The organism is Xylanibacter muris, assembly GCF_013166605.1.
In the GTDB taxonomy this organism is placed as follows: Bacteria; Bacteroidota; Bacteroidia; order Bacteroidales; family Bacteroidaceae; genus Prevotella; species Prevotella muris.
The window spans coordinates 115,343-485,995 of record NZ_JABKKF010000002.1; the positions used below are offsets into that span (position 1 = coordinate 115,343).

A 370,653-nucleotide genomic window follows, 5' to 3' on the forward strand; every position below is an offset into this window, starting at 1 on the left:
AAAGACTTTCCTCGGCATTGTCTGTGCCTTTCTGGATTGCAACAAGTTCCTGAAGCAATGTTATTGCCTGATTATATTTTCCGCGTGCAAAGCATTCTTTAGCATATTCGTATTTATAATCATAATTATTTGTTTTATAAACACGGTTAAATTCTGAGGCGCAACTGCATAATAAGACTCCTGCACACGCCAATATGATGATGTTCTTCCTCATTCCTTGAATTTTGAGTTGCAAAAATACTAATTTCCATGCATATCTCAAAGTCTTTGGAATGATTTTTAATAAAAATACATCTTATTATAACGTTTATTAGACGGGAATATAGTAATTTTGCACCATTATGAGCGTATTCAAACTAACTTCCGATTATAAGCCTACCGGGGATCAGCCTGAAGCTATAAGGGAGCTGACGGATGGATTAAAACGTGGCGACAGGTCACAGGTCTTGCTTGGGGTTACCGGATCCGGCAAAACCTTTACTATGGCAAATGTAATAGCCAACAATGGAAAACCGACACTTGTGCTGAGTCATAACAAGACGCTGGCAGCGCAATTATATGAAGAAATGAAAAGTTTCTTTCCTGAAGACGCGGTAGAGTATTATGTAAGTTATTATGATTATTATCAGCCGGAAGCATATTTGCCTGGGTCGGATACTTATATTGAAAAGGATCTTGCCATAAACGAAGAGATAGACAAATTAAGACTGCGTGCTGTGACCTCTCTGTTGTCAGGTAGAAAGGACGTAATTGTGGTGTCTTCCGTAAGTTGCATATATGGTATGGGAAGTCCTGTGGCATTGTCTGAAAATATGATATCTATACATCGCGGACAACGTATGGATAGAAATGCTTTGTTGAGAAAATTGGTGCAGGCTCTGTATGTAAGAAACGATATTGAGCTTCAACGTGGAAATTTTCGGGTAAAGGGCGATACGGTTGATGTGGCGATTGCCTATAGTGAGGCTGTTTTGCGTATAACCTTTTGGGATGACGAGATAGATGGAATAGAGGAAATGGATCCGTACACGATGCACCGCATGGCGAAATTCGATGAGTATAAGCTTTATCCTGCAAATCTTTTTACCACTTCTCAGGAACAGACAAACGCAGCCATAAGGCAAATACAGGATGATCTTGTTTCTCAGGTGGATTTTTTTAAGGAAATCGGTGACAATATCAAGGCGGAAAGGATAAAGGAAAGGGTGGAGTATGACATCGAGATGATAAAAGAGCTTGGACATTGTTCCGGTATAGAGAATTATTCCAGGTACTTTGACGGGCGGAAAGCTGGTGAAAGACCTTATTGTCTGCTTGATTTCTTTCCGGATGACTATCTGATGATTATAGACGAGAGTCATGTCAGTGTTCCGCAGATAGGCGCCATGTATGGTGGTGACAGGGCACGTAAGCAGAACCTTGTCGAGTATGGTTTTCGTCTGCCGGCGGCTTTTGACAACCGTCCATTGCGCTTTGAGGAATTTCATGAACTGATAAATCAGGTAATATACGTGTCTGCCACTCCGGCAGACTATGAGCTTGGCGAGGCCGAGGGTGTTGTAGTCGAGCAGGTTATACGTCCTACCGGACTTCTTGATCCGGAGATAGTTGTAAGACCGAGTGAGAACCAGATAGATGACCTGCTTAATGAAATTGTAGTGCGTATTGAGCGCAGTGAACGTGTGCTTGTCACTACTCTTACGAAACGCATGGCGGAAGAGCTTTCGGAATATCTTCTGAATCACGGGGTCAATACGGCATATATACACAGTGATGTGGCGACACTTGACCGTGTCAGGATTCTGCAGGAGCTTCGTGAAGGTGTTTTTGATGTTCTTGTGGGAGTGAACCTTCTGCGTGAAGGTCTTGATCTTCCTGAAGTTTCTTTGGTGGCGATACTTGATGCCGACAAGGAAGGGTTCCTCAGGAGTCACCGTAGTCTTACCCAGACGGCTGGCCGTGCAGCGCGAAATGTAAACGGAAAAGTCATAATGTATGGCGACAATATAACAGCGAGCATGCAGATGACTATTGATGAGACGATGCGTCGCAGGATAAAGCAGATGCATTATAACGAGGAGCATGGAATAACACCGACCCAAATACGGAAACCGGTAAAGAGCAATGTATTGTCTGAGGAAACAGGCAAGAAGAATACTGCCGGCAAACAATATGATAAGGCATATTATGGATTGGAAGAAAGAATGGTGGCAGCAGACCCGATAATATTGAAGATGACAAGACCGCAACTTGAAAAAAGCATCGCTGACATGACAAAGCTTATGAAGGAGGCCGCTAAAAAGCTTGATTTCCTACAGGCTGCCCAATATCGTGATGAGATAGTGCGGATGCAAAAAGAGTTGGAAATTAAACAATGTTAATATGGGAAGCCGTAATCAGATGTTTTAATTTATTTTCATATCTTTGCATGAGATAAGCTTCATTTCTGCAATTTAAAGCAAGCTTTATCGCATTAGGTTTGCATATTATATAAGCATAACATAAAAAGAATAAATATTAAAATGAGACGAATATTATTGTCATTATTATTATGCCTTCCCTTATCGATGGCTGCACAGAATACTTGGGAAATGCCTGAACAGGTGCAGGACGGCAAGATTGTGAAGGTTCTCCCTGATCAGAAATATCTTGTGGGAGCGGTACCAGTGGTAGACGGCCGTGTGGTTTTTGATACTGTAATTAATGTTCCTGGAAAGAATGCCCGGCAGATACACGACATTCTTTTGGATTATATGACCAAGATAACAAAGGAAAAGAACCAGCTTGAACAGAGTCGTATAACGCTTGACGACAAGAACGAACGTATCATTTGCGGAACATATCAGGAGTGGCTTGTGTTCAAGAGTACGGCCCTGGTACTTGACAGGACACGTTTTATTTATAATATAATTGCAAAATATGAAGACGGGAAGGCTGAGATTACCCTTACACGGATATATTATCTTTACGATGAGGAACGCACCCCACAGTCTTATAAGGCAGAGGAATGGATAACGGATGAGTATGGTCTGAAAAAGAAAAAGAATGCTTTGTCGCGTGTGTCAGGCAAGTTCCGCAAAAAGACGATAGACAGAAAGGACTATCTGTTTAGAAAGTTTGCCGAGGTTTTAAAATAAATATACCGTATAGGTGACTTTTATAGTCTCAGGTGTATATTTTTATATATACGTTATTTCAAACAATCCCAATAAGATAAGATGTACAGAAGGTATACAGATAGCGGTGACGAGGAAGAGTATTCTGGTCCTGTTCCTCCACATAGCAGACTGAGAGAGGAAAATCAGCGGGACAGGTTTTTTGTTTTGCGAAACGTTCTTAATATAATTTGGATGCTGGGTGTCGTTGCCGGTATTGGAGTATATATGAAAGGCAACACGTTTATCGGAGGATGGATACTTGCTGTATCCATAGTTATAAAGCTTGTTGAAGTATCAGTCAGAATGATTAGATTCTGACTGATACTTCTGGAACAACAGAAATAGAAAATGAAACGTTTATTTTGGATTGTCATTCTGCTAAATGCCAGTCTTTGCTTGTGTCATGCCCAGGTTTTTAATGAGATGAACGAAGACGGGCAGATAAGGCAGCGCAGTGAAAACCGCAACTTCAACAAACATAATAATGACACAACACAGCGGAAAGAAATTCCGCGTGGGATTTATGTGTGGACCGTTGACCGTAAGTTCGGTGATATACGCCCTGCCACGGTTGACACTCTCCCTCATCTTTTTCAAAACACGATATTCAATACGGGTATATATGGAGAGTATAACACTACAGGCAACAACTATACTGCGCGTGAGAACAGGATTGTCATCGACAGACCGCTCGCAGAGCAGTTTATATTCACCCAGCCATATAGTTTTGTGATTAAGTCTCCCGATGCCCTTCATTTTACAAATACATTGTCACCGATAACTAATATTTCCTATGACAATTGCGGCAACAAGACAAATGGTGAGGACCATATCAATGCAAAGTTTGCTGTGAATGCCGGCAAGAGGCTCGGGTTCGGTTTCGATCTGAACTATCTTTATGCAAGAGGCTATTACGATAATCAGAGCACGTCTCACTTCGGGGCAACGTTTTATGCCTCATATCTTGGTGATAAATACAAGATGCATTCAGTATTCTCCACATATCATCAGAAAGTTGCGGAGAACGGTGGGATAACAGATGACAACTATATAACACATCCCGAGAGTTTTGATGATTCATATAGTGAGAATGAGATTCCGACAGTGCTTCACCGTAACTGGAACCGTAATGACAATATGCACTTGTTTCTCACTCACCGCTACAGTGTGGGGTTCTACCGCAGGGTGAAGATGAGTGACGAGGAGATCAAAGCACGTCAGTTTGCAATGGAGTCGAAGAAAGAAAACGAGGCGCGTAAGGCTGCTATGGAGGACGGTGAGCGGAACAGTAGGATTGCTGATAAACGTGGCAATGCTGCCGGTACTGATTTTGGACGCCCGGCTGGACGTCCCGAGAATGCGAGGATTGCCGGTGATGAGCCGGAGCCGGGCGGGCAGCAGGTGGATACGACGAGGATAAAGGTAGAATCAGCCGAGGCTATGGACAGTATGCTTATGGCAAAGGCCGTACAGGATTCCATATATGCAACGATGAAGGATGAGTTCGTGCCGGTGACAAGTTTCATCCATACTCTTGATGTTAACAAGTATAATCGTATATATCAGGCATACGAATCACCGGAGAACTACTATGCCGATACATATTATAACAGTATTGCTGACAGGGTGTACAGTGGCGACTCCATATACGATCAGACACGGCATCTTTCCGTCAGGAACATTTTCGGCATAGCCTTGCTTGAAGGTTTCAACAAGTGGGCAAAATCAGGCCTGAAGGTTTTTGCCTCCCATGAGTTGCGTAAGTTTGATATGCCTGATTATATCTCGGATAAACGCGATGTCACGGCATTGCATGGGTGGACAGAGAATTCTGTGAGTATCGGAGGACAGCTTCAGAAGACCGGTGGTGAGACATTCCATTATAACGCCATGGCTGAAACATGGATTGCCGGAGAGGATGCCGGACAGCTGAAGGCGGATTTCTCTGCAGATGTAAATTTCAGGTTCTTGGGTGATACGGTTACGCTTGCCGCCAAGGCTTATTTTTACAGACTGAATCCTACGTTTTATCAGCGTAACTACCATTCAAAGCATATATGGTGGGATAACGGTGGGATGTCGAAGGAGACACGCACCCGCATAGAAGGACTTTTCTCTTACAGGAAGACAAGGACAAGTCTGCGTGTCGCAGTGGAAGAGATACAGAACTATACTTATTTCGGCATGTCTTATAATGCCACTTCTGAGGGTCGTACTGAAATGTCGGCCGGTGTACACCAGTGCTCATCGAATATAAATCTTCTTACTGCGCAGTTGCGTCAGGATTTCCGTCTTGGTCCGCTTAATTGGGAAAATGTGGTAACATACCAGAATACCAGTCGTCAGGATGTGCTTCCGGTTCCGGATTTGAACGTATTTTCAAATTTATATCTGAAGTTTAAGATCGTAAAGGAGTTGTCGGTAGAGCTTGGAGGCAGCGTTACGTTTTTCACAAAGTATGATGCTCCTGACTTCTGTCCGCAATTAAACCAGTTTGCCGTGCAGCAGAATCCCGATAGCCGTGTGAGTCTTGGTGGCTATCCGTTCGTTGACGTTTATGCCAACATGCATCTCAAGCGTACGCGTTTCTTTATAATGTACAGTCATGTGAATGGTGGCAGTGGAAACAGGATGTATTTTCTCGTTCCTCACTATCCACAGAATGGAAGTGTAATGCGTTTCGGTCTGTCGTGGAACTTTTTTAATTGACGGATATCTGTCTTTACTCACAGGTTAATTGCTTTCTGATGTAAGGTCTTATAATAACAGGTGAGATTCTACATCATCTGTACCTTTATTCCTAATGAAAGTCCGAGAATGTCTCCCAGGCTTACCTTGCTGTCCTGGAACATTGCTCGGATGTATATGTCGCAAGTGCTTATCTCATAGAATGCCGTTATATTCTTTACGAACTTACGTTTGTTTTTGGGTGTTATGGCTGTGATGCGTTGGCCTACGAAAGCATTTATTCTTACTTTCGTGCTAAGAAATTGGTAGTATTTGTCTGGATAACGTTTGGGTTCGCGTCCCCAGAACTCGTGTCCGAATACGGTGTTGAAGTATATGCCGCATGACAGGGGTTCGATGTTGAACTTATCATCGAAGTCAAACCTCCAGGGTATGAAGTTTTGTTTTAGTGTCATTGTCATCTTGGCCCTGCTGCTGTTGAATTTCGGCAGATAGCCGAACAGCAGGTTTGTTTCATATTGCCGTCTGTTACCATAGTCCCATCCGATGCCGAGAGATATCTGTCCCATATTTCCTGCATATTGTGTTATGAGTTGTGTCGGTATGAGGAAGTTCCATAGTTTGCGGTATGTTTCCACCCTCCGGTCGTAAGGGCTTTGTCCTGATGTGTCTGCAATGTATGTGGAATCATTTTCGGAGTGGATGGTGGCGGGTCGGCCGGATGCAGCGCAGGGCGCTGTCACCGTGAACATAAGTATGCTAAAAATAAATGACTTCATGGTGATATTCTGTAGGGGTTATCTTAAATAGGAGATAGCTTCGCCGTGATGCACTTGGCGCTCCGTAGTAAATCAGGCCATCGCCATAGATGTCCTCTTCTTGCAGGCAATGGTCGTGTCCGTTAAGACAGAACATTATCCCCGGAAAACGGAGGATATAATGCTGGAAAGACTTTGCGACGTTATTGTTGAACTGTTCGCTGTATGGGCGTGCGTGCATGCACACTATTGTTCTGTCGAAAAGCTCTGTATCGGAAAGAATCTGAGTCTCCATGAAGTCGAAATTGGGTACTGCTGCAAGATAGTCGTATTCCGTTGCGTTTGTGTTGAGACATATAAACTTTATTCTGCCTGCAATGAAACTGAAATCCGTATTGCCGTACATAACTGAGTACACTTCGTTTCCTGTGCCGAGGAAGTCGTGGTTGCCTATAAGGGCAACGTATGGCATACGTAGCTTTGCGAGACGCTTGCGCTGCCAGATGAATTCCTTTGTGGTGCCGCAGTCGGTAAGGTCACCGCCATGTATAACGAAGTCTGCATCATTTCTGTTGTTAATGTCGTCTACCATGTCCTCCGTATCTCCGTAGGATCCGTGTGTGTCGCTGATGAAGGCTATTGTGAGCGTATCCTTGTTGAGGCAGTCGGCCTCTATACGCTTTATATTGTTTGCATTGATATTCTGCTCACCGTTGAAACGTGTGTCGTAGGGGTGGAAATCGAATAAGTCTCCGCATCCGTAAAGCAGGACGGATATGGCAATCCCATGTAGCAGCGTCTTGACTTTCATTATCGTTCTGTTTTTATGTGATGATACAATGCAGTCAGAAACTGCCTTATATGTTTTTGCCGGCTATGCAGTACTCTTCAGCATGATGGAATCATGTATTTACTTATACATGAATCTTTTTATGCTCTTTTTAGGAGTCTTTGCAAATTCTTCCTTGTGAATCTCTATTTCCGAGAGCTTGCAGTATGCCGGAAGTATTTCGTTCAGCTGTATCTTGTTTTGTTCCATGATTTCCTTAAGCCTTGTCTTGCCGGTTCCGTTTGCAGCAGCCTCATCGAAATCCGGATAGACTAATCCCACAAGCTTGTTCTCACGCTGTACTACCACGCTTTCCACTACGTATGGCATCGAATTGAGTTTGTCTTCAATTTCCTCAGGATATATGTTTTGTCCGTTTGAGCCGAGAAGCATGTTCTTAGAGCGTCCTTTTATGAATACGTTGCCATATTTATCCATTGTTCCCAGATCGCCTGTGTGATACCATCCGTCTGCATCAATGGTCTGTGCCGTGGCTTCGTCATTTTTGTAGTATCCGAGCATTACGTTCATTCCGCGTGCAAGAATTTCTCCGGGTATGTTCTCCGGGTCTTCACTGTTGATTCTCACTTCCATGTGTACGACCGGGCGTCCGCAGCTTCCCTGTACGAATGTCTTATAGTCGGAATAGCATATAATCGGCGCGCATTCTGTTGCACCGTATCCTACAGTATAGGGGAAATTTATTTCCTTGAGGAATCTTTCTATGTCTTGGTTGAAAGCCGCGCCTCCGATTATTATTTCGTAGAAGTTTCCTCCGAAAGCCTTTATCACTTCATCACATATTCTTTGCTGTACCTTTTTGTTGATGATCGGTGTGCGCAGCAGTAGTTTTATGCGGTTGTCCTGAAGTTTTGGGAGAACTTTCTTGCGTATGATTTTCTCTATCACGAGTGGGACAGCAATAATCACGGCCGGCTTTATGTCTGCAAATGCCTGGGCTATTATTGCCGGTGACGGCACTCGTGTGAGGTAGAACACATGGCAACCGTGAAGAAACTCGAATATGAATTCGAATGCCATTCCATACATGTGTGCCATCGGAAGAATGCTTATTATATTATCTCCGCGTTTTACGGTTTTTCCGAGAACGTTTTCCGCGAAGTCATAGTTGCTCCATAATGCCCTGTATGGAATCATTACTCCCTTGGAAAATCCGGTAGTCCCGCTGGTGTAGTTGATCATTGCCATCTCATTACCGTCAGTCTCACGGTAGTATTTTACATGTTCGCGGCGGAAATACTTGGGATATTTTTTCCCGAACATCTCGTTGAGGTGTTCGCGTGCGTATGTCAGCTTGTCTGTGCGTGATACTGCGAGGGAATAGTCCGGTATGTTTATTATTCCTTCAAGATTCTGCATTTTTGTAGCGTCAATCTGCGTTGCCACAACATCGCCAGTAAACAGTATCTTTGCTTCGCTATGGTTTACTATGTTATGGATTTGTTCAGGAGTGAATTCATGAAGTATCGGTACTGCCACGGCTCCGTAGGTGAGTGTTGCAAGAAACGCCACAGCCCAATTCGCGCTGTTACGTCCGCAGAGAGCTATTTTGTCTCCTTGTACAACACCGCTGTTCTCAAACAAGATGTGCAGCTTTTCAATCTTTCTTGCCACATCATGAAACTGTAAAGTCGCGCCCTTATAATCGGTCAGTGCATCAAAATCCCAGTTGTCAATGATGCTTTTTTCAATTATGGCATTGAAGTTCGGTGCTGTTTCCATATAAGTTTTATTCATTGTAAAGATAACGTTTGATACTCTTTTTGGGAGTTTTTGCAAACTCTTCCTTGTGGAGCCTTATCCCGGACAGACGGCAGTATGCCGGCATTGTTTCATTTATTTCCTGTCTGTTTTGTTCCATGATATCCTCCAGGTCTTTGTCAGTGAATCCGAGATTGTGTGCTTCTTCGTAATCGGGGTGTATCAATGCAATGAGTTTGTCCCCTTTCTGTATTATCAGGCTCTCGCTGACCATTGCCATTGAATTGAGCTTGTCTTCAATTTCTTCAGGATATACGTTTTGGCCGTTTGCTCCCAGTATCATATTCTTTATGCGGCCCCTTATGAACACGTGGCCGTCCGCACTCATTGTTCCGAGATCTCCTGTGTGATACCATCCTTCCTTGTCGAGAACTTCCGTTGTGGCTTTTTCGTTTTTGTAGTATCCGAGCATTACGTTTGTGCCTCGGGTTACGATTTCACCGGGAATGTTTTCCGGGTCAGGGCTGAGTATTTTCACTTCCATGTGACCGACTGCCGTTCCGCAGCTTCCAGGGATGAAGTCATTATAGTCGCTGAAAGTTATCAGCGGTGCACATTCCGTTGCTCCGTATCCTACAGTTATCGGAAAGTCGATGCTTTTAAGAAACTCCTCTATTTCCTGGTTCAGTGCCGCACCTCCGACGATCACCTCGTAAGCGTTGCCTCCAAACACATTCATTACCTGCTCGCATATCTTTTGTTTTACTTTCTTGCTTATGATAGGCATGTTGAGCAGAAGTCTCATACGGTTGTTCTGTATCTTCGGGAAAACCCCTTTTCGTATGATCTTGTCCACAACTAACGGCACCGATATCACAATTGCGGGGTGGACGTCTGCGAATGCTTGTGAGATTATTGCCGGTGAAGGCAGACGGGTGAGGAAGAAGAGATGACATCCGTGGCAGAACGGGAATATGAATTCTATTGCCATTCCGTACATGTGTGCCATGGGGAGAATGCTTAAGATAGGGCTTCCCTGTTTTATTTTGGTGCCTATGGCAGAGAAGCAGAAGTCGAGATTTCCCCAAAGGGCACGATAGGGGAGCATTACTCCTTTTGAGAATCCTGTTGTCCCGCTTGTGTAGTTTATAAGTGCCAGCTCTTCCGCCTTGTCTTTATGGTATTTTACATGGTTTGCACGGAAAGCGTTTGGATATTTTTTCCCGAAAAGCTCGTTCAGGTGCTCTCGTGCATACGTGAGTTTTTCAGAACGTGAAACGTTTATTGAGAAATCCGGAAGATTTATTATTCCTTCAAGGTCCGGCATGGCATCGGGAACAATAGTCTGTGCAACAAAGTCACCGATGAAGAATATTTTTGACCCGCTGTGGTTTACTATATTGTGTATCTGGTCGCTGTTGAACTCATGAAGAATCGGTACTGCCACGGCCCCGTAGGTGAGTGTCGCAAAGAATGCTACGGCCCAATGCGCGCTGTTGCGTCCGCATAAGGCAACCTTGTCTCCCTTTTTTAAACCACTGTTTTCAAACAATATATGTATTTTCTCGATTTTACGTGCCACATCGTGGAACTGTAAAGTTATGCCTTTATAATCGGTAAGAGCGTCAGAATTCCAATTCTCTTTGATGCTTTTTTCGATATAAGAGTTAAAACTGTGAAAAGTTGTCATTGCACATATTTATGATTCGTGTGCAAAGATAGTCTATTTTCTGCACACTTCAAAATTAAATGTGCAAAATCTATTCGTAGCGCATTGATTTTGCAGGATGTATATGTGAAATAAGATAGCTTGGAGCTATTAATACAAATACGCTTATTAACAGTGTGGAAATATTTATCAGTGCGAACAGCGGTATGTTTATTTCCACAGGAGCTGTATTTACATAATATGTTGCAGGGTCGAGGCTGACCATGCCTGTATACTTTTGGATGAGTATAAGGCCTATGCCGGCTATATTTCCCCATAGAAGTCCTTTTCCTATTATGAATACGGCAAACCACAGGAAGGTATGTCGTATGGTTTTGTCTTTTGCCCCGAGTGCCTTGAGTGTCCCGATCATCCCGGTTCGTTCAAGGATTATTATCAGAAGTCCGGAAATCATGGTGAATCCGGCAACGCACATCATAAGTATCAATATTACCCAGACGTTTATGTCGAGTAGTTCCAGCCATGAGAATATTTGAGGATAGCTTTCGTGTATTGTCTGCGAGGTGAACGTGTCTCCGTACTTGTCTGAAGTCCTGTTCACGTTTTCTATCACTTCTTCATTGATGCTTTCGAGCCTGTTAAAGTCTGTTACTGTCAATTCTGCTCCGGTGCACTGTTCAGGAAGCCATCTGTTCAGTTTGACGGCTGTCTGATAGTCGATGAAGCACATGCTGTTGTCAAACTGCGACATGTTTGTCTGGAATATTCCTGCAACCTTAAACCGTCTTGTGCTTACATTGTTGTCTGCAAAGAAATATGCAAACACCTTGTCGCCTGCTTTCAGCCGTAGCTTGTCTGCTGTCTGTTGTGAGATAAGAATATCGTATTTTCCTGATTTTCCATCGAATACAGGAATGGAGCCGTAATTGAGATTACTTTTTATGAATGCAGTATCGTATTCACGGCTAATGCCCTTGAACGATATGCCGAGAAAATCGGAATCGGTTTTCAGTATTCCTTGTGTCAGAGCATATCTCTGTACATGCTTCACCCCTTCTATGTGTCTCAACACATTAATCATGCTGTCGTCTATACATATAGGATACGGATCAGAGCTTTGCATTGTCAGAAAGTTCATGACCTGTATGTGGCTTCCGAATCCTATCACTTTGTCGCGTATACTATGTTTGAATCCAAGTACTACTGACACAGTGATAATCATTACTGCCAATCCTGTTGCCACTCCGATTGTGGCAATATGTATTGCAGGGCGGCTCACTTTGCGCTTGTCGCTTTTATTGCTGTATATGCGTCTTGCTATGAATAAAGGGAAATTCAATTTCTCTGTGGTGTTTGGGTTTAATGACTGATGTGTTCTGTTTTTTGAAGCAAATGTGCTTGTTTTATGATACTTCGCGTTTGTCTTTTCTACAGCCGTGGCGTTATTTATTCGCTGTCGACTCTTCCCGGATATGCCTCAAGTGCTTTTCTCAGAACGACAAGTGCTCTTGTAAGGTCTTCTTTTTTGAGGACGTATGCTATGCGTACTTGGTTGATACCTGCTTCGGGAGTAGTATAAAAGCCTGCGGCAGGAGCCATCATTACGGTTTCTCCTTCATAGTTGAAATCAGAAAGACACCACCGGCAGAACTTTTCGCTGTCATCGACGGGCAGTTTGGCAACAGTATAGAAAGCCCCCATGGGAATAGGGGAGTAAACGCCCGGTATCCTGTTGAGGCCGTCAATAAGGCATTTTCGCCTTTCGACATATTCATCGTAAACATCACGGTAGTATTCTTCCGGAGCGTCAAGCGAGGCTTCTGCCACAATCTGTCCTATTAGTGGAGGGGAAAGGCGTGCCTGACAGAATTTCATAACGGCCTTGCGCACTTCTTCATTCTTGGTGATAAGCGCTCCAATTCTTATTCCGCATTCCGAATAGCGTTTCGATACAGAGTCTATAAGTATGACATTCTGCTCTATGCCTTCCAAATGGCAGGCACTGATATATGGAGAGCCTGTGTAAATGTATTCGCGGTACACCTCGTCTGAAAATAGATAAAGGTCATATTTCTTTACAAGGTCGCGTATTTGGTTCATTTCCCGCCGTGTATACAGATAGCCGGTGGGATTGTTCGGATTGCATATCATAATTGCACGCGTACGGTCATTTATGAGCTTTTCGAACTTTTCAACTTTTGGCAAAGAAAACCCTTCCTCTATGGTTGTTGCGATGGTGCGTATCTTTGCGCCTGCAGATATGGCGAATGCCATATAGTTGGCGTATGCCGGTTCGGGAATGATTATCTCATCACCGGGATTAAGGCACGACATAAATGCGAAAAGCACAGCCTCGCTTCCGCCTGATGTAATGATAATGTCGTCTGCTGTCACATTTATGTTGTATTTCCTGTAATACTCCGTGAGCTTCTGCCTGTAGCTCAGATATCCCTGTGAAGGTGAATATTCCAGGATGGTGTTGTTTATGTGCTTTAGTGCGTCAAGACCGGCTTGCGGTGTTGGCAAATCCGGTTGCCCGATATTTAGGTGATACACTTTTATCCCTCTCTTTTTGGCTGCTGCGGCCAAAGGGGACAGTTTCCTGATGGGTGACTCCGGCATTTCGAGTCCGCGTACGGATATCTCCGGCATTTTAGTATAATTTTATGAGATTTTTTTCAAGTGCAAAGGTACTATTTATAATTTAAAATCAGTCAACTTAACATATTTTTTAACTCTCTGTGCTTCAATATCAATTTATTGAACTAATTTTGTGCTGCAAAAAATCGTTTTCCCATTAAGACTCTTTAAATATGCAATATTCATCTATGTATTTGGGGTGTCTTTAAATACGGGACGGAATACAATATGTTTAAATAAATAATAAGGATGAGAAGTAGGACTGCAAATTGGTTTGAATGCAAGATTCGTTATGAAAAAACTATGGAAGACGGCATGCAGAAGAAAGTCACGGAATCGTATACCGTAGACGCTCTTAGCTTTACTGAGGCCGAGCAGCGCATAATTGATGAGATGTCGTCATATATAAGCGGTGAGTTTGAGGTGGCTGATATAAAGAAGGCTGCATATAAGGAGATATTCTTCAGCGACCTTGATTCTGCAGACAGATGGTATAAGGCAAAACTTCAGTTTATCACAATAGATGAAAAGACAGAGAAGGAGAAACGTTCGAATGTAAACTATCTTGTGAATGCCGGAACTCTTAATGGGGCAGTAAAGAATATTGATGAGGTTATGGGAACCACAATGATAGACTATGCAATAGTGTCTGTGGCGGAAACCCAGCTGATGGATGTTTTTGAATATAAAAAGAAAGAAGCTGACGACAAACCGGAGTATGAGGGATGATATGGACTACGATGTCAGGAAACATTTGATTGAGGTCAGAAACACTCTGCCGGAACACGTCCGGCTTGTGGCTATAAGCAAGTATCACCCCGTTGAATGCATAGAGATTGCTTATAAGGAGGGACAACGTGTGTTCGGAGAAAGTCATGAACAGGAACTTTCAAGAAAATATGAGTGCTTGCCTAAGGATATAGAGTGGCATTTTATTGGACATCTTCAGACAAATAAAGTGAAGTATATCGCTCCTTATATTTCTATGATAGAATCTGTGGATTCGCTGAAACTTTTAAAGGAGATAAACAAACATGCCGAAAAGCACGGCCGTGTGATAGATGTCCTGCTTGAGTTGCATATTGCCGAAGAGGCTACGAAGTTTGGATTTACACCTGATGCGTGCCGGAAGTTCCTTGACGATGGAGAATGGCGTGATTTGAGAAATGTAAGAATATGTGGCTTGATGGCCATGGCATCGTTTGTTGATGACAATGAGCGCATACGCAGTGAGTTTTCTGTTGCGGAAGCGTTATTTCATGAAATAAAGGAGAAGTATTTTGCTGCGGACGATGCTTTTTGCGAACGTTCATGGGGAATGAGTGACGACTATATGATTGCGATGGAATGTGGAAGTACGATGGTGCGTATCGGTACCACTATTTTCGGTCCCCGGGTGTATTGATGTTATTCAAGACATAGTTTTAAATAAAACGAATGGCGGACTGCAAACATTATTGCAGTCCGCCATTCGTTTTATTTAACGAAGACCTTGCTGTTTCTTATATATATACCTTTCGGAAGTTGTCTTACATTGTTGTCCATGCGCACTCCGGATAGTGAAAATATGGTATTGTCTTGGTTCTGCGAATCGTTTGTTGTGGATTCTATGCCGACACCTCCATTCATGAACTTGAACGAGACGGTGCCGTTTTCTACATCTTCACTTATTGCTGTTATCGCCTTTGACATTCCTTCACCTGTATATACCCATGCCTTTGGTTGTGTGTTGTCGGTAAGTTCCGTATTGCCGGATGTTCCGGGATAAGGGTCGCCCGCAGCCTCTGCTTTATACATGTTGTTGCTGAATGTCTGACCACCGTATTTGTCGTATAGTGGCTTGTTCCATGATTTGAGGAAATCGTCATCGCTTTCGACAATATTCTCGGCTATGAAATATTCCGGTATGAATGTTCCGTCGGCGGCAATAAGTGTCATTCTTGGATGTCCTAACTCACTGTTTACCTTACATCCGCCTAAAGAAAATCTGTCTGCCTTGTAGTCTATATGGTATACCAGCATACCGTGTCCGAACAGATACCTGTTCCATCCCTGTTGCTGTACATTCTCGACGATGTAGTATTCATTTCCTGAAGGGTCATTGTCATTTATGATTTTGTATGCCTTTCCATTGTCGGCAAGTGTGCTCAAAGTGATGTCGCATGATATTTTCAGGGTGTCTATTGTGGTCCATCCGAACGCTTCCCGTTCCCAGGCTGAGTACTCTGTCGGGCGATAGCCGTTGAATGTATATTCTCCGGCATCCATCAAATCCCAATAGTCAAGATTGTGGTCGATACTTCTTTCAGCAAGGCTTCCTGGCGTCGGATAGAGGTCAGGAAGTCCCATGCAATGGGAAAACTCGTGGCAGAAAAGGCCAATGCCGTTGATGAGCGGTCCGTTGGCCTGATCTTCCGGTGTTCCGTTCAATTCATTGTTGACGCCATATCTGCATACACCCTTTCCATCGATGCTTATACCATATAAAGTTCCTGATTTTGGATATATGCAGTCTTCTGAGTTTCCGGCAATGCTTTCAGAGAATCCGGCATATATTATGTATATGAGGTCAATGTTTCCATCGTTGTTGCTGTCATATTGTGTGAAGTCCGCCATGTTTTCCGCAGCTGCGCATGCATCGCTGAACAGGGCGGTCATATTTTCCGTTCTTCCGTAATATGACATCGGTTTTTCTAATTGTATAGGACCATATACATCAAATTGTGGAGTGAACTTACCGTGGCTCATGTCTGAGAAATACTTCTTTACGCTTCCATAGTTCCTTCCCATGTCTTTATCCGTATTTTTGTCAAACAGAGCTTCGGCGTTAAGATATTTGTTGAATGTGTTTTTGGGGTCGGACACACTGAATGGCACATCGCTGAATTGTACCAGGAGTACAGGAACTTTCGGGTTTCCTGTATGAGGGAAAAGGGTAGGGTTGTTCTCTACCGGTTCGCGCATGATTCTTCTTTTCTCTCTGTTCCCATTGAGCTTTTCCGCAAACAGTTGTTTGTCTTGCAGCAAAATGAGCTCTTTTTCTTCTATATTCCTTTGATGAATGTCGTGTGCGAGTACTCCCGTGGATGCCAGCATTCCGTTGTCATCTACTTTTGCAATAAAATATCCTTTACTTTCTTGCACGAGAAGTACACCGTCTGTGGTTGTAAGATAATGAAAATCCTCGTCTCCGAAACCTTTAATGGTTATTGTGGTTCCGTCTGCCTGCCGCACCTTTGTCGCACCGGGCTTCATTTTTACAGCCCAGCCGATGGCTGAGGTGAAAATGAAAATGAATGTCATTAAGTATTTCATGTTCCTTTGTTGTTTATATTCTTTCTGATTTGGTTTATCAATAACCTTTGTTACAGGTCATATTCTTTGCCTGTTTCTTTTTTGAAGTAATACTGTCCTCTTTTTGCGGTTATCGGACCATAGTTTATTGCATGTACGGGACAATGGTGATAACAGGCGAGACATGTTGTGCAGGTTCCGTTTCTGTTCCATGATGGAAGTTTTTTGTCCTGCGTATTCTCATTCCTGTTCCTTGGTTCCATTATAATGTTGTTTGTCGGACATGCTTTCATACATTTTCCGCAGCTGATGCATTTTTCTGTATCAACTCTGAACGGTTTGTCCGTTATCATATATTTATTAAAGAACGCGCCTATTATATGTGACAGCACAAAAGGCATTGTTCCCTTTTTTGTTTCTTCAATGGCTGTCTCTCTTTTTTCTATGACAGATGCAATTCTTTCGATTTGCTTTTCTGCATTTTGGATTTTCTCGTTTGCTTTTTCTTTTGAATCAGTATCCATGAAAGGCAGGCATACGTATGACTCGGGCATAATGACAGAAAAGGCGGAGTCTGTATTTAATCCCTTTGCGTTAAGTTCATTATTGAGTATCTTTATAGTGTCACCGATATTATCTCCACAGGAACATACTGCAAAGCAATAATGTCGCTGTGGCAGGTCAATCTTCAAGTTCCTTATGAATTGTCTTACGATATGTGGCGGTTGCCATCCGTGAACAGGAAAACAAAAACCGATACGTTCGTTTGCTTTCAGATGGTAGACATGATTAGTTGAATTTTTTTCTGCTATTGCGATTAATTCTTCATTTAAACGTCCCGATAGTTTTTCTGCTATCCATCTGGTATTGCCTGTGCCTGAAAAGTAGAAAATCATGTTACAAAGATACGATATGTTGCAGAAAGGACAAAATATTTATGTGTTAAAATGTATATATCATGCTTTTTTTGAAAAAACATACGAAAAAATTTGGAATAAAAGAAAAAACTTACTACCTTTGCACTCGCAAATAAGGAATGGTACCTTGGCCGATCGGTTAGGTAACGGTCTGCAAAACCGTGTAGAGCAGTTCGACTCTGCTAGGTACCTCAAAGTAAAAAGAGCTGTGTTTCATTGAACATAGCTCTTTTTTTCTTTGCGGGAAAATCCGTTGCTCCCACTTATTCAATATATGGTTTTAAAATAAAACTATTAAGGTTGCAACATCGCCTCATAGGGATTGTTGCAACCTTAACAATTCTTTTATATAGCTTTAAAGCTAAGGATTAATCCTCAACAGCAGCCTGCGCCGCAGCCAAACGTGCGATTGGCACACGGAATGGAGAGCATGATGCATAATCCATACCAACCTTAGCACAGAACTTCACTGATGAAGGTTCGCCTCCGTGCTCACCGCAGATACCTGTACGCATTCCAGGACGTACGGCGCGGCCTTTTTCCACAGCCATCTTGATGAGCTGTCCGACACCATTCTGATCCAAAACCTGGAACGGGTCTACCTTAAGAATCTTCTTGTCAAGATATGCCGGCAGGAAGCTTGCGATATCATCGCGTGAGTAACCGAATGTCATCTGTGTCAGGTCGTTTGTTCCGAATGAGAAGTATTCTGCTTCAGAAGCTATGCGGTCAGCAGTAAGTGCAGCACGCGGAATCTCGATCATTGTTCCAACCTCAAACTCAACCTCTATGCCTTCTTCTGCAAATACTTCCTTGGCTGTCTTCATGATGATTTCCTTCTGCTGTTTGAACTCATAGAGAATACCAATCAGAGGCACCATGATTTCCGGTTTCGGGTCTTTGCCGTCTTTTTTCAATTCGCATGCCGCGCTGAGTATGGCACGTGTCTGCATGGCTGTTATTTCGGGGAATGTAATACCGAGGCGGCATCCGCGATGACCAAGCATCGGGTTGTTTTCTGCAAGGCTTGCAACACGCTTCTGTATTTCCTCAACACTTACACCCATTTCTTCTGCCATAATTTGCTGGCCTTTCAAGTCATGCGGTACGAACTCGTGAAGTGGCGGGTCAAGCAGGCGGATGTTCACCGGACAGCCGTCCATAGCATCCAAGATGCCCTTAAAGTCGGCTTTCTGATACGGAAGAAGTTTTGCAAGGGCTTTCTCGCGTCCTTCAACAGAATCTGCGAGAATCATCTCACGCATGGCAACAATCTTCTGATCTTCAAAGAACATGTGCTCTGTACGTGTAAGTCCTATACCTTTCGCACCGAATGAGCGTGCCACCTGTGCATCGTGTGGAGTGTCGGCATTTGTACGTACCTGGAGTTTGGTATATTTGTCGCAGAGATCCATCAGGGCCTTGAAGTCACCTGAAAGCTCAGCCGCCTTTGTCGGAATCTCGCCTGCATAAACCTGTCCGGTAGAACCGTTAAGTGAAAGATAGTCGCCTTCCTTATATATTACACCTTCTACTTCAACAGTCTTGTTCTTGTAATTTACATTGATTGCACCGGCACCGGATACACAGCACTTACCCATACCGCGGGCAACAACCGCTGCATGTGATGTCATACCTCCGCGGGCTGTAAGGATGCCCTCGGCAGCAGACATACCTGCCAAATCTTCAGGGGATGTCTCAATACGTACCATGATTACACGATGGCCGTCGTCACGCCATTTCTGTGCGTCATCCGCATGGAACACAATCTGTCCGCAGGCCGCACCGGGTGAGGCGGGCAGACCCTGTGTGATTACCTTGGCTTTCTTAAGAGCCTCTTTGTCGAACACCGGATGCAGCAGTTCGTCAAGCTTCTGAGGCTCACAGCGTAAGAGTGCTGTCTTTTCATCAATTTCACCTTCGCGGAGCAAGTCCATGGCAATCTTTACCATGGCAGTGCCTGTGCGCTTTCCGTTACGTGTCTGGAGGAACCACAGCTTGCCTTCCTGTACGGTGAATTCCATATCCTGCATATCATGGTAGTGCTTCTCAAGCTTGTGCTGCAAAGCGTTAAGGTTGGCATAGATTTCAGGCATAGCCTCTTCCATTGAAGGATATTTGCTTGCGCGCTCTTCCTCGCTGATGCCTTGCAGTGCTGCCCAACGCAGTGAGCCTTCCTTGGTAATCTGCTGCGGTGTGCGGATACCGGCAACCACGTCCTCGCCCTGTGCGTTGACAAGGTATTCTCCGTTGAAGAGGTTTTCTCCCGTTGCGGCATCGCGGCTGAAACATACACCGGTTGCGGATGATGCGCCCATGTTTCCGAACACCATGGCCTGTACGTTTACGGCTGTACCCCATTCTGCAGGTATGCCTTCCATCTTACGGTAAAGGATGGCGCGGTCGTTCATCCATGAGTCAAACACAGCGCAGATAGCGCCCCAAAGCTGTTCCATCGGATTTGTCGGGAATTCCTTGCCGGTCTGTTCTTTGATGGCAGCCTTGAACTTCTCAACGAGCTGCTTAAGCTCGTCGATGGTCATCTCGTTGTCAAGCTTGATGCCTCTCTGTGCCTTTACTTCCTCTATGATGGCCTCAAACGGGTCGATGTCTTCTTTGTTTACCGGTTTCATGCCGAGTACAACATCACCGTACATCTGCACAAAACGGCGGTAGCTGTCATACGCAAAACGCTCGTTACCTGTTTTTCTTGCAAGTCCGGCAACCACCTCATCATTAAGACCAAGGTTTAGGATTGTGTCCATCATGCCCGGCATAGATGCGCGTGCGCCGGAACGTACGCTGACAAGAAGAGGATTTTCTATATCACCGAATTTGCTGTCCATCAGATTCTCGATATGATGAACGGATTTGATTACTTCGTCCTGCAGCAGATTAACAACAATATCCTTGCCCTTCTCAAAGTATTCGTTGCATACATCGGTGGTGATAGTGAATCCGGGAGGTACGGGAACTCCGATAAGGTTCATTTCCGCCAAGTTGGCACCTTTTCCTCCAAGCAGATTTCTCATATCTGCTTTTCCTTCGGCATTTCCATTACCGAAGGTATAAACTCTTTTTTCATTCATAAGTTAGTTTATATTATTTCCGTTTTTAATTATAAAAGTTTTTATATTATGCAAATATAAGGCTTTTCCTTTTTACGTGCAAGAAAAACAGTGAAAAATTGCAAAGTGGGTATTGCATTTTCGCTGTTTTGTCTTTTGCCGGCTATATGCTTTACATATATTGTCTGCTGTTATATGTCGGCAGCCGTTTGTCGTCTTGTTGGATGCCATGCATGTAGATGCCTGTCCGGAAAGCTGTAATGTAGTTCGGGATTAAGTGCTTTTGTGCAGGTCGGCGAATTTGTCTCATTTAATATTTGCGGTTAAAGAATTTTCATTGCAATCCATGCACATGCTTCAGCATCTGCCAGTGCGTGATGATGTTTTTTTAATTGATAGCCGCATGCCGCCGCTACGGTATGCAGCTTGTGGTTTTCCAATTCTGGCATTTTGCGGCGTGAGACGCTGAGTGTGTCATGAAATTCGTAGTCGGGATAAACCATCTGATAAACCCGGAACACTGCTTTCAGACACCCCTCGTCGAAAGGCCTGTTATGGGCAACGAGCGGAAGCCCGTCTATTAATGGCTCTATATGTGACCAGACGAATGGAAATACCTGTGCGTTGTCTGTATCTTTCCTGCATAGGCCATGTACTTGTGAGCACCAATAGTTATAATAGTTCGGCTCAGGTTGTATCAGTGAGTAAAAAGAGTCTGTAATCATTCCGTTTCTTACGATGACAATTCCCACAGAGCAGACGGATGAACGCTCATTATTGGCCGTTTCGAAATCTATTGCTGCAAAATCCTTCATTATCTGATTAAAAGCGGTGATGTTTTATTTGTTGTTTTCTGCAAAAGTACAATAAATCAGCGTAAGTCGTGGCACAAATTCCGCTTTTTCATTGTTATTTTAAACTGTGCGTTTGAATAAACGCTACGCCCCGGCATAGCCAAAACAAGTTTTATATCTTCATTCAGCTTGCGGTTTTTTATTTTAAACATTAATTAAGTCTGCCGTTTTAGGCCGGCAGGTCGGGTAATAATATCTTTTTCTGTTGTATTTTGTATTAATGCCGCATTTGTGTTCTTTTAAAAACTTATATAATAGATTTCATATATGATGTAAAATTTGTAATTTTGCAGTCAAATTTATAATATATATAATGAGTAGAAAGAAGAAACCATTGCCAATATTGGAGAATGTGACTATAACGGATGTGGCGGCGGAAGGAAAATCCTTGGCCCGTGTAAATGACATTGTTGTATTTGTGCCTTTTACTGTGCCCGGTGATGTCGTGGACTTGCAGGTCAGAAAGAAACGCCACAGCTATTGGGAAGCGGAAGTGATACGTTTTGTCGAATATAGCAAGGTGCGTGTGACTCCTTTTTGTGAGCACTTTGGGGTGTGCGGAGGATGCAAGTGGCAGAACCTGCCATACGAAGAGCAGTTGAAAGCAAAGCAGAAGCAGGTGCACGACCAGCTTGTAAGGATTGGCAAGGTGGATCTTCCCGAATTCAGGCCTATACTTGGCTCTGTGAAGACAACGGAATACCGCAACAAACTGGAGTTCGGGTGCTGCAATAAACGCTGGCTGACAAAAGATCAGATTGCTTCCGGTGTGGAGTATGATAATATGAACGGCATCGGTTTTCATATAACAGGTGCGTTTGACAAGATTCTGCCTATAGAGAAATGTCATCTTATGGATGATTTCCATAACAGGGTGCGGAACAGCATCCGTGACTATGCTTTTGATAACGGTCTGACTTTTTTTGATCTGAGAGCTCAACACGGACTTCTCAGAGACATTATAATAAGAAATTCCAACACAGGGGAATGGATGCTTATAGTGCAGTTCCATTATGATGAGGAGGGTGACGAAGAGCGTGCCAGGAGACTTATGGAGCATATCGCCGGAGCTTTTCCTGAGATTACGGCACTTATGTATGTAAACAATCAGAAGTGCAACGATACCATCGGTGACCAGGAAGTGGTGGTGTTCAAAGGTAACGGCTATATTTTTGAAACAATGGAGGACTTGAGGTTCAAGGTCGGTCCTAAGAGTTTCTATCAGACCAATACCGAGCAGGCTTACCTTCTTTATTGTGTGGCACGTGAGTTTGCCGCACTTACGGGTAATGAATTGGTATATGATCTCTATACCGGTACCGGCACTATTGCCAACTTTGTTGCCGGTAAGGCACGTAAGGTTATCGGTATAGAATACGTGCCGGAGGCGATTGAGGATGCAAAAGTAAATTCAGAGATTAACGGTATCGGCAATACCCTGTTTTATGCAGGAGACATGAAAGATATTCTTACTGATGAGTTTATAGCAGCCCACGGGCGTCCGGACGTGATAATAACAGACCCGCCACGGGCAGGAATGCATCAGGATGTTGTAGATACGATACTGCGGGCACAGCCTCTGCGGATAGTTTATGTCAGCTGTAATCCGGCCACTCAGGCCCGTGACCTGTCGCTGCTTGACAAGGCTTATCGGATTGTTGCGGTACAGCCGGTCGACATGTTCCCCCATACACCGCATGTGGAGAATGTTGTATTGCTTGAAAAGAGAGGATAGGGTATTGGTTATGGAAAGAATGTTTAAGACAATAGTAAGGTTCTTTGGTGTGACGGCAGCGTTGTTTTCTGTTTCCGTTGCATCCGCGGTCGGTCCGGTGGTCCCGCCCGTTGCAGATAAGGGAACGGATAGTGTCAGGCCACTTGTGGGCAAGCCCAAATTCAGCGGTTATATGATAGGTCGCTATCAGGCAAGCCTACAGGATGGAAACAAGAGCAATTCATTTGATTTGCGTATGGCCCGTTTGTCGGTTGGCGGGCGTATACTCGATGATTTCGAATATAAGATACAAGGTCAGATAAATGGAAACACATCGACGTTGAGAAACAGCCCGAGGATTGTCGACCTTTTTGTTGAATGGCAGAAATACGGTTTTTTAAAGGTGAAAGCCGGACAGTTCAAACGTCCTTTTACTTTTGAAAATCCGATGAATCCTATCGACCAGGGATTTATGTGCTATTCGCAGAATGTAAGCAGGTTAGCCGGATTTACCGACCGTAACGGAGAGCATGCCAGTAACGGCCGTGACATAGGAGTGCAGTTGCAGGGAGATTTTCTTCCCGACAGCCACGGTCGCAACCTTATTCATTATGAAGTCGGGGTGTTCAACGGGCAGGGCATAAACTGCAGCGATGTAGACAATCAGAAAGATGTTATAGGAGGTTTATGGGTATCGCCTTTGGAAGGAATGCGTATCGGGGCTTTCGGATGGGCCGGGTCGTATGCCCGTAAAGGAAGCTGCACTGTCGACGGTGTGACAGGTCCACAGACATATAGCGGCCTGGTGAGCCTCAACCAGTACAGGTATGCTTTTAGCGTCGAGTATAGAAAAGCCGGGTGGCAGTTGCGTTCGGAGTATATACACAGTACGGGATACAGTTTTAAGGATACAGACAGTGAGGATAATATAGAGGTGAACGGTGGCGCCGGAAATAAGTCTGACGGCATATATGCCTTGTGCATTGCTCCTGTCATACCAGATAAGCTCAGCTTTAAGATGCGTTATGATTTGTACCGGAAGTCGGCCGCATGGAATACTTCAAAGACATTCTATGAGGTGGGCCTGAATTATCTGTTTCATAAAAACCTGGAGCTTCAGTGTGAATATGCCTTTGTAAACGACAGGGCAAACAGTATGAAGCAAAACTACGGCATGTTGGATTTTGAGTTTTGCCTGAGATTCTAATGATAAAGATAAGCCTCCGGTTTGACTATGAAAACCGGAGGCTTATCTTTTTATTATGGCCGTTCTCAAACCGTGAAAAGCACAATGATTTACTTTCCGACTTAAGTCGGAAGAGTGTCTGACTTAAGTCGGAAAGGTGTCTGACTTATGTCGGAAGGTCGTCTGACTTAAGTCGGAAGGTTTGTGAATGGCCTGTTTGAAGTTTGAGAACATGGCATTTTCGTGTCAATAATGCCGTTTCCCGAGGCGCAACCATGCGACGAGAGGAAGGTGGTCGCTGAATCCTTGTTTTGAATACCGGTATCCGTTATATGTCCTCCGTGGCTTTGTGCCGCCATATTTAGTGTCTTCTTCAACGAGAAATGCCGGACAGTGGATATATGTGGCAATGGTGTTGGATGCAATGTTTCTTGAGCCAAGTATATGGTCGATTCGTTCCCATTTTCCTTTATACCGGTATGTGCCTTTGGCTCCGGATGCGTTGTGTGTGATGTTTGTCATCCCATGGCTGCATACATGTTTCATGGCATTACTTCCGATGCCGTCGTTAAAGTCTCCGGCCACGATTATGTTTGGGTCTTGGGCGGACAAGGCGGCAGAGTCTATTGATTCAGACAGTCTTTCCGCCACGGCCATTCTGAACGGCCGTGTTTTCCTTTCACCTCCAAATCTGCTCGGGGCATGTACGACGAATATATGCAGTGTGTCGTTGTCTTGCGTTTGTCCTTTCACATACAGTATGTCTCTTGTCTTGCGCATGCCTTTTACCGTCGGCACACGTATGGGGTAGTGTGTTATGATTCTGAATGTGAATTTATGGTACATTAGCGCCACATCTATGCCGCGTTCGTCTTCGGAACTTGTCATCACATAATCATAATTGCAGTTCCTGAGAAGAGAGCGTTTGGTGAGGTCATTCATTACACTGTCGTTCTCCACTTCGCATAAAGCGACAATGTCCGGCAAATGGAAATCCTGCGGGATGTCACAATGTTTTTCCGTTACGTATGCGGGAGGCTCTCCGCATGAGATAATCTCTCTTGCTATGTTGTTTATTTTGTTCCAATATCGTGTGCGTGTCCAATGGCGCGTGGATTCCGGTAAATATTCTGTATCGTTTTTCTGGCTGTCGTGCCGTGTATCGAACAGGTTTTCGCAGTTTAGTTCCACGAAAGTCAGCAGTGAGGTGAGGATAAGTGACAGCATTTGCAGTGAGTAAGTGTGATAGTATGGAATAAGTATATAAAATAACATCCGCATCATAATCTCCACATAAAGATTATGATGCGGATGTCATAAATAAAAGAAATGTTTGCTATTAGCCGATTCTTTCAAGTCGTTTCATCATTGCAAACATGAATATTGCAGCAATGAGACATACGGCAATGAATACTCCCCAAACAACAGTGAGAGGAATATCGCCCCAAAGCACACCTCCTACGAGGACAAGCTGATTGCCCAGTGCAGTGGCTACAAACCATCCGCCCATCATCATACCCTTATATTTAGGGGGAGCTACTTTTGATACAAAAGATATACCCATAGGGCTTAAAAGTAACTCTCCGAATGTCAGTACAAGATATGTTACAATCAGTAAGTTTGGTGATACGAATCTTGCTGCATCACCTGCTGCGCTTTGTTCGATAGGAGTAAGCAGGTTCATGGATCCTAAGAGCATAATGCCGAACGCAATAGCTGCAATAAGCATGCCGTATGCGATCTTACGTGGAGCTGAAGGTTCTTTTCCTTTTGCTGCCAGTGATCCGAATATAGCCAGGCTTACAGGCGTCAAGGCTACAACATAGAAAGGATTGAACTGTTGGAATATAGGAGCCGTTATTGTGGTTTCATTATCAATGTTAGAATATTTGTAGATAAGTGCAGCCAATGCTGCGGCAATTATGGCACCTGATCTTCCTTTTACTTTTGTTGTACTGCTCTGGAAGAAAGAGAATGCTGCGTATACAATAATAATTACAAGTACGAGATTCCATACATCGAATGCCATACTTTGAATACCTTCTGTTGTTTTGTATGTGAACTCATCTGCAAAATATGTTAATGAGAGTCCGTTCTGATGGAATGCCATCCAAAAGAATATGACCACTGCAAATACAAGGCAAAGGGCTATTATCCGTTGTTTGGTTTCGGCCGGTGAAAGTTCCGGTTCTGTTGATGTTGCATTGCCGTCTTTTTTCTTGCCACCCTCAACATGTCTGAATGTCGGGCGGAATATATAATAGATTGCTATTGAAAGAATAAGTGATGCACATGCTACTGCAAATGAAAAGTGATATGCATCATTTGATGAGTATCCTATACTTTCAGCCCATTCCATTATGCGTACGGCGGCTGTTGGAGCGAAAAGAGCACCAATGTTTATAGCCATATAAAAGATTGAAAAACCAGAGTCGCGTTTTGTGGAATAGCGCGGGTCATCATAGAGGTTTCCTACCATTACCTGCAGGTTACCCTTGAACAGGCCTGTTCCAAAACTTATGAGAAGCAATGCCGCCAGCATGCACACAAGGGCCATTGTGTTGCCTCCCAGTGGAAATGACAGAAACAGGTATCCGGTAAACATGATAATAATACCGATAGTTACCATGCGTCCGAATCCGAACTTGTCGGCCATGATACCTCCTATTAAAGGAAGAAAATATACTAACATTAGAAATGAACTGTAAATGATGCCGGCTGTTCCCGGATCAAGGCCGAAGTTGGCGCGCAGGAATAGCGCAAATACGGCAAGCATGGTGTAGTAGCCGAAGCGTTCACCGGTGTTGGCGAGAGCCAACGCATAAAGACCTTTAGGTTGTCCTTCAAACATAATTTTATAATTTTAGTTATTAATAGTTGCGTTACCTTATTTTGTCGTTTTTTGATTTGAATACGTCAAAAATGTATGTCATCTTTATGACAATGTTTCCAAGGTTGCTGCGTCCGAAGTAGTCGCGCTTTGAGTTTCCGAACATGTCGCCCAGACCGTAATAATACCTTCCCTCTATTATTATGTGTCCCATTTTCGGATGGGAATATTCCAGTCCGAGACCGGCGGCGATGCCATAGTCGAATTTGTTCTTTATTGGCAGCGAATCCTGTGCGGCGTCACGTTGTGCTCCGACACGGTCGGCTATGTTGCGTTTGTCGTAGTCGAAATTGCTTTTTGCCTTATCGCTGAGATATATGCCTATCTGAGGGCCGGCCTGGAAGAAGAACTGCATGCCTTTACGCTCGCGTCCCCATCCGAGGCGCGCGAACATGGGAACCTGGATATAGGTTATCCGGCGTTCATATTCTTCAGGTAAGCCTGTATGCTGATTTATGACAGGCATGTCTTCCACATTCCTTATATCTTCGCGCCATCCGGTTTGGGTTATGTTTATTTCTCCTGTGAGGGCGCAGATGCTTTTGAAATATTTTTCGCATGTATATCTTACGGTAAGTCCTCCCGTCATGCCTCCGAGGTTGGTTTGCGGTATATCAGGATTGAATCCCACGTTGCTCATCACATAGCCTCCGTTTACTCCCACGCTCAGTTCGCTGCGGTAGTCACCGACCTGTGCCTTTACGTACAGCGGCATAAGCATAAGAAAGGCATATATATATCTATACATAGTTGTTTCTGGCGTTTGTAGGATTAATAGTAAATTGTTTCTATTCTGTGTTCGGGAGTGTAGCGTACAAAAAGCATGCTTGTATTTCTGAAGCCTCCGTTGCCGGTCGCGCGCTCAAAATGCAGCGGTGTCTGTATCGGGGTATATCCGACTGTTCCATGGGCACCGGTAAAACTGTTGCCATACATTTTCATTCCTTTTATAAAATAGTAGGCATGGTCGAAGCCTGTGATGGCGAACCTTGGCAGTGCCTGCATCATGTCCGCATGGAAGTTCCAACGGTATTTAAGCTGTATGCGTTCTGTCTGTGACGACAGTGGATTCATATAGAATGTTCCTGGTATGTGTGTGTTGTATTTGTAAAAGTTGTCAAGCTGATATTTCGTATACATCATCCATTCCGTATACCCGAACATTGTAACGTTTAGTTTGGGGTGGTTCGCAGTGAGGTTGTTTATCTTTGCAAAAGCCACATTCAGTTCCGGTGAGCGGCCGGTATTAAGTACTACGACATTTGGCTTTGATGTGCTGAATGCCTTTGCAAACATGCCTTCGCTTGATTTCAGATTTGTTATGTTATAGGTCCTTCCAAGTGATTCGAGTCTTTTTCTCAGCGGTGCCGTAAATTCTCCTTTCCTGCTCGTGCTGTCGTTGCAGTCTATTATGACGGTATTGTATCCGGCAAAGCGTTCGGTGAAGTTTCTTATTACAGACTCGTTGTAATCCTTGCTGTTCTGATAGACTTGGAAGATATTGCTGTTTGTGTACAGTTCCGGTGCATTGATGCTGAATGGAATCAGGACCTTTATGTCGTGTTTTGCAGCGAAATCCGCCAAAGCCTTTACCTGTATTGAATAAAGCGGTCCGATTATCAGGTCGCATTTTGCCGCGTTTCTGTCATTGAGCGTTCTGTTTATATCTTCGTCTTCGGGTACGTTCCAGGCATGTATGTCAATGGAAATGCCTTCTTTGCGCAGGCTGTCGCATGCCATCAGTACACCACGATAGTATTCGACCATGCGTTTTCCGTCACCGTTGATGTTGTGTAGCGGCAACATTACTCCAACCCGTATCTCACGGTCGCGCAGGTCTATTCTTCTTGTTTGTGTGGTTTTTGTGGCGGTTGTTTCCTTATTTGTTTTTTCAGCAGGTATGGTTGACGGTTGCCTGCGTGTGGAGAAAGGAATGAATATATACTCTCCTTTTTTCAACTCATATCCCGGTTGTTTCATTTCCGGATTAGCGTCCAAGAGCTCTTCAACAGTAAGGTTAAAATCCTTGGCTATACCGAAAATTGTCTCTTTGCGTTTAACCTTATGTATCTCTCTCCATTTGGTGGTCTGAGATACGGCTTCCTGTGCAGCAAAAGCTATAAGTATAAACATCAGAAAGCATCTTATTTGTTGTCTCATATTTTCATTAATTAATTTTACCGCCTACAAAATTACGTAAAAAGCGTGGATTAATCAACTTAATTGAGTAATTTTGCACAATATATTTTTTTACTGAATGAGAATAATACACTTATTATTGTTGTTGCTTGCAACATTGTTTTCCAAACCTGCGTGGGCGGATTTTAATCCCACGGCATATTATACTGTAGACGGGGAAAGTCTTTCCACTACTGATGCCATAAACGACGGTGAGGCTCCGCTGACGGTTGAATTTAGGGCAAACCCTTCCGGTCTGGACGACTCCGTCCTTCCTGTTTATGAATGGCGGTTTGTCAAAGAAGGTTCTACCGAAGCTTATCTGACACGATATTCGGAGAATACCACGTTTGAGTTTCTTGAGGCCGGTTCGACCACTGTATCTTTGTATGTCTCTTTTGGAGCGGACACAGAGCCGGAACTTATATCATCGATACGTGTTACCATAAGCACAAGCTTTCTTGAGATGCCTAATGCCTTTTCTCCCAATGGAGATGGGGTGAACGATATATACAGGGCAAAAAGAAATCACAAGAGTATAATAGAGTTTCATGCCTATATATTCAACCGCTGGGGACAGAAGCTTTTTGAGTGGACGGATATAGACGGCGGATGGGACGGTACGCATAACGGAAAGCCGGTGAAGGCAGGGGTGTATTTCGTGCTTGTGAAGGCAAGAGGAGCCGATGGCAGGAAGTATAACATAAAAAGAGATGTGAATGTTCTTAGAGACTATACCGAAGGATTCGCAGGAGGAGAACATTGACGGAAGAAAGTGATTATGTGTGTTGGCCGAATGAGCAGTGCGGGCCTGCCTGAGCATTGCCATGGCGGGAAATCCGACAATAACAGGAATTTCAATTCTTATTTTTTCTGAATAGAGGTTTATTATGTCAAAAGAAGATGACAAGATAAATGTATGGGGTGCGAGGGTTCATAATCTTAAGAATATAGATGTTGAGATACCACGCAACAGTCTTACCGTTATCACGGGACTTTCCGGTTCAGGAAAGTCTTCCTTGGCTTTCGATACTATTTTTGCAGAGGGGCAGCGCAGATATATTGAGACGTTTTCTGCGTATGCCAGAAATTTTCTTGGAGGAATGGAACGTCCTGATGTCGATAAGATAACAGGCTTGAGTCCCGTTATCAGTATAGAGCAGAAAACAACCAATAAGAATCCGCGCTCTACTGTAGGCACAACTACAGAGATATACGATTTCCTCCGTCTGCTGTATGCACGTGCAGGAACGGCTTACAGTTATGCCACAGGTGAGAAAATGGTGAAATACACGGAAGAGAAGGTTCTCGAGATGATAAGGACCGATTATGCCGGAAAGAAGATTTTTATCCTGGCACCTGTTGTCAGAAGCCGCAAAGGGCATTACCGGGAGTTGTTCGAGAGCATGCGCCGCAAAGGATATCTGTATATGCGTGTGGACGGAGAGGTGAAGGAAGTCACACGCGGAATGAAAGTTGACCGTTATAGGAATCATGATATAGAAGTGGTTGTAGACAAGTTGCAGGTGCGTGATAAAGACGAGGAGCGTCTGAGAAAAAGTCTTGCTGTGGCAATGAAGCAGGGAGACGGGCTTATAATGGTTTTAGATAAGGATACGGATAATGTGAAATACTATTCTCGCAGGCTGATGTGTCCTACTACGGGAATATCATACAGCGATCCGGCTCCGAACAATTTTTCGTTTAACTCACCGCAGGGGGCATGTCAAAGATGCAAGGGGCTGGGTGTTGTCAATGAGATAGACCTTGACAAGGTAATTCCGGACAGGACGTGTAGCATACGTGACGGTGCAATAGTTCCGTTGGGAAAGTATAAGAATCAGATGATATTCTGGCAGATAGAGGCAATACTCGTAAAATATGAGTGCGACCTGAAGACAAGGGTTTGCGATATCCCCGATGAGGCTTTAAGCGAGATATTGAACGGTTCTTTAGAGAATGTGAGGATAAGCAAAGACCTGGTTCATACGTCGAGTGATTATTTCGTTGCATTCGACGGAGTGATAAAATATCTTCAGAGTGTGATAGAGAATGATGATTCCGCGAGCGGTCAGAAATGGGCCGACCAGTTTCTTGCGATGCGGTGTTGTCCGGATTGTCACGGGCAGCGGCTCAATAAAGAAGCGCTCTCATATAAGATATGGGACAAGAATATAGCCGAACTGGCGGAAATGGACATTTCCGAGTTATCCGAATGGTTTGCCGAAGTAGGTGAGCATATTGATGAGAGGCAGAGGCATATTGCCGAAGAAATAGTAAAGGAGATACGTACAAGGATAAATTTTCTGCTTGATGTGGGGCTTGACTATCTTTCGCTAAACCGTCAGTCGGCAAGTCTTTCCGGAGGCGAGGGACAGCGTATACGTCTTGCCACGCAGATAGGCTCGCAGCTTGTTAATGTGCTTTATATTCTTGACGAGCCGAGCATCGGACTTCATCAGCGTGATAATGACAAGCTTATAAATTCTCTGAAGGAATTGCGTGATATAGGAAATACTGTGATTGTTGTCGAGCATGACAAGGATATGATGCTTAGCGCGGACTATATAGTGGACATAGGGCCTATGGCCGGACGTAAAGGCGGTGAGGTGGTGTTTGAAGGAACTCCTGCCGAGATGATGAAACGTGACACCGTCACGGCAAGGTATCTCAGCGGAGCCATGAGAATAGAAATACCGAAAAAACGCCGTGACGGCAATGGCCGCAGTCTGTGGCTGCGCGGAGCGGTAGGCAATAATCTGAAGGATGTTGATGTGGAATTTCCTTTGGGGAAGCTTATCGTTGTCACCGGTGTAAGCGGTTCGGGGAAGTCAACACTTATAAATGAGACATTGCAGCCGATATTGAGCAGGCATTTCTATCGTTCCCTGAAAGAACCGATGCCGTATGGTTCTGTGGAAGGTATTGAGTATATAGACAAGGTAATAAATGTAGACCAGAGTCCGCTCGGGCGTACTCCGCGTTCCAATCCTGCCACATACACCGGAGTCTTCAGTGATATACGTTCCTTGTATGTCAGTCTGCCTGAGGCGAAGATACGAGGATATAAGCCAGGGCGTTTCTCTTTCAATGTGAAGGGTGGACGATGTGAGGCATGTGGAGGTAACGGCTACAGGACTATAGAGATGAATTTTCTTCCTGATGTCATGGTGCCGTGTGAGGTCTGTCATGGCAAGCGTTATAACCGCGAGACACTTGAAGTGCGGTATAAAGGAAAGAGCATTGCCGATGTGCTTGACATGACAATCAATCAGGCTGTGGAATTTTTCAGTAACGTGCCTGATATACTGCGCAAGATAAAGACGATACAGGACGTGGGGTTGGGATATATAAAGCTTGGCCAGCCTTCAACAACACTTTCCGGTGGTGAGAGCCAGCGTGTGAAACTGGCCACTGAGTTGAGCAAGAAAGACACCGGTAAAACCCTGTATATTCTTGACGAACCTACGACAGGACTACATTTTGAAGACATACGCATACTTATGGATGTTCTTCAAAAGCTTGTAGACCGAGGTAATACGGTAATAATTATAGAGCATAATCTTGATGTGATAAAGCTTGCCGACCATATTATAGATATGGGGCCGGAGGGTGGTCGTGGCGGAGGCATGATCCTTTCGTCCGGGACGCCTGAAGAGGTGGCATGCAGCACAAAAGGATACACTCCAGCGTTTCTTATGAAAGAGCTTAAGGAAGACGCATAAGCCAGTATCGGCTTATGCGTCTTGGGGCAGCCTTGCGGTATTTACGGTTATATCATACCGCAAGGCTGCCAATCTGATATACGGCAGCAGACACTATCCATGCGAGTGCTGTGGTATATATGGCGGCAAATCCAGCCCACCTCCATGAACCGCTTTCATTCTTTATGGCTGCAATAGTGGCCAGGCATGGAAAATAAAGCAGAACGAAGACAAGGAACGAGTATGCCGTAAGCGGAGTGATGCCGTCATCCGTCATTTTTTCATATAAGCTTGTATATTTTGAGGAATCCTCCATGTTGCCGTCACCGCTGTAGAGTACACCGAGTGTTGAGGCCACTATTTCCTTTGCTCCGACACCGCTGATGAGACCGACATCGAGTTTCCAGTCAAATCCTTGTGGCCTGAAAGCCGGTTCGATGAATTTGCCTATGCGTCCTATGTAGCTTTGCTCCTGCTGCTGTTGTTCTGTTAGTGCGGAATTGTGCGGGAAATATCCGAGAGCCCATACGATGATGCTTGCCACAAGGATTATCCCTCCCATTTTTTTCAAGTATTGCTTACCCTTTTCCCATGTATGGCGTCCTATGGCCTTTGCTGTCGGGAAGCGGTAGGGGGGCAGTTCCATGACGAAAGGTGTGTCGTCACCTTTTATAATCCATCTGCTAAGTATCCTGCTCATTATGACCGCCATGATGATGCCTGTGACATATAGCGATATCATCACAGGAGCCTGATACCGGGTGGCAAAGAAGGTTCCCGTAATCATTATGTAGATCGGAAGACGTGCCGAGCAGCTCATCATTGGAAGTATCAGCATTGTTATGAGGCGCGACCGCCTGCTTTCTATTGTGCGTGTTGCCATTATGGCCGGCACATTACATCCGAATCCCATAATCAGAGGGATGAATGATTTGCCGTGCAGGCCCATCTTATGCATGAGCTTGTCCATAATGAATGCCGAGCGGGCCATGTATCCCGAATCTTCCATAAAGGATATGAAAGCGTAGAGTATGAGTATTTGCGGGAGGAAGACAATAACCGAGCCTACTCCCCCGATTATGCCGTCTATAATCATGTCCTTGAGCGGTCCTTCTGCCATATTGTCATTGATAAGATTGCCCAAGGCATTTATTACGCTCTCAATCCAGTCCATGGGATATTGTCCGAGTGAGAATGTGGTGTAGAACATCACATAGATGACAAACAGGAACAGAGGAAAGCCGAAATATTTGTTGGTCATTATCTTATCCAGTATGTGTGTTGTCTGGTATATGTCGTTTTTTTTGCCTTCCTCATATCCGGCTTCCTTCAATGCTCCGTAAATAAAACCGTATTTGGCATTCATGATGGCAGTCTCACTGTCTTCGTTCATCTCCCGGCTGATGATATGTGCCTGACTGTCACGGACCTGTTTTATTTTTTCCGCATTCGGAAGCATACTGATAACTTCCTCGGTCTGGCTGTCATGTTCAAGCATTTTTATGGAAAGATATCTGAGTGAATACTTGTGTCTTATCTGCTCGTCTTTTTGCAGCTCCTCCTTTATGGTGTCGATGGCGTCTTCAATTATGCGTCCATGGTTCAGATGGATGTGTCTGAATACGGTATTCGGTTTTGTTCCGTGTGCGAAATCCTCGGCGTGGTTGTGATCGTGTTTGTTTTCATAGTTCTTGTGCCAGTTCTGTATGTCGTCGGCAACCTCAGGGGTTATGTTTCCGTCTTTGTCGAGGAAGTCGACACCCTCATATAAGTTGATGATAATATGGAACAGGAGATCGACACCGCGTCCGGTCTTGAAGGACGTGGGTATCATCGGCACACCGAACAATCGTCCGAGCACTTCTTTATTGAGTTTGTCGCCACGTGCTTCAAATTCATCGTACATGTTCAGTGCGCATACCATGCGCAGGTTCATGTCTACAAGCTGTGTCGTCAGATACAGATTGCGTTCGATGTTGGAAGAGTCGATAACATTGATAATTACATCCGGAGTCTTGTCTATAATCTGCTTTCTTACGTACAGTTCTTCCGGACTGTATGCCGATAGTGAGTATGTGCCGGGCAAGTCTATGAGATTGAACTCATATCCCTCAAATTCGGCATATCCCTCTTTCGCATCGACTGTCACTCCCGAATAATTGCCGACACGTTCATGCGAGCCGGATGCAAAGTTGAACAGCGATGTCTTCCCGCAGTTTGGGTTTCCTACAAGGGCAACGTTTATCCTGCGACGCTTTTTCATGGCAGCTTCCCGCAGTTGTTTTACTGTGCCAGGAGTGTCATCTTCATCTGCTGTGCTTGAAAGTATATGATTGTCTGTTTTTGACGCACTGTCTGTCTTTAGTGCTTCTTCAACTGATATAATCTCAATCATTTCCGCCTCATTGTGGCGTAATGACACCTCATAGCCCATGAGTTTATATTTTACAGGATCTTGCAGGGGAGCATTAAGCAGTACTTCTACAATCTTTCCTTTTATGAATCCCATCTCAACGATGCGTTTACGGAATCCTCCATGTCCGAGTACTTTCACTATTACGCCTCTTTCACCTGTTTTCAGTTCTGATAGTTTCATATTCTTGTTTTGTATGTGCGATACGCTCAAAGTGTAGTTAATCTTCTTACATATAAAGACAGTGTAAACCTGACGTGTCGTTTTTTCTGTTTAAATGACTGAGATTCAGTTTGTCATATTGCAAAGGTACGGATAATTATTGAAGTGTGTATATGGTTGGTATGAAAATACCTATATTTTGGTATGCCTGTTATGATATATTGTGTACAATACCTGTTTTGGGTAATGAAAAAGGATGGGGCAAAATATATGCCCCATCCTTTTTTTATTACCCAACATGAGAGTTGTAATATCTTTTGGAGTAACAGTATTCTACTGTTTATATGAACTATACAAGGCCGCGTCCGTGGCAGTTCTTGAACTTCTTGCCGCTTCCGCATGGACATGGATCGTTACGTCCCGGCATCTTGTCTTTTACCACAGGCTGTTGCCGTTGGTGCTGTGCGCGTGTGTCGTGTGCTGCCGCAGCTGCCTGGTTTGGATCCACGAGGCGTTCCTCTTCGAGGTTCCGTTTGGTTTCAACATACTGCTGTTTAGGAGTTTCTTGCTCTTGGACTGCTTCTTCAACGTGTTCCTGCTGCATTTCAGGGATAGCGCTGCGCATAAGTATGCCTGTTATGCGGTTGTTCATGTTGTTCACCATTGAGTCGAACAGTTTCACACTTTCGAGTTTGAATATGAGCAACGGGTCTTTCTGTTCGTATGAAGCATTTTGGACACTGTGCTTAAGTTCGTCAAGTTCGCGCAGGTTTTCCTTCCAGCTGTCGTCTATGATGTGGAGCATTATCACTTTCTCAAATTCCTTGACAATGCTCTTGCATTCCGTGTCATAGGCTTCCTTAAGGTTGCATGGGATGTTGTACATGCGCCGGCCGTCTGTGATAGGCACCATTATGCGTTCGTACATCGCACCCTGATTCTCATAAACCTGCTGTATGATAGGCCATGCCACGCTTTGTATTCTTTCTGTTTTTCTCTTGAATGCTGCCATTGCAGACTGGAAAGCCCCTTCTGCAAGATCTTCACGGCCGGTCTGTGCAAACTGTTCCTCCGTAAACGGGACTTCCATTGATAGAATGTGAAGGAATTCCTCTTTGCATCCTTCGTAGTCGTTGTTCTCTATAATGTTTACGATGCGGTCCCAGATGGTGTTTGATATATCCATGCCTATACGTTCGCCCATGAGTGCATGACGGCGTTTGCTGTAGACGACTGTGCGCTGTTTGTTCATTACGTCATCATATTCCAACAGACGTTTACGTATTCCGAAGTTGTTTTCCTCCACCTTTTTCTGGGCGCGTTCTATGCTCTTTGTAATCATGGAGCTTTCAATCATCTCACCGTCCTTGAATCCTAATTTATCCATAACGGCTGCAATACGCTCACTGGCGAACAGACGCATGAGCTTGTCTTCCAATGATACGTAGAATACCGATGAGCCGGGGTCGCCCTGACGTCCGGCACGTCCGCGCAACTGGCGGTCTACACGACGGCTTTCGTGACGCTCTGTGCCTATGATGGCAAGTCCTCCTGCCGCTTTCACCTCATCAGTAAGCTTTATGTCGGTACCGCGTCCGGCCATGTTGGTTGCTATGGTCACGGCTCCGAGCAGACGCTCTTCCTCTTTCTTGTTGCCGTTCTCGTCTGTGACAATAATTCTGCCCATTGTGCTTCGTCCTGCCTGTGCCACGATATCTGCCTCTTTCTGGTGAAGTTTGGCATTGAGCACCTGATGCGGGATATGGCGCAAGGTGAGCATTCTTGAAATAAGTTCGGATATCTCAACGGATGTGGTGCCGACGAGGGTAGGACGTCCGCTGTTGCGCATTTTTTCTATTTCCTCGATAACCGCGTTATACTTCTCACGTGCGGTCTTGTATACACGGTCTTCCATATCCTTGCGTTGTATAGGGCGGTTGGTTGGTATTTCAACAACGTCAAGCTTGTAGATGTCCCAAAATTCTCCTGCTTCGGTAATTGCCGTACCGGTCATACCTGCCAGCTTATGATACATACGGAAATAGTTTTGGAGTGTGATTGTGGCAAATGTCTGGGTTGCGGCTTCTACCTTCACATGCTCTTTGGCCTCTACAGCCTGGTGCAGTCCGTCGCTCCAGCGGCGGCCTTCCATTATACGTCCGGTCTGTTCGTCAACGATTTTCACCTCACCGTCTATGACCACATATTCATCATCTTTATTGAACATGGTGTATGCTTTCAGGAGTTGCTGCAACGTGTGTACGCGCTCGCTTTGTACGGCATAGTGGCTCAACAGTTCGTCTTTCTTGTCAAGCTTGTCCTGGTCGGACAGGTCCTTTTCATTCTCGAGTGCGGAAAGTTCGAATGCTATGTCCGGCAATATGAACAGTGCATTATCATTTACCTGATTGGCGAGCCATTCTGTTCCCTTATCGGTAAGATCGCATGAATTCAGTTTTTCCTCAACAACGAAGTATAAAGGCTTAACAGCCTCAGGCATGCGCCTGTTGTTGTTTTCCATGTATATTTCCTCGGTCTTAAGCATTCCCGCCTTTATACCTTCTTCGGAAAGATATTTTATCAGAGGCTTGTTTTTCGGTAAAGCCTTGTGTGAGCGGTATAGCGACAGGAAACCTTCATCAAGTAGAGTCTTGTCATTTTTGGCCCGTCCTTCAGAAATCTTTTGTTTTGCTTCTGCAAGATATTGTGTGGCAAGTTTGCGCTGAACGTCTACAAGCTTTTCTACCAATGGCTGGTACTCTTCAAACATCTGCACATCGCCCTTGGGTACAGGACCTGAGATAATAAGAGGTGTACGTGCATCATCAATAAGCACCGAGTCAACCTCGTCGACAATGGCATAGTTGTGCGCGCGCTGTACAAGGTCGGCCGGAGATACAGCCATGTTGTCACGCAGGTAGTCGAAGCCGAACTCGTTGTTTGTACCGAAAGTGATATCTGCCTGATATGCCCTGCGGCGTGCATCGGAGTTTGGCTGGTGCTTGTCTATGCAGTCAACGGAAAGTCCGTGGAATTCATACAACGGCCCCATCCATTCGGAGTCACGTTTTGCAAGATAGTCATTGACTGTTACCACATGCACACCGTTTCCTGTGAGTGCATTAAGGAATACCGGCAGTGTGGCGACGAGTGTCTTACCTTCACCGGTGGCCATCTCGGCAATCTTACCCTGATGCAGTATGGTACCACCAATAATCTGTACATCATAGTGTACCATCTGCCATTGCAGGTCATTGCCTCCGGCTGTCCAATGGTTATGGTAAATGGCCTTGTCACCATCAATGGTAATGAAGTCGTTTTGAGGATTTGCTGCCAGGTTACGGTCGAAATCGTTTGCAGTCACAATTGTTTCCTCGTTTGTGGCAAACCGTTTTGCCGTTTCCTTTACGATAGAGAAAACTTCCGGCATGAATTTATTGAGCTGTTCCTCATAGATGTCAAGCACCTCTTTTTCCAACTTGTCTATCTGATTGAAGATGTCTTCGCGCTCGTCGATAGGGGTATTCTCAATAGTAGCTTTAAGCTCGGCTATTTTTTCTTTCTGTTTGCTTGCCGAACTTTGTATTTTTTCTTTTATCTCCTGTGTTTTCGCACGCAAACCGTCGTTGTCCAGTTTTTCTATGGAGGGATAGGCTACCTTTACGCTTTCAAGCAATGGGCGTACCATTTTCATATCCCTTGATGACTTGTCGCCGAAAAGCGACTTTAGAATATTGCTGAAATTCATTATTATATTGTTTTTTTATTTTTACTTTTTTGTTATAGGGGGCTCCATCTTGCTTTTAATAGGTTGTAAAGCCCATGATATTGATGTTCTACTGGGACAGTCTTTTAAAATAAAGGCTGTGACGAACATGCGTTCGGAGCCCTTATTCTGATGGCCTTTGCTACAGTAGGTGCAATCCTGTCTACTGTAACAGGTGTGCTTATGTGCTCCGGTTTAAGTCCGGTTTTGAAGAATATTATTGGAAACTGGATGAAAGATTCTCTTGACAACTTGTTTTCCATATTGTTGTCATTCACGAGATGCCATCCAGGGTTTATTTCTATAATAATGTCACCGTTACGTTGCGGATTGAATCCGTTGCGTGTTTTTGTGATAAGTTCATTATGACTGGAAAGAAGTTGTTGTGACGTGTAAACGTTTCGTACCCCTGATAGCATTGACAGAAATTCCTGTGCTCTTTCTGTTAGCTGGGTAAGACTTATTTGTTTGTCTTCCAGTAATTTGTGATTGATAAATATCTGCGGTCCGAAGCATGTGTCCACATATTGCCCCATTCCGTATACAGCCCCGAGATAGATGTTCAGCAAGTTTGCTGTACGGCTTATGTTGAATGTCCCTGTCGGAACGTTGTATTTACCATAGTCTGCGTCATCTTCATCGGCATATCCTGAACTGGCCATGACCACCATGACATTGTCAAGGCCTATTGATTTGTCTATTTCTTTAAGCAGCCGTGCAATTTCCTTGTCAAGTTTCACGTATGTGTCTTGAAGCTCCATTTGACACTCATTGGTAGGCTTATGGTCGAAATTACCGGCATAGTAGGTAATGTAGAGCAGGTCGGTGATGGCATCGCTTCCCATTGCATTGCTTCTCATGCATTGCAGGGCTGTGGACGTTACATCCTCGTTCACTAATCCGCTGGTTTTAAACTCGCGGTATTTCCGTGGGCTTGTAAACTTGTGGCTGAACGGTTTCTGCATGCCTCCGCTGAGGAAATAGCTGAAGTTTCCTGACAGTCTGTTTTCAGGTTCCCATGTCCTGTTGTCTATTCTTGACCGTGGCGATGATACAGAGTTGTAAGAAGAAATCCATGACGACACTTTATTACCATAGTATTCCGATGTACACCAATATCCGCTGTTGTCGTCTATCCATATTGCACCGTTGGCAGCGTGTCCTGCGCTGAATACGGCTGCGTCTCTGAATGGTGCAACGGAGAATACTACAGCCTTTCCTGCTGTGGCCACCTTCAGCTCATCGGCAAGAGTAGATGTATATAGCCTTTTGGGTGATGAGCAGTCTTTTGTATATACACCTTTATATGTATTGTCATCTGTGCAAAATTCGGGACGCAATGTTTCTTTATTCAGCCATTGTCTCCCTACGATGCCATTATAATAAGGTGTAGTGCCTGTTGCCATTGATGCAGTGGCTGAGGCGCGGTCGATAGGTGCGAAAGGGTAGGAGGCATTTGTATATACGATACCCTGTTCCAACAGTTTCTTGAATCCTTCGTTGCCGTAAAGCGGTGCAAAGGCGTCAAGATAATCTGAGCGCAACTGGTCAATATTGATGCTGACCACCATCTTCGGTGCTTGGCTTATAGTCTGAGCCTGGGCATTGATGGCGGCAACGAGAACTGCCAGAAATGATATGGGTATGTGCTTATATTTCATTTGTCTGTCTATTCCTTAGATTTTATGTTCCTGTCTTATCTCAAACACTGTTTTAAATTAACCATGTTTCTTAAAAGCAAAGATAGTGCCACAAATTCAATACCTTCGGCATAGTCCTGAAAAAATCCCCCAATAATGAATACTATAATCATTATTGAAGATGTTTTCCAATATGCCGTCATCGTTTTACTGTAATATCTGAGGTTTTTAGAAAGACGGCAAAACTTGATCATGCTTGGTATGAATATCAGTGGCAGAGGATTGAGCAAAAGTATTTGCAGGTTTGTGCTTGTCGTCGGGTGTTCAGAGAAGAACAAGGCAAGAATTACTATTCCGGCCGTTCCTTGTATGAGCATAAGCAATATGTCGTATATATGGAACGTCTTGTTTTTTTTGTACTCTATAATACATACGATAATGGTGAGTGCCAGCAATATCGATGCACACCAGACTGGTGTTAGCGGAAAGCCTTTTTCTATAATCTGTGCTCCCGGATCAACAATGATGCGTGTTTCCTTTACCAAAGGGCGATGGCTGTCCTTTGTATAAATCATGGCATTGCCGAAATCAAATCTCAGATTTTCGGGAAGAAATTGTTGGTCGTAGAAACTTGTATTTTTATCGGCTTTTACTCCAAGGCACAAGTCGTTTCCAAATGTAGCCCAAGGATGATCGGAAGTATATTTATATATAAGTTTGCGAAAAGAGCCTTTCAATGGCCTGTCTTCAAAATACTCTATTCTTCCGTCGATACTTCCGGCAATCATGTCGCGTGCCCTTGTGGTACAATTGTCATAAAAGAAATTGTAGCGGTATACTTTATTTTCCGGTTGAAGGTTGACAACCAAATTGTGCCAAATTTTCTTTTTCTCGTCAGGAGTAAGGTCAATCACTTGTTCTACAACCCTGCTTCCGAATTTTTTGTATTCGGCTTTGAATAAATCAAAAGGAATGACGCCAAGTTCGTAATCTGTTATTCCGAAAGTGAAGCGGAGGATGAAGAAAGGTTTCTTAAAGTTGAATATACCGTAATTAAAAGCCCAGTCTTCGCCTGTACGTAAATCGTGATATCGTAGGGCCGTATGTCCGTACAGACTGTATATTCTTTCATGCGGAGAGCAAGTCAGCAGGCTTACCTCAACGGAGTCGGCTATGGCGGCGGAATCCGATGATTCCACTTCTTGTTCCGTATTTTCTTTTATAGGTTGTGCCGTGGCACTTGTCATACTGATACATAACAGTATCAGGATAGTCGCTATATTGTTGATTATTATGTTGTGTATCTTTTTCACGTTGCAAAGATACATTATTAAATTGGAATTTCCAAAAACTAATAATAAAAACACATATTCGGGTTATACTTATATATTTCTGTTTGTTACAGTTCGGATAAGAGTACAGGTGATTGTCCGTATATCCGTGATAATATCGGAATTCCATACTTTGCGGTGATGGATATTTATGGAGATATGTTCTTTTGTCCAGAACTGATTAAAGGCTTTGTCTTAACAATGTAAAAAACTGTCTATGGTCAATAAAAATTGATTAGTATGGTTTATTCTCGGAAAAAATCAATAATTTTGCACGCTGATAACTATAAAGAGTCTGATGAAACTTACCATAGACATAGGTAATACCTGTACCAAATTAGTGGCTTTCAATGGTTTGGAAGCGTTATGCGAATGCCGGACAGACACGGATGATATTCTGAGACTGAAAGATTTCTGTTCTTTGTATCCGTTTGAGAGCGGGATAATGTCCTCGGTTATTCCTGTTTCGCATGAAATGGATAAGGCCATATCGGCTCTTCCTTTTAATGTTATGCGTTTTCGTTCAGGTGTGACACCTCTTCCCATTGTCAACATGTATTCCACTCCTCTTACGCTTGGTTCTGATCGTATTGCTGCGGCTGTCGGAGCATATATGAAACATGAGGGTAGCCCTGTACTCGTGATAGATGTCGGGACGTGTATCACTTATGATTTTGTCAATGAACGTGGTGAATATCTTGGCGGAAACATCTCACCGGGACCAAAGATACGTTTCAGGGCCCTTCATGAGATGACAGCGGCTTTACCGCTTGTAGACCGTCGTGGAGATCTGCCTGAAACAGGGTATTCAACTGATACGGCCATAAGGAGTGGGGTTCTCCGAGGAATAGAATATGAGATAGAGGGATATATTCGTGATTTTTTATTAAAATATCCAGGTCTTTTTATTTATTTAACGGGTGGTGTTCAGCTTGACTTGCACATTTCGGAAAAAAAGTGCATCTTTGCAGATAAATTCATAGTTCCTGAGGGACTGAACCGTATACTTCTTCATAATGAAGCATTAATATCGAATGAAAAAAATAATATTTAGCAGTATTTTTTGCAGTGTGTGTGTTTTGGCAGCCAACGCCCAAAGCGGTACAAATTCTCCATATAGCCAATACGGCCTTGGCGTTTTAAGCGACCAGTCTCAAGGATTCAACCGTGGAATGAATGGTCTTGGAATAGGCTTGCGTTCAGGCAATAACGTAAATGTTTTAAATCCGGCTTCTTATTCGTCAGTAGATTCTATGACAATGCTTATTGATGCCGGTTTGTCAGGTCAGATTACCAACTTCAAGGAAAATGGAATGAAAATCAATGCCAATAATGCGGATTTCGAATATATGACAGCTTCATTCCGGTTGAAAAAGAATTTTGGTATCGGTCTTGGTGTCATTCCTTTTACAAATATAGGATATAATTATTCTGTTAGTAAAAGAGTCGAGAATTCTTCTCTTGTATCTACGGAGGCTTTCAGCGGAAATGGTGGCCTGCATCAGGCTTTTATAGGATTGGGATATAAGTTCGGTGACAGGCTGTCATTAGGATTCAATGCTTCTTATCTTTGGGGATGCTACGAGAAGACAATACAGAATTCGAGCAGTGAGTCTTATGCGTCAACGGTGCAGAAGACTTATTCTGCCACGGTGAACAGTTACAAGCTTGATTTCGGAGTTCAATGGGAGCAGCCTCTTTCTGAAAAAGACATGCTCACCTTGGGAGCTATATACGGTCTCGGGCATAGCTTGGGGGCAAATCCGCAAGTGACGACGAGTAATAGAAACTCGATGACAGGCGTGTCTACGGAAAATACCTCAAGTGTGGATGACGGACTGAGCATTCCGCATAGTTTCGGAGCTGGTGCTGCATTCAGGCATGGAAACAAATATATGGTCGGCTTGGATTATTCGTTGCAGACCTGGGGAAAACTTGACTATCCGGAAATGAACAATGCTACGGGGAACTATGAGATGAAGAGTGGTTTGCTTTGTGACCGTCACAAAGTAACCTTTGGAGGCGAATGGATTCCGGACAGTGAGGGGCGGAATTTTTTCGGACGCATGCATTACAGGGCCGGTGTGTCTTACGCCACACCTTATTATAAGGTGAATTCTATGGACGGACCTAAGGAAATAAGTGTGAGTGCCGGTTTCGGTATTCCGATTATCAATGCACGCCAACGCCGTTCGATATTGAATGTTTCGGCACAGTGGGTTCATTCTTCAGCAAAGAAGCTTATTACCGAAAACACATTCAGAATAAATATAGGCCTTACCTTTAACGAGCGTTGGTTCGTGAAGTGGAAAGTGGATTAAAATAAAAGGAATAGCATATATTTGGACACATTATATATTATAACATTATATATAATAGCAATGCTTTTGCTTGTTTTCTTTGTCTGGCTTGTTTATTATAAGATAAAATATGCCATAAGGACAAGAGGTTTTCTTGTCCTTATGATGTTTGTCGCCATTTTCTCAGGTGGGTTATGTTCGTGTGAGGAGGGTAGGGAGCATATTGCTCCGGCAATACGTGAACGTGACTCGGTGTCAATGATGATCAGCTATGGTGTGAACACACTGATTTCCGATTCCGGTGTGATAAAGTACAGGATCGTTTCTGAGAGATGGGATGTGAATACGGTCAGGAATCCTCCGAGGTGGACGTTCATAAAAGGAATATTTCTTGAACAGTTTGACGAGAAGTTTCATGTAAAGGCATATATTCAGGCGGATACTGCATGGTATTACGACCAGCAAAAACTGTGGGAGTTGCGTGGGCGTGTGTCTATGCGTAACGTCAACGGGTTGATATTCAAGAGCGAGGAACTTTTCTGGGACGGTATGAAACATGAACTGTATTCGTATAAGTTTTCACGTCTTGTCACTCCTGAGCGTACGCTTCAGGGAACATATTTCAGAAGTGACGAGAGTATGACACATTATACGGTGTCAAATTCAAAAGGCTCATTTGTTAAATCAGATATGGACGGCAGCCAGGTGTCTTCACAACAACTTTCTTCTGATGAAAACGTACATAAGCAGGGAGAGGTGTTGCAGGCCGATACGGCAGATGTTCTTCCGAATGTACGCCCGGCAGTTAAGGCACACGCTGCAAAGAATAAAAAATAAAAAGTATTATGACGCAACTTATTATTGGTCTTCTTGTGACAATGGTTTTTTCGGCATTCTTTTCAGGAATGGAGATAGCGTTTGTGTCAAGTAACAGACTGTTGGCAGAGGTAGACCGTGATAAAAACGGATTGTCACAGAAAGCGATATGTTTTTTCTACCGTCATCCCAATAACTTTGTGAGTACAATGCTTGTAGGAAACAATATAGCTTTGGTTATTTATGGAATATTGTTTGCACAGATATTTGACGCCACGCTTTTTTATAGTCTCAACGACGGTGAACGTGTAGTTGCAGATACATTGTTATCTACAATAGTGGTGTTGTTTACCGGTGAGTTCCTTCCAAAAACGATATTCAAGAGCAATCCTAATACGCTGCTTACTTTCTTTGCTATTCCGGCATTGGTGTGCTATGTGACACTTTATCCTCTGGCACGTCTGTTTACGGCCATGTCGCGCGTTTTTCTGCAATTGATGGGAATGAAGATACCTGATGGACAGTCTGACAAAGGATTTACAAAGGTTGATCTTGATCACCTTGTCCAGACAAGTATCGACAGTGCGAGGGACGATGATGAGATAAAAGATGAAGTGAAGATATTCCACAATGCACTTGACTTTTCGGATACAAAAGTCCGCGACTGTATGGTGCCGCGTACGGAGGTCGTGGCTGTGGATATAGATGAATGTTCGGTTGACGATTTGAAAAGCCGTTTTATAGAAACAGGCTTTTCAAAGATACTTGTCTATAGGGATGATATCGACCATATAATAGGCTATATACATTCTTCCGAGATGTTTCGTGACGCTTCAGGATGGAAAAAGCATATACGTACACTGTCATACGTGCCGGAAACGATGGCTGCAAGAAAGCTTATGCAGATATTCATGCAGCAGAAGAAATCTATCAGCGTCGTTGTCGATGAGTTTGGCGGAACCAGTGGCGTGGTCACGATGGAAGACCTCGTTGAGGACATATTCGGAGATATAGAAGACGAACATGACAACAGCAATTATGTTGCCAGAAAGACAGATGACGGTGACTATATGCTTTCGGCACGTCTGGAGATAGAAAAAGTGAACGGGATGTTTGATCTTGATTTGCCCGAGAGTGACGGCTATATGACCGTGGGCGGACTTATTCTTCATGAGTATCAGAGTTTTCCTAAACTTAATGAAATCGTGAAGATAGGTCAGTTTGAGTTTAAGATTATTAAAAGTTCCATGACTAAAATAGAGTTAGTGAGATTAAAAGTGAACAAATAACACACTTTTTTAAACAAACATACTGTAATTTGGTATAAAATTAGTAATTTTGTGTGCTAAAAATAATCCGAAATAAAATAATTAAAAGAATAAAAACAACTAAAAAGCAATGGCAGTATTAGGTTCAATTAGAAAAAGAGGCGTTATTCTGGTTGTAATAATCGGTTTGGGTCTCTTTGCATTCATTGCCGAAGAGCTGTTCCGTTCTTGTGATGCGCAAAGCAACGAGAGACGTCAGCAGGTCGGTGAGGTGTTAGGTAAAAAAATCTCTGTACAGGATTTTCAGAAACTTGTTGACGAGTATCAGGAAGTGATTAAAATTACTCAAGGACGTGACAATCTTACGGAGAATGAGCTTAACCGTCTGAAAGACGAGGTTTGGAATACCTATGTCAACAATCAGATTCTTAATTCTGAAGCGAAGAAACTCGGTATTACCGTTACAGATGCCGAACTTCAGGACGTTTTGAGAGAAGGGACAAATCCGATGCTTATGCAGTCTCCGTTTGTAAATCAGCAGACAGGACGTTTCGATGCTTCAATGCTCACAAAATTCCTTGATGACTACAAAAAGTTGAATGCGGCTCAGAATCCTCAGATGGCCGAGCAGTATCAGGTTTTATATAACTATTGGAATTTTATTGAGAAAACACTTCGTCAGCAGATTCTTACAGAGAAATACCAAAGACTGCTTGCCGGGTGTCTGATTTCAAATCCTGTTTCTGCAAAGATGGCTTTTGATGACAATAACGTTGAGAACAATATCCAGCTTGCATCAGTGGCATATTCTTCGATCAACGACAAGGATGTGACTGTTTCCGATGCGGATTTGAAGGCAAAGTATAATGAGAACAAAGATAAGTACAAACAGTACTTTGAGACACGTGACATAAAGTATGTGGATTTCCAGGTTCTTCCTTCTGTTGTCGACCGTCAGGCTCTTATGCAGACTATGAAAGAGGCTTATGACGCACTTCAGTCCGGCAACACACCGGCTGATGTTGTGAAGAAAGCACAGTCTCAGGTTCCATATACTGGTATCGCAGTAACAAAGAAAGCTCTTCCGCGCGATATCATGGCAAAGATAGATTCCTTGGCTGTCGGTGAGACAACAGCTCCGTTTGAGACACGTCTTGACAATACAATGAATGTTATAAAGCTGATTTCAAAGGCAGAACTTCCCGATTCAGTGGAATATAGGATGATTCAGGTTGGAGGTGCTACTGCCGATGAGGCTCATAAGCGCGCTGACAGTATCTATGCGGCACTTTCTGCAGGTGCGGAGTTTGAGGCTCTCGCAAAGAAATATGGTCAGGAGGGCTCAAAGCAGTGGATTACATCTGCAATGTATGAAAACAGTTCAAGTGTTGATGCGGATACAAAGGCATATCTTGAGGCTCTTAACACACTCGGTGCTAACGAGATGAAGAATATTTCATTTGCCCAGGGTAATATAATTCTTCAGGTTACAGCCCGCAAGGCTATGGTTACAAAATATGTTGCGGCAATAGTAAAACATACCATTGATTTCTCAAAAGAGACATATTCTGCTGCTTATAACAAGTTCAGTCAATATGTGAGCGAGAGCCAGACACTTGAGGCCTTGGAGAAGAATGCGGCCAAATACGGCTTTAAGGTGCAGGAGAGAAAAGATGTGTTTAACTCTGAGCATAATGTGGCTGGTGTGCGCAGTACGCGTGATGCAATGAAATGGATATTCGATTCAAAAGCCGGTGAAATTTCACCTCTTTATGAGTGTGGTGATAATGACCATCTTATGGTTGTGGCTCTTACAAAGGTTCATCCTGTAGGCTATCGTGATATGGACGATGTAAAAGATTTGCTTAAGGCTGAAGTTATGACAGATAAGAAGTTTGAGCAGATTAAGAGTAAGCTTGCCGGTGTATCAAATGTAGCAGGTGCTAAGGGCAAGGGCGCTGTTGTTTCGGATGTGAACCTGATAACATTCAATGCTCCGGTGTTTGTTTCTGCTACAGGTTCAAGTGAACCTGCTCTCAGTGGTGCTGTTGCCGGCACAAAGCAGGGCCAGTTCTGCAATCGTGTAATAAAGGGTAACGGTGGTGCATATATGTTCCAGGTTGTGAAGAAAGCTCAGCGTTCAGGTGTTAAGTTTGATGTCAAGGCCATGGAAGGGCAGCTTCAGCAGCAGGCTTTACAGGCTGCAAGCCGTTTCATGCAGGAGCTTTATTTGAAAGCAGACGTTGTTGATAACCGTTATCTGTTCTTCTGATAAAAAGATAATAATAAATAGTTTTAGAAGCAGAGTCGTAAATATAAATATTACGGCTCTGCTTCTTTTTTGATAAAGTTTTTCTGTTTGTAATTATATATTAGAGTTTATTCATGTGGGGGCGTGTGTCATGTGCTGAAGGCCGCCCTAAGCAGGGACTCATCTTCGGCACATTCCAAACGGAAAACCGCCACTTCAACGAATAATAGCACATATTGTCCACATCGAAGATTCGGAATATTCCATATATCTTTCCTTTCTATCCCATTTGGGGAGTTGGAGGGGCTCTTTCTCCAGGAGTTGGAGGAGCTTCTTCATTCGCACATGTAGGGACGTGCCTTCGGCACGTGTCAGTTGTAAAACATTCTCCAATGGATAACCTCTAATATACCTTATATATATGTTGTTTTCTGCATACTTGTGTATAATAAATCCTGGGTTGTAGTCGTCTACCGTTTGACACATGCCAAAGGCATGTCCCTACTTTGGGCAGGATCCTGCATACCCACCTGATGCTTTCACATTCCCTTCCTTTCCCCATTAAATAGCTTTTATTATGAAGATATTAAAGACTTCGGGGAGTGGAAGGGGTTTCTTCTCTTTCCCCAGGAGTCGGAGGGGCTCTTTCTCCAGGAGTTGGAAGAGCTCCTTCTCCAAGAGTTGAAGGGGCTCCTTCCCTGTCCGTAGATGAAGATCTAATGGTTTTATTTTGTTTTTGTATTGTTCAATATTTGCAGGTGGCTGAAGATATGCATATTGCATATCCGTAAGCTTTATCCACACTGGTTTTCTGTTGTTTCGGGTGAGCCCCGGTATTGTTTAATGTCATCCGGTGTATTAATACAAAGAGAGGTTGTGTCAACGTTTAACACAACCTCTCTCTTTGTAATTATGCTTAAGTATTGAATATCCTCTTTGCTTTCATGTTGGTCTTATACAGACCTTTTAAGGTTTTGGATGTTCAAACTATAGCTTCTCGTTTCTTATTTCACTACTGTCTTTACAACATTCTTGCCTACCTTGACGATATATACTCCGTTTTCTACCCGGATGTTTGTCACTGTAGCACCTTCAGCGTTGTAGACCGTCTTTCCATCCATCGTGTGTACGCTTACATTTTCGCCTTCAGCATTTGTAACGGTGATGGTCTGTTTACTTACAGATATATTTGCTGCATTTGCTGCAATGCCGTTGATGCCGTTGGCCACGGATACTGTGATTATGTCCGATATCTTTGATTCACCCTTGTCGTAAACGACTGTCACAGCATACTGGTGTTCGCCTTCCGTTACGTCTGTATCGTTGTATTTGGCCTCTTCCACTGGATTTGCGTTGAGCTTGACACCGTCGCGGTAGATGTTGTAGCCTACAATAGCCAGATCGGTCGGTACAGACGATGTCTCGTATGTCACATCGTCTATCATAAGCATGAAGCTGGATACTGCGCATGAGCGTATTGCGAAGTACTTGGCACCTGCTGGCAATTCTGCCGTATATTCAGTCCATTCTGCCGGAACAACTTCTGCTGTCTTTACAGAGATGAAGTCGGCTGTGTTTGTACTGCCTGTAGAATAGAGTATTTCTATTTTCTCAGGATACTGGCTGGAATAACTGCGTGCATAGAATGATATTGTCTGTGCGTTGCCGCAGAGTGCCGGTGAGATGGCCCAGTCGTCGGTCTGGCCGTCGTCATAGCGGAACATTGCCGCGAGATATTTGTTGCCTGAGTGAGAGGCATATGTCTGGTTCCATGTTTCAGCATCGGTTATGTCGTGTACCCAGAATGACTGTTTAGACTGTATACAAGGTTTGCCGTCGATGTTGAAGTCCAAGTTTTGGAATCCGCCTACTGGACTTTGGTCCACGTCAACGAATGTCCATTCGCCTGCATTTGTAGTGAAGCCTTCATAGCTTTCGAAGTCATCGGTCACTGTCATAGGAGTGGCGGCGCTCATGTCTGGTTCGTTCCATGTAAGACTGACAGCATTGTCTGTCTGCTTGCCGGTAAGGCCTGTAGCGACAGGATAGTTGTTGGTCTTGATGACAGTCTTGACTGTGGTTGTGGTGTTGTTGCTTTGGTCGTTGTCATCGGCAAATTCTACAACAGCCTTCCATATCAGTTCAGAAGGAGTCATTGCGTTGGTAGTCTCTGTGAATGCGAATGTCGTCTTGGCGTTGGATGCAAGGGCTGTTCCCGGAAGCGACTGAACCTTTGTGTCGTTGCGATACAGGTCTACGGTGTATGCACCGGCCTCGGCAGTTTTAACACCCTGGTTTTCAACAGTGACAGTTATGTTCACATCCTCACCGGCAGAAACTCTTGATGTTGCGGTGATGCTTTCTGCTACGAGGTTATTGTCAACCATGTTGTAGACACGTATGTTGTCAATGAATGCGTTGCCTGCTGCAGAGAAAGTACCTTCGATAATCACGCGTACCCAGTCTTCATTGGTAAATTCAACCAAAGATATTACTGCCTTGGCGTAGTCTGTACCTGCAGTGAGAGTGGCAATTTCTTTCTCGCCCTTAGGAGTAATGACAGAAACTGTCATAGGAACGGAAATGTCTGCAGAATAGTCGAATGTGAGTGTTGGATTGACTGTGCCGGCAAGAGCAATCTTACCTGACTGCAGGTTGATCCAGCCCTTAGTCTCGGCTACCATCTGGAAGCAGTTTCCGTCACCGTCAGATGCATTCTCTCCAAGGTACATTCCTCCTTCAAGCTGGTCATTTTGGCTGTCGTTTGCAAATCCCCACCAATAAGAGAGGCTGCCGGTTGCTATGGATTCGAATAATGGCAGCTGGTACGGAGCACCTGTAACGATGGCCGTGTATACATCGTCAGACTTACCGGTCGTGTTTTCTGCCGTAACGGCAAAGTATTTGAAACTGTGTTCACCGCTATTAGTGTCGTATGCGATGTTGGCGGAAGTTTCTGTCAAACCGGTTGCATAAGGATTTTCATAATCTGTCATTGGGATAGTCATACCCCAGAACTCAATAAACTCTACAGGGTAGATGTTGTATTTGAAGTCAGCCGGATTGACGATGTACCCCTCGGCACCTCCGGTAGGAGCTTCCCATGCAAGTGCGACGGAACCGCTCTTATCGGCAATTGTTATATTGTTTACAATGTCCGGTTTGTCATATCCGATGTAAGTTTTCATTGTGGTAGGTTCACTTGCGTTGTTGCCGTAAGAAGTTGTTACGGAATACGTATAGTAACCAGCCTTAGGTACATTGTCATCGTTGATTTCAACGCTGGCACCGGCAGCCTTTGTTTCCGAGTATATTTCCTGGCCTTCGCGCTTAACCACAACGTTGAGTTCCTCTGTGATGTTTGTGCCGCTGACAGTCTGGGTAGGAACCGTAAATGTGACAGTAGCCTTGTTGGCACCCTGTGCATCGGCAACAACATTGAGATTGTCGACGTTGGCTGGAGCCTGCGGGTTTAGTTCCTCGATAGAGAAGTTGTCCACATATAGGTAGAAAACATCTTTTTGGGAGATGGCATGAACAGCTATATAATATGTTCCGTCTTCCTCTACAGTAAATTTATTGTTGCTGATAGTGATGAATTCCTTGGTAGCCACATCTTTAGCAGCTATTACGGGAATAGTGAGCTGTGAAGCTTTTGCTTCCTTGCCTGCCACAACTTCCATACGTTCAATGTAGGTTTCACTGTAAGAAGCGGCATCGACAGATATCTTATATGACTTACCGGCTTTCAACTCCACACCGGGGAATACGATATAGTCGTCAGCGTTGTTTGAGGTGCTGTAACGGTAGCGTGCGGTCATGCTGCCTGTTGCAGTATGCTTTTCGAACGTGAACGTGCTCTTGTCGTTGTTGGCGTCATAAATGGCTGCTTGTGCCTGCTCTTCTTCTGTATCGAATGTGTTATAGTAGGGAAGTGTTGCCGTGAGATCAGTGATTGTAGGCTCTGTGATGACACGTTCCTCTACGCTTATGACAACATCTGCAAACCATCTGAGATAATATATTTCGTCTGCAGAGGCATTTATGAGCACATCGTCTGCAAAAGTGATGGTCTTGGCCTGGGCATCGTATGTGGCCGTTGCGTCCTTGAATGAAGCGTCATTAGGATTGACACCGACAAACCAGCAGTCGTAGCCACCATACTTGCCTACGTACTGGAATTTGCCGAACTTAATGGTTGAACCCTCCATTGTACCTTTTATCCATGCAGTCGGGAGATCAGCAGAAAGTCCCTGAACATAAACTTCATTGCCGAAGATGGATACATTCACCTTCTGGTTGTTGATCGGAGTTTCTGAGGTTGATGACATGGAAATACAATTCATGTACCATCCAGTGTATTCCGCACCGGTAGGCAGGGTTATGAGGTCTGTAGAAGGAGCGACATAATCCGGATCGTATGTCAGGACAGTCTCCGCATCACCATAGCCTGAGCCGCTATTGTCGTCGTCCCAAAACACGCCCATATAATATGCGTCAGAAATAAGGTCGAATGCGGCAGTGCCTTCAAGAGTCAGTACATTCCCGTTTACGGTGAATGTGAATGCGTCAGCCTTGTCGTCAGCCGCTTGTATCTTACCTGCTGCTGTGACAACTCCCCAGCGGAGACTGGTTGTTGCTTGGTACTCGGCTTCGTAATCCAACGGCTGGCGGCAGGGAACGGTGATGGTGTTGCCGTTCTTTGTACCTTTTACCCATGTTCCTGTTTTGTAGCGGGTGACAGGGTCTTTGATATAAACATTGTTGCCGTCTTCAACGATAGTAACCACTCCTGACTGTGTCGTTTTGTTCATTTGTTGGTTTTTAAGGTAATAGGCAGCTCCGGTTGTTGCACGCTGATAAAACTTAGGCTCCACGCCTGTAACATTGGTTATGATACCGTTGGCGTCGGTTGTCACCGTCACGTTGCCCTCCTGAACGGTGGTCTTTCGTGCGTTAGACTTGTAGGGTTTGTTGGAAAGCAACGATCTGTAACCTCCGGGCAGCAGCCCCTTGATGACAGTTTCCCCCCCCCTTTTTTCTTCTTTGATGCTGTTGAACAAGCCTCTGTTTACGGAAGCTTTGCGCAGCATGGAGTAAGACGTTTCTTTCTCGACCGCGGCCTTTTCCGCCATTGCGGCCTGCGTTTCTTTTGCTTGTTTCGCTTTCTTTGTCAGGGTCTCAACATTGGCAACCCGCTCCAGTCTGTTTGAGGCGGTGCTCTTTTTTGCCAAAGGAGCCTGTGCGAATGTCAGCGATGCAGCCATCGCGATAATCGCAATAGTAAACAATCTTTTCATTCTGTTCAATTTTGGGGATTATTTTGTTTTCTCACTTCACCGGAAGAAATCCCCTTTTATTCCGGTAAAAAGTGTCAGAGGCTGTTTACCTCTTTATTTTTATCGCTCGTGATTGCCCTATTCTTATTATGTATATTCCTTGTGATGGCAGGCGTACGGTAACGTTGTCTGTATAGGATTTGTCAGTGGCGAACACCCGGCGTCCGTATACATCGGCCACAACTATTGCATCACCGTTCACTCCGTCAATGTTGAGAATATCACCGGACAGGTTCAATGCGGCTTTTGTGCCGACGGTGCGGTCTATCGATGTATTTATTTTTGTCATGGTTTTCACGCGGATCTCATTCGACCGTTCAGACACCCGTTCACCGTCTGTAGCCTGCACGCAATAATAATATGTGGCAGACGCTGTCAGACAGTCTATGATGATGCTTTCCGCGGGTGCTGCTATCTTTTTTCGCTTTTCCAGGACAGATTCCACCTCACCTCCATATTCTATCATTATATCATCTATAGCCACAGCGCCTTTTCCCGGCATGTTGTAGGTGATTCGGAGCTTATATGTGTCTTCAGGTATACTGTCAATAGTGTTAATGACGCCTCCGGCACCGTTCTCTATACTTACCGATGCCACTTCCGACCATTTGTTGTCTTTTGTCAATACGCTCACAATGAGGCTGTTGTCTTCCGCAGCCTGTGAGCCTCTGTGCCAGAACGAGAGCCGTCGTATCGGCTTCATGTATTGGGGCGACTCGATGTAGTTGCCGGTCTGTATGAATCGCAGCGACGGTATCGCCTTGCCCGAATATGACTTGTTGGCATACGACTGTGTTGAGTTTGTCTTCCATCCCTCGGGCAGGTTTGTAACTCCGCCTGTGAAGTCAACGGAGTCTTTATATTCAGGTTCACCGTATATTTTTGTGTATACTTCGATGAAATATTCCGTGGCTTCGTCCATTGTCTTCCAGTTTGCCGTGAACGAGCTGTCCGTGATGTCTGTCGCATTGAGAGCCACAGGTTTTAGGAACTCGAATGTCGGTGGGGCGGTCGTAACGGCAATTTCGTTTGACTCCTCGCTTGTTATGTCGTTGTTGACCGCATAGATGACATAATAATATTGTGTAAGCGGGGCAAGGCCTGTGACGGTGACGCTTGTCGTGTCTTCCGTATTTAGCATGTAATACCCGTCGACGTATGTTCTGAATTCACGGCCGTTGTCGTTTGATGTCTTGGTGTATACGGATATTTTGTATGTGTCGGACTTGTTGTCAGACTGCGTCCAGTTTGCCTTGAACGATACGGGTGTTATATCCGTTGCCTCGTGTGCTGTCACAGGTTCTACCGGCGGAGCTCCTCCGGCTACGCTGAATGTTATTATTCCGTTGTTTTCCTTTATGTCTGTTATCGGAAGCCCTTGTCTGTGGCCGCTCCAGCTTTTCATCGACGGCCTTGTGTCATCTGTGAATGATGTGATGTTGCTTGTTCCGGGGAATGCGTCACCGTCACGGGAGTATTCGTTTTGAGTTCCGTCAGCCTCCTCAAGGTCTACATATTGGTGTGCAGATGTATTGTTCACGGTGTTTTGTGCCCATACGTTTTCGTTGAAATCCACATGCCATACAAGCATTCCATGTCCGGGTATGTATTTGTCCCATCCTTTCTGCTGTCTGTTTTCAAACAGGAAGAATTCATTTTCCTTTTCTGTTTTGATGATGCATCCGTTATTTCCGGATATCTCTCCCAATACCACGTTTTTCGGGCCATCGAGCACTGTCGGATTCATCCATCCTAATGAATAGCGTTCGTAGATTGAATATAGCGGTGGGGTGCGTCCTTCATTGTTGTATGGTCCGTAGTCGAGCACCGACCATGCTCCCGGAGTGAATGCTGATGTGTATGATGTCGCATATAGGTCGGGCAGTCCCATCACATGGGAGAACTCGTGTATGAACGTCCCCACACCGTCGGGGCGTGAGCCTTCCCATTCGTTGCTGCAGGCATAGCGGTCGAGTATCACACCGTCGAAAATATACGGTGTGTCCGTTGCCGCCGTTATGTTCCATGAGTGCGGCCATACGGTGTTTGCGCTTCCCCCGGACGCTTCGCCACGTCCGGCATAGAAAATGAAAACGTTGTCTATATATCCGTCGTTGTCGCGGTCGTATTCTGCGAAGTTTACCGTGGCGTCAAGCTGCTGGCATGCCTCTATGGCCATCTTTTCAGGGTTTTGGTCATCGCCTGTCCAGTTGTTGCCACCGTAATAGCTCATGTTTTGTGATAGGGTGACCGGGCCGAATACGTCAAATTCCGGAAGAAACTGATTCCTTGATGATGTACGGAAATATTCCGCGGCGCATCCGGTGCCTCCATAGTCGTTGAATCCGTTTTCGTTGAGCATCCTGTTGAAATAGTCATGCGGATCGGAAAGGGTGAATTTTGTATCTTTGTATTCAACAAGTATTACAAGTCCTTTTTGCACGCCTTTTGACGGGAATCCTGTTTGGAACAGTCCTACAGCCTTCTGCGGGCTTTTTGCCATGCGTTTGCTTGTGGCCTTTGTCTTCATGGCTGTAGTCACTTTGTCCATATCGACGGTCTCAAGATATTTCTTTGCCTTTTCCGTGCGCTTTTCTGCCGGTGTGGCTATAATCTGTGAAGATACTATATTACCTTTGCCGTCTATGTTTCCATAAAAGAATGTGTCGTCTTTATTTATAAGCAGGTATCCGTCTTCTGTCAGGTAATAGTGGTGATATTCGTCTCCGATGAGCCGTATCTTTATTTCTGTTCCGTCTGCCTGGCGCATAGTGATAAGTCCTGGTTTTGCCGGAACTGCCGTCATGTCCATGCTTGCGAACATGCTTAGCATAAATGTGGCCAATGATAATATTCTTGCTTTCATATAGTACTTTTTGTTATCTGTTTTGCTGTTTGCTTGTTTGTTTTGAAATGAGTTTAATCTTATTACTGACATTATGGTATTATTTTACTGCAAAGGTAATCATTTACAATTATTAATCATTGTATATTTTATCTTTTTAACTAAAAATTATGCAATAATTTGTCTTTGTTGTTAAATTGCTGTGTTTTGTTACAATAATAGCCTTTTTATTTGCTTTTTGAGTGTATTTATTACGTTTTATGTTACGAAAGTTACCTTTGCATCCGGAGAATGGCGTTCGTCTGATATGGAAGAGAGTCTCCTGATATAGTCTTGTTCTTGCTTCATCATAATAGATATGGGGCATGACGGAAAACGAACCGTCATGCCCCATATCTCAGGTTGTGTACTTATGGTTGTCTATTGCAGCGTCACGCCCATCAGGCCTATAACGACATCATTGGAAAGTGTCTTCACTGTGAGTGACTTCAGTTTTTTCTTTGGATTTACGTGCATCCTGAGCATCTGTGCGGCTCCTCCTTTTATGCTTCTGCCGTACACTCCGTTGATTTTGAGTTCTTTTCCGAGGTCGCGGCTGACCATACCTGTTCCGAGACATACTCTGTATGGTCTTGGCGTGGTGGTGTGGAATGCTTTTCCGTCAATGAAATAGTCTTGTTCAATCGGACACCAGTTGTCGGGGTTTTCCAAGGTCAGGGTATCTTTTGTGCCGTCTTTGTATGTGACCGTCACTATACCGTTGGCTATGCGGCTCTGCATGTGGTTGGTGCTTCCCGCCATCAGCAGATATATGGATTCAGCCTTGCCTTTCAGTTCTATCTCGGTGCTTTCCGGGTAGTTTTCCCATAATGAAGTGTATATGATATTCTGGCCTTTGGCAGGTGTAATGAACGGAACTCCTGCCACTGTGAACTTGCCGTCTTTTATCAATGTGCGGAACACCGAGTCGTTTATTTCCTCATATAAGTCCGGATGACACCATTCTCCCATGCCTTGTACGGGTATCTGAAGAGTGGTGAACGGCGGACGCGGCGACATGTATTTGTTCTTGAATATGTCGTCGACATTGGAGTTGAACAGGGCGCATATATCTACGTTTCTGAATTTCTTTTCGGTTGCCGGCTCGTCAAGTCCCGATAAGCTTGGTGTCTTTGTCTTTTCGGGTGATGCGGCATTGAACTCTTCCGCTGTTTTTTTCTCGTATTCCGCTTTCGTTACGGGAATGTCTGCCGTTATTATCTGATGTTTCTCCGCTGTTCCCGTGATTTCACGGAATTTGCCGTTGCCGATGTTCTGTCTTACAACCATTGTCAGCGGACGGCTGAAATTCTGGGTTATCTCATAGATATCCTTGCCGTTCAGCCGCTTATATTTGTATTCTATGTAAGGCGTTGTTACCGATGCGCTGTTCCATCCTGTTGGGAATCCCGGACGTATGACACATTTTCCGTTCATCGCATCGGGAATTATTCCGAACAGGCCTTGCAGAAGTGTGCGTGACGATATGCCGATGCAGTCGCCGAAGTCACGATAGCATTCGCCCCGTGCCGCGTCATAAAAACTTATCTGGCCGAAGTTGCCCGGACTTGAACCTATATACATCTGATCCATTATGTTTGCCTTCATAAGATTGAATGCGGCATCGCTTCTTCCTGCTTCGAAATATGCGAGTGCGGTGTGCATAACCTCTGCTGCGGCCACGTTGTTGATGCTCCATGAATATGGCAGCCAGTTGCTTGTGGATATTGTCGCGCCATAGTTTGTGCCGTCTGCAGTCACGTTGATATGGGGGATGTTGCCGTCAATGAATTTTGTGGCGTCATAGAATTGTTCGAGTGAACCGGCTCCGCAGTCAATAGGGGTATATATAGACCACAACGCCGCACTTTCGTGCCTGCGTTTCAGGCCCATGTAGTCCTGATACTCCGCCCAGTGGCCTTTGTCCTTTATCCAGAGCCTTTCATTCATTGCCTTTATGATTCTTTCCGCCTCATCCTTATACGGTTTAGGATCCTCACCGATAATTTCCGCTATTCGTGCTGCGAGTCTGTTGCCACGGTAGTTGTATGCGGATGAATGTGTTACGGCGCCTCCGCTGTAATACAGGGCATCGCTGGCCCATATACAGCAATATGCGTCATACAGTCCGTCGTTGTCAGGATCGTAGTTGCGCTTTTCCCATGCAAGGTGTGATTTTATCACCGGCCACATTTTCCGCATGTATGCTGTGTCTGCATCGTAGCAGAAATGCCATAGCAGCTCGTCCATATAGTTGAGGTTCATGTCATAGTGGTGCATCTGGTTGTTGCGCTCCGGATTTCTGCATATATATCCGTTGCTGTACATTTGCGTTCCCCATTTTTTTTCGGCTCTTGCCATGTGCATCTTCGGGTCCTGCGTGGGGTGGGGCATTGTCGGTGCCACGTCCGTAACCTGGCTTTTGGCGTAGGCGTCGAAATGTTTTACCGCCCTGTCGTTCCATCCGAGAACATCACCGAGATATCCGGCGCGCCATCCGGCCAGCGGCATGCGCCATCCTATGCATCCGTGCAGCCAGGTCTGTCCGTCCCAGTCACCGTCTGCTGCTGTCACGAGGGCTCCTCCGAGAGTGTTGATATATGGGTCGGGGGTGCAGAACCTGACCCTTGACGCAAGCGCCTTGCTTTCGTCCGCGGCGGAGCGGAATGCCTTTTCCGCCGCTTTTGCGTCCTGATAGGTCACTATAGACGAGAGATTTATCATAAAGTATGACGTTCCGTCTGATGTCCATTCCTTTGTCTCGAGGTCTTTGTTGTTTTTGTCGGCCTCGAAGCAGCCCGGTTTGTCTACGCCGATGTCACCGTTTCTATGCAGTCGTGACACGGATATCGCACATACCATAGCCTTGATTTTAGGAAGAGTGCTGAAACCGTCGGTATCGAATTTCCATATTGCGCCTTCATGACTCATTGGTGCCACGACTGTCAGTCTGACGGTACCTCCGTTCCAAGTCTTGTCTTTCACCGTATATGTACGCATGCCGTCGGCATATCTTGCCTCACAATATTCTGCGGAGTCAAGTTGCAGTTCTTTTCCGTTGTGTGTTATGATGAAGCGGATATTCCGGTGATGTCCTTTTTTCACTACGGCGAATATCGGACGGTCGCTTGTCTCCACTCTGTAGTCCGTATGTCCTCCGTAAAGTGCGCGTGTGAATCTGTTGTTGCCGTTTACGCATACGAATGCATCTCCGTCGGGAATGTAGTTCAGTTGTCTGTCTGTGCCGCGCTTGTCGTCGTTGTATGATTTGGACTCAATAAAGTCGCCGATTTTTTTCTGTGCGGCCACAGGCATTGCCGTAAGCGTCATTGATGTGGTGACCGCAATACAGATGGTTTTTAATTTCATAGTCTGATGATGTTTTTTTGATTTGCTTTTATTATTCCGCAAAGTTAATAAAAATGTGCGACTGTACCAAACGGGGAAAGGTAAAACAAGGAAAGATAAAAAACCGGGTGTCGTCACGACACCCGGTTCTAAAAAACAAACTACTTAAAAACTAATCTACTAAAACAAATCAAAAAATGTCTTCTTATTCTTTCGTATTTTATAATCTACGTTGAATCTTCATTTTTAATTACGTTGCAAAGGTAGGCAAAAATAGAATACGCTCAAAGTGTTTTGCGTAAAAATATCGTTAATTCTTTGCTTTTGACAACAAAGAAGCCGGAAAAACTTCCGGCTTCTTTTATTTTGATATCTGTAGATAGCAAAAGCGTGTATTTTATACATTCATTATGAATTACATCATTCCGCCCATTCCCGGAGCTCCTCCCATAGGCATCTGGGCTTTGTCCTCGGGTTTGTCGACAATGAGGCATTCTGTTGTAAGGAACATGCCTGCTATTGACGCCGCATTTTCAAGTGCCACGCGTGAAACCTTTGCCGGATCGATAACGCCTGCCTTACGCATGTCCTCGTAGACATCTGTACGTGCATTGTATCCGAAATCGCCTTCACCCTCGCGTACTTTCTGTACTACTACGGCACCTTCGCCGCCTGCGTTTGCTACAATCTGGCGTAGCGGCTCCTCGATGGCACGCTCAACGATGTTGATACCGGTCTGCTCGTCCTGGTTTGCGCCTTTCAGGTCTTTAAGAGTGTCGAGCGCACGGATATATGTAGTACCACCACCTGCGACAACGCCTTCCTCTATTGCGGCACGTGTGGCGCATAGAGCATCGTCGACGCGGTCTTTTTTCTCCTTCATCTCAACCTCGCTGTTGGCGCCTACGTACAGTACGGCAACACCGCCTGCCATTTTTGCGAGACGCTCCTGAAGTTTTTCCTTGTCGTATGAGCTGGTTGAATTCGCAATCTCGTTCTTTATCTGGGCTACGCGGTCGGCAATACATTTCTTGTCGCCTGCACCGTTTACGATAGTGGTGTTGTCCTTATTTACTGTAATCTTGTCGCATGTGCCAAGCATTTCCAATGTGGCCTGGTCGAGCTTGAGGCCTTTCTCCTCGCTGATAACGACACCTCCGGTAAGGGTGGCGATATCCTCAAGCATGGCCTTGCGGCGGTCACCGAATCCGGGAGCCTTTACAGCACATATTTTCAGTCCTCCGCGCAGACGGTTTACAACAAGTGTCGTAAGAGCCTCGGAATCCACGTCTTCTGCTATTACGAGCATCGGACGGCCGCTTTCCGCCGCAGGCTGGAGTATAGGCAGGAAATCTTTAATGTTGCTTATTTTCTTGTCGTAGATAAGAATGTAAGGATTGTCCATAACGCATTCCATCTTGTCGGCGTCTGTAACGAAATAGCTGCTGAGATAGCCGCGGTCGAACTGCATGCCCTCCACAACGTTTATATATGTGTCGCGGCTCTTGCTTTCCTCAATCGTTATCACACCGTCCTTGCTTACCTTGCGCATGGCGTCTGCTATAAGCTTGCCTATTTCCGGATCGTTGTTTGCGGATACGGTAGCCACCTGTTCTATCTTGTCGTAGTTGTCGTCAACTTTCTCTGCTGTCGCCTTTATGTGTTCAACCACTGCTGCCACAGCCTTGTCGATACCGCGTTTCAGATCCATGGGATTTGCTCCTGCGGTAACATTCTTCAGACCTACGTTCACAATGCTCTGTGCCAGGATTGTGGCTGTGGTTGTTCCGTCACCGGCATCATCTCCGGTTTTGCTTGCAACGCTCTTTGCGAGTTGCGCACCGGTGTTCTCAAACTTGTCTTCGAGTTCAACTTCCTTGGCTACCGTCACACCGTCCTTGGTAATCTGTGGGGCACCGAATTTCTTCTCGATGATTACATTGCGTCCTTTCGGGCCGAGTGTTACCTTTACTGCGTTTGCCAACTGGTCTACACCTTTTTTCAGAAGCTCACGGGCATCTACGTCAAATTTTATTTCTTTTGCCATAATAGTTGTTTTCTTTATTTAAGAATGCAGGTTGATGCCATACGTTTAAAATGCGATTGGCACGTCTGCCTGATTCTGTTATATTAATAATGTACGTACCTTAATATATATAGCATTAAATTGGTGTTCGGGTATTTTTATTTCTCTATGACGGCGAGCACATCGCTTTGGCGCATCATCAGATATTTTGTGCCCTCGTATTCAAGCTCGGTGCCTGAATATTTGCCGTAAAGAACCTCGTCGCCCTCTTTAAGGATCATCTCTTCATCCTTTGTTCCTTTGCCTGTGGCAACGATTGTTCCGTGTAGAGGTTTCTCTTTTGCTGTGTCGGGGATGATAATGCCTCCGATTTTCTCTTCTGCCGGTGCAGGGAGTACCAATACTCTGTCTGCTAATGGTTTGATGTTCATTTTTTTATGTGTTTAATAGTTTATGATAATATTTCTTTGTTTGTATATTCTGTGCTTTTAGCAGCGAAAATCATGCCAATTAATTGTTTGTGACATTTTGTCATATAAAAACGGACAGCAAGTCTCTTTGTCAATACGACTGAAGATTCTTGCTGTCCGTAGGCAGTGTCTTCTGTTTTTGAATATTGTTATGATATTGTTCTATGCAGAAGATATTTATGGTATGTATCGTTTAGTTTTTTGCGACACCGTTGATAACGACATTTTTCACTGTACAGTTGTTTATCAGTGTTTTGTCAAACGCTTCTTTCTTGTCCTTTATGGTACAGTTTTCGAAAGTGAAGTCTGTCATCCGGTATTTGTCTGATTTGCCTACATCGAAAAAGTTCTTTGATGTTATGTCTATATTCCTTATCGTTATGTTGTTGCATGTGGACAGAGGCATGTCGTCACGCTTTTCGGGCTTGAAGAACTGAGTCCACGGGCGTACGACAAGGAAACTTGAGCAGTCTCCTTTTATATCCTCTACGGTTATGTATTCATAGTGCTGCGGTGTGTCGGGACGCATTTTAAGCCACAGTACGCGGTTGGCATTCGCCACATTGCATCTTCTGAGTATGATATTGCGGTCGTGAAGCGATTCGCTTCCTACTGTAAGGCACCCGTGTACAATGCCGTAGTTGCAGTCTTCTATGATAATGTTTGAGTTTGGGCCGTTGTCAGGGTCCTTGTCGGCCCATGTGCCCTTTCCTCCTTTGAGAACCACCGCGTCATCGTTCACCTGCATGAAGCATCCTTTTATCAAAACATTCTTGCATACATCAAGGTCGATGGCGTCGCTGCTCGGAGCCTTCACTCCGCTTGTCGGTGCGTAGATATAGCAGTCGAGATAACGCACATATTCACTGTTATATATGTGGTTTGTCCAGAATGGACTGTTTATAAGATGCACATCCTGAACGGTGACGTTCTTGCTGTTGGATATGTATACCAGTCTTGGACGCATGGCTTCAAGGTTTGTACACTGCCGGTTGTATCTGCGTCTGATCCAGAATTCCTCCCAGTAATTATAGCCGTTACCGTTTATGGTGCCTTTACCGGCAATGGTGAATCCGTTAGTGTTGTCTGCATTTACAAGTGCCGCAAAGTAGTTGAGAGTCTGTCCTTCCATTCTCGTCTTTAAGAGTTTGAAGTCGCGTATGCGGTCGCTTCCTTTCAGCGTACCGCCTTCTTCGAGATAAAGGTTCACTCCCTGTTTGAAAAATACGGATCCGGAAAGGAACGTTCCTTTCGGTATGACAATCACGCCACCGCCTTCCGCTGCCGCCTTGTCGATGACTTTTTGTATTTGTTCGGTCTGTAATATGGTTGAGTCGTTCTTCACCCCATAGTCGGTTATTACATATTTCTTTCCCAGACTGTCAATATTCACCTTCGTGGAATTATTGAACCATGCAGGTATGGGGGTTCCGTCCGGAAACAGGTCCTGCTTTTTCTTTTTTGTCTTGGCCTGCGGCACTGTGCATATAAGAGCCAGGGCCAAGATACTGATAAATCTTAATTTCATGTTTCTTTTGTATATTTGATTTGTAATTAGTCTTTTTACGTTTTAAGTTTCCGGTATGTGGCATCCTTGGAGTCGTGGCGTGTCTTTGACACGCTTTATCACGGTTGCGCATGGCTTTTTGTGCATCGCAAAACGATGAGCATGCATTGGGTCGATGTGGATATCTTATCTTATGCAAAGATAGTGCAAACCGAACGCAATGAAGCTTGTTTCAAATTGCTGAGGTGCCGCCTATCTTATGCAAAGATAGTGCAAACCGAACGCAATGAAACTTGTTTCAGATTGCTGAGGTGCCGCCTATCTTATGCAAAGATACGGATTTTTTTTCATCTGATGAAACTTTTCCATACAGGAATAGTCTGCAATGTTTTATATGTTCCGTATTATAAAGTCATGGTGGATGTGTCGGTGTTGTTTTCTTTTGATATACAACGTCATCGTAACTATTCTGCGGACATGCTAAGGCTGTCGCCACTTAGAAAAAGGGCAAGGATAGTATTATAGGTAGAGTTTCCATGTTTTTCGTTGTCTGGAGTAGCGTTACTTTATTAAAAAGTACAGGCTTCCGTAAAATTTTGAAATCTATTTACATTTCTGGTGCTTGTGAAATTCTCTTTCGATGAACATGCTATTCATGCTCAATGAATAGCATGTTCATCGGCCGTGAATGGCCTATTCATCAAGCGTGAACAGGCCATTCATTTTTGGTGTACTTTTTGTTTGTTGTTAACGTGTTGTATATCAGTGGATTGTGGATTTTATGGAGACTTATAAAACGTCTTTATTTTGCGTTGTGAATTTTTATTACATATAGGGCTGTTTCGTATGCATGTTTAACGTATGTCGTTTCATTAAGTTAATTGTGACTCACATCCTCCAATGGGCAATCCCTGATATACCTTAATATATGTTGTTGTTTTCTGTATGCTCGTGTATAATAAATCCGGGGTGTGGTCGTATGTCGTCTGACACATCGCAAAGCGATGTCCCTACATTGAGGATGAGCATTTTATCCGCATATCTACCTGATGCTTCCACATTCCCTTCCTTTCTCTCCCCTTCGGGGAGTCGGATGGGCTCCTTCCTTTTCTGGTAGTCGGAGGAGCTTTCCTCTTAGGTATATCGCTTCGATCCCTTAAAAAACAAAAGAACCGAACTTCACAGTCCGGCTCTCGCAAAATTCTTTTACCTAAAAATTACTAACCAAAACTATTACTAACTAAAGTTTTGTTCCGTTGTTGTGTCGGCAGGATGTATTGCCTGTTGTACCCATACACCCTTTTGATTGTGCAAAGGTATACTAAATATTTGGATTATATGGATTACAGGTGCATTTTTTGTGCTTTTTTTCGCATTTTTAGATACGAACACCCTGTATTGTTGTGTTTTTTTGTATCTTTGCATGGAATAATGTGTTAAAAACATACGTTGTTAAAAAATAAAAGAGTGTTATGAAAGATTTCCTTAAAAACATATTATCCACCATGATAGGTGTGATAATGGTATTCTCACTTATGGGAGTTCTTGGGATTATATCACTGGTCGGCATGATTGTCTCGGGCAGCGGTACGGTAGAGGTGAAGGACAACTCCGTTATGGTGATAAATTTGTCCGGAGTAATGGAAGAGCGTGCCGCGGACGATCCTATGGCACAGTTCACGGGACGTGTAGGTACGAGTATCGGACTTGACGGGGTGCTTAGTGCCGTCAAAAAGGCAAAGGAGAACAAGTGTGTTAAAGGAATATATATAGAGGCAGGTCTTTTCTCTGCCGATTCTCCGGCATCCGTCCAAGCATTGAGGGATGCTCTTGAGGATTTTAAGAGTAGCGGGAAGTGGATAATATCATACGCAGACTCATATACCCAAAGTACATATTATATATGTTCCGTTGCCGACAAGGTGCTTCTGAATCCTCAGGGAATGATAGACTGGCACGGACTTGCCGCCCAGCCGATGTTCTTTAAGGATGTTCTGGCAAAGTTTGGAGTAAAGGTCCAGCTGTCAAAAGTCGGCAAATACAAGAGCGCTCCGGAGCAGTTTACGGCTGACGGGATGAGTGAGGCAAACCGCGAGCAGACAACGGCATATATAAAAGGTGTGTGGGATGAGTATCTCAGCGACGTGTCTAAAAGCCGTAAGCTCAGCAAGCAGACGTTGAACGCCTATGCCGACAGTTTCATAACATTCGCCGACCAGAAGGATTATGTCAAGTTGAAACTTGTTGACGGCCTGTGTTATACGGATGAGGTTGCCGATGTGGTGAAAAAGCAGCTCGGCCTGTCTGCTGACGATAAAATAAACAGAATCACATCAGGGGATCTGAATCAGGTTTCTTCCGGTGATGACGACGGTGATGAGATTGCCGTATACTATGCTTATGGTGACGTTGTGGATTCGAATCCCGGAGGTATAGGCAGCTCTGCATGTATCGATGCCCAAAAGGTATGCCGTGATTTGAAGTCACTTGCCGATGACGATGATGTCAAGGCTGTGGTGTTGCGCATAAACTCCGGAGGAGGAAGTGCGTATGCCTCTGAGCAGATATGGCATTCGGTTGTCAATTTGAAGAAAAAGAAGCCCGTTGTTGTATCTATGGGCGGGTATGCCGCGTCCGGAGCTTATTACATCAGCTGTCCGGCCAACTATATATATGCCGAGCCGACAACACTTACCGGCAGCATTGGAATATTCGGAATGTTTCCTGATTTCAGCGAATTGTTGACAGAAAAGCTTGGTATAAGGTTCGATGAGGTGAAGACCAACAAGTTCAGTGCGTTCGGTACTCCTGTGCGCCCGTTCACAGCCGAGGAGATGACCCATATCAATTCTTATATAGACCGCGGCTATAAGCTTTTCCGCCAGCGCGTTGCAGACGGAAGAAAACTGCCGGTGGATAAAGTGGAGGAAATCGCTCAGGGGCGTGTGTGGCTTGCCCGCGATGCTGTGGGGATAAAGCTTGTCGACGGGCTCGGAAGCCTTGATGATGCAGTGGAAAAGGCAGCCGGCCTTGCAAAAGTCAAAACTTGGCATACGGAAAGCTATCCTGCGCCTCCGTCGTGGCTTGACCAGATAATGACAACGATGTCGACAGATACATATATAGACGGAAAACTGAGAGAGACAATGGGCGGTTATTATCCGATGTTCATGTATCTGCGCCAGCTTGACAAACATAGCGCGATACAGGCCCGGATGCCTTATATGCTTGATATAAGATAGGTGGAAAAACAGGGGAAAGAGTATACTGATTGATGGAAGGAGACTTCATAAGGATAAACGAATGGATGCGTCCACTTAGCTGGCTCTACGGCTTGGGGGTTAAGTTCCGTAATATGCTTTTTGAAATAGGAATACTGAAAAGCGAGAGTTTCGGTATTCCTGTTATCTCTGTCGGGAATATCACTGTCGGAGGAACCGGCAAGACGCCACATGTGGAGTTTCTCGTACGGTTGCTTCAGGAACGGTTCAAGGTGGCGGTGCTCAGTCGCGGATATAAGCGCAGGAGCAAAGGGTTTGTTCTCGGCGGCAAGGACTCCACGGTCATGTCGTTGGGAGACGAGCCTTATCAGATGATGACAAAGTATCCTGACATTACCGTGGCAGTGGACAAAAACCGCCGTCACGGCATACATCTTCTGACGGACGACAATATAGTAAAGGGCATAGACGTGATTCTCCTTGACGATGCTTTCCAGCACCGTTATGTCCGGCCCGGCATAAATATATTGCTTGTGGACTATCACCGTCTTATCATTTATGACAAGCTGCTGCCTGCCGGAAGACTCAGGGAGCCACAGTCAGGAAAAAACCGTGCGGATATAGTCATAATAACGAAATGTCCGAAAGACCTGAAACCAATGGAGTTCAGGGTGATAACCAAGGCCATGGGCCTTTTCCCATATCAGAAACTGTTCTTCACCACGTTGTCTTACGAACCGATGCAGTCTTTGTTCGGGGACAGACGGCGGCGAATGGAGGATATTGCGTGCGGTGAGCATATCCTTCTGCTCACAGGAATAGCCTCACCGAAACAGATGATGCTTGACCTGCAGCCGTATACCGGAGATATCCGTCCGATGACCTTTGCCGACCACCATACCTTCAGCAAGAAGGATATAGAGCTCATCAATGATGTCTTTGCAGGCATGCCTTCGCCTAAAAGCATTATAACCACGGAAAAGGATGCGGTGCGCCTGAAAGCAGTAGGAGGACTGAGCGATGAAGTAAGAGACAACATATATGTGTTACCTGTAAGAATAGAATTTATGCAGGAACAGGAACAAATATTTAATGAAAACATAATTGGATATGTACGAAAGAATTCAAGAAACAGCATCCTGGCTAAGACAAAGGATGACAACAAGTCCAAAGACAGCCATAATACTGGGCACAGGTCTCGGACAATTAGCTTCAGAAATAACTGACGCATACGAGTTTTCATATTCAGACATTCCGAACTTTCCTGTGTCCACTGTTGAGGGACATGCCGGAAAGCTGATTTTCGGAAAGCTCGGCAATAAGGATATAATGGCCATGGAAGGGCGTTTCCATTATTATGAGGGATATTCAATGAAAGAAGTGACTTTCCCTATACGTGTGATGTATGAGTTGGGCATAAAGACTCTTTTTGTCAGCAATGCTTCGGGTGGGATGAATCCTGAGTTTAAGATTGGCGACCTTATGATAATAACCGACCATATAAACTTCTTCCCGGAGCATCCCCTGCGTGGCAAGAACTTCCCTACAGGCCCGCGTTTTCCTGACATGCACGAGACATACGACAATGCGCTCATTGCCGAGGCCGATGCTATTGCCGCGGAAAAAGGCATACGTGTGGTCCATGGGGTGTATGTCGGTGTTCAGGGTCCGACCTTTGAAACTCCGGCGGAATACAAGATGTATCACAGGCTCGGAGGAGATGCCGTCGGCATGAGTACAGTGCCGGAGGTTATCGTTGCGCATCACTGCGGTATAAGGACTTTCGGCATAAGCATAATAACCGACCTCGGGCTTGAGGACACTCCTGTAGAGGTAAGCCATGAGGAGGTTCAGGTTGCAGCCAATAAGGCACAGCCGCTCATGACCGAGATTATGCGCGAGATGATAAACCGCAGCTGAGCTTTTCGACCGTATATATATCAGTATTAGTGGAATGGATATATCAAAGCTTGGTGAATTCGGTCTGATACGTCGTCTTACTGATGACATAAAACCGGTGAACGTTTCAACCGTGTATGGAGTGGGGGACGACTGTGCGGTGATGCACTATCCCGACAAAGAGGTGCTTCTTACCACTGACATGCTAATGGAAGGGGTTCATTTCGATCTCACATATATAGACTTGTTCCATCTCGGATATAAGTCGGCGATGGTGAATATCAGCGATATCTTTGCCATGAACGGCACTCCGCGGCAGATGACGGTGAGCATGGCACTGAGCAAGCGTTTCACGGTGGAGGATATGGAGATGTTCTATAAGGGTATTCGTGCCGCCTGCGGCAAATGGAATGTAGACATTGTCGGAGGTGACACTACGTCTTCCTATACCGGTCTTGCCATAAGCATCACATGTGTAGGTGAGGCTGATAAGGCCGATATCGTCTATCGTAACGGTGCCAGGGAGACGGACCTTATATGTGTATCCGGTGATCTCGGGGCAGCTTATATGGGATTGCAGTTGCTTGAACGCGAGAAGTCTGTGTATTACCAGCAGGTGGAGGAAGCCAAAAAGAAGGGCGACAGAAATATGCTGGGACAGCTTGCACAGTTTCAGCCGGACTTTTCCGGAAAGGAGTATCTTTTGCAGCGACAGTTGAAGACCGAGGCGCGCGGTGATATAATACACCGTCTGCGTGAGGCGAACATACGTCCTACAGCGATGATGGATGTCAGCGACGGTCTCAGCAGCGAGTTGCTGCATATCTGTTCGCAGAGCCATGTGGGTTGCCGTATATTCGAGAAGAATCTCCCTATTGACTATCAGACAGCCGTCATGGCCGAGGAGTTCAACATGAATGTCACGACATGCGCATTGAACGGTGGTGAGGACTATGAGCTTCTCTTTACCGTGCCTATCGGTGATTACGACAAGATAGAGATGCTTGATGATGTGAGGCTGATCGGGCATATAACAAAGGAAAGTCTCGGCAGGGTGCTTGTCACTCGCGACGATAACGAATTTGACCTGAAGGCCCAGGGATGGAATCCTCTTTCCTGAACGTCTGCGGATAGAATATAATCAGAGACAGGATTAAAATGCATATTGTTTCTCTATGGAGGCTGTTGCATTTTAATCCTGTCTCTTTTGGATATTATATGTAGATGGTAATATCCCACGTATAACGATATTGTAAAAAGAGTCCCACAGACTACCAGAAAAGGAAGGAGAGCCCCTCCAGCTCCCCAAAGGGGAGAGAAAGGAAGTGAAAGAGGAAACATCAGGTAGGTATGCGGATAAAATGCTCATCCTCAATGTAGGGACATGCCTTTGGCATGTGTCAGACGACGAACGCCCACACACTTAATTTATTATACACGAGTATGCAGAAAAACGACAACATATATATAAGGTATATTATCCATTGGATGGATATTTCCGTCTGACACGTGCCGAAGGCACGTCCTCGTGGGTGATAGGAGTGGGGGAGCTGGAGCAGCCGATTTATAGGGCGAGCCGGAGCCGGTCTGCTGGTCATGAGTCTTAATTCGGGGTAAAATAAAACCCTGCCGTTTTACACGAACAGGGCTAATGAAAGGAGGAGTGGTGCCACCAGGAATCGAACCGGGGACACAAGGATTTTCAGTCCTTTGCTCTACCAACTGAGCTATGGCACCAAGTCTCTTGTGCTTATTTGCGTGTGCAAAGGTACAATAAATATTTCTAACAGGAGAAAAGAATATTGAAAACGTTCGTTGTGTTAACAACTTTTATGAAATTCCGATACAAAAAGATATGCGACTTGCTTCTTGACTGTCGGTTGCGGATGAAATGTATTGTATAGGATTTTTATTCTTTCCTCATAAGATACTTCCGTTCTTCCTGTGAGAATTTCTCTATTGCATATCTCAGCATCGTGCGTGGTATGGTTGTATGTCGGCTGTCAATAAAGTCGTATAATATTCTCGGGTCGCGTTTTCCTGCCTCTCTGAGCATCCATCCCGTTGCCTTGTGGATGAGATCGTGCTTGTGGGTCATCAGTTTCTGTGCCAGTGCATACGTGTCATCGAGGTCGTTGTTGCGTATGAATGCCAATGTTGATACGATGGCTATGCGGTTGTCCCATAAAAGGTTGCTTTCGGAAAGTTCGTATAGGATGTCACGTGGTTTGTCGAGCAGGTATTTGCCTACGATGTAGGGTGCGGACAGGTCTACGAGGTCCCAGTTGTTTATTCTTGCCGTGTTGCCGAGATAGAAGTCGAACACCCTCTGTCTGGTTTCCTCATCGCCCTTTGCGAACATACGCACCATTATGAGCAATGCGCAAAGCCTTGCCTCATGATATTCCGATGCCAGCAATCCGGATATAGTGTCCATGGATGTGTCTTTATGTGCTTTGGCAACCTTGCGCGTGTATGGCACAGTCACGCCTAAAAACACATCGCCCTCTCCATACTGGCCTTTTCCTGTCTTGAAGAAATATGGCAGGAAAAGCCGTTTCTCTTCTGTGGCAAATGATTTCAGTTCTTCTATTATAGTATGTGTTTCACTCATCTGTTGTTTTCTTAATCTTTCTTTTTGCTTTTTATTCTCGATCTCATGGATCTTACCGAGCTGCTTCCTATTCCGAAAATTTTCATCAGTTTGTCATCGGTCATATTCTCGTGTTCGAGAATCATAAATAGTTGGCTTTTGGGTGACAGTCCGTAATAGTTTAGTTTCATCTCAGTCACAAACTTTACGTCTATTGTGCTGTAATAGTCTATGACGCATATAAAATCCGGCTTTTGCCATGTTACGGTTGCTCCTCCTTCCATAACGTAGGTGTATAGGCTTTTACCATGTTACGGTTGCTCCTCCTTCCATAACGTAGGTGTATAGGCTTTTACCCTTATTTATAGATTCAAGTTTATTGTCTTGCAGCAAATTTATAAACTCTTCTTGCTCCTCTATTTTGCTTTTATATTTGTTTTCAATATTCTCTTTATCCTTTATTGTATCCTTGTATGTCTGAATCTGATTTTGTGCTTCGTCATAGTTTCCTTTTATTTTATTTATTTTGTGTCTGTGGTAAATGGATATGATCGTGCTTATCAAGAGTATGGATACAGCCATATATAAAATGTATAAAGTTGTAGTCTCGTTTTTTTTTCTTTCTGCTTTTCTGTCTATTCCCGTTTGCAGGTCTTTCACGTTTTCTTCAGAATGTTTCTTTTCCCGGTTTTTCCTTACTTTGATGAGTTCTGAAGAAATCTTGCTCGCTTCCTCATGCAGTCCGAATTTATCATAATACTTTATCATGTCTTCCATGATATTTATTTTACTGTTGGCATTCGCAGTCTTTAATGCTTCTTTCCATAGCTCATCGGCCTTTTCTATATTTCCGTTTCTTGCATAAATGCATGCGATATTGTCTAATGTCGATGGGATTGGTTTTATTTTATATGCCTCTTTCAGATATTTCAATGCTTTTGTCGTATCTGTATTTATATAATAAAATCCTATATTGTTTAAAAGTATGGTTCTCTCTTTCATAGGAACATCTTTGAGTAGCGGTATACATTTATCTATATAATACATGGCACAGTCTTGTTTCCATAGGTCTCCATAGCAAAATGCCATGTCATTAAATGCGTATGCCAGCCAGTAGTTGTTTTTACATTTTATTGAAAGGTTCATGTTTTTTCTTGCATATTTAAGTGCAAGCCCAAATTCACCTGCTTCTTCATTTATCTGGCATAGGCTTCCCCATATTTTATTGTTTAGGGCATTGTCGTTTATTTTATAAGCCAAAGCCTCTGCTTCTTTTAAACACACAACAGCTTCCTTGGCTCTTCCTATTTCAAGTAAAGTGGCACCCTTATAATAATATGAGCGTGCTAATTTTTCCTTGTCTCCATTTTGGTAATAATCAATGCTGATGTTTATCAGTGAGTCTGATGTAATAGGCTGATAAAGTCGGTATCTTGTCTGTATTGTCAGCAGATTATAATATGCCCGTGCTTCTTTGTCTGAAATATTCTTTTCCGGGATTTGTTCAAGCATTTTCATTGCCGAGTCCGGCATGTTTTTTATTAGCAGAGAGTCCACTTGGGCAAGTCTTTTATAGATTTCTCCTTTATTGCATCCTGTAAGTGCAGACAACGGAATGCTTAATATGAATATTATTTTCAGAATGAGTTTTGTCATTGTTCTTGATTGTTATTTGTTGCAAAATTACTCTTTTTAATCGTAAATAATCACCTTTTTGCTTTTTATATGTGATATTTGTATTGTATGATTGTTGCATTTTAGACTATTAATAATTGTATTATGTTATTTGAGCATTCACTGCTGTTTCTTAATCTTTTTTTTTGCTTTTTATTCTTGAGCGTATAGACCTTATAGAACTGTCGCCTATGCCATAAATTTTTTTTAGTTCTTCATTATCTTTGCCTTCATTTTCAAGAATCATGAAAAACTGGTATTTGGGTGACAGGTTATTATAGTTGGTTTTTATGTTTATCACAAATTGTGCGTCGATTGTACTATAATAGTCTATAGCGCATTCAAAGTCGTTTTTATCCCATTTTATAGTGTTTCCTCCTTCTTTAATCTTGCCGTATAACACGTTGCCATTATTAATAGCTATCGATTTTTTGTCTTGGAGTGTGGTTATCATTTCATTAAGTTTCTCAATATTCTCTTTATAATTCTCAGTATCTTTTTTTTGGCTATCGATTATTTCCGTATATTTCTCTATATGTTTCTGTGCCTCGAGATAATGTTTTTTCGTCTTTTTAATATTATATATATAATATGTTGTTATGACTATGGCAATAGTCATAATTATAATGACTATTAACTTTAAAACTGTAATTACAGTTGTTTTTTTTGTGTGTTCTATGCTTTTGTCGAATTCTATCTGCAAGTCTTTTACTTTTTCTTCAGTTCTTTTACTTTTTAAACTGTCTCTTAGTTTTAGTAAATTTACTGCTATGTTGCTTGCTTCTTCATGAAATCCGAATTGCTCTTTATGTTTGAGCATAGCTTCCATAATTTTAATTCTGCTAAGTAGGCTTTTTGTTGCTAATGCTTTTTTCCATAAACTATCTGCTTTTGTGAAATTACCTGTTTTGGCATATAAGTAAGCTAAATTATCTAAAGTTGTATTGTGAGGGTTTATCCTATATGCTTTTTCTAAATAAGTAAACGCAATAGTGTCGTTTGTTTCTCTATAAAAGTATCCAATGTTGTTTAATATTATGTATTTTTCTTTTGTTGGAACATGATTAAGAATAGGTATACATTTGTTTATATAATATATTGCACTGTCTTTATACCCTAAATTTCCATAACATAATGCCATACCATTAAAGGCGAATGCTAACCAATAATCGTTCTTACATTTGATGGATAGTTCCATGTTTTTTTTAGCATATTCAAGAGCTAATGAATACTCTCCGGCCAATTCATTTACGAAGTCAAGACTTTCTAAAATTTTATTGTTTAGGGCGTTGTCGTTTATATCAGAGGCCAATGTTTCCGCCTTTTTCAGGCATACAACCGCTTCTTTCACTCTTCCAATTTCATGTAAAGTAATGCCTTTATAATAATATGACCTAGCCAGCTTTTCTCCTTGTTCCTGTTTATAATAATCAATGCTGATGTTTATCAGTGAGTCTGATGTGATAGGCAGATAAAGCCGGTATCTTGTCTGTGTCATCAGCAGATTGTAATATGCCCGTGCTTCTTTGTCTGAAATGTTCTTTTCCGGGATTTGTTCAAGCATTTTCATTGCTGAGTCCGGCATGTTTTTTATTAGCAGAGAGTCCACTTGGGCAAGTCTTTTATGGATGTCTCCTTTATTGCATCCTGTAAGTGCAGACAACGGAATGCTTAATATGAATATTATTTTCAGAATGAGTTTTGTCATTGTTCTTGATTGTTATTTGTTGCAAAATTACTCTTTTTAATCGTAAATAATCACCTTTTTGCTTTTTATATGTGATATTTGTATTGTAGGATTGTTGCATTTTATACTATACAAGTCATGTTGCATATTATGCAACGTCTTGATATTTAGAAGGATAAGTATAAAATGCCAATGCAACACCGTTTTTGAAAAAATATAGGAAAATGTTTGGCGAAAAGAAAGAATTTCTAATTTTGCATCAAGAGTAAACGTGAAATAATAACAAAACTTATCTAAAATGAAAATAAAAAGTATCATATTGTTGGTTGCTGCATTATGTATGAGTTTGATGTTTGCAAATGCGAGTGTTGAGGAAAGTAGTGAAGATAATGCTTTACGGCCCCGCAAGTCTGAGAAACCTGTAATAACATCCTCATACGATGATGACAGTAAAACTATCAATATTGTGTTTGAAGATGCTGCAAAGGACACAGAAGTATCTATATATAAAGATGGTGAAATGGTGGAGCAAGAAAATAAGGAAAGTGTTGAAGCCGGACATGTCGGGTCTTATCCTTTGTCCGGATATGGAGCAGGTGTGTATGATGTATATGTATGTGCAAGCGGAGAAAACGAACTTGTTGAAACTGTAATAATAGCGGATTTTTAGTTGCTGGCCATTTTAGCCTAATCTGCAGGTGTTACATTTTTAGGCGTTTTTATGGCATGGTTTTGAGTTAAACAGCTGAATATTAATAGATTAACGTATTTTAAGATGTAACAACAGAAAATAAATAATTTTATTTTTTCTTGTTTGAAGATTTCTAATTCGTTATATTTGCAACGTAAAAAGAATAGATTTAAACTTGTAGGCACAGATAGACAACGAAAATAAACTTGTAATAAAAGAATAGAAAATATATATTTATTCCGGATAGATATGTAGCTGTAGACCTTACTACAATAAAAAAGGAGAGTGTCCGAAAATCTTAAGAGTAGGCTGTTGTGGAAAATCCACAATGTGTAATATTAATTTCTAAAGAGTAAAACAATGTCAAACGATGATTTTTTTGAAATAGAGCCCTTGGTTTCTTTCGAAGAGTTTGGACAAGACCTGATGAGCATGGTCTTGGGAGGTACCGGTAGTGGCCCGGTGTCGCCACCGCCATGTGGTAAATATAGCTTTTGTGCAATAAATGGCAATTGCGGTAAAAATGAATTTTGTGGTATTTATGGTACATGTGCAGATCTTATGATATGTGGCACATATAAACCGGAAATCTGTAAATTACAAGCAGAAATAGTACAGTAATAATTAGAGAGTGTTGAAAGTGTGTAACAGTAATAGGTGTTTATTGTATTTATTTATTGTTACTTTTCAACACTCTTTTAAGAAACATATAAAATATAGAATATGCTGAGAAAATCCATATATACATTCCTCATTCACAGGAACGATGATTATTTGGTATACAACACCGCAAAGAACAATTTTTGGCGGATAAACGAATTTGTGTACAATTTTATAGAGAATATAGAGACCCATAAGCAGGAAATAGAAAGCGAGGAAGTTATGAAGCGAATTTCAACGCTACATTCCATGGGCATTCTCTCTACAGAAGAGGAAGACAACAGTGTTGCCGATGCTATAAGGATGAAACATTTGTCGAACGCATATTCTAAAGAAAAGATAAGCATCACGCTTGTTCCCACAGTGTCGTGCAATCTTGTTTGCCCGTATTGTTTTGAGACAATCAAACCTAAAGGCATGATGAGCGAAGAGACATGCGACAAGGTGGTTGAATTCATAAAGAGTCATGTAAATGCCAAATACTTGTATCTTACATGGTTTGGAGGAGAGCCGATGCTCGGAACAAAGATTATGGAGCGTTTCATGGGAAAGATAAAAGAGCTTTCCGAAGACCTGCAGCTTGTTCACCATGGTATTATAACAAATGGAACATTGCTCGACAGCAGCCGGTGGGGCGTGTTCAAGGAATACCCTCTGAATTCTTTGCAGGTGACGTTGGACGGAAAAAAGCCCACCCATGATAAAAAACGTATAAGACCCGACGGACAAGGCACTTTTGACGTTATAATGGAAAACCTTAATAAATTCGCAGGCGAGTTTCCCGATACCTCAATATCAGTAAGGGTGAACATAGACAAGAATAATGCGGATGAGTTTATGGATGTTTATGATTATGTGAAACAACTGTTTCCGGAAAAGAAAAACCTCTTTGTATATCCCGGAATAATCAAGGGCTGCGGAACAGAGGGCATAGACTCGCCTTTCCTTAAGAATCAGGATATTGCACGGATAAGAGATAAGATGATAGAGCGCGGATATCCGATAAGTTATCCGCAGCACTGTATAGGGGGATGCTGTGCGACATCGCTGTCGAGCTATGTCATAGGTCCTAAGGGTGAGATTTACAAATGCTGGATGGATTTGGGCAAAAAAGAAAGGGAGACAGGCAATGTGTCCGATAGGAAATACACCAATATGCCGTTGCTCGGAAAATATATGCTATATGGCTCGCATGTGATGACACCTGAATGCTGGAAATGTCCGCTTTTGCCGATATGCTCTAATGATTGTGCGCATGAGAGGCTTGAGAATATGGAGAAGAAGGCCGACAATGATTTGTGCTGCATATATAAAGATAATAACGAGGCATTGCTTGACAGTATGTACAGGTTTTACAAATCTCATATAAAACAGAAAGAAAAATGACGTTTTGTTCTTGTAAAGATTAATATTTATGTATATTTGCAAAGAAATGCTGTGATTTGTTATCATAAATAATAAAAACACAGTGTGTCAGATAAAAAATCAGTAACCAACAAAAACAATTAAAATATGAAAAAGATAAGTTTATTTTTTGTTTGTTCCCTATTCTCTTTCTCCTCTATGGCCCAGAAAGAAGGCCATAATGTTATATCCGGTTCTGTTGTGGATGCAAACGGCAAAGCGTTGGCTAATGCCACTGTGTCGTTGAATAACAACGGAACCGTTTCAGGGGCTAAAGCAGATGAGAACGGAAAGTTCACTATTGAATATAAGGCCGGTGCCGACAGCATAGACATAGAGTGCAGTCTTGTTGGCTTTGAGACGAAAAGGAAAAGGATAAAGAGCGAAAACGATCAAAAGGTGAATGTTACGCTGAATGAAAAGTCGGTGGAGTTGGCCAATGTGACCGTTGACGGACAGACACAGATAATGAAGGACGACCATCTTGTTTTCATTCCCACGAAGAATCAGGTGAACGGTGCAAACTCTGGAATAAGCTTATTGTTCAATATGATGATACCGCAACTTATTGTAGACAGAATCACAGGCTCGGTAGAGGCTGCCGACAAGTCGGCTGTGTCGTTTTATATCGACGGCCGCAAAGCGCTTCAGGGTGAGATAAACCAGTTGCGCCCTAAAGATGTGGTCAGAGTGGAATACTATGATGTGCCGGGCGACAAGTTTCCCGGTGAAGGACAGAACAAGATAGTTAACTATATTGTGAAGAAATATGAGTATGGAGGATATGTGGACATGCGCACCGACACACGGTGGCTTTATTCCACAGGCGACTATAACATACAGGCGAAGATAAACCATAAAAAGGCCGACTTCATTATTCTTGCAGGAACAAACTTTTCAAAGGATACGGGGATAGAGACAACAGAAACTGCCAATTATGCCCTTGACGAAGGTTTTACCCGACTTACCGTTCCCGAGGACGGGCGCACAAAGAATATTTCCCACTATGGCGTTTTCCGCTCGTCGGTGCAATTGGGAAAGACTTATCTGAACGCGCAGGCCGGACTTAACTGGAGCGAAAGCCCTTATAACACGCTGCTCTCTACTGTGAGTTATTCGCCGGCTGTGTATCCATCGTCAATACTGTACCAGAATGTATATAGCAAGGGTATCACACCAAGCGGACAGTTGTATTTCAATACAAAGTTCAACAAGCGGCATTCATTGAGAGGTTTTTTATTTTATACGTATGGAAGAAACAGATATAAAAGAAACTATGTGGAGGGAACGGAACTGATGCCCGTATTGAACGACAGCCGTGAGAGCAGTCATGATTTTAATGTAAAGTTGATGTATAATCTGAGCATGAACCACAACAATTCGCTGGATGTATTCCTTTGGGGATTTTATGATAAGAGTAAGGTTGACTATGGAGGAACGACAGAATCTTATCAGGAAATAACATCCTCCGGTTTCCAGATACTTCCTTCCTATACCCAAATGATAGCAAATAAGTTTCGGCTGTATGTGCAGCCCGGAATATACATAGACAGGTATCAGATAAGCGAGCATGAGACTGTGACCAAGCTGTTTCCGCGCCCTTCATTTATGGTGAGTTATTATATGAAAAACGGACATCATGTACACTTGAAGGCTTCGATGGGGTCGAGCGAACCAAACATGAGCCGATATAACACCACTGAGCAGTATGTGAACAGCTATGAACTGATGAGAGGAAATCCGAATCTGAAAATATTGAAACTGTATGATGCCGGATTGTTTTATAATTTCGTACCGAAGAATTTTTTACCGTCAGGAACGTTTTATGTGACATATACAGGACATGACGATTTGATCAAGGACCGTTATTTCCAGGAAGGCGATAAAATGGTGCACACTTTCCTTACAGACGGTAATTTCCATCAGTTGCTTGCAGGTCTGGGGCTTTCGAAAAGCCTTTTCAACAGGTCTCTGCAGCTGCAGACAAACATAAACTACTACTATCAGAAAGTGAACGGATTGTATAGCGATGACAATAATTATATGGAATGCAGAGTGAGTGCGGCATATTTTATAAAGGGCTTTACGTTTACGGGCAAATTTGGGACACCAAGCACGCTACTCACCTCAAACTCTACCCTGTATAGACGCCGTTGTAATTATGGCCTGACTGCCTCATGGGGAAAGAACGGGCTGTTTGTGGAGGCCGGATGCAAAAACATCTTTGACAATAATCCGTATACGAGACATTGGGGCGATTACGGCACATATTCTTTCGACCGACATTCGGTGTCGGACAGTATGGGTAAGCAGGTGTATGTGAAACTTTCTTACAACTTCGACTTCGGCCGCAAGACAACCCGTGAGAACCTGAGTGTTGAGAAGGGTGGCTCGGCCATAATGCAACTTTGAAATATATGAAGAAGTTTCCATTTTGTCATCAGCATGATGCCATGCAGTGTGGCTTGACATGTCTCATGATGATATGTCGGTATTATGGCAGTTTTTATGATTATGACGAGCTGGAAGAACTGTGTGTGGCGACCCGCAACGGAGTGTCGATGCTCGATATCAGCGAGGCCGCAACGAAAATAGGTTATCATACGGTTTGCGGCCGTATACCGGCCGCAAACCTGAAAAGCATGCCGTTGCCTTGCATACTCCATTGGAAGCAGAACCATTTCGTGGTGCTCTATAGGATACACCGTGGGAAATACTATATCGCCGACCCTGCGAAAGGACTTCTGAAGTATAAGGAGGAAGAGTTCCGTAAATGCTGGGTGAGCACGGAGACCAATGGTGAGGAAAAGGGAATAGTCATGTTTATAAAACCCCGTGTGGGCTATCAGAGCATGGGCTATACCAAGGAAAAGAACAGGAAGCGCACGCTACAGTTTCTTTTCGGCTACATAAAGCCATATCGGAAATATTTCGGGCAGATAATACTCGGACTGCTCCTTGGAAGTCTTCTGCAGCTCATTCTTCCGTTTCTTACTCAGGCTATAGTCGATGTGGGTATAAAACAGCGCGACATAGGCTTTATATGGCTGATATTGCTGGGACAGCTGATGCTCACCGTGAGCCGTACGGCTGTTGATTTCATCCGCCGGTGGCTGTTGCTGCATATCAGTATGAGGGTGAACCTTGCTCTTATCAGCGACTTCTTCATAAAGCTTCTGAGCCTGCCGATGACGTTTTTCGACACGAAGCAGCTGGGAGACATAATGCAGAGGATGAATGACCACGGGCGTGTGGAGCGATTTCTTACAGGCAACGTGCTTAACGTGATGTTCTCGGTGCTCACATTCCTTGTGTTCGGTGGAGTGCTTTACTTCTACAGCGGTGTCATCTTCATCATTTTCATTGCAGGCAGTGTGTTGTATGCCTTGTGGATAGCTTCTTTCCTGCGCAGACGTAAGGTTCTCGACTATGAGCTTTTCGAATTGCAGGCGGAGAACAACAGCAAGACGTATGAGTTTATAAACTCTATGCAGGAAATAAAACTGCAGAACTGCGAACAGCGCCGCAGATGGGAGTGGGAAGATGTGCAGGCGAGTGTGTTTGAGGTGCAGATGAAGAGCATGAAACTGCAGCAGAGTCAGGAGGCCGGAAGCATATTCCTCAACGAGGTGAAGAACATGGTAATAACCGTTGTTGCGGCAACGGCCGTGATAAACGGTGACATGACGCTCGGTATGATGCTGGCTGTGCAGTATATCATCGGGCAGCTTAGCCGCCCTGTGGAGCTTATTATGGATTTCGTATATTCGTTTCAGGACGTGAGGATAAGCCTTGAAAGAATCAACGATGTACATGGCAGGTTTCCGGAAGACAACAGGCATTTCGTCTTTTTGCATGTCGAAGACCCTGACTTGGGCATAAGATTTTCGGAAGTGAATTTCAAGTACGATAAGAATATAAAGGAAAAAGTGCTTGACAATATAAGTCTGCATATCCCCAAAGGAAAGGTGACGGCCATTGTGGGAGCGTCGGGAAGCGGAAAGACAACTCTTCTGAAACTCCTTCTCGGATATTACGAGGTGGAAGAAGGCCGTGTGATGGTGGGAAGCATGGAGGTGTGCGAGCTTGACAAGCGATGGTGGCGCAGACAGTGCGGAGTGGTGATGCAGGACGGTGTCATTTTCTCGGAGTCAATAGCAAGAAACATTGCCGTGGACGATGGGGATATTGACACAGAGCGGATGATAAAGGCTGCGGAGATAGCCTGTATCAAGGATACCGTGATGTCGCTGCCGATGAAGTTTGACACAAAGATAGGCCGCGATGGAATGGGACTGAGTCAGGGGCAGAAGCAGCGTATACTCATAGCCAGGGCTGTGTATAAGAACCCGGAATACATCATCCTCGATGAGGCGACAAACTCTCTTGACGCCAATAATGAGCGTGCGATAGTGGACAACCTTGCAAGGTTTTATGAGGGGCGTACCGTAGTGGTGGTGGCCCATAGACTGAGCACTGTGAAGAATGCCGACCAGATAATAGTGATGGACAAGGGTCGTATAGTGGAGCAGGGTACTCATGAGTCGCTCACCGCGCGGCATGGAGCATATTACAATCTGGTGAGAAACCAACTGGAAATGGGTAATTGATTGAAGAAAACACGAGAATGGCAGAGAATATTGAAGTGAGAAGCGAAAAGGTGAGGAATGTCATTGGAATAGTTCCCCGCAGGCTTGTGAGAACCGGCACGGCTGTGATTACCGTTCTGGTGGTGTTGATGTTGGTTGCTGTATCCACAGTGCATTATCCGTTTTCTGTGGAGACCGACGGTCGGATTACAGAAACGCGGCTCGTTTCAGGCGAGAGGTTTTATAATGCCTGTCTGAAGACACCGTATAGCCACAGGACATTATTCTTCGGTTCACGTAAGGTAAACCTTATGTTTGAAGGTGATGACAAAACCGTTGTTGAAGGCAAGGTGGGAGCCGTTACCGGTATGCTTACCGACAAGAACGGTGATAACTATTGCAACGTCTTTGTCGGCATCGATGAAAAAGATATGGAGCGTTTGGGACTTAAGCTGAATATGAGGGTGCATGCTGTGACCTATATAAGTGACAAAACGTTGTTGGAACTGATTTCCGGGAGGGAATGAGACTGTAATGTCTCTGACGTCATTGTCTTTATGGAGCAGTGCGGGCATGTTTATGCAGATATAATACTGTATAGGCATGCCCGCACTGTAATTACGGTAATATAAAACGTAATTCATTTAGGGTGAAAGCCGGATTAATTGTTTAACTTTGCAGCCGGTTATAATATTCATATATATATATCAGGATGGAAAAAGAAGTCTATCGTTTGTTAAGGGCAGGAGCGTCCGGCATTTTGTTTATGGCATTCTGCGTACAGCCGGCACGTCCGTCCGGCATTGCGGACACGCTTCGTGCGCATCCGGTGGGGGAAGTGGTGGTGACCGGCAGCAACAGTGCCACGGGCAGGAACCTGCTTCCGTATACGGTGTCGGTGGTTAACGGCCGGCAGATAGAGGCAACGGGAAAGACACAGTTGCTGTCGGCCATATCCGGCCAGGTGCCGGGCCTTTTTGTATCGGAGCGTAACATTTTCGGATTCGGTATCAGCAACGGTGGTTCCGGAGGCATAAAGATACGTGGGGTGGGAGGCGACCCGACCAATGCCGTGCTGATGATGGTCGACGGACAGCCGCAGTTTGCCGGCATATACTCGCATCATGTGGCAGACTTTTACGGAACGGAATATGCCGACCGTGTGGAGGTGCTGCGAGGTCCCGGCTCTGTGCTTTACGGTTCCAATGCCATGGGAGGAGTGGTAAACGTGATAACAAAGAATGCGGATAAAGATGGTGTGCATACCACGTTGACCTCGCAATACGGGTCGTATGACACGTGGCTGTCATCGGTGACAAACACAGTGCGTATGGGCAGATTCTCATCGCTTGTGTCGTTGGGGTATGACCGTACCGACGGTGTGACGGATGGCTTTGATTTCAAACAGGGCAGCCTGTATGCGAAGCTCGGATACGATTTCAGTGACAGCTGGAAGCTGCGTGCCGACTATTCGCTGATGAACTTTACAGGAAACGATCCTTTGTATCCCAAGCTTTCGGATCCGGAGTCCACTGATATATATCATCAGAATATAACGCGCGGTGAGGCTTCGCTGTCGGCAGGAAACGCATACGGAAATACTGACGGAAACGTGAGGGTATACTATAGTTACGGAAACCATTATGTTGACGATCCGCGTCATTTCCACAGCCTTGACGACCGTTTCGGAATACTTGCATATCAGAATTTCCGTCCTTGGGAGGGCGCTTCAGCCACCATGGGATTCGATTTTGACACATATACCGGTGAGATTCCTGTTTCGGGAGGAGTCTCACACGTGGACAACACGCGTCCTACCACCATAGGCCGCAAAAGTATAACGGAGTATTCTCCTTATGTTACATTTTCACAAGAACTGATAAACGGCTCCCTCACCGTTAACGCCGGTCTGCGCATGTCGAACAGCGACCGTTTCGACACGCAGTGGATACCGCAGTGCGGATTTGCGGTGCGTCCGGCAGGAGGATGGATGATAAAGGCGTCGTTGGCTAAGGGCTACCGCAATCCCTCTTTCCGCGAAATGTATCTATATGCAACGGCAAATCCTGAGCTTGATCCTGAGACGATGATGAATTATGAAGTGAGCGCGGGTAAGACATTCTCGCGCTATTTCGGTTTCGATGTTACCGGATACTACAGCAAGGGCGACAATATGATTCAGGTGGTGAGACAGAAGAATGTGAATACCGGAAGTTTTATAAATAAAGGTGTTGAAGTGAGTGCCCACAGCCATCCTGCCGATAATCTTACGCTCCGTTGCACCTACAGTTATCTTTACACAACGATTGACAACCTTACGGCAGCTCCGAAGAACCAGTATTTCCTCGGTGTGACGTGGCGTCCGGTGGCAAGGCTCGGTGTGGATGCGGAAATGAAAGGCATCGGAGGACTTTATGTTGCCGATGATGTGGCACGCCAGAACTATACCTTGTTTAATATAAGGCTCTCATACGATGCTCTTCCATGGCTTGAGATTTTTACTAAGCTCGACAACATCACCGGACGCCACTATACTATAAACGAAGGATACGAGATGCCCGGATTCACCGGAATGGGAGGATTTAGGTTGAGGTTTTGATATTATAAATGTAAAGAGGGACATCGTTTTTTTTGCGATGTCCCTCTTTACATTTATGTTGCGGTCGTTTTAGACTTAAGTCAGTCTTTTGATTTTCATCCGACATGTAGGGACGTGCCTTCGGCACGTGTCAGACGCATAGGCATTGACATATTACTAAACGCTGTATACATCGCGAAGCGATGTCCCTACTCGTGACAGCGTTTTTTCACTTGCATATATTCCTATTGTGGTTGTCCATCGCCTGACACATGCCAAAGGCATGTCCCTACTCGTGGGTATGCATATATTCCTATGTTTCCACATTCCTTTGCCTTCCCTTTTGGGCCGGAGGGGCTCTCTTGTTCCTAAGGGAAGATTATATCCCCGCTTTGTGAATGGTTTATTTGTTGTATGTTCTCAGTGCTCCGAGCAGTTCGTTGTTTTCGCTTTTCTTGCCTACGGTAATTCTCAGGCAATTGTCGCACATCACCACATTCGTGCGGTTCCTCACAATGATGCCTTTGTCCGTCAGATAGTTGTAAACGCCTTGCGCATCGTTCATTTTAGCCAGAAAGAAGTTTGCGTCTGTAGGGTATACCTTCTCGCATATAGGCAGCATCTTCATTGCCTCTATCATGCGGCTTCTCTCGAGCAGGATGGTTTTCACCCATCCTTCCACGTTTATGGCATTGTCGAGAATATTGGCAGCCTGGTTCTGTGTGAGCAGGTTGATGTTGTATGGATATTTCACATTATTGAATATCCTTATGACATCGGCCTGTGCGTATGTCATGCCCAAGCGTATGGCCGCACAACCCCACGCCTTGCTCATGGTGTTCAGCACGATGAGGTTGGGATATTCGGTTATTTCGTATCTAAGCGACTTGCGTGTGGAGAAATCGCTATAGGCCTCGTCTACCACCACAAAGGCATCGAACCGTTCTATAATCTTTCTTATCACGTCATGGTTGAGATCATTGCCTGTGGGATTGTTTGGGCTGCAAATCCAGATGGCCTTGGTGTTGTTGTCACATTGTGCGAGGATTGCATCGGCATCGATGTCGTAGTCGTCATTGAGCCTCACCGGACGATATTCCACACCGTTGATGTCGGCACATACCCTGTACATGCCGTATGTAGGGTCTATCGCCACCACATTGTCTACGCCTGGAACGGTGAAACACCTGTATATCATGTCTATAGCCTCGTCGCTTCCGTTTCCGAGGAATATGCACTCTTCCGGCACCCCCTTTATCTTGCTTATTTTCTTCTTAAGCTCCTTCTGCAACGGGTCGGGATACCTGTTCAGCGGAGAGTTATATGGGTTCTCGTTGGCATCAAGAAATACCGTGGCTTCATTTCCGCTGTATTCATCGCGTGCGCTGCTGTAGGGCTTGAGGTTCCAAATATTCGGTCTTGTAAGTTGTTGCAAGTTTCTCATTGTCTTCTGTTTTTATCTGTTGATGTGTTCAATTCTGACGGTCATCGCGTTTTTGTGACCGTCGAGCTGTTCGGCCGCAGCCATTATCTCCACGGCTCTTCCGATGCTTCTCACTCCCTGTTCGGAGAGATGCTGGAATGTAATCTTTCGGCAGTAGCTGTCGAGGTTCACTCCGCTATAGGCTGTGGCGTAGCCATGTGTGGGCAGGGTGTGGTTGGTGCCGCTGGCATAGTCGCCTGCGCTTTCACAGGCATATTTGCCGAGAAACACGCTGCCTGCGTTTATCACCTTTTCTGCTGTCTCGTTGTAGTTTTCCGTTTGTATTATCAGATGTTCGGGTGCGTATGCATTGACAAGTTCCATAGCCTCGTCAAGAGTTTCCACCAGTACGGCCTTGCTGTTGTCGAGTGCCTTTTCTGCAAATTCCTTTCGCGGAAGGTTTTCGAGCTGCTGCTTTATCTCTTTCTCTACGTTGCTTATGAGATGCCTGTCGGTGGTGATGAGCAACACTTGTGAGTCGGTCCCATGCTCGGCCTGTGAGAGAAGATCCGCGGCAATGAACTCAGGGGTTGCGCTGGCATCGGCCACCACGCACACCTCGGACGGCCCTGCCGGCATGTCGATGGCCACGTCGGCAATGCCCACCTGCTGTTTGGCTGCCATGACATATTGGTTGCCGGGGCCGAAAATCTTGTATACCTTTGGCACTGTTTCCGTTCCGTATGCCATTGCCCCTATGGCTTGCACACCTCCTGCTTTGTATATGCGGCTCACTCCTGCGATGCGTGCCGCCACGAGTATGGCCGGATTTATCTTTCCGTCACGTGCCGGTGGGGTACACATTATTATATCCCTGCATCCGGCAATCTTAGCCGGTGTGGCAAGCATCAGCACAGTGCTGAATAGTGGTGCCGTTCCTCCGGGAACGTACAGCCCCACCTTTTCTATTGGCACGCTTTTCTGCCAGCATTCCACTCCCGGCATGGTTTCCACTTTGTTTCCGGTGAAACGTTGCGACTCGTGAAACTTCCGGATATTATGATGGGCTGTGGCGATGGCCTCTGCAAGTTCTGGTGAGACGAGCCGTTCGGCCTCAGCCATCTCTTTTTCTGTGACGGCGAGCTGTTCCGGCCTTATCCCGTCAAACATTTCCTCATATTCTTTCACGGCCTCATCGCCTCTTTTCCTTATCTCGCTGAGTATCGCGCTCACATTCTCGCATAGTTGTGATGCGTCGATGTGCGGCCGGCCGGTTATGCCTTCCCACTTGTCTTTTGTCGGATATAGTATTGTATGCATGTTGTTTTGTCTCTGTCTTTTGTCTGCGCCATTTTCTGTGATATGCTTTCAGAGAATCATTTTCTCAATCGGTGTGACGAGTATTCCCTGTGCCCCCATTTCCTTGAGTCTTCCAATGATTTCCCAGAACCGTTTCTGGTCGAGCACGGTGTGTACCGAGCACCATCCGTCGTCGGCAAGCGGGATGACGGTGGGGCTTTTCAGTCCGGGCAGTACTCCGATGATATCCTGCAGGCGGCTTTTGGGTACGTTCATCCTGATGTATTTCTTGTCTTCGGCATTCTTCACGGCCTCAATCCTGAAAAGCATGTCCTGCAGAATGTGCCTTTTCTCCTCACTGAGGTTTCTGTTGGCTATTATTACCGCCTCGCTTTCCATCACCGTCTCCACTTCCTTGAGATTGTTGCTCACGAGTGTGGAACCGCTGCTTACAATGTCGAAGATGCCGTCGGCAAGACCTATTCCCGGTGATATCTCGACGCTTCCCGTTATGACGTGTATGTCGGCCGTGATACCCTTGCGGTTCAGAAACCCTCTGAGTATGTTTGGATATGACGTTGCGATTTTCTTGCCGTTAAGCCATACCGTCCCGTTGTATCCGGCCTCTTTCGGAATGGCAACCGACAGCCGGCACTTGCTGAATCCCAGCCGGCATATTACCTCTGCATCCTCGCAGCGCTCGGCATATTCGTTTTCGCCCACAATGCCAATGTCGGCCACGCCTGTGGCCACGCTTTGCGGAATGTCGTCATCACGGAGATAAAGCACTTCGAGCGGGAAATTTGATGATTCGACGAGCAGGGTCCTTTTGCCTGCCCTGATTTTTATATCGGCTTCGGAAAGTAAATTCATAGTGTCGTCAAAAAGCCTTCCTTTTGACTGTACTGCAATACGTAACATAAGTTTTCGGGTTTTACTGTTTATTATCTTGTTGTTTACAATCTCTTTTCTATACTAATCGGTCATTGAAAAGACATGGTAAAATGTCGGATTAATGCGTTTTACATTGCAATGACCGATTTGGGTTTGGACGCAAAGTTACTTATTTCTGTGAGAATGTGCAAGAAAATGTGTACTTTTGCATTCAAATCGTATTATGTTGATAATAATTAGAATAATAATCGTATTTTTAATCATGGCTTCGGCCTTAATGTCGTGCGGCCGTCGCGACAGTGGTGGTGAAGCTCCTTGGGGAGTGACGGAAGATAGCATAGGCTCGGACGGATGTTTTGATTTGTCGCAGATTGTGGCGAACGGTGAGCTGATAATGCTCACTCCGGGCGGTCCTGACTCCTATTATGATTATCACGGACGTAAGCTCGGCCTTCATTATATGCTATGCCAGCGTTTTGCCGACGGTCTTGGTGTGAGTCTCCGTGTGGAGGTGTGTCGCGACACGTCCGAGATGGTGGCCCGTCTGCTCGGTGGCGAGGCCGATGTGATAGCCTGTCCGCTGACAGAAGCCGATTTGCGTGCCATGGGCGACAGCGCGGCCCTTCTGGTGCCATGCGGGGTGAGGATTGCTGCCGGAGGTGGCGGAGCGGAAAAAGCCGGTAATGCCGGCAGGCGTGGCTCAGAGGAGGCTGTGTGGGTGAGCGTGGCGGAAAAGCCGGAGCTGTGCCGTGCGCTCGACGAGTGGTTCACACCGGAGATACTCTCCGAGGTGAGGAAGGAGGAAGGCCGGTATCTGGACGGCCGCAGCGTGAAGCGTCGTGTGTATTCGCCCATGCTGAACCGCAGCGGAGGTGTAATATCCCGCTACGACGGGCTGTTCATGACCTACTGCAGGGATATCCGCTGGGACTGGAGGCTCATGGCGGCGCAGTGTTATCAGGAGTCAACTTTCGATCCGCAGGCTGTTTCGTGGGCTGGTGCGCGCGGACTTATGCAGATAATGCCGTCAACAGCTTCAGACCTCGGACTATCCATTGATGATATACACGACCCGGAGAAGAATATTGCCGCCGCGGCAAAGCTTACGGGACAGCTCGACAGGAAATTTTCCGACATAAAAGACCGTAACGAGCGCATAAGCTTCGTGCTCGCAAGCTATAACGGAGGATACCATCACATACGTGACGCCATGGCTCTTGCCGGAAAGCATGGCGGCAATGCCAGCCGATGGGAGGATGTGTCGCGGTATGTGCTTCTGCTCAGCACTCCGGAGTATTATCGCGACTCGATAGTGAAGAATGGATACATGCGCGGCTCGGAGACCGTGGACTATGTGGAGAAAATACGTAAACGATGGGAGGGATACCGCGGAGTGCGCGGCATACGTGCCGGACATTCGGGCATGGAGCCTCGCAAGGCCTCTCACAGGTCGCGGAAATTCTCATGACCGTCTTGCCACGGAAACATATATAATGTGAGAAACGGCCTGTTCCCTGTTTTTGGGGGACAGGCCGTTCTTTTTGTTTGTAAAACAGGTCATTTCCAAATCTTAAAGCATACCGTTTCAAACTTCAAATACGCGGTTCTCAAACCTTCCGACTTAAGTCAACCGACCTTCCGACTTAAGTCGGACACCTTTCCGACTATAGTCAGACACCCTTCCGACTTAAGTCGGAAGGTAAATGAATGGGTATTTCGCGGTTGGACAACAGTCTGTTTTCGGTTTGAGAACAATCTGTATGGATAAGTTCGGTATTTAATGAACCGATTTCGGCTGAGGCTGGTATTTGAGTGTTGCGGTCTGTTTCCGGTCAAAGAGGATTCTTGTTGTAGGGTACTTGAACATAACGTTTGTTTTTGTATCACACGTTGGTATCAAAACGATCACATATTGATATAAAACAGTTGGAATATACTAATATTAGTGAGAATATTATACTGTAGCGTTAAGTTCCGGATGTGCAATAAACAGGTCATATAAAGGGTTTCTTTCCATTATGCGGCTGTTCCTATTTCATATAAAAATTCCGGGGCAAAATCAGCTCCGTTTGCCCATTCAATCGTTACATGGGTCAATCCGTATTGGATGAATTTGTTGAGGTCAATCAATTCACCAAATACATTACCTGTTAAATATGGGTGTAAATCTACTTTTTTGATCACTCCGTCATTGAACTTCAAAAGTAGTTCATAATCCTTGATATAATCAACATCTACTACTCTTAACATGCATCTTTATTATTTTAAAGGTTCTATTTTATTCAACGGCTCTCCTTTTTGGGCTTTTTCCCATAGGGTCAGTATCTCTGCCTCATGCAAGTCTATCCATTCGTTTACTTTTGCTATGACTTTTGCGGGTGCTTGCCCGTTCACCACCCTGTCAATAACACTTATGGAACATTCATAATTACCGTACGCAAAATGAATGTGTGGCGGGTTATGGTCTCGCCAAAACAAACTTATTATTATTCCAAAGAATCTACATATTTCAGGCATATATAACTGTTTTTATATTACCTTACAAAGGTAGGTGATAATTTTATTACCCACAAACTTTTCGGCATTTTTTCAATATTTACTTTCCTTTTACCCATAATTATCCCTTTTTGCTCACATTAGATAGGGACTAAGAAAATAGGAACAACCTTAAATAGACCAAAAAATGAAAATTACCATATCGGAATTCTTATCTGCGACGGCTGAATAATCCATTCCATAGCCGTATTCCTTTTTTAGCGGCAAAGTCTACAACCTTATCATAATGCTCGAAAAGGGTTGCGGCAATGACATTGAAGCTAATCCAAACGGAATATGACAAGTCTTTGGCAGACTATGGTAAGGTTATTGTGAAAATCAGGGTTGTATTCCTTTTACCTTTGCAAAAGGAATACAACCCTGATTAATGCTCTTTGGTATGTTTACGGTCTGATTGCCTATTGGGGAGTTACAGCACCCCTTTGCTGCTTGGCAGCTCATAGTGGCGTATGTCCCGCCTGACAGCCATTCTCAGGCTGCGGGCGAGCGCCTTGAATATACCTTCTATCTTATGATGCTCGTTTGTGCCTTCGGCTTTGATGTTGAGGTTCATGGCGGCGGAGTCGCTGAGGCTTTTGAAGAAATGCATGAACATTTCCGTTGGCATTCCGCCGATTTTCTCACGCCTGAACTCCGCGTCCCATACCAGCCACGGTCGTCCGCCGAAGTCGAGTGCCACGGAGCACAGGCAGTCGTCCATGGGCAGGCAGTAGCCGTAGCGTTCCGTTCCGCGCTTGTCTCCGAGTGCTTTCCGCAGGCATGTCCCGAGAACGATGGCCGTGTCTTCTATAGTGTGATGGGAGTCTGTGTGAAGGTCGCCTTTGGCATACAGTGTGATGTCCATCATTCCGTGGCGTGCTATCTGGTCGAGCATGTGGTCGAAGAATCCTATGCCGGTGTTTATATCGCTTTTCCCCGAACCGTCGAGGTTTATTGTCATGCGTATGTCGGTTTCCTTTGTCACGCGTGTAACTTCGGCCGTGCGTTCTCCGGCGAAGAGAATCTCGGAAATCTTGTTCCAGTCCATACCGTCCTGTCCGAGTATCAGTGCCTTGCATCCGATGTTTTCTGCGAACATACGGTCGGTCTCACGGTCACCGATGACATAGCTGCCTGCGATGTCGTAGCCGGTGTTGGACATGTATTTTTCCACCATGCCTGTGCCTGGCTTTCTTCCGGGTGCGTTGTCTTCAGGGAAGTGGCGGTCGATGAGTATGTCGTCGAACGTGATTCCCTCGCCTTCGAGAGTCTGGAGTATGAAGTTGTGTACGGGCCAGAAAGTATTCTCGGGAAATGATGCCGTGCCGAGTCCGTCCTGGTTCGACACCATGACAAAGTGGAAGTCAAGGCTTTCGCGTATGAAGCCGAGATTCTTGAACACCCCTTTGGTGAATCTGAGTTTTTCAAAGGAGTCGATCTGCTCGTCGGCAGGCTCCTCTATAAGCGTGCCGTCACGGTCGATAAATAGGATTTTCTTCATGTTTTTATGTTGTTTGTCTATATTGTGCCTATTGTTGTGCTTTCAGCCTCGACGCCTCTCCTGTCTCGATGGCTCCGTACATCACGCATGTGTTGACAATGGCCGACACACGCAGGTATATCTGTATGAATCCGGCTACGGTGTAGACGGTGAATGCCACCGGCATTACGTATGCCGGCATGCCGAGGCTGTCGCCCATGGCCAGTCCGCTGTATGCCTGTATGTTGGCTGCCGATACAATCCACAGCGGCTGTAGGAGCAGTATGCCTATGACGCTGATTATAATTATGTTGACGAGAATTATGGCCATGATAAATCCGAAATGCCGCATTCCCGTCCTGTAGTGTCTTGCCATCAGCGGCAGGAAGGCGGTGTCTTTTTCCATCACATATTTCATGGCAGGGTATGTAGCTGGTATGATAATCATGAAATTTATGAAAACAATGGCAAGCGCCAGTGCGGTGAGTGCCGGTGATGGCTTAAGCTCTGTTCCTGCCAGTCTTGTGAGCGCATATCCGCAGGCTCCGGTCTGGGTTGCCGTGAAGACAGTCATCAGCAGCATGAAGATCGCGGCTTTCAGCACTCTGAAGAATATCTGAGGGTTGAATGTGAGCCAGTTGCGGGGACGCGTCATCCTGTTGTTTTGTGAATATTCCGTCAGCAGTCTCACGCATCCCGAATAGCATGCTGTCTCGGCCAGTCCGCCGGCAAAAAGCAGTACGGCAATTATCCATAGTCTGTCCGGAGAGGTATAGATTGTGGGCAGTATGGTGCATATTGCGCTGAGTATGATGGAAAAGAGCATGGCGAACGGCCATGATGCCTTAAGTATTGTTATGAAATTGGAGGCCATGAGGCCGTAGCCGAATTTGAGGCTTCCGCTGTAGGTGCGGTCTTTGAAAATGGTTTCTGTGGTATTCTCAGACATGTTTTTATCCATTATTTTCATTTGTCTGTTGCAAAGGTAGTGTTTTTTTGCTATCTTTGCATATAATAATACCTTCAATTAATAGAAATTATGAAAATATTAAAATGGGGTTTTATCGGTTGCGGTGAGGTTACGGAAAAGAAGAGCGGTCCGGCTTTCAGCGAGGTTGAAGGCTCAGAGGTGGTGGCCGTGATGAGCCGTGAGCTCCGCAAGGCGCGCGGCTATGCTGAAAGAAACGGTATTGGTAAATGGTATTCCGACCCTCAGGAACTTATAGACGATCCGGATGTGAATGCCGTATATATAGCCACTCCTCCTTCAAGCCATGCGACGTTTGCCATTATGGCTATGAGGGCGGGCAAACCCGTTTATGTTGAAAAGCCGCTTGCGGCGTCATACGAAGACTGTGCGAGGGTGAACAGGGTGAGCGAGGAGACGAAGGTCCCTTGTTTCGTGGCTTATTACAGGCGTTATCTTCCTTATTTTCAGTGTGTGAAGAATATAGTGCTGTCCGGCCGTATAGGCAAGGTCATGAATGTGCAGATACGTTTTGCCGTGCCTCCGCGCGAACTTGACTATGCCAACCCCGGCAATCTTCCATGGAGACTCCAGCCGGATATTGCGGGCGGCGGATATTTCTATGATCTTGCGCCTCATCAGCTTGATCTCCTTCAGGATATGTTCGGGGTGATAATAGAGGCAAACGGAATATGCGCCAACCGTGGCGGACTTTACAAGGTGGAAGATTCGGTCAGCGCATGTTTTGAGTTCGAGAACGGCCTTCCCGGCAGCGGTTCCTGGTGCTTTGTGGCGCATGAGAGCGCGAGAGAGGACAGCATTGAGCTTATAGGCGATAAGGGAATGCTCAGTTTCTCTGTGTTTGATTACAAGCCGATAGTGCTGCAGACTTCCACGGGAAGGGAGGAAATAGCCGTGTCGAATCCGCCATACGTCCAGTATCCGCTGATAAAGAATGTGATAGAGCATATTCAGGGGATAAGCGTATGCACGTGTACGTGCGTGTCTGCCACACCGGTTAACTGGGCCATGGACCGTATACTCGGGAAGTTCTGATGACTTAATATATTGTACGGCCGGTGAAGACACTGCTCTTTCATAAAGAATCAGACATGAGCCTTTGCAGGAAAGGCGTACTTTTGGGATGGGGAATGCTTGTGGCGTCTCTCATGTGTGTGGTGTGTGTGCCGGCGGTTGCGAGGAAGAAGGAATTTCGCAACGTGAAAAAGGTGGTGCGCGGTTTCAGTGCTATAGATACTGCTTATATAGAACCGCAGCATTTTGAGTTTACGGCCATGCTTCAGACTACTTTTACATACGACATATATGAATTGCGCAGCCCGGGAGGCCAGAGCATAACCTTCTCGCCCGATGTGATAATGAAGGTGGGGCCATATTTCGGATGGCGGTGGTTTTTTCTCGGATATACGTTTGACCTGAAGAATATAGGCTTCAGCAGCGACAAACGTAAGCAGGAGTTGGATCTTAGCATATACAGTTCGCAGATAGGGGTGGACTTTTATTACCGCCGTACGGGGAGCGACTATAAGATACGCGATGTGAATCTTGGCGACGATACCGACATGTCAGGGCTCAGCCCATTGTCGTTCGACGGGTTGAGTGTGGGAATCACCGGTGCAAGCCTTTATTATATTTTCAATCATAACCGTTTTTCATATCCTGCGGCATTCTCGCAGAGCACATGCCAGAAGATAAGCTGCGGTTCGTGGATGGCAGGTATAGGATACACTCGCAACAGTCTCGACCTCGACTACGGGAAACTGCAGGATGCCGTGAACAGCTATATGGGGCGCACAGATGTGAAGCTTGACAGCGGAATGATGTTCAACAGCGTGAAGTATTACAATGCCAACGTATCCGTAGGCTACGGATACAATTGGGTGTTTGCGAAAAACTGTCTGTTGAATGCAAGCCTGTCGGCAGTGCTGGCATATAAGCGTTCTAAGGGCGATACAAACGACGGTGTGGATGAGTTCAGTTTTAATAATGTGAATTTCGACGGTGTGGGACGCTTCGGCATAGTATACAACAATATGCGGTGGTATGTCGGGGCAAGCGCCATCATACATTCCAATAACTACCGTAAGCCGCGCTTTCAGACGAATCAGGTCTTCGGAAGCATGAACATTTATGCCGGATATAATTTCGGAAAGAAGAAAAAATATCGTAAGAAATAGATTACTCCGTATGAGCAGTATTATCCAGTTATTAACTACACTATTTTTATTTAACGTGGCGGCTGACGCCAGCAGGCCTGTGCAGGGGAAAATCCCGGTGGAGCGCGCCACGGTTTACCGTCACGGCGGAAGTTCCGCTGCGGAGTGTACTCCAATTTACAGTCGCGAGGACAGCATAAGAGTCATGGAACTGCTTGCCTATGCCGCATCGCTGCCCGACAGCGTGTCTGTTCCCGTGTCTGTTGCCCGCAGGCTCACCGGAGTGCCTTATGTGGCGTCTGTCCTTGAGCGGGGCGTTACTGCCCGTGGGCTTAAGGAGCGTATGGTGGTGAATCTGCGGGAACTCGACTGCACCACGCTTGTCGAGACCGTCACGGCCGTCACACTATGCCGCCGTGCCGGTGTGAAGTCGTTTGAAGGATATGTAGGCATGCTTGAAAAATTGCGCTACCGTGACGGATGCAACAGCGGATATGTCAGCCGGCTGCACTATTTCACCGACTGGATAAAGGATAACGGGAAGATGGGATTTGTAAGGGAGACAAACTGTTCCGGCATTCCGTTTAACTCTGTGCAGACGATAAGCCTGAACTATATGACCACGCATCCGCAGTCATACCGGGCACTGAGGGAAAATGCAAGCCTGGTGCCGCTTATACGTAAGACGGAGAAGGCTCTCAACGGACTGCAGTTCCGGTATATTCCTAAAAACATGGTGGCCCATAGTTCCGTGCGTAAGTTCGTAAGGGACGGCGACATTATCGCCATAACATGCAGGAAGGCCGGTCTTGACATTGCCCATGTGGGCTTTGCCGTGTGGCATGAAGACGGGTTGCACCTTCTCAATGCCTCGTCCATCCATCATAAGGTGGTGGAAGAGCCGATGACACTTTCCGAATATCTTAAAAAGCATCCTTCACACACAGGAATCCGGGTTGTGCGTATATTGTAGTGTATATATGGGATTACAATCCGGTTTTATTGCTTTTTATTTTCATGTTCAAAGTATTTTTTAACATGAACAATAGAATAAAATACATGAAACGCAGTTATATAACTATTGGTGTACCCGTAATGGTGCATATAAATTAATGTGAAACAATTAAATATCAGAGTTATGGAAATGCCGGATTTTATGAATTATGCAAATAAGTTCTCATCATCAGAGTTTGTTGAGAAGATATCCCGTATAGCCAAGCGCGCAGGTGCCAAGCTTGTGTATGCGGCATTCATCCTTTTCTATACATTGCAGAGCGACAAGGTTTCCGCAAAGGACAAGGCACTGATAATCGGTGCGTTGGGATATATGATAAGTCCGCTCGATGCGATTCCGGACGCGATACCTATCGTCGGTCTTTCCGATGATCTCGGAGTACTTCTCTTTGTGCTTAAGAAGGTGTGGGGAGATGTCGACCCGGAGATAAAGGCAAAGGCAAAGGAAAAGCTTTCCAAGTGGTTTGACGATGATGAGATAAGCGAGATAGACGATTTGATTTAACAGCTGTTTATCTATAGAATAAAAATCGGCCCCAATCGGGCCGATTTTTATTTTTATACCTTGTTTTCAATAAATGCTTCGTCTTGGCATAATCAAAAGTAAACTTTGGCGAAGTGTTCGACATGCTGTTTGTTTACTGTGCCCGGCATGGCTTCTTAGTCCTTGATGTTCGGTTCCTCAAGGCCGTATCCTTTTTTCTTGTCAACCACTTTCAGCACGAATCCGAGGATGAGCGCAGCCACACCGAGGCTTGCAAGCATAATCAGCGGAGCGGTATAGTCGTAAGACACGGCAGCCTCCTCGGCGGAGATTACACCGTTCTGCAAATCGGCGACGAGCTGCGGATTGGTCTTGTCAAGCACCTTGCCTATGAGGAGCGGGAAGAGCCACAGACCGATATTCTGTATCCAGAAGATAAGGGCGTATGCGCTGCCGATAATCTTTGCGTCCACAAGTTTCGGGACGCTTGGCCAAAGTGATGCCGGTACGAGCGAGAAGCTTGCTCCAAGCACGAGTATTGTCAGGTAGGCCACGATGATTCCTCCTACGGCATTTCCTTTGAACATAGGAAGAACGAAGGCGAATGTCAGGTGGCAGAGGATAAGCAGCACAGAGCCCATTACGAGCATTGACGCGGCCTTTCCCTTATGATCAACATAATGTCCGAGAATAGGGGTGATGCCAACGGCCAGCAGCGGGAATACGGCGAACACCGTCTCTGCGCTCTGGCGCATGTAGCCCATATAGCAGAATACCACAAGAGCGGCCACGGCCACACCGAGCAGGCTGTATTTCATATTCTTCTTTTTTGAGAAGTTGCTTGCGAAAGCGGCTGCGGCCACAATGAGCATTATGCAGTATTGGATTAGGGTCACAGTGTTGCTTCCCCAGAATGAGTCGGGGTCAACTTTCGTGAAGGTGAGGTTACACTGCAGCATGTTTACCGCATATTTCTGGAACGGGAATATAGCTGAATAATAGAGCACGCAGAGAAGCGCGACAAGCCAGAAACCGCTGCTTGTGAGAATCTTTCCGATGTCGCTTATCTTGAAAGGATCGTCTTTCTCTTCCGCCTCACCTGTTTGTGCATCGAGTTTCTTGTCCATGAAGAAATAGACGATGAACATAATCAGTGCAATCATAAGGAGAACGACACCGAAGGCAACCGAGCGTGACACATCGATGACTCCGCCCATCTTTGCGAATACCGGAGAGAAGATCATGCATGTGGCCACACCGAGGCGTGCAAGTGCCATCTCTGAACCCATGGCCAAAGCCATCTCTCTTCCTTTAAACCACTTTACGATGCCTCTCGATACCGTAATTCCTGCCATCTCAACGCCACATCCGAAAATCATGAAGCCTACTGCCGCAAATTTTGCGGATGCAGGCATGCCGAGATAAAACGGTGATATTCCAAGTTCGTCGAAGCCGGGGATGTAGTTGAGATTATTGTTGAACCATGTCTCTATGCCGCTGCCAATGAATGCCTCTGTCACTGCATACCAGTTTATGACGGCTCCTATGAGCATCACCACACCGGAGAGTATGGCTGTGAAGCGCACTCCCATTTTGTCGAGGATGATACCCGCGAAGATAAGGAAGAATACAAATACGTTGAGGAAAGTCTCCGAGCCTTGCATCGTGCCGAAGGCTGTGGAATCCCAGCCACGTGTTGACTGCATCAGGTCTTTTATGGGCGAGAGAATGTCCATGAAGATGTAGGAGCAGAACATGGCAAATGCGAGAAACAGCAGTACGGTCCATCTTGCACCGGCTGAGTCTCTGAGGGTTTTCTTTAATGTTTCAGTCATTTTTGTTATAATTTTATTGTTTGATATCTTATTTCTTCAGCCATTTGTCAAGCCATCCGAAGAATGTGCGCTGCCACAGCACCCCGTTTTGGGGTTTAAGTACCCAATGGTTCTCGTCGGGGAATATAAGGAGCTCTGCAGGTATGCCTTTCATTCGTGCGGCGTTGAATGCGCCCATACCCTGGTTGGCGTTTATGCGATAGTCTTTCTCACCGTGTATGCACAGTATAGGGGTGTCCCAGTTGTCGATGAAGCGGTGAGGAGAGTTCTCGTATGTCTTTTTGGCGTTGGCAGAGATATTCTTTTTCCAGTAGGCATCCTCGTACTCCCAGTTGCTGAACCAGTTTTCTTCAGTATCCGTATACATCGACTCAAGGTTGAATGCACCGTCGTGTGATATGAAACACTTGAAGCGTTTGTCGTGGTGCCCGGCAAGATAATAGACGCTGAATCCTCCGAAGCTTGCACCTACGGCTCCGAGACGGTCCTTATCTACAAACGGCAGGTTTGCTGCTGCGTTGTCGATGGCCGACAGATAGTCGTCCATACACTGGCCTGTCCAGTCTCCGCTGATTTCCTCATTCCATTCGCTTCCGAATCCGGGAAGTCCGTGACGGTTGGGGGCGACAATCACGTATCCGTTGGCTGCCATTATCTGGAAATTCCATCTGTAGCTCCAGAACTGGCTTACAGGGCTTTGCGGTCCGCCTTCGCAGAATAGTAGTGTAGGATACTTCTTGTTAGGGTCGAAGTGTGAGGGAAGGATTATCCAGCAAAGCATGTTCTTGCCATCGGTGGTCTTGACCCACCTCTGCTGTACTTTCCCGAAGCTTAGCTGGTCGGTTATATGTTTGTTTTCCTGTGTGATTCTCCTTATCTCCGTTTTCTTTATTTCCTTTCCTGGATTCACCACATAGATGTCTGTCGGTGCGGAATAGCTTTGGCGCATGGCCAGAATCTTGTTGCCGTCGTTGGCCGGAGATATCGAAACGTAGTCGGCCCAGTCGTTTGTGAGTTGTCTCACTTCGCCTTTGAGGCTTGTCTGATACATGTTCACGCATCCGTGCCATACTCCGATGAATGATAGTGACTTTGAATCGTGGTTCCAGCAGAAAGCGTCAACGTTTGAGTCAAAAGTCTCTGTCACGTATGTCTTGTCTCCTGTGGCAATATTATAGACGCAAAGGCGGTTGCGGTCTGACTCATATCCGTCGCGTGCCATACTCTGCCATGCGATGTACTTTCCGTCGGGCGAGAATTGCGGATTGGTGTCATATCCGGGATTGTTTGCCAGATTCTCTGCACTGTTCACCTTCTGGTCCTTCATCGTGTGTGTGGCATCGGTTTCTATAGGCCTGTAATCGTCTGGTTTGCACAGATTCTTTGTTTCTCCGGTTTCTGTATTATACAGGTATATGTCAGAATCTGTGGATATGGAGTAGTCTTTTCCAGTCTTTTTTCTGCTTGTGTATGCTATTGATTTTGAATCCATGCTCCATGCAAGCTGCTCTATTCCTCCGAAAGGTTCCATCGGACATTCAAAAGGTTCGCCTTTCATTATGTCGTATTCACTGTCTATGCCGTTTTCCGTAACCTTGGCAACGAAAGGATGTTGTATAGACTCCACATAGTGATCCCAGTGGCGGTACATAAGGTCTGTGGCCACGCGTCCTGTGGCCAACGGGAGGTCGTCAGGGTTTTTCTTTATTATGTCATGGAACGGAAGGGATTTGATTATTATAACCTTCTTGCCGTCCGGTGAGAATTTGAATCCTTCCACACCGTCCTTTATATTTGAAAGTCTTGTGCGTCCGCTACCGTCGGGATTCATAGCCCATATCTGTCCTTCGGAAAGGTATGCGATGCGCTTGCCGTTTTCGATCCATGTCGGATCTGTTTCATTCTTTGCCGATGTCGTCAGCTGTCTGTTGTCGTTTCCTTTTGCATCGGTAATACATATAACATGATGGCTTTTGTTTTCCTTCACACTGTAGTATCCCACCTGGTATACAATATGCTTGCCGTCCGGTGACGCCTCTGCCGAGGAAATGCGGCCCATAGCCCACAGGGCTTCCGGTGTCATAAGGTCGCTGCCCAGCCTGATGTCGCTTTTCCCGATGTTCACTTCGTTTTGCTTCACGTTGTCTTGTGCGTTAATGCCGTTGTTGAATGCTATCATTGATGCAACGGCGATTGTGGTCAGTTTGTTCATAACGTTATATATGAATAAAGTTCTTTCGGACATTTTGTCTTTTATAAATGTATAAGGCGTTCGCACAGGAACGCCCTATATATTTATTGTGTCCTTTCTTTCCGTTAATGATTAGGATTAGGAACCGCAGTGTTATTTTCTGTTCATTCTTTGTTTTCTCAACTCTTCGGCTTCTTTCTGCATGGCTTCGAGGCGTGCTGCCAGTCCTCCTGTCTTCTTGGGGTTTGCCTGGTTTTCCCTGTAGCGTGCTTCGAGCAGTGCAAGCAGCTTCTCGTCGTTTGTTGTCTTGCGGAGTATCCACATAATGGCTGCGCTTAGGAACAACGAAACGAAGTAGTAGAAGTTGAGGCCGGCCGAATAGTCGTTAAACATGAAGAAGAACATCAGCGGCATGAGATACATCATCCATTGCATCATCTTCATCTGTTCTGCCTGCTGTCCGACCATCTGGTCTCTTTGTTGGCGCATTGTCATTATAGAGTATAGGATGTTTGTAGCGCAGAACAATATACATGTCAGACTCAGGTGGTCTCCGATGAGCCAGATGTTTGTGCTCCATTCTATTATCGGGTCGTATGTTGACAAGTCGTCAATCCACAGGAAACTCTGGCCGCGCAACTGTATGGCATTAGGCACAAAGTTGAACATTGCAATCCAGATAGGCATCTGTATGAGCATGGGAAGACATCCGCTGAGCGGGCTTACACCGTATTTCGCATACAGCGACATCATCGCCTGTTGCTTCTGCATCTGGTCTTCCGGCTTGTTATATTGCTTGGTGGCTTCTTCCAGTTTAGGTTTCAGGACACGCATTTTTGCCGAACTCATATAGCTCTTCTTCACCAACGGATAGGTGATGGCTTTCAGAAGCATTGTTATGAGAATCAACACTATACCCATGTTAAGGCCTAAACCAGTGAGCCAGTCGAATACATATATTGTGAACCAGCGGTTTATTATGCGTACCAAAGGCCATCCGAGATATACGAGTTTCTGAAGCTCTATATCCTTATTGAAGCTTATTTCCTCTTCGACATCCTGAAGCAGGCGGAAGTCGTTCGGGCCGATGAACATTGCGAACTCCGTTGGCTTGGCTCCCGTAGGATCGAAGGCGGTCTTGAATTTTGCATCGAACTGTTTGAGATATCCGGAGCCTTTCTCCTGCGGTATACTTGAAAGAAGAGAGTTTGCGGCAATGTCATCTTCCGGTATGAGTACGGCACTGAAGAATTGCGTCTTGAATGCTATCCAATCCAGTTTCTCTTCAATTTTCTCGTTTATCTCCTCAGATGTCTCGCTCAGATAATCCGTGCCGCTGTCTTTTTCCTTATAGGTAAGTGTGGCATACCTGTTTTCAAATGTGAAGCCTTTTTCCTGTTGGCGGCATTTCTCACCCCATTGGATATCCATTTCCTTATAATTGGGGGCGAATATTCCGCTAAGTCCCTCGGTCTTGAGTGAGATGCGCAGCAGATAGTCTTTTCCTAATGTATATGCTATGCTTAGATATCCTCCGTTATTTGCCGTTGCCGTCATTATGACGGTGCTGTCGGTGACGTTTGAAGGAGTGAAATATAAATCATTTGTTATGATGTTCGTACTTTTACCGGCAAGCATGAAGTTGAGGCTTTGCTCATTCTTGTCGAACAGTGTCACATCTTCAGCACCGTTCCTGTCTTTGAATCCAAGAATCCTTGCCGTTTTCAGTGTTCCGCCTTTTGTGTCGAAAGTAAGTTCAAGCTTGTTGTTTTTCAGTGTTATATCCTTGCTCTTTCCGTTCTGTGCGCTGTAGAACAGGGCAGTGGAATCGTTTTGTGCAGCTTCCATTGCCTCTGCGTCTTTTGCAAGTTTTCTTGCCTCTGCTCTCCTTGCCTTGTCCTTTATCACATTGTCGATAGAGTCTTGTACGCGCATTGCGGCCATCTGTTCCTCTGAAGGCTGTGTGTATATTCCGTAGCCTATAATTACTGCGGTCATCAGAAGCAGGCCGATGATGGTGTTTTTATTCATTTCAGTTTATCTATGTTTTATTTTATATTTGCTATTGCCGATGTTACGAAATCAAGAAAGAGCGGATGCGGATTGAGCACCGTGCTCTGATATTCGGGATGGAACTGTGTGCCGATATACCATTTCAATTCCGGTATCTCCACAATTTCTATAAGGTTGCTTTCCGGATTGCGTCCTGTACACTGCATTCCCGCACGCTCGTATTCCTCCTGAAAATCGTTGTTGAACTCATAGCGGTGGCGGTGGCGCTCCTGTATATGCTCTTTCTTATAAATGTCTGAAACTCTTGAACCTTGTTTCAGTATGCAGTCGTAGGCACCGAGACGCATGGTGCCGCCCATATCGGTGATGTTTTTCTGCTCTTCCATGATGTCTATAACGTTGTGAGGTGTTTTCTCATCCATCTCACGGCTGTTTGCGTCATGGTATCCGAGAACGTTACGTGCAAACTCTATCACCATCATTTGCATGCCGAGGCATATACCGAATGTAGGTATATTGTTGGTGCGGGTGTATTGTGCCGCTGTTATTTTCCCCTCTATACCACGTTGTCCGAATCCTGGGCATATAACGATACCGTCCTGTCCTGCGAGTTTTTCTGCAACATTCTCCTTGGTTATTCTTTCAGAGTCAATGAACGTGAGTACAGTTTTGCGGTCATTATATGTTCCGGCTTGATAAAGGCTCTCGCGTATGCTCTTGTATGCGTCCTGCAGGTCGTATTTCCCGACAAGTCCTATATGAACCTCCTCTGTGGCCTTGTTGCGTCTTTCAAGGAATCTCTTCCACGGGCCGAGGGTAGGAGTGTCGTTTGTCTGTATGTTGAATTTTCGGAGAATAGCAGAGTCCAATCCCTGGTTCTGCATGTTCACGGGAACTTCATAAATTGAAGGCAGGTCTTCGCTTTGCACCACACAGTCGATGTCGACATTGCAGAATGATGCCACTTTCTTCAAGATGTCTTCGTTGAGGTGTCTTTCCGTTCTCAGAACGAGAATATCCGGTTGTATTCCCACGCTTTGCAGTTCTTTTACGGAATGTTGTGTCGGTTTTGTCTTCAGTTCGCCTGCCGCTTTCAGATACGGGATATATGTCAGGTGTACGCATACCGCGTTTTTGCCCATTTCCCATTTCATCTGCCGGATGGCTTCAAGATATGGCATGCTTTCAATATCGCCTATCGTACCTCCGATTTCTGTTATTACAAAGTCGTAATGATGTTTTTCACCGAGAAGTTTAATGTTCCGTTTAATTTCGTTTGTTATATGTGGAACAACTTGTATGGTTTTTCCGAGATAGTCACCGCGGCGTTCTTTGTCTATTACGGATTTGTAGATACGTCCGGTAGTCAGTGAGTTGGCTTTTGTGGTCTTGATGTCGGTAAAGCGTTCGTAATGGCCGAGGTCAAGGTCGGTTTCCATGCCGTCTACAGTCACATAACATTCTCCATGCTCGTATGGATTGAGAGTTCCCGGGTCGATATTGATGTATGGGTCTAATTTTTGAATTGTAATGTTGTAGCCTCTTGCCTGTAACAGCTTTCCTATTGATGCTGAGATAATGCCCTTGCCAAGTGAAGAAACCACACCACCCGTAACGAAGATATACTTTGTTTCTGCCACGATGATATAATTTATTAATGTTCAGTTTATTCTTGTTACCTAATATACAAGGCGCAAAATTACATAAAAAAAATGAATGTAACAAGGATTAACGGTTTTTTCATTTTGTATTCTCTTGCTTTTACAGTAACTTTGTGGCGCAAATTGATTTTGGTATGAATTTCAGAACACTTGTTATAGCTCTTCTATTGGCTTTTGGATATGCCGGTGCAGGAGCGTCACGCCCGGTAAAACGTACGTTGAAGAAAGATACGATGGCAATTGTCAACGCATATATCGATTCTTTGAAAATGAGAAAGCTGTATGTAGACTCACTTGCTGCAGAGGGAGCCTACAATACCGGTTCGGACGCACGTTATTTTAAGTTGTTCGCTCCTCTTACCTTTTATCATTCTCCGGCTGGAAAATCACTGCTTCTCGGAAAAGGCGGAGCAGGGGCTGACAGCGTTAACGATGAGATTGACAAGGCTCTGATGGACATTTATCTCACACGTCCGGAACTTGTGATATCCACAGAGACCGGCCTTAGAAAGGCCGGTTCCATACGTGATGATTTTGACAAGCCGGTGAGACAGGAGATGGAGCTTGTTGATGTCATATTGCCGGAGAAGGATGAGCCGGAGACTGTGCCGGAAGGACTTTTTATAAAGAAACCCAATTTTTGGAGTTTCAGCGGTGACAGTTATCTGCAGGTGCTACAGAATTATGTGTCGGATAATTGGTATAAGGGAGGGGAAAGCAATTATTCTATGGTGGCGAATGTGACTTTGGTGGCGAATTACAATAACAAGAGGAAGCTTAAGTTTGATAATAAACTTGAGATGAAACTCGGATTTCAGACATCGCCCAGTGATACTCTTCACAAATTCAAACCGAGTGAGGATTTGATCAGATATACCGGCAAGGTTGGTCTTCAGGCCGCTGACAGATGGTATTATACTTTCCAGCTTTTGGCTTATACGCAATTTGCCAGAGGATTGAAAAGTAATGATAAAAAAGTGTATTCTGACTTCATGTCTCCTTTTAACTTGAATCTTGGTCTCGGTATGGATTATTCTGTGCGGACAAAGAACAACAGGCTCACAGGAAACATCAACCTCTCATTGCTTTCGTTTAACTTCAGATATGTTGACCGTAAGAGTCTTGCATCACGTAACGGGGTAAGGGGAGACCATCATACTCTTGAGGATTTCGGTTCCCAACTGACAGCGGATCTTACATGGAAAATATCTGAGCAGGTGAAATGGAAAACGCGTCTTTACGGATATACAACTTATAGGCGTGCCCTCATAGAGTGGGAAAATACGTTTACAATAATGATAAGTAAGTACATAAGCTCAAATATATTCCTTTATCCGCGCTTTGACGATTCTGCAAAGAAAAAGGACAGCGATATAGGATATTGGCAGTTTAAGGAGTACTGTTCTTTTGGTTTTTCATATTCATTCTGATAGGAAAGATTGAATCCCATATAAAGTTTCCGCAGAACCGTTTCCGATATAACCGTTTCTGTGGATATGTAATAAAAATTCGTAGTGTGGGTATACCCTGTTCCGCGTAATTTTGATAAAACCTGTAATTTGTTGATACACAATGTGTTGGCGGTAATCAAAAGTGTGCCAAAAATAAAGGTGCCATTCACGCTCGATGAACATGCTATTCACGCTCAATGAATGGCATGTTCATCGAGCGTGAATGGCCTATTCATTGAAAGAGAATTTTACATATACCATGATATGTAAATAGATTTCAAAAAATGCATTGATGTGCTTTTTCTGGAAAAGTAACAGGCCTTCTCGCCATGGAAATATCCGAGCAAGCTTGGCATTGCTCATTTTGCTTATGGAATGCGTCTGACACGTGCCAAAGGCACGTCCCTACATGTCGGATGATTGCGATAAAAGGATAACACTATAAAAAAACCGGTGTTATTCCGAAAACAGAATAATACCGGCTTGGTTTTACTTATATTCAATCTAAACTGGTGTCTTTTATTTCTTTTCCTCTGTCATATTGCCTTCAATGAAAAGGCGTGTCATTTCCACTGTTCCGTTGGTTCTTACAGTTATGGATTTCTTGAAATATCCCGGAAACTTTCCTGCACCGTTATACGTTACTTTTAATTGTCCTTTCTCTCCCGGCATTACCGCTGTCTTTGTGTATTCCGGCACAGCGCAACCGCAACTTGCCACAGCCTGATTTATTACAAGCGGTGCGTTTCCTGTGTTTGTGTATGTGAATACACATGTTACTTTTGGCGATGATTCGGAGAATGTACCGAAATTATGGATTGTTTTATCAAACTTTATCTCAGCCTGTTTCTTGTCTGTAGCTTGTGCGGCAGCAAAAGTTATTCCGCAAAACACTAAAAGTGTCATTAAAAAAATCCTTTTCATTGCTTTACATTTATTTATTCTGTGGCAAAAATACATCATTTAAATGATAAAGCGTGTAAATCTGCTGATTGTTTTTTATAAATTAACAGATTTACACGCTTTTCATTATTTTTATAAAAGAGGGAGCCTTTACTTGATGTGTTCGATTTCTATTTTCCTAAGAGTTTGTAGTATTCCACAGCTCCGAGAAGGAAGCATCCCACGCCGTAATCATCGAAGTCGGGCACTTTGTCGTATGTCACAGGCTGTCCGGCGGAAGGGTCTTTGCCTGTTCCCTGTACATATCCGAGGAATCCGTCTTTATGAACGGCATCCTTTGCCATTGCGTTCCATGCCTTGTCGGCGATGGGGCGGAATGTCTTTTCTTTCAAGTAGCCTTTCTGTAGTCCCCAGCTGATGCCGTAGAGGAACAGGGCTGTACCGGTAGTTTCCTTTCCTCCGTATGTTACCGGCGATACCAGGCTTACATTCCAGAATCCGTCTTCGCGCTGGCATTTTGACAGGCCGTCGCACATCATCAGGAAGTCTTTTTTCAGTTCTTTGTATATCTTGTCTTTCGGTGACAGCTGATCCATCACCCTCACGAGTGCGGCTATAACCCATCCGTTGCCTCTTGACCAGTAGCAGTCCTTTCCGTCTTTTTCCTTATATGGCGGGACATAGTCAGCGTCACGCCACCACAGTCCGTCTTTTTCGTTGAACAGCCCGCCTCCGCATTCGTTTCTGCTCCATCTGTATAATTTCATTCCGTGTTCGATGTATGAACGGTCACCGGTTATCTTATACATCTGGGCATACACAGGCATAGCCATCTGAATGGCATCTATCCATGTCCAGTAGTCTATTCTGGTTTCGTTCATCTGTCCACGCAGGTTGTCGCGTGTGGCGAAGAGCATGGTGGAATCGCCTGTCATGACAAACCTGTCAAGATAAGTCTGGGAACAGCACTGGTCGTCGGCATGACGTGTCGCGATGCCGTTACGCGGAGTCCACTTGTGTGCATTGGCCCATGTGTCGGTATAGTCTATATATCTTTGTTGTTTGTCCAATCCGTATAATGCCATCAGTCCTTCGTAATACACGGCACGTGTCCAAAGGCTGCTTGGGCGCATACGTTTCACAAACGTAGGAGCGGCCGGATCCTGATACTTGGCCATGAAGTAGTCGTTGACGTTTCTTGCCGTATTCAGTACTTCTGTCTGGCTCGGCGATTGGGCTAAGCACGTAAGGGAAAGTGCTGCCGCAGAAAGTAGTGTTACAAGTTTTTTCATTATTTTAGTAAATTGTTTAATTAGTTGACAAAGGTAGTGAATTTATTTGTAAGTTTCCGCTTTTTTGTATACTTTTGCATTTAAGAACAGAAAACTTACTTATATATAATAATATGTATAGAACAAAAACTTGTGGAGAGTTGCGGCTCTCTGATGCAGGAACTGTGGTGACGCTTGCGGGATGGGTTCAGCGTAGCCGTAAGATGGGCGGAATGACATTTGTAGATATACGCGACCGTTACGGCATTACCCAGCTCGTTTTCAATGAATCGTTGGATAAGGACTTGTGTGACCGTGCCAATAAGCTTGGCCGTGAGTTCTGTATACAGGCGAAAGGCTTGGTGAATGAGCGTGAGAGCAAAAATGCCAATATGCCTACCGGTGATGTGGAGATTATTGTCAATGAACTGAATGTGCTCAGCGATAGTCTGACGCCTCCTTTCACTATAGAAGACAATACTGACGGAGGTGATGATATCCGTATGAAATACCGTTATCTGGATTTACGCCGTAACGCTGTGCGCAAGAATATGGAATTGCGTCACCGTATGACGATTCTTATCCGTAACTTTCTCGACTCACATGATTTCATAGAGGTTGAAACTCCAATCCTTATCGGTTCCACACCGGAAGGCGCGCGAGATTTTGTTGTTCCTTCACGCATGAATCCCGGACAGTTTTATGCCCTTCCTCAGAGTCCGCAGACACTGAAGCAACTTTTGATGGTAAGTGGTTTTGACCGTTATTTCCAGATTGCAAAATGTTTCCGTGATGAAGACCTTCGTGCCGACCGTCAGCCGGAGTTTACGCAGATTGACTGTGAAATGAGCTTTGTCGACCAGGACGATGTGACGAGTCTTTTTGAGGAAATGGCCCGCCATATCTTTCGCGAAGTTCGCGGAGTGGAGCTTCCTGCAAAGCTCCGCCAGATGACATGGCATGACGCCATGCGTCTTTACGGTAGCGACAAGCCGGATCTTCGTTTCGGCATGGAGTTTGTTGAGCTGATGGAGGTGTTGAAGGTCGGGGTCTTTCCTGTGTTTGACAATGCGGAATATATTGGCGGAATATGTGTGCCCGGTTGTGCCGGTTATACGCGCAAGCAGCTTGACCAGCTTACGGACTTCGTTAAGAAACCTCAGGTCGGTGCAAAAGGACTTGTATATGTGAAGTACAATGAGGACGGGACCGTCAAGTCAAGTATCGATAAATTCTATTCGGCCGATGTGCTTCTTCAGCTGAAAGAAAGAATGGGGGCGAAAGACGGTGACCTCGTGCTGATACTTTCAGGCGATAATGCCAACAAGACACGCACACAGTTGTGCGCGTTGCGTCTGGAAATGGGCGAGCGTCTCGGGCTTCGTGACAAGGATAAGTTTGAGTGTCTTTGGATTGTTGATTTCCCGTTGTTTGAATGGAGCGATGAAGAACAGCGTCTTATGGCTACACACCATCCGTTCACGATGCCTAATCCGGATGACATTCCGTTGCTTGACATCCATCCGGAACTTGTGCGTGCCAAGGCATACGACTTTGTGTGCAATGGGACAGAGCTTGGAGGAGGCAGCCTCCGTATACACGATGGCAAGCTCCAGGAAAAGATGTTCGGAATACTCGGTTTTACTCCCGAGAGGGCCATGGCACAGTTCGGTTTCCTTATCAATGCCTTTAAGTATGGGGCGCCTCCACATGCAGGACTTGCATTCGGTCTTGACCGTTTTGTCAGCATTATGGCAGGTCTTGACTCTATACGCGACTGTATAGCCTTCCCGAAGAACAACAGCGGCAGAGATGTGATGCTTGATGCTCCGGGTGTATTGGATGAAAAACAGCTTGATGAGCTTCAACTGAAAGTTGACATACATCAAGAATAACGGCTGTTTTTGAAAAAACGGTTGTAAATCAGCATTTTATGTAATGGAAAATTTTGCTGTTAATAAAAAATAGTTTACTTTTGCATCAGAAACGTAAATGGAATATTGAATTATTCGGAAAGCGTATTTAATAAATAAATTATGGCAGAAAAGAAAACTACAAAAAGTGCGGCTGCAACAAAGGCAGCTGAAGCAAAAAAAGCAACCGTTAAAAAGACAACAGCTAAGAAAACTGAAGTGGCTTTGAATGCAGAGAATGTCGGTTTCAGAGCCGGTGATGTATATCAGGCACTTGCAGCGGAAGGAAAAGCTTTGACATGGAAGGAAATTGCAAAGGTTGCAAAAATGTCGGAAGAAGAGACACTGCTCGGTATGGGCTGGCTTTTGAAAGAAGGAAAGATACTTGTCTCTGAGGATAACAGAATTACATTGGCATAATAAATGTAACTTAATAAATGAAAGGCTGGTAAACTTAAGTATTACCGGCCTTTTTGTTTTTCATATAATATAATGTATATGGCTTACGACCGTCAGATATTGAAAATACTTTCAGAAGTGGGAGAGAGGGGGCTTAGCGTGCGTCTTTTGGCAAAGAATGTGTACAACATGAACTGCAACCTGTTTTCCTCACAGGATTTCAATGAGGTTTATGCCTATGTACAGCAATATCTGCTGCGTAATTCAAAAGGTCCTAATTCTGTCATCGAGCGTACAGACAAGAGAGGGCATTACAGGCTTAATGTGAATAATTCTTCTGATGCCCGTCAGTTGCTTTTTGATTTTTCGGAACAGCAGGAGGAACAGGACGGGGCTGTTGACACAAATCCGTATGCGGTAGACATGTCTCTCAGTCTTTTTGACTGATTGGATTTTCAGGTATGTCCTGTGGCGGAAAGCTATTGGCGATGTCGTTATCCGTGTTTCTTCACGAAAAACCTCACAAGTAGAAAATTCAGCGGCATACATATCATATACATCGGTATGGGTGCCGATGTCTCGGGCACTCCAACCCATATAAAAAAGTTAAGCGTTGCTAACTGCATAAACCAGTTTATTATATGGCTGAGAGCGAATCCTCCGGCTTTTTTCCTGTTTGGTCTCACTTTGAAGGTGAAGTAGGTTGTCATTATGAAATTAAATATAAAACTTATTGCATAGCCTATTGTCCATGCAATGGATGCTCCTGTTACGGTTACCAGTATGTAGTAAATGGCATATTGCACTATAGTGGCGATCGTGCCGGTTATGGCAAACCGTACAAGTTCGTTGTGTTTTATATCGTGTATGTTCATTGCCTTGTATGCGTTTGGGGTGCAAACTTACAAAATATAATTCTTAAATGCAAATAAACAAGCCTTCTTTCCGTTTTTTTATTGTCGGAATCAGTATCTGATAATGATACTGGCATTTGACATGTAAGTCATGGCTTTTTTGTTTTATGCTGTTTCTGAAAAGGCAAGAAAAAAGAAAAATGGCAATGTTGTTTAAAATTATGAGGCAAAAAATTTTGTGTAATCAAATATAATTACTACCTTTGCACCCGCAAACGGAAAATAATGCGCTTGTAGCTCAGTTGGTAGAGCACCTGACTCTTAATCAGGGTGTCCAGGGTTCGAACCCCTGCAGGCGTACTTCCGGTGCAGAATATCAATGCGCTTGTAGCTCAGTTGGTAGAGCACCTGACTCTTAATCAGGGTGTCCAGGGTTCGAGCCCCTGCAGGCGTACAGTAAAGAGTCGCGAAACATTATTCAGTTTCGTGACTCTTTTTTTATCCTTTTAAGGATATTCCATTTTTATCCTAATATAATCCATTATATTAATATGTTTTTCTATTATGACAGTGTTGTATAATTGATAACTTTGCATCCGTAATACAAAACCTGATTAATTATAATTGTATGAATGTATTTAATAAGAATTTCACTTACTTTATATGTATGGTCTCCGCAATGGGCGGACTGCTGTTTGGTTACGACTGGGTGGTGATAGGGGGTGCGAAACCGTTTTATGAACTTTATTTTGAGATAGCGGACTCACCGGTGGCCCAAGGTCTGGCGATGACCATTGCCTTGATAGGATGTATGCTTGGTGCCATGATGTGCGGATTCCTGGCGGATAGGATAGGGCGTAAGAGGTTGCTTGTTGTTTCTGCGTTTATCTTTCTTTTTTCATCTGTCGGGACCGGTGCCTTTTCTTCGTTCGTTCCATTCCTTATAGCACGTTTCTTTGGAGGTATAGGAATTGGAGTTGCGTCAGGTCTGTCACCGATGTATATAGCGGAGGTGGCTCCGTCGCATGTAAGGGGAAAGCTCGTTTCCCTGAATCAGATGACCATCGTACTCGGAATACTCGGAGCTCAGATAACCAACTGGCTGATAGCAGATGATATTCCGGCAGGATACGGTGATGCAGACATTCTCTTGTCGTGGAACGGGCAGATGGCATGGCGATGGATGTTCTGGGCAGCTGCGGTTCCATCGGCTTTGTTCCTTGTATTGGCTTTCTTTATACCGGAAAGCCCCCGTTGGCTTGCGATGAAAAGCCGGGAATCAGATGCCCGTGATGTCCTGATGCGTATTGGTGGAAATGAGTATGCCGATGCGGAGCTGGGTGCGGTTAGGGCTGCGAATATTAATGATGCGGGACGGTGCGGACTGAGAATGCTTTTCCGCAAGCCTTTCCGTAAAGTGCTGCTGGTTGGAGTGGTGATAGCTGTGTTTCAGCAATGGTGCGGCACGAATGTCATATTCAATTATGCGCAGGAGATTTTCCAGTCTGCAGGATATGAAATCGGTGATGTGCTCTTCAATATAGTGATTACCGGTGTGACGAATGTCATATTCACAATTGTCGCCATCTTCACTGTAGACCGTCTTGGCAGACGGATGCTTATGCTTTTCGGGGCCGGAGGGTTGTGTGGAATATACCTGACACTCGGAGCGTGCTATTATTTTCATATAACCGGAATTACCACAGTTGTTATGGTTATGGCAGCAATAGCCTGTTACGCAATGACTCTCGGTCCTTGCACATGGGTGCTCATTTCAGAACTGTTCCCGAATAATGTGAGGGCTGTGGCTGTTGCTACGTGTACATTGGCATTGTGGATAGGTTCTTCCACACTTACTTTCACTTTCCCGTTCCTGAATGCATCGTTAGGAAGCTATGGCACATTCTGGATTTATTCTGGAGTATGCATGGCGGGATTTATATTCTTTATAATAAGACTGCCTGAGACAAAAGGCAAATCTTTGGAAAATCTTCAAAAAGAACTCATAGATAAATAAACCTATAATATTTTTATGGTAAAGGCATGGAAGGAAAAGGTCGTGATACCGACTTATGAGGTAGGACAGGCCGAAAAGAATCCGATATTTCTCGAAAAGCGTGTTTATCAAGGTTCAAGCGGAGTTGTTTATCCGTATCCTGTGATAGAGAAAATAGCAGACAGCAAGACAGATAAGGAGTATGATGCTGTATGGATAGAGAACGAATATATAAAAGTGATGATATTGCCGGAGCTTGGCGGACGTGTACAGATGGCTTACGACAAGTTGAAGAAGCGTCATTTTGTATACTATAATCATGTGGTCAAGCCTGCGCTTGTCGGACTTACCGGTCCTTGGATTTCCGGAGGCATAGAGTTTAACTGGCCTCAGCATCACCGTCCGAGCACATATCTGCCGGTTGATTGTCGTATAGAGGAAAACAGTGACGGGTCTGTCACAGTATGGGTGAATGAGATGGAACGTATGTTTCATCAGAAAGGAATGGCCGGTTTCACATTGCGTCCGGGATGCGCGTATCTTGAGATAAAAGGTGTGCTGTATAACCGTACGGACATACCCCAGACTTTTCTCTGGTGGGCTAACCCTGCCGTAGCGGTGAACGAACATTATCAGAGTGTGTTTCCGCCGGATATAAATGCCGTGTTTGACCATGGGAAAAGGGCGGTGTCGACTTTTCCCATAGCAACAGGCACTTATTATAAGATGGACTATTCTGCCGGAGTGGACATTTCTAATTATAAGAATATAAAAGTGCCTACATCTTATATGGCCGTAAACTCAAAATATAATTTTGAGGGTGGCTATGAGAATGACACCAAAGGAGGAATGCTTCATGTTGCAAGCAATCATCTTTCGCCGGGAAAGAAACAGTGGACATGGGGAAACGGTGATTTTGGCCGGGCGTGGGACAGGAACCTGACAGACGATGACGGACCGTATATTGAGTTGATGGCAGGGGTGTATACCGAGAATCAGCCTGATTTTACATGGCTGATGCCATACGAAGAAAAGAGGTTTACACAGTATTTTATGCCGTACCGTGAGCTTGGTATAGTGAAAAACGCTTCCAAAGACCTGATTATGAATATAACAGAGGCAGGCGGAGGCGTTAATATAAAGGTGATGGCAACGAGAAGTCTTAAAGTGAAGGCTGTGCTTAGAAGCGACTCTGGTAAAGAACTTTATGACAACACAATGGAACTAAGTCCTGAGTTTGTTTTCGATGAGACTGTGGCTGTCGGTGATACGCGTTTTGACGAATTGTCCTTGCTGCTTTATGTTATAGACGGGAATCATACGAAGCTGAATCTCTCATGGCATTCAGAACCGGACGACATCATGCCTGTGCCGGATGCAGCGGAGGCCGCACTTCTTCCTGTGGACATAAAGACAAACGAGCAGCTTTATCTGACCGGTCTTCATCTGGAACAGTATCGTCATGCCACATATAATCCTGTGGATTACTATGAGGAGGCGCTCCGCCGCGACCCTCTTGACTATCGCTGCAACAATGCGCTCGGCTTGTGGTATATCCGCAAGGGGCGTTTTGAAAAGGCAGAGGGATATCTCCGCAATGCAGTTAAGGTGATAATGAGGCGCAACCCGAATCCATACGACAGTGAGCCGTTGTATAATCTTGCTTTGGCTTTGAGATATCAGGGACGTTATGACGAGGCTTACAGCCTGTTCTGGAAGTCAACATGGAGTAAGGCATGGGCCGATGCGGGATATTTTTCCGCCGCACAGCTCTCTGTGATGCAGGGCCGCTATGATGATGCGCTTGACGAGTTGGAGCGTTGTCTCGACAACAACAGCCACAACCACAAGGCGCGTGCCCTGAAAGTGTCTGTGCTAAGAATCCTTGGCCGAACAGACGAGGCTTTTCGGTTGTGTGACGAATCATTGTCTATAGATAATTTCAACTACGGTTGTATGTATGAGAAGGCTCAGATAAAAGGTGACGAGACTGTGCTCGAGGCAATGGCAGGCATAATGCACGGAATGTCGAATAATTATGATGAGCTGGCACTTGACTATTTCCAGGCCGGTCTCTATGAAGATGCCCTCTGCATCTGGTCGTTGGCAATAAAGAAAGGTGCTGTAACTCCTATGACATATTATTATATGGGACTGGCTTCTGCCGTTATGGGTAATTCTTCGTGCGTAATGTTTTTCAATACAGCCGAAGCTACATGCCCGGACTATTGTTTCCCAAACCGTCTCGAAGACATCGTTGCATTGCAAAAGGCAATGGAGGTTTGTCCGGAGGCGTCCAAGGCTCCGTATTATCTCGGATGCCTTTATTACGACAAGCGTCAGTATGATGTGGCTTTGGAAATGTGGAACAAGTCGGCTGTGCTTGCCCCGTCATTCCCTACTGTCTGGAGAAATCTCGCGCTTGCATGCTTCAATAAGGAAAACGATGTGGAAAAAGCCTTGGAGTATATGGAAAAGGCATTTCTGCTCGACACAGATGACGCGCGTGTGTTTATGGAGCTTGACCAACTGTATAAGAAACTGCAAAGGCCCCACGAAGAACGTCTCGCGCGTATGCGTGAATACGGCTCTCTGGTTGCCAGACGTGACGATTTGCTGCTCGAGGAAATCACCTTGCTTAATCAGACCGGATGCTATGAGGATGCTATGCGGATGATAGACAATCATATATTCCATCCGTGGGAAGGCGGTGAAGGCAAGGTGACGCTTCAGTATCAGGTATGCCGTGTGGAACTTGCAAAGAAAGCCATTGCCGGTGGAGATTACGACAAGGCCATCTGTCTGCTTAAGGAATGTCTTGATTATCCCGAAAATCTTGGAGAAGGAAAACTGTATGGTGCGCAGGAGAATGATTTTTACTATTTTCTCGGGTGTGCATACGACGGTCTCGGTGATGCGGACATGGCAATGGAATGTTGGGAGAAAGCCGCAGAAGGACCAACCGAGCCTGCCGCGGCAATGTATTACAACGATGCCAAGCCAGACAAGATTTTTTATCAGGGACTTGCATTGTTGAGGCTCGGACGTGGCGGTGAGGCCAACGGAAGATTCTATAAGCTTGTCAATTTCGGAAAGAATCATTTGTTTGAGAAACAGGTGATGGATTATTTCGCAGTATCGCTGCCCGACCTGCTTATATGGGAAGATTCGCTTGACATACGTAACCGTATACACTGTCTCTATATGATTGCGTTGGGATATTACGGACTTGGTGACAGCCCCCGTTCAATGAGATATCTGAATGAAGTGGAGGCTATGGATATAAATCATCAGGGAATACAGGCGTTTGCAACGCTTATGTATATTGACAATATTAAGTAAGTAGGTGTGGAAATGTTGTTTCATTTTATTTGAAACGGCATTTCTTTTCTTTTTATCTTAATTAATAATGGAGTGTAATGATTGCAGATAGATGAAAAAATAGTAAATTTGAAGTCAGAAACATAGTTTGTCAAATAAACATTAAATAAAACAATATGCTAAAACGTTTTTTTTCTACTCTGACAGTAGTATCATGTATTGGTGTCGGTCAGGCCTTTGCAACTGTTATTTCAGATAAAATACATGCAATGGATTTTTCCAATGCAAAATGGATAGCAATGGATCCTGATTCCACTATCCTTTTTCCACACATTCATCTTCTGAACGCCAAATCACAGGAGGCAAGGTCGTTGAAAGTATACGCTATGCCAACGTTTTATAAATCGTTTAATATAGATGGTAAAGTGAGGAAGGCAAGGGCTTATATCTGTGGCATGGGACAATATGAACTTTTCATAAATAAGGATAAGGTTGGGGAATACTTTCTTACGCCCGGCTGGACAAAATATGACAAGGAAATGCTGTATAATGAGTTTGATGTGACAGACTTACTACGGAAAACGGCAAAAAAACATGTGGATATAAAGGTGATGCTTGGAGGCGGTATGTATGACATACCGATAAAAGGCTATCATAAGATGGCCGGTTCATGTGGTGCTCCCAAGCTGTTGTTTTGTCTTCACATAGAATATAAAGACGGGAAGACCCGGACCATTGTAAGTGATGAGTCTTGGACGGCAGAGGAAAGTCCGGTGCGCTATTCGAGCATATATGCCGGTGAGTGGCATGATGCCGGATTCAATGGAAAAAAAGAACCTGTTGTTGTTACAAAACCGAAGTGGCCTGCTGCTTCTTTAATAAAGCAGCAGGCGGGAACTTTTGTTAAGGTCAACATGGAATTGCCTTTTCAAAAGCTGTCGTCAGGTTTATACGATATGCGGCAAAATTGTTCCGGTATAGTGCGCATAAAGGTAAAAGGTGAAAAAGGTAGGAGTATAGTTTTACGTCCGGCCGAGATTTTGAAGAATGGTAGTATATACCAAAAATGTATGCCCCAATATGAATGGAAATATACATTGAAAGGAGATAAAGGAGGCGAAACGTGGCAGCCTCAGTTTTCTTATACCGGTTTCAGGTATGTTGAAGTGGAGGCTGAAGAGGGTGTGGAACTGATGGAACTTACCGGTTTACATACCACGACCGATGCACCGGAAGTCGGAACATTCGAATGTTCTGACACACTCTTCAATAAGATTCACACCCTTATAGACTGGGCCGTAAGGAGCAATATTGTAAGTATAACCACAGATTGTCCGACACGTGAGAAGCTCGGATGGCAGGAGCAAAACCATCTTATGGCATATTCCATGATGTATAGGTATGATATGCATGCCCTGATGAATAAGATAGCAGACGACATGGCCGCTTCACAGCATGCAAATGGAGCCATACCGACTATAGCACCCGAATATACTATGTTTGAGCCTGGCAGCGGTTTTGAGGACACTCCAGAGTGGGGCGCGTCATTTATTCTGTGTCCGTGGTATACATATTTATGGTATGGAGATGACTCGGCTATCCGCAAGCATTATGTCAGGATGAAGAAATATATAAACTATCTTGTTGGCCGTTCTGAAAACGGAATACTCAGTTACGGACTTGGCGACTGGTTTGATATGGGACCCAACAGGCCAGGAAAGGCACAGCTTACAAGTGTAGCGCTTTCGGCCACGGCAATGTTTTACTATGAATTGACTGTCATGGAGAAAGTGGCTTTCCATCTTGGCAAAGATGTTGACCGTCGTTATTTTTCAGGTTTGGCAGATGATGTAAAGAAGGTATTCAATGAAAAGTTTTATACCGGCCCGGACAAAGTGTATGAGAACGGCAGTCAGACAGGCCTTGCAATGGTGCTTTATACAGGTCTTGTGACAGACAGCACCCGTTTGCAGACACTTGATGCCCTTGTGCGTGATATAGAGTCGCGTGACTATGCTCTTACTGCCGGTGATGTCGGTTTCCGCTATGTGGTGCAGGCTCTTCAGCAAAATGGCAGGAGTGATGTCATTTATAAAATGAATGTCAATGATAAGGTACCGGGTTATGCTTATCAGATGAAGAAAGGCGCCACATCGCTTACCGAGAGTTGGCAGGCATACGATAATGTATCGAACAACCATCTCATGCTTGGTCATCTTATGGAATGGCTCTATAGCGGACTTGGCGGCATAATGTTTAAGGAACCTGCAAATGATTTAGGAAAAGAGTCGGCGTGGAAGCATATTGTCATAGCTCCACAAATGGTTGGAGATATAACATGGGCAAAGACCTCTTTAAACACACCCAATGGCAAGGTTTCATGCCATTGGACGAGAAATACAGCAAATACTGGCGGCAAGATAGATGTTTGTATTCCGGATAATTCGGATGCGGAGATACATCTTCCTGATGGCAGGATTGTCCTGGTAAAACCCGGCAGTCACAGTTTTTCTTTTTGACAAGGCTGATAATAAAGAGATGACTATTAATGAAAACAATTATAACTAAAACAGTTCAAGTATGAAGAAAAGAAGTATGATGGTTGCTTTTGTCATGACAGCATCATTGTTTCTTGCATCTCCTTACGCACATCAGTCGGTTGTATATGCCGCTGGGGCGGAGAAGTCGGAGGTGAAGGCTGTTATTCAGGAGGTGAAATGGGATTCGCGCAGCCTTATCATTGGCGGCAAACGCGTTGTGCCGGTAATGGGTGAGGTGCACTATTCACGTATTCCGGCAGAAGAATGGAAGACGGAAGTGCGAAAGATGAAAGACGGAGGGGTGACGGTAATTGCCGCTTACGTATTCTGGAACCATGTTGAAGAAATGGAAGGTGTCTACAACTGGAGCGGTCAGCGTAATCTGCGCCGTTTCCTGGAAATATGCAAGGAAGAGAATATGCCGGTGGTTCTCCGCCTCGGTCCGTTCTGTCATGGAGAGGTGCGTAATGGAGGTATTCCGGACTGGATGTTTGCCAAAGGCTGCAAGATGCGTGAGGAAAATAAGATATTCATGCACTACTGCAAGCAGCTTTACAGGCAGATATTCTCACAGGTGCAGGGATTGCAATGGAAAGACGGTGGTCCGGTGATGGCGGCTCAGTTTGACAATGAATATCGCGGACGCGGAAGCTATCTCATGGCTTTAAAGAGAATAGCTCTTAATGCAGGTTTCGACCTTCCTTTCTATACGCGCACAGGATGGCCCGAGTTGCGTACTCCCGTTCCATACGGTGAAATGATTCCGCTCTATGGCGACTATGCCGACGGATTCTGGGAACGCAGTATAAAGGAAACAGCCGGAAACTATTACAAGGCGTTCAATTTTAAGGCTTTCCGCAGCTCTACAGCCATAGCCTCAGAGCAGCTTGGTGTTCAGAAAGAAAAACTGAACAAAGGTGACGAAGAGTATCCTTACTTTACCTGCGAGCTTGGCGGAGGTATGATGACCTCTTATCACCGCCGTGTTTATCTTTATCCTGAGGATGCCTATTCAATGGCACTTGTGAAGTTGGGTAGCGGAAGCAATTTGCTCGGGTATTATATGTATCACGGAGGAACCAATCCTGAGGGTTTCCAAAGAGGTTCTAATGATGACGGGAGCCTTATTTACCTGAATGAGAATCAGAAGACACTGGCAACAAATTACAATGACTTGCCGGTAAAGACATACGACTTCCAGGCGCCTCTCGGAGAGTTCGGACAAATAAATCCTCATTATTATATGCTGCGTAAGATTCATCTGTTCATGCACGACTATGCGGAGACACTTGCTCCGATGGATGCCGTGTTCCCTTGCGAGCAGGATATTCCAAAGGGCGATGACACCCATTTGCGCTGGGCATACCGTGTGGAAGGCAACAGTGCTTTCGTTTTTGTCAACAACTATGAGCGTCTGCAGAATCTCACGGCAAAGAAGAATGTGCGCTTTGATGTTTGCGGGGTCAGGTTTCCGCAGCGTCCGATAACAGTTCCGGCCGGTGCCATGTGCATATTTCCTGTGAATATAGACGGCATAAGATATGCAACGGCACAGATTATAGCAAAGCGCGAAGGCAAGATTTATCTTGAGCAGATAAAGGGCGTGCCGACGGAAATATGCGTTGAAGAAGGAGGCCGGCAAAAGGTTCTTAAGAATGTCAAGGCAAAAGGAACTGAAAAACCTGTGTATGGCAATATATATCTTGTTGACTCCCAAACTGCCGAAAGACTCTTCCTTTCCGGAACATCGTCAGATAAAGCGACGGAGGATGTTCCGACTCCGATTGTCACAAAGATGAGCAATGCCGGCGTCCCGAGAAAGATAACCGTTGGAGTGCAGAAAGTGGCAGAGGAGCCGGTAGATGCCGATTTCAAGGCGGCAGCTGTGTATACGATAGACAATCTTCCGATGAAGGAAAGGGAAGACAGAATTCTTACTATAAACTATCGCGGAGACTGCGCTCGTCTGTATGCCGGTGGCAAATTAGTGGCGGACAACTTCTACAACGGCCGTCCGTTCCTTTTCGGGCTGTGGCGTTTGCCTGAGGATTGCGGCAAGCTTGAACTGCGTATTCTGCCTTTGCAGAAGGATATGCCTGTATATTTCCCGCGCGAGGCCGATGTGAAAGAGCCGGGCGAAGAGGTCAAGAGTGTTGTGATTGAATAGAACCGGATTTCAGGTGATTAATAATGCCGCATGGTCTCAGTCATATCCATGGCAGGGACTATGCGGCATCATTCATTTTCCGGGACATACCCCGAAGACCTTAAGGTCATGGATGCGAATGACGGACATTTGCCGGTGCTGTATAGGAATTTAAACATTCTTCACTGTTTTTTGTTTCCCTGTATTGTTTTGGTGACATGCCCATAATCTTGCTGAACATACGTGAGAAATAGTAGCAGTCGTTAATGCCCACCTTATGGCAAATCTGGTTTATTTTCATTTCCGTTGTCTCAAGCATCCTGCATGCGTTCTGTACTCTCAGCAGGTTCAGGTAGCTGAGGGGGCTGTGCCCGGTATGCTGTTTGAATATCACCGAGAAATGTGTGGGCGAGAATCCTATGTAGTTGGATATTTCTTTTAGCGACAGGTGCTTTTCCATGTTCTCTTTCATGTAATGTATCGATGCACTTATGATATTCGTGTCTTTCTCTGTGCTTCCGGCTTTTCTGTATTGTTGCAGATATCTCATTGATGCAAGATAGTGGTGCAGGAGCGATGAGGCATATCTCAGGTTCTCGCGGCCGTATCCTTCGTGCAAAGTGTTGAATATTTCTTCAAATATATTGTTTCTCTCGTTTATTCTTGAATAAAGTCCCGGCTTTACTTCCTGCGGGCATTGTGCGCCTTCTGAATATATGGCGGCGTGTGCTCCTGTGAAATGCACCCAGTAAATAGTCCATGGGTTTTCGTCAAATGAAGCGTATGCGTGCGGTTTGTTTGCCGGAAGGATGAAATACTGGTTTTCACATACTTCAAACTTTTTGCTGTCAATGCTATACCATCCGGCACCGGAAATGCAGAATATAAGAACATACTGGTTTATTGGAATCTTTCTTTCCCGAAAATGGTTTATGGCCTTTGGATAATATCCTATGTCTGTTATGTAAAGACTTGACGTAAGGGCATCGTCTCTTTCCATCTCCACAGCCATTTGCGGCAGTATTATTGAGCGTTCTCCGGTAAATCCATCCTTCTGTTTCATGTCGCGAAGATAGTGATTTTAAGCGATAATCCGTTATATTGTCCATTAAAAAGTGAAGGTTGTATATTGATTTATAAGACAAATATGTATAACTTTGCATCCGGATATGTTAAATGCTTAAAACAAAACGGATTATATAAAAACAAATCTTTATGAACAAGAGAATTCTTACTTTCTTTCCATTTGCCGTATTGTGTATCTCCATGCATGCACAGACAATGGATATTTCAGGAAAATGGAATTTTGCCATCGGTGGCGACAAGCCTGTATATAATGATGAGATCGTGTTGCCGGGATCTATGCTGACAAATGGCAAGGGCGATGATGTGACTGTAGATACGAAATGGACAGGTTCATTGTATGACTCTTCTTTCTATTTCAATCCCTATATGGCAAAATATCGTGTCGCAGGAAAGATGAAGTTTCCGTTCTTCCTTACTCCTTCAAAACATTATGTTGGTGACGCATGGTATGGAACAGTGGTGAACGTGCCTAAAGAATGGAAGAAGCGTAAGGTGTTTCTTTATCTTGAGCGTCCCCATATCGAGACGACGGTATACATTAACGGAGAAAAGGCCGGAAGGGACTCTTCGCTCAGTGTAGGGCATGAGTTTGATATCACTCCGTTTGTAAAACCGGGAGCGGAGAACCGTATAGACATACGTGTATACAACGGGATTGAAAACGTATGTGTTGGACAGGATTCACACAGCGTCACAGACCAGACCCAAGGCAACTGGAACGGAATAGCGGGAAGGATAGAACTCGTATCACGTCCTGCAGAATATATAAATAATGTGCAGGTATATCCGAATATAAGTGATAAGTCCGTAGAGCTGCGCATGTCAATTTCAGGAGGGAAGGTAAATACCGACGCAAAATATAAAGTAGGTTTCCGTTTAAGGGATAATGACGGAAACGATGTTTTCAATGGCGGATTCATATCTCGTAATGTTACCGTTGACGATAGCGGAAATGCCACTGTGAATTTGGCGATGGGCGATGGTGTGAAGCTTTGGGACGAGTTTAATCCTATGCTGTATACCGTAGAGGCTGTGCTGAACAGGGATACCGTGCGCACCACTTTCGGAATGCGCGAGATAACCATTAAAGGCCGTCAGTTCTACATGAACGGAATTCCTATATGGATACGCGGCACGGTAGGCAACTGCTGTTTCCCGCTCACGGGCTATCCTCCAACTGATGAGGCTTCATGGATGGCGATATTCAGGAAATGCAAGGAGTATGGCCTTAATATGATGCGTTTTCATTCTTATTGTCCTCCGGAGGCAGCGTTTGCTGCGGCCGACAAGGTGGGATTCTATCTTCAGCCCGAAGGCCCATCATGGCCGAACCATGGCGTGAGGCTTGGGCGAGGCATGACCATAGACAAGTATCTTCTTGAAGAAACCCGGCGTATGGTTGAGGCATACGGCAACCATCCGTCGTTTTGCATGCTTGCCGCCGGCAATGAGCCGGCCGGAGATTGGGTGAAATGGGTAGGCAATTTTGTTGATTACTGGAAGCAGACCGGTGACCGTCGCAGGGTATATTGCGGAGCATCGGTAGGCGGAGGATGGGCCTTCGACCCAAAGAGCGAATATCATGTCAAGGGCGGTGCACGCGGTCTCGACTGGAACAACCGCCTGCCGCAGTCGGAGGATGACTATTATCAGTCGATAGTCAGTTTCACACAGAAAGGGCGCACACCTGTGACGTTTGAGATAAACGAGCCTTATCTCAGTCATGAGCAGGGACAATGGTGCGCATTTCCTGATTTGAAGGAGACTGTTCAATATACCGGTGCATATAAGGCTGGTAATTTCGAGATTTTCAGTGATTTGTTGCGTGACAACGGTATGGCGCCGCAGGCGGAGAAATTTCTTATGGCAAGCGGCAGGTTGCAGACGCTTGCATATAAATATGAGCTTGAGCGCAATTTGCGTACAAAGGATTATGCAGGCTTCCAGCTTCTCGGACTTAATGACTACAGCGGTCAGGGCACTGCATTGGTCGGGGTCTTGAATGTGTTTTGGCGTGAGAAAGGCTACTGTTCATCCGATGATTGGACGCAGTTCTGTTCGGCAGTGGTTCCTTTGGCCAGATTCCCTAAATTTGTGTATAGCAATGAAGATACACTTTCTGTGCCGGTGGAATTATATAATGCCTATAACGAACCTTTACACGATGCGGTGGCAGAATACACAGTGACATCCGGTGACCGTGTGATAATGAAAAGGTCTCAGACGGTGGATGGCGATATTTCTATAGGTAAGAATAATCCGTTGTGTGATGTGGCGATGCCACTCGCAGATATATGCGGGCCGTCAAAACTGAAACTGTCTGTGACGGTAAGGTCTAAGAATGCGCCTTTGGCTAATAACAGCTGGGAGTTCTGGGTGTATCCGTCGGATGTGGATATGCCGGAACCGGAAGATGTGTTCATAACCGACACACTTGATGCGAAGGCCGTTGCCATACTGGAAAAGGGAGGTAAGGTGCTGGTGACGGCAGCGGGTAAGGTGCGTTTCGGCAATGATGTGAAGCAGACGTATCTTCCCGTGTTTTGGAATACAAGCTGGTTTAAGATGCGTCCGCCTCATACGACAGGAGCGTATATAGACAACAGTCATCCGCTGTTCAGGTATTTCCCTACGGACGAATGGAGTAACCTCAACTGGTGGGAATTATTAAACAAGGCGCAAGTAATGAATCTAAGCCGTTTTCCGCATGAGTATCAACCGGCCATTCAGCCTATTGACACATGGCATGTGAGCCGTAAGCTGGGTATGATGATAGAGGCTAACGTGCTTGGAGGAAAGTTGCTTATGACGACAATGGATATAAGTAATGATCTTGACCGTCGTCTTGTGGCACGGCAGATGCGCAAGGCAATATTGAATTATATGCAGAGTGAGAGTTTTGTTCCTTCGTTGTCTATAGACCCGCAGGAGATATTCAACCTGTTTGAAAACGAAGCGCAGGGAGTGAATATGTTTACCAGCGATTCTCCGGATGAGCTTAAGCCAAAACTTAAATAACGGTGGGGTATGTTTTTCATATTCAGTAATTTTTATACACGGTATACAATGTTTTTTATTTAATTTTGCATCTGGAACGGTAATGTGTATGGTGGCATGCGCTTATGTCACAGACATATAATTATAACAGGTAATGTATTTCATGACAGGTATGGAAAATATGGTCAGAATAGACTCAATAGAGGATTATAATAAAATGTACGGATTCGAAACTCTTCATCCGTTAGTCACGGTTATTGACATGAATGAGACAACGGCAAGGTTTCCTCTTGAGGTTTCGTACAGCTATGGAGTTTATGCGATTTTCCTTAAACAGACATACTGTGGAGACATCACTTATGGCAGACAGCCGTATGATTATCAGGAGGGTACAATCACAAGTTTCGCTCCCGGACAGGTTGTACATGTCAGGCATGCCGAGGGATTCAAACCTGATGCCAGGGGTGTCTTATTTCATCCTGACCTTATTAGCGGGACATCGCTCGGACGTGAAATAAAGAGCTACGGATTCTTTTCTTATAGTTCAAACGAAGCTCTCCATTTGTCGGAAAGGGAGAAAGTCATATTTCTCGATTGCCTTGAAAAAATACGCATAGAACTGGAAAGACCGATTGACCGCCATACAAAGACGCTCGTCTGTAAGAATATAGAATTGTTGTTAGACTACTGCATGAGGTTTTATGACCGCCAGTTTATTACCCGTGAGAATGTGAATCATGATGTGTTAGTGCGTTTTGAGTCCTTGTTGGACGGCTATTTCAAAAGTAGGAATCCAATTGAGCATGGATTGCCGTCGGTTAAGTATTTTGCAGAGAACTGTTATCTTTCCCCAAATTATTTTGGTGATTTGGTGAAGAAAGAGACCGGGCGTACACCCCAGGAGATTATTCAAAATAAAATTCTTGATATGGCAAAGAACGAGCTTTTGGGGACGAACAGCACAATAGGTGATATATCATACCGCCTGGGATTTCAATATTCGCAGCATTTCAACCGCTTTTTTAAGAAAGGTGCCGGGATGACTCCAAGTGAATACCGCATGCTTAATGTGAATTAAACGTAACCGGAAAGGATATAAATATTCTTACGGATAATCATTTACCGTCAGGAAACGGCTTCGCACTGTGTAAGAGAGAGCCTGTTTATTTTGATGGATTATATAAGCGGAACATATTATAACGTTTGTTTTTTCATATAATATATAAACGTTATGATATGTTTTTGTGTTTTTACTTTTGTATTTTAAATTAAAACAAAAGTTTTTGGTTAACATTGTTAAATTTAACGCAATTAATTAACTGATTAATTTTGACGTCTGCTATTTTGTGTTATCTTTGCAACATGAAGAAATCAATGATTTGGACAATAGCGATAGTAATGGGATTCGCGTTTCTCGGGTTGCTTTATCTTCAGCTCTCCTATATAGAGGAGATGGCAAAGATGAAAAAGGAGCAGTTTGATGAATCAGTAAACCGCAGCCTCTATCAGGCTTCAAGAAACCTTGAGGTGAACGAGACTTTACGCTATCTGGAAAAAGATGTCAATGAGACAGAGCGCCGTGCTTTCAGGCATGATTCGCTGATGTCGCGCTCTGGAAAAGTAAACGGAGGGGTGGTGCAACATTCTCATCAGTATTCCGTGTCGGGGAAAGACGGTACAGTGTATTCTTCATTCCAACTGAAGACGATCACTACAAAGCCTTCCACAATACCAAAGGCGATGATTCTGAAATCAGACCGGAATTCCATAAGTGAAGCTTCGAAGTCGTTGCAGGAAATAGTGAGAAACAGATATGTGTATCAGAAGGCATTGCTCGACGAGGTGGTCTATAACATATTGTATACAGCCAGTGACAGACCGTTGAAGGAACGTATAAACTTCAAACTGTTGGATCAGGACTTGAGAGCCGAACTGTTGAATAACGGAATAAACATTCCATATCATTTTACGGTGTCTACAGCCGACGGACGTGAGGTTTACCGTTGTCCTGATTATACTGACGAGGGATTGGCATACACCTATTCGCAGGTGTTGTTCCGCAACGATCCGTCTTCGAAGATGGGAGTGGTGAAGATTCATTTTCCCGATATCAACAGCTATATATTCTCAAGTATACGCTTCATGATACCTTCGGTGGTGTTTACGTTGGTGCTTCTAATAACGTTTGTGTTCACGATAGTCGTGATATTCCGTCAAAAGAGATATACGGAGATAAAGAACGACTTCATAAATAATATGACACATGAGTTGAAAACACCCATTGCAAGTATTTCACTCGCTGCACAGATGCTTAATGACGAGGGGGTTACCAAGAGTGCGACAATGATGAAACATCTTGGCGGAGTGATAAACGACGAGTCAAAGCGATTGCGCTTCCTTGTTGAGAAAGTTCTTCAGATGTCAATGTTTGACCGTAAGAAGGCTGTGTTCAAGAAAAAGGAGATAGACTTGAACGAACTCGTGGAAAATACAGCTAACTCGTTCTCGTTGCGTGTAGAACATACCGGTGGCAAGATATATACGGATATAGGAGCTGTTGATTCAACGATATATGTGGATGAGATGCACTTCCAGAATGTGGTGTTTAACTTGATGGATAATGCCGTGAAGTATAGGAATCCGGATAAGCCGCTTGACATATACATGAAGACATGGAACGATAACGATCGTCTGTTCCTTTCTATAAAGGATACGGGAATGGGAATAAGAAAAGATAATCTGAAAAAGATCTTTGAAAAGTTCTATCGGGTGCATACCGGCAACCGTCATGATGCCAAAGGATTCGGTCTCGGTCTTGCTTATGTAAAAAAGATTGTGGACCTTCATAAAGGTGAGATACATGTTGAGAGCGATTACGGAAAGGGAACCACATTCACAATATCCCTTCCGGTAATAAAGAGCTGACGGAAGCTTAGACTGTTACTATGATAATGTATAATAAATAAAATAATAATAACCCTTTAAAATAAAAGAATTATGGACGATAACTTGAAAATTCTTCTTTGTGAAGACGATGAGAACTTGGGTATGTTGCTTCGTGAGTATCTTGCAGCAAAGAACTACACTGCAGAGCTGTGCCCCGATGGAGAAGCCGGATACAAGGCATTTCTGAAAGGAAAGTTCGATATCTGTGTGCTTGATGTTATGATGCCTAAGAAGGACGGCTTCACGCTTGCACAGGAGATACGTTCCGCAAATGCAGAGATTCCGATTATATTCCTTACAGCGAAGACATTGAAAGAGGATATCCTCGAAGGTTTCAAGATTGGTGCGGATGATTATATAACCAAGCCATTCTCAATGGAAGAACTCGTATTCCGTATTGAAGCCATACTTCGCCGTGTACGTGGAAAGAAGAGCAAGGAGAGTACTCTTTACAATATCGGCCGCTTTACATTCGACACGCAGAAGCAGCTGCTGACAATCGGCGACAAGCAGACAAAGCTTACAACCAAGGAGAACGAATTGCTTGCATTGCTTTGTAGTCATGCAAATGAGATATTGCAGAGAGATTTCGCACTTAAGACGATATGGATAGATGACAACTATTTTAATGCAAGGTCAATGGACGTGTACATCACCAAGTTGCGTAAGCATCTTAAGGATGACGACCAGATAGAAATCATCAATATCCACGGAAAGGGATATAAACTTATCACTCCTGAGGAAGAATAATATTTCCAGGCTGAGGAATGATGTCTGAATTCAGAAATCAATATCGGCTGTTTTTCTTGGAAATTGCAACATAGATTGCGATGCCGAGTATAATAAATGCCAATGCTGTCAGTAGAGCGGCATTGGCATTTTTACATCCTGACAGAAATTCACCGACGAGCATAAGTGCCCCTGTCGCAGTAATTATAATACCTATATATTCTTTATTCTTTCTCATTGTATCGAATCGCATTTTATTTGCATTATCGAATGCAAAGGTAATGTAAATCCATAATATGTGTATAATTTGAAGCAGAAATATTCTGCTGGATATTGATCCCGGATAGTTCATCTGACCTTGAAACGTATGAAACCAATATTTTTCTCAGGCCTTTTCAACTCACAGATGTATTTCTTTAGGTATATTGCTTCAGTCTTCGTCTTGATATAGCCGTTTGTGTCTTGTTTCCGGTGTCGCAACCAGAACAAATCAAAATGAGTACTTGTTTTACATCTGACAATCAGTTCGGATTTATTGCATTTACTAAAATGATTCCGTAAAAATAGTTAAATATACATAATGGTACTTGCGCTATGTATTTTGTATGGAATAAAAATGCTACCTTTGCACCACATTTTGCGAATTTAATAAATTTTTAATCATTTAAAGCATGAATCAATACGAAACCGTTTTCATTTTGACTCCCGTTTTGTCTGATGAACAGATGAAGGAAGCGGTCGCAAAGTTCAAGAAGATTCTTACCGATAATGGTGCGGAAATTCTGAATGAAGAGGCTTGGGGACTGAAGAAGATGGCTTATGCTATTCAGAAGAAGTCTACAGGTTTCTACTGCCTGTTAGAGTTTAAGGCAGAGCCGTCAGTAATTAAAAAACTTGAGGTTGGCTATCGTCGTGACGAGAAAGTTATCCGTCACATGACAGTTAAGCTTGACAAGTATGCTGCAGAATATGCAGAAAAGAGAAGAAAGAAGTACGCTAAAACAGAGGAGGCATAAGTTATGGCACAAGAATCAGAAATAAGATATTTGACACCACCGTCAGTGGATGTAAAGAAAAAGAAATATTGCCGTTTCAAGAAAAGCGGTATTAAATATATAGATTATAAGGATCCGGAGTTCCTTAAGAAATTCCTCAACGAGCAGGGTAAGATTCTGCCGCGTCGTATTACAGGTACATCTTTGAAGTATCAGCGTCGTGTGGCACAGGCTGTTAAACGTGCACGCCAGATTGCCTTGTTGCCTTACGTAACAGACTTGATGAAATAATAGGAGGGGACATATATGGAAATAATACTGAAAGAAGATATCATTGGCTTAGGATTTAAGAACGATATCGTAGAAGTAAAGCCAGGTTATGGACGTAACTACCTTATTCCTACAGGAAAGGCTGTTATCGCTTCTCCGTCTGCAAAAAAAGTATTGGCAGAAAACCTCCGTCAGCAGGCTCATAAGCTGGCTGCTTTGAAAGAAGCCGCAGAAAAGAAGGCAGAGGCTATAAAGAATGTTGCACTTACCATTTCTGCCAAGGTTAATAGTTCAACAGGTGTGACTTACGGTTCTGTAAACGTAGCTCATGTTGCAGAAGAACTGAAGAAACTGGGTCACGATATTGACCGTAAGATTATCTTGATGCGTGATATTAAGACTGTAGGTGATTATGTTGCCACAGTTTGTTTCCACAAGGAAGTTTCTGTAGAGATACCGGTTAAGGTGGTTGCAGAAAATGCTCCTGTTGCAAAGGAAGAGGTTGTAGAGGCTGCTGCTGAAGTTCCTGCGGTAGAAGAGAATGCCACTGTAGCAGAATAATTTTAGCTGTAAAGCAACATCATATTTATTATACGGTAAAGACTCCGTCCTTTTTTGTAAGGATGGGGTCTTTTATTATATATAGTCCTCTGTTTAATTGGCCGCTGGTTCAGCGGTCTCTTTCTTTCTCTCCCTTTTGATGAGCTGGAGGGGCTTCTTCCAGCAAGTAGGGACATCGCTTTGCGATGTGTATGTTTTTGTATAATAAATAGGTTTGTGTGGTCGTCTGCCGCTTGAAAAATACAGAAGCTATGCTCTACTTTGACTTTGGGATGACTGTTCTAAAATCTTTATATTTGTGTAGCAATGATTTCAGTATTGAAACTGTCTTGTGCCCAAATAAAAGCCGGATGCGCTGAAATTTTGCGCATCCGGCTTTTATTTGGGTGAAAAAACTATAATCAGAAGTTATAAATAAGTGAGAACTTAAGATTTTCACCGTTCAGGTTGAAGTCAAATTCAGATGAAGCTTTAATGTTGTCTCCATCAGGTTTGTAGCTGGTGTAACCGAGGTAACCGACTCTTGTGAGGAGTGTGAGCTTGTCTGTCAGATCTATTGCGATTCCTGGACGTACGCCAATTCCCCATTCGCTTGCTTTTTCACTTTCAGAATACTCTTTACCGGTGTCTTCGTCGTTATAAGTCTTGGTTTCTTTTAAATGTGCATAACCGAAGCTGGCTTCTCCAAACAGGCTGACCTTATTCCATTTTACGAATGTGTATCTGATATACGGCTCGATTGCGAATACATCATTTTTTAAGTCTCCTTCTTTAGAATGACCGTAACCGAGCATAAGACCGATGCTCATGTTGTCATCAAGTTTGTATCCGATTTCCGGTACAAGATTTATTGTTGTCTTAGTGTCTACATCTGCTTTCTCATGATGGTAAGGTTTGTATGAATTGAAACCGATACCACCACCGATATAAACCTGTGCACTTGCACTGAACGTTACAGCCATAAAGGCAATCATTAACATTAGTTTCTTCATAATCGTAAGAAATTTAATTGTTTGACATAAATGTTTTTGTCTCTAAATTTATAAGAGTACTTTGCAAAGATATGTTTATTTTTTAATATAACAAATGTTTTCTTGAAAAAAAATGACTTAGTCGCATTTTTTTCAAGAAAGATATTGACTGTTTGGTTTATATGGGAATAATATTTTCCTATTTGTAAGATATTGTATGTTTATAGACTGTTTTGGTGCATTTTATGTATCCTTCAATTTTGTAGATTAAGGATTATGCTTGTATTTTTGTTTTAATCATTATTATTTGTATGGTGACTATTATGGAAATCCAAGTTTTATTATTATATATACTTAATGTAGTAGATAAAATAAAGAAAAAACTCATTGTTTCGGATAAAAAGCATTAATTTTGCAGTAATTATATATAATAATGTAAATAGAATGAATAAACAACATTTTTTTATTGCCGCAGCTTTCATGTTCGCCGTGTCTTCGTATTCTCAGACAAAAGACGGTGGTATTTCTCAGCAGATGCTGAGTGAGATACAGAAAGCCCAGAAAATGACGAGTGCCGACAAGGCTTTGGCAAATGCCATTGCCGCAAACTCTATTGACAATCTTGCGAAAAATCATGCCGCTGCAGGTGAACTTGACACTTATTTCAGTGTTGAGACAAAGAAGCAAAGCATTACCGACCAGCAGAGTTCAGGACGTTGTTGGATGTTCAGCGGGATGAATGTCTTGCGTTCGAATTTTGCGCAGAAAACAGACTCGCTTACTGTGGATTTCTCACAGAGCTATCTTTTTTTCTGGGATCAGCTGGAGAAAGCAAATCTTTTTCTGCAGGGAGTCGTAGATAATGCGAAAAAGCCGATGGAGGATGTGCGTGTGCAGTTCTTTTTCAAGAATCCTCTTAATGACGGCGGTACTTTTTGCGGAGTCGCGGATTTGGCAGAAAAGTATGGACTTGTGCCTAAATCTGTAATGCCGGAGACGTTCTCAAGTGACAATACTTCGCGCATGTCAAGGCTCATATCATCCAAATTGCGTGAGTTCGGTCTGCAGTTGCGTCAGATGGTGGCCGACGGGCGTAAAGCTTCCGAAATAAAAGCAGCAAAGACAAAGATGCTTGCCACAGTATATCACATGTTGGCCATAACAATTGGCGAGCCACCGGCAAAGTTTACATACGCATTTAAAAATAAGAGCGGCCGGACGGTTGGTGAGGAGAAGACTTATACTCCTTTGGAATTTTATAAAGAGGTGGTAGGCGATAAACTGAACGGTTCGTTTATCATGGCCATGAATGATCCGCGTCGTCCGTACTACAAGACATACGAAGTTGAATACGATCGTCACACATACGACGGCCATAACTGGAAATATATCAATCTGCCTATGGATGAGATTGAGCAGATGGCCATAGCATCTTTGAAAGACGGCCGTAAGCTGTACAGCTCTTATGATGTGGCGAAGTTCCTCGACCGTAAGCGCGGCTATGCAGACCTTGAAAATTTCGACTATGAGTCGCTTATGGGTACGACATTCGGTATGGATAAGGCTCAGCGCATCAGTACTTTCGATAGCGGTTCCACACACGCAATGACTTTGACTGCCGTTGATCTCGATGCTTCAGGCAAAGCAAAGAAATGGAAGGTTGAGAATAGCTGGGGAGCATCATGGGGACAGAACGGATGTATGATAATGTCAGACCGTTGGATGCGTGAGTTTATGTTCCGTCTTGTAGTTGACAAGAAGTATGTTCCGGAAAATATAATCAAGCTCAACGAGCAGAAGCCCATTATGGTAATGCCAGAGGATCCGCTTTTCGGAGCTGATGACTGATATGACTGGGTTGTGACATCGTTTTGCGATGTGTAAGTAAAGTGAGGTGCATATCAAAAAGCTATACGCAAGCTTTTGGTATGCACCTCATGGTTTTATACAGTTTCCAATTGTCTGTAATAAAAAACAGTCCCGATCACGCCATCGTGCCGGGACTGTTGCATATATTATGCATGATTGTTAGATACCGAGTTTCTTGCGGATATCTTTAGGAATGGCATTTTTGTTTACCATGAAGTCCATGGTCTTGTAGGCAACGAAAGCTTTTGTCATATACCAAATGCCTTTGTAGTCGCCCCATTCACCCCATGAGTTTTTAACCATGTAGTATTCCTTGCCGTTCTGGTCTTTTGCAATGCCGAAGAGATGCATTCCATGGTCATCTGTGGTTTCCCAGTTGTCGTAGGCCTCCTGACGCATTTCCTGTGTGGGGACAATTTCAGGTGCGTTTACTCCGAGAGAGTCGAATTTTTCAGACTTTGCTGTTTGTGTAAGTCTGAGCCAGCGTGCCGCATCGCTTCCTGCAAGGCTCTGCACTTTCTTTGTGTCGTATGCCACACCGAGACCTTTGCGTGTGAAGCCGTCCTCGGATACATCGCCTCCCCACATGATAGTGTAGCCTTCGTTGATTGCATTGTCGATGATTCTCATCATTTCGTCCATGGGAACGTTGTAGCTTGGCTTCCAGCGCCAGTTGTCCTGCACTTCAACAATGAATGTTTCATAGAAAGGATGGTGTGTGAAGCTGCTGATGCTCACGTAGTCATCCATGTTTAGCCCGAGACTTGCTGCGAATGTTTTCGGAGTGTATGTCTTGCCTTCGTATGTGAAAGATTCCGGGCATTCGCCAAGATATGCGTCAAGAATACCCTGAAGGCCTTTTTTCCATGCTGGTGTTAGTTTCTTGAAATTGCTTTTTGCTATACCCTCAACGTACGGAGTCATGACAGCAAAGAACTCGTTGAAATTGTTCAGAGAGTCACCTTGCGGTGTGCCAGGAGCAGGCATCGCACTTTCCGGACAGATGCCGTAGTTTTTTATGCAGTATACGGGATCGTAGCCTGATCCGCCCTGTGAGAATGAAATGTCACCGTGCATGCGTACTGCGGCAATGGCTCGGTCCATGTATGTCTTGCTGGCAACGAAGTTCTCACATAAGTCGTAGGTCTTTCCTGTTTTCTTCAGTATCTCACTCTCAAGGAAAGAAAGTGTTGAATAAGCCCAGCACGTACCGCTGCGGTTTTGGTCTTTGATACTTGTGATTTTGTTCTCTTTTACGGTTGTGAATACCGGTTTGTTTGATTTCACAGAATCCTTCTTGTCTTCTGCCGAAACGCCGAGCGCAATCATTGCAGCGAAGGAAAGTGTTAAGAATTTCTTCATGTCTGTTTTATTTATTAAGTTGTTTTATTTATATTTATCTGCATGAGTTCATAAATTCCTCTACATCATCGGGATGGTACGGAATGCGTTTGGTTCCCATGAAACGGCATCCGTCCTTTGTTATGAGAATATCGTCTTCTATGCGTATGCCTCCGAAATCCTTGTATGTTTCAAGAAGGTCGAAGTTGATGAAGTCCTTGCAATGGCCGCTTGCTTTCCAATTGTCGATAAGTGCCGGTATAAAGTATATGCCCGGTTCGTCTGTTATTACAAATCCCTCTTCCAGTTTTCTGCCCATTCGCAAACAGTTTGTGCCGAACTGTGACGACGGATGCGTCTCATCATCAAATCCGACGTACTGTTGTCCGAGACCTTCCATATCATGCACGTCCATTCCCATCATGTGACCCAGTCCGTGGGGTAAGAACATCGCATGCGCTCCGGCCTTTACTGCCTCATCGATATCGCCTTTCATCAGTCCTATTTCTTTCAGTCGTTCGGTCATTAGCCTGCATACCGACATGTGTACATCCATCCACTTCACTCCTGGTGCTGCAACGGCAAGGGCATGATCGTGGCATTCCTCGACAATTTTGTATATTTCAAGTTGGCGCTGTGAGAATTTTCCGTCTACGGGATATGTTCTCGTATTGTCAGAGCAGTAGTCGTTAAGTTCGCATCCTGCATCGCAGAGCACCATGCGTCCGGATTCAAGAAGTGCGTCAGACGGGCATCCGTGCATTATTTCTCCGTGCTGTGTAAAAATTGTTGCGAAGCTGACCATGGATGAAAGCGATCCGGCCACACCGCTTACCTGTCCACCGATGTATCGCTCGGTCATTCCCGGACATGTGAGTCGCATTCCTGTGGTGTGCATCTCGTATCCAATGTCGCATGCCTTGTCTATGGCATCTATCTCCTGAGGTTCCTTTGTGGAGCGCATTTTTACCACAGCTTTTATAAGCGTCAGCGATGCTGCCTCGCGTTGCTGTGACGGATGTATGCCGAGTAAGTCCATAATATTTATCATGGTGTCGTGGCGGTATGGCGGCAGAAAATGTACTGTACGGTGGTTTTTTAAAGCCTCATTGCATATTGTCTTGAGGCTTTTCATGGGCAGGGTATTACTTATTCCTACTTGTGAGGCCATTTCGGCAACGCTGTCTACGGAGCCGAACCATACAATATCCTCGATATCGATATCGTTGCCTACGAGTGTCTCGGTGTCGTTGTCGATGTCAATCACCCCAACAAGTCCGTCACGGTGCTGGCCGAAATAATATATGAACGATGAGTCTTGACGGAAAGGGTAGTATCCGTTGGCGGGATAGTTTGCTGGAGAATCATTATTCCCAAACAGGATAATGACACCGCTCCTGACAAGTTTCTTAAGTTCCGCGCGGCGTGAAATGTAAGTTTCTTTACTGAACATATTGCAATTTTTTAGTTCAAACATACAAATAATATGCAAAGATAATCATTTTTTATTAAAATGCTGTACCTTTGCATGTAATTATAAAATATTTAATGTCTGTGGAACGGATAACAAGAAATACCGGACTGGTTTTGGAAGGAGGCGGAATGCGTGGGGTGTTCACAAGCGGTGTGCTCGATGCCTTCATGAAGCATGACTTATATTTCGATTATGTGGTGGCGGTGTCGGCAGGAGCATGCAACGGTCTGTCGTATATGAGCCGTCAGCCGCGGCGAGCACGCATATCAAACATAGACATGCTTGAAAAATATGATTATATAGGATTCCGTCATCTGGTCACTCAGGGATGTATTTTTGATCCGGATCTGCTCTATGATCGTTTTCCGAATGAACTGATACCATACGACTATGAAACTTACTTCAATTCTGGGGAAACGTTTGAGATGGTTGTGACAAATTGTATCACAGGACGTGCGGAGTATCTTTCGGAGATGTCTGGAAACGTGAGTCGTGTGATAGATATAGTTCGGGCAAGCAGTTCTCTGCCTTACGTCAGTAAAATTATTTATGTGGACGGGAAACCGTATCTTGACGGTGGAATTGCAGACAGTATTCCGGTGGAAAGGGCAATTCACATGGGACACAAGACGAATGTTGTTGTGCTTACGCGTAACCGCGGATACCGCAATACCTCAAAAGATGTCAAGATACCGAAATTCATATATAGAAGATATCCTCGCCTGAGGCTTTTGCTTAGCAAAAGGATAGAAGCTTATAATGCACAGCTGGATATGATAGACCGTATGGAGGCTGATGGCAGCATTTGCTGTATACGTCCGGAAAGGCCTATGGAGGTGGGGCGCATGGAAAAAGATATAAAAAAACTTGAAGCACTTTATGAAGAGGGCTTCAACATTGGGAATATGTTTTGTGAGAAGATGATGTAAGAGATAAAAAGGATGGAATGGCGTCTATCTGCGTTTCTTCTTTCTTGAGAATATAGAACCGTATTGTTTCATAATCTTCCTTACAAGCATAAACGCATCGAAAGCCGTTATGCTGTTGCTTATTATTGAGGTTACAAATTCTCCTTTTGTGCTCGTTTTTTTGGGTACGAACAATTCTTCCCAAATGACGGCTATCTGTTCGCCTTTGCTTTGCAGTTGTGCATGCAGTTCTTCCTTTTTGGTCTGTATATCCTCCAATGTATGGTATGTGTTGGGACGGAATGTTTCCATAAGTTATGTTTTGTATGATTACTATTTGTTTAACAGGATGTTGGCCAGAATTTTTATTATGGGTCTTTCTATCCATGACTTTCTGAATAAAATCACGAGTATCAGCATGAGAAGGAAGAATCCGCCTACGGCAGCGAAACTCCCTGCCGTGCCCAGATGCGGCTCAAGCATGTATATAAAGGCAAATGAAAAATAGAACAATACGGCAATTACCAATATAAGCATAGTAACAGCCAATGCCATTGCAGTGAGTAGTCTTACCGTTTTTTCCGTGACATCAAATTTAATGTACTCCTTTTGTGTTTTAAGATAAGATCTTAGCGTTTCTATGAGTTGTGCAATCAACTCTACATTCTTGTCGCTCGATAGCATGGGGCGGTGTGGTAAAAGGTTTGACAAAAACAGACGGTGGTGGAGTCAGTCTCCGCCACCGTCATATAATCTTCATTTTGGATTATTCAATCGGAGATGCTCCCTGAATGTCGTCAACCAAGTCGCCCACTTCTTTACGGCTAAGCTTGATATTGTGTTTCTTCAGAAATTCGTCTACTGCATCAGTAATCCTGTTACGCGTGTCTGTTCCTTTCTCAGGAGCCATTAATAAACCAATTGCTGCACCGGCGATTGCACCGCCTAAAAATGCACCGATATAACCTAAACTTTTCATAGTTGTATAATATTTAATTAAACATGAATTTCTTTGTTATCACATTGCAAATATACGGAAAAAACATATAACGGGATAATTTTTATTCTGATTTTATGTTAAAAGGATTGTATTTCTTTTATTTAACAAACTTTATGTGGCGTTTCTGATAACGTTTGCATGATATTTTGTAACTTCGCGAAAATATTGTTTTTACCAAAAAGCATTAATGTATAATTTTAAATAGAAATATAAAGATGAAAAAGTACATGGTATTATGCGCAGGATTCTGTGTGGCGTTGGCGTTCACAAGTTGTAAATCGCATGAGAGCGCTTACAAGAAGGCCTATGAGAAAGCACAGCAACAGGTAACGGAAGAGCCTGTACTTCCGGTGGAGAATGTAGTAGCTCCGGTTGTTGAGAAACCTGCCACGGAAACAAGGATTGTAGATAATGTGGATAACGTACAGGTGCGTGAGGAGAAAGTTTCTGTCATAAGCGGCTCAGGGCTGAAGAGTTTCAGTGTTGTTGTCGGGTCTTTTTCTGTGAAGGTAAATGCCGAAGGTCTGCAGCAACAGCTGAAGAATGCCGGATATGATGCGCAGATAGTTAAGAATGATGACCGCAATATGTATCGTGTGGTGGCAACGACATTCGAGTCAAAGGCTGATGCAGCGGCAAGCCGTGATCAGTTGCGCGCAAAATATGACGGTGCATGGTTGCTTTATAAAGGACAGTAATTCATAGCAATTATTATATAGTGGCACGTATTTTATCTGTAGATTACGGAAAAAAACGTACCGGACTTGCAGTAACCGATCCTCTTCAGATAATACCAGGAGGATTGGCTACTGTTTCTACGTCCGGGCTTTTTGAGTTTCTGGAGGATTATGTGGCAAAAGAGAATGTCGAACTTATAATAATAGGTGAGCCTCGTCAGACTAATGGCAAGCCGAGTGAGAACTTTGGCAGGGTGAAGGAGTTCGTAAACAGATGGCGTAAGGCAATGCCTGACATTCCTATAGAGTTTTATGACGAGCGTTTCACGTCAGTGCTTGCACATAGGACAATGATAGACAGCGGAATCGGTAAGATGGCTCGCAGGAATAAAGCCTTGGTGGATGAAATAAGTGCTACGATTATTCTTCAGGACTATATGGCCTCGAGGAGAAAAATATAAAAACAGCAAAAATATAAGAAATGATTTTACCCATATATACGTATGGTCAGCCGGTATTGAGAAAAGTGGCTGAGGATATACCAGCAGATTATCCAGGTTTGCAGGATTTGCTTAAGGATATGTATGAGACACTTACGGAGTCAGACGGAGTAGGGCTTGCCGCTCCACAGATAGGAAAACCGATACGAGTTGTCGTAATAGATCTTGACGTGCTTTCTGATGATTTGCCTGAATATAAGGGCTTTCGCAAGGCTTACATAAATGCCCATATCTTGGAATATGATGAGACAAAAACCGATTCAATGGAGGAAGGGTGTTTGAGTATTCCTGCCATACATGAGAAGGTCACACGTCCGACACGTATTCGCGTTTCATATCTTGATGAGCAGTTTCAACCCCATGACGAGTGGGTGGAGGGCTATCTTGCAAGGGTTATGCAACATGAGTTTGACCATCTTGAAGGCAAGGTGTTCATTGACAGGATATCGCCATTGCGCAAGCAGCTTATAAAGGGCAAGGTCAGGGCTTTGCTTCAGGGACGATTCCGTTGTGGATACAAAGTGAAGGCTGCGGTAAAAGGATAATGTTTATAAGGATTGTATTCATAATTCTTCTTTTTCTGCCTGTTGCGGTGAATGCCCAATTTAATACAGACAGGCTTGTGACAATAGGGCGCAGTGCGCTCTATTATGAGGATTATGTGCTTTCAATCCAATATTTCAATCAGGCGATAAATGCAAAGCCATACCTTTATGAACCATGGTTTTATAGAGGTGTGGCTAAGTATTATCTTGCTGATTATGCAGGTGCGGAGCAGGATTGTAGTGAGGCAATAAAGAGAAATCCGTACGTGGTGGGAGTCTATGAATTGAGAGGATTGACACGTATACAGCAAGATAGGTTTGACGATGCTGTGGATGATTACACCAAGGCTCTGAAGTATGACCCTGAAAACAAGAATCTTTGGCATAACCGTATATTATGCCGTATGGAAAACAAGGATTATGTACAGGCTTTGGCGGATCTTGATACTATGCTTACGCGTTGGAGCAAGTATGCCAAAGGATATTCAATGCAGGCGGACATATATTTGAGACAGGAAGACACGGTGGCGGCCATAAAGGCGATAGACAGAAGTATAGAGATTGATCCGTATGACGGGAATACATGGCAAATGAAGGCTGTCGTGAGACTGAAGCAGTCAAGATGGAAGGAGGCGGATGAATGTCTCGGCAAAGCTATACATTTGAAGCCTAAAAATGCGGAATTGTATATAAACCGTGCGTTGGCAAGAATAAACATCAATAATCTTAGGGGAGCAATGTCTGATTATGATATTGCGCTTGATTTGGAACCGGATAATTTTCTTGGACATTATAACAGAGGTCTGCTCCGCTCGCAGGTCGGTGACGACAACAGAGCCATAACGGATTTTGATTTTGTACTGCAGCTTGAGCCTGAGAATGTCATGGCGTTGTTCAACCGTGCATTGCTGCTTGACAAGACCGGAGACTTACGAGGAGCCGTGAGAGATTATTCAAAAGTTATAAGTAAGTATCCTAATTTCTGGACAGGACTTCACAACCGTGCCTCATGCTATCGTCGTATGGGTATGAACAAACAGGCCGAGGCAGATGAGATGCGTGTATATAAGGCTCAGTTGTATAAGAGTCTTTATGGAAGGCAACCCAGATTGAATAAAAGCCAGATGAGAAAATGGGGAGATGTCGATCCTGACAAATATAACCAGCTTGCCGTGTCTGATGAAGAGGATACAAAACAGGAATATAAGAACAGCTACCGTGGAAAAGTGCAGAACAGAAAGGTTGACATGGCTTTCTTGCCGATGTTTGAACTTTCATTCGAAAATACAGAGAGTGAGGTACATGCATATAACTCATTCGATAAAATGGTTGATGAATATAACCGTACAGAGAATAAAAATAACAAGTTATATGTGAATACCGGCCGTATCTCTCTTGACGAGAAACAGTCCGGCCATTATTTTATGCTTATCGATTCCATTGGTGATGTCATGCAGACTGTCGGAAACGATACGGAAAGACAACACCTGCTTTTCAAAAGAGCCGTTGCATATACTCTGATACAGAATTTTGAGAGTGCTGTTGCTGATTTGTCCGAATATATAGAGAAAGACAGTACTACTTCTTTGGCGTATTGGCAACGGGCGGTATGCCTGGCTAAGATAAATGAATTTAATGCTTCGCTTAAAACCGAAGCAGACGGCAAGGCTGTGGTTATGTCTGCGGATAATATTGGATATGTGTTGTCTGATTTTGAAAAGGCATTGAAGTATGACAAGGAAAGTGTATATTTATATTATAATATAGGAAATGTCCATGCACTTAAAAAGGATTATTTATCGGCCATATCCTGTTATACCAAGACGATAGAACTTGACGGTAATTTTGCTGAGGCATATTATAACCGCGGTGTGGCTGAGATTCATGCCGGAAATACGGCAAAAGGAATCTCCGACTTGAGCAAAGCTGGAGAACTTGGGCTTTATTCCGCATACAGCATAATAAAGAAGTATGGCAAATGAACCGTGGGTGAAAGCCTGACGATATTGTAATAAGAGTGTGTGACAATGGCTAAAATGCTAAAAGTTTGTGACAGGCTGATTTTTTACAATAAAAATTATAATATTCGGATTTTAATAGTTAATTTTGCGCACGATTAGGATAAAAAACAAGATGTTATGATAAAAATCTCATTTCCTGACGGTTCTGTTCGTGAATATGAACAAGGCGTCAATGGGCTTCAGATAGCCGAAAGTATATCTCCCGCATTGGCACGTGATGTTATCGCCTGTGGTGTTAATGGCGAGACTGTGGAGCTAAACAGACCAATAAACGAAGATTCTGCCGTCCAGTTGTATAAGTGGGATGATGAGGCAGGGAAGCATGCTTTTTGGCATACGTCGGCACACTTACTTGCAGAGGCTCTTCAGGAACTCTATCCGGGTATTCAGTTCGGGTTTGGTCCGGCTGTGGAAAACGGTTTCTTTTATGATGTTCTTCTCAAGGACGGAATGTCAATAAAGGAAAGTGATTTCCCCACAATAGAGGCAAAGATGAAAGAACTTGCATCAAAGAAGGAACCTGTTGTGCGTAAGGAAATTTCAAAGGCTGACGCATTGAAGGAATTTGCTGATGCTGGACAAACTTACAAATGTGAGCATATAGAGCAAGATCTTGAGGACGGTTCAATTACTACATACACTCAAGGAGCTTTTACTGATTTGTGTAAGGGACCGCATTTATTGAACACCGGAGCCATCAAGGCAATAAAACTTACAAGTGTTGCCGGTGCATTTTGGCGCGGTGATGCTACCCGTGAACAGATGCAACGTCTCTACGGTGTGTCGTTTCCAAAGAAAAAAATGCTTGACGAGTATCTTCTTATGCTTGAAGAGGCAAAAAAACGTGACCATCGTAAGATAGGTAAGGAGATGGATTTATTCATGTTCTCGGAGAGGGTTGGTAAGGGACTCCCTATATGGTTGCCGAAAGGTACGGAACTGCGTTTACGTATGCAGGATATGCTTCGTAAAATACAGAAGAATTATGGTTATCAGGAGGTTATAACTCCGCATATCGGAGGCAAGAACCTTTATATGACTTCAGGTCATTATGCGCATTACGGCAAGGATTCTTTCCAACCCATTCACACGCCGGAGGAGGGTGAGGAGTATATGCTGAAACCTATGAACTGTCCTCATCATTGTGAAATTTTTGCATGGAAGCCACGTTCATATAAGGATTTGCCGTTGCGTATAGCGGAGTTTGGAACTGTTTATCGCTATGAGCAGAGTGGCGAGCTTCACGGGTTGACACGTGTACGCTCTTTCACTCAGGATGATGCACATATATTCTGTCGTCCTGAACAGGTAAAGAACGAGTTCCTTCGTGTTATGGATATTATAAACGCTGTATTCTCAATATTCCACTTTGATAACTTTGAAGCTCAGATTTCGTTGCGTGATCCTAATGACCATGAGAAATATATAGGTTCTGATGAGGTTTGGGAAAAGGGTGAGAGCGCTATTATAGAAGCCTGTCGTGAAAAGGGACTTAAGGCAAAGATTGAATACGGTGAGGCTGCTTTTTACGGGCCTAAGCTTGACTTTATGGTGAAAGATGCCATAGGTCGTCGTTGGCAACTTGGTACTATACAGGTTGATTACAATTTGCCCGAGCGTTTCAAACTTGAATATACCGATGAGGATAATACCAAAAAAACACCGGTGATGATTCATCGTGCGCCTTTCGGGTCAATGGAGCGTTTCTGTGCCGTGCTTATCGAGCATACCGCCGGTCATTTTCCATTATGGTTGACTCCGGATCAGGTTGCTATACTTCCTATTTCTGAGAAGTACAATGAATATGCAAGAAAGGTGGCAAAAGAGTTTGATGTCGTAGGTGTTCGTGCTACTGTTGACAGCCGAAATGAGAAAATAGGGCGTAAGGTACGTGATAATGAGATGAAGCGTATTCCTTATATGCTAATAGTCGGTGAGAAAGAACAGGCTGACGGAACGGTAAGTGTACGTAAGCAAGGCTCGGAAGAGCGTGGAGTTATGACCATAGCTGAATTTGCAAAGAAAATAAATGATGAAGTTGCCGAGATGCTGAGGGCAACTGATGTTAAACCGGAAGATTAATAGAATCAGACGATAAGTATATATAACAAAAAGGATTGTGCATTTTATTTTTTCTTAACCGCGATTACAGTTTTAATTGACGTGGTGTTGAAAGGAAAAATAAGATGCACATTCTTTTATATGTATGTTTTTATTCTTGCCATTCTGTATGAAAATGTAACCCATGTTTGGAGAAGATAGTGTGGTAGGCGGTAAATGTTTATATACGTAAAAAATAAATACGGAAAAGTTTTGTTAATCAAATGAAAAGTAGTAAATTTGCATCCGATTTTCATAAAACAGTTGAATGAAGAACGACAATATAAAGAATCAGTATCGTGTAAATGAACAGATACGTGTGCGTGAAGTCCGCATTGTGGGTGATGGCGGATCAACAGTAGTCCCTACGCGTCAAGCTCTTGACATGGCTCGTGAGCAGGGTGTTGACCTCGTGGAAATATCACCTAATGCCAACCCTCCCGTATGTCGTCTTATCGACTATTCAAAATTCCTTTATCAACAGAAGAAGCGTGCAAAGGAAATGAAGGCCAAGCAGGTCAAGGTGGAAGTGAAGGAGATTCGTTTCGGGCCTCAGACCGATGAGCATGATTATCAATTTAAACTGAAACATGCCAAAGAGTTTCTTGAAGATGGAAATAAAGTTCGTGCTTATGTGTTTTTCCGTGGCCGTTCAATATTGTTTAAGGAACAAGGTGAGGTTTTACTGCTTCGGTTTGCAAATGATTTGGAAGAGTATGGCAAAGTAGAGCACATGCCTTCATTGGAAGGAAAGAAAATGTTCATTTATCTTGCTCCTAAAAAAGCTGGGGTCGCAAAAAAAAGCCAGCAGGCCATGGATCGCGAGAGAAAAGCAGCTGATGCTGCGGATTCAAGGCAGAGTATCGCATCTGATGGTGAAGAATCAGAAATACCCGCTAATGGCGGTTTGTTTGCAAATGCAAAGATAACGGCTGAAGCATTGAAGAAGTTGAAAGGTTAATAATTTGAATGACGTGAATTGTGCGTAACGCCCGGTATATGCGTTGCCACAAAGTATTAATAATAACAATTAATTAAAAATTAAAAAAATGCCAAAAGTTAAGACAAACTCCGGTGCAAAGAAAAGATTCCGTTTCACCGGTACAGGTAAGATTAAGAGACATCACGCTTACCATCGTCACACTCTGACTAAAAAAACAAAGAAGCAGAAGCGTAATCTGGTACACCAGACTCTTGTTAATCACAGTGACTTGAAGCAGGTTCGTGACTTGTTGTGTCTCCGTTAACCCTAATTGTCAAACATTAAAGTAAGAAAAAAACTATGCCAAGATCAGTTAATCACGTTGCTTCAAGAGCAAAGAGAAAAAGAATTTTAAAGCTCACCCGCGGTTATTATGGTGCCCGCAAAAATGTTTGGACTGTAGCCAAGAATACTTGGGAGAAAGGTCTTACATACGCCTATCGCGACCGTCGTGCCAAGAAACGTAATTTCCGTTCATTGTGGATTCAGCGTATAAATGCTGCTGCTCGTTTGGAGAATATGAGCTATTCTACATTGATGGGAGCTCTTCATAAGGCCGGTATTGAAATAAACCGTAAGGTTCTTGCTGACCTTGCTGTTAATAATCCTGAGGCTTTTAAGGCAATTGTTGCTAAAGTAAAGTAATTGGATTTGATTATTAATAAAGCATAAGCGTGTCAACACATGAGTGTGGTTGGCACGCTTTTTGTTGACATATACTATTGTTCTATTGAAAGTTTTTGTGTATCGGAATAAGCATGATTGATAAAAAGAAAGATTAACTTTGCTCGTTATTTCCACTCGTTATTTTCCTTCCCATGCGCTTACAAACGAAAGCATTGTACGATAGTTCAGATAATGTTAATTGCGATGTGTTGATACAATAGTTTATAATAATTGGGAAATGAAAGAAGGAAACCGTAAAACAAGCGTTTTGGCAGGAGAATAATGTCCGTTAAAGAATTCACTCGGATAAAGTGGGATAGTATAATGAATATTCTTTGGTTCATCTGACAAATCAGGAGAATATTCTTTATGTTGGTGTATAGTCGTTGTGATAACAAAAAAACCGCCGGAATCTATTCCAGCGGTAATTCTCTCTTTAGTTCGTATGCAGCTAAATTACTCAGCAACAACAGTGTCAGCAGGAGCAGCAGTGCTATCAGCATTAACTGTGTCAACCTCAGCTGTATCAACTGTAGCTACAGTGTCTGTATCAACAGGAGCCTCGTTTGTCTTGTTACCGCATGATGCGAAAGAAATAGCTGCAACAGCTACGAACATAAATACCAATTTCTTCATTTTTTTCTTGCTTTTTAAATCTGTAAAACAATCATTTGTTTATTAAAACAGTGCAAAGGTATATATTTTTTTGATATGTTGTTCTTTTTTTATCAACTTTTTTTGTGTCTATATTGTAACTTTTTTGCAATTGTCTGATTTGTAAGTGGTTATAAAGTGTTAATTTTTAGACTGTTTGTTTGTGTTTTCCTAAATTCGCGTATAATCAGTCTTTGATGCTTAAAATAAGCGGGTGTGATTATTCTAATTTGTGGCCGTATAGTTGATGGTTGGTCGTATACTGCCGATAGCTTTTGTATATATGTAGATTTGGTTATGATAATCCTAAATCTTTATTTTTCTCTTCGGTTACTCATTTTTTTGCATTACCTTTGCATTGATTATACTGTTCATTTTGTTTGTGGGCATAGTTAAAGTATATAAATATTATAAATATATAAATTCAGATGATTGATACTTCATCCTTTCAAGGCAAGAAGGCTGCTTATTATACTCTCGGTTGTAAATTGAATTTTTCTGAGACTTCTACTTTTGGTAAAATGCTTCAGGATATAGGTGTTGTTGCTGCCCGTGAGGGTGAGAAGGCCGATTTATGTATAATAAATACCTGTTCGGTAACTGATGTTGCGGACCATAAGTGCCGCCAGGCTATTCGTCGTATGGTGAGAAACAATCCTGGAGCTTTTGTTGTTGTTACGGGATGTTATGCCCAGTTGAATCCTCAGACTATAAGTTGTTTTGACGGTGTAGACCTTGTGCTTGGCTCAAATGAGAAAGCAAATCTTTTGCAGTTTCTTTCAGAAAAATGGAGCGGGATGAGTTCTGATGCAGGCAGGAATCATCTTCATGAACATTTTTCTGTGAAGACAAAGGATATCAAGACTTTTGTCCCAAGTTGTTCGCGAGGCAATCGTACACGGTATTTTTTGAAGGTGCAGGATGGATGTGATTATTTCTGCACTTATTGTACGATACCTTATGCACGTGGATTCAGTCGTAATCCAACGATAGCTTCTTTGGTGGAGCAGGTAGAGGAAGCTGTAGCTGATGGTGGAAAGGAAATAGTGATAACTGGAGTTAATATAGGTGATTTCGGAAAAACTACAGGCGAGAGTTTCTTTGGGCTTGTAAAAGCACTTGATTCCATTGAGGGTGTCAAGAGATATCGTATAAGTAGTCTTGAACCGGATTTGATTAGTGATGAGCTTATAGAATACTGTGGTAGGAGCCGTTCTTTCATGCCTCATTTCCATATACCGCTTCAAAGCGGAAGTGACAGTGTGCTTAAATTGATGCACCGTCACTATGATACGGCATTGTTTGCAGAAAAGGTAAGACATATAAAATCGGTCATGCCTGATGCTTTTATCGGGGTGGATGTAATGGTAGGATGCCGTGGTGAAACTCCAGAATTTTTTGAAGAGACATATAATTTTATAGATTCGTTGGATGTGACACAGCTGCATGTGTTTCCATATTCGGAGCGCCCGAATACTTCGGCATTGTCGATTCCGTATATTGTGGATGATGATACAAAGAAAGAGCGTTGTCACAGGCTTCTTGAATTGTCTGACCGTAAAACCATGGCTTTTTATAATCGTTTTATTGGTAAGGAGGCCGATGTATTGCTGGAGAAGGCGTCATACGGGAAGGCCATGCACGGGTTCACAGCAAATTATGTACGTGTGGAGTTGCCGGTTTCAGAGTCTTTGCCTGAATACGACAACAGCATACGAAAGTTGTTGCTTGGAGATTTCAATCATGACAAGACGGCCCTGAAAGCTACGGTAATATAAATTGAGATATGATAAGGAGATTTTGTTGAATGGATAAGTTAGCTATTGTAATATTGAATTGGAACGGTGCGGATATGCTTTTGAAGTATCTTCCTTCGGTGTTGCGTTATTCTTCGGATGATGCCGTTGTATATGTAGCCGACAATGCGTCTACTGATGATTCGTTAAGACTCTTGCGTGATGAGTTCGGCCGGTGCCGTATTATTGAACTTGACAGGAATTGGGGATTTGCCGATGGATATAACAAGGCGTTGGCTCAGATAGATGCTGAATATTATCTTTTATTGAATTCAGATATAGAAGTTGTCGAAGGTTGGCTCATTCCGCTTATCAGGTTTATGGATGCAACCCCCGAAGCGGCAGCCTGCCAGCCCAAATTGCTTTCTGTGTTTGAGCGTGATTCTTTTGAGTATGCCGGTGCAAGTGGCGGATATATAGACCGCTATGGGTATCCTTTCTGTCGTGGCAGAATCTTTGATACAGTGGAAAAGGACAACGGACAGTATGATTCCGTTGCAGAGATATTTTGGGCGTCTGGTGCTGCGTTGATGATAAGGAAGGATGATTTCTGGAATGCCGGAGGGCTTGACGGGCGTTTCTTTGCTCATAATGAAGAAATAGACCTCTGTTGGCGCCTTCATATTCTTGGACGTAAGGTTTATTGTGTGCCTGACAGCAAGGTATATCATGTTGGCGGTGGTACGTTGCCAAAGGCCAATCCGATGAAAACTTTTCTGAATTTCCGTAATAATCTCACAATGCTGTATAAGTGTCTGCCTGATGATGAGCTTGGGCATGTCATGCGTGTACGCTGTGTTCTGGATTGGCTTGCTGCCTTTGAAATGCTTCTCTTAAAGCGTAATGTGGCGGACTTCAAGGCTGTGTTGCGTGCGAGAAGAGCTTTTTCCAAGTGGAAAAAAGATTTTTATGATGACCGTCAGAGAATACAAAACACACGTATTGTGAAAAAAATACCAGAGCAGTTTGGTTGTTCACTGCTCTGGCAATACTATGTGAAAGGCAGAAAGAAGTTTATTTCTTTGAAACCTTAATCTTCAAGTCATGGCTGATATCCTCTTTCCATTCTTTCAGGTAGCTGAACCATTCTTTGGAACTATGGTATCCGAAGTCCTCGTTGTCTGAGCCGAACGTTATATTATATTTGAAACTGTCTGTCGGTGTTCCTACAACATAAGGATAGTTGTCTTTGTCGGCCGGAAGCTCATTTATGATATTCCCCTGTGGTATGTATATTCCAAGTCCTACGGTTTCCGGTTTGTGTCCGGCGGAGTCTTTTAATGCGACAGGCCAGTCTGTTCCCCAGCAGCCGCGAAGACCTTTCTTGTCATTGAACTCGACAGAGTTTTTCACGTTTATTATACCAGTGGCGAACTTATAGTCAGGAACGTTTTTGTTGAACTTCACATCAACGAAACAATCTCTGCGTCCTGAGTATAATATATATAATGTTGTCATGTCTATTTTTTCCTTGCCCTCGTTCATGGTATTCCATCCCTGGTCCGCAACTTTTACTATCGAGCGCACCGGACCTTTACTTACAATAGCCATTGTCCTGTAGTCGACGTCTTCGAGCATACAAGGCTCTTTTCCGTTCCATCCGCGCATGGCTCCGAGTCCGAAGGAGTTGCCTACCCACAGCACATCATTGCCGAATCCTGATGCGAGTTGCTGTTTGTCGGGATAGAACTGGGTTTTTTGTATTTCAAGTCCTTTATGGTATTTTCCATACATGTCTACTGTCTGTCTGTGATCAAAATACAGTCTGAATGCAATAAACTCGTTTTCAAAGGCTGGGCCGTGGTGATGTACGGCACTGTATGGGTTGGAACCGTTTTCCACAGTGAGGCTGCTGATAAACAGGTTTTGCTTGTTCTTTTCTTTTATTTTTTTGTTTGGCAACAGCATTTCTGCATAAACGCCTGATTTATATTTTCTTGGTTTACCGCTGTTTGACAGCTCTACCGTGAAGTTTTGTGTTTCTTTCTTGTCTATGTCTGTGACAAAGCATAGCTCGTCATAGATTCCGTCGCCGTTAATGTCATCAAGCTGTGAAGCAATTTCGACACCGTTTTTTGTTACCAGCGCTGACCTGGTATCGGTATGGTCTTGCAGGCATATAATGACAGGAGCGGCTGTCTTTCGGCTTTTTGAAGGATTGCTTACTTCCACGTTTAGGACGTTTTGTGCCATAAGCGCGGTATTTGTCAATGCCATAAGCGATAAACAAATAGTCTTTTTATTCATTGTTTGTTTTTTAATTTGTTTTTATTGTTGTTTTTGTCTGTTTATTTATTATCACAAAATTACATAAAAAAGCCCGTAAAAAGCCTCTTCAACAGTATAAATATTAAATAAATAATTATTTCTACACAATATTTATTTATTTTTAGGTTAAAATTTGCGTTGTATAATATTTATTAGTATATTTGCATTGTTAATTAACAATAATCAATAAACATTTGCATTAGTGGGCAAAATATACTATATCATTGTGTTTTTATTGCTTGTTTGCATAAGTTGTGAATGGCGACTGAAATCATCGGACAAGGATGTGCCCGGTGACAATGTTGTTGTTGACCGTTACGACAGGATAGAGAGTCTTTATCTTACTACCGGTGATTTTTCAGCACTGCAGCAGATGAACACCAACTATCCGATGCAAACCCGTACATTGATAGAGGATGTTCTCAAGATAGGATATGTGAATGACCATGATATAAACAACAAGTTTCTTAACTTCTATCAGGATACAATTCTTCAGGGACTGATAAATGAGGTTGAGCAGCAATATGCTTATATGGATGATATAAACAAGGATCTTACAAATGCTTTCAAAAAGCTGCGTAAGAAGCTTCCCGGTATGAAGATTCCTATGGTCTATGCCCAGATAGGGGCTTTGGATCAAAGTATTATTGTCGGTAACAATACTTTGGGAATAAGCCTTGACAAATATCTTGGTGCGGATTATCCGCTTTATAAGAAGTTTTATCCTGAGTCACAGCGTAAACAGATGAAGCGGTCTATGATTGTTCCGGATTGTCTTACATTTTACATCCTGAGTTGCTATCCTATGCCATACAACTATGAGATAAAGCAGTTGGAGTGTGATATGCATATAGGAAAGATAATGTGGATTGTAAACAGTATCACACACAAGCCTGTGTTTAATACGAAATACGTGGCAATGGTAGACAAGTATATGCAAAGGAATAAGGATGTGGACATGGCTACTTTGTTGAAAGTTACCGACTATAAAGACATTGCAAATTACTGATTTTTCTCTTGTTTTGCCTTGGATACGGGGTGTCAGCCGTGCTTTTTGTCTCCTTGGCGTGCTCCTGTCTTTCTCAGGTGATTTGACAGAAGATTTGTAAATTCATAGTTTTTTAATCCCCAATGGGGAGCTATTAGCAAATTCTTTGGCGACTGCGATACAAATCTTTCAATTATGATGTCTTTTCTGAGCCTTCTTATATATTCTGTGACAAGTGTTATGTATTCGTCTACGGTATACAGATGGAACGGTTTCTCTTTATATATGCGTTCGAGTTTTGTACCTTTGATTATTTGCATCTGATGTATTTTCAGGATGTTGACACTAAGTTCCGATATAATGTCGGCTTGTCTTATGCTTTCTTCCGCATCTTCCCCCGGCAGTCCCAATATGATATGTGCTCCGGTTGTTATCCCTCTTTCTGCCGTTTGTTCTATGGCTTTCTTTGAGCATTCGAAATCATGTCCGCGGTTTATGAATTCGAGGGTTTTGTCATTTGTTGTCTCCACACCGTATTCTACTGTCACCATGATGTTCCGGTTCAGTTCTGCAAGATAGTCGAGAAGTTCGTCTGACACGCAGTCGGGACGTGTGCCTATGACAAGTCCCACAATACCGTCACACGCCAGTGCTTCCTCATACATTCTTTTCAGTTTGTCCAAAGGTGCGTATGTATTTGTAAAGGCCTGGAAATATGCCATATATTTCATTTCCGGATATTTTCCTGCGAAGAAGCGCTTTCCTTCCTCTATCTGTTCTGTTATGCCTTTGCCGGCATCACAGTATGCCGGATTGAATGTCCGGTTATCGCAATATATACACCCGCCGCTGCCAATGCTTCCATTTCTGTTTGGGCATGTGAACCCCGCATCAACGGATATTTTCTGAACGCGGAACGGGAATCGTTGTCTGATCCATGAGGAATAGTCGTTATATAGAGCTGAATCCATTTTGTTTTGTAATATTTTTAGTGATATGTGAACACCGTTGATGTTTTTTCACGTATCTTGGTAGTAATGACGTCTTTGCGTTCATTATTTAGAACGGTGTACATGCAAAATTACAAAAAATATTACTATCTTTGCATGATAAATGGTATTATTTAATAAAAACTACAAATAATGAAAAGAACAGTTTTTATGTGTGCTGCGTTGTTGATTGCCGCAAGCCATGTATTTGCAGGCGAAAGGCTCAGTCTCAAAAGTATCACTTCCGGTGAATTCCGCAGTGAGAGTATGGCAAGAATTGAACCTTTGGCAGACGGAGAGAATTATGCCTCAATAAGTCCTGACGGTAAAAGAATTGTGAGATATTCTTTCAAGACGGGCAAGCAGGCCGGAGTCATTTTTGATGTCAATACCGTGCGTGGTCCGAAGATAGACCGTGTTGACGGATATATTTACAGTCCTGACGGGCGTAATATTCTTATACAGACAGAAACGAAACCCATATACCGCCGTTCATTTACAGCTGTATATTATATATATAATGTACAGAACAATAAGATGGAGCCTCTTTCAACGGGAGGGCCACAGCAGACACCGGTGTTTTCACCGGACGGCAATCAGATAGCTTTTGTGCGCGACAATAATATATATCTTGTCAAGATGCTATATGATAATGCCGAAAGTCAGGTGACAAAGGACGGAAAGCGTAATAATGTTATAAACGGCATTCCGGATTGGGTATACGAGGAAGAGTTCGGCACAAACAGCAGTATGGTGTTTACAGCCGACAGCCGTGCCATCTGCTGGATACGTTATGACGAGACGGCAGTCAAGGAGTATTCGTTTCCACTCTACAAAGGTTTGAATCCGTCAAATGACAGGTATGCCGATTATCCTGGACACTATACTTACAAATATCCCATTGCCGGTGAGACAAATTCTTCTGTAGCCGTTTACAGTTTCGATATCAAGTCACGCCAGACACGTAAGATGCAGCTGCCGGTGGATGCTGACGGATACATACCGAGGATAAAGATGACGTCAGATCCGACAAAGATAGCGGTGTTTACCATGAACCGTCATCAGGACAACCTTTCAATCTATCTTGCCGATCCTTTGTCTACGGTATGTAAGTTGGTGGTTCAGGACAAGGCGGACAAATATATCCGTGAGGAATCCATGGCTTCCGTACAGCTCACCTCGGGGCACATCCTTCTGGCGAGTGAGCGTGACGGATATAATCATCTGTACCTTTATACCATAAATGGTCAGTTGAAGCGTCAGATAACAAAAGGAAAATTTGAGGTGACGGACGTCTACGGCTATGATGAGGCTACCGGTGACACGTATTTTGCTGCGAATGAAAAGGGTGTGGCCGAGAAGCAGGTTTATGTGGCGCATAAGGACGGACGCATGGAATGTCTTACCCCGAAGTCAGGACATAACGATGCGGTGTTCAGCGATGGTTTCAAGTATTTCATAAATATATGGAGCGATATGAACAATCCTGCCGTATACACGGTAAATACAAATACAGGAAAACACCTTGCCACGCTTATAGACAACAATCAGCTGAAGAAAAAGATGGCGGCTTATGAGCTTGGTAGCCGTGAGATGTTCACTTTCACCACTTCAGAGGGAGTAAGCCTGAATGGGTGGATGGTGAAGCCTGCCGGATTTGACGGCAGCAAGCGTTATCCTGTGATAATGTATCAGTATGGAGGTCCCGGAAGCCAGCAGGTCCTTAACCGTTGGAACAATGGTATGTGCGGTCAGGGCATGGTGCTCGAACAGTATCTTGCACAAAACGGCTATCTTGTTGTATGTGTCGACGGGCGAGGAACAGGTGGTAGGGGAGCCGAGTTCGAAAAGTGTACCTACCTGCGCCTTGGCGAGAAAGAGGCGCGCGATCAGGTTGAGGCCGCCATCTGGCTTGGAAAACAGAGCTATGTGGATAAAGATAGGATCGGGATATGGGGATGGAGCTATGGCGGATGGAATACTCTGATGAGCATGAGCGAGGGGCGTGATGTGTTCCGTGCGGGAGTTGCCATCGCTCCTCCTACGACGTGGCGTTTTTACGACACTGTATATTCAGAGCGTTATATGCGCACACCGAAAGAGAATCCTTCTGGTTATGACGAGGTTAATCCTATAGCGCGTGCTTCAAGTCTTAGCGGTGCGCTGCTTATATGCCACGGTATGGCGGACGACAATGTTCATTACCGCAACACTGTGGAATATACGGAAGCACTGGTGCAGGCCGACAAGGATTTTCGTGAGAATATATATACCAACCGTAATCATAGCATCTATGGTGGCAATACACGCAATCATCTTTTCCGTCAGGCTATAAGATTCTTTGATTCCGAGATGAGAAAAGGTTTATAATGAGATTTTATATATAATAATTATTATTACTGACTTATAATGAAAAGACTATCTGTTGTTTTAATTGTTTCGGCATTGATGCTTATGCCTGCGATGTCGGAGGCAAAGGCGAAGAAGATTAAAGCCATGCCTTCTACTATAGAGATTATAGAAAAGGTGAACTCACATTGGCAGAGAACCAACAGTCCGTATGTGCGTGCATTTTGGGATAATGCGGCATATTTTACAGGTAATATGGAGGCATACAGGCTTACCGGCAATGCCGGATATCTCGAATATAGCGATAAATGGGCGCGTCACAATAAATGGAGCGGAGCCATGGAAAAAGACCCGTCCAAATGGAAATATAAGAATTATGGTGAGGGGCAGGACTATGTGCTTTTCGGTGATTGGCAGATTTGTTTCCAGACTTATATAGACATGTATGAAATGAATCCCAATGCCTATAAGACGGCACGCGCAAAAGAAGTCATGGATCATGAGTGCGCCATGCCGGATACCGATTTCTGGTGGTGGGCGGATGCTCTGTATATGGTGATGCCGGTTATGACGAAGTTGTACGGGATTACAGGCGACATTAAATATCTTGACAAGCTTTATGCCAATTTCAAGTATGCCGATGACCTGATGTTTGATGATGATACACATCTCTACTACCGTGACGGCAAGTATATATATCCTAAACATAAGACAGATACGGGGAAAAAAGACTTTTGGGCACGTGGCGACGGATGGGTTTTGGCCGGGTTGGCGAAGGTTCTTGCCGATATGCCGGCAGATTATAAGCACCGTCCGTTTTTTCTTCAGCGTTATCTTCAGCTGGCCGAGGCGGTGAGCAAATGCCAGCAGAAAGAAGGATATTGGACACGTTCAATGCTTGATCCCGAACAGGCGGAAGGCCCGGAAACAAGCGGAACGGCTTTCTTTACATACGGTCTTCTTTGGGGAATGAATCACGGCTTGCTTGATGTGGCCGTATATAAGCCGGTGGTGGATAAATCCTGGAATTATCTTGTGTCGAAAGCGCTTCAGCCAGACGGTTCGGTAGGATATGTTCAGCCTATAGGAGAGAAGGCCATAAAAGGTCAGCAGCTTACAGCAGCCAATACAGCCAATTTCGGAACGGGAGCCTTTCTTCTGGCAGCTTGTGAGAAGGTACGTTTTGATGACGGGTCAGTGAATCCTGTAGACAAGAAGGCATTTACCGTCACTATATGCAATCCTACCGGACGATATCGTCATGAGGTTGTCGAACTTGATGCGAAGACGGTATTTTCAAAGCTTGGTATAAGTGGAGGACGGCAGTTTGTCATCACTAACGGCTTCGGCCAGCAGCTTGCGTATCAGATAACTCACGACGGAAAGATTCTTGTGGATGTGTCTGTGCTGCCTGAATCCCGGATAAAGTTCACTATAAAGAAGGGAATCCCGAAAACGTTTGTAAACTCATGCTACGGGCGTGCGTATCCGGAGCGTCTTGACGACTATGCCTGGGAGAACGACCGAGGAGCTTACCGTGCATACGGTCCTGCGCTCCAGAAGCGTGGTGAGAGATCATACGGAAATGACGTGTGGGTGAAAAACACTCCCGACCTCGTGGTGGAGGAACGTTATAACATCGAGGACATTTATCAGCCGATTGTCAGGAATTTACGTAAAACCAATAAGGCGGCCGCAGATTCCCTGAATGCCATAACCAGTTATCATCTTGACCAGGGATACGGTCTTGACTGCTATAATGTGGGGCCGTCGTTGGGTTGCGGCACTCCCGCACTTATGGATGGCGATAGGATATTGTTTCCTTATTGTTTCTGTGATTATGAGATACTGGACAACGGACCTCTGCGCACTACTGTGAGGTTTACATATAATCCGGCCACGATAAACGGTGACACTGCTGTGGTGGAGACGCGCGTTGTAAGTCTCGACAAAGGGGCTAATTTTAACAAGACCTCCGTTTCTTATCACGGACTGACATCATCTGCCACAGTCGCCTCGGGAGTTGTTGTTCATACGGGTGACGTAAACAGTGTGGTATGCGGAAAAGACTATGTGCTTTATGCCGATCCGACAAATAATCCTGAGGGCCATAATTTCCAGATATATGTGGGGGCGTTGTTTCCATATAATGCAGTAGTCACAAAAAAAGTATTTTACGACAAACCTGACGGTGATATTGCCGGCCATGTATTGGGGATGCTTAACGGATATAATGACGGTGATAAGTTCACATATTATTCAGGTTCCGCATGGAGTAAGTATGATTGCCGCAGTTTGAAGGAATGGCAGTTGAGGGCAGAGTCGTTCATTGAGAATGTGAAGACACCGCTTACTGTAACTTATTGATTATGAATACAAGACTTATATTTCAGTTTTTGAGGGATATTTCGGCAAACAACGACCGCGAATGGTTTCATGCCAACAGAGCTTATTACGATGAGGCACGTGCCGATTTTGAGGATGGCGTGGCCATGGCCATAAACCGTATTGCGGCGTTTGATCCTTCGGTTGCCCATGTCACCGTGAAGGATTCGACTTACCGTTTCTATCGTGACACCCGTTTCTCTGCCGACAAGTCTCCATATAAGAATCATTTCGGTGCCTATATAGCTGCCCATGGCAAGAAGTCGCTTCATGGCGGGTATTATATTCATCTTGAGGCCGGACATAGCCTTTTGTCTTGTGGCAACTATTGGCTTCCGACAAATATCCTCACCTCGTGCAGGAATGAGATAATGGGAAATATTGATGAATGGCTGAGGCGTGTCCGCAACGAGGAGTTTCTGAAGTTCTTCGGTGCCCCGTCGTCAGCGTCCTGGAATGACGCTCAGGGTTTCGGTCTGGAGCGTCTGAAAACATGTCCTTCGGGATTTCCCCGCGATTATCAGTATATAGATTATCTTCGTCAGAAAGACTATTGCTGCTGGCATCAGGTTGCCGATGATTTTTTTGAAGGCGACGGCTGGCTTGACACAATGGAACGGGTATTCAAGGCCGGCAAGCCGATGATGGATTTTGTGAATGCGGTCATAGATGATTATGAATGACCGGTTGAATGTTTATATGATGGCTTGTCTGACAATGCTTTTGCTTGCAGGCAGGCCATTGTTGGCTCAGGGTAATGATTTGAGGGTGGTGCGTAATAATGCCCAGCGTTCGTTTTCCTCGTCTGTTCCGGCCGGCAATTACAGCGGCATAACCCCTTTGGGTGGAAATCTTTATGCTGTGGTGAGCGACAAATCGCCCCATGACGGTTTTTTTGTTTTTGATATAGCTGTGGATTCTGTCACCGGAAAGCTGAAGTCTGTAGGCGACAGGGGCTTTGTATATGCATTGGCGCATAATGGCGACACGCTTCCTAATCGCGATCAGGAAGGCATTGTTTATCTTCCTCACAGCAATACTTTATTTATAAGCGGTGAGAAAGACAACCGTATATTGGAATACAGGCTTGACGGGAGTGTAACAGGCAGAAGCCTGGCCGTTCCTCCGGTATATTCGGGAGCCGGTTCCGATTATGGTTTTGAATCACTGACGTACGACAGTTGCAACCGCTGTTTTTGGACTGTCACGGAGAGCACCCTTCCCGTAGACGGTTCCCGGGCCACGCCTCAGAATCCGGTGCGCAACCGTCTTCGTCTGCAGTGTTTCAATGACAGCCTTCAGCCGTGCGGATGGTGCTATTATGAAATGGAACCGCCTTTGGCAAAAAAACGTCCGTCAATGTATGCAATGGGTGTAAGCGAGCTCTGTGCCTTGGGAGACGGGCGTATGCTTGTTCTTGAGCGTGAGATATTTGTGTCGAAGAGGAAACTCGGCTCATTTGTAAACTGCCGTTTGTTTGTGGTGAGTCCATATAGCGTATTGCAAGCTCAGGATTCCTCTGTAAAAGCTGTGTCAAAAAAAGAACTTGTTTCGTTCCGTACACGTATTTCCCTTACCGGTTTGTCGTTTGCGAATTATGAGGGAATGTGTTTGGGGCCGTTGTTGGCTGACGGTAGCCGTGTGATTATTCTTTTGAGTGATTCTCAGAACAGATATAAGGGAGTGCTTAGGGATTGGTTCAAGACAATAGTGGTAAGGTAAGATAATCACATCAAGCGTCTTGATATGTAATAAAAATTCACAAGGCGGTTTTGCCTCATTCTTTAATTCCTTATAAGACTTGTAACTGTTTGATATATAATGTGTTAGATACAGACAAAAAGTGTGCCAAAATGAATGGCCTATTCACGCTTGATGAATAGGCCATTCACGGTCGATGAACATGCCATTCATTGAGCATGAACATGCCATTCATCGAAAGAGGATTTTACATTTGTTGGAAATGTAAATAGATTTCAAAAAATTATCATAATTGGTCTTATTTTGATAAATTAACAGTTGGAGATATGGCAGGCATTTTCATTGTCTGTGCATTCTGCTGGTTTTACCGGTGTTTTCCCATAAACGCGCGCGGATTCCATCCGTCATTTCCCATTATCATACGTTCGTATGTCAGCTTGTCTGCCTCTTCTTTTGTGATGACAGCCCGGCAGGAGCCTTTTCCTGCTTCTTTGCCACGTCCCTCATATTCGGTTTTGCGTCGGCTTAAGTCCAGTATCTTCCCATTTGTATCGTGGCTTCCATATTCGGCGAAAAGTCCGGGAATAGTTCCCATATTTGTCCATCCTTCCGGAGCTATGGGGATGCGCATGGTCGTATTGATATACACAGCAATAGGAGAATTATGCCACGGACGTCCAAGTTTTTGTTTTCCATCGGATGCCGCCTCATTGCCGTCCACTACACAATCGCGGAACACATAGCCGAATTTTGCATTTTTATGGCATGGGGCAACTATGACCGAACCGCTGCGCACATTATATAAAGTACAGTTCTCGAGCAATGCATCACCACCGCCATAGAAATAGTCTACCGCACCTTCAATATGGCAATCCTTTACGTAAAGGCGATGTGAATCGTTTTTAGATGTCATCCAGGTGTCTTGGAATGAGCGGAAAATGCAGTTATAGAATGCCGCGCAGTCGCCTCTGAGCATTATGGCAAGTGCCTGCGGACCTTTCCGGCTTTCCACTCCCCAGTCATTGACATAAGAAATATTTTCGGAATAAAAGTGGTCGCCTTCCACTTTCACCACTGTACCTTCAAATCCGGCCACCTCTGATGCGGGATTGTGAACCGAATGCTTCCAATATTCCGTCTTGGACGGCTCTTCTCCATCTTGAGGCTTACCGCCCACATTAAGATTATGATGGATGACGGTTTTGTTTTTATCCTGACCTATCAGGTGTATATATGACTTGTTTTTCGGAACAATGACCTGCTCTCTGTATGAACCGTTTTTCACAAAGATGCACCAAGGTTCATTCCTGTTTTCCGGTGCGGCATTTACTGCAGCCTGAACACTTGTGTAATTGCCGCTGCCGTCTTGTGCCACTGTTGCATGATAAGACGGTGAGGTGTTTTGTGCGTATCCGGTCTGAAGAGCTCCGGCCAGCACCGCTGCTAAAACTACTTTTTTCATGATATGGTTCTTTTAATTAAGTTAATGCACTCAAATCTTTTCTACAATACTGTTCAGATATACCTCCAGATTTGTATATCCTTCTTTGCTCAAAGTGGTATGTGTTCCGTCTGAGGAATCCTTGGGATTCAGTCCGTGGCTTGTTTCCCAAGCGTCGGGAATACCGTCACCGTCCGTATCTTTCAAGTCGCAGGCTGCAACGCCTCCGTCTGTAAGTTCCGGCCATGCACATGCGGCTCCTTCCGGTTTCACATCGTCGGGAATATCAATCAATCCTGGAAAATAATTGGCATTGGGGGTTATACTGCCCGTATATGTTGCCGTTCCGTTTCGTGTTTCAGAAACAATACGTTCATCGATAATGTCCCGCCATTTCGAACATCCCGCATCTTCCAGTACCAGGCGATATGCTTCTTCCGCTGTATGGGTAGTAATCACCCCAGTCTCCAAAGGAGCGTCCAGACGTATTTCTTTCTTTACCTGTTCTGTAAAGGTGTTGTCGCAGGCTGCATTGTCTATCTGTCCGTAAATGCCTTTCGTCCAGTTGTCACGTGTGACATCGGGATGACCTTCCACTATGTTTCCGTCTACGTAAAAACGTCCCCATACATGCTCCATCGGTTTCCATACATTGGGAGTGCCGTCTTTTTTGTGGCAGTATTGTGTCGTACGTATGCCGACGGCTGCAATCCTGTAGCTGATATTGCCTTTTCGGGGAGTGGCCGGTCCGGGTTTATAGTAGTTATTGACGATATTGACCTTCATGCCTTCGCCACCGTAACACCCGTGGCCGGCCCAGTTGTAAATGACGTTATTGCGCATGTCCATGTACTCGCGGTCTTGTGTACCCGGGCGCGGACCGAGACGTGGGGCGCGACTCTCGTGATGTGCCAGCAGATTATGGTGGAATGACGCTTTTGCGCCTCCCCAGATTGCTCCGTATCCATGGCTTCCCTTGGAATGTCCGGCTGTGCGCAGACTTTCAGAGATAAGACACCATTGCACTGTCAGGTTTTCTCCGCCATATACGGAACATGTTTCATCCACCGACCAGCTGATAGAACAATGGTCGATGATCACGTTTTTGCTGTCCATGCAGCACAGGCCGTCAGGTTCGCCCTTTCCCTCATTGCCTACACGGAACCGGATGTAACGGACAATGACATTGCTTGCGTTTATTGTAACCGGATAACGGGCTATGCAGATGCCCTGTCCGGGCGCTGTCTGTCCGGCTATGGTCAGGTCACCGTTCATTATGCGCAAGCCGCGGTTGAGAAAAATGGTTCCTGCCACATCGAAAACGACAGTACGTCTGCCTTCCTGCATCAGGGCGTGACGTAAGGTGCCTTCTTGCATACCGTCTTCAAGTGTGTTGACGTGATATACTTTCCCGCCACGTCCGCCTGAGGTGTAGCGTCCGAAACCTTCGGCATTCGGAAATGCCGGCAAACCGGAGGCAATCATGCCATTGACACTTTCCATTCCTATACATAACAGGCAAACCAATGTGAAGTGTCTGTATGGAAAGTGGAAAATAGAAAAAAGTTTTGATCTCATTGCTGTTTAATTTGTTTGATAGTTTTTAATTTATTTGTCTTATACATACGGTAAAGGGCCATGGTTTTGTCTGCGGCTTATATTCCATTGAATGCGCATGGAAAACCCTGTGGTTTGTAGCTGTTTGTTTAGGCAAAAATATAATGTATAAGGCAGAAAAAAGGGGGATTTTTATCAAAAAAGGAGGATAAACGGATTTTTCCACATGCTTTACATCCATTTATCAATATTTGTGTGGAAAGAATATGAACAGGAAAGGGAAACCTGTCTTTTTGACCGAAGCGTATGAATCGGCAAGTTTCGCGGGAAGGTTTGTTTTTATATGCCTCACGGTCTGATTACCGGTTGGGGGAGAATACAGAATCCCTGCCAGATGCTATATATGGCAGGGATTCATATTATTTTCGGTTTTCGGATAAATCCTATTCTCCTATAGGTTGTGTTCCGACAGATATCTTTCTGCCTCTATTGCAGCCTGGCATCCGGTTCCTGCGGCTGTTATGGCCTGTCGGTATATAGGATCGGCCACATCTCCTGCCACGAATACACCGGGAACTTTTGTCTTTGGAGTGCCGTCAATCTTTTTCAGATATCCCACCTCGTCGGTGTCGAGCCATTCCTTGAATATGTCGCTGTTTGGCTTGTGTCCGATGGCAAGGAAGAAGCCGTCGATGGCAATATCCACGTTCTCTTCGTCAGGCATGCCTTTGCGTTTCACAAGGTGTGCGCCTTCCACGCCGTTTTCTCCGAAAAGTCCAAGCGTGTTGTGTTCAAAGAGAATCTCTATATTTTCGGTGCTCATCACGCGTTCTTGCATCACCTTAGATGCGCGTAGGAACGGTTTGCGCACTATAAGGTATACTTTCTTTGCCATTCCCGCCAGATACAGTGCGTCTTCACAGGCTGTGTCACCTCCTCCGACAACGGCTACCGTTTTCTTTCTGTAGAAAAAGCCGTCGCATGTGGCGCATGCGGATACTCCCATGCCGTTATATTTCTCCTCGTCCGGAAGGCCGAGATATTTTGCGGATGCTCCGGTGGCTATGATGACGGTGTCGGCTTCAATCTCCTTGCCGTCATCCGTGGTGAGGATGTAGGGAGCCTTTGACAGGTCTGCCTTGACTATTTCTCCGTCACGTATGTCGGCACCGAAATGTTCGGCCTGTTCACGCAGGTCGCCCATCATCTGGTTGCCGTCAACTCCTGCCGGGTATCCAGGAAAGTTTTCCACTGTGGTTGTCTGGGTGAGCTGTCCTCCCGGCTGAAGGCCGCTGTATTCCACGGGGCTTAGGTTTGCCCTCGATGCGTATATGGCCGCTGTATATCCGGCCGGACCGCTGCCTATGATGAGGCAGCGTGTGTGTTCTCTGTCTTGTGCCATATATTCTTATTGCTGATTAATGTATCATGGGGCTGCGTGTGTTCCGGTTCGGGTGATTACAGCAGCTCTTCTATTTTCTTGCTGATATTCTCGAGGCTTTCTGTGGGTTCGAAACGCTCTACTACGATACCGAGCTTGTTTACGAGGAATTTTGTGAAGTTCCATTTTATATCGGACTTCTCTTTATAGTCGGGGTCTTCCTTGCTGAGCATGTCATCAAGCACTTTTGTGAGCGGATGTGCCGGATTCCATCCTGCGAACCCTTTTTGTTCCTTGAGATATTTGTATAGCGGGTCAGCGTCGTCACCGTTTACCTTTAGTTTCTTGAACCGTGGAAACTCTGTCCCGTATGTAAGCTTGCAGAAGCTGTGTATGGATTCGTCTGTTCCGGGAGCCTGCTGTCCGAACTGGTTGCATGGAAAGTCGAGAACTTCGAAACCTTTTGAATGATATTTTTCATACAGTTTCTCAAGTTCCTCATACTGTGGTGTGAATCCGCATTTTGTGGCGGTGTTTACTATAAGTAATACTTCGTTGGAATACTCTTTTAGAGAAACCTCTTTTCCTTTTCTGTCTTTTACAGAGAAATCAAATACTGTAGTCATATTTAGTTCGATAAAAAATAATTGTTCTGATATTTATTTAAAAATGTGTATCAATAAACGCTGCGCCTATGCATATTCAAAACAAGTATTGTCTCTGCATTCGGATTTGCAATTTATTTTACGTGACGCAAAAATACGCATTTTCTTTTTAAAGAACAAAGATAGACTTTGTTTATTATGTTTTTTTATGCAGTAGTGCGGTTATGCAGGTATGTGTAACGTTTTTTTTAAAAAATAAAAAGGTGCGGCCGGCATCTGCAATTGCCTGGTCACACCTTTTAAATATATTTCCGTGTATGTATGTCTTATTTCTTTGCGGCCTTACCGTAGCGGCTCATGAACTTGTCGACACGTCCTGCTGTGTCAACGAGCTTCTTCTTACCTGTATAGAACGGGTGAGAGGTGCTTGAGATTTCGACTTTTACCACCGGGTAAGTTTCGCCTTCAAATTCTACTGTCTCTGTACTCTTGCATGTAGAACGTGTAAGGAACATATCGCCGTTGGACATATCCTTAAATACGACGGGGCGATAGTTTTCTGGATGAATACCTTGTTTCATTTTGATTTAAATATTATTGTTAAAAATGATTCTTTCCGCTTTTGGGTGGCAAAATTACAAAGTTTTTTCCTAATGGCCAAATTCTTACAATACTTTTTGTTTGTAAATCTGATATTGTTTTGATTCGGGCTCTTTTTCTGCCGTTAAAGACAGGGCTTTGATACAATTCTGAAAGACAATGAAACAAATGCCAAAGAGTGTGAGCCGGATTTACTGTAACTTTGCAATCATCAAATAACACAATTGTATGACCGGAAAATGTTTGTGCGTTTCTATTCCTCTTAAGATGCCGTGGCGTTCTGTGCCGTGTGCTTTCCGGAATAGGCTGTCGTTTGTGACATCGGTTTTTGTCTGTCGTATGGCAGTGACATTTGGATGATTTAGTGTTACACAAATATAATTTTTTAAGTAATGAAGATAAGACTGTTTAAATTGTTTTTTATGCTGGCCGTCTTCTGTTCCGGAACCAGTGTATTGTCGGCTCAGGAGCGTCGTCCGGTAGATGCGAGACATCCTATGTGGCTTATACATGTGGATGTATGGAATCAGGCTGATCCGCAGAAAATCATTAATCTTATTCCCGACGACATAAAGCCCTATGTCTGTCTGAATCTGTCGCTGTCGTGCAGCTACGACAAGGAAAAGGATGTATATATGCGTCCTCAGGACGGTGTGCGGACGTTCAGGTCGTGGGCGACGGTGTGTCAGGCAAACAACATGTGGTTTTCATGCCAGCCTGCCAGTGGCGGACATACCCATATAAAGGATGACGACCTGGAAACGTTTGAATATTTCTTCAAGCGTTATCCCAACTTCCTCGGATGGAACTTTGCCGAGCAGTTTTGGGGATTCGATGAGCCGGGTGACAAAAGTTCGAGCTCTCAGCTCGCGCGCCTTGAGCTTTTCTCAAAGCTTATACCGATGTCCCACCGCTATGGAGGGTTCCTGACAATCAGTTTCTGCGGAAACATCTGGTCGCACGGGCTGAACCCCGTGGGCATGATGAAGCGCAATGCGGCACTTCTGCAGGCCTGCCGCGACTATCCGGAGGCGATACTATGGTTGTTCAAATATACAACGTCGTCATGCTTTTACAATAATGAGAGCGTAACATTGTCACCGTTCATATCAGGATTGGCAAAAAACTACGGAGTGCGTTACGACAACTGCGGATGGAACGGCGCGATAGACGATATTCTCGGTAAGGACCATGGCAGGAAGTATCCTGTTGCCGCTGGCATTGGCACCGTGATGGAGCAGACATGTGTAAATGGCGGAGCTGTGTGGGACGGTCCGGAGTTGATATGGACGGAGGACTTCCAGAATCTGAGCAACACCGTGGTCGACGGTTATACCCGCCGCAACTGGGGGCGTTTCCCGGGATTTGACAACGCATGGATAGACATGTTCCGTAAGATTATAGACGGCACCATGTATATTCCAACGCGCAAGGAAGTGGTGGAGAAGACCAAGATTGTTGTGGTGAACGATATGACGTCGGGCAACGACGAGGACAAATATGCCTCATGGGGCTCACTCTACGACGGACTGTACAAACAGGATGACCCGTTCAACAAGGACAACGGCCAGTGGATGAACAATTACTGGTATTTGAAGAAGACCGGCCGCTACGGCACTATACCTGTTGCGGTGGAGATGTATGATGACATCGCCAAGACCATTCCGGTGGTTGTGAAGAAGTCGGAGCGCACAAAACGGTGGCCTTCCGAGGCGAGGAAAGTGGAAGAGTATAATAAGATGTATCCGGAGACAAGCACCGGAGACCTTTTTGTGGCACGCCATAAAAACCAGCTTGTGGTGTATACTCCATATACATATCTTAATAGTAAGACAACGGCTTCAGCAACCGTTCCCTTAAAATACAACACCTGCGGCAGCCTGAATCTGACACTTGGCCAGCTTGGCAGCGGTGTGGTGCGCGAATATGCAGACCGCATAAAATTCTATCTCAACAACTATCGCACAGATGTAAAGACAAACGTTCTCGATAAAATCGTGGTTGAGGGAGCTGTGTCGCAGCCGTCATATAAGATGACAAGACGGGGCAAGGCTACGGCCACTGCGTCTGAACAATGGGATCAGGCCACCGGCACCTATACTCTGGAGGTGAAGCATAACGGGCCGGTGGATGTGGAGATTGCCTGTGCGGGTGAGGCCACTGACCGCGATACCGATGTGCTGCCCGATGCGGCATTGACCGCTGACATGCCGGTGCAGCCAGGTAATTACAGCGGTGAGCTTATCATCGAGGCCGAGGATATGGACTTTAATTCTATAAAGGACTGTGTGGTACTGCCTTATTACAACCGTCCGGATGTAAGGGGATTTATAGGCAACGGATTCATAGAGACGGGTACAAACCGTGCGGCAAGTCTGCGCCATACTACCAATAAGCTTGCCGCAGGTACATACGATGTCACCATACGTTACAGTTCACCAGTGAGGGAAGGACAGCTTAAGGCGACTATCGGTGGAAGGGAGCACACTCTTTCGTGTGAGAAGACACAGACGAACCAATGGCGCAAGGTGACATTCACCGCTACGCTTTCAGGTGGGTCGAACAGATTGACAATCACAAACACCGGTGGTACAGACATGATGATAGATCAGATTATATACGCCCCGCAGGGCATGCCGGCAGAGAAATATCTTGTGACTATACGTGATGTGGAGCACGGGAAAGTGACGGCCAATACGGCTGTGGCCGCTGAGGGCGAGAAGGTGATGCTGACTGTCGAACCTGACAACGGATATGTATTGGCCGGTTGGGAAATCGTACACGGAAACGTGGCCATAGGCGATGATCTTACTTTCGTGATGCCTGATGATAATGTGACACTGCGTCCGTTATTCGTTGATGCCACATCCGTATACAAACTTGACTTTACTACTGTAGGCACAGGTGCGATGCCGGAGGGATGGCGCACTGTGCAGGGGGGTGACGAAGTGCATGAATATCCTAATACCTACGGTCAGGGAGCACGCACTTTCGTCGGTTTTGCCGGATATCAGGGCAAGGCTCTTTATTGGCGCGAGAAATATGCGGAATATGGCCGCCAGGAGGCTTATCCGCTCACACTCTCTCCGGGAACATACAAGCTCTCGTATGCTGTAGCCGCATGGAAAGGGCAACCGTCTTACAGGGTTTCCGTTATAGATGCCTCATCGGGAAAGGCCGTGGCTGCATCAAAGGTTCATGCGGCAGCTCCGGATGCCACAGGAAGCAATACTGCCGATGTAAGCGGTGCGGTATGCAACGAGCTTGAGGTTGAAATAAAGCAAGAGGGCAACTATATTATAAGCTTCAGGAATTCGGCGGACGGTTTCAGCGAATACCTGCTTCTTGAGTGCAGGCTTTCCAAAGACGATCAGAACAGTATCGGAAGTGTCGTAGGCAATGAAGGTGACGAGGTGACCGCCATCTATGGTATCGACGGTGTGAAGCGTTCCGGACTGCAGAAGGGATTGAACATAGTGATACTCCGTAGCGGAAAGTCAAAGAAGATAATATGCCGGTAGTTATGGAAAATAAATTAACGATATAAAACAAAGAAAAGCAATGAAGAGAATCTGTTTCCTTTTGTGGGCTGTGCTTACATTCGTTACAGGCAAGTCACAGAATCCTTATCTTCCGTTGTGGGAGCATCTGCCCGACGGTGAGCCGCGTGTGTTTGAAGATCCGGATAATCCCGGAAAGTACCGTGCGTATATCATTGGTTCGCACGACATTACCTATACAGGCTATTGCGGCAATGATATCCGTATGTGGTCTGCACCGGTGGAAGACTTGAGCCAATGGCGTGATGAAGGCCCTATATTCAAATGGTTTGTCGACGGCCAGTGGGATACGATGTTTGCCCCTGACCTCGTAGAGGTAAAGGACAAGAAGACTGGTAAGAAAACTTACTGGCTCTATCCGCACTCACGCGGCTGGCGCCGTGTGGCTATGGTGTGCAGGGGCGACCGTCCCGACGGTCCGTTCACTCCGGTGAACCTTACTCCTGACGGACGCCAGTGTCTGCCCGGCTCGCTCATCGATTTCGACCCGTCGGTATTCATAGAGAATATCACCGACAAGCGTGACAAGGATTTCGACCGCGGTTTCCGTGCATACGTGTTCTACGGTTTCCGTCACAGCACAGCCTTTGAGCTTGATCAGGATAACATGTATGCCGTGCGTCCCGGCACTGAGGTACATGACTATTTCATTCCTGCAAGTGAACGCTATGGTGTAGTGCGCGATCCGGAGGGTACGGAATATCCTGCGCTTTATAAGGATCAGAATCCCGGCGACTTCAACTTTTTCGAAGCTTCTTCCATTCGTCAGGTGGGAAATAAATATGTGATGGTGTTCTCGGGATACAGCGGTCCTGACTATGGTCTCGGCTCCACAAACTCGGCTTTGCGCTATGCTTTCGGCGACTCTCCTCTTGGTCCGTGGCGTTCGGGCGGTGTGCTGGTCGATTCGCGCGGTGTGGTGCCAAACGAAGACGGATCACATCTCACCACTACAAACGCCGCTCACAACACTCACGGTTCTTTACAGGAAATCAACGGCCAGTGGTATGTGTTCTATCACCGTCCGCCGCGCGGATTCGGCAATGCGCGTCAGGCAATGGTGGCTCCTGTGAAGATTACATGGGACAAGAAGAAAGTGGCCGATGGGGGAATGGTGCGTATCACGGCCTACGATCCTTATGCAAAGAACAACGAGTGGACGGCTTCTGCCTCTGACGGCATGACATATACCGGTGCTGAGGTTACAAGCGAGGGCTTCCAGATCTTCGGACTACCTCCATTCAGTTATTATTCTGCCGGTCTGGCATGCTATATGACGGGTAATCAGTGGATGCAGGACAACCATGATGTGTGGAACAACGGAATGGACCTTGCAGGCATTACAAACCGCGGAGTTGTCGGTTTTAAATATTTCGGCTTTGGAGGATTGGATAAGGACGCTAAGGGTGTAAGGGCATTTGCCGGTACAAAAAAAGGCGACGGGACTGTTCTCTGTCTTGATTTGACTTCCGGAGGGCATGGAGCATTCAAGATTCATGTGATGCTTGACGGCCCGTATGCCAACAGCACATGGAAAGGACGTGAGATCGGTGTTATAGATGTGCCTGCGAATGCTCAGGGCCGTAAGGTATACAGTGTGGCTGTTCCTGAGGTAGAGGGCTTGAAGGGAAAGCATGCCATATATCTTGTGGCAGAGGGACCTGAGGTGAAACAGCCTAAGGCGGATGCCCGTCAGGCTCGTCAGCCGCAGCGTCCTGTAGGATTGTTCGACCTGCACGGAATAGGTTTTGCAAAAGCCGATGCTCCGTTTGTACGTCCGGTTGTGCCGGTGGTTACAATCACGGCCGATGGAAAGAAACTGAATATTCCTGCCACTCCTATACGTACGACAAATGCAAACGGACTCACCGATGCGATACGTTATCAGGTATACGCTCCGCTGACAGACAAGTCTGTAATCAAAGTGGAGGCTTCTGACCCGTCTGTGGAGTATTCCGTAAGCCCGATTGTGGAGGGACGTGCCACGGTGAAGTGCATGTATGATGGTAAGGAGAAAATATATCTTATCAACTGATATTCCAATCTTGGATTCCAATCCCTGACAGAGGCATCGCTTTGCGGTGTATGTCAGACGTGAGATTGACAATATAACCGGAAATCCCCAAAGCGTCAGATTTTAATTGCTTTGGGGATTTCCGGTTTATATTGTGATATATTTTTTTGTTAAAGTGAGAGGTCTGTAATGGCAATGTTGTGTGTTATATGTCTGCCGTATCCTGCAATACATATTCATATACAGGACGTATTTGTATATCATGGCCATCTTGTATAATGCTTTCATGTTGATGGTCTGTAAGCAATAATAGTTTTTCGCATCCTGTTTTTTTTGCGGCCAGTATAAGGCCGGAAATTTCTCGCTTCCGTGTCTTTTCTGCTGAAATGTCATAAGATACCTGAATGGCAAGCAGCGCTTTTGTGGCGTTACATACAATGAAGTCGCATTCTCCAGACCTGTCACTATAATAATAGATGTCAAGTCCTTTGTTTTTATATCTTCGTATTAGTTCCATGTATACAATTGTTTCGAGTCTCCATCCAAGATTCTCTTTTGCGAAGGCGTTTGGCCGTTTGTTCATCAGTGCCACGTCTATCGGGTACACTTTTTCTTCTGTAAGTCTTTGTCTGCTTTTTTGTGAATACTTATTTAGTCCGACAAGTAGATAAGCCTGTTTCAGATAGTTTACGTAGTTCTTTGCCGTATGTTGGGATTTCAGACCAAAAGATTCTTGTAGTGACTTGTCAACGATTATCGTTGGTGCGACATTAAGAAGATGTTGTGACATTTGCTCAAATGAAGCAGTATGCATTATCCTGAAGCGTTGTTCTATGTCACGTTTTAGGATGTTGTCAACCAATCCTTCTATATAATCGCGATCATCATTAATTGATTGCAGTTCAGGAAATCCTCCTTGTTGTATGTATATGTCAAAGGCTGCCCTTCTATTTGCTATAGCTTTTGTGGTCATGGAGCGTGTGTCAATGGATTTCAATTTGCAAAATTCTTCAAACGAAAATGGATACAGGGATATTGAATGATGGCGTCCGGTGAGGTGCGTGGCAAGTTCCCCACTTAGCAGTTTAGCGTTTGAACCTGTTATTATTACATGAATCTGCTTACGCAAAAGTCTGTTTACAAAGAGATACCATTCTGGAATATTCTGTATTTCGTCAATAAAAAGATACTTGAAATCTCCATTTATTTTATAAAGCACTTCCAGTACGTCGTTCAGGTCTTTTCCGGAAATTTCTATCAGACGTTCATCGTCAAAATTGACATATGCGAACTTTACACCTTTTCGAACCAATGCGTTGTAGCATAATGTGGATTTTCCGCTACGTCGGACTCCTATAATAACTTGTGCCTGAGTGCTGTCCAGGTCTATTTTATCTTCTTCTTTTCGTTGACAAAAATGCAAAGCTCGTTTTATAGATAATTCTTCTGCTTGGTCTGAAAGTATTATTTCAAGAAATCGTTTGTCCATAACATAATATATTTTAATATTGGGACAAAGATACGAATATTTTTTCAAAATGCACTATTTTACATGTTTTCGGTGTGTCAGAATGCATTATTTTACATGTTTTCGGTATGTCAGAATGCACTATTTTACATATTTTCGGTGTGTTAGAATGCACTATTTTACATGTTTTCGGTATGTCAGAATGCACTATTTTACATGTTTCTGGCATTTCAGAATGCACTATTTTACATATTAGGATATTCCTGATGTACCTGTTATGGTGTATCAGTAAGGATTCAGAGGTGATATTTCGGGCGGGAAATCTATTTTATTCCCCAGTAATTGTATGCCACTTTACTTTCCACGCTGTTTTCTATGTTATCGGGCAGATTGCAGAAGAAGTCTATTCCCGTGCGCAGTTCAAGTTCATCGATGGTTATGACATATTTGCGCAGGTTGTCGTTTGAGTGGTCGGCATTGATATGTTCTGCCCAGAAGGCCAACGCTGAATACTCGTTGTTTTTCTTCAGCAAGAGAGCCATATAGAAATATTTCGGCACAATCATCTTTCCCTGTATGCGTGTGAGAATTTGGTTTTCGTTGTCTATCGTTCCGCCTTTGCATACGAAAAGGGTGTCACCGATTGTCTTTGGGGTCCAGTTTCTTACCTTTTGTTCCATCACAGCCCATAATTTTGCATTGAAGGCGTTTCGCTGGGGCTGCATGTTCGTCATATAGAAAGTCTGGTAGTTGGCTTCTTTGGAATACTGTCTGTCGGCAGACGGGCATATATGTCCGTGGTCATATCCCGAACGCCAAAACAAATCGTCGCTCCATCTGTATTCCGCCTTCAGTTGCGGGTCAAAGGGGTATTGCGGCTCATTGGGATGCTTGCCAGGATTTGTTTGCGGGTCATAGCGTCCGGCATTACCTGTGTAGGTATGTTGTTTGTCGTTGTTGTAGTGATGATGGTCCACCATCATATAGCACGACCATCGTTGCGATTTCTTTTCCGTATCCCATTCCACACAGTAGTTCAGTCCGTAGGTGTCGCCTGAATAATACTTCAGAATGATGCTCTTTCCGCCTCTTGTCTTAGGAAACTCGAGGCGTGTCACTTCTGCATTTCCCGGTGTGGCTATGTTTTTGTTTATGTTTATTTCATCGGCAGAACCGCCTCCGTTGTTGTCGTCGTCATCACTGCATGATGCCAATACAATGGAAAAGAGTGCGGTTATAACGAATGTCGGTATTCTGAAATATTTGTTCATGTGGTTTGAGAATTGTTATTGATGTGTTTATGCAAATGCCGGTATCCTTGTTGAAGGACAACAATTTTAATATGGCTGCTTATTATTTGATAAATCTTTGTTTATATTAGTATTCCTGTTTTAATAATATCGGCATAAAGCGGGTTATTGCTGTCTTCGGTTAGTAGCACAGGTTCTATAAGGTTACTTATTTTTCTTTTCAGTTTCCATAACAACGGAGTGTCTTCGAAATAGTTGTTGCTCATGCGTTCTACAATTACTGCAATATCTATATCGCTGTTTTCTGTATAATTGCCTTTACTATATGAACCGTAAAGGTAAATCGCCTTTAGTGGCAATCGTTCAGCAACTGCAATCTTGTAGCGTTGTGCTAATTTTATAGCTTGCTCTTTATCCATACTCTTAACTCGTCTGTTTGTTTAATTAATTCGTTGCAATACTCTTCTGTAAGGCTTCTCATTAGTCGTTCTTTGTGGGAAGGATATCGTGCTTCTATATTCAACGGTTCAAGTTTATCAATGAATTCCTGTTGCTCTTCTGACATATCTTTATCCAATCTGCTTTTCTCTGCAAGTCTTGACAGGCTATGGATCTTTAAAGGCGGTTCTTCTAATATACTGCTCCAGAATGCTTTCAGTATCTTTTCTATCACTTGGTGACACATGAAGCCAACATAAAGATAACGCTTAGTTGCAAGCATGGCTTTTGCTGTTTCGAAGTCATAATCAGACATTTCAATCCAATATGTTACTTTGTCGTTCATTTAATCGTGATATATTATTATGTGCAAATTTAGAAAATATATTTGAGAAACAAGCATTTTGAGTTTTAAAAACTATTATATTGCATAATAAAAATCCCGTGATTTCATCTCATACGCCACTACTTCCACCTGTATAAGGCAATAGGTAATAAAGACGAGTATAGGGGAATAATCTTGTGTTTATAGGTCATTCCCCTGTTTATGTGTTATGTGGTCAGAATGTCATAGCATGCAAATCTCCCTTACATCGCTTAATTGCACCCTCTAATGATTTTGAAATATACATAAAGGCTTCTTTTCTGACATATTCTTGTGATATAATGGTTTCATCAACTTTCTGTTTTAGCAGCTCTAACGGCTGGATGTCATCATTTGTATCATTTGTCCAACCAGCCATATTATAAGATAATTTATACCTGTTTCGTATAAAATGATTGAAGGTATATAACGATTCGTTATTCAATTCCTGAAGGCGGTTCATTAGAATATTAATATCCACATGATTAAAGATGGATACCATATCGTATGTGTGACTATGGTCTGGTACCGCCTGCTCATTTAAATCACACAAGTTCCCTACTGTTGAATCGGACAACTCTTCAAGAGTGCGAGTCATGAGATTCTTGCTCTTTCTCAATTTGTTTTCGTATTCCTCGTTGAATTTAGCACAGATGCTTGGTATTAGTTCCAATTTTTCATTGGTCATGTAGGAATCAATCCCTCTGCAAAATGCAATACGGGCATTATACACAGACTCTTCATCTTTGAATGTTTCTAAATATTCAGGCAGGGCCTCGCGTATTTTATTGAAGTCTGCATCACTAAACTTTTTTATGGCGCGAGAATCCAGATATACCAAATAAGCGATTGCATATCCCAAATGCTTCAGACTTGTTATTCTGACGTTACAAATATCTTCAATCAAGTTATTGTAAAATATTATAAACTGTTCATTACTCATAGTATAAGCTTCTTTGATTCTATCCCACGAGTGTATTTCTATAGGGGCAAAATATTCATTCTTAACATAATCCCTAATAGAATTGCCTGTGTTAAGTTCTAAAATCACTCTTTCTATAAGGTCAATTCTGAATGTTTGATAATTACTTAAGTGTTGGTAAATATTGTTATATCTTAGATGGAGGTCTCCTATTTCTGATTTCATTTGGTTTATTTCTTCCTTGGCAACCTGTAGATTTTTGAAATTATATTGAATCCATTTGTCCAAGAGATTATGATTCTTTCCACGATACTCACAATAGGATATGACATAAGATCCCAACACATGAATCATTATATTCTCATAGCGTTCATCTTCTGAAAAATCTGTCATAGATTCCTCAAAACGGCTAAAATCCCATAAAGCCTGTCGCAGAATGCGAAGATTGTTGCATTCTGTCATAGAAAAGAACTCCTCTATCTGTTTTTGATGGTTGATAACAAAATCATTCCTTGGCGTTTGATTTACAAAGCAATCAAGAGCACATTGAATATCTGTTTCAATTTCAAATTCACGGCCGATGGTCTTTTCCTTGAACTCTCCAAATACTTTTCTGTTTTCACTTTCTGTAATTTTGTTCTCATCTCCAATAATTAATAGGTGACAATGACATTGTTCAACAAAATAATTTAAATATCCCAACAACTTCTTCATGGGAACATCACATCGTTCCAAATCATCAAAAATGAGCAAGTTCCCCTTCTTTACTTGTTCGTCTTCTGATTTGAATATAGATAGCGGGTCCAAACCTATACTCATTGTTATGTCTGCATTTCCGTCATTGTTAAAATCAACCTCATGTTTGAAAACAATGCCTGATATAAATTTAACGAGAGTTTTTCCAGCCTTTGCCGCCTTACAGTATAATATGGGATAGAGGGCACGATTGATAGCTGTGGTTATTTGTTGCGTTTCACTCAATCCGTACAATGACACATATACCGGTTCGAAAACTTTCTCTATGGAATCTTTCTTCTGATATTCTTTTATCCAACTGTTGATAAAATAAGTCTTTCCACATCCCCACTTGCCTTTCAATAAAACAGCATATTGCGGATCTGGATTAATCATATATTCATTCAAAAAGTTTACTATATTATCATTCATATATATCTGATTTTGATGTTTCGAGAAAACTTATATCTGCATGATTTTTCCTCTATTGTTTTTGGGATAAATGATTTTTGGCTAAGTATAAAAAGCTCTTGCTTGTGGAAGTCATGGTTTTGCAGTATTCGGCAAAAACTGAAAAAATGAGAGTGAATCAGAATCTTGATACACCCTCATTTTGTTTGTTTCAATCTTTAATCAAAGATAATAAAGCTTGTTTGTGTTCTTTTTATTTCAATGTTACGATTATTTGGCTGATATAAAGTGCTCCAACTTTGTTGTTGGCAATTGTGAAGTACTTATAGTTGCCTGAGCTGAGGTCGAATGTCTCTGTATAGACCTTGCTGTTACCTTCTACTTTACTTGTAGACTTTGCTGTGAATGCATTTTCCGTGGGGTGGGCGGCGTTGCCGGCGTAGAAACTGTATGAAGGATCATATTTTGTTGTTGCAACAGGTGTGAAGATGATTGTCACACTCTGGATGTCGCTTCCGAATGCAGTCTGGTTGAAGATGAATCCTTGTTTTTTCTCATCAGAATCGCTTCCCTGCATTTGTATGCCCGTTCCGTTTTTACCGTCTGCAATACATATTTTTGCACCTTTATATGTTATATTGTCATAGCTCCATGTGTACCATGTGCTTGGATTAGAAACGTCCATACCGGGATATGAGTTTGTACCGAGCTCTACATCACCTATTTTGTTCTTGATGATTATGTCTGCTGTCATGCCGTCGCCAGTTACAGGAGGTTCGGGGTCTTCAGTACCTTCTACAGAGAAGTCCTTAACGTCATCGTTTGAGCGCGGAACAATCTGCGCTGCACCGTTATACAGTGTTGCAATGCCGGTTATGCTTCCGGTCTTGGTGTTGTCGATGGTGTTATTTGTGAATGTGCATCCCTGATTTGCATATACTGTAAAGTTTGTTCCCCCTGTTGTAAAGGTATGTGTGCCGGCTCCCCATTTGTTGTTTTCTGTGGTCGTGGCATTGTTCACCATGACAGTCATGCCCTGATATGCGGCAAGGTTTGCAAGGTCGGCTGCACTGATGGTCAAAGGATTTACGGTTGCCGTTCCAATCTTTTCAACGTTACACCAAGTATCGTCCTTAGCACCTGTTATCTCATACATGCCTTTGTAATCCAGTGCTTTTGCCTTACCTGCAATGAGGGTTACCTTCACTTTGTCGCCTGTCTTGAGACCGAGAGTCTTTGGCTCTACCTGACTGCCGTACAGCACAACACCCTGTCCCGGTTCTGTTGCGTTTTCCATTGCAACAAAAAGATTGTTTGTTGTGTAGTTGCCATTTTCCGTATCGTTCTGTACAACTCCCTCGAAGTAGCGGTTTGTCGTTGCATCGATAACAGTTCCCTCTGATGACATCATGCCTTTTATCTCGGCAATGGTGATAGGAGTGGCATCGCCTGCAGGAGGAACTACTGTGCCACCTTCGCCAAGGTCAATTTCCTGTCCGCCCTCGCCTGTTGTGAGTGAGATGTCGTCAAGCCGTATCGCAGAGCTTATGCCTGCTTCAAATTTGATGTAGAGTTCTCCGGTTGCCTGTTTGAGAGTGAAGTCAGACGTAGCGTATATCCAATAAGGATGATTTTGGTCTCCGTCGTTCTTTGTGTAAGTAACTGGACACCATGTCGTTCCGTCAGCACTTAATGATACTGTGAATTTAGATGCATCGAAATTGTTGTCGTATGAACCATCGCTTTCGTTTCTTAAAGAAGAACTTGCACCGAAGGTGAGTCGCAGTTTTGTCTGTTCAGAGGTAAGTGCGATCTTGTTTATAACGAAATTTGCAGACTTGCCGAAGAAGATGACGTTAGGTCCTGATGCGTTGTCGTATGCACCGGTACTGGAGATGCCGGAACTACGTACAGATGCGTTTGTTCCGCTATATGTTACATTTGATGCTCCGCTACCGTTTCTTACCCATCCTGTATATACGTCTACAAATGGTTTGTCTGAGGCGGAAGCATCGTTTCCTACGGTTTCATTATAGATATAGGCAATAGGTTCGCCTCCAGTATTGTCACCACCTGTGTTTCCACCGCCTCCCGGTATTCCGTATGGTTCTGGAACGTCGTCACATGCTGTGAATGTGAATGCGGCCATTGCGATGGCCATGATTGAAAAAATCTTTTTATTCATAAATATAGTTGTATTTAGTATTGTTATTATTCTGTAACTTCCTGTATGTCTGAATACTCGCGCAGCAATACCTGCCAAGTGGTGCCATAACGTGTGAAAATGCCGGTTATGTTAACGTTTCCCTGGGGCATTACGACACCTGCAAAGTCGGCATACAGGCTCGTGCGCATTACAAACTGATTTTCGCTGTATCCCTGTATCGCCCAGCTCTTGCCGTTTCCGTATTCCCTTACTTCGTCTGTATCGGGGCAGAACACATTTACACCGTCAGCATTTCCTATTCTGACGTTTTTTACAGTCATGAGTTTTCCGTTGTTTTCTTCAATGTAGTTTTTGTCGGAAACTTTGCTGAGGTCGAATACTTCCGGCTCGACCTTAGACGCGTCTGCTGTTCCCAGGAGCTTGAAATGCTGATGCCATAGCGAACGTGCAATCCTGTTCGGTGTGGTTCTTATATTACCGCTTTTCGACTTGCTTGTATAAGGCATTCCTATTTGCGGCTGGAATCCGTAGCATCCTATATACAGGTCCTTTAAATTGACTAATATTTCCTGACCTACAGGCAGGTATGAATAAAGTCCGCCCTGACCTATGCAGATCAGTATTGCTCCGGTTTCATCCTTTACGGAAATCTGGTTGTAGATATTCCCTTCTATATCGTTTCCCGTCACACGCACTTTTATCTGCACGTCTTCCTTTATGCGTGCGGTGTCGTGCTGGTTTTTCAATGTTGCGGCATACAGGCTTTTCAGTTCCTTTATGGAAATAAGCTTGTTCGCATCTTCCTCTATAGAGTTGTTGCCGTATGCGTTCTTAGTGTCCGGAGCATTCCAGTCTGTGTCGAATCCGTAGTCTTCGCCACCCATACATCCTGCCAGGACTGTGCATACAAATGCTGTGAGGATATATTTGATCTTTTTCATGTTCATTTCAGTGTTTAGAATTTATATGTTATGTTCAGCATTCCGTTTGTTCCGTATGCATAGAACTTCATGGGGTTCTTTGAGAACTTGTAGGTTCGCGCGTTTCCGCTTTGCGTATAGTCGCTGCGGCTTTGCTCGTATCCTCCTGTCACAATATCGCGGTTGTTGAGAACGTTTGTAAGTGTCAGGTTGATAGACAGCGATCCGCGCTTCAGGTAAATGCTTCGGCCGATAGATGCATCGAGCATGAATCCTCCCTTGCCTTCGGCTTGGTCGAGCACGCCGGGAAGGATGTTGTCCTGTGCATCGAACACGTCTTTGTATGCTTCATGACGGTTTTTAAGTGAGCTTGCATACCTGAAGCTTGGAGAATATGACAGGAAGATTCGGTCGTAGTAGTTGCCGTTGAGGTCGATATACCATCCGTTTGAATGATAGCTCAGGCCGAGGCTCATTGCCGTGAGCGGTGTGCCGTTTTCGCGCATATCCTTATTGTAGCATATCTCTTCCGTGTATTTTGCAGATGTGGAGTTCATGTAGCGCACTGTTGAGTTGTCGGCATATTTAGCCTCGCTCATCTGTCCGAGAAGCTTTACGCTCCATGCAGAGTTGAGTTTTATGTTTGCGCCAAGTTCCACTCCGTAGTACTCTTTCTCAACATCGGTGAACGAAATGTATGTGAATGAGTTCACGTCATCATAATAGAAGTTCTGCCATTCCGTTCCGTCCTTCACGCGTGAGTAGTATCCGCTGAGCGATAGGTTCAGCCATGACGAGCGTAGCTGATATCCGAGTTCGGCAGACATTACCTTTTCGTTTTTAAGGTTTGTTACGAAGTCGTTGTTGATTTCCGGAGCGGCGAACGATGCGGAAGGGGTGGGGGTGCGCAGTTCATATCCGATGCCGAGTGCTATGGTGTTGCCTCGTCCGAGGTTTATGTTGGCTCCGGCCTTTGCCCCTCCGTCGAGGAATCTTGCCGTGCCGCTCTTGCCGAACGAGTTGTCCTTGGCGAGTCCGTTGCGCATCTTGCCGTCACGCTGCATAGAAGTGGCTCCTACGCGTCCGCTTACGAAAGCGTGGAAAGAGCGGAGTGTTGTCTTGTAGGTCGCCCATGCGTTGGCCTTGTCTACGAGGATATTGTAGTTGTAGCCGAACTTGTCGCCCTCGCGCACCTCGCCGTTGGGATTATTCAGGTCGTATTGAATCTCGTCGGAGCCTGTGGGGTATGTACCGAGTGCGTATGTGTTTATATTATGGTAAATGCCGGCTCCGAGAAGATCCTCCATTGTCTGGTAGTGCATGCCCTTTGTAGTCGACAGGGCTATTCCGAGATTGAGCGTGGAGTTTTTCGACAGCTCGGTCTGGAGTGAGGATGAGAGATTGAGCACAAACTGGTCGTTGTTCTTTGCCTGTATGTAGTACATGGCGTCCTTGCCCTGTGCGGCAAGCTGCTGGTTGGAGTAGTAGAGACGGTCCCAGTTTATCTGGCGGTTGGCCTTTGACTCCGTCCAGAAGTTGTATGAAGTCTGCCAGTCTGCAAGATTCTGGTCAGTACGGTTGAGAACATTCGTCTCGTCCCATACGTCATAGAAGTTTGACGGCAGGTTTTTCCAATAGTTCGGATGCGGGTTGTCCGAGTTGCTGTAGTTGAGCTTTGTGCTTTTATAGTGGCTGTATTTTCCGCTGAGTGCCGTTGTAAGCTTCATGTCGTCGCTGATTTTCCAGTCCCATGTCAGCAGGGCTGTCGGTGCGTAGTCGTTCACGACGCGTGAGTTGCGCTTCTTTCCGTTCTGATATCCCCAGTAGGGGTTGTAGTAGCGGTCGTTTGCCAGCCAATATACCTCGTCTGTGGCGGCACCCTGTGATGCGCGTTCCGTGGGGTTGCCCCATGTGACGAGCGACAGGCTGTGATTGTCGTTGATGACCTTTTCAACCCCGAGGAAGTATGACAGCGAGTTGTAGAATGTGCCTTCCACATATCCGCGGTCTGCCCAGCGGTACATCACACCGGCAGACAGCGCCCATCCCTTTTCGTTGATACCGGTGTTGTATGTGTATCCTGCGCGCAGGGTGTAGTTGCGGTTGGCTCCGCTGAGGGTCACGCGGTTGCCCACGGGCTGTGACGACGGGCGGAAGTTGTAGTTGTTCGAGCCTCCCATTGCCGACATCGCGAAGTTGTTGTTTTCGAACGGCAGGGCAAACTCCACGTTGCGTGTCTGTGCGTTCAGTCCTCCGATCATCGAATAGCGGAACTGTCCCGACTCGACGTCGTTCATTGGTGCGCCGTTGATGTAGATTTCATTATACTTCTGGTTGAAGGCACGGTATCTGAACCTTACCGGGCTGAACAGGTAGCCCACCTGGCTTGCGTAAAGATTACTGTTGGAATTGATGATGCTTACGTTCTGCGACATGTCATCGTCCTCTCCGAGCTGTGCCTCAGTGAAAGTGAAGGCCTGTTCCGACTGTTCTGAATCTTTCTGTGTTTGCGTTTCGATTGTGTTTTGTGCAAACACAGGTGCAGAGCAGCATAGAGCCATCATTGCTAATTTCAGCGTTTTCTGCATAGAGTATTATTTTAATAAAAAATTTGTAATATGATGCAAAGTAACAAAAAAATATTTAATGCTCAAAAGCTTTTTTATTAAAAAACTGTCGGGCACCATGTTTTGACGTGTATTTTGAACGTAGTATGCCATCCGCTGTGTGTAAAGAATAGGATGACGGAAAGCGGATGGCAAATGTTAAAAGTGTATTTGGCCTGAATACAGAGTGTATGTAGGCTGAATACACAGTGTATCCAGCCTACATACACAGTGTATATGGCCTGAATACACTTTATGAATAGTATGGCTGTTTTTTGCATATTGGCATAATTTCTTATCTTTGTTATATATTTACTTGGCCGTGGTGATACTGTCGAGGCCAGATGCTGCGGCTCCGGTCTTTGCCTCCGGTGTGTCCGCCTGAATAATCTTTGCTCAAAGCCCTATATTAAGGTATATATATTGTCATATTTGCATGTTTGCCGTGCAGATGTAAGAAAAATGAATAAAAAACTTGTCAAGGCATGGTTGTTTCGTCAAAATTGACGATATTTGCATCCAAAATTTAAAACATCATATAATACAAAATGAAAAAGCTATTCTCATTATTGGCGTTGGTGCTGTTTGTAAGTGTCGGCACAATGCAGGCCCAGCAGAAGAAATACTCTGTATATGCGGCCGGTTTTTATAATTTGGAGAACTTGTTTGATACATGTCACGATGCCGGAAAGAACGATTATGAATTTCTTCCTGACGGTTCATATAAATGGAACGGCATAAAGTATTCCCATAAGCTGCGTAACCTTTCGAAAGTGCTTGCAGACATGGGCACCGACATGATGTCGAAGAATATAGGCTGCGCCTTTATCGGAGTGTCTGAGGTGGAGAACGCCAAGGTGCTGACCGATCTTCTCAATACAGAGCCTGTAAGTGAGAGAGGATATAGGTTTGCTCACATTGAAGGTCCCGACCGCCGCGGTGTAGACTGTGCGCTGTTGTATAATCCGCGCCTGTTTGACGTAAAGGACATACACCTTTATCCCTTTGTACAGGAACTGGCCAAGGACAGCAACTACCATACACGCGGATTCCTTACAGTCAAGGGTATTATGGCCGGTGAGCCTCTGGCTGTAATAGTATGCCATCTGCCGAGCCGTTTCAACGGTTCCCAATACCGCGAGTCGGGTGCGCGTCAGATGCGTCATCTGAAGGATTCGCTTATGAAGGCCGAGCCGGGACTGAAGGTGCTCGTGATGGGCGACATGAATGACGACCCGATGGACAAGAGCATGGCGTACGGCCTTGGTGGAAAGAGGAATATTAAGGATGTGAAAGAGGGCGACATGTATAATCCATGGTGGAATATACTTGCCAAGGAGGGCAAGGGCACGCTGGCCTATAACGGAAGCTGGAACCTCTTCGACCAGATACTGATATCCCACAATCTTGTGAACAGTGACGGGGCAAAAGACTATTCGGAGCTGAAATATCTTAAGCATCAGATATTCCGCAGGGACTACCTGATACAGCAGGAGGGCAAGTATAAGGGGAATCCTAAGCGTACGCATGCCGGCGGGGTGTGGCTTGACGGATACAGCGACCATTTGCCGGTGGTCATGTATCTTGTGAAGGAGCAGAAATGACATCCGCCATTCAAAAGAACCATATATGGACAGTCAGATAGAGGCGCATCCTTTTGAGCCGTTTCTTCCGGATAATGCCCGGCTTCTTATGCTGGGCACCTTTCCGCCTGCGGCCCACCGGTGGTGTATGAGGTTTTATTACCCTAATTTCACAAACGACATGTGGCGTATATTCGGTGTGTGCTTTTACGGCGACAAGATGCATTTTGTCAGGCAGGAGGAAAAGACGTATGACCTTGACGCCATCAAGCCTTTTCTTGTAGGGAAAGGGATTGCGATGTATGATACAGCCGCAAAGGTCATAAGGACAAGGAACACCGCTTCAGACAAGGACCTCCGGATAGTGGAGCCGGCTGACCTCGATGCCATGTTGTGCCGTCTTCGCCATTGTGTGGCCGTGATTACCGCCGGGCAGCTTGCCACGGAAGTGTTTTGCCGAATGTTTGGCATCAGTGTGCCGAAAGTGGGGGAGTATAGTGAATTTGAGTTTGTCCCTTCTTCGGATACCGGTCTAAGGCGGATCATACGCCTGTACCGTATGCCGAGTTCCTCAAGGGCTTATCCCATGAAGGTGGAGAATAAGGCAGCATATTATAATAAGGTGTTTGCATGGCTCCGTATGCTGTAGCGGAAGTCTTGCGTGACAGAGAGTTTTGGAATATATATAATAAAAGAATAACCGTATAGAAATGACTATAATCGGAGTTGCAGGTGGCACCGGTTCGGGAAAGACCACCGTAGTGAAAAAGATTGCAGACGCGCTGCCCCCTCATTGTGTGGCTGTCGTGCCGCTTGACTCGTATTATAACGATACCTCTCACATGACAGAGGAGGAGCGTCATGCCATAAATTTCGACCATCCGGATGCTTTCGACTGGAAACTGCTTATAGAGCATATCAAGGCATTGAAGGCCGGAGAGGCCGTTGAGCAGCCGACATATTCATATATTAAGTGCAACCGTTTGCCGGAGACTGTTCATGTAGACCCTAAACCGGTGATAATCATAGAGGGGATAATGACGCTTCTCAACAAGAAATTGCGCGATATGATGGATCTCAGGATCTTTGTCGATACGGATTCCGACGAGCGGCTGATAAGAAACATACGCAGGGATGTGGTGGAGCGCGGACGCACTGTCGGGATGGTGATAGACAGATATCTTGATGTATTGAAACCGATGCACGAGCAGTTTATCGAGCCTACGAAGAAATACGCCGACTTGATTGTGCCTCAGGGCGGTGAGAACAAGAAAGGAATACACATACTGAAGACATATATCGAGGGTATCGTGCCTCACCAGAAGGGTTGACAGAGAAAAACTGTCAGCCCTTGTATGCTTTAGTTTGACATAGGGATATTACCTTTCGTGGGATTATATCAAAATTTTGGAACAGCCTCCTTTTAGTTGATGTTGTCTTCGTTTTGACATTTTGTCTTTCTCCCTCACTACTTTGGATAGCATGAGCCTACCTATATTTTTCTCTCTGCTATATCGATTCATTTAGAAACTATTTTAGTTTTTTTCTTCTCATCAATACGATAAGCGAGATTTCCAATATTCTCTGATTATAAGATTGATGAAAACTTATATGTATAGATGCTGCCCCTTACACCAATAAAGGCAAAACACAAAAATGCAAGATTCTATTTTTTAAGATAAAATCTTGCATTTTGCATGTATAAATTCTTGTCGAAAGAATATATTGTCAGATTATCAACCTTCTATAGAAACTTATCCTGTTCTCTCGCTCATGAAGTTGTTCTGTCCCACGGGTGATCATTCTTTCTTAATTATTTTGAAACCAAGTTTCATGATAAGTTTTAATGTTTCTTGAGAAGTTTTACGATCATATTCTTTCTCCGTCTCAGTCAGTTCTTCGTATGGTACAAGACAAGGATGGTGTTTTTTTGTATCATCACGTTCTTCTCCATACGTCCAACCATCCTTTATGCGGTTTTCAGACCACACTTCATGCACATTCTTCGCTATTTCTTCAGCCAGTGAGGCCAATTCCTTTGGCAGTACCACATCCTTTGTATCTATAGGCAGTGGAATGTAATTGTTTTTGTTCATTGTTTTATGTTGTTTTGTTAGTTACTATATAGAGAGGGTATGAGTAGGTGAATTCTATCATATTCTATTCACAATTCTTCATAGACTTTTCTAATGATGGTTGAATATAGTGACAGCTTCTTTAGCTTCATGATGACCTTGCTTTATAGTCTTTAAGTATCATCATATTGTTTATTCAAAGTGCTGTGACATACCGCAACATTCTTTGAGATAGTGTCCTTCAATAATTATTATCAATACAAATTATCCTCGCAGGATTACCAACAATAGTTGCTCTTGCAGGAACATCATGCAGAACGACAGCACCACATCCTATCATTGCCCATTCACCAATAGTTATGCCACAGCGTATTACTGCACCGGCACCGATTGAGGCACCATTGCACACTCGTGTAGTTTTCAATTCCCAGTCATCTTTTTGTACCTGCAAACCATCAGAACGTCTTATTGCACGTGGGTACATATCATTGGTGAATGATACATTTGTTCCAACAAAAACTCCGTCTTCTAAGGTGACACCTTCGTAAATGGAGTTGTTGTTCTGAATCTTACAGTATTTGCCTATTGTTACTCCATTGTCGATATGCACATTGTGATGAATCTTGCAGTAATCACCAATAGTTACATTGTTTCCAATAGTACTATCAGCCTCTATTATCACACCTTTTCCTATAGTGACACCCTTACCAACATTCGCTATCAGACGTTCACCAAGTCTCTTGGCTATGTCGTATGACTCAGGTGTGAGAAGATTTGATATGAGAGTATGCAAATCATAGACGGGTGTAAAATGTATCTTTGATATTTCCAAATAACCGTCACTGGCTGCATCATGCATATTCTTCATCTGTTCATACAGCGATGGCTCGTCAGGAAGATGCAAAGCTGTGTATGATAGAATCTCTATCTCCAGACGTTCGCTTTTGATGATTCCAATCTCAAACACACCGTGATTCTCTTCACTTACAAGTTGGCGTTTTGCACCTACTTCTTCCTCAATAGCACGGAAAAGAATCTGGTTAATGTCAAGATGTACAGTTCCATCGCTTGATATGACTATGTGATTATTCTTGTCTTTAGCGGAGTCTTTTAGCAGGCTTACAGTTTCGTCGTATGAAAAATGCCACATATCGCCAGAAGATATTTTTTCAGATCTTTTTGTCCACATAAGGTTAGGGACACCTTTATGATATGCAGCTATGAAGCCACCTAAGCCAAGTGAGCAGAGGAATGGTGCCAAAGGCTTTATGTCTGCCACACTTTCAATAACAAATGGAGTGGCATCGATTGAACATAGGATGTGGTACATTTCTGTCATACACTTGAATGTAAAGTAGTCAGAATAGTACAACTGGACATCAATAAACGGATCCTCTACATTTGTTGTTCTTGTATCTGTTATTTCATAAACTCCAAGTTCTGTGCCGTTAAACATTGTCTTTTTATGTAATAGATCGTCAATGAAAGAACAGGCTACCATTTTTTGTACAAGTATGAGGAACGTGTCTATGTTCATACATTCAGGAGCAGGAAGTGTGATTGTGGCGTATTTGATATCCTTTGTGTTTGCAAGAAACCAATCATGCAACTTTTTCAATGGATAAATATCTTGATGTGTGTTAAGGAATGATCGTAACGCATTAATCAGTTCTTCATTGTCGGGTTTGCGTTCTGAAAGATGCCTTTCAACTTCAGGTATTTTGTTTTTGTCATCTTCATTCGCTTTCTTGAAGAAATGATTCTCCTCTAACTTCTTGTAGTATTCCTGTGGAACTTCCATAATCAACGATTTGTTGATGACTCTCAATTGCATGTTGTTGTTTGTCAGTACTTCATTCCTATCTGTGCCACACAATTTCATGTAGTTGCCGAAAGGAGTGTATCTGCGAAGTAATTTCTGGAGTGCGATGCGAATGAGAAAGATGTTTTGGTCATCAAAAACTGTAAAACCGTGTGATTTATTTGTCAAGGCTGATAACTGTGCTTTTTTCTTCTCGTCGTGTATAGCCTCTTGGATGTCTCTCTGATAAACCGCAGTTTCTTTTGTATCAAGCCATTGTATCTTTTCAACATATTTAGCAATCCTTGATGTTTTCAGATCTATAGGCTCGTGTGGATAGAACAAAATCCTTTTTCCTTTCTTTACGGCATGTCCCAATTCTTCATTTATTATGAAATCAGAATTCTCTACTTCCTTAGAATAAATTAGCAAGAAAAAGGCTGATGACTCTATTCCCTTATGGATTCTTCGTGTATAGTCCTTTCCTACATCCTCATGAAGCTCATCCATATCAAACCATGTGGATATGTTATGATTCCGGTCGTTCAACTCTGCGGCTAAGCGTGAGACAAATTGCACTTTATCACGTTTATAACTGATGAACACATCCCTTTTGCCATCAATGATTTCAAGTTCAATCTTTTTACCGTTAAACTTGAATGCTTGTTTATTTTCCATAATGATATATCTGATTTTGTTAGTAAATTACGTGAGTTCGACTTGGTAATCTTTTCTATAAGGTAATGGTATAAGCATCCTTGTCGATGTTATCTATTCCCTCACGGTTATCATCCGTCATCAGCTTGCGTAGTTTCAGCTCTTCCAAAACGAACGTTTTATATTATATTCATTCCAAATAATATGTTTTTCTATCTTCTTTAGAAAGCTTATATCCATTTAGTTTTTTCAAAGTTTCATCTATAAGATTCTGTTGGTCTGGAATGTGCAAGATACGGAGAATATCATTATTGGTTACAACAATGTGTTCGTTATCAAAACAGAATTGGACAGAGCTTGCATCAAATTCAAATTTAAAAATACTTATACATTGTCCATCCTCTGTATTCCATACACGAACGGAGAAATCTTTTGATGTTGTGACAATACGTTTGCCATTGGAGCTAAACATAGCAGATTGCACCCATGAAGTATGCCCATCAAGTGATTTTATGCATCTGCCACTATTTACATCCCAAATCCGCACAGTATTATCCCGCGATGAGGTAACAATATGTTTGCCATCGGGGCTGAAATTGGCGGAACATACTATGTCCGTATGCCCTTTAAATGTTTTTATGCAATTACCACTCTTTGCGTCCCATAGACATACCGTTTTATCTTCTGACGCAGTAACAATATATTCACCGTCCGGGCAGAACTGGGCTGCGGTGACAGAATGCGTGTGTCCATCCAAGGTTGCCACAATTCTCTCACTTTTTATATCCCAAACCAATGCGATATTGCCGGCTGTTTCATAAGGCCATCCAATAGCTGCAACTACACATTTACCGTCCGGACTAAAATGTAACGAATTGACTTTATTTGCATATCCTTTTAGGACGGCAATACATTTATGGCTATTGGCATCCAAAACACGGATAGTATGATCTCTTAATGCCATAGCAATAAACATTCCATTAGGACTATAATGTGCAACATCTACATCTTCCAATCCTTCGTTTAACGTTTTACTCCATTTTTTAGTCTCTATATCCCAAATTCTTGTGAGACCATAGGGTGGCACTATAATAATGGATTTGTTGTCAGGGCTCAAATGTATGGAATTAACCCAAAGCCCTTTTTCAAGACATATGTTAATATGTTCGTGAACTTCTGTACTATAAATCCCGATATTATTATCCGAACTCACTATTATGTGTTTGCCATCAGGATTATAAAAAGAATTATGAGGCAATCCTGTACATAAAGGAATAACCTGCATGCTTTTTCCGCTATTCGCATCCCATATCCGCACGGTGTTATCCCATGACGAGGAGATAACAAACTTACCGTCAAAACTATATTGTAGTGAACTGAGAAGCTTGGTTTGGCCATCAAGAATACTGATACATTCTCCATCATCTAAATTCAAGATTGCCGCTCTTTCACGATTATACCTAAAGGCAATGGTTTTCCTGTCTGGACTGAGCCGAATATATTTTGAAATAGTATAAGTTTCATCCTGCACCCAGTGGTACTCTCTTTTTCTTTTGTCAAGAAGGTAAGCCTTATATGCAGAAATTCGTGTTCCGCCCTTTAAGTCCCAAATACTTATAATGTTATCTCTTGTTGCAGTAACAATATGATTACCATCAGAATTGAAACAACAAAAAAAGACAATATCTGATACCTCTATGGAACAGATATATTTATTGTTGTCCATATCAATAACTGACACCTCGTTTTCTGCTGCGATTGCCATCTTTTTTTTATCTTGGGAAAACTGTATGTCGGAAACTTCTTCGTAAAATCCTTTTGTTCCATTCTCTAAATCCCATATTCCTACAGTATTATCCTGAGACCTTGTAATGATAACCTTACCATTTGGGCAAAATTGACAAGATAGCACGTCACTTTTATGTCCTTCGAGTACATTTATACATTCTCCATTCTTTGTATCCCATATGCGAATGGTTTTATCTTCTGATGTTGTGACGATACGTTCTCCATCCGGGCTGAACACCACAGAATGTATTATACCAGAATGTCCTTCAAGTGTTTTTATGATTTTCCCGGTTTCAACTTCCCAGATATCAACGACATAGGGCATTCCCAAAATAATAGAAGCTATGAATTTTCCGTCTGGACTGATTTGTATATCGCGTAAGTAAGTGTGTCTTGTAAGAACCCTTTCGAGTTGTTCGCTTTTTTTATTTAAAAATCGGAGGGCGTCGTATGCTTCATGTGTGAATGGTCTTTCTGGGGTGCTGATGTTCTTTGGATACACTTCTGACACTAAAGCCAAAGCTCTGAGGCATTCGTTCCCGATTCCGCCAGACGGGTCTCCCTCTTCCGCCAAAACAATAGCTTCTTTGGCAATATAGCGGGATTGAACAGCAAGCAATTTATCACGTTCTTCCTTAATCCGTTGTTTTTCCTTTTCTTCCATTATACAATATCGCTGCCATAAATCATCTATTTTTAGATCCAACATCTTTGCAATGATTTTCACAGATGCATAATCCCTACCAAGTTCATTAATATTGGCAGCTAAAAGCTCTGTTTTTTTCTTAAGAGCATCAGGAAAACATTCATTTTCAGAATTTGGCTCACCAGCTACAATAAACGGAAGTATCCTATTATTGTTTGAGATAGAGACTTTTGAGAAGAAATTAATTTCATCATTAACATATTTAGAAGTTCGTGAATTAGGAGAACATATCACTATCAAGAACTGTGAATTTTCCAAGGCATGGTGAATATTATCTGTTAAGACGCCTAATTCCAAATCAGTTTCATCTCTAAATATTGGTCTGACATATTCCGGCAAATCAGGTCTTTTTTCTTGTAAATAAACAGGAACTCTAAAAGACTCCAATTTTTCATGTAGCCATTTGGCGTGCTCTTTGTCCTTGTGACTATAGCTAATGAAAGCAAGATAAGTTTTTGTCATGTTTTATTTTAGATTGTGAACGATTTTATATAAACGTTTGAAGAATAAACATTTAACAAAGTATCTGAAAAGTAATGGTAACGACTTGGCAACCGTGCGATTTTCAGCGTTTTGCGGTGCTATGCTGTCAAATAACTCTTTCAGATACAAAAGTAATTAAATCCTTTGAGTAGCCAAAGAGTTTAACTACTTTTCATGTCACTCAATTGTTTTATATTTCTGGTTCTGGCTATTTGGCTTATCCGGAATAGTCATTTGAAGCCTTGTTCCGATAAACGAGCAATATATTTTTACGGCCCCATCTTCTATCGTTCACTCCAAGCATATCAGCTATTTCAACTACACTTTTGAGTTCTGCATATACAACGACCTATGGTCAGTCTCATACGCAGTCTTATAATGGAGCCGCAGCGTATGCAGCTCGACAACAAGCAAATGCAAATTATAGTGCTTATGCAAATAATCAGACGGAAATAAGAGAACAAATTAACGCATTATATATAAAAACAATACTATAAAGGATGGCGTAGAATATTCTAGTTTCTTCAATATTAAGTATAAAAAGATTGACCATCTTAAAGTAGAATTTAAAATAAATGGAATATCATTCCCTTTTATATATTAAATTGCGTTTTTGTCTGCATGAAAGTTGTTTATAATGAATAACTCTATAGAGAATATTATGGATATTGATGAAATTCTTCTAATTATCGATAAGGCGCGAACAGGTATAGTCCTTGCTATAAAGTGCCGTGATAGTCGTAAAAGAGACAAGCAAATCAAAGAAGCAAAATTAAAAGCACAGGAATTAATAGAGCCATTTGAGGCTGAAATTAAATATTTGTGCAATTTTGAAAACAATGGCATGGATGATTTGTTCTCATGGGGATTTATAGAAGATGACTTAGATAAAGTGTATAACATATTATCAGAGATTGATAAAAACAATAGAAACAGGCAATTAATCGACCAATGCTAAGCCTGATATGCAAAGGTTATAAATTCATGTTATAAGTATGAAATATACAAAAAAAATCAGAAAGTAGCTTGAATCAGAGAAGTGGATTCAAGCAGTTAGAAAGTTGTGGTTAATAGCTCAACTATTGACAAGTTTACTAACTTTAAATGAAGAGGCATTGAGATATTGGTAGCAACCGAACATTGCTAATGAGATTACTCTCAATCTTGCGCTTCCAGGGGCTTACGAAGATATAAAAGAATCGTAGGAATCCCCAGAAGGTAAACACTTGATTTAACCTTCTCAAAAAAGACTGGTAGTAGGTTCACAATCTGTTCGGAGATAAAGGTTAAATTCCTTTTGCCAGTCCTTTATTTTAACAGTATCCTATTATTTTTTTCCAAAAACACTTTATTGTTAGTCTGTTTGAAACTTATTATGAAAACAAACAAAACATTCCATTGAAAAATATCAGAAATCGTCTGCTCTTTTTTGTTATATCATTTGGTAAATAGAAAATAATAGATTACCTTTGCACTAACAAATCCCGCCCGCTTCCCGTAAGATTAGCGTACCCAGCGGGACATTTTTTATTTATGGGAGTTAGATATACACATCAAGCCATAACTACAGAGCAGCAAATTGACATTCTCAAAGAAAGAGGTTTGCTCATTAATGATGTTGAACAAGCTATTGAAGTTCTTGACACCATCAGTTATTTTCGTCTTGCTGGGTATTGGCGACACTTTGAAGCCAACCGCTTCACGCATCAATTCAGAGAGGGCAGTAGTTTTGCTGATATTATAGACCTTTATTCTTTTGACAAAGAACTCAGAGCTTTATTGTTTACCGCCATACAGACGATAGAAGTTTCCGTCCGCACAAAAATAATTAAACACTTTGCCCTCGAATTTGGAGCATTTTGGTTTATGGACGAAAACTATGCTACCAATGAGACTCGTTTTACTGCGAACTTGGCTGTCATCCGCAAGGAAGTATCTCGCTCTCACGATGATTTTATTACAGAGCATTTTCGCAAATATAGCGAACCGGACTTACCTCCTGTTTGGAAAACGTTGGAAGTTATCTCAATGGGGACACTTTCTAAACTCTATGCAAATTTCTCGGATCCGGCTGCAAAACATGCTGTGGCGAGAGAGTTCGGTTTGAATCATCACAAATTTTTGAGAAGTTGGCTGGAATGCCTTGCTGTGCTTCGTAATTGCTGTGCCCATCATTCAAGGCTGTCAAACCGTGTCTTTCCTGTAAAACCAATGATGCCTGAGCATATGCCTAACACTTGGATTACGGGGTTTACGTTTCGTGAGCAAACTCTTTATCCACAATTATGCTATGTCGTGTATTGGCTCAACTCTATCTCTCCTAATAACACCTTCGTAGTCAGTTTCAAACAACTTCTGGCAAATCACCCATCAGTAAGACCTCATTTGTTAGGATTTCCTTATAATTGGGAACAAGAGCCTTTGTGGAGGCCATGAATATCTGCTAAAAAAGGTGATCTGCGGAAACAAGGAAAAAATATATTAACTTTGCAGCGGTTTAGAAGATAAGCTAAAATAAATGTGGAATATCGAGGGCAAATTGTACCGAAAAAAGAAGAAACTGCCTATATTGACACTCTGCATGAGTTAAGAAACAATAAAAGCGTTAAATCTCCACCTTTTAGAATGTACCATTAAAAGTTACGACCATGCTTCTGACTTATTGCTTGCAAATTATTGATTAATAACTGGTTGTGAATACCGTTCTTGTGTCTGTGCAGAGACGACTGCAACAAAAACAGAAATGAGATGAAGTTTAATTCTATTGCTTTAATATCATGATTATTCTTTCATTGTCATAATTTGATCAATTCTTTTCTCTATAATTCTGTTCTTTTTGCCACATACTTAATGATGTTTCCACGACTTTATAGTCATGTCCTTGCGTCGAAGCACAAAGATTATTCCACGAGGTGAGGCACGAATGCTGCATCTTTATATCCCGTTGGTCTTTTTTCACATCTTTGTTGTAAGTGTATCCCAACATCTCGTGAGATGCGTTCCATCGCAAATGCTCCGTCTGAGCGACGGTATCCATGATTCTCTGCCACTCAACAGAAATGCCATACGTGTTATCAGCATGACGTTCGTGTTGGATTACCGTATTAGCGAAGTCTTGCAGAGTCTCTGCGTTGTTTCTGAGCGCTTTACGAATGAGACGCATCTTTGTGTGACGGTGCAAGGCGTTCTCCATGTCCTGGTGTTCCATGCGCCTTATCTCGTTGATGTTTCCAAAACCGTATGGCAGGCCTGTTCCAAGCTTATTTCTTCGCCTCTCTTTCCACTTCGTGCCCAAGTCTGATTCAGCTTCGTTGAAGCCCTCATAATTGTTGTAGTATCGATAAGACTCCTTGCATATACTGTCATCTATGATGTTATGCCATGTATATAAGTCCTTCATCTTGCCAAAGATATATATAGGATGCAGATTTTCTTTCAGCCCGAGGGATTTCACCACGCTTTCGTTATAATGTTTGGCAATCCTTTCCATATAGTGAAGAATCTCTTCATTATATGACCTCACAAATATACGGAACCGTTCCATGTCCGTCCCTTTGATGATAGCTGATTTTAATAGTCTCACAGCCAGCGTTATGCCATCCTCATCGTTCTTTGTTGAAATAACGATATAGTTCTCATGAGAGATGTTCTCTTCAACAAAATCAATGAACAACCGGTCATTGTAGTCGGCGTTATACAGATTGATTTTATGCCAAGAGTCACTGCCAAGCCTATTGTTAATTCCACTGACATCGGCTCCTTTGGATATGTTTCTGAAAGCCGGCGCTATTGTGTTCATGGCTTTGTCAAAAACATCGCAACGGAAACCGGACAAACAGGCAGCGTCTGTTCTGGTTTGGCTGTGCTGTACGAAAGAACCGTACTCATACAAGAAACGCACCGCATCGCGGCCGCATTGCCCCATGCCGATTACCATGGAGTGGAAGGGACTTGACACGGTAGCGTCTTTTTCCACATCCATGAAATCAACAGGTAGACACAAAGGTTCTTCATTGCCTTTAAGAGTCTCTACCGCCATATGGGCTGAGTCAACAATGTGAATCTCAAATTTGCCGGAATAGCGTGTGTTCTCCAATACCCTATTTACACTGTCATACCTTGCATGGCAGTGGATTGTTACATCGTGGTCATTGGCATATTCGTTGAGATCCTTGTCAAGGGACAAGTTTGTTGCAGCTTTGATATTACTTTCCTCATCATCTCCAAGCATCATGATATGCACATGCTTGTTGGTCTTGCCCAGCAGTCTTACGACAGATTTCAATCCAAGTTTGTAGCTGAGGATACTGATTTCACCGGATGTCTTTTCATCGTCGGTCAATTCACATTTTGAGAGTCGGGAAAATGCATTTGTCGAGAGACATCTTAGGTTCTTGAACTCCTTTAGCTCCTTATTCTTGGTAGAGAGAAAACTGAAAAGCCGGTCGAGACCCGTCCTGTTGACTGTCGAGTCTTCATCATCGGCAGTTTTGACAAAAAGTATTCTGTATGATTCTGGAGCGCTTCTCTTTATATCCTTTGCAAGAAAATAAGAGGAGCGGTTTATTCCCCAGAAAATATACAGATTATCCTTCTTCCCCGGAAGATGTGCGGTCAACCACAGATGTACACCTGCCACGATATTATACCCGAAGTGCTTGATGACGAACAGCATGCTTACCAACGCTGCCGCAAAATGCACTACAGAAAACCATGTCATGTAATACAGGCTATTATGGAAAACATCGTGAACAGCACTGATATCACTCTCTAAAATAAACATCCCAAAGGCATGTATCACAGACATCCACGCCACGGAGAACAGTTTGTCATAGTCACCTTGGTCGCCATATTCTATGAACATTCCCACGCTATAGACACAGAACCCCGCAATCCACACAAAGATAAAGATGGAGGTCAACCTGCTTTCAATCCATTTCCAAAATTTGTTCCATTTGTCGCTCTCTATCAAGTGCATTCCCACAGCAATGAGGAATGCGCCTGCCACGAATGCGCAGGCAACCCATAAAGAATCCTGAAGCAATTCCTTTACTCTTCCGGTTTCTGCCACATCCGCAGTCCCGTGAAGACTGACAGGATTATATCCCGTTGTATCGTGGCAAGAGGAAACGAATGCTGATATCGTTAACGCTTGAAGATAATGAAAAATGTGCTTAAACTTGTTCATTGCAGGTCGTTGTTTTGCTGACGTCTTTGACGGATTCCCCATTTGTATATGAAGACTTAAGGAATGTCCAACAATCATTCTGTATATCCTTATATTTCTCATCATTAGAACGCACCATCTCATAGCAGAAATTGATGAATTCCTTTCTGTCTTTGGCTTCAGATGATTCTTGTGGTTGTTTCTGGTGGTTATTTTGATTTCGTTCTTTTTCTGCTTTATGTTTTTCTTTTTCGTATTTTAAAGTCGCTTTATTGTTGTAATACCATATAGAAGAAATTAGAGTAATAACAGCTAATACTGTAATACAAATAATGAGGGTTATAGATACATCCTTGTCCCAAAAATCACAAGAAATCTCCTTTGTTGTTTTGTTAATTACTTTAACCATAACATTCAAACTATCGTTAGCAATTTTAATAGTGTCCATATTTTTATTTATTTGTTAAACTTTCGATTGTTTCTTTTCCCTTCTTTTGTATACATTGGCTAATGGGTTATAATGTGATATTTTATTTGTATCATTAGCATTAATATCCTAACGCCTTTCCATGATTTCGGATGAGCCGTTATCAGTTCATTTGTCTTCCTTCCTTCTTTCCCTTTCCTTGATGAATCCGTGGCGGTAGGCATAGAGCAGTTCTTTCAGGTCTTCAATCTGTGCACGCAGCTCATTGCCTCGGTCGGTGTCGAGAACTCTCATCCTGCGTGCCGACATCTCGACGATTTGGGTTGTGCTCTTGATGTCCGTTCCGCTCTTTATGGCATCGAGGGCATTTGTGAACGGTTCGTGCTGCACAAGCTGGAAACCGCGGCTATGGTACACGAGAGTATATCCTGCAATGCCTGTTTCCTTGTGGTAGGCCTTGCTGAACCCTCCGTCTATCACCATCAGCCTGCCGTTGGCCTTTATAGGTGTCTCGCCTTTTGAGGCATGCACGGGCACGTGGCCGTTGATGATGTGGCGGTTTGGACCTGTCACTCCGAATGAGTCAAGTATATAGTCGCATATCTTTTCATCGTTCCTTAGGTTGAAGTAGTTTCCCTTTATTTCCTTGTAAGTCTCTTTGTCGGAGAGGAAATAGCGTTCGAATGTGGCCATTTTCGACTTGTCGAACAGTGGGCTGTCCTTGCCGCACCACAGATAGTGGAAATAGTCTATGGCGTATTGCCGCTCTTCCGGGTCAGTGTCGGTGTTGAATGCCTCGCGTATGAGTATTCCGAGGTTGTGCATGAGTTCTCGTCCGGCATATTTCTGCCCGTTGTAAAGTTCCACTTCCTTCAGTGTGCCGTCTTCGTTCAGGGGTATTGAGGCATGGAACAGCAGGTTGTTGTTGTATATGGCATACAAGCATCCGTGGCTGAGAATCTTTCTTATGTGCTTATGCAGTTTCTCGCTTACTGTGAATGAATGCCTGAGGCGTTCCATCAGTGTCCGCTCTTCGTTTGTGAGTCGGTTGGGATTTGCCGGGTCTATTGTCGGGAAGTTGTTGCTTAGCATTTTATATTCCTTCCCGTCGATGGTCGCCGTGCCGCATTGGTAGTCGATGGTGTCGAGCATACATCTGTCAAGCATGTCCCAGTTGGGGTGACGTTTGAATATCTGTGCTTCCACCTTGAACTGTATGATGCTTATCGCCTTATGCATGAGTGTGATAAGCCTTATGGTCTTTTCATCGAGAGTACTGTTGGATGGAAGCTTTGGCTTAAACTCCTCGCAAGGGTCGTCACCGTATGTCTCCATGGCAAATGTTGCAAGCGGCACGAGGTTTATTCCGTATCCCTCCTCAAGTGTGGTCAGGTTTGCGTATCTTAGCGACAGTCTGAGGACGCTGCATATACAGGCCTCGTTGCCTGCGCATGCTCCCATCCACAGTATGTCGTGGTTGCCCCATTGTATATCCCAGCTGTGGTATCCTGTCATGAAGTCCATGATGATATGTGCTCCGGGCCCGCGGTCGTAGATGTCGCCCAAAAGGTGGAGCTGGTCTATAGCCAGACGCTGTATGACGTTGCATACGGCTGTTATGAAGTCGTCGGCACGTCCGGTGGATATTATCGTGTCGACAATCACCTTTACATACTCGGTCTTGTTGGTATCCTCGGTATGCTCATGTAGAAGTTCCTCGATGATGTAGCTGAAGTCCTGGGGAAGTGATTTCCTTACTTTTGAATGGGTATATTTGCTGCTCACATCCCGGCATATCCTTACAAGCTGGTGGATTGTTATATGATACCAGTCGATGATGTCCGGTTCCGAGGCTTTTATCAGTTCGAGTTTTTTCTCGGGATAGTATATGAGTGTGCACAATTCCCGTTTCTCGGATTCCCTTATACTGTTTCCGAAAAGTTCATTTACCTTTCTTTTTATGTTTCCCGATGCGTTTTTCAGGATATGTTGGAAAGCTTCATGCTCTCCGTGTATGTCGGCAAGGAAATGCTCTGTTCCTTTTGGCAGGTTAAGGATTGCCTCGAGGTTTATTATCTCTGTGCTGGCTTCCGCCACGTTGCAGAAAGAGTGTGACAGTAGGTTGAGATATCGCAGGTCGGCCTTGATGTTGTAATTGGTCTTATGTGATGTCATAATAGCTGTATGTATTTAAAGGTTATGTTTTTGTCTGCATTTTACGGCCGGCGCTATATTGCCAGTCGTCTGTTGATGATTTCGGTTATTGCTTTCGTTTGTCTGTTGTCTGCAGGCATTACCGGCATGTGTCCTTCCTTCAGTCCCGTCATATTGCCGAGCACCTGCATTATCGATGCAGTGAAATCCGTCATTTTCTGTTCTTTCAGCCTGTCTTTCAGTTTGTCTTCCTCAATATACCATGTATGCATGGCTTCCGACAGCGCTATGATGTTCTTTATCGCGAGTTTTTTTCTGCGTGCGAGTTTCCTGCAGTTTGTTATCATCTGTACTGCCGCATCGGTGCGTGTGCTGTCAGGCCCGATGCCTGTGTCTTCCGGCAATATCTCCGGTATGGGGTGGGGCATGTAGCATTCAATGTCTTCGGGATGTATTTCCGGCGGCATGAGCTGCAGCGTATCTATTCCTTGCTGTATGGTCCGGACTATATCTTCGTGGAATGCGTATATCATTATCTGTCTCCATTGTGAAAACGTTATTCTGCTTACAGCGGCAAGCTCATCGTTATCGAGCCATTGCCTGTTGTGTGTGATGCCGGCATGGATAATGGCTTTGAGGCATAGCCGGGTATCATCGGTGAAAAGTTCTGCCACATTGCTGTCCGCTATCTTCCTGTATATGCCCAGCATCTGTGCTGCCATGTTTTCCGGTGTCTGCATCTGTGTGATGAGACAGTTTCTTACTGTCTCTATTCTTTTATTGAGTCTCAGTTGCCTGAAACATTCTTCCTCCATCCGGCCCAGTACAATGACAGCGTACGCCTGTCTCACCGTCTTACGCTGGAACAACATTAGTTTCGGAAGTTTCTCTTTCCAATACCGCTGTTTGATGATCCATGGCTCCATTTGTCCGTGCGGTGTGACGACGGTTCTTATTCCGTTCTTTCGTGCCATGCGTGCGGCTGCCGCATATAGGTAGTTCCAGCATCCGTGTATGTGGATGATGTCCGGACAAAATCGTTTTATTTCTCTTTTGCATGAAGAAAGGTCTGTGGCGGACCGCATCTCCATGTCACCGGTGTTACGGCACACTGTCTGTATGAGTATGTTTACATAATCCGTAATCATACTGTCTGACTTTGAGTAGAGATGCAGAATCTTCATATTGTATTCTTTTATTTCCTTATGAAATCATATTTGTCCGACATTCTGTATGTTATGCTGAGGCGCAGGCGTCTCCACAGCATGCTCCAATAAAGGAAAGGAACGGCAAATGTATTGAAGTCCTCTCCCATTAGTCTGGCGGCCTTCTTTACAGATATCGTTCTGACGGCCGCAGCGAGCAGCAATGCTGATACGGCTGCCGATAGAACTATCCATTGCGATGTTGCAGCCGAAATAGCGGCTGCCGTCAGTTGCAGGATGGTGTTCGTGTGCAGCATTGCCGTGTCGGTGGCGGTCCTTAGCCTGTATGCCGTACACCGGCCTATATGTTTCATGGTGTGTATATGGAACAGCTGTGCGTTTATCCATTTCTTTCGGTAAGGCTCATCCTGTATTACGAGTGCTTCAGGATTGATGTCTGTACGTGTGTTGGTGGCTGTGGCATATTCGTTTACCATGTATTCGTATTCTCCGCGAAGGTATTTCAGATTCTTGAGAAATCCGTTGTGCCTGAAGAATACAGACTTTCTTATTGCTAGATTGTTTCCTGTGTAGCAGCATGCGTTACCGTTTTGAGTTGCTTTTATCTGGGAGAAAACCTCATACATCCGCATGAATCGCAGGCTGCTCTGCGTTTCATGTGTGTATACGGTATTTCCTAATATGATGTCAGCATCCTTGTCACAATGCTCTGCTATCGATTCAAGCCACATGTTTCCTGCAGGGCGGCAGTCTGCGTCGGTGAGTATAATCCATTCATGTTTTGCCGCCTTTATTCCCAAAGTGAGTGCAAGCTTGCGTCTGCTCAGGTAATGGCTTGATGCAGGGATGAAAGTCACATAAAGATTTGGGTATTCGGATTTAAGCTGTTTGAGAATGTCACCTGTGTCGTCTGTGGATGATTCGTCTACGACGATGACCTCAAATTCTCCATTGTACTGTTGCGAGAGTATAAGCGGAAGGTTTTTCCTTATTTCCGCACAGTTGTCATGTACGGACATCACGACAGAGAATCCCGGACGACAGACGGTATCTGTGTCTGTTTGTGGTTCCGACTTGCCTGTCAAGCCGGCTTTTGGCTTCTTTAAAAATACATTGAATAATCCGCTCGTTAATGCGAAAAGCAACAATATGCAACTTATTACTATTGTTGTATTGTCAATGGTCATATCGTGTATTATTTTGTTTTTTAGCTTAATGTGCCTTGTCTCATCCCGTCGCTTGTATAGCTCCTCGGCAATTTCCGGCAGTTGTATTGTGATGCCATAATCTCACCGTATGCGCCTGCGGAGCGTATTGCGAGCAGGTCGCCGCGCTTTGTCCTGTTCAATACTGTCTGTTTTGCAAATACGTCGCTTGATTCGCATATAGGCCCTACGATATCGTATTCTTCATGCGGCCCGTCGCTTGAGATGTTTTCAATCTTATGGTATGCCTGATATAGTGCCGGACGTATGAGATCTGTCATTCCCGCATCTACTATGGCAAATTGCTTTGTCGCTCCTTGTTTTATATATAGTGTTTTGGTGATAAGCGAACCGCATTGTGCGACAACGGAACGCCCCAACTCGAAATGTACATGCTGGCCGGGCCGGAGTTTTAGGTGTCTTTCGTATGTATTGAAGTAGGATTTGAAATCAGGTATGGCAACTCTGTCGGGGTGTTCGTAGTCTATGCCGAGTCCTCCGCCCACATTTATATTTTCTATACGGATATGGCGGTTTTCGAGTTCGTCCTGAATCTCGTTGATGCGGTTGCATAATGCGAGGAAGTCGGTCATGTCGAGAATCTGTGAACCAATATGAAAGTGAAGTCCGATGAATTTCACATTCTCCATTTTCGAAGCCTTGGCTATTATGTCTTTCATATCGCGCATGGCTATGCCGAATTTGTTTTCTGCAAGTCCGGTCGTTATATTGGCATGTGTGTGGGCTCCTACGTTGGGGTTAATTCTGAAAGCCACGTTTGCGGTCTTGCCTTTCGAGGCTGCCAGATTGTTGATGACTTCAAGTTCCGGAACGCTCTCTACGTTGAAGCAGAAGATATTTTTGTCCAAGGCGAGGTTTATTTCCCAGTCACTTTTACCGACACCGGCATATACTATGGATGACGGGGTGAATCCTGCCGCCAATGCAGCCTCTATCTCTCCTCCGCTGACACAGTCTGCACCGAGTCCGGCATTTTTTATTATGGTGAGTAATTGTGGATTTGCATTTGCTTTTACGGCATAATGAACGATAAAGTTTTCATGTCTGCCTGTTTCTGCTTTTATCGCTTCCAAAGTGTTGCGCAGCAAATCTGTGTCGTAATAATAAAACGGTGTCTGTATGTCCTTGAATCTTTCTGTAGGAAAAGTTCCTTTCATGTTGTTGTATGTGTGTTGTTGTGTATATGGCAGAAGTTTGCCTGTTGTGACTTATGCCGTTGCGTTTTTCTTATTGAAGCCGTCCGGACAGGAGTCTGGTCCGGACGGCTTTTTATTACTTGTTTCCAAACAGTGTGTCGCTTAGGCTTTGGAGTGCGCGTTTCTTGTCGCTTTCTTTCACGAGGAATGATATATTGTAGTTTGAGCCTCCGTATGAAATCATGCGCACGGGGATGTTTTTCATTGCTTCGGTAGCAAGCGTCTCAAAGCCGACATTACTCCAGTCGAGATCACCGACAACACAGATGATGCACATGTCGCGGTCTACGGTCACGGTACCGTATTTCTTAAGTTCGTCAACGATTTCGTTCAGGTGGGAGTCGTTGTCGATGCTCATCGACACTCCAACCTCTGATGTACATACCATGTCGATGGCCGTCTGATAACTTTCGAATATCTCAAATACCTTGCGCAGGAATCCTGTTGCCAAAAGCATTCGGCTGCTTTTTATCTTTATTGCAGTGATGTTGTCTTTTGCTGCCACGGCCTTTATCTTTCCCTGTTCGGTGTTGTTGTTTATCGTAGTTCCCTCTGCGTTCGGGTCCATCGTGTTCAGCAGGCGTACGGGAATACCAGCAAACTTGGCCGGCTGTATACATGTGGGGTGAAGAATCTTTGCTCCGAAATATGCCAGTTCGGCAGCTTCTTCAAACTGAAGCTGATGTACGGGACATGTCTTGTCTACGATGCGTGGGTCGTTATTGTGCATTCCGTCGATGTCTGTCCATATCTGGATTTCCTCGGCATTTATTGCCGCACCGATGAGAGAAGCGGTGTAGTCGCTTCCTCCACGTTGCAGGTTGTCAATCTCACCGTATGCGTTGCGGCAGATGAATCCTTGTGTGATGTATACTTGTGAACCTTCGTTTTTTTCAAGAATACTACAAAGCTTTTCCTTTATATAGGATGAATCCGGCTCGGAGTTCTTGTCGGTGCGCATGAAGTCAAGTGCGGAGAGCAGCGTTGTGCTGATGCCTTGCTCGTGCATGTAGTTCGCCACCATATTGGTGCTGATAATCTCTCCCTGAGCCACTATGTTTTTCTCTTCAAAGCTCGTGAACAGTTCTTTCGTGAATGAGCGCAGATAGTTGAATATGCCGGATATCAACTCTTTGGTCTTTGCACGCCATTCCTCTGTGGAATACAGTTCGTTTATGTGTTCGTTATATTTTCTTTCAAGGCTGTTTATCACCTCGTTGGCTCCGTCTGAGTTTTTCTTGTACAGATAGTTTGAAATCTCTACAAGCGAGTTTGTTGTGCCTGACATGGCAGACAGCACAATGAAAACGGGTTCATTGAACGATGTGACCAGTTTTACTACTTCCTTCATGCGTGCCGGTGTACCTACGGAGGTACCTCCAAATTTCATTACTTTCATATCTGTTATTGCTTTTGTTTTCTAATTTTCTTGTCTTGATTCAATGTATGGCTTAAATGTTGATTGGTCATGTGTCATGCTGTCTCGTCGTCATCGTATGCCAGCTGGATCTTGTTGAAGTCGTTTGTCACTTCTTCCAATTGGTTGTCTGCACACCTGTATACTATTCCCGGATATTTGTCGAGCAGCGGAATGTTGTGTGTGCTCATTATCACGGCTGTGCCGGTCTGTGATATTTGTCTTAGCAACTGTATTATGCTTGATGCCGTTTCGGGGTCGAGGTTTCCTGTCGGTTCGTCTGCCACGATAAGACGCGGCTTGTTCAATATGGCTCTTGCGATGGCTATACGTTGTTGTTCTCCTCCTGAGAGTTCATGCGGCATCTTGTCTTTTTTGTCAGACAGTCCTACGTCTGCAAGCACTTCATCTATGCGGTTGTTTATTTCTTTCTTATTTTTCCATCCTGTGGCCTTAAGCACGAATTTCAGATTCTTCTCAACTGTGCGGTCTGTAAGAAGCTGGAAGTCCTGAAAGACAATTCCCATCTGTCTGCGCAGTGCGGGAATATACTTGCGTTTCAGTCCTGTGATATTCATGTCCAATACCGTCGCAGAGTCGGCCTCGTCAATGTCAAGTTCAAAATATATTGTTTTCAAAAGTGAGCTTTTCCCTGAGCCCACACGTCCTATGATGTAGATAAACTCTCCCTCATCTACATGGAAATTCACATTCTTCAAGACTGGTTTATCGGAATGTTGGTATATGTTTACGTTTTTATAGTCTATCAGCATTTTTACTTGGTGTTTATTGTTGAGCCCCTGCGTTTTTATTTTTAGATTAGTGTTTTTGCCAGTTTGGAGAATGCCTGCTCTTCAGTTCCGCCGCCACATCCTCTATGCGCAAGCCTTTGCTTGTGAGGAGAACAATCAGATGATATAGCATATCGGATGCCTCGTAGATAAGGCGTTTGTCAGTGCCGTTAACTGCTTCTATAACAGTTTCAAGTGCTTCTTCGCCCACTTTCTGTGCCATACGGTTTAATCCGTCTTTAAAAAGTGAGGTGGTATAGCTTCCTTCTGGCATCTCTTCATGGCGTTTGTTTATGAAGTCCTGAAGTTCTGTCACGAACAGCAGAGGGTTTGTCTCGTTTTTCTCTCCCCAACAGGTATCTGTACCCTTATGGCATACAGGACCTTCGGGATTGGCTTTCACGAGCAGGGTGTCGTGATCACAATCTTCCTTTATTTCCACAAGATGCAGAAAGTTGCCTGATGTCTCGCCTTTTGTCCACAGGCATTGGCGGCTTCGGCTGAAGAATGTCACCTTACCTGTTTCTATGGTTTTGGTGTATGCTTCTTCATTCATGTATCCGAGCATGAGAACCTTGTTTGTCCTGTTGTCTTGTATTATTGCCGGAACGAGCCCGTTATTCTTTTTGAAATCTATGTTCATAATTATATTTGTGTCCAAGTTTTGAATAAACCATTTTATATATGGCTAATTGTCTTGCTTGTAAAAAACGTTATAATGATTGTCTTGTATTTTATATCCTTACATTCACACCGTTTTCTTTTAAATAGCCTTTTAGTTCGTTAATACCGATTTCCCCAAAGTGGAATACGCTTGCTGCGAGTGCCGCGTCAGCATGTCCTACAGTGAAAGCATCGAGGAAATGTTCCTTCTTTCCTGCGCCTCCACTTGCGATTATAGGTATTGATAGCGAATCGGCAAGTCTGGAAAGTGCGTCATTTGCATATCCGTTCTTCACTCCGTCGTTGTCCATGCTTGTGAACAGAATTTCTCCCGCTCCGCGGTCCTGCACTTCCTTTGCCCATTCAAACAGATTCAGTTCTGTTCTTTCCCGTCCGCCTTTAAGATAACAGTGCCATCCTTCATCGTCGTTTTTCGCGTCAATTGCACATACGCAGACCTGTGAACCGAAATGGGAGGTTATCTCATTGATCAGTTCCGGTCTTTTTATTGCGGCACTGTTTATGCTGACTTTGTCTGCCCCTGCCTGTAAAAGGCGCTCTACATCAGCCAGCTCGGTAATCCCGCCTCCAACGGTAAAGGGGATGTTTATTTCTTTTGCCACGCGGGTCACCATGTCTGTAAAAGTCTTTCGCCCGTCATAACTTGCGGTGATGTCAAGAAATACCAGTTCGTCGGCACCGGCCATACTGTAGGCTTTTCCAAGTTCAACGGGGTCGCCTGCGTTTCGGAGATTCACGAAGTTTACACCCTTTACGGTCTGTCCGTCCTTAACGTCAAGGCATGGTATTATGCGTTTTGCCAGTCCCATAGTTCTTTCATGTTTATTTTTCCCTCATAGATGGCCTTACCGAAGACTACGGCCGGTATTCCGTTATATTCAAGAGCCTTGATGTCTTCTATGGATGCCACTCCTCCGCTTGCTATGAGGTGAATATCAGGAAACTGTTCCAGTATCTCTTTATAGAGGTCAGTGGCCGGACCGGCCAGCATGCCGTCTTTGTCTATATCTGTACAGAGAAAGGTTTTCACACCGTTCTCGATGTAGAATTTCATGAATGGAAACAATGTTTGTGATGATGTGTCTTTCCATCCGTTTATAGAAATGTTTCTTCCCTTGACATCTGCTCCGATTATAATCTTGTCAGCTCCGTATTTGTTAATCCATTCGGTACATATTTGGGGGGCTGTCACGGCCACAGAACCTATTGTAACCATTGATGCTCCGTTTGCGAATGCCGTTTCTATGTCGTTATCGGTTTTTATACCTCCCCCGAAGTCTATTATAAGATTTGTTGCGGATGAAATGTCGTGCAATACATCAGCATTGACGATATGTTTTGATTTTGCACCGTCAAGGTCCACAACATGAAGACGTCTGAATCCCATGCATTCAAACTTTTTCGCCACTTCCGCAGGAGAGTCGCTGTAAACGGTCTTTGTATCGTAGTTGCCTTTGGCCAGTCTTACACACTTGCCGTTTATTATATCAATAGCAGGTATGAGTTCTATCATGTTGTTACGCTTGTTTTTTTATCCACCTATATGTTGATGAAGTTTTTGATTATTCTTTCTCCCGCATCACCGCTTTTTTCAGGATGAAACTGAGTTGAATAGAAATTATCCTTGTGCAGTGCCGCACTGAACGGTTGTATATAGTCGGAAACGGCAGCTGTGTACTGGCATAGCGGGACGTAGAAGCTATGTACAAAGTAAACAAATTCATTATCTGGTATTCCTTTGAACAGTTTGCTTTTCATGCCGTATATTCCGTTCCATCCCATTGCCGGCACTTTGTATTCGTGTGATGATGGTGTGAATCGTTTCACCTCTGTATCAAATACGCCAATGCAGTCTGTATCGCCTTCTTCCGAATGGCGGCAAAGCAACTGTTGTCCGATACAGATGCCGAGTACCGGTTGGTGAAGGTCTCGTATTACCTTGTCAAGATTTCTTTCTTTCAGGTATCTCATAGCCCCAGAAGCCTCTCCCTGACCGGGGAATATTATCTTGTCGGCACTTGACAGTTCTTCAATGTCGTCTGTAAGCACTGGATTTATTCCCAACCTGTTCAAGGCGTTCACCACTGAATATATGTTGCCTGCATTATATTTGACGATGGCTATTTTCATACCGTCACTTCTTGTTATTGTATTCTTCTGTCGGATCTCTCGTACACCACAATCTTTAGTTGAAGATAATGGTCTTGTTATGGTATGTGAGTATTTTTCTTTCTATATGTTTTGTCACGGCTCTCGACAGGACAATCTTTTCAAGGTCACGGCCTTTCCTGACAAGGCTCTCTGGAGTGTCCTTATGTGATATCCTTACAACATCCTGTTCGATTATCGGTCCTGCATCGAGCTCGGCTGTGACATAATGGCTTGTCGCACCGATGATTTTCACTCCTCGCTCCCATGCCTGGTGATAAGGGCGTGCTCCTATGAATGCTGGAAGGAAAGAGTGGTGGATGTTTATTATATGATTAGGATATGCCTTCACCATGTCGTCACTGATAATCTGCATGTAACGTGCAAGAACGATAAAGGTTATTCTTTCCTTTTTCAGCAGTTCCGCCTCAGCCTGTTCCACCTCATATTTGTTGGAGTGGTCTTTATTTATGGACCATACATAATAAGGTATGTTGAATTGTTCGGCTACGTATCTCAGATCTTCATGATTGCTTATGATGCATGGAATGTCTACTTCCCATTCTCCTGCCTTGTAGCGTGCGAGCAAATCGTAGAGGCAATGGCTCATCTTGCTTACGAATATAGCCATTCGGGGGCGTATGTCGTTGAAATACAGGCTGCATTCCATGTTATAACGCTGTGTGTACAGTGTCTTGATGTATTCAAGAATCTTGTCACGTGGGATTATGAATGTGGTCAGTTCCCATTCGATACGCATGAAAAACATTCCGTCCTGCTTATCCACATACTGGTCGAGATACAGTATGTTGCCTTGGTTATCGGTTATGAATTTTGTAAGTTCCGATATTATGCCCTTTTGATCCGGACAATGTAAAAGCAATGTAGCCGTTGGTTTCATCCGCTTTTTGTTTCTTTTTATATAACTGTTCTATAATAATCGGCAAAGTTACATAAAAATATTCAGATAGACAGATGTTATCAAAGAAATATCATAAAATCATAGTTGTCTGGGACTTGTTTTATGATATTCTTTAGATAAAAGCGATATTATTTTATTAATGTGTAATTCTATTCCTCACATTCCGCACTGCGAAGAATGACGCTTGTTGCTCCGATTGTGAATAGGGTTCCGTCTTCAATGACACGTTGTTCGCGGTCACCGAGAATCACGTTGTCCACAAACGTTCCCGTATAACTTGGGCCGTCCCGCAATACATATTTCAGCCTCCCGTGTTTGTCGCGGCTTACGGTTATGCTGCAATGGTTGATGTCGATGCTTGGGTCGTTTGTCTCTATCGGCGTGTTGGTCTTGCTGCCTTTCATGTATCGTCCGATAATGTTTACACCAAATTGAAGTGGAATTACCTGTTTGTAGTGAAAGACATTTTCAATGACAATGATGGAGCCGAACCCCTTCTCGTTGGCTTTCTCGTTAAGTTGCTCTTCTTTTTGCAGGGCTTTCAGTTTTGATACTCCTATTTTTATGCCGAATTGCTTGCCGCAGTTATGGCATTGAAATACGAGAGACTGTCCCTGTTCGTATCTTGTTTCATCGAATGTGATATAATTGTCACATTTGGGGCATCTTACTCTTTTCATTATTGAAGTATCTTCTTATCTGTTTTTATTGTATTTTGTATATCCATGACTGCTCGAAATATTTGTTGTCGCGTAGAGACCGTAACTCCGAGCTTGCCTCACTTTCGTCTGTATAATGTCCGTAAACTACTCTTATAATGTTGTTGTTTGTATGGACATAAGCCTGTTCGTATCCTTCATTGTGTAATTTCTTTACAAATGTTTCGGCATTAGCCTTGGCCACGCGACTTGCCATGACAATACAGTATACAGTTTCTTTCTTGCCTTTATCCTTTTTTGTCTCTTGTGCGGCAAAATTGTCTTCCTTATTCTCTTTGGCAGTCTCTTTGTTTGCGGCCTTGGCGTCTTTGTTGTTGGCTTCCGGCTTTTCCACGGTAGACGACACATCTGTCAGTTTTATGTCTCCGGTATGGCTGTCTTCCGGAATCATATTAAAAAACATGTTGCCGTGCAGATTGCCTGTCATCACATTGTCCTTTGTGCTGTTTGCTATGGGAGATGTGAACAGAAAGAAACATATTATGGCAGCAACGGCTGCTGCGGTATTACGTATCCATGATGTCTTTATGCGTATTACATCGTTTTCGTAATTTTTGTTTTCTTTTGTTTCAGTATAATTGTTTTCATCATCCCTGTGTATGACGCAATTGTCGAATAATACTTGGGCATCGGATTGGATATCCTTGCTGTCTTTTATGGATTTATTCGCACATGCATCCGCCGCCTCTTCTTTCCGTTTCATTTGGAAAGAACTTAGTCCGTAAAGTGCAGGTGTGAGTATTCCGGCCTCACATGGCTCGAATATGTATTTGCCGTTTTCGTCAATGGATAGGATACCAAGGTCATTAAGCTCATAGCTTCCCTCTGTATACAGCTCCTGTTTAAGCTCGTTGATTTCATTTTCTATCTTTCTTATTGCCTCGGGATAGCTGATGTCATACAGTTCCACATACGACTGAGCCAGAAGGGAGTCGTTCATGGTAAGCTGAGGGTTGAATCCTATAGTGCGTAACGGCGGCAGAAATGTGCCGTCGTTGAAATCATAGCGTGCGTCAACATGGTGGGCAACGAACCCGCCAAATCCCGGAACAATCACACAATCGTTGTCCAGCAGGAGTATTTCTATATGTCTGTCCAATTCAATCACGAGTGCAAAATTACCAAAAAATAGTGATATGCACAAATAAAAATAACCGCAATTTGAAAAAAAACTTTTGTATTCCGATTATATTTTATACTTTTGCAAAACGGAAAAACAAACAACAAAAAGGTATGAAATATATAGAAACCGACATTGCGGATGTATATGTCATTGAGCCGTTGGTGTTTAATGATGCCAGGGGATATTTCTATGAAGTATGGAAACAGTCGGACTTTGAAAAGAATGTCGGTAAGGTCGGATTTGTTCAGGATAATGAGTCTAAGTCGTCTTATGGAGTTTTGCGTGGCCTGCATTATCAGAAAGGTGAAATGTCTCAGGCCAAGCTTGTACGTGTGATAAAGGGTCGCGTGCTTGATGTTGCGGTGGATCTGCGTAAAAGCAGCAAAACGTTCGGCAGATATGTCATGGTTGAGCTGAGTGAGGAAAACAAACGGCAGCTTTTCATTCCGCGTGGCTTTGCCCATGGGTTTCTTGTGTTGAGCGATGAGGCTGTGTTTACATATAAGGTGGACAATATATATGCTCCGCATTGTGAGGCGAGTATCCGTTTTGACGATCCTGATATAAACATACAGTGGCCTATGGAACTGTCTGATGTGATTACGAGTGAAAAGGACCTTAAAGGACAGTCTTTCAAGGATGCGGATTATTTTGAATAAATATAACAAGGTATAGTATTTCATGAATATAGCAATAGTAGGTACGGGTTATGTGGGACTTGTTTCAGGGACATGCTTTGCGGAGACGGGCGTAAATGTCACTTGTGTTGATGTCGATGTTGATAAGATAGAGCGTCTGAGAAACGGTGATATTCCTATTTACGAGCCGGGGCTTGATGAAATGGTGCTTAAAAATGTCAAGGCCGGACGTTTGAAATTCTCTTCCGACCTTGCGTCCGTGCTCAATGAGCAGGAAATAGTGTTCTCTGCTGTTGGAACTCCTCCTGATGAGGATGGAAGTGCAGACTTGAAATATGTTCTTCAAGTGGCACGGACAATCGGAGAAAACATAAACCGTTATATGGTGGTTGTCACAAAGAGCACTGTGCCTGTGGGGACGGCGGCAAAGGTACGCAAGGTCATACAGGATGAAATAGACCGCCGCGGTGTAGATGTTAAGTTTGACGTGGCAAGCAATCCTGAATTTCTTAAGGAAGGAAACGCAATAAAAGACTTTCTTTCTCCTGACCGTGTTGTCGTAGGAGTGGAAAGCGAGCAGGCCAAGAAAATTCTTTCACGGTTGTACAAACCGTTTCTTATAAACAATTTCCGTGTCATATTTATGGATATTCCTTCTGCTGAGATGACCAAGTATGCGGCCAACTCGATGCTTGCCACGCGTATATCTTTCATGAATGATATAGCGAATTTGTGTGAGCTTGTCGGTGCGGATGTGGATATGGTGCGTGCCGGTATTGGTTCCGATACACGTATAGGACGGAAATTTCTGTATGCAGGCTGTGGCTATGGCGGAAGCTGTTTCCCAAAAGACGTGAAGGCTCTTATAAAGACTGCGGACGACAATGGCTATTCTTTGGAAGTGCTTAAGGCCGTCGAGAGAATAAATGAAAGGCAGAAAGGATTGCTTTTTGAAAAGTTGAAAAAGGCTTTTAATGACGGTTGTACGGAGCGAGGTAAGACCGATGGTGTCGCCCTTCACGGGAAGACGGTTGCCTTATGGGGGCTGTCATTCAAGCCGGAAACGGATGATATGCGTGAGAGCACGGCTCTTGTCATGATAAAGCTTCTTAAGGACGCCGGGTGTATTGTCAGGGCATACGACCCTATAGCCATGGACGAATGTAGGAGAAGAGTAGGGGATACGGTTATATATTGTCGTGACATGTATGATGCCGTGCTTGGAGCTGACGCGCTTATATTGCTTACGGAGTGGAAAGAGTTCCGTTTGCCCACATGGGGCGTCATAGCAAAGGCGATGAACAGACATCTGGTGCTTGACGGAAGAAATATATTTGATGCGGAGGAGCTTAAGGATGCCGGTTTTGAGTATCACTGCATCGGGAAATAATGTCGGTAAGGAATGGTAAAGAGTTCTATTTTATTATTGTTTTTCTGTATTGTCGTCATGGCTGTCTCCGGCTGTGCCGGCAAGAAAGACAGGGATGTCGTTATATCAGAAAATGCCGGAGCAAAGAAAATGTTGCAGGGGGTATGGCTTGACGCTGACAATGACGATGTGGTACTGAAGGTGGTCGGGGATACTATTCTATATTCCGATTCGACAAGTCTGCCGACTTTTTTTGCTGTTTATGGCGATACATTGGTGATGGAGTCCACACAGGCGCATTATCCTATCGTTAAACTGACAAATAATGTTTTTTGTTTCAAAAACAGAAACGGTGACGTGGTGAAATATGTCAAGAGTGACAATCCTGACGACAGTCTTATGTTTGCGTATGACAAGCATGAGGTACAGATTGTTACCGAGGTGCTCAAGAAAGATACGGTGGTAATGTATGGCGGTGAGCGTTATCACTGTTATATTGCAATTAATCCGACAAGATATAAGGTGTATAGTTCCTCATACAGTTCGGATGGTGTTGAGGTTGATAACGTTTACTATGATAATATAATCCATCTTAGCATATACAAGGGAACTTCGCAGCTGTTCTCACGTGACCTTACAAAGAAACTTTATTCGCGGTTTGTTCCTTCTGCGTTTCTCGAGCAAGCCGTATTCAGTAATATGGATTTTGAAAAAGTGGATGCGTCCGGCTTCCATTTTAATTCCACGATATGTATTCCAACAGGGGCAAGTTGCTATTTGCTTGACACAAAGGTGAGCTTCTCGGGAGATTTGAAGGCTGAATTGCTTGAGTATTAATAATTTTGATAGAGACAGCCATAGGAGGATACGGTTTCCGTTTCCAATCGAATTGTATTTAGTATTCCCATACTTTTTTTATTTCATTGCAACGTATATGTTCGTGGATGTTGTGTCCTGCGGATTCATTTCCATGACATTGTGGGGCCGGATCGGCCGGATTACATGTGTAATCTGGTCTGATATGTAATAAAAAATCGCAATGTTTTTCTATGAGGGTCTTGTGTATTTCTGTTAAGATGGTAACAGGTTGATATTCAGTGTGTTGACGGCAAATAAAAAGTGTGCCAAAATGAATGGCCTGTTCATCGACAGAGAATAGGCTATTCACGCTTGATGAACATGCCATTCATCGACGATGAACATGCTGTTTATTGAAAGAGAATTTTATCTATATATCAAGATGTAAATAGATTTCAAAAAAAATACGTAGCCGGCTTTTTTTAGTTTTTTTAATTCTCCTGTAACGGTGAATCTCTTAAATACCCGTTACAGGCATGGAGGTGTCTTTTCTTTCCAAGCATCTATAAGCTTTCTTGCGATGGACATTTTCTCAGGTATCCGGGGGAGGTTTTCCCTGTTGAACCATGCTCCTGCTGACAATTCCGACTCCTGAAGCCTTATCTCCCCGTTTTCATACTCCGCATTGAATCCAATCATAAGGCCGCACGGGTATGGCCACGGCTGGCTGCCGAAGTATTGTATGTTTGTTATGCTGATGCCGGTTTCCTCCATTACCTCTCTTTTTACCGCTTCTTCAAGTGTTTCCCCTGTTTCTACGAATCCTGCGACTAATCCGAAGAAATCGCTTTTGAAATTTCTTGCATGTACGAGCAGTATCTCGTCAGTCCTTGTCTTTCTTACCAATACAATTACGGCCGTTGCCAGTTGCGGCCATATTTCTTTACCGCATTTTGTGCATATCTTGCTTATTTCGGTCTGCATGCTCATCGGTGCACCGCATGAGCCGCAATATTTTGTCGAACTGTCCCAGTAGATAAGCTCGCTGCATTTTCCTGCCTCAAGATACATCTCATGGTCAAGTTTATAGTAACTCTGGCGTAACGGGCACATCTCATATCCTTTATTGTCTGTAACGGGCATGTCGGTTTTGTAGGTTCTGACTTCTGTTCCGTTGATACCTGTCACTTTCAGTATGTTTGTATCGTTACTGACTATTGTCGGCGGCTCGTCCGTAAATGGGACAGTGTAGCTGCCGTCAGGTCTTTTTTCAATAAGTATCTCACCGTTGCAGAATACAAAATAGTAATTTTTCATGTTTCATTGTCTTTTTATCTCTATCTATCTGTAAAGCTGTGGCGTTATTCCTTGAAAATCAGCTTTCTGTCACGTTCTATGGCTTTTGCAGCCCATGTTTCCGGTACGAATTTCCAGTTGTTGTTCGGTTTCGGTGATATGACTTTCATTTCACTGATAGCCTTTGTGAGGTAGAAACGCTGGTCTCCGGTACTTTCGTATATTATTCTTGTCTTTAGTGAGTCCTTGTCTATTCCGGCCCCGTTGGTGAGCAGTTCGCCTCCTCCGTTTGCCCGATAGCTGTTCGTGACTACTTTATACCACTTTTTCTCGTCAAATTTCCGGCCGTTGCTCATCCTTTTTATTGTCACCCTGCTACCGGCCGGTCTGGTGACGTCCACCTCATAGTCTATTCCGGCCGCACTGTCGAAATTGAATGTAAGGTTTTTGAAGCCAAACCTTTGGTTGTCATTGGTTTTCTTTTTGTCAAGCAGCATTATGTGGTCGTTTTCAGACGACATTGTGTTCACCCATTGTCCGTAGCTCATTTCAAGATGTTTCCTTATTTCGCTGCCTGTCATTTTCAGCACACATATCTGATTCTCATATTTATATAATTTGAACATGTCGCTCATTTTCAGTTCACCCCTGTTGACGGTAATGTCAAACGACAGCGGTGCGCACAGAGATATGTCGGCTTCTGTAATTTTCAATTGCAGATTGTGTATGAGGTCTGTGAACGCCGATGAACCGAAGAAGCAGTCGCGTGTTGTGATATCTTGGGTTATGTATCCTATCGGTTTGTTTACAAATTCGGTAATCTTTTCATACTGTTTACTGAATGTTTCGAGAAATCCCGCGTCCGGCTTCTCGTTGCGGATATCCACAATATCCCCGTCTATATGGCAGACGGTTTTCTTGCCTCCTTTGTTTTCAACTGTTATTCTCAGTTCTGCCACAGCCATGGCATTGTTTGCCGGATTGAGGCATAGGGTGCTGTCTCCTGAAATGTTTCCGACCCATTCTTTTCGTATGGTATGGTCATGGCCATATAGTATCGCATCGAATCCCGGTAGATTGCGTGCCACTTTTTCTGCCTCGTCTTCCGTATAGTCCCTGGTTTTTATACCTCCGTCCCATCCGCTGTGGAACAATCCGATTACGATGTCCGGCTTTTCTTTTTCCATCACGTGGTTAAGCCAATATTCTGCTGTCTCGTACAGTTTCTCAAACCTCAGTCCGCTCCACAGGCTTTCGTTAAGCCAATGAGGTATGGCCGGGGTTATAAGTCCGATAACGGCCGTGCGTATGCCGTTACGGTCTATGATGGTATATGGCTTAAGATAAGGCTTTCCCGTGGCGGTTTCTATGATGTTGGCTCCGAGAACCGGACAACCCAGTTCGTTTATCCATTTATCATATACGGCATGTCCTGTTTCAATGTCATGGTTTCCCATTGCCACGGCATCGTATCCTATATAGTTTATGGCATCGGCCGCAATGTTTCTTTCTCCGGTGGCCATGTAGTTGTAAAAATAACAAGTCGGTTGTCCTTGCAGGAAATCACCGTTGTCGAGAAGTATCACTCCTTCAGGACTTTCTTTCCTTGCTTTTTTAATGTATGATGCCACTCTTGCAAGTGAGCCGTTTGTTTCTTTCCGCTCGATGAAGTCGTATGGGAAAATACATCCATGTACATCAGATGTCTGTATTATCCTTATCTCCGTGCTTTCGTTCATGTTATTGTTGTTGCCGTTTACAGTTGTTTGTGCATTTGTGGCATTTATATTAATGTATAGCAGGCTTCCTGCTAATAATACGGTTTTGTTCATGCTTTTTTGAATATTTTCGCAAAGGTATATAAAAAGCATGAGTTTTTACACCGGCATAATAAAGAAATCATTTTTCTTTAGAGGAAATTTACATGAAAATCTTGAGATTTCCACACCGGCAGTATAAAGAAATGCTTTTTTATTTTGCCGTGAACAATATTACCGTTGTATGCCGTTTTGAATCTGTACTTGTTTTTTACAGGTATATATTCTTTATTGTTGTGTCAGAAATAAACAATCGGCACGTTTTTTGCATTGTATGAAACGCCGGCACGAATTGATAATTGTTGTGTGCGGCTGTTTTTAAGTTTATACATTGGAATAAATAAAGGAGGATTCTTTTTATATGGCATTCATCGACTATTACAAGATTTTAGGAGTAAGCAAGGATATACCCCAAAAAGATGTGAAGAAGGCTTATCTTAAGAGAGCCAAGCAATTCCATCCGGACCTTCATCCGGACGACCCGAAGGCTAAGGCAAAGTTTCAGGCTCTTGCCGAGGCATACGATGTTATCGGTGATCCGGATAAACGCAAGAAATATGACCAATATGGGGAGCAGTGGAAAAATGCTGATGCTTTTGGAGGAGGCGGTGCGTACAGTGGAGGCCACACACCGTTCGAAGGTTTTGATTTTTCCGGATTTGGAGGCAACGGAGGCGGTTTCAGTTCCTTTTTCGACAGCCTTTTCGGTGGTGGGGCAGATAGGGGCCGCTCTCATTTCGGTGCCGGTTTTAACAGCGGGCATGGCATGGAAACAGGAGATATGAATGCGGAAGTAAGCATCGACCTGTATACGGCCATGCTTGGTGGAGAAGTGCTCGTGCAACTTGGCAACGGAACAAAGGTGAAACTGAAGGTCAAACCAGAGACTCAGAATGGCACAAAGGTGCGTCTCCGTGGTAAGGGGCATAGTCGCAGAGACGGTACTTCCGGAGATTTGATTCTCACTTTTACCGTGAAACTGCCTGTAGGACTTTCAGAGCGTCAGCGTCGGCTGTTGCGTGAGATGCAGTCTGCCGGATGATATTATATCAGTATTTTACAGACAAACGTTATCCGTATACTTGATTTTATGTTAGGGTACGGATAACATTTTTTTTGTTTATAATTTGTAAAAATCTTATTGTAAGTTTCATATTCTCAATTAGAATAGATAACTTTGTGCGATTTTAGTTTTGACGTATGACGCTTATAATAGTAGCAATGTTGCTTGCCGGCTATCTCCTTATAGCCACATCACATCTTACCAATGTAAACAAGGCTGCCATCGCAATGTTTGTAGGTACGGTAGGATGGGTGCTGTATATATGTTACGGCACCGATTTTGTCATGAGCCAGTATCCTCGTGAGTATTCCGATTTTCTTCTTGGTTCCGGTGCTCCGGCTTCAGCGGTCAAGACTTTCATTTACGAGAATCTTTTCCTGAAATATGTCGGCAAGGCAGCTGCCGTGGTAATGTTCATATTGGCCACGATGACGATAGTGGAGATTCTTGACAACAACGGATGTTTTGATTTCATTGGCGAATGGGTCCGTACGCGTAGCGGTAAACGTCTGCTTTGGACAATAACCGCAATAGCGTTTATCATATCTGCAAACCTTGACACGCTTACAACTTCCACAATGATGCTTATGATAATGCACGGTATTGTTCAGGGAAGAAGGCAGAGAATGGTCATCGGCAGTGCCATTGTGCTGGCTGCCAACGCAGGCGGATGCTTTACCGTTATCGGTGATCCGGCAGGATTGATATTATGGGGGGGCGAGCTTGTGACGGCAACAAATTTCTCGGCGTGGCTTGCATTGCCTGCCATTGTGGCATGGGTGGTGCCGACGTTTATGCTTGGCCGTGCCTTGCCTGACAGGCTGGATGTAGACTGGCAGGCCGCACCGTATCGCGGAGACGACACAAACCTTAACCGTTGGCAGCGTGTGGTGATGCTAATTGTCGGTATAGGCGGGTTATGGTTTATACCAACTTTTCATAATATAACCAAGCTGAGCCCGTTCCTTGGCGCATTGTGTGTCCTGTCCGTGCTTTGGGGAATAAATGAGATATTCAACAGGAAACTGATGAATGCCGAACAGATGATATTGCGGCGCACGCCAAGAGTTCTTCAATATGGAAGTATTCAGCTGATGCTTTTTGTTATGGGAGTCATGCTGGCTTTGGGAGCGGTAAAGGAAACAGGTGTCCTTGCCGATTTTTCGGAATGGGTGGATTATAATGTTCATAATATCTGGATAACCGGATTTGCGGCAGGGATCTTGAGCGGGTGTGTCGACTCGTTTGCAATAGCCATGACTTCCTTGTCCATGTATCCCGTTGTCGAACCCGATATTCTCGGCAGATGGATGGATGCCGACTATATGGCGAACTTTGTTCAAAACGGAATTTATTGGAAGATAATCGCTTTCACCACCGCTACGGGAGGGTGTCTGCTCGGATTCACTAATGCCAGCGTGCTTGCAATGATGAAAATGGAACGTATGCATATAGGATGGTATTTGAAAAACTGTACTCCTAAGGTTCTTATGGGATGGATTATAGGTTTGATTGTATTGTGGGGGGAAAGCCTGTTTTTCGGATGATATGAAGAAACGGAATAGTGAATGAATCACAAGGTGATAAAATTTTGGTGGGTAAAGTTCAGTGATAATAGGTTTAGTAAATAAAGTAATAAGATTATGGCAAAGATTAAGACGATAGGGATTCTTACTTCAGGAGGCGATGCACCGGGTATGAATGCGGCCATACGTGCTGTGACACGTTCCGGTATATGTAACGGTTTTGAGGTGAAAGGCATATACCGCGGTTTTGACGGTTTGATAAATAATGAGATACGGCCCTTTACGACAGAGAATGTCAGCGGGATAATAATGCAGGGCGGGACAATACTGAAATCAGCAAGAAGCAAAGGCTTTATGACTCCGGAAGGGCGTCAGAAAGCTTATGAGAACCTTCGGAATGAGGGTATTGGCGCACTTGTTGTCATCGGTGGCAACGGTTCTCTGTCGGGTGCGAGAATATTTGCAGAGGAGTTTGATTTCTGTTGTGTCGGACTGCCGGGAACCATTGATAACGACTTGTATGGCACGGATTCCACAATAGGCTATGACACTACGATGAACACTATAGTGGAGTGTGTGGACCGCATACGTGATACGGCCCAAAGCCATGAGCGTATATTCTTTGTTGAAGTCATGGGACGTGATGCTGGCTTCCTTGCCCAGAACAGCGCTATTGCAAGCGGTGCCGAGGCTGCCATAATACCGGAAGACTCGACAGATGTCGACCAGCTTGCACGGTTTATGGAGCGTGGAATACGAAAGTCAAAGAAAAGCTGCATTGTAATAGTGTCGGAAAGTCCCAAGTGCGGAGCTCTATATTATGCCGAACGTGTGCGCAAGGAGTTTCCGAATTATGACGTGCGTGTGTCCATACTTGGACATTTGCAGCGCGGCGGCAGGCCAACGGCTCATGACAGAATACTGGCAAGCCGCACGGGAGTGGGAGCTGTGGAAGCTATAATGCAGGGACAGAGAAATATCATGGTGGGAATAAGAAACAATGAGATTGTGTATGTCCCGTTCTCTGATGCCATACGCACAGACAAACCGCTTGACATGAAACTTATAAAAGTCCTTGACGAACTTAGCATATAATTGCGGGCGGGGGCTCTGATAAGACAAGATGCAATTTAAAGCAGTCCTAAATCTCTCCAAATATGGCGTAAAAGCAATAAAAAGGCAAAAAGATGATTTTCTTTATAGGAAAATTATTAACTTTGCAGAAGTGTTCCGCAGAATATGTATTTTGACTTAAAGCGAGGCGACTGTCACAGGCCTCTTTTATATAAGGCATACACATAAGATATAATATAAAATAACTAAAATATAAGACTATGTCACAAATAAATGGACACATTTCTCAGATTATAGGTCCTGTAATTGATGTCTATTTCGACACCAAAGGCATGGACGCGGAGAAAGTGTTGCCGAAGATTCATGACGCCCTGAAGATTACACGTCCGGACGGACGCGAACTCATCGTAGAGGTTCAGCAACATATCGGTGAGGATACGGTTCGCTGTGTTGCTATGGACAATACCGACGGCCTGCAGCGTGGATTGGAAGTGCGGCAGACCGGCTCGCCTATCGTTATGCCTGCCGGTGAACAGATTAAAGGACGTATGATGAACGTTATCGGACAGCCGATTGACGGAATGGAGGCCCTTGATATGAAAGGTGCCTATCCTATTCATCGCGAAGCTCCGAAATTCGAGGACCTTTCCACACACAAAGAGATGCTCGCCACGGGTATAAAGGTCATCGACTTGCTCGAGCCTTATATGAAAGGCGGTAAGATAGGACTTTTCGGAGGTGCCGGTGTGGGTAAGACCGTGCTAATCATGGAACTTATCAATAACATAGCAAAAGGGCATAACGGATACTCTGTGTTTGCTGGAGTCGGAGAGCGTACGCGCGAGGGAAATGACCTTATACGCGATATGATAGAATCCGGAGTTATACGATATGGCGATAAATTCAGAAAGGCCATGGACGAAGGTAAGTGGGATTTGTCGCTGGTAGATCCGGAAGAACTCCGCAAGTCGCAGGCTACGCTTGTTTACGGACAGATGAACGAGCCGCCCGGTGCGCGCGCTTCGGTTGCATTGTCTGGCCTTACCGTGGCAGAGGAATTCCGCGATCATGGAGGTAAGGATGGTGAGGCTGCGGACATTATGTTCTTCATCGACAATATTTTTCGTTTTACACAGGCAGGCTCTGAGGTTTCCGCTCTTTTGGGACGTATGCCTTCAGCTGTGGGATATCAGCCGACACTGGCAAGTGAGATGGGAGCCATGCAGGAGCGTATTACATCAACAAAGAAGGGATCCATAACTTCTGTACAGGCTGTATATGTACCGGCCGATGACCTTACAGACCCGGCTCCGGCAACCACCTTTACACATCTTGACGCAACAACAGAGCTGAGCCGAAAGATTACCGAGCTTGGTATCTATCCCGCAGTTGATCCGTTGGGTTCTACGTCACGTATTCTTGACCCGCTTATCGTTGGTAAGGAGCATTATGAATGCGCACAGAGAGTGAAGCAGATATTGCAGCGTTATAAAGAGCTTCAGGACATCATAGCAATTCTTGGTATGGATGAACTGTCTGATGAGGATAAACTTACCGTAAACCGTGCACGACGCGTCCAGAGATTCCTTTCTCAGCCGTTCGCGGTGGCAGAACAGTTTACAGGTGTACCAGGTGTGATGGTGCCGATAGAAGACACAATAAAGGGATTCAACATGATTCTTGACGGTGAGGTTGATAATCTGCCGGAACAGGCATTCCTGAACGTAGGTACTATCGAGGATGCCATTGCCAAAGGTAAAAAGCTTATCGAGGAGGCAAAGGGATAGTTTCTGTTAATTTTGAGTTTATGAGTTTGAAGTTGATAATAGTATCTCCAGAGCGTGTGGAGTTCAACGGAGAGGTGGAGAGCGTAACGGTTCCCGGTATTATGGGAGAATTTCAGGTTCTTCCTAATCATGCTCCGTTGATTTCTTCTCTGGAAAACGGACGCGTGGTGTATAAGGATGCATTAGGAATGCATGGCCTTTCCATTGCAGGAGGGTTCATTGAAGTGCAGAAAAACACTGTTAGTGTTTGTGTGGAGCTTCCGTGACGCAGCAGGATAAACAGACTTTTTGCAATTATGGCAGATATCAAAAAACTGAGCATACGTTATATTATGCAAGGGCTGTGTCTTGTATGTATCGTGGCGGCTGGAGTATATTTGGTGATGCTTGTCATGGGCGTTTCACGCGATATTACTCCGATTATAGTTGGAGCGGCATTCGCTGTCGTTATCGAATGTGCCGATGCGCTTATATGGCGTAAGGTTGCGGAAAATGCCGCTGACAGCCTTCCTACTTTCTATACGGCTGTCTCGGGATTCAGAATGCTGTTGGCTATAGCTACGATGTTCGTGTATTATCTTGTTGCAGGCAGCGGACACATATTGAAGTTTATTCTTGTGTTCTTTGCTTTCTATGAGGCAATCCTCTTTCATCATTCGTATTTTTTTTCGAAAGTGTCCAACTCTCTTGATAAACTCAAAAAGTAATAACGCATCATTAATAAAACAGATGAAACAAATAAGAACAATACTTTTCCTGATTGCTATGGCTCTGTTGCCTTTGAATATTTGCGCGGCCGACAACGGAGGAGAAGAGCGTTTGAATATACCGGAAATCGTTCTGGAACATTTGGCAGACTCATACGAGTGGCATGTGGCCTCATACGAAGGCAGGCACTTCAGTATACCGTTGCCTATAATTGTACGCAGTGAGGAAACAGGCGAATGGTCTTTCTGTACGGCACACACTTTACCGGATAAGTTCTTCTTTGATAAAGCGCATCATGGCAAGATTTATGAGCGTCTTTCCGACGGAACTGCGGTAAGGCCGATAGATTTGAGTATAACAAAGACCGTTGCACAGATATGGATTGTAGTTATTGTTCTTATATGCGTGTTCTTATCATGTGCGCGTTGGTATAAGAACCGTGACGAGAAGAGCGATGCTCCGAAAGGATTTGTCGGAGCTGTGGAGATGCTGGTGATGACGATATATGATGATTTGATAAAACCGTCAGTGGGAGACAGGCATTACAGGAAATTTGCGCCTTATCTTCTAACGGTGTTCTTTTTCATATTCACAACGAATATCATAGGCCTTATTCCGGTCTTTCCTGGAGGTGCAAATGTTACAGGCAATATAAATGTGACTCTTTTCCTTGCAGTATGCACGATGTTGGCAATTAACGTATTCGGAAACAAGGAATACTGGAAAGAGATATTCTGGCCTGACGTTCCGTTGTTTCTTAAAGCCTATCCCGCACCGGTGATGCCGCTTATAGAATTGTTCGGTGTTTTTACAAAGCCTTTTGCGCTTATGATCCGTCTTTTTGCCAACATGATGGCGGGGCATGCTGTCATATTGAGTTTCACGTGTGTTATTTTCCTCGGATGGTCGATGGGCGTTGGCTATGGAATAGGTCTGAATGTTTTCAGTGCTGTCATGTTGCTTTTCATGAATTGTCTTGAGGTCTTGGTGGCATTTGTTCAGGCGTATGTGTTTACGATGTTGAGCGCAGTGTTTATCGGTCTCTCACATCCTGAGCATCATGCTCATGAGGAGAATGTATGACGCATATTTAAAATCTGTTTTTACAGTTTTTCTTTCTTTCATTTCATGCATAGTGTGCATGTGGTAGGGAAGAGATCAATTAATAGAGAATAAAGTAGAAAACAATAAAATTAATAACAATTTAAAATTTATAGAGTTATGATTATTTCAACACTTTTGGCTGCTGAAGGTCTGGCACAGCTGGGCTGCGGTCTTGGAGCAGGTATTGCAACTATTGGAGCAGGTTTGGGTATAGGTAAGATTGGCGGTAGTGCAATGGACGCCATTGCCCGTCAGCCGGAGGCTACAGGTAAAATCCAGACAAACATGATTCTTACATCGGCTTTTGTTGAGGGATGTGCCCTCTTTGCCATTGCTGCATGTGCGTTCCTTATCAAATAATGTTGTAAGGAAAGAATACATTAGATAGATTTAAACAAGCTAAGTATAAAAATGGAACTAAATTTGCCATCAATACTGACACCGGACCTCGGATTGTTGTTCTGGATGTTATTAGCGTTTTTGGTGGTATTCTTCGTTCTTGCCAAATTCGGTTTTCCTGCCATCATAGGCATGGTTGAGAACCGTAAGAAATATATAGACGAAAGCCTCAGAAAGGCTCATGAGGCGTCGCAACGCCTTGAGAATATACAGAAAGAGGGTGAGACCATTTTGCAGGAAGCTCGTCAGAAGCAGATGCTACTGCTCAAGGAGGCTGCCGATACACGTGATGCAATAATTGCGAAGGCGCAGGATAAGGCACGCGAGGAAGGCATTCGTATGATAGCAGAAGCCAAGGCTGAGATAGAGAATGAGAAAAAGGCTGCTATCAGTGATATACGTGCACAGGTGGCGGAACTTTCGGTAAGGGTGGCGGAAAAGATACTCCGGAAGGAGCTGTCATCGGATTACGGGCAGATGGATACAATAAACCGGCTGTTGGATGAGGTTGCCGGTGATGATAAAAAGAATTAGTTATGGATATAGGGGTAATATCGGTAAGGTATGCACGTGCGTTGCTTAAGGCGGCAACAGATGCAAGGCTTGAAGATAAGGTGTATCAGGAAATGCAGACTCTTGCAAAGAGCTACATGGACGTTACGGCCCTGAGGCTTACGGTAGACAATCCCATGCTTTTAAAAGACAAGAAGAAGGAGCTGCTCGTCACGGCATGTGGCGGTGAAGTGTCTGTTCTTGTTGATTCTTTTTTGGCATTGGTTCTTGAGGAGGACCGTGAGAATATGTTGCAGTTCATGGCTAATTCATATATCACTCTTTATAGGCAACAGAAGAATATTATCAGAGGAAAACTGACCACTGCCGTGGCTGTATCTCCAGAGATGGAGCAAAAGATGCGCATGATGGTGGAAAGTAAGACAAAGGGCACTGTGGAGTTTGAGACAGAAGTCAATCCGGACATAATAGGAGGGTTTGTGCTTGAATATGATACGTACAGGCTTGATGCCAGTGTGCAGAGCCAGTTGCGTGGAATGCTTTCACAGTTAAGTAAATAGCAGGGCATGTTTATAAAAGGTGTTATGATATTTACATGCAGTATGCTTAAATAATTAAAAAATAAAAATCATGTCAGATAAAATAAAACCGAGTGAAGTGTCGCAAGTGCTTCTTGAAAAACTTCAGGGTTTGAACAACGACCAGCGGTTTGATGAGGTTGGTACTGTGCTTGAGGTCAGCGATGGTGTAGCCCGTATTTACGGTTTGCGTAATGCCGAGGCCAATGAGTTGCTTGAGTTTGAGAACGGTACCATGGCAATCGTCATGAATCTTGAGGAGGACAACGTGGGTTGTGTGCTTCTTGGATCTACGGAAGGCATCAAGGAGGGCATGGTGGTTAAGCGTACCAAGCGTATCGCGTCAATCATGGTCAACGATAATATGCTTGGCCGTGTGATAAACCCGCTTGGTCAGGCAATTGACGGAAAGGGAGATATTGACCTTACGGGTGCATTTGAAATGCCTCTCGACCGTAAGGCTCCCGGAGTTATATACCGTCAGCCTGTCAAGGAGCCTCTTCAGACAGGATTGAAGTCTGTTGACTCAATGATTCCTATCGGTCGGGGGCAGCGTGAGCTCATTATCGGCGACCGTCAGACCGGAAAGACAGCAATTGCTGTTGATACCATTATCAACCAGAAGAGTTTTTATGAGGCCGGCAAGCCTGTCTATTGTATATATGTTGCAATAGGTCAGAAAGCTTCTACTGTTGCGGCTCTTGTCGAGAACCTTAAGCAACGTGGTGCGATGCCTTATACAATCATCGTTTCCGCCACGGCTGCCGATCCTGCTGCCATGCAGTATTATGCACCGTTTGCCGGTGCTGCCATCGGAGAGTATTTCCGCGACCGCGGCTATTCGGCTTTGGTTGTATACGATGACCTGTCGAAGCAGGCTGTTGCCTATCGTGAGGTGTCGTTGATTTTGCGTCGTCCTTCCGGACGTGAGGCTTATCCGGGTGATGTGTTCTATCTTCACAGCCGTCTTTTGGAGCGTGCAGCACGCATCAATGACCAGCAGGAGGTGGCGGAACAGATGAACGATCTTCCGGAATGTATGAAGGGACATGTCAGGGGCGGTGGCTCTTTGACAGCTCTTCCAGTTATTGAAACCCAGGCCGGTGACGTTTCCGCCTATATACCAACGAATGTGATTTCAATTACAGACGGTCAGATTTATCTTGAGAGTGACTTGTTTAACCAAGGCTTCCGTCCGGCTGTGAATGTCGGTATTTCCGTTAGCCGTGTGGGAGGTTCAGCCCAGATCAAGTCTATGAAGAAGGTTGCTGGTACGTTGAAGATTGATATGGCGCAATACCGTGAACTGGAGGCTTTCTCTAAATTCTCAAGTGATATGGATGCTGTTACAGCCATGACAATCGACCGTGGCCGGAAGAACAATCAGCTGCTTATTCAGCCCCAGTACAGTCCGATGCCTGTCGGTGAGCAGATTGCTATAATATATTGCGGAACCCATGGACTAATGCATGAGGTGCCTGTGGAGAAAGTACGTGATTGTCAGGATGCTTTCCTTGACAAACTCCGTACATCGTATCCTGAAGTTATAGAAACACTTGCTGCCGGCAAGATAGACGATACTGTCACGTCTGTTATCGAGAAGACGATGGCTGATATTTCCGGACAGTATAAAAACTGATAGTGTATGCCGTCGCTCAAAGAGATAAAGACCAGGATTTCTTCTGTCAATTCAACGCGTAAGATAACGAGCGCAATGAAGATGGTCGCATCATCAAAATTGCATCATGCCCAAGTTATGATTGAGAATATGCTTCCGTACGAGCGTATGTTGGAGCATATCCTGAAATCATTTCTCGCCTCAGAGGCGGATGCTTCAAACGTGTTCACCATTGAGCGTCCGGTCAGGCGTGTTGCGTTGGTGGTATATTCGTCCAACAGCAGTCTTTGCGGAGGTTTTAATGCTAATATAATAAAATCGATGTTGCATGTTGCCGACGAGTACGCAGAACTTGGACATGACAATATTGTAATATATCCCATAGGCCGTAAGGCTGCCGAGAAGGCTTTGAAGCTGGGGTATGATGTTGCCGGTGATTTCACGGATTTGGCAGACAAACCCAATGTAAGGCAGTGTATTGATATAGCCCGCGAACTTGGAAAGAAGTTTCTGGATGGTGAGATTGATAAGGTTGAGATGATATATCATCATTTCAAAAGTGCCGGTTCTCAGATACTGACAAGGAAGAGATTTCTCCCTATAGATCTTACGTCCGAACTGCATTCGGACCATGAACGTGACCTTTCGATAAATATTGTGACGCGTGAGACTCAGGAATATCTTCGTAAGCGTGAGTCGGCTAATAAGGTGAAAAGGGAGGAAGCCATGCCTCTTAATGATAATTTCATTGTAGAGCCAGATATGAAAACCGTGCTCTCAACTCTTATACCGAAGATGGCTCATCTTATGTTATATACAGCTCTTCTTGACAGTATAGCATCGGAACATGCCGCACGTATGGTTGCCATGCAGACCGCAACAGATAATGCGGATGAGATTCTCAGAGATTTGAATTTGCAGTATAACAAGAGCCGTCAGCAGGCCATTACGAGTGAATTGCTTGATATTGTCGGTGGTTCCGTAAACAGGTGAGGTATTTTAATATACATTTTTGTGTCTTTATATAGAAGCGGGTGCGGTTCACATTGAACCGCACCCGCTTTTTGTATTTGAATGTTTTTTCCCTGTTGTTGTTCCTGATTTTCAGAATCTGTAGTGCTATGGATGCCGTGGTGTATCGGTATTATTGGTATTTGTGTTCATTTCAAGGTAAAAATCCATTTCTTCTATTCCCTTTTTTGTGCAGAAACCTCGAAATGAGACAAAAATCAAGTTGAAAAACAGTTCTTCCATTGTATACTTCTTGTATAGGTTTTCCATTACGATACTTTTGCTTAATATCTCATGTGAGTTTACAAGCAAGTTGTAGTTTACGTCAGCCCTGAAATATCCTTCATTTATTCCACGGTTAAGGAATTTCAGGAAGTGGCGTTTTTTCTCGGCTGCATCCTCTTCAAAAAAAGCGGTTATCTTTGGATATTTTACGATGTCAAGATAAAACTGCGGGTTGACAACCTTGCATTCCTCAATTTTCTGCTTGTACATGCGCAGGAGTATATCCATTGCGCTGTTGCATTCTTTTATGAGTTCTTTTGTCTTTATTTCCCTTTTCTTCTTGTACATTTTAGCACATTCAAACAGCAGTTCTTCCTTGTTGTCGCAGGTCTCGTATAATGTTCGTTTCGATATGCCAAGCTTGTTGGCGATATCATCCATTTTTACTGCCTTTATTCCCATGTTTATGAATAATTCCATGGCCGTAACAAGTATTTCTTCTTTTAATGACTGTCTGTATGTTGTTTGAATATTCATCATTCTTGCAAAATGGAATCAAATGCATTTGCAAAGTTACTAAAATATTCAAAAAAAATAGATTATTAGAGTATATTTTATTAACTTTGCGATGTAAAAAGATGTTTTCAGTTACATTTTTCATCTATGAAATATAATAATAAATGGCATCAAATGAATTAATGTGAATGACATTTGTAATTAAATTATAATATTATGGTTAAAATCTCAAAGGAGGCTGCGCTTGAATATCACGAGAGTGGCAGGCCCGGAAAAATCGAAGTAAAACCGACAAAACCTTATCGTACCCAAACAGATTTAAGTTTGGCATATTCGCCCGGCGTGGCTTTTCCTTGTCTTGAAATACAGGCAAATCCCAATGATGCGTATAAGTATACAGATAAAGGCAATCTTGTGGCTGTAATAAGCAACGGAACTGCCGTACTTGGGCTTGGAGATATCGGTGCGCTAAGCGGAAAGCCTGTAATGGAAGGTAAGGGGCTTCTTTTTAAGATATATGGCGGAATAGATGTGTTTGATATCGAAGTGGCGGAGAAAGATCCGGAAAAGTTCTGTGAGGCAGTTGAAAGGATAGCACCGACATTCGGAGGAATAAACCTTGAAGATATAAAGGCACCGGAATGTTTCTATATAGAAGAACGTCTGAAGAAAAGCCTTGACATACCGGTGATGCATGATGATCAGCACGGTACGGCTATAATTTCCGCAGCGGGACTGAAAAATGCGCTTGAGGTGAACGGAAAGAATATTTCCGATGTGAAGATTGTTGTTAACGGAGCCGGTGCGGCTGCAATATCCTGCACAAAGTTGTATGAGGCTCTTGGAGCACGCCGTGAGAATATTGTCATGCTTGACTCTAAGGGAGTCATTACGAGTGACCGTCCGAATCTTACAGAACAGAAAAAGTATTTTGCCACAGACCGTCGTGATATCCATACTCTTGAAGAGGCTGTAAAGGGAGCGGATGTGTTTGTAGGCCTTTCCAAAGGTAATGTCCTTACTCAGGACATGGTACGTTCCATGGCAGATCAGCCTATTGTTTTTGCTTTGGCAAATCCGGTGCCGGAAATAAGTTACGAGGATGCCATTGCAAGTCGTCCTGATGTACTTATGTCGACAGGACGTTCGGACTATCCGAATCAGATAAACAATGTCATAGGATTCCCGTATATTTTCCGTGGCGCGCTTGATGTGCACGCAACGGCTATAAATGAGGAAATGAAGCTGGCCGCAGTGCACGCCATTGCCGATTTGGCAAAACAGCCGGTGCCAGATATTGTTAATGACGTGTATCAGGTGAATAATCTTACTTTCGGTCCGCTCTACTTCATACCGAAACCGGTGGATCCACGTCTTATAACAGAAGTTTCCGCTGCTGTGGCAAAAGCTGCGATTGACAGTGGGGTGGCCCGCTGTAACATAACAGACTGGAATGAATACAAGAATCATCTCCGTGAGATGCTGGGGCAGGAAACGAAGCTCACGCAAAAGCTTTACGACACGGCCCGCCGCCATCCGCAACGCGTTGTTTTTGCGGAGGGCATACACCCGACGATGCTGAAGGCCGCCGTACAGGCGAAGGCTGAAGGTATATGCCATCCTATTCTTCTTGGTAATGACGAGCGTATAGAGAAGCTGGCAAATGAGTTGGACCTTAAGCTTGACGGCATAGAGATTGTGAACCTGCGTCACGACAATCAGGCGGAGAGACGGGAGCATTATGCCGGTATTCTTGCAAAGAAGCGTCAGCGTCAGGGCTATACGGTAGAAGAGGCGAATGATAAGATGTTTGAGCGCAACTATTTCGGAATGATGATGGTTGAGACAGGTGAGGCCGATGCGTTCATAACCGGTCTGTACACTAAATATTCGAATACTATAAAGGTGGCCAAGGAGGTTATAGGAATACGTCCGGAGTATAATCACTTCGGTACGATGCATATTCTTAATTCCAAGAAAGGCACATTCTATCTTTCCGATACATTGATAAACCGTCATCCAGACAAGGACGGACTTGTGGATATTGCAAAACTGAGTGCGATGACAGTAAGATTCTTTAATGACACTCCTAATATTGCCATGCTGAGTTATAGTAATTTCGGTACTGATGAGGGAGGAAGCCCGTGTGAGGTTCACAAGGCTGTTGAGGAAATGCAGAACACATATCCAGACCTTGCGATAGACGGTGAGATGCAGGTTAATTTCGCACTTGACAGGAAACTGCGTGATTCGAAGTATCCTTTCTCACGTCTTAACGGTAAGGATGTAAACACTTTGGTGTTTCCAAACCTGAGCAGTGCAAACGGTGCATATAAACTTTTGCAGGCTATCGAGCCAGATATAGAAATAATAGGTCCGATACAGATGGGACTCAACAAGCCTATCCATTTCACAGACTTTGAAAGTTCCGTACGTGACATTGTGAATGTTACGGCCGTAGCGGTTATCGACGCATACGTGGATAAAGTAAAGAAGAAATGTAAGTCAATAGGGTAATTCTAAGGAATATTCATGAAAACAGACCTCCGGGAAAGAACCATTCTTGAATGAAATTTCTTTCCCGGAGGTCTGTTTTTATTCTGTCTTTATGATGTTTTCCTATACATTCTGCATGTTGGCTGAATTATAGGCGAGTTCTTGTATGTCTTTTTTCGTGAAGATGTTTCTGCTTATGAATCATTGATGTTGGTCTCTCAGCAAGTCGTTTACAGTCTTCACAGGGTTGAATGTTCCGAGCGGAACCTCCACGAACACGGTGTTCCAATTGCTCATTGCACCGTTCCAAAGTCCTGGCAGTTCAAGTGCTTTCAACTCTTTTCCGTTTTTGCTTTTGCTGCTGATAAAGCCTGTGGTTTTGTCGACAAACTGCGTAAGGTCGAAGCTGTTGCCTTTATAGTCTTTAACGGCACATACGAGGTCGACCGGATTGAAGTGTGTTCCGTTCCTGAACATTTCCATGTATTCCGTGTTGTCTGTGTCTATCTGGCTGCTTTCCAGAATCTGCAGGCTCACTGTTCCGTCAGCGTTATATGTGAGGAACGGGCCTCCTCCCGGCTCGCCTACATTCTTAACCACACCGCAAACCCTCATCGGTCGGTTAAGCTTGTTGCGGAGGTATATTACGAGTTCTGCATCCTCAAGATGCTTGATATCCTCTTTTCTGCAGCACAGGTCATTCTGTACGAATCTGATGATGTCCTCAAGCTGTTCGTGGCTGTAGCTGCCTGTGTCGAGAAGCCGCAGATATCCGAATGCCTTTTCCTGAAGCGATACAAGTATTCCGGCAATAACCTGTTTGTATTCTACTGTTTCCGCCTTCAGACGGTCAGGCACGACATTGTCTATATTCTTTATGAATATCACATCAGCATCAATCTCATTGAGGTTTTCTATCAATGCCCCGTGACCTCCCGGACGGAACAGGAGGCTGCCGTCTTCGTTTCTGAACGGTGTGTTGTCAGTATTTGCGGCGATTGTGTCGGTGCATGACTTTTGCTCAGAGAAAGATATATTGTATTCTATTCCGTGTCTTGCGGCAAAAATACCGGCCTTTTCCTCTACTTTTTTCTTGAATAATCCGATATGCTCGTGGCTTACCGTGAAATGGATGTTTGCCTGTTTGTTGCTTGCCGCATACAATGCTCCTTCCACAAGATGCTCCTCCATAGGTGTGCGTGCTCCGTCTTCATATTTGTGGAACAGCAGCAATCCTTTCGGCAGCTGTCCGTAGTTCATCCCCTCCGCATTCAGCATGTTTGCCGCCACGGCCTTATAGTTGCCCTCTGCAATGAGCGTGTCGATGTCTTTTCCGTTGTTTTCCTTACATACCCCGTTCAATGCCTCATAGAAAGCAAAGCTGTGTATGTTGTTGAAATACTTCTTTTCAAAATCTGTTTCCGGTGTGTCGTAACCGGCAGATATGAATGCGAACATATCCTTGAACATACGGCTTGCCGCACCTGATGCCGGCACGAACTTGACGATTTTCCTGCCTTCGGCCTTATATGCGTTCCATTTTTCTTCAAACGCCTTGCGTTCCTCTTCCGCCGGTGCGGTGATACCGTGGCCGATAGTTGCCGCGGCTTCAAGTTTCAAAAATGGAAAGCCTGTTTTAAACTGTTCCAACTGGTTGTTGATCTGCTTTTCTGTAATGCCTTTAAGGGCGATTTGTTTAAGGTCTTCTTGTGATAACATAAATTGTGGTTTTTTGTATTATATGTTACAAAAATACTAACTTTTTCTTTAATTATACAGTAGTTCGGATAAAAATTGTACCTTTGCAATGATAAATTAACAAAACATGCACTATATGAACGGCAAATTTGAGTTTAGTACGGAGGAGAGAGACGAGACTTTGAATATTCTGAACAAGTTGAAATCCGAGATAGGGCATCTTCTTGTGCCCGGTGATGAGGAAAAACTTCATGAGATAATAATGCGTTCCCTTTGTCAGAACGAGCTGTCGCGTAATTCATTCGGGCATAATCCTATCTTGCTTTGTTTCCAAACCGCCCTCATTGCTGTAGAGGAGATAGGTCTTAGGCGTGATGCCGTGATAGCCATACTGCTTAATCCCGGTGTTCAGGGCGGATTTCTTTCTTTGGACGATGTCCGTGGCATGTTTGGAGACTCTGTGGCAGGTATTCTTCACGGTCTTAAGCGTATAGCCGAGCTTTATTCAAAGAATCCAGTTGTGGAGAGTGAGAATTTCCGCAATCTTCTGTTATCGTTTGCCGAGGACATGCGTGTGATACTTATAATGATAGCCGACAGGGTGAATCTGATGCGTCAGATACGCGATGCGGAAAACGGCGGTGTGAAGCGTAACGTTTCCGAGGAGGCCGCTTATTTGTATGCTCCGCTTGCCCATAAGCTGGGTTTATATAAGTTGAAAAGCGAACTTGAGGATTTGTCATTGAAATATCTTGAGCATGATGCATATTATCTTATTAAGGACAAGCTTAATGCCACAAAGAAATCGCGTGATGCGTACATTGCAGGTTTCATCGGTCCTATAGAAGAAAAGCTGACGGCTGCAGGACTGAAGTTTCACATGAAGGGCCGCACGAAGAGCATCCATTCCATCTGGCAGAAGATGAAGAAGCAGAAGTGTGGTTTTGAGGGCATATACGATCTTTTTGCGATACGTATAATTCTTGACTCGCCTGTGGAAAAGGAGAAGATGCAGTGTTGGCAGGCATATTCCATAGTGACGGATATGTATATGCCAAATCCGAAGCGTCTGCGTGACTGGCTGTCGGTGCCGAAGTCTAACGGGTATGAAAGTCTGCATATAACTGTGCTTGGTCCGGACAACAAGTGGGTGGAGGTACAGATACGTACCGATCGTATGGACGAGATTGCCGAGAAGGGTGTGGCTGCCCACTGGCGTTATAAGGGTGTGAAGAGTGAGACGGGGCTTGACGAATGGCTTGCCAACATCCGCAGCATCCTTGAGCACAACGGAGACAATCTTCAGGTGATGGACCAGTTTAAGATGGACCTGTATGAGGATGAGGTATATGTATTCTCGCCCAAGGGAGACCTTTTTAAGTTTCCTAAGGGAGCCACCGTCCTTGATTTCGCTTATCACATCCATTCAAAAGTCGGAAACTCATGCACCGGAGCACGGATCAGCGGTAAGATTGTGTCCTTGCGTGAACAGCTGCGGAGCGGCGACCAGGTGGAGATTGTCACGTCTGCGGTTCAGAAGCCTAAGCAGGAGTGGCTCAATATTGTGAAAACCTCACGTGCAAAGTCAAAGATACGTCTCGCGCTGAAGGAAACCCAAGTGAAGGAGGGCCTTTTTGCAAAGGAAATGATAGAGCGTAAGTTCCGCAACAGGAAGATAGAGCTTGACGAGAGTGCCATGACAAGGATGGTGAAGAAACTCGGATTCAGGGAAACAAGCGAATTCTACAGACATGTATCGGACGGCACTCTTGATATAAACACGGTGGTCGACAAGTATCTTGAGATACTGCAACGTGACAGCAACCAGGGCGATGTGCCTGTTAGTGCAGACGGATACACACTGCAGAACGAAGTCCTGCCCCAGGGCATGGATGATGTGCTTGTGATAGACCGCAACCTTAAAGGGATTGACTATCAGCTTGCACGCTGCTGTCAGCCTATATATGGCGATTCCATTTTCGGTTTTGTCACTGTTAGCGGAGGTATAAAGGTTCACCGTGAGGACTGCCCGAATGCGGCGGAGTTGCGTAAACGTTTCGGCTACCGTATTGTGAGGGCAAAGTGGAGCGGCAAGGGCTCGTCGCTTTATTCGATAACGTTGCGTGTGGTGGGAAATGATGATATCGGCATAGTTAACAACCTGACCAGCATAATAAGCAAGGACGAGAAACTCACATTGCGCAGCATAAGTATCGACAGCGATGACGGGCTTTTCCGTGGCAATCTCGTTGTGATGCTTGACGACACTTCCCGTCTTGAGAATCTTCTGAAGAAACTTCGTATGGTGAAAGGAGTAAAACTTGTGGAGAGGATATAGAAAACAGACTTTTATGGCTGGAGACAACGTGGTTATATCCTTTAAATGTAATAAAAATTCTTATATGCTTTTTGTGCCGGTTTTGCCTCGTTGGTAAGACTTCGTAAATCGTTGGTATATAAGGTGTTAGAGATAATCAAAAAGTGTGCCAAAATGAATGGCCTATTCATGCTTGATGAATAGGCCATTCACGCTTGATGAATAGGCTGTTCATTGAGCATGAACAGGCCATTCATCAGAAGAGAATTTTACATCCGTGAAAAATGTAAATAGATTTCGAAATTTTCATGTATGTTGGTGCTTTTGAATAAATTAACATTTGTATCTGTTCTGTAGTGCCACCGTTATTAGAACATGATGGTGAGTCCGGCCATGACAATGCTTACCATTGACATAAGTTTGATGAGAATGTTCAGCGACGGGCCAGAGGTGTCTTTAAACGGGTCGCCCACGGTATCGCCGACTATAGTGGCTTTGTGGCATTTGCTTCCCTTGCCTCCGAAGTTTCCTTCCTCAACCATTTTCTTGGCATTGTCCCATGCTCCTCCGGAGTTTGCCATGAACACGGCGAGAGTGAATCCGGATGTGAGTCCTCCTACCAGCAGGCCCATAACTCCCGCCACACCGAGAAGCATGCCGACGGCTATAGGTATGATTATTGCGAGCAGACTCGGGAAAATCATTTCACGCTGGGCCGAGCGTGTGCTTATTTCCACACAGCGGCCGTAATCAGGAGTACCCTTGCCTTCAAGTATTCCTGCAATCTCACGGAATTGCCGTCTTACTTCTTCCACCATGCTTTGGGCCGCACGTCCGACAGCTCCCATCGTCAGACCGCAGAACAGGAAGGCCGCCATGCCTCCGATAAATGCACCGATGAGCACTTTGGGATTCATCAGTGTTACCTGATAGAAGTTCATGAAGTCCGTTATGTCGGCAGTGGCCGGATTGAATATCTCTCCGGCCTGGTTGATATATGTCTGTCCTTCGTCTACGGCACGTATCATTGCTATTTTTATCTCTTCAACGTATGAGGCGAGCAGTGCCAGGGCCGTTAGCGCCGCACTGCCTATTGCGAATCCCTTGCCTGTGGCCGCGGTAGTGTTGCCGAGAGCATCGAGAGCGTCGGTGCGTTTGCGTATTTCTTCACCAAGCTCGCTCATTTCCGCGTTGCCTCCGGCATTGTCGGCGATAGGTCCGTAAGCATCGGTGGCAAGTGTGATGCCGAGTGTCGACAGCATGCCTACTGCGGCTATGCCTATGCCGTATAATCCCATGGATATGCTTTTGGCATTCATGCTCAGGTCGAAGTGATTGGCGCACATGTAGCTGAGGAGTATGGCAGCAGAAATTGTCACCACCGGTATCATGGTGGAAATCATGCCTGTTCCTATGCCTTTTATGATAACTGTTGCCGGACCTGTCTGTGACGATGCTGCAATGTCCTGTGTAGGCTTGTAGCTCTGGCTGGTATAGTATTCCGTGCCTTGTCCTATTATGACTCCGGCCACAAGGCCTGTAAGTACGGAGAATGACAGGCCGATCCAGTTTTCTATTTCGAGCAGATAAAGAATGGCAAACGATGCGACGGCTATCAGCACGGCAGACACGTTTGTGCCGAATCCGAGCGAGCGTAGAAGGTCGCGCATTGTGGCGTCCTCTTTTGTCCTGACGAGGAAAATTCCTATGACAGACAGGAAAATTCCAACAGCCGCGATAATCATCGGTGCAATCACGGCTCTCATCTGCATGTCGCCGTGCATTGCAAATGCCGTTGCGCCGAGTGCGGCTGTGCTGAGGATGCTTCCGCAATAGCTTTCGTAGAGGTCTGCTCCCATTCCTGCGACGTCGCCCACGTTGTCGCCCACGTTGTCTGCAATGGTGGCGGGATTGCGCGGGTCGTCTTCCGGGATGTCTGCCTCAACTTTTCCAACGAGGTCTGCACCGACGTCGGCAGCCTTGGTGTAGATACCTCCGCCTACACGTGCAAAGAGAGCCTGGGTGGATGCTCCCATTCCGAAGGTAAGCATGGTCGTAGTGATTGTGACAAGAGCCATTTGGCTGCCGTTATAGAAAAATCCGAGAATGATGAACCACAGGGCGATGTCGAGCAGTCCGAGACCTACAACCACGAGGCCCATCACGGCTCCGCTTCTGAACGCCACCTTAAGTCCCCGGTTAAGCCCTTGGCGTGCGGCATTGGCTGTACGTGCCGATGCGAAAGTTGCTGTTTTCATACCGAAGAAGCCGGCAAGTGCGGAGAAGAGTCCTCCGGTGAGGAATGCGAACGGAACCCAAGGGTTCTGAATTTTCAGTACGTATGCCATAAAGGCAAATATAACGGCAATGACTATGAATACGCATCCTACAACCTTATACTGTTGTTTCAGATACGCCATTGCGCCTTTGCGCACGTGGAGTGCGATTTTTCTCATTTGTTCCGTACCCTCTTCTTCGCTCATCATCTGGCGGAAAAAGAAGTACGCCATAGCCAGGGCTATAACGGAGGCTACGGGTACAAGCCAAAAGGCAAAAGGAATGTTCATAACTTTAGATAAATTAATTGATGATTAAAGATTGTTAATGTGTACAGTATAAAAAGAAAGGAGCCGGCCGGCTCGTATTACAGCCAGACAACTCCTTTTATTTTGTTTTTATTGCTATTCTTCTATATAGTCGGCAAGCCCTTCCGCTTCCTCGTCCGGATCACTGCTTATGCTGAAAGTGGTGCGGTAGTTTTCTTCCGTTATGTCGTCATCGTTGAATTCTGTCGGTTCTTCAGGCTCGATGTCGTCTTCATCGGGCTTGTTGTATGTATCTTCCGGCAATTCGTCTTCCTCCTCTTCTTCTTCGGATGGGGCGGGTGACGATGCAAACTTCATCTTCGGCTTTTCCATCTCAGGTTTTGCCTTTGCGAATATGGCTTCTACCCATGTTCCTTTTGCCACTTCAAGCACTTCATATCCGTCGGCGATTTTCCTCTCGTACATTCCTCCGGGCTTATGCAGACGGTCTTTGGGAAGTGTTGTGGTGGATATGTCGAATCCTCTTTCAATGATGTCTCGTATGCTTTGTGACAGAGATTCCCATCCTCCTCCGAAATTCCTGTCGAGAACTTCTATGAGTTTTGCCGCCGTGATGTGGTGGATGTTCTCATACGTGAGATCGTTCACACGCATTATCGCTTTCTTTTTTATGGCAAGTTCTATTTTAGAGTTTTCTCCGAGACGGATCTGTGATATTGTGTATCCGAGTTTTTCATATTTAGATTTCATTGCCGGTGATTCATCCTTGAGCTCTTCAACGATAAATGCGCTTTTTATCATGTCAATGTAATGGCGGGCATTGTCTTTTATGTCAATATCTTTGTCCGCTCCCTCCCACATACGGAAAATGTCGTTCTCTTGCACGTCCCATACGTTGTTTTTCGTAAGGGTTTTAAGGGTAAGTGTCTTTTTTTCTGTTTGTTGATTCATGTCGTGATTGATATTCTCTTTAAAATTTGCTGCAAAAGTAAATACATTATTTCTACTAAGCAAACTTTTATTGTATTTATTTGGTTAATTTCTTAAAAATGCGTTTCCTTAATCGGATTTTTGCACTACCTTTGCTATTGATTATGGCACAACCGTTAGCAGAGAGAATGAGGCCTTCGGGCCTTGATGATTATATAGGCCAGAGGCACCTTGTGGGGCAGGGGGCAATCTTGCGTAAGATGATTGATTCGGGGCGTATTTCATCTTTCATATTATGGGGACCTCCCGGGGTGGGGAAAACCACCCTTGCACAGATAATAGCCCACAGGCTGGAGACACCGTTCTATACATTGAGTGCGGTCACCAGCGGTGTGAAGGATGTGAGAGAAGTGATAGACAAGGCTTCTAAAGGACGTTTTTTCACAGAGGCTTCACCGATTCTTTTTATTGACGAGATACATCGCTTCAGCAAGTCGCAACAGGATTCTTTGCTCGGAGCTGTGGAAAAAGGCGTGGTTACGCTTATCGGGGCCACTACGGAAAATCCTTCGTTTGAGGTTATCCGTCCGTTGCTCTCAAGGTGCCAGCTTTACGTATTGAAGCCATTGGGGCGCGATGATCTCGACGGGCTGTTGCGGCGCGCTGTTGCGGAGGATATATATCTTAAAGAACGTAATATCGAGCTGAGGGAGACCGGTGCCCTGATAAGATATAGCGGGGGTGATGCCCGTAAACTGCTTAACCTTCTTGAGCTTGTTGTCGAGTCTTCACCTGAGGAAGATGTCGTTGTCACAGACGATGCGGTGATAAAACGCCTTGAGCAGAATCCCCTCGCTTATGATAAGGACGGTGAGATGCATTATGATATTGTGTCTGCTTTTATAAAGAGCATACGCGGAAGCGATCCTGATGCGGCTCTTTACTGGCTTGCGCGCATGATAGAGGGCGGTGAGGATCCTAAGTTCATTGCCAGGCGTCTTGTCATAAGTGCGTCTGAGGATATCGGTCTTGCCAATCCCAACGCCCTTTTGCTGGCCAATGCCGCCTTTGACGCAGTGAGTAAGATAGGATGGCCGGAAGGACGTATCGCCTTGGCCGAGGCAACGGTTTATCTTGCGGCAAGCCCCAAAAGTAATTCCGCATATCTTGGTATAGACAAGGCAATACAACTGGTGAGGCGCACAGGAAACCAACCGGTACCGTTGCATTTACGCAACGCACCGACGGAACTCATGGCAGAGCTTGGATACAGTGACGGATATAAATATCCTCATAATTATGCCGGTCATTTCACGGAACAGCAGTATTTGCCGGATGCGTTGCGTAATGAACGTATATGGCTGGGGCAGCACAGTCCGGCCGAGCAGAAGTTATATAATAATATGGTGGATTGCTGGGGAGACCGCTACAGGCAGGAATGATTTCTTTTATATTACTTTGTCCGCAACGGATAAGTGAAAAACGGTGAATGCCTGTTTTTTGTTTGACAATGTTAATAATATGTAGATAAATTATGAAGATAGTAGTTTTAGATGGATACGGGTTGAATCCCGGTGACCTTTCATGGGATGCGCTCGGAGCGTTGGGAGAACTTACCGTTTATCCCCGTACGTCAGGGAGCGATATTCTGAAGAGAAGTGCTGAAGCGGAGATGCTGCTTACGAATAAGGTGGTGATAGATGAATCCGTGATTGCCGGTCTGCCGAAGTTGAGATATATAGGTGTGCTGGCTACAGGATATAACGTGGTGGATCTGAATGCTGCCGCATCACGCGGAATTGTCGTGACAAATATTCCCGCGTACAGTACAGACAGTGTGGTTCAGCTTACTTTCGCACATCTGTTCAATATAACCAACCGCATCGGACACTATGCCGTGGAGAACAGGAACAGGCGTTGGAGCCACAGCGAGGATTTCTGTTATTGGGACACTCCTTTGAATGAGGTGGCCGGCAAGACGATGGGAATCATCGGACTCGGTAATATCGGCCGGAAGGTTGCATGCATAGCCCGTGCGTTCGGGATGGATGTGTTTGCATATACAAGCAAGAACTCCGCAGATTTGCCGGATGGAATACAAAAGACGACTCTTGACGGGCTGTTTGCGGTGAGTGACGTGCTTAGCCTGCACTGTCCTCTTACGGAAAATACCCGTGAGATTATAAATGCCGCGACATTGGCAAAGATGAAGCGTGGAGCCATACTGATAAATACCGGTCGCGGACCGTTGGTGAACGAGCAGGCCGTGGCCGATGCGCTTGCCGAAGGACAGCTTGGGGCCTATGGTGCCGATGTGATGTGTCAGGAACCGCCGGCGGAAGACAATCCGTTGTTCAGCGCACCTAACGCCTATATCACTCCCCATGTGGCATGGGCTACGTTTGAGGCGCGTGCAAGACTGATGGATATTGCCGTTGAGAATGTCAGGGCTTTTATAGACGGAGAGCCCGTGAATGTGGTTAATTAGTTATGGCAGAGGAAATAAGCGTCAGTACCGTTCAGCAGGTAATCGAGTTTTTGGGTACGTTTGCTTTTGCCATATCCGGTATACGTCATGCGGCGGCAAAGCATTTTGACTGGTTTGGAGGCTATGTTTGTGGAATTGCCGTTGCCATCGGTGGTGGAACCATACGTGATGTGATGCTCGGTGCCATTCCTTTTTGGATGACGACACCTGTATATATGATATGTACGGCCATGGCATTGCTTGTGGTTATTGTGTTTTCAAAGTATATGGAGAGGCTCAGCAATACGTGGTTCGTGTTTGATACGCTGGGATTGGCCCTATTTACCATTGCCGGAATCCAGAAAAGCCTTGATTACAGCCAGCCGTTTTGGGTGGCTATAACAATGGGGTGTATCACCGGTGCGGCAGGAGGAGTCATACGTGACATTCTGCTGAATAATGAGCCGGTAATATTCCGTAAGGAAATCTATGCAATGGCATGTTTCCTGGGAGGCTCGGTGTATTGGCTGTTGGCATATCTTTCAATGCCGGTGGAGATAACCGTTATAGTCAGCTTCACGGTGACATGTCTTATACGTTTCCTTGCAGTGAAATATCATCTTTCGCTGCCGGTTCTTAAAGGTATAGACAATGACGATTCCAAATAGCGTCGTTTGTGTTTGATTATTATTGATATATGGAAAGAGGTGTCGCTCCGTTGATTCATGGCATACGAAAAACGACACCTCTTTCCATATATATGTTTCTTCTGGGTGTCACTTGTTGTCTATATACTACAACTGTTTGAAAGAGAGCGGCATAAGGTTTTTAATACCTTCTATGATATATATGTTCTTTCTTCCGTGCAGGAGTATTCTCAGTTCCTGTCCGAATCTGATTTCAGTCTCTATCATTGCCTGCCGGCATGTACCGCATGGCGATATGGGGTTTTCAAGCAGTTCTCCGTCTGTGCCGCGTGCTGCTATGGCTATTGTCCTGACCGGAACATCCGGGTATCGTGAGCCGGCTGCGAACAGTGCGCTGCGTTCCGCGCATACAGTGACAGAGAATGCTACGTTTTCCTGGTTGCATCCTGTTATTATTTCACCGTTGTCCAGCAAAAGTGCCGAGCCGACGTTGAAATGTGAGTATACGGAATATGAATGTGATGTCATTTCCACAGCCATATCCACGAGTTTCCTGTCATCAGCCGGCAGCTCATCATAGCTGCATATTTCTATTGCTGATTCTAATATCTTTCTTTCCATAATATCTTTTTGGGTACAAACATACAAAAAAAGTATTTATCATCATGTTTGCTGTTGTTAAATAAATAAAAACTATATATATAGTAGATATTTAATTGTTACCTTTGCAGAAGACAAGCCTTAATCCGGCAATATCCTGACAGGTCTTATTGTTGTCGGCTTGTATTATTTTTGTAATCCGTAAATAAAAGTTTTCATTAATGAAAAGAGTCTTCTCTGTTTTGATGGTTCTGATTGCGTGGGTAGCTGTTGCCGATGCCCAGATGAAATGGAATCAAGCTTATCAGCAGTATATTGACCAATACAAGGATATAGCAATAGAACAGATGATGAAATACCGTATTCCGGCAAGTATCACTCTTGCGCAAGGCGTTTTTGAATCCGGAGCGGGTAAGAGTATGCTTACAAGAAAAGGAAACAATCATTTTGGAATAAAGTGTCATGGGTGGGGAGGACGTTCCGTGTATTACGATGACGACCGTCCTAATGAGTGTTTCAGGGCTTACGATAATGCCTATGAGAGCTATGAGGATCATTCTAAGTTTCTTGTGAGCGGACAACGTTACAGGAATCTTTTCAAGTTGCGTACGACCGACTATAAGGGATGGGCAAGAGGATTGAAGGCGGCCGGATATGCCACCAATCCTCAATATGCATCGAAACTTATAGGGATTATCGAGCTTTATAATCTGCAGCAGTATGACAGGGCAACCGGATATGACCATTTTCATGTGCGTCATACAAAGGACCGTTCCGTGAACGGTTATTTGCATCCGATATATAATTTCAATGATAATTATTATATAAAGGTGCGCAGGGGAGATACTTTCCGAAGCATATCAAAAGAAGTTGGTATATCATACAGGAAGCTTGCCAAGTATAACGAAAGGCCTAAGACAGATATTCTTTATGAGGGGGAAGTCGTTTATCTTAAAAAGAAGCGGAAGCGCGCTCCGAAGAAGTATAAAGGATATTTGCACGTTGTAAAGCCCGGGGACTCCATGTATAGTATATCCCAGACTTATGGCATACAGCTGAAGTACCTGTATAGGATGAACCGCCTCAGTCCTTACTATGAAATAAAGGTTGGTGACAGGTTGAAAGTGAGATGATGCGGGGAGTTAGGGATTGGAGTGTCAGTCCTTTTCAAGTCGGCTGAGCCTTCTTTTTGCCTCGTATGCATCGGGATACAGCTTGAGTGCCTTACGGTAATTGGCTTTTGCCGCTTCATCCATGTGTTCGTTCTCACATTCCTGTCCTAATATGAGGTATTCTGCAGCAAGCTCTTTCAGATAGCTTTCTTTACGGTTTATTTCGGATTTCAATGAATCTATTTCGTTCTGCAGCCTGTTTATCACTCCTAATTTCATGCGTATTAGCCGTTTGGCAGCCGGTTGTTCTATGACGTATTTGCTGTGTATGGCTTTGAAGAAACTGTTGATGAATCCATCGAAATCCTTGTTGTCGAAAGCCTTTACCGCATCATAATATTCCTGGTCTGCCTTGCTGCGGTGGATCGCTTCTTTTATAATTTGCCTGTTGTTATACATGGCTGCGAATCTTACAACCTTGCTTCTTATGAAAATGTCTCGTTCCCTCACCGGTGCGTTGAGGCTTATTCCTTCTAATGACGTGCAGCGGCTGAGTGCCACGTATGTCTGTCCTCCTGCGAAAGCCCCTCCGGACAAGTCGATGTTTACTTTCCTGAATGTCAGTCCCTGGCTTTTATGTACGGTTATAGCCCAGGCAAGCCGAATTGGAAACTGACAGTAAATACCTAATTGTTCCTCTTCTATTTTCTGTTCTTTCTCATTGAATGTATATTTGAGATTTTCCCATATCTCACGTTCCACATCATATTCGTTGCCGTCTTCCGTGATGACGGTAATTATTCCGGCACTCTCGTCTATATTGCTTATTACTCCCAGTGTTCCGTTTACCCATCGTTTGTCCTTGTCATTCTTTACGAATATCACCTGAGCTCCAAGTTTCACGTTAAGTTCCATAGGAGAGGGGAGAGACGTTAGCGGGAAATCGTTTTTTATCACACCGTGGAATACTGTTTCTTTGCCGTCCAGCTCCGATAGCTTTTGGCTATTGATATGGTCTACAGTATCCCTGCGTGATGCAAGTGTTATTGCCAGGTCGTTGTCTTTGGCCTGAAAAACGGTGCCTACACGTGAGTTGAGTATCTTCAGGTCATTAGATGTCTGTGAGTTTATGCGTATGCGGTCAAGTATTCCGATGAATTGCCGGTCATTCTGCCTGTATACCTTCTGCAGTTCAATACTGACCAACTGCATTTCCTGAAAGACTTTTGCAGAGAAGAAGTAGGCTGACGCATAGAATGGCTGAAGTAATTTGCGGTCATCTTCCTTGACTACAGGCTCAAGTTGATACACGTCTCCGACAAACAGGATTTGCTTGCCGCCAAACGGCACTCGCATGTTATGGCAGTATATCCTTAGGACTTTGTCTATAAAGTCTATTATATCTGCTCTTACCATGCTTATCTCATCAATGATTATGAGTTCTGTTTTTTTCAGAATCTTAATATGCTCACCGGTGTATTTTAGTGTCTTGCGTATGTTGCGTGGCGAGTATCTGCTGTCATTTGGGAGCAGAGGATGGAACGGAAGTCTGAAGAAACTGTGGAGTGTTGAGCCGCCTGCATTGATTGCAGCGATGCCAGTAGGTGCTAAAACCACATGTGCTTTTTTTACATTTTTCGCAACATACCGTAGAAATGTGGATTTACCCGTACCGGCCTTTCCTGTGAGGAAAAGCGAGTTACGGGTAAATTCAATGATATTAAGAGCTTCCTGCCACTCTTTATTATCTGTGTCTAACTCCATCTATTATAGATAAATGTCTTCTTCTTGCGGCTTTAAGGATACTTTTTTTCCTGAAGCGTCGTCGGATGTCGAGGATGGTGTCTTTTCAGCCGGTGATGCAGGATTGTCTTCGCCTTGATTTGTCCGGTTTCCGTTATTTTCATTGTATTCGAGCATGATATCATTTCCGTCTTCTGACATTATGCTGTCACCGGCTGTGGAGTCTTCCTCTTCCTTTACATGGTAATAGCTTGAACAGTTGTATGCGGCATATTCAATCTCACCTTTTGGTGGAGCAGGGTATTTGCCATGATATTTCTCCATTGATTTATCAGACAATACTGATTCTAAGAAATAGCCGCATATTGGCAGTGCGGTACGGCTGCCCTGACCGAGAGCTCCGGTGCGGAAGTGGATACATCTGTATTCTCCTCCAACCCACGCGCCGACCACAAGCTTGGGGCTTACTCCCACAAACCAGGCATCGGAATGATTGTTTGACGTACCGGTTTTTCCTCCGAAATCAGTGTCTTTGCCGAATTTTCCTACGTATCTCCATAAGCTTTGGCTTGTGCCGCCCGGTTCGAGTATGCCGCCTTTCAGCAGTTGCTGCATGAGATATGCGCTTCTGTATGATATCACTTGCTTGCTCTCGGCAGTTGCCGTATAGATCTCTTCTCCGTTACGGTCGAGGATGCGTGTGACAAGTATAGGGCTGTTGTGCTTTCCGTCATTGGCAACTGTCGAATATGAGTTTACAAGTTCAAGAAGATTCACGTCACTTGAGCCAAGTGCAAGTGACGGAGTGGGATCAAGTTCGCTTTTGATACCCATGGCGTGGGCCGTTCTTACGACATTTTCTATTCCGGTTTCTTGTCCCAGTTTCACTGCTACGGAATTGATACTTTGTGCGAACGCTGCTTTAAGAGGCATGGAGTCACCTGTGAAATATCCGTTTGCGTTCGATGGCATCCATGCGACATCCGTCTTTTTCTTTTTGTCATATACCATCATTCTGATAAATTCATCACGGCGTTTGTCACATGGTGTAAGACCCTTGTTCATTGCTTCTGTGTATACAAACAGCTTAAAGGTTGAGCCTGGTTGTCGCATGGCCGTAACTTTATCGTACTTCCAAGAATCGAAGTCAACGTCGCCTACCCATGCTTTCACATGGCCGGTGTTCGGTTCCATGGCGACAAATCCGCAATGCATAAACCGGACCATATATCTGATAGAGTCCATTGTACTCATCTCCAACTCGATACTTCCTTTATTATAATCAAAGACCTTGACTTTGTGAGGTTTGTTAAGATAGTATTCTATGGAGTCTGTATTATTGTCGTAACGCTGTTGCAGATATTTATAGAAAGGCTGTCTCTGTGCGATTCCTTCTATGAATCCCGGTATCTCCTGATGTCTTTCGTCTTGCCATGGATTCGTTTTTCCCCAATGACCGTTGAATTTGTCCTGTACCGTTTTCATTTGTTTGCGTGCGGCCTCTTCCGCATATTTCTGCATACGGGTGTCAATGGTAGTATAGATTTTCAGACCGCTTGAGTACAGGTCATAACCGTTTTCTTCACACCAGTCTTTCAGATAATCGGCTACGGCCTCACGGAAATATGTTGCCTGACCGTCATAGTTGCTTTCTACGCTGTAGTCAAGTTTTATAGGTTTTTGTCTTAACGTGTCGAATGCGACTTTATCCAAATCGCCTTTTTCCAACATGTTGTTAAGTACTGTGTTTCGGCGGCGCAGGCTGTTTTCCGGATTTATGCGTGGATTGTAATATGTTGTCGCCTTAAGCATGCCGACAAGTATTGCCGCCTGGTCTGTTGTGAGTTCTTTTGGAGTTGTTCCGAAATAAGTCTTGCATGCTGTTTTAATGCCAAAGGCGTTTGAACCGAAGTCGACGGTGTTGGCATACATCGTGAGGATTTCTTTCTTATTGAAGAAATATTCTATCTTCACCGCAGTAATCCATTCCTTTGTTTTCATTATAAGCATCTTCACTCCAGGAATCTTACCAAGAAGACCGGTGGAATACTGTGTACGTGCTCTGAAAATATTTTTCACAAGTTGTTGCGTGATTGTAGACGCTCCACGGGCATTGTGATGAATGATGTAGTCCTTTCCGGCTGCAAATATACCTTGTACATCAACTCCGATGTGGTCATAGAAACGCTCGTCCTCAGTATCGATAAGCGCTTTCCAAAATACAGGATTCACATCCTCGTATTTGACGGGTGTGCGGTTTTCATTGAAGAATTTTCCAATTAGGATACCGTCTGCGCTGTATATCTCAGAAGCTTGGTTGGTTACAGGGTTTTTGATGGTTTTTATTCCCGGAGACTTTCCGAACAGCCACAGGAAGTTAATGTCTACAGCTCCAAGATATAATATGAATAAAATGATGAAAGAAATAAATCCTGATAGGATTTTTATATACCATGGTCTGCCTTTATAAAGCCCTTTGTACCATGACCAGAGCCCTTTGACTTTTTGTAGGAAGAAATGAAAAAAGTTCCCCATGCCTTTTCTTGTTTTTGCTGTTTCGTTGTTCATGACAAAGATATATAATTCAAGATATCGTCTTTATTATCAGGATTGAACCAATGCATATTTTGGTCTCTTTTATACCATGTCAACTGTTTTCTTGCATATCTTCGCGTATTTCCTTTTATGCGTTCTATCGCTTCATTTAATGAATACGTTCCGTCAAAATATGCAAACATTTCCTTGTAGCCGACAGTGTTCAGGGCATTGGTGTCACGATATTCTGTCAATTGACGCGCTTCATGTTCAAGCCCCTCGGCAATCATTGAATCTACCCGGTTGTTTATTCGTCTGTAAAGTTCCTCGCGTTCACGGTTTAAACCTATTTTTATAACTTTGAACGGTCTTTGTCTTTTCTCGTTTTTTCGGAAAGATGTGTATGTCTTGCCTGTTTGTATGCATATTTCCAATCCGTGTATTACCCTGCGTGTATTGTTTTTATCAACAAAGTCATAATATTCCGGGTCAAGGCTCTTCAGTTCTTCGAGAATAGGGCTAAGCCCTTCTCTTTCAAATTTCTCCTTTATCATGTCCCTGACATCATTTCTTATTGTAGGAATATCATCGATGCCGTTGCATACGGCATCAATGTACATCATGCTGCCACCGGTAAGAAGCAAAACGGGTCTTTCTATTCCTTTTTTCTCCTGAGCAAGGAAAAGCCTGTTTGTAAGGTCCAGAACGTCTTGCTCATACATTGATGCATTATAGTAGTCATTTAGTCCCAGTGTCCCTACAAAATAGTGCTTTATTCTTTTCTGCTGTTCCTCGGTTGGTGCTGCAGTGCCTATCTTTAAGTTGCGGTAAATTTGTCGGGAATCTGCGTTTATTATCGGAATATTATATCTTTCGGCAATTTCCAGGCAGAGGTCTGTCTTGCCTACAGCAGTAGGACCGGTGATTACGATAAGCACTCTTTCTGCCATGTTTATTTGTTTTGCTGTCCGTATGGTTCTTTATCGGATAACACCACGTTTGGACTTTTCAAAGAAAGAACATATATATTCCACTTCTTTTGAATCAGGATATTTGGTTCTTGCCTCCTTCAGTCCTTCTTTCAGTATTCCGCTTGCATAAATGATTCTGTAGGCGTTGTGTATAATATCTATTGTCTCATTGCTGAAACCACGGCGGCGCAGACCCACAAGGTTGAGGCCGCAATACCGTGTAGGTTCCTTGCCTGCGGTTATATATGGAGGGATGTCAAGGCTGAAACGGCATCCGCCCTGAATCATTACGTATCCGCCTATGTTGCAGAATTGGTGGCATAATACGCTTCCGCTGATGATGGCGCAATCGTCGATGGTCACTTCCCCTGCAAGTTTTGTCGAATTGCCGATTATAAGACCGTTGCCTAATACGCAGTCGTGGGCAACGTGCATGTTCTCCATAAGCAGACAATTGCTTCCGACTTTTGTCGTCCCTTTGCTGGCGGTACCCCTGCTTATTGTAACATTTTCGCGTATGCTGTTGTTGTTGCCTATTTCACACAGAGTATCCTCACCGTTATATTTCAAGTCCTGTGGCTTGGTACTTATACTTGCTCCTGGAAAAAATTCATTATTGTCTCCAATACGTGCACCTGTGTGTATTGTGACACTGTTCATCAGATTGTTATTGTTTCCTATAACAACATTACGATCTATGAAGCAGAACGGGCCTATAATGTTGTTATTGCCTAATTTTGCTTCGGGGTGGACAAATGCCATTGGGCTTATTTGGTTCATATTATGTAATGAAATTAAGTTTCTTGTTATTATTTATATTTATAGAGACTCTTTTTTTGTTGGAGTCTCTATAAATACTTGTCTTTCTTATTTGTTCTTTACTATCTGTGCTGTGAATGTTGCTTCCGACACAATATGGTCTCCAACGAATACATATCCTTTCATTGATGATATGCCATGGCGCAAAGGAGCCAATAAGTCAACTTTGAACAGCAGCGTGTCTCCCGGTACTACTTTCTGGCGGAATTTGACATCGTCTATCCGCATGAAATAGGTAGACCATTTCTCCGGTTCTTCGACAGTGTTAAGTACAAGCAGTCCGCCACATTGTGCCATGGCCTCTATTTGAAGGACGCCAGGCATTACAGGTTCTTGCGGGAAATGTCCTTGGAAGAAAGGTTCGTTGCTTGTTACATTCTTCACACCTACAATACTTGTCGCCCCAAGTGATATTACCTTGTCGACCAATTGCATGGGATAGCGGTGCGGAAGCAGCTCGCGTATGCGTTTCACGTCCATTATGGGTTCGTCGTTCGGGTCATATATAGGTGCTTGTATTTCATGTTTGCGTATTTCCTTACGCATCTGGCGTGCAAACTTATTGTTTATTGTATGGCCTGGACGTGTCGCTATTATGCGGCCTTTGATAGGCTTTCCTATAAGGGCCATGTCACCTATTATATCGAGAAGTTTATGGCGTGTGCATTCATTTTCCCAGACAAGCGGTTTATGCTGTATGTATCCCAATTTTGTCGCATCCCTGTGGGCGACTTTCAGCATATCTGCCAATTTATCCAACTGCTCCTGGGAAATTTCATTCTCATACATGACAATTGCATTGTCAAGGTCTCCGCCTTTGATAAGATTAGCCTTTAGCAGCGGGGCAATGTCGCGTACGAAGACAAATGTACGTGCCGGTGCTATTTCCGAGGAAAAGTTTTTTATATTGTCAAGTGTGGCAAACTGGCTGTTTATGAACTTGGAATTGAATGAGCACATTGCTGTCAGACTGAATTCCTCATCTGGAAGAAGTGTTATGCAAGAGCCTGTTTCTTCGTCTTTTACCTCTATTTTTTTTCTTATGACATACCAGTCTTTGGGAGCGTTCTGCTCTTCAATGCCTATCTCATTTATTTTCTCGACATATTTGATTGCGCTACCGTCCAAGATAGGAAACTCCGGGCCGTTCACCTGTATCATACAGTTGTCGATACCTAAGGCGTAAAGTGCTGCAAGTCCGTGCTCGACAGTAGATACTCTTACTTCACCTTTCCCAAGAACGGTACCGCGTTGGGTATCAATGACATTTTCTGCGATAGCGTCAATTATCGGCATTCCGTCAAGGTCTATGCGCTGTATTTTGTATCCGGTATTTTCTGCAGAAGGATTAAATGTCACTGTAAGACTGAGGCCGGTATGCAAACCCTTTCCACAGAGTGAGAAACTGCCTTTCAGAGTTGTCTGTTTCATCATAAATGTTATTTCTTGGTTTTAAGTTCTTTTATTTCTTTTTGTAGTTCGTCTATCTGCTTGTAAAGCTCAGGTAATTTACGGAATATGGCCTGTGATTTGAAATATGCTTTAGGTTCCATGGGTGGTGTGCCTATAAGTGTCTGATTTCCTTTTATATTACCAGGCACACCGCTTTGCGCGCCCAAGAAAGTCTTGTCTCCGATATGGATGTGACCGGCAAGTCCGACCTGTCCGCCAAACATACACCATGATCCCACTTTAGTGCTTCCGGCTATGCCCACTTGTGCTGACATTACTGTATTTTCTCCTATTTCGACATTGTGTGCAACTTGAATCAGGTTGTCGAGTTTGACACCTTTACGTATGATTGTACTTCCCATTGTCGAGCGGTCTATACATGTGTTTGCACCGATTTCTACATTGTCTTCTATGGTTACAATACCGATCTGCGGAATCTTGTCGTAGCCTTCTGCATTCGGTGCGAATCCGAATCCGTCGGCTCCGATTACTGTTCCGGCATGTATTGTGACTCTGTTTCCGATACGGCAGCTTTCATATATGGTCACATTGGGATATAAGAGACAGTTCTCGCCTATGGAGACGTTATCACCGATTACGGTATGTGGATATATCTGTGAGCCATTGCCGATTACGGCATTGTCGCCTATGCATGCGAAAGCGCCTATATATACATTCTCTGCAATTTTTGCAGAATCGGAAATATATGCGGTAGGGTGTATTCCTGTTTTTTTCGGTTTTATAGATTCGTATAACTGAAGTAGTTTAGCTACGCTTTCATATGCGTTTTCGACACGGATAAGAGTTGGCTTTACCGGTTTTTCTAATTTTAAATCGTTATTTATCAAAACAATAGATGATTCAGTCTCATATATGTATTGAGTGTATTTAGGATTTGAGAGAAATGATATGGCACCGTGTGCCCCCTCTTCGATTTTAGCAAAGGTATTGACAGTGGCGTTATTATCACCTTCCACTTTACCGCCGATAAAATCAGCAATTTGTTTAGCTGTAAATTCCATTCTTTGTTGCTTTGTTCATTTAATTTTGCAAATATAGCAATTTTTTTTATAAGGCACAATGAAAATGTTTTTTTTCGTATTTAATTCTGTTAATAGTGTTTGTTTATACTTTTGATTAGTGCTTTGTCGTATGGATATGCGGTTACTGGAAAATTAATGAAAATGGTGTAGGAGGTATGATATTGAATGAAGAAATGAAAACGACAATAATCTTTTTATGAATAAAGCCGCGTCAGAACTGATGTCAGACAGTTTTCCTGATGCGGCTTTGTTCATTATAAGTATATTCCGGAATCCGTTACGGAACTTGTGTGGTGGTGCTATATGTTTATTTTGTTCAGTTCGGCAGCCATTTCTGCTTGTAATGCTTTCGCGTTTTTTGCGGCAGCTTCTGCGAAGTCATTTCCTTTTGATGCATAGATGATTCCGCGTGATGAATTGACCAACAGCCCACAGTCTTTAGTCATTCCGTACTTACATACTTCCTGAAGGCTTCCTCCCTGTGCTCCGACTCCTGGTACTAAAAGGAAATGGTTTGGAGCGACATTACGTATGTCTTTGAACATCTCTCCCTGAGTCGCGCCTACAACATACATCATATTTTCCTGATTACCCCACTGTTGTGACTTCAATATTACTTTTTCAAACAAGCGTTGTCCGGTGTTGTCTTCTGTAAGCTGGAAGTCATGGCTTCCCTTATTGCTTGTAAGGGCAAGCAGTATGACCCATTTGCCGTCATACCCGAGAAAAGGCGTTACGCTGTCTTCACCCATATATGGAGCCACTGTAATTGCATCAAGAGCATATTCCTCAAAGAAAGTGCGTGCATACATTGCTGATGTATTTCCGATGTCTCCGCGTTTTGCATCTGCTATTATGAAATGCATTGGATAATTGTCATTGAGATATTGTATCGTTTTCTCAAATGAAATCATACCTTTTATTCCTGCCGCTTCATAGAAGGCGAGATTGGGCTTGTATGATACGCAGTAAGATGCCGTGGCATCTATGATGGCTTTGTTGAAAGCGAATATTGGATCATCTTCTTTTAAAAGATGTTCGGGAATTTTCCTGATGTCTGTATCCAAACCGATACAAAGGAAAGATTGTTTTTCCTTTATTTGGTTTATCAAATCCTGTCTTGTCATTGTCTTGTAAGATAATTTTATATGTTTTACAGCTCGTTTTCTTTCATTCTCTCCGTATTTTCGGCCACAGTGAGTGCGTCAATCACTCCCTGTATGTCACCGGAAAGGAATCCTTGCAGGTCGTGTGTAGTATAGCCTATGCGGTGGTCGGTCACACGTCCCTGAGGAAAGTTATATGTGCGTATTTTTGCGCTTCTGTCTCCTGTTGATACAAGGGTTTTCCTTCGGCTTGCAATGTCGTCGATATATTTCTGGTGCTCTTTGTCGTAAATAAACGTATATAGGCGTGAAAGGGCACGCTCCTTGTTTTTAGGCTGGTCGCGTGTTTCGGTACATTCTATCAGAATTTCCTCCGTCTCACCGGTATTCGGGTTTTTCCACATATAACGCAGACGTACTCCGGATTCGACTTTGTTTACATTCTGTCCTCCGGCGCCTGAACTGCGGAAGGTATCCCATTTTATTTCCCCCTCGTTGACATGGACTTCAAACTTGTCTGCTTCAGGCAGCACGGCCACTGTCGCTGCAGATGTATGCATGCGTCCTTGTGTTTCTGTGGCTGGTACACGTTGTACTCGGTGAACGCCTGACTCATATTTTAAAATACCGTAAACATCAGATCCGCTTATGGCAAAGTCTATTTCCTTAAAGCCTCCTACGGCACCTTCGCTTACGCTGGTTATTGACAGTTGCCAACCTTTTGAGTCACAGAAGTTCTTGTACATCTTAAATAAGTCACCGGCAAACAACGCAGCCTCGTCGCCACCTGTTCCGGCGCGTATTTCCATCTGAACGTTTTTGGCATCTTCCGGGTCTTTGGGTATGAGTGCTATTTTTATCTCCTCTTCCAGTTGCGGCTGGAGCTTTTCGTTTTCGGAAAGTTCCTCGCGTGCCATTTCCTTCATCTCCGCATCATCTTCATTTGCGAGAATGTCCTTGGCTTCCCTTATACTGTTCAGGCAGGCGATATACCGTTTTCGGGCATCCATTATTTCACCGAGGTCTTTATATTCCTTGGTCAGTTTTACAAAACGTTGCTGGTCTGCAATCACGTTAGGGTCGGTAATAAGTGTGGATACTTCCTCAAATCGTGCCTCCAGGCCGTCAAGTTTCTGTAATATGTTGTTATTTTCCATTATTTGTTGTTATCTGTTTTAAATATAACCGCCTCGTCGCAGTCTTGCATATCACCGTTATTTGGTGTCCTGCATGTTTTTATGGCATTGTTTTGATGATGTTCCGCATGTGTGTCACCTGTAGCCGTTATATAAGCTGTTTCATGTGTCTGATTTTTGCGGAAATATCCTGGAGATATTGTTGTTTAATACTCAAATTCTCCAAATTCGGATTTGATAAGAAGGCTCTTTTCCCCATTCTCTATATGACCGATTACCTGTGCGTCAATATTGAAACTCTTGCTGATTTCAATAATCTGTGCGGCCGCTTCTTCATTGACATATATTTCCATGCGGTGTCCCATGTTGAATACTTGATACATTTCGCGCCAGTCTGTGTGTGAGCAGTCGTGGATGGCGCGGAATAGCGGTGGAACGGGGAACATATTATCTTTTATTACCCGGCAATTATCGCTGACGAAATGGAGAACCTTTGTCTGTGCGCCTCCCGTGCAATGCACCATTCCGTGAATCTCAGGACGCAGTTTGTCGAGTATCTTTTTTATTACCGGTGCGTACGTCCTGGTTGGCGAGAGAACAAGTTTTCCCGCGTTTACAGGCGCGCCCTCAACGCTGTCTGTGAGTTTATAGTCTCCGCTGTATACAAGTTCTTCCGGGACGGCATGGTCATAGCTTTCCGGATATTTGCCGGCAAGATACTTTGCGAATACGTCATGGCGTGCGCTTGTGAGTCCGTTGCTACCCATGCCTCCGTTATATTCGTCTTCGTATGTGGCCTGTCCTGATGAGGAAAGTCCTATGATGACATCTCCCGGGCGTATGTTCGCGTTGTTTATCACATCGGAACGCTTCATTCTGCATGTTACTGTAGAGTCGACAATTATTGTACGTACGAGGTCGCCTACGTCTGCTGTCTCTCCTCCTGTGGCGAATATTCCTATGCCCATTTCCCTCATTCGTGCAAGCAGCTCATCCGTTCCGTTTATTATTGCGGATATGACTTCTCCCGGTACAAGCATTTTGTTTCTTCCTATAGTGCTTGATACCAGAATGTTGTCTACAGCTCCGACACAGAGAAGGTCATCGGTGTTCATTATGAGTGCATCCTGTGCGATTCCTTTCCATATACTCAGGTCGCCTGTCTCTTTCCAATACATGTATGCAAGAGAGGATTTCGTTCCGGCTCCGTCGGCATGCATGATATTGCAATATTCCGGGTCGCCTCCCAAAATGTCAGGGATGATTTTACAGAATGCCTGCGGGTATAGTCCCTTGTCGATGTTTTTAATGGCGTTATGAACGTCTTCCTTTGCTGCGCTCACTCCACGCATCATATAACGATTGCTGTTGTCCATATATTATATTTGTTTTATTTGTCTTTCCCGTTCCAGAATTCCCAGCTTGCAAATGCTTGCAGGAGCAGCATCTCGAGACCGTTTTTAACGTTTGCCCCGTATCTTTCTCCTTTCTCCATGAATAGTGTCTTGTCTGGATTATAAATGAGGTCATATAAGATGTTGTGGCTGTCCATTGCCGAATATGGCAGTTGCGGGCATTCGTCAACATTCGGATACATGCCGCATGGGGTACAGTTTATGACTACGTTGTATTCTTTAATTATTTCAGGTGTTATGGCATTGTATTTTATAGTGCCGGGGCGTTCAAAGCGGCTGACAAATACAGTTTCTATGCCGAGTGATTTCAATCCGAAGCAGATGGCCTTTGACGAGCCTCCTGTGCCAAGTATAAGAGCCTTTTTGTGATGTTTTTCCAGCATAGGCTCAATGCTTTGTGTGAAACCTATGACATCAGAGTTATATCCCTTCAATATGGTATTCTTTCCCTCGTGGATAATCTTGATTACATTCACGGCGCCTATGGCTCTTGCTTCCGGACTTATCGAGTCAAGGTATGGAATCACTTTTTCCTTATATGGAATAGTGACGTTGAGGCCTTTTAGGTTGGGATTGGAATCTATAATTTCATGTAGGAGATTTATTGTCGGAATCTCAAAGTTCTCATATATGGCATCAATTCCTTCGTCTGCAAATTTCTGATTGAAATAGCTTATTGAGAAAGAATGTCCCAGCGGATAGCCAATCAAGCCGTATTTGTCCATAGTTTGTTATGTATTAAGTGTCTTGTATTACTTTTATTTACCCTTTTCCGCCCAGTACATCGTGCAAATTCCCAATGTGAGTCTTTTGAACGATGTATTCACAAATCCGGCTTTTTTTAGTATGCCCATCATTGTCTCACCTTGCGGAAAGGCTTCAATTGTGGCTGAAAGGTAGGTGTATGCGCTGTTATCCTTCGATATAAGCTTTCCTATGAAAGGAAGGACTATTCTTGAATATATCCTGAACAGTTGTCTCATAGGAAATCTTACCGGTTCCGTAAGTTCAAGCACACAAAGATGACCGCCTGGTTTGAGTATGCGGCACATCTCTTTCAGTCCTTTGTCAAGGTCTGGAAAGTTCCGTATTCCGAATGTTGCCGTCACTGCATCGAATGTTTCTTCCGGGAAGCTGAGGTTCATGCAGTCTTCACGTACAAATTTTATTCTGTCGTCAAGTTTTTCCCTTGTTGCTTTTTCTGCTCCGAACCGCATCATTCCTTCCGATATGTCCGAGCCTGTCACCTTTGCGCAGGGCAGGCTCTTTGCCGCCATTATGGCGAAGTCTCCGGTACCGGTCGCCACATCAAGAATGCTTTTCGGATCTGCCGTCGCAAGTTTTTTTATCGCCTTTCGTCTCCATCCTTTGTCGATGTTCCATGACAGCCAATGGTTCAGCTTGTCGTAAGATGGCGCGATGTTGTCAAACATCTTTTCCACTTGTCGTCCCTTGCCTTCATGATGGTTGTAAGGCTTTATTTTTTCCTGCTCGTACATTCTTTCTCTAATAATCCCGGAATGCTACGGTAAGAGCATCCCGAGATATTCTATATCCATTATTTATGCTCTTGTGCTGAGATATGTCTCGACATTCTTCTCTATGCGTCCGGCAATGTCGCTGTTTTCGCCTGCCTTGTCGAACTTCTCTCCGGTGATGTGCTCATACAGTTCTATATAGCGTTCGCTGACGCTTTCTGCATATTCATCGGTTATTTCCGGCATTGTCTGTCCGGGCTCGTTCATAAATTCATGCTCAATGAGCCATTGGCGTACAAACTCTTTTGAAAGCTGGCGCTGTGGTTCGCCCTTCTCCAGTTTCTCTTCATATCCTTCTGCGTAGAAATAGCGGCTTGAGTCTGGGGTATGTATCTCGTCTATGAGGAAAATCTTACCGTCCCTCTTTCCAAATTCATATTTTGTGTCGACAAGTATAAGTCCTTGTCTTGCGGCTATTTCCTGTCCTCTGTTAAATAGTTTTCTTGTGTAGTCCTCCATTATGGCATAATCTTCGGCAGAAACGATGCCTTGATTTATTATTTCTTCACGCGATATATTCATGTCGTGTCCTTCGTCTGCCTTTGTTGTAGGAGTTATTATCGGTTCGGGAAAACGCTCGTTTTCCTTCATGCCTTCAGGAAGTTTTACACCGCAAATCTCGCGGCATCCGTTTTTGTATTCTCTCCATGCCGAGCCGGTGAGTATGGAGCGTATAATCATCTCTACCCGGAATCCCTCGCATTTAAGGCCTACTGTCACCATCGGGTCCGGAGTGGCAAGCTTCCAGTTCGGGCAGATGTCTGCCGTCGCATCCAGGAACTTCGCTGCAATCTGGTTCAGCACCTGTCCCTTAAACGGAATACCTTTCGGCAGAATAACGTCGAAAGCTGAGATTCTGTCGGTTGCTACCATGACCATCAGGTCGTCATTGATGTTGTAAACGTCGCGTACCTTACCGTGATAGACATCTTTCTGTCCTGTAAAGTTGAAATCTGTTCTTGTTAATGCTTTCATTGTTATATATGTTTTATTTGGATTTTTGTATTACCGATGTGTCATTTTATTTGTCAGACATATTGGCGTCTGTCTCCTCTTTCAGTTTATCGTGCTTTTGATATGCTTTTACAATGCGTGTCACAAGTTTGTGGCGTACGATATCCTTTTGGTCAAGTTCGACAATGCCTATGCCCTCAATGCCTTGTAGCACTTCCAGTGCGTCTTTGAGTCCACTTTTCTGTTTTGGAGGAAGGTCTATCTGTGTCATGTCACCGGTTATAATCATCTTTGAGTTCCATCCCATTCTTGTAAGGAACATTCTGAGTTGCGCAGGTGTGGTGTTTTGTGCTTCGTCGAGAATGATAGCCGCATCGCTGAGGGTGCGTCCGCGCATGAATGCAAGGGGAGCAATCTGTATAATCTTTTTTTCCGTCATTTCCTGCAGTTTTACTGCCGGAATCATATCTTCGAGAGAATCGTACAGAGGCTGTAAATACGGGTCGATTTTTTCTTTCATGTCACCGGGAAGAAACCCGAGTTTCTCTCCTGCTTCCACAGCCGGTCTGCTCAGTATGATTTTCTTTATCTGTTTTTCTTTCAACGCCTTGACAGCCAGCGCAATCGCAAGGTATGTCTTTCCCGTTCCGGCCGGCCCTACGGCGAAAACCATGTCGTAGCTGTTGAAGGCGTTTATAAAATCCTGTTGTTTCTCGCTTTTAGCCTTTACCGGGCGTCCGTTCACATTGTAGACCAGAACGCCTTCCGGTATGTCTTCAACACCCTTGTGCCCTTTTACAATGTTGAGAATATCCTCGGCATTTAAGGAGTTGAACTTCAATACATGCCGGCGCATCGTTTCTATATTATCCTCAAAGGCGCACATCTGTTCCTCATTGCCTAAAACCCTTATGACATTGTCGCGGGCAACGATGCGTAATTTAGGATAAAGAGACTTTATCATCTGAAGGTGTGCGTTACCTGCCCCATAAAGCATTACAGGAGCAATGTCTTCCAATACAATATGTTTCTCTATCAATTCAGCTAAATTGTTATATTTGTAATCAAGATGCAAAATTACAGAAAACTTTTCAATAATAGATTAAAAAAAGGCGTCTTTTTTATTATGCTTGTCCGTTGCTCGGAAAATATTCGTAAGTTTGCATTTTGAAATGATATACAATGGCCGGATACAGCCGTTGCGGCATGATGTTCCGTGAAAGGTGTTCTTGTCGGTTGGGTGCCGGAGTTGCTGTATAAAGTCTTGTTTTTGTTTCTTATGCATGACAGGATAATTCAAAAACGGAGTTTAAAATATAACAAACTAAAATTTTAAGATAATACATGACAGATTTCAAGGATTTGGCGCTTTTGCGTCGCAGTCATCGTAAGTACGCATCCGAAGAAGTGGATGCGGAAGATTTGAAACTTATTCTCAGGGCCGCCTTATTGTCACCTACATCCAAGGCGCAGCGTGCCTGGCAGTTTATAGTTGTAGATGACAAGACGGATATAGAGAAACTCTCGGATGCAAAGGATGCCGGGTCGCACTTTCTTAAAGACGCCCCTCTTGCCATTGTGGTTCTGGGCAATGCGGCATTGAACGACTGCTGGATTGAAGACGGTGCCATTGCCGCGGTGTCGATGCAGTATCAGGCGGAAGAGTTGGGGTATGGCACCTGCTGGATACAGATTCGCGGACGCGTGCTTGGCGAGACATCGTCGGAAGACGTCGTGCGTGGTATTCTTGGCATACCTGACGACATGAATGTATTGTGTGTGTTGGCATTGGGCCGTAAGGGCGGGGCGCGCAAGCCTCAGGATGAGGATAATCTGAAATGGGAGAATGTGCATATAAATAAATGGTAGGCTTATGAAAATTGTATTGATAGGTGCCGGAAAACTTGCCATGAATGTGGGCCGGGCTTTGCTTGGGGCCGGACATGATATAGTTCAGGTTTACAGCCGCACAATGGAATCGGCCCTACGGGTGGCGGCCGTTGCCGGCGGAGCTCCCACTACCGATATATCTTCTTTAAGCACGAATGCGGATGTGTACATCGTTGCCCTGAAAGATTCTGTACTTGCGGATATCATTCCTTTGGCGTGTCGTGGGCGTGAACGGAAGATCTTCCTGCATACGGCGGGAAGTGTCCCTATGGACATATTCAAAGGCATGGCACTTCATTATGGCGTGTTTTATCCCATGCAGACATTTTCTCTTGAGCGTGAGGCTGATTTCAGCCGCATACCGTTCTTTATAGAGGGCAACGATGAGCTGACACGCAATGCGGCGACCGAACTGGCGTCATCTTTGTCAGAGAAGGTTGTGATGCTTTCTTCCGAACAGCGCAAGCATCTGCATCTTGCGGCTGTATTCGCTTCAAATTTTGTAAACCACTGCTATACAATAGCTTCGGATATTCTTGCAAGACAGGGGGTGCCTTTCGATGTGATGCTTTCACTTATCGACGAGACAGCGGGGAAAGTACACGACATGTCTCCTGCCGATGCCCAGACAGGCCCTGCTGTGAGGTATGACGAGAATGTGATGCGCAGTCATGGTCTGATGCTTCGTGACAATCCGCTTTTTAAGGATATCTACGACAGGATGAGCCTGAGCATACACAAGAGAAGTATAAAGAAGAAATAATGTTTTTTGAATTTCATATATGATAAATTACAATCTGGCAAAAATACGTGCGATTGTTTTTGATGTGGACGGTGTGCTGAGCAGACAGACCATAAGCCTGCATCCCGATGGGGAACCCATGCGCACGGTGAACATAAAGGACGGGTATGCAATACAGCTTGCCATGAAGATGGGGCTCCATATCGCCATCCTCACTGGCGGAACAACACGCAGCGTGCGTTTAAGATATGAGAATCTTGGAGTGAAGGATGTGTTTATGGGATGTGCAGTGAAGATTGTCAAGTATAATGAGTTTATTGCGGCTAACGGGTATTCCGGAGACGAGGTGATGTACATGGGTGACGACATTCCCGATTATGAAGTGATGCGTGCGTGCGGATGCCCGGTATGTCCGGCCGATGCATGTTCAGATATAAAGGATGCGAGCATATATGTGAGCCATCTGAATGGCGGTGACGGGTGCGCTCGTGATGTCATAGAACAGGTGTTGCGTGCCCAGGGCAAATGGTTAAGTTCGGAAAAGGCTTTCGGGTGGTGATACGTTTTTCAGCCTTATATACATTATTATATATGTATATAAGGATTATATATTATTAATTATAACATCATGCTTGATGATCTAAAAAGCAAGAAGATAATACTTGCGAGTAATTCTCCGCGTAGGAGAGAACTGTTGGGAGGACTTGGCATTGAATTTGAGGTGCGTGTCCTTCCTGATATTGACGAGGCTTATCCCGACAATCTTCCAGCATCGGAAGTGGCATTGTACATTGCCCGTGAGAAAGCCGTGGCATATAAAGGAACAATGTCTGCCGGTGAAATCGTTATCACAGCCGACACGGTTGTGATACATGGAGACAGGGTATTGGGAAAACCTGTGGATGATGCGGAGGCTGTTGCGATGCTTTCAGAACTTCGCGGCTGCACCCATCAGGTCATAACAGGAGTGTGTATAACAGGAATTGACAGACAGACGGCTTTTTCCGTAACTACAGATGTGACGTTCCGTGATATATCGGATGAGGAAATTTCATATTATGTGAATAACTATCACCCGTTGGATAAGGCCGGGGCTTACGGCATACAGGAATGGATTGGATATATTGGTGTGACAAAGCTTGAAGGGAGTTATTATAATGTGATGGGGTTGCCTGTTCAGCGTATATATAATGAACTTAAGAGATTTTAATTTGGACTAAATGGAAATATACAGGTTTAAAATGAGAAAAACGTGTATAAATGGAATTTAAAACCACTATTCAGGTGTGTAAAATAGGATTAAACAATTGAAAAGTTGGATTAAATGGAGATATTTTGGCTTAAAATGCAAAAATCGCATAAAAAAGTATCGAAAAGTTTTGGCGGTTGAAATATATTTCATACCTTTGCATCGGACAACTAGTAATTTTAATCTATATTTATCATTTTCCTTCTAGGAACTTGTCTGTGAAGATAGGTTCCTATTCTTTTTTATATAAAACAGTGTCGTTTTTATATCAGATTGTTTATGGTTTAAGAAAAACAATGGGTCAGTCCGACAATTGGCTGACACGTAAATCCGCTGTCTCAGAATCATTTGGCTTAACGAAATCTTCCTTTTGTTTTTTCATCCACAATGTAGGGACGTGCCTTTGGCACGTGTCAGGTGTGGAAACATCCTCCAATAAAATAAAGATATGAATTATCCACATCGCAGACTCTGGATGTTACTCTATATCTTCCTTTCCTCCCCTTTGTTGAGTCGGGGGCTTCTTCTTCTCCGGATATGAGGCGTCGCTTTGCGATGTATATGGTGTTTATAATGAATAGGGTGTGTGGTTGTTTGCCGCCTGACACGTGCCAAAGGCACGTCCCTACTGGAGGATGAGCCCCCTCTTTTCCCTCCTCAAAGGAGAAGGAGCCATTTCCCTTTGGGGAGAGAAAGGATAGGCTTCTTCTGGCTCATCAAGGTAGGCCACGATCTTCATACGGAATGGAAAATATTGAATTTATAAATTATGTGCTGTTAATTTATCAAAAAAGCCGCTGTGTTCTTAAAATTTTGAAATATATTTACATGCTCAATGGATGTAAAATCCTCTTCCGATGAATGGCATGTTCATGCTCAATGAATGGCATATTCATCGGCCGTGAATGGCATGTTTATCAAGCGTGAACATGCCATTCATTTTGGCATACTTTTTGTCTGTGTCTAACGTGTTGTATGTCAATTGGTTACGAATTTTGGAAAATCTATAAAAAGCAATAAAACCATCTGCGTGATTTTTTATTACACATTAAGGCTTTTAATGCGGATTGTCTTAACAAATATTTAGAATAAAGGTTAAGAATAATTGGAGATAAATTCATGAATCAACCGGTAAAGCAATGCCGATTAATCCGGATCACCGATTATACAACATGACATATATGAACCCTTAGGTTTGTCGGGTGAGCCAAAACAATCCGCAAGGTAATGAAAAGATATCTTGCGTATTGTTTTATATATGGCAGGGCAGTTATAGATACCGGTCTATCTCTTTCTTTATTTTGTCTGTACCGGGATAACCGGTCTGCCTGTAAGTAACCTTTCCTGAGCGGTTGAGAATTATGTATGTAGGCACACCTGTGATTTTAAAACGCTTGCCGATAATGTCTTTTTGTGCGGCGTTTAGGCGGTAATGCTCGCCGGGGATATCGGAAATCATATATTTCCACAAGCTTTCCTGCGATGATTCACTCGATATATAGACGAACACCACATCCTTGCTGTCATATTCTTTTTTCATTGGTGCCATTTTCTCATGGGCTATACGGCACGGGCCGCACCATGTTTCCCATACGTCAATGATGACAATCTTGCCACTGTATCGAGCGGCTATGCTGTCGAATGTCAGACTGTCTGTCACGGCTGGAGTCTCGCGTATGTGGTAGCCTTTCTTTTTTCTCTTTTCCTCAAATGATTTTAACAGGTTGTTGTTTGCCAGTTCTATCATCATCCTGTGTGCCTCTGGCAATGCTGCCATACGGGATTTTTGCTCATCGTCCAGGGGTTTAAAGTCGCTTGTTATGCTGAAATACAGTTTTTTTGCATCTGTATTGATGAAATAGGGACCACTTTTGGTGCCGAGCAGCGATGTTGCTTCTGTATTATGTATTTTTCCGAAAATTTCGTATAGTGAAAGAGGCGTGAGGGTAGAGTTTAGCTGTGGCACAATCTCGCGTGGAATGAAATCTGCCGGTAAAGTCTTTTCCAAAGAGTCTGCGTATGTGTCAAGCTGTTTGTCTGTGATTTTTTCTGCATCGAGCATTTCATACGCGAGTTTCCGGTGAATGTCATTCAAGGCATCAATTATCTTAAGATCTGTTTCGAGGGAAATTAGTTCGCTTGTGGCCCGGCTTATAGGCAGATGCTGAATGTTGTTTTTTACCTCGTCTCTCGCTTTCATTAATAGAGACTTGTATTTCGTGGGTGTCATTCCGACCTTTAGTTCCGGTTTTGCTTTTGAGTGCATTGCATCATAATACTGTGCCAGTTCCTGTGCAACTGTTGCCAACGGGCCTTTTACATATAGCGGCAGGCCGTATGGTTTGTCGTCTTTGTGGTACTGGGATGCCCTGCGGCTATACTCGCGAGTGTTTATGCATACTTCTGTTGTCTTTCCAGGTTCTACGAACACTTTTACTCCTTTGGCTATTAGCGGCAGGTAAAGGTTTAAGGCAGTAGTCCCGACAACGGGTATTGAGAAATGAAAAGTTCCATCGGGATTTATGGCAATCTGTTCCGGCATTCGGTTTACGGTAGTGTATGCTCCGAATTTGTTGTGTCTCAGAATCCGTTTGGAGTGCCTGGGGCAGAAATCGAGTAAAAGGCCTTTCACGGTGGCAGTCCCGAATGTTACCGCTGGTGTGGGCAGAGCGTTTTTCTTGTCAACTTTGTGTATTGCCACGCCTTCCGGTAGCCTTGGTGCTTTATTCTTCTTATGGCAATCTGTACTTATATTGCAGATACTGTATCCGTCTTCGTCTTCTTCGCTGAAACATACAGTTTGTGCTTTGGGGTCTATAGGGTCGAAGATAAGCTTGAACACGGTCTCACCGCTTTCCGGCATATATAATTTTTTACCGGGTATGATACCATCTCCGGCACGCAATGCATATTTGCGTCCGTTGTTGTCTATAAGTACTGATTCCTTGGAAATTCTTATCCAGTATTTTGGTCTGTATCTGGCATACATGTGTAACACAGTTGCTGTATCGCTCATTACAATACGGCTTATTTCTATCACGTCTGTGTTTTTGGCCGTGAATGCCGGACGTTCAATCACTTTATCTATTGCATGAGCCATGTCGGAACATGTCGGCGAGGCGGTGAGCAGTGTCAGGGCTGCACCGATTAGTATGTTTTTGTTCATCGGGTTTATGGATGTTCTTATATGAATAAAACGCATTGCGTGCTGTTATATTGCCTGTTGGTGGCTTTTTGTAGTAGTTTTTTTGGGGGGGTAAAGAACTAAGTCTTTCGCTGTATTGCCAGCCGTGCAATTTGCAGCTCAGTCCCAAGGTAGAGCCTGTTGTTTGGGTCAAAAGGGCTTCAATTTACCCTATGATTGAAGATATTCTTCCAAAAGGATTGGCTTTCTCAATTTTTATCCGTACCTTTACCAATCCTGTTTGGGATTCGCCTAATTTTATTGCAACACTAAGTTGGGTGAGTCTTCAGACATGGAAAAATCCAAAGCAAGGAAAAACGTCTTTGGCACGTATGGAAAGTTTCAATTTATAGTGTTGTGGGGATTATATATAATATTTTACATCTAATGAAAAAAACATTTTTAACTATTGCTGCTGCGATGATGATGCTGGCATGTACACAGACAGATCGGAAGAATCCGTTTCTCGAGGAGTGGACCACCCCCGAAGGTGTTCCCCCGTTTGAACAAATTCAGGTGACAGACTATCTTCCTGCTTTTGAAGAAGGTATAAAACAACAAAAGGCTGAAATCAAAGCTATCGTTGACAATCCGGAAGCTCCGACTTTTGAAAACACTCTGGCTGCGATGGACGCCTCGGGCAAGCTGCTTGACAAGGTTTCAATGGTGTTCTTCAACATCACCGAAAGCGATGGCAGTGATGAGCTTGATAAGGTAATGGAGACTGTGCTGCCTTTGGTGAGCGAGCACAATGACAACATCTATATGGATGCCAAGCTGTTTGAACGTGTGAAGGCCGTTTACGATGCAAAGGACGGAAAGGGCTATACCGCCGAACAGCTCATGTTGCTCGACCGCGTATATAAGACATTCGTGCGCAACGGTATTGCTCTGCCTGCCGACAAACAGGCTCGTTTGCGCGAAATCAATTCAAAGCTTTCTGTGTTGCAGCAGCAGTTCGGTAAGAATCTGTTGGCGGAAACAAACGCATATAAGCTCGTGCTCGAAAAAGAAGAAGATCTCGCCGGTTTGCCTGAAAGTGTACGCGCTGCGGCTGCCGAGTTGGCAAAGGCCAATGGTATGGAAGGCAAGTGGGTTATCGGTTTGCAGAATCCAAGCCGCATCCCGTTCTTGCAGAACAGCGACCGCCGCGATCTTCGCGAGCAGGTTTACAAGGCATACATCAGCCGCGGAAACAACGGCAATGAAAACGACAACAAGAAAATTGTTCTCAACATCGTAAAGCTGAGAATAGAGAAGGCCAATCTGCTTGGTTTTGAAACTCCTGCCGATTTTATCCTCGACGATACAATGGCTAAGAAGTCTGATGTGGTGAACAGTTTCCTGTTGGGCATCTTTAACGCCGGAAATAAAAAGGCTAAAAAGGAACTTGCAGAAATGCAGGCTATCGCCGACCGCGAAGGTAAGGGCGTGAAAATCGAGCCGTGGGACTGGGATTATTATGCACAGAAACTCCGTAAGGAGAAGTATGCCATGAATGAAGATGAAATCAAGCCTTATTTCAAGATGGAGAATGTTCGCGCCGGTGCGTTTGCCGTTGCCCACAAACTGTATGGCTTGAATTTTGAAAAGCTCGAAGGCATGCCGCTCTTTAACCCCGAGGCAGAATGTTTCCGTGTTACAGACGCCGACAGTTCTTTGATAGGTATTTTCTATACTGATTACTATCCCCGTGCCTCAAAGCGCGGTGGAGCATGGATGACAAACTTCCGTGAGCAGAGCATTGACAAGGACGGAAATGATGTGCGCCCGGTGGTAATCAACATCGCTAACTTTACGAAACCTACCGCTACAGAGCCGTCGCTCTTGACGATAGATGAGGTGCAGACTTTGTTCCACGAGTTTGGACATGGATTGCACGGACTGTTGGCAAAGGCAAATTATAAGACTGTCAGCGGAACAAATGTGGCGCGCGACTTCGTTGAATTGCCGTCGCAGATAATGGAAAACTGGGCCGTTGAGCCGGAAGTGCTTGCTATGTACGCAAAACATTACAAGACGGGTGAGGTGATTCCTACGGAATTGATAGAGAAAATCCAAGCTACATCTACTTTCAATCAAGGTTTCATGACCACCGAGCTTGCGGCTGCCGCTATCCTTGATATGAATTGGCATGACCTTAAGAGTGCGGACGGCATCGACCCTGTGGCATTCGAGAAGACCATGATGGATAAGATAGGATTGATACCGGAAATAGCTCCGCGCTATCGCACAACCTACTTCAACCACATCTGGTCTGGTGGCTACAGTGCAGGATACTACAGCTATCTTTGGGCAGAAGTGTTGGATAAGGATGCTTTCCAGGCTTTCAAGACTACCGGTCTTTTCAACCCGACAACGGCCCGTGCATTCCGCACATTGTTGGAAAAGGGTGGCACAGAGGAGCCTATGGTGCTTTATCGCACGTTCCGTGGTGCAGAGCCGAATCCGGAAGCCATGCTTGTTGGTCGCGGATTGAAGTAAGAGAGGATAAACAGCCAATGTATTTATAAAATAAGAAGCGTAACGAATAGACCGCAATGGTGTTCGCTACGCTTTTTTTAGGGGCTTTTAGGATATGATTTTATCAGTATATTTGCAGTATCATTATAAATAAGTAAACAATGAAGGTTTTATCAGGAAGACGGTTGTTGTCGGCTGGCATTTATGGCAGATGATAAGCTCTCTTGCATGCGCGCAAACGCAACAGTGGATAAGACATGGCTTGAGCACGGTGTATATAGAGATGGTTGCAGTGCGTGAATGTGCATGCGAAGTTCAGTGTTTATTGCTAATGGCGACTATGTGTCCTTTACAGGAAAAGGTACGGGGCACTGGCGATAGAGGCGACACTTACAACCGTGAGCCGGATAAGGTGGTGTGGAAGTGTACGACATGCAGCGACAGCGGAAAATGTATGTTCTGTAGAGGATTAGACCGCATAAGATAAGGATGTAGGAACCGGAAGAGAAGCCGGTTTTATTCTTCTATATGTGAAAGAGAGTTTGCAAACGATGAGAAGAAATTGGTCATGGTCTCCGAAGGGTAGAAACGGAACAGTTTTCCGCTATGGCGTATATGCCACATCATCGCACCGGAATTGCTGTTGCTTATGAAAATGTTCTTGCCCTGCGAGAAATGCCAGTCAACAGACTGTGTTCCCCTCATAAGCAATATGTTGTCGAGCATGTTGTCAATGCTGTTGTCCTTTTTATGGTGTATGAACGGAATCTCGTCTTCGGTAAACATTAAAAGTTCTATGAGCAAATGTCCTTCAAGTGATGCCATTTGCCCGAGAGACAGACTGGAAATCCATTTGTCTAATTTTACATAATCCACCTTGTCGCCGACTTTTCTGAGAAACATTCCAAGATCGGCAATCTGTTTAAGACTTGCCCCGTTGCTTAATATATAACGTGCCGTGCGCACAAGCATGAGAAGAAGATTGAGGGTGGGAGGAGGTACTTCGGTTTTCACACCGTTTAGTCTCACGTATGCGGAGTCGCAGCATCTTATCTCGGAGTTGATAATCTGCTGAAGCTTTCTGTTCAACATAGGGTTGGTGAGCCGTTGCATATATTTCTTGTGGTCTATTAATATGCCGTCGTAAATGTATTTAAGGCTGTGTTTCGTGCTTTCGTCTATATTCATGCCTTTGTTCTTTGCCCAAACGGCAGCCTTTTTCGCCTGTGGCATATAAGGGAAATATATATCAGTGTCTGATGACTGGCGGTGAAGCGGATTGTCGTATATGGAGGCGAACGGTATTCCTTTGAGCAGTATCGGACGGAACTGTTCTTTATTCATTTCGTCAACAAGCGCGGCCACGGTGGCGGTGGCGTGTATGTTGTGTTGTTCAATGTCTGATACGTGTTTTTCCCATTTGGATCTTAAACAGTCGGAAAAGTTTATGAAAAACTCGTTCTTCCGTTTCCATATACCGTCATAGACCAATGCCGACACACCATGAGCCACTGATATTCCGTATAGACAGTTCCATTTCCATTCAGACATGGGTTCTATCTTCGAGTTGTCACCGAATGTGCCGCTTCTCAGCAAGCGGAAAAGGTTTCTTTGAATGATGTCCATATTGATTTATTTACGGTGTGAAACAAACGCTCTTAATTCCTGAGACCGGTCTTAACTGAATTTTTTCGGATACCTGAATATGATTGCAATAACAGTCATTGCTCCGATGGTAAATGGATAATAAAGGTATGGCACGATGCTTACTGGTGATATTCCGACCAGTCCGGCGGCCATAAGCAGTTGCGCTCCGTATGGTATGACACCCTGTATGCAGCATGACATGGTGTCAAGTATGGATGCACATTTGCGGCTGTCTAATTTGAATCTGTCGCCTATTTGTCTGGCAATGCCTCCGATGGTTATTATGGCAACGGTGTTGTTTGCGGTGCAGATGTTCACTACAGACACGAGTGCAGCGATGCTCAGTTCCGCCTCACGCTTGCTCTTTATCTTGCGTGTCATACCGCTGATGATGTAGTCGATTCCTCCGTTTGCCTTAATAAGTTCGAGCATTCCGCTTGCCATCATCGTGATGACGATGAGTTCGCCCATTCCGCTGATTCCGTTGCCCATCGCATTGAGCCATCCCCAGAAATCAAAAGCACCGCAGAACATTCCGATGATTCCTGAAAGAAGTATTCCCACAGTAAGTATTACCGTTACATTTATACCGGAAACGGCTGTCGCCAATACGATGAGGTATGGTATGATTTTGATATATTCCACATCCGGAATACCGGCAGGCGCGGTCATGTCGCGGCCGTTTATGATATAGATTATGAGTATTATCACAACTGCCGGAAATGCAATGTGGGAGTTTACATAAAACTTGTCGCTCTGTCTGCATCCCTGTGTGGATGTTGCGGCAATGGTTGTGTCGGAGATGAACGAGAGATTGTCGCCGAAGAGTGAGCCTCCGACCACCACTGCTGTCAGAAGCGGGACGGAGCTTCCGGTTGAATGTGCTATCCCCGCCGCTATAGGAGCCAGGGCAATGATTGTTCCAACGCTTGTTCCTACACTTATTGACACGAAGCAGGCGGCAATAAACAGACCGGGAAGAAGCATGCTTGCCGGCAACATGCTGAGTGTGAGGTTTACTGTCGCGTCGATGCTTCCCGTCATCTTTGCCGTGTTGGCAAAGGCACCTGCCAACACGAATATCCATATCATGAGCATTATCTTGGAAGCGCCTGCGCCACGGCTGAATATGTCTATACGTTTAGTCAGCGGAACATTTCCGCTGACTATTACCGCAAATATGGATGAAGTCATAAAGGCAACGGTTATAGGCACTTTATAGAAGTCGCCTGCGATTATCGAAGTCACAAGATAAAATGTGACAAAGATTATCAACGGACTTAAAGCCAACAGGCCTTTTTTATGATTCATCGCTATTCTTTATATTATTGTGTTATAATGTAACTCCGTTTTTGAAGATAGAAATCTCACGGTATCCGTTTTCTTCGTTCCTTGCCGGTTCTCCGCTTGCCACCGCAATGATCTTATCGATAAACTCAGGCACAAGTTCATTCATCGTCTTGTTCTCAATGAGCTGTCCCGCGTTGAAGTCAATCCAATTCGGCTTGCGTGCGGCAAGGGTGGGATTTGTGGAAATCTTCATTGTAGGTACGAAAGTGCCGAACGGGGTTCCGCGCCCTGTGGTGAACAACACGATCTGGCATCCTGCTGATGCAAGGGCTGTTGCGGCCACGAGGTCGTTGCCCGGAGCGGAAAGCAGGTTGAGCCCGTTTGTCTCGAGACGGTCGCCATATTCAAGAACACCGCTTACTGCGGCACGGCCGCATTTTTGTGTGCATCCGAGAGCCTTGTCCTCAAGGGTAGAGATACCTCCGGCTTTGTTGCCCGGTGAAGGATTTTCACCGACCGGTTCGCCATGGCTAAGGAAATATTCCTTGAAATTGTTTATCATGCTTACAGTCTTGTTGTAGAGTGTCTCGTTCACACATCTGTTCATCAGTATTGTCTCCGCTCCGAACATTTCAGGGACTTCCGTCAATATTGATGTGCCGCCTTGGGCTACAAGCCAGTCTGAGAACTCACCGACAAGAGGATTGGCTGTGATGCCGCTGAACCCGTCGCTTCCGCCACATTTCAAACCGACGCGCAATTTGCTTACGGGAACTTCCGTGCGTTCGTCTTTTCCTGCCTGTTCGTATAGACTGCGCAATATTTCCATGCCGGCCTCAACCTCATCGCCATCCACTTTTTGTGTGACGAGGAATTTTATGCGGTCATGGTCATAATCACCAAGAAGCTTCTCGAACTCGTCGGGCTGGTTGTTCTCACATCCGAGACCTAACACCAACACACCTCCGGCGTTGGGATGGAGCGTAATGTCGCGGAGAACCTTACGTGTGTTCTCATGGTCGCCGCTGAGCTGTGAGCATCCGAAATTATGGTGCCATGCCCAGATGCTGTCTACGTTTTCGCAACCTGTCTCCTTGCGCAACTGTTCGGCAAGACGCTCTGCAATACCGTTTACGCATCCCACGGTAGGTACTATCCATATTTCGTTGCGCGTGCCAACCTCTCCGTTCTTACGTGCATATCCTTTGAAAGTGCGGTTCTCAAACGGTATGCCGAGTTTGCTCTCCACAGGATTGTATGAGTATTCCAATGTTCCGGAAAGGTTGGTTTTCAGGTTGTTCTCATTGACCCATTCGCCTGCCTTCAAATCCTTGCATGCATGTCCTATAGGATAGCCGTATTTTATGATGTCGTTGCCTTGCGGGGTGTCTGCAATCAGTATTTTATGGCCATCCGGTGTGTCTTGGCTTACTGTGATTTCTTTACCGTCTACTTCAATAACCGTACCTTTTGAAATCGGTTGCAGGCATACTACAACAGAGTCTGCGGGATTAATCTTGATGAATGTCTGTTCCATATAAATTTGTTTTTTAGGTAATATGTTTTTTTATTATCATACAGTTTGTGACACGCGGTGCTATAATTGTGCCCGTCTATAGAATTGGATGTTTTCTTGTGTGAGAAACTCTATAGGCATATAATTTACCGTGTTTACTTTCATTTTCAGCACAATGGATTCAAACAGCGTCTCGATACATGAATATCCTTGCATGTATGCGTGTTGTGCTATGAGGAACGATATGGTGCCGTTTTTAACGCATTCTGCATTTTTCCTGACCATGTCATATCCCATGATCTTCACGTTGTTTATATTCTTTTTCTGAAAATATTCGCCTAAGATGTAGGCATGGGAGTTGAATGTTATGCAATTGCTTACATCCTTATGTGTGCTGAAAAAGGAATCAAGGATATTTTCGTATTCCGAAGGGTCTGTATCCAAGGGCAGGTCCACTTCCGATATTCTGATGTTTGGAAAAAAGTTGCTCATATAATTCAAAAAGCCTTTTTCGCGGTCTTCCTGCTGTTTGCTTGCCACATTCCCGTTTTTCATTTGTTTCATTATCGTAACCTCCTTGTCTTTTCCGGCGATAAGCATGAGCATTCTTCCTGCAAAATAGCCGCTTCTGAAAGAATCCTGTCCGTAGAAAGACAAAGGATTGAGGTCCGGAATATATGAGTCTAATAGAATAAATGGAATGTTTTTCTCATGCAACTTATCTGTGAATGCCTTTGTTATATCATGTTCGGAGGGAACAATAATGACTCCGTCCGGTTTTTCCTCAAGACATTTTTTTGTCATGTCTGTGAAAGTGTTCTGATGGAAGCGTCTGTAATACATCATAGTGACCTTAATATGGAAGTCGCTTCTTCTTTCGCATGCGGCCATGGCCCCTTCCTCGATCTCCTCCCAATATGTTTCCGACTCATGTCTTGGTATCAGACAAATAAAGTTGTATTTTTTGTTGTGTGCCAATGCACTTGCGTACATATTGGGCTTGTAGTTTATCTCCTTGAGTGTCTTTTCAACTTTTGCTCTTGACTCCTTTGAAACATTCGGACGATTATGCAGTACTCTGTCTACTGTTCCTATTGAAACTCCGGAAAGCCTTGCAATATCCTTGATTCTGATTTTATCTGTGGTCATGTGCGTATCCGATAACTAAGTTCGTACCCGTGTTTTTGTATTTCTTTCCGTAAAAAACAATGGTATTTATCAATGCAAAAATACCAATAAAAATTGAATTGTGCCAATACACGACAGAAAAAAATATCAAAAGCAGAAAAAAAAGTATTTTTGTTTCGCCAATTCGGAAATTAGTATTATTTTTGCCAGCGTAAATGAATACTTTTATCATGAAATCATGTTTACATAATAGTCGTAGGGCATCAATTGTTGATGTTGTCGGTGACAAAAGTTTGGATATTGTGATGAAAGATATTAGAGATATTATAAGGAAAAACAAACTTAAAAATAACTTAATTTATTAATTTAATAAAAATAAAATGGCAAAAGTTGTGACTTTGGGAGAGATTATGCTCCGTCTGTCTTCTCCTGGACAGAAAAGATTTGTTCAAAGTGAGTTTTTTGATGTTGTATATGGTGGCGGTGAGGCAAATGTTGCCGTAAGCTGCTCCAACTATGGTCATGATGCTTACTTTGTGTCAAAGTTGCCTAAACATGAGATTGGTCAGTGTGCGGTAAATTCCTTACGCAAATATGGCGTGCATACGGATTTCATTGCCCGCGGCGGTGACCGTGTGGGTATTTATTATCTTGAAACAGGTGCTTCAATGCGTCCTTCGAAGGTGATTTACGACCGTGCAGGCAGTTCTATTGCGGAAGCTACCCCCGAAGACTTTGATTTTGATAAGATTATGGAAGGTGCCGACTGGTTCCATTGGAGCGGCATCACTCCTGCCATAAGCGACAAGGCTGCCGAACTGACAAGGCTTGCCTGTGAGGCTGCGAAACGTCATGGCGTGACTGTTTCCGTAGATCTTAACTTCCGTAAGAAGCTTTGGACTTCTGAAAAGGCACAGAGCATAATGAAGCCTCTGATGAAATATGTTGATGTTTGCATTGGTAACGAAGAGGACGCACAGCTTTGTCTCGGATTCAAGCCTGAGGCTGATGTTGAAGGCGGTAAGACCGATGCGGAAGGTTATTATGGCATTTTCCAGGGCATGATGAAGGAATTCGGATTTAAATATGTCGTATCTACATTGCGCGAGTCTTTCTCGGCTACACATAATGGCTGGAAAGCCCTTATATATAATGGTAAGGAGTTCTACCAGAGCAAGCGTTACGATATCATGCCTATCATTGACCGTGTAGGCGGAGGTGATTCTTTCTCAGGCGGTTTGATTCATGGCCTGCTTACATACCCGGATAATCAGGGTGCCGCTCTTGAGTTTGCTGTTGCCGCATCGGCATTGAAGCATACCGTTCCCGGTGACTTCAATCTTGTAAGCAAAGAAGAGGTGGAAAGCCTTGCAGGAGGTGACGCTTCCGGTCGTGTACAGCGTTAATGTATTTCATTAATATATTTAAAGAATATTGTCAATGGCTAAATTTGATAAGATAGCAGTCCTGGCCAAAATAGGTCAGACAGGTATGGTTCCTGTATTCTATCATAAGGATGCGGAAACTGCAAAGAAAGTTGTAAAGGCTTGTTATGATGGCGGTGTACGCGCGTTTGAGTTTACAAACCGCGGTGACTTCGCACATGAAGTGTTTGCTGAAGTTGTTAAGTTTGCGGCAAAGGAATGTCCTGAACTGGCCATGGGTGTCGGCTCTGTTGTTGATCCTGCGACCGCCGCTCTTTATATTCAGCTTGGGGCATGTTTCATAGTAGGTCCGTTGTTTAATCCAGAGGTTTCAAAGATTTGCAACCGTCGTCTTGTCGCTTATACGCCTGGTTGCGGAAGCGTTTCTGAAATCGGGGCGGCACAGGAGACAGGATGCGACCTTTGCAAGGTGTTTCCGGGTGACGTGTTGGGGCCGAACCTCGTGAAGGGGCTTATGGCTCCTATGCCATGGTCTAAGCTCATGGTTACAGGCGGTGTTTCTCCGGACGAGGAAAATCTTAAGTCTTGGATTAAAGCCGGTGTTTATTGTGTCGGAATGGGGTCAAAACTGTTCCCGAAAGATGTTATCGCCGCAGAAAACTGGCAGGCTATTACAGACAAATGTGCAGAGGCTCTTGGATATATTGCTAAGGCACGCGCTTAAAATAAAGATGACAAAAGGTTTCACATGGCTTATATGCCTGTGGAGCCTTTTTCTTATATCAGCCTGCTCACATTCGGATAGGCATACTGTGAACAGGTTGAATGATATTTCCTATGCCTGTCATTACCGTAATCTTGATTCTACATATCATTATGCCCGTCAGGCATATATTAATTCCGGAAATTATGATGCCGGAAAGGCTGAGGCGTATAATAATTATGCTTTTGTCAGCATTGCCCGTATGGATTATGACATGGCCATGAAACAGCTTGACACGGTGGCTCTTTTTACTGATAATCAGATAGAGTTGCTGGTGGCGGATGTCTTGCAGATGAGATTGTGCCAGCGCATGTCGCGTAATAAGGAGTTTTATGATTATCGTGAGCGTGCGAGGAAAAGGATTGAGCGTATTAATGAAGAGAGAGACAGACTTGACGACCGTACATTGTCGCGCTTAATTTATGCGGAGAGTGAGTATGCCATAGTGAGTTCCACATATTTCCATTATATCGGTTTGCCAAGAAAGTCGGCGGATGCCTTGGCTGAAATAGATGCCGATGGGGAAATAAGACGTGATACGGCTCAGTTTCTAAATTATTTATATAATGTAGGTGCGGGCGGAATCATTTCCGGTGAGTCTGCCATGGATATAAATCAAAGAGAGATTGAGTATTTGGTTCAGTGTTTTGTATTGGCAAGGAATTGCGGGATGCATTATTTTGTTGCGAATGCACTTTCTGCAATGTCAGAGCATTTGATAATTAAAAATATAGGTGGCGCACTGATAGATGATAACAGAGCCTTGTTTAATTATATGTATCCGAAGGATTTGTCGGAAGACACGCTTGCTTATAGATTTGCCGAGAGGGCGTTGGATATATTCAAGGCTTATGGCGATGTTTATCAGATTTCCGGAGCATATCGGACTCTTGCATCGTGCTGTCATGCAACAGGAAATGACAAAGAAGCTCTTTCACATCTTGAGAAGGCTTTGAACGAACCGAAGATAAAGCAGGCCCCGGATCTTATCGCGAGCATAAGCGAGCAGTTGAGCGTTGTCTATTCTGCTATAAATAATAAGGCATCAAGTGACTATTACCGGAATGTTTATCTTGACTTGCAGGAGCAGACACGTCAGGATAAATATCTGGAGGCAAGGGCCGGCATGTACAATGCGATGTCTGTGCAGTTGAATATAATGATAGCGGCTGTTCTTTCTGCAATTGTATTGCTCGTATTTCTGCTGTGGCGTTTCAGTAGCTTATATAGAAAACGGAGGCGTAGCGAAACTCTTGATTATCTTCTTGACCCGTTGCGTCAATGGGAACAGGACAATCAAAAGAATGTGGAGAGACTTTCTGATGAGTATGAGTGTCTGATGGAACAATGTGCAATAAGCAATGCGCATATAAAAGAGGAGAAGAGGAGAGGGCTTGAGAACAGGGCAAAGGTTTCATTGGTGCTGAGTATAACACCGTTTATAGACCGTATAATAAATGAGGCGGACAAACTTACGAGACGTGACGAGAGTCATGATATGCAGATGTCACGGTATGCCTATATCTGTGAGCTCGCAGAAAAGATTGCTGAGTATAATGACGTGCTGACGCATTGGATACAAATGCGTAAAGGTATATTGAGCATACATATAGAAAGTTTCCGGTTGAGTGAGCTGTTTGGTATTGTGGCAAAAAGCAAAACGGCATTCGCCATGAATGGGATAGAGCTTGATGTGAGGAATGACGGGGCGGATATACCGGTGAAAGCCGATAAGATACTTACTCTGTTTATGATAAACACCTTGACAGACAATGCTCGGAAAGCAACACGGAAAGGAGGAACGGTTAGTGTTTATGCGGTGGTTGGGACGGGATATGTGGAAGTGTCGGTTGCTGACACGGGTAAAGGACTTTCACATGAGGAAATAAAGCTTATCTTTAATCGTAAGACATATAGCGGAGGGCATGGTTTCGGACTTATGAACTGTCAAGGGATAATTGAGAAGTATCGTAAGTTGAGCACCATTTTCTCTGTATGTTCTATATCTGCAGAGAGTAAACAGGGTGAGGGCAGCAGATTCTTCTTCCGCCTTCCAAAAGGAATTATGAATACAGTATCATTCATAATTGTATTTTTTTCGGCCTTGTTTCCCGGTCCGGCAAAATCTCAGGAGGTTGTTTCTAAGGATTTTTCCGAAATGTCTCCGGTGCCGTATAATATCGTTATGGCTCATGCGTTTGCCGATAGCGCATATTATTCGAATATACGGGGTACTTATAGTCAGACGATTACATTTGCGGATTCTTGCCGTAAATATCTTAATGCCTATTACCTTGAACATAATCCAGGCGGAAAATATAAGATGCAGAGACAAGGTAATGTTTCCTTGCTTGCTCCTGAAATAAAATGGTATCGTGACAGTTTGAAAACCAGCTATAAGACAATCCTGCTTATAAGAAATGAAAGTGCGGTTGCTGCTTTGGCATTGCACAAGTGGGATTTATATATATATAATAATAAGGTGTATACACAACTGTTCAAGGAGATGTCTGCAGACAATAAGCTGGCTGATTATTGTAGGATGATGAGCATGTCTCAAACAAACAAGACCATAGCCGTCACATTACTCATACTGATTCTTGTTTCAATACTTCCTGCTTATTATTTTTTATATTATCGTCACAGGCTTTATTACAAGTTTTGTGTTGAACAGGTAAAGAATATCAATAACTTGTTGGTGAGCAGTGCATTACCGGAAGACAAGTTGAAGGAGATAGAGTCGTATAATCTGAGAAGTTATCCGGAGAATCTTAGAAATATTGTTTTGCAGATAAAATCATCGTTGAATAAAGCTGTAGATATGAGTTACGACAAGAAAATGCGTATAGAGCTTGCCGGTGATGAATTGAGCAGAACAGAATATGAGATCAGTAATCTGTATGTAAGCAATTCAATACTTGATAATTGTCTTTCAACGTTGAAGCATGAGACAATGTATTATCCAAGCAGATTGATACGGTTGGCCGGTGGAAAAGAAAGAGACAGCGGTAATATAAAAGAGCTTGCCGATTATTATCACGAACTGTATACGTTACTTTCAATGCAGGCTATGCGTCAGGTGCAGAATATGAAAATAGATGTCGTCCCTGTCGGTCTGAAAGACATTCTTCCGAAATACGTGGCGTATGAGGGTAATGACATTATATTGTTGGGTAACAGAGAACTTCTGATATATCTTTTTGAACTTCTGTTCAGTTTGTCAGGACATAAGGATACGGCAGCAGAGGCATCTGATGGGGTTGGATACTTTACGGAATACATGTCTGTTGGAAATATCGGGAATGACTATGCCAGAATAAGTATCACAATGCCTTCCTTGAATTTTCCAGTGAAGGATGTGGCGGATTTGTTCACTCCGTCAAAGAGCCGTATTAAGTATTTGCTTTGCAGGCAAATAGTTCGCGATCATTCCGAGATAACCAATCGACGCGGTTGTGGTATTTCCGCAAGGAGTGATGAGGGAGTGGTTGTGGTTGATGTGGTGTTGCCGAAAAAATAAGCATAATAAAGAATTTGAAGTATTATATTAACAGGAACAATGGAAAAGTTTAGAGTCATAATAGTGGAAGATGTTCCTTTGGAGCTAAAGGGAACTGAAGGAATAATACGTAATGACATACCGGAAGCGGATATAATCGGTACGGCAGATGACGAAGCGTCATATTGGAAACTGATGCGCAAGGGCATACCGGATCTTGTCCTTTTGGATTTGGGATTAGGAGGCTCAACGACTGTAGGTGTGGAGATATGCCGTCAGACAAAGCGTGAGCATCCTTCGGTAAAAGTCCTGATATTTACCGGTGAGATTCTAAATGAGAAGTTATGGGTTGATGTTCTTGATGCCGGTGCGGATGGAATAATATTGAAAACAGGCGAGTTATTGACCAGGATTGATGTTTGCAGCGTGATGGAAGGCAAACGTTTTGTATTTAATCAGCCTATAATAGAGAGAATTGTCGGATGTTTCAAGCATTATGTCGGTAATCAGATTATGCGGCAGGAAGCTTTTGTCAATTATGAGATAGATGAATATGACGAGCGTTTCCTGCGTCATCTTGCTTTGGGATATACAAAAGAGCAGATAACAAACTTACGCGGTATGCCTTTTGGGGTTAAAAGTCTTGAAAAGCGTCAGAATGAATTGGTGCAGAAGCTTTTTCCTGATAGTAACGGGCGGGTGGGAATCAATGCCACACGTCTGGTAGTCAGGGCTTTGGAACTTCATATACTTGATATTGAAAATCTTGTTGCAGATGAGGAATAGGAGTAAAGTTTATGATTTTATAATAAAGGGTTTGCTTGTTTCCAATGCTGTTTTATTTGTCGGGGCATGGCTGTTTGCAGCAGGATTTCCTGATATGGGAATACGTTCTTTATTAAGTGCAGAGGGAATAAGGTGGGTGTTCTCGAATTTTATATCCTCGTTGCAGACTCCGTTGCTGATATATATTATTCTTGTTTTTATGGCTTACGGATGTGTTAGGGAAAGCGGAATACTGTCACTTGCGCATTTCTTTAAAGGTGTTGCCTACAGACAGCGGCTCGCTTTATGGTTTACGTTGGCTGTCGTTGTATTGTATATAGGTATGATAGTATTTCTTACATGTATTCCCCATGCCTTGCTTCTTAGTGTTACAGGGGAGTTATGGCCTTCGCCATTCAGTGCGGCATTAGTACCTGTCATATCTGTCGGAGTAATGTTCGTTACTGTTGTATACGGAGGCGTCTCTGGTTCTTTCCATTCTTTCTCGGATGTTATTATTGCTGTTTGTTCAGGTATCTCCTCTGCTTCTCCTGTTATTTTCCTTTATATTCTTGCAATGCAATTCTGTTCCTGTGTCTTGTATGTTGCGGGGGCTGATTTTCGTGATATCTTGTTCTCTATTTGAATACTATATGTCGCTGATGTCCACATAACCATGCATTACGGCATATATAGTAAGTGCAGATACGCTTTTTATCTGCAGTTTATCCATGATGTTTTTTCTATGGCTTATAACGGTGGTAATGGCAATATTAAGTATGTCGGCGATTTCCTTGTTTATATACCCCTTGACAATAAGGGTCATCACCTCTGTCTCACGGTTGGTAAGTGGATTTGCCGCCGCCTGATTCATGGATGGGGCAGGGAGATTTCTTCCGTTTTTATGTGCGTGCTGTTCTAATATTAGCAGTTGTTTTATAAGTTGTTTTTCCGGTTGGTTCACACAGATGGAATGAAATCCGGATGGGCAATTGGATATTTTGTTCTGTGATGTGTTATCGGCTATGGAGTGGGACAGGACAATGGTTTTATTTCGTATCCGGCAAAAATAGTCCATATTGCTTAGCATAACCTCTGTAGATACAAAGTAGTGGTTTATTTCATCATCGATACATGCTTGTATCATATCTTCTACAGACATGAATGTGTATACATTTGCCATAGGGATAATACTCTGAAGAATATTTTTCAGCCCAATGGCGGCAAGTGTGTTGCGGTCTATTATGACAAGCATATTTCTCGTTAATTCAACGGATTATAAAAAATAAGTGGGAGAGGAGGAATTACCATTAAAACAGAAATGACGGAGAAAGTATGTCTCCGTCATTTCTGTTTTGGCAATACATACTTAGTTATGACAGGAAGCCAAGCAGTGCACCTGCCGCAACGGCCGAGCCTATCACACCCGCAACGTTCGGACCCATGGCATGCATGAGCAGGAAGTTGTGACGGTCGTATTCTAATCCTAAGTTGTGACTGATACGTGCGCTCATGGGTACTGCAGACACACCTGCATTTCCTATCAGCGGATTTAGTTTCTTTCCTGTGGGCAAGAAGATATTCATCAGTTTTACAAAAAGAACACCGCTTGCCGTTGCTACGATGAACGCACATGCTCCGATTACAAATATAAACAATGTGTTCAATGTAAGGAACTCGCTTGCCTGTGTGGAGCATCCCACTGTCAGACCGAGAAGCATGACGATGATATCGTTTAGCGCAGAGCCTGCGGTCTTGGCCAGACGTGTTGTCTTACCGCTTTCTTTGAGCAGATTACCGAAAAACAGCATACCTAAAAGCGGCAGACCGGAGGGTACAATGAACGTTGTAAGCAACAATCCTATAATTGGGAACAGTATTTTCTCTGTCTGGCTTACCTGACGTGCCGGTTTCATCTTGATAACACGCTCTTTCTTTGTTGTGAGCAGACGCATCAATGGCGGCTGGAGCAGTGGTACAAGTGCCATGTAAGAGTAAGCGCATACTGCAATGGCTCCCATAAGATTGGGGCATAGTTTTGATGAAAGGAATATTGCTGTAGGACCGTCCGCACCACCGATAATGGCAATACCGGCAGCTTGGTTAGGCTCAAATCCCAATGCCAATGCCACCATGTAGGCACCGAATATACCGAACTGTGCCGCAGCACCTATCAGTACGAGTTTCGGATTGGCTATAAGGGCGGAAAAGTCGGTCATTGCTCCAATACCGAGGAACACCAAAGGCGGATACCAGCCCTGACGTACACCTTGATAGAATATGTTAAGTACGGAGTTGTCTTCATAAAGTCCGATTTCCAGACCGGCATCTGCGCGGAACGGAATGTTTCCAAGAATAATTCCAAGACCTATCGGAATGAGAAGGAGCGGTTCGAAATCTTTCTTTATTGCAAGATAAATAAGAATCGCACCGACAACAATCATTATCATATTGCCTGCTGTGGCATTGGCAAATCCTGTATAGGTGAGGAATTCGTTGAAATTCTCTATAATAAAATTTGTGAAACCCATAATCTTTCTTTAAGCTATTGTGAGTAATACAGCGCCTTCGAGCACTGAGTCACCTTGGTTAACCAATATGGATGTTACCGTTCCTGCATATTCGGCCTCTATGTTATTCTGCATCTTCATGGCTTCAAGTACAAGTATCGTATCACCTACATTGACCTTGTCTCCAATCTTGACATTCAATGATACTACCGTTCCGGGCAACGGTGCTTTTATTGGTGTTCCGTTGCTGCCTGATGTAGTGCTGGTCTGGTGTTGAGGAGTTGGAGTTGCTGTCTGGGTATTTGATACTGTTGCAACAGGTTTGGGAGGTGTTATTGTTTTCTTAATCTGTGCAGCATTTATGGGTTCTTTCAACTCAACTTCAAATTTGATACCGTTTACACTCACTTTTGCAAGATTTCCTTCTACTTCTTCTATTTCTACGTCGTAGTCAACGCCCTGTACTTTATATTGATACTTGTTCATATTGTTTTTGTTTAGATATTGTTATAAATAAGTTATTATTCATGGAATTGTGTCATCTGGATATACTCTACATTCCAATCTGTATTTTTAGGCTTGATTGTTATAACACCGCTTTCCACATCATGTATATCTTCCATGTATTGTTTCAATGCCATGGATATTACGGCAATATATAATTCTTTGTCTATACCTTTTGTGGATAATCCGTCTTGTAGGATGACATTGGTCATGTGTCCTATTTCCGCTGTCTTCTTTGCCATGCCGACACCTGCTCTAAGTGGTTGTATTTCCGCCACTTTCTTTACCATTGTCCTGTTACGCATTATAAGTCCGAATACGGTAAAGAATGCAAAGAGCAATGCAAGGCAAAAGAAAACAATACCCATTGAAAGAACGGCTATACCATAGCCATGAGGGTCGTCACGTTTTATTTTTGCAATTTTGCTTTCTTTTATATGTATATTGTTTGAGATACCCGGAGTCACGTTTTTTGCTTCTGTTCTTTTCCATATATAGTTGTCGCCATCCTTCACTCTTGCAAATGATTCATTGGCGGCAAGCGGCGGAACTGTTACAGAGTCTATAAGGTTCACGGCATTTCCATTATACAGTGCAATCCATGTAGGCTCTGTTGGGTCAATTTTCACTGTAAGGTGCATCGAGCCTTGGGCAGGGTTGCTGTTACAGAAAAAGACAATGTTTTGTTGTCCCCCCATAATTGTACGTTTCTCACCATTTGGAATGATGCTCATTCTGCTGATACGTTCCGGCACACTCATCTTTTTATCAAGAACAGAACGGTCTGTCGTGAGGAACATCCCACGGATGTTATAAGTGGAAAATGAGATATTGGTAATCTCAATCCATGCCTCATGTTGTCCGTATTCGTCTTGAATACTTGAAGTGTTGCAGGTCATTACTTCATTGAGCTTAATGCTGTTCTCTAATTGTGCAACCATAGGAACTGCACCAAAAGTCAGCATTGCACCAAGCAATAATCCGAATTTCTTCATTGTTTTTTTGTTAATTTGTAATTCTATAAAATATAATGTTCTTCAAATAAATTCAGTCTTAACCGCAACACAGAAGTATGATGAGCTGGGCTGTAAGTATTCTAAGGAACATGCTTAACGGATATACAGTGGAGTACCCTACGGCTGGTGCTTCCTTTGAACATTGTTGGTTGGCGTATGCTAATGCAGGGGGATCTGTATATGTACCGGCAAGCATACCCATGATAGTATAGTAATTGAATTTATATTTCATTCTGGCAATTGTACCGATAATTAAAATAGGTATGATTGTGATAAGGAATCCTGTCCCTACAAATTTCAAGCCATCACCTTGTACAACCGTTTCCCAAAATCCTGCACCGGCTTTTATTCCGACACTGGCAAGGAAAAGCACCAGCCCGATTTCTCTAAGCATAAGGTTTGCGCTCGTTGTAGTATATGTAACCAGGTGGACCTTGTAGCCGAACCTGCCGATAAGGATGGCTATGATTAAGGGACCTCCGGCAATTCCGAGTTTCATCGGAACAGGCATTCCCGGAACGGCAAATGGCAAGCTGCCGAACAATATACCGACAAAGATGCCGATAAATATTGTTGCTATGTTTGGGGCGTCGAGTCTTTTCACGGAGTTTCCAAGAACTCCGGCCACATGGTTTACATTATTCTCTTTACCTACAACCATTACTTTGTCGCCTACTTGCAATGCAAGGCTGGGACTAGCGAATAAGTCCATACCCTGACGTGTCACACGTGTGACATTCACTCTGTGTACGGACGAGAAGTGCATCTGTCCGAGTGTTTTTCCGTTTATTGAAGGGCGTGTGATGAGGATACGCCTTGAAACCATCGGCTCATCTTGCTCTTCCCATGCAACCTCGACTTCCGGACCTATAAATGCAATGATAGCTTCCGCGTCAGCTTCTGTGCATACAATGAAGAGCAAATCGCCTAAGTTCAGTATTGTATCCTTGTTCGGTATTGTGACATGGCCGTCATGCAGTAGACGTGTACATACAAAGTCCCTGTTGAGAAAATCGTGTATTTGCATGATTGTACGTCCGGCAAGATAAGAGTTTGTCACTTTCAGATGCATATTATGAGGCTTAAGGTGTGTATTGTCTCCTGCCTCTTCTTCAAGTTTCTTGTCCTCCTCATTGAATTTCACGCGACATATATAACTTACAATGATCGTCGCGCCTATGATGCCTACTACGCCAAGAGGGTAAGCACATGCATATCCGGACGCTATTTGCGGCAAGTCACCCTCTGTGAATACACTTGTCAAAGCCTCATTGGCAGCACCAAGTCCGGGAGTGTTTGTTACCGCTCCATATAAAGTTCCTACCATCATGGGTAGGTTGAATTTGTTACTGGTATCGAAAAAGATGTAATAACATGCGAACATTACTGCGATATTCAGCATGATGGTTGCAGTAGAAAGAAGATTCAGCGTTACACCTCCTTTTCGGAAACTTTCAAAGAATCCCGGGCCAACCTGAAGTCCTATCATGAATACGAATAGAATAAGTCCGAAATCCTGAATGAAAGTGAGAATGTTTGTCGGTCCCGTGAATCCCACATGTCCTGCCACAATGCCGGCAAACAGGACAAACGTGACACCTAATGCAATTCCCTTGAATTTGATTTTACCTAAAAGTACGCCGACGGCAATCACAATAGCATACAGCATGGCTATGTGAGCTATGGAATCCGTGGTCGTGAACAGTTTAATAAGCCAATCCATAATAATTAATTATACATTTTTATGGAGTGCAAAATTAGACAAAATATTGCTCATTAGGGAATTTTTGTGCAGATATTTTTGGATAAATGAATTGTTTTTGAATTTTTCACAATTAGGTTATAAAAAGATTAAAACTTTCTCGCATAATATGTTTTTTTCATTTACCTTTGCACGGTGAATATATATGCTGTTTATATCTCTTTATATCAGCTGTATTGCATATTGCAGGGCATTTTTGCTTTTGTATGAAAACAGGTCTAAGTATATTAACGAATATATCATTTTTTAATAAAAGGAAACTATGTCAAACAACAGAGAGAAACTCTTTACCGAGTTCAGCGCTCCGTCAACTCAAGAGTGGTTAGACAAGATTCAGGTGGATCTTAAAGGTGCTGATTTCAACAAAAAGTTGGTATGGAGAACTAACGAAGGTTTTAACGTACAGCCTTTCTATCGTAGAGAAGATGTTCTGAAACTGAAAACCCCGGATGCGCTTCCTGGAGAGTTCCCGTTTGTGCGTGGAAACAAGAAAAGCGATAACACGTGGTATGTGCGTCAGAATTTGGTAGTGGATAATCCGTCTGAGGCAAACGCGAAAGCTCTTGATATCCTTAATAAGGGTGTCGATTCGCTTGGATTCCGTTTTCCGGGCGATATGGTAAGTGTAGAGACGGTAGAGACACTGCTCAAAGATATCCGATGTGATATTGTGGAGGTTAGTTTCCGCACATGTCCTTGTCATGCTTTGGAGCTGGCTGATATTCTTACCTCTTATTTCGAAAAGCAGGGTTATGATAAGGAAAAAATTGTCGGCGGATTAGGCTTTGACCCTATTGAGAAAATGCTCATGAAGGGTAAGGATACTGCCAAGATGTTGGCAAATGCTCCTGTTCTTGTTGAGAAGCTCAAGGACTATCCTAATTTCCGTTGTATAATGGTTCATTCTGATGCTCTGAATAATTCAGGCGCTTATATTGTTCAGGAATTGGGATATGCTCTTGCGTGGGGTAATGAATATCTGCATCAGCTTGTAGAGGCAGGCGTTGATACCGATCTTGCTGCAAGAAGCATAAAGTTCTATATGGGTATAAGCGAGAACTATTTCATGGAGATTGCCAAGTTCCGTGCTGCCCGTTTGCTTTGGGCGGAAATCGTTAAGCAGTATGGTCCCAAATGCGATTGTGCATGCAAGATGATTGTAAACGCCCAGACAACAACATATAACCAGACAATGTTTGACAGCTACGTAAACTTGTTGCGTACTCAAACAGAGACAATGAGTGCGGCATTGGCAGGTGTACATTCTATAGTTGTTACTCCGTTTGATGCTGTGTATGAGACACCGATGGAATTCTCAGAGCGTATAGCCCGTAACCAGCAGTTGCTGCTTAAGGAAGAGAGTCATTTCGACAAGGTTGTCGATCCGTCTGCCGGTTCTTACTTCATCGAAGAGCTTACTCATTCACTTGCCGATGCGGCATGGAAACTGTTCCTTAAGATAGAGAACGAGGGCGGATTCCTTGAGGCTGTAAAGGCCGGGACAGTGCAGGATGATATAAACAGCACAAACGACAAACGTCATGCCGATGCGGCAAAACGTAAGGAATTTATTCTTGGAACAAACCAGTTCCCCAACTTTACGGAAATCTCTGACGGTAAAGAGCCTGTGGGTTGTTCTTGTTCTTGCAACCACCACCACGAGGCGGCATTCAAGACAATTCAAACAACACGTCTTGCTGCTGATTTCGAGGCATTGCGTCTGCAGACAGAGAAGAGCGGCAAGACACCTGTGGCATTTATGCTGACAATAGGAAATCTTGCATGGCGTCAGGCACGTGCGCAGTTCTCTTCAAACTTCCTTGCATGTGCGGGTTACAGGATAATTGATAATCTTGGATTTGAGACAGTAGAAGAAGGTGTTGACGCGGCATTGAAGGCCGGTGCAGATGTTGTCGTGCTATGTTCAAGCGACGATGAGTATGCGGAGTACGCTGTTCCTGCATTCAAGTATCTTGACGGCAGGGCGTTGTTTATCGTTGCAGGTGCTCCTGCCTGTATGGAAGAGCTTAAGGCTGCCGGTATCGAGAACTTCGTGCATGTCAAGTGCAATGTTCTGGAAACACTGAAAGAGTATAATGCAAAGTTAGGAATTTAAGGCGTAGATAAAATTTACGTTTAAAAGTAATAAGGTTTATGAGAAAGAATTTTAATGAAATAGATATCTATGCCGGTATAAAGGCTGCTGATGGTGCAGACTGGCAGAAGGCTAACGGTATTGCTCCTAACTGGAAGACCCCGGAGCATATTGAGGTAAAGCCTGTTTATACAAAGGAGGATCTCGAGGGTATGGAGCACCTTGACTATACAGCCGGTATTCCTCCGTTCCTTCGTGGCCCGTATTCAATGATGTATCCTTTCCGTCCGTGGACCATACGTCAGTATGCCGGATTCTCCACTGCCGAGGAAAGTAATGCGTTTTATCGCCGTAATCTCGCATCAGGACAGAAAGGTCTTTCTGTTGCATTCGACCTGCCTACTCACCGCGGTTATGACCCAGACAATGAGCGTGTGGTGGGTGATGTAGGAAAAGCAGGTGTGTCTATATGTAATGAGGAGAACATGAAGGTGCTTTTCGATGGTATTCCTCTGAACAAGATGTCTGTGTCTATGACAATGAATGGCGCTGTTTTGCCTATTCTTGCCTTCTATATTGTGGCAGGACTGGAACAGGGAGCCAAGTTGGAGGAGATGGCAGGTACAATCCAGAATGACATCCTCAAGGAGTTCATGGTACGTAATACTTATATATATCCGCCAGCATTCTCAATGAAGATTATTGCTGATATATTTGAGTATACCTCACAGAACATGCCGAAGTTCAACTCAATCTCAATTTCCGGCTATCACATGCAGGAAGCGGGCGCTACAGCCGATATTGAGTTGGCATATACGCTTGCCGACGGTATGGACTATATACGTGCAGGTGTTAATGCAGGTATTGACATTGATGCATTTGCTCCACGTCTGTCTTTCTTCTGGGCTATTGGTGTTAACCATTTTATGGAAATAGCAAAGATGCGTGCCGGCCGTCTGTTGTGGGCAAAGATTGTGAAGAGTTTCGGTGCCAAGAATCCTAAGTCATTGGCATTGCGTACACACTCCCAGACTTCAGGTTGGTCACTCACAGAGCAGGATCCGTTCAATAACGTTGGCCGTACATGCATCGAGGCTATGGCAGCCGTTCTTGGCCATACACAGTCATTGCATACAAATGCTCTTGACGAGGCTATTGCCTTGCCAACGGATTTCTCTGCCCGTATTGCCCGTAATACTCAGATTTATATCCAGAATGAGACAAAGGTATGCAAGCATATCGATCCATGGGCAGGCTCTTATTATGTTGAGACTCTTACTAACGAACTGGTTCATAAGGCATGGGAGCATATTCAGGAAATCGAGAAGCTTGGCGGTATGGCCAAGGCTATTGAAACCGGAGTTCCTAAGATGCGCATCGAAGAGGCTGCCGCACGTACTCAAGCCCGTATAGACAGTGGTATACAGACAATCGTAGGTACCAACAAGTATCGCCTTGAGCATGAGGATCCTATCGATATTCTTGAAGTAGACAACACTGCGGTGCGCAAGCAACAGGAGGAAAGCCTGGCCAAGGTCCGCGGTTCACGTGACGAAGAGGCTTGCCGCAAGGCATTGTATGCTTTGACAGAATGTGTGCGTACGGGTGAGGGTAACCTTTTGGCACATGCCATTGAGTGTGCCAAGTTGCGTTGTACACTTGGTGAGATAAGTGATGCCTGCGAGGAAATCGTCGGCCGTTATAAAGCAGTAATCAGAACAATATCAGGCGTGTATTCATCAGAAAGCAAAAACGATAAAGACTTCGAGCTGGCATGTCAGCTTACAGAAGAGTTTGCAAAGAAAGAAGGCCGTCGTCCGCGTATCTTTGTTGCAAAGATGGGTCAGGACGGACATGACCGCGGTGCCAAGGTGGTTGCTACAGGTTATGCTGACTGTGGCTTTGACGTAGATATGGGACCGTTGTTCCAGACTCCGGCAGAGGCAGCGCGTGAGGCAGTTGAGAACGATGTACACGTTGTGGGCGTATCTTCCTTGGCTGCAGGTCATAAGACGCTTGTTCCGCAGCTCATTGAAGAATTGAAGAAGGCCGGCCGTGAGGATATCATGGTGATTGCCGGTGGTGTCATCCCTGCTCAGGATTACGACTTCCTGTATCAGGCAGGTGTTGCCGCTATCTTCGGCCCGGGTACCTCTGTGGCTAAGGCTGCTGTTGAGATGATGAATATTCTTCTTGATAAAGAGTAATGATGTGATATAAAGTTTATTGGTATAAAAACAGGAAAGACATGTTCTTTTATATGAACGGTCTTTCCTGTTTTTTTATGGTTAAGGTTGAATGGTAATATGAAAGGAAAATAAAGGTTATTGTTATTCGGCAGCGATTGTCGCAAAAGGTACTACCGGAAGTCCTTTCCCGTTTGTGAGGTTCGGCTCAGCAGTTTCATGCCATCCCATACGTACATATTTCGGATTAGGAACGAACTTGCTATATACTTTTACAGATGAATTGCTGTCTATGTCGGCCACGGCCGGATGGTAGACTCCGTTCTTTCCGGCCACTTCAAACCACCTCAGACGCATGTTGTCGTTTGTTGTCAGTCCTCCGGTCGTATGCGAGAAACTTACGATAAGTTTATTTCCTTCTCTTACCGCTTTTTCTGCTCTCGGACCAGAGTATTCAATGTTTTTGTGTCCGTATGTTTTTGCCAGTGCCACATCTGCAAGGCGTTGTCCTACAGTCCATTTATACGAAGGATGTATGTCGTTGATGTCGTCTACGAGATCTGTTATCGACACATATTCAGTATGAGGAATTATGGATGTCGCCTTTTTCTGTTCCTCTCTGAAAAGCGGCAGACTTTCGGCTGTTTGCGGTGTTCCGTTCCTGTGGAGCCGGTTTGAATAGATGTGTGGGGCAAGTAGTACGGAATAGAACGGCATTTCGCTGTTCATGAAATCCTTTCTCCATCTGTCCACCATCAGTTTGTATTTGGCTGCATACCTTTCGTCTCCGATTCCGCAGTTGTTTTCGCCTTGATACCACAGACATCCCCTTACAGCGAAAGGAATCAACGGAGATATGAATATCCGGTATCTTTCTCCGGCTCCACTACCGTCAATCCGTCCTTTCTTTTTTATCTCTTCAGAAAAATCCGGTGAGTTGAAATATTCTTCTTCGGGTGTCCATGTCTCAATTCTTGTTCCACCTAATGCTGCCGTGATAATGCCGACCGGCACTTTCAGACTGTCTTGAAGTGATTTTATAAAGTAATAGCCGACGGCAGACACGTTGGGCAGGCTTTCTCCGCTTGCCTCAGCCCATGTCCTTTGTTTTTTTGCTGACGATACATATACTCTGATCATGTTATTTGCCGGCTTTGCCATTTCCTCTATTGCAAGGTCCTTTCCTTTTTTAGGTGCAACGAAAGCCTTGTGCCTTCTCATCGAATATTCCATGTTTGATTGTCCTGAGGCAATCCATACTTCGCCTACAACAATATTGGTGTATGTCAGGTTTTCCTTTTTGCCTTTAATTCTCATTGTCTTTGGAGTGGCGTCGGCTCTCATTGGTTTTAGCTTTATGCTCCATGTGCTGTCCTTTGCTGTTTTTGTGCATATCTTTTGACCGTTGAAAGTGACGGTTATTCGTTCTCCTGGTGTGGCATGTCCCCATATCGGCACATTCATGTTTTGCTGTAGCACCATGTCGGATGATATTATTTTCGGTGTTCTCAGTTGACCATACGAATATGTCATGCCCGTTGCCGACAATAAAAATACTGCGATAAAATTCTTAAAATCTCTCATTGTCTCAAATGTTTTTAATTGATGTAGTAGCTTTCTTAAGTGTTTATTGATATAGATGCGGTTACTTTTCCAAGTAATGCCGCAGGGTGATTATCGGATGATAGAGAATCATTCTTGGGCCGCACCATCGCATGACGGTTCTCATGAGGGTACGCTTTTCTTTTGAGTAGCAGTGTATGGGGCACTTCCTGCACGAAGTCTTTTGCTCACCGAAACGGCAGCCGGCGAGCCGTTGTCTGGCATATTCGAGCAGCAAGGCATATTCTTCTGGCAGAGTGTCGGTGTTGAGTTTGTGGTGACAGTATAGTCTTATCATCAGTTCGATGATATGTTGTTCTTTTTCTATGCGTGTCATGATGATTTGGGGTAGGGCGTATGTCGTTATCCGAATAAGGCTCTGAGAGCCTCTTCCACTTTGCGTACGGGAATAAGTTCGATGTTGTATTTTTTCCTGTTGAGGCTCTGGAGGTTATACTTTGGTATAATCATGTGTGTGAATCCGAGTTTCTCGGCCTCGGCAACGCGTTGCTCGATACGGTTTACCGGCCTTACCTCCCCGCTGAGGCCCACCTCTCCGGCCATACACCATCCTGCCTCGATTGCCGTGTCGACATTGCTTGACAATACCGCTGCTATTACGCTAAGGTCCATGGCAAGGTCTGTAACCCTCAGTCCTCCGGCAATGTTTATGAACACGTCCTTTTGTATGAGCTTGAATCCCACACGCTTCTCAAGCACGGCAAGCAGCATGTTCAGCCTGCGCTGGTCGAATCCTGTCGCGCTGCGTTGCGGGGTGCCGTAGGCTGCGCTTGACACAAGAGCCTGTGTTTCCACGAGAAACGGCCTCACACCCTCGACCGCAGAGCTTATGGCGATGCCGCTGAGACCCTCGTGTTCCTGACTGAGCAGCAGTTCGGAAGGGTTGCTGACCTGTCTGAGTCCGGATTGCTGCATTTCGTAAATACCCAGTTCCGAGGTGCTTCCAAACCTGTTTTTCATGCTCCGCAAAATTCGGTACATATAATGCTGGTCACCCTCAAACTGTATCACCGTATCTACGATATGCTCGAGAATCTTCGGGCCGGCTATTGTTCCCTCCTTATTAATATGTCCTATAAGTATTACCGGTATCCCGCTTGTCTTTGCAAACCTCAGAAGGGCAGAGGCGCATTCCCTTACCTGGGTGACGCTGCCGGGGCTTGTCTCCACGCTTTCGGTGGATATGGTCTGTATGGAGTCTATGATAATAATATCCGGTTTCACATCTTTTATATGTGTGAAGATATTATCGAGAGATGTCTCGCACAATATGCGTATGTTGTCATTGTCGTTCTGCTTTATACGTTCGGCACGCATTTTCAGTTGGTGGGCGCTCTCCTCACCGCTGACATACAGTATTGTACGTTCAGGCATGTTCAGTATTGTCTGTAGCGTGAGCGTGCTTTTTCCTATGCCCGGCTCACCTCCAAGCAGAACGATGGAGCCAGGCACGAGACCTCCGCCCAAAACCCTGTTCAGTTCGTTGTCGTGCATGTCGATGCGCGGTTCGTTCTTTGCGCTTATCTCGCGTAGAGACAACGGGCGGTTGCCGTGTCCTGAGGCTGTTCTCACGCTTGTGGCGGCAGAACGTGCCGCATGTGTGCCGGTGTCAGAGGATATCTTTATCTCCTTGAAAGTGTTCCACTGTCCGCAGTTTGGACATTTACCGATCCATTTTGCCGATTCCTGTCCGCAATAATCACACACGTATGCTGTTTTATCTTTTGCCATTGCTGTTTTTTTGTATTGTATATTACAAAAGTACAGATATTTTTCGTGATTACGAAATATTTTATTAATTTTGCAGCGTGATAAAGGCTAATATCGCACATTAATAATAGCTTGAAAGGCGACTTGTGTAATGATTACGCTTGCCGCCTTTCTAAATTTCAACAAGAGAGCATTTACACGGATGAGAAATCTTTTTTATATTTTCATTGTCATTGTGTTTTTTTCCGCCTGCGGCGATTCTTATCAGGAGAAAAAAAGACTGTCCAGGCAAGAACGTTTGAAACTTATGAAAGAGGATTCCGCCGCGATGAAAATAGCCGTAACTCCCACCTTCGACTGTCTTCCTCTGTTTGTAGCAAAGAGCAGCGGACTCTTTGAACGTCTTGGAGCCGATATACGTCTTAAGCATTATAACGCGCAGATGGACTGCGATACGGAACTTGAGAAGGGACGTGTGGAAGGTGCCGTGACAGACCTTGTAAGGGGCGAATGGATGAAGATACATGGCACGTCTCTTGTTTATGTAACCTCCACAAATGCCTGTTGGCAGATTATTTCCAACTTCAATTCAAGAATCAGGCGATTGAAGCAACTTGATGATAAGATGGTGGCAATGGCGCGTCATGCCGCCACTGACTTTATGGCATGGTATGCCGTCGACAGTGCCGGCCTGAAGCCGGAAAGGGTGTTCCGTATACAGATTAATGATGTCGGGTTGCGGCTGAAGATGCTTGTCAACAACGAAATGGATGCGGCCGTGCTTCCTGAGCCTCAGGCCTCTGTGGCACGTATGCATCGGCATGGTGTGCTGGCGGATACGCGTAAGCTCGGATTCTCCTTCGGGGTGATAGCCTTCAGGTCCGGTGTGTTTGATAATGACCGCAGGAAGAAGCAGAAGGATGTGTTTGTCAGAGCATACAATATGGCTGTAGATTCAATCAACGGCAAGGGAATAGGACATTATAAGGCTTTGATACACAAATACTGTAATGTAGACGAGTCTGTTGTAGGGAAAATCCCCGAAGATATAAAGTTCAGACATATATCAGAACCGCGCACGGAGGACATCGCCCGTGCTTCCGCGTGGATAAAAGAAAACTATAAAGATTAATTCCCATTCCTTATTATGAGTGCAGAATATGATTTCTCCGGACTATTGGAGATGACACATGGCGGAAATCTGGCAGGAGTTATCCATGAGCTGGAGAATATGAGTCTTGCCTATCCCGAGCTTGGCATAGATAATAGCCTGCGTCCTTTGCGTGAAGAATATTATCTGATGCTCGAATATTGGAGCCGCGGATATAAGGATGATGATTCCGGCAGACGTTTGGAAAGTCTCATTTCGCGCTTCTATACCATGCTGCTTGACCTTTCAGGAAGCTTTATGATAAGAAAATCTTCTTTCCTCACCACTATGAGCAAGAGACTGAGGAGCGGTGCTCGCGACTGGTCGGCCGATTCTTTGAGGGTGATGATGGAAGATTATGTGTCAGACATGGCGTTGCTCGAGCTTGAGCCGGCTCATGTGCGCGAGGAGAGGATGCATGCCGTAATGCAGAGCCATTATCAGGCCATGGACGATCTTTTCTGTTATGTATACACCTCCGGACAATGGACGCCGCATACTGCAGAGGCGTATACCGCCATGTTGCTTTCACCTACTGTAGACAGTGCTGACCAGCAGCTTGTGGTATCGGCTGTCACACTTGCCTGTATGAGGGTGTTTGACGTAAAGAAGGTTATTCTTCTCACAGAAGTCTATCGTCGCAGCACCGATGAGTATGTGCGTCAGCGTGCACTGGTGGGGTGGGCGTTGTGTTGCGGAGGATGTCGCGGCGCAATGTCTGTATATCCCGATGCTCTTGGCTCAATGAGGTCCATAATGGGGGAAAGCGGTGTGGCTGACGAGCTTGTGGATTTGCAGAAACAGCTGATATATACTTTTAATGCCGATAAAGATGCAAGGACAATCAACGAGGAAATAATGCCTGGTCTGTTGAAGAACAGCGACATGAGCATTACACTTGGCGGAATAAAGGAGAATGACGCTGATCCGCTTGCCGATATATTGAATCCGAATCAGGGTGAGGGAAAGATCGAACAGCTTGAGGCTCAGATAAACCGTATGAAGGATATGGAGAAAGCCGGCTCAGATATTTATTTCGGAGGATTCTCACAGATGAAGCGTTTTCCGTTTTTCTCGAGAATGAGCAACTGGCTTATGCCTTTCAACTTAGGGCATCCCGACCTGTGGCAGTACCGTTCTGCCTTGAAGGGCAATTCCGCATTTTTGGATAATATCCTTAAAGCCAATGTATTTTGCAACAGCGACAGGTATTCGTTTGCCATTGTTGTCACCCAGATGATGGACCGCATACCTGAGAATATGCGTGAGATGCTCAACAGACCGGAAGCATTAGGCATGGCTTTGGGAATGCCGGGAGCCACAGATGGTCTCGATACCGAATCACCGATACGTATAAGGAGGTTATATCTTCAGGACCTTATGCGTTTCTTCCGTTTGTATTCAAACAGAAGCGAGTTGCCGGATAACCCGTTTAATGTTAAAGATGAGCAGCTTACCGAGAAGCATGTGTTTCTCGCATCTCCGGTTTTTGACTGTGAGGCTGTCAGAAGACGTTTTGTAGAGGTTTGCACGTTTCTGTCGCGTTTTTCCGGCACTTTTAATGTTGCGGAGAAGATGCTTTTAGGCATTGGTGTCAGCGATAGAGATTTTGACTATAACATGCTTTTGGCCGGAATGTATCTGAGGGAGAGCGTCAATACCGCGTCAGCGTATATGAACGGCAGCGCCTTGGAATATTATGCCAATGTGCTTGATTCCAATCCTGATGACGCAAGGGCCTTGTACGGATACGGAAAGTGTTGTCTTAAACTTGAATTGTACGACAAGGCGGTTCCTGTTTATTCCAGGCTTATGGAGATGTATCCCGATAATGCCAAATATACGCTGTGTTATTGCATGTGCATGGTGAAGCTTGGCAATTATGATGAGGCCCGTCCGTTGCTTTTCCGTATAGACTATGAGCATCCCGGCAACGCCCTTATAAAGGAAACGCTTGCTGTGACCCTTATCGGGCAGGGTGAATATGGCAGTGCCAAATCCATTCTTGCGGAGCTTATACAGTCGTCAACGGCCACTGCGGCCCACTATCGCGGATATGCCTATTGTCTGTGGGCGGAAGGCGACATAGTGGCGGCGGCCGGTAATTTTGTGAAATGCATAGAGTCGGAAAACAGAGGCAAGTCTCGGGAAAGTCTTCTGGTTGATATATATTCGGGTGTGAAGGACGCGGATTTTTCCGTGATGTTTTCCAAAGATATTTCAGATGAGGATATAAGGATGATGTGCGAGTATGTTTATCGCCTCATCGTGTCCGGAGAGTGAGTTCTTATCGGGCATATATGAATGCTGTTAGATGCCTGATGTTAAAATGAAATGTTAATTTACTGAAAAATATCCGGTTGCCGTAATTTTTTTGAAATCTATTTACATTTTTGGTGAATGTAAAATTCTCTTCCGATGAACATGCTATTCATGCTCAATGAATGGCATGTTCATCGACAGTGAATGGCCTGTTCATCAAGCGTGAATAGGCCTTTCATTTTGGCATACTTTTTGATTGTGGTTAATATGCTGTATATCAGATGATTATGGTTTTAAAAAACATGAAGCACCCTCAATGAAAACGTCTTATGAATTTTTGTTACATATCGAACCGGGTTAGCATACATATTTTGCCTGGTACTGCATTTTTTATGCCTTTGTCCGTGTGTTGTTGCCATATTATGTAGAACCGGTTGCCAAGAGAAACCGGTTATGTGTGAGACAAGTGAGGTCTTCCGGTAACCGGAAATCACTTTTTATAGTTTCTTATATATAAGGTCTATTCCGTTATATTTCCTTTCCGTAGGATTGTTCCAATGTTCCATAATGCCGAGAGGCCGTGTGAGCACGGTTCCGTTTTTGTCCGGGCAATATGTTGTTCCGCTTGGCGGATTTGGAATAGTAGCTGCTTCGCGCAGGTATTCGTCGCAAAAGTTGAAGCTGCCGAACTTCGGCCATTCCCCTACGAGCATGTCAAGTCCTACGGCATCGCATGCCACTCCGTCTTGAGATACGATAATCGAGCAACACCATTCGTTGTTGAACGGAGGTTTCTGCCATTTGGGAGACGGCTTGCCGTTGACATCGCGTGAACCGTAAGTGCCGTCAATGAGAAACAGCATGCATTTTCCGCCTAAGTCTTTATGTCCCATGAAGTCTACAAATGTCTTGTAACCGGGTTTCCCATGTTTCTTGTCTGCGCTGAAGTTGTTGTGTCCGTTGCGCCTCCATATAAGGTTTATGTCCGTTGCTCCATACCAGTTCTTGGCTGTGAGCGTTATCCCTGGGCCTTTATGAGTCTTTAGGAGTGCGCTGTTTATCAGGTAGTCGGCGTCTACGATACATTTTGCTATACCTCTTGCCAGTTTCCCGTTGTCAGCGGAGTATTTTATCTGTTCCTCATAGTATTCGCATTTCAGTCTTCCGTCGCCTCCTATATTGTCGATGAATATTATTCCGGGAAATTCTCTGTGACATTTGTTGTATATGCTGTCTGTGATAGCCCTGCTCGGCTCACATATTATAATATCGCCCTGTTGAATGCCTCCGTCGTATACAAGGCTTCTTACGAGTGCCAGAGTTACAAATGGGGAGGAGTTGAGTTCGATAGTGTCGCGGTGTGTCAATGCGTTGTTCATGTTAAGTTTTATGGCTATTTTCTCGCCTTTGCGGTATGCACGGCGGCCTCGGTTATGGGTTGAGTTGAAATCCTTGAAAAGCGCTTTCCAGGCTTTTGCCGGTTTCTTCTCTCCTGTCAGTTCTGTTATTGCATTGCGTATCATGTCGTCGGCTTTCTTCTGACAGTTCCATCTGTCTTCCACCCATAATCCTGAGTCGCCGTCCCATTTCGCCACTCCGGGGTTATGTATCCATACGACCCTACCAGGGGTTATGCCTATGCCTTTCCCCAACGGCTCGTTAGGGCCTACGAACATTTTTGGCTGTGAGCACAGTATTTGCGGGAAATACAGAATTAAAACTGTCAATGTGATGATCAACGATATTGTCCTTTTCATGTCTTTTGTTGTTTTAGTGGTGCAAAAATACGCATAAATACCGACTTATCATTTATCACAGCCCTATATTTTAATGTTTTATTTGATATTATTAGTGGGTATCATTGGGGTTGTCCGTACTGTTGCCTGCCATGATGGCTGTGAATGACGGTCGTATTTTTTGTCTGTGAGTCAAAAAACTTGCGGAAATCATCTGCAATACAGAATAATTCAGTAATTTTGTCTTCGGTTAACATGGCGTTATTGTCTGTAATACTTTTATCCGGCACTATAAAGTTACAACGATTCTCGCTATTCGCCGAGTTTACATTCAATTATAATTCATAGAACTCACGTTATTTTTAAATACTGTTGTCATAATGAATGATATTGTTTATCTCCTGATTGCGGCTTTGGCTCCAGCAGTGTTGCTTGCATGGTATATTTACAGGCAGGACAGTCTGCAGGCAGAGCCTGTCGGCTGGTTACTGAAGGCCGTCGGTATGGGAGTTTGCTCCGCTTTGCTGACATTGGTGATTGTTCCGTTGTATTCATCCACACATGGAAGTGTGTTTTCCATGACCGATGCATTTATCGTGGCTTTTATTGATGCCGCCCTGCCGGAAGAAGGATTCAAGCTTCTGATGCTGTGGCTGTTGTTGAGACGGAATCCTTATTTTGACGAGCATTTGGACGGAATCGTGTATGCCGTATGTGTAGGCATGGGTTTTGCCGGATTTGAAAATATTATTTATCTTATTGGCAACTATGACGATTGGGTAGGGGTAGGCATTGTCCGGGCGTTGTTCTCTGTTCCGGCACATTTCTTCTTTGCTGTGCTTATGGGCTATTTTTATTCATTGGCATATTTTCAGGAAGAAAACAAAGTGCGGAATGTTGTTCTTATGTTTGTGGCTCCGGTTGTTGCCCACGGATTGTTTGATGCGTGTCTTTTCATGTTGAGTGTCATGCCGGGTGTTGCGGTATTGTTTGCAGTGTTGTTTCTTATCGGTTTCAACAGATTGAAAAAGCGTTGCACCGAACTGATACGGATACAAAAGGAAAAAGATATACGTGAGGGTATGATATGCGGGAATGATGATATGGGCGTGTAGGCTTGTCTTGGTTGAGTTTTTGATGTCTTGCGTTTCACGGTTGCAGACTAAAATAAGGGAAATGACTTGCCGGAGTATGTTAAAAAAGTCCAATTACAGGGCTTTGATGAGAAAATAGGATTACATTTTATGCTTTTTTAGTATTAAATAATTTGTTTATTATAATTATTTTGTAAATTTGTAATGGGAGTGTGATTGGAATTCGCGTCGGATCGGATATTCATCAAACAATCGTCCCACGCTTCTTATTATTATATATTACGAACTAACCGCCAGGCTGAGGACGGGCATGGCATTGATTTTTAATTTTATGAACCATTCCGAATCGTTTAAACGAAATGTTGCCATAGTGGCAGCCGTTGTTTCCGCGCTTGCAGTTTCCGTGTATTATCTGCCGTTCGTCTCAGTCATGAATATTTGGGGAGTGGAATTTGAATTGTCAGTCTTTAAGATGTTTGACAACGGCACCGGAAAAGTTCTCTCAGTTTTAGGAACAGTAGTGTTGCTTGTAAATACTGTTGTACAGACTTCCAAGCCAAAAGCGTGGCTTGTTTTTGTCTGCGCTTTGTTGACAGTGCTTCCTGTATTAATGGTAAACGATGATAACATGTTTATTAGAGTACATTGTTACGTCGGATACTATCTTGCCATTTTTGTCACTATAGCCTTGTTCGTATGCTGGCTTATTGAGTATGTCATATATATCCGTCACATGAAGCATGCCGGAATAATGGCAATCGTGGGAGCGGCTTTTGTCATATTGGGAATTGTGGGCGTTTATATTTACAGACCGCTCACAATACTATATCTCGTTATCTTTGAGCCGTTGGGATTTTGTATGTTGTTTACCGCACTATTGGGTAAGATATTTTCGAAGAAAGGTGGTTCTCCCGAGGTTGAGGATACTGTTTCGGACACAGAGGCAATCACCGTACAAACAGCCTCCGCTCCGGAACATGAAGAAGATGCGCCTGAAAAAGACAATTCGTGGAAGAGATGGCTCATATTTGGCGGAATAGCCATTTCCGTTGCGGTTGCTGTTATTTTGTTAATGAAGTTTTACGTAGGTGACACTGAAAGTAAGCCGTATATCGTCAATTCCCCCGAGGCTGTGATTTATGATTCCACCGACGGGTTTGTCGGACGTGACTCTGTAAAGACAATATCCAAAGATGACTATGTATCTGTAGTGGAGATTGACGCTGACAGTGTTTGGGCGAAGGTGAGATATTATAAGCCGCTGGAAACAAACAGCGTTTTCTATGGATATGTCCGTCTGGAGAATCTTATCACCCTTGAGGAATATAACAAACGGCGTGAAGGCATTTCAACTGAAACCAGCGGTACGGATGAGCCTTTGGTTACTTCAGCAACAGATGAAGAGCCGGAAGCGATGCCTGAGACTTATGACTCTCAGGATGATGTGGTAGAAGACGAGCCGGCAGGAGAGGAATACACTCATAGTTACAAAGGCACAGTCGACGATAAATATGCCATCGAAATGACGCTTACATCGGATGGTGGCGCTTATTATACAGGTGAATACTTCTATACCAAGAATAAAACTCCGATACAGTTGCGCGGCCAGCTCACTGATGACATCAAGCATCTCGTGCTTGAAGAATATGAGGGCATGAATATGATCGGAAAGTTCGAGGGAACGCTATCCGACAACGGATATTCCGGAACATGGACAAGTGCCGACGGCAACACATCCTATCCTTTCAGTGTCACAGTAAAATGAAGTTAGATATGAAAAGAACACTCATGGTTATTTCTGCCGTTCTTGCGACGGCCGTTGCCGCGTCAGCGCAAGTTAAGATTCCCTTCGATGTACCGTTGCCGACATGGAAAATGCTTGTAACCGCAAAGCATGAGGACAATCCTCCGATAGTCAACCGGAAGCCAAACGCCTCGTCGGAGAACCTCGTGAGGTATTGCGGTGGGGAGGACTGTAGTTATAGATGGATGGCCCCGTCTATGTTTCTGAAAGACGGTGAGGAGAAAGTGACAATCGGCACGTATGACGTGATCCCCGTGAAATCGCAGGGTAATGGTTGGGTGAACATTGAGTATGTTACTGACGAAGGCGATTTCTCAGGTTGGTCTCCGGCTTACGGCCTCCGCAGTGTCGAGACTTTCAAGCTGACTAAAAGCGATATTGCTGAATCCGTATCAATGATTGCCTGGGAGGCCGGTGGGGAGCTTTATGTCGTCTTCGACGGTGGTGGTGTTCCCGGATATAATACATTCTATGTAGGCAAATTAAAAGACGGATATGTCGTGTGTCCGTTCTATTGTGTCCTTGAGATAGATTATGGCTCCAAACATCCCGGTATTCTGAATGGTTTCTTGGGTGACAATCCGGACGGGCTTTCCAAGTTCACATACCGTGATGTGGAATATATTTTGGGTCATGCCCAAAAGAGCAATACATGTCCGTTCGTTGTGTTTGGCTATAAGAACACCGAAGGGGAAAAACAGGAAGGCAGTGTCTGCACGTATATGGTCTCAAATCGGAATGACGGTCAGGAGATCAAACCGTCGGAAGATAATGCCGTATACACAGAAGTGGAGACTCCGGCCACCTATGCCGGTGGATTAGCCGCCATGTTCACCCAAATTGCAAGAAATCAAAGATATCCTCTTGCTGCTCAGGAAATGGGTGTGCAGGGGAAAGTGATAGTGAGCTTTGTTATCGAAAAGGACGGAAGAATAGGAGAGACGAAAGTCGTTAAATCCGTGGATCCGGATCTTGACAGAGAGGCTGTCAGGGTGGTGAAGACTTTGTCCGGTTTCAGTCCTGGCAAAATAGGAGGAAAGGTAGTAAGGACAAAAATGAGTATCCCCATTACATTTAAACTGAAATAATCATGAAAATAATGAAATCATTTGCAATCGCCGCGATATCGCTTTTGCTTGCGGCTTGTGGCGGCAACAAAAGCAGCAATTCGCAGCAACAGGAAGAGCCGGAAAAGAGCCGGACTCCTGAGGTATATACTCCTATTGGATTGTATTTTATGAATCCGGCATCCGTCTTGCCGTCTCCTCCGGGAGGTGAGGACGACTGTGGTTATCTACCGGATTTCATCACATATCCCGATGATCTCACGAAATGCGGTCTGCGGGGACCGGTAAAGGAAATTGTCTTCGGTGTCAGCACAATAAAGTGGACTATCCGGTTTAATATGGATGGAAATATGACCAACTATCAGTTCCGCATGGACAGCCGGGGAGAGTATGGCAACGGGTTTAAAATGGAATATGACGCCGCCGGTCTTCTGACAATGCTCGGTCGCGATTTCCGCCGCCGGTCGGCAAACAGTCACAGATATATCTATACCAATGGAAAACTGACGCGCCGCGAATATGGCCGTGGCTACCGTGAATATATCTGGAAAGATGGCAAAGATGGAGTGAGGATTCCTCAAAAGTCTGTAACAAACGGTCTGAAACCTTTTATCGATATGGTGTATACTCAGAATGACGATGGTTTTGTTCAACTCTCGGACATGTCGTATGAAAGACCGAGTCTTCCCGGTGCGCTTACAGCCAAGGAATGCACATCACATTTCGAGTACGGGGCTGACGGCAGGCTTGTAAAAGTGCTTGCACATATCAGTGGAAGCAGCAACTCCAAATATCGCACTATGTTTGCCGAATGCACTTATGAATATAATGAAAAGGGAGATGTGGCAGTGGAGACAATATGCCTCTATGACAACGACACCCCGGAGCGCCATCAACTCTATTCCGTAACTCAAAAATATACTTACACCTACGACGGACATAACAACTGGACCCGTGTGCAGCTTGAAAGTTCGAACCCCGAGCGAGGCAGCATCCCTTATCTTGACAGAATAATCACATATTATTCGGAGGAGGAATTGCAACGGCAGAAACTCGCCGAGAAAGAATTTGCAGAGAAACCTTTCATCGGGGAATGGAACATAGAGGATACAGAGGAGTTTGAGGATCCGGAAGGCAACAAAGAAACCGTCCAAAAGAGCAGTACGCTTGTAATAAATTTCTATAATAAGTTCATCCCCGTCGGTTGCGAGAACGAGCAGTGGGGACTGTTTATAAACCGTTCTCTACCATCAATGGGCATGGAGCGGTTCGGCGCGTTCGACATAATGGATGCGAAAGTGAAAGGGAATCAGGCTCTGATACGGATGAAGGGAGTAAACTCCGGTGACACTTATTCCGCCGTACTGATATTCAATCCTACGGATAAATCCATTAAAGTACAGGATATCAAGTTCATAGAAGAGGCTCCGGCCCATTCCGGTGAGGAATCGGATTTCGAATATGATGATTTGGAGCCTCTGGAGGGCATCTACGGTTTTTCCAAGCGTAACACCGATGGCAGGTAATCTAAAGATATAATGTTTTTTATTATGGTGAAAATAGTTTGTCAATCCGGTGTCCGTCTTATATGCTTTGTGTTAGGAGTATCAATAGCTCTTGCAACCGTAGCGGATGACCGTGCCCTGTTTTATCTCAAAGGACCTGTTAAGACTGCTATTTTTGACACCGTCCTCTCTTTTCAGTCGTTCCCTGCAAATGAGTCCGTGACCCGTTCCTTTTCCGAAGACGGCACATTGTTGCCGAATGATGATCTTGGGGATATGACAGTAGTTCGGGAATCCGATTCTGTCACTTTCAAATATGTGTCATGGAAGGGCAACCACAGAGAAACATTTCTACTGACCTCCGATGGGCGGCTGAAAGGATTCAAGGGGACTGATGAAATGGGAGATTTTCAGTATTTTATCTCAGGAGAGAACGGTGATATAACACTTGAAACTATCACAGTGACGTCACCAGCAGGAACAAAGACTTATTCCGTCGGGGCTTATAAAGTGCTCGAACGTGACAAGTATGGAAACTGGACTCGACGCAAGGCGGTTATAAACAAGTCTTATGTAAGAGAAGAAACCTGCAGAATCACCTATTACGAGTAGAGTTTTCATTGGCTGCATTGGGTGCAAAAGCAAATGTTCGGTTGATATTTTATTGTCAGGCATAGACTTGAAGGATATTTATTCGTTTACAAAAGAAAAAATGGATATGGCGGGACCGATAAACAAACATGGATTCTGTAACTTTTTATTTTAGGAGAAAACAATGGCTTGTACAATAGATTTTATTGATTTTGTATGTAATACGCTTAGGCCGTTTGGAGAAGTAAGGAGCCGCAAAATGATGGGCGACTACGTTATCTATGTCAATGAAAAATGCGTGATTACGGCGTGCGACAATATTGCTTATGTAAAGAAGTTACCTTGCATTGCCGGACTTATGGCTGATGCGGAGACCGGACAACCATATCCGGGAGCAAAAGAAGCTTATATCCTTGATTTTTCAGACATGTCCAAGGTTGGCAAGGTAATAGAGCTTCTTTGGAACGACTTGCCGTTTCCAAAATCACGAAAGAACAGATAAGCGTATCTATAGCGGTGTGATGATGCGAAAGACTTTATGAGAATTGTCATAATGCCATACTTGCGGTTTTCCTGACAGAATACTGATATTTGCCCCGATAAAGAAATATTTTTATCCTGTCGCATTGGAATATCGCGGATTTTCCGTATATTTGCTTTGTTATAAAGACAGTATTATGGAGACAGATTATATAATAAGGCTTTTCGTGGCCGTCATGCTTGGCGGTGTTATTGGCTTGGAACGTGAATTCAGGGCAAAGGAAGCAGGAGCCCGTACCCATATCCTTGTAGCACTGGGGAGCTGTCTGTTTATGATAGTTTCTCAGTTTGGGTTTGCCGGTATTCTTGAATACAATAATGTGTCACTTGACCCTTCGCGAATAGCCTCACAAGTGGTTACGGGTATAGGTTTCATTGGGGCCGGGACAATAATTTTTCAGAAAAGGGTTGTGAGAGGACTTACAACCGCTGCCGGCCTGTGGGTGACCTCTGCCATTGGACTGACATGCGGTTCCGGGATGTATGTCCTTGCCTTTGCATCCGCGGTATTGGTGCTTTTATGTCTTGAAGTGTTATATTTCATGTTAAGAAGGATTGGCTCGCGCGGCATATCCGTGATTTTCAAGACAAAGGAAAAGCAACTGATATATGATGTCCTTGACAGGATGAGGGAGGAAAAGGTTGATATCGACAATTATAATATGAAGCAGAGCTGTACTGAATCAGGCATTGTCTATATCATATCAATGGATATGAAGGTAAAGAGACTTCATTATGAAGACAGTATACTTCGGTTTATGAAAGAATTTGATGGTGTGGAGATTGAGAGCATTGATTAGGATGCAAAGTGTGTTTTTACTGTGATTTTTATTGCTGCCGGATTATTGTTGCCGCGTTAAAGTATGTGATGAAATTTGATTTATATAGTAAAAAGTTGTAATTTTGCGGCCGAATTTTAATTTATGGCAAGGTTATGAATAAAGTAAAGGCTGCGCTTTTCGATCTTGACGGTGTCGTGTTCGACACAGAGCCGCAATATACGGAGTTTTGGGGCAGACAGTGTCGGGAGTTTCATCCGGAACAGCCGGGTTTGGAACATAGAATTAAAGGACAGACACTTACACAGATTTACGATAAATATTTTTCGGAAGAGCTGGAGTGTCAGAGACCGTTGGTGACTTCAAGGCTCAATGATTTTGAACAGAATATGACTTTTACGTATGTCGGCGGCTTTCTTGATTTTATAAAGAACTTGCGGGCAAGTGATATAAAGACGGCTGTCGTCACAAGTTCGAATCTTGTGAAAATGCAAGCCGTTTATAAAAGTCATCCGGAATTTATCGGACTTTTTGATGAGATTCTTACTTCGGAAGACTTTGAAAAGAGCAAGCCGGATCCGGATTGTTATCTTAAGGCTGCAAAGCGTTTCGGGCTTACTTCCGCGGATTGCATGGTGTTTGAGGACAGTTATAACGGTCTGAGGTCGGGCCGGGCGGCCGGAATGACGGTCGTGGGACTTGCCACGACCAATGCAAAAGACGATATTTGTGAGCTTTGCGACACGGTTATATATGATTATTGTGATTTCAGGATAGAAAACTATTAAAACATATTTGAAAAACAATGGCAGGATATTTAGTTAGTGATAACAGGAAAGTTACCACGCACCGTTTTATGGAGATGAAGGCGAAGGGCGAGAAAATCTCAATGCTTACATCTTATGATTATACAATGGCAGGGATAGTGGACAGAGCAGGTGTCGACGGTATATTGGTCGGTGATTCAGCATCTAATGTGATGGCCGGTAACAGCACGACATTGCCTATTACAGTAGACCAGATGATATACCATGCGAAGTCGGTGGTAAGGGCAGTCAAACGCGCGCTTGTGGTGTGCGACATGCCTTTCGGAAGCTATCAGGCCGGTGTCGCCGATGGTGTGAAGAATGCCATCAGGATAATGAAAGAGAGCGGATGCGATGCCTTGAAGCTTGAGGGCGGTGTGGAGATAATAGAGACCATAAAGCATATTCTTGATGCCGGAATACCTGTTATGGGGCATCTTGGGCTGACACCGCAAAGTATAAATAAATTCGGTACTTATGCCGTAAGGGCAAAAGAAGATGCCGAGGCTGAAAAGCTTATTTCCGACGCAAAGGCGCTTGCTGAGGTTGGATGTTTCGGAATCGTTCTGGAAAAGGTTCCGGCCGTATTGGCAAAAAAAGTGTCTGAGGCCGTGAATGTTCCTACCATAGGAATAGGGGCGGGCAACGGTACTGACGGGCAGATTCTTGTTGTTACGGATATGCTTGGAATGACTCAGGGATTCAGTCCGAGATTCCTGCGCCGCTATGCAGACCTCAATGCCGTCATGACAGACGCCATCGGACGCTATGTCAGTGATGTGAAGAGTTCGGATTTCCCAAACGAGGCTGAATCATATTGATAGCATAAATTTAATTTGAATATTTGAAAGAAAAGAACATGGAGGCTCAAAGTTCTATTGCTCATATCAGACTATGGCATAGGGATTTCTGGTTTATGGTTATAGCAAATTATCTGATGACGTCATCGGTGTACATGCTTTTGCCGATATTGCCGCTATGGTTGAAAAATGTAAATGGATTCGGTAATCTTGAAACAGGAGCGGCTATGGGCGTCTTTGGGTTAGGACTTGTGTGTTTCGGGCCGCTGTGTTCTTTTCTTATACAAAAATACAGACGTAACATAGTGTGTGTATGTGCTGTGTTTTTTATGGCGCTCTCCGTGTTCGCTATCCATCTTGTGGAGAATATGGAAGCTTTTTCTGTGACATTTGAATTTGTTTTATGTCAGCGTTTTTTGCTTGGAGCGGCATTCGGACTTGCCCAAATGGTGCTTATAAGCACGTTGATTATCGATACATGTGAATCCTGTCAGCGTACGGAGGCTAATTATGGCGCGGCATGGTTTTCACGCTTTGCCATGTCGCTTGGCCCGCTTACAGGGATCGTTTGCTGCAGTTTGTTTGATTTTGACGTAATGCTTTGGGTGGCTGTCGGCTCGTCACTGCTTGCAATCTTTATGATTGTGACGGTGAGATTTCCTTTCAGGGCACCGGCAGACAATATTCCCCTGTTCAGTCTCGACCGCTTCTTCCTTTTACGCGGATTTCCGTTGTTCATTAATCTTTTTCTTTTGACGGCAGTTGTAGGAATCATGTTTTCTTGCAGTCTTACCGAGATTTCATATACTGCGATGATGGGGGGATTCCTGTTGTCGTTGGTTGCAAGGCGTTTTGTTTTTCAAAATGCAGAATTGAAGAGTGAGGCGGTCTGTGGAATGATTCTTGTAGTTGCCTCATACTGGGTGTTATTGTCACCGTTGGAAGTAGCTGAATATATATCACCGTTCTTGTTTGGTACAGGTTTGGGAATACTCGGCTCATGTTTCCTGTTGCTGTTTGTAAAACTCAGTAATCATTGTCAGCGTGGAACGTCTCAAAGCACATTCATGATAGCCTGGGAGGGTGGAGTGGCATTCGGGTTGTTTATAGGACATTCTCTTTTGTCTGAAAATAAGGTTCTGTTGGCTGTCTCAGGAATAGGGATAACGGTTGTGGCAATGCTGGTGTATATTCTGTTTACTCATAAATGGTTTACTCTAAATAAGAACCGATAAGTGGATATAAAACAAGAAGATATGATACTTATAGCTGACAGCGGGAGTACAAAGACCGATTGGTGTCTGGTCGGTGGCAATGGCGTATTGAAAACAATAGCCACACAGGGTATAAATCCTGTTGTTCAGGATTATGATTGTATTGTCAGGATTTTTAATGAGGAATTGTCGCGGAACGTTTGTGGTGTGGAAATAACGGAAATACATTTTTACGGAAGCGGTTGCCGTGAGGATATGATATTGCCGATGAAATCCATTATTCAGAAAACCTTTCCTCGTGCCGGTGTCGTGAAGGTCTACAGTGATTTGCTTGGCGCTGCAAGAGCATTGTGCGGTTGTGAGGAGGGAATAGCGTCAATACTTGGAACCGGGTCTAACTCGTGTCTTTTTGATGGTCAGCGGATAGTAAAGAATGTTCCTCCGTTAGGATATGTTCTTGGCGATGAGGGCAGTGGGGCAGTCATGGGAAAACTGTTTGTGAATGCCTTGTTTAAAGGGATTGTTCCTGAAGACGTAAAACGTGCTTTCCTGAAAGACACGGGGATCGGATTGTCCGATATAATCGAGAATGTGTACAGGCGGCCTATGGCAAATCGATTTCTCGCTTCATTGACACCGTTTATAGGCAACTATAAAAATGTGGCTGAAGTGAGAAATGTTATTATTGGAAATTTCAGGATGTTTTTCCGGAATAATGTTGCGGCATATTCACGTGCGGATTTGAAAATAGGTGCGGTAGGAAGTATTGCATATTATTTTCATGAGGAATTAAAAGAGGCTGCCGCTCTTGAGGGTTTCTGTATGGGAAGGATTATGCGCAGTCCGATGGAAGGATTGGTGCGATTTCATACGGAAAACATGCAATCTTAACAATATTTCAATTTGTATGTTTTAAGTTTACATTTTTTTTTGTACCTTTGCACACGCTTAAAAGCATACAAATTTGTAATATTTTATATATTTTTATGTACTTTACTTTATTTATTACCGTTATCTTGACGGCTATCGTATTGGTAGTGGGCGCTTATGTTGTGGCCAAGCTTATCGGACCGCGCTCATACAATCCGGTAAAGGGTGAGCCGTTTGAGTGTGGTATTCCCACAAGGGGGTCTTCGTGGATTCCTCTTCATGTGGGCTACTATCTCTTCGCCATTCTTTTCCTGATGTTTGACATTGAGACAGTGTTCCTCTATCCGTGGGCAGTGGTAGTAAAGCAGTTTGGAGTGATGGCTCTCTGTAGCATCGGCTTCTTCCTGTTGGTTCTTGTATTTGGGCTGGCTTATGCCTGGCGGAAAGGAGCGTTGGAATGGAAGTAAGAAAACCGGTTATTAAAAGTATTCCTTACAATGAATTCAAGGACAATGCTGCATTAGAGCAAATTGTTGACGAACTCCATGAAGGAGGTGTCAATGTCGTTGTCGGTTCATTGGATCAGGCAATCAACTGGGGCCGTTCAAATTCTCTGTGGTCGCTGACATTTGCCACAAGTTGTTGTGGAATAGAGTTTATGGCAGTGGGATGCGCACGTTATGACTTTGCCCGTTTCGGATTTGAGGTTACGCGTAATTCCCCGCGTCAGGCCGATTTGATAATGTGTGCCGGTACTATTACCAATAAGATGGCTCCGGTATTCAAGCGCCTTTATGATGAGATGGCTGAGCCTAAGTATGTTATCGCTGTGGGCGGATGTGCAATTTCAGGAGGTCCGTTTAAGAGCAGCTACAACGTTGTATGCGGTATCGACAAGATTGTGCCGGTGGATGTGTTTATCCCAGGATGTCCTCCGCGTCCGGAGGCAATCATGTATGGTATGATGCAGTTGCAGCGCAAAGTGAAGGTCGAGAAATTCTTCGGAGGCGTGAATCATAAGCAGAACGCAGAGGAACGCGCAGAGGCTATGAAACCAATCGTTGTAACAAACGTTCCTGAGGATTTTGATCCTAAAAAAGGTTTAACAGAATAATTTGATAAGGTAAAAGAAGACATGAAACTGAATAATATAGTATTCGATAAAAGCAGTTTTGCCGCAGAGATGGCAAAACTGAAAAATGCCGGGAATTTTGATTACCTTGTTACAATTGTTGGAGAAGACTTCGGAGAGGAAGGACTTGGATGTATATATATACTGGAGAATACGGATACAAACGAGAGGGTGTCTGTGAAAATGATTGCCGAGAAGATAGGGGAAGATCATGTTATTCCGACAGTTTATAATCTTTGGAAAAGCGCAGACTTGCTCGAACGTGAGGTTTATGACTTTTTCGGCATCAAATTCCTCGGTCATCCTGATATGCGACGTCTGTATTTGAGAAGCGATTTCAACGGTTATCCTTTCCGTAAGGATTTCGATGCGGATCCAAAGAAAAATCCGTTGTTGCTGACAGATGAGCCTCAGAGTGATTATACCGTTGAATATAATCTGGATTCCGAGGGCAGGCTAACTTCAACTCCTCACCGTTTGTTTGATGATGATGATTTTGTGGTGAATATAGGTCCTCAACACCCTTCAACACACGGTGTGCTCCGTCTGCAGACAATACTTAACGGTGAGACCGTGAAGAAGATTTACCCTCATTTCGGTTATATTCATCGTGGAATAGAGAAAATGTGCGAGAGCTACACCTATCCCCAGACGCTTGCCCTTACCGACCGTATGGACTATCTGAGTGCGATGATGAACCGTCATGCTCTTTGCGGGGTTATCGAAGAGGCTATGGGTATAGAGCTTTCTGACCGTATCCTGTATATCCGTACTATTATGGATGAGCTTCAGCGTCTTGATTCCCACCTTCTTTATATCGGATGTTGTGCTCAGGACCTTGGCGCCCTTACGGCATTCCTTTATTCTATGCGTGACCGTGAGCATGTGCTCAACTGTATGGAGGAAACCACCGGTGGACGTCTGATACAGAACTATTATAGAATAGGAGGTTTGCAGGATGATATCGATGTTAATTTCGTGGCAAATGTAAAGGCACTATGTAATTATATCAAGCCATATTTCCAGGAGTATATGGACGTATTCGGAAACAATGTCATCATGCAGAAACGCTTCATGAATGTAGGATTCCTGTCAAAGGAAGACGCTGTAAGTTATGGCGTGACCGGTGCTTCAGGACGTACTTCCGGCTGGCATAATGATATCCGTAAGAATCATCCTTATGCCCTGTATGATAAAGTGGAATTTGATGAGATTACAAATGAGATGTGCGATTCATACGGACGTTATCTCATACGTATAGAGGAGATGAAACAGAGTGTTCGTATAATAGAGCAGCTCATTGACAATATACCTGCCGGTGACTTCTATATAAAGCAGAAGCCTATAATAAAAGTTCCAGAGGGACAATGGTACTTCTCTTGTGAAGGTAGCCGTGGCGAGATTGGAGTCTATCTTGATTCAAAGGGTGACAAGAGTCCTTATCGTCTGAAGTTCCGTCCTATGGGATTGAATCACGTTGCTGCCATGGACCAGATGATGCGTGGACAAAAGGTTGCGGATATCATCACGGCCGGTGCGGCTCTTGACTTTGTTATTCCGGATATCGACAGATAATTAGAAACTGAAATAAAAGATTTAAAATGTTTGATTTTAATATAGTTACAACATGGATCGACATGTTCCTGCGCCAGACACTTGGCTTAGGCGATTTTCTGTCGATTCTTATCGAGTGTATACTGGTGGGCGTCGGCATTCTTGTAGGCTACGCCATGCTGGCTATCGTCTTGATATTTATGGAACGTAAGGTTTGTGCATATTTCCAATGCCGTCTCGGTCCGATGCGTGTCGGTCCCTGGGGAGTGTTCCAGGTATTTGCAGACGTGTTGAAGATGCTCATAAAAGAGATTTTCTTCGTAGATAAGGCAGACAAGCTTCTTTATCTTGTTGCTCCGTTCCTTGTAATTGTTGCGTCTGTAGGTACATTCTCTTTCCTTCCCTGGAATAATGGAGCTGTCGTACTTGACTTTAATGTCGGTATATTCCTTCTTACCGCTGTTTCAAGTATCGGTGTTGTCGGTATTTTTATGGCAGGATGGGGAAGTAACAATAAATATGGTGTCGTTTCCGCTATGCGCGGTGCCGTACAGCTTATCTCTTATGAGATGTCGCTTGGCCTCTGCCTTATCACGGCTGTGATTCTTACAGGTACGATGCAGGTATCTGGTATTGTGGAGGCACAGACCGGTCCTTGGAACTGGCTTATTTTCAGAGGACATATTCCGGCCGTAATAGCTTTTGTCGTATTCCTTGTTGCCGGTAATGCGGAGGCAAACCGTGGTCCGTTCGACTTGGCTGAGGCAGAGAGTGAGCTTACAGCCGGTTATCACACAGAATACAGCGGTATGGGATTCGGTTTTTATTACCTTGCCGAGTATCTTAATCTGTTTGTTATCTCAGGTATTGCCACAACAGTCTTCCTTGGAGGTTGGGCTCCTGTAAACATTGGTATCGACGCTTTTGACTCGGTAATGAATTATATTCCCGGTATCGTTTGGTTCTTGGGTAAGGCTTTTGCCGTGGTATGGTTGCTGATGTGGGTGCGTTGGACATTCCCGCGTTTGCGTATTGACCAGATTCTGACGCTTGAGTGGAAGTATCTTATGCCGTTGTGTCTGTTGAATCTGGTACTTATGACAATAATTGTTGCCTTTGGATGGCACTTCTAATTAAGCAATAAAAATGGAAGAAAATAATAAATCATATTTTGGTGAGGTTTTCCATGCTGTGAAGTCACTTGCCACAGGTTTGAAGATAACTCTTAAGGAGTACTTCACGCCTAAGAGCACGGAGCAGTATCCCGAGAACCGTAAGACCACGTTACATGTCTCAAAGCGTCATCGTGGACGTCTTGTGATGCTTAGAGATGAAAATGATGCAGTTAAATGTGTTGGCTGTACAATGTGTGAGAAAGTATGTCCCAACGGTACTATCAAGATACAGACAGAGATGGTTACGACAGAGGACGGAAAGAAGAAGAGAAAGCTTGTTGATTATCAGTACGACCTTGGAGACTGTATGTTTTGTCAGCTTTGCGTGAATGCCTGTAATTTTGATGCCATTGAGTTTACCAATGACTTTGAAAACAGTACATTTGACCGCAATTCACTTGTTCTTCATCTGGATAAGGAGCATTATGAGAGTTCTTTGCCAAATATCCTTGACGGTGGCGCTCCGCTGACAATCGGAAAGTTTAATACTAAAACTAAATAAGGAGGAAGTATAAGATATGGCTAATTTAGTAATGTTTTGCATTTTGGCATTCATCATTCTTGGTTCTGCTGTGATGTGCGTGACAACAAAGAAAATAATGCGGGCCGCAACATTCTTGCTGTTCGTTCTCTTTGGGGTGGCAGGTCTTTACTTCCTGCTTGACTATACATATTTGGCTGCCGCACAGATCAGTATCTATGCCGGTGGTATAACGATGATGTATATCTTTGCAATACAGCTTGTAGGGAAACGTACTCTTCAGGGTATGGTTGAGAGGTTAAGAGGATGTCGCATTATTGGCGGTATGATCGTATCGGTAATAGGTCTTGCGACTGTTGTCCTCGTTTTCCTTAAGAACAGTTTTATAACATCATCTGCCTTGACGGATGGCGAAGAGGTTCCGATGGATGTCATCGGTAACGCGTTACTCGGTTCTGACAAATACCAGTACGTGCTTCCGTTCGAGTTTATTTCCGTATTCCTTCTTGCATGTATCATTGGAGGAATTATTGTTGCACGTAAAGAAAAGGAGACGAAGTAATATGGTACCAGTAGAGTTTTATTTTGTTCTTAGCGCGTTGCTGTTTTTCATAGGTGTGTTCGGTTTTGTCACACGCCGCAATCTTATAGCAATGCTCATTTCCATAGAACTTGTATTAAACGCGGTTGACATCAACTTTGCCGCTTTTAACCGTATGCTGTTCCCTGACGGACAGTTGGAGGGCTTCTTCATGTCTTTGTTCTCAATAGGCGTGAGCGCAGCGGAAAGTGCCGTAGCTATTGCTATTATTATTAATGTTTACCGTAATTTCCACAGTGATCAGGTGAACAGTATTGAAAACATGAAATATTAATTGAGTTATGGAATATAGTTATGTATTTTTGATACTTCTTCTGCCTTTCCTTTCTTTTATAGTGTTGGGACTTGCGGGTATGAAGATGCCGCACAAGACAGCTGGCCTTATCGGTACCCTATCGTTGGGTATCGTGACAGCCCTTTCTTATTATACCGCTTTCTGCTATTTTACGGCAGAGCGTGGTGTTGACGGCACATTTGCAACGATGGTGCCCTACAATTTCACATGGTTGCCTTTGGGGGTTCTGAATTTTGATCTCGGTATAATGCTTGATCCTATATCGGTGATGATGCTTATCGTTATCTCTACTGTCAGCCTGATGGTTCATATATATTCTTTTGGATATATGCACGGTGAGAAAGGATTCCAGCGTTATTATGCTTATCTGAGCCTTTTCACAATGTCAATGCTTGGCTTGGTTGTGGCGACAAATATTTTCCAGATGTATCTTTTCTGGGAACTTGTAGGTGTGAGTTCATATTTGCTCATCGGTTTTTACTATCCTTTGCATGCGGCTGTGGCTGCTTCAAAGAAAGCGTTTATTGTAACACGTTTTGCTGATATGTTCTTCCTTATAGGTATCCTTATATTTGGATTCTATACCGGTTCGTTCAGTTTTTCTTTTGCAGGCAATGTGGTAATGGGCGATGGTGCCACACCGTTTATTCCTGTTGATGTTGTAAGAGCCGTGGCAGCCGGTGGGTTTATTATCCCGACAGCTCTTGTTCTTATGTTCATCGGTGGTGCCGGTAAGAGTGCCATGTTCCCGTTGCATATATGGCTTCCGGATGCCATGGAAGGTCCGACTCCTGTAAGTGCACTTATCCATGCCGCCACAATGGTTGTTGCTGGTGTGTTCCAGATTGCGCGTCTTTTCCCGTTGTGGATCGAGTATGCTCCTGGGCAGATGAGTATTGTTGTATATGTAGGTGTGTTTACTGCATTCTATGCAGCAGCGGTGGCATGTGCACAGAGCGATATAAAGCGTGTGCTTGCTTTCTCGACAATTTCTCAGATCGCGTTTATGATGGTTGCGCTTGGAGTATGTCTGCCTGGTCACGACGGTGCCGTGCTTGACAATCATGCCCAGCTTGGTTATATGGCGTCAATGTTCCATTTGTTCACACACGCCATGTTCAAGGCTTGTCTGTTTCTTGGTGCCGGATGTATCATACATGCTGTTCATTCAAATGAGATGTCAACGATGGGTGGTCTTCGCAAATACATGCCAATAACCCACATAACATTCCTCATTTCATGTATTGCAATTTCCGGTATACCTCCGTTCTCCGGTTTCTTCTCAAAGGATGAAATTATCACGGCATGTTTTGCATATAGTCCTGTCGTGGGTTGGATAATGACAGCCATTGCCGCAATGACCGCATTCTATATGTTCCGTCTTTATTATGGCATATTCTGGGGTACGGAGAACAAAGAGCTTCATGAGCATCATACTCCGCACGAGGCGCCTCTTACCATGACCATTCCGCTTATCATACTTTCTGTAATCACACTGACCTGCGGTTGGATAGTGAATTTCGGTTCGTTTGTAAGTGCAAGCGGTCTTGATTATGAGATACATCTCGATAAACAGATCGCAATAACGTCTACTGTCATAGCACTTATCAGTATAGCCCTTGCCACCTATATATATAAAGGTGAGAAGCAGCCGATAGCTGATATTCTTTACAAGCGTTTCCCAAAACTTCACCGTGCCGCATATAAGCGTTTCTACATGGATGAGGTCTGGATGTTTATCACTCATAAGGTTATTTTCCGTCTTGTGTCTACTCCTATTGCATGGTTTGACCGTCATGTTGTTGACGGTACGTTTGATTTCATCGCATGGGGCAGTAATGCCGCCGGTGAGACGATTCGTCCGTGGCAAAGCGGTGATGTCCGTCAGTATGCAGTATGGTTCCTCACAGGAACAGTGGCATTAACATTAGTATTACTTTGCTTATTATAATAGAAATGAATATATTGAGTTTATTCGTATTGATACCTGTAGTGATGCTGCTTGGTCTTTGGATAGCACGCAATCTCAATCAGGTTCGCGGAGTGATGGTGATTGGTTCTTCCTTTTTGCTTGCTCTCTCTGTGTATTTGACAGTCGCCTTCATACAGGCACGTCAGAATGGCGATACTTCAGCCATGCTTTTCACCTATAGTACTCCTTGGTTCAAGCCTCTAAATATCGCCTATTCAACTGGTGTTGACGGAATCTCGGTTGTGATGCTGCTTCTTTCAAGTATCATTGTCTTTACCGGAACTTTCGCATCATGGCAGCTTAAACCGATGACTAAGGAATACTTCCTTTGGTTCACTTTGTTGTCGACAGGTGTTTACGGATTCTTTATCTGCACAGACCTGTTTACTATGTTCATGTTCTACGAGGTTGCCCTTATTCCAATGTATCTTCTTATCGGAGTTTGGGGCAGCGGTCAGAAAGAATATGCCGCAATGAAGCTGACCCTGATGCTTATGGGTGGCTCGGCCCTTCTTATCATAGGTATATTGGGAATTTATTATTTCAGTGGAGCGACGACCATGAATATTACCGAGATTGCGGCAATGCACAATATTCCGGTTGATATACAGAAAGTGTTCTTCCCGTTCATTTTCATCGGTTTCGGTGTTCTTGGTGCCCTGTTCCCATTCCATACATGGTCACCTGACGGTCACGCTTCTGCTCCTACAGCCGTTTCTATGCTTCACGCAGGTGTGTTGATGAAGCTTGGAGGTTACGGATGTTTCCGCATTGCAATGTACCTTTTGCCGGAAGCGGCACATGAGCTTTCATGGATATTCCTTATCCTTACTACAATCTCGGTTGTTTACGGTGCCCTTTCCGCATGTGTGCAGACAGACCTTAAATATATAAATGCCTATTCTTCAGTGTCGCACTGCGGTCTGGTGTTGTTTGCTTTGCTGATGATGACAAAGACAGCGTGCACCGGAGCAATCCTTCAGATGCTTTCACATGGTCTGATGACAGCTTTGTTCTTTGCTCTCATAGGTATGATTTACGGTCGTACACATACGCGTGATATCCGCAAGCTTGGCGGTTTGATGAAAATAATGCCGTTTCTCTCTGTAGGTTATGTCATTGCCGGTCTTGCCAACCTCGGTCTTCCCGGTTTCTCAGGTTTCATTGCCGAGATGACAATCTTTGTTGGCTCGTTTGAGAATAATGATGTATTTCACCGCACATGCACCATCATCGCATGTACATCTATTGTAGTGACAGCCGTTTATATTCTCCGCGTTGTCGGTAAGATTCTTTTCGAGAAGGTTGCCGACCCTCATTACGAGCAGCTCACTGATGCCACATGGGACGAGCGTTTCTCTGTATGCTGTCTTATCTTCTGTGTGGCAGGTTTGGGTATGGCTCCGCTGTGGGTAAGCAATGTAATCAACGGAGGTGTAAGCTCAGTATTAAGTGTAATTAACTTCTAAAATCAGTCAGGTATAAAATGGATTACAGTCAGTTTTTTAGTATGATTCCTGAAGCTACCCTAATGGTGGCTCTGGTAATAGTTTTTCTTGCCGACCTTATTTTGAAAGGTGAGAATAAACATTCTGCATTGAGCCTGCTGACAGGAGTTCTTCTTGTTTCCCAGCTTGCTGTTTGCTTCATGCAGACACCGGCAGAGGCATTCAGCGGACTTTATGTCTCTACAGCTGCGACAAATATAATGAAAGCGATTCTTACAGGCGGTTCACTGATTGTTGTAATCATGGCGCAGTCATGGTTGCAGCGTGCCGATGTGGCAGATAAGGAGGGGGAATTCTATGAGCTTCTCATTTCCACTTTGCTCGGTATGTATATGATGATGTCTTCCGGCCACTTCCTCATGTTCTTCCTCGGTCTTGAGATGGCTTCCGTTCCAATGGCATGTATGGTTGCCCTTGATAAGTGCCGTAAGGAATCGGCTGAGGCTGCCGCGAAATTTATCATCACAGCTACATTCTCAAGCGGTGTGATGCTTTACGGTATCTCTTTCATTTATGCAATGACAGGTACGCTTTATTTTGATGATGTGGTAAACTACATTGATGCGACTCCTATGACAATCATGGGTCTTGTGTTCTTCTTCAGTGGTCTTGGTTTCAAGATTTCCCTTGTTCCGTTCCACTTCTGGACAGCTGATACATATCAGGGTGCTCCCACGGCTGTTACCGGTTATATGAGTGTAGTTTCAAAGGGTGCCGCAGCATTCACTCTGATGGCGATTCTCATGAAGGTTTTTGCTCCTATAGCTGAATACTATGAGTATCTTCTCTACATTGTGATTGTGCTCAGCATCACAGTAGCCAATCTGTTTGCCCTCCGTCAGAATGAGCTTAAGCGATTCATGGCTTTCAGTTCGATCTCACAAGCCGGATATATAATGCTTGCCGCAGTGGGCAGCAACGGTATGGCACTTTCTTCATTGATTTACTATGTTCTTGTATATGTGGTTGCAAACATGGCAGTGTTCACCGTAATCAATGTCGTAGAGACACGCGGTAAGGGAAATACCAGAATGAGTTGTTATGACGGATTTTATCAGACAAATCCGAAATTGTCGTTCCTGATGACACTTGCTCTGTTCTCACTTGCCGGTATACCTCCGTTTGCCGGTATGTTCAGCAAGTTCTTCGTGTTTATGGCAGCAGCACAGAATGGCTCGTTCCTTGCATATTTTGTTCTTTTCATAGCATTGATAAATACGGTGGCCAGTCTTTACTACTATCTGCTTATCGTTAAGGCTATGTATATAAAGAGCAACGACAATCCGTTGCCGGAGTTCCGTAGTGATTGCAACACTAAACTTGCGCTTGGTCTCTGCACGGCAGGTATCGTTGCGTTTGGTGTTTGCAGTTGTGTTTACGATTGGATTGCGGCAGCTTGTATTTGACAGTCGGAATTTGATTATAGGCAGAGACGGATGCGGATTCATACCGTGTCCGTCTTTGTTTTTATACTAACCATTTTTTTGCGGCAAACGTTTTGAGATTCATTTCCATTCCACATCTGATTTCCGTCAGTCCTCTTGTGCCCGTATGCCTGTGTATGGCTGCAGGTATGGTTGTGTCGCCTTATGTGTGTGATTTCATCGGGATTATGCCTTTGGCGTTTCTGCTTTCATGGGTTGTGCTTGTCGGCTTGTTCCTTAACAATTATAAGACTTCGCAAACATTGTATATCTTTATTGCTTATGTATTGTCTGGAATCATACTTCATGGAATTGCTGTGAGACGCACAACAGTGAGGTTGACCGGTGAGGCGGAAACCTACAGTGCTGTGGTTTATTCACGGCCTGCATTTGGAAGCAGGAATATCAGCTTTGATATCATTGTACAGACAGGAACGTTGGAGGGAAAGAAAGTAAGGGTTTTTATTCCGGAAAAATGTCTTTCCGATACTGAAAGCAAGAAAATAACCGGTGGAACTCTAAAGATAGGTGACGGTGTGGAGCTCACTTCCATGTTCAGGGTTCCATGCTCGTCGAGTAATTCAAAATTTGATTATGCCGCTTATTTGCGCGGTCGTAATATTGTGGCCGTGACTTATGTTACTCCTGAAAATATAAAGCGTCTTGAAACGTATATAGATAATATTTCATTTCTTGATGAGATGATGTTGTATTTCGGTCATTGGCGTCAGGAATTATTTGAAGCTTATTCCGATAATGACATTTCCGGCCAGGAAGGAGCCGTTGTCATGGCAATGACTTTAGGCGACAAGTCTTTTTTGTCGTCAGACACGAAAGATGTATATTCCGTTTCGGGAGCTTCACATGTGCTGGCTCTTTCCGGATTGCATTTGGGAATTATATATGCATTGTTTTCGTTTCTGTTTTTCAGGAAAAACAGACTGTATGAGATATTGTCGGTCTGTTTCATTTGGGGGTATGTTTTTCTTGTAGGTTTTTCTCCTTCTGTTGTACGTGCGGCTATAATGATAAGTATATGTTCCTTGGGAGTGGTTGCCGGCCGTGAATCTATGTCACTCAACAGTCTTGCCTTTGCCGCATTGATAATGCTGGTTGTCAATCCCTTGAATATAGGCGATGCCGGTTTCCAACTTTCATTTATGGCAGTAGGATTTATCATTACTTTCGGGAGGCAGGCTATTGAATGGTTCACTCCGAAGTTTAGAATGCAGCATCGTCTCTTTGTGTCTGTTTGGTCGTTTGCCGTAATCACCGTTGCGGCCCAATTGGCTACGGCTCCGTTGGTCGCGTATTATTTCGGTGGCATACCGCTGTACTTTATGCTCACAAATATTGTTGCAATACCGTTTGCGTCAATTATTCTGTATCTTTCTGCCGGATTTCTTATCATTCCTTTTGCCCGTCATATCTTTGCAGCGGCAATCATGTATGTGGCAACTTTGATGAATGAAATATTGGGTACAATAGCTTCATTTCCGTGTTCGTATATACCGGTAGGGGATATCTCGGTTCTACAGACGGTTCTCGTTTATATAATTATTGTCTGTTTTCTTGTTGCAGTGGATATTATGGCGAGAAAATTTATATGTACGGATGTACCTTAAGCACATGTCAAGATAAAAACAGTCATGAAAATATATTTATGCCGCTTGACACATCGCAAAGCGATGTCCGTACATATAGTATAAGCTGTATTGTGCGTAGATATTTCTTACGGAGTCCATACGGCGGCTTTGCCTCCTGATACAAAGAAGAGTCCGTTTCCTTCGTTGTCTATAGTGACCTCTTCCGTCCGGTTGCCTGTGATTTCATGCCAAACTTCTCCGGCATGCTGTATTCCCACGTTCATTTGTTTCTCACCGTCCTCACCGTTTGATATTAGCAGCGCGAGACCGGATCCCGGAATCTTCTCCACTCCCTGGCGTGTGAATCCTATTGTACATGGATGGTCAAAATAATCAGTCTGTATTCCATGGGCACATCTCTGTCGTACGTCCAGCAGTTTTTCGATTATATCCTTATGTGGAGATACGTTACCTTCTGTTCCGTAGTAATCACCGTAGAATATACACGGATATCCTTTTTCCATAAGCAGAATCAGGGCGTATGCCGACGGTTTGAACCAGTCTTCAATGTAAGACTCGAGCGAACTGCCTTGTTGTGAGTCATGATTATCCACGAATGTCACCGCCAATTCAGGATGGCGTGACACAAGCGTATTGTCGAGAATTGTGCGCAAGTCGTAGTCACAACTGTTTTTTGACGCCTTATGCATATTATAATGCAGGCATACGTCAAAGAGGTCTATTCCGTATTCAACGTTGGCAAGATATCCTTCCATAGTCTCTATGTCTTCTATCCAGTATTCTCCCACGGCATAGAATCCGGCTCCGCATTCCGCCCTGACGGCCTCGAGAAATTGTTTTGTGAACTTGTCATTCATGTGTTTTATGGCATCAAGGCGCATACCGTCTATTTTTGTTTCCTTTGTTACCCATATTCCCCAGTGTTTCAAGTCTGCAATCACATCTGGGTGGTCAAGGTCTATATCAGAGAACATAAGATAATCGTAATTTCCGTTCTCATTGTCTACACCTACACTCCATGCTTTTCCTTCACTTACAATCTGGTAAATTCCGGTTTTTTTGTCCCGTTCATTATAATCGGTACCAGAGAAGTGAAACCAATGCCATTTAAAGTCGGAGTATTTTTCGCCTCGTCCGGGAAAGTCGAATCCCGTCCAACATTCTATTTCATACGGTTCGCAGAGCGGTTGGTCGCGGTCATCCGGATCCACAAGCCGTGCCATGCATGTCTCTATATGGTCGGCTCCGGCTTTATGGTTCATTACGGCGTCAAGGTATACACAGATGTCACACGCATGTAACGCTTCAATCATTTCAATAAGTTCCTGCTTTGTGCCGTATTTTGTTCGCACAGCTCCTTTTTGGTCAAACTCTCCAAGGTCATAAAGGTCGTATGTGCCGTATCCGACGTCTTCAGTTCCGCATCCTTTATATGCCGGCGGTATCCATACGGCTGTTACTCCTATGTCATGAAGATGTTGCGCATCCTCTTTCAACTGTTTCCACAAACTGCCGTCATCCGGCAGATTCCATTCAAAATACTGCATCATTACTCCGTTTTTCATATTTTACTCTTTTTTATTTGTTATATATACCGTTATAAACATCTGTGGAAAGGTGATGTATACAGTCCGTTCCACTCGGCAAATATATTTGAAAACACGGGTATTATGATAAAACAGTCCTGTAAAAAAGCGTAACAGATGTTTTGTTTAATCTATTTTTGTATGAAAAAACAATTCAACCACTGTTTTTCATATATAAAAAGACAAGTTAACGGTATGTGATTGTATTTCAACCGTTAACTTGTCCTTTTTTATATATTGCATATACAACCTATTTATACTCTTCCTTTTTGTTATTATACCATTCTTTGACGATATAGAACGCTTTTTTCTTTTCACCTTTTTCTGTATACAGGCCTTTACGGTTGAAGAAGTCCTGTGTGTCGTCCAGCGGTCTGCGCGGTGAGCGGAAATCAGCCAATACCCATGGTGATGTTCCGGCCAATCCGTCTATACTTTCTATCATCTTGAGGTTTATCTTATATAGATTCTCCTGAAATTCTTCTGTCCACCGTTCTTCCGCCGTACCATGTCTTCCATAAACAGCACCGCCTCCAAACTCACTTATAATAACAGGTTTGTCGTAAGGTATTTCCCATTTCATCTTGTGTGCGTCATTTACGTTTCTATACCAGCCTACATATTGGTTGAAACTGATTATATCTACATATTTGTGCATTTCATCGTTAAGTATGTTTACGTAGTTTGAAGCGGAGAGTACCTCCATTGCCATGCTGATCATGCGTGTAGAGTCTTTCTGCCTGGCAGTTTCGGCCAGTTTGCCAAGGAATTTGTTTCGTGCCTCTGTCTTTGCCGTTTCGTTGGCTATAGACCATATAATCACAGCAGCTCTGTTCTTATCGCGTGAGATCATGTCGTCCAGCTGCTTTTCCGCATTCTTGTAAGTTTCGTTGTTTGTCCACGAGATGTTCCAATACAGCGGTATTTCCGACCATACCATAAGTCCCATACGTTCAGCTTCCCTTACTGCCTGTTCATTATGTGGATAGTGTGCCAGTCTTACGTAGTTGCATCCTAATTCTTTTGCCCATCCGAATATTACTTTTGCATCTTCTTCACCACATGCACGTCCTTTTCCGAAAGGTTTCTCTTCGTGTACGCAAATTCCACGCAGGAATACCGGTTTCCCGTTTAATAAAATCTGCTTGCCTTTTGTCTCAATCGTCCTGAATCCTATCTCCTCGTTTATTGTTTCATCGTCTTTTGCCAGCTTTACATTGTAGAGTTTAGGCTTTTCCGGTGACCAAAGTTCCGGTTTTGCCTTAAGCTCAAAATGGGCCTTGCCATTGGAATCGGTAATTACAGTTCTTTTAATTTTAAGTTCGGGAATATCCAGCTGTATTTTTTCGTTGGCGACAGTGGTATTAAGCTTTACCCATCCTTTTATCAGATTCTTGTTCCCTTTCGCAAGTTGTATGCTGTAGTCTTCTATATATATGTTGTTTACAGTTACCAGAAAAACGTCTCTGGTTATTCCTCCATAGTTCCACCAGTCGAAAACCTGTGTAGGCACTCCGTCTTTATGTCTTTTATTGTCAACCTTGACTATTACGTTGTTTTTTCCGTTGTGCAGCATTTCTGTGACATCATAGGCGAAAGGTGTAAACCCGCCGACGTGCCTGCCTGCCTCTTTGCCGTTTACATATACCACAGCTTCATAGTTTACGGCTCCGAAGTAGAGTAATTCCTTTTTCCCCTCTTTCTTGGTATAGTCAAACTCTTTTCTGAACCACACTGTACCTTCATAGAACATCAGTCTTTCGTCTTTTGTGTTCCAGTCTGATGGAATTTCCATTACCGGGGCCTTATCAAAATCATACTCTATGAGATCTGTTGGTTTCCTTGCCTTTCTGTTTTCAAAGAATCCGTGTGATGTTTTCCTCATTTGGTTATTATAGTACCCCATTTCCTGAACATCTATTATGTAGTTCCATTTTCCGTTTAAGGAAATGTTTTCCCTTGAAAATACATTTATAGGGGTTTTTGCTTCCTTTGCTACGGAATAGACGGCAGTCAAAGGCAAAACAATGTTTAGTAGAATTCGTTTAAATGTCATAATATGAAATTTGATGAGTTATTTGATTTAAAATAATGGATGTTGTATGCTGTGCGGATAGTTTCTTTATTTCCGCTTTCAGTCCCTGTATATTCGCGATAGGATTTTGTTTATAAGTTTGTTGGAGCATCTGAACCATCTGTATGTTCCGGTTGGCTTTCCTCCGAACTTAAGTATGAACTCACGGAAATTATTGCGTCTGAAAGGCAACCCCACATTCATGAAAACTATATGTCGGCAATTTTTGTTTGAGGCATACCTTATCGCGTGCCATACGGTAATGATGTCTGGGTGGAGCAGTGCGAAACTCTTGCGTAGGAATGCGGAGTACCACATATAGGCGTTTCCACCGTAGAACACGCATGCACAGCAGCCTATTGTCTTGCTTTTGTATTTTGTTATAAATATTTTTGCATTTTCGCATCGCTGCAATCCACGGAAGAAAGAAATGTCAGGCACATAGCGTCTCGGTTTCATGCGGCTGTGGTTTCGCAGAAGTTTATAGAATGCATCTATGTCGCTGTCGCTTCTCGCTTCTTCGGTAAGAATTCCTCTGTTGTAGGATTTCTCTATACGTTTTTTCATTTTTTCCGAAAGGCGGTCTTCGGGTGACATGCTGTGCAGCGAGTTACGTACGCTCATCCAGTGTATCGGGAAATAGCCGGCATTGCGGAACTGTTTATATCCGAACATTTTTTTTGACATGTTGCAAAACTCTATATAGGCTACAAATGAGTTGAGTTTGCATGTAAGTGCGGAAAGCATCTTTCCGAAAATCTCGTTTTCAGATGTGGTGTCCTTGCCGTAGCCGTTGTTGGGACCGCATCCTAATACCATACAGTGATAATATATGAATGGAGGTATCCATGTTCTCCTGCGGCAGATGTTTGCAAGAAGATGTCCTGCCACATTGCCGGCCTCATCGAATGCCACCGCCATGTACGGGCGCATTCCCGGAGTGCTTTCGTACAGGGCGAACATCGTTTTGCTCTGGAAAAGATTACTGTTGCAGATTTCCGGCAAATCCCTGCTTTTGGTGAATATGTTTATCTTTGTCTGCATGGGTTATTTCTTTTTCCTTTTTCTTTTCAGACTGAACAGGTCGTTTATGCTGTTGAAATCCTTTTTCATTACGACACCGATACCCTGTGTGTTGAGGCTTGACTTTGTGAAATACCTGTCGTTTGTTTTGTTGTATACCTTTAATGCCAGGTTTCCGTTAGGCAACAGCAGGTAGCAGACATCGAAGTCGCCTACGAAACTGCTGTTTGCCGTGGTTGAATTGTCGCGGTAGCCGAACTGTCCGTTTATGAGCAGCCTGTTGTTCAGAAGCCGTCCGCTAAGGAGTCCTTCGTATTCGGCATTGTTCCATCCGTCATCACCGGTAGAGATATTTGCGCCGAAGTTCCAGTTGTTGCTTTTTATGACTGTGTTGAGCACATTGTTGATTTGGCCTGACAATGTTCCTGATAGGAGGCTTTGCATTGCAAGTGAAGTCTGACTCTGCTTGTCTTCCTGCGCTGTGGCATTGTTGTTTCCCTGAGGATAGAACCGTCCGATACCGAGAAGGTATATTACCTGTTGGTTCATTTCATCCTCGCTGTTTATGAGGTTACGTATCATTTGTTTTTCGTCTGTGCTTACTGTTGGTAGGTCGAGGTCGAAGCTTACCACAGGTTTCACAGGCTGGCCTCCGATGTTCATCAGACAGTTCACACGTGTGGAGTTGTTTGAGAAGCTGTTGCCCATGTTGAGGTCGGACAGATATACTCCGTTCACTGTATGTACGGCCTGAAGGTTAAGTTCTGCATCGTAAGGATTTCCTTGGAAAACAATAGTTCCACCGTTGTTGAAGACAAAGTTTTTCTTGATGATGTCCTGTATGGTTATTCCGTATGTGCCGCTGGTCACGGTATATGTTCCGAACATCGAGAATGTTCCTTTATTGTAGTATGACGCACTCAGTGCTCCGTTTCCGTTGAGTGTGATATAGTCGTTTGTACGTGAGTCCATCAGCAACTTTATTGTCAGATCTGGGGTGCAGTCTATACGGAAGTTTATCTTAAGGTCAGAATCAAAATCCACAGGCATGAATATGTTGTGTCTTGACAGGCTGTCGTTTTGTGAGGCCTGCACTGTGCTGTTGTTCTCTTGTTCTGCATGAGAGATATTCCATTGAGTCTCTTCGTATTTGGGTGTGATGTCGTTCCATTGTATGAATTCCTGGTCGCTGATGTAGTCGGTTATTGAGGCATTGTATACAAATGTAGAATTCTCTTCCGGTGTTATTCTTACCTTCATGTTCAGTTCTCCGCTACGTCCTTTGAGGCTGACGTCTCCCGAACCGAATATTGTTCCATAGAAAGTGTTTCCTCCGAAGTTATTGAAATTATAAACAAGCAGTTTGTCTGCCTCGATATCGATGTCGTACGACAGTCGTGAAAGGTTTCTGTGATGTATGCCTCCGCTTACATATCCTACATTATTATATATATCATATATCGGGGCATGTTTCAGAATAATGTCATTTGGGACTAATCTGACGGTGTCGTCTCGCAGGTAATACTTGCAGTTTAGGGCTTTGAGTGTCGTCTCTCCGTTGACTACCAGTTGTCCTGTCAGGTTTATTCCGTTGAGCGGTCCTGCAAGGGTCACTTTCCCTTTGGCCTGTCCGCTTACATTCTCCATGAAATTGTTTGTGAACGAATTCAAGAACTCTATATGTGTTCCTTCCGCATTTATTCCGAGGTCAATATAGTTGCGTTCCGGAGATACATATCCGTCGATAAACGTCATGGCGTCAGGACCGTCGTTTGTGATGGCGTTGATGTCTATCTGTTTTTTATCCTTGTTCCATTTTACTCCGGCGTTTAGTATGCCCATGCGTCCTTGCTCGAATTTGAAGTTGTCAATTGTCAGTATTGCATTTGCATCCATGTTTCCGAGCATGGCCGAGACGTATGCGCGTCCGCTGGCTTCTCCGCTGAATTCTACTGAATGGAAGTTTATAAGGTCGAGCATATAGCCGACGTCTATGCCTTTCAGGTCGGCGATGATGGAGTCGCCGGGATTGTCTGATGCCGTTCCGTTTACTATTATATGCTGGTTGTCGTGTTTTATTGTGAAGTTCTCTATGTCTATATGTCCTTTCCTGTATGTTATGTCGGACGGACACACTTCCCATACGGCATTGTTGACATTTATATGCGATGGTTTCACGTTTATTCTTGCTGTCTGTCGTCTGTTGTCGTCAAGGAAGAACTGCGACATCAGGTTTATCTCTCCGCTTTGTTTCTTTCCGTTCTTGTCTTTGTCTGATGTCTGTTTGTTCCAGTTTACGGATGTAAACAGTTTGTTGTCTGTCGCATATCCCGATAGTCTCAGATCCATCATGTCGCTGTTGTCCATTGTCTTTGTCGTGCTTGCTGAATAATATATCGAGCTTTCGTTAGACGTGATGTTTATCGTTCCGTCTGTATATTGTTTTTCGTTGATACGGATGTCAGGGGCGTTGCAGTATAGAATCATTTTCCTGGTAGCGTCGTTCACGAGTCCCTTTATTCTTGCCGGTTTGTTTATCTTGATATTCATTCCTGCAAGTTTTCTTATCGGTTCCGTGTTGAGTATCACGGCATCTATTTTGAATGCGTTTCTTGCCTTTGGGTCTGTCGGTGGAAGTCCCGGAATGGTGGGCAGCTTGTTGCTTATGAAATTGATGATGCTTTTTCCTATCGTTGAATAATCGAAATAGCCGATAAGCTTTGCATTACAGAAGTCACTGCTTATGTCGAGGTAATGCTGGCTTTCTTTGTATCCCGATGATATGTCAATCTGTCCGATGACATATTTGTCATCGTTTTCGTCCATGGTAAAGTTTCCTATTGTAAGCGTTCCCACCGCGTCATGGATGCTGCTTGCCTTAAAGTCTGCGTTCAGATTGGCGGAGAAAAGGGTATTCCCCCATTTTCCCGATATGTTTGTCGTTGCAAAGTTGGCATTCTCCAGTCTGGCATTCAGTTTTATTTGTTTCTGCGTGCCTTTTTTCCCTGATGAGGCGATTTCTCCTTTGGCAGTGAACGTTATGTTTGGGTCGTTTATGGAAATGTCTCCTGTAATGTCAGACGGATTATAGTTTCCGTTGAATGCTATGTTACTGTATGTATACTCGTTATAGTCAAAGTGTGTTACCGTTCCTTCTGCCTTTATTGTTTTTCCGTTCAAATTTCCGCTTGCATTGATAACGGCAGAAAGGTTTCCAAGTTTGCTGTTGTCTGTCAATGCCTGCAGGTTGATGTCGTCTACTGTAACATTTCCTTTGAAATTATTGTCTGAAAACATTGACGCGTCAATGGATGCGTTGCCTATGTCGGTCATGATATTCGCATTTGCATTTATTCTGTCTCCAGATGTTCCATTTGCGGCGGCGGTCATGTTGACGTTTCCAAGTTTATTCAGTGTCTTTACTATATCCGGGGCCAGCCCTTGGGCCTTTTCCGTTATGTGGCCGATAAATTTCTCATTTATGTTAAGCATTGGAATATTGGCCTTCCATGCAAAGGCTTTGCCGTTTTTACTTATTCTTCCACTGGCCTTCATTTGCATTTTACGGTTACTCCACAAATTCAGCCGTGATATTTCTATCTCTTTGTCTGTTCCGTGTGCGTAGGCCTCGACAAGGAACCGGCTGTCTATCCCTGTAAGCTGTTTTGCGAATGGCGCTAAGTCGGCCGGAGTGATTGTGGAATTTTGCATTGATGCTTCAAACCGCAGTGTTCCGGGAATGATGCCCTTGTCATTCTTTTTATAGGCGGCGGTGATGTTGCTGATGTTTATTTCTGTATCGGATAAGTTCAGACAGAGGTTTTCCAACCTGGCTCGTGTTTGTCCGGCAACGAGCGAAAACGACAATTTCCTTACCTTTAGTCCTGATTGTTCCTCTGCAGACAGTTTTTTTACCGTAAGATTAACAGAATCGTCCTTAAGTGCTTTCAGTGTGATGTTCGCGCTTATTTCAGACAAGTTGATATGATGGGGTGAGAATTTTCCGTTCACCGGTGCAATGTCGTGCCTGTTATATGCAACGCTTCCGTGCCTTATGATAAGGGAATTTATTTTCAGATTGAGTTGTGATTTGCTTTCTGGGTTCTTTGATGAAAGCGAGTCAATCACAAACATGTAGTTTGGGGCTTCTTTTGCCGATGTTTTATAGAGATTGACCTTTGTTGAAAATATCTGTGCCGAATTTACGGTTATCTTTCCGTTGGCAAGGTCCGCCAGGCTTATTTTTGCCGAAAGGCGTGCGGCCTTCAGCATTTCCTTGTTTTTCCGGTCGTAGATTATCACATCGTCGATGATAATCCTATTCAGAAGTCCGAGGTCTATTCTGCCTATAATGACCTTTGTCCCTAATTTCTCCGCAATTTCAGAGGAAATGGCTGTCCCTAACGACTGCTGTATGGCCGGAATATGGAGTAGTATCATTATAATTGCATACAGACCTATTACAGTCCATATTAGTCCGCTGATTAAATGTCTTATTACTTTCAAAACCGTGTAACAATTATTTTGAGAACTGTGTATAAAAGATGCCCTGTCTTTATATTTTAGCGCAAAATTACTGAAATTCCGTGAAAATTCCGAATGAAACTTAAGAAAAGTGGCGGTAAAACTCTATTGAAGGATGTAATGTGATGGTGGAATATACTGTTTTGTATGCTTGGTAAAACCATGGTTGTGTGTCTTATATGTAATAAAAATTCATAATGTTTCCCGGTGATGTTTTCCTGTTGATTGCGTATTTTGTAATATATTGATATACAGGGTGTTAACTATTGGCAGAAGTTCGCCGAAAATGAATAGCCTGTTCTCGTTTGATGAATAGGCTATTCACGGTCGATGAACATGCCATTCATCAAGCATGAACATGCTATTCACCGGAAGAGGATTTTACATATAGTGTGATATGTAAATAGATTTCAAAAAAATGCGAAGTACAGGATTTTTTTGTATTGTAGAATCGGCAAAGTTGAATTTATTTGGCTTATAAATCATGTTTTTGAAAAAATATTTTGTTTATACATCATAATTGTTATTTTTTTCGTATTTTTGCATGCTGTAAGCATGTATGTTGATATTCTTTTCACTTATCTGTGTTGATTTATATATAGTAGTTTCAGGCGTGTGACATTTCGGTATTTTATTTTGATATGGCAGGTGAAAGGTTGTGTGATGCTTTATTGAGAAGATAATTTTTATGTAACTATTCAAATTCGTGTCAAATAATTCGTTTATGGCAAAAGTTTTTAATTTGCGCAGAGGTCTTGACATTAATCTTAAAGGCAAAGCGGAGAGAAAGCTTATAGGACTGAAACCGAACGGACATTATATGTTGCGTCCGGCGGATTTTCATGGCATTACTCCGAAACCCGTCGTTAAGGAAGGTGACAGGGTGAAGGCCGGTGACGCGCTGTTTGTAAACAAGGACTGTCCGGATGTGAAGTTCTCGTCTCCGGTTAGCGGTGTGGTGGCATCCGTGCTGCGTGGTGAAAGAAGGAAGCTGCTTGGAGTGAAAGTCGATGCCGACAATGTGCAGGAGAGCGTTTCTTTCGGTGTGAAGGATGTTGCCGCGCTCACGGCCGGTGAAGTCAGGACATCGTTGCTTGAAGCAGGTATCTTCGGGTATATCAACCAGTTGCCTTATGCCGTGTCGGCCGATCCGTCGTCAGAGCCTAAGGCAATTTTTGTATCCGCGCTTCGCGACAAGCCTCTTGCGGCTGATTTCGAGTATGAGCTTGAGGGACAGGAAAAGGACTTCCAGACAGGGCTTACCGCCCTTTCCAGAATTGCCAGGACCTTTCTCGGCATCGGTGGAAAGCAGACGGCATCGGCGCTTACATGTGCAAAGGATGTGGAGATAAATGTGTTTAACGGTCCGTGTCCGGCCGGTAACGTCGGTGTTCAAGTCAACCACATTTCTCCAGTGAATAAGGGAGAGACAGTGTGGACCGTGGAACCGACGGTGGTACTGTTTATCGGCCGTCTGTTCAATACCGGACATGTGGACCTCCACCGCAGGGTGGCCTTTGCCGGTTCGGAGGTGAGGAAGCCTGCATACGTGGATATGCTTGTCGGACAAGAGCTTGCAACATTACTCTGCAACAGTATCAGTGACGAATCCAAGGTGAGAATAATAGACGGTAATGTGCTTACCGGTGTTCCTACGGACAAGAACGGTTATCTTGGCGCTCATACATCGGAGATAACGGTAATTCCGGAAGGCGACAATGCCGATGAGTTTGCAGGATGGATAATGCCGCGTTTCAGACAGTTTTCCATGAGCCGTACGTATTTCTCATGGCTGATGCCGAAGAGAGAATATGTGCTTGACGCACGTGTGAAGGGAGGTAGCCGTCATATAATAATGAGCGGTGAATACGACAAGGTGATACCGATGGATATTTATGCCGAGTATCTCATAAAGGCAATCATTGCCGGAGACATCGACAGGATGGAACAGTTGGGTATCTACGAGGTGGCGCCGGAGGACTTTGCATTGGCAGAGTTTGTCGACAGTTCGAAGCTTGAGCTTCAGAGAATAGTCCGCGAAGGCCTTGACATGCTTAGAAAGGAAAACGGCTGAAACGGATTATTTTAAAGTGAGTCAACAATTTTATTCGGTTGATGTATAAACAATGAAGTAAAGAGATGAGTATATTGAGAAATTATCTTAATAAGATAAAGCCCCATTTTGATGACGGGGGAAGGCTGCATGCTTTCAGAAGTGTGTATGACGGAATGGAAACATTCCTTTATGTGCCGAACAATACGTCAGTAAGCGGAGTGAACATACATGATTCAATAGATTCCAAAAGGATAATGAGTTTTGTGGTGATTGCTCTTTTACCGGCACTACTGTTCGGTATGTATAATATTGGATATCAGAATTATATGGCTGCCGGTGAAATGGAAACTGTATCGTTCGTGAGCGTGTTCGCTTATGGTTTCCTGGCCGTACTGCCAAAGATTCTGGTAAGCTATATAGTGGGGCTTGGCATCGAGTTTGCGTGGGCACAGTGGAAAGGCGAAGAGATACAGGAGGGGTTCCTCGTGTCCGGAATATTGATTCCTCTTGTTGTTCCTGTGGGATGTCCGCTTTGGATGCTTGCGGTTGCGGTTGCATTTAGTGTCGTGTTTGCCAAGGAGATTTTCGGAGGTACCGGCATGAATATATTTAATGTCGCCCTCGTTGCCCGTGCGTTTCTGTTCTTTTCTTATCCGTCAATGATGAGCGGTGATGCTATATGGGTGGCTGACGATAAGATTCTGGGTCTTGGAAACGCGTTGCCCGATACCTTTACGTGCGCCACACCGCTTGCCCAGGCGGCTCAGGGAACGGAAATTCCATATTCGATGTCTGATATGGTGCTCGGTTTCATACCGGGAAGTATCGGTGAGACCAGTGTCATAGCCATTGTTATCGGTGCATTTATATTGCTTGTCACCGGTGTGGCAAGTTGGAAAACCATGCTCAGCGTGTTTGTAGGCGGTGCTGCCACCGCATTTGTTTTTGAATCGGCAGGAGCTTCCGCTATACATTGGTATGAGCATCTTGTGCTTGGAGGTTTTGCTTTCGGTGCGGTGTTTATGGCTACTGATCCTGTTACCAGTGCACGTACGGAGAAAGGCAAATATGTGTTCGGTCTCCTTATAGGTTTTATGGCTATACTCATACGTGTTCTTAATCCAGGTTATCCTGAAGGCATGATGCTTGCAATCCTGTTTGCAAATATGTTTGCCCCGCTGATAGACTATTGTGTGGTGCAGGCCAATATCTCGAAGAGAATGAAACGTTTAACCCGTTGAAAACACCTGATAGTTATGACAGAAGAGAAAAAGAGTGGTTTGAACACCAATTCAAATCCATACATTATTATATATAGTTCAATATTGGTGATTGTTGTGGCTTTCCTTTTGGCTTTCGTCTCACGTTCGCTTAAGCCGGTTCAGGATATTAATGTCGCCTTGGACAAGAAGAAGCAGATATTGGCATCGTTGAATATCCGCGGCCTTGATGATGCGGCATCGGCAGAGAAATACTCACAGGTTGTTGTGGCAGACATGATCATAGACGAGCATGGCGACACGCTGGCTTCCGGAAGCAAAGGCGGTGAGAAGGATGCCTTCGTGCTCAACAGTGCGTCATATAAGGCAGGTAAGCTGGCGCTGTTTGTATGCAATGTTGACGGACAGACCAAATATGTCGTTCCTGTCTACGGTATGGGACTCTGGGGAGCGATATGGGGATATATCGCCATAGACAGCGATAAATCAACGGTTTACGGAGCTTACTTCAACCATGACAGCGAGACCGCCGGACTTGGTGCAGAGATAAAAGACAGTAAGGCGTGGCAGGACCAGTTTATAGGAAAGAAGATTTTTTCCGCCGGTTCTGACGATGTGGCGTTGAAGGTATTGAAGAAAAGCGATGTGAAGGATCCCGTTACCCAGTGCGATGGAGTTACAGGAGCAACACTTACATGTAATGGTGTGAGTGCGATGCTGGAGGAGGGATTGTCTAAGTATAAGGTGTTTTTATTAAGATAAACTGCAGGCCTGATGCGGAAGCGTAATTGTTTCGGTTATGCTGAGGCGGGGCGTTTATTCAAAATGAAGTTTAAAATATAAAGAAAAAGAATATGGGCAAGATATTTTCAAAAGAGAATAAAGAGGTGTTTGTAAAGCCTCTCAGTCTTGACAATCCTGTATTGGTGCAAGTTCTTGGAATATGTTCGGCTCTTGCTGTCACATCACAGCTTAAGCCGGCCATAGTGATGGGGCTTGCCGTGACAGTTATTACCGGATTTTCAAACGTCATCATATCCGTGATACGCAAGACCATACCGACGCGTATAAGAATCATTGTTCAGCTTGTTGTTGTGGCGGCTCTTGTAACAGTCGTCAGTCAGGTGTTGAAGGCGTTTGCATACGATGTGAGTGTTCAGCTGTCTGTCTATGTAGGACTGATTATAACCAACTGCATCCTTATGGGCCGCCTTGAGGCCTTTGCCATGATAAACAAGCCTTTGCCGAGCCTTATAGACGGCATAAGCAATGGTCTTGGATATGCCGCCATACTTGTGATGGTAGGATTTTTCAGGGAATTTTTCGGACGCGGAACCGTTCTCGGCATTCAGGTGATTCCTCAAAGCGTGTATGACGCAGGATATGTCAATAACGGTTTGATGACCATGCCTGCCATGGCTCTGATACTTGTCGGTTGTATAATATGGATTCACAGGGCTTATTTTTATAAGGAGGATTAATTTATGGAGCATATTATAAGTTTGTTTTTCAGGTCCATCTTTGTGGACAACATGATATTTGCGTTTTTTCTCGGAATGTGCTCATATCTTGCGGTGTCGAAGAATGTGAAGACATCGCTTGGCTTGGGTATTGCCGTTACGTTTGTGTTGCTTGTCACTGTGCCGGTGGACTATATCCTTCAGACCATGGTTCTTGGTCCGGATTGTATCATCAGGGGTGTTGACCTTTCGTATCTTAGTTTCATACTGTTTATTGCTGTCATTGCAGGTATTGTCCAGCTTGTGGAAATGATAGTTGAGAGATTCTCTCCGTCGCTTTATGCCGCGCTCGGTATCTTTCTTCCGCTTATTGCGGTAAACTGTGCCATTATGGGTGCGTCGCTTTTCATGCAGCAGCGTATCGGCCTTGACCCGGCCAACAGCCAGTATATAGGCAATATATGGGATGCCTTGGTATATGCCGCAGGTAGCGGAATAGGATGGACGCTTGCCATTGTGTCGATGGGGGCCATCCGTGAGAAGATGCAGTATAGCGATGTGCCTAAGCCGCTTCAGGGCTTGGGTATTACTTTTATCACTGTCGGCCTTATGGCTATGGCAATGATGTGTTTTTCCGGTTTAAACATTTAATTTCTTATGGGACAGTTTATATTAGCAAGTATACTTGTGTTTCTTGTCACTATATTGTTGCTGGTGATTATCTTGCTTATGGCGAAGAAATATCTTACTCCTGGCGGCAATGTGACAATAACCATCAACGGCGACAAGAAGTTATCCGTGCCGCAGGGGGCAAGCCTTATGTCTACCCTGACAGACAATGGAATATATCTTCCTTCCGCATGTGGCGGAAAATCATCATGCGGACAGTGTAAGGTGCAGGTGCTTGAAGGCGGAGGCGAAATCCTTGACTCGGAAAAGCCTCATTTCACACGCAGGCAAATCAAGGACCATTGGCGTTTGGGGTGCCAGTGTAAGGTTAACGGAGACATGGGCATAAAGCTGCCGGAAAGCGTCATGGGAGTGAAAGAGTGGGAGTGTACTGTCATCTCGAATAAGAATGTGTCGAGCTTTATCAAGGAGTTTATCGTCCAGCTTCCTCCGGGAGAACACATGGATTTCGTTCCCGGCTCATACGCTCAGATAAACATTCCGGCTTATGACTGTATCGACTATGACAAGGATTTCGACAAGGCGGATATCGGTGAGAGATATGTCTCGACATGGGAACATTTCAATATATTCTCGTTGAAAGCACATAATCCTGTAGATACGGTGCGTGCTTATTCCATGGCAAACTATCCCGCTGAGGGTGACCGTATAATGTTGACGGTGAGAATTGCCACCACTCCGTTCAAGCCACGTCCTGAAGTAGGTTTCATGGATGTGCCTACAGGTATCGCATCGTCATATATTTTCTCGAGAAAACCAGGCGATAAGGTGATAATGAGCGGTCCTTACGGAGATTTCCATCCCATATTTGACTCTAAGAAGGAGATGATATGGGTTGGTGGAGGCGCCGGTATGGCTCCGTTGCGTGCACAGATTATGCACATGACGAAAACTCTCCACACCCGAGACCGTGAAATGCATTACTTCTATGGTGCACGTTCGCTCAGTGAGGTGTTTTATCTTAACGATTTTCTTGAGCTTGAAAAGGAATATTCAAATTTCCATTTCCATCTTGCTCTTGACAGGCCGGATCCGGAAGCTGATGCGGCAGGAGTAAAATATACCGCCGGCTTTGTACATCAGGTTATGCTCGACACATATCTGAAAGACCATGAGGCACCGGAAGATATAGAATACTATATGTGCGGTCCTGGTCCTATGTCGAAGGCGGTTGTGAATATGCTTGACAGTCTCGGGGTGGAACCTTCTTCCATCATGTACGATAACTTCGGGGGATAGGTTTATTATTTCCGTATATAAAGCTATAAGGTCGCTGAAAACTTTCAGCGGCCTTATAGCTTTAATATGGCATGGCGGATTGTTGTAAGCGAATACGGTTGCCTGTCGTATAAAGTGTTCATAATAAAAACAGTGATGAAACACTTGTCAAGTCTGTCGCTTCTTATATTATCTTCTTCTGAATTCGGAACAGGTGATGGCTGTTGCAATGGCTACGTTCAGGCTCTCTGCTGTGTCACCGCTGTTGAAATGAGGTATTAACAGGTGTCTGTTTACGAATCGTCTTACATTATAAGAAATTCCATTTCCTTCATTGCCCATGATAATGATGCCGTTGCCGGTCAGTTCCTGCCTGTATATGTCGGAGCCGTCGAGAAGTGTTCCATATATAGGAATTGACGGACTCAGTGAACATAGGAAAGATACGAGGTCGGTATATTGGATGCAGACATGTGCAAGGCTTCCCATTGTGGCCTGCACCACTTTGGGGTTATAGGCATCGGCGGTATCATTGCTGCATATTATATTGTCTATGCCAAACCAGTCTGCAATTCGTATTATCGTGCCGAGATTTCCCGGATCCTGCACACCGTCAAGAACAAGTACGAGATTTTCTGACATGTTGCATGGCGGAATGATATTGTTGCTTTCATACAGGTTTTCTTTGGGAATCCGGAATGTTGCAAGTACCTGTTGTGGATGTTGCAGGAAACTTATCTTTCTGAGTTCTTCGTCTGTAACTTCTATGATGTCACTTTCCGTTGAATGACTGTTATCATTATTCTCCAGCCATTCTTTTGTTGCTATGATTGTTTGCGGAGCATATTTTTTGAACATCTCACTTATGATTTTCGGGCCTTCGGCAACAAATAGTCTGTTTTTTTTGCGGCCTTTTTTATGTTCAAGTGATTTTACTGTCTTTATGAGGTTCTTACTGAGCATAGATGTAAACTAATGTGTACTTTAGTATAAAAAAATAAAGAAACTTGCGGCAAAGTTACAAATAATGTTTTAACTTTGCAATCCAAAATATGAAATTAATGTGCAATATCCATACGGTCTTGGTCAGGCATTTTTGTATGATGTCAATATATTTTGTATTGGCATTGTTGTTGACGGCATGCTCTACCACAAAATTTGTGCCGGACGGAAGCTATTTGCTGAATAAGGTTGATGTGGAAGTGGAAGGCCGGTATCCCGATATAAACATTGGACAGATGAAGTCATATTTGCGCCAGCACGCAAATTCAAGATGGTTTTCCACACTTAAAATACCTCTTGCCACTTATTCTCTTTCCGGGCGGGATACGGCTAAATGGATTAACAGGACACTCCGCTCCATAGGTGAGGCTCCGGTACTGTATGATTCTGTGCATGCGGCCATGTCTTGTGATGATTTGAGACGGGAGTTGCAGAATGAGGGATATCTTTCTGCATCGGTGGATGTCGGAACAGAGATAAAGGGCAAGAAAATAAATATATATTACAGGCTCCGTCCGGGTTCTGCCTATTATACAGGCAAGGTCCGGTATGTCATTGCAGATAAGGAAATAGGAAGGCTTCTTGAAGAAAATGATGTCCTTGCCCGCAGGCTTAAAAGTGGACGAAAGTTTAATGTGCTGGAACTGGATAATGAGAGAAAAAGAATTACGGGATTTCTTGTAAACAACGGTTATTATAAATTCAACAAGGAATTTATATCGTTTGTTGCGGATACGGTTGCCGGAAGGAAACAGGTGGATGTGACACTGTTGCTGCATAAGTTCCGTACAAATAGTGTTAAGGATTCTGTTCATCCGCGGTTTATAGTCAGGAATATAAAGTTTCATAGCAATGATGCGGCGGATTCAGTCATAAAACTCCGCCATAGTGTTCTCGAAGCCAATAATTTTGTGACGCCCGGAAAATACTATTCTGCATTGGACCTTAGAAAGACATACAGCCACTTCGGACGCCTGCAGGCGGTGAAGTATACAAACGTGTCTTTCACGGAACTTATAGGCAACCGGTATATAAACAGTATGGAGGAAAATGTGCCTCACATGCTTGACTGTAATATATATATAAATACCAATAAGCCGGGTTCGATAAGTTTCCAGCCGGAAGGAACGAATACGGCGGGAGATCTTGGTGCGGCCGCATCTTTGACTTACCAGAACAGAAACCTTTTTCATGGTTCAGAACTGCTTAGCATAGAGTTTCGTGGAGCATACGAGGCGATAAAGGGGCTGGAGGGATATGCAAATGATAATTTTGAAGAATTCAGCGTGGAGACATCGCTGATGTTTCCGCGGTTTATTGCTCCGTTTCTTTCCCGTGGCTTTAAACGGAGAAATCTTGCCACATCGGAAGTGTCTGTGATGTATGACCTCCAGAACAGGCCGGAGTATCACAGGCGCGTTCTGTCACTGGCATGGCGTTATAAGTGGAATGATGCCAATCATCATGACAGGTATAATGTCGATTTGCTGGCCATCAATTATGTTTCCATGCCTTGGATTTCTGATAAGTTTAAAAAGGATTATCTTGAGGATGAGACAAACTATAATGCAATCCTCAGATATAATTATGAGGATTTGCTTATAATGAAGACCGGTTTCGGTTTTTCATACAATAACGGGCGTTATGCAATAAAGACAAACATGGAGACTGCCGGCAATATTTTAGGATTGGCCGCACGAATGTTCAATGCTCCTAAGAACAGTCTCGGACAGCGTGAGACTTTCCTCGTGGCTTTTGCGCAATATGTGAAAGGGGATGTCGACTTTACACGCAATATTGTGTTTGATTATAACAACTCACTTGTATTCCATTTCGGTTTTGGAATAGCATGGCCGTATGGCAACAGCAATATCCTTCCTTTCGAGAAAAGATATTTTTCCGGAGGCGCCAACAGTGTGAGAGGTTGGGGGGTAAGGTCGTTGGGGCCTGGCAAATTCCGTGGTACGGACGGCAATATCGACTTCATTAATCAGACTGGAGACTTAAAGATTGACGTCAATCTGGAGTACCGTGCACATTTGTTCTGGAAGTTTAACGGTGCTTTGTTTATAGATGCAGGAAACATCTGGACACTTAGAGACTATCCTGACCAGCCGGGTGGAAGGTTTAAGTTTACGTCTTTCTATAATCAGATAGCTGTTGCGTATGGTCTCGGCATGCGCCTTAACTTTGACTTTTTTATCCTTCGTTTTGATATGGGAATGAAGGCGGTTGATCCGGCCTATACGACAAAGAAAGAGCATTATCCTATAGTGAATCCGAAGCTCAGCCGCGATTTTGCTTTCCACTTTGCCGTGGGGTTGCCGTTCTGACGGTGCGGTTTATCTGTAGGGTGTCAGATTCCGGTTGTTTAGTTCTGCAAGCCATGAATCACCGTGTTTACGGAAAGACAAAACGAATGTGGCTTTGTCCGTTATATGTCCTGGGCGTCCGATAGTATCTAACTCCATAAAATCGGATACCTCTATTTCCGCTGTTCCTGTGGTCTTGTCTTTACTGACAACAATGTTTCTTATACTGACAGACGCCCCTTTTTCTTGTGAGCGCAGTATTTCAATGTCATTTTCATGGATATTTGATGCGGTAAAGAGTATATGCTTTTTGCTTTCTTGAGTGCAAAGTGTTGAGGCTTTATGTAAGTCGTAGTTAAAATATGCTGTTGCAAAGTCTGAAACTGCGGATTCTAATTGTTCTTCGTCACTGCTTTTGCTGCAGCAGGCTAATATAGCTGCAAGGCATATAAATATGAACGGTCTTGTTCTTCTCATCGTTGTTTGCTTTATGTATATCTTATATTTTATACAAAGGTAATGCATATTATTAATAAAAGTGAATTTAGACATTATTTTTTTCAACTCAATGACTGTCATTCGGATTTATTATGTAACTTTGAAAAATAGGATATACAGATATATGATATGTAATTATATCTGTTGCGACATGTAATTAAAAACAATATTATGAAAGTAAAGAATCTTATATTTGATTTCGGCAAAGTGCTTGTGGATTATGATGTTATGTCGGTGATGCATACATTCTTCGGTGATAATAAAGAAGAGGAGGAAGCATTCAGCCAAACATTCATGTGTAAGAAATTCACAGATGAGTGTGATCTTGAGGAAATACCTTTTGAGCAAATAATAAGAAAGGCACAGCAGGAGCATCCGCGTTTCAGCGATGCGCTTCAATATTTTTATGACCATTATCTTGATTTTGTCATTGGAGAGATGCCGGGGATGAAGCCGTTGCTGGTGAAACTGAAGGAAAAAGGCTTCAAGCTTTATGGACTCACAAACTGGTGCAGTGAAGTGCATAAGGTTATGAAGAAGTATGATATATTTGATTTGCTTGACGGGTATGTTATTTCTTCTGAAGTGCATCTGTTGAAACCGAATCCCGCTATTTACAGGTATCTTTGCAACCGTTACGGTCTGAAGCCGGAGGAATGTCTTTTTGTTGACGATAACTATGCGAATGTATATGCGGCTAAAGATGTGGGAATGTATGCTGTGGCTTTTGTTGGTCCTGAGATTTATGAGATAGCGGTGAAAAATATATGTTTCAATGACAGAACTTGAAAAATGCATGGCGGGTGAAGTTTACGACTGTCATGATGAGGCGTTTCTTCAAATGAAGGCTGCAGCCGCCAAATGGGTGCAAAAATACAATTCTCTTCCATACGAGGAGCGGGCCGAGAGATATACAATGATAAAGGATTTTTTCGGTCGGGTTGGAAAAAACTGTTCTGTCGGTGATGGTTTCATCTGTGATTTTGGATGTAATATATATCTTGGAGACAATGTGTCTGTAAATTATCGTTGTACATTTATAGACTGTAATAATATAATAATAGGAAACAATGTGTTGATAGCTTCCGGTGTACAGATAAACACGGCCTCACATCCTACAGCATGGACCGACAGACGTAATGACGAGTTTGAGAAGAATCCGGGAGCTTATTTCTGTAAGACATTTGCAAAACCTGTGACTATAGGTGATTGTTGCTGGATTGGTGCAGGTGTCATAATCATTGGTGGAGTGTCTTTGGGAAAAAATGTCACTGTGGCGGCTGGAGCCGTTGTTACACAGTCCTTTCCTGATAATTGTCTGATTGGAGGAGTGCCGGCCAAAGTCATAAGGTATTTTAAATGACGGATTATGATGGAGTGCCGGTTAGTGTTGTTTATTCTTATATTGTTTGAGACTATTGTGTCCTGCGACAGTAAACAGCGTGAAGTCGGGAATGGTTGTGACGTATGGGTTGATTCTGTTTCGGGACTATTGCGTTCGGGAGATATATGTATGCGTCGCGGAACGGGAATCGCAAGTCATGTTGTCGTGCATTGCGGCGGAAAGTCTGAGGACTTCTCACATTGTGGCATTGTGGTGAAAGAAGCCGATGGCAATATTTATGTATGTCATGCTGTGCCGGATGAAGGTGAATCACCAGATGACAGTGACCGTGTGAGACTTGTTCCCATAAGTGATTTTTATGGAAAAGGCAAAGCTGTCAGGGGTGCGGTGTTCAGAGTTGCATGTTCTGACAGTATAGCCGGAGCAGCCGCATTGGCAGCAAAAGAAAAATGGCGTCTTAATGTTGCCTTCGACCACGCCTATAAATGGGATGACACGACACGGCTATATTGTACTCAGCTTGTGGCGATGGCTTATATGCGCTATGGAGTTGATTTGGTTGAGACGAGATGCAGATCGTTGAATGTTCCCGGTTTTTGTGGCGACTATGTTTTTCCGTCTGATATCGTGAGAAGCCGTTTGGTAGAAATGATGGCTGAGTATTGAGAGAATTATAAATAAAATACTTACAAATTTAAAAACAAAGAATTATGAAAAGAACTTTTGAAAATTTATTGTCGCTGGCTGTATTAATGTTGGTTATGGTTGCATGCGGAGCGTCCACAAGTTCGCCTAAGGGTGCGTTTGAATATTATGCAGAAGCATTTGTGAATGGTGATTATGAAACTTATGTTTCAGGGCTGGTTAATGAAAAAGGAGAGGCGATTGCCGATAAGGAGAAAGAGACTCTTAAATCTATATTGAAGGAAAAACAGGAAAAGAAAGAAGAAAAAATAAGGGAGATGAAAGTTTTGAATGAGACTGTCAGTGAGGATAAAAAAACAGCTGTTATTGATTATACTTTGATAATGGAAGACGGTACGGAAAATGAAGGTCAAAAGGCTACCATGGTAAAAGTAGGCAATGAATGGAAAATGGTTCTGGGAAGTAAGTGACGTGTTTTTATTGTCCGATCAGACCCAATATAGAGAAAGGGCCTTTTCAGCCATGCCGGCTGAAAAGGCCCTTTCTCTATATTGAAGTGTTGTTATACTTCTTCGCTCCAATCCATCTTGCTCATACGGACATAACTTTGATAACGTTTCTTAGCCATGTCTTCGCACGCCTTGAACAGGTCGGCTGCTTCGTTCGGATACTGTTTCATAACAGAAAGGAAGCGAACCTCACCCTTCAGATAATCTTGGAAGTTCTCCCATGCCGGAGCCTTGGAATCAAGCGAGAACGGATTCTTGCCTTCCTCTTCAAGAGCCGGGTTAAAGCGCCACAGATGCCAGTAACCGCAAGCTACGGCCGCAGCCTCTTCTGCCTGTGCCTTACCCATACCTTTCTTAAGGCCATGGTTGATACAAGGTGCGTATGCAATTATGATTGACGGACCCGGATAGGCCTCTGCTTCGCGGATGGCTTTCAGACACTGGCTTTGGTCTGCACCCATTGCAATCTGTGCTACATATACATAGCCGTATGTCGTGGCAATCATACCGAGATCCTTCTTGCGTACGCGCTTACCTGAAGCAGCGAACTTGGCTATGGCACCAAGAGGAGTGGCCTTTGAAGACTGACCGCCTGTGTTAGAATAAACCTCTGTGTCAAGAACCAGAATGTTTACATCCTCGCCTGATGCGATAACGTGGTCAAGACCACCGTAACCGATGTCGTAGGAAGCACCGTCACCACCGATAATCCACTGTGAGCGCTTAACAAGATAGTGGGCAAGTTCCTTCAGTTTTGCACATGCTGCACAACCGTTTTCCGCACCGGCCTCAATCATCGGCTTGAGCTTTTCTGCGGCAGCCTTGCTTGCGTCAGCATCATTCATGCCGTCAAGCCATTCCTGAGCGGCAGCCTTGAATTCAGCAGGAGTCTCTTCTGCTGCGATAGCACCGTTGAGGATTTCTGCAATGCGTGCGCGCATCTTCTTATTTGCCAATGTCATACCGAGACCAAACTCACAGAAGTCTTCAAACAGAGAGTTTGCCCATGCAGGACCCTGACCCTTGTCGTTTGTTGTATAAGGAGTTGAAGGAATTGAACCTGAGTAGATTGATGAACAGCCAGTTGCGTTGGCAACAATCTCACGGTCACCGAAGAGCTGTGAAATCAATTTAACGTAAGGTGTCTCACCGCAACCGGAGCATGCTCCTGAGAATTCAAACAGAGGTGTGGCGAACTGAGAGTTCTTCGGGCTCTGCTTGATGTCGATGAGATTCTGCTTGGTTTTAACGTTCTTAACGCAGTATTCCCAGTTTGCTGCCTCATCAAGCTCGCCTTCCAGCGGAACCATCTGAAGAGCCTTGCCGCCTGCCTTTGGATTACCGGGACAAACATCAACACAGTTGCCACAGCCAAGACAGTCCATAACACCTACCTGCATACGGAACTTCATACCCTTAAGCGCTGCCGGAGCCTTTATTTCAAGTGCTGTCGCATTCAGGCCGGCTGCTTCATTCTCGTCCATAACGAACGGACGGATGCAGGCATGAGGACAAACATAGGCACATTTGTTACACTGGATACAGTTTTCCGGTGTCCATGTCGGAACGAATGCCGCCACACCGCGCTTCTCGTATGCTGCTGTGCCCTGGGGCCATGTTCCGTCTTCGATGCCTTTGAATGCCGACACAGGAAGAAGGTCACCGTTTTGTGCATTGATAGGACGTACAACTTCATTGATGAATGCAGGATCGTTATTTTCGTTAGCTGCATCAGCCGGCAGGTTTGACCATGCCGCATCAACGGCAAGTTCTTTGTATTCGCCACCGCGGTCAACGGCTGCATAGTTCTTATCAACGACATCCTGACCCTTTTTGCCATAAGACTTGACGATGAACTTCTTCATCTGTTCAACGGCCAGGTCTACAGGTATCACGCCTGTAATGCGGAAGAATGCACTCTGAAGAATAGTGTTTGTGCGGTTGCCCAAACCGATTTCCTGTGCAATCTTTGTTGCGTTGATATAGTATACCTTTATATTGTTGTCTGCAAAATACTTCTTAACCTTATTGGGCAGGTTTGCAACCAATGTGTCGCCTTCCCAAATTGTGTTCAACAGGAAAGTTCCGTTCTTGCGTAATCCGCGTGTAACATCGTACATGTGCAGGTAAGCCTGAACGTGGCATGCGACGAAGTTAGGGGTGTTTACCAAATAGGTAGAGCGGATAGGAGTGTCACCAAAACGAAGGTGAGAGCATGTGAAACCGCCTGACTTCTTTGAGTCGTAAGAGAAGTAAGCCTGACAGTGCTTGTCTGTGTTGTCGCCAATAATCTTTACAGAGTTCTTGTTTGCGCCTACCGTACCGTCTGCACCGAGTCCGTAGAACTTGGCTTCGAACATACCTTCACCCCCGAGTGCGATTTCCTCTTTCTTGGGAAGTGATGTGAATGTAACATCATCTACTATACCGATAGTAAAGTGGTTTTTCGGTTCGTTGAGCGCAAGGTTTTCGTATACGGAAAGAATCTGTGCGGGAGTCGTGTCGTTAGAACCGAGACCATAGCGTCCGCCGACAATGAGAGGTGCGTTTTCAATGCCATAGAATGCCTCCTTGACGTCAAGATACAGAGGCTCGCCGTTTGCACCCGGCTCTTTTGTCCTGTCAAGAACAGCAATGCGTGTTGTTGTCTTTGGAACAGCGGCAAGCAGGTGCTTGACAGAGAACGGACGATAGAGGTGTACAGACACCAAACCTACTTTCTCGCCTTTTGCTGTCAGGTAGTCGATAGCCTCGCGTGCAGCCTCGCTGGCTGAACCCATAAGGATGATTACGCGGTCGGCATCCTCAGCGCCATAGTAGTTGAACAGTCCGTACTTACGGCCGGTAATCTCTGAAATCTTGTTCATGTATTCCTCCACGATAGCAGGAACTGTTTCGTAGAATGAATTGCAAGATTCACGGTGTGTGAAGAATGTGTCGGGATTTTCAGCCATACCGCGTGCAACAGGCTTCTCCGGTGTGAGGGCACGGTTGCGGAATTCAGACAGAGCTTCCTGGTCTACCAGTGGAGCGAGATCGTCGTTCTCTAACATTTCAATCTTCTGGATTTCATGCGATGTGCGGAAACCGTCAAAGAAGTTGAGGAAAGGAACGCGGCTCTTTATTGTTGCAAGATGTGCAACACCGGCAAGATCCATTACTTCCTGTACGGAGCCTTCTGCCAACATGGCAAATCCGGTCTGGCGGCATGACATGACATCCTGGTGGTCACCGAAGATACAAAGTGAGTGAGAAGCCAGTGTACGTGCTGAAACGTGGAATACGCAAGGCAGGAACTCACCGGCAATCTTATACATATTGGGTATCATGAGCAAAAGGCCCTGTGATGCTGTATAAGTTGAAGTCAGGGCACCAGCCTGTAAAGAACCGTGAACTGCACCTGCAGCACCGCCTTCAGACTGCATTTCCTGTACGAGAACGGTCTCGCCGAAAATGTTTTTACGTCCCTGCGCTGCCCATTCGTCTACATATTCTGCCATTGTAGACGACGGCGTGATAGGGTAGATGGCAGCCACTTCCGAGAACATATAAGAGATATGCGCTGCGGCCTGATTACCATCACAAGTGATAAACTTTTTTTCTTTAGCCATTTTTTGATATAAATTTAATGAATGAACTTATGTTTTTATGTAATCTAAGTTTCTGTTCTTATGCTTGACAGATGTCAGTACAGAAATCCGAACAGCCAAAGGGGGATGTGTCCCCCTTTGCTTATTTCGGTATTGTACTCTATAAATAATGTATCGGCAGAACACCGTGTCTTTCCCGGAGCCTGTGAGTCGATAATCTTGAATTTCATATTGTTGTCCACGGTATAAAAGTTTTCTTTGGCACTTTGGTTTACCGTGTGGTCTTTCCACATTGAGTTTACAAAGAATGTCTCCATCGTATCCTGCGTGTTTACTATGATTGGATATATTGCATAAATAAGATTGGAATTATGCAGCATTACCTTTGTAGGTTTTTTGGGAAAATCGTTGCCTGTGGGATAAATCAGATTTATTAACCTTGCGTCGGCAAGATATTTTATATAATTCATCACTGTCGCGCGGCTTGTCTCTATTTCATTTGCAATATTGCTGATATTTGGGGCGCAAGGACCTTCCACTGCGAGCTGATAGAACAGTTTCTTTATTTTTGTCAGGTATTTGAGTTCGATTTGCTTAATCAGTAGAATGTCGACCTCTGTCATCATGTTCATTGTTTTCAGGAGGTTTTCCGAATAATTCCTGTTTTCCTGATAGAAAGGATAAAAACCATGATGGAGATACTCTTGGAAATATTTGGCCGGGGATACTTTCGGAAGCACAGTCTTGATGATGCGGTTGTAATCTTTAAGAATCTCGTCAAGTGAATAGGGTTTGAAATTGTTTCCTGTTTGCAGATTGATGAATTCCCTGAACGAAAAGCCTCTGAGGTTATAGCTCTTTACTATTCCGTTGAGTTCTGGATTCTCTTCCTTCAGTCTCATTACGCTTGAACCGGTAAATACAATTTTCAGTCCCGGATATTCATCGTAGCATTTTCTTAAATCCGTGCTCCAATTGGGTTGTTTGAAGACTTGGTCTATCAGCAGAACTTTTCCGCCTTTATGATAAAATTCTCCGGCAAAGTCCGCAATGCCTCTTGCCTGAAAATAGAAGTTGTTCATATTTACATAGAGGCATTTCCTGTCGTCGTGATTGAAATTTTCCTTTGCGTATTGCAACAGAAACGTGGTTTTCCCGACACCTCTGGTTCCCTTGATGCCAATCATGCGGTCGTTCCAGTCTATCTCATCCATAAGGATGCGACGAACCGGTGCATTTGTGTGTTCAACCAGATAGCTGTGTGTTCTGAAGAAAGCCTCCATTATTGCCTTTTTCTTAGTTATTAGCTGCAAAGTTAGCAATTTCTTTGTAATTTGCAAACTCTGTATTGCAAAATATCAAAAAAAGTTAGTAATTTTGTAGCCAAACAAAGATTTCTGCATAATAACAATGATATTGCATATTTTTAATCCTGAGCACGATTTGGCCTTGGCCGGAAACAGAAACGGATTCACTGCTCCTCATGCCGCGCGTGCCCTGCGTTCTGATTTAGGGTATATTCCGGCCTTATGGGCTTCTCCCGGTGATTTCATACTGGTTGAAAACAAGGAATATGCGGATAAGGCGTTCAGAAAGCTAAATGCAAAATTAGGATATATAGGAAAAAGTGCGGAACGGAATTTTGTAAACTTTATAGAAGCGGATGAGTTATGCCGTTGCGATATTGAAGGCATAGATCCATGGGGGTGGGACACGGCATTATGCAATATGCTTTTGCGCAAAGGAATAGACAGGAAGTGGCTTCCCGGCCTTGAGATTCTTAGTTCCATCCGCATGCTTTCCCACCGTTCCGCTTCTGCAGGGATTTTGTCTGGATTGACGGATATTTACGGTACGATAGGAAAGTCTTCCGTTTGTGTTTCGGAAAAGGATATTGCCGGAAAGGTGGCGGAATATGGCCGGGCTGTCATAAAGGCTCCATGGAGCTGCAGCGGCCGTGGTGTACGTTTTGTCGACCGGCAGAGCTTTCCTGTTCTTTCTGGATGGATAAGGAATACTTTGAAAAAGCAGGATGCACTTATGGTAGAGCCTTATTATAGAAAGGTGAAAGATTTTGGCATGGAGTTTTTTTCTTATGGCGACGGAAGGGTCGGGTATTGCGGACTTTCTTTGTTTTGTGCGTCCAACGGTGCATATACAGGAAGCCTGCTCGCCACGGAGAATGTAAAGCTTGAGGTGTTGAAACGTTATATATCCGTTGACTTGCTTGATTCTGTCAGAAGGCGTATTTGTGAATTGCTCGGCAGACAGCTCGCCGGCTGTTATAGAGGTCCTTTGGGAATAGATATGATGGTGGTGAACAACGAAGCCGACGGCGGCTTTCTGCTTCATCCGTGCGTTGAAATCAATCTCCGCCGTACTATGGGACATGTTGCCCTGTCGCTGTCTCCGGATGATGATGACATCAGAAAAATAATGAGAATTACTATCCAAGATAATTACAGACTGAAAATTAACAATTTAACTACAAAAAAATTATGAAAAGACAATTTATTCTTTTGTGTGCGGCCATTCCCATGATGGCATGGGGGCAGTATCGCTCAAGTGTGTGGTGTCCGGATAATGGAGACGGCACTTACACCAATCCTGTGATTAATGCCGACTATAGCGATCCCGATGTTTGTGTCGGTGCGTCAGGAACAGACTTTTATCTTACTGCGAGTTCGTTCAATTGTGTTCCTGGGCTTCCTATTCTTCACTCGAAGGATCTTGTCAATTGGAAAATAATAGGTCATGCCCTGAAAGAGCTTACTCCGCACGAGGAGTTTGACAAAGCCTCGCATGGTAATGGTGTGTGGGCTCCGAGTATCCGCTATCATAACGGTGAGTATTACATTTACTGGGGTGATCCTGATTACGGTATATATATGGTGAAGACCAAAGACCCTGCCGGTGAATGGGATAAGCCTGTGCTTGTCGTTGCCGGTCAGGGCATGATAGACTCCACACCGCTTTGGGATGATGACGGCCGTTGCTATCTTGTGAACGGATGGGCGGGAAGCCGTTCCGGTATGAAAAGCATGCTTTCCGTGCGTGAGCTGAGTGCAGACGGCACACGTGCCATAACCAATCCTGTGATGGTATATGACGGAGGAAATGAGAACCGTACTGTTGAAGGTCCTAAATTCTACAAGCATGACGGTTGGTATTGGATTATGGCTCCGGCAGGAGGCGTGCCGACAGGATGGCAGTTGGCAATGCGTTCGAAGAGTCCGTTTGGCCCGTACGAGTGCAAGACGGTGATGGCTCAGGGAAAGACAGATATAAACGGTCCTCATCAGGGAGGGTGGATACGCACAGCCCAGGGAGAAGATTGGTTTATGAACTTTCAGGACAAGGGTCCTTATGGCCGTGTGGTGCATCTGAACCCTGTGAACTGGGTGAAAGGATGGCCGGTGATGGGTGTGGCAAAGAAAGGTGCTCTGTGCGGAGAGCCTGTCACAACATATAAGAAGCCAAATGTAGGTAAGACATACCCGATAGAGAATCCTGTTGAAAGTGACGAGTTCAACAGCGTGGAATTTGGAAAGCAGTGGCAGTGGCATGCAAACTACCAGCAGTATTTCGGTCAGACCACACCTTACGGCTACTATCGTATGTATACCCATCGTCTCAGTGAGAAATATGTAAATCTGTGGGAAGCTCCAAACCTTCTGTTGCAGAAAACACCGGCGGATGCGTTCACGGCAACGGCAAAAATAAATTTTGCGGCAAAGCAGGAAGGCCAGTTCGGAGGTTTGATAATGATGGGCCGCTCTTACAGTGCCTTGGTTGTGAAGAAGGTAGGTGAGGTTTTCCAGCTTCAGCAGCTTATATGCAATAAGGCCGACGGCAATAAGCCGGAAACGGTAAAGGTGCTTGCCGAGCTTAAGCCTACGTCAAAAGACAAGGTTAACTACGACCCTGCCATTTATATAGACATTTATTTGCGTCTGACTGTCAAGGAAGGGGCAAAGATGACATTTGCTTACAGCAAGGATGGAAAGAAATTCACTGATGTGGGTGAGGAGTTCCAGATGCGCGAAGGTAAATGGATAGGTGCTAAATTCGGCTTCCTGGCAGAAGAGCCGGCAGGTAAAGGCGTTAGAGGATATATGGATATAGACTGGATAAGGGTGACCAAGTAAGAAGTTATTTATTGAAAGGTTAAAAGAAGCAGGGACATGCTATATGAAATGTTCCCTGCTTTTTTATTTTAGATTTTCAACGGTTTTGACCGGTTATTGATTTTTTTTGAAATCTATTTACATCTTGGGATATATATATAATTCTCTTTCAATGAATGGCATGTTCATCGTCAATGAATGGCATGTTCATCAAGCGTGAATGGCCTGTTCTCTGTTGATGAATAGGCCATTCATTTTTAGCATACTTTTGATGGTTGATAAGATGCTGTGTATCAGGTGTTTATGAGATTGAGAAAAATGGGGGGGGGAATCTTACTGATGATATTGTGTGAATTTTTATTACATATTTAACGTGCGCATATATGTTTCAGTCGGGACGGATGCTGCAAGGAGACTTTTTTTGCCGGATGTCCGTATTGTCTGTAATGATGAAATAGGCGAGGTGGATATTTCATTGTGTCATTTGTATGTGTACACGTTGTATGGGATAAAATAAAGAAGAGGATGCGTATTTAATAAATACCGGCATCCTCTTCTTTTATAATTAACAATTGTCCAAACGTATTTTTTAATTTGTATATACTATTATTACAGCTATTCCCATTAGGATCGCTATGATAGCCATGGTATAGAATAATACTTTTGAGATGATTTTTCTCCGTCTGATAGCATTTAGACTATCGCGTTTGAACCTTGAGGCGTCATCATGTCTGTGACGATGGTGACGGTGTTTGCTATTGTCTCTCATATAATAAACTACAAATAAAAATCGCTATGCTTATACCGATTACAAAATTACTAATTTTTTCCCGTATTGCAGGTGGGTTATTGCAAGTTTTTTCATGTTGAAAGTAAAAAATGCATTAAAATACGTTCATAAATGTGATTCTATTATGAGAATGTCATGAAAACAGCGGGAGTGTTTTTTATGTATGGCTGTTACCGTTTGTTTTGAATCATTTTATATGGAGTATGTTTTTCCGTTATTGCAAGGTCAAGGCCAAATAAAGAGGGCAGGCCTCGTTTCTTTGAGCCTGCCCTTCGTATTGCTTTAAAAGAAGAAATCTTCAGCGTGCATCTATGATTTTATGTAAGGTGACATTGGAATTCAGTCCGCTTTCCACTGGTTTCCATTGGTCATATTTTGTTTTCTTGTACTTTATGTCTACAATATTTATTTCGTTGAACTTTCTCCATTCTATGCCTTTTCTGTCCATGGCGGCAATACGGTTTGCCGGGAGGTTGGTCACTTCTATTTTTATTTCATTGTCACCGGCCTTGAAAGCGTTCCGGCATTCCAGTGTGAATGGAACAGACCATGCGCATCCGATAAACTTCCCGTTTATGTATACTCTTGCGCTTTCCCTGACATCGCCCAAGTCCATCATCCAGTTTGCGGCGGCATCTTGTTTGTTCATCTTGATTTTAGTTGTATACACTCCGGTGCCCATTGTTTCTTTCACGTTGTCATCGTCAAGTGTTTCCCATGTTCTGACGGAGTCGAGAGTCCATGTTTTCGTCACCTCAGGAGCAGAGTTTATAAAACTCAGGTTCCATTTTCCGTCAAGTGTGCGCGTGTCTTCAGGGGCTTTCGACACTGTGCCTCTTGGCTTACATCCGTTCTGGCAGTTGGCGGTGTTTTGGCAACTGCTGTTGTGTGGAATCAGGTTGTCGAATGTCTGCAGTATCATCGACTCACCACTTCTGAGGTTTATCTTTATACCGTTATTATCGAATTCAGCCTTGTATCTTTCACCGTTTAACGGGTTGAACCATCTTGCATCCTTCATGTCAACGCTCAGCGGTATTGTGGCGTTTATATCCTCCGGTGTAAGGTTGGCAATGAAATAATGATATCCGGTACTGTTCTTTCTTCTTATCATTTTAAGCCCGTAGCGGCTCTTCATCATTTCCGGTTTGGCGGCAGATGCCATTTCCGCCGGCCTTATCCCATATATGATCTTGGCTCCCTGTGATTTCAGGCTGTTTATGTGAGCCTTCACATTATCCGGCATGTTTCCGCTTCCGGGAATTATAAGTGCCTTGTATCTTGTTCCGGCAGCGGTCTGTAGCATACCGTCTGTGAATGTTGTTCCAAGAATATACTTTTCACTTATATAGTCGCAGTCAAATCCCTCCTTGTCTATCTCTATTATGCTCTTGATAAACTCCGGAGCCTTTTTGTCCATAGAGTGTATGGCAAACATCATCAGCAGGGACTTTTCACCTTGCCCGCTTCTTGCGGCCCACATGTCACGTACAGGCAGCATTACAAGGAAGTCGTTGTCGGGCTGTCCGAACTGCAGGAAACTCTGGCATCTTTCTATATACTTCATGAAGTAGGGCGCGTCGCGCCAGATGCTGTTCGTCGGGCTCATGTCTATTGAAGCATAGAATTTCCATCCCGGCCATTGGTCGTTTTTCGGTGAGTATGTCGTTCCATGGAAGTAGATGTTGTTCACTCCGCAGCAGAACATCAGGTCAAGATCCGGCTTGCATTGTGACAATGATGTCCGGAAGTGTTCGGTAAGCCATGTGAATGTCTCGCTGCTTGTGAATGGCTTGCCGTTGATGTGTGCGGCAGACGATGCGTATTTGAGCATAGACACGTCGCTGTCGTTCTTTCTTGTAAAGCTTGTGTCCCTTCTCAATCCTTTGATGCCGAACTCAGACAAGCCGAATCCCTCAATTTCGGGAATATCTACCGCAGAGTAAATGTCGATGAGGTTGGCTGGTGAGCCGTGCGACTGGTTTCTTGTCTTTGCACCATGTTTGTGTGCCCATGCCGTCCACTGTTCCACGAAGTTCTCAAGAAGCAGTTCCCCAAGTGTCTCCCTGTAGTCAACAAGAGTCTTGTTTCCTTTTTCCGCTTTCTTTCCAAGTAGTTCGGGAAGGTGTTCTTCCAATTTATAGCCCCTTCTTTTCTCGAACTCTTCAAACAGTGTCGGGGTCCAGTTCGCCTGATACACTTCATAAGAATCATTGAAGAAAGTATGAGGGTATGGGGTCTTTGTGTCAGCAAAGGCTTTTTCGAATCGGGCCAGATAGTTCGTCACGGCTTTTTTGTCGAAATGGTCGATCACGTATCCTTGTCCTCCAGGTGCGGCTCTTTTTACCTGTTGTCTTGTTCTTGAACAGTATGCAGCTATTATTTTATAGTTGGTTTTCTTATCTGCTTTTTTCCATATCACCCTTCCGTCTTCTGTCGCAAGGTCGGTAAGGTCTGTGCATCCCCCGTCATAATAGGCCATCAGTCTGCTAAGCTTGGCAAACTTTTTCTCTTTTTCGTCTTTTATGCTGATGTCTGTTCCGCTACGCAATTCCTTGCCGGTAGCATCGGCCTCAACGCATACAAGTTTTGCGGCAGCCTCTTCTATCGTAACATCGGGACCACCGAACGGCCATCCTGTACCGGTATTCATATCTATAAGAATATTGTTCCTGGCACCTTCGCTTTCTACAAATCTCAAGGCATTCATCCATGGTGCGGAAAGAAACTCCAGTTCGTTTGCGCTATTTCCTTTCACACCGTATATCGGTGTTATTTCAAGGGCACCGATGCCGGTTCGTGCATATTCTTCCATGTTCCATTGAAGGTCTGCGTTGTTTACTGCAGAGCCAAGCCACCACCATCTGGCTCCTGGTTTTGCCTCAGGTAATGGAGCAGGCCAATTCTGTGCCGTAGCACTTCCGGCAATAAGCATCATTGCCATTAGTGTCTTTATTCTGTTGTTATATTTCATTCTTGTCTGTTTTGTATTTGTTTAATAATCGATAGTATTGATACTTCTTTAAGTAGATGCAATCAGTTGCCGTCGGGTTTAATCAGGTTTGCATTCTTTGCCGGTGCCCATTTGAATGTTTTCCAGTCGTCGGGTTTCTTCGGGTCGTAGTCTTTGAAGTCTGGCCTTAAATCTTTCAGCAATGGCAGGTTAAGCTTTTTCATACCCATAACAACCATTTTCGCAACCTCGTATGCACCGAAAGTATTGAAATGTGTGTTGTCTGCAAGTTCTTTTTCTTGTCCTGGGAATGTATTTGCAGGATAGTGTACGAGGGTGCGCTTGCTATCCTCATATCCAAGGGTCTCGAACAGTTCTCTTGTCATTTGGTGAAGGTCTATTACCGGCACATTTTCCCTTCTTGCTACGTCTTCCATTGCTGCCGGATAATCACCGTGGGTTTCTTTTATAATTTTGTTATTGTTTTCGAAAGCCCTCCTCTGTGTGGGAGTGCAGAAAATGATGGTGGCACCTTTAGACCTTACTTTGTCGATGAAGATTTTCAAATTATGCTGGAAGTTATACCATGCTCCCGAGCCCGGGGATTTTTCTTTTTGGTCGTTGTGTCCGAATTCACAAATGACATAGTCTCCTTTTTTTAATGTAGTCATAATTTTGTCCAAACGGTTTTGGGCAAGGAAAGAACCTGCCGTCAAACCGCTTTCCGCATGGTTGGATATTGCAATGTTGCCATTAAACCATCTTGTGATCATTTGTCCCCAACTTGCCCATGGCTCGTTGTTCTGGTCCACTACCGTTGAGTTTCCACATAAATATACTGTAGGACAGTTGTCGTCTTTCTCTATATGTATACTTTGAACGGCAGGTGCGGAACCGTTGAACTCAAGTGTCAGCTTATCATCCCAATTAAGATAGTCTTTTTCTCTTGTCTTGATTCTTACCCTTTTGGTGTCGTCGATTTTCGGTGAACGTTTGTTTACCACAAACTCATAAGTTTCGGTCTGCCCTTTCTTTGTGTTTGCATTTTCCACCATAAGCCTTCTGCCTTCTGCTCTTACGGTAGTGTTTCCTGCTTTTTTCTTAGACCCTAAAACAACTTTTACTTTATAGTTTCCATCGGGTACTTTTACTGAGAAATAGAATGGTTCGTTTGATTTTTTTCCCGGAGCAGGCAATAAGTCATAGCCGTATCCGGCGGCATCGTTGTATACCGGCAACTCTTTGGTCATGTCGTAATCGAATGTTTGTGCATTAGCTGCCAACGGCATTGTCAATGCCATGATACATAGAATTTTTTTCATTGTTTAGTTGTTTTTAGTTTTATTGATTATTGTCGTATTTCCATCAAATGGTGTCACTTCCGTTCTATATGTCTTTGTTTTTCATTTGCAAATGTACTGTTAAATATTCAATAAACAAAATAACCTACGGACAAATTTGCCTGAAGCGGCATAAATGTCGTAGGTGATATATTTAAAAAGAAATCAATGGACAAAACATTTTGCCATGCTTTTATTCTGCTGTTATTTCTTTTCGTAGTCTTTTTTTGTCACAATGGTATTGAACAGTATTTCTTTTGGATTTTTCTTTGACCTGTAGGTGTATTCAAAAGAATATCCGTTTTCTTTATAGATAAGTGAGGACGTGGAGTTTCTGATTTCCTTGACAAGTAATTCTCTTGGGTTTGCCTTGGATATCAGACTGGCATTGTCTGCCATTCCGGATAATGTGTAATGATAATGTATCGTATGTGTTTTCCTGTCAAATGTTATACTATCTATGAAAGTGTTCTCGGCAATTTCTGCAGGACATTTCTTTTTCGTGTATTCTTTGAGTTCTTTTTCGCAGCGGTCTTCGAGTGACTCCTGGCAGGAGGGGAACAGACACATTGCCGCAATAATTAATACTAAATTCTTCATTATGACTTAATGCTTGATAATATAAAACAGGTTGCAAAAATACAAAAAGAATTTATTAATTCCTAAGAAATGAGACTGAAAATCACTTGATGTATATCAAATATCTATGAAGATATATCTTATTTCACTTTGCATTATGTCTTATTTTTTATATCTTTGCACTGTAAATCAAAGTGAATATAATGAATCATATAAGAAATTTCTGCATAATAGCACATATAGACCATGGAAAGTCGACATTGGCGGACAGGTTGCTGGAATATACAAAGACTATACAGGTAACGGAAGGCCAGATGCTTGATAACATGGATTTGGAGCGTGAGCGCGGCATAACAATAAAAAGCCATGCCATTCAGATGGAATATATGTATAATGGTGAGAATTATATTCTGAATCTCATTGACACGCCCGGACATGTGGATTTCTCGTATGAGGTGTCTCGAAGCATTGCAGCCTGCGAGGGGGCGTTGCTCGTGGTTGATGCCACACAGGGAGTTCAGGCTCAGACGATATCAAACCTTTATATGGCGATAGACCATAATCTTGAGATTATACCCGTTATCAATAAGATTGATATGCCAAGTGCCATGCCTGATGAGGTGGAAGACGAGATTATTGACCTTATTGGCTGTGAGCGTTCGGATATAATCCGTGCCAGTGGAAAAACCGGGGAGGGTGTTGAGGATATTCTCAATGCCGTTGTCGCGAGGATACCGCATCCGCAGGGAGATGAAAGGGCTCCGTTGCAGGCTTTGATTTTTGATTCGGTATTTAATTCTTTCCGTGGCATAATAGCATATTTTAAAATAGAGAACGGTACTATACGGAAAGGGGACAAGGTCAAGTTCTTCAATACCGGCATGGAGTATGTGGCAGATGAAGTGGGGGTTCTTAAGATGGATATGATACCCTGTGGAGAGTTGTCGACAGGAAATGTCGGATATATAATAAGCGGTATAAAAGACAGTAAGGAAGTGAAGGTAGGTGATACTATCACACATGTGGCACGGCCATGCGAAAAAGCTATCGAGGGCTTTCAGGAGGTTAAGCCGATGGTGTTTGCCGGTGTCTATCCCATAGATCCGTCAGAGTATGAGAATCTTCGCGCTTCTTTGGAAAAGCTTCAATTGAACGATGCGTCGCTGACATTCTCACCGGAGTCGTCGATAGCTCTTGGCTTCGGATTCCGTTGCGGTTTCCTGGGATTATTGCACATGGAGATTGTACAGGAGCGTTTGGACCGCGAGTTCAACATGGATGTGATAACTACGGTTCCTAATGTTTCGTATATGTGCTATGACAAACAAGGCGGTGAAAAAGAAGTGCATAACCCGTCCGGCCTTCCGGAGCAGACGATGATAGACCATATAGAGGAACCTTATATACGCGCATCAATAATTACTGCCGCCGATTATATCGGGCCTATAATGACATTATGCCTCGACAAGCGTGGTGAACTTATAGACCAACAGTATGTAAGCGGTAACCGTGTTGAGTTGCATTTCATGCTGCCGTTAGGCGAGATCGTCATTGATTTCTATGATAAGCTGAAGAGCATATCAAAAGGATATGCATCATTTGATTATCATATAGACTGTTTCCGTCCGTCAAAACTTGCAAAGCTGGATATTCTGTTGAACGGTGAACCGGTGGATGCCTTGTCCACGCTTACACATCAGGATAACGCAGTCGTATTTGGCAGAAGGATGTGTGAGAAACTTAAAGAGCTGATTCCACGGCAGCAATTCGACATAGCCATTCAGGCGGCCATAGGGGCAAAGATTGTTGCGCGTGAAACTATTAAGTGTGTTCGTAAGGATGTTACGGCAAAATGCTATGGAGGTGATGTAAGCCGTAAGCGCAAACTCCTTGAAAAGCAGAAGAAAGGAAAGAAGCGCATGAAGCAGATTGGAAACGTGGAGGTTCCGCAAAAGGCATTCCTCGCTGTATTGAAACTTGACTGATAATTGAAATAACTAAAATCCCATTTATAAAATGCCTAACATTGCAATTTCAACAAGAGATGTTGCCAGAGAACTGGCACGCCGTTACAGCACAATGACTCATGAGGAGTTGGATGTGTTGGAGAATTTACTTATACCGATGCGTTTTCAGAAAGGAGAAATCATTCTGAAGGCAGGAGATACGTGTACGTGTATATATTGGATTGTGAAAGGAATGGTAAGGCAGTTTTATTATAAGAACGGCAAGGAACTTACAGAACACATGGCTACAGAGAATAATATTGTGATGTGTATAGAGAGCTTGTTCAAGGAAGAGCCTACGTGTCTTCAGATAATGGCTCTTGAGCCGACATTGCTGTTTATAATGCCGCGTAAGATGTTGGAGCAGGTCGCGATGAGAAGTGTGAACATTCAGATATTATATAGAAAGATACTGGAGGAGTCCTTGATACAAAGTCAGATACATGCTGATATGCTTAGGTTTGAGACTGCTCATGACAGATATGCGAAATTGGTAAAGCGTCAGCCACAATTGGTACTTCGTGCACCATTAGTGTATATTGCAAGTTATCTTCAGATGACACCCGAAACGTTGAGCCGTGTCAGGAATGCCTCCGCACAGGATTGAACAAATGGTCTTGTAAGTAATCTACGGATGTTTTTCATTATAATGAATCGGAAAAAGATTGTATGATAGCAAAAGATAACAAGTCATTCCAAGTCGTTCGCGAAGGATTTACGATAAAGGAAGCGATCGATGAGGCTAAGAGATGTCTTAATTGTAAAGTGCCGCAATGTAAAAAAGGATGTCCTATAGAGAATGATATCCCTGATTTCGTCCACGCCTTGTCTATGGGAGATATGGGTAAGGCAATGAGTATAATAAATGGAAAGAGTAATCTTCCTGCAATATGCGGCCGGGTATGTCCTCATGAAAAACAATGTGAAGGTCATTGTGTTCTTGCAAAGAAAGGCAAAGGTATTGAGATAGGAAGGTTGGAGCAGTTTGTTGCGGACTTTGATGCTGACATGGGACTTATACGTGAGCGTCTGCCACATAAGACGCGTGGGCGTGTTGCGGTAATAGGTTCCGGACCGGCAGGTCTTACTGTAGCAGGTGATCTTGCGCGTATGGGATTTAATGTCACTATATATGACTGTCAGGAGGAGCCTGGCGGAGTCCTGATGTTTGGAATACCGGAGTATAGGCTTCCTAAAGCGGTAGTAAGAAAGGAAATAAAGAAGATAGAGGCTCTTGGAGTCGGTTTTGTGCAAAACTGCATGGTCGGACGTAATAATGTGACTATAGACAGTCTTTTTGCTGAAGGATATGATGCGATATTTATAGGCACGGGTACGTCAATACCTCAGAATATGGATGGAGTGCCTGGTGCAAAACTTCCTGGGGTCAATCAGTCGACTTATCTTCTTCATTGCGTAAACAGTTTTAATGAAGGCGCCATAGACCGCGACATGATTCCTTTGCGCAAAGGCGAGAGAGTGGGGGTCATAGGAGGTGGAAATGTGGCGATGGATGCCGCCCGTACGGCAATCCGTCTGGGAGCCGATGTGACGGTTCTTTATCGTAAGACGCGTGAAGACATGCCGGCTATGGCAAGTGAATATGATGATGCTGTTTCTGAAGGGGTGAAATTCCTGTGGGAGACGGCTGCGGTTGAATTCATTCCTGGTGAAGACGGCAGATTAAAATCCGTACGTCTGAACACTCCCGACGGGGAACGTGTGGAGGATTTTGCCAGAATATATTTGGCCATAGGTTCGAAGCCTGCCAATCGTATTGTATCAACGACAGAAGGTATCGATGTGGATGAAAAGGGATATGTAATAGTTACAGATCGTCCTGTAGGCATGACAACACGTCGTGGGGTTTTTGCCGGTGGAGATGTCGTTCACCGACCTCAGACCGTTGTACTTGCAATGAAGGCGGCAAAGGAAGTGGCTGTCGGTATTGCACAATATGTTGATGCGATAAAGCTTCTTGAAGATTGTCGCATAAGGATAGAGTAATGATATGTCTGACAAGTTTTCATTATTTTGAAAACTTGTCAAACTGTTCTTGGAACCCGTTAAATATGTTGATGTCCACATCACCGTGTATACCTTTTACACGGCCGTCCTGACACAGTTGCCAGTAAACCAACCGTACGTCCGGTTTATATTCTCCATATCTTGCAATCCATATATCGTAATTTTGTTTGATATCCGGTGCGTAATTCAGGTATCTGTTGATAAACAACTGGTTTACATACAAGATTGGCTTTATTCCGGTGCGACGTTCCACGATATTCATCCATATCCTTATTTTTGAGAAAAGAGCGTCCGGACCTCCGTTATTTGCGATTTGCTGTTGGGTAGGTTCTACGTCAAGTACAGGCGGAAGGTCACCTTTGTTTATCCTGCTGTGTTTCAGAAAGTATGCTGCCTGCGACTGCGGACTGCTCCTTAGAGAGAAAAAATGATAAGTTCCGCATCTTATACCATGCTTTCTTGCCTGTTGATAGTCAGACAGGTAGAAGCGGTTTTTTATAGATGTACCCTCTGTACTTTTTATGTATATGAAACTTACGGGATAGTCGACGTCTCCTTTTATTGTTTTGCGTGAACTTCCCAAGTGGGTTATTCTTAGTTTTTTCCAGTCTATAGGATATATTTTTTTTCCTTTTACATGCTGGTGCCTGGATATGTCTATTCCGTATATGCGTTCGGATGTATAGGTGATGCGCTCACCTTTATATATATCGTTTTTCCATTCACCGGCCATGAGCTTATGCGGAGTTGACATGACTCCAAATCCGTTTCTCAAACCGTTTTCCCAGTGCCCTTCATACCAATCGGTAGAACTGCTGCTGTGGAATATTCCATGTCCCTCGGGAATTCCGTATTTATTGATACTTCCTTCGTAAACTCCATTGTCCGTTATTATTATGCCGTTAGACAATGTGTCGCCATTCCATTCACCGAAGATTTTTCCCGAACATTTATATGTGGATATTCCTCTGCCGTTTTTTGCCATTCTCAGCCAAAGTCCGTTTTGCCATATTCCTCCCATACTTTCATAGAAAGTGCTTGATGATTGGCTGAGGGTATTCAATTTGTATTTGGCTATGTGCTGAAGGCTGATATTGTCAGATGCCTGTATTCTTTTAAGTACACAGTTGAAACTGTCAAGTCTTGCTATTGCAGTGCCTGTTTTTTCGTAATGGCGGGATACTATATCATATCCTTCATCCTGAACGTTATGCACGTTAATATAATACTCCAACTCGTTCTGTGCAGACGACAGTTCGTTACGTTTTCTTTCTATATACTTTATGTTTTTGGAAATATAGTCTTTTAGAAAACGGGAGTCTGTTCTTATTACGGGTGAATGAAGAATATTGTTGTGTGAGAAATCTATTCTTGTGAAGGCAGAGTCTGATTTTACTCCGTCAAAGCATAGAAGCCGTTTGTTATTTATGTAAATAGCATTATAAAAATTGGAATCAACGTATTCCAAAGGTCTGCTTTTTCGCATTATATACCACCATGGCAGCAGACATGTGAGAATAGTCGCTGCCATGATGGTAGTAAATGTATAAAAAGTACTTTTCTTTATTGTGATATATTCTTTCATTTCAAGATGATGCCATTTATGTTCAGGCGTTCATCGAAAGGAGAAATTCCTCGTTGCTGTGTGTTTGTATGAGTCTGTCGCGTACTGTATTCATTGCTTCTATTGGTGTCATTTCAGTAAGGAACTTTCTCAATATCCATGTTCGGTTGAGTGTTGTTGAATCAAGCAGCAGGTCGTCGCGTCTTGTACTTGACTGCACGATATTTACTGCAGGGAATATTCGTTTGTTGCTTAGAGTCCTGTCAAGTTGTAATTCCATATTGCCGGTTCCCTTGAACTCTTCGAAAATGACTTCGTCCATTTTTGAACCGGTGTCAATAAGTGCTGTTGCGATTATTGTCAGCGAGCCTCCGTTTTCAATATTTCTTGCTGCTCCGAAGAATCTTTTCGGTTTCTGGAGCGCATTTGCGTCCACACCGCCTGTGAGAACTTTTCCACTTGCAGGACTGACGGTGTTATAAGCTCTGGCAAGACGTGTTATGGAGTCAAGGAATATCACAACGTCGTGACCGCATTCGACCATGCGCTTTGCTTTCTCAAGAACAATTCCTGCAATTTTAACGTGACGGTCTGCCGGTTCATCAAATGTTGAGGCTATAACCTCCGCATTGACAGTACGGCTCATGTCTGTTACCTCTTCAGGGCGTTCGTCTATCAGTAACATCATCAAGTATGCTTCCGGATGATTGGCGGCTATGGCGTTTGCAATATCCTTCATTAAGATGGTCTTTCCGGTTTTAGGCTGAGCAACGATTAGCGCACGTTGTCCCTTGCCTATGGGTGAGAACAGGTCAACGATTCTTGTGCTTGGATTTGTTGTGGCCTTATCACCGCACAATATGAATTTTTCTTCAGGGAAGAGGGGCGTAAGATGTTCAAATGATGTTCTGTCCCTGACTTCCGAAGGATGCCGGCCGTTAATAGAATTAATATTACTAAGTGCAAAGTATTTTTCATTGTCGTGAGGTGGTCTTACCGTACAGTCTACCACATCCCCGGTTTTTAAGCCATATTTCTTGACTTGTTGCGGTGAGACGTAAATATCATCCGGTGATGATAGATAATTGTAATCACTTGAGCGTAAGAAACCATAACCGTCTGAAAGAACCTCTATGACTCCGTTTCCGTTTATTATGTCAGAGAAATCAAAAATGCTTTTAGGCGTTACAGCCAGCTGCGTTTTGCTTTGATGGACTTCTGTCGGCTGGCGTTGTGATGTGATAGGACGGTCGAATATGTCAAGTGTAGGCATTGCTCCCTGGTCCTCAATCGGAAGATCTACAACGGAAATGAAATCTGTGCCGTCTCCCGGATCTCCTTCCCATATTCCTTCTGGCGTTGTACCATAGTTGGTGGGTTGGGTAGGGGGAAGGAACATGTTTGCTGCTTGTTGTGCGGATATTTCGGAATCAATGGATGCGACATTCGCTTCGTCATTGTCTGTCGCGTTTCCTGAGTTTATTATAAGCGGTTCATTTTTTAATACAGAGTTGAATTCTGCTTCAGGTACATCCATAAATTCATTGTCATTCTCCTTGGGGGCTGTACCATTTTCTGTTATGTCAGAGAAATCATTATTGCTCTGTATGGCTTCTTCGTCAAGATTGCTCTCCATGCTTTTTATTTCAGCAAGTTTCTTTGCATCTTCGGCTGCCTTTATTGCTTCTAACTCTGCTTTTGATTTTCTTCCTCTATGTTTGGGGAATACCGGAATCTCGTTTTGTGGGGTTTCTGTTGTTGTCGTGTTTTCCTGCTCTTGATTGTCCTTGGCTAACTTGTTATTCTTCAAATCAAAATTCTCACCTTCGGATCCTTTTACGGTATAGACTTTATCTGTTTCTTTCTTTACTATTCTTGTTCTTTTCCTTTTGGTGGAGCTGTTTGCTGCAGAATCTTCTGCCGCTTTGTCTAAAATGGCATAGACAACACTCTCAAAATCGTCGTCCTGTGAAACTTTAATACCTAATTGTTCAGCGATGCCCATAAGCTGTGGAATATCCATCGCCTCTAATATTTCTTTTGTGTACATACTATGTATGATGTTTGGTGTATGTGAATTTATGATATTTTGTGAAGTTTTACGTTTCATGAAGTGAAACGCTTTGTTTGATAACGGATGCAAAGGTAGTAAAAGTTTTACAAACGACCAAATATAACTATAAATATTTGGCTATTCGTGTAAATTAGAGTAATTTTGCACAGAAAAGAATCCTATAAAAGGTATTTTGTTTAAAATAAATAAAAGAAAAATACAGGAGAATTTATGGAAATAAAAAAAGCAGAATTTGTTCACAGTGCACCGACCGTTTATAATTGCCCGAATGACATTAAGCCTGAATATGCCTTTATCGGACGTTCAAATGTGGGAAAGTCAAGCTTAATTAATATGTTGTGCAATAACAAGAAACTTGCCAAGACATCTGCTACTCCTGGAAAAACATTGCTTATAAATCATTTTATAATAAACAATGAGTGGTATTTGGTTGATTTGCCTGGATATGGTTTTGCAAAACGTTCAAAGACAGAGATTAAAAAGTTAGACCAGATGATAAAGGGCTATATCCTTCAAAGAGAGCAGCTTGTTAATCTTTTTGTTTTATTGGATATAAGGCATGAAGCTCAGAATATAGACCTTGAATTTATAAATTGGCTGGGTGAAAGCAATGTTCCTTTTACCATTGTATTTACAAAATCAGATAAGCTTTCTCTTGCTAAAGCCAATGCGAATGTGGAGGCATATAAGAAGGTTCTGAAGGAAACTTGGGAGGAACTTCCGTTTATGATTGTCACTTCTTCCGAAAAACGTTGGGGGCGTGATGAGTTGCTTGGCTATATTTCAGATATAAATGACAATATAAGTGCTGGCGAGTAAGTTGGGGTGAGCTGTTTATTGCAATATTGGAAATATCAAATAAAATTTCGCGATGGCAAAAGATAATCCGTTTTTAGATGTACAGTGTCTGACAAAAAGCTTTGGAAGCCTCCTGTTGTTTGAGGATATCAGCTTTAGTGTGTCAGAAGGACAGAAGGTTGGTCTGATAGCAAAAAACGGAACGGGTAAATCTACTCTTATTTCATTGTTGACCGGTAAGGACAGTGCCGACGATGGACGTATAATATACCGTAATGACATAACGGTCGGATGTCTTGAGCAGTCTCCGGTCTTTGATTGCAACGAGACTGTTCTTGACGCGTGTTTCAATCATAACGGAGAAAAGGAAAAGGTGCTTCGTGCAAAGCAAATACTGACTCAGCTGAAAATATCGGATATGAATCAGCCGATGGGACAATTGAGTGGGGGGCAGCAGAAGAGGGTCGCCCTTGCTAATGTTCTTATAACGGAACCGGATTTGTTGATATTGGATGAGCCAACCAACCATCTTGACCTTGAAATGATAGAATGGCTTGAGGGCTATCTGAAGCGTGGGAGAAAAACTCTTCTTATGGTAACCCATGACAGGTACTTTCTTGATCGGGTTTGTTCATGTATTATAGAACTTGACGACCGACATATTTATTCTTATAAGGGTAACTATGAATACTATATAGAAAAGAGACAAGAGCGTATAGACGCACGCCGTGCCGAGATTGCACGTGCAAATAATCTTTATCGTACGGAACTGGAATGGATGCGAAGAATGCCACAGGCGCGCGGACATAAGGCCCGTTATCGTGAGGAAGCCTTTTATGAGCTTGAAGCTGTTGCAAAGCAGAAAATAGATGAGAGGCAGATGAGATTAAAGTCAAGTAATGTATATATAGGCAGTAAAATATTTGAATGTCAGTATATAAGTAAGGCATGGACGGATAAGTGTGTGATATTAAAAGATTTCTATTATAATTTTTCTCGTTTTGAGAAAATGGGTATAGTGGGAAATAACGGAACGGGAAAATCGACATTTATAAAGATGCTGTTAGGCTTGGAGGCTCCGGATAAAGGAAAAATCGTTGTTGGCGATACTGTACGTTTCGGATATTTTTCTCAGGAAGGGCTGAAGTTCAATGATAATGATAAGGTGATAGACGTTGTCAGGGAAATTGCCGATTATATTGATTTAGGCAGTGGAAGGCAGATGTCGGCATCACAGTTTTTGAAACATTTCCTTTTTACTCCAGAGCAACAGCAGAATTATGTCTGCAAACTTAGTGGCGGTGAAAGGCGTAAATTGTATCTGTGTACGGTATTGATGCGTAATCCGAACTTTCTTGTACTTGATGAGCCGACAAATGATTTGGATATTGTAACTTTGCAGATACTCGAGGAATATCTTCAGGATTTTCCGGGGTGTGTTATAATTGTAAGCCACGACCGTTACTTCATGGATAAGGTTGTTGATCATCTTCTTGTATTTAAAGGAAATGGTGAGATAAAAGACTTTCCCGGCAACTATACACAATATCGTGAATGGAATCTTCTTGAATCCGGTGATAAGGTTAATAAGACAAAACAGTATGGAGACGATGCCGGTCAGTTCGGGAAGAATACAGTCAAAAGAAAACAGAATGCTGTCAGCCGCCGTAAGATGACATTTAATGAAAAAATGGAATATACGCGTTTAGAGAAAGACATTGCTTTATTGGAGCGGGAACGCAAAGATATCGAAACAGCCTTGTCTGAAGGAACTCTAACCGTGGAAGATATAACAGATAAGGGTAAACGTCTTGCTGTAATTAAAGACGAGCTTGACGAAAAGGAAATGCGTTGGCTGGAATTGGCTGAAATAGAACAATAAGGCAAGGAATTATGATGCAACAATATTCATCTCAGTTATTGGAAAGAGCCGTAGGAGAGTTCTCAAAATTACCGGGTGTGGGACGTAAGACGGCTCTCCGTCTTGTTTTGCATCTTCTGCGTGGCTCAGTGGAAGATGTTGAGCGTTTTGCCGAGGCATTGGTTACAATGAAGCATGATGTGAAGTATTGTAATAAGTGTCATAATATAAGTGATACGGATTTATGTAGTATATGTTCTGACTCAAGACGTGATAGCACAACCGTGTGTGTCGTGGAAAATATTCAGGATGTGCTTGCCATTGAGAATACTCAACAATATAGCGGGTTATATCATGTGCTTGGCGGTGTAATATCTCCTATGGATGGTGTCGGGCCGTCAGACCTTCAGATTGAAAGTCTTGTGGAGCGTGTTTCGAAAGAAGAGATTCATGAGGTGATACTGGCCCTAAGCTCTACGATGGAAGGTGATACTACTAATTATTATATTTCACGTAAATTGGAAGCTTCTGGAATCAAATTAAGCGTAATTGCCAGAGGAATATCTGTCGGTGATGAATTGGAGTATACGGATGAGGTAACTCTCGGGCGTTCTATTGTGAACCGTACTCCATTTGTCTGCTGACAGAAATGGCGTTTAAGCATTGAATATATATAATAGGATTTAATATAAATGAAACATCCATATATAGTTTTACGAATCGTTTGGGCATTGGTTCTTACTTTCTGTGCCATTGTTGTGGCGATATATGAAAGTGGACTTTGTGCTGATGGAATTTTTGTTGCCGATAAGGCTTATGAGTTTTATTGGTCCCTACTGCTTGATGCGGTTACTTTAGCTTTTATTCCAATGGCTCTAAGGCTTTATAAATTTGATTATGTAGTCAGGAGCATAAGGAATGGTGGGCGCTTGACAGAATTTTATTGGGGATTATTGCGACAGGCAATGTTGGGAATACCAATGATAGCCTCCATGTTCCTTTATTATTTATATATGTCACCATCTTTTGGATATTTGGGTGCTATTCTGTTTTTAAGTCATTTTTTTATCTTTCCGAATAAATGAAGCTGTCAGTCATAATAGTAAGCTATAATGTTAAGTTTTATGTTGAACAGTGCCTTCACAGCCTGTATAAGGCTATTGATGGAATTGATGCGGAGGTTTTTGTTGTCGACAATCATTCCAAGGATGATACTGTCAGATATATAAGGCGGCGTTTCAAGAAAGTAAAGCTCATAGACTTAAATAATAATCTTGGTTTTGCGCGTGCAAATAACATTGCCATTAATCAGGCCAGGGGGGAGTATATCCTATTGCTGAATCCGGATACTTTTGTAGGGGAAAAGACTATATGTGGAACATTGGATTTTATGGATTCACATCAGAAAGCCGGTGGTATAGGTGTGTGTATGTATAATTCAGACGGAACTGTTGCCATGGAGTCACGACGCGGGTTGCCATCCCCATTGACGGCTTTTTATAAGATGTGCGGGTTATGTTCGCGTTATCCGCGGAGCAAGCGTTTTGGAAAATACTATATGAGCTATCTTCCATGGGATACATCCCAGTGCATTGAAGTAGTAAGTGGCGCTTATTTTATGCTTAGGCGTAAGGCTGTAGATGAGGTAGGAATGCTTGATGAAGACTTCTTTATGTATGGAGAGGATATAGATCTTTCTTATCGTTTGTTGAAAGGCGGGTGGGAGAATTGGTATCTTCCACTGCCGATACTTCATTACAAAGGTGAGAGCACTCATAAAAGTTCATTTAGCTATGTGCATGTCTTTTATCGTGCAATGCTTATTTTTTTCCGTAAGCATTATGCCCATATAAGTATTTGTCTGTCGTTGCCTATAACTCTTGCCATATATATGAGTGCATTTATGGCTTTGATGAAGATACAGACAAATAAGGTGCGAAAACTTCTTGGCTTTGTTGACAGGAGAAATTGTCCTGATCGTAGATATGTGTTCATCGGCAGTAAGAATATGATAGAGCGATGTCATCAGATGGTAAGCCGTAAGGGTATTGTGGCGGATTTTGTGCATTACGGGCATGATAAATTAGAATTGCCGTCATTTGATGATTTAAAAACAAATGAGAAAGTATATGTCGTGTTTGATACGGATTTGTTCGGTTTTGAGGAGATAATTGACAAACTTCACGGCTTCTCACACAAGAATATCTTTGTCGGTACTTATTTCAGCAAGACGGGAATTGTGATAACTCCAAATGATATACTACGATGAGCAATTCTTATTCTTTGCCGGTTGTAAAGCTTCGTGCCATAGAGCCGGAAGATTTGGATATAATGTATTCTATTGAGAATGACCGTAGTATATGGAATGTGAGTGTGACAAACGTTCCTTATTCAAAGCAGACGATATTGAATTATATATCAAACAGTGTCTCGGATATATATGTCGACAGGCAGGTGAGGATGATGGTAGAGAATATATATGGTGAAATTGTCGGCATTGTTGATATTGTTAATTTTGAACCTTCTCATTTACGTGCGGAAATAGGAATAATCATATCTCCGGAGTTTAGTGGAAGAGGCTATGGCAGAGCCGTTTTGAATGCTGTTGCCGATTATGCCATCCGTATTCTCCATCTTCACCAACTGTATGCCATAGTCAGTGTAAATAATGAAAGATCTTTAAAGATGTTCAAATGCTGTGGGTATAAAGAAACTTCATGTCTAAAAGAATGGCTTTATGATGGAAAGAACTATGTAGATGCATTGATGTTGCAAGTTTTTTTATAAAAATGTATTGAATTATTTGGATAATATAAAAATTATGTTTACCTTTGCACCCGCAAACAAGAAATATGTTTGGTGCGTTAGTTCAGTTGGTTAGAATGCCTGCCTGTCACGCAGGAGGTCACGGGTTCGAGTCCCGTACGCACCGCACTCAGTGGGGTGCAACATTAGTTCTTTTGATATTTTGGTGCGTTAGTTCAGTTGGTTAGAATGCCTGCCTGTCACGCAGGAGGTCACGGGTTCGAGTCCCGTACGCACCGCTTAAAAAGGAAGTTGATCATCTCAACTTCCTTTTTTGTTATATCTATTTTGTTGTTTTATTAACTGTAAGCTGTTGATTTAATGCAAATTAGGGCTCACCCGACAAACCATGGGGATTAAGCATATAGCCTTGTAAGTCTGAAAAGAAAGAACTTAATGTCTGTCACCCCTCTTAAAGCAGCCCTGAAAGCCTTGATTTTTGCATTGAATGATTCCGCAAATGCGTTGGTAGCCCTGTTGATAAAGAAGTTCAGAACCTCATCATAATGCTCGAAAAGTGTTGC

At 43.9% G+C, this 370,653-nt stretch carries 285 protein-coding genes and 6 tRNA genes (1 of these 291 running past the window's edge); 156 read left to right on the top strand and 135 right to left on the bottom strand.

Annotated elements, in window-relative coordinates; all coding sequences use genetic code 11:
• Window positions 1–214, bottom strand: partial view of an outer membrane protein assembly factor BamD gene (locus HPS56_RS02560; RefSeq protein WP_172273408.1) — the beginning only. Its footprint begins 611 nt before the window's first position; only the first 214 of its 825 coding nucleotides appear in the window; its start codon is at window positions 212–214; its stop codon lies beyond the left edge, outside the window.
• A 127-nt stretch (window positions 215–341) separates the two neighbouring features.
• On the opposite strand from HPS56_RS02560, the gene uvrB reads away from it, so the two are divergent.
• The 4 genes from uvrB (at window position 342) to HPS56_RS02580 (ending at window position 5,867) form a co-directional block, all read left to right on the top strand.
• Window positions 342–2,381 carry an excinuclease ABC subunit UvrB gene (gene uvrB / locus HPS56_RS02565; RefSeq protein WP_216655746.1) on the top strand — a complete coding sequence of 680 codons (2,040 nt, stop codon included), beginning with the start codon at window positions 342–344 and terminating at the stop codon, window positions 2,379–2,381.
• Window positions 2,382–2,522: 141 nt separating this feature from the next.
• Complete coding sequence (locus tag HPS56_RS02570) at window positions 2,523–3,137, top strand: DUF4468 domain-containing protein (protein WP_172273410.1); 615 nt, start codon at window positions 2,523–2,525, stop codon at window positions 3,135–3,137.
• An 81-nt stretch (window positions 3,138–3,218) separates the two neighbouring features.
• A complete protein-coding gene (locus HPS56_RS02575) occupies window positions 3,219–3,476 on the top strand; it encodes a hypothetical protein (protein WP_172273412.1) in 258 nt (85 codons plus the stop codon).
• Window positions 3,477–3,506: 30 nt separating this feature from the next.
• Complete coding sequence (locus HPS56_RS02580) at window positions 3,507–5,867, top strand: putative porin (RefSeq protein ID WP_172273414.1); 2,361 nt, start codon at window positions 3,507–3,509, stop codon at window positions 5,865–5,867.
• Window positions 5,868–5,935: 68 nt separating this feature from the next.
• On the opposite strand, the gene HPS56_RS02585 is transcribed toward HPS56_RS02580, so the two are convergent.
• The 6 genes from HPS56_RS02585 to HPS56_RS02610 all read right to left on the bottom strand — a co-directional run bounded on the left by HPS56_RS02585 (window position 5,936) and on the right by HPS56_RS02610 (window position 13,476).
• Window positions 5,936–6,625 carry a hypothetical protein gene (locus tag HPS56_RS02585; protein ID WP_172273416.1) on the bottom strand — a complete coding sequence of 230 codons (690 nt, stop codon included), beginning with the start codon at window positions 6,623–6,625 and terminating at the stop codon, window positions 5,936–5,938.
• Entirely contained in the window at window positions 6,606–7,415 is an 810-nt protein-coding gene (locus HPS56_RS02590) for a metallophosphoesterase family protein (RefSeq protein ID WP_172273418.1), read from the bottom strand. Before HPS56_RS02590 ends, HPS56_RS02585 begins: the two co-directional genes overlap by 20 nt.
• A gap of 99 nt (window positions 7,416–7,514) precedes the next feature.
• Window positions 7,515–9,176 carry an AMP-binding protein gene (locus tag HPS56_RS02595; RefSeq protein ID WP_172274203.1) on the bottom strand — a complete coding sequence of 554 codons (1,662 nt, stop codon included), beginning with the start codon at window positions 9,174–9,176 and terminating at the stop codon, window positions 7,515–7,517.
• 7 nt (window positions 9,177–9,183) lie between these two features.
• A complete protein-coding gene (locus HPS56_RS02600) occupies window positions 9,184–10,845 on the bottom strand; it encodes an AMP-binding protein (RefSeq protein ID WP_172273420.1) in 1,662 nt (553 codons plus the stop codon).
• A 70-nt stretch (window positions 10,846–10,915) separates the two neighbouring features.
• Complete coding sequence (locus tag HPS56_RS02605) at window positions 10,916–12,163, bottom strand: ABC transporter permease (RefSeq protein WP_172273422.1); 1,248 nt, start codon at window positions 12,161–12,163, stop codon at window positions 10,916–10,918.
• A gap of 107 nt (window positions 12,164–12,270) precedes the next feature.
• A complete protein-coding gene (locus HPS56_RS02610) occupies window positions 12,271–13,476 on the bottom strand; it encodes a pyridoxal phosphate-dependent aminotransferase (protein ID WP_172273424.1) in 1,206 nt (401 codons plus the stop codon).
• 237 nt (window positions 13,477–13,713) lie between these two features.
• Here HPS56_RS02610 and HPS56_RS02615 point away from each other — a divergent pair, with 237 nt between their 5' ends.
• Window positions 13,714–14,193, top strand: coding sequence for a DUF4494 domain-containing protein (locus tag HPS56_RS02615; protein ID WP_172273426.1), 480 nt, complete (start codon window positions 13,714–13,716; stop codon window positions 14,191–14,193).
• Window position 14,194: 1 nt separating this feature from the next.
• On the top strand, window positions 14,195–14,869 hold the full coding sequence (locus tag HPS56_RS02620) for a YggS family pyridoxal phosphate-dependent enzyme (protein ID WP_172274206.1): 675 nt from the start codon (window positions 14,195–14,197) through the stop codon (window positions 14,867–14,869).
• Window positions 14,870–14,940: 71 nt separating this feature from the next.
• Here the strand turns inward: HPS56_RS02620 and HPS56_RS02625 are convergent, their stop codons facing one another.
• Window positions 14,941–16,779 carry a M6 family metalloprotease domain-containing protein gene (locus HPS56_RS02625; protein ID WP_172273428.1) on the bottom strand — a complete coding sequence of 613 codons (1,839 nt, stop codon included), beginning with the start codon at window positions 16,777–16,779 and terminating at the stop codon, window positions 14,941–14,943.
• Window positions 16,780–16,829: 50 nt separating this feature from the next.
• Window positions 16,830–17,654 (bottom strand): EFR1 family ferrodoxin, encoded by an 825-nt coding sequence (locus HPS56_RS02630; RefSeq protein ID WP_172273430.1) that lies wholly within the window; start codon window positions 17,652–17,654, stop codon window positions 16,830–16,832.
• A 142-nt stretch (window positions 17,655–17,796) separates the two neighbouring features.
• Between HPS56_RS02630 and HPS56_RS02635 the strand changes: the two genes are divergently transcribed.
• Window positions 17,797–17,867: transfer RNA gene (locus HPS56_RS02635), tRNA-Cys, on the top strand.
• 176 nt (window positions 17,868–18,043) lie between these two features.
• On the opposite strand, the gene ppdK is transcribed toward HPS56_RS02635, so the two are convergent.
• Window positions 18,044–20,764, bottom strand: coding sequence for a pyruvate, phosphate dikinase (gene ppdK, locus HPS56_RS02640; RefSeq protein ID WP_172273432.1), 2,721 nt, complete (start codon window positions 20,762–20,764; stop codon window positions 18,044–18,046).
• Window positions 20,765–21,066: 302 nt separating this feature from the next.
• Entirely contained in the window at window positions 21,067–21,558 is a 492-nt protein-coding gene (locus HPS56_RS02645) for a 3'-5' exonuclease (protein WP_172273434.1), read from the bottom strand.
• 352 nt (window positions 21,559–21,910) lie between these two features.
• On the opposite strand from HPS56_RS02645, the gene rlmD reads away from it, so the two are divergent.
• Window positions 21,911–23,332 (top strand): 23S rRNA (uracil(1939)-C(5))-methyltransferase RlmD, encoded by a 1,422-nt coding sequence (gene rlmD, locus HPS56_RS02650; protein WP_172273436.1) that lies wholly within the window; start codon window positions 21,911–21,913, stop codon window positions 23,330–23,332.
• A 10-nt stretch (window positions 23,333–23,342) separates the two neighbouring features.
• Window positions 23,343–24,518, top strand: a complete 1,176-nt coding sequence (locus tag HPS56_RS02655; RefSeq protein ID WP_253952367.1) for a porin — start codon at window positions 23,343–23,345, stop codon at window positions 24,516–24,518.
• Between the two features lie 225 nt (window positions 24,519–24,743).
• Here HPS56_RS02655 and HPS56_RS02660 read toward each other — a convergent pair whose 3' ends face one another.
• From HPS56_RS02660 to HPS56_RS02675, 4 genes are all read right to left on the bottom strand, one after another.
• Entirely contained in the window at window positions 24,744–25,724 is a 981-nt protein-coding gene (locus HPS56_RS02660) for an endonuclease/exonuclease/phosphatase family protein (protein ID WP_172273438.1), read from the bottom strand.
• Window positions 25,725–25,836: 112 nt separating this feature from the next.
• Complete coding sequence (locus HPS56_RS02665; protein ID WP_172273440.1) at window positions 25,837–27,348, bottom strand: peptide MFS transporter; 1,512 nt, start codon at window positions 27,346–27,348, stop codon at window positions 25,837–25,839.
• A gap of 31 nt (window positions 27,349–27,379) precedes the next feature.
• Window positions 27,380–28,135 (bottom strand): porin family protein, encoded by a 756-nt coding sequence (locus HPS56_RS02670; RefSeq protein WP_172273442.1) that lies wholly within the window; start codon window positions 28,133–28,135, stop codon window positions 27,380–27,382.
• Between the two features lie 23 nt (window positions 28,136–28,158).
• Window positions 28,159–29,520 (bottom strand): PBP1 and LysM peptidoglycan-binding domain-containing protein, encoded by a 1,362-nt coding sequence (locus tag HPS56_RS02675; protein ID WP_253952368.1) that lies wholly within the window; start codon window positions 29,518–29,520, stop codon window positions 28,159–28,161.
• Window positions 29,521–29,644: 124 nt separating this feature from the next.
• Between HPS56_RS02675 and HPS56_RS02680 the strand changes: the two genes are divergently transcribed.
• Entirely contained in the window at window positions 29,645–30,331 is a 687-nt protein-coding gene (locus HPS56_RS02680; RefSeq protein WP_172273446.1) for a T9SS type B sorting domain-containing protein, read from the top strand.
• A gap of 124 nt (window positions 30,332–30,455) precedes the next feature.
• Window positions 30,456–33,290, top strand: coding sequence for an excinuclease ABC subunit UvrA (gene uvrA / locus HPS56_RS02685; protein WP_172273449.1), 2,835 nt, complete (start codon window positions 30,456–30,458; stop codon window positions 33,288–33,290).
• Window positions 33,291–33,342: 52 nt separating this feature from the next.
• On the opposite strand, the gene feoB is transcribed toward uvrA, so the two are convergent.
• The 4 genes from feoB to HPS56_RS02705 form a co-directional block, all read right to left on the bottom strand.
• Window positions 33,343–35,865, bottom strand: coding sequence for a ferrous iron transport protein B (gene feoB / locus HPS56_RS02690; protein WP_172273452.1), 2,523 nt, complete (start codon window positions 35,863–35,865; stop codon window positions 33,343–33,345).
• 328 nt (window positions 35,866–36,193) lie between these two features.
• The gene (gene secA / locus HPS56_RS02695; protein WP_172273455.1) at window positions 36,194–39,592 is read right to left on the bottom strand and encodes a preprotein translocase subunit SecA; all 3,399 of its coding nucleotides are present in this window, start codon (window positions 39,590–39,592) and stop codon (window positions 36,194–36,196) included.
• A gap of 104 nt (window positions 39,593–39,696) precedes the next feature.
• On the bottom strand, window positions 39,697–41,271 hold the full coding sequence (locus HPS56_RS02700; protein WP_172273458.1) for an alkaline phosphatase family protein: 1,575 nt from the start codon (window positions 41,269–41,271) through the stop codon (window positions 39,697–39,699).
• 35 nt (window positions 41,272–41,306) lie between these two features.
• The gene (locus tag HPS56_RS02705; protein WP_172273461.1) at window positions 41,307–42,563 is read right to left on the bottom strand and encodes an Lnb N-terminal periplasmic domain-containing protein; all 1,257 of its coding nucleotides are present in this window, start codon (window positions 42,561–42,563) and stop codon (window positions 41,307–41,309) included.
• 316 nt (window positions 42,564–42,879) lie between these two features.
• Between HPS56_RS02705 and HPS56_RS02710 the strand changes: the two genes are divergently transcribed.
• The 5 genes from HPS56_RS02710 (at window position 42,880) to HPS56_RS02730 (ending at window position 49,237) form a co-directional block, all read left to right on the top strand.
• Window positions 42,880–43,635 carry a type III pantothenate kinase gene (locus HPS56_RS02710; RefSeq protein WP_172273464.1) on the top strand — a complete coding sequence of 252 codons (756 nt, stop codon included), beginning with the start codon at window positions 42,880–42,882 and terminating at the stop codon, window positions 43,633–43,635.
• Window positions 43,616–44,902: a BamG family beta-barrel-assembly machinery protein gene (bamG, locus tag HPS56_RS02715; protein WP_172273467.1), complete on the top strand. Its 1,287-nt coding sequence runs from the start codon at window positions 43,616–43,618 to the stop codon at window positions 44,900–44,902. Before HPS56_RS02710 ends, bamG begins: the two co-directional genes overlap by 20 nt.
• 141 nt (window positions 44,903–45,043) lie before the next feature.
• On the top strand, window positions 45,044–45,718 hold the full coding sequence (gene lptC / locus HPS56_RS02720) for an LPS export ABC transporter periplasmic protein LptC (RefSeq protein ID WP_172274212.1): 675 nt from the start codon (window positions 45,044–45,046) through the stop codon (window positions 45,716–45,718).
• Between the two features lie 8 nt (window positions 45,719–45,726).
• Window positions 45,727–46,986: a hemolysin family protein gene (locus HPS56_RS02725; RefSeq protein ID WP_253952369.1), complete on the top strand. Its 1,260-nt coding sequence runs from the start codon at window positions 45,727–45,729 to the stop codon at window positions 46,984–46,986.
• Window positions 46,987–47,095: 109 nt separating this feature from the next.
• Window positions 47,096–49,237, top strand: a complete 2,142-nt coding sequence (locus HPS56_RS02730) for a peptidylprolyl isomerase (RefSeq protein ID WP_172273469.1) — start codon at window positions 47,096–47,098, stop codon at window positions 49,235–49,237.
• Between the two features lie 540 nt (window positions 49,238–49,777).
• On the opposite strand, the gene HPS56_RS02735 is transcribed toward HPS56_RS02730, so the two are convergent.
• From HPS56_RS02735 to HPS56_RS02765, 7 genes are all read right to left on the bottom strand, one after another.
• Window positions 49,778–49,999: a hypothetical protein gene (locus HPS56_RS02735; RefSeq protein ID WP_172273472.1), complete on the bottom strand. Its 222-nt coding sequence runs from the start codon at window positions 49,997–49,999 to the stop codon at window positions 49,778–49,780.
• 221 nt (window positions 50,000–50,220) lie between these two features.
• Window positions 50,221–54,516: a CARDB domain-containing protein gene (locus tag HPS56_RS02740; protein ID WP_172273475.1), complete on the bottom strand. Its 4,296-nt coding sequence runs from the start codon at window positions 54,514–54,516 to the stop codon at window positions 50,221–50,223.
• Between the two features lie 85 nt (window positions 54,517–54,601).
• The gene (locus tag HPS56_RS02745; protein WP_172273478.1) at window positions 54,602–57,421 is read right to left on the bottom strand and encodes a M6 family metalloprotease domain-containing protein; all 2,820 of its coding nucleotides are present in this window, start codon (window positions 57,419–57,421) and stop codon (window positions 54,602–54,604) included.
• A gap of 399 nt (window positions 57,422–57,820) precedes the next feature.
• The gene (locus HPS56_RS02750) at window positions 57,821–60,808 is read right to left on the bottom strand and encodes a DUF4450 domain-containing protein (RefSeq protein WP_369800259.1); all 2,988 of its coding nucleotides are present in this window, start codon (window positions 60,806–60,808) and stop codon (window positions 57,821–57,823) included.
• A 394-nt stretch (window positions 60,809–61,202) separates the two neighbouring features.
• Window positions 61,203–62,834: a chaperonin GroEL gene (gene groL / locus HPS56_RS02755; protein WP_172273482.1), complete on the bottom strand. Its 1,632-nt coding sequence runs from the start codon at window positions 62,832–62,834 to the stop codon at window positions 61,203–61,205.
• A 137-nt stretch (window positions 62,835–62,971) separates the two neighbouring features.
• The gene (locus tag HPS56_RS02760) at window positions 62,972–63,244 is read right to left on the bottom strand and encodes a co-chaperone GroES (protein WP_172273485.1); all 273 of its coding nucleotides are present in this window, start codon (window positions 63,242–63,244) and stop codon (window positions 62,972–62,974) included.
• 232 nt (window positions 63,245–63,476) lie between these two features.
• A complete protein-coding gene (locus HPS56_RS02765; RefSeq protein ID WP_172273488.1) occupies window positions 63,477–64,811 on the bottom strand; it encodes a rhamnogalacturonidase in 1,335 nt (444 codons plus the stop codon).
• Between the two features lie 1,451 nt (window positions 64,812–66,262).
• Here HPS56_RS02765 and sppA point away from each other — a divergent pair.
• From sppA to thiL, 4 genes are read left to right on the top strand one after another with little or no spacing between them, the layout of a single operon-like run.
• Window positions 66,263–68,032 (top strand): signal peptide peptidase SppA, encoded by a 1,770-nt coding sequence (gene sppA / locus HPS56_RS02770; RefSeq protein ID WP_172273491.1) that lies wholly within the window; start codon window positions 66,263–66,265, stop codon window positions 68,030–68,032.
• A 32-nt stretch (window positions 68,033–68,064) separates the two neighbouring features.
• Window positions 68,065–69,237, top strand: a complete 1,173-nt coding sequence (gene lpxK, locus HPS56_RS02775; protein WP_172273494.1) for a tetraacyldisaccharide 4'-kinase — start codon at window positions 68,065–68,067, stop codon at window positions 69,235–69,237.
• Complete coding sequence (locus tag HPS56_RS02780) at window positions 69,122–69,931, top strand: purine-nucleoside phosphorylase (RefSeq protein ID WP_172273497.1); 810 nt, start codon at window positions 69,122–69,124, stop codon at window positions 69,929–69,931. Before lpxK ends, HPS56_RS02780 begins: the two co-directional genes overlap by 116 nt.
• 34 nt (window positions 69,932–69,965) lie before the next feature.
• Window positions 69,966–71,030 carry a thiamine-phosphate kinase gene (gene thiL / locus HPS56_RS02785; RefSeq protein ID WP_172273500.1) on the top strand — a complete coding sequence of 355 codons (1,065 nt, stop codon included), beginning with the start codon at window positions 69,966–69,968 and terminating at the stop codon, window positions 71,028–71,030.
• Window positions 71,031–71,574: 544 nt separating this feature from the next.
• On the opposite strand, the gene HPS56_RS02790 is transcribed toward thiL, so the two are convergent.
• The 5 genes from HPS56_RS02790 to HPS56_RS02810 all read right to left on the bottom strand — a co-directional run bounded on the left by HPS56_RS02790 (window position 71,575) and on the right by HPS56_RS02810 (window position 75,885).
• A tRNA-Phe gene (locus HPS56_RS02790) sits at window positions 71,575–71,647 on the bottom strand.
• Between the two features lie 172 nt (window positions 71,648–71,819).
• On the bottom strand, window positions 71,820–72,524 hold the full coding sequence (locus HPS56_RS02795) for a DNA alkylation repair protein (RefSeq protein WP_172273503.1): 705 nt from the start codon (window positions 72,522–72,524) through the stop codon (window positions 71,820–71,822).
• A gap of 11 nt (window positions 72,525–72,535) precedes the next feature.
• Window positions 72,536–72,787: a hypothetical protein gene (locus HPS56_RS02800; RefSeq protein WP_172273506.1), complete on the bottom strand. Its 252-nt coding sequence runs from the start codon at window positions 72,785–72,787 to the stop codon at window positions 72,536–72,538.
• 19 nt (window positions 72,788–72,806) lie between these two features.
• Entirely contained in the window at window positions 72,807–73,787 is a 981-nt protein-coding gene (locus HPS56_RS02805) for a hypothetical protein (protein ID WP_172273509.1), read from the bottom strand.
• Window positions 73,788–74,310: 523 nt separating this feature from the next.
• Window positions 74,311–75,885: a tetratricopeptide repeat protein gene (locus tag HPS56_RS02810; protein ID WP_172273511.1), complete on the bottom strand. Its 1,575-nt coding sequence runs from the start codon at window positions 75,883–75,885 to the stop codon at window positions 74,311–74,313.
• Window positions 75,886–76,162: 277 nt separating this feature from the next.
• Between HPS56_RS02810 and HPS56_RS02815 the strand changes: the two genes are divergently transcribed.
• The 7 genes from HPS56_RS02815 (at window position 76,163) to HPS56_RS02845 (ending at window position 85,807) form a co-directional block, all read left to right on the top strand.
• Window positions 76,163–76,534, top strand: coding sequence for a hypothetical protein (locus tag HPS56_RS02815; RefSeq protein ID WP_172273514.1), 372 nt, complete (start codon window positions 76,163–76,165; stop codon window positions 76,532–76,534).
• 381 nt (window positions 76,535–76,915) lie between these two features.
• Window positions 76,916–77,176, top strand: coding sequence for a hypothetical protein (locus tag HPS56_RS02820; RefSeq protein WP_172273517.1), 261 nt, complete (start codon window positions 76,916–76,918; stop codon window positions 77,174–77,176).
• A 102-nt stretch (window positions 77,177–77,278) separates the two neighbouring features.
• Entirely contained in the window at window positions 77,279–78,601 is a 1,323-nt protein-coding gene (locus tag HPS56_RS02825) for a radical SAM/SPASM domain-containing protein (RefSeq protein WP_172273535.1), read from the top strand.
• 126 nt (window positions 78,602–78,727) lie between these two features.
• Window positions 78,728–81,031, top strand: a complete 2,304-nt coding sequence (locus HPS56_RS02830) for a TonB-dependent receptor (protein WP_172273538.1) — start codon at window positions 78,728–78,730, stop codon at window positions 81,029–81,031.
• 5 nt (window positions 81,032–81,036) lie between these two features.
• Window positions 81,037–83,229, top strand: coding sequence for a peptidase domain-containing ABC transporter (locus tag HPS56_RS02835; RefSeq protein WP_172273541.1), 2,193 nt, complete (start codon window positions 81,037–81,039; stop codon window positions 83,227–83,229).
• Window positions 83,230–83,246: 17 nt separating this feature from the next.
• Window positions 83,247–83,735 carry a hypothetical protein gene (locus HPS56_RS02840; protein WP_172273544.1) on the top strand — a complete coding sequence of 163 codons (489 nt, stop codon included), beginning with the start codon at window positions 83,247–83,249 and terminating at the stop codon, window positions 83,733–83,735.
• Window positions 83,736–83,920: 185 nt separating this feature from the next.
• Window positions 83,921–85,807 carry a TonB-dependent receptor gene (locus HPS56_RS02845; protein ID WP_172273547.1) on the top strand — a complete coding sequence of 629 codons (1,887 nt, stop codon included), beginning with the start codon at window positions 83,921–83,923 and terminating at the stop codon, window positions 85,805–85,807.
• A 382-nt stretch (window positions 85,808–86,189) separates the two neighbouring features.
• Here HPS56_RS02845 and hisC read toward each other — a convergent pair whose 3' ends face one another.
• From hisC to hisG, 3 genes are read right to left on the bottom strand one after another with little or no spacing between them, the layout of a single operon-like run.
• A complete protein-coding gene (hisC, locus tag HPS56_RS02850) occupies window positions 86,190–87,230 on the bottom strand; it encodes a histidinol-phosphate transaminase (RefSeq protein ID WP_172273550.1) in 1,041 nt (346 codons plus the stop codon).
• 12 nt (window positions 87,231–87,242) lie between these two features.
• The gene (gene hisD, locus HPS56_RS02855; RefSeq protein ID WP_172273553.1) at window positions 87,243–88,529 is read right to left on the bottom strand and encodes a histidinol dehydrogenase; all 1,287 of its coding nucleotides are present in this window, start codon (window positions 88,527–88,529) and stop codon (window positions 87,243–87,245) included.
• A 48-nt stretch (window positions 88,530–88,577) separates the two neighbouring features.
• Window positions 88,578–89,429 (bottom strand): ATP phosphoribosyltransferase, encoded by an 852-nt coding sequence (gene hisG / locus HPS56_RS02860; RefSeq protein WP_172273556.1) that lies wholly within the window; start codon window positions 89,427–89,429, stop codon window positions 88,578–88,580.
• A gap of 235 nt (window positions 89,430–89,664) precedes the next feature.
• On the opposite strand from hisG, the gene HPS56_RS02865 reads away from it, so the two are divergent.
• Window positions 89,665–90,870, top strand: a complete 1,206-nt coding sequence (locus tag HPS56_RS02865; RefSeq protein WP_172273559.1) for an MltF family protein — start codon at window positions 89,665–89,667, stop codon at window positions 90,868–90,870.
• 548 nt (window positions 90,871–91,418) lie between these two features.
• On the opposite strand, the gene HPS56_RS02870 is transcribed toward HPS56_RS02865, so the two are convergent.
• From HPS56_RS02870 to HPS56_RS02885, 4 genes are all read right to left on the bottom strand, one after another.
• Window positions 91,419–91,652 carry a DUF2442 domain-containing protein gene (locus HPS56_RS02870; RefSeq protein WP_172273562.1) on the bottom strand — a complete coding sequence of 78 codons (234 nt, stop codon included), beginning with the start codon at window positions 91,650–91,652 and terminating at the stop codon, window positions 91,419–91,421.
• 9 nt (window positions 91,653–91,661) lie between these two features.
• On the bottom strand, window positions 91,662–91,919 hold the full coding sequence (locus tag HPS56_RS02875; RefSeq protein WP_172273565.1) for a DUF4160 domain-containing protein: 258 nt from the start codon (window positions 91,917–91,919) through the stop codon (window positions 91,662–91,664).
• A gap of 448 nt (window positions 91,920–92,367) precedes the next feature.
• Window positions 92,368–93,438 (bottom strand): bifunctional histidinol-phosphatase/imidazoleglycerol-phosphate dehydratase HisB, encoded by a 1,071-nt coding sequence (gene hisB, locus HPS56_RS02880; RefSeq protein ID WP_172273568.1) that lies wholly within the window; start codon window positions 93,436–93,438, stop codon window positions 92,368–92,370.
• A gap of 28 nt (window positions 93,439–93,466) precedes the next feature.
• Window positions 93,467–94,387 (bottom strand): hypothetical protein, encoded by a 921-nt coding sequence (locus tag HPS56_RS02885; protein WP_172273571.1) that lies wholly within the window; start codon window positions 94,385–94,387, stop codon window positions 93,467–93,469.
• 69 nt (window positions 94,388–94,456) lie between these two features.
• Between HPS56_RS02885 and HPS56_RS02890 the strand changes: the two genes are divergently transcribed.
• The 4 genes from HPS56_RS02890 to HPS56_RS02905 all read left to right on the top strand — a co-directional run bounded on the left by HPS56_RS02890 (window position 94,457) and on the right by HPS56_RS02905 (window position 98,080).
• Window positions 94,457–95,440: a Gfo/Idh/MocA family protein gene (locus tag HPS56_RS02890; RefSeq protein WP_172273574.1), complete on the top strand. Its 984-nt coding sequence runs from the start codon at window positions 94,457–94,459 to the stop codon at window positions 95,438–95,440.
• 23 nt (window positions 95,441–95,463) lie between these two features.
• A complete protein-coding gene (locus HPS56_RS02895) occupies window positions 95,464–96,582 on the top strand; it encodes a DUF4421 domain-containing protein (RefSeq protein ID WP_285822007.1) in 1,119 nt (372 codons plus the stop codon).
• 10 nt (window positions 96,583–96,592) lie between these two features.
• Window positions 96,593–97,534, top strand: coding sequence for an N-acetylmuramoyl-L-alanine amidase-like domain-containing protein (locus tag HPS56_RS02900; RefSeq protein WP_172273577.1), 942 nt, complete (start codon window positions 96,593–96,595; stop codon window positions 97,532–97,534).
• A 165-nt stretch (window positions 97,535–97,699) separates the two neighbouring features.
• Entirely contained in the window at window positions 97,700–98,080 is a 381-nt protein-coding gene (locus HPS56_RS02905) for a YkvA family protein (RefSeq protein ID WP_172274220.1), read from the top strand.
• A gap of 155 nt (window positions 98,081–98,235) precedes the next feature.
• On the opposite strand, the gene HPS56_RS02910 is transcribed toward HPS56_RS02905, so the two are convergent.
• The 4 genes from HPS56_RS02910 to pyrG all read right to left on the bottom strand — a co-directional run bounded on the left by HPS56_RS02910 (window position 98,236) and on the right by pyrG (window position 105,738).
• The gene (locus tag HPS56_RS02910) at window positions 98,236–99,894 is read right to left on the bottom strand and encodes an MFS transporter (RefSeq protein WP_172273580.1); all 1,659 of its coding nucleotides are present in this window, start codon (window positions 99,892–99,894) and stop codon (window positions 98,236–98,238) included.
• A 28-nt stretch (window positions 99,895–99,922) separates the two neighbouring features.
• A complete protein-coding gene (gene dpp5 / locus HPS56_RS02915) occupies window positions 99,923–102,106 on the bottom strand; it encodes a dipeptidyl-peptidase Dpp5 (RefSeq protein WP_172273583.1) in 2,184 nt (727 codons plus the stop codon).
• 132 nt (window positions 102,107–102,238) lie between these two features.
• Window positions 102,239–104,116, bottom strand: coding sequence for a membrane protein insertase YidC (gene yidC / locus HPS56_RS02920; RefSeq protein ID WP_172273586.1), 1,878 nt, complete (start codon window positions 104,114–104,116; stop codon window positions 102,239–102,241).
• Between the two features lie 17 nt (window positions 104,117–104,133).
• Entirely contained in the window at window positions 104,134–105,738 is a 1,605-nt protein-coding gene (gene pyrG, locus HPS56_RS02925) for a CTP synthase (RefSeq protein WP_172273589.1), read from the bottom strand.
• Window positions 105,739–105,893: 155 nt separating this feature from the next.
• On the opposite strand from pyrG, the gene HPS56_RS02930 reads away from it, so the two are divergent.
• Window positions 105,894–107,189, top strand: a complete 1,296-nt coding sequence (locus HPS56_RS02930; RefSeq protein WP_172273592.1) for a DUF3078 domain-containing protein — start codon at window positions 105,894–105,896, stop codon at window positions 107,187–107,189.
• 540 nt (window positions 107,190–107,729) lie between these two features.
• Here HPS56_RS02930 and HPS56_RS02935 read toward each other — a convergent pair.
• Window positions 107,730–108,134: a DUF1573 domain-containing protein gene (locus tag HPS56_RS02935; protein ID WP_172273595.1), complete on the bottom strand. Its 405-nt coding sequence runs from the start codon at window positions 108,132–108,134 to the stop codon at window positions 107,730–107,732.
• A gap of 149 nt (window positions 108,135–108,283) precedes the next feature.
• Window positions 108,284–109,405: a glycoside hydrolase family 88/105 protein gene (locus tag HPS56_RS02940; protein ID WP_172273598.1), complete on the bottom strand. Its 1,122-nt coding sequence runs from the start codon at window positions 109,403–109,405 to the stop codon at window positions 108,284–108,286.
• A gap of 113 nt (window positions 109,406–109,518) precedes the next feature.
• Between HPS56_RS02940 and aspS the strand changes: the two genes are divergently transcribed.
• From aspS to HPS56_RS02955, 3 genes are all read left to right on the top strand, one after another.
• The gene (gene aspS / locus HPS56_RS02945; RefSeq protein WP_172273601.1) at window positions 109,519–111,279 is read left to right on the top strand and encodes an aspartate--tRNA ligase; all 1,761 of its coding nucleotides are present in this window, start codon (window positions 109,519–109,521) and stop codon (window positions 111,277–111,279) included.
• A gap of 141 nt (window positions 111,280–111,420) precedes the next feature.
• Complete coding sequence (locus tag HPS56_RS02950; RefSeq protein WP_172273604.1) at window positions 111,421–111,717, top strand: winged helix-turn-helix domain-containing protein; 297 nt, start codon at window positions 111,421–111,423, stop codon at window positions 111,715–111,717.
• Window positions 111,718–111,795: 78 nt separating this feature from the next.
• On the top strand, window positions 111,796–112,143 hold the full coding sequence (locus tag HPS56_RS02955) for a hypothetical protein (protein ID WP_172273607.1): 348 nt from the start codon (window positions 111,796–111,798) through the stop codon (window positions 112,141–112,143).
• Window positions 112,144–112,190: 47 nt separating this feature from the next.
• Here the strand turns inward: HPS56_RS02955 and HPS56_RS02960 are convergent, their stop codons facing one another.
• Window positions 112,191–112,571, bottom strand: coding sequence for a GtrA family protein (locus tag HPS56_RS02960; protein WP_172273610.1), 381 nt, complete (start codon window positions 112,569–112,571; stop codon window positions 112,191–112,193).
• Between the two features lie 266 nt (window positions 112,572–112,837).
• On the opposite strand from HPS56_RS02960, the gene HPS56_RS02965 reads away from it, so the two are divergent.
• From HPS56_RS02965 to HPS56_RS02990, 6 genes are all read left to right on the top strand, one after another.
• Window positions 112,838–112,910: transfer RNA gene (locus HPS56_RS02965), tRNA-Lys, on the top strand.
• A gap of 21 nt (window positions 112,911–112,931) precedes the next feature.
• Window positions 112,932–113,004, top strand: a tRNA-Lys gene (locus tag HPS56_RS02970).
• 174 nt (window positions 113,005–113,178) lie between these two features.
• Window positions 113,179–114,567 carry a sugar porter family MFS transporter gene (locus HPS56_RS02975; protein WP_172273613.1) on the top strand — a complete coding sequence of 463 codons (1,389 nt, stop codon included), beginning with the start codon at window positions 113,179–113,181 and terminating at the stop codon, window positions 114,565–114,567.
• Window positions 114,568–114,582: 15 nt separating this feature from the next.
• A complete protein-coding gene (locus HPS56_RS02980; RefSeq protein ID WP_172273616.1) occupies window positions 114,583–117,888 on the top strand; it encodes a DUF5107 domain-containing protein in 3,306 nt (1,101 codons plus the stop codon).
• A 155-nt stretch (window positions 117,889–118,043) separates the two neighbouring features.
• Complete coding sequence (locus HPS56_RS02985; RefSeq protein WP_172273619.1) at window positions 118,044–120,386, top strand: family 78 glycoside hydrolase catalytic domain; 2,343 nt, start codon at window positions 118,044–118,046, stop codon at window positions 120,384–120,386.
• Window positions 120,387–120,447: 61 nt separating this feature from the next.
• Window positions 120,448–122,574, top strand: coding sequence for a beta-galactosidase (locus HPS56_RS02990; RefSeq protein WP_253952370.1), 2,127 nt, complete (start codon window positions 120,448–120,450; stop codon window positions 122,572–122,574).
• Between the two features lie 106 nt (window positions 122,575–122,680).
• On the opposite strand, the gene HPS56_RS02995 is transcribed toward HPS56_RS02990, so the two are convergent.
• Complete coding sequence (locus tag HPS56_RS02995) at window positions 122,681–123,616, bottom strand: AraC family transcriptional regulator (protein WP_172273622.1); 936 nt, start codon at window positions 123,614–123,616, stop codon at window positions 122,681–122,683.
• Window positions 123,617–123,768: 152 nt separating this feature from the next.
• On the opposite strand from HPS56_RS02995, the gene HPS56_RS03000 reads away from it, so the two are divergent.
• From HPS56_RS03000 to rprY, 4 genes are all read left to right on the top strand, one after another.
• Window positions 123,769–126,657, top strand: coding sequence for a DUF8487 domain-containing protein (locus HPS56_RS03000; RefSeq protein WP_172273625.1), 2,889 nt, complete (start codon window positions 123,769–123,771; stop codon window positions 126,655–126,657).
• A 151-nt stretch (window positions 126,658–126,808) separates the two neighbouring features.
• Entirely contained in the window at window positions 126,809–127,714 is a 906-nt protein-coding gene (locus HPS56_RS03005) for a helix-turn-helix domain-containing protein (RefSeq protein WP_172274226.1), read from the top strand.
• Between the two features lie 284 nt (window positions 127,715–127,998).
• Window positions 127,999–129,561, top strand: a complete 1,563-nt coding sequence (locus HPS56_RS03010; protein WP_172273628.1) for a sensor histidine kinase — start codon at window positions 127,999–128,001, stop codon at window positions 129,559–129,561.
• Window positions 129,562–129,633: 72 nt separating this feature from the next.
• The gene (gene rprY / locus HPS56_RS03015) at window positions 129,634–130,332 is read left to right on the top strand and encodes a response regulator transcription factor RprY (RefSeq protein WP_172273631.1); all 699 of its coding nucleotides are present in this window, start codon (window positions 129,634–129,636) and stop codon (window positions 130,330–130,332) included.
• 37 nt (window positions 130,333–130,369) lie between these two features.
• Here rprY and HPS56_RS03020 read toward each other — a convergent pair whose 3' ends face one another.
• A complete protein-coding gene (locus HPS56_RS03020; RefSeq protein WP_172273634.1) occupies window positions 130,370–130,549 on the bottom strand; it encodes a hypothetical protein in 180 nt (59 codons plus the stop codon).
• Between the two features lie 433 nt (window positions 130,550–130,982).
• On the opposite strand from HPS56_RS03020, the gene rpsF reads away from it, so the two are divergent.
• From rpsF to rplI, 3 genes are read left to right on the top strand one after another with little or no spacing between them, the layout of a single operon-like run.
• Window positions 130,983–131,327, top strand: coding sequence for a 30S ribosomal protein S6 (gene rpsF, locus HPS56_RS03025; protein ID WP_172273637.1), 345 nt, complete (start codon window positions 130,983–130,985; stop codon window positions 131,325–131,327).
• Between the two features lie 3 nt (window positions 131,328–131,330).
• The gene (gene rpsR / locus HPS56_RS03030) at window positions 131,331–131,597 is read left to right on the top strand and encodes a 30S ribosomal protein S18 (protein WP_172273640.1); all 267 of its coding nucleotides are present in this window, start codon (window positions 131,331–131,333) and stop codon (window positions 131,595–131,597) included.
• A 15-nt stretch (window positions 131,598–131,612) separates the two neighbouring features.
• On the top strand, window positions 131,613–132,137 hold the full coding sequence (gene rplI, locus HPS56_RS03035; protein WP_172273643.1) for a 50S ribosomal protein L9: 525 nt from the start codon (window positions 131,613–131,615) through the stop codon (window positions 132,135–132,137).
• Window positions 132,138–132,538: 401 nt separating this feature from the next.
• On the opposite strand, the gene HPS56_RS03040 is transcribed toward rplI, so the two are convergent.
• A complete protein-coding gene (locus HPS56_RS03040) occupies window positions 132,539–133,129 on the bottom strand; it encodes a porin family protein (RefSeq protein WP_172273646.1) in 591 nt (196 codons plus the stop codon).
• Window positions 133,130–133,552: 423 nt separating this feature from the next.
• Here HPS56_RS03040 and HPS56_RS03045 point away from each other — a divergent pair, with 423 nt between their 5' ends.
• The gene (locus HPS56_RS03045) at window positions 133,553–134,956 is read left to right on the top strand and encodes a C1 family peptidase (RefSeq protein ID WP_172273649.1); all 1,404 of its coding nucleotides are present in this window, start codon (window positions 133,553–133,555) and stop codon (window positions 134,954–134,956) included.
• A gap of 180 nt (window positions 134,957–135,136) precedes the next feature.
• Here the strand turns inward: HPS56_RS03045 and HPS56_RS03050 are convergent, their stop codons facing one another.
• Together HPS56_RS03050 and HPS56_RS03055 are read right to left on the bottom strand one after the other, a co-directional pair.
• A complete protein-coding gene (locus HPS56_RS03050) occupies window positions 135,137–136,339 on the bottom strand; it encodes a C1 family peptidase (protein WP_172273652.1) in 1,203 nt (400 codons plus the stop codon).
• Between the two features lie 34 nt (window positions 136,340–136,373).
• Window positions 136,374–137,771, bottom strand: coding sequence for an aminopeptidase P family protein (locus HPS56_RS03055; protein WP_172273655.1), 1,398 nt, complete (start codon window positions 137,769–137,771; stop codon window positions 136,374–136,376).
• A gap of 95 nt (window positions 137,772–137,866) precedes the next feature.
• Between HPS56_RS03055 and HPS56_RS03060 the strand changes: the two genes are divergently transcribed.
• A complete protein-coding gene (locus HPS56_RS03060) occupies window positions 137,867–138,721 on the top strand; it encodes a patatin-like phospholipase family protein (protein ID WP_172274229.1) in 855 nt (284 codons plus the stop codon).
• A gap of 24 nt (window positions 138,722–138,745) precedes the next feature.
• Here HPS56_RS03060 and HPS56_RS03065 read toward each other — a convergent pair whose 3' ends face one another.
• The 3 genes from HPS56_RS03065 to HPS56_RS03075 all read right to left on the bottom strand — a co-directional run bounded on the left by HPS56_RS03065 (window position 138,746) and on the right by HPS56_RS03075 (window position 139,679).
• A complete protein-coding gene (locus tag HPS56_RS03065; RefSeq protein ID WP_172273658.1) occupies window positions 138,746–139,012 on the bottom strand; it encodes a hypothetical protein in 267 nt (88 codons plus the stop codon).
• A 21-nt stretch (window positions 139,013–139,033) separates the two neighbouring features.
• Complete coding sequence (locus tag HPS56_RS03070) at window positions 139,034–139,384, bottom strand: phage holin family protein (protein ID WP_172273661.1); 351 nt, start codon at window positions 139,382–139,384, stop codon at window positions 139,034–139,036.
• Window positions 139,385–139,466: 82 nt separating this feature from the next.
• Complete coding sequence (locus HPS56_RS03075) at window positions 139,467–139,679, bottom strand: YtxH domain-containing protein (RefSeq protein ID WP_172273664.1); 213 nt, start codon at window positions 139,677–139,679, stop codon at window positions 139,467–139,469.
• A gap of 236 nt (window positions 139,680–139,915) precedes the next feature.
• On the opposite strand from HPS56_RS03075, the gene HPS56_RS03080 reads away from it, so the two are divergent.
• The 8 genes from HPS56_RS03080 to rplT all read left to right on the top strand — a co-directional run bounded on the left by HPS56_RS03080 (window position 139,916) and on the right by rplT (window position 147,170).
• Window positions 139,916–140,398 carry an SPOR domain-containing protein gene (locus HPS56_RS03080; protein ID WP_172273667.1) on the top strand — a complete coding sequence of 161 codons (483 nt, stop codon included), beginning with the start codon at window positions 139,916–139,918 and terminating at the stop codon, window positions 140,396–140,398.
• A gap of 20 nt (window positions 140,399–140,418) precedes the next feature.
• Window positions 140,419–140,838: a Holliday junction resolvase RuvX gene (gene ruvX / locus HPS56_RS03085; protein ID WP_172273670.1), complete on the top strand. Its 420-nt coding sequence runs from the start codon at window positions 140,419–140,421 to the stop codon at window positions 140,836–140,838.
• Between the two features lie 20 nt (window positions 140,839–140,858).
• Entirely contained in the window at window positions 140,859–141,422 is a 564-nt protein-coding gene (gene def, locus HPS56_RS03090; RefSeq protein WP_172273673.1) for a peptide deformylase, read from the top strand.
• Window positions 141,422–143,404 (top strand): tetratricopeptide repeat protein, encoded by a 1,983-nt coding sequence (locus tag HPS56_RS03095; protein WP_172273676.1) that lies wholly within the window; start codon window positions 141,422–141,424, stop codon window positions 143,402–143,404. Before def ends, HPS56_RS03095 begins: the two co-directional genes overlap by 1 nt.
• A gap of 156 nt (window positions 143,405–143,560) precedes the next feature.
• Complete coding sequence (gene thrS, locus HPS56_RS03100) at window positions 143,561–145,525, top strand: threonine--tRNA ligase (RefSeq protein WP_172273679.1); 1,965 nt, start codon at window positions 143,561–143,563, stop codon at window positions 145,523–145,525.
• Between the two features lie 286 nt (window positions 145,526–145,811).
• Entirely contained in the window at window positions 145,812–146,504 is a 693-nt protein-coding gene (infC, locus tag HPS56_RS03105; protein ID WP_172273682.1) for a translation initiation factor IF-3, read from the top strand.
• An 88-nt stretch (window positions 146,505–146,592) separates the two neighbouring features.
• The gene (rpmI, locus tag HPS56_RS03110) at window positions 146,593–146,790 is read left to right on the top strand and encodes a 50S ribosomal protein L35 (protein ID WP_172273685.1); all 198 of its coding nucleotides are present in this window, start codon (window positions 146,593–146,595) and stop codon (window positions 146,788–146,790) included.
• 35 nt (window positions 146,791–146,825) lie between these two features.
• Window positions 146,826–147,170 carry a 50S ribosomal protein L20 gene (gene rplT, locus HPS56_RS03115; protein ID WP_172273687.1) on the top strand — a complete coding sequence of 115 codons (345 nt, stop codon included), beginning with the start codon at window positions 146,826–146,828 and terminating at the stop codon, window positions 147,168–147,170.
• 477 nt (window positions 147,171–147,647) lie between these two features.
• Here rplT and HPS56_RS03120 read toward each other — a convergent pair whose 3' ends face one another.
• Entirely contained in the window at window positions 147,648–147,827 is a 180-nt protein-coding gene (locus HPS56_RS03120; RefSeq protein WP_172273690.1) for a PG1828 family lipoprotein, read from the bottom strand.
• Window positions 147,828–148,273: 446 nt separating this feature from the next.
• On the opposite strand from HPS56_RS03120, the gene mtaB reads away from it, so the two are divergent.
• Both mtaB and HPS56_RS03130 read left to right on the top strand, forming a co-directional pair.
• Window positions 148,274–149,623 (top strand): tRNA (N(6)-L-threonylcarbamoyladenosine(37)-C(2))-methylthiotransferase MtaB, encoded by a 1,350-nt coding sequence (mtaB, locus tag HPS56_RS03125; protein ID WP_172273693.1) that lies wholly within the window; start codon window positions 148,274–148,276, stop codon window positions 149,621–149,623.
• Between the two features lie 29 nt (window positions 149,624–149,652).
• Entirely contained in the window at window positions 149,653–150,675 is a 1,023-nt protein-coding gene (locus HPS56_RS03130; RefSeq protein ID WP_172273696.1) for a glycosyltransferase, read from the top strand.
• Here HPS56_RS03130 and HPS56_RS03135 read toward each other — a convergent pair.
• Entirely contained in the window at window positions 150,656–151,888 is a 1,233-nt protein-coding gene (locus HPS56_RS03135; RefSeq protein ID WP_172273699.1) for a DUF4861 domain-containing protein, read from the bottom strand. The genes HPS56_RS03130 and HPS56_RS03135 overlap by 20 nt on opposite strands.
• Window positions 151,889–152,111: 223 nt before the next feature.
• Between HPS56_RS03135 and HPS56_RS03140 the strand changes: the two genes are divergently transcribed.
• Window positions 152,112–152,918, top strand: a complete 807-nt coding sequence (locus HPS56_RS03140; protein WP_172273702.1) for a gliding motility protein GldB-related protein — start codon at window positions 152,112–152,114, stop codon at window positions 152,916–152,918.
• A 32-nt stretch (window positions 152,919–152,950) separates the two neighbouring features.
• On the opposite strand, the gene mnmL is transcribed toward HPS56_RS03140, so the two are convergent.
• Complete coding sequence (gene mnmL, locus HPS56_RS03145) at window positions 152,951–153,868, bottom strand: tRNA modification radical SAM protein MnmL/YtqA (RefSeq protein ID WP_172273705.1); 918 nt, start codon at window positions 153,866–153,868, stop codon at window positions 152,951–152,953.
• 171 nt (window positions 153,869–154,039) lie between these two features.
• On the opposite strand from mnmL, the gene HPS56_RS03150 reads away from it, so the two are divergent.
• Genes HPS56_RS03150 through HPS56_RS03165 form a run of 4 tightly spaced genes read left to right on the top strand, consistent with a single transcriptional unit; the run spans window position 154,040 to window position 160,342 of the window.
• On the top strand, window positions 154,040–156,256 hold the full coding sequence (locus HPS56_RS03150; protein ID WP_172273708.1) for a S9 family peptidase: 2,217 nt from the start codon (window positions 154,040–154,042) through the stop codon (window positions 156,254–156,256).
• A 36-nt stretch (window positions 156,257–156,292) separates the two neighbouring features.
• Window positions 156,293–158,602 carry a BT3233 family polysaccharide utilization protein gene (locus HPS56_RS03155; protein ID WP_369800267.1) on the top strand — a complete coding sequence of 770 codons (2,310 nt, stop codon included), beginning with the start codon at window positions 156,293–156,295 and terminating at the stop codon, window positions 158,600–158,602.
• Window positions 158,603–158,604: 2 nt separating this feature from the next.
• Complete coding sequence (locus tag HPS56_RS03160) at window positions 158,605–159,303, top strand: DUF2461 domain-containing protein (protein WP_172273714.1); 699 nt, start codon at window positions 158,605–158,607, stop codon at window positions 159,301–159,303.
• On the top strand, window positions 159,296–160,342 hold the full coding sequence (locus HPS56_RS03165) for an esterase-like activity of phytase family protein (protein ID WP_253952371.1): 1,047 nt from the start codon (window positions 159,296–159,298) through the stop codon (window positions 160,340–160,342). Before HPS56_RS03160 ends, HPS56_RS03165 begins: the two co-directional genes overlap by 8 nt.
• Window positions 160,343–160,685: 343 nt before the next feature.
• On the opposite strand, the gene HPS56_RS03170 is transcribed toward HPS56_RS03165, so the two are convergent.
• The 5 genes from HPS56_RS03170 to HPS56_RS03190 form a co-directional block, all read right to left on the bottom strand.
• A complete protein-coding gene (locus tag HPS56_RS03170) occupies window positions 160,686–161,783 on the bottom strand; it encodes a pectinesterase family protein (RefSeq protein WP_172273717.1) in 1,098 nt (365 codons plus the stop codon).
• Window positions 161,784–161,813: 30 nt separating this feature from the next.
• Window positions 161,814–163,265 carry a pectate lyase gene (locus HPS56_RS03175; protein ID WP_172274235.1) on the bottom strand — a complete coding sequence of 484 codons (1,452 nt, stop codon included), beginning with the start codon at window positions 163,263–163,265 and terminating at the stop codon, window positions 161,814–161,816.
• Between the two features lie 505 nt (window positions 163,266–163,770).
• Window positions 163,771–164,721, bottom strand: coding sequence for a thioredoxin-disulfide reductase (gene trxB, locus HPS56_RS03180; protein ID WP_172273720.1), 951 nt, complete (start codon window positions 164,719–164,721; stop codon window positions 163,771–163,773).
• 56 nt (window positions 164,722–164,777) lie between these two features.
• Complete coding sequence (locus HPS56_RS03185) at window positions 164,778–165,326, bottom strand: glutathione peroxidase (RefSeq protein WP_172273723.1); 549 nt, start codon at window positions 165,324–165,326, stop codon at window positions 164,778–164,780.
• Window positions 165,327–165,631: 305 nt separating this feature from the next.
• Window positions 165,632–165,886 (bottom strand): type B 50S ribosomal protein L31, encoded by a 255-nt coding sequence (locus HPS56_RS03190; protein WP_172273726.1) that lies wholly within the window; start codon window positions 165,884–165,886, stop codon window positions 165,632–165,634.
• 411 nt (window positions 165,887–166,297) lie between these two features.
• Here HPS56_RS03190 and HPS56_RS03195 point away from each other — a divergent pair, with 411 nt between their 5' ends.
• The gene (locus HPS56_RS03195) at window positions 166,298–169,426 is read left to right on the top strand and encodes a glycoside hydrolase family 98 domain-containing protein (protein WP_253952372.1); all 3,129 of its coding nucleotides are present in this window, start codon (window positions 166,298–166,300) and stop codon (window positions 169,424–169,426) included.
• 40 nt (window positions 169,427–169,466) lie between these two features.
• Window positions 169,467–171,500 carry a hypothetical protein gene (locus HPS56_RS03200; protein WP_172273729.1) on the top strand — a complete coding sequence of 678 codons (2,034 nt, stop codon included), beginning with the start codon at window positions 169,467–169,469 and terminating at the stop codon, window positions 171,498–171,500.
• A gap of 184 nt (window positions 171,501–171,684) precedes the next feature.
• Here HPS56_RS03200 and HPS56_RS03205 read toward each other — a convergent pair whose 3' ends face one another.
• From HPS56_RS03205 to HPS56_RS03240, 8 genes are all read right to left on the bottom strand, one after another.
• Complete coding sequence (locus tag HPS56_RS03205) at window positions 171,685–172,968, bottom strand: ATP-binding protein (RefSeq protein ID WP_172273732.1); 1,284 nt, start codon at window positions 172,966–172,968, stop codon at window positions 171,685–171,687.
• A 302-nt stretch (window positions 172,969–173,270) separates the two neighbouring features.
• The gene (locus HPS56_RS03210; protein WP_172273735.1) at window positions 173,271–174,218 is read right to left on the bottom strand and encodes a DNA/RNA non-specific endonuclease; all 948 of its coding nucleotides are present in this window, start codon (window positions 174,216–174,218) and stop codon (window positions 173,271–173,273) included.
• A 101-nt stretch (window positions 174,219–174,319) separates the two neighbouring features.
• A complete protein-coding gene (locus tag HPS56_RS03215) occupies window positions 174,320–174,616 on the bottom strand; it encodes a nucleotidyltransferase domain-containing protein (RefSeq protein ID WP_172273737.1) in 297 nt (98 codons plus the stop codon).
• The gene (locus tag HPS56_RS03220; protein WP_172273739.1) at window positions 174,595–174,981 is read right to left on the bottom strand and encodes a HEPN domain-containing protein; all 387 of its coding nucleotides are present in this window, start codon (window positions 174,979–174,981) and stop codon (window positions 174,595–174,597) included. The genes HPS56_RS03215 and HPS56_RS03220 overlap by 22 nt, the downstream gene beginning before the upstream one ends.
• Before the next feature lie 214 nt (window positions 174,982–175,195).
• A complete protein-coding gene (locus HPS56_RS03225) occupies window positions 175,196–177,088 on the bottom strand; it encodes a P-loop NTPase fold protein (RefSeq protein ID WP_172273741.1) in 1,893 nt (630 codons plus the stop codon).
• Window positions 177,089–177,320: 232 nt separating this feature from the next.
• Complete coding sequence (locus HPS56_RS03230) at window positions 177,321–179,252, bottom strand: DUF5689 domain-containing protein (RefSeq protein ID WP_172273744.1); 1,932 nt, start codon at window positions 179,250–179,252, stop codon at window positions 177,321–177,323.
• A gap of 26 nt (window positions 179,253–179,278) precedes the next feature.
• Window positions 179,279–180,175 carry a DUF5689 domain-containing protein gene (locus HPS56_RS03235; RefSeq protein WP_172273746.1) on the bottom strand — a complete coding sequence of 299 codons (897 nt, stop codon included), beginning with the start codon at window positions 180,173–180,175 and terminating at the stop codon, window positions 179,279–179,281.
• Window positions 180,176–180,189: 14 nt separating this feature from the next.
• Window positions 180,190–182,742 carry a TonB-dependent receptor gene (locus tag HPS56_RS03240; RefSeq protein ID WP_172273748.1) on the bottom strand — a complete coding sequence of 851 codons (2,553 nt, stop codon included), beginning with the start codon at window positions 182,740–182,742 and terminating at the stop codon, window positions 180,190–180,192.
• A gap of 566 nt (window positions 182,743–183,308) precedes the next feature.
• On the opposite strand from HPS56_RS03240, the gene HPS56_RS03245 reads away from it, so the two are divergent.
• The 3 genes from HPS56_RS03245 (at window position 183,309) to udk (ending at window position 185,674) form a co-directional block, all read left to right on the top strand.
• Window positions 183,309–184,364: an endonuclease/exonuclease/phosphatase family protein gene (locus HPS56_RS03245; protein ID WP_172273751.1), complete on the top strand. Its 1,056-nt coding sequence runs from the start codon at window positions 183,309–183,311 to the stop codon at window positions 184,362–184,364.
• Between the two features lie 25 nt (window positions 184,365–184,389).
• On the top strand, window positions 184,390–184,992 hold the full coding sequence (locus HPS56_RS03250) for a uracil-DNA glycosylase family protein (protein WP_172273754.1): 603 nt from the start codon (window positions 184,390–184,392) through the stop codon (window positions 184,990–184,992).
• 61 nt (window positions 184,993–185,053) lie between these two features.
• The gene (gene udk / locus HPS56_RS03255; RefSeq protein ID WP_172273757.1) at window positions 185,054–185,674 is read left to right on the top strand and encodes a uridine kinase; all 621 of its coding nucleotides are present in this window, start codon (window positions 185,054–185,056) and stop codon (window positions 185,672–185,674) included.
• A gap of 468 nt (window positions 185,675–186,142) precedes the next feature.
• Here udk and HPS56_RS03260 read toward each other — a convergent pair whose 3' ends face one another.
• From HPS56_RS03260 to HPS56_RS03270, 3 genes are all read right to left on the bottom strand, one after another.
• Window positions 186,143–186,439 (bottom strand): RyR domain-containing protein, encoded by a 297-nt coding sequence (locus HPS56_RS03260; protein WP_172273760.1) that lies wholly within the window; start codon window positions 186,437–186,439, stop codon window positions 186,143–186,145.
• Between the two features lie 220 nt (window positions 186,440–186,659).
• Window positions 186,660–188,897 (bottom strand): TIR domain-containing protein, encoded by a 2,238-nt coding sequence (locus tag HPS56_RS13465; RefSeq protein ID WP_172273763.1) that lies wholly within the window; start codon window positions 188,895–188,897, stop codon window positions 186,660–186,662.
• Window positions 188,898–189,066: 169 nt separating this feature from the next.
• Window positions 189,067–191,832 carry an eIF2A-related protein gene (locus HPS56_RS03270; protein ID WP_172273766.1) on the bottom strand — a complete coding sequence of 922 codons (2,766 nt, stop codon included), beginning with the start codon at window positions 191,830–191,832 and terminating at the stop codon, window positions 189,067–189,069.
• Between the two features lie 658 nt (window positions 191,833–192,490).
• On the opposite strand from HPS56_RS03270, the gene HPS56_RS03275 reads away from it, so the two are divergent.
• The gene (locus tag HPS56_RS03275) at window positions 192,491–192,811 is read left to right on the top strand and encodes a hypothetical protein (protein WP_172273769.1); all 321 of its coding nucleotides are present in this window, start codon (window positions 192,491–192,493) and stop codon (window positions 192,809–192,811) included.
• Between the two features lie 575 nt (window positions 192,812–193,386).
• Complete coding sequence (locus tag HPS56_RS03280; RefSeq protein WP_172273772.1) at window positions 193,387–194,289, top strand: Abi family protein; 903 nt, start codon at window positions 193,387–193,389, stop codon at window positions 194,287–194,289.
• 370 nt (window positions 194,290–194,659) lie between these two features.
• Here HPS56_RS03280 and HPS56_RS03285 read toward each other — a convergent pair whose 3' ends face one another.
• The 15 genes from HPS56_RS03285 to HPS56_RS03355 all read right to left on the bottom strand — a co-directional run bounded on the left by HPS56_RS03285 (window position 194,660) and on the right by HPS56_RS03355 (window position 210,978).
• The gene (locus HPS56_RS03285; RefSeq protein WP_172273775.1) at window positions 194,660–197,041 is read right to left on the bottom strand and encodes a hypothetical protein; all 2,382 of its coding nucleotides are present in this window, start codon (window positions 197,039–197,041) and stop codon (window positions 194,660–194,662) included.
• Window positions 197,028–197,468: a hypothetical protein gene (locus HPS56_RS03290; protein ID WP_172273778.1), complete on the bottom strand. Its 441-nt coding sequence runs from the start codon at window positions 197,466–197,468 to the stop codon at window positions 197,028–197,030. Before HPS56_RS03290 ends, HPS56_RS03285 begins: the two co-directional genes overlap by 14 nt.
• Window positions 197,469–197,615: 147 nt before the next feature.
• The gene (locus HPS56_RS03295; RefSeq protein ID WP_172273781.1) at window positions 197,616–199,622 is read right to left on the bottom strand and encodes a fructose-1,6-bisphosphatase; all 2,007 of its coding nucleotides are present in this window, start codon (window positions 199,620–199,622) and stop codon (window positions 197,616–197,618) included.
• A 53-nt stretch (window positions 199,623–199,675) separates the two neighbouring features.
• Window positions 199,676–200,785 carry a glycosyltransferase gene (locus HPS56_RS03300; RefSeq protein ID WP_172273784.1) on the bottom strand — a complete coding sequence of 370 codons (1,110 nt, stop codon included), beginning with the start codon at window positions 200,783–200,785 and terminating at the stop codon, window positions 199,676–199,678.
• 11 nt (window positions 200,786–200,796) lie between these two features.
• Entirely contained in the window at window positions 200,797–201,954 is a 1,158-nt protein-coding gene (locus HPS56_RS03305; protein WP_172273787.1) for a glycosyltransferase, read from the bottom strand.
• 20 nt (window positions 201,955–201,974) lie between these two features.
• Entirely contained in the window at window positions 201,975–203,150 is a 1,176-nt protein-coding gene (gene lysA / locus HPS56_RS03310) for a diaminopimelate decarboxylase (protein ID WP_172273790.1), read from the bottom strand.
• A gap of 115 nt (window positions 203,151–203,265) precedes the next feature.
• The gene (locus tag HPS56_RS03315; protein WP_172273793.1) at window positions 203,266–204,588 is read right to left on the bottom strand and encodes an aspartate kinase; all 1,323 of its coding nucleotides are present in this window, start codon (window positions 204,586–204,588) and stop codon (window positions 203,266–203,268) included.
• A gap of 74 nt (window positions 204,589–204,662) precedes the next feature.
• Window positions 204,663–205,379 (bottom strand): cell division ATP-binding protein FtsE, encoded by a 717-nt coding sequence (locus HPS56_RS03320; RefSeq protein ID WP_172273796.1) that lies wholly within the window; start codon window positions 205,377–205,379, stop codon window positions 204,663–204,665.
• Between the two features lie 46 nt (window positions 205,380–205,425).
• Window positions 205,426–206,058: a bifunctional phosphoribosyl-AMP cyclohydrolase/phosphoribosyl-ATP diphosphatase HisIE gene (gene hisIE / locus HPS56_RS03325; RefSeq protein ID WP_256372602.1), complete on the bottom strand. Its 633-nt coding sequence runs from the start codon at window positions 206,056–206,058 to the stop codon at window positions 205,426–205,428.
• Window positions 206,059–206,131: 73 nt separating this feature from the next.
• The gene (gene hisF / locus HPS56_RS03330) at window positions 206,132–206,890 is read right to left on the bottom strand and encodes an imidazole glycerol phosphate synthase subunit HisF (RefSeq protein WP_172273802.1); all 759 of its coding nucleotides are present in this window, start codon (window positions 206,888–206,890) and stop codon (window positions 206,132–206,134) included.
• Entirely contained in the window at window positions 206,869–207,594 is a 726-nt protein-coding gene (hisA, locus tag HPS56_RS03335) for a 1-(5-phosphoribosyl)-5-[(5-phosphoribosylamino)methylideneamino]imidazole-4-carboxamide isomerase (RefSeq protein WP_172273805.1), read from the bottom strand. Before hisA ends, hisF begins: the two co-directional genes overlap by 22 nt.
• A gap of 26 nt (window positions 207,595–207,620) precedes the next feature.
• Entirely contained in the window at window positions 207,621–208,211 is a 591-nt protein-coding gene (gene hisH, locus HPS56_RS03340) for an imidazole glycerol phosphate synthase subunit HisH (protein ID WP_172273808.1), read from the bottom strand.
• Between the two features lie 55 nt (window positions 208,212–208,266).
• Window positions 208,267–209,130 (bottom strand): formyltetrahydrofolate deformylase, encoded by an 864-nt coding sequence (gene purU / locus HPS56_RS03345; RefSeq protein ID WP_172273811.1) that lies wholly within the window; start codon window positions 209,128–209,130, stop codon window positions 208,267–208,269.
• 170 nt (window positions 209,131–209,300) lie between these two features.
• Window positions 209,301–209,831, bottom strand: a complete 531-nt coding sequence (locus tag HPS56_RS03350) for an FHA domain-containing protein (protein WP_172273814.1) — start codon at window positions 209,829–209,831, stop codon at window positions 209,301–209,303.
• Window positions 209,832–209,856: 25 nt separating this feature from the next.
• The gene (locus tag HPS56_RS03355) at window positions 209,857–210,978 is read right to left on the bottom strand and encodes an HU domain-containing protein (protein ID WP_285822009.1); all 1,122 of its coding nucleotides are present in this window, start codon (window positions 210,976–210,978) and stop codon (window positions 209,857–209,859) included.
• 125 nt (window positions 210,979–211,103) lie between these two features.
• Here HPS56_RS03355 and rfbC point away from each other — a divergent pair, with 125 nt between their 5' ends.
• The 3 genes from rfbC to HPS56_RS03370 are packed head-to-tail and all read left to right on the top strand — an operon-like array spanning window position 211,104 to window position 213,837.
• On the top strand, window positions 211,104–211,652 hold the full coding sequence (gene rfbC, locus HPS56_RS03360) for a dTDP-4-dehydrorhamnose 3,5-epimerase (protein ID WP_172273818.1): 549 nt from the start codon (window positions 211,104–211,106) through the stop codon (window positions 211,650–211,652).
• Window positions 211,653–211,674: 22 nt separating this feature from the next.
• Complete coding sequence (locus tag HPS56_RS03365) at window positions 211,675–213,021, top strand: UDP-glucose dehydrogenase family protein (protein ID WP_172273821.1); 1,347 nt, start codon at window positions 211,675–211,677, stop codon at window positions 213,019–213,021.
• 12 nt (window positions 213,022–213,033) lie between these two features.
• Window positions 213,034–213,837 carry a DUF4738 domain-containing protein gene (locus tag HPS56_RS03370; protein WP_172273824.1) on the top strand — a complete coding sequence of 268 codons (804 nt, stop codon included), beginning with the start codon at window positions 213,034–213,036 and terminating at the stop codon, window positions 213,835–213,837.
• A 489-nt stretch (window positions 213,838–214,326) separates the two neighbouring features.
• Here HPS56_RS03370 and nudC read toward each other — a convergent pair whose 3' ends face one another.
• Window positions 214,327–215,115, bottom strand: a complete 789-nt coding sequence (gene nudC, locus HPS56_RS03375; RefSeq protein ID WP_172273827.1) for an NAD(+) diphosphatase — start codon at window positions 215,113–215,115, stop codon at window positions 214,327–214,329.
• 44 nt (window positions 215,116–215,159) lie between these two features.
• Window positions 215,160–216,926 carry a bifunctional metallophosphatase/5'-nucleotidase gene (locus HPS56_RS03380; RefSeq protein ID WP_253952373.1) on the bottom strand — a complete coding sequence of 589 codons (1,767 nt, stop codon included), beginning with the start codon at window positions 216,924–216,926 and terminating at the stop codon, window positions 215,160–215,162.
• Window positions 216,927–217,272: 346 nt separating this feature from the next.
• On the opposite strand from HPS56_RS03380, the gene HPS56_RS03385 reads away from it, so the two are divergent.
• From HPS56_RS03385 to HPS56_RS03440, 12 genes are all read left to right on the top strand, one after another.
• Entirely contained in the window at window positions 217,273–217,953 is a 681-nt protein-coding gene (locus HPS56_RS03385; protein ID WP_172273830.1) for a DnaJ domain-containing protein, read from the top strand.
• Window positions 217,954–218,111: 158 nt separating this feature from the next.
• Window positions 218,112–219,521: an SLC13 family permease gene (locus tag HPS56_RS03390; RefSeq protein ID WP_172273833.1), complete on the top strand. Its 1,410-nt coding sequence runs from the start codon at window positions 218,112–218,114 to the stop codon at window positions 219,519–219,521.
• A gap of 96 nt (window positions 219,522–219,617) precedes the next feature.
• Window positions 219,618–220,595 carry a 6-phosphofructokinase gene (gene pfkA / locus HPS56_RS03395; protein WP_172273836.1) on the top strand — a complete coding sequence of 326 codons (978 nt, stop codon included), beginning with the start codon at window positions 219,618–219,620 and terminating at the stop codon, window positions 220,593–220,595.
• Between the two features lie 239 nt (window positions 220,596–220,834).
• Window positions 220,835–222,361, top strand: a complete 1,527-nt coding sequence (gene atpD / locus HPS56_RS03400; protein WP_172273839.1) for a F0F1 ATP synthase subunit beta — start codon at window positions 220,835–220,837, stop codon at window positions 222,359–222,361.
• A gap of 20 nt (window positions 222,362–222,381) precedes the next feature.
• Window positions 222,382–222,627 carry an ATP synthase F1 subunit epsilon gene (atpC, locus tag HPS56_RS03405; protein ID WP_172273842.1) on the top strand — a complete coding sequence of 82 codons (246 nt, stop codon included), beginning with the start codon at window positions 222,382–222,384 and terminating at the stop codon, window positions 222,625–222,627.
• A gap of 30 nt (window positions 222,628–222,657) precedes the next feature.
• Window positions 222,658–223,068 carry a hypothetical protein gene (locus HPS56_RS03410; protein ID WP_172273845.1) on the top strand — a complete coding sequence of 137 codons (411 nt, stop codon included), beginning with the start codon at window positions 222,658–222,660 and terminating at the stop codon, window positions 223,066–223,068.
• A 22-nt stretch (window positions 223,069–223,090) separates the two neighbouring features.
• Window positions 223,091–224,152 (top strand): F0F1 ATP synthase subunit A, encoded by a 1,062-nt coding sequence (gene atpB, locus HPS56_RS03415; protein WP_172273848.1) that lies wholly within the window; start codon window positions 223,091–223,093, stop codon window positions 224,150–224,152.
• 138 nt (window positions 224,153–224,290) lie between these two features.
• Window positions 224,291–224,533, top strand: coding sequence for an ATP synthase F0 subunit C (gene atpE / locus HPS56_RS03420; protein WP_094380635.1), 243 nt, complete (start codon window positions 224,291–224,293; stop codon window positions 224,531–224,533).
• Between the two features lie 51 nt (window positions 224,534–224,584).
• Window positions 224,585–225,106, top strand: coding sequence for a F0F1 ATP synthase subunit B (gene atpF, locus HPS56_RS03425; protein ID WP_172273851.1), 522 nt, complete (start codon window positions 224,585–224,587; stop codon window positions 225,104–225,106).
• Between the two features lie 2 nt (window positions 225,107–225,108).
• Window positions 225,109–225,645: a F0F1 ATP synthase subunit delta gene (locus HPS56_RS03430; RefSeq protein ID WP_172273854.1), complete on the top strand. Its 537-nt coding sequence runs from the start codon at window positions 225,109–225,111 to the stop codon at window positions 225,643–225,645.
• A gap of 70 nt (window positions 225,646–225,715) precedes the next feature.
• Window positions 225,716–227,302: a F0F1 ATP synthase subunit alpha gene (gene atpA, locus HPS56_RS03435; protein WP_172273857.1), complete on the top strand. Its 1,587-nt coding sequence runs from the start codon at window positions 225,716–225,718 to the stop codon at window positions 227,300–227,302.
• 6 nt (window positions 227,303–227,308) lie between these two features.
• Complete coding sequence (locus tag HPS56_RS03440; protein ID WP_172273860.1) at window positions 227,309–228,274, top strand: F0F1 ATP synthase subunit gamma; 966 nt, start codon at window positions 227,309–227,311, stop codon at window positions 228,272–228,274.
• 126 nt (window positions 228,275–228,400) lie between these two features.
• Here the strand turns inward: HPS56_RS03440 and HPS56_RS03445 are convergent, their stop codons facing one another.
• Window positions 228,401–229,057 carry a TetR/AcrR family transcriptional regulator gene (locus HPS56_RS03445; RefSeq protein ID WP_285826065.1) on the bottom strand — a complete coding sequence of 219 codons (657 nt, stop codon included), beginning with the start codon at window positions 229,055–229,057 and terminating at the stop codon, window positions 228,401–228,403.
• Window positions 229,058–229,249: 192 nt separating this feature from the next.
• On the opposite strand from HPS56_RS03445, the gene HPS56_RS03450 reads away from it, so the two are divergent.
• On the top strand, window positions 229,250–231,550 hold the full coding sequence (locus tag HPS56_RS03450; protein WP_172273866.1) for an NADP-dependent malic enzyme: 2,301 nt from the start codon (window positions 229,250–229,252) through the stop codon (window positions 231,548–231,550).
• Window positions 231,551–231,730: 180 nt separating this feature from the next.
• Here HPS56_RS03450 and HPS56_RS03455 read toward each other — a convergent pair whose 3' ends face one another.
• Window positions 231,731–233,248 carry a DUF4301 family protein gene (locus HPS56_RS03455; protein ID WP_172273869.1) on the bottom strand — a complete coding sequence of 506 codons (1,518 nt, stop codon included), beginning with the start codon at window positions 233,246–233,248 and terminating at the stop codon, window positions 231,731–231,733.
• Between the two features lie 115 nt (window positions 233,249–233,363).
• Here HPS56_RS03455 and HPS56_RS03460 point away from each other — a divergent pair, with 115 nt between their 5' ends.
• Complete coding sequence (locus HPS56_RS03460) at window positions 233,364–235,565, top strand: RelA/SpoT family protein (protein WP_172273872.1); 2,202 nt, start codon at window positions 233,364–233,366, stop codon at window positions 235,563–235,565.
• A gap of 347 nt (window positions 235,566–235,912) precedes the next feature.
• Here the strand turns inward: HPS56_RS03460 and HPS56_RS03465 are convergent, their stop codons facing one another.
• Both HPS56_RS03465 and HPS56_RS03470 read right to left on the bottom strand, forming a co-directional pair.
• Window positions 235,913–238,111, bottom strand: a complete 2,199-nt coding sequence (locus HPS56_RS03465; RefSeq protein ID WP_172273875.1) for a sodium-translocating pyrophosphatase — start codon at window positions 238,109–238,111, stop codon at window positions 235,913–235,915.
• Window positions 238,112–238,225: 114 nt separating this feature from the next.
• A complete protein-coding gene (locus HPS56_RS03470; protein ID WP_172273878.1) occupies window positions 238,226–239,041 on the bottom strand; it encodes a hypothetical protein in 816 nt (271 codons plus the stop codon).
• Window positions 239,042–239,184: 143 nt separating this feature from the next.
• Between HPS56_RS03470 and HPS56_RS03475 the strand changes: the two genes are divergently transcribed.
• The 3 genes from HPS56_RS03475 (at window position 239,185) to HPS56_RS03485 (ending at window position 242,155) form a co-directional block, all read left to right on the top strand.
• On the top strand, window positions 239,185–240,462 hold the full coding sequence (locus HPS56_RS03475) for a replication-associated recombination protein A (protein ID WP_172273881.1): 1,278 nt from the start codon (window positions 239,185–239,187) through the stop codon (window positions 240,460–240,462).
• A gap of 92 nt (window positions 240,463–240,554) precedes the next feature.
• The gene (locus HPS56_RS03480; protein ID WP_172273884.1) at window positions 240,555–241,508 is read left to right on the top strand and encodes a D-2-hydroxyacid dehydrogenase; all 954 of its coding nucleotides are present in this window, start codon (window positions 240,555–240,557) and stop codon (window positions 241,506–241,508) included.
• Window positions 241,509–241,510: 2 nt separating this feature from the next.
• Window positions 241,511–242,155, top strand: a complete 645-nt coding sequence (locus tag HPS56_RS03485) for a trimeric intracellular cation channel family protein (protein WP_172273887.1) — start codon at window positions 241,511–241,513, stop codon at window positions 242,153–242,155.
• A gap of 126 nt (window positions 242,156–242,281) precedes the next feature.
• Here HPS56_RS03485 and HPS56_RS03490 read toward each other — a convergent pair whose 3' ends face one another.
• On the bottom strand, window positions 242,282–242,755 hold the full coding sequence (locus HPS56_RS03490) for a cytidine deaminase (RefSeq protein ID WP_172273890.1): 474 nt from the start codon (window positions 242,753–242,755) through the stop codon (window positions 242,282–242,284).
• Between the two features lie 200 nt (window positions 242,756–242,955).
• Between HPS56_RS03490 and HPS56_RS03495 the strand changes: the two genes are divergently transcribed.
• Window positions 242,956–243,867, top strand: a complete 912-nt coding sequence (locus HPS56_RS03495) for a glucosaminidase domain-containing protein (protein WP_172273893.1) — start codon at window positions 242,956–242,958, stop codon at window positions 243,865–243,867.
• Between the two features lie 24 nt (window positions 243,868–243,891).
• Here the strand turns inward: HPS56_RS03495 and HPS56_RS03500 are convergent, their stop codons facing one another.
• From HPS56_RS03500 to HPS56_RS03560, 13 genes are all read right to left on the bottom strand, one after another.
• Window positions 243,892–245,610 (bottom strand): AAA family ATPase, encoded by a 1,719-nt coding sequence (locus HPS56_RS03500; RefSeq protein WP_172273896.1) that lies wholly within the window; start codon window positions 245,608–245,610, stop codon window positions 243,892–243,894.
• 3 nt (window positions 245,611–245,613) lie between these two features.
• On the bottom strand, window positions 245,614–248,124 hold the full coding sequence (locus tag HPS56_RS03505) for a transglycosylase domain-containing protein (protein ID WP_172273899.1): 2,511 nt from the start codon (window positions 248,122–248,124) through the stop codon (window positions 245,614–245,616).
• A gap of 29 nt (window positions 248,125–248,153) precedes the next feature.
• Window positions 248,154–249,074, bottom strand: coding sequence for a tRNA (adenosine(37)-N6)-dimethylallyltransferase MiaA (gene miaA / locus HPS56_RS03510; RefSeq protein ID WP_172273902.1), 921 nt, complete (start codon window positions 249,072–249,074; stop codon window positions 248,154–248,156).
• 30 nt (window positions 249,075–249,104) lie between these two features.
• Window positions 249,105–249,875, bottom strand: a complete 771-nt coding sequence (gene lpxA / locus HPS56_RS03515) for an acyl-ACP--UDP-N-acetylglucosamine O-acyltransferase (RefSeq protein ID WP_172273905.1) — start codon at window positions 249,873–249,875, stop codon at window positions 249,105–249,107.
• Window positions 249,876–249,962: 87 nt separating this feature from the next.
• Entirely contained in the window at window positions 249,963–251,348 is a 1,386-nt protein-coding gene (locus HPS56_RS03520; protein ID WP_172273908.1) for a bifunctional UDP-3-O-[3-hydroxymyristoyl] N-acetylglucosamine deacetylase/3-hydroxyacyl-ACP dehydratase, read from the bottom strand.
• 5 nt (window positions 251,349–251,353) lie between these two features.
• Window positions 251,354–252,388 (bottom strand): UDP-3-O-(3-hydroxymyristoyl)glucosamine N-acyltransferase, encoded by a 1,035-nt coding sequence (gene lpxD / locus HPS56_RS03525; RefSeq protein WP_172273911.1) that lies wholly within the window; start codon window positions 252,386–252,388, stop codon window positions 251,354–251,356.
• 320 nt (window positions 252,389–252,708) lie between these two features.
• A complete protein-coding gene (gene pyrF, locus HPS56_RS03530) occupies window positions 252,709–253,536 on the bottom strand; it encodes an orotidine-5'-phosphate decarboxylase (RefSeq protein ID WP_172273914.1) in 828 nt (275 codons plus the stop codon).
• A gap of 26 nt (window positions 253,537–253,562) precedes the next feature.
• Window positions 253,563–254,675, bottom strand: a complete 1,113-nt coding sequence (gene prfA, locus HPS56_RS03535) for a peptide chain release factor 1 (protein ID WP_172274244.1) — start codon at window positions 254,673–254,675, stop codon at window positions 253,563–253,565.
• Between the two features lie 182 nt (window positions 254,676–254,857).
• Window positions 254,858–256,006, bottom strand: a complete 1,149-nt coding sequence (locus tag HPS56_RS03540) for an AIR synthase-related protein (protein WP_369800268.1) — start codon at window positions 256,004–256,006, stop codon at window positions 254,858–254,860.
• Window positions 256,007–256,041: 35 nt separating this feature from the next.
• Window positions 256,042–256,791: a shikimate dehydrogenase family protein gene (locus tag HPS56_RS03545; protein WP_172273920.1), complete on the bottom strand. Its 750-nt coding sequence runs from the start codon at window positions 256,789–256,791 to the stop codon at window positions 256,042–256,044.
• 33 nt (window positions 256,792–256,824) lie between these two features.
• Window positions 256,825–257,565 carry a bifunctional demethylmenaquinone methyltransferase/2-methoxy-6-polyprenyl-1,4-benzoquinol methylase UbiE gene (gene ubiE / locus HPS56_RS03550; RefSeq protein WP_172273923.1) on the bottom strand — a complete coding sequence of 247 codons (741 nt, stop codon included), beginning with the start codon at window positions 257,563–257,565 and terminating at the stop codon, window positions 256,825–256,827.
• A gap of 63 nt (window positions 257,566–257,628) precedes the next feature.
• Window positions 257,629–258,579: a phosphoribosylaminoimidazolesuccinocarboxamide synthase gene (locus tag HPS56_RS03555; protein WP_172273925.1), complete on the bottom strand. Its 951-nt coding sequence runs from the start codon at window positions 258,577–258,579 to the stop codon at window positions 257,629–257,631.
• 46 nt (window positions 258,580–258,625) lie between these two features.
• The gene (locus HPS56_RS03560; RefSeq protein WP_172273928.1) at window positions 258,626–259,597 is read right to left on the bottom strand and encodes a PhoH family protein; all 972 of its coding nucleotides are present in this window, start codon (window positions 259,595–259,597) and stop codon (window positions 258,626–258,628) included.
• A gap of 305 nt (window positions 259,598–259,902) precedes the next feature.
• Between HPS56_RS03560 and HPS56_RS03565 the strand changes: the two genes are divergently transcribed.
• The 4 genes from HPS56_RS03565 (at window position 259,903) to HPS56_RS03580 (ending at window position 262,400) form a co-directional block, all read left to right on the top strand.
• Window positions 259,903–260,427: a nitroreductase family protein gene (locus tag HPS56_RS03565; protein WP_172273931.1), complete on the top strand. Its 525-nt coding sequence runs from the start codon at window positions 259,903–259,905 to the stop codon at window positions 260,425–260,427.
• A 4-nt stretch (window positions 260,428–260,431) separates the two neighbouring features.
• Window positions 260,432–261,211, top strand: coding sequence for a Rossmann-like and DUF2520 domain-containing protein (locus HPS56_RS03570; RefSeq protein ID WP_172273934.1), 780 nt, complete (start codon window positions 260,432–260,434; stop codon window positions 261,209–261,211).
• 19 nt (window positions 261,212–261,230) lie between these two features.
• The gene (locus HPS56_RS03575) at window positions 261,231–261,749 is read left to right on the top strand and encodes a KdsC family phosphatase (RefSeq protein ID WP_172273937.1); all 519 of its coding nucleotides are present in this window, start codon (window positions 261,231–261,233) and stop codon (window positions 261,747–261,749) included.
• Between the two features lie 69 nt (window positions 261,750–261,818).
• Entirely contained in the window at window positions 261,819–262,400 is a 582-nt protein-coding gene (locus HPS56_RS03580; protein ID WP_172273940.1) for a Maf-like protein, read from the top strand.
• 1,309 nt (window positions 262,401–263,709) lie between these two features.
• Here the strand turns inward: HPS56_RS03580 and HPS56_RS03585 are convergent.
• Window positions 263,710–265,605, bottom strand: coding sequence for a TlpA family protein disulfide reductase (locus HPS56_RS03585; RefSeq protein ID WP_172273943.1), 1,896 nt, complete (start codon window positions 265,603–265,605; stop codon window positions 263,710–263,712).
• Between the two features lie 191 nt (window positions 265,606–265,796).
• Between HPS56_RS03585 and HPS56_RS03590 the strand changes: the two genes are divergently transcribed.
• The 3 genes from HPS56_RS03590 to HPS56_RS03600 all read left to right on the top strand — a co-directional run bounded on the left by HPS56_RS03590 (window position 265,797) and on the right by HPS56_RS03600 (window position 268,573).
• On the top strand, window positions 265,797–265,976 hold the full coding sequence (locus HPS56_RS03590; protein WP_172273946.1) for a hypothetical protein: 180 nt from the start codon (window positions 265,797–265,799) through the stop codon (window positions 265,974–265,976).
• 34 nt (window positions 265,977–266,010) lie between these two features.
• Complete coding sequence (locus HPS56_RS03595) at window positions 266,011–268,107, top strand: M3 family metallopeptidase (RefSeq protein ID WP_172273949.1); 2,097 nt, start codon at window positions 266,011–266,013, stop codon at window positions 268,105–268,107.
• A 190-nt stretch (window positions 268,108–268,297) separates the two neighbouring features.
• Window positions 268,298–268,573: a hypothetical protein gene (locus HPS56_RS03600; protein WP_172273952.1), complete on the top strand. Its 276-nt coding sequence runs from the start codon at window positions 268,298–268,300 to the stop codon at window positions 268,571–268,573.
• 29 nt (window positions 268,574–268,602) lie between these two features.
• Here the strand turns inward: HPS56_RS03600 and HPS56_RS03605 are convergent, their stop codons facing one another.
• From HPS56_RS03605 to HPS56_RS03620, 4 genes are read right to left on the bottom strand one after another with little or no spacing between them, the layout of a single operon-like run.
• On the bottom strand, window positions 268,603–269,712 hold the full coding sequence (locus tag HPS56_RS03605; RefSeq protein WP_172273955.1) for a nucleotidyltransferase family protein: 1,110 nt from the start codon (window positions 269,710–269,712) through the stop codon (window positions 268,603–268,605).
• Between the two features lie 51 nt (window positions 269,713–269,763).
• The gene (locus HPS56_RS03610; protein WP_172273958.1) at window positions 269,764–271,044 is read right to left on the bottom strand and encodes a Na+/H+ antiporter NhaC family protein; all 1,281 of its coding nucleotides are present in this window, start codon (window positions 271,042–271,044) and stop codon (window positions 269,764–269,766) included.
• Window positions 271,045–271,066: 22 nt separating this feature from the next.
• Window positions 271,067–272,560 (bottom strand): UxaA family hydrolase, encoded by a 1,494-nt coding sequence (locus HPS56_RS03615; protein WP_172273961.1) that lies wholly within the window; start codon window positions 272,558–272,560, stop codon window positions 271,067–271,069.
• 60 nt (window positions 272,561–272,620) lie between these two features.
• Window positions 272,621–273,688 (bottom strand): LacI family DNA-binding transcriptional regulator, encoded by a 1,068-nt coding sequence (locus tag HPS56_RS03620; protein WP_172273964.1) that lies wholly within the window; start codon window positions 273,686–273,688, stop codon window positions 272,621–272,623.
• A gap of 359 nt (window positions 273,689–274,047) precedes the next feature.
• Here HPS56_RS03620 and HPS56_RS03625 point away from each other — a divergent pair, with 359 nt between their 5' ends.
• The 5 genes from HPS56_RS03625 to HPS56_RS03645 are packed head-to-tail and all read left to right on the top strand — an operon-like array spanning window position 274,048 to window position 280,725.
• Entirely contained in the window at window positions 274,048–275,073 is a 1,026-nt protein-coding gene (locus tag HPS56_RS03625; protein WP_172273967.1) for a sugar kinase, read from the top strand.
• Window positions 275,074–275,107: 34 nt separating this feature from the next.
• Window positions 275,108–275,776, top strand: coding sequence for a bifunctional 4-hydroxy-2-oxoglutarate aldolase/2-dehydro-3-deoxy-phosphogluconate aldolase (locus HPS56_RS03630; protein WP_172273970.1), 669 nt, complete (start codon window positions 275,108–275,110; stop codon window positions 275,774–275,776).
• A gap of 7 nt (window positions 275,777–275,783) precedes the next feature.
• Window positions 275,784–279,335 carry a sensor histidine kinase gene (locus HPS56_RS03635; RefSeq protein WP_172273973.1) on the top strand — a complete coding sequence of 1,184 codons (3,552 nt, stop codon included), beginning with the start codon at window positions 275,784–275,786 and terminating at the stop codon, window positions 279,333–279,335.
• Between the two features lie 39 nt (window positions 279,336–279,374).
• Window positions 279,375–280,100: a DUF5932 domain-containing protein gene (locus HPS56_RS03640; RefSeq protein ID WP_172273976.1), complete on the top strand. Its 726-nt coding sequence runs from the start codon at window positions 279,375–279,377 to the stop codon at window positions 280,098–280,100.
• The gene (locus HPS56_RS03645; protein WP_172273979.1) at window positions 280,090–280,725 is read left to right on the top strand and encodes an AbgT family transporter; all 636 of its coding nucleotides are present in this window, start codon (window positions 280,090–280,092) and stop codon (window positions 280,723–280,725) included. Before HPS56_RS03640 ends, HPS56_RS03645 begins: the two co-directional genes overlap by 11 nt.
• A 3-nt stretch (window positions 280,726–280,728) precedes the next feature.
• Here the strand turns inward: HPS56_RS03645 and HPS56_RS03650 are convergent, their stop codons facing one another.
• From HPS56_RS03650 to HPS56_RS03670, 5 genes are all read right to left on the bottom strand, one after another.
• Window positions 280,729–281,334, bottom strand: coding sequence for a response regulator transcription factor (locus HPS56_RS03650; RefSeq protein ID WP_172273982.1), 606 nt, complete (start codon window positions 281,332–281,334; stop codon window positions 280,729–280,731).
• Between the two features lie 118 nt (window positions 281,335–281,452).
• Window positions 281,453–282,610: a sodium ion-translocating decarboxylase subunit beta gene (locus HPS56_RS03655; protein WP_172273985.1), complete on the bottom strand. Its 1,158-nt coding sequence runs from the start codon at window positions 282,608–282,610 to the stop codon at window positions 281,453–281,455.
• Between the two features lie 9 nt (window positions 282,611–282,619).
• Window positions 282,620–283,075, bottom strand: coding sequence for an acetyl-CoA carboxylase biotin carboxyl carrier protein (locus HPS56_RS03660; RefSeq protein ID WP_172273988.1), 456 nt, complete (start codon window positions 283,073–283,075; stop codon window positions 282,620–282,622).
• 35 nt (window positions 283,076–283,110) lie between these two features.
• A complete protein-coding gene (locus tag HPS56_RS03665; protein ID WP_172273991.1) occupies window positions 283,111–284,088 on the bottom strand; it encodes an OadG family protein in 978 nt (325 codons plus the stop codon).
• Window positions 284,089–284,146: 58 nt separating this feature from the next.
• Window positions 284,147–285,832 (bottom strand): putative transporter, encoded by a 1,686-nt coding sequence (locus tag HPS56_RS03670; protein ID WP_172273994.1) that lies wholly within the window; start codon window positions 285,830–285,832, stop codon window positions 284,147–284,149.
• 301 nt (window positions 285,833–286,133) lie between these two features.
• Between HPS56_RS03670 and mutA the strand changes: the two genes are divergently transcribed.
• Window positions 286,134–287,987, top strand: a complete 1,854-nt coding sequence (mutA, locus tag HPS56_RS03675) for a methylmalonyl-CoA mutase small subunit (protein ID WP_172273997.1) — start codon at window positions 286,134–286,136, stop codon at window positions 287,985–287,987.
• A 38-nt stretch (window positions 287,988–288,025) separates the two neighbouring features.
• Entirely contained in the window at window positions 288,026–290,173 is a 2,148-nt protein-coding gene (gene scpA / locus HPS56_RS03680) for a methylmalonyl-CoA mutase (protein WP_172274000.1), read from the top strand.
• A gap of 123 nt (window positions 290,174–290,296) precedes the next feature.
• Here scpA and HPS56_RS03685 read toward each other — a convergent pair whose 3' ends face one another.
• The 3 genes from HPS56_RS03685 to radA form a co-directional block, all read right to left on the bottom strand.
• Window positions 290,297–291,736: a sialate O-acetylesterase gene (locus tag HPS56_RS03685; protein WP_172274003.1), complete on the bottom strand. Its 1,440-nt coding sequence runs from the start codon at window positions 291,734–291,736 to the stop codon at window positions 290,297–290,299.
• A gap of 61 nt (window positions 291,737–291,797) precedes the next feature.
• A complete protein-coding gene (locus HPS56_RS03690; protein ID WP_172274006.1) occupies window positions 291,798–292,091 on the bottom strand; it encodes a nitrous oxide-stimulated promoter family protein in 294 nt (97 codons plus the stop codon).
• A 26-nt stretch (window positions 292,092–292,117) separates the two neighbouring features.
• Window positions 292,118–293,506, bottom strand: coding sequence for a DNA repair protein RadA (gene radA, locus HPS56_RS03695; protein ID WP_172274009.1), 1,389 nt, complete (start codon window positions 293,504–293,506; stop codon window positions 292,118–292,120).
• Between the two features lie 286 nt (window positions 293,507–293,792).
• On the opposite strand from radA, the gene HPS56_RS03700 reads away from it, so the two are divergent.
• Both HPS56_RS03700 and HPS56_RS03705 read left to right on the top strand, forming a co-directional pair.
• Window positions 293,793–294,617, top strand: coding sequence for an ABC transporter substrate-binding protein (locus HPS56_RS03700; protein ID WP_253952374.1), 825 nt, complete (start codon window positions 293,793–293,795; stop codon window positions 294,615–294,617).
• 15 nt (window positions 294,618–294,632) lie between these two features.
• Window positions 294,633–296,918 (top strand): tetratricopeptide repeat protein, encoded by a 2,286-nt coding sequence (locus tag HPS56_RS03705; RefSeq protein ID WP_172274015.1) that lies wholly within the window; start codon window positions 294,633–294,635, stop codon window positions 296,916–296,918.
• Between the two features lie 476 nt (window positions 296,919–297,394).
• Here HPS56_RS03705 and HPS56_RS03710 read toward each other — a convergent pair whose 3' ends face one another.
• Entirely contained in the window at window positions 297,395–298,654 is a 1,260-nt protein-coding gene (locus HPS56_RS03710) for a DUF362 domain-containing protein (protein WP_172274018.1), read from the bottom strand.
• Between the two features lie 359 nt (window positions 298,655–299,013).
• Here HPS56_RS03710 and HPS56_RS03715 point away from each other — a divergent pair, with 359 nt between their 5' ends.
• The 22 genes from HPS56_RS03715 to HPS56_RS03820 all read left to right on the top strand — a co-directional run bounded on the left by HPS56_RS03715 (window position 299,014) and on the right by HPS56_RS03820 (window position 321,470).
• Window positions 299,014–299,748, top strand: a complete 735-nt coding sequence (locus HPS56_RS03715) for a PrsW family intramembrane metalloprotease (RefSeq protein WP_172274021.1) — start codon at window positions 299,014–299,016, stop codon at window positions 299,746–299,748.
• Window positions 299,749–300,058: 310 nt separating this feature from the next.
• Window positions 300,059–301,492: a hypothetical protein gene (locus HPS56_RS03720; RefSeq protein ID WP_172274024.1), complete on the top strand. Its 1,434-nt coding sequence runs from the start codon at window positions 300,059–300,061 to the stop codon at window positions 301,490–301,492.
• Between the two features lie 8 nt (window positions 301,493–301,500).
• A complete protein-coding gene (locus HPS56_RS03725; RefSeq protein WP_172274027.1) occupies window positions 301,501–302,619 on the top strand; it encodes an energy transducer TonB in 1,119 nt (372 codons plus the stop codon).
• A 2-nt stretch (window positions 302,620–302,621) separates the two neighbouring features.
• The gene (locus HPS56_RS03730; RefSeq protein ID WP_172274030.1) at window positions 302,622–304,124 is read left to right on the top strand and encodes a hypothetical protein; all 1,503 of its coding nucleotides are present in this window, start codon (window positions 302,622–302,624) and stop codon (window positions 304,122–304,124) included.
• A 24-nt stretch (window positions 304,125–304,148) separates the two neighbouring features.
• Window positions 304,149–304,715 (top strand): hypothetical protein, encoded by a 567-nt coding sequence (locus HPS56_RS03735; RefSeq protein WP_172274033.1) that lies wholly within the window; start codon window positions 304,149–304,151, stop codon window positions 304,713–304,715.
• Window positions 304,716–304,878: 163 nt separating this feature from the next.
• On the top strand, window positions 304,879–305,196 hold the full coding sequence (locus HPS56_RS03740; RefSeq protein WP_172274036.1) for a transcriptional regulator: 318 nt from the start codon (window positions 304,879–304,881) through the stop codon (window positions 305,194–305,196).
• 175 nt (window positions 305,197–305,371) lie between these two features.
• On the top strand, window positions 305,372–306,034 hold the full coding sequence (locus HPS56_RS03745; RefSeq protein ID WP_172274039.1) for an MgtC/SapB family protein: 663 nt from the start codon (window positions 305,372–305,374) through the stop codon (window positions 306,032–306,034).
• Window positions 306,035–306,168: 134 nt separating this feature from the next.
• Window positions 306,169–306,801, top strand: coding sequence for an HAD family hydrolase (locus HPS56_RS03750; RefSeq protein WP_172274042.1), 633 nt, complete (start codon window positions 306,169–306,171; stop codon window positions 306,799–306,801).
• Between the two features lie 17 nt (window positions 306,802–306,818).
• Complete coding sequence (gene panB / locus HPS56_RS03755) at window positions 306,819–307,640, top strand: 3-methyl-2-oxobutanoate hydroxymethyltransferase (RefSeq protein WP_172274045.1); 822 nt, start codon at window positions 306,819–306,821, stop codon at window positions 307,638–307,640.
• A gap of 23 nt (window positions 307,641–307,663) precedes the next feature.
• Entirely contained in the window at window positions 307,664–308,854 is a 1,191-nt protein-coding gene (locus HPS56_RS03760) for an MFS transporter (protein ID WP_172274048.1), read from the top strand.
• 21 nt (window positions 308,855–308,875) lie between these two features.
• Window positions 308,876–309,724 (top strand): ATPase, encoded by an 849-nt coding sequence (locus HPS56_RS03765; protein WP_172274051.1) that lies wholly within the window; start codon window positions 308,876–308,878, stop codon window positions 309,722–309,724.
• Window positions 309,725–309,819: 95 nt separating this feature from the next.
• Complete coding sequence (locus HPS56_RS03770; RefSeq protein ID WP_172274054.1) at window positions 309,820–310,170, top strand: NADH-quinone oxidoreductase subunit A; 351 nt, start codon at window positions 309,820–309,822, stop codon at window positions 310,168–310,170.
• The gene (locus tag HPS56_RS03775; RefSeq protein WP_172274057.1) at window positions 310,161–310,817 is read left to right on the top strand and encodes an NADH-quinone oxidoreductase subunit B; all 657 of its coding nucleotides are present in this window, start codon (window positions 310,161–310,163) and stop codon (window positions 310,815–310,817) included. Before HPS56_RS03770 ends, HPS56_RS03775 begins: the two co-directional genes overlap by 10 nt.
• A gap of 21 nt (window positions 310,818–310,838) precedes the next feature.
• Window positions 310,839–312,410, top strand: a complete 1,572-nt coding sequence (locus HPS56_RS03780; protein WP_172274060.1) for an NADH-quinone oxidoreductase subunit D-related protein — start codon at window positions 310,839–310,841, stop codon at window positions 312,408–312,410.
• A gap of 26 nt (window positions 312,411–312,436) precedes the next feature.
• Window positions 312,437–313,522: an NADH-quinone oxidoreductase subunit NuoH gene (nuoH, locus tag HPS56_RS03785; RefSeq protein WP_172274063.1), complete on the top strand. Its 1,086-nt coding sequence runs from the start codon at window positions 312,437–312,439 to the stop codon at window positions 313,520–313,522.
• A 13-nt stretch (window positions 313,523–313,535) separates the two neighbouring features.
• The gene (locus tag HPS56_RS03790) at window positions 313,536–314,066 is read left to right on the top strand and encodes a NuoI/complex I 23 kDa subunit family protein (protein WP_172274066.1); all 531 of its coding nucleotides are present in this window, start codon (window positions 313,536–313,538) and stop codon (window positions 314,064–314,066) included.
• Window positions 314,067–314,082: 16 nt separating this feature from the next.
• Window positions 314,083–314,607 carry an NADH-quinone oxidoreductase subunit J family protein gene (locus HPS56_RS03795; RefSeq protein ID WP_172274069.1) on the top strand — a complete coding sequence of 175 codons (525 nt, stop codon included), beginning with the start codon at window positions 314,083–314,085 and terminating at the stop codon, window positions 314,605–314,607.
• 1 nt (window position 314,608) lies between these two features.
• Entirely contained in the window at window positions 314,609–314,920 is a 312-nt protein-coding gene (gene nuoK, locus HPS56_RS03800; protein WP_172274072.1) for an NADH-quinone oxidoreductase subunit NuoK, read from the top strand.
• Window positions 314,921–314,927: 7 nt separating this feature from the next.
• The gene (gene nuoL, locus HPS56_RS03805; protein WP_172274075.1) at window positions 314,928–316,892 is read left to right on the top strand and encodes an NADH-quinone oxidoreductase subunit L; all 1,965 of its coding nucleotides are present in this window, start codon (window positions 314,928–314,930) and stop codon (window positions 316,890–316,892) included.
• A 5-nt stretch (window positions 316,893–316,897) separates the two neighbouring features.
• The gene (locus HPS56_RS03810) at window positions 316,898–318,382 is read left to right on the top strand and encodes a complex I subunit 4 family protein (protein ID WP_172274078.1); all 1,485 of its coding nucleotides are present in this window, start codon (window positions 316,898–316,900) and stop codon (window positions 318,380–318,382) included.
• 17 nt (window positions 318,383–318,399) lie between these two features.
• On the top strand, window positions 318,400–319,827 hold the full coding sequence (locus HPS56_RS03815; RefSeq protein WP_172274081.1) for an NADH-quinone oxidoreductase subunit N: 1,428 nt from the start codon (window positions 318,400–318,402) through the stop codon (window positions 319,825–319,827).
• A gap of 92 nt (window positions 319,828–319,919) precedes the next feature.
• Complete coding sequence (locus HPS56_RS03820; protein ID WP_172274084.1) at window positions 319,920–321,470, top strand: ComEC/Rec2 family competence protein; 1,551 nt, start codon at window positions 319,920–319,922, stop codon at window positions 321,468–321,470.
• Window positions 321,471–321,577: 107 nt separating this feature from the next.
• Here HPS56_RS03820 and HPS56_RS03825 read toward each other — a convergent pair whose 3' ends face one another.
• From HPS56_RS03825 to HPS56_RS03840, 4 genes are all read right to left on the bottom strand, one after another.
• Complete coding sequence (locus HPS56_RS03825) at window positions 321,578–323,017, bottom strand: alpha-amylase (protein ID WP_172274087.1); 1,440 nt, start codon at window positions 323,015–323,017, stop codon at window positions 321,578–321,580.
• Between the two features lie 271 nt (window positions 323,018–323,288).
• Window positions 323,289–325,094, bottom strand: coding sequence for a glycoside hydrolase family 2 protein (locus HPS56_RS03830; protein ID WP_172274089.1), 1,806 nt, complete (start codon window positions 325,092–325,094; stop codon window positions 323,289–323,291).
• Window positions 325,095–325,172: 78 nt separating this feature from the next.
• Window positions 325,173–326,156, bottom strand: a complete 984-nt coding sequence (locus HPS56_RS03835) for a GNAT family N-acetyltransferase (protein ID WP_172274092.1) — start codon at window positions 326,154–326,156, stop codon at window positions 325,173–325,175.
• A 3-nt stretch (window positions 326,157–326,159) separates the two neighbouring features.
• Window positions 326,160–330,641, bottom strand: coding sequence for a translocation/assembly module TamB domain-containing protein (locus tag HPS56_RS03840; RefSeq protein WP_172274110.1), 4,482 nt, complete (start codon window positions 330,639–330,641; stop codon window positions 326,160–326,162).
• Window positions 330,642–331,383: 742 nt separating this feature from the next.
• Here HPS56_RS03840 and HPS56_RS03845 point away from each other — a divergent pair.
• The 6 genes from HPS56_RS03845 (at window position 331,384) to nqrF (ending at window position 337,324) form a co-directional block, all read left to right on the top strand.
• On the top strand, window positions 331,384–332,733 hold the full coding sequence (locus HPS56_RS03845) for a Na(+)-translocating NADH-quinone reductase subunit A (protein ID WP_172274113.1): 1,350 nt from the start codon (window positions 331,384–331,386) through the stop codon (window positions 332,731–332,733).
• A gap of 65 nt (window positions 332,734–332,798) precedes the next feature.
• Entirely contained in the window at window positions 332,799–333,956 is a 1,158-nt protein-coding gene (locus HPS56_RS03850) for an NADH:ubiquinone reductase (Na(+)-transporting) subunit B (protein WP_172274116.1), read from the top strand.
• Window positions 333,957–333,971: 15 nt separating this feature from the next.
• On the top strand, window positions 333,972–334,697 hold the full coding sequence (gene nqrC, locus HPS56_RS03855) for an NADH:ubiquinone reductase (Na(+)-transporting) subunit C (RefSeq protein ID WP_172274119.1): 726 nt from the start codon (window positions 333,972–333,974) through the stop codon (window positions 334,695–334,697).
• A gap of 92 nt (window positions 334,698–334,789) precedes the next feature.
• Complete coding sequence (locus tag HPS56_RS03860) at window positions 334,790–335,416, top strand: NADH:ubiquinone reductase (Na(+)-transporting) subunit D (protein ID WP_172274122.1); 627 nt, start codon at window positions 334,790–334,792, stop codon at window positions 335,414–335,416.
• Window positions 335,417–335,419: 3 nt separating this feature from the next.
• Complete coding sequence (nqrE, locus tag HPS56_RS03865; RefSeq protein ID WP_172274125.1) at window positions 335,420–336,046, top strand: NADH:ubiquinone reductase (Na(+)-transporting) subunit E; 627 nt, start codon at window positions 335,420–335,422, stop codon at window positions 336,044–336,046.
• Window positions 336,047–336,052: 6 nt separating this feature from the next.
• Complete coding sequence (gene nqrF, locus HPS56_RS03870) at window positions 336,053–337,324, top strand: NADH:ubiquinone reductase (Na(+)-transporting) subunit F (protein WP_172274128.1); 1,272 nt, start codon at window positions 336,053–336,055, stop codon at window positions 337,322–337,324.
• 168 nt (window positions 337,325–337,492) lie between these two features.
• On the opposite strand, the gene HPS56_RS03875 is transcribed toward nqrF, so the two are convergent.
• On the bottom strand, window positions 337,493–338,266 hold the full coding sequence (locus HPS56_RS03875; protein WP_172274131.1) for a TrmH family RNA methyltransferase: 774 nt from the start codon (window positions 338,264–338,266) through the stop codon (window positions 337,493–337,495).
• A gap of 137 nt (window positions 338,267–338,403) precedes the next feature.
• On the opposite strand from HPS56_RS03875, the gene tamL reads away from it, so the two are divergent.
• A complete protein-coding gene (tamL, locus tag HPS56_RS03880; protein WP_440130281.1) occupies window positions 338,404–340,638 on the top strand; it encodes a translocation and assembly module lipoprotein TamL in 2,235 nt (744 codons plus the stop codon).
• A 9-nt stretch (window positions 340,639–340,647) separates the two neighbouring features.
• On the opposite strand, the gene HPS56_RS03885 is transcribed toward tamL, so the two are convergent.
• A complete protein-coding gene (locus HPS56_RS03885) occupies window positions 340,648–341,094 on the bottom strand; it encodes a hypothetical protein (RefSeq protein WP_172274134.1) in 447 nt (148 codons plus the stop codon).
• A gap of 192 nt (window positions 341,095–341,286) precedes the next feature.
• Here HPS56_RS03885 and HPS56_RS03890 point away from each other — a divergent pair, with 192 nt between their 5' ends.
• Genes HPS56_RS03890 through HPS56_RS03905 form a run of 4 tightly spaced genes read left to right on the top strand, consistent with a single transcriptional unit; the run spans window position 341,287 to window position 343,575 of the window.
• Window positions 341,287–341,904: an HAD family hydrolase gene (locus HPS56_RS03890; RefSeq protein WP_172274137.1), complete on the top strand. Its 618-nt coding sequence runs from the start codon at window positions 341,287–341,289 to the stop codon at window positions 341,902–341,904.
• Window positions 341,891–342,478 (top strand): sugar O-acetyltransferase, encoded by a 588-nt coding sequence (locus HPS56_RS03895; protein WP_172274140.1) that lies wholly within the window; start codon window positions 341,891–341,893, stop codon window positions 342,476–342,478. The genes HPS56_RS03890 and HPS56_RS03895 overlap by 14 nt, the downstream gene beginning before the upstream one ends.
• Before the next feature lie 6 nt (window positions 342,479–342,484).
• On the top strand, window positions 342,485–343,126 hold the full coding sequence (locus HPS56_RS03900; RefSeq protein WP_172274143.1) for a YiiX/YebB-like N1pC/P60 family cysteine hydrolase: 642 nt from the start codon (window positions 342,485–342,487) through the stop codon (window positions 343,124–343,126).
• A gap of 44 nt (window positions 343,127–343,170) precedes the next feature.
• Window positions 343,171–343,575, top strand: a complete 405-nt coding sequence (locus HPS56_RS03905; RefSeq protein ID WP_172274146.1) for a DUF4878 domain-containing protein — start codon at window positions 343,171–343,173, stop codon at window positions 343,573–343,575.
• Window positions 343,576–343,667: 92 nt separating this feature from the next.
• Here the strand turns inward: HPS56_RS03905 and nifJ are convergent, their stop codons facing one another.
• Together nifJ and HPS56_RS03915 are read right to left on the bottom strand one after the other, a co-directional pair.
• On the bottom strand, window positions 343,668–347,225 hold the full coding sequence (gene nifJ, locus HPS56_RS03910) for a pyruvate:ferredoxin (flavodoxin) oxidoreductase (protein WP_172274149.1): 3,558 nt from the start codon (window positions 347,223–347,225) through the stop codon (window positions 343,668–343,670).
• A 74-nt stretch (window positions 347,226–347,299) separates the two neighbouring features.
• A complete protein-coding gene (locus tag HPS56_RS03915) occupies window positions 347,300–348,487 on the bottom strand; it encodes an ATP-binding protein (RefSeq protein WP_172274250.1) in 1,188 nt (395 codons plus the stop codon).
• Between the two features lie 127 nt (window positions 348,488–348,614).
• On the opposite strand from HPS56_RS03915, the gene HPS56_RS03920 reads away from it, so the two are divergent.
• Window positions 348,615–349,706, top strand: coding sequence for a hypothetical protein (locus HPS56_RS03920; protein WP_172274152.1), 1,092 nt, complete (start codon window positions 348,615–348,617; stop codon window positions 349,704–349,706).
• A complete protein-coding gene (locus HPS56_RS03925) occupies window positions 349,703–351,352 on the top strand; it encodes a glycoside hydrolase family 43 protein (protein WP_369800265.1) in 1,650 nt (549 codons plus the stop codon). Before HPS56_RS03920 ends, HPS56_RS03925 begins: the two co-directional genes overlap by 4 nt.
• A 1,067-nt stretch (window positions 351,353–352,419) precedes the next feature.
• On the opposite strand, the gene HPS56_RS03930 is transcribed toward HPS56_RS03925, so the two are convergent.
• The 3 genes from HPS56_RS03930 to HPS56_RS03940 all read right to left on the bottom strand — a co-directional run bounded on the left by HPS56_RS03930 (window position 352,420) and on the right by HPS56_RS03940 (window position 357,014).
• Window positions 352,420–355,095 carry a glycosyl hydrolase gene (locus HPS56_RS03930; RefSeq protein ID WP_172274155.1) on the bottom strand — a complete coding sequence of 892 codons (2,676 nt, stop codon included), beginning with the start codon at window positions 355,093–355,095 and terminating at the stop codon, window positions 352,420–352,422.
• 62 nt (window positions 355,096–355,157) lie between these two features.
• A complete protein-coding gene (locus HPS56_RS03935; protein ID WP_172274158.1) occupies window positions 355,158–356,396 on the bottom strand; it encodes a rhamnogalacturonan acetylesterase in 1,239 nt (412 codons plus the stop codon).
• A 222-nt stretch (window positions 356,397–356,618) separates the two neighbouring features.
• Window positions 356,619–357,014, bottom strand: a complete 396-nt coding sequence (locus HPS56_RS03940; RefSeq protein ID WP_172274161.1) for a DUF8479 domain-containing protein — start codon at window positions 357,012–357,014, stop codon at window positions 356,619–356,621.
• A 182-nt stretch (window positions 357,015–357,196) separates the two neighbouring features.
• Between HPS56_RS03940 and lepA the strand changes: the two genes are divergently transcribed.
• The 3 genes from lepA (at window position 357,197) to HPS56_RS03955 (ending at window position 361,006) form a co-directional block, all read left to right on the top strand.
• Window positions 357,197–358,978, top strand: coding sequence for a translation elongation factor 4 (gene lepA / locus HPS56_RS03945; protein ID WP_172274164.1), 1,782 nt, complete (start codon window positions 357,197–357,199; stop codon window positions 358,976–358,978).
• A gap of 31 nt (window positions 358,979–359,009) precedes the next feature.
• Window positions 359,010–359,606 (top strand): Crp/Fnr family transcriptional regulator, encoded by a 597-nt coding sequence (locus HPS56_RS03950; RefSeq protein ID WP_172274167.1) that lies wholly within the window; start codon window positions 359,010–359,012, stop codon window positions 359,604–359,606.
• Window positions 359,607–359,668: 62 nt separating this feature from the next.
• Window positions 359,669–361,006, top strand: a complete 1,338-nt coding sequence (locus HPS56_RS03955) for an NAD(P)-dependent oxidoreductase (RefSeq protein ID WP_172274170.1) — start codon at window positions 359,669–359,671, stop codon at window positions 361,004–361,006.
• Window positions 361,007–361,028: 22 nt separating this feature from the next.
• Here HPS56_RS03955 and HPS56_RS13270 read toward each other — a convergent pair whose 3' ends face one another.
• Window positions 361,029–362,612: a GH25 family lysozyme gene (locus HPS56_RS13270; RefSeq protein WP_253952375.1), complete on the bottom strand. Its 1,584-nt coding sequence runs from the start codon at window positions 362,610–362,612 to the stop codon at window positions 361,029–361,031.
• 22 nt (window positions 362,613–362,634) lie between these two features.
• A complete protein-coding gene (gene rho / locus HPS56_RS03965) occupies window positions 362,635–364,641 on the bottom strand; it encodes a transcription termination factor Rho (RefSeq protein WP_172274173.1) in 2,007 nt (668 codons plus the stop codon).
• 234 nt (window positions 364,642–364,875) lie between these two features.
• Here rho and yihA point away from each other — a divergent pair, with 234 nt between their 5' ends.
• From yihA to HPS56_RS04005, 8 genes are all read left to right on the top strand, one after another.
• Window positions 364,876–365,484, top strand: coding sequence for a ribosome biogenesis GTP-binding protein YihA/YsxC (gene yihA / locus HPS56_RS03970; RefSeq protein WP_172274176.1), 609 nt, complete (start codon window positions 364,876–364,878; stop codon window positions 365,482–365,484).
• A gap of 52 nt (window positions 365,485–365,536) precedes the next feature.
• On the top strand, window positions 365,537–367,345 hold the full coding sequence (abc-f, locus tag HPS56_RS03975) for a ribosomal protection-like ABC-F family protein (RefSeq protein ID WP_172274179.1): 1,809 nt from the start codon (window positions 365,537–365,539) through the stop codon (window positions 367,343–367,345).
• A 14-nt stretch (window positions 367,346–367,359) separates the two neighbouring features.
• Window positions 367,360–367,968, top strand: coding sequence for a recombination mediator RecR (gene recR / locus HPS56_RS03980; RefSeq protein WP_172274258.1), 609 nt, complete (start codon window positions 367,360–367,362; stop codon window positions 367,966–367,968).
• Between the two features lie 48 nt (window positions 367,969–368,016).
• Complete coding sequence (locus HPS56_RS03985; RefSeq protein WP_172274182.1) at window positions 368,017–368,409, top strand: hypothetical protein; 393 nt, start codon at window positions 368,017–368,019, stop codon at window positions 368,407–368,409.
• Window positions 368,406–369,593, top strand: coding sequence for a glycosyltransferase family 2 protein (locus HPS56_RS03990; protein WP_172274185.1), 1,188 nt, complete (start codon window positions 368,406–368,408; stop codon window positions 369,591–369,593). The genes HPS56_RS03985 and HPS56_RS03990 overlap by 4 nt, the downstream gene beginning before the upstream one ends.
• On the top strand, window positions 369,590–370,111 hold the full coding sequence (locus HPS56_RS03995) for a GNAT family N-acetyltransferase (protein WP_172274188.1): 522 nt from the start codon (window positions 369,590–369,592) through the stop codon (window positions 370,109–370,111). Before HPS56_RS03990 ends, HPS56_RS03995 begins: the two co-directional genes overlap by 4 nt.
• A 71-nt stretch (window positions 370,112–370,182) precedes the next feature.
• Window positions 370,183–370,256 (top strand) — tRNA-Asp (locus tag HPS56_RS04000).
• 38 nt (window positions 370,257–370,294) lie between these two features.
• Window positions 370,295–370,368 (top strand) — tRNA-Asp (locus HPS56_RS04005).
• A gap of 117 nt (window positions 370,369–370,485) precedes the next feature.
• Here HPS56_RS04005 and HPS56_RS04010 read toward each other — a convergent pair.
• Window positions 370,486–370,653 (bottom strand): transposase (locus HPS56_RS04010; protein ID WP_172274191.1); only part of this gene is annotated, 168 nt, incomplete at its 5' end.

Bases quoted from the DNA above. Each gene is read 5' to 3' on its own strand.
- uvrB (WP_216655746.1), top strand. From the start codon at position 342: ATGAGCGTATTCAAACTAACTTCCGATTATAAGCCTACCGGGGATCAG.
- HPS56_RS02570 (WP_172273410.1), top strand. From the start codon at position 2,523: ATGAGACGAATATTATTGTCATTATTATTATGCCTTCCCTTATCGATG.
- HPS56_RS02575 (WP_172273412.1), top strand. From the start codon at position 3,219: ATGTACAGAAGGTATACAGATAGCGGTGACGAGGAAGAGTATTCTGGT.
- HPS56_RS02580 (WP_172273414.1), top strand. From the start codon at position 3,507: ATGAAACGTTTATTTTGGATTGTCATTCTGCTAAATGCCAGTCTTTGC.
- HPS56_RS02585 (WP_172273416.1), bottom strand. From the start codon at position 6,625: ATGAAGTCATTTATTTTTAGCATACTTATGTTCACGGTGACAGCGCCC.
- HPS56_RS02590 (WP_172273418.1), bottom strand. From the start codon at position 7,415: ATGAAAGTCAAGACGCTGCTACATGGGATTGCCATATCCGTCCTGCTT.
- HPS56_RS02595 (WP_172274203.1), bottom strand. From the start codon at position 9,176: ATGGAAACAGCACCGAACTTCAATGCCATAATTGAAAAAAGCATCATT.
- HPS56_RS02600 (WP_172273420.1), bottom strand. From the start codon at position 10,845: ATGACAACTTTTCACAGTTTTAACTCTTATATCGAAAAAAGCATCAAA.
- HPS56_RS02610 (WP_172273424.1), bottom strand. From the start codon at position 13,476: ATGCCGGAGATATCCGTACGCGGACTCGAAATGCCGGAGTCACCCATC.
- HPS56_RS02615 (WP_172273426.1), top strand. From the start codon at position 13,714: ATGAGAAGTAGGACTGCAAATTGGTTTGAATGCAAGATTCGTTATGAA.
- HPS56_RS02620 (WP_172274206.1), top strand. From the start codon at position 14,195: ATGGACTACGATGTCAGGAAACATTTGATTGAGGTCAGAAACACTCTG.
- HPS56_RS02625 (WP_172273428.1), bottom strand. From the start codon at position 16,779: ATGAAATACTTAATGACATTCATTTTCATTTTCACCTCAGCCATCGGC.
- HPS56_RS02630 (WP_172273430.1), bottom strand. From the start codon at position 17,654: ATGATTTTCTACTTTTCAGGCACAGGCAATACCAGATGGATAGCAGAA.
- ppdK (WP_172273432.1), bottom strand. From the start codon at position 20,764: ATGAATGAAAAAAGAGTTTATACCTTCGGTAATGGAAATGCCGAAGGA.
- HPS56_RS02645 (WP_172273434.1), bottom strand. From the start codon at position 21,558: ATGAAGGATTTTGCAGCAATAGATTTCGAAACGGCCAATAATGAGCGT.
- rlmD (WP_172273436.1), top strand. From the start codon at position 21,911: ATGAGTAGAAAGAAGAAACCATTGCCAATATTGGAGAATGTGACTATA.
- HPS56_RS02655 (WP_253952367.1), top strand. From the start codon at position 23,343: ATGGAAAGAATGTTTAAGACAATAGTAAGGTTCTTTGGTGTGACGGCA.
- HPS56_RS02660 (WP_172273438.1), bottom strand. From the start codon at position 25,724: ATGCTGTCACTTATCCTCACCTCACTGCTGACTTTCGTGGAACTAAAC.
- HPS56_RS02665 (WP_172273440.1), bottom strand. From the start codon at position 27,348: ATGTTTGAAGGACAACCTAAAGGTCTTTATGCGTTGGCTCTCGCCAAC.
- HPS56_RS02670 (WP_172273442.1), bottom strand. From the start codon at position 28,135: ATGTATAGATATATATATGCCTTTCTTATGCTTATGCCGCTGTACGTA.
- HPS56_RS02675 (WP_253952368.1), bottom strand. From the start codon at position 29,520: ATGTTTATACTTATAGCTTTTGCTGCACAGGAAGCCGTATCTCAGACC.
- HPS56_RS02680 (WP_172273446.1), top strand. From the start codon at position 29,645: ATGAGAATAATACACTTATTATTGTTGTTGCTTGCAACATTGTTTTCC.
- uvrA (WP_172273449.1), top strand. From the start codon at position 30,456: ATGTCAAAAGAAGATGACAAGATAAATGTATGGGGTGCGAGGGTTCAT.
- feoB (WP_172273452.1), bottom strand. From the start codon at position 35,865: ATGAAACTATCAGAACTGAAAACAGGTGAAAGAGGCGTAATAGTGAAA.
- secA (WP_172273455.1), bottom strand. From the start codon at position 39,592: ATGAATTTCAGCAATATTCTAAAGTCGCTTTTCGGCGACAAGTCATCA.
- HPS56_RS02700 (WP_172273458.1), bottom strand. From the start codon at position 41,271: ATGAAATATAAGCACATACCCATATCATTTCTGGCAGTTCTCGTTGCC.
- HPS56_RS02710 (WP_172273464.1), top strand. From the start codon at position 42,880: ATGAAACTTACCATAGACATAGGTAATACCTGTACCAAATTAGTGGCT.
- bamG (WP_172273467.1), top strand. From the start codon at position 43,616: ATGAAAAAAATAATATTTAGCAGTATTTTTTGCAGTGTGTGTGTTTTG.
- lptC (WP_172274212.1), top strand. From the start codon at position 45,044: ATGATGTTTGTCGCCATTTTCTCAGGTGGGTTATGTTCGTGTGAGGAG.
- HPS56_RS02725 (WP_253952369.1), top strand. From the start codon at position 45,727: ATGACGCAACTTATTATTGGTCTTCTTGTGACAATGGTTTTTTCGGCA.
- HPS56_RS02730 (WP_172273469.1), top strand. From the start codon at position 47,096: ATGGCAGTATTAGGTTCAATTAGAAAAAGAGGCGTTATTCTGGTTGTA.
- HPS56_RS02735 (WP_172273472.1), bottom strand. From the start codon at position 49,999: ATGCAATATGCATATCTTCAGCCACCTGCAAATATTGAACAATACAAA.
- HPS56_RS02740 (WP_172273475.1), bottom strand. From the start codon at position 54,516: ATGAAAAGATTGTTTACTATTGCGATTATCGCGATGGCTGCATCGCTG.
- HPS56_RS02745 (WP_172273478.1), bottom strand. From the start codon at position 57,421: ATGAAAGCAAGAATATTATCATTGGCCACATTTATGCTAAGCATGTTC.
- HPS56_RS02750 (WP_369800259.1), bottom strand. From the start codon at position 60,808: ATGAAATTAAAAACCATCTGTATTGCGGTCACCACATCAATGACGCTT.
- groL (WP_172273482.1), bottom strand. From the start codon at position 62,834: ATGGCAAAAGAAATAAAATTTGACGTAGATGCCCGTGAGCTTCTGAAA.
- HPS56_RS02760 (WP_172273485.1), bottom strand. From the start codon at position 63,244: ATGAACATCAAACCATTAGCAGACAGAGTATTGGTACTCCCTGCACCG.
- HPS56_RS02765 (WP_172273488.1), bottom strand. From the start codon at position 64,811: ATGAAATTAAGATTTATCAGTATCTTGGCCCTGGCTCTTATATGCACA.
- sppA (WP_172273491.1), top strand. From the start codon at position 66,263: ATGAAAGATTTCCTTAAAAACATATTATCCACCATGATAGGTGTGATA.
- lpxK (WP_172273494.1), top strand. From the start codon at position 68,065: ATGGAAGGAGACTTCATAAGGATAAACGAATGGATGCGTCCACTTAGC.
- HPS56_RS02780 (WP_172273497.1), top strand. From the start codon at position 69,122: ATGTACGAAAGAATTCAAGAAACAGCATCCTGGCTAAGACAAAGGATG.
- thiL (WP_172273500.1), top strand. From the start codon at position 69,966: ATGGATATATCAAAGCTTGGTGAATTCGGTCTGATACGTCGTCTTACT.
- HPS56_RS02795 (WP_172273503.1), bottom strand. From the start codon at position 72,524: ATGAGTGAAACACATACTATAATAGAAGAACTGAAATCATTTGCCACA.
- HPS56_RS02800 (WP_172273506.1), bottom strand. From the start codon at position 72,787: ATGGAAGGAGGAGCAACCGTAACATGGCAAAAGCCGGATTTTATATGC.
- HPS56_RS02810 (WP_172273511.1), bottom strand. From the start codon at position 75,885: ATGACAAAACTCATTCTGAAAATAATATTCATATTAAGCATTCCGTTG.
- HPS56_RS02815 (WP_172273514.1), top strand. From the start codon at position 76,163: ATGAAAATAAAAAGTATCATATTGTTGGTTGCTGCATTATGTATGAGT.
- HPS56_RS02820 (WP_172273517.1), top strand. From the start codon at position 76,916: ATGTCAAACGATGATTTTTTTGAAATAGAGCCCTTGGTTTCTTTCGAA.
- HPS56_RS02825 (WP_172273535.1), top strand. From the start codon at position 77,279: ATGCTGAGAAAATCCATATATACATTCCTCATTCACAGGAACGATGAT.
- HPS56_RS02830 (WP_172273538.1), top strand. From the start codon at position 78,728: ATGAAAAAGATAAGTTTATTTTTTGTTTGTTCCCTATTCTCTTTCTCC.
- HPS56_RS02835 (WP_172273541.1), top strand. From the start codon at position 81,037: ATGAAGAAGTTTCCATTTTGTCATCAGCATGATGCCATGCAGTGTGGC.
- HPS56_RS02840 (WP_172273544.1), top strand. From the start codon at position 83,247: ATGGCAGAGAATATTGAAGTGAGAAGCGAAAAGGTGAGGAATGTCATT.
- HPS56_RS02845 (WP_172273547.1), top strand. From the start codon at position 83,921: ATGGAAAAAGAAGTCTATCGTTTGTTAAGGGCAGGAGCGTCCGGCATT.
- hisC (WP_172273550.1), bottom strand. From the start codon at position 87,230: ATGAGAAACTTGCAACAACTTACAAGACCGAATATTTGGAACCTCAAG.
- hisD (WP_172273553.1), bottom strand. From the start codon at position 88,529: ATGCATACAATACTATATCCGACAAAAGACAAGTGGGAAGGCATAACC.
- hisG (WP_172273556.1), bottom strand. From the start codon at position 89,429: ATGTTACGTATTGCAGTACAGTCAAAAGGAAGGCTTTTTGACGACACT.
- HPS56_RS02865 (WP_172273559.1), top strand. From the start codon at position 89,665: ATGGCTTCGGCCTTAATGTCGTGCGGCCGTCGCGACAGTGGTGGTGAA.
- HPS56_RS02870 (WP_172273562.1), bottom strand. From the start codon at position 91,652: ATGTTAAGAGTAGTAGATGTTGATTATATCAAGGATTATGAACTACTT.
- HPS56_RS02875 (WP_172273565.1), bottom strand. From the start codon at position 91,919: ATGCCTGAAATATGTAGATTCTTTGGAATAATAATAAGTTTGTTTTGG.
- hisB (WP_172273568.1), bottom strand. From the start codon at position 93,438: ATGAAGAAAATCCTATTTATCGACCGTGACGGCACGCTTATAGAGGAG.
- HPS56_RS02885 (WP_172273571.1), bottom strand. From the start codon at position 94,387: ATGAAAATAATGGATAAAAACATGTCTGAGAATACCACAGAAACCATT.
- HPS56_RS02890 (WP_172273574.1), top strand. From the start codon at position 94,457: ATGAAAATATTAAAATGGGGTTTTATCGGTTGCGGTGAGGTTACGGAA.
- HPS56_RS02900 (WP_172273577.1), top strand. From the start codon at position 96,593: ATGAGCAGTATTATCCAGTTATTAACTACACTATTTTTATTTAACGTG.
- HPS56_RS02905 (WP_172274220.1), top strand. From the start codon at position 97,700: ATGGAAATGCCGGATTTTATGAATTATGCAAATAAGTTCTCATCATCA.
- HPS56_RS02910 (WP_172273580.1), bottom strand. From the start codon at position 99,894: ATGACTGAAACATTAAAGAAAACCCTCAGAGACTCAGCCGGTGCAAGA.
- dpp5 (WP_172273583.1), bottom strand. From the start codon at position 102,106: ATGAACAAACTGACCACAATCGCCGTTGCATCAATGATAGCATTCAAC.
- yidC (WP_172273586.1), bottom strand. From the start codon at position 104,116: ATGAATAAAAACACCATCATCGGCCTGCTTCTGATGACCGCAGTAATT.
- HPS56_RS02930 (WP_172273592.1), top strand. From the start codon at position 105,894: ATGAATTTCAGAACACTTGTTATAGCTCTTCTATTGGCTTTTGGATAT.
- HPS56_RS02935 (WP_172273595.1), bottom strand. From the start codon at position 108,134: ATGAAAAGGATTTTTTTAATGACACTTTTAGTGTTTTGCGGAATAACT.
- HPS56_RS02940 (WP_172273598.1), bottom strand. From the start codon at position 109,405: ATGAAAAAACTTGTAACACTACTTTCTGCGGCAGCACTTTCCCTTACG.
- aspS (WP_172273601.1), top strand. From the start codon at position 109,519: ATGTATAGAACAAAAACTTGTGGAGAGTTGCGGCTCTCTGATGCAGGA.
- HPS56_RS02950 (WP_172273604.1), top strand. From the start codon at position 111,421: ATGGCAGAAAAGAAAACTACAAAAAGTGCGGCTGCAACAAAGGCAGCT.
- HPS56_RS02955 (WP_172273607.1), top strand. From the start codon at position 111,796: ATGGCTTACGACCGTCAGATATTGAAAATACTTTCAGAAGTGGGAGAG.
- HPS56_RS02960 (WP_172273610.1), bottom strand. From the start codon at position 112,571: ATGAACATACACGATATAAAACACAACGAACTTGTACGGTTTGCCATA.
- HPS56_RS02975 (WP_172273613.1), top strand. From the start codon at position 113,179: ATGAATGTATTTAATAAGAATTTCACTTACTTTATATGTATGGTCTCC.
- HPS56_RS02980 (WP_172273616.1), top strand. From the start codon at position 114,583: ATGGTAAAGGCATGGAAGGAAAAGGTCGTGATACCGACTTATGAGGTA.
- HPS56_RS02985 (WP_172273619.1), top strand. From the start codon at position 118,044: ATGCTAAAACGTTTTTTTTCTACTCTGACAGTAGTATCATGTATTGGT.
- HPS56_RS02990 (WP_253952370.1), top strand. From the start codon at position 120,448: ATGAAGAAAAGAAGTATGATGGTTGCTTTTGTCATGACAGCATCATTG.
- HPS56_RS02995 (WP_172273622.1), bottom strand. From the start codon at position 123,616: ATGAAACAGAAGGATGGATTTACCGGAGAACGCTCAATAATACTGCCG.
- HPS56_RS03000 (WP_172273625.1), top strand. From the start codon at position 123,769: ATGAACAAGAGAATTCTTACTTTCTTTCCATTTGCCGTATTGTGTATC.
- HPS56_RS03005 (WP_172274226.1), top strand. From the start codon at position 126,809: ATGGAAAATATGGTCAGAATAGACTCAATAGAGGATTATAATAAAATG.
- HPS56_RS03010 (WP_172273628.1), top strand. From the start codon at position 127,999: ATGAAGAAATCAATGATTTGGACAATAGCGATAGTAATGGGATTCGCG.
- rprY (WP_172273631.1), top strand. From the start codon at position 129,634: ATGGACGATAACTTGAAAATTCTTCTTTGTGAAGACGATGAGAACTTG.
- HPS56_RS03020 (WP_172273634.1), bottom strand. From the start codon at position 130,549: ATGAGAAAGAATAAAGAATATATAGGTATTATAATTACTGCGACAGGG.
- rpsF (WP_172273637.1), top strand. From the start codon at position 130,983: ATGAATCAATACGAAACCGTTTTCATTTTGACTCCCGTTTTGTCTGAT.
- rpsR (WP_172273640.1), top strand. From the start codon at position 131,331: ATGGCACAAGAATCAGAAATAAGATATTTGACACCACCGTCAGTGGAT.
- rplI (WP_172273643.1), top strand. From the start codon at position 131,613: ATGGAAATAATACTGAAAGAAGATATCATTGGCTTAGGATTTAAGAAC.
- HPS56_RS03040 (WP_172273646.1), bottom strand. From the start codon at position 133,129: ATGAAGAAACTAATGTTAATGATTGCCTTTATGGCTGTAACGTTCAGT.
- HPS56_RS03045 (WP_172273649.1), top strand. From the start codon at position 133,553: ATGAATAAACAACATTTTTTTATTGCCGCAGCTTTCATGTTCGCCGTG.
- HPS56_RS03050 (WP_172273652.1), bottom strand. From the start codon at position 136,339: ATGAAGAAATTCTTAACACTTTCCTTCGCTGCAATGATTGCGCTCGGC.
- HPS56_RS03055 (WP_172273655.1), bottom strand. From the start codon at position 137,771: ATGTTCAGTAAAGAAACTTACATTTCACGCCGCGCGGAACTTAAGAAA.
- HPS56_RS03060 (WP_172274229.1), top strand. From the start codon at position 137,867: ATGTCTGTGGAACGGATAACAAGAAATACCGGACTGGTTTTGGAAGGA.
- HPS56_RS03065 (WP_172273658.1), bottom strand. From the start codon at position 139,012: ATGGAAACATTCCGTCCCAACACATACCATACATTGGAGGATATACAG.
- HPS56_RS03070 (WP_172273661.1), bottom strand. From the start codon at position 139,384: ATGCTATCGAGCGACAAGAATGTAGAGTTGATTGCACAACTCATAGAA.
- HPS56_RS03075 (WP_172273664.1), bottom strand. From the start codon at position 139,679: ATGAAAAGTTTAGGTTATATCGGTGCATTTTTAGGCGGTGCAATCGCC.
- HPS56_RS03080 (WP_172273667.1), top strand. From the start codon at position 139,916: ATGAAAAAGTACATGGTATTATGCGCAGGATTCTGTGTGGCGTTGGCG.
- def (WP_172273673.1), top strand. From the start codon at position 140,859: ATGATTTTACCCATATATACGTATGGTCAGCCGGTATTGAGAAAAGTG.
- HPS56_RS03095 (WP_172273676.1), top strand. From the start codon at position 141,422: ATGTTTATAAGGATTGTATTCATAATTCTTCTTTTTCTGCCTGTTGCG.
- thrS (WP_172273679.1), top strand. From the start codon at position 143,561: ATGATAAAAATCTCATTTCCTGACGGTTCTGTTCGTGAATATGAACAA.
- infC (WP_172273682.1), top strand. From the start codon at position 145,812: ATGAAGAACGACAATATAAAGAATCAGTATCGTGTAAATGAACAGATA.
- rpmI (WP_172273685.1), top strand. From the start codon at position 146,593: ATGCCAAAAGTTAAGACAAACTCCGGTGCAAAGAAAAGATTCCGTTTC.
- rplT (WP_172273687.1), top strand. From the start codon at position 146,826: ATGCCAAGATCAGTTAATCACGTTGCTTCAAGAGCAAAGAGAAAAAGA.
- HPS56_RS03120 (WP_172273690.1), bottom strand. From the start codon at position 147,827: ATGAAGAAATTGGTATTTATGTTCGTAGCTGTTGCAGCTATTTCTTTC.
- mtaB (WP_172273693.1), top strand. From the start codon at position 148,274: ATGATTGATACTTCATCCTTTCAAGGCAAGAAGGCTGCTTATTATACT.
- HPS56_RS03130 (WP_172273696.1), top strand. From the start codon at position 149,653: ATGGATAAGTTAGCTATTGTAATATTGAATTGGAACGGTGCGGATATG.
- HPS56_RS03135 (WP_172273699.1), bottom strand. From the start codon at position 151,888: ATGAATAAAAAGACTATTTGTTTATCGCTTATGGCATTGACAAATACC.
- mnmL (WP_172273705.1), bottom strand. From the start codon at position 153,868: ATGGATTCAGCTCTATATAACGACTATTCCTCATGGATCAGACAACGA.
- HPS56_RS03150 (WP_172273708.1), top strand. From the start codon at position 154,040: ATGAAAAGAACAGTTTTTATGTGTGCTGCGTTGTTGATTGCCGCAAGC.
- HPS56_RS03160 (WP_172273714.1), top strand. From the start codon at position 158,605: ATGAATACAAGACTTATATTTCAGTTTTTGAGGGATATTTCGGCAAAC.
- HPS56_RS03165 (WP_253952371.1), top strand. From the start codon at position 159,296: ATGAATGACCGGTTGAATGTTTATATGATGGCTTGTCTGACAATGCTT.
- HPS56_RS03170 (WP_172273717.1), bottom strand. From the start codon at position 161,783: ATGAAAAAAGTAGTTTTAGCAGCGGTGCTGGCCGGAGCTCTTCAGACC.
- HPS56_RS03175 (WP_172274235.1), bottom strand. From the start codon at position 163,265: ATGGAAAGTGTCAATGGCATGATTGCCTCCGGTTTGCCGGCATTTCCG.
- trxB (WP_172273720.1), bottom strand. From the start codon at position 164,721: ATGGCACAAGACAGAGAACACACACGCTGCCTCATCATAGGCAGCGGT.
- HPS56_RS03185 (WP_172273723.1), bottom strand. From the start codon at position 165,326: ATGACTACAGTATTTGATTTCTCTGTAAAAGACAGAAAAGGAAAAGAG.
- HPS56_RS03190 (WP_172273726.1), bottom strand. From the start codon at position 165,886: ATGAAACAAGGTATTCATCCAGAAAACTATCGCCCCGTCGTATTTAAG.
- HPS56_RS03195 (WP_253952372.1), top strand. From the start codon at position 166,298: ATGAAGATAAGACTGTTTAAATTGTTTTTTATGCTGGCCGTCTTCTGT.
- HPS56_RS03200 (WP_172273729.1), top strand. From the start codon at position 169,467: ATGAAGAGAATCTGTTTCCTTTTGTGGGCTGTGCTTACATTCGTTACA.
- HPS56_RS03205 (WP_172273732.1), bottom strand. From the start codon at position 172,968: ATGGACAAACGATTTCTTGAAATAATACTTTCAGACCAAGCAGAAGAA.
- HPS56_RS03210 (WP_172273735.1), bottom strand. From the start codon at position 174,218: ATGAACAAATATTTCAGAATACCGACATTCGTTATAACCGCACTCTTT.
- HPS56_RS03215 (WP_172273737.1), bottom strand. From the start codon at position 174,616: ATGGATAAAGAGCAAGCTATAAAATTAGCACAACGCTACAAGATTGCA.
- HPS56_RS03220 (WP_172273739.1), bottom strand. From the start codon at position 174,981: ATGAACGACAAAGTAACATATTGGATTGAAATGTCTGATTATGACTTC.
- HPS56_RS03225 (WP_172273741.1), bottom strand. From the start codon at position 177,088: ATGAATGATAATATAGTAAACTTTTTGAATGAATATATGATTAATCCA.
- HPS56_RS03230 (WP_172273744.1), bottom strand. From the start codon at position 179,252: ATGAATAAAAAGATTTTTTCAATCATGGCCATCGCAATGGCCGCATTC.
- HPS56_RS03235 (WP_172273746.1), bottom strand. From the start codon at position 180,175: ATGAAAAAGATCAAATATATCCTCACAGCATTTGTATGCACAGTCCTG.
- HPS56_RS03240 (WP_172273748.1), bottom strand. From the start codon at position 182,742: ATGCAGAAAACGCTGAAATTAGCAATGATGGCTCTATGCTGCTCTGCA.
- HPS56_RS03245 (WP_172273751.1), top strand. From the start codon at position 183,309: ATGAAAAAGCTATTCTCATTATTGGCGTTGGTGCTGTTTGTAAGTGTC.
- HPS56_RS03250 (WP_172273754.1), top strand. From the start codon at position 184,390: ATGGACAGTCAGATAGAGGCGCATCCTTTTGAGCCGTTTCTTCCGGAT.
- udk (WP_172273757.1), top strand. From the start codon at position 185,054: ATGACTATAATCGGAGTTGCAGGTGGCACCGGTTCGGGAAAGACCACC.
- HPS56_RS03260 (WP_172273760.1), bottom strand. From the start codon at position 186,439: ATGAACAAAAACAATTACATTCCACTGCCTATAGATACAAAGGATGTG.
- HPS56_RS13465 (WP_172273763.1), bottom strand. From the start codon at position 188,897: ATGGAAAATAAACAAGCATTCAAGTTTAACGGTAAAAAGATTGAACTT.
- HPS56_RS03270 (WP_172273766.1), bottom strand. From the start codon at position 191,832: ATGACAAAAACTTATCTTGCTTTCATTAGCTATAGTCACAAGGACAAA.
- HPS56_RS03275 (WP_172273769.1), top strand. From the start codon at position 192,491: ATGAATAACTCTATAGAGAATATTATGGATATTGATGAAATTCTTCTA.
- HPS56_RS03280 (WP_172273772.1), top strand. From the start codon at position 193,387: ATGGGAGTTAGATATACACATCAAGCCATAACTACAGAGCAGCAAATT.
- HPS56_RS03285 (WP_172273775.1), bottom strand. From the start codon at position 197,041: ATGAACAAGTTTAAGCACATTTTTCATTATCTTCAAGCGTTAACGATA.
- HPS56_RS03290 (WP_172273778.1), bottom strand. From the start codon at position 197,468: ATGGACACTATTAAAATTGCTAACGATAGTTTGAATGTTATGGTTAAA.
- HPS56_RS03295 (WP_172273781.1), bottom strand. From the start codon at position 199,622: ATGACATCACATAAGACCAATTACAACATCAAGGCCGACCTGCGATAT.
- HPS56_RS03300 (WP_172273784.1), bottom strand. From the start codon at position 200,785: ATGAAGATTCTGCATCTCTACTCAAAGTCAGACAGTATGATTACGGAT.
- HPS56_RS03305 (WP_172273787.1), bottom strand. From the start codon at position 201,954: ATGACCATTGACAATACAACAATAGTAATAAGTTGCATATTGTTGCTT.
- lysA (WP_172273790.1), bottom strand. From the start codon at position 203,150: ATGAAAGGAACTTTTCCTACAGAAAGATTCAAGGACATACAGACACCG.
- HPS56_RS03315 (WP_172273793.1), bottom strand. From the start codon at position 204,588: ATGAAAGTAATGAAATTTGGAGGTACCTCCGTAGGTACACCGGCACGC.
- HPS56_RS03320 (WP_172273796.1), bottom strand. From the start codon at position 205,379: ATGCTGATAGACTATAAAAACGTAAACATATACCAACATTCCGATAAA.
- hisF (WP_172273802.1), bottom strand. From the start codon at position 206,890: ATGGGACTGGCAAAACGCATAATACCATGCCTTGACGTTAAGGACGGA.
- hisA (WP_172273805.1), bottom strand. From the start codon at position 207,594: ATGATAGAACTCATACCTGCTATTGATATAATAAACGGCAAGTGTGTA.
- hisH (WP_172273808.1), bottom strand. From the start codon at position 208,211: ATGAAAATAGCCATCGTCAAATATAATGCAGGCAACATATATTCAGTG.
- purU (WP_172273811.1), bottom strand. From the start codon at position 209,130: ATGAAACCAACGGCTACATTGCTTTTACATTGTCCGGATCAAAAGGGC.
- HPS56_RS03350 (WP_172273814.1), bottom strand. From the start codon at position 209,831: ATGAAAAGAGTAAGATGCCCCAAATGTGACAATTATATCACATTCGAT.
- rfbC (WP_172273818.1), top strand. From the start codon at position 211,104: ATGAAATATATAGAAACCGACATTGCGGATGTATATGTCATTGAGCCG.
- HPS56_RS03365 (WP_172273821.1), top strand. From the start codon at position 211,675: ATGAATATAGCAATAGTAGGTACGGGTTATGTGGGACTTGTTTCAGGG.
- HPS56_RS03370 (WP_172273824.1), top strand. From the start codon at position 213,034: ATGGTAAAGAGTTCTATTTTATTATTGTTTTTCTGTATTGTCGTCATG.
- nudC (WP_172273827.1), bottom strand. From the start codon at position 215,115: ATGAAAAATTACTATTTTGTATTCTGCAACGGTGAGATACTTATTGAA.
- HPS56_RS03380 (WP_253952373.1), bottom strand. From the start codon at position 216,926: ATGAACAAAACCGTATTATTAGCAGGAAGCCTGCTATACATTAATATA.
- HPS56_RS03385 (WP_172273830.1), top strand. From the start codon at position 217,273: ATGGCATTCATCGACTATTACAAGATTTTAGGAGTAAGCAAGGATATA.
- HPS56_RS03390 (WP_172273833.1), top strand. From the start codon at position 218,112: ATGACGCTTATAATAGTAGCAATGTTGCTTGCCGGCTATCTCCTTATA.
- pfkA (WP_172273836.1), top strand. From the start codon at position 219,618: ATGGCAAAGATTAAGACGATAGGGATTCTTACTTCAGGAGGCGATGCA.
- atpD (WP_172273839.1), top strand. From the start codon at position 220,835: ATGTCACAAATAAATGGACACATTTCTCAGATTATAGGTCCTGTAATT.
- atpC (WP_172273842.1), top strand. From the start codon at position 222,382: ATGAGTTTGAAGTTGATAATAGTATCTCCAGAGCGTGTGGAGTTCAAC.
- HPS56_RS03410 (WP_172273845.1), top strand. From the start codon at position 222,658: ATGGCAGATATCAAAAAACTGAGCATACGTTATATTATGCAAGGGCTG.
- atpB (WP_172273848.1), top strand. From the start codon at position 223,091: ATGAAACAAATAAGAACAATACTTTTCCTGATTGCTATGGCTCTGTTG.
- atpE (WP_094380635.1), top strand. From the start codon at position 224,291: ATGATTATTTCAACACTTTTGGCTGCTGAAGGTCTGGCACAGCTGGGC.
- atpF (WP_172273851.1), top strand. From the start codon at position 224,585: ATGGAACTAAATTTGCCATCAATACTGACACCGGACCTCGGATTGTTG.
- HPS56_RS03430 (WP_172273854.1), top strand. From the start codon at position 225,109: ATGGATATAGGGGTAATATCGGTAAGGTATGCACGTGCGTTGCTTAAG.
- atpA (WP_172273857.1), top strand. From the start codon at position 225,716: ATGTCAGATAAAATAAAACCGAGTGAAGTGTCGCAAGTGCTTCTTGAA.
- HPS56_RS03440 (WP_172273860.1), top strand. From the start codon at position 227,309: ATGCCGTCGCTCAAAGAGATAAAGACCAGGATTTCTTCTGTCAATTCA.
- HPS56_RS03445 (WP_285826065.1), bottom strand. From the start codon at position 229,057: ATGATGAATATTCAAACAACATACAGACAGTCATTAAAAGAAGAAATA.
- HPS56_RS03450 (WP_172273866.1), top strand. From the start codon at position 229,250: ATGGTTAAAATCTCAAAGGAGGCTGCGCTTGAATATCACGAGAGTGGC.
- HPS56_RS03455 (WP_172273869.1), bottom strand. From the start codon at position 233,248: ATGTTATCACAAGAAGACCTTAAACAAATCGCCCTTAAAGGCATTACA.
- HPS56_RS03460 (WP_172273872.1), top strand. From the start codon at position 233,364: ATGAACGGCAAATTTGAGTTTAGTACGGAGGAGAGAGACGAGACTTTG.
- HPS56_RS03465 (WP_172273875.1), bottom strand. From the start codon at position 238,111: ATGAACATTCCTTTTGCCTTTTGGCTTGTACCCGTAGCCTCCGTTATA.
- HPS56_RS03470 (WP_172273878.1), bottom strand. From the start codon at position 239,041: ATGAATCAACAAACAGAAAAAAAGACACTTACCCTTAAAACCCTTACG.
- HPS56_RS03475 (WP_172273881.1), top strand. From the start codon at position 239,185: ATGGCACAACCGTTAGCAGAGAGAATGAGGCCTTCGGGCCTTGATGAT.
- HPS56_RS03480 (WP_172273884.1), top strand. From the start codon at position 240,555: ATGAAGATAGTAGTTTTAGATGGATACGGGTTGAATCCCGGTGACCTT.
- HPS56_RS03485 (WP_172273887.1), top strand. From the start codon at position 241,511: ATGGCAGAGGAAATAAGCGTCAGTACCGTTCAGCAGGTAATCGAGTTT.
- HPS56_RS03490 (WP_172273890.1), bottom strand. From the start codon at position 242,755: ATGGAAAGAAAGATATTAGAATCAGCAATAGAAATATGCAGCTATGAT.
- HPS56_RS03495 (WP_172273893.1), top strand. From the start codon at position 242,956: ATGAAAAGAGTCTTCTCTGTTTTGATGGTTCTGATTGCGTGGGTAGCT.
- HPS56_RS03500 (WP_172273896.1), bottom strand. From the start codon at position 245,610: ATGGAGTTAGACACAGATAATAAAGAGTGGCAGGAAGCTCTTAATATC.
- HPS56_RS03505 (WP_172273899.1), bottom strand. From the start codon at position 248,124: ATGGGGAACTTTTTTCATTTCTTCCTACAAAAAGTCAAAGGGCTCTGG.
- miaA (WP_172273902.1), bottom strand. From the start codon at position 249,074: ATGGCAGAAAGAGTGCTTATCGTAATCACCGGTCCTACTGCTGTAGGC.
- lpxA (WP_172273905.1), bottom strand. From the start codon at position 249,875: ATGAACCAAATAAGCCCAATGGCATTTGTCCACCCCGAAGCAAAATTA.
- HPS56_RS03520 (WP_172273908.1), bottom strand. From the start codon at position 251,348: ATGATGAAACAGACAACTCTGAAAGGCAGTTTCTCACTCTGTGGAAAG.
- lpxD (WP_172273911.1), bottom strand. From the start codon at position 252,388: ATGGAATTTACAGCTAAACAAATTGCTGATTTTATCGGCGGTAAAGTG.
- pyrF (WP_172273914.1), bottom strand. From the start codon at position 253,536: ATGACAAGACAGGATTTGATAAACCAAATAAAGGAAAAACAATCTTTC.
- HPS56_RS03540 (WP_369800268.1), bottom strand. From the start codon at position 256,006: ATGATGCGTGGAGTGAGCGCAGCAAAGGAAGACGTTCATAACGCCATT.
- HPS56_RS03545 (WP_172273920.1), bottom strand. From the start codon at position 256,791: ATGGACAAATACGGCTTGATTGGCTATCCGCTGGGACATTCTTTCTCA.
- ubiE (WP_172273923.1), bottom strand. From the start codon at position 257,565: ATGTACGAGCAGGAAAAAATAAAGCCTTACAACCATCATGAAGGCAAG.
- HPS56_RS03555 (WP_172273925.1), bottom strand. From the start codon at position 258,579: ATGAAAGCATTAACAAGAACAGATTTCAACTTTACAGGACAGAAAGAT.
- HPS56_RS03565 (WP_172273931.1), top strand. From the start codon at position 259,903: ATGACAGATTTCAAGGATTTGGCGCTTTTGCGTCGCAGTCATCGTAAG.
- HPS56_RS03570 (WP_172273934.1), top strand. From the start codon at position 260,432: ATGAAAATTGTATTGATAGGTGCCGGAAAACTTGCCATGAATGTGGGC.
- HPS56_RS03575 (WP_172273937.1), top strand. From the start codon at position 261,231: ATGATAAATTACAATCTGGCAAAAATACGTGCGATTGTTTTTGATGTG.
- HPS56_RS03580 (WP_172273940.1), top strand. From the start codon at position 261,819: ATGCTTGATGATCTAAAAAGCAAGAAGATAATACTTGCGAGTAATTCT.
- HPS56_RS03585 (WP_172273943.1), bottom strand. From the start codon at position 265,605: ATGAACAAAAACATACTAATCGGTGCAGCCCTGACACTGCTCACCGCC.
- HPS56_RS03590 (WP_172273946.1), top strand. From the start codon at position 265,797: ATGATTGAAGATATTCTTCCAAAAGGATTGGCTTTCTCAATTTTTATC.
- HPS56_RS03595 (WP_172273949.1), top strand. From the start codon at position 266,011: ATGAAAAAAACATTTTTAACTATTGCTGCTGCGATGATGATGCTGGCA.
- HPS56_RS03600 (WP_172273952.1), top strand. From the start codon at position 268,298: ATGATAAGCTCTCTTGCATGCGCGCAAACGCAACAGTGGATAAGACAT.
- HPS56_RS03605 (WP_172273955.1), bottom strand. From the start codon at position 269,712: ATGGACATCATTCAAAGAAACCTTTTCCGCTTGCTGAGAAGCGGCACA.
- HPS56_RS03610 (WP_172273958.1), bottom strand. From the start codon at position 271,044: ATGAATCATAAAAAAGGCCTGTTGGCTTTAAGTCCGTTGATAATCTTT.
- HPS56_RS03615 (WP_172273961.1), bottom strand. From the start codon at position 272,560: ATGGAACAGACATTCATCAAGATTAATCCCGCAGACTCTGTTGTAGTA.
- HPS56_RS03620 (WP_172273964.1), bottom strand. From the start codon at position 273,688: ATGACCACAGATAAAATCAGAATCAAGGATATTGCAAGGCTTTCCGGA.
- HPS56_RS03625 (WP_172273967.1), top strand. From the start codon at position 274,048: ATGGCAAAAGTTGTGACTTTGGGAGAGATTATGCTCCGTCTGTCTTCT.
- HPS56_RS03630 (WP_172273970.1), top strand. From the start codon at position 275,108: ATGGCTAAATTTGATAAGATAGCAGTCCTGGCCAAAATAGGTCAGACA.
- HPS56_RS03635 (WP_172273973.1), top strand. From the start codon at position 275,784: ATGACAAAAGGTTTCACATGGCTTATATGCCTGTGGAGCCTTTTTCTT.
- HPS56_RS03640 (WP_172273976.1), top strand. From the start codon at position 279,375: ATGGAAAAGTTTAGAGTCATAATAGTGGAAGATGTTCCTTTGGAGCTA.
- HPS56_RS03645 (WP_172273979.1), top strand. From the start codon at position 280,090: ATGAGGAATAGGAGTAAAGTTTATGATTTTATAATAAAGGGTTTGCTT.
- HPS56_RS03650 (WP_172273982.1), bottom strand. From the start codon at position 281,334: ATGCTTGTCATAATAGACCGCAACACACTTGCCGCCATTGGGCTGAAA.
- HPS56_RS03655 (WP_172273985.1), bottom strand. From the start codon at position 282,610: ATGGGTTTCACAAATTTTATTATAGAGAATTTCAACGAATTCCTCACC.
- HPS56_RS03660 (WP_172273988.1), bottom strand. From the start codon at position 283,075: ATGAACAAGTATCAATATAAAGTACAGGGCGTTGACTACGACGTAGAA.
- HPS56_RS03665 (WP_172273991.1), bottom strand. From the start codon at position 284,088: ATGAAGAAATTCGGATTATTGCTTGGTGCAATGCTGACTTTTGGTGCA.
- HPS56_RS03670 (WP_172273994.1), bottom strand. From the start codon at position 285,832: ATGGATTGGCTTATTAAACTGTTCACGACCACGGATTCCATAGCTCAC.
- mutA (WP_172273997.1), top strand. From the start codon at position 286,134: ATGTCAAACAACAGAGAGAAACTCTTTACCGAGTTCAGCGCTCCGTCA.
- scpA (WP_172274000.1), top strand. From the start codon at position 288,026: ATGAGAAAGAATTTTAATGAAATAGATATCTATGCCGGTATAAAGGCT.
- HPS56_RS03685 (WP_172274003.1), bottom strand. From the start codon at position 291,736: ATGAGAGATTTTAAGAATTTTATCGCAGTATTTTTATTGTCGGCAACG.
- HPS56_RS03690 (WP_172274006.1), bottom strand. From the start codon at position 292,091: ATGACACGCATAGAAAAAGAACAACATATCATCGAACTGATGATAAGA.
- radA (WP_172274009.1), bottom strand. From the start codon at position 293,506: ATGGCAAAAGATAAAACAGCATACGTGTGTGATTATTGCGGACAGGAA.
- HPS56_RS03700 (WP_253952374.1), top strand. From the start codon at position 293,793: ATGAAAGAGGATTCCGCCGCGATGAAAATAGCCGTAACTCCCACCTTC.
- HPS56_RS03705 (WP_172274015.1), top strand. From the start codon at position 294,633: ATGAGTGCAGAATATGATTTCTCCGGACTATTGGAGATGACACATGGC.
- HPS56_RS03710 (WP_172274018.1), bottom strand. From the start codon at position 298,654: ATGAAAAGGACAATATCGTTGATCATCACATTGACAGTTTTAATTCTG.
- HPS56_RS03715 (WP_172274021.1), top strand. From the start codon at position 299,014: ATGAATGATATTGTTTATCTCCTGATTGCGGCTTTGGCTCCAGCAGTG.
- HPS56_RS03720 (WP_172274024.1), top strand. From the start codon at position 300,059: ATGAACCATTCCGAATCGTTTAAACGAAATGTTGCCATAGTGGCAGCC.
- HPS56_RS03725 (WP_172274027.1), top strand. From the start codon at position 301,501: ATGAAAAGAACACTCATGGTTATTTCTGCCGTTCTTGCGACGGCCGTT.
- HPS56_RS03730 (WP_172274030.1), top strand. From the start codon at position 302,622: ATGAAAATAATGAAATCATTTGCAATCGCCGCGATATCGCTTTTGCTT.
- HPS56_RS03735 (WP_172274033.1), top strand. From the start codon at position 304,149: ATGGTGAAAATAGTTTGTCAATCCGGTGTCCGTCTTATATGCTTTGTG.
- HPS56_RS03740 (WP_172274036.1), top strand. From the start codon at position 304,879: ATGGCTTGTACAATAGATTTTATTGATTTTGTATGTAATACGCTTAGG.
- HPS56_RS03745 (WP_172274039.1), top strand. From the start codon at position 305,372: ATGGAGACAGATTATATAATAAGGCTTTTCGTGGCCGTCATGCTTGGC.
- HPS56_RS03750 (WP_172274042.1), top strand. From the start codon at position 306,169: ATGAATAAAGTAAAGGCTGCGCTTTTCGATCTTGACGGTGTCGTGTTC.
- panB (WP_172274045.1), top strand. From the start codon at position 306,819: ATGGCAGGATATTTAGTTAGTGATAACAGGAAAGTTACCACGCACCGT.
- HPS56_RS03765 (WP_172274051.1), top strand. From the start codon at position 308,876: ATGATACTTATAGCTGACAGCGGGAGTACAAAGACCGATTGGTGTCTG.
- HPS56_RS03770 (WP_172274054.1), top strand. From the start codon at position 309,820: ATGTACTTTACTTTATTTATTACCGTTATCTTGACGGCTATCGTATTG.
- HPS56_RS03775 (WP_172274057.1), top strand. From the start codon at position 310,161: ATGGAAGTAAGAAAACCGGTTATTAAAAGTATTCCTTACAATGAATTC.
- HPS56_RS03780 (WP_172274060.1), top strand. From the start codon at position 310,839: ATGAAACTGAATAATATAGTATTCGATAAAAGCAGTTTTGCCGCAGAG.
- nuoH (WP_172274063.1), top strand. From the start codon at position 312,437: ATGTTTGATTTTAATATAGTTACAACATGGATCGACATGTTCCTGCGC.
- HPS56_RS03790 (WP_172274066.1), top strand. From the start codon at position 313,536: ATGGAAGAAAATAATAAATCATATTTTGGTGAGGTTTTCCATGCTGTG.
- HPS56_RS03795 (WP_172274069.1), top strand. From the start codon at position 314,083: ATGGCTAATTTAGTAATGTTTTGCATTTTGGCATTCATCATTCTTGGT.
- nuoK (WP_172274072.1), top strand. From the start codon at position 314,609: ATGGTACCAGTAGAGTTTTATTTTGTTCTTAGCGCGTTGCTGTTTTTC.
- nuoL (WP_172274075.1), top strand. From the start codon at position 314,928: ATGGAATATAGTTATGTATTTTTGATACTTCTTCTGCCTTTCCTTTCT.
- HPS56_RS03810 (WP_172274078.1), top strand. From the start codon at position 316,898: ATGAATATATTGAGTTTATTCGTATTGATACCTGTAGTGATGCTGCTT.
- HPS56_RS03815 (WP_172274081.1), top strand. From the start codon at position 318,400: ATGGATTACAGTCAGTTTTTTAGTATGATTCCTGAAGCTACCCTAATG.
- HPS56_RS03825 (WP_172274087.1), bottom strand. From the start codon at position 323,017: ATGAAAAACGGAGTAATGATGCAGTATTTTGAATGGAATCTGCCGGAT.
- HPS56_RS03830 (WP_172274089.1), bottom strand. From the start codon at position 325,094: ATGACATTTAAACGAATTCTACTAAACATTGTTTTGCCTTTGACTGCC.
- HPS56_RS03835 (WP_172274092.1), bottom strand. From the start codon at position 326,156: ATGCAGACAAAGATAAACATATTCACCAAAAGCAGGGATTTGCCGGAA.
- HPS56_RS03845 (WP_172274113.1), top strand. From the start codon at position 331,384: ATGGCAAAAGTTTTTAATTTGCGCAGAGGTCTTGACATTAATCTTAAA.
- HPS56_RS03850 (WP_172274116.1), top strand. From the start codon at position 332,799: ATGAGTATATTGAGAAATTATCTTAATAAGATAAAGCCCCATTTTGAT.
- nqrC (WP_172274119.1), top strand. From the start codon at position 333,972: ATGACAGAAGAGAAAAAGAGTGGTTTGAACACCAATTCAAATCCATAC.
- HPS56_RS03860 (WP_172274122.1), top strand. From the start codon at position 334,790: ATGGGCAAGATATTTTCAAAAGAGAATAAAGAGGTGTTTGTAAAGCCT.
- nqrE (WP_172274125.1), top strand. From the start codon at position 335,420: ATGGAGCATATTATAAGTTTGTTTTTCAGGTCCATCTTTGTGGACAAC.
- nqrF (WP_172274128.1), top strand. From the start codon at position 336,053: ATGGGACAGTTTATATTAGCAAGTATACTTGTGTTTCTTGTCACTATA.
- HPS56_RS03875 (WP_172274131.1), bottom strand. From the start codon at position 338,266: ATGCTCAGTAAGAACCTCATAAAGACAGTAAAATCACTTGAACATAAA.
- tamL (WP_440130281.1), top strand. From the start codon at position 338,404: ATGATGTCAATATATTTTGTATTGGCATTGTTGTTGACGGCATGCTCT.
- HPS56_RS03885 (WP_172274134.1), bottom strand. From the start codon at position 341,094: ATGAGAAGAACAAGACCGTTCATATTTATATGCCTTGCAGCTATATTA.
- HPS56_RS03890 (WP_172274137.1), top strand. From the start codon at position 341,287: ATGAAAGTAAAGAATCTTATATTTGATTTCGGCAAAGTGCTTGTGGAT.
- HPS56_RS03895 (WP_172274140.1), top strand. From the start codon at position 341,891: ATGACAGAACTTGAAAAATGCATGGCGGGTGAAGTTTACGACTGTCAT.
- HPS56_RS03900 (WP_172274143.1), top strand. From the start codon at position 342,485: ATGATGGAGTGCCGGTTAGTGTTGTTTATTCTTATATTGTTTGAGACT.
- HPS56_RS03905 (WP_172274146.1), top strand. From the start codon at position 343,171: ATGAAAAGAACTTTTGAAAATTTATTGTCGCTGGCTGTATTAATGTTG.
- nifJ (WP_172274149.1), bottom strand. From the start codon at position 347,225: ATGGCTAAAGAAAAAAAGTTTATCACTTGTGATGGTAATCAGGCCGCA.
- HPS56_RS03915 (WP_172274250.1), bottom strand. From the start codon at position 348,487: ATGGAGGCTTTCTTCAGAACACACAGCTATCTGGTTGAACACACAAAT.
- HPS56_RS03920 (WP_172274152.1), top strand. From the start codon at position 348,615: ATGATATTGCATATTTTTAATCCTGAGCACGATTTGGCCTTGGCCGGA.
- HPS56_RS03925 (WP_369800265.1), top strand. From the start codon at position 349,703: ATGAAAAGACAATTTATTCTTTTGTGTGCGGCCATTCCCATGATGGCA.
- HPS56_RS03930 (WP_172274155.1), bottom strand. From the start codon at position 355,095: ATGAAATATAACAACAGAATAAAGACACTAATGGCAATGATGCTTATT.
- HPS56_RS03935 (WP_172274158.1), bottom strand. From the start codon at position 356,396: ATGAAAAAAATTCTATGTATCATGGCATTGACAATGCCGTTGGCAGCT.
- HPS56_RS03940 (WP_172274161.1), bottom strand. From the start codon at position 357,014: ATGAAGAATTTAGTATTAATTATTGCGGCAATGTGTCTGTTCCCCTCC.
- lepA (WP_172274164.1), top strand. From the start codon at position 357,197: ATGAATCATATAAGAAATTTCTGCATAATAGCACATATAGACCATGGA.
- HPS56_RS03950 (WP_172274167.1), top strand. From the start codon at position 359,010: ATGCCTAACATTGCAATTTCAACAAGAGATGTTGCCAGAGAACTGGCA.
- HPS56_RS03955 (WP_172274170.1), top strand. From the start codon at position 359,669: ATGATAGCAAAAGATAACAAGTCATTCCAAGTCGTTCGCGAAGGATTT.
- HPS56_RS13270 (WP_253952375.1), bottom strand. From the start codon at position 362,612: ATGAAAGAATATATCACAATAAAGAAAAGTACTTTTTATACATTTACT.
- rho (WP_172274173.1), bottom strand. From the start codon at position 364,641: ATGTACACAAAAGAAATATTAGAGGCGATGGATATTCCACAGCTTATG.
- yihA (WP_172274176.1), top strand. From the start codon at position 364,876: ATGGAAATAAAAAAAGCAGAATTTGTTCACAGTGCACCGACCGTTTAT.
- abc-f (WP_172274179.1), top strand. From the start codon at position 365,537: ATGGCAAAAGATAATCCGTTTTTAGATGTACAGTGTCTGACAAAAAGC.
- recR (WP_172274258.1), top strand. From the start codon at position 367,360: ATGCAACAATATTCATCTCAGTTATTGGAAAGAGCCGTAGGAGAGTTC.
- HPS56_RS03985 (WP_172274182.1), top strand. From the start codon at position 368,017: ATGAAACATCCATATATAGTTTTACGAATCGTTTGGGCATTGGTTCTT.
- HPS56_RS03990 (WP_172274185.1), top strand. From the start codon at position 368,406: ATGAAGCTGTCAGTCATAATAGTAAGCTATAATGTTAAGTTTTATGTT.
- HPS56_RS03995 (WP_172274188.1), top strand. From the start codon at position 369,590: ATGAGCAATTCTTATTCTTTGCCGGTTGTAAAGCTTCGTGCCATAGAG.